We start from the raw sequence: 457645 nt of genomic DNA, 5'->3' as shown, positions 1-457645 counted from the left end.
ACGACCTGGTGCGGCAGGCGCTGCGGTCCTACGCGCGTTACTGGCTGGAGGCGTTCCGGCTGCCCAGCATGGACCACCAGGCCATCCACGCCGCCATCGACGCGACGATGACCGGCAAGGAGTACATCGATGCGGCGCTCGCCGAGGGCAACGGCGTCGTGCTGGCGCTGCCGCACTCGGGCAACTGGGACGCCGCGGGCGTGTGGCTCGTCGGCGAGCACGGCCGGTTCACCACCGTCGCCGAGCGCCTGAAACCCGAGTCGCTCTACGAGCGGTTCGTCGCCTACCGCGAGTCCCTCGGGTTCGAGATCCTGCCCGCCAGCGGCGGCGACCGCCTCCCTGGCGTCGTGCTGGCCGAGCGGCTGCGGGAGAACAAGATCGTGTGCCTGGTCGCCGACCGGGACCTGACCCCGACCGGCACCCCGGTGACGTTCTTCGGCGCGCAGACCAGGATGCCCCCGGGCCCGGCCTACCTGGCCGCGCGCACCGGGGCCGCGCTGCTCCCGGCAGGCCTGTGGTTCACCGACGACGGCTGGGGCCTGCGCATCCACCCGCCGTTGCAGGTCAACGGCATCCGCGGGGTCCCGGCCGCCACCCAGGCGCTGGCCGACACGCTCGCCGCCGACATCGCCGCGCACCCCGCCGACTGGCACATGCTGCAAGACCTGTGGATCTCCGACCTGTCGCCCGCGGGGCAGGAGGCGCTTGCCGCCGGGAAGGTAGCGCGGGAGCGGCGGTGAGGATCGGGGTCGTCTGCCCGTACTCCTTCGAGGTCCCCGGAGGGGTGCAGGTCCACGTCATGGACCTGGCGCGGGCGCTGCGGGCGCTGGGCCACGAGGTCGACGTGCTCGCCCCCGCCGACGAGGACACCCCGCTGCCGGATTTCGTCCGGCCCGCGGGCCGCGCGGTCGGCATCCCGTACAACGGGTCGGTGGCGCGGCTGTCGTTCGGCCCGGTGTCGTTCACCCGGGTGCGCCGCTGGATTCGTGACCACGACTTCGACGTGCTGCATCTGCACGAGCCGACCGCGCCGAGCCTGTCCATGCTCGCGCTGATGCTCGCCGACGGCCCGATCGTGGCCACCTTCCACACCTCGACGCCGCGCTCGCGCACGCTCAGCGCGTTCCAGATGGTGCTGCAGCCGTTCCTGGAGAAGGTCACCGCCCGGATCGCGGTGTCCGCGCTGGCCCGGCGGGTGCAGGTCGAGCACTTGGGCGGCGACGCGGTGGAGATCCCCAACGGCGTCGACGTGGCCTTCTTCCGGGACGCGGGGCCGCTGCCGGGCTATCCGCGCGTGGGCGGCACCGTGGGGTTCGTCGGCCGCTACGACGAGCCGCGCAAGGGCATGTCGATCCTGCTCGCCGCCCTGCGCCTGCTGCTGGACGACCTGCCCGACCTGCGGCTGCTGGTCGTCGGCCGCGGCGACGAGGACGATCTGCGCCGGGCGGCCGGTCCGGCGCTGGCGGCCCGGATCGATCTGCTCGGCCAGGCCGACGACGCCACCAAGGCCCGCGCGCTGAGCAGCGTCGACGTCTACTGCGCGCCGAACACCGGCGGCGAGAGCTTCGGGATCATCCTGACCGAGGCCATGTCCGCGGGCACGGCGGTGGTCGCCAGCGACCTCGACGCGTTCCGCCGCGTCCTCGACGACGGCCGGGCGGGCGTGCTCACCCCGGTCGGCGACGCGCCCGCCCTGGCGGAGGGCCTGCGCGCGGTGCTCACCGACCCGTCGCGGCGGGCGACCCTGGTGGCCGAGGCGGAGCGCCGGGTCGCCGCGTTCGACTGGTCGGTGGTGGCCAACCAGGTGCTGCGCGTCTACGAGCAGGCCATCGCCGCCGACCCGCGCCGCGTGGGCGAGGTGCCGTGACCGGCTGGGAGATCACCACGCTGATCGTGGTGCTGGCGGTCGTGGTCATGATCGGAAGCTGGCTGGTGGGCACCGCCAACCGCCTGGACCGGCTGCACGTGCGCACCGACGCGGCCTGGGCCGCCCTCGACGCCGCGCTGGCCCGCCGAGCGGTCGTCGCCCGCGCGGTGTCCGGCGTGATCGACCCCCATACGGGCGACCGCCTGCGGGTGGTCGCCGACCGCGCCGAACGCGCCCCGCGAGCCGACCGGGAGTCGGCCGAGAACGCCCTGACCCGCGAACTCGCCTCGGTCAACCGCCAGGACCTGCCCCTGTCCCTGGTCGCCGAACTCGCCGACGCCGAACACCGCATGGTCATCGCCCGCCGCGTCCACGGCGACGCGGTGCGCGACACCCTCGTCCAGCGCCGCCGCAGGCCGGTCCGCTGGCTCAAGCTGTCCGGCACCGCCCCCCAGCCCACCTATTTCGAGATCGCCGAACCCGACCTGGCCGAGGACGTGCCCCGCCCCCGCCCCTCGGCCCGCGTGCTCCTACTCGACCCAGACGACCGCGTGCTGCTCTTCCACGGCCACGACCCCGGCCGCCCCCGGGACGCCTTCTGGTTCACCCCCGGCGGCGGCGTCGAACCGGGGGAGGACCTGCGCACCGCCGCCGCCCGCGAACTCCACGAGGAAACCGGCATCGAGGTCTCCGCCGACACCCTCACCGGCCCGGTCTGGCGCCGCCGGGTCGTGTTCAGCTTCGAGGGCCGCACCTACGACGCGGAGGAATGGTTCTTCGTCGCCCACCTCCCCGACGGCTCATCGGTGAACACCTCCGGCTTCACCGAACTGGAGGCGCGCACCATCGCCGACCACCGCTGGTGGAGCCCCACCGACCTGCACGACACCGACGAAACCGTCTACCCGGTTCAACTGGCCGACCTCCTTCCCGACGTGTCCTCGTGGGACGGAACGGTGCGCGTGGTCCGCTGAGCCCGGCCCATGATCGACGGGGGAAATGGCGTCGTGCCCACCTCGACCCTGAGGTCCGAATGTAAGAAGGACACGTCCGCCGCTGCTTCTTCAAGCATGGCCGCTGTTGTCGTCAGCAGGCTTGGCCGTGAATCTGGACGTACTTGGCCAACGGTGCTGAGGAAAGCGATCAGCGATGCCTCCAATGGGCTCAGTGTTTCCCGGTCTGCCTTGGCTGTCTTGCCCTCGGTATCGAGCAGTTGCCAAACACGCTGGTGTGACATCTGAACCACGTCGGCGATCTCGCGGTAGGTCAACCCGGCCGCGCGCAGGCTTTCGACCACGGCTTGGCGAGACAGGTCCCGCTGGTAGGCCGCGCGTTCCGCCAACCGTTCCCACTGCCGAAGGTTCTCGATGACCTGGGTGAGGTCGTGATCCCCCTGCCGGTAGTGCCACTCGATCCAGAAGGCGTCCGTTTCGCTGTCGACCAGAGTCGCGATCAAGTCTCGGACCGCGTCCGGCAAGTCTCGAAAGTGCTCGACCTCGGTCGCGCCGCCGGGGAGCCCTTCCACGACCGCGACCCAGAGGTTGTCCTCGCGGGAGACGACAACGGAATAGACGGGGAGCGCGTCGGTCACTTCTCCTCCATCCAGCGTTCGCCGAACTCCTGCGCGAAGGCGTTCTCGATGCTCCGGAGAACTGTCCAGGACAGTGCACGTGCGTGATCCGGCATTGCGAACCTCCCGATCTCCAGTCCGTCCTGGTCGAGTAGCCGATACAACCTGTGGGATTCCTTGCCTCGTCCGGGCTCCGCCACCACCGTGCGCTGGTTCTGGCGAGCGACCTTTCGCACGAGGGCAAGCAGCGCCTTGGGACGCAGTCGTTTGTTCACCACAAGGCTATGTCTAGCAAGCTAGACGCGCAAGCGTCAAACCGACTAGACAACCCCATCGGGTGACCGCGCCTAGGCGTACTGGGCGGCCAGGGACTCCGGCAGCGGGTCGTAGCGGCAGAACTGGCGGGTGAAGGCGCCCGAGCCCGAGGTCAGCGAGCGCAGGTCGATCGCGTACCGCAGCAGCGCGGCCGAGGGCACCTCCGCGTGCACCACCGAGCGCCCCGAGTCGCCTGCCTCCGTGCCCAGGACCCGGCCGCGGCGGGCGGACAGGTCGCCGAGGATGGTGCCGAGGTGTTCGTCGCGGACGCGGACGTGGACCTCGTCCACGGGCTCCAGCAGGGTGATCCGGCCTTTCTCGGCCGCGTCCTTGAGGGCAAGGGCACCCGCGGTCTGGAAGGCGGTGTCGGAGGAGTCGACGCTGTGGGCCTTGCCGTCTACCAGGGTGACGCGGACGTCGACCACCGGGTGGCCGCCGTGCAGGCCGCGCTGGAGTTGGGCGCGGACGCCCTTCTCGACGCTGCCGATGAACTGGTGGGGGACCGCGCCGCCGACCACGCGGTCGACGAACTCGAAGCCCGCGCCGGTGGGCAGGGGCTCGACCTCGATGTCGCAGACCGCGTACTGCCCGTGGCCGCCGGACTGCTTGACGTGCCTGCCGTGGCCGCGGGCCGGGGCGGCGAACGTCTCGCGCAGGGGCACCTTCACCGGTTCGGTCTCGACCTCGGCCCCGCCCGTGCGCAGGCGGTCGAGGACGACGTCGGCGTGCGCCTCGCCCATGCACCACAGGACCAGTTGGTGGGTCTCGGCGTTGCGGTCCATGCGCAGGGTGGGGTCCCCTGCGACGAGCCGGGACAGGTTGCGGGCCAGGGTGTCCTCGTCGCTGCGGGACTTGGCGGTCACGGCGACCGGCAGCAGCGGCTCCGGCATCGCCCATGGGGCCATCAGCAGCGGGTCATCGGGAGCGGAGACGGTGTCGCCGGTCTCGGCGGACCCGACTTTGGTCAGCGCGCACAGGTCGCCCGCGACGCAGTACGGCACCTCGCGCAGGCTGGCGCCGAGCGGCGAGTAGATGTGCGCGACGCGCTCGTCGGCGTCGTGGTCCTCGTGGCCCCGGTCGGACAGCCCGTGCCCGGACACGTGCACGGGCCGCTCCGGACGCAGGGTGCCGGAGAACACCCGCACGAGGGACACCCGGCCGACGTAGGAGTCGACCGCGGTGCGCACGACCTCGGCGGCGAGCGGGCCGCCCGGGTCGGCGGTGAGCGCGGCGTGCGGCTTGCCGTTCGGGGCGGTGACCTCGGGCAGCGGGTGCTCAAGCGGCGACGGGAACGCCCTGGCCAGCGCCTCGACCAGCTCGGCAAGGCCCAGCCCGGTCTGCGCGCACACGGGGAACACCGGGTGGAACGAGCCCCGCGCGACCGCGGTCTCCAGGTCGGCGACGATCGTGTCGGTGTCGATCGGCTCGCCCGCGAGGTAGCGGTCCATCAGGGTCTCGTCCTCGCTCTCGGCGATGATCCCCTCGATGAGCTGGTCACGGGCGTCCGACACCCGCGCCAGGTCCGCGGCGCCCGGCTCGGTCACCGTCGGCGGGTGGCCCGCGGAGTGGTCGAACAGGCGCTGGGTGATCAGCCCGAGCAGCCCGGTCCCGTCCGTCGTCGGCAGGTAGAGCGGCAGCACGTTCGCCCCGAACGCCTCCTGGCACGCGGCCAGCTCCGCGGCGAAGTCGGCGCGCGCGTGGTCGAGCCGGGCGATGACCAGGGCGCGCGGCATCCCCACCGCGGCGCACTCCGCCCACAGGGTCGTCGTGGTCGCGTCGACCCCCTCGGCGGCGCAGACCACGAACAACGCGGCGTCGGCGGCCCGCAGCCCGGCGCGCAACTCGCCGACGAAATCCGCGTACCCGGGGGTGTCGATCAGATTGATCTTCACGCCGTCGTGCACCAGCGGCGCCACCGACAGCCCGACCGACCGCTGCTGCCGAATGGCGGCCGGGTCGTGGTCGCACACGGTCGTCCCCTCGGTCACCGACCCCGCGCGCCCCAGCACCCCCGTCGCGGCGAGCAGCGCCTCGGCGAGCGTCGTCTTCCCGGACCCGGACGGTCCGACCAGCGCGATGTTGCGGACCTTGGCCGGGTCGTCCGCGGCGACCCCGGACTCGGCATGGCCGTTCTCGGAGCTCTTGGACCCCATGTCGCCCACCTCCCACTCGGTTCGGGGAGCCGCCGGGCCACCCCATCGGCAGTCCTGTGGTCGATCTCACACCGTTCGCGGTCGGTCGACAACCCCAGCGGCCCCATCGGGGCCAAGTGGCCTGGCGAGATCGGCCGTAATTGGCCACTGAGAGCGGGCCACCTGCGCCGTAAGCTGTGGTCAGCGGCTTGCCGCCGCGCAATCCCGACACCCTGGAAAGGTCGCATCGTGTCCGACGCACAGCCCACTGCCCCCACTCCGGAGACCGGCACCACGCGCGTCAAGCGCGGAATGGCCGAGATGCTCAAGGGCGGCGTGATCATGGACGTGGTCGACGCCGAGCAGGCCAAGATCGCCGAGGACGCGGGCGCGGTCGCCGTCATGGCCCTCGAACGCGTCCCGGCCGACATCCGCGCCCAGGGCGGCGTGGCCAGGATGAGCGACCCGGATCTGATCGACGGCATCATCGCGGCGGTGTCGATCCCGGTCATGGCCAAGGCCCGCATCGGCCACTTCGTCGAGGCCCAGGTCCTCCAGTCCCTCGGCGTCGACTACATCGACGAGTCCGAGGTCCTGACCCCCGCCGACTACGCCAACCACATCGACAAGTGGCAGTTCACGGTGCCGTTCGTCTGCGGAGCCACCAACCTCGGCGAGGCCCTGCGCCGCATCACCGAAGGCGCGGCCATGATCCGCTCCAAGGGCGAGGCGGGCACCGGCGACGTGTCGAACGCCACCACCCACATGCGCAAGATCCGCGCCGAGATCCGCAGGCTCACCACCCTCCCCGAAGACGAGCTGTACGTTGCGGCAAAGGAACTCCAGGCTCCCTACGACTTGGTCCGCGAGGTCGCCCGCGCCGGAAAGCTCCCAGTGGTCCTCTTCACCGCGGGCGGCATAGCCACCCCCGCCGACGCCGCCATGATGATGCAGCTGGGCGCGGAAGGCGTCTTCGTGGGCTCCGGAATCTTCAAATCCGGCAACCCCGCCCAACGCGCCGAAGCAATCGTCAAAGCCACCACCTTCCACGACGACCCGGACGTCATCGCGAAGGTCTCCCGAGGCCTGGGAGAAGCAATGGTCGGCATCAACGTGGAAGACGTCCCCGAACCCCACCGCCTTGCAGAACGCGGCTGGTGAACCCACCCACTTGCATACTGGCTAATTGAATCTGAAGGCCACTTCGAGACCCCTCGGGCACCCGAAGTGGCCTTCAGTTCAGGTTGAGTAGCCCCCGCCGACCGCACCCGCCCTTCAGGTGCGAGATGGGTGGAGCGGCGAATCCGCCTTCCTGTCAACGAGCAGACAGCAAGCAACCAGCGGTTACACGTGCTCGGACACCATGCAGGCGTGAGTCCCATCCGCCAACGCCTCGAACACGTGCGGCACATCCCCCGGATAAGCCACATAATCCCCAGGCCCGATCTCCACCGGAGACTCGGTCAGCCCCACCAGCGCCCGCCCCGCGCACAGCACCACATGCTCGACCACCCCCGGCATATGCGGATCAGACTCCCGCCTGCTCCCCGGCTTGGCGCTGATCAAGTAGATGTCCCGCCGAGCGTGCGGCGGACAAGACGCCAGCAGTGTTGCCACATAATCCGCCCGCTCGGAGAAGATCGCGGGCCCCTCTCCGGCTCGGATCACCTGCACCCGGGGCCGGACAGGCTCCACCAACCGGCTGAGCGGCACATCCAGGGCCACGCTCAACGCCCACAGTGTCTCGACGCTCGGGTTCCCGCTGGCCGACTCCAACTGCGACAGCGTCGACTTGGCGATGCCCGCCCGTTTCGCGAGTTCGCTCAGTGACAGCCCCACCTGGTCCCGCTCCCGCCGCAGCGCCCGCGCGATGACGTCGAGGGGCGCTCCCCGATGCTCCATAGCTCTCCGTTCGACAAACAAGGCTGCCCGTTCGTCTTGACGAACAGGGGGCGCTGTTCTACACATGGTGCCATGCGTTCGATATGGCGAACCCTCGATGTCGAACTCTGGCGCGGCGTCCTCGCTATCGCCCTCGCGGCCGCTGTCAACGGCGCCTCTTTCGGCGCTATCGCCGTGGCCGCCGGACTTCCACTCTGGGTGCCGGTGGCGATGTCCGTCCTGATCTTCGCGGGTGGCTCGCAGTACCTCGCCGTAGGAGTCGTCGCCGCGGGTGGCAGTCCGATAGCCGCTGTGGTCGGCGGCTTGGTGCTCAACGCCCGCCACCTCCCTTTCGGCCTGGCGGTAGGCGACGTCGTGGGCCGGAGCTGGCCCGCCCGCCTGCTCGGCAGCCACCTGCTCATCGATGAGTCCGTCGCCTTCGCCATGGCGCAGAAGAGCCCAGAACGCGCGCGAGCCGCCTACTGGGCATGTGGCGCGAGCCTGTTCGTCGCCTGGAACACCGGGGTGTTCGCGGGCGCGCTCGCGGGCCGGTTGGTCGCCGACCCGGACGCCCTCGGGCTTGACGCGGTCTTCCCCGCGGTCATGCTCGCGCTGGTCCTGCCCGTCCTCCGGGAAGCGGACAAGCTCCGCCCGGCCATGCTCGGCGCGGCGATCGCCCTGGCGACGACCCCGTTCCTGCCCCCGGGCGTGCCGGTCCTGCTCGCCCTCGGCGGCCTGCTCACCGTCAAGAACGCCCGAGTCAAGAACGCCCGAGTCAAGAAGAAAGAGGCAATGTGACCATCGTGCCGATCCTGGTGCTCGCCCTGGGCACCTTCGCCTTCCGCTTCGGCGGCACGCTCATGCGCGACCGGGTCACCATGCCCGACCGGGTCAAGGAGTTGCTCTCGACCGGGGCTGTCGTGCTGCTCGTCGCCCTGGTCGCCACCAGCGCGCTCGCCAAGGGACAGGGCTTCGCGGGCTGGGCGCTGCCGGCCGGGGTCGCCGTCGGCGGCGTCCTCGCCTGGCGCAAGGCGCCGTTCGTCGTCGTGGTGGTGGCCGCCGCGGCGACGACGGCGCTGCTGCGGCTCGCCGGGGTGGCCTGATCCGGCCCGCTCCTGGCGCCGACTAGGCTGGCGGACCGGGCTGTGGAGAAAGGACAACCTCAAGGTGTCGGCTGAGCGACCGCTGATCGGGGTGCTGGCGTTGCAGGGCGACGTGCGCGAGCACACCGCCGCCCTGGAAGCGGGCGGCGCCCGGGTGCTGCCGGTGCGCAGGCAGTCGGAGCTGGCCGACGTCGTCGGGCTGGTCATCCCCGGTGGCGAGTCGACCACCATCTCGCGGCTGCTGGAGACCTTCGAGCTGCTGGAGCCGCTGCGTGCCCGGCTGGCGGCCGGGATGCCCGCCTACGGGTCGTGCGCCGGGATGATCCTGCTCGCCGAGAAGGTCCTCGACGGCCGCCCCGACCAGCACCAGCTCGGCGGCCTCGACATGATCGTGCGGCGCAACGCCTTCGGCAGGCAGGTCGACTCGTTCGAGGAGGACCTGGACTTCGCCGACATCGAGGGCGGGCCGGTGCACGCGGTGTTCATCCGCGCGCCGTGGGTCGAGTCCACCTCCCCGACGGTGCGTGTGCTGGCCACGGTGCCGGAGACGCCGACGGCTGGCGCCGCCGCCGGTAGGATCGTCGCCGTTCGGCAGGGGTCCGTGCTGGCCACCGCGTTCCACCCGGAACTGACCGGTGACCTGCGGGTGCACCGCCTGTTCGTGGACATCGTCCGCGGCGCGTGAATCGGATTTGGCAAGGATGACGGAGGAGAGATGAGCGGCCACTCCAAGTGGGCGACAACCAAGCACAAGAAGGCCGCCCTCGACGCCAAGCGTGGCAAGCTCTTCGCGAAGCTGATCAAGAACATCGAGGTCGCCGCCCGCACCGGCGGCGGTGACCCCGAGGGCAACCCCACGCTGTTCGACGCCATCCAGAAGGCGAAGAAGAACTCGGTCCCGCAGGACAACATCGAGCGCGCCCGCAAGCGCGGCGGCGGCGAGGAGGCGGGCGGAGCCGACTGGCAGACGATCATGTACGAGGGCTACGGCCCCAACGGGGTCGCCGTGCTCGTCGAATGCCTCACCGACAACCGCAACCGCGCCGCGGGCGAGGTGCGCACCGCGATGACCCGCAACGGCGGCAACATGGCCGACCCCGGCTCGGTGGCGTACATGTTCAACCGCAAGGGCGTCGTGATCCTGCCCAAGGCGGGCCTGTCCGAGGACGACGTGCTCATGGCCGTGCTCGACGCGGGCGCGGAAGAGGTCAACGACCTCGGCGAGAGCTACGAGATCGTCAGCGAGGCCACCGACCTGGTCGCGGTCCGCACCGCGCTGCAGGAGGCGGGCTACGACTACGAGTCCGCCGACGCGAGCTTCCTGCCCTCGGTGACCGTGCAGCTCGACGCCGACGGCGCTCGCAAGATCTTCAAGCTGATCGACGCGCTGGAGGACTCCGACGACGTGCAGAACGTCTACGCGAACTTCGACGTGTCCGACGATGTGATGGCCGAGGTCGGCTGACCTCGCACCGGGCCCGGGCAGCCGCGCCCGGGCCCGTTCCGGTCCCCACCGACGAGGAGCCCGCCCGTGTCCCTGGACGACATCACCGCCGAGGACGCCCGCTTACGCGAGTGGCTGCTGCGCACGGTCGACGAGGACGGCCACGCCGTCATCGAGGTCCCCGGGGACGAGTTCGGCGCCCCCTACGCCTTCTCCGCGGGCGCGTGGCGCCGCTTCGGGGCGCCGGAGGCGGTCGTCATCGGCCTTCCGGTGGACATGGCCCGCCCGCTGATCGACCTCTACGTCCGCCGCGCCGCGTCCGGCGAGCGGTTCTTCCCCGGGCTGCCCTACCTGGACTTCTTCGAGGGCACCCCGGTGGTGGTGGAACGCGTCCACCGCGACTACTACCCCGAGTTCCTCGGCAGCGCGTTCCTGCTCTACCCGTCCGGGGAGTTTCCCGCGCTCCAGTTGATCGTGGCCACCCCGGAGGGGCGCTTCCCCTGGGGGCCGCACGCCCCGGCGGGATTCGCGGAGTGGCAGCCGGTCCTCACCGGCAGCGGCCTGCCCGAAAGCTGGCGTCCCGGCATCGACGGCCCCTGACTCCCGGCCTCACCATTCCGGGTGACGGCAGCCCGCACAAGGTCCACTTGCGACTTAACATCCCAGGATGGACCTGCCCGCCAGGTATGAACTGCTGAACCAGACCGCGCTGCTGCTCGCAGGCTCGCAGTTCGTGTTATGGGCGGTCATCGGGTTCCTCGCCGGGCGGCTGCGCGCCCAGCCCGCGGCCGCCCGCAGGGGAACCGCCCGCGACCTCTTGGTGCTTCTCGGGTTCGGCGGGCTTGTCCTGCTCGCGCATGTGATCGTGGTGGCGGCGGTGTGGTCGATCGAGTGGGAACTCGCCGGCGACCATGTGCTGGTCGCCCTTCCGCTGCTGCTGGCGCCCATGGTCGGCGTGGCGGTGCTCACCGTCCCGTTGGCCGTCGGTCTCGCGCGGGACCGCGACGTCGGGCCGATCGGGCCGTGGCCCGTGGTCGCCGTCCAGGCCACGGCGGTCGGCGCCATGCTCGGCTGGTACGCCGGGACCCTGGTCCGGCCGATCGCCCCGTACGCCGACGAGTTGGCCCTCTACGGGGCGCTCTTGGCCATCGCGACCGCGGTGCTGTGGCTGCGGCAGCGGGTCCTGCCCGACGGGATGGTCCCCGCGCGGCCGCTGTGGTCGGGCCTGCTGCGTACCGTGGGCGCGCTGGTCGCCGTCGCCCTGCTCGGAGTCGCCCTGCACGCCTACGGCTCGTGGTCGACCCGGCTGCCGGACCGGATCAGCATGAGCGGCCACGACCCGGCCCAGCACGGCGGGCACCGGATCGCCGAGGTCAGCCAGCTCACCGGCGCGGTCGACGGCGTGCCGGACCGTGTGTTCACCCTGACCGCGCAAGACACCAAGATCCGCCTGTCGTCCGGGGCCATCGTGGCGGCCGGGTTGACGTTCAACGGTCAGGCTCCCGGCCCGGAACTGCGGGTCCGGCAGGGCGAACTGGTGCAGGTGACCCTGGTCAACCGGACGACGAAGGACGGCGTCACCCTGCACTGGCACGGCTTGAACGTGCCGAACGCGCAAGACGGAGCCGCCGGGCTCACCCAGGACGCGGTGCCGCCCGGCGGCAGCTACGTCTACCGCTTCCGTCCCGCGCAGATCGGGACGTTCTGGTACCACTCGCATCAGACGAGCGCGCGGGAAGTGACGCTGGGCCTGTTCGGCGCGCTGGTGGTGCTGCCCCCGGACGGCGAGCAGGCCGAGTTCGACCGCGTGGTGCTCAAGCACATCTGGCCCGTCAAGTTCCAGGGGAGATCCGCCCTGGGTGTCGCGGACGGCACTGTCGAGCGCGCGGTCGTGGCTCCGGGCACGCGCGTGCGGCTGCGACTGGTGAACACCAACAGCAACGTCGATCCGACGACCGACGACCGGCCCGCCACCTTCACCGTGAACGGCACGCCGTTTCGGATCGTGGCGATCGACGGTGCCGACCTCGTCGGCCCGACCGACCTCGTCGACGCCCGCCTGGGCATCGCCGCGGGCGGGCGGTACGACATCGAGTTCGCGATGCCGGACCGGCCGGTGCGGCTGACCGAGGAGGCGAACCCCGTCGCGGGCTTCGCCCTGCTGCCCCACCCCGACGCGCCGGTCCCTGGGCCCCGGTTCGACGGGCCCGCGTTCGACCCGCTTTCCTACGGCGTGCCCGCGCCGGTTCCGTTCGACCGGTCCAGCCACTTCGATGTCGACTACAAGATGGTGCTGGACGACCGGTTGGGGTTCTACGACGGCACGCTGCAACTGGTCTCGTTGATCAACGGGCAGAGCTACCCGGACGTGCCGTCGCCGACCGTGCGGCAGGGCGATCTGGTGCGCCTGCGGGTTGTCAACCGCGGCCGAGAGGACCACCCCATCCACCTGCACGGGCACCGCGCCCTGGTGCTGTCCCGCAACGGCCAGCCGAGCCAGGGGTCGCCGTGGTGGACCGACACCATTGAGGTGCGGCCCGGCGAGGCGTTCGACCTCGCTTTCCGCGCCGACAACCCCGGCATCTGGATGGCGCACTGCCACAACCTGGAGCACGCGAAGCTGGGCATGATGGGCCACTTCGTCTACGAGGGCGTGACCTCGCCGCACATCAGCGGCCGGGAAACCGGAAACTACCCGGAGTGAGGAAGGAATTGGCCGAGTCGGGAGCAGTATCGGGTTGAATCAGTATTGCCGCAATTTCAACAACACCCGATCGAGTTGTGGACGATCGTGGTGAGTGCGCTGATAATCAGGAGATGAGGCGTAACCCGAACACGGCCAGGATCGCCGTCGCCCTATCCGCTGTCACCCTGTCGACCGTGGCGCTCACGGTCGCCGCGTTTCCGATTCCGGCGAGCGCGTCGACCACGCTGGTGAATTGCCAGGGAACCGACACGGTCACCTACACCCCCGCGATCACCGACACGCCGCGCAGACTGCGCGTGTCGATGCGGGGGGACTATCGGTGCCAGTCGCGGGCCGGGGACATCACCGGCGTCCGTCTGGCCATCGACGGCGGCGGGGTGTTCGACTGCGACGGCGGCCGTTTCCGCGGCACCATCGTCGCGGACTGGGACAACGGCCAGCAGAGCACGATGTCCGGTGGCAGCGCGGTCAACCTGCGCGGCGACCACGGGACCGTGGTGTCCGGCCAGGGCCGTGTGGACGACGGCCTGTTCGCGGGCAGCCGGATCGAGCGGGTGGTGGTGGTCGGGTACCAGGGCCCGGGATGCGCCAAGGCGGGCGCGTCCACGGCCAGCGCCGTCGCGACCCTGCGCGTCACCAGTGGCTGACCCCCCGGGGAAACAGAACAATCCGGGCATCGGTAAACACCGGAAACGATGACCGGAAACCATGACGAAAAAAAGGTGCTCCAGTGACCACTTCCTGCCCAGTCTGGTTCTATCAGGTCGAGGATCTGCCCGGCCTGGAATTCGACGCGTTCCTGGCCCGGATGCTGCGCGAAGAACCGGTGGCCCGCATCCGAATGCCGCACGGCCAAGGGGAGGCCTGGCTGGTCACCCGCTACGAGGACGTCAAGTTCGTCACCTCCGACCCTCGGTTCAGCCGCGCCGCCCTCCCCGGGCGGCCGATTCCGAAGATGACCGCGCACAACATCCCGCTGGACCGGGCGGTCAGCTTCGCCGACCCGCCGGAGCACGCCCGGGTCCGCACCGTGGTCGCCAGCGCCTTCTCCCAGCCCGCCGTCGACCGCCTGCGCCCGACCGCGGAGCGCGTCGTCGGGGAGCTGGTGGACGCGATGGTCGCCGAGGGATCACCGGGCAGGCTGGTCGAGCAGGTGACCTCGCCGTTCCCGGTGACGATGATCGGCACCATGATGGGCGTCCCCGAGGCGGACTGGCCGCAGATGATCGAGTGGGCGGGCACGCTGCTGTCCGTCGCGCCCGACAAGGCGGCGGCAGAGCGCACCAGCCGCGTCAAAGAAGAGGTGGGGGCGTACTTCCGCGACATGGCCGCGCGGCGGCTCGCCGAGCCGAGGGACGACCTGATGAGCGTGCTCGCCGCCGCCGTCGACGCGGGCAGGCTCAGCGAGGAGGAACTGCTCGCGCTGGCCGTCCTGCTGCAGTTCAACGGCTGGCACGCGGTCCGCAACAACAGCTCCATGATGATGTACACCCTGCTGACCCACCCCCCGCTGTGGGAGCGGCTGGTGGCCGACCCCGACCTGGCGCCCCGCGCGGTCGAGGAACTGCTGCGGTACATCCCGCACAAGAGCGGCCTCGGCCAGCCCCGGATCACCACCGAGGACGTCGAGGTCGGCGGCGTGCTGATCCGCAAGGACGAGGTCGTCTACGTCTCCTACCTCACCGCGAACCGGGACGAGGATGTCTTCGGAGATCCCGATCGGATCGATTTCGACCGCCAGCACATTCCGCACCTGGCCTTCGGCCACGGCCCGCACTACTGCATGGCGCCGATGCTCGCCAAGATGGAGTCCGACGTGCTGCTGCGCACGCTGGCTGAACGACTGCCCCGGCTGCGGCTCGCGGTCCCCTTCGACCAGGTGCCCTGGCCGAAGGGGATGCTCATCCGCGGACCGGTAGAGCTGCCGGTCACCTGGTAGGGGCAGGCGCCCGCAGCGGCGTGAGCTGCTCGATGCCGTACCGGTCGCGCAGCCGCACGATCGCTTCCCGGTCCACGTCGCCCCCCGCGCCGAGGATTTCCAGCAACTCGTCGAAGTAGCGCTCGTGCGCGTCCGGCGGCGACGACTGGAAGAACATGCGGGCAGGCTTGTCGGTCGAGTTGGCGAAGGCGTGCGGGCAGCCGGGCGGCACGAACATCACGCTGCCCGGCCCCGCCCGGACCACCCGCTGCTTCGCCTTGCCGCGCCACTCCCGCCACTCGTCCGAAACGGGCTGCACCGGCTCGAACGCCAACACGTCCAACTCGCCTTCGAGCACATAGAACAATTCTTCCTCTTCGGCGTGGACGTGGGCGCCCACGTCGAATCCCGGCGGCACGACCACCTCGAAACTCGACGCGAACCGAGACTCCGCGCCAGTCACCTTGAACGTCACCTCTTGCGCCCCGGTGACCACCCGTCGCCCCTGGTTCGGGGGCACGATCAACCCATCCGCCACGACCGCTCCTCCTTGCTGTCGACCAACCTCCCGACCACATACCCAAGCCCGTCGAACCGCAACCGGAAGCCCTGTCACCCAACAGGTTGGCTGCGCCGAACGGCACACCGATCCCAGCGGCGGCAGGCGCGCGGCCGGGAGTGGAAACATTCCGCCATTCGCGAGAACGGCGGCGAACCCGTGAGCGCGGTTGGTTACGCTTCTCGCCAGGGGGGATAGATGAGCGACCAAGAAATGCGGCCACATGGCGGGCCCGGTCACGCGCAGAACGCGGCGACGGTTCAGGCGTCGAGCGCCAATGTCGCACTGGCGGGCACGATTGTGGGCGGGGTGCACTATCACTACGCGTCGTCACTCTGGAGCCGACGCGCGATGCGGGCGACGCTGGTCCTCAGCATGGTGGCCGCAGGACTCGTCGGCTTGCCCGCGCCTTCCGGCCCCGCGCCGAAACAACCCGCCGCCAAGGCGGCGGAATCGAGCACCACGTCGACCGCCCCGCCCGCCGCGCCGGAGGCCAGGCAGGCGACCTCCCCGGCCGTCGAGACCACTGTCACCACGATCACGACTACGGTCCCGCCTTCTCGACCCGCTCCCGCGACGACGGCAACCACCACCGCGGCGCCACCCGCGCTCGCCCAACCCGCGACCACCGCCGCCGCCGCGCCCGCGCCGCAGGCGGGCCCGGCTGTCGAGGTGTCGCGCGGTCCTGCCTCGGACAAGTGCGGCGGTGACAATTCGAACTGCTACCAGATACACATCAGAATGTGGGGGTTCGAGCCCGACGCGGAGTTCAAGGTTGTCCCGTACTCGTCAGAGTGGGATGACTTCAATCCCGGCGCCACGCTAACCATCGATGCCAACGGCACCGAGGACTTCAACCGGTTCCACTGCAAACCGGCTGGGCAGGATGTCTGGGTCGTGGTGACGATCGGGGACCAGACCTACACCTCGAACAGGTTCCGTTGGCCGGGCTGAGGCCACGGCCCTTCCTGGCCCGTCGATCTCACTTGCGGCAGAGCCGGGCGAGGTCTGGGTGGTCGCGTAGCAGGGAAGTGTCGGCGAACTCCACGCAAGAGTCCGTGTAAGGCGGCACCACGACGGTGCCCACCAAAGTCCACGACGGCGATTCCGAGGCCTGCCACACCCCGGCGGGCACGACCAGTTGCGGCCGCTGCCCCGCGGCCACGTCCGGGCCCAGCTCGTGGACCGCGAGCCCCGAAGGCCCGAGCAGGCGCACCGTCAGCGGGGCGCCCGCGTGGTAGGCGTACAGCTCCGGGCGGTCCAGCCGGTGCCACGCGGAGAACTCCGGCGCCTTGAGCAGGTAGTAGATCGCCGAGAACGTCGAGTCGCGCCAGGACTGCGACCACAGTCCGCCCTCCACCGGCAGCGGTGCCAGGCCGAGGGCCGCGACGAGAGCATCGGGATCGGTCATGAACCCGATCATGCCCGATCGGCCGCCGTCGGCAGGGGATCATGAAGCTACGATCTTCTCCCCGCCCGGAAGGACGCCCGTGTCCCAGCCCGAAACCGCCCGTCCCCGGCCCACGGCCATGACCGAGGTCGAGTTGGGCTTCGCGCCGCAGCCCGCGGTCCGGTGGCTCGCTCCGAAGGTGTTGGTCAGCACCGGAATCCAGTCGCTGATCGCCGCGATTTTCGGGTCCTACGCGGACAAGCGGGAGTTGCAGGGCGGCCTCGCGGCGGGTGTGCACCGCCACGACGCGACGGACGAGCTGTGGTTCGACTTCGTCGCCGACATCGGTGACGGGTTCGACGCGACCTACTCGATCGCCAGCCTGCTCGCCGCGGAGCGGATCGACGTCGCCGACCACGGGCCGCTGCCGCGCGGACGGCTGCTCGTCATGGGCGGCGATCAGGTCTACCCGTCCGCGTCGACCCGCGCCTACGAGGACCGCACCAAAGGCGTCTACCGCGCCGCGCTCCCGGCGACCGAGGGGCAGCCGCCGACGCTGTTCGCGCTGCCCGGAAACCACGACTGGTACGACGGCCTCACCTCGTTCCTGCGGGTGTTCGCCCAGCGCAGGCCGTTCGGCGGCTGGGCGACCGAGCAGACCCGCTCCTACTTCGCCGTGCGGCTGCCCCAGCGCTGGTGGCTGTTCGCGATCGACACCCAGTTCGACGACTACGTCGATGCCCCGCAGCTGGAGTACTTCCGGCAGGTCTCCGCCGAGCTCGAACCCGGGGACGCGGTGATCCTGTGCACGTCAACGCCCGCGTGGGCGGACGCCGGGGCGGGCGGCCACACCAAGCGCTACGACACGATCGAGTTCTTCGACCGCGAGATCGTGCGCTCGGCCGGGGCGTCCATCCGGGTCATGCTCTCCGGCGACAAGCACCACTACGCCCGCTACGCCGAGCGCGGCGGCACCCGGCAGCGGATCACCTGCGGCCTCGGCGGCGCCTACCTCGCCGCGACCCACGAGCTGCCAGAGGAACTGTGCCTGCCGCCCGTCGAGTCGCGCGTGCGGGCGCGGGCGGAGGCCACTTACTACCAACTGGAAAGCCGCTACCCCGACCGTGCCACCTCGAAGCGGTTCGCCTCCGGGATCATCAGCCTGCCCTGGCGCAACCCCGGGTTCTGGGGCCTGACCGGCGTCTTCCAGACCGTGATGACCCTCGCCGTGCTCTACGGGCTGGTGCAGACCTTCGGCGGGGCCAGCGGGTTCTTCGGGCTGGTCGCGAGCTGGACCCCGGCCGCCGTGGTCGGCATCGTGCTCGTCATCGGGGCCCTCGCGTTCGCCCGGCTGGGCAGTCCGCCCCGGGTCGGGCTGGCCCAGGTCTCGGGCGCGCTGCACGCGGTCGCGCATCTGGGGCTCAGCGTGGCCTGGGCGCTGGTGGTCGTCGCGCTCTACACCGACGTCCTGCCCGACGGGCCGGTCGCGGACTGGGCGACGCTGGTGATCGTCGCCGTGGGCACCCCGCTGGCGATCGGGTTCATCGACGCCGAGATAGTCGCGGTTTACCTGATGCTCGTCAGCCGCTTCGGCATCAACCTCAACGAGGTCATGGCCGGGCAGAGCATCGAGGACCACAAGGGGTTCCTGCGGATGCGCGTGGACGCCAGCGGCGACCTGACCATCTACCCGATCCGCGTCGACAAGGTCTGCCGCGACTGGCGCGCCGACCCCGCCGCCGCTCCGACCGCGCCCTGGCTGCGCCCGGACTGCGACCCGCTCACGCCCGAGCTGATCGAGCCGCCGATCGTCGTCCCCCGCGTGTCCGTCCCCGATCCGGCGGCGGCGACCCCCTAGGCTCTCGAACGAGTGTTCACGAGCGGACAGGGAGCGGTTACCGTGCGCGTGCTGGGCGTCGACCCGGGGCTGACCCGCCTGGGCATCGCGGTGGTCGACGGCGGCGTCGGCCGCGCGGTGCGCGCGGTGGCCGTCGACGTGATCCGCACGCCCGCCGAGGACGACCTGTCGGTGCGGCTGCTCAAGGTCTCCGACGCTGTCGAGGGCTGGTTCGACCAGCACCGGCCCGAGGTCGTGGCCATCGAGCGGGTGTTCAGCCAGCACAACGTGCGCACCGCCATGGGCACCGCGCAGGCAGCGGGCGTGGTCGCGCTCGCCGCCGCCCGCCGCGGCCTGCCGGTCATGTTCCACACCCCCAGCGAGGTCAAGGCCGCGGTCACCGGCTCCGGCCGCGCCGACAAGGCCCAGGTCACCATCATGGTCACCCGCCTGCTCGGGCTCAGCGCCGCGCCGAAGCCTGCCGACGCCGCCGACGCGCTCGCGCTCGCCATCTGCCATCTGTGGCGCGCGCCGATGCGCGACCGGATGGCCGAGGCGGAGGCGAGGGCGGCGGAACTGGCGAAGAAGCACCGTGCGAGGCTGGCCGCCGCGGCGCGGGAGAGCAGGACGGTGATCAAGTGATTTCCTCGGTACGGGGCAACGTGGCGGCGGTCGGGCTGGACCACGCGGTGGTCGAGGTCGGCGGGGTCGGCTTCGCGGTGCAGGCCACCCCGCACACGCTGGCCACGCTGCGCAGGGGCGAAGAGGCAGCGCTCGCCACCGCCCTGGTCGTGCGCGAGGACTCGCTGACCCTGTTCGGCTTCGCCGACACCGAGACCCGCGACCTGTTCTGGCTGCTGTTGACCGTGTCCGGCATCGGCCCCCGGCTCGCCCTGGCGACTCTCGCCGTGCTGGAACCCGCTCAGCTGCGCGCCGCACTCGCCGACGGCAGCGTCAACGTGCTGACCCAGGTCCCCGGCATCGGCCGCAAGGGCGCCGAGCGGCTGATCATCGAACTGCGCGACAAGGTCGGCGCCCTCGCCGCGGGCGCGGAGTCCCCGGTCGCCCCCGCCGCCGGGCAGGTGCGCGGGTCGGTCGTGGAGGCCCTCACCGGGCTCGGCTTCCCGGTCAAGCAGGCCGAGCAGGCCGTCGACGGCGTGCTCGCCGAGAACGGCGCGGCCGACACGCCCGCCGTGCTGCGCAAGGCCCTGGCCACGCTTGGCCGCAAGCGCTAGTGGACGCGGCCATGGAGCCTGACGAGTGGCAGCTTTCCCCAGTGGCCGAGCCGGGGGAGCGCGACGACGAGAGCACCCTGCGCCCGCGGCGGCTGGACGAGTTCGTCGGCCAGGCCCGGGTCCGCGAGCAGCTGCAACTGGTGCTCCAGGGCGCGACGCGGCGCGGGGCGCCGCCGGACCACGTGCTGCTCTCCGGCCCGCCGGGACTCGGCAAGACCAGCCTCGCGATGATCATCGCCGCCGAGCTGGGCAGGCCGATCCGGATCACCTCCGGCCCCGCCCTCGAACGCGCGGGCGACCTGGCCGCGATGCTGTCGAACCTCACCGACGGCGAGGTCATGTTCATCGACGAGATCCACCGCATCGCCCGGCCCGCCGAGGAGATGCTGTACCTGGCCATGGAGGACTTCCGGGTCGACGTCGTGGTCGGCAAGGGCCCGGGGGCCACCAGCATCCCGCTGGAGATCGCCCCGTTCACCCTGGTCGGCGCCACCACCCGGTCCGGCTCCCTCACCGGCCCGCTGCGCGACCGGTTCGGGTTCACCGCGCACATGGAGTTCTACACGCCGGAGGAACTGGAATTGGTGCTGCGCCGCTCCGCGCGCATCCTGGGCATCGACCTGCACGCGGAAGGCGGGGCGGAGATCGCGGGCCGCTCCCGGGGCACCCCGCGCATCGCCAACCGGCTGCTGCGCCGGGTCCGCGACTACGCCGAGGTCCGCGCGGACGGCACGGTCACCCGCGAGATCGCCCGCGCCGCGCTGGCTGTCTACGACGTGGACGAACTCGGCCTCGACCGGCTCGACCGGGCCGTGCTGTCCGCCCTCGTGCGCTCCTTCGGCGGGGGACCGGTCGGCGTCGCGACGCTGGCGGTGGCGGTCGGTGAGGAGCCGACCACCGTCGAAGAGGTGTGCGAGCCGTTCCTCGTCCGGGCCGGAATGCTCGCCAGGACCCCCCGCGGCCGGGTCGCCACCGCGCTCGCCTGGTCCCACCTGGGGCTGACCGCCCCGAACGACGTGCCGGGGTGGGCAGCGCCTACCCTGTTCGATGAGTGACCGCTTGCACACGGCGGCTCGATGGCGGGTCCATCCGGACCGCCGTGAACTGGCAGACTCGGGTGAGGCCACCCGAACAATCGGACTTTTCCCGCATCGGGGAACAGCTCCCGAACGGAGAGAAAATGGAACAGGCTCTGCTCCCCTTGCTTCTCGTCGCCGTGCTGGCGATCCCGCTGATCCTCGGCTCCCGTCGGCAGAAGCGGATGGTGGCGCAGCAGCAGGAGCTTCAGAACTCGCTCACCGTCGGTGACCGGGTGATGACCACCTCCGGGCTCTACGGCACCGTCTCGGACGTCTCCGACGAGGCCACGATCGGCATCGAGATCGCCCCCGGCTACGAGACCACCTGGCTTCGCCAGGCCATCCGCGAGAAGGTCGGCCCGGACGTCGACGACACCGAGGACGACGACGCCGCAGACGAGGCCGCCGACCACGAGTCGATCCCGGCCGAGTCCACCGGCTCCACCGCGAGCAAGGCCGAGGTCGCCTCGCCGCTGGAGCACGGCAAGCAGAACTGACGAACCCGGGCAGATACGCCGCGCTCCGACCAGGGAGCGCGGCGTGACCCGCGCTACGCGGGTCTCACCTGGCTAGAGGTACGCTGCGCCCTCACCCACATCTGGAAGTCGGGTGCGGGCGCGGCGCTTTGACCACACCTTCGCGGCGTGCGCGGCGACCCGGGCACATCCGCTCGAGCCGAGGAGACGGACCGACCGTGGCACCACCGGTTGGGCAGATCCGCCCAGGACGCTATCTGGCGTTCTTCGTAGCAGTCGTCGCTGTCCTGTACGCCTTGGTCTTCGCCACCGGCGACCATCAGGCGAAGCCCAAGCTGGGCATCGACCTACAGGGTGGGACCCGGGTCGCGCTCACCGCGCGCACCGAGAGCGGCGAGCCGCCGTCGAAGGAATCGCTGGAGCTGTCCCGCCAGATCATCGAGACCCGGGTCAACGGCACCGGCGTCTCCGGCGCGGAAGTCGTCCTCGACGGCGACAACATCGTCATCACCGTCCCCGGTGAGAACGGCGAGCGGGCGAAGGACCTCGGCCAGACCGCGCAGTTGCGCTTCCGCCCGGTGATCGGCTCGGTCGGCGCGCAGCTTCAGCCGGAGCAGACCGGCCAGGCCCCGGCGACCACGCCGCCCGCCGCGCCCTCGGCATCGGCCCCCGCGAGCGCGCCGCCGTCGAGCGCCCCGCCGCAGGGCCGCCCCGCCCCCGCCGCCGCGCAGGACCCGACCGCGCCGCCGACGCCACCGGCCCCGCCCGCGGGCGCGGACGAGTGCGCCAAGTACTCGGCGATGCTGGCCGACCCCAAGACCGAGGCCCCCGACCTGATCAGCATGGGCAAGGCGTGCCGCCAGGATGTCCGGCTCGCGCCGAGCAAGGGCCCCGACGGTGCCGAGGTGCCCGCCGACCAGGCGCTGCAGCAGGCCGCCCTGGCGACCCTGAACTGCGCGCCCGGCCAGAAGGACCCGCTGGTCGGCAACGACGACCCGAAGCTGCCGCTCGCCGCGTGCGACCAGGACGGCGTGGAGAAGTTCATCCTCGGCCCGTCGTTCCTTGAGGGCACCGAGATCAGCAACGCCAACGCGATGGCCGACCCGCGGGGCGTCGGCTTCGTGGTCAGCGTGAGCTTCAAGTCCGAGGGCTCGCGGATCTGGGCGGAGTACACCGCCTCGCACGTGCGGGAGCGCGCCGCGTTCGTCCTCGACACCGAGGTGGTCTCCGCGCCGACCATCGAGAGCGCCATCAGCGGCGGCGACACCCAGATCAGCGGCGGCCAGGGCGGCTTCAAGCAGAGCGAGGCGCAGAAGCTCGCGAACGTGCTCAAGTTCGGCTCGCTGCCGCTGTCGTTCGAGCCGTCCGAGGCCGAGACGGTCTCCGCGACGCTCGGCCTCGCCTCCCTGCAGGCAGGCCTCATCGCGGGCGGCATCGGCCTCGCGCTGGTGTTCATCTACTGCCTCATCTACTACCGGCTGCTCGGTGTGCTGACGATCCTGTCGCTGGTGCTCTCCGCCGTCGTCGTCTACGCGGTGCTGGTGCTGCTGGGCAGGTGGATGAACTTCACCCTCGACCTCGCGGGCGTCGCCGGGTTCATCGTGGCGATCGGCATCACAGCGGACTCGTTCGTGATCTTCTTCGAACGGCTCAAGGACGAGATCCGGGAGGGGCGCACGTTCCGCTCCGCGGTCCCGCGCGCCTGGGTCCGGTCGCGCCGCACGATCCTTTCCGCCGACGCGGTGAGCTTCCTTGCCTCCGCGGTGCTCTACGTGCTGGCGGTCGGCCAGGTGCGCGGCTTCGCGTTCACCCTCGGCATGTCGACGGTGCTCGACCTCATCGTGGTGTTCCTGGTGACCCACCCGCTGGTCGCGATCGCCTCGAAGTCGAAGTACCTGTCCAGCAACCCCAAGCTGTCGGGCCTGGGCACCGCGCAGCGGTCCCTGGTCGCCCAGCGCGCCCCGCGGTCCGCCGCGGCCGCCGCCGCGAAGGAAGTGTGACGTGTCCACTAACGAGACTCCGGGTAACGAGGCCAACGAGGCTGTGTCCAACGGGTCTGTGGCCAACGAGGCTGGCTCGACCGGTGACGTGGTCACGGCCAAGAGCCACAAGGCAAGCGTGTTCGACCGGCTCTACACCGGCACGGGCGCGTTCGACATCGTCGGCAAGCGCAAGCGCTGGTACGTGATCTTCGGCGTGCTGATGCTGGTGTGCGTCGCCTCGATGGTCTTCCGCGGGTTCAACCTCGGGATCGACTTCGAGGGCGGCACGAAGATCCAGCTCCCGGCGGCCAGCGCCGCAGGCCCGATCTCCACCGACCAGGTGCAGGAGGTCTTCACCGCGACGCTGAACCGCGAGCCCGCCTCCGTGCAGCAGGTCGGCACCGGGGCCAACGCCACGATCCAGATCAAGTCCGAGACGCTGAGCGTCGCCGACGTCTCGCGGGTGAAGGACGCGCTGTTCGAGGAGCTGCGCCCGCAGCCGCCGGGTGGCGAGCCGTCGGTGGCGCAGATCAGCGACAGCGCCGTGTCGGGCACCTGGGGCGGGCAGATCTCGCAGCAGGCGCTGATCGCGCTGGGCGTGTTCCTGGTGCTGGTGACGATCTTCCTCGCGCTGTACTTCGAGAAGTGGATGGCCGTCGCGGCGCTGGGCGCGCTGATCCACGACGTGGTGGTCACCATGGGCGTGTACTCGCTGGTCGGGTTCGAGGTCACCCCGGCGACGGTGATCGGCCTGCTCACCATTCTCGGATTCTCGCTGTACGACACGGTCGTGGTGTTCGACAAGGTCAAGGAGAACACCCGAGGCCTGCTCGGCCTGACCCGGCGGACCTACGCCGAGGCGGCGAACCTGGCGCTGAACCAGACCCTGATCCGGTCGATCAACACCTCGCTGTTCGCGCTGCTGCCGGTGATCGGCATGTTGATCGTCGGCGTCGGCCTGCTCGGCGTCGGCACCCTGCAGGACCTCGCACTGGTGCAGCTGACCGGAATGCTCGCGGGCGTGCTGTCCTCGATCTTCCTGGCGACGCCGCTGCTGGTCGACCTGAAGATGACCGAGCCGAAGTTCAAGCAGCAGGCCGAGCGCGTCGCGCTGCGCCGGGCCAACGCGGCCCGCAAGGCGCAGGCGGGCGCCGTCGAGCCAGACCTCACCGACGACGAGTCGCTCGACGGCGAGCTTCGCCGCGAGAAGGCGTACGCGAGCGCGGCGAGCGTCCCGGTCCGCAACCCGAAGGCGGGGGACGCGCGGCGCACCGGCAGGCCGTCGGGCAAGAAGCGCCGCTGAGGGTGTCGGAAACCGCTCTGGACAGGGCGCTCGGTCTCGTCCGGGAAGTCCCCGACTTCCCCGAGCCGGGCGTCCTGTTCCGTGATCTGAGCCCGCTGCTGGCCGACCGCGACGGCTTCCGCGCCGTCACCGACGCCCTGGCCGCCACCGTCCCGGCCGGGGTCAGCACCCTGGTCGCGGTCGAGGCCCGCGGCTTCCTCTTCGGCGCGGCCATGGCGGCAGCGCACGGCTACGGCGTCGTCCCGGTCCGCAAGCCCGGCAAGCTGCCCGCGGTCGCCCACCGCGCCACCTACGCCCTGGAATACGGCACCGCCACCCTCGAACTGCCCGCCGACGTTCTCCGGCCGGGCGACCGGGTGGTCGTCGTCGACGACGTCCTGGCCACCGGCGGAACCGTCGAGGCCGCGGCGGGCCTGGTGCGGCGGGCAGGCGCGGAAGTGGCGGGCGTGACGGTCGTGATCGAGATCGCCGCCCTCGGCGGCCGGGCCCGGCTCGCCCCGCACGGAGTCCGGTCCCTGATCACGGCGTGACCGAGAGCGGACAGTGGCGCTCGTCACCAAGATCGCCCGCCCCCGTCGGCCGGGTGGCCGCGGCCGTTCCCGCCTGGTGACCGTCTGACCACTGTCAGGCTGCCGCGACGGGCGGTCGTCCGCGACGCGTCGGGCGTATCGCCGGTGGCGGTTCGTCGTCCGGTGTGGGCTGTTCGTCGCCCCGCCCACCGGTAAGCAGGCCTTTCAGAGTTATTCTCGGTACCCGGGCCACACCCGTGACCCGGAGGGAGTCGTGCGCCGCAGGGCGACCGAGCTTGCCGGGAGCATGGGTGACCCACGACGTGGAGACAGGCGCCGCAGGGGCGACCGGGGCCGAGCCGCTGACGCAGGCGAGCCGGGAGCCCTCGGCCACCCGGCGGGTCCGCGCGCGGCTGGCCCGCCGGATCACCGCGCAGCGGGCCGCCCCCGTCAAACAGGTGCTGGAGCCGCTGGCCGCTGTCCACCGCGAACTGCACCCCAAGGCCGACCTCGCCCTGCTGCAGCACGCCTACGACATCGCCGAGGAGATGCACCGCAGCCAGCGGCGCAAGTCCGGCGACCCGTACATCACCCACCCGCTCGCGGTCGCCACGATCCTGGCCGAGCTGGGCATGGACACCACGACGCTGGTCGCGGCCCTGCTGCACGACACCGTCGAGGACACCGAGTACTCCATCGAGAGCCTGCGCGCCGACTTCGGCGACGAGGTGGCGCACCTGGTCGACGGCGTCACCAAGCTCGACAAGGTGCAGCTGGGCACCGCGGCCGAGGCCGAGACCATCCGCAAGATGGTCATCGCCATGGCCCGCGACCCGCGCGTGCTGGTCATCAAGCTCGCCGACCGGCTGCACAACATGCGCACCATGCGCTTCCTGCCGCCGGAGAAGCAGGCCAAGAAGGCCCGCGAGACGCTGGAGGTGCTCGCCCCGCTGGCCCACCGGCTGGGCATGGCCACCGTCAAGTGGGAGCTGGAGGACCTGGCGTTCGCCATCCTGCAGCCCAAGAAGTACGACGAGATCGTGCGGCTCGTGGCCAACCGGGCGCCCTCGCGCGACACGTACCTGCAAACGGTCGTGACCCAGCTCGGCTCCGACCTGGAGGCCTCGCGGATCACCGCCAAGGTCGAGGGCAGACCGAAGCACTACTACTCGATCCACCAGAAGATGATCGTCCGCGGCCGCGACTTCGACGACATCCACGACCTGGTGGGCGTGCGCATCCTCGTTGACGACGTGCGCGACTGCTACGCGGCCATGGGCGTGGTGCACGCGCTGTGGCAGCCGATGCCCGGCCGGTTCAAGGACTACATCGCCCAGCCCCGCTTCGGGGTCTACCAGTCGCTGCACACCACCGTGATCGGGCCGGACGGCAAGCCGCTGGAAGTGCAGATCCGCACCCACGAGATGCACCGCACCGCCGAGTACGGCATCGCGGCGCACTGGCGGTACAAGGAGACCAAGGGCACCCACAGCGGCGTCGAGGTCGATGAGATGGCCTGGATGCGCCAGCTGCTCGACTGGCAGCGGGAGGCCGCCGACCCGGGCGAGTTCCTGGAGTCGCTGCGCTACGACCTGGCCACCCGCGAGATCTTCGTCTTCACCCCCAAGGGCGACGTGCAGACGCTGCCCGCCGGGTCGACGCCGGTCGACTTCGCCTACGCGGTGCACACCGAGGTCGGGCACCGCTGCATCGGCGCGCGGGTCAACGGCAGGCTGGTCGCGCTGGAACGCAAGCTGGAAAACGGCGAGGTCGTCGAGATCTTCACCTCGAAGGCCGAGGGCGCCGGACCCAGCCGCGACTGGCTGGCGTTCGCCGCGTCGCCGCGGGCCCGGGCCAAGATCAAGCAGTGGTTCGCCAAGGAGCGCAAGGAAGAGGCGATCGAGGCGGGCAAGGACGCGATCACCAAGGAGGTGCGCCGGGTCGGCCTGCCCATGCAGCGCCTGGTGTCCGCGGACTCGATCACCGCGCTCGCCCGCGAACTGCGCTACCCCGAGGTCAGCTCCCTCTACGCGGCGGTGGGGGAGGGCCACACCTCCGCGCGGCACGTCGTGCAGCGGCTCGTGGCGCTGCTCGGCGGCGTCGAGCACGCGGAAGAGGAACTGGCCGAACGCGCCACCCCGTCCACGGTCACCCGCCGCCGCGCCTCGGGCGACGCGGGCGTTGTGGTCAAGGGAGCCAGCGACGTGTGGGTGAAACTGGCCCGCTGCTGCACCCCGGTCCCCGGCGACGAGATCCTGGGGTTCGTGACCCGGGGCGGCGGCGTCAGCGTGCACCGCACCGACTGCACCAACGCGGGTGAACTCCTGGCCTCCCCGGAGCGCCTGCTGGAAGTCGAATGGGCCCCGTCGGACTCGTCGGTGTTCCTGGTCGCCATCCAGGTCGAGGCCCTGGACCGCCACCGGCTGCTCTCGGACGTCACCAAGGTGCTAGCCGACGAGAAGGTGAACATCCTCTCCGCGTCGGTCACCACCTCCCGCGACCGAGTAGCGGTAAGCCGCTTCTCCTTCGAGATGGGCGACCCCAAACACCTGGGCCATGTGCTCAAGGCCGTCCGCAGCGTCGAGGGCGTCTACGACGTCTACCGGGTGACATCCGCGTCCTAAGAGGTCCGATTCGTACAAGACTCGACGGGTAGCCACGCTTACCTTGTCTGTGTGAAGACATTCAGCGGAGAGGCCATGCGCCTCGCGGAGACGTTCATCCTGCGCACAGCCCGCATCCTGGAGCGCAGGCGGTTCGAGTTCCTGTTCGGAACGGGCGCACCGGAACCGGTCCTCACCGCCCTGGCGGCCTACCGAAACCCCGACGGCGGCTACGGAAACGCCCTCGAACCCGACGGCCGAGGCCCCGGCAGCCAGCCCGTGACAGTCCTCTCGGCACTGCACATCCTGCACGAGGCAGGAGCCAAACCCGACGACGCCGTCTGCGACTACCTGGACTCCATCACCGCACCAGACGGCGGTGTCCCCTTCGTCCACCCGAACGCCCTCGACTACCCACGCGCCCCTTGGTGGGCGGTCCCGGAAACCTACGAGGGCTCCCTACTCCCCACAGCCAACCTGGTAGCCACCCTCTGGCGGTCGGGAGTGACTCACCCGTGGGTCGACCGAGCCGCCGCCTTCTGCTGGCCCCGAATCGAATCCCTCACCTCGACCCACCCCTACGAGGCACTGGCCTGCGTCACCTTCCTGGACGCCGCCACCGACCGCCCCCGCGCAGCGGCGGCCGCCACCCACATCGGCGCCTTGGTCCGCGAAAGCGGCCATGTCCGCCTGGGCGCCGAGGGTGAAACCCCACCCGGCTACAACCCGGCAGAACTCCACACCCCCCACGAGTACGCCCCCACCCCCGACAGCCTGGCCCGGCACTGGTTCACCGACGCCGAGATGGAGGCCAGCCTGAACACCCTGATCACCACCCAACACCCCGACGGCGGCTGGCGGGCCCGCTGGGCCATCTGGACCCCGGTAACCGAGTTCGAGTGGGCAGGCGTGTTGACCATCGAGTCCCTCAAGACCCTCCGCGCCTACAACCTCCTACCCTCTTAACCCCACACGGCCCAGTCGCCCTGCCGCCCCAAAACGCCCAAGCGCTTGATGGAGTGCAAGCAGCCCATCAACCGCCACCAGGTTCAGCCCAGCCGCACCTACCCTGCCCACCTCAATGGGGTTGGTTGGTGCACCAAACCCGCCCCCTGCCCGCCGTACCCGCATTCGCCAGGTGAACGGCGCGCCTGCCCGCCTGCCCGGGCACACCGACGCCCGCCAGGTGCCCCACCCCATCGAGCAAAGAGCGCACGGCGAAAAGGCCGGTCGGGAGATATCCCCGACCGGCCATAGTCCTACCGCGACAAGCACGGATGTCAACAGCAGCCTTCGAGGCAACGAAAGGCATCGAAGCCTCGAAGGCCACCGTCAGGACGGGGCGACAGGCGGACTCCGGCTCCCGAGTTCGGTGGGCGGGCCGGAACCACTGTCACACTGTGGAGAATCGGCGTCGACCGGGAAGTCGGCGCTCTCAGGCGGACCTACCATTCGCGATCGCGGCCGCGGTGGTCCGATTGCGGACAAAACGGCACAACAACATGAAACGTACTCATTCGCTAGTCCCCCAAGCGAAAATCGTCTAACAACCTGCGTACACGTGGATCCGTTGGATCCCGGCCTCGCGGCCCCCCTGTCCGTGAGGCGCCTCCCCAGACGCCTCGTGCGGACATACGTTGGCACTGCATCGGCAGTGCGCTGCTCTTACACCTCTATAACGCTCCAGAGTCGGTCGTTGTCCCCTCCTGGAGCAAAAAAGTCAGCAGAAATTTTTCCCGCGGTCCTCGTCGGCTGACGGGGGCCGTGCTGACTCCTTCGTTACAAGGTGGCTTCCAGTGGTGTGACCTCCTTGGGATCGGGTGCGTTCTCCAGATCAGAGTCCGCGGACGGCCGATGGGTTCCCACTACATTGCCTCCGCAAAGCGGGTGGGTCTGCCGGTGTGCGGATGGCTCAGGAGCTCCTGATCACGGCGCGGTCGCGGGACGGCAGTCGGGAAAATCCGTGGACGGCAGAGTCAGTTCCGTCCATAATGGCGAGTGAGTACGCCCTTCTGTCGAGAAAGGCCAGTGGTGCGCGTTTTCCTGGCGACCGATCGGCTGGTGCTGCGTCGATTCACCGAAGCGGACGTGGACAACCTCGTGGTGCTGGACGGCGACCCTGAGGTCATGCGTTTTCTCACTGGCGAACCGACGCCGCGAGCGGAGATCGAGGATGACGTCCTGCCCGGGATTCTGCGCGCCTACGACCGAGGACCGGCTGGTCGTTGGGCGGCCGTCGAACGTTCCACCGGGGAGTTCGTGGGCTGGTTCGCCCTGCAACCGCCCGAGGACGGCAGTGTCGCGGAGGTGGAACTCGGCTACCGCCTCAAGGCGTCGGCCTGGGGCCGGGGTTACGCCACCGAGGGGTCGCGCGCCCTGCTCCGGAAGGCGTTCACCGACCTCGGCGCCCGCCGCGTGTGGGCCCAGACCATGGCGGTCAACACCGCTTCCCGCCGCGTCCTGGCGAAAGCGGGCCTGAAACACGTGCGGACCTTCCACCTCCACTTCGACGATCCACTCCCCGGCACCGAGCACGGGGAAGTCGAGTACGAACTACAACGCACCGACTGGACCGACACCGGGCAACCGGCGCACGCCGACCGCTAGGTCCTGTCTCGGAGTACCGGCACACGCCAGCCGCGTCGGATGCGGCCCCTGGCGGCACGGCCGCGACGCCCAAGTACGACACCGGTACGAGCGGCGCCGCGGCCGCACCGCCAGGAACCACCCCGATCACGGCCTGCACGCACCGGTACTTCGAAGCAGGACCTAGTCGCCCATCAGGCAGCCCCGCGAAACCATCGCCTCACCCTGCGGTGCCGTGGGTATGCCGTGGGTATGCGCTGCCGCGGCCGAAGTCGGTGACACCGCCGCGGTTCTCCGCCTGTTCGCGGACACCAGGAGTTGGCGGCTCACCGCCGATCCAGCTTGAGCACGTCCGGTTCAGCTGCGACGGTGCCGCGGTTCAGTCGCAACGCCGTCGGTGCGGCTCAGTTGGGATGGTCCGGTTGCGCCCTGCTGGTTGGGGCAGTGGTTGTGTCGGGGTGGGGTGGTGGTGTCGCTGGTGCAGCGTCAGCCCAATGCCCCCCGCATGTCCAGGGCTGGCTGTGTTGGGCCATTCGCACCATACCGATCCGGCGACAGCCGCGCCGGTCCAGCTGTGACCTCGGCCGGTCCAGCACTGGTGCGCCAGTCCAGCCGCGACTCACCGCTCCGGTTCCAAGCACGCGAATTCCGGCTGTCCTGGGTTCGCGTGTCCCCGGGCAGGGAACCCTCGGGTGGGAAGGCGTCGAGGCTCGCGAAAGTCGAGCGGGTCGAGTCCCGTGCCGCGCGGCACACGCCTGCTTTCCCGCCCTGGACGTTTGCCTGCTCGATCTGCTTCGTTGCGGATAGCGGGCCCGACAACAGCGGTTTGTCGGATCCGACCTCGGCGCGCTCGGTCCGTTGCTTGCCAAGGCGGAGCGTTCGTTGTCCCGTCGGACAGCGGCTCACCGGAGGGTGACTGGTGGGTCTGCTGCGATCCGGTGGAACCCGCGTTGGTCGGTGGGGAAGCGGCCGTGACGCCCCGTCCGGTCCTCGAAACCACAGCAGGCGTGCCCGTGTTGCCGCACCGTGGTTCCCGGGTGCCGGGCTGCGGGGTGACCGCGTGCGGCATGGGAGCCAGGTGGTGGGAGGCGACCCCGGTATTCAATTTGGTCCTGTGCGACCACCATCCAGTGGTCCATAGAGGACTTAGAGGAGGGTCAGCTGCTCTTGGGACACCTCCACTTCCGGGGCTCCCGCGGGCAGGCTGCCGCCTGGCCACCGGTCGTTCTTCTGGACGTCTCGGGTGGCCTTGGGCGCTAGGCCGTGGCGGCGGAGCAAGGGGGCGACGCGGGTTCCCAAAGCTCGGCGATAGCGGATGTCGGCGTTGGTGCCCTTGCCGTATACCCGTCTGTACAAGGGGACCAGCGTGGGGTGTTCGCGGGCGAGCCAGCTGGCGAACCACTCTCGGGCGCCTGGGCGTAAGTGCAGGGGCAGCACTGTCACGCCGGTGGCGCCCGCGGCGGCGATCTCGGCCAGCAGGGCGTCCAACTGCTCCACCGAGTCGGAGAGGCCGGGGAGGACCGGGGCGACGAACACGCCGCAGGACAGGCCCGCGTCGGTGATTCGGCGCACCAGTTCCAGGCGGGCTTGGGGGCTGGCGGTTCCTGGTTCGAGACTGCTTTGGAGCGTCCTGTCGAGCAGGGCGATGGAGACTCCCAGGCCTACCGGGACCTCTGTGCTGACGGCGGACAGCAGCGGAAGGTCTCGGGACAGGACGGTTCCCTTGGTGAGGATGGAGAAGGGGGTGCCGGAGCCCGCCAGGGCCCGGATGATGCCGGGCATCAGGCGGTAGCGGCCCTCGGCGCGTTGGTACGGGTCGGTGTTGGTGCCCATGGCGACGTGCTCGCGGGTCCAGCGCGGCGCGGCGAGTTGCCGGGCGAGCACTTCGGCGGCGTTGACCTTGACCACGATCTGGGTGTCGAAGTCGTGGCCCGCGTCCAAATCGAGGTAGGTGTGGGATTTTCGGGCGAAGCAGTTGTGGCTCACGACACCGTTGGCGATGAAGTCGCCGGTGCCGGTGGTGATGTCGAACAGCGGCAGGTCCAGGCCCAGCGGCTCGATCGACGCGACGCCGAGGCGGGCGCCGGACTTGATGGCGGCGCCGTCGATGGCGCGCTTGGCGGTGACCGCGGGCGCGACCAGGTGGAACAGCCGCAGGTGCTCGGTGAGGCCGCCGTCGACCCGGACGCAGCGTTTGCCGCCGGGGGCGCGGCGGGACTCGATGGCATGGTGGAAACCGAAGGCGGCCAACGCCTCGACCACCGCGTCGAGGGTGCGGGGGCCCAGGTTCGGCAGGCGCAGGATGCGGTGCGAGAACGTGCCGTCGGTGTCGAAGACGCCCGCCAGCAGGCCCTTGCGCCACTCGTCGGTCGGGGCGGCGGGCCACTCGACGGGGAGGTGCACCGCGAGGTCGCCTTCCAGGTACTCCGCGACCCGGGCGCCCACCTCCGGGGCGGGCGGTGGGCCGCCGTCGCCGCGGGCCACGCCGCACAGGTAGCCCCGGCGGTAGTCGACGGTGTCCTTCGGCGGCGCGGCGAACGGGCCGGTGCCCATCAGCTTGTTGCCCGCGGTGAGGTGCGGGCGGCGGGCGGGGCCCGACATGGCGCCTGCCACGTGCTTCCACCCGCGTTCGGTGAGGAACCGGTGGTCGCCGCTGGCGATGAGCTGTGTGCCGCCCGCCAAGGTGACCCGGTAGGCGGGCTTCACCGTGGACCAGTGGTCGAGCACCTCCGTGGGCACATAGTGCCGGTAGTTCCCCCGGCGCTCGGTGCCGTAGACCCTGTCGCCGACCCGTAGCTCCGCCAACGGTTTCGTGCTGCCGTCGGCCATCAGGATCGGCGTGTCGCCGTGCAGGCAGTAGCTGCACGCGTGCGAACACCCGCGGTACGGGTTCACCGTCCACCCGAAGGGCATCGGCGAACTCCCGGGCACCTTGTTCAGCACCGATTTCGCCAGGACCTCGTGGAAGACGATCCCGGCGAACTCCGGCGTCCGCACGCTGCGCACCAGACCGGGCAAGCCAGGCAGTGCCTGCTCGCCGGTCTCAGCCGCGGGGCGCCTGTCCACCCGCTGTCCATCCCATCGCACACGACCAGTCGAACACATGTTCGACTGGCGTGCAACCGGTTCGGCCACGGCTTGCGACGAACGGCCGAGCGACGAGACGAACGGCGTTTCGTAGGCTCAGGCGACATCGGACGAAGGGCGACACCGTGGCGCTGGATCAGGTTCTCGACCCGCTGCGGGCGACCGCCTTCACCCTGCTCGGGGCGCCGACGTCGCGGATGGAGGTGATCGGGTTCCTCACCGGGGCGCTGTGCGTGTGGCTGGTTGCTCGGCAGAACCCGTGGAACTGGCCGATCGGGATCGTGAACAACGGGGCGTTCTTCGCGCTGTTCATCACCGCGGGCATCTACGCCGACGCATGGCTGCAGACGGTGTACCTCGCGCTCGCCGTGTACGGCTGGTGGGCGTGGCTGCGCGGCGGCGAACGGCGCGGCGGCGAAGGGCACAGCGCTCTCGCGGTCTCGCGAACCACCGCGCGGCAATGGCGGGTGCTGGCCGGGATCGGAATCGCGGGCACCCTCGCGCTCACGTGGCTCCTCGCGGCGGCCACCGACTCCACGGTGCCGTTCCCGGACGCGGTGACCACTGTGTTGTCTCTCTTGGCCACCTGGGGCCAGGCGCGCAAGAAGGTCGAGTGCTGGTGGTTGTGGATCGCCGCCGACCTGATCTATGTGCCGCTCTACGCGTACAAGGACCTGTGGCTTACCGCGATCCTCTATGTCGGCTTCATGGCGCTGTGCGCGCTGGGTCTTCGCGCCTGGTGGGCCGACCTGCGCACCCCGGCCCTGGCCGCGGCGTGAGATTCCGGCACGCCCTCGTGCTGGGCAAGTTCTACCCGCCGCACGCGGGCCACCACCACTTGGTGCGGACGGCCGCCGGGGAGTCCGAGCGGACCACGGTCGCCGTCCTCGGGTCCAGTGTGGAGTCGCTGAGCATCGCCGACCGGGTGCGGTGGCTCAGCGCGGAACACGCCGCAGACGCGGGCGTCGCCGTGCTCGGCGACCTCGACGACCACCCGGTCGACTACCGCGACGACGCGGTGTGGGACCTGCACATGGGCGTGATCCGGTCCGTGCTCGCCCGGCGCGCCATCGCCGAGGGCGACCCGGCGGGCGCCGTGGTCGACGCGGTGTTCACCAGCGAGTCCTACGGGCAGGAGTTAGCGGCACGGCTCGGCGCTAAGCACGTCGCGGTAGACCCTGACCGCGAGCGTTATCCCGTCTCCGGCACTGCGGTGCGCGCCGACCCGTTCGCCCACTGGCACAGGCTGGCCCGGCCGACCCGGCGGGGCCTCGCCGCGCGGGTCGTCGTCATCGGGGCCGAGTCGACCGGCACGACCACGCTGTCACGGGCGCTCGCCGCGCACTACGGGGCGCCCTGGGTGCCCGAGCACGGCAGGCTGCACACCGAGGAGAAGCTGGCCGCCGCGCGAGCCATCGCGCGGGTGGCTGGCTGCCCGCCGCCCGCGCCGGAAGATCTGGTGTGGACGCTCGGTGACTTCGCCGACATTGCGGCCCGCCAGGACGCCGCCGAGGACGCGGCGGCGGGCGAGACGCCGATCTTGGTGTGCGACAACGACTCCTGGGCGGCGACCGTCTGGTGCGAGCGGTACCTCGGCCGCCCGCACGGCGACTTCACCAGCGGTGGAAAGCCCGCGCTGTACCTGCTGACCGATCACGTCGGGGTCCCGTTCCACCAGGACGGCTGGCGCGACGGCGAGCACCTGCGGCCGTGGATGACCGCCCGGTTCGTCCGCGGCCTGCGGGCGCGGGGCGTGCCGTGGACACTGCTTACCGGCTCTCCCGAGCACCGCCTGCGCCGCGCGATCCGGGCGTGTGAGGAAACCTTAAGAGCGCACTTCCGCTACGCCGATCCACTGTGACCGGATCGGCTGACAGGATGGCGTGGTGGATGACTGGGAGACCCGGCCGATCCCCCGGGTGACCGGCGGACGGCACGCCAAGGACGACGCGCTCCCCACCGGGCACGGCCACGGCCACGGCCACCACCACGGCCCGGCGCGACCGGTGTCCCAGCCGGTGCGCAGGCTGCTGGCCCTCCTGCTCGCCCCCTTCGCCCTGGCCGCGGTGGTCGGCGTCGTGCTGCTGTTCCCGACCGGCGACACCACCAGCGCGGCGGCGGGCCAGCAGGCCGTGCTCGGCACGATCACCACCGCGGCGGCGGGCCCGTGCGGCGTGGGTGAGACCGAGGGCGACCAGTGCCTCATCGTGACCGTGGAGATGACCGACGGCGCCGCCGCTGGCAGCGACATCCGCACGACCGTCCCGCTGGAGCCGAGCACGCCGCGCTTCGCCGTGGGCGACGAGGTGGTGCTCGGCTACAGCGGCGGCGACCCGCTCAGCGGCGGCTCGTACCAGATCGTCGACTTCCAGCGGGGGATGCCGCTCGCGGTCCTCGCGGGGCTGTTCGCGGTCGCGGTGCTGGTGCTGGGCCGGTGGCAGGGCCTCAAGGCGCTGGTGGCGCTGGGGCTGAGCTTCGCGGTGCTGCTGCTGTTCGTCCTGCCCGCGATCCTGGGCGGGGAGAACCCGCTGCTGGTGGCGATCGCCGCCGCGGGCGTGATCATGTTCGGGGTGCTCTACCTGACGCACGGTTTCTCCGCCCGCACGTCCACCGCGGTCTTGGGCACGATGGTCAGCCTGGGCCTGATCGGCGTGCTGAGCGCCCTGTTCAGCGCCGCGGCCCGGCTGACCGGCCTGGACGACCAGACCGCGACGCTGGTCGGCTCGCTCGGCCACGGCATCGACACCCGAGGGCTGCTGCTGGCCGGGATCGTGATCGGCGCGCTCGGCGTCCTTGACGACGTCACGGTGACCCAGACGAGCGCGGTGTGGGAACTGCGGGCGGCGAACCCGGCGCTGGGCTGGCGGCGGCTGTACGCGGCCGGGGTGCGGATCGGCCGCGACCACGTGTCCTCGGCGGTGAACACGCTGGTCATGGCCTACGCGGGCGCGGCACTGCCGGTGCTGCTGTACTCGTCGCTGTCCGATGTCGGGTTGGGCACGATCTTGCAGCAGCAGAGCATCGCCCAGGAGATCGTGCGGACCCTGGTGGGCAGCATCGGCCTGGTGGCCGCGGTCCCGGTGACCACGGCCGTGGCCGCGCTCGTGGCCGTGCGCGAGCCGGTGCTCGACGACGCGCTGGAGTGAGCGGTGTCGCTCAGTCCAGCGAGGCCACGAACCGGGTCACCGCGTCGGCTTTGAGTCGCTGCGCGAGCCGCCCGCCCGGCGCGACCGAGGCGAGCCGGAACAGCGGCCGGTCGGGCGCCGCCTCGCCCTTGGCCTCCGCCCGCAGCTGGGCGACCAGCAGCTGGGAGAACACCAGGCCGGAGGTGTTCTCGCTGCTCGCGAGCGTGTCGGCCAGCTTGCGCAGCACCAGGATGCCCAGCTCGCGGCCGCCGGTGCCGGAGTACACCGCGAGCGAGAGGTTGATCGTCGTGCGGCCCCGCGCGACCAGCAGGCCGATCGTCCGGACGCCGCGCACGTCGGTGACCAGCAGTTCGAGGCGGTCCGCGTGGCGCAGGTCCACGGCCTTGCTGCCGATGGTGCGGGCCACCACGCTGCTGCCCTCCAGCCACAGCTTGCGCCTGCCTGAGGCCCAGGCCAGCAGCATCAGCACGCCCGCGACGACCGCGGCGGTGACCACGCCCGGCCACCGGCCCGCGATCAGGCCGACGATGCCGCCGAGGGCGGCGCCGAACACCAGCGCCACGCCCGCGGACACGCAGCCTCGGCGTCGGGTGACCGGCTCGGCCAGGGTCAGCGGTATGCGCTCGGGAAGGGTGTCCTCGGTCATGCTCAGATGCCCCGGCCCCGACCGCGGTGCTCCGCGGCCGGATCGGAGAGGTCGACCAAGCCGGTGAGGAACGGGTTGCTCACCCGTTCCCGGCCGATGGTGGTCGTCGGGCCGTGGCCGGGGAGGACGACCGTCTCGTCGTCGAGTTCGAGCACCTTGCGCAGCGACTCGGTCATCATCGCCATCGAGCCGCCGGGCAGGTCGGTGCGGCCGATCGAGCCCGCGAACAGCGTGTCGCCGGAGAACAGCAGCTGGCCGCCCTCGTCGGTGGCGTGCCGGAAGCTGACCGAGCCCAAAGTGTGGCCGGGCGTGTGGTCGACGGTCATCTTCAACCCGGCGAGATCCAGCTCCGCGCCGTCGGTCATCTCGCGGACCTCCTGGGGCTCGCGCAGCTGCAGACCGCCGAAGAACTGGGCGGACTCGCGGCTCAGGCCGCGCAGCGGGTCGCTGAGCATGTAGCGGTCCTCGGGGTGGATCCACGCGGGCACGTCGTTGCCGTCGCAGACCGGGGTCACGGAATAGATGTGGTCGAGGTGGCCGTGCGTGAGGATCACCGCGACCGGCGACAGCCGGTGTTCGCGCAACGCCTCCGCGATCGGCTCCTCGGCGTCCTGGCCAGGGTCGACGATCACGCATTGCTCCCCGGCGCCTGGGGCGATCAGGAAGCAGTTGGCCTGGAAGGCCCCAGTCGGGAAGCCGACGACAAGCACGGGTGAACCTCCGGTCGGCGGGTTTTCTTTGCCGGTTCTCAGCCTAGTGGCCGGTACCACCACACGGTTCTTACCGGGGTCCCCCATAGACTGCGCGCCAGCCAGCAACAGGTCAGGTCAGGGAGGGTGCCAGGTGCCGAGCAACGAGCAGCGCCGGGAAGCGGCCAAGCGCAAGCTGGAACGCCAGCTCGCGAACAGGGCCGAGCGCGCCCGCAAGCGCCGGATCATCGGCGTGGTGAGCACGGTCGTCGGCGTCGTGGCGGTGGTCGGCCTGGTCTACTGGTTGGCGAACATCGGCGACGACCCGATGGCGAGCCCCGCAGCCCAGACGAGCCAGCCGAACACGTCCCCCGAAACTCCGGCGACCATCCCGACCGATCTCGCCGCAGCCCCAAAACGGCCAACTCCGCTGCCCGCTGAGGTGAACTGCGAGTATCCTGCTGACTCAGGCAAACCAGCCTCGAAGCCCGTGCAGGCCCCGCCCTCGGCGAGCATCTCCGCTGAGGGCACTGTCGACGCAACCATCGCCACCTCGGCAGGTAACGTAAAGGTGACGCTCGACCGCGCACTCGCCCCATGCACGGTCAACAGCTTCCTTAGCCTGGCCAAGCAGGGCTACTTCAACGACACCACCTGCCACCGCATGACCACAACAGAGAGCCTGCAGGTTCTTCAATGCGGCGACCCGACGGCCACCGGCAGCGGCGGCCCGGGTTACACCTTTGATGACGAAGTCTTCCCCGAACTCAAGTACGGGCGCGGCATCCTGGCCATGGCCAACGCGGGCAAGAATCCGGCGACGAACAAGGGCACCAACGGCAGCCAGTTCTTCATCGTCTACGGCAACGCCGAACTGCCGCCTGACTACTCAGCGTTCGGTACGATCTCGGCCGAAGACCTACAGGTCGTCGACTCGATCGCGAAAGCAGGTCATGACGGCTCCATGAATCCCTCTCCCGGAGGAGGCAAGCCGGTGAGGCCAGTAGTGATCACAGATGTCGCTGTGGCCAGCTAGATTCTGTGCCGTTGATTCGCAGTGGGACTCAGCGTGACGTCGAGATGGTGAACAGAAACTTGGCCCGCAATGGAGAACGCTCACCCAACCAAGTTGGCATAACGTGCGGTAAGTCACACGACGTGTGAGTGGTGGTGTAACCACCTGGGAGGGGACGCGCGGAGGTGAACCTTCACTTGCCCGCGCTCGTCTTCACGCATTGCGATCGATCCCACATGTAACGCGCATGACAAACATGCTGTTTCCATGCTATAAAGTATCAGTAGTCCGCGTTTGCAATTGACGTATGGGGGATTATTTATGAAGCCTTTTCATTCGGCTGGCGCTGTAGTTATTCTCACGTCTGCGATACTGGCAACCTCTGGAGCGACTTCAAGTGCACAGAGCATGAGCACAACGACGCATTTCGGAATGACCACCGCGCAGGGGACATTCGTCTGCTCGGCCACGTTGAACAATCCGCACTACTCGCGGGGAGCCGCAAGCGTTATCTTCAAGACCCGTATCGCCTGTGAGGGCGATACCCCACCCATTCAGATGCGGATTTTTGGGCGTCTCGGTTCTGTCTCAGGCGGTAGCCCGGGTAACCCTGCGGCGGGCCCGACGGTTCCCAGGGCATCCTCGGACCAGACCCAAACTATTCCCATGGGCGGGAGTGCTACCTATTACACACCGGTCGTCGGTGGTACGAAGGTTCGTGGATCAGCAACCTACCAGGGTGACATCGACGGTCAGGTCGTTGGTCCTCCCGGTGCGATCGGCAGCGGTCCCAACCCGGTGAGCAGCAACCGGGTGTATGTGGTTGATCCCGGCTAGCCAGTGTGGAGTTGAGATGTTCGACATGACGCATGGCGAAAAGCAGTGGACGCCCGACAGGCAGACAGTCCTGTGGGCGATCAGCGTCATGGACGAGCGCCGAATCAGCGACACAGTGCGAAGTGAGTTCCAGGATCGTCGTGAGGAGCTCGCTGAGAGTTCAGCAGAGTACTGGGAACTGATCACCGGTATTACTGTCGAGCACATCACGTTCGACCTAGTCGAACAAGCGAAAAAGTGGGGAACCGATTTCTCATCGGTCGACTGGGGACCCCCTAACGACCGATGAGTACAACAATCGGAACATGACGTACCACGAGCGACGGCCGTCTGAGCGGTTCCAGACGGCCGTCGCTCGTGGGTTGGTCTGGCAAGATCGACCGTGGACCCCCGCCGACGCCTCTGTGGACGTGATTCGGCCTCGCCTCACTTGGGCGGCGAACCCTGAGCGTCCTGCCGTTCGGAGACTCGACCGACCAAGGCAAGGACGGCCCGGGGTACACGTGCCTACGGTCCCCACACACCACCGCGCCGCGTCTGTGACGATTCAACAAGCCGCTGTCAGCCCTGCCTAGCCGGTTCTTCGGCACAAGTGAGGTATGACCGAAGCCAGGTGTCGGCTGACTTGGGTTCGGCGCTGCCGTGCGAGTTCAAACGGTTGCCTTGTGGCGGCGGCGTTCAGTTTCGTCGCTACTTGGTCGCGGCGCCCGCATCTGGTCGGCGGGGGTGGGTGCGGCTGCGTGCCGGTGTGTTCGGGGAGCTACGCCTGTCTCTTGCGCGGGTCGCGGGTGTGCGCGAGCAAGCGTGCGGTCAAGGGCTACGGCTTGCGGGTGGTAGCTGGTGAGGACGCTGTCGCCTGCCCGGTTGTTCCAGAGTGAATCTGATGCTTGATCTGGTTAGCCCGCTCCCGGTGGAGGTGGCGGGGGTGCGCAAGGAGATCAGCCGGGTCTACACGGCCGTGGACGAACCTGGGCGGGTGATCCGGGCTGGGACACTGGGGGCGTGACTTATCGCGAGCGGCGGGTGCCGGGGGCGGGTCTCGCCTGTGTGTGGTCGCGGGAGTACTCGGGGACTGGTGAGAGCCGGATCGTGCCTGATGCCTGCGTGGATGTCATCTGGCATCGGGAGAGCGGGCGGCTGTGGGTGGCTGGGCCGGACACCGGGCCGCAGGTGCACGTGAGTGAGCCGGGGATGCTGGTGGGGCTGCGCTTTCGGCCTGGGGACACCGCGCTGGGGGTGCCCGCGGACGCTCTGCGGGACGCGCGGGTGGCGTTGGCTGACCTGTGGCCGCGGGCCGCGGAGTTGGGGGAGCGGTTGGCGTCGGCTTCCGATGTGGTGGCGGCGCAGGAAGTTCTGGTGGCTGCTCTGCCTGCCGCTCCTGATCCGGTTGTCGCGGTGATTCGCGGGTTGGCGGCCGAGGGGGGCAGTGTGCGGGGGATCGCCGATGCGTTGGGAATGAGTGAGCGGCAGCTGCGCCGGCGGGCTCGGGCGGCGTTCGGGTATGGGCCGAAGATGCTGCATCGGGTGTTGCGGTTTCAGCGGGCGTTGGGGTTGGCGCGGGCGGGGGTGGCGTTTGGGGATGTCGCTTATGCGGCTGGGTACGCGGATCAGGCGCATCTTGCTCGGGAGGTTCGGGGGCTTGCTGGGGTGCCGTTGGGGGATGTGGTTCGTGGGTGAGTCGGTTGGGTGGGTTGGCTCGATGGGGTGGAGTGGTTTCTTCGGGGCCCCTACGAAGGAAGATCCCGTCGTGGGAAAGACGGGTGGGGAGCCTTCGGCCCCACGACCACGGCAAGTTTAGGGATCTTCCTTCACCCCCAAAGAAACCACTCCACCCCATCGAGCACTGGGCGGGCCTCGGTTCGGCTTTGTGGGGGGCGGGTGCTCCCTCTCGCACCCATCGAGCACTGGGCAGGCGTCGGCTTGCTTTGTAGGGGGCTGATTGCTGCTCTGTCCCGCCGCCAGGAGCCTGGCAGCAGCGGTGTGGCCTGGCAGGAGGGTGGGCTGTCCTCGGGCGCGGCCTGTTAGGGGGCGGTGCCTTCCTCTCCCGCACCCGTTGAGCACTGGGCAGGCGTTGGTGCCGCTGGCAGGGGGCGGGTTTGCTGTCCTGTCCGCTCGCTCCCGACAAGCGCTTGGCAGGGGCGGGCTTGGTTGGCAGGTGGTGGGGGCTGTGCTGGGGAGGTCGAGGCGGGACTTGTCGCAGTGGTAACGCGGGAGTGTGGTTGGCGAGGTGGAGGGCAGCGGGTAGGGCCTTCTAGGTTATGTGAGTTCTCTAGGCATAGCCAAAGCCGCCCTTTGCGAGGGGGTCGCAAAGGGCGGCTTTGGTGGTGACTCAGGGCGTTGTGATTAGCCGCGTTCGGCGGTGTTGTGCCTGCGGTCGCCTTCGCGCCAGCCTCGGGGGGCTGCCGCGGCGCGGCGGGTGGCGCGGTTGCCGGTGTCGCGGGTGTGGTGGGTGTCGCGGCCGCGGGGGGCGCCGTCGCGGGCGGGTTCGCGGTGGGAGTCGCGGCGGTCGTCGCGGGGGTGGGCCTCGCGGGCGGGGCGGCCCTCGGAGCTGTCGCGGCCGGTGCGGCGGCGGAAGTCGCCACCGCCGCGGCGTGGGGTGTGGCCGCCGCGGGGGCCGCCGCGCTGCGGGCGGACCGGGGGAGCCTTCTCGATGACCGGTTCGCCGCTGGGGATGCGGGCGCCGGTGATGCGGATCAGGTCCGCGTCACCCGGGCGCACGCGGGTGTGCTCCGGCTTGACGCCCGCCTTGTCGGTCAGGCGGACGACGCTGCGGCGCTGGTCGTGGGTGACGACCGTGACCACGGTGCCCGCCTCGCCCGCGCGCGCCGTGCGGCCCGCGCGGTGCAGGTAGTCCTTGGAGTCCGCGGGCGGGTCGACGTGCACGACCAGGCTCACGCCGTCGACGTGGATGCCGCGGGCCGCGACGTCGGTGGCCACGAGCACCGGCATGTCGCCGTCGCGGAACTGGCTGAGCACCCGGTTGCGGGCGCCCTGGGTCTTGCCGCCGTGCAGCGCCCCGGCCCGCACGCCCACCGACCGCAGCTTGTCGGTCAGGCGGTCGACGTGGTGCTTGGTGCGCACGAACATGATCGTGCGGCCCTCGCGGGCGGCCATCTCGGTGATGACGTCGGCCTTGTCCTGCTTGGACACCAACAGCAGGTGGTGCTCCATTGTGGACACACTGGCGGTCGCGATGTCCACCGAGTGGGTGACCGGGTTGGTGAGGTAGCGCTTGACGAGCTGGTCGACGTCACCGTCCAGAGTGGCCGAGAACAGCAGCACCTGGCCGGTCGGGTCGGTGAGGTCGAGGATTTCCCGCACCTGCGGCAGGAAGCCCATGTCGGCCATCTGGTCGGCCTCGTCGATCGCGGTGAACCGCACGTCGTGCAGCACGCAGGTGCCCTGGCGGACGTGGTCCGAGAGCCTGCCCGGGGTGGCGATCAGCAGGTCGACGCCGCGCTTGAGGGCCTCGGCCTGACGCGGGAAGGACATGCCGCCGACGGCGGTGCGGCACCACAGGCCCAGCGACTTCGCCAGCGGGGTGAGCGCGTCGCTCACCTGCAGGGCCAGTTCGCGGGTGGGCACCAGGATCAGCCCGCGCGGCCGCAGCGAGCGCGCCTCGCCGCCGTCCAGACGCGACAGCAGCGCCAGTCCGAACGCGAGGGTCTTGCCGGAGCCGGTCTGCGCGCGGCCCAAGACGTCGCGGCCCGCGAGCGCGTCGGGCAGGGTGGCGGCCTGGATCGGGAACGGCGAGTTGATGCCCGCGGCGGCGAGCGCGGTCAGCAGCGGCTTGGGCAGGCCGAGGTCGGCGAAGGTGACGCCGCCGTCGGTGTCCGCGGCGGCCTTGGCGGCCTGGCGGTGCCGGGGCTTGCGCTCAGCGGCGGTGTTCAGCGCGTCGGTGTTCGGCGCGGTGTCGATCGAGATCGTGTCGCTCAAGATCGTGTCGTTCAGGGTGGTGGCGTCGTTCATGGGCAGGGCAGAGTTCTGCACGGGGTCCTCTCCGGACGTGGCACGTCTCGGGAGGCTCCGCCCTCTTCTCAGGAGGCCGGCAGGCATTCACACGGACGAGCCCGGCGCGTTTCGCACGCCGTTTGGTGGGTGTGGCACCGCAGCCATCCGATGTCCTTGGGCGACGCCGGCGGGGAACGGCTCACGCGCCGCTCACGATGCTTCTTAATCGTACCCGACCATGGCCTGGGACCTCGCATCGCGGGACCAGTATCACGTTCTGGCCTGGTGGGGGCGGTCGCGAAACCGCCCCCACCAGCGGTTCAGTCCAATCCGGCTGTGGTCAACAGGTGCGCGGTGAGCGCGCCGGGGTCGGCCACGTCCTCGGGCAGGCCGCGGGCCCGGAACCAGCCCGCGATGTTGGCGACGTCGCGGGCCAGGAACTCGCGCCCGGCCGGATTGGCGATCAGGTCGACCACCTGCGGCAGGTCGATCAGCATCAGGTGGCCGTCGTGGACGAGGGTGTTGTATGCGGACAGGTCGCCGTGGGTCAGGCCCTCGATGGCGAACAGCTCCAGCGCGGCGACCAGCTGCTCCCACAGCTCCCGCAGCTCGTCGGGCTCCGGCCGGACCTGGGCCAGCCGGGGCGCGCCGTGCCGCTCGGCGTCGCAGAGGAACTCCAGCAGCAGCTCCGTGCCGTCGCGCTGGACCGGGTAGGGCACCGGGGCGCCGATCGTCCACAGCCGCGACAGCGCGGCGAACTCCGCGACCGCCCACTGCTCGGCGATCAGGTTGCGGCCGAAGGAACTGCGGTTGGCAATCGCCCGCGTCTCCCGGGACCGGCGCATCCGCCTGCCCTCCAGGTAGCCCGCGTCCCGGTGGAAGAGGCGGTGTTCGCCGCCGCGGTAACGCTTGGCGGCCAGCAGACAGCCCGCGCCGCCGGGCACGGCGCGCTCGATGACGAACACGTCGGCTTCCTTGCCGGTCTTGAGCACGCCCAGCTCGGTGTCGGCCGCGGCCAGGTCGGTGACCAGCCAGGACGGGCGCGGGTGCGGGCCCTGGTCGGCGTCGCCCCAGGTGGACCAGCGGTCGGCGCCGTCGGGCAGTTCCTGGGCCGCGGTGTAGGCGTCGTCGCGGACCCGGGCGAGGCGGACGCGCTCAGCCTCGGTGAGCCGCCCGGACCGCTGCGGCTGCGGGTCGTCGTCGGCCCGGCGGCGGCGCATCCGGCCGCGCGGCAGGTCGTAGTCGTCGGCAGCGGAGTAGTCGGACGAGTCGTCGTCGAAGGTGCTGTCGGAAGTGCTGAGGTCGAACTTGTGCTCGCGCACTGGGTGGGACTCCTTGAAGCGAGAAGGTGGCCCCACCGCGCGAGCTAGCGGAGTGAGGCGGGTGGACGGGTCGGCGCCACGGCCGCAACGACAGTCATCACCACGGGGCACCTCCTCAGGTCCACCGGCATTCCCACCGGCACTCGGGCATCAGCGTGCCCGGCTGCCAAGCCGGGCGCAATCGAATTAATCAGGGCGCCACGACCAGGTCCAGCGCGCGCTTGCCGGTGGGCTCCAGCCGCATCCCGTTGGCCTTGGCGACCGAGATCAGCGTGCGCACCGTCCCCGGCTCGCGCGGGGCGGTCGCCAGGGCGGCGGCGAGCCTGCCCTTGTGCGCCTTGTTGAAGTGGCTGACGGCTTTGCGGCGGCCCCCGGCGTCCTCGGTCACGACCCGGACGGTGACCGCGTGCGGGATCGCGGCGAGGTTGGCGTAGGCGCCCGACCGCAGGTCGACCACCAGGTCGTCCACAGTGGACAGTGTCTTCTCCAGGCCGGTTCGCCACAGGCCGCGCAGGCCGCCGAGTGCGGGCAGCACCGTGCCGCCGGAGAGCCGGTAGGCCGGGATCGGGTCGCCTGCGCGGACCACGCCGAACAGCGCCGAGGCCACCGCCAGCCGCTTGTCCGCGCGCGCCCGCTGCGCCTTGGTGAACCCGGCGACGCCGAGCGCGTCGTAGAGGACCCCGGTGTAGCGCTCGACGGCGGGCCGGGTGGGGGAGCGCCACAGTTCGGCGTTGCGCTCGACCTCGTCGATCTGCCGCTCGGACAGGTCGAGCGCGGCCAGGCTCGCGGACACGTCCGCGGCCAGGTCGACCAGCGCGGCGGCGATCCGCTCGCGCACCGGGGTCAACTCGGGGAACGACAGCGCGGCCAGGTCGAGCGCGGCGCCCGAGCCGCCCTCGCTCTTGGTCTCCGACGGGGGAAGCAGCACGAGCACCCGCCGAGCGTAGAGAAAACCGGTCGAACCGCCCGCGTCGGGTGACTACCGTCGGGTGACGTGGATCTTCTGACTTGGCGCCCGCTGGCGGCGGGTGACGCGACGGCCTGGGTGGCGCTCAAGACGGCGGCCGACGCCGTCGACCGAACCGGCGACCACGCCGACGCCGCCGAGTTCGCCCGGTTCATCGAGAGCCCCGGCTTCGACCCGGCCACCGGCAGCCTGGCCGCGTTCGACGGCGACGAGATGGCTGCTTACGGGCTGTTGTGGATCTGGCCCGGCGCGGTGTCGGTGAACCGGGTGCGCTTCCTCGCAGGCGTGGCGCCCCGGTATCGCGGGCGCGGCCTCGGCCGCGAACTGGTGGCCCGGATGACCGACATCGCCCGTGCCCAGCACACCGCCCGGTACCCGGGCCTTTCCCTCGAATTGCAGTCGGTCGCGTACGAGGGCAACGCGGGCCACGCCGCCCTGTTGGACAAGGCCGGGTTCTCCGCCTCGCGCTGGTTCCACGACATGCGCGTCGACCTCACTGCGGCGCCCAGCCTGCCACCCTTGCCCGACGGCCTGGTCTACGAGCGCTATAGCCCCGAGTTCGACGAGCGGTGGCGGCGGCTGCGCGACCACAGCTTCGCCGACCACTGGGGCTCGGCCGACGTCGACGCGGCGTTCTGGCGGGCGCACTACACCGGGGCCGCCACCTTCAGTTCCGAGCACAGCGCCCACCTCCGCGACCCGGCGACCGGGGAACCGGCCGCGTTCGTCCTCGCCCACCGGTACCCGGCCGACCCCCGCGACCTGTGGATAGGCGACGTCGGCACCCACCGCGACTGGCGCGGCAAGGGCGCGGCGGCCGCCCTCCTGACCAGGGTCCTCCACGACGCCCGCGCGGCGGGCTTCGCCACCTCCGGCCTCGCCGTCGACGCCGACAACCCCACGGGCGCTTACCGGGTCTACGAACGCGTGGGCTACCGGATGGTCAAGAAGTGGACGGCTTACCTGCTTCCGGTCGAGGGAACCGGGTGACACCGGGACGCGCGACGACCAACCGGAACCCGCCAAGCCTGCGAACGGCCACCGGTTCGTGCCGTGCGTGGGGGAGCGGCCGTCCGGATGATCAGGCGGCCGTCCGCTGGCAGGGTGTGCGACACGGCGATCGGGAGTAGGTCAGAGGGCTAAGCCGCTGGCAGTCGGCCCGACGTCGCCCGGTCGGGACAGGGCGGCACCCGAGGCGCGTCCTCGACCGCCGGACAAGCCCCCGCAACCGTGCGGTTTCAGTGAAATTGTGGGTTAGCTGGTGGCTGGCTCCTGGTGGGTGGTTGGCAGGGTGTCAGTAAGTTGCCTGTGAGACAGGACAGGTGGGGGTGGGACCGCCGCGGGCGGCGGCGGTCCCGGGAGCCGCGTCCGGGGAAGCGGGTCGCGGCTCAGCCGTTGGACGAGCCCACGCAGAACTCGTTGCCCTCCGGGTCGGCGAGGACGGTCCAGGTCAGGCCGGGGATCGTCTGCACGTCGAGTTCGGCCGCGCCCAGGGCGACAAGGCGGGCGACCTCGGCGGGGCGGTCCTCGGTGTGGAAGTCCAGGTGGACCCGGTTCTTGCCTAATCGCTTCTCCGGCACGCGTTGCAAGCCCACATACAGGGAATCGCCGAAGGTCATGCCGGGCAGGCCGAGGAACAGGAACTCGCCCTCGTAGTCGGCGACCACCTCGTAGCCGAGCGCCTTGGTCCAGAACTCCGCGAGCGCCCGCGGATTCTCGCAGTCGATGGTCACACCGCCGATGCCGATCGTCATGGCGGCGACGCTAGCCCCGCCCACCGACAGTTTCGGCCAGGATGGGCGGGTGCGCACCATCGACTGGCGGGACGACCACGTCGTCATCATCGACCAGACCCGGCTCCCTGACGTCCTCGTCTCCCTGCACCTGCACACCGTCGACGATCTGGTCGACGCGATCCGGCGGCTGGCCGTGCGGGGCGCGCCAGCGCTCGGTGTGGCCGGGGCGCTGGGGGTCGCGCTGGCCGCGCTGTCCACATCGGACCCGGCCGAGGTCCGGGCGCTCGCCGCCCGGGTCAGGGCGGCGCGGCCGACGGCGGTCAACCTCGCCTGGGGGGTCGACCGGGTGCTGGCACTGCTCGACCACGGGGCCGCGGCCGTCGTCGCGGAGGCGGTGACCGTGCTCGAAGACGACGTCCGGCTCAACCGCGCCCTCGGCCACCGCGGCGCCGACTGGCTGCAGGCTCGCGTGCCCGGCCCGATCAACGCCCACACCCATTGCAACGCGGGGGCGCTCGCCTGCGTCGAGTGGGGGACCGCGCTCGGCGTTCTCCGCGCGCTGCATGAACGCGACGCCCTCGGGCACGTCTACGCCGACGAGACCCGGCCGCTGCTGCAAGGCGCGCGGATCACCGCGTGGGAGCTGGCCCGGCTCGGCGTCGCGCACACCCTGGTCGTGGATTCGGCAGGCCCGTCGGTGATCGCCAACGGGCTGGTGCACGCGGTCGTGGTCGGCGCAGACCGCATCGCGGCCAACGGCGACGTGGTCAACAAGATCGGCACCTATCCGCTGGCGCTGGCCGCGGCGCGCGCGGGCATCCCGTTCGTCGTGGCCGCGCCCGAGTCGACCGTCGACCTGGCCACCCCGTCCGGCGCGGCGATCCCGATCGAGATCCGCGCCGCCGACGAGGTCACCGGGTTCGGCGGCGCCCGCACCGCGCCGGAGGGGACGGGCGCGCTGAACTACGCCTTCGACGTGACCCCGGCCGACCTGGTCACCGCCATCGTCACCGAGGCCCGCGTGGTCGAACCCGCGGCGGGCGGCGCCATCTAACCCGGATGCGCAGGCGCGACGCCGGTCACTACCCTCTACGGGCACGTGGTTCGCAACCACAGACTCTGGTCTAGAACCAGCCATCCGCGAGGAGCTACACCGTGATCACCAGGATGTCGTCGCTGTTCCTGCGCACCCTGCGCGAGGACCCGGCGGACGCCGAGGTGCCCAGCCACAAGCTGCTGGTGCGCGCCGGGTACGTCCGCCGAGTCGCTCCGGGCGGCTACACCTGGCTCCCGCTCGGCCTGCGCGTGCTGCGCAAGATCGAGCAGGTCGTCCGCGAGGAGATGGACGCGATGGGCGGGCAGGAGATCCAGTTCCCCGCCCTGCTGCCCCGCGAGCCCTACGAGGCGACGAACCGGTGGACCGAGTACGGCCCCAACCTGTTCCGCCTCAAGGACCGCAAGGGCGCCGACTACCTGCTCGGCCCCACCCACGAGGAGCTGTTCACCCTGACGGTGAAGGGCGAGTACACCTCGTACAAGGACTACCCGGTCGTGCTCTACCAGGTCCAGACCAAGTACCGCGACGAGGCGCGCCCGCGCGCGGGCATCCTGCGCGGCCGCGAGTTCCTGATGAAGGACTCGTACTCGTTCGACCTCGACGACGAGGGCCTGTCCGAGAGCTACCGCAAGCACCGCGAGACCTACATCCGGATCTTCGACCGGCTCGGCCTCAAGTACGTGATCGTGGCCGCCACCTCGGGCGCGATGGGCGGCTCGGCGTCGGAGGAGTTCCTGGCCGAGGCGGCCACGGGCGAGGACACGTTCGTGCGCAGCACCGGGTCGGACTACGCGGCCAACGTGGAGGCCGTGGTCACCCCCGCGCCGCCCGCGCGGGCACTGGAGGGCCTGCCCGAGGCGCAGGTGCACCACACCCCGGACACGCCCACCATCGCCACCCTGGTCGACTTCCTCAACCGGGCGGGCCTGGGCCGGGAGTTCACCGCGGCCGACACGCTCAAGAACGTGCTGCTCAAGATCCGCCAGCCGGGTGCGACGGAGTGGGAGCTGCTGGCCGTCGGCCTGCCCGGCGACCGCGAGGTCGACATGAAGCGGCTGGAGGCGTCGCTGGAGCCCGCCGAGGTCGCGATCCTGGACGAGGCCGACTTCGCGAAGAACCCGTTCCTGGTCAAGGGGTACATCGGCCCGCGCGCGCTGCTCGACAACGGCGTGCGCTACCTGGTCGACCCGCGGGTGGTCACCGGCACCGCCTGGGTCACCGGGGCGGACAAGGTCGACCACCACGTGGTGGACCTCGTCGCGGGCCGCGACTTCACCCCGGACGGCACGATCGAGGCCGCCGAGGTGCGCGCGGGCGACCCCGCGCCGGACGGCCAGGGCACCCTGGTCGCCGCGCGCGGCATCGAGATCGGGCACATCTTCCAGCTCGGCCGCAAGTACGCCGACGCGTTCGCCCTCGACGCCCTTGGCCCGGACTCGAAGCCGGTCCGGATCACCATGGGCTCCTACGGCATCGGCGTGTCCCGCCTGGCCGCGGTCATCGTGGAGCAGAGCCACGACGAGCTGGGCATCGTCTGGCCGCGCGCGGTCGCGCCCGCCGACATCCACCTGGTCGTGGCGGGCAAGGACGACGCGCTGCGCGCGGGCGGCGAGAAGCTGGCCGCCGAGTTCGACGCTGCTGGCCTGTCGGTGCTGTTGGACGACCGCACTGCGTCCCCCGGCGTGAAGTTCAAGGACGCCGAGCTGATCGGCGTCCCGACCATCGTCGTGGTCGGGCGGGGCTTGGCCAACGGCCTGGTCGAGGTCAAGGACCGCGCGACCGGCGAGCGCGCCGAGATCGCCGTGGACGAGGTCGTGGCGCACGTGGTGGGACTCGTCCGCGGCTGAAGCGGACCGGCGGTGGTCGCGCTCGTGAGCGCGACCACCGCGAGTCGGTCAGTCCTTGTGCGGCCGGATGCTCGACACGACCTGCGCGGCGATGTCGGCGGGCAGCGCGTCCGGCGTGCCCTGGTCCATGTACATCATGAACAGCACCGTGTTCGCGCCGTTCTTGAACGCGACAGTGGTGAACAGGACTGTCGGGGACGAACACTCGCCGGGCTGGTTGACCGTCAGCGTCGCCGTCGCGGACACCGCGTCGATCTTGCCATGGTCGACCTTGGCCGGGACCGGATCGGTGACCGTGACCGGGGCCTTCGAGCCGTCCGCGTTGAGCGCGGCGGCGTCGGCGAACAGCTTCGCGCCGTTGCGCGCGGCCCGTTCCGGCTCCGCGGTGCCCGCGCTGACGAACCCGACGTGGCCGCGGTAGGACCCCTTCACATCGGCGCACGCCTCGGGCTTGTAGGTCGACACGCCGTGCATGACCGCGGTCGGCTTGCCCTCGTTGTCGTCGAACCCGACGATGACGCTCGGCTTCTCGACTTCCCAGTCCTTGGGGACGTCGTAGGCGACGCCTTCCTTAGGGGACAGAACGCCCTGCCAGCCGGAGATCACCGGGTCGACCTTGATTTGGCTGACATCGGTCGGGGTGGTCGACGTCGTGGGCCTCGGGCTGCTCGTGACCGGCTTGCGCGTCGCCGTGGGGCGGTCCGCGGTCGTCTTCTCGGCCGAGCTGGACGGAGCCGCGACCGGCGCGGGGTCGTCGCTGTCGCGGTTCACCAGCAGCAGGGTGGTGACCGCGCCGATCGCCACCACGACGACCACGACCAGCGTGACGATCAGTGGCGTCCGGTTCGGCTTGGGCGGTTCGGGCTGCCGCTGCGGGTACATGCCGAAACCCTGGTAACCGCCGCCCTGGAAGCCGGTCTGCTGCGGCTGTTGGGACACCGGCTGTCCGGTGAGCGGGTCCACTTGGTACTGCGGGTGCTGCTCCTGCCAGTACGGACCACCGGGAGTGCTCATCGGACCACCTCACCAGTTCGGCGACCCAATGATTCGCTCGCAAGCTCGCTCATGCCCCAGACGGTAGTTGGTCCTGTTTGACCTTGTCGCTCGAACCCGCGCAGCCCAGGATCGCGTCGAGCGCCGCGGCGGTGTCGGACAGGTCGGGCAGCACCACCCGGGCGCCGGACGCGGCCAGTTCCGCCATCGAGTGCCTGCCGGTGGCGACGCCGACGCCGACGGCGCCGAGGTGTCGGGCGGCGGCGATGTCGTGCGGGGTGTCGCCGACGACCACGACCGACTCGGGCGGGAACCGGGTTCGGTATTTGCGCTCGGCCGCCTGCGTCGCGGCGGCCACCAGCTCGTGCCGGTCGATGGAGAGCGAGCCGTAGCCGCCGATCTCCAGGTCGAGGTGCCGGTCGAGGCCGAACGGGGCGAGTTTGCAGTCAGCGACCTCCGGCAGGTTGCCGGTGACCAGCGACTGCACCACGGCCGGGCGGGTGGCGACGGCGGCCAGGATCTCCGCCGCGCCGGGCAGCGCGCGGCCGAGGGTGGGCAGGTCCGGTCTGGCCGCGGTGGCGACCGCGACGAGTTCGGCGAAGATCCGCTCGACGTGGTCCTCGGTCCACTCGACCCCGTGCGCCTCCAGCATCTCCACCGCGATCGACCGCTCCGTGCGGCCCGGGAACACCGGCAGGTGGGCCAGTTCGATGCCCAGCACCCGCGACAGCGCCCGGCCGTACCAGGCGCGGCCGGTGCCGCTGTAGTCGACGAGGGTCAGGTCGATGTCCCAGAGCAGGAGGGTGGTCGGAGCCGTGTGGGTCATCCGGCCATGGTGGCACGGGACGCCGACACGCAGGCTCGGCTCTCACCCGGCTGGCCGCCCGCTATCCGGTCGGTCTTAACGGCGCAAACGGACGCTGTCGGTCACCGCGCGCAACTGCTCCACCGCGACGGTCGGGGCGGCGGAGTCCGCGCCCGGCTCGACGTCCGCGCCGAGCACGACGACAGCGGCGCCCGCCTCGGTCGCCAGCGCCACCACGGTGATCTCGCCCTTCGTGCTGGCGCACCGGTCGGCGACGTCGTCGGCGGTCGCCTCGGCCTCGGCGCGCACCAGGGCGCCGCGCGCGCCGTCGCGCACCAGCGGCGTGGCCCGCGACAGGGTGACCCGGGCGGTCTGGCTGCCGTCGCTGTACTGGTCGGCGGCGATGGCAGCGGCGAGTTCGGCGGCGGCCTCGGCCGGGTCGACCGCGCCGGGGACGACGCCGCTGCCGCTGAACGCGCGGCCGTACTCCGCGCCCTGGCACAGGTAGACGCCGAAGTCGGCGAGGTGGCCCAACTCGACGCCGCTGGAGGACTCCAGCGACTCGGTGTCCGGGGCGAGCGACCAGTCGGGCGGCACCTCGTAGCGCAGTCCGGCCGCTGGGTCGTCGATGACCTGCCAGCCCGGGTTGCGCGGCGGCCGCGGGGACGCCGCGCGGGTGCTGGTCGGCGCGACGGCGGTCGCGGTCGCCTCGCCCGACTCGTCGCCGCCGGACCCGAGCAGCAGGAACCCGGCGATCACGGTCGCGGCGAGCACGAGCGCGGCCGCGGTGACGGCAGCCCGCTGGTTTCGCACAGTGAGCACGGTAATGCAGTCGTCGTGACATCCCGGTGACCCTGCGTGGGATCAATTCACCAAGCGTTGACCCGACGGTCGGACCAGCTTACGCTGGCCGACCTAATTCAACACATGATGAACAAGGAGTTCGACATGTCCACGCACAGTCCCGGCCGCCCAGCCGCCCTGGTGGTGGCGTTATCGGTCGCGGGCGCGGTGGTCGCGGCCGTCCTCGGCCTGCTGACCTTCGGCGTCCAGGCCAGCGCCCGCCCCGACGCCGTCCCGCTCGCGGTCTCCGCCCCCGACGCGCTGCGGCCCGCGGCTGAGCGGATCGCGAGGCACGGCGGCGACGCGGTGGCCTGGCGGGTCGAGAGCCCTGACTCGGCGCGGCGGGCGCTGGCCGACAAGGACGTCTACGGAATCCTCGAACTCGCCCCGACGCCGGGCGGGCCGGGCGCGACCGTCGTGCTGTCCGGCGCGGTCAACCCCCAGGGCGCGCAGGTCGCCCAGCCGATCCTGACCGCCGCCGCGCAGGCCGTCGGCGGCGAGGTCCGCACGGTCACGCTGCACCCGGCGAGCCCCGCGGGCCGCGTCGCCCCGCTCGCCGCGACGGTCCTGCTCTGGGTCGGCGGCCTGGTCGCCGGTATAGGCCTGCTGTTGCTCGGCAAGCGGATCGATGGGGCGCCGCGGCCCGCCCACCGAATCGGGCTGGTCGCGGGGGTCAGCGTCGCGGGCGTCGCCGCGGTGGCGGGCCTGCTCGCCCTCTGGGACGCGGACCTGCCGCTGACCGTGCCGGTCCTTGGGTACCTGCTGCTCGTGGCGGTCGCCTTCAGCGCCCTGCAGGGCGCGCTGCTGCGCCTGCTCGGCGTGCGCGCGATGGCGGTCCTCGGGCCGCTCTACCTCATCGCCCCAGCCGTCGCGGGCCAGATCCCGGAGATGCTCGACCCGGCCTACCGGGCGCTGCTCTGGTCGTGGACCCCGTTCCGCTTCGCGACCGAAGGCCTGCGCAGCCTCATCCAAGGCGCCGGTTCCGCCCCGGACGTCGCCCTCGGGCTGGTCGTCCTCGGCGCGCTCGCGGTCGCGGGTCTCGCGGTCCTGCTCGTCCCGCCGCGCCCGGAGACCGCGCGGCCGGTTCGCGAGCCGGAGTCGGCGGTCAGCCGGTGAGGTAGCTCAAGCGGACCTTGCGCACCGGGTTGTCGACGTTCGTGTCGACCAGGCAGATCGACTGCCAGGTGCCCAGGGCCATGCTCCCGCCCAGCACCGGGACGCTCGCGTACGGCGGGACCAGCGCCGGGAGCACGTGGTCGCGGCCGTGCCCGGGAGTCCCGTGCCGGTGCCGCCAGCGGAAGTCGGGCGGGAGCAGGTGCGCCAGGGCGGCCAGCAGGTCGTCGTCGCTGCCCGCGCCGGTCTCGATGATCGCGATGCCCGCCGTCGCGTGCGGCACCCAGAGGTGGAGCAGGCCGTCCACGGCCCCGGCGTCGGACAGGAACCGCTGGCAGCGGTCGGTCAGGTCGTGGACGACCTCGCGGTCGCCGGTGCGGATTTCGATCTCCACGCTGTGCACGGCTCCCACCGTAAGGTCGGGGCGTGCGCACCGCCTTCGGAGAGCAGTTCGACGTGCCGCCCGGCTACCTCAACACCGCGAGCATCGGCATCCCGCCCGCGCGGGTGGCCGACGCCGTCGCCGAGTCCGTCGCCCGGTGGCGCTCCGGCGCGGACAGCGCGCCGGGATTCGACGAGTCCGTCGCGGTGTCCCGGGCGGCGTGGGCGGGTCTGGTCGGCGTCGACCCCGGGCGGGTCGCCATCGGCGCGAGCGTGTCGCAGCAGGTGGGCATGGTCGCGGCGGGCGTGCCGGACGGCACCCGGGTGGTGGTCGCGCGCGGCGAGTTCACCAGCGCCACGTTCCCGTTCGCCGCGCAGGCCGGTCGTGGCGTGACCGTCACCGAGGTCGACCACGCCGACCTGGCTGAGCGCGCCGGGGAGTTCGACTTGGCCGTGGTCAGCATCGTGCAGTCGGCCGGTGGTGCGATCGCCGACCTGGCCGCGCTGCGCGCGTGCGGGGCCCGGGTCCTGCTCGACGCCACCCAGGCCGTCGGCTGGCTGCCGCTGGACCTCGGGTGGGCGGACTGGGTCGTCGGCGCTGGCTACAAGTGGCTGCTGTCCCCGCGCGGCGCGGCCTGGCTCGCGATCCGCCCGGACGCCGCCGAGTGGACCCACCCCGTCGCCGCCAACTGGTACGCGGGCGAAGACCCGTGGGACACCGTCTACGACCTCCCGCTGCGCCTCGCCGCGGACGCGCGCGCCTACGACCTGGCCCCGGTCTGGCTCGCGCACGTGGGCGCGGCGGCCGCCCTGCCCTGGCTGGCGAGCCTCGACCGCGCGGCCGTCCACCGGCACTGCGTCGGCTTGGCCGACGACCTGCTCGCCCGCCTGGACCTGCCGCCGCGAGGGTCGGCCATCGTGTCCCTGGACCTGCCCGGCGCAGCCGACCGCCTCGCGGCCGCGGGCATCCGCTGCGCGGTTCGCGCGGGCCGCGCCCGGCTCGCCTGCCACATCTACAACACCGAGGAAGACGTGGCGGATGCGGTCCGCGCCATCACGAGGGATCGCCGCTGATTCGCGGGGCGGAGTCATCCACCGGCGCGCCGCGTTCTCTTCCCCGCACTGACCTGCGGCGATAGTCTGGTTCAGGGATGGTCCCCCAGGGCGGGTGGGTTTTGTGGTGGGGGCTTTGGGGCGGCGGAGAATGGGCTTTTCGGGGGCGGTCGCGGTTGCTGAGAGGCACCGGCCAAGATCACAGGGCGACGGACCCGAACGGGTGGTCCGGGGTTTATCGTAGCCGGCATGTCGTCCCCACATCATCCAGTGCAGCCGCCGCGACCAGGGCGCGAGAGCGATGCGGATGAAACGACCTGGATTCCGCGGGTCACCGGTGGGCCGCCGAGGCCGGACCCGCTCCCGTTCACCAGCGGCGACGAGCAGCCGACGGCATTGGAACGGCGTCCCGGGCTGGTCTGGGCGCTGCGGATCGCCGGTCTGGTCGCGGTCGGGGTGGTCGCCGGGCTGGTGTGGAACCACATCCAGGACGACGGCGGCGACGTTTCCTCGCCCAGCCAGCCCACGGGCCCGAACACGAGCGCGTCCTCCGGCCGGTACCAGTTCACCCCGCACGAGGGCCTGCCCGGCCCGCGCACGGACACCGACTGCGTCGCGCACTCGTACAACCAGGTGCAGGCGTTCTTCCAGCAGACGCCCTGCGCGTCGCTGACCAGGGGGCTTTACCAGACGACCGTGGAGAACAAAGACATCCTGGTGTCCGTGGCCAGGGTCGAAATGCGCTCCGCGGCGGACGCGCAGGCGCTCCGCGACCTCTCCGAGCGGTCGAACACCGGCAATGTCAACGATGTGGTCCGCGGCAAACTCGTCGCTGTCCCCGGACTGGCTTCGCTGAGTGCCAATGATGGCTATTTCGTGAAAAGTGAGGGAACAGCGGTCGTCATCGTGGAGGGCGATTTCACCACGAACAGCAAGGCGTACAAGGGCGACCCGAACGCGGAAAAGCTGCTGGACGACGTGTGCGCGGACGCCATCAGACTCAGCGACGCCTTCACCCGCTGAGTCAGGCCTGCCCCGGCATCGCCGGTGTCGCCGGATGCACACCAGCCGCTTTCCGCCACCGAGTCGCCCGTACCGCCGACTCGGTAAGCGCGTCCGCCGCGTTCTTGCGGACGTCCGCGTCGTCCGTGCGCTCCAGAACCGCCCGCCAGGCGACCGTGCCGTCCTGCTCCGCGCTCACCAGCAGCGCCAGCGCCGAGGCCTGGTCGGTCACCGGCTGCGGCGGCAGATACGCGGGCTCGGCAGGCTCGGGGATCGCGCCCGCGGCGCCAAGCAGCCGCGCCGTGGCGTCCCGGCGCGCCCGGTGCGCCGTCGCGCCCTCACCGATCGGCTTGTCGAACGACGCGGGCAGGAACGCGCTGACCAGCCCGTAGGCCCACACCGCCGCGTGCTCGGCGCCGAGCGCCTGCTGCACCGCGGCCAAGGTGTCCTGCGGCAGCGGCGGGCGCGAAGCGGCCACGCTGGCTGGCTGCGCCTGCTCGGTCGGCTCCTGGACGTTCACTGGACCACCTCACTCGTTCGGTGGCCCCGCACGCCCGCGCACTGTGCCATTGATTCGCTCGCACGCTCGCTCATGACAGCACCTCCCGCAGGCTCGCGCAGGCCGCGGCTACCGAGCCGACCATGCCTGCCCGGTAGCGGGGCACGGTCGCCACCACGGCCGCGGCCTGCTGCTCCGCTGCCGCCAGGCCCTCGGTCAGCGCCTTCTTCGCCGCGGCGGCGTCCGCGGGCGGGGTGGGCGGCGGGGTCGTCGTCGCGCTGGGCGCCGCGCTGCTCGTGGGCGGACGCTCCCGGTCCACCTCCCGCTGCAGCACCTCGGCGTGCTCGCCGCGCGCCGTGGCGACCTCGGTGGCCTCGGCGGCCAGCGCGGGCGTCGCGGCGGCGACCGCCGTGGCCATCGCCGCGTCGGCGCGGGCGCGGGCGGCCAGTTCGACCAGCGGGTCCGGCTGCGGCGGGCCGTCGGGTCCCGTGGTGCAGGCGACCAGCGGCGCGGCGACCGCGACGGCCGCGGCGGCGCGGAACAGCGCGCGTCGGGTCAGCGGGGGTGTGCTCACGGTGCGTCATCCTGCCAGGCCGCGCGAACGGAGCACGGCAGCCCGCGGATGATCGCCTGCGGCGGCCTGGCGCCGAGCAGCGAGATACGCTAGGTGACCGCGGTCGGCGTGGGTACCGCCGACCGGCAGACAATCGCACCATCGACCAGAACAGGGAGCGGCCAAGGTGGCCAACCAGGGACATCGCGACTCCGCGAGGAATCCAGCGCCCGGCGACCCCGTCGCCGCGGCGCTGGAGCCGATCGTGGCCGGGGCGATCGCGGAGACCGGGTTCGAGCTCGAGCAGCTCGACGTCGCCCAGGCCGGGCGCAGGCGGCTGGTGAAGGTCGTGGTCGACGGCGACGACGGGGTGGGCCTGGACGAGGTCGCTGTGGTCAGCCGGGCGGTGTCCGCGGTGCTCGACGAGCACGACGCCGTCCTCGGCGGGCCCTATACCCTTGAGGTCACCTCCCCGGGCGTGGACCGCCCGCTGACCCGCCCCCGCCACTGGCGGCGCGCGCGGCTGCGGCTGGTCAAAGTTCGCCCGATCGAGGGAACCGAGTTCACCGGGCGCGTCGGCTCGGCCGACGCGGAACCCGAGGGCGAGGTCGAGCTGCTCGTCGACGGCGCGCTGCGCCGGGTGCGCTACGCCGACGTCGCGCGGGCCGTGGTCGAAGTGGAGTTCAAGCAGCCGCCGGCGGCGGACATGGCGATGCTCGAAGGTCGTGCATCCGGTGACGAGGAGGACGCGCGATGAACGTTGACATCGCCGCGCTGCGGGCGATCGAGCGCGACAAGGACATTCCGTTCGAGACGGTCATCGAGGCGATCGAGACCGCTCTCCTGACCGCCTACAAGCACACCGAGGGGCACCAGCCGCACGCGCGCATCGACATCGACCGGCGCACCGGCCTGGTCCGGGTCCTGGCCTTCACCACCGGCCCGGACGGCCAGGTCGAGGACGAGTGGGACGACACCCCAGAGGGCTTCGGCCGGATCGCGGCGACCACCGCGCGCCAGGTCATCCTGCAGCGCCTGCGCGACGCAGAGCACGAGCGCACCTTCGGCGAGTTCTCCGCCAAGGAGGGCGAGATCGTCGCCGGTGTCGTGCAGCGCGACACCCGGGCGAACTCGCGCGGCATGGTCGTGGTGCAGGTCGGCGACACCGAGGGCGTGCTGCCCGCGGTGGAGCAGGTGCCCGGCGAGAGCTACGAGCACGGCACCCGGATCAAGTGCTACGTCGTCGGCGTCGCCCGGGGAACACGTGGGCCCCAGATCACGTTGTCCCGTACGCACCCCAATCTCGTGCGCAGGCTGTTCGCGCTCGAGGTCCCGGAGATCAACGACGGCACCGTCGAGATCCCGGCGGTGGCCCGCGAGGCGGGGCACCGCTCGAAGATCGCGGTCCGCACGACCGTCCCCGGGGTCAACGCCAAGGGCGCCTGCATCGGCCCGATGGGGGCCCGGGTGCGCAACGTGATGAGTGAGCTCGCCGGGGAGAAGATCGACATCATCGACTGGTCCGACGACCCGGCGACGTTCGTCGGCAACGCGCTCTCGCCAGCCAAGGTCGTCTCGGTCACCGTGGTGGACGAGCGCGCCAAGACCGCCCGGGTGGTGGTGCCCGACTTCCAGCTCTCGCTGGCGATCGGCAAGGAGGGGCAGAACGCGCGGCTGGCCGCGCGACTGACCGGTTGGCGCATCGATATCCGCAGCGACGCGGCGGCCGGAGCGCAGGCCGCGCCGGTATCCGGTTCTGTTGACTGAGCCTGACAAGATAGACTTCCGATGGTTCATCGCCAGATCGCGGTTCCCGCTCGCCCTCGTGGCTCCGGCCCCGTGCGGACGTGCGTGGGATGCCGTGCCCGGGCGGCGGACACGGAATTGCTGCGAGTGGTGTTCGCGGACGGGGACGCGGTCCCCGATCCGCGGCGTCGGATGCCGGGCCGGGGCGCGTGGGTGCACCCCGACGCCGGGTGTCTGGCCAAGGCCGAGAAGCGGCGGGCGTTCCCCAGGGCCCTGCGGGTCCAGGGGGCGGTCGGCGTGGAGGGTCTGCGAGCGGAGATCGAACGGCTCGCAGGCAATGTTGGGGCGGGGAAATCCCGCTCCGAGGAAGACACAGGAAGCAGGTCGACCCGTCATGAGTCAGCCGTGAAGCTGAAGACATGAACGCGCGACGATAGGACGAGGTCGACGGGACTGCCGCCGGCCTCATCAGACGAGGAGAGCAGTGGCAGGCAAGGCCCGTGTGCACGAGCTGGCAAAGGAGCTCGGAGTCACTAGCAAGGATGTACTCGCCAAGTTGAAGGACATGGGCGAGTTCGTGAAATCTGCGTCCTCCACCGTGGAGGCGCCGGTAGCCCGCAGGTTGCGGGATGCCTATCCGGGCAAGGGTGAGTCGCGGTCCAACGGCCCGCGGCCAGGCCCGAAGCCCGCTCCGCGCCCGCCGATGCCGCGACCGGAGCAGTCCGCTCCGGCCGCCCCGGCAGGCGGTGGCGCCCCGGCGCCCGCGCCCAGCGCGCCGACGCCGACGCCGACCAGCGTGCCCAAGCCCGGTTTCCTGCCCGGCCCCAAGCCGGGTCCGAAGCCCGCTCCGCGCCCAGAGCCGGTGCGCGAGCAGCCAGCGGCGGCGGCCCCCGCCCCCGCTCCTGCTCCCGCGCCGCGGCAGGAGCAGCCCAAGCCCGCGACCCCGGCGCCGCCCGCGCCGAAGCCCGCGCCCAAGCAGGAACGGCCAGCGGCGGCGCAGCAGGGCGGCTCGGTCGTCCCGCCGAGGACGCAGTCCCCGAAGCCCGGTCCGCGCGCGCCGCGGCCAGGCAACAACCCGTTCGGCGTCGGCGGCGGCGCGCCCGCTCCGCGTCCCGGCGGCGGGCCCCGGCCCGGTGGCCAGGGCGGTCCGGCGGGCGGCGGAGCCCCCGGCGGCGACCGTCCGGCCCGGCCCGGCGAGGGCCGTCCCGCTGGCGCGCCCCGCGGTGACCGCGCTCCCGGCGGGCCGCGTCCCGCCGGCGGCCCGAACCCGGGCAACATGCCGCCTCGGCCCAACCCGGGCATGATGCCGCCCCGTCCGGCCCGTCCGGCCGGTGGCGGTCGCGGTGGCCCCGGTGGCGGCCCCGGCGGTCCGCGTGGCGGCCCCGGCGGCGCGCCGCGCGGTGGTCCCGGCGGCGGCGGTGGCGGCGGCTTCCGTCCCGGCGGCGGTGGCGCTGGTGGTGGCGGCGGCTTCCGCGGCGGCCCCGGCGGTGGCGGCGCGGGCGGTGGCGGTGGCTTCCGTCCCGGTGGCGGCGGTGGCGGTGCTCCGGCAGGCGGCGGCGGTTTCCGTGGCGGCGGTGGCCGTCCCGGTGGCGGCGGCGGCCGCGGTGGCGCCGCGGGCGCGTTCGGCCGTCCCGGCGGCCCGTCCCGGCGTGGCCGCAAGTCGAAGCGGCAGAAGCGCCAGGAGTACATGGACAACATGCAGGCGCCCAGCGTCGGCGGCGTCCGCCTGCCCAAGGGCAACGGCGAGACGATCCGGCTGGCCCGGGGCGCCTCGCTGACCGACTTCGCCGACAAGATCAACGCCAACCCGGCCTCGCTGGTGCAGGTGCTGTTCCACCTCGGCGAGATGGTCACGGCCACCCAGTCGGTCACCGACGAGGTGCTGGAGCTGCTCGGCTCGGAGATGAACTACCAGGTCCAGGTGGTCAGCCCCGAGGAAGAGGACCGCGAGCTGCTGGACTCCTTCAAGATCAGCTACGGCGAGGACGCCGGTGACGAGACCGACCTGCAGGCCCGCCCGCCGGTCGTGACCGTGATGGGTCACGTCGACCACGGTAAGACCCGCCTCCTCGACACCATCCGCAAGACGACGGTGCACGAGGGCGAAGCGGGCGGCATCACCCAGCACATCGGCGCCTACCAGGTGGCCAGTGAGCTGGAGGGTGTCGAGCGCCTGATCACCTTCATCGACACCCCCGGTCACGAGGCGTTCACCGCCATGCGTGCCCGCGGCGCGCAGGCCACCGACATCGCGGTGATCGTGGTCGCCGCCGACGACGGCGTCATGCCGCAGACGGTGGAGGCGATCAACCACGCCCAGGCGGCGAACGTGCCGATCGTGGTCGCGGTCAACAAGATCGACAAGGAAGGCGCCAACCCGCAGAAGATCCGCCAGCAGCTCACCGAGTACGGGCTGGTCGCCGAGGAGTACGGCGGCGACACGATGTTCGTCGACATCTCCGCCAAGCAGGGCGTCAACATCGACGGGCTGCTCGAGGCGATCCTGCTGACCGCGGACGCGGCGCTGGACCTTCGGGCCAACCCGGACATGGAGGCCCAGGGCGTTGCCATCGAGGCGCACCTCGACCGCGGTCGCGGTCCGGTCGCCACGGTGCTGGTGCAGCGCGGCACGCTGCGCGTCGGCGACTCGATCGTCGCTGGCGACGCCTACGGCCGCGTGCGCCGGATGGTGGACGAGTTCAACGAGGACATCACCGAGGCGACCCCGTCGCGGCCGGTGCAGGTCATCGGGTTCACCTCGGTGCCCGGCGCAGGCGACACGTTCCTCGTGGTCGAGGAGGACCGCACCGCCCGGCAGATCGCCGAGCGCCGGTCCGCCAGGACCCGGGCCGCGCAGAACGCGCAGAAGCGCAAGCGCATCAGCCTGGAGGACTTGGACGCGGCGCTCAAGGAGACCAGCCAGCTCAACCTGATCATCAAGGGCGACAACTCCGGTACCGTCGAGGCACTGGAGGACGCGCTCACGAAGATCGACGTCGGCGACGAGGTCGAGCTGCGGGTCATCCACCGCGGCGTCGGCGGCATCACCGAGGGCGACATCAACCTGGCGATCGCGGACAACATCATCGTGATCGGCTTCAACGTCCGCGCGGAGGGCAAGGCCACCGAGCTGGCCAACCGCGAGGGCATCGATGTCCGCTACTACTCGGTGATCTACCAGGCCATCGACGAGATCGAGGCGGCCCTCAAGGGCATGCTCAAGCCGATCTACGAGGAGGTGGAGCTCGGCCGCGCCGAGGTCCGCGAGGTGTTCCGCTCCTCCAAGGTCGGCACGATCGCGGGTTGCATGGTGATGTCCGGGGAGATCCGCCGCAACACCAAGGCCCGACTGATCCGCGACAGCGTCGTGGTCCAGGAGGGTCTGCCGATCAGCTCGCTGCGCCGGTTCAAGGACGACGCCACCGAGGTCCGCGAGGGCTTCGAGTGCGGTCTTACCCTGGGCTCGTACAACGACCTGCGGGTCGGCGACCTGATCGAGACCTACGAGATGCGCGAGAAGCCGCGCGGCTAGTAGCACAGACCCGGGGGCGCGGTGCCGTCCGCGCCGCGCCCCCGGGGCCCTACTCACCCCATTTCGGTGATGCCTGGTGTACGTCGGTGCCCTGGAACTCGACGTCCTGCTCGGGGACGTCCACTCGCTCAAGCAGAAGCGCTCCGCGGTGCGGCCCGTCGTGGCCGAGTTGCGCAGGCGGTTCGAGGTGTCGGTCGCCGAAGCGGGCCACCTCGACCTGCACCGCAGGGCGCTGATCGGCGTGGCCGCGGTCGCAGCCGACGCAGCCCACGTCCGCGACGTGCTCGACGCCTGCGAGCGGCTGGTGGCCGGACGCCCGGAGTTGGAACTGCTGTCGGCCCACCGCAGGCTGCTGGGACCGGACGACGACTGATCGAACGACGGCTGACCCGAACGACCAGAAAGAAGGAGCGTCGTGGCCGACGCACCCCGCGCTCGCAAACTGGCGAAGCGCATTTCCCAGATCGTGGCCTCCGCGCTGGAGCACGAGGTCAAGGACCCGCGGCTGGCGCGGGTGACCATCACCGACGCCAAGGTCACCGCTGACCTGCACGAAGCCACCGTGTACTACACCGTTCTCGGGGACAGCCTGGACGCCGAGCCCGACCACGCGGGCGCGGCGGCGGCCCTCGAACGCGCCACCGGGGTGCTGCGCACCCTGGTCGGGCAGGGGACCGGTGTCCGCTTCACCCCGACCCTGACGTTCGTGGCCGACACGGTGCCCGACGACGCCCGCCGGATCGACGACCTGCTGGCCAGGGCGCGCGCCGCGGACGCGGAGGTGGCCGCCCTGGCTTCCGGAGCCGTCCACGCTGGCGAGCCCGACCCGTATCGCGCCCCCCGCGAGGACGACGACGAAGACTGACCCGGTGACCAGTGGCGGCCTCCTCACCGCGGTGAGGAGGCCGCCACTGTCGTTGTCCGCTCGGGTCGTCGTGCTCAGGCGTTGATCTGGCGCTGCTCGCGGCCGCCCTCGATGGCGATCTTGCGGGGCTTGGCCTGCTCGGCGACCGGGATGCGCAGGGTGAGCACGCCCTGCTCGTAGTTCGCCTTGATGTTCTCGGTGTCCAGGCTCTCGCCCAGGAAGAGTTGGCGGCTGAACACACCCAGCGGGCGCTCCGCGACCTGAAGCTCCACGTTCTCCCCGCGGTCGACCGGGCGCCGTTCCGCCTTGACGGTCAGCACGTTGCGCTCGACGTCGAGGTCGATCGCGTCGGGGTCCACACCGGGCAGGTCGAAGGAGACGACGAACTCGTCGCCCGCGCGGTAGGCGTCCATCGGCATGGCCGACGGGCGTGACCACGTTCCCTGAGTGTGGCCGAACACCTGCTGGGCCAGCCGGTCGAACTCCCGGAACGGATCGGTGCGCATCAACATCGGTTCACCTCCTGTGGTCGACATGTTGTGTCAACGCGCACTTCAGTTCTAGCATGTCGTCCAAACGATGACAAGTGTGAAGTCACCGAAAGGACGACATGGCTGGGAACGAACGGGGAGCCGCGCGGTCCCGCCTCCGCGGCCACGCGCCAGGATCGGCCGAGGACGCCGTCGGCGACCTGGCCCGGGTGCACGCCGTCACCAGCGGCGGCGACACCGACACCGCCGAGGTCCTGGCCGCGCTGAGCCTGCTCCGCCACATCCGCGAGGACCTGGCCGAGTGGGAGCCACGCCTGATCGCCGCCGCCCGCGCCGCGGGCGCCAGTTGGGCGCAACTCGCCCCAGCCCTGGGCGTGGCCAGCCGACAAGCGGCGGAACGCCGCTACCTGCGCCTGCGCCCCGATGGGGACGGCACCACCACCGGCGAACAACGCGTACGGGCGGAGCGTGAACGCCGGGCCGGAGACCGCGCCGTGGTCCGCTGGGCCCGGGACAACTCCCTGCACCTGCGCCAACTCGCCGCCGCCGTCAGCGCCCTCGACGGCCTGGCCGCGGAGGCAGGCGGCCCGGTCCGCCAGGTCGCCCAAGCCCTGGGCCAAGACGACACCGCCGCCCTCCTGGCCCCCCTGGCCGACGCGGGCCCCCACCTGGCAGGCACCCACCCCGACCTGGCAGCCAAGATCACTGCCGTCACCGCCCACACCAACCGTGTCCGCCGCAACCCCCCACCCCGCTGATCCGGGACCTCATCCCCAGTGACCCGGAACTCAGCTCCGCTGTCCTTGTGGCTCCAGCTCTGCCGCCCTCCGCGCCCCCGCCCGGCCACATTGTCCGGTGGCTCACCGGACAACGCCCTGCTGTTGCCGTCCTCGCGCGCGACGACAAACCCCACCCTCTCCGGGGGGCCGCCCCGCTCCAGTCTATCGGCTATTGGCGCTGGTGGCGGGGGCTTGTGAAACCTGTGGATGGATTGGGCGCTTGTGGATGGCCGCCACCGCCTCACGGGCTTTGCCGGGGACAATCTCGTGGGCTTTGCCTGGATAATGGAGTGCCCGCTAATGCAGGGCGCGGCCGGAGTCGAAGCGGGTGTGGTAGCGCTCCAGGGCCTCGGTGACGAGGCCTCGGCCTACCCAGGCCAGGGGTTGCACGTCGACCAGCAGGGGTTCGTTGTCCGGGCCGAAGTCGGCGACGTCGCCGGTGAGGACCCAGGGGCGGGCGCCTTCGTGGACTTCGCGCAGGTACTGGCAGATTCGGCGGGCGAGCCAGTCTTCTTCCGGCAGGGTCCACCAGTGGGGGACGGCCAGGGGGTTGGCGGAGTGGCCGGGCATGGTCAGGCCGCTTTCGTGGTCGACGCTGGGGTGGGCCAGGTCGGCGATGGGGCCGGGGGAGTAGCGCAGGTAGAGCGGGACGGTGAGCCGGGTCAGCTCCATGAGTTCGGCGAGGGTGCCGAGGGTGGGCAGGTCGGCGGGGTCTTTGTCGGGCATCGGTCTCCTTCCCGCTTGGGTTTCCCGCGTACCCCGAGTGGTCGGGTCTTATGCGGACCGGCGATTGGTGGTGCGGCGAGTGGGTAACCGGCCGGGGTGATCACCAAAAGACTGCTGCGCGCCGCCGAGTCCGTCAGCGCTGTCGACGGGCCCGTGGGGAAGGTCGCCGAGACGGTGGGGAAAGCCGTCGCGGGGACGGCGGTCGACCGGGTTCTGCGCGGCTCCTGGCTGGGGCATCCGGTCCACCCGCTGCTCATCACCGCGCCGATCGGGGCGTGGACGTGCGCCGCCGCGGCCGACTTCGTGTTCGACGACCCGGTCACGGCGCGGCGGCTGACCGGGGTGGGGCTGGCCATGGTGCCCGCCGCGGTGGCCACCGGGCTGGTCGAACTGTCCACGCTTACCGAGACCCGGTCACGGCGGGTGGGAGCGCTGCACGCCGCGACTAACGCCGTCTCGTCGGTGTGCTTCCTGGCCTCTTACGCCAAGAGGCGGCGTGGCGCGCACTCCGCGGGTGTGGCTTGGAGTCTGCTCGGCCTGCTTGCCATGAGCGCGGCAGGCGCGTTGGGCGGGCACCTGTCCTACGCGCTGGGCGCGGGTGTGGGTCGGGAGGTCGACTGAAGGATCGACTGGACGCCGCGCCACATCTGGGTGACGCTGGGTCGGTGGGCACCGATCTGGCCGCAGCGGCCGACCTCTTGCGTTCCGCCACCGATGTCACCCTGCTCGCCCACGTGAACCCGGACGCGGACGCGTTGGGCAGCGCCGTGGCCCTCGGGCTCGCCCTGCGTGCCCGGGGGGCGACGGCGCGGGTCTCGTTCGGGTCGCCCGCCGAGGTGCCGAGGCCGTTGCGCGGTCTGGACCCGGCGGGGCTGATCGTGCCCGCCGCCGAGGTGCCCGCCGCGCCGCCGCTGCTCGTCGCGCTGGACTGCGGCGGCCTGAACCGGCTCGGCGCGCTCGCCGACCGGGTGTCAGCCACGATCGCCGCGGGCGGGCGGGTGCTGGTGGTCGACCACCACGTGGGCACCCCCCGGTTCGGCACCCATCACGTGATCGATGAAACGGCGCTCGCCACCGCCGTCCTGGTGCTCGACCTCATCGACGCGCTGCCCGTGCCGCTCGACCCCGCGATCGCCAAGTGCCTCTACGCGGGCCTGGTCACCGACACGGGCTCGTTCCGGCGCGCCACCCCCGAGACACACCGGATCGCGGCGCGGCTGTTGTCCGCGGGTGTCGACCCGACCGCCCTCACCCGCGAGTTGATGGACACCAACCCGTTCGCCTGGCTGCGCATGGTGGCCGCCGCGCTCGCCCGCGCCGAACTGGTGCCCGACGCCGCGGGCGGCCTCGGCCTGGTCCAGACCGTGGTCTACGCCGCCGACCTGGAAGGCCTGAGCCCGCAGGACGCCGACGCCGTGGTCGATCTGCTCCGCACGACCGCGGAGGCCGAGGTCGCCGTGGTCGCCAAGGAGACCGCCCCCGGCCACTGGTCGGTCTCGCTGCGCGCGGTGGGCGCGGTCGACGTCCGCGCCGCCGCGATGCGCCTGGGCGGGGGCGGCCACCGGCTCGCGGCCGGATTCACCGCCGTCGGGTCGGCCGAGGACGTGCTGGTCTCGATCAAGAACGCGCTCCGCTGACCGAGGCGAATACGCGACGCGGATTCGCTTTCGTCCCATCGCGCGTCCAAGCCAGGTGGTATAAACCAATCGTCAGTGGCCCAAGTCGCGTCCTCGGCAACCCGATCAGGTGGTGACCATGCGATCGACCAGGTGTGCAGCCCTCGCGCTGGCGGTGACGTCCGCGCTCGGCCTCGCGGCGTGCGGGAGCGGCAAAGGCGATGGCGGTGGCGAGGCCGCGCTGGCCCTGCCGGGAGTGGCGGAGTACCTGGCCGCGCCCTGTCCCGAGGTGGGCACGAAGCCCGCCACCGACAAGGAGTTCACCTACTGGTCGATGTGGACCGCGGACGAGCCCCAGGGCAAGGTCCTCGCCAAGGCGATCAAGTGCTTCACCGAGAAGACCGGGGTCAAGGTCGACGTGCAGTGGCTCGGCCGCAAGCTGCTCACCCAGAACGTGGCGCCCGCGCTGAACACCGACACCGTGCCCGACCTGTTCGACCAGGACATCAGCCAGGTCAAGGCGGCCGTGGTCGCCCCGGGCGGCACCCAGCCGGTCGAGGACGTGCTCGACTACAAGATCGGCGAGGGCGACAAGCGGGTCCGCGACGTCATCGCGCCGTCGTCCTACGACATCCCGCAGAACAAGGGCGCGGACGGCAAGATCTTCGAGATCCCGTACGAGCTGCTGGGCAACGCCTGGTGGTACAACAAAGACCTGATCAAGGATCTCCAGCCGCCGCGGACGATGGACGACCTGTTCGCCCTGTTCGACAAGGCGAAGGCCGATGGCATGGCCGCGGTGAGCCAGGACGGCGACATCAACTTCTACAACGCCTACTTCTTCACCCAGCTCGCCGCCCGCTACGTCGGCGCGGGCGGGCTGGAGAAAGCCGCGCAGGACAAGACCGGGCAGGCATGGAAGGCCGACCCGGGGCCGCTCAAGGCTGCGGAACTGGTGGAGCGGCTGGCCAAGGGCGGCTACTTCATCGACGGCTGGGACGCGGCCAAGTTCCCGCAGATCCAGCAGCGCTGGGCCGACGGCGACGCCGCGTTCCTGTTCGTCGGGAGCTGGGGCCCCAGCGAGACCCGGGAATACCTGAGCAAGCAGGGCGGGACCAAGGGCGTCGCCTACGGCTCGTTCCAGTTCCCGCAGCCCGAGGGCGCCACTCACCGCGTCGTCGAGCAGCTTCCGATCGGGTTCGCGGTGACCGCGAAGGCCAAGCACCCCGAGGCCGCCAAGGCGTTCATCGCCTACATGCTCAACAAGGACATCCTTTCCGGCATCCCGGCCGTGGCCGACAACCTGACCCCGCGCGCCGACCTCGCGGTGCCCGACTCGCTCAAGGACGTGAAGGCGGCGCTGGAGTCCGACGCCGAGCACGCGATCTTCATGGACGGCCTCGACGCGCTCGCCGCGGGCAAGTGGGTCGACAACGTGTTCTACCCACTGAACAACGACCTGCTCAAGGGCAAGATCACCGCAGGCCAGTTCATCGATGGGTTGGCAGCCAAGCAGGCGGAGTTCTGGAAGACCACGGCCTGATGCCCGGTTCGACCGACGTGGGCGGGCGGGCGTCCGGCGCGCACCTGGTCCGCAAGAAGCGGTTGTTCTTCCCGTTTTTCCTGCCCGCCGTGACGTTGTACGTGGTGTTCCTCGTCGTGCCGACCCTGGCGACCGTGGCGCTGGGGTTCACCTCGTGGGCGGGCGCGGGCGACACCCCGGAGTTCACGGGGTTCGCCAACTACGTCGAACTGCTGTCCTCGGACGCGTTCCGGTACTCGTTCCTCAACACCCTGCTCTACATCGTGGCGGGCGGCGTCGGCACGTTCCTGCTGGCGTTCCTGTTCACCATGGTGCTGCGCGACATGCGCGGCGGGAAGCTCATCCGCGCGATCCTGTTCTTCCCCAACATCGTGGCCCCGGTGGCGCTGGGGATGTTCTTCAGCATCGTGCTGATCTACCGGCCGAACCGGCAGGGCCTGGCCAACCACCTGCTGGAATCGGTCGGCCTCGACGCGGTGAAGTTCCTCCAGGCCGAGAACGTCACCTGGGTCGTCACCGGGTGCCTGATCTGGGCCAGTTCCGGCTTCTACATCACGATCCTGATGGCCGCGGTCGACCGCATCCCGCCGTATCTCTACGAAGACGCCGACATCGCGGGCGCGACGCCGTGGCAGAAGTTCCGGCACGTCACGCTTCCGCTGACCTGGGACGTGATCGGCGTCGCGGGCGTGCTGTGGACGATCGGCGCGGTCAAGATCTTCGAGTTGGTGTTCGTGCTCGCCGGGCCGGGCACCTACTCGCCGCCGATCCGGGCCTGGACGCTGGGTGTCTACGTCTTCGACCGGTCCTTCGGCACCCAGGGGACGCCGGAGTACGGCATGGCCTGCGCGGCGGCGGTTGTGATGATCCTGCTGGTGTCCGTCCTCGTCGTGCTGCTGCGCAGGCTGATGCGCCGCGACACCATCCAGTTCTAGGAGGGACCCGAAATGTCTACTGTGGACTCTCGGGTGTCGGTCGCGCCCCGCAAGCCGCCCCGCAAACCCAAGCCCGCGCCGGGTTCCCGCGGCCTGAGCCCGTTGCGGGTGCTGGGCATGGCGTTCGTCTGGCTGTTCACCGCGGTCAACCTCCTGGTGCTCTACTGGCTGGTGTCGGCGGCGTTCAAGACGCCCATCGAGATCTTCACCAAGCCGTTCGCCCTGCCCGCGCACTGGTTCGAGCGCGGCGACCCGTTCCGCAACTTCGCCTACGCCTGGGACAACGCCGGGTTCGGCCGCGCGTTCCTGGTCACCGTGGTCCTGGTCGCGGTGTCCTCGGTGGTCATCGTGCTGGTGTCCGCGCCTGCCGCGTACGCGCTGACCCGGCTGGGAGCGCGCGGCGCGGACGGCATGACGAACTTCGTCGCGATCGGCATGGGCGTGCCGTTCCAGACGGTCGTGATCCCGCTGTTCATCGGGATGGCCGAGGTGAACCTGACCAACGACCTGTTCGGCATGTTCCTGGTCTACGTGGCACTTTCGCTTCCGTTCACGGTGTTCCTGCTGACCGGCTTCTTCAAGTCGCTGCCCGACGAGTTGGAGGAGGCCGCCGCGCTCGACGGCGCGTCCCCGCTGCGCACCTTCCGCACGATCATGCTGCCGCTCGCCCGCGGCGGACTGGTCACCGCGCTGATCCTCAACGCGATCGGGCTGTGGAACGAGACCCTGCTCGCCATCGTGTTCCTCAACGAGAACGCCAACTTCACCCTCGCCCGCGCGCTGTTCGCCTTCAACAGCGCCGCGAGCTACCAGTCGGAGTACGGCGGGCTGATCGCGGGCGTCGCGATCGTGGTGCTGCCGATGCTCGTGCTCTACCTCCTGCTCGCGCGCCGGATCATCACCGGCCTGACCCTCGGCGCGGGCAAGTGAGCGTCCGGAAGGGATAGTCATGGCAACGGTCACCTTCGACGGCGCCACCCGCTACTACGCGGGAAGCCCGGTCCCTGCGGTGGACGGCCTGGACCTCGCGGTCGCCGACGGCGAGTTCCTGGTCCTGGTCGGGCCGTCCGGCTGCGGCAAGTCCACCACTCTGCGGATGCTCGCGGGCCTGGAGGGCGTGGACGACGGCGCGATCCGCATCGGCGAGCGCGATGTCACCGACCTGCCGCCCAAGGACCGCGACATCGCCATGGTGTTCCAGAACTACGCGCTCTACCCGCACATGACGGTCGCGGACAACATCGGCTTCCACCTCAAGATCGCGAAGATGCCCAAGGCGGAGCGGGCGGCCCGCGTCCGCGAGGCCGCCGCGCTGTTGGACCTGGAGCCCTACCTGGACCGCAAGCCCGCCAAGCTGTCCGGCGGCCAGCGGCAGCGGGTCGCGATGGGCCGGGCGATCGTTCGCCGCCCCCAGGTGTTCTGCATGGACGAGCCACTGTCCAATTTGGACGCGAAGCTGCGCGTCCAGACCCGCGCGCAGATCGCGTCCCTGCAGCGGCGGCTCGGCGTCACCACGATCTACGTGACCCACGACCAGGTCGAGGCGATGACCATGGGCGACCGGGTCGCGGTGCTCAAGGATGGGGTCTTGCAGCAGTGCGACACCCCGATCGGCCTGTTCGGCCGCCCCGCCAACCTGTTCGTCGCGGGCTTCATCGGCTCGCCCGCGATGAACCTGATCCCCACCCGGGCCTCCGGTGAGTCCGCCGACGTCGGCGGCACCCCGATTCCCCTCTCGCCCGCCGCCCGCGCCGCGCTGACCAGCGAGAACATCGTCGTCGGCATCCGCCCCGAAGGCTGGCGCACGCTCCCGGCGGGCGACGGTGTCACCGCGACGATCGAGGCCGTCGAGGAACTGGGCAGCGACCAGTACCTCTACTGCTCCGCCGACACCCCGCACCTCACCCCGGACGGCACGGCGCCGCAGCCCATCGCCGTGCGAGCGCCCGGAATGTCCCCCTGGCGCCGCGGCGACAAACTCGGCCTGGCCCCGCAACCCGGCGCCGTCCACCTCTTCGACGCCGAAACCGGCGCCCGCCTGCCCGACTGAGAGTTCGACTCGGCCTGGCCTAGTGGGTGGTGAATCGCTGAGAGTGGACAGTGCCTAGCTCGACACCGTTCTCATCGGTTGTGACGACCTTGAAGCGATATGTCCCAGCGGAAGGAATCTCACCGCCCGGTCCCTTGAGCCAGTAGGTGTCCTCGTAGTCCCAGCCCGGTTCGGGGTAGAGCATGGTCGACTGGGTGGCGAAGTCCGGCTCGGTCCAGCCCCCGTCGAGAAATTGCTGGATGTGGATGGTGTTCAGAGTGATGACTTCGGTGATGTTCGTTACTCGCAAAACGATCGTGGCTCCGGCGTCGCGCAGCGAAGTCTCGGCGCTGGGCGACATGGCCGCTTCCGCCTGAGCCACCGGCAAAGCCGTTTCGGCGACCCCGAGGCCCGCGATAGCGATCGCGGCGGCCAGCGTCAGCTTGCCCAACGTCTTCATCAGTTATCCCCCATCGTCAAAATCACTTCAGTGTAACCGTCGCGGAAGAGTCAATCCCGGTTTCGGGAGCGGAAAGCGGCCACGTGGACGCGGTTCGCGCAGCGGGGGGAGCAGAAGCGCTTGGCTCGGTTCGTGGAGCTGTCCAGGTAGTAGTTGCCGCAGTCCTCCGCGGCGCACTGGCCCCAGCGGTCCAGGCCGTGCCGGACGACCGCCTGGGCCAGGCCCCACGCCGACGCCGCCGCCACCTCGGTGGCGGGTGGGGCGTCGGCGTCGGCCACGTGGATGTGCCAGGCGCCGCTGTGGCCGGAGAGGCGGGGGCGGGGCGGGTGGGCGGCCAGCAGGGCGTTGACCCCGGCCAGCACCTGGTCGGCGTCGCCGGAGACGGCGGCGTCGAGGACCGCGCGGGCGTCGGACGCGACTGACCGCAGGACGGTGAGGTCTTCCTCGGTCGCCCGGCAGGCCCACCAGGGCTCGTCGTGCAGGGCGGCCTGGAGCGCGGGGACGTCCGGGAGATCCGCGTTCACCAGGCGGAGTGCGACATCCAGGTAATCACCGTTGTCCAAGTCCGGTCCTTACGGCTAGCGTGTCAGGGGCGTAAGCAGTGATAGCACCTTACGGAGAGCACCTTACTGGGAGGGCGGATGGACCGCGTGCCATTGCGGCAGGTGGCGGGGCTGGCCCTGCCCGCGCTGCCGGTTCTCGCGGCCGAGCCGCTGTATCTGCTGGTCGACACCGCCGTCGTCGGGCATCTCGGCGGCACGCAGCTCGGCGCGCTCGGCGTCGGCGCGATCGTGCTCGCCCAGCTCTCCACGCAGCTCACGTTCCTCTCCTACGGGACCACCGCCCGCGCCGCCCGGCTACACGGCGCGGGCCGCCGCGACCAGGCCGTCGCGGAGGGGGTGCAGGCCACCTGGCTCGCGCTCGGCGTCGGGGTCCTGCTCGTCGCCGTCGGCCAGTTGCTGGCCCGCCCGGTCGCCGAGGCGCTGGCCGGGCCGGGCGCGGTGGCCGACGCCGCCGTGGGCTGGCTGCGGATCGCCCTGCTCGGCGTTCCGCTGATCCTGGTGACCCTCGCGGGCAACGGGTGGATGCGCGGCGTCCAGGACACCCGCCGCCCGCTGCGCTATGTCCTCGCGGGCAACGCCGTGTCCGCCGTGCTCTGCCCGCTGCTGGTCGGCGGCTGGGGGTTCGAGGGGTCCGCCGTCGCCAATGTCGCCGGGCAGGTGGTCGCGGGCACGCTCTTCCTGCGGGCCATCGGGTCCGAGCGGGTCCCGCCGCGGCCGCGGGTCGAGGTCATGCGCGCCCAGCTGGTCCTCGGCCGCGACCTGGTGCTGCGCAGCCTCGCTTTCCAGGCGTGCTTCGTCTCCGCGACCGCGGTCGCCGCCCGCACCTCGGTCGGCGCGGTGGGCGCGCACCAGGTCGTGCTGCAGCTGTGGACGTTCCAGGCGCTGGTGCTCGACTCGCTGGCGATCGCCGCCCAGTCGCTGGTCGGGGCGGCGCTGGGGGCGGGGGAGGACCGGCGCGCCACCGGGCTCGCCCGCCAGCTCTCCGGCTACGGCTTCGCGCTGGGCGTCGTCTTCGCCGTCGGGTTCGCCGCCCTCGCCGGTGTCCTGCCGCACGTGTTCACCGACGATCCGGTCGTGCTGGCCGAGATCCCGCACGCCTGGTGGTTCTTCGTCGCGCTCCAGCCGATCGCCGGGATCGTGTTCGCCCTCGACGGGGTGCTGCTCGGCGCGGGGGACGCGAAGTTCCTGCGCACGGCGACGCTGCTGGCCGCCGTCGTCGGGTTCCTCCCGCTGGTGTGGCTGTCGCTGGCGTTCGGCTGGGGGCTGGTCGGCATCTGGCTCGGCCTCGCGCTGTTCATGGTGGCGCGCCTGGGAAGCCTGGTGCTGCGCGCGCGGTCGGGGCGGTGGGCGGTGGTCGGCGCCATCCGGACCTGACTGTCCATATGGGACTGTGATCGATCGCACGCTTAGCAATGCTAACGATCAAGCCTGCCCGCGCGCTGTAATGGACGGGACCCTCACCGAAGACGGGAGAACGTCAGTGCCTGCCGCCAAGCGCCGAGCGCTGGTGATCTGGGCTACCGCCGCCGCTGTCTACCTGATCGCGGTGTTCCACCGCTCGTCCCTCGGCGTGGCCGGTTTGCAGGCCGCGGACCGGTTCCACCTCGACGCCGCCGCGCTCGGCGCCTTCACCGTGCTGCAGATCGGCGTGTACGCGCTCATGCAGATCCCGACCGGCCTGCTCGTCGACCGCTTCGGCCCGCGCCGGATGCTCACCGCCGCGGCCGTCCTGATGGGACTGGGCCAGGTCCTCTTCGCCGTGGCGGCCACTTACCCGCTCGCGCTGGTCGCCCGCGGCGTGCTCGGCCTCGGCGACGCGATGACCTTCGTCAGCGTCCTTCGCCTCATCGCCGCCTACTATCCACCGCGCCGCTACGCCACGTTCGCCGCGATCACCGCCGCCCTCGGCGCCGTGGGCAACCTGGCCGCGACACTGCCGCTCACCCTCCTGCTCGCCGACGCGGGCTGGACGGCCACCTTCGCCGTCGCGGGCGCGGCCACCGCAGGCTACGCGGTCGTCGTCGCGCTGCGCGTGCGCGACACCCCCGAAGGCGAGCAGGCGCACCGCTCCGACGCCGTGGGCGCGCGCGAGGTCGCCGACCAGGTCCGGCAGGCGTGGCGGGTGGCGGGCACCCGGCTCGGCTTCTGGGTGCACTTCTCGACCATGTTCGCCCCGGCCGTGCTCGGCCTGCTCTGGGGCTTCCCGTACCTGGTGCAGGCGCAGGGCATGTCCGCGGCCGCCGCGGGCGCGGTGCTGAGCCTGCTGGTGGTCGTCGGCATGGTCACCGGGCCGTTCATCGGCGAGTTCATGGGCCGCAGGCCGCAGGCGCGCGTCCCGATGGTCGCGGCCTACCTCGGGGTGGCCATGGTCCTGTGGGGGCTGCTGCTCGGCTGGCCGGGCGGGGTCGCGCCAGCGCCGCTGGTCGTGGTCGCCTTCGGCGTGTTCTCCGTCGGCGTCCCGCTGTCCGGCGTCGCGTTCGCGCTGGCCCGCGACTACAACCCGATCCGCCGCGTCGGCACCGCGACCGGCCTGGTCAACGTCGGCGGGTTCACCGCGGTCACCATCACCGCGTTCGGGATCGGCGTGCTGCTCGGCGGCGACGCGGCCGCCGCGGACGCGGGCGCGTTCCGGGTCGCGTTCCTCGCCGTGGCCGCCGTGCTGCTGTTCGGGTCCTGGCGCACCCTGGTGTGGTGGCGGCGGGCGCGGGCAGCGGTGTTCGCCGCCGACGCCCGCGGCGAGGCCGTTCCGGTCCAGATCCGGCGGCGGACCTGGGACATCCCGGCGCGGGCGCGGACCGAAACCGCGTGAGCATAAGATTTCCGCTCGTGTCCCGACCCCAGTCCCGCCCCACCGTCCCCCCCGGCCTCGTCGTCGTCGACAAGGCGCCCGGCATGACCTCGCACGACGTCGTCGCCCGGGTCCGCCGGATCATCGGCACCCGCAAGGTCGGCCACGCGGGCACCCTCGACCCGATGGCCACCGGTGTGCTGGTGCTCGGCGTCGAGCGGGCCACCAAGCTGCTGGGACACCTCGCCCTCGACCGCAAGGTCTACCTCGCCACCATCCGCCTCGGCGCGGCAACCACCACCGACGACGCCGAGGGCGAGTTCCTGGGCGCGCCCGACCCCGCCGCGCTCGCCGCCGTCACCGACGAGGCCATCGCCGCGGGCATCGCGGCGCTGACCGGCCCGATCGAGCAGGTCCCCAGCTCGGTCAGCGCGGTCAAGATCGAGGGCAAGCGGGCCTACGCGCGCGTCCGCGCGGGCGAGGACGTCCAGATCCCCGCCCGCCCGGTCACCGTCCACCGCTTCGACCTGCTCGCGGCCACCCGCGCCGAGACCGCGATCGACCTCGACGTCATGGTCGACTGCTCGTCGGGCACCTACGTCCGCGCGCTCGCCCGCGACCTCGGCGCCGACCTCGGCGTCGGCGGCCACCTCGCCGCCCTGCGCCGCACCACGGTCGGCCCGTTCGACCTGCGCGTCGCGCGGACCCTGGAGCGGCTGGAGTCCGAGCCCGGCCTGTCGCTCGACCTCGACGCCGCCGTGGCCGCCGCGTTCCCGCGCCGCGACCTCGACCGGGTCGAGACGATCGCGCTCGCGCACGGCAAACGGCTGCCCGCCGCGGGCATCGCGGGCACCTACGGCATCTTCGACCCGTCCGGCAAGGCGGTCGCGCTGGGCGTGGACGAGGGCAAGACCGCGCGGGCGCTGGTCGCGCTCAACGTGTCCTGACCCACCCTGTCCCCGCCTCGCCCACCAACTAGGCTGTCCGCCGTGCAGCGTTGGCGCGGTCTCGCGGACCTACCCGGTGGCTGGGGTCGCTGTGTGGCGACCATCGGCGTGTTCGACGGAGTCCACCGCGGACACCAGGAGCTGATCGCCCGCGCGGTGCGGCTCGCGCGGGAGCGGGACGTGCCCAGCGTCGTGCTCACCTTCGACCCGCACCCCGCCGAGGTGGTGCGCCCGGGGAGCCACCCCGCGCAGCTGACCACGTTGCGCCGCAAGGCCGAACTGGTCGAGAGCCTGGGCGTGGACGTGTTCTGCGTGCTGCCGTTCACCCCGGAACTGTCCAAAGTGCCCGCCGACGAGTTCGTGCACGAGGTGCTGGTCGAGCGGCTGCACGTGGCCGCGGTCGTGGTGGGGGAGAACTTCACCTTCGGCAACCGCGCGGTGGGCAACGTCGAACTGCTGACCGCGCTCGGCCACCGGTTCGGCTTCGCCACCGAGGGCGCGAAACTGGTCACCGCCGACTCGCCGGGCGACATCACCTTCTCCTCGACCTACATCCGCGCCTGCATCGACGCGGGCGACGTGCGCGCCGCCGCCGCGGCGCTGGGCCGTCCGCACCGGCTGGAGGGCATCGTCGTGCGCGGCGACGGCCGCGGCCACGAACTCGGCTTCCCGACCGCCAACCTGTCCACCCCGCGCTTCGCCGCCGTCCCCGCGGACGGCGTCTACGCCTGCCGGTTCACCCTGCTGACCGCGCACGGCAGGGAGCCGCTGACCGCCGCCGTCTCGGTGGGCACGAACCCGACGTTCTCCGGCCGGGAGCGCCGCGTGGAGGCGTTCGTCCTCGACGTGGACGAGGACTTCTACGGCCAGCGCGTCGCCCTCGACTTCGTGGAGCGCCTGCGGGCGATGGAGAAGTACCCCTCCAGCGAAGCGCTGGTCGAGCAGATGCACCGCGACGTCGCCCGCACCCGCGAGCTGATCGACGGCCCCGCAGCGTGATCGGTCCGCCTGCCCGCTGTTGATCCACCTTCGCCGTTCGGTCACCCTGGTGGGATGGGGCCGGCAAGATACGGCGGAGGTCACACGGCGTATCAGGGGAGAGGCGAAGGTGGAGGACCACAAGATCGTCCAGCGGAACATCGCGCTGCAACGCGAGTGGTACGGCGAGCCGTTGGGGGACCGGGTCCGCAGGCTGGTCGTCGCCTTCGACGTCTCCCAGGCCAACCTCGCCGACGTGCTGGGCATCAGCGCCCCGATGCTGAGCCAGGTCATGAGCGGCAGACGCGCCAAGATCGGCAACCCGGCGGTGCTGGCCCGCCTGATCATGCTGGAACGCAAGATCCTCACCCCCGAGGTCGCCTCCGGCCGCCGCGAGGCGCTGCAGAACGCCCTCGACGACGTCCGCGCCTCCAAACCCGCCGTGACCAGGGACAACCTGCCGGTCGACGTGGGTCGCAGCGCGATCATGGCGCTGCGCAGGCTGGCCTCGCCGGAAGACCTCACCGAGGCGGCCGGGCTGCTCGACCAGCGCTTCCCCGACCTCGCCGAGCTGCTGCGCCGGGCGGGCAAGCGCCGGTGACCCGGCTGTTCACCGCGCTGCCGCTGCCGGACGCCGCCGCCGACCATCTGGCGGGCCAGTTGGCCGACCGGCTTCCCACCACGCCGAGCGGGCTGCGCCTCATCCCGCGCGAGCAGTGGCACATCACAGTGGGCTTCTACGGCGAGGACGACCCAAACCAACGCGCCGCCCGCCTCCACGAACGGGTGAAAAACCTGCGCGCACCGCGCCTCTCCCTGGCCGGTTCCGGCACCTTCTCCGGCGTCTGCTGGGTGGGCGTGGACACCGGCGGCCCGGCACTGGGCGCGCTCGCCGAGGCCGCCGACGCGGCTGCGGGCGGCCACGCCCGCTACACCCCGCACCTGACCGTCGCCCGGTGCCCCAAAGGCAGTCCCCTCGCCGAGGGAATGGCGCGTGCGCTGGGTGACTACCGGGGACCGGAGTGGACGGCCGGGGAGTTGGTCCTCTTCCGCAGCGAACTCGGCTCGGCTGGTCCGGTGTACACGCCGGTTGACCAGGTCAGGCTGCGCACGACCGGGTGAGACACGCGGACCTGCTAGCCTTGGTGTTTGGGTCCGGCTGCAGTCCGTGGCGGCCGTGACCGACTAACCCGGGCAGGCTTACCCAAGCCGGACATCCCCGGGCCGCACGGGACGCATTCACGAGGAGATGACGAGTGGCGCTGTCCACCGAGCAGAAGAAGTCGATCCTGACCGAGTACGGCGTGCACGACTCGGACACCGGATCCCCCGAGGCCCAGATCGCGCTGCTGACCAAGCGCATCAAGGACCTCACCGAGCACCTCAAGCTGCACAAGCACGACCACCACTCGCGTCGTGGCCTGCTGCTGCTGGTCGGCCGCCGCAGGCGGCTGCTCAACTACCTGACCAAGGTGGACATCGAGCGCTACCGGTCGCTGATCCAGCGACTCGGCCTGCGCCGATAGCGTGACCCTGGGGGGAGTGGCCTCGGCCGCTCCCCCCAGGTCCATAACCGAATAACGCACGAAGACAGCAAAGACGACAGGGCGAGCACGCCGCGCACACGGGACCAGTTCGCCGGTCCTCGGTAGTGGTTCCCGGGCACAGCCGACCGACACACACGGTGTCGAGTGGCCCCGGGGACTTCGATCGAAGACCGGCCTCGTCCGAACCGCGACCCCGTGCCCGGGTTGCGCGCTCGCCCTGAGACGAGGAGTACCGATTACATGACAGACAACACCGTGCACGAGTCGACAGCCGTCATCGACAACGGCAAGTACGGCACGCGCACCATCCGATTCGAGACCGGGCGCCTCGCCCGGCAGGCCGCGGGAAGTGTCGTGGCCTACCTCGACGAGGACACCATGCTTCTCTCGGCGACCACCGCCTCGAAGCAGCCCAAGGAGCACTTCGACTTCTTCCCGCTGACGGTGGACGTCGAAGAGCGCATGTACGCCGTCGGCCGCATCCCCGGCGCGTTCTTCCGCCGCGAGGGCCGACCGTCCACCGACGCGGTCCTGACCTGTCGGCTGATCGACCGCCCGCTGCGCCCGTCCTTCGTGGACGGCCTGCGCAACGAGATCCAGGTCGTCATCACCGTGCAGAGCCTCAACCCGCAGGACCTCTACGACGTGGTGGCCATCAACGCCGCCTCGGCGTCCACCCAGCTCGCCGGGCTGCCCTTCTCGGGTCCCATCGGCGGCGTCCGGGTCGCGCTGATCGAGGGCCAGTGGGTCGCGTTCCCGACCCACGAGCAGCTGGCGAAGGCCGTGTTCGACATGGTCGTCGCGGGCCGTGTTGTCAAGGGAGCCGGGTCGGGCTCTGTTGATGATGTCGCGATCATGATGGTCGAGGCCGAGGCCACCGAGAACGTCATCGACCTCGTCGCCGCGGGCGCCACCGCGCCCACCGAGGAGATCGTCGCCTCCGGCCTGGAGGCCGCGAAGCCGTTCATCAAGGTCCTCTGCGACGCGCAGGCCGAGCTCGCGGGCAACGCGGCCAAGCCGACCCGCGACTACCCGACCTTCCCGGCCTACCAGCCCGACGCCTACACCGCCGTCGAGCAGGCCGTCACCGAGGAGTTGGCGCAGGCGCTGACCATCGGCGACAAGCAGGAGCGCGAGACGCGCCTGGACGAGGTCAAGGCGCTGTGCCTGGAGAAGGTCGGCGCGGTCGTGGGCGGCGCGTTCGACGGCCGCGAGAAGGAGGTCGGCGCGGCGTTCCGCTCGCTGAACAAGAAGCTGGTCCGCCAGCGCATCCTGCGCGACAAGGTCCGCATCGACGGCCGCGGCCTGACCGACATCCGCGGCCTGTCCGCCGAGGTCGCGCTCATCCCGCGCGCGCACGGCTCGGCGCTGTTCGAGCGCGGCGAGACCCAGATCCTGGGTGTCACCACGCTGAACATGCTCCGCCTGGAACAGCAGATCGACTCGCTGTCCCCGGAGACGCACAAGCGCTACATGCACCACTACAACTTCCCGCCGTTCTCCACCGGCGAGACCGGCCGGGTCGGCTCGCCGAAGCGGCGCGAGATCGGCCACGGCGCGCTCGCCGAGCGGGCCCTGGTGCCGGTGCTGCCCAAGCGCGACGAGTTCCCCTATGCGATCCGCCAGGTCTCCGAGGCGCTGAGCTCCAACGGCTCCACCTCGATGGGCTCGGTCTGCGCGTCCACGATGTCGCTGCTCAACGCCGGTGTGCCGCTCAAGGCGCCGGTGTCGGGTATCGCGATGGGCCTGGTGTCGGATGAGGTCGACGGCGAGACGCGCTACGTCGCGCTGACCGACATCCTCGGCGCCGAGGACGCCTTCGGCGACATGGACTTCAAGGTCGCGGGCACCCGGGAGTTCGTCACCGCCCTGCAGTTGGACACCAAGCTCGACGGCATCCCGTCCGACGTGCTGGCCCAGGCGCTCGACCAGGCGCGCGACGCCCGGTACACCATCCTGGAGGTCATGGCCGAGGCCATCGACGGCCCGGACGAGATGAGCCCCTACTCGCCCCGGGTCACCAGCGTGAAGATCCCGGTCGACAAGATCGGCGAGGTCATCGGCCCGAAGGGCAAGATGATCAACTCGATCACCGAGCAGACCGGCGCCGACATCTCCATCGAGGACGACGGCACGATCTACGTCGGCGCGGCGGACGGCCCGTCGGCCGAGGCGGCGATCGACCTGATCAACGCCATCGCCAACCCGCAGCTTCCCAAGGTCGGCGAGCGCTTCCTGGGCACGGTCGTCAAGACCGCCGCATTCGGCGCGTTCGTCTCCCTGCTGCCGGGCAAGGACGGCCTGGTGCACATTTCCAAGCTGGGCAACGGAAAGCGCATCAGCAAGGTCGAGGACGTGGTCAAGGTCGGCGACAAGCTCCGCGTGGAGATCGCCGACATCGACCAGCGCGGCAAGATCAGCCTGGTCCTGGTCGACGAGGAGAGCGCGCCCACCGAGGACGCGCCCGCCGAGGCGGCTCCCGCCCAGTGACACTCAGTTCCACGGTGACGGCCGCGGGCGCCTCGGGCGCTCGCGGCCGTTCCGCGCCCCCCGTGAAAGGCCACCTGCAGAAGCCCGGCAGCACGGTCGTGCTGGAGCGGTCCGGGGAGGCCGAGGTCAAGCGCACGCTGCTGCCCGGCGGCCTGCGCGTGATCACCGAGCATGTTCCCGGCGTGCGGTCCGCCGCCGTCGGGATCTGGGTCGCGGTCGGTTCCCGCGACGAGCCCAACTCCGTCGCGGGCGCCGCGCACTACCTTGAGCACCTGCTGTTCAAGGGGACCGCGAAGCGCTCCGCGGCGCGCATCGCCGAGGAGATCGACGCGGTCGGCGGCGAGCTGAACGCGTTCACCGCCAAAGAGCACACCTGCTACTACGCGCACGTCATCGACGAGGACCTGCCGCTGGCGATGGACCTGGTGTCCGATGTGGTCTTCGACGCGCTGTGCGCGGAGTCCGATGTGGAGACCGAGCGCGGCGTCGTCCTCGAAGAGATCGCCATGCGCGACGACGACCCGGAAGACCTGCTGCACGACGCGTTCTGCAGCGCGCTGCTCGCCGACCACCCGCTCGGCAGGCCGGTGCTGGGGTCCGAGGAGTCGATCACCTCGATGACCCGCACCGCGCTCAACGGCTTCTACCGGCGCCGCTACACCATGCCCAAGATGGTTCTGTCGGTCGCGGGCAACGTCACCCACCGGCAGGTGCTTTCCCTGGTGCGCAAGGCTTTGCGTGACCGCCTCGTCGGCGACCGCGCGCCTGCCGCGCCGCGCGCTGGCCGTGCCAGGATCGGCAACTCGCCCCGGCTGGTGCTGCACAGCGACGACACCGAGCAGGCGCACATGATGCTCGGCGTGCGCGCCCTCGACCGGCACGACGACCGCCGGTTCACCCTGAACGTGCTCAACGCCGCGCTCGGCGGCGGCATGAGCTCCCGGTTGTTCCAGGAGGTCCGCGAGCGCCGGGGCCTGGCGTACCAGGTGTACTCGTCGGTCGCGGCGTACGCCGACACCGGCCACCTGTCCATCTACACCGGCTGCCAGCCCGACCGCCTCGGCGAGGTGGCTGGCGTCGTCCGCGAGGTCCTGCGCGAGGTCGCCCGCGACGGCTTCACCGACGCCGAGGTGGCCCGAGGAAAGGGCCAGCTGCGCGGCGGGCTGGTGCTGGGCTTGGAGGACACCAGCTCCCGCATGTCGCGCATCGGGAAGGGCGAGCTGGCCTACGCCGACTACCTGACCGTCGAGCAGACCCTGGAGCGCATCGAGGCGGTCACCGCGGAGCAGGTGGCCGCCCTCGCCGCCGACCTGCTGACCCGGCCGCTCGCCGCGGCCGTGGTGGGCCCCTACGCTCACACCGACGATGTGCCGGTTCAACTCCACGAGGTGAGCAAGTGACCACCAGGTCGGAACAAAACCCCATCCGCGTCGGCGTCCTCGGCGCCCGCGGCCGGATGGGCGCCGAAGTGTGCCGGGCGGTGGAAGCCGCGGGCGACATGGAGGTAGTCGCCATGGTCGACTCCGGCGACTGGATGTTCGACATAGCCGACGCGGGCGCCGAGGTCGTGGTCGACTTCACCCACCCCGACGTGGTCATGGACAACCTGCGCTTCTGCATCGACCAGGACATCCGCAGCGTCGTCGGCACCAGCGGCTTCGACGAGGCCAAACTGGCCACCGTCGCCCAGTGGCTGGAGCCCAAACCGGAGCTGGGCGTCCTCATCGCCCCCAACTTCGCCCTGGGCGCGGTCCTGTCCATGCGCTTCGCCCAACTGGCCGCGAAGTACTACGACACGGTGGAAATCATCGAACTCCACCACAACCGCAAAGCCGACGCCCCCTCCGGCACCGCCGCCCACACCGCCCGCCTCATCGCCAAGGCCCGCACCGAGGCAAACCTGGGCGAAATCCCCGACGCCACCACCTCCGACCCCACCGGCGCCCGAGGCGGCCAGGTGGACGACATCCGAATCCACTCGGTCCGCCTAGGCGGCCTGGTGGCCCACCAGGAAGTCCTCTTCGGCGGCGAAGGCGAAACCCTCACCATCCGCCACGACTCCCTGGACCGAAAGTCCTTCATGCCCGGCGTCCTCCACGGCGTCCGAGCCATCCTCGACCACCAGGGCTTGGTAGTCGGCCTGGAAAACCTCCTGGACCTGTGACCCCCAGCCCCACCCGCAGATGTCAGATAGAGCGGTGAGGGATAGCACACCCGCACACCACACCTGCCCAGGGCCACACCCCCGGACCTGGGCAGGTGGCAGACGGGCGGAACGGCCCACCCGCCCTCCTGCCAGCCGTACCCGGCCCTGCCAGGTGCTCGATGGGATCGGAGCAGGACACCCGCCCCCCACGAAGCCGCACCCAAAGCTGCCAGGTGCTCGATGGGGTGGAGTGGTTTCTTCGTAGGGGCCCTGAAGAAACCACTCCACCCCATCGAGCCAACCCCGCAACCCAGCCCCCACCGAGCCAGCAGCAAGCCAGCCACCACAGCAGGGATCGCCAGTGTCCGCCCGAACAGTCTCACTGCTCCTGACCGCCGTCCTACTTCTCTACTTCTTCCTCCTAGGCGGCCGAGCAGTAGCCCTCTTCCGCGACGGCTCCCCCACGGCCATCGCCTTCGGCATCGGCATCCTCCTGCTCCCCCTGGTAGGCGCGTGGGTGACCTGGTCCACCCTCCGCTTCGGCATCCGCACCCAAGAGCTAACCCGCCGCCTGGAAGCAGAAGGCGGCCTCCCAGACACCTCAGATCTCCCCCGCACCCCCTCCGGCCGAGTCGACCGCGCCGCCGCCGACGCCTGGTTCGACACTCACCGAGCCGCGGCGGAAGCCGCCCCGGACGACTGGCGCTCCTGGTACCGCCTAGCCGTCGCCTACGACGTGGCAGGCGACCGCACCCGCGCCCGCGAAGCCATGCGCAAGGCCCTCGACCTCGCCGACTAGCGACCGCGAAGTGCATCGCCAAGGAGACAGGCGCCGGGCTCACCGAGCCGGGACAACCGCGCGCTGGTGATCGACCCGGCATCGTCCGGGTGCGACGGATAGTGGCCACTCGCCGCCCTCGCGAAAACCATCGAATCAGTAGATCGTTTGGTTCGCTACTTCGGGTAGCTGTGACCCCGCGAGTAGTGCGATCGCCGTTCGGGTGACCCGCGACTCGAAGTGGGGAACTCTCGGTCGGTTTCTTGCCGCATGGGCGTTTCCTGCCTAGCTTGGGGCTAGGCCAGACCAGTGATGTCCATCTCCTGGAGCAATTCATGACTCAAATCGACGGTCGCCCAAGTGAGCAAACGATCGAGCGGACCAGGGAAGAGCCGGTCATCCCGGCCCAGCAGTCCTGGAGTCCGGCACCACAGCAGCTGAGCCTGACCGACGAAGAATTCGAGCTAGGCCCCAACGGAGTGCCTCCCGACAAGCGGTTCAGGGCGTTGAACAGGTTGGCGGCGTTTCTGGAGGACAAGCGCGACCACATGCTCGGCTATCAGGTCACCGAGGATATGGACGCCTACCAGGAAGACCTGTCCCGCTTCATGAAGATGCACTGCAACAACCTCGGCGATCCATTTCAGGCGGGCGGCTACAAGGTCAACACCAAACCGCTCGAACGGGCCGTGCTGAAATATTTCACCAAACTGTGGCACGGCATCCCGTACAAGGCGGGAAAGAAGGACTCGTGCTGGGGGTACGGCCTGAGCATGGGGGCGACGGAGGGCAACCTCTACGCGATGTGGAACGCCCGGGACTACCTGGAGGGCAAGCGTTTGCTTTCCAGCGGCGACACCCTCAAGATCCAGCCGCTGTCCTACGTCGCCCCGATGGCGGCGGAGGGCAAGGACCACGCCTACGAGCCGGTGATCTTCTACTCCCAGGACACGCACTACTCGTTCGCCAAGGCGATCCGGGTGCTGAAACTGCCGACTTTCGGGCAGATGGGCCGCGACCGGTACCCCAACGACTGTCCCCTCGGCGGGGAGTGGCCGGACGAGGTGCCCTCGGCGCTGCCTCCGAAAACCGGGAAGGACGACCAGTACCCCTCGTTCGGCCCCGGGTCGATCGACGTCGACAAACTCGTGGTGCTGGTCAAGTTCTTCGCGGAAAAGGGCTATCCCATCATCGTCAACCTCAACTACGGCAGCACGTTCAAGTGCGCCTACGACGACGTGCGCGCGGTGAGCGACCGGCTGATCACGGTGTTCGGCGACAATGGCCTGATCTCGCGGGACGTGGAGTACGAGGGCGGCGGCTCCGAGAAGCGCCGCGGCTTCTGGATCCACGTCGACGGCGCCCTTGGCGCCGGGTACATGCCGTTCCTGGATATGGCGGCCAAGGATCCCAAGTACGGCTACGAACCGGAGGTGGACATCCCCGAGTTCGACTTCGGCCTGAAATCCACCTACGACTCCGGCCTCCCGGGCGAGAAGCCGGTCAACGTGGACATGGTCTCGTCCATCGCGCTGAGCGGCCACAAGTGGATGGGCGCCCCGTGGCCGTGCGGAATCCTGGTGACCAAGGTCAAATACCAGATGCAGCCGCCCGGCCAGGCCGAGTACATCGGCTCCCTCGACACCACTTTCGCGGGCTCCCGCAACGGCTTCTCGCCGATCGTCATGTGGGACCACCTCGCCCAGCACCCCGACGACCGCCAGATCTCCAAGGCCGTGCACTCCCAGCGAATGGCCGCCTACCTGGTGGAAAAGCTGAAGATGGTCGAGAAGTACTGGCGGAACAAGAACGAGGACGACACCCTCGACCTGTTCATCGACCGCACCCCGCTGGCCATCACCGTGCGGTTCCGCAGGCCCAACCCGGACATCGTGGCGAAGTACTCCCTGTCCACGGTGACGATGCGGATGATCCCCGACGACGACACCTCGATCCGCCACTTGGCCCACGCGTTCTGCATGTCCTTCACCACGCAGGACCGAATCGACACCTTCGCCCTCGACCTCTGCGGCGACGACGCCTTCGACTTCGACGAGACGACACCCACCCCGCAACCATCGCCACGCTTCGACGCCGGGGTCCCGATGGCCCAGTCCCCGTTCGCCGACCGCGGCTTCGCCTGACCGCGCTGGGAGGAAATCATGTCCACGGCTGAGAAGAAGGACCCGTACAAAAAAGTAGACCTGACTACGCCGTCCGTGAACTGGTCCAGCAAGTACAACCTCGTCAAATATGAAAAATCTACAGCCCAAAATATCCTTAAAAGCACCTTCTATTGTCATATCGGTTTCATCGACCCCAAGTCCAAGCGGGCTGTGGTTCTGCCGAGGCAGTACGGGTTGGCTGGGGACAAGATTTATCTACATGGCCCGGACCTCTATCACTATAAAGATGCGGATCCCGCATTTACCAGTGAGTCTCGTCTGTACAAGCTCGCCAAAGAAGGATTGGAGGTCTGTGTGACGGTCAGTATCGTCGACGGCCTGGGATTTGGGCGCTCGGCGATCCACGCCACCCTTCACTACCGTTCGGTGGTGATCTATGGAACCGCCAGGCAGGTGGTGGACGATAAAGCAAAGGAGAAAGCGCTGGAGGCTTTCGCCGAGCACATCGCTCCGGGCTACTACTCGAAAGAGTCGCGCGCGGCAAGTCCGGAAGAGAGGAAGCAGGTCGGGATTATCGAAATCGAATTCGACCACGTCTCCTCCAAGCAGCGAACGGGCGAGCCGAGGAAGGGGGAGGGTGACCCGGAAGGCAAGTGGGCGGGGAGTGTCTCATTTTATCTTGCCTGTGGGGAGCCAAAAAACGCCAGTTACATCGACAAGGACATGCAGCCTCCCAAATATGTCGACGACCTGTGCAAGAGAAGCACTCCCACCGTCGAAGTCACTCCTGCGCACGGCACAGAAGAAGATTGGGCCGCGGGCGCCCCGCTCTGACGACGGAGGCTGAGGACGCGGTCCCCAAGGACCTGCGCCCGCGCGTGGCGTCAAGCGAACCGCTGTGACGCCACGCGCGGGCCTTCGCGCGCCTGGCTACGCCATAACCGCCCGCGGTAGAGGACACCGCGCGCGTCGGCGTGCACCATAGGGGCATGTGCCGAAGCATCAAGACCCTCAGGCCCCCGTACGTGGAAGAGGCGGGCGACGACGACGTCCGCGCCGCCGCACTGCAGTACGTGCGCAAGATATCCGGTTTCCGGGCCCCGGCCCCGCACAACGCCGAGGCGTTCGAGGCCGCTGTCGACGCGGTCGCGGCGGCCACGGCGGACCTCTTGGACCGCTTGGTCGTCCGCGGCCGCTGACCTTTTAAAGGGTCTTACAGGAACCAGCCGGTGAACAGCGCCGGTGACGCGGCCAGCGCGCTGAACCGCACGAACCGGCCCAGCAGCCCAGCCCCGATGAAGGCGGACAGCCGCATCCGCACCAGCCCGGCCAGCACCACGGTCGCCATGTACGGCGGCACTCCCACCAGGGAGCTGACGCTGTAGGTGCCGAACATCCAGTGCGGGTGCCGCTCGCACTTCTCCCGCAGCGCGTCGACCCAGCCCCGGATCCGCTTCGTCCGCAACTCCCACCGCGCCCGCCGCGGCGTCATCGGCCGCGGCTTGCGGTGCCCGCGGTGCAGGAACGCGGGCAGGTGGATGGACCCGCGGGCGGCGAAGTAGTACACCAGCTTCCCGGCCACCTGGGCGACCGCGATCACCGCGCCCAGCGCCAACCAGGGGACTTGCGGCTCTTGGGCGGCCAGGCCGAGCACGAACAACTCGATGCTGATGAACGGCACCAACGAAGACCCGAACGCCACGCCGAACGCGACGCACAGCCAAGCCAGCACCGCGTGCAACCCCCTCTGTCGGCTCCCCGGCCATAAACGGTACCCGAGACACGTGACCGGCAGGTCAAATCCGGTTCCGCGGTCCCCTAACCCGTGCTTCACCAGCAGGCAGCCAACGGCGGCGACGGCGGGGCGCGGTCCCAGGTGCGCGAACGGCAGGCAGACCAGGCGGGACTAGGTAGTGCGGAGGTCCAGCGAGCCGGTGACCCGGATCTCGCGCAGCGGCCGCCCCCCGGCGTCCAGCGTCCGCACCACGCCGTCGGGAACCCAGCCCGCCCGCCGGAAGAACCCGACCATCGCCTTGTTCTGCTCCGGCACCCAGCAGATCCCGCGCGTCGACCCACCCGCCCGCGCGGCGGCCGTCGCCGCGGTTAGCAGCCGTCCGCCGTGTCCGCGGCGCCCCCAGCGGGGCTCCACCAGGATGGTGCCGATCAGCGCCACCGTCGCCGCGTCCTCCACCGGGGTGTCGTTGGCCGCGGCCGACTCCGACTCCGGCGAGGGCCCCGCCCCGCAGAAGCCGACGACCCAGGCCCCCTCGGTCGCGACGAACACCGTGGCGGGCCCCTGCTCGATCGTCTGCCGCCACTGCTCGGCCGCCGCGGCCACGTCGAACCCGGCCAACACATCCGGCGGCAAGATCCCCGCGAACCCGGTTTGCCAGGTCACCGACTGAATCCGGGCGATCTCGCCCACGTCAGCGGGCAGGGCGGGTCGGACAGCGGCTTCGGCCATGCCGCGCAACCTAGCGGATGGGCGGCGCCGGGAAGCAGCGGTCACTGGTCCGTGAGCCTGATCGTCGCACGTGCCTGTCGGATAACCGGCATACAAATGTCGGTGGTTCGTGACAGGGTGATCCCATGTCTTCTAAAGCCTGGTTCGCCTGGGGTGCGCTCGGGGTCGTCTACGTCGTGTGGGGATCGACCTACCTGGCGATCCGCTTCACCCTGGCATCGATGCCGCCGTTCCTGTCCAGTGGTTTCCGGTTCCTGGTCGCCGGTCTCCTGCTGACCGCCGCGGTGGCCGTGTTCGCCGGGCGCGGGGCGCTGCGGATGACCCGGGGGCAGTTCGGCACCGCCGTGCTGGTCGGCCTGCTGCTTCCGGCGACGGGCAACGGGTTCGTCGTGGTCGCCGAGCAGCACGTCGCCTCGGGGCTCGCGGCGCTGCTGGTGGCCTCCATGCCGATTCACATCGTCGTCCTGCGCCGGTTGCTGGGGGAGCGGCCTGCGAAGGTGACGCTGCTGGGGGTCGCGGTGGGGTTGGCGGGGCTGGCGGTGCTGCTGCTGGGCGGGCCGGTCGCCGGTGCGCACGGGGCGGCGTGGTGGGGCCCGTGGCTGGTGCTGCTCGCGTCGCTCGGGTGGGCGGTGGGCTCGGTGGCGAGCACCCGGCTGCCGACCCCGGCGAACCCGTTCACGCTGTCCGCGGTCGGAATGCTCGCGGGCGGGACGGCGCTCACGGTCGCCGGACTGGGCGTGGGGGAGCGGGTCGACCTCGCCGCCGTCACCACCGGGTCGTGGGTCGCGTGGGGTTACCTGGTCCTCGTGGGGTCGCTGTTCGCGTTCAGCTCTTACGTCTATGTGCTCGGCAAGCTGCCGGTGTCCACCGTCGCCACTTACGCGTACGTCAACCCGGTGATCGCCGTGTTCCTCGGCGTCATGTTCGCCGACGAGCGCTTCGGCCTCGCGCAGATCGCGGGCGGCGCCATCGTCCTGGTCGCCGTGGTGCTGGTGGTGCGGGCCGAGCGCAAGCCCGCGCGGGAATTGTCGGTGCCCCCTGGCACCATTCCGGAACCATGGGAAGCACGCCGGTGATCGAGACCCCGACCGAGCCGATGACCGCCGCCGCGGCGCGGCGGACGGCCCTGGCCGCGCAGGGCTTCGCCGACGCGCGCCCCAGCGGCCCGCCGACCCGCAGGCATTTGCGGCGGGCGCTGTCGCGGGTGCGGCTGCTGCAACTGGACTCGGTCAACGTCGCCGTCCGCGCCCACTACATGCCGCTGTTCGCCCGCCTCGGCGCCTACGACCCGGCCCTGGTCGACGACGCGGCCTGGTCGCACAGCGCGAGCAAGCCGCGCCTGCTGGTCGAGTACTGGGCGCACGCGGCGAGCCTGATCCCGGTGGAGGACTGGCCGCTGTTCCGCTGGCGGATGCGCCACTACGAGACGCACTGGTACGTCCGGGACATCGCCGAGAAGTCCCCGGGCCTGGTGGACGACGTGCTGACCGCCGTCAAGGAACTCGGCCCGGTGAGCGCGGGCGCACTGGAGACCGCCCTCGGCGGCGGCGCCCCGCGCGCCAAGGGCGGCTGGTGGAACCGCTCCGACGTCAAGCATGTCTGCGAGTGGCTCTTCGCGACCGGCGAACTCACCACCGGCACCCGCCGCGGTTTCCAGCGCTTCTACGACCTGCCGGAACGCGTCGTGCCCGCCGACATCCTCAACGCCCCGCCCGTCTCCGACGACGAAGCCGCCCGCCGACTGACGGCAAGCGCCGCCATCGCCCACGGCGTGGCCACCGAGAAAGACCTCCGCGACTACTACCGCCTCACCCCGGCAAGCTCCCGCCAAGCCGTCGCCGAACTGGTCGAGGACGGCCAGTTGCAGCCGGTCGCCGTCGAGGGCTGGCGCGACACCGCCTACCGCCACGCCGAAGCCCGCACCCCACGCAAGATCACCGGCCGCGCCCTGCTGTGCCCGTTCGACCCGCTGGTCTGGGAACGCTCCCGCACCCAGCGCCTGTTCGACTTCCACTACCGCATCGAGATCTACGTCCCCGAACCCAAGCGCGTCTACGGCTACTACGTCTTCCCGTTCCTCCTCGACGGCGACCTCGTGGCCCGAGTAGACCTCAAAGCCGACCGGGCGGCGGGCACTCTCCGCGTCCAAGGCGCCTTTCTGGAACCCGGCCACTCCCCAGCCCCGGTGGCCGCGGAACTCGCCGCCGAACTCCACACCATGGCCGCCTGGCTCAACCTGGACACCGTCACCACAACCACCCGCGGCGACTTGGCCCCCACCTTGGCGGCCGCCCTTTGAGACCGCCAGCCATAGTGATCCGCAGATGGGGGGCCGAATGAGCGCGATGAGCATCTACGGCCACCGGGCGATGGCGCACTGGAAGAGGGCCAGGGCAGCGGAGTCCGCCCTGGTCGAGGACCCGACGGGCTTCGTCACCCGACTCGGGCAGGAGATCGGGGCCGAGGTGGAGCGGCGCCGCCACAACCTGGAGATGGCCACCGGGGCGGGCCAGAGCGAGGGCTTCCTGGTGGACCTGGCGGCCCTGAACTCCAAGCGGGCCCAGGCGCTGCGTACTGAGACCGGCACCGAGCCCGGGGCTGGACGGCGGGATGTCGGAACTGGTTTCGAGAAGTCCGAAGTCCGCGAAGGGAGTCTCGAATGACTTCGATCCGACTTCGTACCGCCACGACACCGCTGCGGACGACGTCGCCCACCCACGACTTCATAGAGTCCGTTGTCAGCCCAGACACCCTGGCCGACAGGGATGATCCTTGCCGCGGTGGGAAAAGCCCGCTTTCCGTGACCGGGCGTCACTCACAAGTGGACTCTTTTCCGTTTCACGCTTGGAAAACGACCGTGGGAGGAATCCGGGCTCGGACTCGTAGTCACAACCCGGAAGGACGCGCCATGTCCGGATCCACACGTCGATTCGCCGCCGCCGCGGCTCTTGCGCTGACCGCCGCTGTCTTCCCGATGGCCGCTCCCGCGCACGCCGCAACCGAGCCGAGTTGCGTCGAAACCCTCGTCGCCAATGGGGTCACCGAGCCCGCGGCGGTGGAGGCCTGCGCCGCGGCCGCGGCAGGCGACCCGCAGAAGTGCCTCGAAGCTATCCTCAAGGCGATCACGGGCGTTTTCCAGGGCCAGCAGCCCGACATGCAGGCGCTCCAGTCCGCCTGCAACCTCGCCGGGTCCGGTGGCGGCGCCAGCTGACACCTCGCGGCTCAGCGGGTCGCGGTGGTGACCAGGGCGTTGCCTGAGCCGGTGCGGCCGCGCACGCGGAGCGGGGGAGCCGTCTGCGGGGGCTGATCCGTCAGCGGCAGGTCGGCGCGGGCCTCGCCCGAGCCGGAGGACACGTCGATCTCGGCGGGCGCGCCGGGGCGGACGGCGACGCGCAGGGCGCCCGAGCCGGTGGTGAGGTCGAGTTGGCCCGCCGCGGCGTCGGCGACGGTGATGTCGCCGGTGCCGGTCCGGACCAGGACGTCGCCGGACACCGCGCCCACCCAGACGTCGCCCGCGCCGGTGACCACGTTCGTGGTCCCGCCCACCGCGGTCAGCTCGACGTCGCCGCCGCCGGTTCGGGCGCGGACGCCCGCGGGAGCCGGGCCGACGCGGACCGTGCCCGTGGCGCTGGTCGCCTGGACCGGGCCGGTGGCCTCGGCGATGTCGACCGCGCCCCCGCCGGTGAACGCCTCGACGCGCCCGGCGACACCGGTGACCGTCACCGCGGCCGGGCCGCCGCGGGCCGACACCGCCGACCCCGTCGGCGCCTGGACGGACACCGCGATCGGGACCGCGCGCAGGTGCGGCTCCTTCGGCGCGCGCACCACGAGCCTGCCTGCGGCGAACTCGACGCGGGTCCGGCGCACCGCCTCCCCGGGCAGGTCCGGTTGGTCGGCCAGTTGCCCGCTGAACCAGGTGACCAGGCTCGCGATGCCCTCGGTCCACGGGTTCGCGCTCTCGGGCGCGTGCCGCACCGTCACCCGCACTCCGGGCTCGTCGGTCAGCCGCACCTCGATGCGGCCGGGCCCGGTGGCCACGGTCACCTCGACCGGCTCGCTGCCGGTGGGGAACTCTTCGACGCGGTTCATCCCTCGTACCACCCGCGCACCCGAGAACCGCCGCTGCCGGAGTCAGAGGACGAAGTCGACGAGGACGACGAGGACGAGGACGCCGAGCCGGTGGCCGCCGACCAGACGCCGCCCCAGCTCTTGCCCTGGCCGCTCAGCGCGCCCTGCACCGCCTGCTGCACGAAGGCGTTCAGCGACACCCCCTGCGCGGCGGCCGCCCGCTCGGCCTTCGCCTTCAGCTCCTCGAACAGGCGCAGGGTCATCCGGCTCATGTCGCCCCCGCCCCCCTCGCCGTTCGGCGGTGGAGGTGGCGGCGGCGCGTGCTCCTCCGTGGGTTCGCGCCTGGTGTCGGTGACCGCGACGCGCACGTCGCGGCCGTCGAGGCGCACCTCGACCACGTGGTCGGGCAGGTGCGCGGTCACCTCGGCGGCGAGGTCGGCGAGCGCGTTCATGATCGCCAGCCGGGCCGACGGCTCGATGGCGGCGGCGAGGACGGCCGCGGCGCGCCGGGTGGTGTCGTCGCCAGCCGATGCGGTGGTGGCCAGGTCGTCGCGGAGAGACGCGATATACGGGCTCAGGTCCATGACACCACCATGACGTCACTTGTGACGTCAGTCAAGGGGGCCCATGCTGTCATCGCCTGGGGCTACGTAGGCTGGCCCGCGTAGTTCGCGGACGAGGAAAAGGACGGGCACGTGACCGAGACGGTGTCGCCGAAGGTGCAGCTCATCGCCAAGACGGAGTTCTTCGCGCCCGCTGATGTGCCCTGGTCGACCGACGCCGACGGCGGCGAGGCGCTCGCCGAGTTCGCGGGCCGCGCGTGCTACCAGTCGTGGAAGAAGCCGAACCCGGCGACGGCGACGAACGCGGGCTACATCCGGCACATCATCGAGGTCGGCCACCTGTCCGTCCTCGAACACGGCAGCGTCACCTTCTACCTCACCGGCATCTCCCGCTCGCTCACCCACGAGCTGATCCGCCACCGCCACTTCTCCTACTCGCAGCTCTCCCAGCGCTACGTCCCGGAGAAGTCGGCCGCCATGGTCGAGCCGGACGTGATCGCAGGAGACCCCGTGCTGCACGCGAAGTTCCTCGCCGCCGCGCAGGCCAGCCAGGACGCCTACAACGAGCTGCTCGCGGGCCTGGAGGAGAAGTTCGCCGACGTCCCCAGCGCGACCCTGCGCAAGAAGCAGGCCCGCCAGGCCGCCCGCGCGGTCCTGCCCAACGCCACCGAGACCCGCATCGTGGTGACCGGCAACTACCGCGCCTGGCGGCACTTCATCGCGATGCGCGCCACCGAGCACGCCGACGTTGAGATCCGCGCCCTCGCCGTGGAGTGCCTGCGCGAGCTGCAGAAGGCCGCGGCCAACGTGTTCGCCGACTTCGTGATCTCGACGCTGTCCGACGGCACCGAGGTCGCCTCCAGCCCGCTCGTCGCCGAGGGCTGAGCCGCGTGAAGCGCCTCGTCATCGACATCACCGCGGAGGACTACACCGTCACCCGGCTCGACCCGGGCACCCCGGTCGCCCCCGAGCTGTTCGCGGTGCCCGGGCTGGTCTCGGTGACCAGCACGCCCACCGAGGTGTCCGTGGTCGCCCCGACCGGGCACGCGCCCAGCGGCGGCCGGAACGAGACCGGCTGGCGGCTGCTGACCGTGCGCGGGCCGCTGGAGTTCACCCTCACCGGCATCATGGCCTCGCTGGCGGGCTCGCTCGCCGCCGCGGGCGTCTCGCTGTTCGCGGTGTCGACCTACGACACCGACCACATCCTCGTCCACGACGCCGACCTCGACCGGGCCGTCGCCGCGCTGGTCGAGGCAGGTCACGAAGTGCACCCGCCCGCCGCCTGACTGGCGGGAACCGCCAACCCGCCATCGCGGACGCTCTAAGATTCCGGCGGCTGAGGAGGTGGCAGGGTGTCGCAGGAGCAGGGTTCCCCGGTGGCGAACGGCCCACGGGTCGTCGCGGGTCGCTATGCGATCCTGCACGAGCTGGGGCGCGGCGGCATGGGCGTGGTGTGGCTCGCCGAGGACCGGATGATCGGGCGGCACGTCGCGATCAAGGAGCTGCACCTGCCCGACGGGGTGCCCGCCAGCGAGCGCGCGGTATTCGAGGAGCGGGTCCTGCGGGAGGCGCGCACGGCGGGGCGGCTCAACGACCCGGCCGTGGTCACCGTGTACGACGTCGTGCAGGAGCCCGGCCCGGCGGGTGGGCCGGTCACCTACATCGTCATGGAGCTGATCCAGGCGCCCACCCTGTCCGACGTGGTGCGCGAGCGCGGCCCGCTGCCCCAGGACCAGGTGGCCAAGCTCGCCGAGCAGCTGCTCTCCGCGCTGGAGGCCGCCCACCAGGCCGGAATCGTGCACCGCGACGTCAAGCCGAGCAACATCATGCTCGCCGCCAACGGCCGCGCGAAGCTCACCGACTTCGGCATCGCCCAGTCCCTCGACGACCCCCGGCTGACCACCAGCGGCATCCTGATCGGCTCGCCGACCTACATGGCGCCCGAGCGCATCCGCGGCGAAGAGGCCAGTGCAGGCTCCGACCTGTGGGCGCTGGGCGCGGTCCTGTTCTTCGCGATCGAGGGCTACTCGCCGTTCGAGCGCACCACGACCGCGGCGACGATGCACGCCATCCTCAACGAGGTGCCGTACCTGACCCGGGCGCAGGGCGCGCTGGCCTCGGCGATCACCGGCCTGATGATCAATTCACCGCAGGCGCGGCTCACCGCGGGGCAGGTCAGGGGCCTGCTCTCGCACGTGCAGGCGGGGCCGCCGACCGGTCCGACCATGCTCAACGGCGGCACGGCCTACTTCCCGCACCAGCACCCCACGCAGGTCGTGCCCCAGCGGCCGCCGGTGCGGAAGGGCGTGAACAAGGCCGTGGCGCTCACCCTCGCCGCCGTGCTCGCCGTCGCCGCGGGCCTCGGCGGGTTCTTCTTGCACAAGGGGATCACCACACCGGCCGCGGGCAGCGAGCCCGTGCCGATCCAGACTTTCACCTATGGCGCGGGCGGCGACCTGCGCGAGTTCGGGATCCCCGACGGCTACTGCGGGCAGGGCAGACTCCAGCGCGACGCCAGCTTCGACTCCTACGCCGACTGCAGGAAGCCCTTCGACTTCCAGGTCTACGGCTACCTGAACCCGATGAACTCCTCGGCCGAGTGGGCATACCTGTCCAAGGAGCTGAAAGCCCTGGGCCAGACTTACTGCTCCTGGCTGTTCTCCACTGACCGGGTAAAGCCAGACGGCAAGGACTCTCTCACCTTCGCGGTAGTCCTACCGGCGAAGGAAACCTGGGAGGCCGACTCGTCCAACGACGGAAAACAGACCGTGGTCTGCGTGCTCATGGCCAAGGACGGCAGCCAGCTCACCGGAGACCAGGTCGAACCAGCCTCGTGAGCGGCCGCAACTGACTCTCGGTAAGGTGGGCGGCATGGGTGTCGCCAGGGACGAACGCGCGCGGTTGAGCGACCTGCTCACCGAAGTCGGCCCGGACGCCCCGACCCTGTGCGACGGCTGGACCACTCGGGACCTCGCCGCGCACCTGGCCGTGCGGGACCGCCGCCCCGACGCCGCCGCGGGCATCCTGGTCAAGCCGCTCGCGGGCTACCTGGACCGGGTGCAGCGCGGCTACGCGGCCAAGCCGTGGGCCGAGCTGGTCGACCTCGTGCGCACCGGCCCGCCGCTGCTGTCGGTCTACCGCCCGCCGGTCGTCGACGAGCTGCTCAACACCGCCGAGTACTTCATCCACCACGAAGACGTCCGCCGCGCCGCCGAGGGCTGGGAGCCGCGCCCGTCGGACGCCGCTCGCGACACCGCCCTGTGGACCGCGGTCGCCCGCACCGCCCGGCTGCACTTCCGCAACAGCCCGGTAGGCGTCGTGCTGCGCACGCCGGAAGGCAAGGCGGTGACGGCCAAACGCGGCCAGAACACCGTCGCCATCGTCGGCGCGCCCGGCGAACTGCTGCTCGACGCGTTCGGCCGAGCCCAGACCCGGGTGGCCTTCGAGGGCGAGCAGTCCTCGATCGGCGTGGTGCGGGGGCTTAGCCGCGGCCTCTGACGGGCACCCGACAAGCACTGGCGGCCGGGCGACCCAGCGGTGGCCCGGCGGTGGACACCGTGACAAACACACCGTGACAAACACACTGCCAACAGGCACGTACATGACCAGGAGGTAGCGTCACCACCATGACCGCATGTCCTACCGCCGCCCCGGGCCGTCCCTTCGGCCGGGTGCTGACCGCCATGGTCACCCCGTTCGACGAGACCGGGGCTGTGGATCTCGACCGCGCCCAGGACCTCGCCCGGCACCTCGTGGAACTCGGCAACGACGGCCTGATCGTCAACGGCACCACCGGCGAGTCGCCCACGACCTCCGACCGGGAGAAAGCCGACCTGGTCCGCGCCGTGGTCGAGGCCGTCGGCGACCGCGCGACCGTGGTCGGCTCTGTCGGCACCTACGACACCGCGCACAGCGTGCACCTGGCCCGCGAGGCCGAGAAGGCGGGCGCGCACGGCCTGCTCGTGGTCACCCCGTACTACTCGCGCCCGCCGCAGGCCGGGCTGCTCGCGCACTTCACCGCCGTCGCCGACGCGACGCCGCTGCCGGTGATGCTCTACGACATCCCGCCGCGCTCGGTCGTGCCCATTGAGGTCGACACCCTGCGCAGGCTCGCCGAGCACCCGCGCATCCAGGCGGTCAAGGACGCCAAGGGCGACCTGCTCGCGGGCAGCCAGGTCATCGCCAGCACCGACCTCGCCTACTACTCCGGCGACGACGCGCTGAACCTGCCGTGGGTGTCCATCGGCGGCGTCGGCTTCGTCAGCGTCGTCGGGCATGTCGTCGCCGGGCGGCTGCGGTCCATGCTGGACAGTCACGAGAAGGGCGAGGTCGTCGCCGCCCGCAACATCCACAACGGCCTGCTGCCCGTGCTGCGCGCGTTCAGCCGGGTCGGCGGCGTGGTGTTCAGCAAGGCGGCGCTGCGGCTGCGCGGCCACGACGTCGGCGACCCGAGACTGCCGCTGGTGCCCGCGACCGCGGAGCAGGTCCGCGCCATCGCGGGCGACCTCGCCGAGGCGGGCGTCCCGCTTGCCTCCGCCCCCGACTCGCACCTCGCGACCGCCCGGGTGGCGCACGCCGACGCGAACGCCGCCTACATCACCACCACCACGCACACCAGCGCCGGGACGGTGCACAAGTGAGCGACGCACCCACGTCGGGCAAGTGGCCCAACAACCCGCCGCGCCCGCTTCCCGAGGGCGGCCTGCGCGTGGTCGCCTTGGGCGGCATCGGCGAGATCGGCCGGAACATGACGGTCTTCGAGTTCGGGGGCCGCCTGCTCATCGTCGACTGCGGCGTGCTGTTCCCCGAGGACCAGCAGCCCGGCGTCGACCTGATCCTGCCGGACTTCCGCACCATCGAGGGCCGCCTGCACGAGATCGACGCCCTGGTGCTCACCCACGGCCACGAGGACCACATCGGCGCGGTGCCGTTCCTCCTGCGGATGCGCCCCGACCTGCCGGTCATCGGATCGCGGTTCACCCTGGCGCTGGTCGCGGCCAAGTGCAAGGAGCACCGACTCTCGCCGAACCTGCGCGAGGTCAAAGAGGGCGACAAGCTCGCCTACGGCGAGTTCGACTGCGAGTTCTTCGCGGTCAACCACTCCATCCCCGACGCGCTGGCCGTGGCGATCCGCACCCCCGCGGGCGTCGTGCTGCACACCGGCGACATCAAGCTCGACCAGCTGCCGCTCGACGGCAGGCTCACCGACCTCGCGGGCTTCTCCCGCCTCGGCGACGAGGGCGTCGACCTGTTCCTGGTCGACTCGACCAACGCCGAGGTGCCCGGGTTCGTGATCTCCGAGCGCGAGATCGGCCCGGTCATCGACGGCGTCATCGCCCGCGCAGGCCAGCGGGTCATCGTGGCCTGCTTCGCCAGCCACGTGCACCGAGTGCAGCAGGTCCTCGACGTCGCCGTCGCGCACGGCCGCCGGGTCGCGCTGGTCGGCCGGTCGATGGTGCGCAACATGGGCATCGCCGCCGACCTCGGCCTGCTCAACGTGCCCGCGGGCCTGCTGGTCAACCTGGACGAGGCCATGGCCATGCCCGAGGACCAGGTCTTGTTCGTCTCCACCGGCTCCCAGGGCGAGCCGCTGTCCGCGCTTTCCCGGATGGCCCGCGGCGAGCACCGGCAGATCTCGATCCGCCCGGGCGACACGGTGATCCTGGCCAGCTCGCTGATCCCCGGCAACGAGAACGCGGTGTTCGGCGTGGTCAACGGCCTGGTCCGGCTCGGCGCGCACGTGGTCCACCAGGGCAACGCCAAGGTGCACGTCTCCGGGCACGCGCCAGCGGGCGAGCTGCTGTTCCTCTACAACGCCGTGCGCCCCAGCAACGTCATGCCCGTGCACGGCGAGTGGCGGCACCTGCGGGCCAACGCGGCGCTGGCCGTGCAGACCGGCGTCCCCGCCGACCACGTGGTCATCGCCGAGGACGGCGTCGTTGTCGACATGATCGACGGGCGCGCGGCCATCTCCGGGCGGGTCGAGGTCGGCCACGTCTACGTGGACGGCCTCTCGGTGGGCGACGTGGGGGAGTCGACCCTGTCGGATCGCCTGGTGCTCGGCGAGGGCGGCTTCATCGCGATCACCGTCGCCGTGGACTCCACCACCGGCCGGGCCGTCTCCCCGCCCACGGTCTCCGGGCGCGGCTTCTCCGACGACCCGAAGGCACTCGACGGCGTGGTGTCCCTGGTCGAGATGGAGCTCTCGCACACCGAGTCCGAGGGCATCACCGACACCCACCGCATCGCCCAGGCGGTGCGCAGGGTGGTGGGCCGCTGGGTCGCCGACACCTACCGCAGGCGCCCGATGATCGTGCCCACCGTCATTCCGGTCTGACCGTCATTCCCCCTCGACCTCCGACGGGGCAGTTCCTCTAGTACAAAGAGGACTGCCCCGTCGCTCGATCGTGGAGGACCAGTGGGACCCGCGCTCAACCGTCGTGCCGTGCTCGGCCTGGCCGCCACCGGCGCCGTCGCCTCGGCCGTTCCACTCGCCACGGCGACCCCGGCCGCCGCCGACGCGCTGGTGCCGAGTCTCCGGATTCGGCAGGCCTACCGGCGGCAGACAGCGCGGGCGGGCGGCGCGTGGCAGGCGATGATCAGCCTTACCGAGCCGGTGGTAGCCGACCACGCGGACGACGTGGTCGAGGCGTACAGCGTGAACAAGGTCGCGGTCGCCGTCGCCGTGCTGGACAAGGTCGACCGCGGCCTGGTCCGCCTCGACCAGCGCCTTGAGGTCACCGCGGACCTCGTGATCCCCACCGGCGACGGCGTCTTCCCACTCGACGGCGCCTACCCCAGTTCGGTCACCGTCGGCCACGCCCTCGCGCTGCTGCTGACGGTCTCCGACGACACCGCGGTCCGCCTGTGCGGGCTGGTGTGCCCGGCGTTGGAACTCAACGAGATCCTGGTGGCCAAGGGCTTCCCGATGACCCAGGTGGTGCCGGTCGCCAACCCCAACCGGTTCTTCCTCGGCAAGACCACGCCCCGCGAGACCCACGACCTGCTGCGGGCGCTCGCCGCGGGAACCCTGCTGTCGCCTGAGTCGACCGCCTACCTGCTCAAGGCCCTGCGCTCGCAGGCCGCCTTCACCGACGGCGTCCGGCGCGAGATGTCCTCCGCCGAGCGGGCCAGGGTCGCCACCAAGGCGGGCTGGTTCGCCGACGGCCGCAACGAGGCAGGCGTCGTCTTCGACGCCGCGGGCGCCCCGCTGCTGACCTACGCGATCTTCGCCCAGGGCCAGGGGGACCCCGAGGACTTCGGCGGCACGCACCCTGCGGTGCGGGCCCGCGCCGCGCTGGGCCGTGTCTTCCTGGACGCGACCGCCCACCTCGGCGGTCCCGCCGCCCGCGCCGCGGACGCCTACCAGCCCGCCAACGGCGGCTGAGCATCCAGCCCGCGCAGCATCTCGCGCAGCCGCGCGGCGCGGCGGTCGCTGAACTCCTCGAAGATGGCCAGCGCCCGCTGCCAGGTGTGGGGCTCGCGCATACCGCGACGTCGGCAACGGCGGACACCACTCTTCCGGACCACCTGCCGCACCGCTTGCCGGACAACGAAAAATCACCGGTGGCCTTGGACGTGGAACGCCCAAGGCCACCGGTGTCACGCGGGATCAGCAGGTGAGCGCCGCGCTCGTTCCCGGCATCGGGCAGAACTGGTCTCCGTCGAGCATCAGGAGGTTGCCAGTCGGGATGTCGAAGAACAGGCCGACGAGGCGCACGCCGCTCTCGGCCACCCCGGGGATCGCCCGGAGCGCCTCAAGCTGCACGGCGACGTTGACCATGGCCAGCTGGTCCACCTCGGACCAGCCCTCGATCGCGGCGCGCTTGCCCAGCGGGTGGCCGGAGCGCCAGGCTTCGAGACTGGGCCTGCCCCAGCGCAGCCACTGCGCGATGGGGTCGTCCCCGTCCGGGCCGTTGAGCAGCGCGGTCATCGCGCCGCACCCGGAGTGCCCGCACACCACCAGGGTCGGCACGCCCAGGTTGTCCAGCGCGTACCGCACGCCAGCGTGGACCGACATGTCGCCGGTCAGGAGCGGGTCGGGCACCAGGTTGCCGACGTTGCGGATCGTGAACAGGTCGCCGGGGCCGGACGCGGTGATCACGTTGGGCACGACCCGGGAGTCCGCGCAGGTCAGGAAGACCGCGTGCGGACTCTGCGCGCCCGCCAGCTTCTTCAGGTGCGGGCGCATCGCCGGGGCGCCGCGGCGGTGGTACTCCCGGGCTCCGGTGACCAGTGGGCGCAGCGCGTTGTCGTGGCGGTCGTCGCCGCGGGTCTGCCGCGGGATCACCACCGGCTCGCTGCCCTGCCAGTGCGACCATGGCGAGAACCAGCGCGGCACCCCGCGCCGGGAATCGGTTCCCGGGCCGCCGATCTCGTCGACGACCACGACGCCGCCGGTGTCCTCGTGCTGGCGCTGCCATGCGGAGAGGTGCTCGTAGGCGGCGTGGTCGAGGTAGTCGACCACCAGTTCCAAGTGAACGGCCGTGCCGTCGGGCACCTGCGCCAGCACCCGGGACAGGCGGGGCACCGACAGGAAGCTCAGCGTGCCCTCGACGATGACCGCGTAGTTCGGGCGGCCCTCATCGTCGCTGTCGCCGTCCTGCTCCACCCGGACCCGCGCCCACACCACCCGGCGCAGCATGCCGAGCATCGCGACGGCGAGTCCGATGAGGACTCCTTCGAGCAGGTTGAGCAGCACGACGCCGGCGATGGTGATCAGGTAGACGTGCAGCTCGCCGTGTTGGCGGGCGGCGCGGATGTCGTTGCCGCGCACCAGTTTCGTGCCGATGACGACCAGCAGCCCGGCCAGCGCCGCCATCGGGATGCGCTCCACCAGGCTGACCAGCAGCACGGTGAACAGCATCACCCAGATTCCGTGCAGCACCGCGGAAGCGCGCGTGCGCGCCCCGGCGGCGACGTTGGTGGAGCTGCGCACGATCACACCGGTGACCGGCAGTCCGCCGAGCATACCGGAGGCGATGTTCGCGCTGCCCTGGCCGATCAGCTCCCGGTTCAGGTCGCTGCGGTGACCCTGCCGCAGCTTGTCCACCGAGACGGCGGAGAGCAGGCTCTCCACGCTGGCGATGATCGTCATCGTCAGCACGCCCACCGCGAAGGCGCCCCACTGGCCCTGCTCGGGCAGCTCGGGGAGCTGGATCGCGGCCAGCGGCGACTCGGGCAGCGACACCCGCGCCGCGTCGAACGGGGCGATCGAGGCGAGCACGGTGGCGAGCACGACCGCCACCAGGGGGCCGGGGGCCACCTGGAACTTCGCGGGAAGCTTCGGCCAGACGACCAGGGTCGCGATCACCAGCAGACCCAGGATCGCCGCGGAGTTGTTGAAGTCTGCGATCTGGCCGGGCAGGTCGCGCACGTTCTCCCAGGCGGAGGTCCCCGGCGCGCCGCCCAGGAGGACGTGCAGCTGGCCGAGGACGATGGTCACGCCGATGCCCGCGAGCATGGCGTGGACGACAGTGGGGGAGACGGCGAGCGCGGCGCGGCCGATCCGACAGGCGCCGAGCAGAAGTTGCAGAGCGCCTGCGAGAACGGTGATCGCGCACGTCGCGGCCCAGCCGAACTGGTTGACCAGCTCGGCGACGACCACGGTGAGACCCGCCGCGGGACCGCTGACCTGCAACGGCGAGCCGCCGAGCGCACCGGCGACGACACCGCCGATGACGGCGGCGATCAGGCCCGCGAGGACGGGCGCGCCGGAGGCGGCGGCGATGCCGAGCGACAGCGGCACCGCGATGAGGAAGACGACGAGCGAGGCGGAGAAGTCATAGCGGGCGTCTTGGCTCAGCCACTGCCGCAATCGGTCGCGCGGCGGGGCGTGGGCGTGGCCGTTGGTGCGTACGGAACCCATCGGGAACCTCCTGGTCCAAGGAAAGGGGAACTCTGTGCGCCGGTGCACGGACGAGCGGCGTAAGCACATGGTGACCGATGGGCCACGGCCTGTCGCGCCCGTCAAGTAAACTTATTTTTACTATGCCAGGTTCCGGTGACGACAGTGTGAGGTTTGCCTTCACTCGACTGGGTGAACTTGACGTGATTAATGCCTCATTCGACGGACGGTTGCGGACTTGGGTGACCGGGGTCTGGCGTTCTCCGCGAACTCGCCAGAAGTTCGCAGAGCGCCGTCTACGTGCGCGGACGCCGGCATTGCCGCGGCGGACGAGGGTCGGCGGATCAGGTTCGCCGCAGCGCGCTTCATCGCCGCCGCGACCACTGGTCGGGCGCGGCGGCGCGGGGCGAAAGTAAAACAACGGTCAATGCGCTCGTGCCGCGCTCCTCGGGGTCTGGGTGAGGCCTCGTGAGTGGTCGAACCGGGCGCCACACCGGGCGGAAGGCCGGTCTGGTTGGCTTCGCCGCTGGTAATCGGCTTGTCGGGGGTGCGGTGGGGGTGGGCGCGGCCGTCCGCTCCCGGTGTCGACGCTGGTCCGGGAGCACAACCTCTTCCGGATAGGGGAGAGGCGGTATCTCGGTCCGCGAGCCCGGGGTCGGCTGAAATGTCGTGTGATTCGGGCAGGGCGAACACGGCGCGACTGGCCGCGCCGGAAGCGATGTGGAGTTCTCATTTCCGGTTTCAACCGTCGTCTCGCATGAGCGGGCTCGGAACAGTCTGACCAGGTGGAACGCTGTCGTTATGCAGCCTGATACCGATTTCGCGCCGCCGTGCTGGGAAATAAGAGCGGACGGTCGCTGCCGCGGATTCGCCTTCGCCGCTCGCGGCGCCCTGAATCGGTCCACCGACGTTTTCGGGATGGAGCGCTGCCGGGTGTCCTGGTCGGAAGCGCGGCGCGGTGCTCACACGACCGGGTGAACATTGCCCGGGACTCGCCGTCGGTCGCCCCGCGGTCGCGGTGGGCGGCGGCCGTGGTCGGGGCCGGTGGGTGCGGTGACAACGTGCTCTGTCCCCCTCGCTCTGCCTGGCAGGTCGACTGACGCGGGACGCGTCCCGGCGCGTCCGTGATCATCCTACCGTTTTGCCGGTGTTGTCCGTTTACTTCTGAGCACTGGCTCGCCTGGGTCGGCCGCGCGGGCCAGCCTGGCGATTGGTGGTAGGACGTTTCCTTCTTAACCTTACCGATTTTCGGGAGAAGTTGGCAGGAGTCGGACAGAGCGGACCCGGGTCCCGGGTGTCGGGCGTATGACGGACCAGGTGCGGTGGTTAACGCGGGTTTCCCGTTGTCGCAAGGGTTTCCGCCCCATTCGGCGGGCAGTCGCCCGGCCGCGCTTCCGGCGTTCCCCCAGGCGGAGTCGGTCGCGGCGGGGCGTCCGCGGTGGGTGAGTTTCCGGTGGTCAGCTGTTTTGTGCGGTTATGCGCACGAGTGAATGCGTAACCCGGCTGGTCATTGCGCAACGGTGTTGTGAAATCACCGTGAACAATGCCGGGCTCGGCGTGGCGGGTTTCCACGACGCGTCCGCGGCGCTGGAAACCGGGATTCGGATCGCCTCGCGCTTGCCAGGACTTGACCCGGGGTCCAGCGGACCAAGCCGGGGCGAGTCCTATTTGGACAGTCCGTTCCGGACTGTGGGTCGAGTGGAGAGGCTCCCGGTGTGGCTTAGCGGGTCACGGCGCGTCGGGCCGCGGGCGCCAGGGGCTCTTGGCGTCGCACGGCCGCGTCGGGTCGTGGAAGCGCGGGGCGTCCGGCTCGTCGGCGCGCAGCGGGATCAGGTCCTCGGTGATCTGCCGCATGATCCGGGTGTGCGCGCGCATCGCGTCGCCGGGCTTGTCCCCGGACAGGCCCGACAGGTCGACCGGCCCGCCGAAGTGCACCCGGAACACCGGCCGGTCGCGCACCGCGCGCAGGAAAGACACGACCAGCGGCACCACGTCCCGCCAGCCGGTCACCGTCTCCGTGCCCCAGTAGACCGCCTCGTGCGCGCCCCACTGGCTGATCGTCACGACCGGCACGTTCCCGTGCAGCGCCATCCGCGCCGCGCCGGTCTTCCCCCGCTCGGGCCACAGCCCCGGTTCCCGGCTGACGCGGCCCTCCGGGTAGAGCAGCAGCGGGACGCGGGCGGTCTTGAGCGCGTCGGTGGCCCGGTCGAACGCCTCGACGATGTTCGACTTGCCCCGGTCGACGCGCAGGTGGCCGCTCTTGCGCAGGAAGTAGCCCAGCACCGGCGCGTCGAGCAGGCCCGCGGTGAGCATGAACCGGGGCAGGAACCCCACCCGGTGGCACGCGGCCATCAGCACGAACGGGTCGAACATGCCGATGTGGTTCGCCGCCACCAGCACGGGCTTGCCGCGCAGGTCCTCGGGAAACGACCCGGTGACCTCGATCCGGCCGACCGAGCGGACCAGCGCCCGATCGATGGCGTTCATCACCCGCCACACCAATGGTGTGTCCGCGACGGGGCCACCACGGCGTGTCGGCTCGTCAGCGTCGCTGCGCAGCGCAACCATGGGCGAGAGCATGACATGCCCCGGGGTGACGCGGCAGGCCAGGTCGCGCGCTCTCTGTGACAGGAGTGACCCCTGGGGCAGGAGGGTGGGGCCGACTACCGTGTGGTCTATGGCGAGCCGGTCGACGACATCCAAGAGCGCGGGCTCCAAGAACTCCAGCGCCAGAAACCCCGGCGCCAAGAGCGTCGGAGCCCGCAGTTCGGGCGCGAAGAGCGCGAACGCCAAGGGCGCGGGAGGCGGCCCGCGCAAGCCCGCGGCTTCCCGGGCCCCGGCGCGGCGCGCGCCCGCGCGCAAGACGCCGCCCCCGCCGAGCAAGGGCGTGCTCGCCTCCGGCTGGGGCCTGCTCGCCAAGGGCGTCGGCTCGATCGCGCGCGCCATCGGCCGCACCAAGGAACTCGACCCGGCGCACCGGCGCGACGGCGCTGGCTTCGCGCTGCTCGCGCTCGGCGTCGTGCTCGGCGCCGCGGTCTGGTGGGGCGCGGCGGGCCAGGTCGGCGGCTGGCTGGAGTACGGGGTGCGCACGGTCGTCGGCGCGCTCACCATGGCGCTGCCGCTGGTGCTGCTGGTCATCGGCGTCGCCATGATGCGGTCGGACCCGCAGCCGGAGAAGCGCCCGCGCCTGGTCGTCGGGTCGCTGCTGATGCTGCTGGCCCTGCTGGGCATCCTGCATGTGTTCACCGGGCTGCCCGCCGACAACGACGGCCGCATGTACGCGGGCGGCGCACTGGGCTACCTCTCCGGCGGCCTGCTCGCCAAGGGGGTCACCGCGTGGGTCGCGATCCCGGTGCTGGTCCTGGTGCTCGGCTTCGGGGTGCTGGTGTTCACCGGCACCCGCATCCGCGACGTCCCGACCCGGCTGCGCGAACTGGGCATGGAGCCCGAGGACGCCGACGACAACACCGACGACGCGGGCGAGACGCCGTTCGAGATCGAGGCCGAGCCGCCGCTCAAGCCGCGCAAGTCGCCCCGCCGCGGGCAGGCGGGCGCCGAGGGCGGCGCGCCGGAGCAGCCGACGCTGCCGCTGGGCGAGCCCGTCAAGCCCGCCCGGCCGCGGGCCCAGGTCAAGGAGATCCCGCCGGTCACCGAGCCCAAGCCGGACCCGGACGCGATCAGCGTCACCCGCGTCGTGGACGGCGACTACCGGCTGCCCGACCCGTCGATCCTGGTCTACGGCGACGCGCCCAAGGCGCGCAGCAAGGCCAACGACACCATGATCGAGGCCATTTCCGGGGTCCTCGACCAGTTCTCCATCGACGCGCAGGTCACCGGGTTCACCCGGGGTCCGACAGTGACCCGCTACGAGGTCGAACTCGGCCCGGGGGTGAAGGTCGAGAAGATCACCGCCCTGACCAAGAACATCGCCTACGCGGTGGCCACGGACAACGTGCGGCTGCTCGCGCCGATCCCGGGCAAGTCCGCGGTGGGCATCGAGGTGCCCAACGCCGACCGCGAGATGGTCCGCCTCGGCGACGTGCTGCGGTCATCGACCGCGCTGGCCGACACCCACCCGATGGTGGTGGGCCTCGGCAAGGACATCGAGGGCCACATGATCACCGCGAACCTGGCGAAGATGCCGCACCTGCTGTGCGCGGGCTCCACCGGGTCGGGCAAGTCCAGCTTCGTCAACTCGATGCTGGTCTCGTTGCTCTCCCGGGCCACCCCGGACGAGGTCCGGATGATCCTCGTCGACCCCAAGATGGTCGAGCTGACCCCGTACGAGGGCATCCCGCACCTGATCACGCCCATCATCACCCAGCCGAAGAAGGCCGCGGCCGCGCTGACCTGGCTGGTCGAGGAGATGGAGCAGCGCTACCAGGACATGCAGGTCAACCGGGTCCGCCACATCGACGACTTCAACAAGAAGGTGAAGTCCGGCGAGATCAGCGCCCCGCCCGGCAGCGAGCGCGAATACCGGCCCTATCCCTACATCCTGGCGATCGTGGACGAGTTGGCCGACCTGATGATGACCGCGCCCCGCGACGTCGAGGACGCGATCGTCCGGATCACCCAGAAGGCCCGCGCCGCGGGCATCCACCTGGTGCTCGCGACGCAGCGGCCCTCGGTCGACGTGGTCACCGGCCTGATCAAGACGAACGTGCCCTCGCGGCTGGCATTCGCCACGTCCTCGCTCACCGACTCGCGGGTCATCCTCGACCAGCCGGGCGCGGAGAAGCTGATCGGCATGGGCGACGGGCTCTACCTGCCGATGGGCGCGTCCAAGCCGGTGCGCGTGCAGGGCGCCTACGTCAGCGACGAGGAGATCGCCGCGGTCGTGGCGTTCACCAAGGAGCAGGCGCAGCCCGACTACACCGACGGTGTGACCGCGGCCAAGCCCGGCGAGAAGAAGGAGATCGACGCCGACATCGGCGACGATCTCGAACTGCTGGTGCAGGCCACCGAGCTGATCGTCACCTCGCAGTTCGGCTCGACGTCGATGCTGCAGCGCAAGCTGCGCGTCGGGTTCGCCAAGGCGGGCCGCCTGATGGACCTGCTGGAGACCCGGGGCGTGGTCGGGCCGTCCGAGGGCTCGAAGGCGCGCGAGGTGCTGATCAAGCCGGACGAGCTGGAGAACGTCCTGTGGACGATCAGGGGCGGCCCTTCGGCGGATCAGGACCCGGACTGAAGACCGGATAGGTCTCGAACCGCTAACGACTCGGCTGAACCGCACCACGGCTGGGCTGGGCCAGGGAAGGTACGCGCGGACAGTCGCGCGCCCTCGTCGTGGCGTGCCCGAGGAAGGACCATCCGGAGTGCAGCAGCCCGACTACTACTACAACCCCCCTTCGTACTCGTCCGGGATCCCGGTCGGCGCAATGGTGGCCATTTCCCTGATCGGTCTGGCGTTCCTGCTGGTGATCATCATCGCCATGTGGAAGATCTTCACCAAGGCCGGAAAGCCGGGCTGGGCGTCAATCGTCCCGTTCTACAACACCTACACCCTGCTCAAGATCGTCGGCAGGCCGGGCTGGTGGCTGTTGCTGCTGCTCATCCCGCTGGTCAACATCGTCATCCTGATCATCATGATGGTCGACTTGGCGAAGGCCTTCGGCAAGAGCGGCGCGTTCGCGCTCGTGCTGATCTTCTTCAGCTTCATCGGGTACTGCATCCTCGGCTTCGGCAAGGCCCGCTACGTCGGGCCGGTCGCGGACCCGCAGTTCGCCGCGCACATGGCCAGTGGCGGCTACCAGCAGCCTGGCTACCCCCAGGGCGGTTACCCCCACCAGGGCGGTTACCCGCAGCAGCCGGGCTACCCGCAGCAGGGCGGCTACCCGGCCCAGGGCGGTTACCCGCAGCAGCCGGGCCACCCCCAGCAGTTCCAGCAGCAGGGATATCCCCAGCAGCAGGGGTACCCGCAGCAGGGCGGTTACCCGCAGCAGCCGGGCCAGCCGCCGTACCAGGGCTGACGCGGTGGAGCGGGGTCGTGGCCGCGCCACGGCCCCGCTTCCGTTCTCAGCTGTTGCCGAACTGGCGCACGGCGGCGTAGTAGACGTCCGCGGTGCGGTTGCAGGCCCAGTTGCCCGCGCAGATCGTGTAGAGGTCGGACTTGAACTTGTTGTCGATCGACAGGCGCGTGGTCTCGGTGAATCTGCCCTGGCGCTTGTAGTTGCGGTAGCCGAAGTCGTGCCGGTGGCAGGCGCGCACGAAGTTGAAGCCGAACGGGTTGTCCGGGGAGCTGGAGCACCCGTCGGAGGACCAGTCGAGCTGGTTGGCGTAGGGGCGGTTCGCCCGGGTGGTCTGGAACTGCGACAGGCTCTGGGTGAACAGGTAGTTGTCGGTGGTGGTCTGAAGCTGGCTCTGGCTCAGGTCGGCTGACGCCGATCCGGCTCCGGCGACCAGGGCGGCGGTGACGGCGATGGACGAGACCGCGCCGCGCGCGACACGACGCAGGGTAGACGTGGGCACGTGTTCAACTCCTCGGGACAGTCCGACTCGCGCGTGGAGTCGGTGAGATCATTACGCCCGGGCCGCGCGTTTTCTGAAACCACCGTTCGGCCTACCGCAGCGGAACGATTCGTGTCCGGCAGCGAAAGACCAAGCGCGCCAACGGTTTCGGCGGTTTCAGGCACCCCTGTCCCTGCGGGCGTCAACCCCAGAAAGCCCCGTCGCGACGGCTTTTCCTCAGCGTGGTCAGAGCTTGAGCAGCATCCGGCTGTTGCCCAGGGTGTTCGGCTTCACGTATTCCAGGTCGAGGAACTCCGCGACGCCCTCGTCCATCGACCGGCGCATCTCCGCGTAGATCTCCGCGCTCACCGGCGTCCCGTCGATCTCGACGAACCCGTGCCGGGCGAAGAACTCCGTCTCGAAGGTCAGCACGAAGATCCGGGCCAGGCCGAGTTCACGGGCCACCGCGATCAGCCGCTCCACGATCGCGTGCCCGACGCCGTGCCCGAGGGCCTTGGGCAGCACGGCGATGGAGCGGATCTCGGCGATGTCCTCCCACAGCACGTGCAGCGCCCCGCAGCCGACGATCTCGCCGTCGAGGTCGGCCACCCAGAACTCCTGGACGTCCTCGTACAGGGTGACCAACGCCTTGGCGAGCAGAACCTTGCCAACGTAGGTGTCGATCACGGTCTTCATCGCCCGGACGTCGGTTGTTCGCGCCCTGCGCACCAGCGGTTTCACAACGGGAGAAAATAGCCCTCTCACTCCCGGCTGTCGCGCCACATCGCCGCGTACCGGGCCGACTCGGCCGCGCCCCGCTCCTGGTTCCGCACGGTCGAGCCGTGCCTGGGCGGGTAGCCGTACTTCGCGAGCCGGGCGTCGCTCGCCTCCGCGGCATAGGACAGCGAGTAGTACGTGCCGACGATCAGGCCCATCGCCATGGCCATGAACACGATCAGCGGCGGCCCGGCGAGCCACAGCCCGAACACCGCGTACAGCGCCGCGAGGAACGGAGCCTGCTGGGTCAGCGACCGCGCGATGTGCCGCAGCAGCCAGGTGCGGCTGGTCACGTCCCGCAGGACCCACTCCCGATGGCGATCGGGCAGCTTCCCGCCGAAGGCGTACCACAGCCACTGGGCCGGATTAGGTCGCTTCATCGCGTTTCCTCTCGCTCACCTGCTCCGGCCCAGTGTCAACCACCAGGCCGTGGCCGGGCGTTCCGGGGGCGGGGCAGAATCGGACCGGAACAACGAACCCGAGCGACGACGTCGGAGGAGCGCCATGCGCGAGGCAGTGATCTGCGAGCCGGTCCGGACCCCGGTCGGGCGGTTCGGTGGCGTGCTCGCCGACGTCGGGGTGTCCACCCTGGCCGCGACGGTGATCAGGGAACTGCTCCGGCGCACCGCCATCGCCCCCGGCGTGATCGAGGACGTGGTGTTCGGCCAGTGCCACCCCAACGCCGAGGCGCCCGCCCTCGGCCGGGTCGCCGCGCTCGACGCGGGCCTGCCGGTGACGGTGCCCGGCGTCCAGGTCGACCGCCGCTGCGGCTCGGGCCTGCAGGCCGTCATCGACGCCGCCATGCGGGTGCAGACCGGCGTCAACGACGTCGTGCTCGCCGGTGGCGCGGAGAACATGAGCCAGGTCGAGTTTTACTCCACGGCCATGCGCTGGGGCGTCAAGGGGACCGGCATCGAGTTGCACGACCGGCTCGCCCGCGCCCGGGTCACCGCGGGCGGGGTGAACTTCCCCGTCCCCGGCGGCATGGTCGAGACAGCGGAGAACCTGCGCCGCGAGTACGGCATCGGCCGTGTCGAGCAGGACGAGCTGTCCGTGCGCTCGCACCAGCGGGCGGTCACCGCCATCGAGACCGGCCTGTTCGCCGACGAGATCGTGCCGGTCACCGTGCCGGGGAAGCGCCGCAAGCCCGACACCGTGGTCGACCGCGACGAGCACCCGCGCGCCGATGCGAGCCTGGAGGCGCTGGCCGGGCTCAATCCGATCATGGGCAGGCAGGACCAGGAGGCCACGGTCACCGCGGGCAACGCCAGCGGCCAGAACGACGGCGCGGCCGCCTGCCTGGTCACCACCCCGGAGAAGGCCGCGGAACTGGGCCTGCGCCCGCTGGCCCGGCTGGTGAGCTGGGCCGCGGCGGGGACGCCGCCCAAGACGATGGGCCTTGGCCCGGTGCCCGCCACCGAGAAGGCGCTGGCCCGCGCAGGCCTCACCCTGGCCGACATGGACCTGATCGAGCTGAACGAGGCGTTCGCCGCGCAGGTGCTCGCCGTCAGCCGGGAGTGGAAGTTCGCCGACGCGGACTGGGACCGCACCAACGTCAACGGCTCGGGCATCTCCCTGGGCCACCCGCTCGGCGCGACCGGCGCCCGGGTCCTGAGCACCCTGCTGCGCGAACTCGACCGCCGCGAGGCCCGCTACGGCCTGGAGACGATGTGCATCGGCGGCGGCCAGGGCCTCGCGGCGGTGTTCGAGCGCGTCTGACCGCTCTCGGTCCACTGGGGACAGTCCGACGGGGACTGTCCCCAGTGGTTCCGAAGAGGACTCACGGCTTCCAGGGAACCCACTTTGTCCAGTCGTAGTAACCGGTTCCCGGGTACGACGGCGGCGCGGGACTGGGCGCTGGCGCTGGCGCGGGGGCTGGGGCAGGTGCCGGAGCAGGCGCTGGCGCCGGAGCGGGCGCTGGGGCGGGAGCGGGCGGCTTGGGCGCGGGTGCCGGGGCTGGCGCTGGCGCTGGCGCCGGAGCTGGTGCTGGGGCCGGAGCCTGCCCGCCGTGGACCGGCGCGGCGGGAGCCTGGACACCGGGGACCGGCGCGGGCGGGTTGACGGCCTGCCGCGCGCCGTCGGCGACCGGCTGCTGCCCGACGCCCCCGGGAACCTCCGGCGCGGGCACCGCGAGAACCTGCTGACCGGGGTCGGCGGGCGGCGGCGCGGACGGCGCGGCGCCAGCGCTGTAGGCGCCCGCCCAGGTCAGCACGGTCCGCACGTAGGCGTCGGAGTGGTTGTAGCGGAAGACCGCGCGCGCCTGGCCCTCGGGAGCCGACAGGTCTTCCCCGCCCGAGCACAGGTACCGGGCCGCGGCCAGCGCGGCGTCGAAGATGTTGTGCGGGCTGGCCACGCCGTCGCCGCTGCCGTCGACGCCGTAAACCTCCCAGGTGCCGGGGATGAACTGCATCGGCCCCACCGCGCGGTCCCACACCCGGTCGCCGTCCCAGACGCCGCCGTCGGTGTCGCGGATCATGGCGTAGCCGTTGCCGTCGAGCACGGGCCCCAGGATCGGCGCTGTCGTCGTGCCGTTGCCGTCGGTGCTGCCGCCCAGGGCGTGGCTGGTCTCCGCCCGCCCGATGCCCGCGAGCAGCCACCACTTCACCCCGCAGCCGGGCTGCGCGATCGCCATCAGCTCCTCGGCGCGGCTGTAGGCGCGCAGCGCGATGTTCGGCACGCCCTGCTCCGGCGTCGCCGACGCCTGCGTGTCCGCGGCGGGCGGGATGGGCTGGTTCGCCGCCAGCGCGGCGGCAAGCTCCGGCGTCAGGCCCTGGTCGGTGGGCAGCGACCCGTCGACGGCGACATCGCCCTCGGGCGCGCGCACCGCCACTGACAGCTCGGGCGGCACCGGGTAGCCCGCGTCGGCCCCCGCCAGCCCCGGGGGAGTGGGCTGGTCGCCGCTGGAGACGACGAACACCACCGCGAACGGCACGACCGCCGCCACCCCCGCCAGATTCCGCCTCTTGCGGTGCTTTCCCCTGGCCATTCGCCTACCAGCCACCCTCGTCGTCCGAATCCTGACCTGATCACTTTGCCTTACCGGGAGACCGCGCTCACGTCACAAATCGGCACAGGGTGAAAAGCTGAGGCCCGGTGACAAGTCCCGCCCTGGGGTTAGTCCGCCGCGCATAGTTCTATCCTGTGGCCGGTAGGGCGTCTCCGCCGAACCTTCCGACCGGCCGTGTTTTCGCCGCCGGTCCGCTCGGGTCAAGCCCGCGGACACCCGGCGGTTACCCTTTGACCGTGTCTTCTCCGTCCACGTCCCGACGTGTCGCCATGCTCACCCTCGGTTGCGCGCGCAACGAGGTCGACTCCGAGGAGCTGGCAGGCCGCCTGTCCGGCGGCGGATGGGAGCTGGTCGACCTCGACGACGCCGACCCCGGCGACGGGGCGCCCGACGTCATCGTCGTCAACACCTGCGGCTTCGTGGAGTCGGCGAAGAAGGACTCGGTCGACACCCTGCTCGCCGCGGCCGACACCGGGGCCAAGGTCGTCGCCGTGGGGTGCATGGCCGAGCGCTACGGCGCCGAACTGGCCGACAGCCTGCCCGAGGCCAGCGCGGTCCTCGGCTTCGACCACTACCCGGACCTCGCCGAGCGCCTCGGCGACATCGTCGCGGGCCACGCGATCCCGTCGCACACCCCGGTCGACCGGCGCACCCTGCTGCCGATCACGCCCGTGCGCCGCCAAGAGGCCGCCGCGGACGTGACCGTCCCCGGCCACGCCTGGGGGCCGACGATCCTGCGCAAGCGGCTCGACGACGCCCCGGTGGCCTCGCTCAAGATCGCCTCCGGCTGCGACCGCCGCTGCTCGTTCTGCGCGATCCCGTCCTTCCGCGGCTCGTTCGTCTCCCGGCTGCCCGACGAGATCGTCGCCGAGGGCGCCTGGCTGGCCGGGCAGGGCGTGCGCGAACTGGTGCTCGTCAGCGAGAACTCGACCTCGTACGGCAAGGACCTCGGCCGTGCGCACGCGGGCCAGGGCGCGCTGGAGGCCGTGCTCACCCGGCTCGCAGGCATCCCCGGCATCGACCGCGTCCGGGTCTCCTACCTGCAACCCGCGGAGACCCGCCCGAACCTGGTCCGCGCGATCGCCACCACCCCGAACGTCGCCGACTACTTCGACATGTCCTTCCAGCACTCCAGCGAGCGCGTGCTGCGCCGGATGCGCCGCTTCGGCGACACCGAGTCCTTCCTGGCCCTGGTGCGCCAGATCCGCGACCTCGCCCCGGCCGCGGGCATTCGCAGCAACGTCATCGTCGGCTTCCCCGGCGAGACCGAGGCCGACGTGGACGAGCTTGCCCGCTTCCTCACCGAGGCCAGGCTCGACGCGGTCGGCGTGTTCGGCTACTCCGACGAGGACGGCACCGAGGCCGAGAAGCTCGACGGCAAGCTCGACGCCGACACCATCGACGCCCGCGTCGCCCGGATCTCCGCACTGGTCGAGGAACTGACCGCGCAACGCGCGGAAGACCGGATCGGCTCGGAGGTGGTCGTGCTCATCGAGCGCCCGGAGTCCGACGACGAGGACTGCGCGGGCCGCGCGGCCCACCAGGCGCCCGAGGTCGACGGCGAGTGCGTCGTCCTCGACAGCGACGAGTTCGACGTGGCGAAGTTCGAGGTCGGCGACCTGGTGCGGTGCCGGGTGGTCGACAGCGCGGGCGTCGACCTGATCGTCGAGCCGATCGAGATCGTGCCGCGCGCGGCGGTGGAGTCGCCGTGAGCTCGGCGGCGACCGGCGGGCCGGGCGAGACCGTCGGCGACGAGGGGTGCACCGAGGCCCCCGCTGCCGAGCGGGCCGAACCCACCCCACCGGTGACCGCCGCCGCGCCCGCCGCGCCCGCCGCGCTGCCGGAGCCGACCCAGGTGCCGCTGCTCAACGTGGCGAACCTGCTCACGATGTCCCGCCTGGCCCTGGTGCCGGTGTTCCTCTACGCCCTGTTCGCCGACGGCGGCCACGACACCTTCTGGCGGCTTGTCGCGGCATCGGTGTTCGGCGTCGCCTCCATCACCGACCACGTCGACGGCAGGCTCGCCCGCAAGCACGGCCTGATCACCGACTTCGGCAAGATCGCCGACCCGATCGCGGACAAGGCGCTCACCGGCGCCGCGCTGGTCGGCCTCAGCCTGCTCGGCGAGCTGCCCTGGTGGGTGACGCTGGTGATCGCCGTGCGCGAGATCGGGGTGACCCTGCTGCGGTTCTGGGTGATCCGCCACGGCGTCATCCCGGCGAGCCGCGGCGGCAAGGCCAAAACCCTCGCCCAGGTGCTGGCGATCGCGCTGTTCCTGATCCCCCTGCCCGACTGGCTTACGCCGCTGTCGTGGGCGGTGATGGGCCTCGCGGTCGCGCTGACCGTGGTCACGGGAATCGATTATGTGATTCGCGCCATTCGACTGCGCGCCCGCGGCCTGCGCGCGCTCGCCCCGTGACCGCGCTCGCGCTGGTCCCCGGACTGCCAGCGGCGCCGGTCGCCGCGCTGGTCGAGGCCCTGCGGACGCGCGGCGAGACGGTCGCGACCGCCGAGTCCCTCACCGCGGGCCTGCTGACCGCCGTGCTGACCAGCGTCCCCGGCTCCAGCGCGGTCGTGCGGGGCGGGCTCGTGGTCTACGCGACCGACCTGAAGACGACCTTGGCCGGGGTTCCCGCAGCGCTGCTCGCCGAGCGCGGCGCTGTCGACCCGGAAGTGGCCGTCCACCTGGCGCACGGCGCCCGGGACCGGTGCGGCGCGAGCATCGGCGTCGGGCTCACCGGCGTCGCCGGGCCCGACCCGCAGGGCGGCGTGGCCGCGGGCACCGCGCACGTCGCGCTGGCCGGTCGCGCCGGTGTGCGGACCAGGGTGGTCGCCGAGCCCGGCGGCCGCGCGGCCGTTCGGGCGGCGGCCGTTCGGGCGGCGCTTGAGCTGATCGCCGGGGAACTAGGTACGCTTTTCGAGTGAGGTTACGATCACGGTCGGTGTCCGACGGGACGCGCTCCGCGGCGCCCTCGCCCGGGTCCAACTGGGAACATTCCAGCCGGTCCGCTCGTTCGCTCTTGGCGGACTACCCGGGAAGTCGCTGCGCGGTGTCAGTTCCTCTCGGTAACGTTGTCAGTGTGACGGCCACGCGCAGTCCCCGCTCCGGCAGCGACCCAGGGCGGGATCGGTGCTCGGCCAGGGTCCGCCGAGGAAGGGAGGTGCGCGATGACCGTGCTCTTGCGCGAGGCGATCGGTGATCGGCTCCGACACGCCCGCACCAACCAGCAGCGCACGCTGCGGGAAGTCTCCCGCTCCGCGCGGGTCAGTCTGGGCTACCTCTCCGAGGTCGAACGCGGCCGCAAGGAGGCGTCCAGCGAGCTGCTGGCGGCCATCTGCGACGCCCTTGAGCTGCCGCTGTCGGAGTTGCTGCACCACGTGGCGACCGACATCGGCGCCCTGACCTCGGTGGAGCACGGCGTGCCCGAGGGCGTCCCCGACCAGGTCGACGCGCTCGAAGGGCCCCGCGAGTCGACTCCGCGCGCCGCCGTCGAAGGCGGGCGCCTGGTGCCCGCCGTGGTCGGCGAGAACCTGGCGGACCTGCGCATCCAGCCCGCGCTCACGCACCGCATCGACACGTCCCTGGGCAACGCCCACGCCGGGGCGGTCTTCGCGGCCTGACGCGCCAGCCATCGGCCGAGGCCGCCGTCCGCGCCGGACGGCGGCCTTTGTCGTGCCGGCCGCGCCGACGGCTCAGCCGCGGTCGCGCCGTCCATGCCGCCCGACACGCTCCCGACAACCGTCCTGACAACCCTCTCGGCAACCCCTGACAACCCTCTCGGCAACCCTGCTGACGACGCGGCAGGCGCTACCGCTGACGAGCTTGTCGACCAGCGCCAGGTCCGGGTATCGCCCCACCGCCGGTCCGGGGCCTCGGGGCCGATCTCCGAGTGATCCCTGATTTCTCCCGGGTGCGGTGGAAGCGGCTGGGCGCACCTGACACGATGGAACCCACAACGGTGCCGGGGCGTTGCCGTTTCGTCGGTGCGTGGCAGCGGGGTCCAGTGGTCCGGCGGCAGTAGGAAAGAAGGCAGGCGGAGGAGATGGCCAACCCGTTCGTGAAGTTCTGGAAGTACCTGATGGCGTCGTTCTCGTCGAAGATCGACGAGCACGCCGACCCGAAGGTGCAGATCCAGCAGGCCATCGAGGAGGCGCAGCGCCAGCACCAGGCCCTCTCCCAGCAGGCCGCAGCGGTCATCGGCAACCAGCGCCAGCTGGAGATGAAGCTGAACCGCCAGCTCGGCGACGTGGAGAAGCTGCAGGCCTCCGCGCGGCAGGCGCTGGTCCTCGCCGACGAGGCGCGCTCGAAGGGCGACGAGCAGAAGGCCGTCCAGTTCGAGAACGCGGCGCAGTCCTTCGCCACCCAGCTCGTCACCGCTGAGCAGGGCATCGAGGACCTCAAGACGCTGCACGACCAGGCGCTGCAGGCGGCCACCCAGGCCAAGCAGGCCGTCGAGCGCAACGCGATGGTCCTGCAGAACAAGCTCGCCGAGCGCACCAAGCTGCTCAGCCAGCTCGAGCAGGCCAAGATGCAGGAGCAGGTCTCCCGCTCGCTGAACCAGATGAGCGAGCTCGCCGCGCCGGGCAATACCCCGTCGCTGGAGGAGGTCCGCGACAAGATCGAGAAGCGGTACACCACCGCGCTGGGGTCCGCCGAGCTGGCGCAGAACTCGGTGCAGGGCCGGATGATGGAGGTCCAGGCCTCCACCACCGAGATGGCGGGCCAGTCGCGCCTCGAGCAGATCCGCGCGTCGATGGCGGGCGGCCCTGTCGCGGGCCAGGTCACCGGCGCGACGACCCCGGCGGCCACCCCGAACAACATCCAGGCGGAAATCCAGCAGCGGGTGGCCCAGGAGCAGAAGGCCAACCCGCAAGCCGGTTCCTGACGGCGGCCCGGCCATGGGGTCGCGGAGGAACGAGCTGATCAAGATCGGTGGCGAGTTGCTCGCCCAGCAGCTCCGCGGCCCCTACGCCGACCAGCTTCGCGGCAAGCTCACGGGCTGGCGCGACCCCCGCGCCAAAGCCCTGCGCCGTCGGCGCAGAGCGGCGCGCGCGACGAAGATGTGGACCGGGGCCGGTGTCACCACCGGCGCAGGCGCCGTCGTGCTGGAGACCGCGGCGGCCACTCCCGGCGCGGGCGTGCCGGTGCTGATCGGCGCGGCGATCATCTCGGGCGTCGCGGCGGTCTCCTCCGGTTTCCGGACTTGGCGGCTGCACAAGGAGCCGCTTCCCGAGGCCCCACCCGCCCCGGTCGCGCTCCCCCCGCGCAACTCCCAGGCACGCGACCCGATGCGCAGGCTCGCCGAAGCGGAAGACACCCTTCGCGAACTGCTGACGCAGCTTTCCCGGGCCGCGCTCGTGCCGCCCGACTCGGTCGCCGAGGCCCGCGACACCGGCGCGGAGGCCGCCGCCGCCCTGCGGGCCGTCGCGGCGCGGCTGCAGGCCGTGGAGCGCGCCCGCGAGCACGCCCCGTCCGCCGACCGCGGCCACCTCTCCGGCAGCGTCCGGCGGCTGCGCGCCCAACTGGACGAGGGACTCGACGGCTACGGCGCCCTCGTCGCCGCGGCGGCGCACGCCGTCGCCGCGAGTTCGGCCACCACCCCGCGCCGCGACCTGACCGACGCGACGGACCGCCTCGCCGCCCTGGCCTCCGCGCTGCGCGACCTCTCGGGCGACCACTCCTGAGCACTTACTTTTTCGTAAGCGGCTGAGCGTGTTCCGCACCGGGCTCGTCGGATCGACCGACATTCCGTTGTGGACATTGCGGGCCGTCCAGTCCCCGGCTGAGGATGGGCGGTGCACGGTCGCGTCCGCACCGAGATTTCCGCGGGCGCGCCGTCATGCCTTGGGTGCCGACGCGTCTCACCGGTGCCAGACACGAGGGGGGAAGCGCCCGATGAACGTCATGATCCAGGATTCGCGCCTGCGGCGGACCGTGGCCGCGCGAGTCGCCGAGATGCCCGCGTACGAGGAGCGGTTCTGGGCCATCGTCGACAGCGCGGGCGTCGACCGCGGGGAGGCGGACCGCCTGCTCGACGTCGCGGTCGAGTGGATCGGGGCAGGCCGCGCGACGCTGTGCGACCCGTACGCGCTGGTCCTCTCTTGGATGCCTCGGTAGGCGTTTGGCCTAACCGGTTGCATCACTTCGGGTAGCCGCGCCCGGCTCGCAACCGGTTTTACACACTGGGTATTAGGTCATCAGTGTGAACATCACGGTGTCGTATCGACTGATCGACTACGTGCTGTGGCACCATGCTCGGCAACAAGCCGGGGGAGCGGGAGGGCGACGTTGACTTTGTGGTCCGTGCACGGAGACGGTCGCCGTGTGCGGGACGGCGAGGTCGTCGCCCCGAACGAGCGCCTGAGCTGGCCGTTGACCATCGGGCTCGGCGTGCAGCACGTCGCGGCGATGTTCGGCGCCACTGTCCTGGTGCCCACGATCACCGGGTTCCCGGTGACGACCACCCTGCTGTTCTCCGGGGTGGGCACACTGCTCTTCCTGGTGATCACCCGCAACCGGGTCCCCGCCTACCTCGGCTCGTCCTTCGCCTTCATCGCCCCGCTGGAGGCCGCCAGAGGCGAGGGCATCGCGGCGCAACTCGGCGGGGTGCTGGTCGCGGGCCTGCTGCTCATCGGCGTCGGCGTCGCGGTCAAGGCGCTGGGGGTGCGGCTGCTCGAATCGGTCATGCCACCGGTCGTGACCGGCGCGGTGGTCGTGCTGATCGGGCTCAACCTCGCGCCGGAGGCCACCAAGTCCTTCGGGAGCCAACCGCTGATCGGCGCGATCACGCTGGCGGTCATCCTGCTGTGCGGGCTCGTCTCGCGCGGCCTGCTCTCCCGCGTCTCGATCCTGGTCGGGGTCGTCACCGGCTGGGTCGTGGCGGCCATGACCGGCGGCCTCGACGACAACAGGCTCGACGCGCTCGCCGCCGCGGCGTGGTTCGGACTGCCCGAGTTCCACGCGCCGCAACTGCGGCCGTCGGTGATCCTGCTGGTCATCCCGGTCGTCATCGTGCTGGTCGCGGAGAACGTCGGCCACGTGAAGGCCGTCGCAGCGGTCACCGGACGCAACCTCGACGGCAACGTGGGCGACTCGCTCATCGCCGACGGTGTGGCCACCGCCCTCGCGGGCTCCTCGGGCGGGTCGGGCACCACGACGTACGCGGAGAACATCGGCGTCATGGCCGCGACCAGGGTGTACTCCACCGCGGCCTACGCCGTCGCCGGGCTCACCGCGGTCCTGCTGTCGCTGTGCCCGAAGTTCGGCGCGCTGGTCAACACCATCCCCGACGGCGTGCTCGGCGGAGCCACGATCCTGCTCTACGGCATGATCGGCCTGGTCGGGGTGCGCATCTGGATGGCGAACCGGGTCGACTTCGCCGACCCGGTGAACCTGCTCGTGGTCTCGGCGGCGATCGTCGCGGGCATCGGGGACCTGGAGATCACCCTGGGCGGCATGACCGTCAGCGGCATCGCCTGGGGCTCGATGTTCGTGGTCACCGCCTACCCGCTGCTGCGCTGGCTGCGCCACCGCGGCGACGGCCGCGAGGTCACCGGGCGGCGACCGCGCGGTTGATCCGCCGCACCAGCGGCGGGCCCTCGTAGATGAACCCGGTGTAGACCTGCACGAGGCTCGCGCCCGCGTCCAGCATCCGCAGCGCGTCGTCCGCGGTGAAGATCCCGCCGACGCCGATGACCGGCAGCGTTCCACCGGTCTGCTTGGACACGAACCCGACCACCTCACGGGCGCGCTCGGCCAGCGGCCGACCGCTGAGCCCGCCCGCCTGCGCCCCCGCGCCCGCGTCCCCGGGCGCCAGGCCCGCGCGGCTCAGCGTCGTGTTCGTGGCGATCAGGCCCGCGACCTGGTGGTCGGCGCACACCTGCAGCACCTCGGCGATGGCGTCCTCGGTCAGGTCCGGCGCGATCTTGACCAGCAGCGGCCGGGGCGCGCCGCCGTCGGCCAGCGCGATCGACTCCCGGCGCAGTTCCCCGACCAGCGCGTCGAGCGCCACCCGGTCCTGCAGCCCGCGCAGGCCCGGGGTGTTGGGCGAGCTGACGTTGATCGCGAAGTAGTCGCCGAAGGGGTGCAGCGCGCGAAGGGAGTGCCGGTAGTCCTCCACGGCATCCTCCACGGGGGTGATCTTGGACTTGCCGATGCTGATGCCCAGCGGCACCCCGATCGGCCCGAGCGCCCGCAGCCGGTCGGCGAGCGCGTCGGCGCCCGCGTTGTTGAAGCCCATCCGGTTGACGATCGCCTCGCTCTCCGGCAGCCGGAACAGCCGGGGCCGCGGGTTGCCCGGCTGCGGGTGCCGGGTGACCGTGCCCACCTCGACGAACCCGAAACCCAGCGCCTGCCACGCGCGCAGCGCCCGGCCGTCCTTGTCCATGCCAGCGGCGAGCCCCACCGGGCCGGGGAAGCGGACGCCGAAGACGGTCCGCTCGACCGTCGACCCGAACACCTTGCGCAGCGCCGACACCGCGGGCCGGACGCGGGCCAGGCGCGTCAGGGCGGCCATCGTGCGCTCGTGGGCGATCTCGGGGTCGCCGTCGCCGAGGGAGAACAGGGTGCGCCGGACGAGTTGCTTGTAGACCACGCGCACATCGTGTCATCCGCCGAGGTGGACCATGATGGACGGTGTGACGAGTCCCGACGAGCTGTACGCCCTGCCCAGGGAGGAGTTCATCCCCGCCCGCCGCGAACTCGCGCGCAAGACGCGCGCCGCGGGCGACAAGGCGGCGGCCGCGGCGATCGAGAAGCTGCCCAAGCCCACCACCGCGGCCTGGCTGGTGAACCGACTCGTCCGCGCCCACCCGGACGCGGTGACCGAACTGCTCGCTCTCGGCGCCGACCTCCGCGCGGCGCACAGCCGCGCGGCCGGGGACGAACTGCGGGAACTGACCCGGCGCCGCCCCGAGCTGATCCGCCGCCTGGTCGCGCTGTCGGGCGACTCCCTGAGCGAGTCGGTGACCCGGGAGTTGGCGGACATGTTCACCGCGGCCATCGCCGACGAGGCAGCGGGGGAGACCCTGCGGGCGGGCCGGGTGGCCTCGGCGAAGGACCTCCAGGTCGAGCAGGCCTGGCCGGGCTTGGCCCTGGCGCCGTCCCCGCCGACCGAACCTGCGGCCAAACCGGCGAGCAGGCAACGCGCGACTGACACCCGGCGGCGCAGGGCCCTGGCGGAAGCCAAGGCGGCGGTCAAGGAGGCCGAGGCCGACCGGGCCGAAGCCGACCGGGCCGTCCGGGACGCCGAGGCCGGGGTGGCGGCGGCGGAAAAACGCGTCCGTGACCTCACCGCCGAACTGGACGCGGCCGAACACGCCGAACTGGAGGCTCGCAGGCTCCTGCAGACCACCCGCCGCGAGGCCAAGGCCGCAGAGCGGGCCGCCAGCCAGGCCTGGCGCAAGCTCCAGCAGGTCGAGGGCTGAGCCATCGGCGACGCGGGGACAAGGTGTGGACAACCGTCCCCGGACAAGGCACAGCCCCCGGGCTGGCTCCCCTCCGACAAGGCGGCGGAAGGGCCCGGGTCGGACTGGGTCCCGGGAGCCCGAGGGCTGGGTGACTGCCTGGTATTCGCCGACCACACGCCCGCGCCTACGGCACCGGAGATCCGGTGTCAGCCGTGTGCGCCAGGCCGGCAACCATCGTTCTCGGATGGGTGGTCCTAGCGGACAGCCACCTCACGAGTCCTCAACGAAATCACCGTCGGACCACCTCCTCTCTCGTGTACCGACGAACATAGGCGGTCCGCCGCCACTCGACAACGGGTTTTTAATGTCACCCGTTAGGGTGGTGCTAGGGTGAATGACCTAATACGCAGCGTGTGAATATCGCTCACCTGTGAGAGCCGAGCCGTAACCGGGGCGAGGGGGACTGGCGGTGCGGGAACTGCTGGCCCGACCAGGGCGAGTGGCATTAGGGGCCGTCGTCGGCGCGGCCACAGCAGCCCTGTTCTACGAAGGCATACGAGCCGATCCCGACGTCCCCGCCGTGCCCGCGGCCCGCCCGGCCGCGGAGGCCGCGTTGGAACCCAGCCCCACCCCGACGTCCGACCCCTCGCTCACGGCCACAGTGACCACGACAGTGTCATCGTCGGTCACCAGCAGTAGCACAACAACCACCACCTCCTCGTCGACCACCACAACCACGTCGACAACCACCCAGCCCCCCGCCGCGCCCCCACCCACCACCACCCCCAAACCACGCCCGACCACCACCGTGGCGCCCCCGCCCACCACCGCTCCCCCTCCTCAGCCGACCACAACCACCACCACCCGCAAACCCTGCGGCCTGCTCTTCTGCTAGCCCCGCTCACTTGTGGGCTCGGTTCGAGAGTCCGCCAGCCCTGGGGGGACGGTCGCCGGCTCGCCCCGCGTCGCCAGACTCGCGCACGTGCCGGACCGCACCGAGACTTGCCAGGTGCCGGACGGTGTAGAGCAATGAGGCGCACTCCTTCCCATCGAGCCAACCAACACAGCCACGCCCCCACAGAAGCCCCATCGAGCAGGCCCACGAGAGCAGGCCCCCCGGTCAGACCGCAGGCTTCACCCCCGGCTGGCAGACCGGACAAAAGTAAGCCACCCGCTCCCGCGAATCCGCCCCCTGCGCCCCCGCGACCACCCGCCCCCCGCAACGCAAACAAGGCGTCCGCCGCCCATAAACCCACAACCGCCGATCGCGCCGCATATCCCCCGTGGTGACCCTGTCCACTCGCATCTTGTTGTCTTCCAACAATTCCCGGCTCAGCGACACCGCCCGCTCAGCGTCCACATCAGACACCGGCGTCCACGGTGAAACGCCAAGCAAAAAGCAGATTTCGGCCTTGAACACATTCCCCACCCCGGCCATCACCCGCTGGTCCAGCAGCGCCAACCCGATTTCCCGATCAGGCTGCGCCGTCAACCGCGCGACGGCGTCCCGAAAGTGCCCAGGCCCCCAGTCGGCGGCAAGCAGATCAGGGCCGAGATGGCCGACCAGCCGGTCTTCCTCATCAGTCGCGACCAGCGCCATCTCATGCAGGGAAAACCCCACAGCCTGACGCGAGTCGGTCGCCAACAGTGCCCGGACCTGAAAAGCGGGCCGCCGCCACCGTCCACCTTGGACATATACCTGCCAGGAGCCGTCCATTCCGAGATGGCTGCGCAGGCTCAAGTTCCGGTCGAACCGCACAAAAAGATGCTTGCCGACACTGCGCACGCCCGTCACGACCCGCCCCCGAAGGTCCACAGTCGACAATCGAGGGTGTCGAAGCTCGCCCACCACAAGGGTTTCACCGGCCAGCGCCTCGGTCAGTTTGACCGCGGTCCGGTAAACGGTGTCACCCTCAGGCATGTGTCACTCGCCCACGGCGTCGCCTGCCTCGTCGGTGTCCGGCCACGCGATGGCCTGGTGCCGTCCGCGTCCGCCGGTGCGCAGGACCCGGGCCAGCAGCAGGTTGAACGCCAGGGAGATCTCCCTGGCTCCGGGGGTCTGCCACTGGTGGATCGGCATACACGCGCCCTGCGCCTGCTGCACGGCCAACCGGTCCGGCAGCGCCACCGGCATCACCAGCGACCCGAAGCTCTCCCGCAGTTCCGCGATGCGGAACTGGTGCTCGTAGGAGTGGGTGCGGACCTTGTTGACCACTACGCCCAGGGGGACCAGGTTGGGGTTGTGCTCGCGTCGGGTGTCTTCGACCGCCTCGAAGGCCCGTTGTGCTCCGGATACCGCGTACAGCGTCGGCTCGGTCACCAATAAGGCGCCTTGGGCGGCGACTAACGCCGAGCGGGTCAGCCTGCCCAGTGACGGCGGGCAGTCCATGAGCACGAGTTGGTAGGGCAGTTCGCCGTCGGCCAGCAGGGAGCTGAGGGTGGCCAGGGCCCGGCCCAGCTTCTCCAGCCGCCGCAGGCCGGGGTCCGGGTCGTTGAGCGCCTCGAGTTCCTCCGAGCCGACCATCACGTCCACCTCGTCGCTCCACGCGCTGGGGGCGATCGCCGCGCGCAGCACCGACGGGCGCGGCGTCTCCAGGACGTCGGCCAGTGTGGCCTCGGTCTCGTCCGGGTCGAGCGTGGCCGTCGCGTTGCACTGCGGGTCGAGGTCGACCACCAGGGTGCGCGCGCCGCGACGCAGGGCCGCCGACGCGAGACCGAGCACGACCGTGGTCTTCCCGACGCCACCCTTGAGGCTGAGCACTGCCACCGTTTGCACGTCCTAGACCTTAGAGTCTCTACAGTTCGTGTCCATGCGACCGGATGCTGTTCGCCGAGTGCTCGACGCCGAGCTGATCGCCGCGCGCGAGCGCCGCGGCGGGGAAGCCCCGCGTGTTCTCGACGTCGGAGGCGGCAGCGGCGTGCTGGCCGTTCCGCTGGCCGTCGAGGGCTGCGCGGTCACCGTGGTGGAGCCGAGCCCCAACGCCCTGGCCACCCTGCACCGCCGCGCCCAAGAGGCGGGCGTCGCCGACCGGATCACCGCCGTCCAGGGCGACAGCGACGCCCTCGACCAGCTGGTCGCGCCCGCCGCGGCCGACCTCGTGCTGGCGCACGGGCTGCTGGAGGTCGTCGACGACCCGAAGGCGACCGTGGCCGCGCTGGTGGGCGTGGTGGCCCCGGGCGGGGCGCTCTCGGTGCTGGTGGCGAACCGGTTCGCGGCCGTGCTGCACCGGGCGATCTCCGGCCGCCTGGTGGACGCCCGCAAGCTGCTGGACGACCCGGCGGGCGTCCTGGGCGGGGCGGGGGAGGCGCTGCTGCGTCGCTTCGACACCGAGAGCCTGCGCGCGCTGCTGGCCGACACCGATCTCGCCGTCGAGCTGATCCAGGGGCAGGGCGTGGTGTCCGACCTGGTCACCGGCTCGGTGCTGGAGGTCAGCGCGGGCGCGCCGGACGCGCTCGCCGAGCTGGAGCTGGCTGCGGCGGTCACTCCCGCGCTGCGCGACATCGCCACCCGGCTGCACGCGATCGCCCGGCGCTGAACCGGGGCGGGTCCGGGACTGGTCGGGCGCTGTCGGTGGCCTGTGGTTTGCTCACCGCATGGGGCGCAGCGGTGACCTGCCGAGGGGCCTGGTCGAGCGGTACCGGGCGGGTGCGGACGGGTGGCCGGACGATTCCGGCTGCCCGATGCTGCACGTCGACATGGACGCGTTCTACGCCTCCGTCGAGATCCGGGAGCGGCCGGAGCTGGTCGACCGCTCGGTCGTCGTCGGCGGCGTCGGGCCGCGCGGGGTGGTGTCGTCGGCGAACTACCTGGCCCGCACCTACGGCGTCCGCTCGGCCATGCCGACCAGCCACGCGCGCAGGCTCTGCCCGCACGCGGTCTTCCTGCCGCCGACGTTCGCGCTGTACCAGGAGGTCTCCGCCGGGGTCCTGGCGATCTTCCGGGACATCACCCCGCTGGTCGAGCCGCTGAGCCTGGACGAGGCGTTCCTCGACGTCTCCGGGGCGCTGCGCAGGCTGCGCGCCACGCCCGCCGCCATCGGGGCCGAGATCCGCCGCCGGGTCCGCGCCGAGCACGGGATCGTCTGCTCGGTCGGCGTCGGCCCGACGAAGTTCGTCGCGAAACTGGCTTCCGGCCTGGCCAAGCCAGACGGGATGCTGGTGGTCCCGCGCGGCGAGATCACCGAGTTCCTGCACCCGCTGCCGGTGTCCGCGCTGTGGGGTGTGGGCAAGCGCACGGCAGAGCGCCTTGTCGACAGCGGCTTGGAGCGGGTGGCCGACGTGGCCGCCGCGCCGCTGCCCCGGCTCAGACGCCTGCTCGGCGTGGCCATGGCCGAGCACCTGCACGCCCTGGCACTGGGCCACGACGACCGCGCGGTGGTGCCGTCGAGCACGGAGAAGTCCGTGGGCGCCGAGGAGACCTTCGATGTCGACCACTTCGACCGGGACCTGCTCAAGCGCGAGCTGCTGCGGCTCTCCGAGCGCACCGCGGCCACCCTGCGGTCGCGGGGACTGCGCGGGCGCACGGTCTCGATCAAGGTCCGCTTCGCCGACTTCACCACGATCAGCCGCGCGAAGACGCTGCCCGTGGCCACGGACGTCACCCAGGAGATCTACCGCACCGCCACCCAGTTGCTCGACGAGCAGACCCCGCCCGGCGCGGTCCGCCTCATCGGCGTGCGGGTGGAGCAGCTGGGCGCGAACGGCGCGGAGCAACTGGCCCTCGACGCCCCCGAGCAGGGCTGGCGGGAAGCGGACCAGGCCGCTGACCGCGCCCGCTCCAAGTTCGGCGCCGCGGCCATCCGGCCAGCCGCACTCCTGGGCAACCGCCCGGAACGGGCCGGGGTCACCGAGCCCAAGCCGGAGCGCCCGCGTTGACCGCGCGCCGGGAGCGGACCCGCTCTACCCTGGGAGCTGGCCGAGTTCCCGCTGGCCAACGTGCTCGCTTACCTGGCGCTGGTGGTGTCACCGTCGCTGGTGGCGCGGGTAGCGCCGCGGGCGTCGCGGGGGCTCCGGCGGACGCGCCGCACCGCGCCTGCCCCGGCCGGACCCGCCGTCGAGCGGATCGCACCCGAGTTCCGCGGGGTCGGCAGCCTGCTGTGCGCTCCGGGGCCGCACATCCCGGCGGCGCGCAAGCAGGCGACGCGTATGGCCTGCGACGAGCTTCTGGTCCAGGCGTGCGCCGCCGTCGGCCTCCCGCACGAGCTTGACGGGCTCGTCCGGGAGGCCGACGGTGGCGCGTCGAGGAGGAACTGCTGCGGGCGGGCCTGCTTATTCGGTGAGCCAGGGCAGCACGCCCAAGCGGTCATGAACACGCGGGTGGGTTGTCAACACCACCCCCCGATGGCACGGGCGGATCGACGGGTGGCCCACCGCCGAGCAGCGGACGGGAGCACATCGGCGGCGACCTCTTCGAGAACGGTCTCGCGGCCCGCGTCGAGGTGCGGCCAGTGGGTGATCGCGTCGGTGAACTCGGCGTCGCGGGCACGGCCCACGCGCTCCCGGACCGTGCCGACACACTCCAGGGAGTACAACGGGGAGGCGTCCGCGTCGGCGCTGACCAGGTCGCCCAAGCCGAGGCGGTCTACCGCCCGGTCTGCTGAAGCGCCCGCAAGCGGCGACATCCCACGCCACGGTGCCTCCCGTGGCGGGACTCCACGCGGCGGCGCTCGTATGGCAGCGCCTCAAGCAGCCCGACCTCAAGCAGTCAGATCTCGGGTGGCCGCGGCTCGTGTGGCGTCGTCCTCGTGCTGCGGGACCTCGTGGCGACGCGCCTTGCGTGGGGGTGTTCCTCGTGCTGCGCGGTTTCAGTGGCGGTGCCGCTGAAGCAAGTTGACCACCACCTGGTTCACGCGGTCCAAGACCCTGTCGTGATCACCAGCGGCCGGGAGGCTGGCCATGTGTTCGGTAGCCGTCCGTTCACTGCCCAGCCCTCGACAAGGGCCTGGCCAGGAACCGCGCTCGCCAAGCAGGCTCACGGGCGTGCCGACGCCCGCCCGAAGGTGACCTCGCTGTGCCGCACGACGTGGGCCCCGGCGCTGGCTAACTCGCGCTCGACCTCCCGGGAGATCGCCGCCGCCGTGGTCGCGCCGTCGTAGGTGGCGTGGGCGCCCGCCGCCAACGTCACCGAGTAGCCGCGCCCTAACGCCCCCAAGGTCGTCGCCCGGACGCAGTGCTCGCTCTGCATCCCCGCCACCGCGATCGCCGCGCCTTCGGCCACCAGGTCGGCCAGGGACGTGCCGAGGAACGCGTCGGTCTCGAACTTGTCGACCACGTGCTCGCCCGCGAGGACGTCGTGGACGAGCGCCCACCCCGGCGTGCCGGTCTCGTCCGGCTCGCCGACGCCGCCGTTGTTGCGCACGTGCACCACCGGGACGCCTGCCGTGCGGGCGCGGGCGAGCAACCCGGTGACGGCAGCGCCGACGGAGTCCGCGTCCGGCACCGGCTCTGGCGGCAGCAGCATGTTCCGTTGCACGTCCACCAGCAGCAACACCTCGGCCATGCGTCCAATTTAGCACACATGTTCGATTGACGGGGGTGGACGATCTTCCCGTTGTCCGCCTGGTTCGGGTGCGGGTAACCGCGCGGACGCGCGCACCGCGACTACGACGCCGACTACCTGTCGAACGTCGCGGACGGCCTCTGGGCGCGCCGTCACAACGACGGCGAGGACATCCCGCGCGGATGCTCGCCACCGACCCCGCGTACCTGGTCGGGCAGTACTTCGCGGGCGAGGGGACCTTCAGCCTCGCGTGCCTCGGAAATTCTTTTCGGTGATCATGGTTTGAACGTGATCGAGAGCGGGTATGCGTAGGAGGGTCCTGCCCCGCGAGCTTGCCGCTGTGGGGCGGGGTGGTGAGGGTGCCGCAAGGCGCGAATCCCACCCCGCTCCACATTTTTCGGTCTCGCGGTACGGTCCTCGCCAGTATCGGGACGGCAGGAGGAAAGCGTGTCTGAGGTCGAAACCAGCCCGGTCGCGCGCGCCCACGGGGTGCGTGCCGTGGAGGTCCGAGTGTCGGCGGACGCCGAACAGGTGCCTCTGCTGCGATCGTTCGCGGCGGACATCGCGATGCGGATGGACTTCGACCTCGACGCCATCGAGGACCTGCGCATGGCCGTGGACGAGGCGTGCTCGCTGCTGGTGCGCTCCGCGCTGCCCGACACCTCGCTGCACTGCCGGTTCGAGCCGGAGGACCACGCGATCCGGGTGAACGTCGTGGTCGACGCGGACCGCCCCGCCGCCCCGTCGTCCGACCCGATGGGCTGGCAGATCCTCACCGCGCTGGCCGAGTCGGTCACCGAGTCGGTCGAGGCCGTCGACGGCGGGCACCGCATTCGCGTCGAACTCCGCGCCGTGCCAGGGGAAACGGATCGGCGGTGAACGCCCCAGCCGACCGCGGCGACCGGGACGTCGACCGGTTCCGCGCCCTGGCAGAACTCGACGGCGACGACCCGCGCCGGGCGGTGCTGCGCGGCGACCTCGTCGCCGACCACATGGACCTCGCCCGCAACCTGGCGCGCAAGTTCGACCGGCGCGGCGACCAGCTCGAAGACCTCATCCAGGTGGCGACCATCGGCCTGATCAAGGCGGTCGACCGGTTCGAGGCCGACCGGGGGAACTTCTACGCCTTCGCCATTCCCACCATCATGGGGGAGCTGCGCAGGCACTTCCGGGACACCGGCTGGGCGGTGCGCGTCCCGCGCCAGCTCAAGGAGCTGCATGTCACCATCGCGGCGGGCCGCAACGAGCTGAGCCAGAAACTGGGCCGCGCGCCCAAGCCGAGCGAGCTCGCCGAGCACCTCGGCCTGCCCAGGGAACAGGTGTACGAGGCGCTGGTGGCCAGCGCGGCGAAGCAGGGGACCTCGCTGGACGCCCGGCTCGCCGAGCCGTCCGGAGACCGGTTCGGCTACGAGGACGAGCGCCTGGCCGAAGTGGACAACAGACGAGCGCTGGGGCCGCTGCTGGCGGAACTGCCCGAGCGCGAGCGGAAGATCATCGTGCTGCGGTTCTTCCGCGGACTGTCCCAGGCCGACATCGCCCGCAGGGTGGGCGTGTCGCAGATGCAGGTGTCCCGCCTGCTGGCCAAGACGCTCGAGCGGCTGCGCGCCGCTCTGGGCGAGGACACCTTGGCGGGCTGAATGCGCGCCCTACGAGACCCGCAGCGCGCGCCTGCGCTGGGCGATCAGCGTCCGCCGCTCGCCCTCGCCCATCGCGCCCCAGATGCCGTACGGCTCCTGGACGGCGAGCGCGTGCTCGCGGCACTGCTCCAGCACCGGGCAGGCCCGGCAGACGGCCTTCGCGCGCTCCTCGCGCGCGTGCCGGGCGGGCCCGCGCTCCGCGTCGGGGTGGAAGAACATCATGCTGTCGGCCCCGCGGCACGACCCGTTGAGCTGCCAGGCCCACTCGTCGGAGACGGGCTTGGGCAGTCGGGTGATCTCGGCCATGCTGGTTCCCTCCTCGTGGTCCCGCTCCGCACCGCGGGTTCGACCGGGAACTACCCCGGCCGCCGAGGGCCGAAACGAGGTTCGTGCGGCCGTTCGGACGACTGTCGGGGTGACCGGCGCCGCACGGCGTCGGCGTTCGGCGGCAATTACTGTGACCCCGGCGTGGACGGGCCGTGCGCGCGTCCGGCGCGGAACCCTGTGAGGAAGGACCGATAGTGGAGATCACCAGCGTGGGCGTCGACCCGGTCGTCGTCTCTGTGACCGGCGAGGTCGACCTGGCTACCGCCCCGGATCTGGAGCGGGCGCTCGAGACCGCCTTGTCCCAGCCGGAGGCCACCGGAGTGCGCGTCGACCTGTCCGGGGTCGAGTTCATGGACTCGGCGGGGCTGCGGGTGCTCGTCGCCGCGCGGCGCAACGCCGAGACCGCGGGCCAGAGCCTGGTGCTGCACGCCCCGCACGACCGGGTCCGGCGGATCATCGAGATCACCGGCCTCGCCGAGGTGTTCGGGCTCGCCGACTCGGCGAGCACGGAGTCGGGGTGAGACGGTCTTGATTCAGTCCCGGGTCTCCGGGGTATCTCACCCCCCGTGTAACCAGCGTTTCCCGTCACCGGCGAGCCAAGTGGGCACGGACGGGCGGGACGGTGTGCGTCAAGGCGCGCGATCCCGCGCGTGAGGGGTGGTGGCGTCAGACGTGAGCGAGGACATGCGGGCGGCGGCCGATGTCGGGCGGGTGCGTGAGCTCTCCACCCGCCTGCCGCGGTCGACGCGGGCGGCGGGGCAGGCCCGGGAGTTCGCGGGCTCGGCCCTGCGGTCGTGGGGCGTGCCGGAAGACCTGGTCTGCGACGTCGTGCTGGCGACGTCCGAGTTGGTGACCAACGCGGTCGAGCACGGCGCGGGGCGGATCACGGTAGCGCTGTCGGTGTCGGCGGACCGGGTCTTGCTGCGCGTGCGCGACGAGACGAGCGACGCGCCGGTGCGCAGGCCGTCGCACCTGCTTTCCGAGCGCAGCCGGGGGCTGACCATCGTGGCCGCCCTCAGCCGCGCCTGGGGGCACCAGCCTGACCCCGAGGGCAAGTGGGTGTGGGCCGAGTTCGCCTTGGCCCCTTCCGCCGACGCCGACGAGACGCGCCCGTCGGCCGCGACCAGGGGCGAGTTCGACCTCGCGAACTAGGTCCTGTCTCGAAGTGCCTGCGCGGCAGGCGCGTGCCGGTGCTTCGGGACCGCGACCGGGTCCTCAGCGGGCGGGCCCGTGCCAGTCGAGGCAGACGACCACGGCGTCGTCGTCGAGGTCGCGGTGATCGCGGAAGACGGCCAGATCCGAGAGCACCGCGCGGACGACCTGCGCGGGCGGCAGCGCGCGGGTGGTGCGGATGGTCCTGGGAAGAGCGACGTCGGAGTACGCTCGGTCGCCGTTCTCGGAGGCGTAGACCCCGTCGCTGACGATCAGCAGCCGGTCGCCGGGGCGCAGGCTGTCGTGCTGGACGCGGTACTGGGTCTCCTCCAGCGCGCCCAGCGGCACCTGCACCTCCAACCCGATCTGCTCGGCGGTGTCGCCGCGCACCCGCCAGAGCTGCGGCGACCCGGCGTCGACAATCTGGACGGCGCCGTTGGCCAAATCGAGCGAGAGCAGCAGCGCCGCGACAGACTGCTCGCCGCCGTACTGTCCCCACACCACCTGGTCCGCCAGGACCGCCGCCTCGGCCAGACCGTGCCCGGAGCGGCGCGCGTTGCGGATCGCGGTGATCGCGATCGAGGTGAGCAGGGCGGCGTTGAGGCCCTCACCCATCCCGTTGGTCACGCCCAGGGTGAGCCTGCCCGGGTCGAGGCTCCAGTCGAAATTGTCGCCGCGCACCGCGTAGGCAGGCTCCAGTTGGCCTGCCAGGGTCAGCTCCGGGCAGGCCAGGCCGCGGCCGGGCAGCAGCTCCCACTGCATTTCCGCGGCCACGGTCATCCGCCGGTCGCGCCGGGCCCGCGCGAGCTGGTCGGTGCCGGTGTCGGCCACCTGCAACGCGTCCGCGAGCGCGCAAGCGACCTCCCCGAGCGCGCCCAGCCGCGCCCGGTCGGGGTCGCCCTCGACCCGGCCGGTGAGCACGCCGTGGCAGTTTCCACGGCTGAGCAGCGGCAGATGCACCGTGCCGTCGGTCTCCACCACCGCCTGCTGCTCCCGGTAGGCCGCGCCCGGCAGTGTGCCGGTGATCGCCACCATGTCGCCGCCGTCGATGTCGACCAGGTTGGCCGCCGGGTAGTCCACCAGCCGCACTCGGGCCTCGGCCAGCCGCGCGCACTCGTCGAGAAGCGCGGGCAGCCGCTCGACGAAGGAGTGCAGCGGCAGCGATCGCAGCGCCGACTCCAGCGCGCGGAGTCTTTCCGAAGTGGTCACCGGGGCCTCCGCCGGGGGAACCGGCCGAATCGGCCGTCAGTGTGCGACAGTTGCAGTATGGCTGCTGCCGCGCTGCGGGGGCCCGGAGCGCCGGGGCCGGACGAGGCGCTGGAGACCGAGATAGCCGCCGAGGCGCTCGGGCTCGTGCTGACCCGCGCCAACACCGCGGTCTATCCCAAGGTCCCGGCCATGCAGCTGCGCGCGCTGCACTACATCGACCGGCACGAGCCGATCAATCTGACCCGGCTGACCGAAGAGCTGGGCACGATCCCGTCGTCGGCGAGCAGGCTGTGCGACCGGCTCCAGGCCGCGGGGCTGCTGGACCGGCGGGCCGCCACCACCGACCGCAGGGAAGTGGAGCTTGTCCTCACCGGCGACGGCCGCAGGCTGCTCGACCGCCTCCGCGCCGCCCGCCGCGCCGACCTGGCCGAGGTGCTGGCGGGCATGACCCCGCAGGGCCGCGCGGCCCTGCTGCACGGCCTCCGCGAGTTCAGCGCCGTCGCCAACCGCGAGCCCGTCGGCGCGGAACGCCAGGACGAGACCGCGTAACCGAACTCACCCGCGCGCGGCGATCCCGGCCAGCAGCCCGTCCGCGGTGCGGGTGTTGATGATCCGGTCCGGGCCGATCCCGCACGTTTCGGCCCGCTCGCAGCCGTAGGGCTGCCAGTCGAGCTGGCCGGGCGCGTGGGCGTCGCTGTCGATGGCGAACTCGCAGCCCAGCTCGGCGGCGAGCCGCAGCAGCCGCAGCGGCGGGTCGCGGCGCTCCGGCCGGGAGTTGATCTCCACCGCGACCCCGTACTCGGCGCAGGCCGCGAAAACCGCGTCGGCGTCGAAGGCCGACTCCGGCCTGCCCCGGCCGGTGACCAGCCTGCCGGTGCAGTGCCCGAGCACGTCCACGTGCGGGTTCGCCACCGCCGTGAGCAGCCGCTCGGTCATCTCGGCCTCGGGCATCCGCAACTGGGAGTGCACGCTGGCCACCACGACGTCCACCCGGGAAAGCAGCTCCTCGGTCTGGTCCAGCGAGCCGTCGAGCAGGATGTCGACCTCGATCCCGGTGAGGATCAGGAACGGCGCCAGCTCCACGTTCAGGTCGGCCACCATCTCCAGCTGCCTGCGCAGCCGGTCGGCGCTGAGCCCGTTGGCCACCCGCAGCCGCGGCGAGTGGTCGGTCAACGCCATCCACTCGTGCCCCAGCGCGATCGCGGCCTCGGCCATCTCCCGGATGGGACTGCCGCCGTCCGACCAGTCCGAGTGGGTGTGGCAGTCGCCGCGCAGCGCCGCCCGTAGCGCGTCGCCGCCCGCCACCGGTAAGGCCGCGCCCTCGGTCAGCCGCGTGAGGTACCCGGGCTCGCCGCCCGCGACCGCCTCGGCGATGGCCGTCGCGGTCGCCTTGCCGATCCCGGGCAGCCCGGTCAGCGTGCCCGCCTCGACCCGCTTGGCCAACTCGCCCGGCGGCAGGTCGGTGATCACCGCCGCCGCCCGCCGGAACGCCCGCACCTTGTGCGTGGGCTCCCCGGCGCGCTCCAGGAACAGCGCGATCTGCTTGAGCGCCGCCACCGCGTCCATGCGCCAAGAAAACCGCAAACCACCCCGGTTCGCATAGCGGGCGGGCGCGCGCGACAGGGCCTAGCGTCGTGATCAAGGAGGACGCCATGGACATTCCGACCACCCCGCCGGTCCCGGCCGCGACGCTGACCGGCCTGCTCGACGGCCGATGGGCCCACGTTCGGCGGGACGCGCGAACGCGGATGGCCGCCGCGCCGTCGCCCCGGACCTACGACCTGAGCACCGAGCAGCACCGTGCGCAGGTCCTCGCCGAGCTGCGGGCGTTGGCCGCGTCCGGTTATCCGCGGACCGGCTTCGCCAAGCGGCACGGCGGTGGCGGCGACCCCGGCGGCTTCCTCACCGCGTTCGAGATGCTCGGCTTCGGCGACCTGTCCGTCATGGTCAAGGCAGGCGTGCAGTGGGGCCTGTTCGGCGGCGCGGTCGAGGCCCTCGGCACCGAGCGCCACCACGAGCGGCACCTGCGGGCGATCATGTCCGGCGACCTGCTCGGCTGCTTCGCGATGACCGAGGCCGGCCACGGTTCCGACGTCCAGCACCTGCGGACCACCGCGACCTACGACCCGGCGACAGCGGAGTTCGTGGTGCACACCCCGCACGAGGCCGCGCGCAAGGAGTACATCGGCAACGCGGCCCGCGACGGGCGGCTGGCGGTCGTGTTCGCCCAGCTGGTCACCGGCGGCGAGAGCCACGGCGTGCACGCGCTGCTCGTGCCGATCCGCGACGAGCACGGCGGCCCGGCCCCCGGCGTGCGGATCGAGGACTGCGGCCGCAAGGCCGGGCTCAACGGCGTCGACAACGGGCGGCTCTGGTTCGACCAGGTCCGCGTTCCGCGCGAGGCCCTGCTCGACCGCTACGGCGCCGTGGCGGTGGACGGGACGTACCGCAGCCCGATCGAGGGCGACTCGCGGCGGTTCTTCACCATGCTCGGCACCCTTATCCGCGGCCGGATCAGCGTGGCGGGCGCGGCGGGCAGCGCCACCAAGAGCGCACTGACCATCGCCATCAGGTACGGCTTGGCCCGCCGCCAGTTCGAGCGGCCCGGCTCATCGGACGAGGTCGTCATCCTCGATTACCTCGCCCACCAGCGCAAACTCCTGCCCGCCCTGGCGAGCGCGTATGCGCTGCATTTCGCCCAAGATGAGCTGGTCGCCACCCTGCACGAGCTGTCCGACCCCGCACACGCCGACAGCGGAGACGACGACCCGCGCGACCGCCGCGGGCGCGAGCTTGAGTCCCGGGCCGCGGGCCTCAAGGCGGTGGCGACCTGGCACGCCACCCGCACCATCCAGGCCTGCCGCGAGGCCTGCGGCGGCGCGGGCTACCTCGCGGAGAACCGGCTGCCCCAGCTCAAGGCCGACACCGACGTGTTCACCACCTTCGAGGGCGACAACACGGTCCTGCTCCAACTCGTGGCCAAGGGCCTGCTCACCGGCTACCAGCAGCACCTCCACGAGCTGGGCAGCGTCGGCATGGCCCGGTTCATCGCCGAGAAGTTCGTCGGCGTCGTCATCGAGCGCACCGCCGCCCGGTCGCTCATCGACCGCCTCGTCACCGCGGTCACCCCGCAGGACGAGGAGACCGACCTGCTCGACCGGGGCTGGCACCTCAAGCTGTTCGAGGACCGCGAGGAACACGTCCTCGACACCCTCGCCCGCCGCCTGCGCCGGGCGGGCGACGCGGACGCCGACCCGTTCGAGGTCTTCAACGACGCCCAGGACCACGTGCTGCGGGCGGCCCGCGCGCACATCGACCGGATCGTGCTGGAGGCGTTCGTCGCCGCCATTGACCGCTGCCCCGACCAAGACGCCGCGGCGCTGCTTGACCGGGTCTGCGACCTGCACGTGCTGAGCACCGTCGAAGCCGACCTGGACTGGTTCCTGGGGCACGGCAGGCTGACCGCGGCACGGGCCAAGGCGGTCACCGGCGCGGTGAACGCGCTGTGCAAGGCGCTGCGCGGGCACGCCGAGGTCCTGGTCGACGCGTTCGCGATCCCGGACGCCCTCATCGACGCGCCGATAGCATTGGGTGCGGAAAGTGATCGCCAACGAGCACAAAGTAGTCGCCACGGCGTGGCGCTACCCCGTACGGAGGACTCCGGCAAAGCTGCGGCACCGTGATCGAGGATCGGGTAGTCGCCAAGGGGAACGCCCCGTATCCTGGAGTCCGACACCCCCCTTGCGGGGTGCCCGCCGGGTCCGGCGGCAACCGTGATCGCCCGGCGCCCGCGACCGCTGTGCCGGAGGAGGAACGTATGCCACTCTCCGAGCACGAGCAGCGACTGCTCGACCAGATCGAGCGCGCGCTCTACGCCGAGGATCCCAAGTTCGCCTCCACCGTCCGAGGTGCCCGTCTCCGCAAGCCGTCCCGACGGCGCAGGCTGCAGGGCGTGGCCCTGTTCGTCCTGGGGGTGGCGCTCCTCGTGATCGGTGTGATGCTGCCGTTCAAACCGGCTGGTATCCCCGTGGTGAGCCTGCTCGGCTTCCTGGTGATGTTCGTCGGCGCTCTGCTGACGCTGACAGCGCTTCGCCAGGGCGGCTCCGACCAGGAGCCAGGTGAGGAGTCCCCGGGTGGTGGTGGCGGCGCGGCCGCCCACCACCGCCGAAGCTCGTTCTCACAACGCATGGAGGAGCGCTTCCGTAAGCGCTTCGACGAAGAGCGTTAACCACATCGATCAGCAGCTCCGGTTGAGCGCCGAATCCAGGATGTGGATTCGGCGCACAGCCGTGTCTTCCTCGCCCAGCCGGTCGCCCGGTGCGGCCGGTCGGCGGGGTTCAGCTCGGCCGGGTTAGCTAAGTCGGCCTGCTCACCTCAGTCGCCCAGGTCTGCGGAGCGCTTCTTGCGCGGCCGCATGACCGAGCGGGGCAGCAGCCTGGACTTCCAGTCCAACGGCGAGTTTCGGCGCATCCCCTGCACTACCTGGTCGAAGGCCAAGGCCAGTTCAGGCTCGTGGGTGGTCCGGCCGCCGTACCAGGACCGCTCCACCGAGCCCACCACCGTGCGCAGGGCCTGCTTGCTGTGCTCGTCGAGGCTGTGCTCCTTCGCCAGCCTGCGGGCGGCGGTGCGCACGGTGTCCGACTCGGGCGTGTCGGCGCCGCGGTCCCACGACTCGGCCATCAGCTCCGCCCACGCCGCCGTGGGAGCGGCGGCGGACTGGGCGAGGATCGCGTCCCTGCGCTCGGTGCGCAGCCAACCGCGCACCCCGGCGGGGATGGCGGCCGCCGCCACGACCAGCAGGAGCACGCTCAACCACCAGGAAACGATCGACAGCAGGAAGAACAGCGCGAGCACGCCCACCGCGGCCGCCCCGACCACGCCGACCCGGACGCGGGCGGACCGCGCCAGAGCGGCGCCCAAGACGGCGAGCAGCGCCAGTCCCAGCGCCGTCCACGCCTGCCACGGCCAGGAACCGTCCCCCTCGGTCGGGGCGGGGGCGTTCGCGGCGGGGTCGGCGGGGTCGGGCAGGTTGTCGCGCGGGGCGGCCGTGCTGCTGCCGGCCCCGGTGGGGACCTCATCCTCGGAGGCGCCCGTCGAGGGGTCCGTGCTGAGGTCGGTGCTCACGTAGGGCGGCTCGTAGGCGCGGCCGTCCGACAGCGGCGTCGGGTCGAAGGTGACCCATCCCTGGTCGGGGAAGAACACCTCGACCCACGCGTGCGCGTCCTGGGTGGTGATGGAGCGGTAGTCGCCGGACTGGAAGCCAGCGGTGTACCCGATGGCGACTCGCGCCGGGATGCCCGCCGCGCGGGCCAGGATCGCCATCGCCGAGGCGTACTGCTCGCAGTAGCCGACCTTGGCGCCGAAGAGGAACTCCTTGAGCGCGTCCTCGTCGCTGGCCGCGCCGGTCTGGGTCTGGTAGCGGAAGCCGTTGGCGAGGGAGAAGTACTCCTGCAACGCCAGCGTCTTGTCGAACATCGTCGGCTGGTCCCGGGTCAGCTCGTCGGCGAGCCGCACGACCTGGGTGTCGATGCCGTCGGCGGCCAGGTAGACCGGGTCGATCTCGCCGAAGTCGGCGCCGCTGGCCCGCAGGTCGTTCGCGGTGGGCTGGCTCAGGTCGGCGTCCTCGACGTACTTGGGCAGCTTCCGGGAATTGCGGGAGTAGACCATCCCGCCGCTGCGGTCGTAGAACAGCCCGTCGGGCACGTCGCTCAGCCTGCGCGGGATGCCGTAGACGGGCGCCCACAGGTCCTGCGAGTTGATCGGCTCGATCTCGACGCGGGTGATCGTCCCGGCCCCGTCGTCGCCCGGGGCGGGCGGGAGGTCGCCGTTCGCGGAGATGTCGTCGGCCAGGGCGTCCGCGGCGATCCAGCCGCCGTTGCGGTCGTAGCGGGGCAGCGTCATCGCCCGCAGGTAGCGGCTCTCGTTGCCCAGCCCGCGAACCCGGAACAACTCCACGTTGCTGCCCTGGTCGAGCATCCCGCGCAGGGCGGTGAACGGCTTGAGGGCCAGCCCACCGTCCCGGCCACCGCCGCCGGACCCGCCGGGCAGGCTCCCGACCGTGCCGATCCCGGTGACCAGCCCACCGGCGAGCAGCCCCAGCACCAGCGCCGACGACACCATCGCCACCGGCGACCCGAAGCCGGTGCCGGTGCTGGGCAGCTGCGGCCGGTTGCGCCACAGCTGGTGGCGGTGCGTGCCGTCGACGGCCAGCAGCGCGGCGAACGAACTCGCCCCCAGCACGAACGACCACCAGGGCAGCAGGTCGTCGGCCAGCGACGCGGGCACCGCGTAGACGCACAGCAGCACCAGCCCGCACGCGGCAGGCGTCCCCGCCGCCACCGCGAGCGTGTCGACCAGCACGGCCACCAGCCCGATCGCGATCACGACCAGGCACAGCACCGGCGCGGACGGCGGCACCGGCGGCACACCCACGCGCACCGCTTCGACGGAGCTGCGCAAGACGTCGCCGAGCTCGGCGACCGCCGCCGGGCCGGGAAGCAGCCCGAGGACGCCGCTGTTGGTGAACAGGGCCACCAGCAGGCACAACAGCGCCACCATCTGCGACAACCCGACGACCAGCGTCGGCGTCCGCATCGCCCGCAGGCCGAGACCGACCGCGGCCACCACGATCACCGCGATGCCCGCGTACCCGAGCCACCGCATCCCGTCGATCACACCCGCCAGCGCGGTCGCCGCGCAGAGGGTGGTCGCGGCGGCGACGACCGGGGTGACGGTGGTCGACCACTGCGCCTGCGGGGTCGCTGTCTGCTCGCTCACGCCGCCGCCCCTGAGGTCACGGCCCCTGAGGCCACAGCCCATGAGGTCACAGCCCATGAGGTCATCGCGCGCTGCCCGCGGTCGTCGCTGATCGTGCTTGTTCTTCCGAGTGAGGCGCGCACCGGCGACGGGGAGCGGAGCGCCGCCACCCGCACACCCGTGACCCGGTCCCCTTGGTCGCCGCGGCTCGGGCATGTCCGCGCTCGCGGTCGACCGCTCTGGCCGGGGCGCGGCCAGAGCGGCTGGAGTCCGCGCAGTCGCCTGGTCATGACCCGGACCCCGCGACCATCGCGTCGCCCCGGGTGAACCCCGTGCGGCACACGCTGCCCCAGACCCGGGTCATCGGGACGTCCGGGCGCGCGACCGTGACGCCCCAGCCCGCGCCGCTGAGCAGGGCGGCCGCGGCCCTCGGGTCGACGTCGGGGCCGTCGCCCTGGCCCCAGGCCGGGGTGTCGAGCAGGACGGCCAGGCTGCGCGCTCCCCGGGTGCGGTAGCGGATGAGCTGGCTGAGCGACTCCGGGGTCGCCGCGCCGAGGATGGCGATCAGCTCCTGGCCGTGGCCGGGGTCGGCGGGACAGGAGATGTCGCGCTGGTGCACCGGCTGCAGGGCGGCGAGCGCGTCGAGCATCGCGTTGTCGCTGTGGCCCGCGTCGCCGGAGTCGTTGACCAGGACGCTGCCGGTCTCGGTGACCAGCCGGATCGGGTGGCCGTGGCGGTGCAGCTGCACGCACACACTCGCGGCGAAGGAGATCGCCCACTCCAGGCTGGAGTTCGCCCCCGAGCCTCGGTGCCCGTAGACGCGCCGGTCGAGCAGGACGGTGGTGCCGCCGCGCCAGGGGCTTTCCTCGACCCGCACCATCATCTCGTCGCGCTTGGCCGTGGACCGCCAGTGCACCTTGCGCAGGTCGTCGCCCTGCCGGTACGGCCGGACCACGGCGTCGTCGTCGCCCTGGCCCGCGTTGAGCCGGACCGAGCCGTCGTCGCCGGACCCCAGGCCCGACCCGCCCGGGACCCCCGACAACGCGACCACTCGGGGGACCACGACGAGGCGGGACGTGTGCGCGAGCTCCCGCTCGAACTCGGCCAGGCCGAACGGGTCGGTCACGGTGGCCTTGAGCGGGCCGATCTGCTGGATGCCGCGCAGCATCGGCTGCACGGCGTAGCGCAGCTGAGTGCCGCCGTGTCGGGGGAGGTGATCGATCAGGAACCGCGGCTTACCGCCGAGCGCATAGGGGACGCCGTCGGAGACGAGCAGCCCGACCGTGGGCAGCCTGCCGGTGCTGCGGACCGACAGCACCACCTCGGCGCGCCCGCCGACAGGCACCCGCCAGGGCGAGATGTGCCGCTGGGCGTGCAGGCCGACGCGGGTCATCGCGGTGAGGAAGCAGACCAGCAGCGGCAATGCCACCACGAACACGGACACGCGCAGCAGGTCGCGCTCGTTGAGCACGATCGAGCACAGCGCGGCGGCCAACCCGGCCGCCAACAGGCACCGCCCCCGAGTGGTCAGGCCCGACAGTGCTCCCCGCATCGCGTCTCCATCCCCCTCTCGCCGCTAACGCCCGCGCGCGCCGGTCCACTGCGCGCCCAGGTCGGGCGCCGCCTGCGGCACCGGCACCCGCTGGATGAGGCCGCGGATCAGCTCGGCGGGGGAGCGGCGCGCGGCCTGCGCCTCCGGGGTGAGCACGAGCCGGTGGGCCAGCACCGGGACCGCCACCACGTGCAGGTCGTCGGGCACCACGTAGTCGCGCCCGGACAGGGCAGCCTGCGCCCGGGCCGCGCGCACCAGATGCAGCGTCGAGCGCGGCGAGGCCCCTATCCGAATCTCGGAAAGCCGCCGGGTGGCCGAGACGACCTCGACCGCGTAGCGGCGCACCTCTTGCGCGATCTGCACAGACCGCACTGTTTCTATAAGGCCGCGCACCTGGTCCGCGTCCGACACCGGCCGCAGCGTCTTGAACACGTCGTGGCCCGCGTGCTCGTCGACCATGGCCAACTCGGCCTGCGGGTCCGGGTAGCCGATCGACACGCGCGCGGTGAACCGGTCGCGCTGCGCCTCGGGCAGGGCGTAGGTGCCCTCCATCTCGATCGGGTTCTGCGTGGCGATCACCATGAACGGCGACTGCAGCTCATAGGTGTTCGAGTCGACCGTGACCTGGTGCTCCTCCATGCACTCCAGCAGCGCGGACTGCGTCTTGGGGGAGGCGCGGTTGATCTCGTCGCCGACGACGATGTTCGCGAACACCGGGCCGGGCCGGAACTCGAACTCGTTGGTCTGCCGGTTGAAGATCGACACCCCGGTGACGTCGCTGGGCAGCAGGTCAGGAGTGAACTGGATGCGGCTCACCGAGCAGTCGATCGACCGGGCGAGCGCCTTGGCCAGGGAGGTCTTCCCGACGCCCGGCACGTCCTCGACCAGCAGGTGGCCCTCGGCCAGCAGGGTGACCAGCGCGATGCGCACCACCTCGGGCTTGCCGACCAGCACCCGCTCCACGTTCGCCGCGATCCGCTGCGCGATGGCGTGCAACTCGTCGAGCTTGCCCGTTCCCGTTCCCGGCCACTGCGGTTGCGGCTGTTGCTGCTGCGGGGAGTGCGGCGGCTGGGCCTGCTGGGGCCTGCCGTCGCCGGTGGGGAAAGGACCGGTGGAGGTGTGGCCGGTGTACGGCTCGCCGCCTGGTGCTCCGTAGGGGTTGCCCGGCAGAGCGGTTGGCGGGGTACTCGACGTCACGCGACCTCCTGGTGAGTCTCGGCGGCTGTCCAGGCCTGTCGGCACCCGGTCGGGGTGCGGCCAGGATCGGCGCGTTCGACGTCGCCGGCCACGTCCCGTAACCGAGACAGCCTGCCATGAAGTGTGTCAAACCAGGGCGAAGTACCCAATGTTCCAGCCCAACCCCGGCGGTCGCCGATCCTCGCTACCGATCTTGCCAGGATAGGCCGGGGTGACCGAGGGCGGTGCGAGTTGTCCACAGGCCGCCGCGCCGCCGCGCGTCGTGGTCCGTTCGCCGGTCCCGGCCGGTTCGGTCGGGGGCAGGGGCTCGGCTGAATCCTCCGGCGGGCTCCGCCGGACGGCCGCATCGAGAGAGTCGCAAAGTCACTCTGTGTGTCCGGGTGACACCGGACGAGGGCATCCCGTTCGGGTGCGGGGCTGGTTGTCCCCACTCCGCCCCACGGCGCGGTCCCCCGATGCCCCACTCGTCCCCACCATCGGCCGTGACGTGCGGTTCAACGCCCCTCACGAGGGTGATTCCGGACGTTTTCGCCCCTTCTCGCCAGGCTGGCGGCAGCCCGGCCGCGGTTACGCCCCCACCTCCCCCCACCCAGATGAATGGCCATCTAGCTGGGAAAACGTCCCACCTTCGAGTCTGAGACGTGCTCGTTTCGCGTTGACTGTGGTGAAAAGTGGGGTACTGTGGCGCCAAGTGGGGCAGCAGGGGGCCTCACGGCCGATCCGACCGGTTCGGTGGGGAGGTGGGTGTCCGATGTTTCTCGGCACGCACACCCCCAAGCTCGATGACAAAGGGCGGCTGACGCTGCCTGCCAAGTTTCGGGAAGCGCTCGCGGGTGGACTGATGGTCACGAAGGGTCAGGATCACTGTCTCTACGTGTTCCCGCGCGCGGAGTTCGAGGAGATGGCGCGCAAGGTCGCCGCGGCACCTCTCACGAACGAAGCGGTTCGCGCCTACCAGCGGTACCTGTTCGCCGGAACCGACGAGCAGCGACCAGACGGGCAGGGGCGCATCGCGGTCGCGCCGGAGCTTCGCAAGTACGCGGGGCTGACCAAGGAGTGCGTGGTCATCGGCGCGATCACCAGGCTGGAGATCTGGGACGCGCAGGCGTGGCAGGCCTACCTGGACGAGCACGAGGACAGCTATTCCCAGGCTCGGGAGGAGGTCCTGCCCGGCGTGTTCTGAGTGTGGGAACAGGAGGGACACGGGTGCCGCGAGGCCTCGGTCCGCTCGCTTTCGGCCCTGGCGCACCTTCCCCGGTGCCAGGTTCGACGAGCGGGCGGGGACCTGGCGGCATCCGGCCATCCGGCCGGACTTGTTCGAGAGGGGTGGGCGGGTGATGACGGAGCAGCCACGGCACGAGCCGGTTCTGGTGGACCGCATCCTGGAGCTGTTCGAGCCCGCCCTGGCAGGCCACCCCGCTGTCCTGGTCGACGCCACCCTCGGCCTCGGCGGCCACGCCGACGCCCTGTTGTCCGCGCACCCCCAGCTCACCCTGGTCGGCCTCGACCGCGACCCGAACGCGCTCGCCCGCTCCGGCGAACGCCTCGCCCGCCACGGCGACCGCGTCCACCTCGTGCACACCGTCTACGACGGACTCCCCGACGCCCTGTCCGACCTGGGACTGTCGCGTGTGGACGGGGTGCTGTTCGACCTGGGCGTGTCCTCGATGCAGCTCGACGTGCCGGAGCGCGGTTTCGCCTATTCGCGGGACTCCCCATTGGACATGCGGATGGACCCCACCGCGGGCCTGACCGCCGCCGACGTCCTCAACACGTACTCGGCAGCCGAGCTGACCCGCGTCCTGCGCGACTACGGCGAGGAGCGGTTCGCGTCCCGGATCGCCAAGGCGGTGGTCGCCGCCCGCGACAAGGAGCCGTTCACCACCAGCGCCCGCCTTGTGGAGTTGTTGTACGACGCCGTCCCCGCCGCGAGCAGGCGCACCGGCGGTCACCCCGCGAAGCGCACCTTCCAGGCCCTGCGCATCGAGGTGAACGCCGAACTCGACGTCCTGCGCCGCGCCATCCCAGCCGCCCTCGACGCCCTGCGTGTCGGCGGCCGCATCGTCGTCGAGGCCTACCAGTCGCTGGAAGACCGCATCGTCAAGCGCGCGTTCGCCGACCTCGCCAAGTCCACGACGCCGCCGGGCCTGCCGGTGGAGCTCCCCGGCCACGGCCCGCACGTGCGTCTGCTCACCCGAGGCGCCGAACTCGCCGAAGAGCAGGAGATCGCCCACAACCCCCGCGCCCAGTCGGTCCGACTGCGCGCCGCCGAACGCATCCGGGAGGCAACATGACCGCGCCGACGCGCAGCACGCGAGGCAGCCGCCGCGCTCCGGAGCGCACCCCGGATCCGACCCGCCGGACGCGCACCGCCGACACCGACACGGTCGCCGCCCCGACCAAGCCCACCCGGGCCGACCGCACCTCGGCCCGCCCCCGCACGCCCGCGGCCGAGCGCGCCTACGCCCGCCGCGCCCAGCGCGAGGGCCGCGGCGGCACCCGCTCCCACACGGCCCCCGCGGTCAAGGCCGACGAGGCCACCTCCGGCCGCGCCTCGTTCGTGGTCCTGATCATCGCCCTCCTGGTCGTGGGGGTCGTGGCCACGCTGTGGCTGACCACGCAGGCCATCGCCGACTCCTACCGACTCGAAGCGGCCAAGCAGGAGGCCACCCGCCTGTCCGAACAAGCCGCCCAACTCCAGCGCGAGGTGACCAAGCAGGAGTCCCCCTCAGCGCTGGCCGATCGCGCCCGCGCCCTGGGCATGGTCCCCGCGGGCGACCCCTCGTGGCTCGTGGTGAACCCCGACGGCAGTGTGACGGTGGTCGGCGACGCCAAACCGGTGACCACCCCACCCTCGCCGAACGCCGCCGCCCAACCGTCCGGCGCCCAGCCCCCGGCAGGCCAGTCGCAGTCCCCGGACCAAGGTTCGGCCCAGAACGTGGACGCGGGCACGCAACCGCCCGCCGGACAGGCGGCGCCGGAGGCGGGTGCGCAGACGCCCCCTGGAGGAGGCGGCTGATGCCAGGCAGTTCGTTCGGGGGGCCGACGCGGGGCATGGCTTCGTGTCGGCCCCGCTTGGCACTTGGGCGGGGAAGCGGACGGCGGTTGGCGCTGGAGTGCCACCGGTTCGACGGCCTAGGGCAACAGGTGCTGGCAGCCGGGCACTCCGGTCGTGAACCCGGCTCCGAGCCTGCCCGGTTGGCCGCACCTTCCCAGCGTTGGAGGGGTGGCGGCCCGGCCGGGGACGCGTGCGCTGGGCACTGGGCACGGGGTGGTCGCTCGGCCCCTGGTCGGGCGGTCGGGCCGCGGGAAAGCGCCGGCTTGGCGAGTGGTTCTCGGGCGGATGCGGCGGTGGAGAGCACGGCCAGGGTGGCGGGTGCTGGGTCACACAGGGCGAGTGTTGGTCTGTACGCGCCATTGGCGAGTCCGGCTTTGGTCGACAGCGCTGGGAGTGACGCGTCTGGGTGCGCGGCTTTGGTGAGTGGCGCGACTGGCGTGCCGGGCGCGTTCGAGAGGTGGGTTGTTTTCGCTGCTTGTGGGCGTCGGCTTCCGGCAGGAGGTGGCTGATGCCCGGGGACTACCGGGACCAGCAGGGCAGGCAGCAGGGCGAACCGGACGATTGCCGGGACAGTTGGGACAGTCCAGACCACTGGCGGGCCAGTGCGGCTGTCGGACATCGCGCGCTGGGGAGTGCGGGCGGCGAGGGGCATGTCGTGCCAGGGCTCGGTGGGAATGGGCGGCAGGGGAGAGACAGCGCGGACGCGCGAGGTGCTCCGCCGCACGAGGGTGACGGGGACGCCGAGCGCGGTGGAGGCCGAGCGCAGAGCAGCGGCCAGACCGGATACGGGCGCGATACCGGCGGTGCGGACCGAGGCGGCCTTGTGCGCGCGGCTGAGGGGCGTGGCGTAGCCGGGGGCAGCCGTGGCCACCAAGGTCGTGAGTCTGGGGCCGATGGCCTTGGCGGGGCTCACGAGGGGCGTGGGCTTGAGGGCCAGGGACGCGGTGCGGCCCAAGGGGAGGGCGCACACGGGGGTGAGGAGCTTGGTGTGACCGGGCGAGGCGCGCCTGAGCACGGTGGGCAAGTGCGCGGGGCCGGGCAACGTGGCGGTGGGCAAAGACCGGGCGGGCAAGGGCGTGAGCAGGGGGCCGCTGGTGGGCAACACGACGGTGGGCAGGGACGTGGTGTGCACGGGCCAGGCGGGCAAGTGCACGAGACTGGTCAGCTCAGTGGTGGGCGGGGACGCGGTGTGCGGGGGCATAGGCCAGGCGGGCAGGCGCACGAGGTTGGTCAGTTCAGTGGCGGGCAAAGACCGCTCGGGCCTGGTGGGCGGGCGTATGAGGTTGGTCGGCTCGGTGGTGGGCGGGGATGTGGCGTGCTCGGGCTTGGTGGGCAGGCGCACGAGGTTGGTCAGTTCAGTGGCGGGCAAAGACCGCTCGGGCCTGGTGGGCGGGTGCATGAGGTTGGTCGGCTCGGTGGTGGGCAGGGACTTGGCGGGCATAGGCCTGGCGGGCGAAGACCTGGTGGGCATGGGCGTGGCGGGCAGGTGCTTGGCGGGGCTGGGCTGCGAAGTGCTGGGCAAGGACGTGTCGGGCAGGGGTCCGGCGGTGGGCAAGGGCGTGGCAGGGACGTGGGCGGGGCTGGTCAACCCAGTGGTGGGCGAAGACCTGGTGGGCGCGGGCCTGGTGGGCAGGTGCGTGGCGGGGCTGGGCAGCGAAGTGGCGGGCAAGGACTTGGTGGGCACGGACCCGGTGAGTAGGGGTCCGGCCATGGGCAGGGGCGTGGTGGACAAGTGCGTGGGACTGGGCAAGGCAGCGGTGGGCATGGACGTGCGGTTCAGGGGAGTGCTGGCACCCCCGGGCGTGGGGCGGTGCGGGCTGGTGCGGCAGGACGTGGGGGAAACCCACGTGGGGGTGGCGGCCAGCGAGGGTCCGTGGGACAGCGTGGCGGTCCCGGCGGGGGCGGGAAAGCCGGTGGCGGTGGGAGAGGGGGCGCCGGTGGCGGTGGAGGGCAGCGGCGGTCGCCCGCGCCTGGGCGGATGCGTCGGGTGACCAAGCGGGCCGCTGGGACTGATCACCGGGTGCGGGTTGTGGTGGTGCGGTTTCTGTTGATCGCGTCGCTGGTGGCCGCTGGGTTGAAGTTGGTGCAGGTTCAGGGATTCGAGGCGGAGGCGCTTGCGTCGCGGGCCGAGCGGCAGCGGGTGCAGAAGATTCCGATTCCGGCGACGCGAGGATCGATCCTGGACCGCAACGGGGTGGAGTTGGCGTTCAGCGTCGAGGCGCGGGCACTGGCTTTTCAGCCCAACCTCCAGCGTAAGCAGATTGCCGAGTTCAACCGGAAGCATCCGGACAAGCAGGTGTCGTTCGACGAGGAGACCGCTGCCATCGCCCGGCGGATGCGGGAGCTGCTCGGGCCGCAGTTGTCCGAAGAGGACCTGCTGGCGAAGCTGCGGTCGGACGACGCGTTCGTCTATCTGACCACAACCGCCGAGCCCGCCGCCGCGCGGCGGCTCAAGGAAGAGTTCCCGCAGTTGAACGTGGAGTACCGCGCCGTGCGCGAGTATCCCGGCGGGACTTTGGCTGCCAACGTGGTCGGGTTTGCCAACTGGCGCATGGAGGACAAAGACCATCAGAAGCACAACCTGCACGGCCTCGTCGGGCTGGAGATGCTGCGCGACAACGATCTGTCCGGCACGCCGGGCAGTCAGATGGTGGAGACCGAGGAGGGCGCGGACGTCATCATCCCGGGCACCGAGCGCGACCTGCAGCCCGCGGTCGACGGCAAGGACATCGAGTTGACCATCGACGCGGACCTGCAGTTCTTCGTGCAGCAGAAGGCGGCCGAGTACGCGCAGCGCAGTGGTGCCAAGAGCGCCAGCGTGGTCGTGATGGACGCCAAGACCGGCGAGGTCTACGCGCTGGCGAACGACAAGACGTTCGACCCGTCGACGCGAGGTGGCCGTGATCCGAACCTGATGTCGGACCCCGCGGTCACCACGCCGTTCGAGCCGGGGTCGGTGAACAAGGTCGTGACCGCCATGGCCGCCCTGGAGTACGGGGTGACCACGCCGGACGCGGTCCACGCCGTGCCCGGCTCGATCAAGGTCGCCGACCGGGTGGTCGGCGACGCCTGGGACCACGGGACGCTGAACATGACCACCACCGGCGTGTTCGCCAAGTCGTCCAACGTCGGCACGCTGATGATCGCCAACCAGGTGCGGCCCGAGCGGTTCGCCGACATGCTGGGGAAGCTGGGCATCGGCAAGCGCACCGGGATCGGCCTGCCTGGCGAGAGCCCGGGCAAGGTGCTGCCGCAGAGCCAGTGGTCGGGCAGCACCTACGGCAACCTGCCCATCGGCCAAGGGCTGTCCATGACGGTGCTGCAGATGGCGGGCATGTACCAGACGCTCGCGAACGACGGGGTCCGCGTGCCGCCACGCATCGTCAAGGCCAAGATCGCGCCGGACGGGACCCGCCTGGACGAGCCGCGGCCGGAGCCTGTGCGCGTCGTCAGCCCGGAGACCGCCCGCAAGACCCGCGACATGCTCCGGGCGGTGACCCAGAAGGCGCCGAACCAGAACTCGGGCACCGCGCCCGCCGCGGCCCTGACCGGCTACCAGATCTCGGGCAAGACCGGCACCGCGCAGCAGTTCGACCAGGCCGCGGGCCGCTACAGCAACTCGAAGTACTGGATCACCTTCGCGGGCATCCTGCCCGCGGACAACCCGCGCTTCGTGATCGGCATGGTCTACGACACTCCGGCCTATTCCACTCCGGACGGTCACTCCGCCGCGCCGTTCTTCCACGACGTGGCCTCCTTCATCGCGCAGCGCTACAACCTGCCGCTGTCGAAGGAGCCCACGCCGGTCGTCCCGCTGGTCGTGCCCTGATCGTCCGATCAGGACAGTGGGCGGATCCGAACGGGGCTCGTGTCCGCGACTTCGGCGTCGCGTGCGGGGAAGGCGGGAGCCGAGGTGCTGGGCCGGGGTGTCGAATGAGGTGAACATATGTTCGACAATACCGGCCTGGCGGGCGTTGTGAAGTGCGAAAACGGGAACAACCCGAAAGTGTCGCCGGGTGCCGCGACCGGAGGCCTTTTTGTCACTCTCGGCACACTTACCTCATTCGGGTGCGCTGGCGTGATCGAGGGGCTCGATAGTCGCCCTCCGTGCGCAGGTAGCCTTCCGCGTCGTGCCCGCCAAGCTCGAAGGCAAGGCTGTCACAGCGCCGCCTCGCCCCTCCCGGACCAAGCCCGTTCCGCTCGCCACACTCGTCGCGCGCGCGGACGCGCGGTCGATCGCGGCCGGGGGCGGTGACGTCCCGCGCGACGCCTCGGTGTCCGATGTGGCCGTCACAGGTGTGACGCTGCGCGCGCAGCATGTCCTCCCAGGAGACCTTTTCGCCGCGCTCCCCGGCGCCCGCGCGCACGGGGCCGATTTCGCGCGCCAGGCCGTGGCCGCGGGCGCCGCCGCCGTCCTCACCGACGAGGCGGGCGCCGCGCGCCCGGCGGTCCGCGACGCGGGCCTGCCGGTGCTCGTGCACCCGGACCCGCGCGCCGTGCTCGGCTCGGTCGCCGCGTGGATCTACGGGGAGCCGTCGCTGACCCTGTCCGTCCTCGGGGTGACCGGCACGTCCGGCAAGACCACGACCAGTTACATGGTCGAGGCGGGGTTGGCCGCCGCGGGCCGCACGACCGGGCTGGTCGGCACGGTCGAGACGCGGATCGCGGGCCAGCGGCTCGCCAGCGCCCTGACCACTCCGGAGGCGCCCGACCTGCAGGCGCTGTTCGCGGTGATGGTGGAGCGCGGCGTCACGCACGTGCCGATGGAGGTCTCCAGCCACGCGCTGAGCCTGGGTCGGGTCGCCGGGACCCGGTTCGCTGTCGGGGCGTTCACCAACCTGTCCCAGGACCACCTCGACTTCCACCGGGACATGGAGGACTACTTCCAGGCGAAGGCGCTGCTGTTCGACGGCCGCTCCACCACCGAGATCGTCTGCGTCGACGGCGAGTGGGGCCGCAGGCTGGTCACACCGCAGACCATCACCGTGTCCACGACCGGGGACGCGGACTGGACCGCGGAAGACCTGCGCGTCTCGCTCACGGGCGAGCAGTCGTTCGTCATGCGCACGCCCGAGGGCAAGAGCCTGCCGGTGACGCTGCCGATGCCGGGAACGTTCAACGTCGCCAACGCGCTGGTGGCCGCCGCGATCCTGACCGCCGCCCAGGTGCCCGACGAGGCCATCGCCAGCGGCTTGGCGAGCGTGCAGGTGCCTGGCCGGATGGAGCGGGTCGCCCTGGGCCAGGACTTCACCGCCGTCGTCGACTACTCGCACAAGCCCGAGGCCGTCACGGTCGCGCTGGACGCCATGCGCGCGCGCACCGACGGCAAGCTCATCGTCGTGCTCGGCTGCGGCGGCGACCGCGACGTGGCGAAACGCCCTCTGATGGGCGCGGCGGCGGCGCGGCGCAGCGATCTGCTGGTCGTCACCGACGACAATCCCCGCAGTGAGGATCCGGCCCGGATCCGGGCCGCGGTGCTTGCCGGGGCGCGGGAGGTCCCGCCCGCCGAGCGAGGCGAGGTGGTCGACATCGGTGACCGCAGGCAGGCCATCGCCACGGCGGTGGCGCGCGCGACGACGGGCGATGTCGTCGTCGTCGCGGGCAAGGGACACGAGACCGGGCAGGAGATCGCCGGTGTCGTGCACCCGTTCTCCGACCGCGACGAACTGGAGGCCGCGATCCGCGAGCGACTGGGCACGGTGACCGAATGATCCCGCTGACTTTGCAGGAGGTCGCCGACGCCGTCGGCGGCAGGCTCCACCGGGCCGACCCGGCCGCGGTGGTGACCGGTGGCGTGGAGTTCGACTCGCGCCGGGTCGGCCCGGGCGGGCTGTTCGTGGCGATGCCCGGCGAGAAGGTCGACGGGCACGACTTCGCGGGTCGGGCCGTCGAGGCGGGCGCGGTGGCGGTGCTGGCCGCCCGCGAGGTCGACGCGCCCGCCGTGATCGTCCCGCCCGTGTCTCCGGCGCACAGCCGGGCTTACGCTCTTAGCGCCGACAGGGACGGCTCGGGCGCCGCCGTCTTGGCGGGTTTGGCAGCGCTTGCCCGCGCGGTGGTAGACCGGCTTACCGAGAGCGGTCTTACCGTCGTCGGGATCACTGGTTCTTCCGGTAAGACCTCCACCAAAGACCTCATCGCGCAACTGCTGACCCCGATGGGCCCGACCGTCGCCCCGCCCGGGTCGTTCAACAACGAGCTTGGCCACCCCTGGACCGCCCTGCGCGCCGACGCCGACACCAGCCACTTGGTGCTGGAGCTGTCCGCGCGCGGGCCCGGCCACATCGCCGCGCTGTGCGAGACCGCGCCGCCGCGGATCGGCGCCGTTCTCAACGTGGGCAGCGCCCACCTCGGCGAGTTCGGCTCCCGCGCGGACATCGCGCGGACCAAGGGCGAGCTGGTCGAGAAGCTGCCCGCCGACGGCGTGGCCATCCTCAACGCCGACGATCCGCTGGTCGCGGCCATGGCAGAGCGCACGCGGGCCAGGGTCGTGCTGGTCGGGGAGGCCGAGGCCGCGCACGTCCGGGCGACCGGCATCACCCTCGACGAGCAGGCCCGCGCGAGCTTCCGGCTCGTCACCGACCAGGGGCAGGCCAAGGTGAGCCTTGCCCTGCACGGCGCGCACCACGTGGGCAACGCGCTGACCGCGGCCGCGGTGGCCCTGGAGCTGGGCGCGACCCCGCAAGAGGTCGCCGACCGGCTTTCCGGCGCGCAGCGCGTCTCCGCGCGCCGCATGGAGGTGATCACCAGGCCGGACGGCGTCACGGTGGTCAACGACTCCTACAACGCCAACCCCGAATCGGTCCGCGCCGCGCTCAAGACTTTGGCGACGATGGCGCGCACAGGCAACCGGCGCAGGTCCTGGGCCGTCCTCGGGGTAATGGGCGAGTTGGGCGACTCGGCGGTGCAGGCGCACGACGAGATCGGCAGGCTCGCGGTTCGACTGGACATCAACCGCTTGGTGGTGGTGGGCGAACAGGCCCGGGCCATGCACCAGGGGGCGAGCCTGGAGGGCTCGTGGGGAGAGGAGTCGGTGCTGGTGCCGGACGTCGATGCCGCGGTCGCGCTGTTGCGCGCCGAACTGGCGCCGGGTGACGTCGTGCTCGTGAAGGCGTCGAAGGCGGCCGCCCTGTGGCGGGTCGCCGAGGCGCTGCTCGCGGAGGACGCCCGGTGAAGAGCATCCTGATCGCCGCGGCGGTCGCCATGGTCGTGTCCATCCTGCTGACCCCGTACCTGATCCGGGTGTTCTCCCGGCAGGGCTTCGGGCAGGAGATCCGCGAAGAGGGCCCCGAGGGCCACAAGAGCAAGCGCGGCACCCCGACGATGGGTGGCGTGGCGATCATCGTCGCGATGTGGGCGGGCTACGGCACATCGCACATCGTCAACGCCATGTCCACACCGGCCGGGGAGGCGCCGACGGCGTCGGGCCTGCTGGTGCTGATGCTGGCCACCGGCCTGGGCCTGGTCGGCTTCCTCGACGACTTCATCAAGATCCGCAAGCAGCGCAACCTGGGCCTGAACAAGACCGCGAAGATGGTCGGTCAGCTTGTCGTCGCGATCGCCTTCGCGATCCTGGCTCTCCGCTTTCCCGATGAGCGGCTGCTGACCCCGGCGTCGGACCACCTGTCCTTCGTGCGCGACATCGCCATCGTCTCCTTCGGCGGCATCGGCTTCATCGTCTTCTGCTACCTCGCGGTGTCGGCGTGGTCCAACGCGGTGAACTTCACCGACGGCCTCGACGGCCTCGCGGGCGGCTCGTCCGCGATGGTCCTGGGCACCTATGTGGTGATCGCGTTCTGGCAGTTCAGCCACGACTGCTCGCGGGTGACCGAGGCCGCGTGCTTCGACGTGCGCGACCCGCTGGACCTCGCGGTCGTCGCGGCCGCGTCGATGGGAGCGTGCATCGGCTTCCTGTGGTGGAACGCCGCGCCCGCGAAGATCTTCATGGGCGACACCGGCTCGCTCGCGCTCGGCGGCCTGGTCGCGGGCCTGTCGATGACCACCCGCACCGAACTGCTGATGATCGTGATCAGCGGTCTGTTCGTGGTCGAGATGGTGTCGGTGGTGCTGCAGATCGCGGTCTTCCGCACGACCCGGCGGCGGCTGTTCCGGATGGCGCCGTTCCACCACCACTTCGAGCTCGCCGGGTGGGCGGAAACCACGGTGATCATCCGGTTCTGGCTGCTCGCGGGCGTGTGCGCGATGTTCGGTCTCGGCCTGTTCTACACCGACTGGCTGGCGGGAGGCGGCGGCGTGTGACCGAGGTGTTCCAGGGGCTGGTCACCGGGCGGTCCGTGCTGGTCGCGGGCGCTGGGGTTACCGGTCGTTCGGTAGCTGCGGCTCTGGTCGCTATGGGCGCGTCGGTAACCGTGACGGACGCCGACGCTGACCGGCTTGCCGAGCTGGCGGATACCGGCGCTTACCTGACGCCCGGTCTGACCGAGCCGCCGCCCGGCACGGACCTGGTGGTCACCAGTCCGGGATGGCGGCCGAGCAGTCCCCTGCTCGTGGCCGCCGCCGCGGCGGGCGTGCCGGTGATCGGCGAGGTCGAGCTGGCCTGGCGGATGTCCGAGCGGCTGCCCGCGCCGCCCGCCTGGCTGGTCGTCACCGGCACCAACGGCAAGACGACGACCGTCGGGATGCTGGCGGCGATGCTCACCGCGCACGGGGCGCGGACGGTGGCCTGCGGCAACGTGGGCCTCCCGGTGGTCGACGCGCTCATGACCAACCCCGAGGTGCTCGCCGTCGAGCTGTCCAGCTTCCAGCTCCACTGGCAGTCCTCGCTGCGCGCGCACTCGGCGGTCGTGCTCAACGTCGCGGAAGACCACCTGGACTGGCACGGCTCGCTCGCCGAGTACGCGCGGGTCAAGGGCACCGCGTACACGGGCGCGAAGGTCGTGGTCAGCAACGTCGCCGACACGTGGTCCAGCCGCCTTGCGGGGGAGCACGACGGCACCCGCGTCGGATTCCGGCTCGACACCCCGCGGCCAGGCGAGCTGGGCGTCGTGGAAGACCTGCTGGTCGATCGCGCCTTCGTGGACGACCCGGCCACCACGGCCGTGGAACTGGCCACGCTCGCCGACGTCCGCCCAGCGGGCCCGCACAACGTGGCCAACGCGCTTGCCGCCGCCGCTCTAGCGCGCTCTTACGGCGTCTCTCCGGAGGCGGTCAGGGCGGGCCTGCTCGCCTTCGAGCCGGGCGCGCACCGCGCCGTCCCGGTCGGCGAGGTCGACGGCGTGCGCTACGTCGACGACTCCAAGGCGACCAACCCGCACGCGGCGGCTGGCTCGCTGCGCGCGTTCGAGTCGGTGGTCTGGATCGCGGGCGGGCAGCTCAAGGGCGCCACGGTGGACGACCTGGTCGCCGAGGTGGCCGGGCGGCTGCGCGGGGTGGTGGTGCTGGGCGCCGACGCCGAGGTGATCCGGGCGTCGCTGGCGCGACACGCCCCGGATGTCCCCGTCGAGCGGGTGGCCCCGGGAGACGATGAGCCCATGATCGCAGCGGTTCGCGCGGCAGGCGCCCTGGCACGGCCCGGTGACGTCGTGCTGCTCGCGCCCGCCGCGGCTTCCTTGGACATGTACCGCAGCTACGCCCACCGCGGCGAGGCCTTCACCGCCGCCGTCCACCGGCGCGCCCAGCAGGACGACGGCGACGCCGGGGCGCGGTGATGGCCGCGCCCGAGCCTGCCACCCGGCCCGCCCAGGAGCGCCCGCGCCGCGTCGTGCGGGTGGCGGGCAGGCTTGTCGCGTTCCGGGTCGCGCTTACCGCGTGGCTGGGTAGGCCTCTGGCGTCGTTCCACCTCGTGCTGGCCGTGTTCAGCTTGCTCACGGTGCTCGGTCTGGTCATGGTGCTTTCCGCGTCCTCGGTGGTCTCGTTCAACACCCCGGGCTCGGGCCTCTACACCGTGTTCAAGAAGCAACTTTTGTACGTGTTGGTCGGCGCTGTCTTGTTCTGGTTAGCGCTAAGGATGCCGTTGGCGCGCATCCGCGCCTTCAGCCCGGCCGCGCTCGTCATCAGCGTGGTCATGCTGGCCATGGTGCTCACCCCGTTGGGCGCGGAGCTCAACGGCACCCAGAGCTGGTTCAAGTTCGGGCCCATCTCCTTCCAGCCGGTCGAGGTCTGCAAGCTCGCGCTGGCGCTGTGGGGCGCGCACGTGCTGGTGGTCAAGCGCGCCGTGCTGCACCGGTACCGGCACCTGCTGGTCCCGGTCGTGCCCGCCGCCCTGGTGATGTTCGCGCTGGTGATGCTCCAGCCCGACCTCGGCGGCACGATCACCCTCGGCGTGGTCCTGATCGCGCTGCTGTGGTTCGCGGGCGCCCCGATGCGGCTGTTCGGCGCGCTCGCCCTCGGCGGTCTCGCGGGCGTCGCCCTGCTCGCGGTCGGCACGCAGTACCGGCTCGACCGGGTGCTGAGCTTCCTCAACCCGGAAGACGACCTGAGCGGAAAGAGCTACCAGGCGCTGCAAGCGCAACTCGCGCTCGCCGACGGCGGGCTCTTCGGCCGCGGCCTCGGGCAGGGGCCGTCCAAGTGGAACTTCCTGCCCAACGTGCACAACGACTTCATCTTCGCCCTCATCGGCGACGAACTCGGCTTCCTCGGCTGCGGGCTGGTGCTGGGGCTGTTCGCGATGCTCGCGGTGGTCGGGATGCGGATCGCGACCCGCAACATCGACCCGTGGATCCGGATGGTGGCCGCGACGCTTACCGTCTGGCTGGTAGCCCAGGCGGCCATCAATATCGGCTACGTCGTCGGGTTGCTGCCCGTCACCGGCATCACGCTGCCGCTCATCTCATCCGGCGGAACCTCGGTCGTGGTGACCATGCTCGTCTTCGGCATCCTCGCCAACTGCGCGCGGCATGAGCCCGAAGCGGTGTCGGCACTACGCTCACAGGGGCCGGGTCGGTTCGGCAGGCTCATGCGCCTGCCCGCCCCCGACCCGTACAAGCCGCCGAAGAAGCGCAAGCCCGCCCGTCCGACCGCCCCGCCCAGGGGCGCCGACCGGCCGACCGGGCTCTCGCAGCGGCGGGGCGTGCAGCAGGCGGAGCATCGCAGGCGCGCGCCGGAGCGAAACGGATACGGACGGGCAGGTGGTGGTGCGCCCCTGGCCCGACAGAAGGCAAGCCGCGGGAATCCGCGGTCCGCTAAAGGAGGACGTCGTTGACCGTTGGTCCCACCGGTCGGAGTGAGGCGACCCGCCAGGGTCCGTGCGTGGTCATCGCGGGGGGTGGCACGGCGGGGCACATCGAGCCCGCCCTCGCGCTCGCCGACGCGGTCATGCGCCTGCGCCCGGACGCCCGCGTGGTCGCGCTCGGGACGGAGCGCGGCCTGGAGAAGACCATCGTCCCAGCCCGCGGCTATCCGCTGGAGATGATCCCGCCGGTCCCCATGCCGCGTAAGCCGAACGTCGACCTGCTCAAGCTCCCGCTCAAGGTCCGCGCGGCGGTGAAGACCACCCGCGACGTGCTCGACCGGGTCGGCGCGGACGTCGTGGTCGGCTTCGGCGGCTACGTCGCCCTCCCCGCCTACCTCGCCGCGCGCGGCAGGCTGCCGATCGTGGTGCACGACTCGAACGCGAAGGTCGGCCTGGCCAACAAGGTGGGCGCCCGCTTCGCGACCAGGGTCGCGGTCGCCACCCCCGACTCCGGCCTGCCCAACGCCGAGGTCGTCGGCATCCCGCTGCGCGAGTCGATCATCAACCTGAACCGGGCCGCGCTGCGCGCGCAGGCGCGGGAGTACTTCGGCCTCGCCCCCGACGCCCCGACCCTGCTGGTCTTCGGCGGCTCCCAGGGGGCGCGGACGATCAACACCGCGGTCTCCGGCGCGGCGCGGGCGCTGGCCGACGCGGGCATCGGCGTGCTGCACGCGCACGGGCCCAAGAACACCCTCGCCGTGCAACAGGTCCCGGGCGCGCCCGCTTACGTGGCGGTGCCCTACCTGGAGCGGATGGACCTCGCGTACGCCGCCGCGGACGCCGCGCTGTGCCGCTGCGGGGCGATGACCGTCGCGGAGGTGTCCGCCGTCGGCCTGCCCGCGGTGTACGTGCCGCTGCCGATCGGCAACGGCGAGCAGGCCCTCAACGCGCAGCCGGTCGTGGCCGCGGGCGGCGCGCTGCTGGTGCCCGACGACGAGCTGACCCCGCAGAAGGTCGCCGAGCTGGTGATCCCGATGCTCACCGACCCTGCCCGGCTGGCTGGCATGAGCGCCACCGCGCAGGGCACCGGCCACCGGGAGGCCGCCGACGTGCTCGCCCGCATGGTCCTCGACGCCATCGACAAGGGCCTGTCGTGACCGGCCTGCTCGACCGCGCGCACCTGATCGGCATCGGCGGCGCGGGCATGAGCGGCATCGCCCGCATCCTGCTCGCGCGCGGCAAGGCCGTCTCGGGATCGGACGCGAAGGAGGCCCGTGCGTTCCTGACGCTGCGGGCCCAAGGCGCGAAGGTCGTGGTCGGGCAGGCCCCGGCGAACCTCGACCTGCTGCCCGACGGGCCGACAGCGGTCGTGGTGTCTACCGCGATCAAGGAAAGCAACCCCGAGTTGGCGGAGGCGAAGCGGCGCGGCCTGCCGGTGCTGCACCGCTCGCAGGCGCTTGCCGAGCTGATGGAAGGCCAGCGGGTCGCCTGCATCGCGGGCACCCACGGCAAGACGTCGACCACGTCCATGCTGACCGTGGCGCTCCAGCGGTGCAGGCTCGACCCGTCGTTCGCCATCGGCGGCGACCTCAACGACTCCGGTGCCAACGCCCACCACGGCAGCGGCGGCATCTTCGTCGCCGAGGCGGACGAGAGCGACGGGTCGTTCCTGGTGTTCTGCCCGTCGGTCGCGGTGGTGACCAACGTCGAGGCCGACCACCTCGACCACCACGGCACGGTCGAGGCGTACGTGTCGGTGTTCGACGCGTTCCTCGACCGCGTCGAGCCCGACGGGGTGCTCATCGCCTGTGCCGACGACCCGGGGGCGGCCGCGCTCGCCGAGCGGGCCGAGGCCAAGGGCATCCGCGTCCGCCGCTACGGCCGGGCCGCGACGGCGGAGTCCGACGCGACCCTCTTGGACTACCGGCCCGCGGACGGCGGCGGGCTGGCCCGGGTGTCGCTGTCCGGCCAGGAGATCGAACTCGGTGTCGCGGTTCCCGGCGAGCACATGGCGGGCAACGCGCTCGCCGCCCTGCTCGCGGGCCTTGAGCTGGGCGCGCCGCTGGCCGAGCTGGGCGCGGGCATCGCCGCGTTCGGCGGGGTCCGCAGGCGCTTCGAGTTCAAGGGCAACGCCGCTGGCGTGCGGCTCTACGACGACTACGCCCACCACCCGACCGAGGTGGCCGCGCAACTGCGCGCGGTGCGCCCAGCGGCGGCTGGCGGCCGGATCGTGGTGATCTTCCAGCCGCACATGTACTCGCGCACCGAGACGTTCGCCGCGGAGTTCGGCGCGGCCCTCGGCCTTGCCGACGAGGTCGTGGTGCTCGACGTGTTCGGCGCCCGCGAGGAACCGCGGCCCGGGGTCAGCGGCGCGCTCGTCGCCGACACCGTGCCGCTGCCCGGGGACCGCGTGCACTACGAGCCCTCGTTCGACAAGGTCCCCGCGCTCGTGGCCGACCTGATCGCCGAGGGCGACCTGGTGCTGACCATGGGCGCGGGCGACGTGACCATGCTCGGCCCCGAGGTGCTCGCCGAACTGGAACGGCGGGCAGGCCAGGAATGACCAGCACGGTCCCCGGTCGGACGGGGGAACGGCCAAGACGCAGGCCACCGCGATCGTCCGCGCGGCGCAAGCCACCCCTGCGGCGCCGCTACCTCGTCCGCCGGTGGACCGTGCTCGGCTCACTGCTGTCCGTGCTCACCGTGCTCTACATCGTGTTCTTCACCTCGGCCTTCGGCGCCCGTTCGGTAGACGTGATCGGCGCGAAGGACCTGACCCCCGACGAGGTCCGCGCGGCGGCGGCCATCGAACCCGGCAGCCCACTGCTGGTGCTGGACACCGAGGAAATCGCCGACCGCGTCCGACAACTGCCCCGGGTGGGCTCGGTCGAGGTGCGCAGGTCGTTCCCGGCCACAATCGAGATCGAGGTGACCGAGCGAACCCCGGTCGCGGTCGTCATCGGCCCCGACGGCGCCCACCTGCTCGACGGCGGCGGCACGGACTACAGCGTCCACAAAGCCGCCCCACCCGGCCTGCCGATCCTGGAGGCGGCGAACGAGCAGTCGGCCAGGGCCGCCACCACCGTCCTCGCGGCGCTCCCATCACCGCTGTCCGGGCAGATCGCGGCGGTCTCCGCGCAGAGCCCCGGCAACATCCGCCTCACCCTGACCGACGGCAGGCTGATCAAGTGGGGCAACCCGGAACACTCCCAGCGCAAAGCCGCCGTCCTGGGCCCACTGCTCACCCGCCCCGGCAAGACCTACGACGTCACCGCCCCGGACTTCCCGGCTGTCTCTTAGCACCAGCGCTGGGCCACTGCCCGCGAAGGTGAGCTCGCCTCGCCCGGGACTTTGCGGCCGTGATCGCGAGTTATCCACAGGCGTCGCTGCTCCTCTTTCGCGCGCTGACCTGCGGCGATAGGATGGATCAGGGACGGTCCCCCAGGGCGGGCGGGCTTTGTCGTGGGGGCGGCGGGGAGCCGGAGTCGTCCACCCGAGCACCTGCCAGGTCGCGCCCGAGGCTCGCCAGATGCTCGGCGGGAGCGGAGCAGGACACTCGCCTTCTGCCCAGGCCGCACCTACGCTCGCCAGGTGCTCGATGGGGTGGAGTGGTTTCTTCGGGGGTGAAGGAAGATCCCTGAACTCGCCGTGGTCGTGGGGCCGAAGGCACCCCACCCGTCTTTCCCGCGACGGGATCTTCCTTCGTAGGGGCCCCGGAGAAACCACTCCACCCCATCGAGCCAACCCCCGAGAGCCAGCCCCCGCAGAGCCGATCTTCACCCCCGGTGGACAGCACGGTGACGAACAATGGAGCCCGCTTACGGCGTGGCGGCTGGATCGTGGCTCTCCGTATGCCTACCTTCCTTGCAGGTCCGGGGTTGACATAACTCTCACTCTCTGGTTGAGGTCGAGGGTCCAGGGCCAGAGCACACCGCAGGACCACGAAAAGGAAGGCGGCTTCGATGACGCCCCCGCACAACTACCTCGCCGTGATAAAGGTCGTCGGCATCGGTGGCGGCGGCGTGAACGCCGTCAACCGCATGATCGAGGTCGGCCTCAAGGGCGTCGAGTTCATCGCGGTGAACACTGACGCGCAGGCGCTGCTGATGTCCGACGCGGACGTCAAGCTCGACATCGGCCGGGAGTTGACCCGTGGTCTTGGCGCGGGCGCCAACCCCGAGGTCGGCCACCGGGCCGCCGAGGATCACCGGGAGGAGATCGAGGAGGTCCTCAAGGGGGCCGACATGGTCTTCGTGACCGCGGGCGAGGGCGGTGGCACCGGCACCGGCGGCGCGCCCGTGGTGGCCTCGATCGCCCGCAAGCTCGGCGCGCTCACCATCGGTGTGGTCACCCGGCCCTTCTCCTTCGAGGGGAAGCGGCGCGCCAAGCAGGCCGAGGACGGCATCACCGAGCTGCGCAACGAGTGCGACACGCTCATCGTGATCCCCAACGACCGGCTGCTGCAGCTCGGCGACGTCGGTGTGAGCCTGATGGACGCGTTCCGCTCGGCGGACGAGGTGCTGCTCTCCGGTGTCCAGGGCATCACCGACCTGATCACCACCCCCGGTCTGATCAACCTGGACTTCGCCGACGTCAAGAGCGTCATGTCGGGCGCGGGTAGCGCGCTCATGGGCATCGGCTCGGCGCGGGGTGAGGGCCGCGCGGTGCAGGCGGCGGAGAAGGCGATCAACTCCCCGCTGCTGGAAGCGTCCATGGACGGCGCGCACGGCGTGCTGCTGGCGATCGCCGGTGGGTCCGACCTCGGCCTGTTCGAGATCAACGAGTCCGCGTCGCTGGTGCAGGAGTCCGCGCACCCGGAGGCGAACATCATCTTCGGCACCGTCATCGACGACTCGCTCGGCGACGAGGTCAGAGTCACCGTCATCGCGGCGGGATTCGACAGCGGCGGCCCGACCCACAAGAAGCTCGACCCGACCGGGTTCGGCTCCCGCAACACCACGGTGTCCGCGCAGGCGGGCCAGGTGGGCGGTTCGACAACCCAGGCGCAGCCCGAGCAGCCACAGCGGCAGGCGCCGCCGCCGCCGGTCGAGCGTCCGGCGCCGCCCGCGCAGCCGCAGCCCACGTACCAGCAGCCGCCCGCCTACCAGCAGCAGCCCGCGCAGCAGGAAGCCCAGCCGCAGAGCGACGGCTACCAGCACGCGCGGCCGTCGAGCGGGTACCAGCCGACGTCCTCGGCTCCGCCGTCGAGTGCGGGGCAGTCGCTGCCGAGCGTGCGGGGCAACCTGCCGCACCGCGCCGTGCCGGTGACCGAGGACCCGGACGACGAGGTGGACGTGCCCCCGTTCATGCGCCGGTAGCGATATCCCGGCCTTGCGACCACCGCGAACCCCGGCGCTCCCCGCCGGGGTTCGCGGTCGTCTATAGGCACTAAGTTGGAGCCGGACAGGCTCCCGAAGCTCGTTGAGGAGTGCAGGTTGCGGATTCGCCGGGTGATCACCACACGCGACGGCGGGGTTTCCTCGGCCCCCTATGAGTCGTTCAACCTCGGCGATCACGTGGGGGACGACCCCGCGGCCGTCGCGGCCAACCGTGCGCGCCTCGCCGAGGAACTCGGTCTCGACCATGACCGGCTGGTGTGGATGGAGCAGGTCCACGGCCGCACCGCCGCGGTGGTCGACGGGCCGAGGGAGGCTCCGCTGGAGGCCACCGACGCGGTCGTGACCGCCGTGCCAGGACTCGCTCTGGTCGTCTTGGTCGCCGACTGTGTCCCGGTCCTGCTCGCCGACCCCGAGGCAGGTGTCGTCGGTGCCGTCCACGCGGGCCGCGTCGGCGCTCGGGTCGGGGTGGTGCCCGCTGCGCTCGCCGCGATGAAGGAGGCGGGCGCGGACGTCGCCCGCGTCGAGGTGTTGCTCGGCCCCTCGGTGTGCGGCGAGTGCTACGAGGTGCCGCAGGCCATGCAGACCGATGTGGAGCGACACCTGCCCGGCAGCGCTTGCCGAACCCGGAAGGGCACCCCGGGCATCGATCTGCGCGCCGGTCTGTGGCGCCAACTCGCCGACGCTGGGGTCTCCCGGATCGGGATCGACCCGCGGTGCACGAACGAGGAACGGTCGCTGTTCAGTCACCGCAGGGAAGGGACCACTGGGCGATTGGCCGCGATCACCTGGGTTGATCAGGGCGAGAACCGGTGAGCGAACCGGTGACCCCTCCCGCCGATCGGGCCGCGGAGATCGCGGCCAACCTCGCCGAGGTTCGCGCCCGGATCGCCGCCGCCTGCGCCCGCGCGGACCGCGACCCGGCCGAGGTCAGGCTGCTCGCGGTCACCAAGACTTTTCCGGCGGAGGACGCCGCCGTGCTCGCCGACCTCGGCGTGCTGGACCTGGCCGAGAACCGGGAGCAAGAGGCGGGTCCGAAGGCGGCGGCGGTGGCCGGGCTGCGGCCGGAGTCCGCTGTCCGCTGGCACATGGTCGGCCGGTTGCAGCGGAACAAGGCCCGCTCGGTGATCCGCTGGGCCGCCGAGGTCCAGTCGGTCGACTCCACCCGCCTCGCCGAAGCGCTCGCGCGCGCGGTGTCCTCGGCCAGGGAGTCCGGCGAGCGGACCGGGCCGCTCGACGTCCTTCTGCAGGCCAGCGTCGACGGCGACCCCGCGCGCGGCGGCTGCCCGCTGGACGATCTTGGCGGACTTGCCGATGTGGTCATTCGATCGAGTGATCTTCGACTCCGGGGGATCATGGCTGTCGCCCCCCTCGGGATGGAACCTTCCGCTGCCTTCGCACGTCTAGCAAGTGCCGCTCAACGGCTTCGGGAGCACTATCCCGCTGCTCGGGAACTGTCGTGCGGCATGAGTAACGATCTCGAGATAGCGATCGACTATGGGTCGACATGCGTGCGTGTCGGAACCGCTCTGCTCGGGGGGCGCGGGCTAGCCTCCCCCTAGCAAGGTTCCGGGAGGCAAGATCCCCGGAGCGACGGTTGAGACGTGCGGGGATGTGGTAGTCGACGCACGTGGGACCACGCTTGGGGAGTCGCGGAGGAACGCCATGAGTACGCTGCAGAAGCTGAAGGCCTACTTCGGAATGGTCCCGGCAGAGGAACTCGACGACTACGACGCCGACGAGTACGACCGACGTGGCTATCGCCACCGCCCGGAGTACTTGCCCGACGACGAGTTCGACGACTATGGCAGCGGCAGGCGCCGCTGGTTCGGTAGCCAGCGTGCGGGCTACCGGGACGAGATCGACGACTACGAGCCCGCCGAGCGCGGCCGCGCGAGGCCCACCACCTGGGCCCCGCCCGCGGACGCCCCTACCCATGGAGCCCTTGCGATGGACGCACGCCGTGACCCGGCGTCTCGGCTTCGGCAGGCGGAGCAGCCGACCCCGGCGAGCTACCCGCTCGGCCGGGTCGTGACCCTGCACCCGAGCAGCTATGTCGAGGCCAGGACGATCGGCGAGCACTATCGCGACGGTCGTCCGGTGATCATGAACCTGACCGAGATGGACGACGCGGACGCCCGGCGTCTGGTCGACTTCGCGGCCGGGCTAGCGTTCGCGCTGCGTGGTTCTATGGACAAGGTCACCAACAAGGTGTTCTTGATCTCACCGCCCAATGTCGACCCGACCGCGGAGGACAAGCGGCGGTTGGCGGAGGGCGGGTTCGCCACCCGAAGCTGAGTGATGGCAGAGTTGAGCTGTGCAACCAGTGCTACTTGCCGTCTATTGGGTGTTGTTCGCCTTCTGGCTGTTGCTCACCGCGCGTGTCGTGGTGGAGCTCGTCCGCACGTTCGCCCGAGAATGGCGGCCCGCGGGTGGGGTTGCGGTAACGCTGGAGACCATCTACACAGTGACCGATCCTCCGGTACGTCTGGTCCGTCGGCTCATCCCGACGATCCGGATCGGAGGCGTGGGCCTGGACCTATCGATTATGGTGCTGCTGTTGGTCGTATTCATTCTGATGCGGCTGGCCTATCCCGGGTAGTCGGGAACCTGGGTACCTGCAGCCCTGGAGTGCGTGAGGTGATCAGATGTCGTTGACCCCCGCTGACGTGCACAACGTCGCGTTCAGCAAGCCTCCCATTGGCAAGCGGGGCTACAACGAGGACGAGGTGGACGCGTTCCTCGACTTGGTCGAGGTGGAGTTGTCCCGCCTGATCGAGGAGAACAACGACCTGCGTGCGCAGGTCGAGCAGCTCGACTCGCAGCTTGAGTCGGCGCGCGCTGACCTCGACGACGCCCGGTCCGGCGGCGGCCCCTCGGTCGCTCCTGCCCGGCAGGTGGAGGAGCCGCGCCGCTTGACGCCCGTCCCGCCGCCCAGCTCGTTGGAGCAGACCAGCCCGGGTAGCAGCGGCGATCACCATGTGCAGGCCGCCAAGGTGTTGGGGCTCGCACAGGAGATGGCCGACCGGCTCACCGGCGAGGCGAAGGCCGAGGCCGACGGGATGCTGGCGGAGGCCCGGACCAAGTCCGAGCAGCTGCTCTCCGAGGCGCGGTCGAAGTCCGACACCATGGTCAACGAGGCGCGCACGCGGGCCGAGACCATGCTGAACGACGCGCGCACCCGGGCGGAGACCCTGGAGCGGCAGGCCAGGGAGAAGGCCACCACCCTCGAGCGCGACGCCCAGCGGCAGCACACCGAGATCATCGGCGCGGTGCAGCAAGAGCGCACCACGCTGGAGAAGAAGATCGACGAGTTGCGCACGTTCGAGCGGGAGTACCGGACCCGGCTCAAGACCTTCCTGGAGTCCAGCCTGCGCGAACTCGGCGACCGGGGTTCGGCCGCGCCGAGCACCGAGGGCGGTCGTGGGGCAGGCCAGCAGAGCGGCTACTCGTTCGGCCCGCGGGCCGAAGCGGGCTGACCGGTAGCCGGGCGGGTCGTCGTCGCGCGGACGAGTGTGTCCGCGGGGACGCTGAGGCGGCTCGCCCAGGCAGACGGGGCACATGGTGCTGCTAATCGTCTTGTTGCTGGTGCTCGCGGCCTTCGGGCTGCTGATCGCCGCTCTCACCACGGCCAACACGCTGTGGGCGTGGGTCTCGGTCGTCATCTCGCTGGTGGCCGCCGCGATCCTGCTTCTCGACTGGTTGGGCAATCGCCGTCGTGCGGCGGCGGCCGAGGCGGCGAAACCGGACGAGCCGGAGCCGCCGACCGCGGTCGAACCGCCCGCTCCCACTCCGGTGGCGCCCGAGGAGCCCGTGTCCGCTGATCCGGCAGACGAGCCTGCCGAAGAGGCGACCGACGCCGCCGACTTGCTGGTGATCTCGGAACTCACCGCGGATGTCCGTGTTCTCGATGAGCGCCCGAGGTATCACCTCACCGGGTGTAATTGGCTGGCAGGTCGCCAGTCGCTGATCCTGCCGGTGTCCGAGGCCAGGCAGCTTGGCTTCACTCCCTGCGGACTGTGCACACCGGACGCCGTGCTCGCCGCCAAGCACCGGGAAAGTCGGGCGGCAAAGCAGCCTCGGCCGGGCGCGAGCTGATCGACAGGCCGGTATCGGCAAGGTCACAGGCCGCAGGTCGGTGACAAGTGTCACCGGGTGCGGGTCGCCCTGCGTTCATCCTGGACGGCCAGGGTGGCGGATATGCCGGTCGACGCGTATTGCGAGCGCACCGGGCCGGACTTCTGGTCCGAGCCGGTCAACGCCCTGACGAACGTGGCGTTCCTCGTGGCCGCCGTCGTCGCCTACCGCCAGGTGGCCCGGCGGGGTGCGCCCGCGAGCGTGGTGGCGCTCGTCGTCCTGCTGATCGCGATCGGGGTGGGCAGCTTCACCTTCCACACCGTCGCCACGACGTGGGCCGCCGCGTTGGACGTCGGGCCGATCTTGCTGTTCATGCTGACCTACGTGGTGGTGTTCCCGCGCTGGTTCCTGGGGCTGCCCTGGCGGCTGGCGTGGCTGGGCGCGCCCGCGTTCGTGGCGTTCGCGGCGCTGGTGAACCTTGTCTTCGGCGGCGGCACTTACCTGCCCGCTCTTGTGGGAATGGTCGTGTTCGCGGTCTTGCTTTACCTGCGGGGTCTTCGCGCGCACGCGACCAGGTTCGGGGTAGTGGCCGCGCTGTTCGCGGTCTCGTTGACCTTGCGGACCATCGACGGGCCGGTGTGCGGCGGATTCCCGGTGGGCACGCACTTCGCCTGGCACGTCTGCAACGCCGCGGTGCTGTACCTGTTGATCCGCGCCGCGGCCGAGCGGTGCTGGGAGGTCACCTCCGGCATATCGGTTGCGGGGACGCGTTACCCTTGAGGGCACAGGCGTCGATCCGGCCATCACCGGGGAGCCTCCGGAAGAACGGGCGCGAGCCCCAGTAGAACCGGACGGGACCGGCCCGTGACAGCCGGCCGAGAGAGGTCACCGGCACGCCGGTGGCAAGCGGGGTGGTACCGCGGCACGCGAGGGCACGGAATGCCCGCGCGAGTCGTCCCCGTGTGGGTCCGACCGATCCGTACGAGGAGCACCACCCATGGGTTACCCCAGGGCACATGTCGGCACCGGTGACGCGCAGACCGTGCCTGCCCAGCCGTCCTTCCCCGCGCTCGAAGCCGCCGTGCTGGACTACTGGGCGGCCGACCGCACTTTCCAAGCCACTGTGGACGCGCGCCCGGCGGGCGACAACGGCGACAACGAGTTCGTCTTCTACGACGGGCCGCCGTTCGCCAACGGCTTGCCGCACTACGGCCATCTGCTCACCGGCTACGTCAAGGACGTCGTTCCGCGCTATCAGACCATGCGCGGCCGCCACGTCGAGCGCCGGTTCGGGTGGGACACCCACGGCCTGCCCGCCGAGGTGGAGGCCGAGAAGCAGCTTGGGTTCTCCTCGAAGAGCGAGATCGAGGCGTTCGGCATCGAGAAGTTCAACGAGGCGTGCCGCACCTCGGTCTTGCGCTACACCGACCAGTGGCGCGACTACGTGACCCGCCAGGCGCGCTGGGTCGACTTCGACAACGACTACAAGACCCTCGACCTGGACTACATGGAGTCCGTCATGTGGGCCTTCAAGTCGTTGCACGACAAGGGCTTGGTCTACGAGGGCTTCCGGGTCCTGTGGTACTGCTGGCGCTGCGAGACGCCGCTGTCGAACACCGAGACCAAAATGGACGACACCTACCGCGACCGGCAGGACCCCGCGGTCACGGTGGGCCTGCGGCTGGTGGCGCCGGGAACCGACCTCGACGGCGTGCACGCCCTGGTCTGGACCACGACCCCGTGGACGCTGCCGTCGAACCTCGCCGCCGCGGTGCACCCCGAGGTCGACTACGTCGTGGTGGAGTCCGGCGATCGGCGCTACCTGCTGGCCGAGGCCCGGGTCGGCGCGTACGCCCGCGAACTCGGGGAGGACGCGCCGGTCGTGGGCCGCTACAAGGGCGCCGACCTGCTCGGGACCCGGTACCTGCCGCCGTTCGACTTCTTCGTCGGCCGCGAGAACGCCCACCAGATCCTGCCCGCCGACTACGTCACCACCGAGGACGGCACGGGCGTCGTGCACATCGCCCCCGCCTTCGGTGAGGACGACAAGGCCGTCACCGACGCGGCGGGCATCGAGGTCGTGGTGCCGGTCGACGCGCACGGCCGCTTCACCGGCGAAGTGCCGCCGTATGCGGGCACGCAGGTGTTCGAGGCGAACAAGCCGATCATCCGCGACCTCAAGGAACTCGGGCTGCTGCTGCGGCACGAGACCTACGACCACCCGTACCCGCACTGCTGGCGCTGCGACAACGCGCTCATCCAGCGGGCGGTGTCGTCGTGGTTCGTGGCGGTGAGCCGGTTCAAGGACCGGATGGTCGAGCTGAACCAGCAGATCAACTGGGTGCCCGGCCACATCAGGGACGGCCAGTTCGGCAAGTGGCTGGAGAACGCGCGGGACTGGAACATCTCCCGCAACCGGTTCTGGGGCTCGCCGATCCCGGTGTGGGTGTCGGACAACCCGGAGTACCCGCGGGTGGACGTCTACGGCTCGCTCGACGAGCTTGAGCGCGACTTCGGCGTGCGGCCGACCGATCTGCACCGGCCCACCATCGATGAGCTGACCCGGCCCAACCCGGACGACCCGACCGGCGCGTCCACGATGCGCCGGGTGCCGGAGGTGCTCGACTGCTGGTTCGAGTCGGGGTCGATGTCCTTCGCCCAGGTTCACTACCCGTTCGAGAACCGCGAGTGGTTCGAGGACCACTACCCGGGCGACTTCATCGTGGAGTACAACGGCCAGACGCGCGGCTGGTTCTACACGATGCACGTGCTGGCGACGGCCCTGTTCGACCGGCCCGCGTTCGTCAACTGCGTGGCGCACGGCATCGTCCTGGGCGACGACGGGCAGAAGATGTCCAAGTCGCGCAAGAACTACCCGGACGTCAACGAGGTGTTCGACCGGGACGGCTCCGACGCCATGCGCTGGTTCCTCATGGCCAGCCCGATCCTGCGCGGCGGCGACCTCGTGGTCACCGAGCGCGGAATCCGCGACGCCGTGCGGCAGGCGGTGCTGCCGCTGTGGAACTCGTGGTACTTCCTCGCCCTCTACGCGAACGCCGAAGGCAAGGACGGTGTCTGGCGGACGGACTCGCCGCACGTGCTCGACCGGTACGCGCTCGCCAAGACGCGGCAGCTGGTCGAGTCGGTCACCGCGGCGCTGGACGCCTACGACATCTCCGGCGCGTGCCAGTCGGTGCGCGAGTACCTGGAGGTGCTGACCAACTGGTATGTCCGCCGGTCGCGCGACCGGTTCTGGTCCGGTGACACCGACGCGATCGACACTCTGCACACCGTGCTGGAGATCGTGTCCCGGCTGACCGCGCCGTTGTTGCCGCTTACCGCCGAGTCGGTCTGGCGGGGTCTTACCGGCGGACGGTCAGTGCACCTGGCCGACTGGCCCGAGGCGGACGCGCTGCCCGCAGACGACGAACTCGTCGCGGGGATGGACCGGGTCCGGCAGGTGTGCTCGGCGGCGCTGGCGCTGCGCAAGGCGAACCGGCTGCGGGTGCGCCTGCCGCTGGCGAGCCTGCTGGTCGCCGCGGCCGACTCGGCCGTGCTCGCGCCGTTCATTGACCTGATCCGCGACGAGGTCAACGTCAAGGCGGTGGAACTGACCACCGACGTGGCCGCGCACGGGCGCTTCGAGCTGGTGGTCAACGCCCGCGCCTGCGGGCCGCGCCTGGGCCGGGACGTGCAGAAGGTGATCAAGGCCGTCAAGGCGGGGGAGTGGTCGACCACCGTCGAGGGCGCGGTCGTGGCGGCGGGCGTCGAACTGCTCGACGGCGAGTACGAGCGGCGGCTCGTGGCCACCGACGCGGGCGCGACCGGTGAGCTGCCGGGCAGCTCCGGGCTGGTCGTGCTCGACACCAGGGTCACCGCGGAACTCGCCGCCGAGGGGGTCGCCCGCGACCTGGTCCGGGTCGTGCAGCAGGCCCGGCGGGACGCCGGGCTGGACGTGTCCGACCGGATCGCGGTCACCGTGGAAGCGCCCGATGACGTGGTCGCCGCCGCCGAGGCCCACCGGGACTTCCTGATGGGCGAGACGCTGGCCGACGCGGTCGAGTACGGCACGGCGGAAGGCTTCGCGGGCTCGGTGGGCGAAGGCGTCGACGTGCGGGTGGTTGTGCGCAAAGTGTGACGGTATGGGAGCGGCTTTCGCGGATCTCTGGTCGCGGAAGCCGCTCCCCTGGCATCGTGGGGACAAGCGCGATCGTCGCGCGTCGGGGGTGCTGGGGTAGTTCTGGGGGCTGGCGTGTCCACCACGCGCAAACGCTGGATCTTGTCTGTTGGCGGTCTGGCGGTAGTCGCCATTGTCTTGTTGTCGGTGTTCGTCTTGGTACCGCGGGATGCGGCGTCAACGTCGTCGGCGTCGGCGGCGGGGAAGACACCGCAGCAGACCGAGGCGCCGTTAGGCGCCACTGAGGTGGCCGAGAGGTTCCTCGCCGCGCTGTCCGCGCAGCGATTCCAGGCGGCGGCCGACCTGACCGACGCCCCTCCCGCCGCGGTGGCGCTGCTGACCAAGGTCGGCTCGGCGCTGCGCCCGCAGTCGGTGCAGGCCACCGCGAGCGCGCTCACCGCGCCCGCCGCCGGGTCGACCGAGGTGAGCGAGACGTTCACCTTGTCCTGGAAGTTCGCCTCCAGCCAGGTGTGGGCGTACTCGAACACGCTGTCGGTGGTCACGGTCGACGGGCGGTGGCGGGTGAAGTGGTCGCCCGCGGTGATCCACCCGAAGCTGACCGAAGGCACCCAGCTGGCCGTGCTGGTCAGCGCGACCGAGCCCAACGCCGTGGTCGACCGGGACGGCAAGCCGCTGCTGACCTGGCAGGGCGCCACCGCCCGACCGGTGGACCCCGCGGTGGCTCCGCTTCTCGCGGGCGCGTTGCAGCGGACCGTCACGCCGCAGGCCGACAGCGGCGGCACCCGGATCGCGCTGGTCGACGCGGCGGGCAAGGAGGTCGAGAGCCTCTTCGGCACCCCGTCCGCGCCCGTGGAGCCGATGAAGTCGACCCTGAGCCTGCGGACCCAGGCGGCGGCGCAGGCGGCGGTGGACAGCGCGGCCGGTCCGGCGTACCTGGTGGCCATCCAGCCCTCGACCGGCGGCATCCTCGCGGTGGCGCAGAACTCGGCGGCGGGGGACCGGCCGGACGCCCTCAACGGCCTCTACCCGCCGGGCTCGACGTTCAAGGTCGTCACCGCGGCGGCCGTGCTGGACGCGGGCCAGGCGACCGTCGACACCGTCCTGCCCTGCCCGGGAACCCAGACGATCGGCACCCGCTCGATCAAGAACGCCGACTTCGAGCTGGGCCCGGTGCCGCTGCGCACCGCGTTCGCCGAGTCATGCAACACCACGTTCGCCGCGTTGGCGGCAGAGCTGCCGCCGGACTCGCTGTCCCGCGCCGCCGCCCAGTTCGGGCTGGCCGCCGACTTCGAGATCCCGGGCCTGACCACGCAGACCGGCCGGGTGCGGCCCGCGACCGGGACCCCGCAGCAGGTGGAGAACAGCATCGGGCAGGGCACCGTGCAGGTCAGCCCGTTCGGCCTGGCGCTGATGACCGCGACCGTCGCGAAGGGCTCCGCGGTGACGCCGAAGCTGTTCACCGGGGTGGAGACGGTGGTCAAGACCGGCTACCGGGGGCCGTCCAGCGCGACCGTGACGGCGCTGCGCGCGATGATGCGCGAGGTGGTCAGGTCGGGCCGGGGTGACGCGCTGCGCGGGCACGGCGCGGTCGCGGGCAAGACCGGAACCGCCCAGTTCGGCGACGGGACCCAGGCGCACGGCTGGTTCGCCGGATACCGGGGCGATCTCGCGTTCGCGGTGCTCGTCGCCGACGCGGGAGCCGCGGCGCCCGCCGTCACAGTGACCGGGAAGTTCTTGGCCGCTGTGAAGTGAGCGGTCATCCGGTCGGGAATCCGACCGGGTGCAGGATCGCCTGTCCCGGTTGGTCGAGCGGGCCGATCACCGGATCGTCGGCGATGATGACCGTCTCCGACTGGTTGGCGGGAACGGACAGCACCGGACGGCCGCAGGGCAGGACGGCCAGAGTGGACAGCACGCCGGGGTCTATCCGGTGGGACGGCAGGCGGTGCGACGTCGGCGGGGCCGGGGGCTCCGGGGCGGCGGTCAGGAGCGGGACGTCCTGGGCGTCCGGGGGCCGCAGGACCTCCACGAGGTCGGGGCCCGAGCCGAAGACGGCGATGGTCTCGGCGTGCTCGGCCGCCTCGGCCAGTGGGGTCAGGTAGGGCAGTGCGGTGCGCAGCGTCGGGGTGACCAGCAGCCAGGACCGCGTCGCGCAGGTCCGCGTGCAGGTGTCCGGGAGGAGCACCACCTGGGGCAGCCGCCCGCCGCGCACCAGTTCGGCCCAGGTGGCGGAGTCGGTGACGACCGGGGTCGTCGGCAGGTTCTCGCTGAGCCACCTCGTCGCCGCGGCCGCGACGACCGGGTCGGTGTGGCTGTCGACGGCGGCGCGCAGGCCGCTCACCCAGGCGGGCACGGCGAACGCGAGGGCGGTCAGCGCCACCGCGGCGGTCGGCGCCAGCAGCGGCCGGGTCCTGGTGTGCTTGCCCGCCCGGCCGCCGTGCGTGAGGCCGCGTTCGACGACGGCGGCCACCAGCAGCGCGGCGGGCGCCACCACGACCGCCAGGGCTCCGGTGTCGGGTCCGCCGGGCAGGACCGAGAGCACGACGAGTGTGAGCACGCCGAGGGCGAGCGGCCGCAGCCGATAGGAGAGCAGGGCGCCGAGCGCGGCGGCCGCGGCGGCGGCGCCGAGCAGCGGGTCCAGCCGCAGCCACTCGCCGGGGCCGGGGCCGTAGGACGCGACCCGGAAGGCGGTCACGGCCGCCCCGGCGCCCAGTCCGATTCCGGTGCCGAGGCTGAACAGCGCGGCGAGCATGAGCGAGAGCCGCCTGCGCCCCCGCCGCCACACCAGCAGGGCGGCCGTGCCGACCAGGGCGAGGGTGACCGGCGCGGTGAGCACGGCGACGACCAGGAACACCGTCGCCCACAGGTCGGGGGTGATTCTGCGGTGCCGGTGCGGGGTCCACAGCAGCGCCAGCGCCGCCAGCGCCCACGGCACGGCCACGTTCTCCGGCCGCACGGCGAGTTGCAGGTTCAGCGCCAGCGGCGACAGCGCGGTGATCGCGACCGCCGCGGCGGCGGTCCAGCGGGCCAGGCCCATCCGGCGGGCGAGCAGCCACAGCAGCGCGCCGGTGGTGGCGGCGGCGATCACCATCGGCTCGCGGACCGCGCTGAGCGCGGTGGCGTGCCGGATGAACGCGTCGGTCGCGGTGGTGTAGGCGGCGATCTGGAGCCAGGCCAGGGACGAGACGAACGGGTCGAGCATGCGGTCGAGGGCGTCCACCGCGAAGACCTGGGCGAGATGCCTGCCTTCGCCTACCTGGGTGGGCGTGTCGCCCGCGGCCAGGCGGAGCAGCGCGGTGACGGCGGCCAGGGCGGCGGCGGGCAGCGCCCGCGCCCCGGCCTCGGCGGCATGCCAGACGCGCGGCGCGGGGAAATCCGCGCTCACATGGTGTGCGGACATGGGGGATGCCTGCTCTGCGGTCCCGGGGATCGGGAGCGAGCCGGTACCTCCTTCGATGGGTGATTCGGAAGGCGATTCGGGGATGGTGGGGGCCGACCGCCGCGCGCTGCGGTCGACTCATGCTAAACCCGTGATCGGTCGTGTGCGTACTGTGACTTTGCGTGTCCTGAAGGCTCAGTCTTACGAGTGGTGTCGAAGGGACGATTACCCCAAACAGGGGCCTGTCGGGACGCTGACCTGTGGGTCTTTTACGCCGTCGCCTTGGTGCGGGCGTTGGCGATCCGGTACAGGACCCGCACCCAGGGGGACCACCGGGCGGGCCGGGTGGGCGGGTGGCCGACCTCGGTGGCCGCGCGGTCGAGCAGGTCTTCGAGCAGCGCGTCGTGCAGCCACCGGATGGCCACGGGCCAGCCGGCGCGGCCCGCGCCGTGCGGTTCGGCGCGCAGGACATGGCGCAGGACGCACGAGTCGGGCGAGTGGCCATCGAGGACGAGCAGGGTGTGCGTCCCGCGCAGGCCGATGCCCGGGGTGAAGGTGAACTCGGCCATCCTGCCCGGCTCGTAGGCGGTGCAGGTGTAGCCGACCGGGCCGTGCCCGCCGGTCGCGCCCGCCCCGAGCGGGGCGTCGAGCAGCATCGGCGGCCAGTGGTCGACCGGCCACAGCGGGCTGTCCGCGCCCACGATCCGGTCCAGCAGCGGTCCGACGCGCGCGGGAGCCACGGGCAGGGCGCGCTCATGCTGATTGTCGATCATCAGGTCAGGTCACCTTCCGTACGGAACCGTATGGTTCGCGCCGTACGCTAGCGTACGGATTCGTGGCAGCACAGCGTCGAACCCGAGAGGACTGGACCGAGATCGCGCTTGCCGCGCTCGCGGAAGGCGGACTTGCCGCGGTAGCGGTAGAACCGCTCGCGGCGCGGGTCGGCGCGACGAAAGGCAGCGTCTACTGGCATTTCGCCACCCGCGACGCGCTGGTGCAGGCCACCCTCGAACGGTGGGAGCGCGAGCACACCGAGGCGGTCATCGACCTCGCCGAAGCGGGTGAGACACCTGCCGACCGACTGCGCATCCTCTTCGGCGCCGTGCTCCACCCCGAACAGGGGGTGGAGGTGGAACTCGCGCTCCTGGCCTCGCTGAACGACCCACTCGTCGCGGCGGCCGTCGCGCGGGCAGGCGAGCGGCGGGTGGACTACCTCGCGACCCAGTTCGCCCAATACGGGTTCGGCCGCGCCCAGGCCAGGCGGCGCGCGGTGATCGCGTACTCCGTCTACCTCGGACAGGCGCAGCTGACCCGGGGCGCGCCGGAAACCCTGCCGCGGTCACCCGCGGCGCGCCGCGCGCACGTGGCCGAAGTCCTGCGCCTGCTGCTGACCGAATCGGCGGATTCCTGATGGCGTTCCGGTTCGGGATTCGGGTGAAACCGGGCGCGCGCCGTGCCGCCGTCGGCGGTCGGTGGCCCGGCGACGGCGACACGCTCGTGGTGGCGGTCGCCGCGCCCGCGGTGGAGGGCAAGGCGAACGAGGCGGTCCGCCGCGCGCTCGCCGACGCGTTCGGCGCGCGGCGCCAAGACGTGCGCGTCGTGGCCGGGGAACGGGGCAGGGACAAGGTGGTCGAACTGGACCCGGTGCCGCCGAATGCCGCGCGCACGCTGGCCCGATTGCTCGGCGACCAGCCGTGACTATTGCCTCACCCTGCGCGTGACCAGTTTGTCGAGTGCGCCGCGACCCGGTCGTAAGGGGACAATGCGCTCACAACACCAGGCGCTTGCACATGCGGGCCGCCGCGCTGCCGGGAGGTGGGATGGACGACCTGACCCTGGCGCTCGGCATCGGCGCGGCCGTTCTCCTGCTGGCCGTTCTCGCGGTGCGGGTGTCCGTCCGGCTTGGACTGCCCTCGCTGCTGCTCTACCTCGGGATCGGCGTCCTGGTCGGCGAAGCGGGCCTGGGCATCGAATTCGAGAACGCCGAGCTGACGCAGGCGCTCGGCTTGGCCGCCCTGGTCATGATTCTCACCGAGGGTGGTCTCACCACTCGCTGGGGTGAGGTGAAACCCGCGCTGTGGCCGGGAATCGCACTGTCCACAGTGGCGGTCGTGATCAGCGTCGGGCTGACCGCGGCCGGGCTGCACTGGATTCTCGGCTTCGACTGGCGGCTCGCGCTGCTGTGGGGCGCGGTGCTCGCCTCCACCGACGCGGCCGCGGTGTTCAGCGTGCTGCGCAGGCTCTCGGTCACCCGTCGGCTCGTCGGCTCGCTGGAACTGGAAAGCGGCATGAACGACGCGCCGAGCTACATCGCCGTCGTGCTGCTGGCCTCGACCGACCCGATCGGCTGGGGCCTGTCGCTGACCATGCTCTACCAACTCGGCGCGGGCGCGCTGATCGGCCTGGGGCTCGGCTGGCTGGGCACGCACGCGCTGCGCCGGGCCGCGCTCCCGGCGACCGGCCTCTACCCGCTGGCCACGGTCGCGGTGTGCGTGCTCGCCTTCGCGGGCGGGCAGGTCGCGCACGCCTCCGGGCTGCTCGCCACCTACATCGCCGGGTTGGTGCTGGGGAACTCGCGGCTGCCGCACCGGTCGGACACCGTGTCCTTCGCCGAGGGGATGGGCTGGCTGGCGCAGATCGGCCTGTTCGTCCTCTTGGGACTGTTCGCGTCGCCGTCGCGGCTGCTCGACGCGCTGGTGCCCGGACTGGTGGCCGGGGCGGTGATCACGCTGGTCGCCCGGCCGCTGTCGGTGCTGCTGTCCGTCACGCCGTTCCGCGTCCCCTGGCGAGAACAGGTGTTCCTGTCCTGGGCCGGGTTGCGCGGCGCGGTGCCCATCGTGCTGGCCATGATCCCGCTGTCGCAGGGCGTGCCCGGCGCGCAGCAGCTTGTCGACGCCGTGTTCGTCCTGGTGATCGTGCTGACCCTGGTGCAGGGCAGCACCCTTGGCCTGCTGGCCAAGGCGCTCGGGCTGGACGCCGGGGCCCGCGCCAAGGAGGTCGAGGTCGACGCGGCGACCCTCGACGAGCTCAACGCCGAATTGCTGCAGGTGACGATCCCGCAGGGCTCGAAGCTGCACGGCGTCTACCTGTCCGAGCTGCGCCTGCCCGTTGGCGCGACGGTGAGCCTGGTCGCGCGGGCCACCGGCGCGTTCACCCCGGGGCCCAACACCCGCCTGCAGGTGGGCGACCAGGTCCTGGTCGTCACCACCCAGGACGCCCGCGAGGCCACCGAGAACCGCATCCGCGCGGTCGACCGGGCAGGCCGCTACGCCCGCTGGAAAGGCGAGACCGGCGACGAGTGAGCCCGCTCTCACCTGGTGGCCGCCGCTCGATCCTGAGCAGCGCGTCGGCTATGTTCTTCGGCAAGGTCACGAGTGCCAGCGTCAAACCCCGGTTTGCTGGCCGGCAACCCTCCTTCCGCGGTGGGGTGCCCCGGGTGAGGACCTGGTCCTCCCGCGTGGTGCGGGACGGGCAAGCGCGGACCCCTCGCGGGTCCCTCGGACCTGGAGGTCAGCCCCCATGACGCTCGCTGTTCCCGTCACCCGCACGCCCGAGACCGCCCTGGCCGCGGCCGCTGTCGCCGTGCCGCCGGTGGTCGGCGCGCGGCTCGCCGTCCCGCTGGTCGACGGCCGCCGCGTCGGCTACGCCAACCTCGACCACGCCGCCAGCGCGCCGTGTCTTGAGGCCGTGCGCGACGCGGTGGACGAGCTGCTGCCCTGGTACGCCAGCGTCCACCGCGGCGCGGGCTTCGCCTCGCAGGTCAGCACCAAGGTCTACGAGCAGGCCCGCGCGGTGCTGCGCCACTTCGTCGGCGCCCGCCAGAGCGACGCGGTGGTGTTCACCCGCAACACCACCGACAGCCTCAACCTGCTGGCCAAGGCGCTGCCCAAGAACACCTCGGTAGTGCTGTTCGACACCGAGCACCACGCCGCGCTGCTGCCCTGGCGCGGCCCCCGCGTCCACCGGATCGAGACCCCGGCCAGCCCCGGCGACGCGGTGCTCGCCCTCGACACCGCGCTTTCCGGCTGCGCGGTCGGGCCGCGCCTGGTCGTGCTCACCGCGGCGTCCAACGTCACCGGCGAGATCTGGCCGGTCGCCGCGCTGGCCGAGGTCGCGCGCAGGCACGGCGCCCGCGTCGTGCTCGACGCCGCCCAGCTTGCCCCGCACCGGCCGATCGACATCCGCGCGCTCGACGTCGACTACGTGGCGCTCTCCGGGCACAAGCTCTACGCCCCGTTCGGCGCGGGCGCGCTGATCGGCCGCGCGGACTGGCTCAACGCGGCCGACCCCTACCTGGTCGGTGGCGGCGCGACCGCCCAGGTCGTCGACTGGGGCGACCGGCTCGGCGTGGCCTGGTCGAAGGTGCCCGAGCGGCACGAGGCGGGCTCGCCCAACGTCGTCGGCGCGCACGCGCTCGCCGTGGCCTGCGAGACGCTCACCCGGCACGGCTGGGACGCGATCGGCGAGCACGAGCGCGCGCTGCTGCGCAGGCTGCGCTCGGGCCTGGCGACGGTGCCCGGCCTGCGCGGGCTGAGCCTGTTCGGACCCGAGCACGACCGGGTCGGCGTCGTCAGCTTCACCATCGACGGCGTCGAGGCAGGCCTGGCCGCCGCTGTCTTGTCGGCCGAGCACGGCATCGGCGTCCGCGACGGCGCGTTCTGCGCCCACATCGCCACCCGCAGGCTCCTGGGCCGCGTGGGCGCGCGGGAGCAGCGGGCCCTGCGGGTCAGCATCGGCCTCGGCACCACCGCCGAGCACGTCGACCGGCTCGTGGCCGCGCTGCGGTCGCTGGTGGCCGACGGCCCCGCCGCCGACTACGTCCTGGTGGACGGCCGGTGGACGCCCGCGAACGACCCGCGCCCCCTGCCGCCGTTCCTGCGCGAGGTCTCCTGACCGACCGCGCGCGGCCACCATGGACAATGGCCCGGTGAGCACAGAACGTGGCGACGACCGCGGCACCGAGATCGAGCACGCGGCGACCGAGCAGGCGGCGGCGGCCGAGCCGCCACCCCGGCGGGGCGTGCTGCTGCTGTCCACGGCCATGGCGGTGTTCGCGCTGGACCTGATCACCAAGATCATCGCCACCGCCACGCTGGAGGGCGAGCCGCCGGTCCGGATCCTCGGCGGCGCGGTCTACCTGCAACTGGTCCGCAACGCGGGCGCCGCGTTCTCCATGGCGACCGGCATGACCTGGCTGTTCACCCTGGTCGCCGCCGGTGTCGTCGTCGCCATCGTGTGGATCATGCCCAAGCTGCGCTCGACCGGCTGGGCGCTGGGCCTCGGCCTGGTGCTCGCGGGCGCGCTGGGCAACCTGACCGACCGGATCTTCCGCGCGCCCGCGGTGTTCCAGGGACACGTGGTCGACTTCATCTCCGTCTTCGCGCCCAACGGCGACTTCTTCCCGGTCTTCAACGTCGCCGACTCGGGCATCTCCGTCGGCGGGGCCCTGATCGTGCTGATGGCGATCCTGGGCCGCGACTACGACGGCAGCACCACCAGCAAGAAGGCCGGAGACGACGCATGAGCGAGCTTTCGAGCGAATCGTTGACACAGTGTGCCCGCGAGCGGGGCCACCGATCTTGTGAGGTGGCCGCATGAGTGAGTCGCGCACCCTTCCCGTTCCCGACGGTCTCGACGGTATGCGCGTCGACGCCGGGCTGTCCAAGCTGCTGGGCCTGTCCCGCACGATCGTCGCGGCGCTCGCCGAGTCCGGCGACGTCCTGGTCGACGGCAGGCCCGCGGGCAAATCCGACCGGCTGCTCGCCGGGACCTGGCTGGAGGTCACCCTCCCCGAGCCCGACCGCCCGGTCGAGGTCCGCGCCATCGCCGTCGAGGGCATGGAGGTCATCCACCAGGACGACGACGTGGTCGTGGTGGACAAGCCGGTGGGTGTCGCCGCCCACCCCAGCCCGGGGTGGACCGGGCCGACGGTCATCGGCGGCCTGGCCGCGGCGGGCATCCGGATCTCCACCTCCGGAGCCGCCGAGCGCCAAGGCGTGGTCCACCGCCTCGACGTCGGCACCACCGGGGTCATGGTCGTGGCCAAGAGCGAGTACGCGTACACCGTGCTCAAGCGCGCCTTCAAAGAGCGCACGGTCGAGAAGCGCTACCACGCGCTCGTCCAAGGCCACCCGGACCCGAGCGTCGGCACCATCGACGCGCCCATCGACCGGCACCCCCGCCACGACTACCGGTGGGCGGTCGTCGCGGGCGGCAAACCCAGCGTCACCCACTACGAGACGATCGAGGCGTTCCGGGCCGCGTCGCTGCTGGACGTCAAGCTGGAGACCGGGCGGACGCACCAGATCCGGGTCCACTTCTCCGCCCTGCGCCACCCGTGCGTCGGTGACTTGACCTATGGCGCGGACCCGACCCTGGCCAAGCGCCTCGGCTTGGCCCGGCAGTGGCTGCACGCGCGCACGCTGGGATTTCACCATCCTGACGATGGCCGGTGGGTGGAGTTCACCAGCCAGTACCCGGCTGATCTCGCAGGCGCTCTGGACACGCTCGCCGCTGATTACTGAGTCCGTGGGGGAATCCTCGGCTAAGTTGGATTTGACGTGGCGACGGCTAGAGGCGGTGCGGATGAACGGCACGGATAGACCGGACGAGGACGCAGGCGGGTTCCTGGTGGATGGGGTCGCGCCTCAGGTCATCGGGGGCGGTCCGGCTGAGGACGAGAGCGTGAGCGGCGATCTGGGTGAGGTCGCCTACGACCGCGAACCACCGACCAGTCCTATCCAGGCCCAGACTCCGCCGCCGAAGAAGGGCTGGCTGGGCAAGCTGTTCGGCCGGGGATAGTTCGCCCTGCATGGGGTGCCGGTTGGCAGGTAGGCCCGTGTCCTGTCCCGCTCCTGCCTGGCACTGGCAGGAGCGGTGTGGTCGGCGGGTTCGCCGCTTCCTTCCCCTTCAAGCACCTGGCTAGTGGGTGGGCGTGTGTCTCTCCGTGGCTCTGGCTGGCCTGGTCAGTTCTCTACGGTCCAGGTGAGGGTCAGGGATTCCTCGTCCGGGCGGGGGCTCCAGCGGACCGAGGTGACCTCGATGTCTTCCGGGACCACGTAGACCGTGTGTCCGCCCGCGGTTTCGCCGGGGGCCACGCCTATTCGGTGTGGGGGGCGCGAGGACAGGGACACTGGGGCCTTGGAGATCGTTTCGCCGTCTGGGGTGACCAGGACCAGGTACAGGTCGGGCAGGGTGCCGAAGGGGACTGAGCCGCGGTTGGTCAGTTCTGTGTGCACCACTATTGACCGCTCGCCCGGTTGGAGGCGGTAGCCCGCGGCGGTGAAGAGGTAGTCGGCGGGGTCTACTACCTCGACCAGTTGGACGGACAGGCGTTCGCCTTCCAGGCCCGAGGTTTCCAGGGCGGTGCCGACCTTGCCCTGGCGGGTGGGGGTGTTCATGCGCGTCGTCGGCTGGGTGCGGTCGACGGCGAGGGCCGGTGGTTGGTCGCCGCGCGCCCAAGACGCGCTGCCGGGTGGGCCCCAGGTGCTGATCGGCTCGTTCGCGGGGGGAGCGGGCTGGTTCTGGGGGGACGGCGTGGGAATGGGTTGGCTGTGTGGGCCCGCTGGGGTGGGGAATGGCTGGCTGGGTGGGCCGGTGCGCACCTGGTACGGGCCGCTCGGGGGGTGTGCGAAGTTCTGCTGCTGTTGCTGCGGCTGGTACGGCGCCTGTTGGGGCTGGTAGCCGCCGCTCTGGGGTCCGGGGGGCGGCGGATAGACGCCCGAGGGGGTGCCCTGCACGCCGTAGTTGGGGGGAGCGGGCATCCGGGACAGCGCTGCGCGGACGCCGTTGGGGTCGCATTCCACGCCGACGAGGAGGGGAAGGCCCGCTCCGGACAGCGCGACCAGCCGCGAGGCCACTTCCCGTGGGTCCATGCCCAGCCTCGCGGCCACCTCGTGCACCGCTGCCCTGCCCATTTCGGCGACCACACCGAGTAGGCGGGCATCAACCGGATCCGTCACGACCACGGCCCGCACGCTACCCGGTCCGCAGGCCGCTCGCGGCGGAAGCCGGGACTCGACACGGGCAAGATCGGTTTCGGTGATCGAATCCGCACGGAGCGCGACCTCACACCGGGGCGTCGTCCAGCAACGCGAGGTGGCGGGGATCGTCGGCGCGCACGCCCGCGTCGGCGGTGTGCAGGGGACGGACCTCGGCGTCGTAGCGGGCGAACGCGGGCAGTGCCCAGTGCTCGCCGCCGGGCAGCCGCCGGGCCAGCGCGGGCGCGGACAGCCACAGGTGCACCGACAACTCGTGCGGCAGACCGCGCCCGAGCAGCAACTCGCCGTCGAGCAGGAGGACACCGCCGTCGCCGAGGACGGCGTAATCCGCCCGGGTGGCGCGGTCGGTCGCCGCGTTCCACAGCGCGGGCAGCACCCGGCCCGACCCGCCGGGCCCGAGCGGGCCGAGCACCTCGCGGCGCAGCGCGCCCTCGTCCAGCCAGGTCTCGTAGCGGGCGTCGGCGTCGTGCCTGCCGCGCTCGAAGCGCAGCGACGCGGGCCGCAGGAAGTCCGCCGCCGAGACCCTCAGCACCGGCCGCCCGAGCACCCGCAACCGCTCCCCGAGCGCGTCGGCGAGCACCCCTGGCTCGGTCGGCGGGGCGCCGTCGATGATCACCCGCGTCCACCCCGCGCGCTCCCGCGCGTCGATCCGCGCGGTCAGCTCACCGGCGAGCACGTCAGGCGAAACAGGACGGAAACGCATGCCCTGATTCTGCCGCAGACACCGAGGGCTGCGGCGAAACAGGGCCGCGACTGTGATTCGGAGAGTTTGCGCCCGTTACAGGGTGATGCCGTGTCTCGCCGCGTATCCCATGACGAACACGCGCATTTCGTCACCGGTGAACCGAAGCTCGCCTGCGTGCGGATTCTTGCTGTCGCGAATCACTATGGCATGAGCGTGATCCGGAATCTCGGCGTACTCGACGCACGCCTCGGTGTTCTCGTCTTCGCCGTTGCCGCCACCGCACATCTTGGCCCAATTCGTGGTGTTCAGTCGGTTGTCGTACAAGTCCATTCGCTTGCCTTCCGCTGGTACCGTCTGTCGGGATGTCATAGACCTTGGTGGGGCGTTCGGCGATTCGGCAGTGCGTCGATGCGCACCGATGTGGTGTCGATGTCGCACGTATGTGGCACCTGTGGCGCTGTTGTCGGGTCGCTGGGGCCGGACGAAGGAGGGGGCGATGGAGGCTGGGACGAAGCGTGTGAAGCTCATACAGCTTCGCAAAGCGAGTGGGTTCACCCAGGAAGGGCTTGCGGAAGCGCTGCACTTGGACCGCACCACTATTCACCGTTGGGAGTCGGGAAGAGGTCTTCCGCTGCCGTATCTCTGGCCCAAGCTCGCGAAGTTGCTCGGCCTGACCAGGGAGGACCTGCTCCGGGTGTTCGGCGCCGACGGAGTGGCCACGGTGGCGTCCTCGCTGGGTGGCGCGACGCCGACGGCGGTTCGGGTTGTCCCGGATGCCGCGCACGTGCTCCCTGAGGACGTTCGGGCCAGTCAGGACGAGTGGCTTCGGATTCGACAGGCGCGCGGACGCAAGATCTCCGTCCGGGCAGCGGATCTGTATCCGTCCTCGTGGCGGGCGGACCGTGGGCCGGTGCTGGCTGGCCCGGGTTGGCTGCTGGGCAAGCCGATCGCGCTGGACAAGGTGCGCTTGGCGCGCTCGTTCGACGTCGGCGCGACGCCGTCGCTGGCGGGCGCACATGATCATGTGCTGCCCCTCAATGGCGGTGGCGGAAGATACGCCGGTTACAGCCGGGCCGTTCGTGATCTTGTGCGGCCGCGTCTGTTCGAGAACCGGTTGTCCTATCGTTTGCTGGACGTCAACACGAAAAACGGACTGACTCTTACCTTTGGGACAACTACCTTCTTTGAGGTGTTCGACGTCAAGGAGGCTCTGGCCCATGAGTTCAGGCGGGCCTGGCTGGCCGCGGGCGGCTGTCTCCCCGATTGGGAAGAGTTGCCGTTGCGGAGGTCGATCGCCGATCCGTTCGATCCACGTGGATTGCCAATGTCGCCTGGAATCAGCACCCTCACCATTCGCCGTGACCGGTGGGGAGAGCATCGGTTCCTCGTGCATCGGCGGGACGGAAACGCGGTCGCGGACGGCGGGAAACTTTGCAGTCTCGTGCCCTCCGGAGAGTTTCAGCCGTCCTCGGTCGCGGAAGCCGACGTGGGCAACGATTTCTCCCTCTGGCGCAACATCATGCGCGAGTTCTCCGAGGAACTTCTCGGGAATCCCGAACATGACGGTGGTGGCGTCCGGTCCATCGACTACGCGGCCGACGAGCCGTTCCGTTCCTTCGAGAAGGCGCGCGGGGAGGGCCGGTTCCGCCTCTGGCACTACGGTCTGGTGATGGACCCGTTGACGCTCGGTGTCAGCCAGCGCACGGTCGCCGTGGTGGACGACGAGGTGTTCGACACCTTGTTCGCGGGATTGGTCCCGACCAACGACGAGGGCGAACTCGTCACCGTGGGCGGTGGCGTCGGCGTGCCGTTCACGGGACGGGCCATCGAACGTCTCGGCTCACGGTTGTCGCCGACTTCGCTGGTGCTGCTTCGGATGGCCTGGCGGGACCGCGACCTGCTGTTGGATGACTGAGTCACGACCGAGTCGCCGAGTCCTCTTCGGCTCGCGCTCGGAGCCGAGCGCGCCCCGGCACGTCCTCCACAGATCGCGGCGGGCACCATGAGAGGATCGCGCGGTGGCTGCCGAATCCTTCGCTCACCTGCACGTGCACACCGAGTACTCGATGCTCGACGGAGCGGCCAAGCTCAAGGACATGTTCACCGAGTGCGAGCGGTTGGGGATGACCTCGGTCGCGATCACCGACCACGGTCACACCAACGGCATCTACGACTTCTTCAAGCAGGCCAAGAACGCGGGCATCAAGCCGATCCTGGGGATCGAGGCCTACGTCGCGCCCGCGTCCCGGTTCACCAAAGAGCGCATCCGCTGGGGCGACCCCGCCCAGAAGTCCGACGATGTGAGCGGTAGCGGATCGTTCACCCACCAGACGATCTGGGCGCGCGACGCGGTCGGACTGCGCAACCTGATGAAGCTGTCCAGCCTGGCCTCGATGGAGGGCCAGCTGGGCAAGTGGCCGCGCATGGACCGGGAGCTGATCGCGGAGAACTCGGCAGGCCTGATGGCGACCACGGGGTGCCCGTCCGGGGATGTGCAGACCCGGCTGCGGCTCGGTCATGAGAAGGAAGCGCTGGAAGCCGCCGCCGCCTGGCGCGACATCTACGGCGCGGACAACTTCTTCGTGGAGCTGATGGACCACGGGCTGGACATCGAGCGCCGGGTTCGTGACGGGCTGGTGGATGTCGCCCGCAAGCTGAACATCCCGTTCGTGGTAACCAATGACTCGCACTACACGTACAAGAGCGACAGCACCGCCCATGACGCGTTGCTGTGCGTGCAGACCGCCAGCACGCTGCAGGACCCGACCCGGTTCCGGTTCGACGGCGACGGCTACTACCTGAAGTCGCCGGACGAGATGCGGGCGATCGACTCGTCCGACCCGTGGCAGGAGGGGTGCCGCAACACCCTGCTGGTGGCCGAGAAGGTCGACATCAGCGGGATGTTCGAGTTCCGCAACCTGATGCCGAAGTTCCCGATCCCCGAGGGCAAGACCGAGGACGAGTTCTTCCGCGAGCAGGTGTGGGCGGGGATGCACCGCCGGTTCCCAGAAGGCGTCGACGAAGAGCACCGCAGGCAGGTCGAGTTCGAGATCGGCGTCATCCTGCAGATGGGCTTCCCGGCCTACTTCCTGGTCGTGGCCGACCTGATCCAGTGGGCGAAGAACAACGGCATCCGGGTCGGCCCCGGCCGCGGGTCGGCCGCGGGCGCGCTGATCGCGTACGCGATGGGCATCACCGACCTCGACCCGCTGGCGCACGGCCTGATCTTCGAGCGGTTCCTCAACCCCGACCGCGTCAGCCCGCCCGACATCGACATCGACTTCGACGAGCGCAGGCGCGGCGACGTCATCCGCTACACCACCGAGAAGTGGGGCGCGGACAAGGTCGCGCAGGTGATCACCTTCGGCACGATCAAGGCCAAGGCCGCGATCAAGGACTCCGCCCGGGTGCTCTACGGGCAGCCCGGCTACGCCATCGCCGACAAGATCTCCAAGGCCTACCCGCCCGCGGTGATGGCCAAGGACATCCCGCTCAACGGCCTGTTCGACCCGAGCCACAAGCGCTACAACGAGGCCACCGAGATCCGCGAGCTCTACAACAACGACCCGCAGGTCAAGGAGATCATCGACACCGGGCGGGGCCTGGAGGGCCTGATCCGCAACGCGGGCGTGCACGCCTGCGCGGTCATCCTCTCCGCCGAGCCGCTGATGGAGACGATTCCGCTGTGGAAGCGCCCGCAGGACGGCTCGATCATCACCCAGTTCGACTACCCGACCTGCGAGTCGCTGGGCCTGCTGAAGATGGACTTCCTGGGCCTGCGCAACCTCACCGTCATCGATGACGCGCTGCGCAACATCGAGCGCAACGGCAAGCCGGTGCCCGACCTGGAGACCCTGGGCCTGGACGACAAGGCGACCTACGAGCTGCTCTCGCGCGGCGACACGCTCGGGGTGTTCCAGCTCGACGGCGGGCCCATGCGCGACCTGCTGCGCCTCATGCGCCCCGACAACTTCGAGGACATCTCGGCGGTCGGCGCGCTCTACCGGCCCGGCCCGATGGGCGCGAAGTCGCACACCAACTACGCGCTGCGCAAGAACGGGCAGCAGGAAATCACCCCGATCCACCCGGCGCTCGCCGACGCGCTCGAAGACATCCTCGGCACGACCTACGGCCTGATCGTCTACCAGGAGCAGGTCATGGCGATCGCGCAGAAGCTGGCGGGCTACACGCTCGGCCAAGCGGACCTGCTGCGCCGCGCCATGGGCAAGAAGAAGAAGGAAGTCCTGGACGCGGAGTTCGTCAACTTCTCCGGCGGCATGGAGAAGAACGGCTACCCCAAGGACGCCATCAAGACCCTGTGGGACATCCTCGTCCCGTTCGCCGACTACGCGTTCAACAAGGCGCACTCCGCCGCGTACGGGCTGGTCTCCTACTGGACGGCTTACCTCAAGGCCAACTATCCGGCCGAGTACATGGCCGCCCTGCTCACCAGCGTCCGCGACGACAAGGACAAGGCCGCGGTCTACCTGGCCGAGTGCCGCAAGATGGGCATCACCGTCCTGCCGCCCGACGTCAACGAGTCGGAAAAGGAGTTCGCCCCCGTCGGAAGCGACATCCGCTTCGGCCTCGGCGCGATCCGCAACGTCGGCGCCAACGTGGTCGACGCGATCATCAAGGCGCGGGTCGAGAAGGGCGAGTTCGCCGACTTCTCCGACTACCTGCGCAAGGTAGACGCGTCGGGGTGCAACAAGAAGGTCGTGGAATCGCTGATCAAGGCGGGCGCGTTCGACTCGCTCAAGCATCCGCGCAAGGGCCTGTTCCTCATCCACACCGACGCCATCGACGCGATCATGGAGACGAAGAAGGCCGAGGCGGTCGGCCAGTTCGACCTGTTCGGCGCGGGCAGCGACGACACGGAGGGCGCGGACGACAGCATCCGCAGTGTTTTTGATGTCCGGGTGCCCGACGACGTCTGGGAGACCAAGCACCAGCTCGCGCTGGAACGGGAGATGCTGGGCCTCTACGTCTCCGGCCACCCGCTCAACGGCGTCGAGCACATCCTGGCCGCGCAGTCGGACACCGCGATCACCACGATCCTCGACGGCGGCGTCGGCGACGGCGCGCAGGTCGTGATCGGCGGCATCCTCGCCTCGGTCAACCGGCGGGTGAACCGCAACGGCGAGCCGTGGGCGTCCGCGCAGCTCGAAGACCTCGCCGGTGGCATCGAGGTGCTGTTCTTCCCCAAGACCTACGCCGTCGTCGGCATGGGGGTGCTGGAGGACGCGATCGTCCTGGTCAAGGCCCGGGTGGCCAAGCGCGACGACCGCACCTCGCTGATCGCCAACGACCTCGCCGTGCCCGACCTGTCCAACGCCGACGGCGCCCCGTTCCGGCTGAGCATGGCGGCGACCAAGTGCACCCCGCCGCTGGTCGCGCAGCTCAAGGAGGTCCTCGGCGCCTACCCGGGCACCACCGAGGTCCACCTCAAGCTGATCAACGGCCCCCGGCAGACCCTGCTCAAGCTCGACGACGCCCTGCGGGTCAGCCCGTCGCCGTCCCTGATGGGCGACCTCAAGGCGCTGCTGGGGCCGAACTGCCTGTCCTGAGTTCACCCGTTCGGCGCAATCTTCTCCTTCCTCGGGTGATCCTCGGTACCGTGGTGGTTAACGGGGTTCACTGAGGTCTAGGGGGATGATGTTCAGTGCTGGACAACGACGTCACGGCCATCGAGGACGTCCCGCCCATCAAGCTTGACGAGAGCTTCTTCCAGGACCCGTTCGCCCTCTACGCCGAGCTCCGCGGAACCGGCCCGGCTCGCCCGGTCGTGCTCCCGCAGGGACTGCGGGTGTGGATCATCACCGACTACGCCGAGGCGCGGGCCGCGCTCGCCGATCCCCGGCTGAGCAAGGATTTCGCGGGCGCCATGCCGCTGATGGAGCGGCACAACGAGTCGGAGCGGCCCGGTCGGGAGGGGTTCGCCACCGACCTGGCAGCGCACATGCTCAACTCCGACCCGCCGGATCACACCCGGCTGCGCAAGCTGGTGAACAAGGCGTTCACCGCGCGCGGAGTCGAGCACCTGCGGCCGAGGGTCGCGGAGATCACCGCCGACCTGCTCGCGGACATGGCGGGCCACGACGAGGTCGACCTGCTCGACGCGTTCGCGTTCCCGCTGCCGATGACGGTGATCTGCGAACTGCTCGGCGTGCCGGACGGCGACCGCGAGTCGTTCCGGCAGTGGAGCGGCACGCTGCTCTCGGCCGCGCCGTTCGACGAGGTGCGGGCCGCGGCCGTGGCCATGCAGGCGTACCTGGTCCAGCTGATCGCGGCCAAGCGCGCCGCCCCCGGGCCCGACCTGCTGACCGCCCTGATCGAGGCGGTCGAGGACGGCGACCGGCTCAGCGAGCACGAACTGGTCTCGATGACGTTCCTGCTGCTGCTGGCCGGGCACGAGACCACGGTCAACCTGATCGCCAACGCCACGCTCGCGCTGTTGCGCGCACCCGACCAGCTCGCCGCGCTGCGCGCCGACCCGACGCTGGTGCCCGGCGCGGTCGAGGAGTTCCTGCGCTTCGACGGCCCGGTCAACCTCGCCACGATGCGCTACACGGTCGAGCCCGTCACCTACGGCGGCGTCACGATCCCCGAGGGCGAGTTCATCGCGGTCGCCATCGGCGCGGCCAACCGCGACCCACAGCGATTCCCCGACGGCGACCTGCTCGACGTGACCCGGCCGCCGTCCGCGCACCTGGCCTTCGGCCACGGCATCCACTACTGCGTCGGCGCGCCGCTGGCCAGGATGGAAGCCGAGATCGCGATCGGCGCGCTCCTGGCCCGCTTCCCGAACCTGGCGCTCGCGGCCGACCCGGGCGACCTCGCCTGGCGCAACAGCACCATCGTGCGCGCCCTGAGCACCCTCCCGGTGCGGCTGTCATGAGCACGACGACGACCACCCTCGACGAGGGCTTCATCCAGAACCCCTACCCGCTGTACGCGGAACTCCGCGAGACCGGCCCGGTCCGCCGGATTCTGACCGCGGGCGGGGTGCACGCGTGGCTGGTCACCCGCTACGCCGACGCCCGCGCGGCGCTGGCGGACCCGTGCGTGCGCAAGGACATCGCCGTGATGCGGGAGCTGATCACCCGCCACCGCACCTCGGACAGCCCGCTCGTCCAGTTCCTGAGCGTCCTCTCCGAACACATGCTCAACACCGACCCGCCCGACCACACCCGGCTGCGCAAGCTGGTGACCAAGGCCTTCACCTCCCGACGGGTCGAGCGCCTGCGGCCCCGGATCGAAGAGATCACCACCGACCTCCTGGACGACCTGGCCGCCCACGACGAGGCCGACCTGCTGGACGTCTTCGCGTTCCCGCTGCCGATGACCGTGATCTGCGAACTCCTCGGCGTCCCCGACACCGACCGGGACTCCTTCCGCCACTGGACCTCCCGCCTGGTGGCCACCCCCATGACCGAAGACTCCGGCGCAGCGGCCGCCGCGATGACCGACTACCTGACCGGCCTCATCGCCACCAAACGCGCCGCCCCAGCCGACGACCTGGTCACCGACCTCATCCACGCCGTCGAGGACGGCGACCGCCTCACCGAGCAAGAACTGGTCGCGATGGTCTTCGTGCTCCTGGTGGCAGGCCACGACACCACCGTCAACCTGATCGGCAACGCCGTGCTCTCCCTGCTCGAATCCCCCAACCAACTCACGGCGCTGCGCGCGGACCCCACCCTGCTCCCCAGCGCGATCGAGGAGTTCCTGCGCTTCGAGGGCCCGGTCAACCTCGCCACCCTGCGCTACACCGCAGAAGCGGTCACCTACTCCGGCGTGGAAATCCCGGCGGGGGAACTGGTCCTGGTCTCCTTGAGCTCAGCCAACCGCGACCCCAACCGCTTCCCCAACCCGGACCAGTTGGACGTCACCAGGGCGCCCTCGGCCCACCTGGCCTTCGGCCACGGCATCCACTACTGCGTAGGCGCACCACTGGCCAGACTGGAAGCCGAGATCGCCCTAGGCGCCCTCCTGACCAGATTCCCCAACCTCGCCAAAGGCGGTGAGCCCGCCACCACCCTGAAATGGCGAGACAGCACTTTGATGCGCGGCCTACGCGCCCTGCCAGTGCGCCCCCACGGCTGACCCCGCCTACCACCAGCCCCCTTGCCCTGTCGCCCCACCCCGAAGCCCAACCCGGACGAGACCGCGAAGGCGAGTCTGCCCACCCCCCGAATGCGCCCCATGATCGCAAGTTATCCACAGGCGCGACCCATTCCCTTCCCCGCGCTGACCTGCGGCGATAGACTGGAGCGGGGTCAGCCCCCAGGGTGGGTGGGGTTTTGTTGTGGGGCTGTGGGGCGGCAAACAAGGAGTTTCACGGAGTTGGCTTGGGCGGTTGAGTGGGCCTTTATGCAGGCCTACTTGCCAGGCCAGTCAGCCTGCCTGCCAACCAAGCCCCGCCCGTGTCAGGTGCTCAATGGGGGACAAGGAGCACACCCGAGCACCTGTCAGGCTGAACCGAGGCTCGCCGGGTGCTCGGCGGGAGCGGAGCAGGACATCCGCCTTCTGCCCAGGCCGCACCTACGCTCGCCCGGTGCTCGATGGGGTGGAGTGGTTTCTTCGGGGGTGAAGGAAGATCCCTGAACTCGCCGTGGTCGTGGGGCCGAAGGCTCCCCACCTGTCTTTCCCCGCGACGGGATCTTCCTTCGTAGGGGCCCCGAAGAAACCACTCCACCCCATCGAGCAACCCAACACACCCAGCCCCCGCAGAAGCCACCCCAAGTGGAACGCGCGGTGTGGCGAAGCCTCGAATGCCGGGTTTCCCCGGCTCCGTTAGGTAGCGTTGCGGCCGTGCGCGGGCGAGATGATCAGGAGCCGGTCGGGACCGTTGGCGCGCGCCTGCGTCGGGTGCGGCCGCACCTCACCCTGGTGATCGCCGCGGGCCCGGTCGCGGGTGTTGTCGCAACCGCTGTGTCCGATGGCTGGTCACCTAGCCTGGCGGCGCCTCTCCTCCTGCTGGCAGCGGGAATCGCCTACTTCCGAACCCGCCGGTTCCGTCCCCGCCGATGGCCAGTCGCCTCAGCCGTCCTGGGCGCCGCGGGCGGAGCCTGCGTGGGACTCGCCTCGGCGTGGTTCATCGGGGTCGCCGCCGCGGCGGCGCTGGGAGCGGGCGGATGGTTCGTGGGGGAGCACGCCCGCCGCCGGGTGCTTGAGCCCTACACCCCGGAGTTGGCGGATTCGCCGGTCGAGGTGCCCTGGCAGGCGCGGGGCGCACGCGGCCTGGAACTGCTCGTCGCCCACGACCGGATCACGCTTTCCGGCGGCCGGGGGCCATTCCGCCTTGTCCGACCGATGGTGGCGCTCAGCGGCGTCGGCGCCGTCGAGCAGGTGATGGTCGCCCGGCGCACCACCCTGCCCGTTCCGGGAGTCGGCGAGCTTCGCGTCACGGTGACCCCAGGTCCCGCTGTCCGCATCACCGTGCCGCCGGGGGAGTGGATCGTCCCGACCGACCATGGCCGGGAGATCGCCCGGCTTGTGGCCCGTCGCAAGGAACTCGCAGGCGTCGACTAGCGGTCGGTTAGCCTGCCCCGGTGACTCCTGACGAGGTGATCGCGCTCGACCGCGCGCACGTGTGGCACCCGTACGGGCCCATGCCCGGCACCCAGGACCCACTCGTGGTCGCCGCCGCCGAGGGGGTGCGGCTGCGGCTGGCCGACGGGCGGGAGCTGGTCGACGGCATGGCCTCGTGGTGGGCGGCGATCCACGGCTACCGCAACCCGGTGCTCGACGCCGCTCTCGCCGACCAGGCGGGGCGGATGAGCCACGTCATGTTCGGTGGCCTCACCCACGAGCCCGCTGTCCGGTTGGCCACCACCCTGGTGGAGATCACCCCAGAGCCGTTGCGGCACGTCTTCCTCTGCGACTCGGGGTCGGTCGGCATCGAGGTGGGCGTGAAGATGTGCCTGCAGTACTGGCGTTCGCTCGGGAAACCAGGCAAGCGCAAGCTGCTGACCTGGCGCGGCGGCTACCACGGCGACACGTTCACCCCGATGAGCGTCTGCGACCCCGAGGGCGGGATGCACAGCCTCTGGCGGGGCGTGCTGCCGGACCAGGTGTTCGCGCAGGCGCCGCCGAGCGACTTCGAGCACGACTACGTCGCCCACCTGGCCGAGATGATCGAGACCCACGCCGACGACCTGGCCGCGGTCATCGTCGAGCCGGTCGTGCAGGGCGCGGGCGGGATGCGCTTCCACGACCCCCGCTACCTGCACGTGCTGCGCGAGCTCACGCTGGCCAACGACGTGCTGCTGATCTTCGACGAGATCGCCACCGGGTTCGGCCGCACCGGCGAGCTGTTCGCCGCCGACCACGCCGGGATCAGCCCGGACGTGCTGTGCGTCGGCAAGGCCATGACCGGCGGCTACCTGTCCATGGCCGCGACCCTGTGCACATCCCGGGTCGCCGAGGGCATCTCCCGGGGCGAGGTCCCGGTGCTGGCGCACGGCCCGACGTTCATGGGCAACCCGCTGGCGTCCGCGGTCGCCTCGGCGTCGATCGGCCTGCTGCTGGCGGGCGACTGGCGGGGCACGGTCAAGCGGATCGAGGCCGAGCTGACCCACGGCCTGGCGGCAGCGGCGGACGTGCCGGGGGTGCGAGACGTGCGGGTCCTCGGCGGCATCGGCGTGGTGCAACTCGACCACCAGGTGGACATAGCCGCCGCCACGCGGGCCGCCGTCGACGCCGGGGTGTGGCTGCGGCCGTTCCGCGACCTGATCTACACCATGCCGCCGTACGTGAGCACCTCCGACGATGTCGCCGCGATCACCGCGGGCGTGGTGGCAGCGGCAGCGGCAGGGTAGGCGGCGGCCCGCCGCCGTCCCCGGTTTCGGTGGTGGTGTCCCAGCCGGACTATGTCCGCGCGGTTAACAGGGCTAACCTTGCTGCCCGTGAGTGTCCTCGTGATCACCGGGACCGGCACGGACGTCGGCAAGACCGTCGTCACCGCCGGGATCGCCGCGCTCGCCCGCGCCGCCCGGCGGCGCGTCGCGGTGCTCAAGCCTGCCCAGACCGGTGTCGCCCCTGGCGCGCCCGGCGACCTGGCCGACGTCCAGCGGCTCGCGGGCGAGGTGACGACGATGGAGTTGCGGCGCTTCCCCGACCCGCTCGCCCCCGACACCGCCGCCCGCCGCGTCGGGATGCCGCCGGTGCGGCCGTCGGAGGTCGCCGCCGCCGCGACCGACCTGGCCCGCACACACGACCTGGTCTTGGTCGAGGGCGCGGGCGGGCTGCTCGTCCGGTTCGACCCCGACGGCGGCACGCTCGCCGACGTGGCCTGGGCGCTGGGCGCGCCCGTGCTGGTGGTCGCGCACGCCGGGCTCGGCACGCTCAACACCGCGGCGCTGACCGCGGAGGCGCTGCGCCGCCGCGGGATCGCCTGCGACGGTGTGATCGTCGGCGCGTGGCCGAGCGCCCCGGACCTCGCCGCGCGCTGCAACCTGGACGACCTGCCGGTCGTCACGCAGGCGCCGCTGCTCGGCGTCTTCCCCGACGGTGTGGGCGGGTTGTCCGCCGAGGAGTTCGCGCCGGTCGCGCGCCGGTCGCTCGCGCCGTCGCTGGGCGGGGAGTTCGACGTCAAGGAGTTCACGGGCGCGTTTCCCGGGTGAGAGATTAGTCGCTCATGTGTGTCAGTCCCATGAGGCAGACTGACCCCCGACGCACAATGCCCGGACCACATGCCCGAATACCAAGCCCCGGCGCCGCACCCGGCCCGGACGCACCGGCTCTAGGAGGAACCACCGTGACGGCAGCCGCCGAGCGCACCCATGACAGCGCGACCAACGACGACGTGCTCGCCGTCGCCCGCGAACAGGTGCTCGACCGCGGTGTCGGCCTGTCCGAGGAGCAGGTGCTGCGGGTTCTGCGGCTCGGCGACGACCGCTTGGAGGACCTGCTCGCCCTGGCCCACGAGGTCCGGATGAAGTGGTGCGGCCCCGAGGTCGAGGTCGAGGGCATCGTCAGCCTCAAGACCGGCGGCTGCCCGGAGGACTGCCACTTCTGCTCGCAGTCCGGCCGCTTCCCGACCCCGGTCCGCTCCGCCTGGCTGGACATCCCGGGCCTGGTCGAGGCCGCCCGCCAGACCGCGGCCACCGGGGCCACCGAGTTCTGCATCGTCGCGGCCGTGCGCGGCCCCGACGCCCGCCTGCTCTCCCAGGTGCGCGACGGCATCAAGGCGATCCGCGAATCCGGCAACGACATCCAGATCGCCTGCTCGCTGGGCATGCTCACCCAGGAGCAGGTCGACGAGCTCGTCGCGATGGGCGTGCACCGCTACAACCACAACCTGGAGACCGCGCGCTCGCACTTCCCGAAGGTGGTGACCACGCACTCCTGGGAGGAGCGCTGGGACACCCTGCGGATGGTGCGCGAGGCGGGCATGGAGGTCTGCTCCGGCGGCATCATCGGCATGGGCGAGACCGACGAGCAACGCGCCGAGTTCGCCGTGCAGCTTGCCGAACTGGACCCGCACGAGGTCCCGATGAACTTCCTCATCCCGCAGCCGGGCACCCCGTACGAGCAGTACGAGCCGATCGAGGGCCGCGACGCGCTGCGCGTGGTCGCCGCGTTCCGCCTCGCCCTGCCGCGCACGATGCTGCGCTTCGCGGGCGGCCGCGAGCTGACCCTGGGCGACCTCGGCGCCGAGAAGGGCATGTTGGGCGGGGTCAACGCGATCATCGTCGGCAACTACCTGACCAACCTCGGCAGGCCCGCCCAGCGGGACCTGGACATGCTGTCCGACCTCAAGATGCCGATCAAGGCGCTCAGCGACTCGCTGTAGGAGTTCTGTCGTGTTCTGTGTGCACTGCGGCCAGCCCGCCGCGGCGGGAGACCACCTCTCCTGCCGCGGCGGTCGCGCCGCCCTGGAACCACCCCGCTTCTGCGCCGAGTGCGCACGCCGGATGGTCGTGCAGGTGACCCCGGTCGGCTGGTCCGCGCGGTGCAGCAGGCACGGCGAGTCGACCAGCGCGGGCGTCCCCGTGCTGACGGACTAGTCTCGCGCATGGGCTGACCCATTCGGCCCATGAGTTCTCGCGAGCGGAGGTCAGGCGTGACGGCGCCCCCCGATTACCTGCCGTGGTCGCACAAGCCCGCCCCGGTGGTGGTCAAGCGCGACCTGCTGCCTGCGGTCAGCGTGCTGTCGACCATCTCGTTGTTCGGCTTCGCGGTGGGGTGGCTGTGGTCCCGGCTGGCTCCTGGGCAGCTTGTCCAGGTCGTCGAGGACGGCGGGCTGGCGCCGTTGCGGACGGAAAGCTACCACCGCTTCGACGACCTGGTGCTGTTCCTGTTGCTGGGGTTGGCGGCGGGGGTGGTGACCGGGGTCGCGGTGTGGCTGCTGCGGGAGCGCCGTGGACCGGTGATGATGGTGGCCGCTGTGCTCGGGTCCGGGTTGGCGGCGTGGTTGGCGGCGCAGACCGGAGTGTCCTGGGCGGAAGCGCGGTTCGTTGTCGTGGGGGCGCCCGCGCTGGGGGATGTGGTGACTTTGGCTCCCCGGTTGGAATCCGGGTGGGGAATCGTGGCGTGGCCGTTGGGGACGGCGTTCGCTTACGGGGTAGCCGCGGCGTGGAACGGGCGGGATGATTTGGGGCGCAGGCTCGGGTAGCCCTGTGCTGGGCTGGCTGGTTTTGGCTGGCTGCTCGTGGGGGCCTGCTCGATGGTGTTCCGTGGTTCGGGGCTTGGGTGGGGTTGCTCGATGGGCGGGTGGGAAGCCTTCGCCCTCACACGTGCGAAGCCAACTTGGCGATCTTCCTTCTCCCCCGAAGAAACCACTCCACCCCATCGAGCACCTGGCAGCTTTACGTGCGGCTTGGCGAGCGCCGGGCTGGCTCCGCGCGCCGAAAAGCCAAGCGGCAGCGCCTAATTCACAGCCATTAAGTGCTTATTCCGCCGCCCCGAACCCCACACAACAAACCCACCCGCCCTGGGGGCCCGGCCCTGTTCCATTCTATCGGTGCAAGTCACGGTGGGGAATGGGGTGCGGGTTGCCTGTGGATAACTCGCCGTGGTTGTTGTGCGACACGCCGGGTGTGTGGGGAAACGGCTTTTGCGGCTTGGCTGTGTGGATCGCCTAGTTGAGGCTGATGGGGGTGCCGAACTCGGTGGGTGGGGCGGGGACCGCGCGGAGGGCGGAGAGGATGCCTGCTTCGCGGTTCAGGAGTTGGCCGACCATGCGCAAGCGGTGGAGGGGGCGGGTTTCCTCCAGGAGCCGTTGGCGGTCGTCCAGGCTGAGGAGGCAGTCCGCGGCTAGGGCGTGGGCCAGTTCGCAGGCGTCTATGTCTTCGTCTGGTTCGTTCCAGTCTTCTCGTTGCCAGGCCGCGGTGCAGTAGCGGCGGTGGGCGGAGCGGGCGGCTTTCGCCAGCATTGACACGGCGTCGGCGGCTGTCATGGGCTGGTCGGCGTCGGGGACCCATTCCACGGTGCCCATCAGGTAGGGGGCGGATGTGGTGTCCAGGTCGAGCAGGCGGAAGCGGCGGTCGCCGGTGGTCACGATGTCGAAGCGGCCGTCGGGGAGGCGTTTGGCTTCGCGGAGGGCCGCCGAGCAGCCGATGGCGCGGAGTTGGCCGAGGTCGGTGACCTCGTTGTCCATGGACGGGCGCAGCGCGACCACGCCGAAGCGGCGGTCGGGGAGGGTGCCGGTCACCAGGTCGAGGGTGAGCTGGCGGTAGCGGGGTTCGAAGATGTGCAGGGGCAGGTTCGCACCGGGGAGCAGCACCGCCTGCAGCGGGAACAGCGGAAGCGAATCGGCCACGCGCCCACGCTACGACGTGGCGACCACGCTCGCTGTGCGATTGCCCACGCCGCCTTTGTCTTATTTCTGCTTCACCGTCGCTCGCCGGGGGGCCTGAGCACCGCGAACGGGTCGGTGACGGCCATGCTGGTGTCCGCGAAACGAAACTGGGCCGCGGGCCTGCCACCGGCCCGGCCGGGGCGGGAGGTCTCGCCGGTGGGGGCCAGCAGCCCGCGGCGGGCCAGGACGCGTTGCAGGTTGGTCGCCGAGACGCGGTAGCCCAGGGCGGCCGAGTACAGCTCGCGCAGCGCCGAGATGGTGAACGCCGGGGGCGCCAGGGCGAACCCGATGTTGGTGTACGACAGCTTCGCCCGCAGCCGGTTGCGGGCGCGCAGGACGATCGCGCCGTGGTCGAACGCGGTGTGCGGCAGCGACTCCACCGGGTGCCACGCGGTGTCGTCCGGCAGTTCGGGGTCCATGTGCGATGGGACCAGGCACAGGAACGCGGTGGCGATCACCCTCGGCCCGGGGACGCGGTCGGGGGCGCTGAACACGGCGAGCTGTTCGACATGTGAGACCTGCCGCACATCGACCTTCTCGGCCAGTTGGCGGCGGATTGACGACTCCACGTCCTCATCCGCGCGCAACCGGCCGCCAGGCAGTGACCATCGGTGCGCGTGTGGCTCCATTCCGCGCTCCCACAACAGGACTTGCAGTGATTCCTGCCTCACCTGGAGCACCGCGGCCAGGACTTCGTGCGCGAGCGGAAGTGACGCGGTGGTAGCATTCAGCATGTTTTCGATCCTAAGGCGAAAACCTCGGGATCGGAAATCGGACAACTGAGGAGGGACCCGATGACCGCGGAACTGATCGACCTGACCCCCTATGGCGGGGTGGAGGCGGACGCCGCGTGGCGGGACGAGGTGCGGGCGCTGGCCCGCGAGCGCGACGCGGTGCTGCTGGCGCACAACTACCAGCTGCCGGAGATCCAGGACATCGCCGACTTCACCGGCGACTCGCTCGCGCTGAGCCGGATCGCCGCGCAGAGCGACGCGTCCACGATCGTCTTCTGCGGCGTGCACTTCATGGCCGAGACCGCGAAGATCCTCAGCCCGGAGAAGACCGTGCTGATCCCGGACGAGCGGGCGGGCTGCTCGCTGGCCGACTCGATCACCGGCGCGCAGCTGCGCGAGTGGAAGGCCGAGCACCCGGGCGCGGTGGTGGTGTCGTATGTGAACACCACGGCCGAGGTGAAGGCCGAGACCGACATCTGCTGCACCTCCTCCAACGCCGTCGACGTCGTGCGGTCGATCCCCGCCGACCGCGAGGTCCTGTTCCTGCCGGACCAGTTCCTCGGCGCGCACGTCAAGCGCGAGACCGGCCGGGAGAACCTGCACATCTGGGCGGGGGAATGCCACGTCCACGCGGGCATCAACGGCCCGGAGCTGGCCGAGCGGGCGGCGGCGGACCCCGACGCCGACCTGTTCATCCACCCGGAGTGCGGCTGCGCGACCTCGGCGCTCTACCTCGCGGGCGAGGGCATCGTGCCCAGCGCGCAGGTCAAGATCCTCTCCACCGGAGACATGGTCACCCAGGCGAAGGCCACCAACGCGAAGTCGGTGCTGGTCGCCACCGAGATCGGGATGCTGCACCAGTTGCGCAAGGCCGCGCCGGGCATCGAGTTCCGCGCCGTCAACGACCGGGCCTCGTGCCGCTACATGAAGATGATCACCCCGGCCGCGCTGCTGCGGGCGCTGCGCGAGGGCCGCGACGAGGTGCACGTCGACCTCGACACCGCGGCACGGGCGCGCGGCGCGGTGCAGCGGATGATCGAGATCGGGCAGCCCGGCGGTGGCGAGTGAGCGGCCCACGCTGGGAGGCCAGAGCCGACCTCGTCGTCGTCGGGACCGGGGTCGCCGGGCTGACCGCCGCGCTGCGGGCGCACTCGCTCGGCCTGCGCGTCCTGGTTCTCACCAAGGCCGCGGCCGAGGACGGCAACACCCGCTGGGCCCAGGGCGGCGTCGCCGTCGTCCTGCCCGGTGAGCACGATCCGGGCGACTCGGTCGACAAGCACGTCGCGGACACGCTGGTGGCCGGGGCGGGCCTGTGCGACGAGGACGCCGTGCGCGCGATCATCGCCGACGGCCCCGCCGCGGTGACCAGGCTGCGCGAACTGGGCGCGGTGTTCGACCCCGCGCCCGGCGGGCGGCTGGCCCGCACCCGTGAGGGCGGGCACAGCGCGTTCCGCGTGGTGCACGCGGGCGGCGACGCGACCGGGGCGGAGGTCGAGCGGGCCCTGCTCGCGGCGACCCGCGACGGGCGGGTGCCGGTGCTGGAGAACCACGTCGCCGTGCAGGCCGTCCGCACGGCAGGGGGCGCGGTCGCCGGGCTGCTGGTGCTTGACTCGGCGGGGGTGCCCGGCGTGCTCACCGCGCCCGCCGTGCTGCTCGCCACCGGCGGGCTCGGGCAGCTTTACCAGGCCACCTCCAACCCAGAAGTGGCCACAGGGGACGGTTTGGCGCTGGCGCTGCGCGCGGGCGCCCCGGTCGCCGACGTCGAGTTCGTCCAGTTCCATCCGACCGTGCTGTACACCGGGCAGGGCGCGCGGGGGCGTTGTCCGCTGGTGACCGAGGCGGTGCGCGGCGAGGGCGCGGTGCTGGTCGACGCGACCGGGGCGCGGGTCATGACCGGCGTGCACCCGCTCGCCGATCTGGCTCCGCGCGATGTGGTGGCCGCGGCGATCACTCGGCACATGGCGTTCGAGCGGGGCGGGATCGACGATCACGTGTTCCTCGACGCCACTCACCTTGACGGCGCGACTTTCCGCACTCGGTTCCCGACTGTTCACGCCGCCTGCCTCGCGGCTGGTGTCGATCCGGTGACCGAGCCGATTCCGGTCGCGCCCGCGGCGCACTTCGCCTGCGGCGGGCTCGTGTCCGATGTGGACGGTCGGACCGCGGTCGACGGGCTGTACGCGGCGGGTGAGGTCGCCAGCACGGGGCTGCATGGGGCGAATCGGCTCGCGTCCAACAGTCTGCTTGAGGGTTTGGTTGTCGGCACGCGGGCGGCTGAGGCGGTCGCGGCGGATCTTGCGTGCGGGAAGCTTGCCGATACCCGGCTTGCCGTTGTCGCCGACCTGCCGGTGGCTCCGGTCGCCGAGCGGGACTCCTTGCAGCGGGTCATGAGTCGGTATGCCGCGATCGGGCGGGAGGCTGAGGGGCTGGCTGTGGTGGGGTCGGTGCTGGATGTGTCCGCTGTAGACCGTCCTCTTGAGACCCGGGAGCTGGTCGAGGACGCGGCGCTGACGCTGGTTGGGCGCGCGCTTATCGCGGCTGCCGCTGCCCGCACGGAGAGCCGTGGATGCCATGTACGCACTGATTTCCCGGTTCGGGACGACGCTGTGTGGCGGCGTGGGTTGATTGTTCGGCTCAACCCGTCCGGTCAGCCGGTGCTGGCTCGGCCGACTGCTCTGCGAGGCGCGGCGTGACCATCGACCGGGAGGATATGGATCGGGCGATCGCTCTGGCGCTGTCGGAGGACCTGCGGTACGGGCCCGATGTGACCACTGAGGCGACTGTGGCGGCGGACGTGATCGCGGTGGCGGAGTTGACGCCGCGTCAGGCGGGGGTGCTGGCCGGGATTCCGGTGGCGTTGGCGGTGTTCGAGGCTGTGGTGCCGGATCTGGTTGTGGTGTCCTCTGTGGAGGATGGCTCCGCCGCTGTGCCCGGGGCGCCCGCCTTGGTGGTGCGCGGGAACACTCGGGCGCTGCTGACCGCTGAGCGCACGGCGCTGAACTTTCTGTGCCATTTGTCTGGGATCGCCAGTGCCACCGCGGCGTGGGTCGCGGCGATTGACGGGACCGGGGCAGCGGTGCGGGACTCGCGGAAGACGTTGCCGGGGCTGCGGTCCTTGCAGAAGTACGCGGTTCGGTGTGGGGGTGGGGTGAACCACCGGATGGGGTTGGGGGACGCGATCCTCATCAAGGACAACCATGTGCTGGCGGCGGGGTCGGTGGCGAAAGCCCTTGCGGCGGCGCGGGCTTATGCGCCGGATCTGGTGTGTGAGGTCGAGGTCGACAGTCTTGATCAGCTGGACGAGGCGTTGGCTGAGCGGGCGGAGTTGGTGCTGTTGGACAACTTCAGTGCTGGTGAGTGTGCTGAAGCTGTTCGGCGTGCGAGTGGGACGGGGACTCGGTTGGAAGCCTCTGGTGGGCTGACGCTGGGGGTGGCTCGTTCTTACGCGGAGACTGGTGTGGACTATTTGGCGGTTGGTGGGTTGACGCACTCGTCGCCTGTGCTTGATCTCGGGATGGATCTGCGGGGCTGATCTGGTGGTTGGGGTGGGGTTGCCCGAGGGGGTGGGCCGGTTTCGCCGGGGGGCGGCTTTGGGTGGGGTCTGCTCGATGGGGTGGAGTGGTTTGTTCGGGGCCCCTAAGAAGGAAGATCCCGTCGCGGGAAAGACGGGTGGGGAGCCTTCGGCCCCACGACCACGGCGAGTTCAGGGATCTTCCTTCACCCCCGAAGAAACCACTCCACCCCATCGAGCACTGGGCGAGCGCGGGTTCGGCCTGGCAGGGGCGGGCGTGCTCCTGCGTCCCATCGAGCGCCTTGCAGGGCAGGTGGGCATGGCCGGTGTTCGGGGTGCTCTTTGGCTCCGTTGAGCGCCTGGCGGGGTTGGGTTTGGTAGATGGGAGTGCGGGGTTAGAGGCGGCGGTTGGCTAGGACGGGGATGGCTTTGCGGGCCTTGTCCACTGTTGTTGTGTCTACGTCGACCAGTAGTAGGCCGGGGGTGGGGCCTAGTTGGGCTACTACGTCGCCGAAGGGGGTTGCCGCCAGGCTGTGGCCGATGCCTAGGGGGGCTGGGCCGGTTACTGGGCCGGGGTCTGCTTGGCCGCAGGCTAGGACCCAGCATGTTGAGTCCAGGGCCCTTGCGCGCACCAATAGTTCCCACTGTTCTCGTTTGCCTGGGCCCGCGCCCCAGGACGCGCCCATGAGGATCGCGGTGGCGCCTTGGTCTGCCAGGGCTCGGAACAACTCTGGGAAGCGGACGTCGTAGCAGGTGGCTATGCCTAGGACGGTGTCTTCCACCGTGACCGTCACCAGGGTGTTGCCGGGGGCCACGGTGCGGGATTCGGTGAAGCCGAAGGCGTCGAAGAGGTGGATTTTGTCGTAGCCCAGGTGGTTGCCCTGGCCGGTGATCAGCATTGTGTTGGTCACTCGGCCGTCGGGGGAGGGGGTGAACATGCCCGCGACCACCACTATGGCGTGTTCATCGGCTATTTCTTGGACCTTCGTTGCCCAGGGTCCGGTCAAGGGTTCGGCCAGGGGGGCAAGGGGGACGGCGAAGCAGGCCATGGTGGCTTCGGGGAAGAGGGCTACCGCCGCGCCTTGGGCCGCTGCCTCTTGGACGGCGGTTCTGACCAGGGCCAGGTTGGCCGTCGGGTCCGGTGTCGATGTGATCTGGCACAGCGCCACGCGCATGGTCGTTCCCCTCGAAGTCGGTCCGACTAGTGTCGGGCCTCGTGCCGATTCTGCCCCGCCTTGTCGCGGTCTTCGCCGCTGTTCTGCTGGTTGCGGCCTGTACCGGTGAACCTACGCCGCCCGCGTCCGGGGACCCGGAAGGCACGTCGCTGGTGATCGGGGTCGCGGATGAGCCTGAGTCGCTGGACCCGCTGCGGGGGTACGCGCCGTTGGGGGCCGCCAAGGTGTTCGACGGGCTGGTCGAGCATGACCCGGTGCGGGCCCTGCGGCCGGTGTTGGCGGCCGAGTTGCCGGGGCCGTCGTCGGATGGGCGGTCGTGGACGGTTCGGCTGCGGGATGATGTGTCGTTCAGCGACGGCAGCGCGTTCGACTCCGCTGATGTGGTGGCCACCTACCGGGCGCTGCTGGTGGACAGCGCGCCGCTGCGGTCGCGGTTCTGGATGCTCGCCGGGGTGGAGGCGATCGACAAGACCACGGTCCGGTTCGATCTGACCCGGCCGTATGCCGCGTTCGCCGACCTGCTGGTGCTGGGGGTGCGGTCGGAGTCCGACATCCGCGCCGACCCGGCTGAACCGCCGGTGGGGACGGGGCCGTACCAGGTTGCCGAGTGGGTGAAGGGGGAGCGCCTGGTGCTCGCCGCCAACCAGGCGTATTTCGCTGGGGCGCCCGCGATTACCAAGGTCACCGTCGAGTTCGTGCCCGATGACGAGGTGCGCGCCCAGCGGATGCGCGAGGGCAAGCTGGACGGGACCGAGTTGCCCGCCCGGCTGGCGACGGGGTTCGCGGGTGTCAACGGGCTTGCCGTGGTCGAGCACAGCAGCGCGGGGCTGCTCGCGGTGAGCCTGCCTGACGGGCCGGTGACCGGTGACCCGGCTGTCCGGCTCGCGTTGAACCTCGCCGTCGACCGGGAGGCGCTGGTGGAGCGGGCGCTGGGCGGCCGGGGCGCGCCGACGTCGCTGCCGGTGCCCTCGGCGCTGGCCGAGTTCGTGGAGCCGGGGGCGGCGATCAAGCCGGACCTGGCCCGCGCCCGCGAGGTGCTGGACGCGGCGGGGTGGGCGGCCGGTGGGGACGGAGTGCGGAGCAAAGGTGACACGCTCGCGGCGTTCGAGATCGGCTACCCCGTCGCCGATGTGACCGCGCGTGACCTGGTGGCGGCGTTCGCGCAGGCCGCCAGGGAGATCGGGGTGACGATCACGGCCGCGCCGACGCCGCGCGGGTCGGCCGCGCAGGGGCCCCGGCTCGTGGCGTTCGGCGACCCGGTCGACCCAGACCTGTCACTGTATCCGCTGCTGCACCCAGCGGGCGGTGACCTGGCTGCCGCGCTCGACGCGGCTCGGGCCACCACCGACCCGGCCCAGCGCGCCGCCGCGTTCCGGGCGTTGCAGCGGGCGTACGCCAGCGCGCCGACCATGGTGGTGCTGGCCGCGCCGACGCACAGCTATGTCATGCGCGAGAACTGGACCGGATACGAGCCCGTGGTGGACGCCACGGGCGCCGACCACACGTGGGGAGCATGGTGGAACCTGCAGCGCTGGGCGCCCCGGTGAGCGAGCCTGCGAGCGAACGCTCAACACACGTCCGAGGCTCCCGATCTGGTGAGGTGGTTCAGTGAGCGCCATCGATCTCGCCGCCGTGCGCGCGGACACACCCGCGTGCCGTGACCGGGTCTTCCTCGACAGCGCGGGCTCGTCGCTGCCGCCGAGGCAGGTGGTGGACGAGGTCGTCGGCCATCTGCGCCGCGAGGCCGAGGTGGGCGGCTACCGCGCCGCCGCCGAGCGGCAGGACGACCTCGACCAGGGGTACGCCCACGTCGCCGACCTGCTGGGCTGCCTGCCGGACGAGGTGGCGTTCACCGACAGCGCCAGCCGCTCCTGGCTCGCCGCGCTCGACGCGATCCCGCTCGGCCCGGGAGACCGGGTGCTGACCACCGAGGCCGAGTACGGCGGCAACGCCATTCCGCTGCTGACCCTGGCCCGCCGGGTCGGCGCGACCGTCGAGGCGGTGCCGTCCGACGCCGACGGCGCCCTCGACGTCGACGCGCTGCGCGGGATGCTTGACGAGCGGGTGAAGCTGCTGTCGCTGGTGCACGTGCCCACCAACGGCGGACTGGTCAACCCGGTCACCGAGGCCGCGGCCGCCGTGCACGAGGCAGGCGCGCTGGTCCTGCTCGACGCGTGCCAGTCGCTGGGGCAGCTGCCCATTCCGGCGGGCGCGGACATCGTCACCGGCACCGGCCGCAAGTGGCTGCGCGGCCCGCGCGGCACCGGGGTCCTGGCCGTGCGCCGGGCCGCCCTCGACCGGCTGCGGCCCCGACTGGTCGACCTGCGCGGCGGGTTCTGGGAGAGCCTGGACGAGGTCCGGCTGCACGACGACGCGCGCGTGTTCGAGCTGTGGGAGTTCGGCGTGGCCGAGCGGCTGGGGCTCATCGCCGCCGTCCGGTACGCGCTGGACCTGGGTCTCGACCGGATCGCGGCGGCGGTCGGGGAGCGTGCCGACCGGCTGCGCGCCGGGCTGGCCGCGATTTCCGGCGTCGAGGTCCGCGACCTGGGCAGCCGCCGCTGCGGACTGGTCAGCTTCACCGTCGAGGGAACGGCCGCGGAGCGGGTCCGCGACGCGCTGCTCGCCAGGGACATCACGGTGACCGTCAGCAGGGTGAGTTCGACCCGCTACGACATGACCCGCCGGGGGCTGGCCCAGGTGGTGCGCGCCTCGCCGCACTACTTCGTCTCGCCGGAGCAGATCGACCAGGCAGTCGCCGCCGTCGCGGCCCTGGAACGCGACCGCCGACCCGACCCGCTGTGACCTCGGGCAGACCTCGGGTACCGCCCCGATCGGGTGCGTATACGCAGCGCATATTCTGGGGAGGTCCCCTCGTCCTGGAAGGACCTCATGCTGACGCGTACCGATCTGCGTTCCGCCCTCCCGTCGCCCGCCGAGCTGCGCACCACGCTGCCGCGGGCCGAGGTCGACGTGGACGCGGTGCTGCATCAGGTCCGCCCGATCGTCGACGACGTGCGCGCGCGGGGTGTCGAGGCCGCCCTGGAGTACACCGAGAAGTTCGACCAGGTCCGGCCGGACTCGGTCCGGGTGCCGGTGGCCCACCTCGAACGCGCCCTCGCCGAACTGGCCGAGCCGGTCCGCGCGGCGCTGGGGGAGGCCATCGCCCGCGCCCGGGTCGTGCACAACGAGCAGCGCCGGGTCGAGACCACCACGCGGGTCGCGGCAGGCGGCACGGTCACCGAGCGCTGGGCCCCGGTCCAGCGGGTCGGGCTCTACGCCCCCGGCGGGCTCGCGGTGTACCCGTCGACCGTGGTGATGAACGTGGTGCCCGCCCAGGCCGCCGGGGTCGAGTCGCTGGTCGTGTGCTCGCCGCCGCAGGCCGAGTTCGGCGGCCTGCCGCACCCGGGCATCCTGGCCACCGCCGCGCTGCTCGGCGTAGACGAGGTGTGGGCGGTCGGCGGCGCGCAGGCGGTCGCGCTGCTGACCTACGGCGGCGTCGACACCGACGGCGCCGAGCTTGCCCCGGTCGACATGGTCACCGGGCCCGGCAACATCTACCTGACCGCGGCCAAGCGGCTCGTGCGCGGGCTGGTCGGCATCGACGCCGAGGCCGGGCCGACCGAGATCGCCATCCTCGCCGACGCCGGAGCCGACCCGGCGCACGTCGCCGCCGACCTGATCAGCCAGGCCGAGCACGACCCGCTGGCGGCCAGCGTCCTGGTCACCGACTCGGTCGAGCTCGCCGACGCGGTGGACGCCGAGCTGGCCCGCCGGGTGCCGCTGACCAAGCACAGCGAGCGCGTCGGGACCGCGTTGCGCGGCAAGCAGTCCGGCACGATCCTGGTGTCCTCTGTGGACGACGGCATCCGGGTGGTGGACGCCTACGCCGCCGAGCACCTGGAAATCCAGACCGCCGACGCGCGCGCGGTGGCCGACCGGGTGCGCAGCGCGGGCGCGATCTTCGTCGGCCCGTACGCCCCGGTGTCCCTCGGCGACTACTGCGCGGGCTCCAACCACGTGCTGCCCACCGGCGGCTGCGCGCGGCACTCGTCCGGCCTGTCGGTGCAGACGTTCCTGCGCCACATCCACGTGGTCGACTACAGCGAGGCCGCGCTGCGCGAGGTCGCCGGGCACGTCGTCGCCCTCGCCACGGCCGAGGGCCTGCCCGCGCACGCCGAGGCCGTCACCGCCCGGTTCCCGGAGGGATTGTGAGCACACCGGGAGAGCGGGCGGCGCTGTCGGACCTGCCGCTGCGCGACGACCTGCGCGGGCGCTCGCCGTACGGGGCGCCGCAACTGGACGTGCCGTACCAGTTGAACACCAACGAGAACCCGTACCCGCCGCCGCCCGCGCTCGTCGCGGACATCACCGCAGCGGTCGGGGAGATCGCGGCCACCCTGCACCGCTACCCCGACCGGGACGCGACCGGGCTGCGCACGGACCTCGCGAGCTACCTGACCGCGGCCACGGGTGTCGGGCTGAGCACGGCGAACCTGTGGGCGGCCAACGGGTCCAACGAGGTGCTGCAACAGATCCTGCAGGCCTTCGGCGGCCCGGGGCGCACCGCGCTCGGCTTCGAGCCGTCGTACTCGATGCACCCGATCATCGCCGCGGGCACCCGCACCGAGTGGGCGCCGACCCCGCGCCGGGCGGACTTCTCCCTCGACGTGGCCGCCGCGGTGGCCGTGCTCGCCGAGCGCGCGCCGGACATCGTGTTCGTGACCAGCCCCAACAACCCGACCGGGCAGTCGATCCCGCTCGCCGACCTGCGCGCGCTGATCGCCGCCGCGCCCGCGATCGTGGTCGTGGACGAGGCCTACGCGGAGTTCTCGCCGCAGGAGAGCGCGGTCGCGCTCATCGACGAGTTCCCCACGAAGGTGATCGTCAGCCGCACCATGAGCAAGGCGTTCGCCTTCGCGGGCGGGCGGCTCGGCTACCTCGCCGCCGCGCCCGCCATGGTCGACGCGCTTCTGTTGGTGCGCCTGCCTTATCACCTGTCGTCGCTGACCCAGGCCGCCGCCCGCGCCGCCCTGCGGCACGCCGACGAGACGCTGGCCTCGGTGCACGCCCTGGCCGCCGAACGCGACCGGGTGGCGCTGGCGCTGGCCGGGCTCGGCGCCGCGGTCGTGCCAAGCGACGCCAACTTCATCCTGTTCGGACACTTCGCCGACCCGCACGCCACCTGGCAGTCCTATTTGGACCGGGGCGTGCTCATCCGGGACGTCGGCATCCCCGGGCACCTGCGGGTCACCGTGGGCACCCCGGCGGAGAACGACGCGTTCCTGGCCGCCAGTAAGGAGATCGTGCAGTGAGCACCACCAACCGCGTCGGCCGGGTCGAGCGGGCCACCAAGGAATCCTCGGTCCTGGTCGAGATCGACCTCGACGGCTCGGGCAAGGTCGAGGTCTCGACCGGTGTCCCGTTCTACGACCACATGCTCACCGCGTTCGGCGCGCACGGCTCGTTCGACCTGACCGTCCGGGCCACCGGGGACATCGAGATCGACGCCCACCACACCGTGGAGGACGTCGCCATCGTCCTCGGTCAGGCGCTGCGCGCCGCGCTCGGCGACAAGGCGGGCATCCGCCGCTTCGGCGACGCCTGGATCCCGATGGACGAGACCCTGGCGCACGCCGCGGTCGACGTCTCCGGCAGGCCGTACTGCGTGCACACCGGCGAGCCCGAGGTCATGGTCGGCTTCACCGTGGGCGGCAACTACCCGACCGTGCTCAACCGGCACGTGTTCGAGTCGATCGCCTTCCACGCCCAGATCGCCCTGCACCTGCGGGTCATCCACGGCCGCGACCCGCACCACATCACCGAAGCCGAGTACAAGGCGTTCGCCAGGGCGCTGCGCGCGGCGTCCGAACCGGACCCCAGGGTCGGCGGCATCCCCTCGACCAAGGGCGTGCTCTAGAGTTCGCGAGTCCGCCCGGCAACGGAAGGTGCGCAGGTGCCCAAGGAAGTCGTCGTCATCGGCTTGATCGCCCTCGCGGGCATCCTCGTCGGCGGGGTCTACACGACGTGGAAGTCGGCCAAGGTGATGGCGGTGATCCTGCTGCTGCTGGCGCTGATCGCCGCGGGCGGCGCGGTCGCCTGGTACGTGTCCTCGTCCTGACCGGGCTGTCTTGACCCACCCGTCCTGACCCAGCCGTCCTGACCGGCTGCCCAGCCTCAGCTGATGCCGCCTTCGCTGCCCGCCTTGAGTCGGGGCGCGCCCGGCCCGAAGGCGGCCAACTGGTCGTCGCCGTTGACCAGCAGGCAGGACTTGAGGGACAGGCAGCCGCAGCCGATGCAGGACGTGAGGTTGTCGCGCAGCCGCTGCAGGGCGTCGATGCGGGCGTCGATCTCACCGCGCCAGGTCTTCGACAGCTTGGTCCAGTCGACTTTGGTCGGGGTGCGCCGGTCCGGCAGGGTCTCCAGCGCGTCGCGGATCTCCTCCAGGCTCAGGCCGACGCGCTGGGCGGTGCGGATGAACGCGAGCCGCCGCAGGACCGCGCGCGGGTAGCGGCGCTGGTTGCCCGCGGTGCGCTCGGAGTGGATCAGGCCGCGTTCCTCGTAGAAGCGCAACGCGGTGTGCGGGACTCCGCTGCGGTCGGCGACCTCGCCGATGGTCAGCATCTCGGGCAGCTTGGACACCCCACCGAGCCTACCGTGGCCGCCTCAGCGTGACCTCAAGGTAGGTCTAAGTACTGGACGGGCACGCGCGCGACCAGCCAGACGCCGTTCGCGCTGAGGTAAAACACATGGCCGTCGGCGGCCATCGCGGCGGCGGCGACGGTCAGGACGACCGGCTTGCCGCGCCGCGCGCCGACCCGGACCGCGGTGTCCCGGGTGGCGGACAGGTGCACGTCGTGGCGGCTCATCGGGCGCAGTCCCTGCGCCCGGATCGCGGGCAGGGCGGCGGCCACGGTGCCGTGGTAGAGCGTCTCGGGCGGCTCGGCGGGCGACAGTCCCAGGTCGACGGGCACGCTGTGCCCCTGGCTGGCCCGGATGCGCGTGCCGGTCTCGTCAAAGGCGAACCGCGACTTGTCGTTCTCCGCGACGACGCGCTCCAGCAGGTCCCGGCTCATCCGGGCGCCGTGCCGCGCGAGGGCGGCGAGCAGGTCGTCAACCGGCACCCAGCCCGCCCGGTCCAGGGTGATGCCCACGCTCTCAGGCGCGTGCCGCAACACGAGCGAGAGCCGCTTCGAGAGGCGAATGATGTTCTTGTCTTCCATTTCGGAAGGCATTGGACCACAGTCGGGCGGAACGGCGTAGCCGGTTTCTGACGGCGAGCAGCGCAGCCGGTAAGTCCATAGTGGACACGAGATCGCCGCGCCGAGCGCGTCAGGCGGGGGCGGGGTGGGTCCGCTGCTCGGCGGGAGCGGGGATCTCCAGTTCCTCGAGGGTCAGCGGGTCATCCGTTCGGGGGGCGAGCAGCGCCGCGGCGATGCCGATCCACAACAGGGCCAGCGGTGCGGGCCAGATCACGCCCTCCGCGAAGGCGATGTAGGTGTTCACCAAGGCCGCGATCACCAGGATCGAGGCCAGCAGCCAGCGGACCGGCCGTCTGTCCAGCGTCCGAGCCGTCACTGTGAGTCCTCCACGTTCGGTACCCCGACCTAGTATTCGCTGGGTGGAGTACCCGTTCGAGTGGTGGATCTATCCGATCTTTTATTACGGTTCGGTCACGGCCGGTGGGCGGCTACGCTGAGCGGGTGGCACGAGTCGTCGTACTGGACTACGGATCCGGCAACCTTCGGTCGGCTGAGCGCGCGTTGCGGCGCGTCGGCGCGGACGTCGAGGTGACCGGGGACTTTCACGCCGCCCTGGAGTGCGACGCCCTCGTCGTGCCCGGGGTCGGCGCCTACGCGGCCTGCATGGCGGGCCTGCTCGCGGTGCGCGGCGACCGGATCATCGGCCGCAGGCTCGCGGGCGGGCGGCCGGTGCTGGGCATCTGCGTCGGTATGCAGATCCTCTTCGACCGGGGCATCGAGCACGGCGTCGAGACCGACGGCTGCGGACAGTGGCCCGGCGTCGTGGACCGACTGGACGCCGACGTGGTGCCGCACATGGGGTGGAACACCGTCCGGGCGCCGGAGAAGTCCGTGCTGTTCAACGGGCTCGGCCCGGACACGCGGTTCTACTTCGTGCACTCCTACGCCGCCCGCTCCTGGAATCTGCACCCCGAGCCGCCGATGATCGAGCCGCTGGTGACCTGGGCCACGCACGGCGACGATTTCGTGGCCGCCGCCGAGAACGGCCCGCTCTCGGCCACCCAGTTCCACCCGGAGAAGTCCGGTGACGCTGGCGCGCAGCTGCTGGAGAACTGGCTCGCCGACACCACCGGGTGAGCACGCCGACCGGCAGGCCACCTGTCATGCCGCCGGACAGCACCGCTTAGGCTCACCGGGTGAGCTTCTACCTGCTGCCCGCCGTCGATGTCGCCGATGGCCAAGCCGTCCGTCTCACCCAGGGTGAGGCGGGCACCGAGACCCACTACGGCTCCCCGCTTGAGGCCGCCCTGGCCTGGCAGGCCGATGGGGCCGAGTGGATCCACCTAGTCGACCTCGACGCCGCGTTCGGCCGGGGGAGCAACCGCGAGCTGCTCGCCGAGGTCGTGGGCAGGCTCGATGTCAAGGTGGAGCTGTCCGGCGGCATCCGCGACGACGAGTCGCTGGCGGCGGCGCTGTCCACCGGCTGCACCAGGGTGAACCTGGGCACGGCCGCGCTGGAGAACCCCGAGTGGTGCGCCAAGGCGATCGCCGCGCACGGCGAGCAGGTGGCGGTGGGCCTCGATGTCCGCATCACCGATGGCGTCCACCGGGTCGCCGCGCGCGGGTGGACCACCGACGGCGGCGACCTCTGGGAGGTCCTGGACCGCCTCGACCGCGACGGCTGCTCCCGGTACGTGGTGACCGACGTGAGCAAGGACGGCACTTTGCAGGGCCCGAACCTGGACCTGCTGCGCGCGGTCTGCGCCAAGACCGACGCGCCGGTGATCGCCTCCGGTGGTGTGTCCACTGTGGACGATGTGCGTGCGCTGGCCACCCTGGCCGACCTCGGCGTGGAGGGCGCGATCGTCGGCAAGGCGCTTTACACGGGCAACTTCACCCTCCCGCAGGCCCTCGCCGCGATCGGCTGAGCCGCGGCCGGCCGCGGCGTCCGGTTTGATCGTCGCGTGGTCGAGGGATGCGGCCGGTGGGCCGGTCAGGTGTCGGTGGGCAAGCAGGCCGTAGGCGAACACGTCGACCGCCGTGCTGAGCGCGCTCGGCAGGATCGCGGTGTCGCCGCGGCCACTCCGGACGCCGAACGCCGGATCGCCGCCGCTGGCCTCGCGCGCGGGCGGTGAGCCGGTCAGGTAGGCGTGGTCGAAGCCGACCAGTCGGGGAACGCGCCGGTCGCCGCGCTCGGACTGGTGCGGCAGCACGTTTCGCGGTGGCAGGTCGCCGTGCGCGATCCCGCGCCGGTGCGGCAGTCCCATGCCGTCGGCGATGGCGCCGAGCAGCGCGGTGAGGCGCGGTCCCGGTCATCTCGTGCGGGACTACGCCATCGGCCACATGCACCCACTGGGGCGGCGCGCGGAACTTTCTGAAGACGTATGCCTGGCCTTCCCTCTCGGCGGCCACGCCGAGCGGGTCGTCCGGATTGTTCGCTCAGCGCCGCCGCGAGCGCGGCACCCGCTCGATGTCCTCGCCGCCGCGGTCGACGATGTCGAGCAAGATTCGACCAAAATCGTAGAGGAACTGCGGAAGATGGTTCCTGAACTTCAGGGTAGTGGGGGGTACCGGTCTGCTGGGCCTGTTCACGTCGGTTCGATCGAGGTTCGGTAGCCGGTAAAGCGCGTGATGGTCGCTATGCCGCCCGTCGCCAGGGCGGTCGCGGTCCGTGCGCTTGTCGGTGCTGATCTCGGCCTTTGGTAGGCAGGAGGCAGGCGGTTTCGGTCGGGATCAGTCGAGGGTGATCGCGACGCCGATGGTGCCGTTGGGGCCTCGGCGGAGTCGGCTGCCGAGCATGGTGATGCGGCCGACGATGCCGTACTTGCGTTGGATCAGCCTGCGGGTGTGCTCGGAGCCGTCCGCGTCCAGCAGGCGGGCGGTGCCGGGGGTCGTGGGGCCGGACTTGGCGCCGCGGAAGTCGCACTCGGCCACCTCGACTCGGCCGTTGTTGCGGATCCGCTTGACCTTGCCGGAATTGGCGACCGTCCAGAACAGCAGTTCCGTGCCGTCGCGGACCACCCAGACCGGGGTCGGCACCGCGGTGCCGTCCCGCTTGAAGGTTGTGACGAGCAGGTACTTGCCGTCGCCGAGGCGGACTGTATCCGAATCCATGGCCGAACCCTACCCCCGCCGGGTGTGCCGCACCGACCGTCCACTGAGGACTTGACGGCCCCGGCCGCAGGCGGGGGCGTCGCGGGCGTGTGGGGCCACCTCGCCAGTTCGGTGGCCCCACACGCCCGCGCGCTGGCGGACTCGCTCAGAGCGTGGGGAGCAGTTCGGTCAGCCGCTCCATGGAGTCGTTGACCCCGTGCTCCATGCCCGCCTCGATGTGCGCGTCGCGGGCCTCGACGCTCTGGTGCACCGAGTGCATCCGCAGCAGGGTGCGCCCGTCGCGCTCTTCGAACGTGACGCGCTCCAGGGTGACGTGGCCGGGGGCGCCCTCGAACTCGAAGGTCTGGGTGATGCCCGCGACCGACGGCTCGCCGTGGAAGACGCCGTGGAAGCCGTACTCGGAGCCGTCCTCGTCGGTGTGCACGTAGCGCCACGCGCCGCCGTGGTGGAACTCGTGCTGGTTGACCTTCATCGACAGCCTGCGCGGGCCGAGCCACTGCACGAGCAGTTCCGGTTCGGAGTAGGCGCGGAAGAGCAGTTCGGCAGGCGCGTCGAACTCGCGGGTCACCTCGATGAACGGCGTGCCGGGGGGTGCGGTGATGGTGGTCTCGCTCATGACTGGGATTCCTTTCGGGACTGGGGTTCAGTGGCATTGGTTTCGGCGGCCGGCTCTCGCAAGCGGGCGAGCAGTTCGTCGAGCCGGTCGTGGCTCTCCTGCCAGTACTCGCGATAGCCGACCAGCCATTGGGTCGCCGTGCGCAAGGGCTCCGCCTCCAGGTGGCTGAGGCGGGCGGTCGCCCGGCGGCTGCGGGTGATCAGCCCGGCCTGCTCCAGCACCTTGAGGTGCCGGGAGATGGCCGGTTGCGAGACGTCGAACGGGGCGGCCAACTCCGCGACGTTCGCGTCTCCTTCCCGCAGCCGTTGGAGGATCGCCCGCCGAGTGGGATCGGCCAGCGCCCCGAACACGGCGCTGAGCTGGTCCGACGTCGACGCTGTCATCCTCGGCTCTGTCATTCATAACCATTTCGTTCTAGAAGAGATGGGTTAAGGATGCACCCGGGCGGCCGGTTCGTCAACCCCCTCCGTCCTCTTTGGAGTGGTGTTCGCCGCGACGCCCGACACGGGTCGCGCGCGCCTCATTACGTTCGGTGGTGCCTTGATCCCAAGGCGCAGACCGATACCGGAGGTGCTTATGCGACGTCTGATCCGCAGGCTCGGGGTGCTCGCCCTGCTCGTGCCGCTGGCTCTGTCCGCCGCTCCACCCGTCCACGCCCAGCCAGGCGGCGGCGCAGGCGCGCGGGACGTGGCCGAGGTGGCCTACTTCGAGTTCACCGACGTCACTCGGGAGAGGTTCGTCTTCGCCCTCGCCGACTCCGACAAGATCGAGCACGCGCGCAGGATTCTGGACGGGGAGGAGACCGAGCGAGTCCACGTCGTCGGCCGGATCTTGAAGCGACAGGCCCCTTACAACCCCCGGTGGAGTTACCACCTCAACCCGGAGACCATCGACTTCTTCGAGTACGCCATCGAGGTCTGCGACGCGACGATCCCCTTTGTCGAGGACCATCTCGACGAGGCGGGCGGCGCGTTCCTGCCCGGCCTGGTCTGGTGCCCCTGGACCTCCCAGTTGACTCGCGAGCTGCCCAACCCGTAGCGGCGGCTTCGGAGGAAGTTCATCCGCAAGTAGGGTGTGACAGATGTCCCGCTCGTGTATCACTGGCGGGTGTGAGCCCTTCCTCCGCGTTCGACCGCCGCGCTTTCCTCAAGACCTCCGCCGTCGCGGGCGGCGTCCTGCTCGTCCCGGCCGCTGTGGCCGGGCGGGCGGGAGCCGCGGCCGAACCGCGGTTCGCGCACGGCGTCGCCTCCGGCGACCCGCTGCCGGACGGGGTCCTGCTCTGGACCCGGGTCACGCCGACACCGGACGCGACTCCCGGCTCGGGCGTCGGGCCCGCGGTGGAGGTCAGGTGGGAGGTGGCCGCCGACGCGGACTTCGCCACCGTGGTCCGGTCCGGCGCCGTCTCGACCGGGCCGGACCGCGACCACACCGTCAAGGTCGCCGTCGACGGGCTGGCCCCGGCGACCGCCTACCACTACCGGTTCCTCATCGACGGCGTGCCGTCGCCGACCGGACGAACCCGGACCGCCCCGGCCGTCGACGCCGACGTGCGCGGGCTGCGGCTCGGACTGGTCTCCTGCTCCAACTGGCAGGCGGGCTACTTCTCCGCCTACCGCCACCTCGCCGCCCGCGGCGACCTCGACGGCGTGCTGCACGTCGCCGACTACCTCTACGAGTACCAGGCGGGCGGCTACGGGGCCCGCGGCGTGACCGTCCGGCCGCACGAGCCCGCAGGCGAGATGATCACCCTCGCCGACTACCGCCGCCGCCACGCCCAGTACAAGACCGACCCCGACTTGCAGGCCCTGCACGCCGCGCGGCCCTGGTTCATCACCTGGGACGACCATGAATACGCCAACGACGCCTGGTCCGGCGGCGCGCAGAACCACCAGCCCGCCGAGGGCGACTGGGCCGCCCGCAAGGCCGCCGCCCGCCAGGCGTACTTCGAGTGGATGCCCGTCCGCCAAGGGCCGGGCGGGGAGATCCACCGCCGGTTCCGCTGGGGCCGCCTCGCCGAGCTGTCCCTGCTCGACCTGCGCAGCTACCGCTCTCTCCAGACCACCCCGTCCTCAGGCGACCCCGCCGACCCGGCCCGCACCATCACCGGCGACCCGCAGATGGCCTGGCTCAAGTCCGGCCTCGCGGGCACGGACGCGACCTGGAAGCTCGTCGGCAACTCCGTGATGATCACCCCGATCTCGGTCGGCAACCTGGAGGCCCGCTTCGCCGAAGCCCTCGGCGGCCTGATCGGCCTGCCGGTCGGCGGCGTCGCGGCCAACTCCGACGCGTGGGACGGATACACCGCCGACCGGCAGGAGCTGCTGGGCCACCTCAAGGACAACCGGGTCAAGAACACGGTGTTCCTGACCGGCGACATCCACTCATCCTGGGCAGCGGACGTCCCACTGGACCGGTCGAGCTACTGGTGGAACGGCAACAGCGCCGCCACCGAGTTCGTCACCACCTCGGTCACCAGCGACAACATCGACGACATCCTCAAGGCCGAGCCCCGCACCCTGTCCGTGCTGGTGGAAGCGGCCTTGCGGACCGGCAACCCGCACCTCAAGCTCACCGAACTCGACTCGCACGGCTACTCGGTGGTCGACGTCACCCCCGACCGCCTCCAGACCGACTGGTACTACCTCGCCGACCGCACCAGCCCCACCTCCGCCGTCCGCTACGGGAAGTCCCTCGCCACCAAGGCGGGCACCCAGAAGGTCACCTCGGCGAGCGGCCCGGTGGGCTGAGCCGCCGCCCTTGTGGTCGTGACCGGGTCCGCGCCCGCGCCCCGTAGGCTCGTCGGCATGTCAGTAGCGGTGCGCGTGATCCCCTGCCTGGACGTCGACGCCGGGCGGGTCGTCAAAGGCGTCAACTTCACCGACCTCGTCGACGCGGGCGACCCGGTGGCGCTGGCCGCCGCCTACGACGCCGAGGGCGCGGACGAGCTCACTTTCCTGGACGTGACCGCGTCCTCTTCGGACCGGGAAACCACCTTCGACGTCGTGCGCCGCACCGCCGAGCAGGTGTTCATCCCGCTCACCGTCGGCGGCGGCGTCCGGACCGTCGAGGACGTGGACAAGCTGCTGCGCGCCGGGGCGGACAAGGTGGGCGTCAACACCGCCGCCATCGCCCGCCCGGAGTTCCTGCGCGAGGCCTCGCACCGTTACGGCGCCCAGTGCATCGTGCTCTCCGTCGACGCCCGCCGGGTGCCGGAGGGTTCGGCCCCCACCCCGTCCGGCTTCGAGGTCACCACCCACGGCGGCAGGCGCGGCACCGGCCTCGACGCGGTGGAGTGGGCCGCCCGCGGACAGGAGCTCGGCGTGGGGGAGATCCTGCTCAACTCGATGGACGCCGACGGCACCAAGGCCGGATTCGACCTGGAGCTGATCAGCATGGTCCGCGCCAGGGTCGACGTGCCGCTGATCGCCAGCGGCGGCGCGGGCGCCCTGGAGCACTTCCCGCCCGCGGTCGAACGCGGGGCGGACGCGGTCCTCGCGGCCAGCGTGTTCCACTTCGGACAGCTGCGCATCGGCGAGGTGAAGGACACCCTGCGCGCCGCGGGCGTCGAGGTCCGGTGAGCGGTCGTCCGCTGGAAGTCCGCGTCGCCGCGGTTCTCCTGGCGGGCGCGGCGGTGGCGTTCGCCGGACTCGGTGTCGCGCGGTCCTTTTCGGACAGTGGGGCGCTGCGGTTTCCGCTTGGCCTAGGGGTGTTGGGGCTGCTCGCGGCGGTGGTGGTCGTGCTCGGCCGGGCATCCGCTGCGGCGCTGGTCTTCGCGGCGGTCGCGGCGGTGGCCCACGTGCTGATCGCGCTTGGGGGCCTGTCCGCGTGGCTGCGGGCCGCGTCGGGCGTGTTGGCCGCCGTGCACGGCTATGTGGTTGTCCTGTTGCTGACCCGCCCGGCGCGGGAGTACTTCGGAGGTGCCCAGTGAGCGAACTCGATCCCAAGATCGCTGACCTGCTCAAGCGCAACGCTGACGGACTGGTGTGCGCGGTGGCGCAGCAGCGGGGGACCAATGAGGTGCTGATGGTCGCCTGGATGAACGACGAGGCGCTGCACCGGACTCTGACCACGCGGCGGGCTACTTACTTTTCCCGGAGCAGGCAGCGGTTGTGGGTGAAGGGCGAGACTTCCGGCCACACCCAAGAGGTGCACGACGTCCGCCTCGACTGTGATGGGGACACTGTCCTGGTGGTGGTCGATCAGGTGGACGGAGCCTGCCACACCGGTGACCGCACCTGCTTCGACGCTCGGCCGCTGTTGTAGGTGCTGCGGGGCTGGCTTGGGTGGGTTGCTCGATGGGGTGGAGTGGTTTCTTCGGGGCCCCTACGAAGGAAGATCCCGTCGTGGGAAAGACGGGTGGGGTGCCTTCGGCCCCACGACCACGGCGAGTTTAGGGATCTTCCTTCACCCCCGAAGAAACCACTCCACCCCATCGAGCACCTGGCAGGGTTGGTGCTGCCTGGCAGGTGGGCGGGTTTGGCCTGGAGGCGGCCTGGGGGAGTGGGTCAGAGGGTGGGGTTGGTCAGTCGATGGGGCCGTTGAGGTAGCGCTGAAGGGTGGGGCCGATTGCCTTGACCAAGGTGTCGATGTCCGTCCTCGCCAGTGGCTCGAATTCCGCGACGTAGCGGACCATTCCCAGTCCGATCATCTGCGACGCCACCAGGTTCGCTCGTAGTTCGGCTCTTCCGTCCACCGAGACGACGCTGGCCAGTTGGCTGAAGACGTTCTTGATGAAGAAGTCCCGCAAGGCGTTCGCCACTTGGTCATGTGATGCCACGCTGCGGATCAGGGCGGCGAAGACGCCGCCGTCCTGGGCGTCCCAGGTTGTCAGGAAGGTGCGGACGATTCGTTCGCCGACGCTGTCCGGGTCGCCTTCGAGGAGGTTGGCGATCAGTTCCTGGGGGTTGAACGGCAGTTGCAGCACCGCCTGGGCGAACAGGGCCTCCTTGCCGCCGAACCAGTGGTTGACCATGGCCGCGTCGACACCCGCGCGGCGGGCTATCGCGCGGACGGTCGCGCCGTCGTATCCCTGTTCGATGAACACCTCACGGGCCGCTGCGAGCAGGGCCGCCTTGGTGTCGGTTCCGCCGGGCCTGCGTCCGCGTCGTCGTTCGCCGTCTTGTCGCGTGGTCACGGGACCATCATGGACTATGGCCCCAAGTCATTCAACGTATGTTGAATTAGCTGGGCCGCAGGCCACCGAAAGCTTTTGGTGGCACGGCGGGCAGAATGACGTCATGGTCAGCGCGATCGGCATCTCATCCCGCCCCCCGGCGATCACCGGCATGGGTGAGGTGAGCCCCACCCGTGAGGAGTTCCACGCCCTCGCCGCGAGCCGCCGGGTGATCCCGGTGGTGCGCCGGGTGCTGGCCGACGCCGAGACGCCGGTGGGGGTCTACCGCAAGCTCGCGGGGGACCGGCCGGGCACCTTCCTGTTCGAGTCCGCCGAGAACGGGCGCTCGTGGTCGCGCTGGTCGTTCGTCGGGGTGCGCAGCCCGGCCGCGCTCACCGCAACCGGGGGCGAGGCGCACTGGACCGGCACGCCGCCGGTCGGACTGCCGGTGGGGGGCGACCCGCTCGACGCGCTCCGCGAGACCGTGCGGGTGCTGCACACCGACCCGCTGCCCGGCCTGCCCCCGCTCACCGGCGGCATGGTCGGCTACATCGGCTACGACGTCGTGCGCAGGCTCGAACGCCTCCCCGAACTGGCCGAGGACGACCTCGAACTGCCCGAACTCGTCATGCTCCTGGCCACCGACCTGGCCGCCCTCGACCACCACGAGGGCACCATCACCCTCATCGCCAACGCGGTGAACTGGGACGACTCGGCCGAGCGGGTGGACGCCGCCTACGACGACGCCGTCGCCCGGCTCGACGCGATGACGGTGGGCCTGCAGACGCCCGCGCCGCCGACGGCGGCCGTGTTCGACCGGCCCAAGCCCGACTACACGCGCAGGCGCGAGCCGGGCGAGTACCAGGACGCGGTCCGCGCGGCCAAGGAGGCCATCCAGGCGGGCGAGGCGTTCCAGGTCGTGGTCTCGCAGCGCTTCGAGATGCGCACCGAGGCCGACCCGCTCGACGTGTACCGGATTCTGCGCACCACCAACCCGAGCCCGTACATGTACCTGCTGCGGCTCGACGGGTTCAGCATCGTCGGCTCCAGCCCGGAAGCCCTGGTCACCGTGCGCGACGGGCGGGCCACCACACATCCCATCGCGGGCACCCGGTGGCGCGGCGTCGACCCGGAGGAAGACCAGATCCTGGAGAAGGACCTGCTCGCCGACGAGAAAGAGCGCGCCGAGCACGTCATGCTCGTCGACCTCGGCCGCAACGACCTGGGCCGGGTCTGCAAGCCGGGCACGGTCTCGGTGGTCGACTTCTTCCGAGTCGAGCGCTACAGCCACGTCATGCACATCGTCTCGACCGTGACCGGCGAGTTGGCCGAGGGCAAGACCGCTTTCGACGCGGTGGCGGCCTGCTTCCCGGCGGGCACGCTCTCCGGCGCCCCGAAACCGCGCGCCATGGAGCTGATCGAGGAACTGGAGCCCACCCGGCGCGGCCTCTACGGCGGCGTCGTCGGCTATCTCGACTTCGCGGGTGACGGCGACACCGCCATCGCCATCCGCACCGCGCTCATTCGCGACGGCGTGGCGTATGTGCAGGCGGGCGCCGGGATCGTCGCCGACTCCGACCCCGCGGCAGAGGACACCGAGTGCGTCAACAAGGCGGGCGCGGTGCTCGCCGCCGTCGCGATGGCGGCCACCATGGCCCCGGCGACCGGCGCCGATGGCTGAGCGCGACCCGTGGCGTCCACTGTGGATAGTGGTGGCGCTGCTGCCCGCCGCGGCCGCCGCGCTGTGGGGCGCGTCCCGGCTCGCCTGGGGCTCGGCCGTTCGGAGCAGGCCGGGCACCGACGCGACGGTGACCGTCGACGTGCCCGGCGCGGAGTTGGCCCCCGCCCTGGTGCCGTTGGCGCTGGTGGCGCTCGCCGCGGTGGCGGGCGTGCTGGCGCTGGGCGGCCTGCCCAGGCGGGTGCTCGGTGCGGTCGTCGCCCTCACGGGGATGGCGCCGATCTGGACTGGACTGTTCACCCACAGCGACACGGCCGCGTTCGGCGGGCGGGCGCTGGCGCTGGCGGGCGGCGCGCTCATGGTGGCCGCCGGGATTCTCCTGCTGCTGCGCGGCCATCGGATGCCGAGGCTGGGCGGGAAGTACAAGAGTCCCGGCGCGGCCAAGGAGTCCGCGCGGACCGAACAGGACCTGTGGCAGGCGCTGTCCGAGGGGGAGGACCCCACCGCGCCGGACCGGTGAACGCGGGACCCGGTGCCCAATGCCGGGATAGGCCGGAGTTAGCATCAATTCGGCGGGAAGGGGCAGAGCTTGTGAGCGACTACACGAGCGAGACATCGATCGAGGGTGGCCAGTGAGCATCCTGGACTCGATCATCGACGGTGTCCGGGAAGACCTCGCCGTTCGCGAAGCGGCCGTGTCCTTCGACACCATCAAGGAACTGGCCGCGAAGGCGCCGCCGCCCAGGGACGCGATCAGCGCACTGCGCGGCTCGGACGTGGGGGTCATCGCCGAGGTCAAGCGGCGCAGCCCGTCCAAGGGCGACCTGGCGCCCATCGCGGACCCGGCGTCACTGGCCAAGGACTACGAGGCCGCTGGCGCGCGCGTGATCAGCGTGCTCACCGAGCAGCGCCGCTTCGGCGGGTCGCTGGCCGACTTCGACGCGGTGCGCGCGCAGGTCGACATCCCGTTGCTGCGCAAGGACTTCATCGTCAGCCCCTATCAGGTGCACGAGGCTCGCGCGCACGGCGCGGACCTGGTGCTGCTGATCGTGGCCGCGCTGGAGCAGAACGCCCTGACCTCGCTGTTGGACCGGGTGGAGTCGCTCGGCATGACCGCGCTCGTCGAGGTGCACACCGCCGAGGAGGCGGACCGCGCGCTGGAGGCCGGGGCGCGGGTCATCGGGGTCAACGCCCGCAACCTGCACACCCTGGAGGTCGACCGGGACGTCTTCGGGCGGCTGGCCCCCGGGCTGCCGTTCGAGACGATCAAGATCGCCGAGTCCGGCGTGCGCGGCCCCAGCGACCTGATGACCTACGCGGGCGCTGGCGCGGACGCGGTGCTGGTCGGCGAGGGGCTGGTGGCCAGCGACGACCCGAAGGCCGCGCTGGTGCAGCTGGTCACGGCGGGGTCGCACCCGGCGTGCCCGAGGCCCAGCCGATGACCGGGCCCGCGGACAACGGCTCCGCCGCCAAGGGTTCCGCTGACCAGGGTTCTGCTGACAAGGATGGACAGGTGCCCGAGCACGACCCGCACGCCCCCGGACCGCACGACCCGGACGGGCGCGGCCACTTCGGCCCCTACGGCGGCCGGTTCATGCCCGAGGCGCTGATCGGGGCGCTGGACGAGCTGTCGGCCGAGTACGACAAGGCCCGGCTCGACCCGGAGTTCACCGACGAGTTCGCCCGGCTCCTGCGTGACTACGCTGGCAGGCCGTCGCTGCTCACCGAGGCGCCGAGGTTCGCCGAGCACGCGGGCGGAGCGCGGGTGTTCCTCAAGCGCGAGGACCTCAACCACACCGGCTCCCACAAGATCAACAACGTGCTGGGCCAGGCGCTGCTCACCAAGCGGATGGGCAAGAAGCGGGTCATCGCCGAGACCGGCGCAGGCCAGCACGGCGTGGCGACCGCCACCGCGTGCGCGCTGATGGGCCTGGACTGCGTCGTCTACATGGGCGAGGTCGACACCCAGCGCCAGGCGCTCAACGTCGCCAGGATGAAGCTGCTCGGCGCCGAGGTCATCCCGGTCACCTCCGGCTCGCGCACCCTCAAGGACGCCATCAACGAGGCGCTGCGCGACTGGGTGACCAACGTCGACACCACGCACTACCTGCTGGGCACCGCCGCTGGCGGCCACCCGTTCCCGGTGATGGTGCGCAACTTCCACAAGGTGATCGGCATCGAGGCCCGCGCGCAGTTCCTCGCGCAGACCGGGCGGCTGCCCGACGTGGTCACCGCCTGCGTCGGCGGCGGCTCCAACGCCATCGGCATCTTCCACGGGTTCATCGACGACCCCGACGTGCGCCTGGTCGGCATCGAGCCGGGCGGCAAGGGCATCGAGACCGGCGAGCACGGCGCCACCCTCAGCGAGGGCTCGCCCGGGATGCTCCACGGCGCGCTGTCCTACCTGCTGCAAGACGAGGACGGCCAGACCATCGAGGCGTACTCGATCTCGGCGGGCCTGGACTACCCGGGCGTCGGCCCCGAGCACTCCTGGCTCAAGGACACCGCCCGCGCCGAGTACCGCTCGGTCACCGACGCCGAGGCGATGCACGCGTTCCAGCTGCTCTCGCGCACCGAGGGCGTCATCCCGGCCATCGAGTCATCGCACGCCCTCGCCGGGGCGCTCAAGCTCGGCCAGGAGCTGGGGCCGGACGCGTTCATCCTGGTGAACCTGTCCGGTCGCGGCGATAAGGACATGGACACGGCCGCGAAGTACTTCGGCTTCTACGAGGAGTCCTAGATGGGCAGGCTCGACCCGCTGTTCGCGCAGACCAAGGCCGAGGGGCGCGCGGCGCTCATCGGCTACCTGCCCGCCGGTTTCCCCACGGTCGACGACTCGGTGGAGCTGCTGCGCGCCATGGTCGACTCCGGCTGCGACCTGGTGGAGGTCGGCCTGCCCTACTCCGACCCGGTCATGGACGGCCCGACCATCCAGGCGGCCGCCGAGACGGCCCTGCGCTCCGGCTTCCGCCTGCGCGACCTGTTCCGCGTCGTGGAGGCCGTCTCGTCGGCGGGCGGCCGCGCGGTCGTCATGACCTACTGGAACCCGGTCCACCGCTACGGCGTCGACGCCTTCGCCCGCGACCTCGCCGCGGCGGGCGGCCTGGGCATGATCACCCCCGACCTGATCCCCGACGAGGCGGGCGACTGGATCGCGGCCTCCCAGGCGCACGACCTGGACCGGATCTTCCTGGTCGCGCCGTCGTCGTCGGAGGAGCGCATCGCCCTGACCACCGCGGCCTCTTCCGGCTTCGTCTACGCCACCGCCGTCATGGGCGTCACCGGCGCCCGCGACGCCGTCGGCTCGGCGGCCGAGGGCCTGGTCGCCCGCACCCGCGCCCACACGACCCTGCCCATCGGCGTCGGCCTGGGCGTGCGCTCGGGCGCGCAGGCGGCGCAGGTCGCGGGCTTCGCGGACGCGGTCATCGTCGGCTCCGCCCTGGTCACCAGCGCCTCGTCAGGCGTCGGCGCGGTCCGGGAACTCGCCACCGACCTGGCTGAGGGCGTCCGCAAGACCCCCACCACGATCGGGTGAGCTTCGGGCCGCACGGCCGCTGAGGGCCGATTTCTGTCGGTGCCCGCTGGAACGCTCGATGTCGTGATAGCGATGCCGAAACACCCGCTCCCCTGGACCCTCCAGGAGGTTCTGGGCCTGCCTGAAGACGAGGGACAGCGAGTCGAGTTGATCGACGGCGCGCTGGTGCTGAGTCCGACTCCCGACGCCGGCACCAGCGGTCGGCGCTCCGGGTCGGTGTCTCGCTTACCGCGGGCTTGAGTAATGGGCTTGAAGTCCTTCCCGCCGTGAACGTCGTCTTGGACGACCGGCGGATGGTGATCCCCGACTTGGTGGTCACCACCCGCGCTGAGAAGGACTGGCACCACCTTGACGCGACCGATCTGCTCATGGTCGTGGAGGTGGTCTCGCGGTGGTCGCGGACTTATGACACGACGCAGAAGCGGATGCTGTACGCCGAGGCGCGAGTTCCCTATTTTCTCTTAGTCGACTCGACCGTGCGGCCGGTGGCGGCCACTCAGTTCCGGCTCAGCGGGGAGGAATACTCGCCGGTCGGGGCGTGTGCGGGTGGGGGGCTGTGGCTGGCTGAGCCCTTTCCCGTGGCGGTGGAACTGGGCTGACGGGACCTCTTCACCGGCGCGACACGCGGTCCCGTTACGGTTGGCCCCGTGACGAGCGCCTCCAACCTGATCCTGGCGAGCATCCCGAGCCCCGACCGTGGTGTGTGGGAGCTGGACCTGGGGTTCATCACCCTCCCGCTGCGGGCGTACGCGCTGTGCATCATCGCGGGGATCGTCGTGGCCATCTGGTGGGGCGAGCGGCGGCTCGTCGCGCGGGGTGGCGCGGCGGGGACCGTCATCGACGTGGCTGTCTACGCGGTGCCGTTCGGGCTGGTCGGCGGCAGGCTCTACCACGTCGCCACGGACTACTACCGGTACTTCGGTGAGGGCAAGGACCCGCTCAACGCCCTGCGCATCTGGGACGGCGGGCTCGGCATCTGGGGCGCGATCGCCCTGGGCGCGGTGGGCGCGTGGATCGGGTGCAGGCGCAAGGGGGTGCCGCTGCCGGTGTTCGCCGACGCGGTCGCGCCGGGCATCGTCGTCGCGCAGGCCATCGGGCGGGTCGGGAACTACTTCAACCAGGAGCTGTACGGCGGCCCGACCGACCTGCCGTGGGGTCTGGAGATCTACCGGCGGATCAACGAGACCACCGGCTTGGACGACCCGCTCAACGGTGTCGCGATCGACCACACGCTGATCGACAACAGCCCGGTCCACCCGACGTTCCTGTACGAGCTGGTCTGGAACCTCGTCGTCGCCGCGCTCATCGTCCTCGCCGACCGGAAGCTCCGGTTGGGCCACGGGCGGGTGTTCGCCCTCTACGTCGCCGGCTACACCCTGGGCCGCGGCGTGATCGAGATGATGCGCACCGACCCGGCCACCATGGTCCTGGGCCTGCGCATCAACGTGTGGACCTCGATCGCGCTGTTCCTCGGCGCCATCGCCTACTACGTCCTGGCCGCCAAGCGCGGTGGGCGCGAAGACCTCTCGGCGCCCGCCGTCGCCCCGGCAGGCCCGATCGATCAGGACCCCGGCGACGAATCCGCGGACTCCGCCAAGGGCACCGACTCCGGCGCGGACACGGACGAGCCGGGGGCAGGCGATGCGGCTGAGAGCACTGCCGCAGGGGACCCGGAGCAGGCCGAGGGCTCGGCCAAGGAGAGCAAGGCCGAGGTGGCCGGGTCGGCCCCGGCTGGCACGGCCGCGTCGGCCGACGCGGACCAGACCGAGGACTCTGCCCAGGTGACCGGGTCCGCCGAGCCGGCTTCGGCAGGCGCGTCCGGCGCGGATCAGACTGCGGGCTCGGCTGGCGGCACCGCGGCCGCAGGCTCGGATCAGGCCGCGGGGTCGGCCAAGGGCGCCGCACCCGCCAAGCCGAATCAGTCTGGGGACTCGGCCGCCAAGGCTTCCGACCCGAACCAAGCCCCGGTCTCCGGACAGCCCGCCGAGTCCGTGGCGTCGGGGAACAAGGACGCGGACTGAACGGGTAGCCCGCTGCCGTGACCGCTCGCATCCTCGACCCCGCCGCCCTCGCCGAGGCGTTCCGCGCCGAGATCCGCGCCGACGTCGCCCAGATCCCCGAGCCCCTCACCCTGGCCGGGTTCCTGGTCGACGACCACGGCCCCTCCAAGACCTACGCCGACTACACCCGCCGCGGCTGCGAGTCGGTCGGCATCGCCTTCGACCTGCGGGTCCTGGCCCCGGCCGACGTGGAACGCGCCGTCCGCGACGCGGGCAACGACGACCGGGTGCACGGCCTGTTCGTCTACTACCCGGTCAACGGACCCGAGCGGGACCGCTGGCTGCGCGAACTGGTCGACCCGCGCAAGGACGTCGAGGGCCTGCACTCGTTCTGGAGCCGCTGCCTCTACGAGAACCGCCGCTTCATCGACGCCGAGCGCACCAAGCGGGCACTGCTGCCGTGCACCCCGCTGGCGATCCTGAAGCTGGTCGAGGACAGCGGGATCACCGCGCCGAACGCAGCCGCCCCGCTGTCCGGCCTGCGCGCGTGCGTGTTCAACCGCAGCGAGATCGTGGGCAAACCGCTGGCCGCCATGATGGCCAACGACGGCGCCACCGTCACCTCGTTCGACGCCGACGGCCCCCAGCTTTTCCTCCCCGACTCGCGCGACGTCCACGATGTCGACGTCGACCGCGCCACCGCCCTCGCCGAAGCCGACATAGTCGTCACCGGCGTCCCGTCCCGCGACTTCCCGCTCGTGCGTCCCGACGAGATCAAGCCGGGCGCGATCTGCGTCAACTTCTCCACCTTGCGCAACTTCGCCGAGAACATCACCGACACCGCGGGCGCCTTCGCCCCACGGGTCGGCCCGATGACGGTCACCATGGCCTTGCGCAACCTCGTCCGCCTCTACCGCAACACCCGCGCCTGACCCGGGCGCGCGTCAGGAAGCGGGGCGAGTGGGGACGACCACCCGGTGGCCCCGGGCGGTCGTCAGGACTTCCACCTCGGCGGCGTAGTGCCTGGCCACGATCTCCTGCCGCAGCACCTGTTCTGGGGTGCCGACCGCGACTGGTGCGCCGTTGTCGAGCAGGAGGAGGCGGTCGGCGTACTGGGCGGCCAGGGTCAGGTCGTGCAGGGTGGTGACGACGGTCGCGCCGTCCTCGGCGCGGAGGCGGTCGACCAGTTCCAGCAGTGCCTGGGCGTGGCCGATGTCCAGGCCGGTGGTGGGCTCGTCCAGGAGCAGCAATCCCGCCTGTTGGGCCAGCACCCTGGCCAGCACCGCCCGCTGGCGTTCGCCGCCGGACAGGGTGCGCAGGGCGCGGCCCGCCAGCGCGTCGAGGTCGAGGCGGGCCAGGACCTGCGCCACGATGGCCAGGTCGCGTGCGCCCTCGCGGGCCAGGGCGCCCAGGTGCGGGGTGCGGCCGAGCAGGACGTAGTCGGTGACGGTCAGGCCGTCCGGGATCAGCGGGGTCTGCGGGGCGTATCCGATGGCGCGGGCGCGGGCCCGCGCGGGCAGCGCCGCGGTGGCCACCCCGTCCAACCGGATCTCGCCGGTGCTGGGGACCAGGCCCGCGATGGCCTTGAGCAGCGTCGACTTGCCCGCCCCGTTGGGGCCGATGACCGCGAGCCAACTGCCCGCGGGCATATCGAACGACACCGACGACACCGCGGTCCGTCCGCTGTACCCAGCGGCGACCGCGCGCAGGACCAGGCCGCTCACCAGACCACCTCACCCGTTCGGTGGCCGTGCGGGCCTGTGCACTGGGAATCGCTGGCGGGCCCGTTCATCGGACCCGGTCCCGGTTGGTGCGCAGGACCAGCACGAAGAACGGCGCCCCGGTGAACGCGGTGATCACGCCGATGGGTAGTTCGGCTGGTGCGACCACGGTGCGGGCGAGTTGGTCGGCCACGATCAGGAACACCGCCCCGCCCAGCAGGGACAGCGGCACCACCACCCGGTAGCTGGCCCCGGCGAGCAGCCGCACGACGTGCGGGACCACGATCCCGACGAACCCGATCAGCCCGCTCACCGCTACCGCCGCCGCGGTGGCCAGGGACGCGGCCAGCAGCACGTAAAGCCGCACCCGCCCAGGCCGCACGCCCAGCGACGCCGCCTCGTCGTCGCCGACGGCGAGGACGTCGAGCAGGCGCGCGGACAGGCACAGCACGACCGCGGCCACCGCGATGTAGGGCAGGGTCAGCAGCACCTCGTGCCAGCCGCTGGTGTTCAGCCCGCCCAGCATCCAGGTGTAGACCTGTTTGATCGTGTCGGTGTTGAGTTGCTGCGCGAAGGTCTGGATCGCGGTGAGGAACGCCGCGACCGCGACCCCCGACAGCAGCAGCACCGCCGTCCCGCCGCCCGCCGAGCGGCCCAGCAGCCAGGTCAGCCCCACCCCGCCGAGCGCGCCAGCGAACGCAGCCAGCGGCAGCGGCCCGATCACCCAGTCCGCCGCCGCGGGCGCGGCGACCACCACGATGGTGGCCGCCATGCCCGCGCCCGCCGCGGCGCCGAGCAGGTACGGGTCGGCGAGCGGGTTGCGGAACACGCCCTGGAACGCCGCGCCGGACACCGCGAGCGCCGCGCCGACCAGCCCGGCCAGCAGCACCCGGGGCAGGCGAACCTGCCAGACGATCGCGGCCTCCCGCTCGCTCAGCGGCGACACCCCACCGGTGACCTGAGCGACGATCTCCCGCGCGACCCGCGTCCAGCCCAGCTCGGCCGCGCCCAGCAGGGTCGACACCGTGACCGCCGCCAGCAGGGCCAGCACTCCGGCCGCCAGCACTAGCGGGGTCAGCCGGGTTCGTCGGGTGTCCACCGCGGTTTAGCCTTTCCTCATGTGGGCAGGCACCGTGACTGCCAAGCAGGGCCAGCACTCCCCGCCGCCGGCACGAGCCGGGTCCGCCGCGTGTCCACCGCGGCTCAGCCTGCCTTCGTGACCGCGTCGGCGACCGCGCGGACCAGGTCGACCACCCGTGGGCCCCAGCGGGAGGCGATGTCGTCGTCCAGGACGACCACGTTGCCGCGGCGCACCGCGTCGACGGTGTCCCACCCTGGCCGCGCGGCCACGGTCTGCGGGGTCTGCGCGCAGCACTTGGTGTCGGCGAGGAACACCAGCGCGGGGTTCGCCTTGATCACGTACTCGGTGGACAGCTTCGGGTAGCCGCCCGCGTCGACGTCGGCCGCGTCGGCCACATTGGTCAGTCCGAACAGGCCGTACACACTGCCGATGAAGGTCTTCGACGTCACCGAGTACAGCTCGGTGTCCAGTTCGTGGTAGTACGACAGCGGTTTCTTGGGCGTGTCCCGGACGATCTTGTCGATGTCCGCGCGCATCCGCGTCACCAGGTCGGCGGCCTCGGCCGGGTGGCCGGTCGCCTTGCCGAGCAGGTCCAGCTGACCGTAGACGTCGTCGAGCGACCGGGCCGATGGCAGGATCAGCACCGGGACGGACAGCCTGCCCAGGCCTGCCACCAGGTCGCCCGCGTCGCCCGCGGCGACGACCAGGTCGGGGGAGTGGGCGCCCAGGGCCTCGACGTTCACGGTTAGTCCCGACAACGCGGTGCGGGGGGCCTCGGCGGGAAAGGTCGACTGGTCGTCCACCGCGACCACCTGCTTGCCCGCGCCGACCGCGAAAAGCCCCTCGGTGGCGCTGGAGGACAGTGAGACGATCTTCTCGGGCCGCTTGGCCAGGGTCACCTTGGCCCCGCCGGGCGCGGTGAGCGTGACCGGGAAGCTCGCGCTCGCCGGTGGTGGCGCGGTCTCGGCGGGTTGTTCGCGGGTGGCGCACCCGGTGAGCGCGCCAATCAGCAGTGTCGCGGCGACCAAGCGTCGGACGGCCGACTGTGTCATCGTGGACCTCGGGTCGTGGCTCGCGCGCGGCGGCGGGCCCGGTTCGCCCGGGACGCGCCGCCCCTGCGCCGGGGGCGGATGGCGTCGACACCGGCGGCAGGCGACCTGGCTCGGGTCCCGCGCGGGACCACCACAGTTGCGGGACAGCGCCGGGTTCGCACCGGACTTCGCTGCCGTCGTGTGTCGCCGGGGCGGGCCCGGCGCAGTGACGCTAGCACCGCCGCCGCGCGCTTACCTGTGGGTAGGTAGATATTTCCGATATGCTGAGGAGCCAGGAATGATCTCCAAGGCGCGTCTTCGGGCGTGTCACGCCGCGCTACCTCAGTCCCCCCAGCGGCAAGCCCGCAGGTGTACCCCCGGGCCGACAACGGTGTCTTGCTCGTTTCAGGACTGTTAAGCTCGGAACATCCGCGGGCCGCTGCCGTCCCGCGCTTAGCAGCCGGTTTGCCCACCAGCAACGACCGACCTGAGCGCGAGATCGCAGACAGGAGGCCCCCGCTCATGATCTTTTCCGCCCTGCCACGCCCCCAGGGGCTCTACGACCCGGCCGCGGAGCGCGACGCGTGCGGGGTCGCCATGGTCGCCGACATCCGGGGCCGCCGCTCGCACGCGATCGTCACCGACGCGCTCACCGCGCTGGCCAACCTGGAGCACCGGGGCGCAGCGGGGGCCGAGCCGACCAGCGGCGACGGCGCGGGCATCCTCGTGCAGCTGCCCGACGCGCTGCTGCGCGACGAGGTCGATTTCCCGCTGCCTGAACCGGATTCCGAGGGCGCGCACGCCTACGCGACCGGACTGGCGTTCCTGCCCGCCCACCCGGCCGACCGGGAGAAGGCCGTCAACCTCGTCGAGCGGATCGCCGAGGAGGAGGGCCTGCGGGTGCTGGGCTGGCGCGAGGTGCCGGTCGATGTGGACGGTGCCGACATCGGCCCCACCGCGCGCTCGGTCATGCCGCACTTCGCCATGCCGTTCGTCGCGGCCGAGCCGGACGCGCACGGCGGGCGGCCCACCGGGATCGCGCTCGACCGGCTCGCGTTCTGCCTGCGCAAACGGGTCGAGCGCGACAGCGCCGTCGCCGACTGCGGCACCTACTTCCCGTCGCTGTCCTCCCGGACGATGGTCTACAAGGGAATGCTGACCACCGCTCAGGTTCCGGCGTTCTTCCCGGACCTGCGCGACCCTCGGCTGGTGAGCGCCATCGCGCTGGTGCACTCGCGGTTCTCCACGAACACGTTCCCGTCCTGGCCGCTGGCCCACCCGTTCCGCTACGTCGCGCACAACGGCGAGATCAACACCGTGCGCGGCAACCGCAACCGGATGCGCGCCCGTGAGGCGCTGCTGGAGTCCGCGCTGCTGCCCGGCGACCTGGCCAGGCTGTTCCCGATCGTGGACCCGGAGGGCTCGGACTCCGCGTCCTTCGACGAGGTGCTGGAGCTGCTGCACCTCGGTGGCCGGTCGCTGCCGCACGCGGTGCTGATGATGATCCCGGAGGCGTGGGAGAACACTCCCGTCGGTGACGACAGCCAGACCACGGTCACCATGGACCGCGGACTGCGCGCGTTCTACCAGTTCCACGCGAGCCTGATGGAGCCATGGGACGGCCCGGCGTGCGTGAGTTTCACCGACGGTTCCCTGGTCGGCGCGGTGCTCGACCGCAACGGCCTGCGCCCGGCCCGCTGGTGGCGGCTGGCCGACGACCGGGTGGTGCTGGCCAGCGAGACCGGCGTGCTGGACGTGCCGCCGGACCAGGTCGTGGCCAAGGGCCGGTTGCAGCCGGGCCGGATGTTCCTTGTGGACACCGCGGCAGGCCGGATCGTGGACGACCGCGAGGTCAAGGCCGCCCTCGCCGCGGCGCTGCCGTATGAGGAGTGGCTGCACGCCGGGCTGCTCAAGATCGCCGACCTGCCCGACCGCGAGCACGTGGTGCAGACCCACGAGTCGGTGCTGCGCCGCCAACTCACCTTCGGCTACACCGAGGAGGAGCTCAAGGTCCTGCTCACCCCGATGGCCGTCTCCGGGGCCGAGCCGATCGGGTCGATGGGCACCGACACCCCGCCCGCGGCGCTCTCGCAGCGCTCGCGGCTGCTCTACGACTACTTCAAGCAGAACTTCGCCCAGGTCACGAACCCGCCGCTGGACGCGATCCGCGAGGAGATCGTCACCTCGGTGCAGCGGATCATGGGCCCGGAGCAGAACCTGCTCGAGCCGGGACCGGCGTCCTGTCGGCACATCCAGCTGCCGTACCCGGTGATCGACAACGACGAGCTCGCCAAGCTCATCCACGTCAACGACGACGGGGACCTGCCCGGCTTCGCCTGCACTGTCCTTTCCGGACTGTACGAAGCGGACGGCGGCGGCGCGGCGCTCGCCGCCGCGGTGGAGCGGGTGCGCCGGGAGGCGTCCGAGGCGATCGCCGCCGGGGCGCGCACGCTGGTGCTGTCCGACCGCGATTCGGACCACCGGATGGCGCCGATCCCGTCGCTGCTGCTGGTCTCGGCCGTGCACCACCACCTGGTGCGCACCAAGGAGCGGCTGCGGGTCGCGCTGGTCGTGGAGAGCGGCGACGCCCGCGAGGTGCACCACGTGGCGCTGCTGCTGGGCTACGGCGCGGCGGCGGTGAACCCGTACCTGGCGTTCGAGACCATCGAGGACATGATCGCCAGCGGCGCGATCACCGGCGTCGAGCCGCGCGCCGCGGTGCGCAACTACGTGCGCGCGCTGGTCAAGGGCGTGCTCAAGATCATGTCCAAGATGGGCATCTCGACCGTCGGCGCCTACACCGCCGCGCAGGTCTTCGAGTCCTTCGGCCTGGCGAACGACCTGCTGGACGAGTACTTCACCGGCACGACGTCCAAGCTCGGCGGCGTCGGCATCGACGTGCTCGCCGCGGAGGCGGCCGCCCGGCACCGCCGCGCGCATCCGGACAACCCGACCGACCGCGTCCACCGCGGCCTCGACGTCGGCGGCGAGTACGCTTACCGGCGCGAGGGCGAACTGCACCTGTTCAGCCCGGAGACCGTGTTCCTGCTCCAGCACGCCACCCGCACCGGCCGCGAGGCGGTGTACCGGGAGTACACCGCCGAGGTGGAGCGGCTCAACCGGGCGGGCGGCGCGCTGCGCGGCCTGTTCGCGTTCAAGACCGCGGGCAGGCCGCCGGTCCCGATCGACGAGGTCGAGCCGGTCGAGGCGATCCTGACCCGGTTCAACACCGGCGCCATGTCCTACGGCTCGATCTCGGCCGAGGCGCACGAGACGCTGGCGATCGCGATGAACATGATCGGCGGCCGGTCCAACACCGGCGAGGGCGGCGAGGACCCGGGGCGCCTCTACGACGCCCGGCGGCGGTCGGCGATCAAGCAGGTCGCGAGTGGACGGTTCGGGGTCACCAGCGAGTACCTGGTGAACGCCGACGACATCCAGATCAAGATGGCGCAGGGCGCGAAACCCGGCGAGGGCGGGCAGTTGCCGCCGAACAAGGTCTACCCGTGGATCGCCCGCACCCGGCACTCCACCGCGGGCGTCGGGCTGATCTCACCGCCGCCGCACCACGACATCTACTCGATCGAAGACCTCGCCCAGCTCATCCACGATCTCAAGAACGCCAACGAGAACGCCCGCGTCCACGTGAAGCTGGTCAGCGAGACGGGCGTGGGCACGGTCGCGGCGGGCGTGTCCAAGGCGCACGCGGACGTCGTGCTGATCTCCGGGCACGACGGCGGCACCGGCGCGTCGCCGCTGAACTCGCTCAAGCACGCGGGCACGCCGTGGGAGATCGGCCTCGCCGAGACCCAGCAGACCTTGCTGCTCAACGGTTTGCGCGACCGCATCACGGTGCAGGTCGACGGCGGGCTCAAGACCGGGCGGGACGTGATCGTCGCGGCGCTGCTCGGCGCTGAGGAGTACGGCTTCGCGACCGCGCCGCTGATCGTCGCGGGCTGCGTGATGATGCGCGTGTGCCACCTGGACACCTGCCCGGTGGGCGTCGCGACGCAGAATCCGCTGCTGCGCAAGCGATACACCGGCCAAGCCGAGCACATCGTCAACTACTTCCGGTTCGTGGCGCAGGAAGTGCGCGAACACCTTGCCGCACTGGGATTCCGCACCCTGGACGACGCGATCGGGCACGCCGAGCTGCTCGACGTCGACCGCGCCGTCGAGCACTGGAAGGCCCAGGGGCTCGACCTCACCCCGGTGTTCGCCGTCCCGGAGACCCGCTACGGCACCGCCCGCCGCCGGGTCCGCGCGCAGGACCACGGCCTCGCGCACGCGCTGGACCGCACTCTCGTGCAGCTTGCCGAGGCGGCGCTGGAGGACGCGCACCCGGTGCGGATGGAACTGCCGGTGCGCAACGTCAACCGGACCGTCGGCACCCTGCTCGGCTCCGAGGTCACCCGCCGCTTCGGCGGCGACGGGCTGCCCGAGGACACCATCCAGATCCGGCTCACCGGCTCGGCGGGCCAGTCGCTGGGCGCGTTCCTGCCGCGCGGCGTCACCCTGGACCTGGTGGGCGACGCCAACGACTACGTCGGCAAGGGCCTGTCCGGCGGCCGGATCGTGGTCCGCCCGCACCCGGACGCGGTCTTCGCCGCGGAGCGGCAGGTGATCGCGGGCAACGTCATCGCCTACGGCGCGACCGCGGGCGAGGTCTTCCTGCGCGGCCGTGTGGGGGAGCGGTTCGGGGTGCGCAACTCCGGCGCGGTCATCGTCGCCGAGGGCGTGGGCGACCACGCGTTCGAGTACATGACCGGCGGGCGCGCGATCGTCCTCGGCGCGACCGGCCGCAACCTGGCCGCGGGCATGTCCGGCGGCATCGCCTACGTGCTCGACCTCGATCCGCGGCGGGTCAACACCGAGATGGTCGAGTTGCAGCCCCCGGGGCACGACGACCTGCGCTGGCTGCGGGAAACCGTGCGCAGGCACCACGACCTCACCGGCTCGGCGGTGGCCGCGTCGCTGCTGGGCGACTGGCCCCGCCGCTCGGCGGCGTTCACCAAGGTCATGCCGCGCGACTACCAGCGGGTGCTGGCGGCGATGCGGCTCGCCCGGGCCGAAGGCCGCGACGTGGACGAGGCGATCATGGAGGCGTCCCGTGGCTGACCGCTGTGCGACTGCTCCCGCCCCCCACCCCCTTGTCCCCACCCGGCGCCGTCCCCGACCTGTCGGGAAGGCCGCCGGTTCGGAGGTGTCCCGTGGCTGACCCGAATGGCTTCCTCAAGGTCCAGCGCGCCGACGCGCCCAAGCGCCCGGTCGACGACCGGCTCGGCGACTGGCGCGAGGTCTACGCGGACCTCACGCCCGACCAGCGCGAGTCGCAGGTGCGCGAGCAGGCCACCCGCTGCATGGACTGCGGCATCCCGTTCTGCCACTCCGGCTCGGCGGGCTGCCCGCTGGGCAACCTCATCCCGGAGTGGAACGACCTGGTCCGCCGCGGCGACTGGGCGGCGGCCAGCGACCGGCTGCACGCGACGAACAACTTCCCCGAGTTCACCGGCAGGCTGTGCCCGGCCCCGTGCGAGGCGGCCTGCGTGCTGGCGATCGCGCCGGAGTCCGGCGGCGCGGTCGCGATCAAGCGGGTGGAGAACACCATCGCCGACGTGTCCTGGGAGCGCGGGCACGTCGGGCCGGTGCCGTCCGCGGTGTCCACCGGGCGCAAGGTGGCCGTCGTCGGCTCCGGCCCGGCCGGGCTGGCCGCGGCCCAGCAGCTCACCCGCGCGGGCCACGAGGTCACCGTCTACGAGCGTGACGACCGGCTCGGCGGCCTGCTGCGCTACGGCATCCCCGAGTTCAAGATGGAGAAGAAGGTCCTCGACCGGCGGCTGGCCCAGTTGCGCGCCGAGGGAACCAGGTTCGTCACCGGCTGCGAGGTCGGCGGCAGCGCCCCTGGTTCCCTGTCGGTGGCGGCGCTGCGCGCGGAGTACGACGCGGTGGTCCTTGCCGTCGGCGCGCTGCGCGGCCGGGACGCCCCGGACGTCCCCGGGCGCGGCCTGCGGGGGGTCCACCTCGCCATGGAGCACCTGGTCCCGGCCAACCGGGAGTGCGAGGGCGACGGCCCGGCGCAGCTCAGCGCGGCGGGCAAGCACGTGGTCGTCATCGGCGGCGGCGACACCGGCGCGGACTGCTACGGCACGGCCACCCGCCAGGGCGCGGCCAGCGTCACCCAGCTCGACCAGTACCCCCGCCCGCCCGAGACCCGCGACGACGACCGGTCCCCGTGGCCGGTCTGGCCGTGGATCCTGCGCACCTACCCGGCGCACGAAGAGGGCGGTGAGCGCAAGTTCGCGGTGGCCGTGGAGCGCTTCGTCGGCGACGAGGACGGGAACGTGACCTCGGTGCAGGTGCGGGAGGTCAAGGTCCGCAAGGACCCGGCGACCGGCATCCGCGAGGTCGTCCCGGTCGGCGACGAGGTCCAGGTGCTGCCAGCGGACCTGGTCCTGCTGGCCATCGGCTTCGAGGGCGTCGAGCACATGCCCCTGCTCGACTGCCTCGGGCTGACCCTGACCAGGCGCGGCACCCTCTCCTGCGGCCAGGACTGGCAGACCACCGCCCCCGGCGTCTTCGTCTGCGGCGACGCCCACCGCGGCGCCTCCCTGGTCGTCTGGGCCGTCGCCGAGGGCCGCTCGGTCGCCAACGCCGTCGACGCCTACCTCACCGGCGCGTCCGACCTGCCCGCCCCGGTCCACCCGACCGCGCTTCCCTTGGCGGTGCGCTGACCCGCGCCGCTCCCGACCCGACGCCGGTGTTCGCGAAGACGATTCCGCTGCTGTCGTCGGGATTCGCTGACCAGGTCAGGATGAACCCGGCTGTCCTACGCTTTCGCGGGTGGTCACTGAGATCGCGCCTACTCGTCTTTCGCTGCCGCGGTGCTCATTCGACCTGGGCAAGTTCACCCGTACGTCGGACGCTTCCCGCCGAAAAGTGAGCAAATATCAACTCCATCTCCCCGCACGACATCCTCGGAGGTGGAGTCCATGTCCCCGCACCGTGCCGCCCTGATCACCCTCGTCGCGGCGTTATCCGTCCTTGGCCTCACCGTGCCCGCGCACGCCGTCGGCGGTTCGGCCGAGGCGGTTTCCGCCGCCGCGTACTGGACCCCCGAGCGGATGCGCGCGGCCGTCCCGCTCGACCGGATCGCCGTGTCCGCCAAGAAAGTCAGGACTGTCCAGTCATCGGCAGCCACGGCCGCGCCAGTGGTGATCGCCCCGGCCGCCTATCCCAGCGGCGGGGCGGCGTGGACCGGGGGCGGCGCGGTGGTCAAGACCGCGGGCCGGGTCTTCTTCACCTACCAGGGGCGCGACGCCTCCTGCAGCGGCGACGCGGTGACCAGCGCCAACAAGAGCACGGTGCTCACCGCCGGGCACTGCGTGAAGCTCGACGGCGCCTACCACGCCAACTGGGTCTTCGTCCCCGCCTACGACAACGGCGCCGCCCCCCACGGGAAGTGGGCGGCGCGGGCGACGTTCGCCACGCCGCAGTGGGATGCGGGCGAGGACATCGACTACGACATCGGGGCCGCGGTGGTCGGCCCGCTCAACGGGGCGCTGCTCACCGATGTGGTCGGCGGGCAGGGGGTGGCCTTCAACCAGCCGAAGGCGCAGAACATGTACGCCTTCGGCTATCCCGCCGCCGCGCCGTACGACGGCACGAAGCTCATCTACTGCAGCGGCCGCACGTTCAGCGCGTTCCTCAGCAGCGGCGTCGGCATGACCTGCGACATGACCGGCGGGTCCAGCGGCGGCCCGTGGTTCCAGTCGTTCGACGAGGCGACCGGGCTCGGCGTGCAGAACTCGGTCAACAGCTACAAGATCAGCATCCTGCCGTTCTGGATGTTCGGGCCGTACTTCGGCGCCGACGCCCAGAACCTCTACAACACCGCCGCGGCGGCATGAGGGTCCGCCGACGCCGCGTGCCTGCGGGCCGCGGCGTCGGCGGACCATGCGAGACTGCCGCCGATGAGCACGCAGAATGATCTCCAGCCGAACCACCCTCGGCCCGCCCTGGTGAGCTACGGGCACTTCACCGCGCTGCGGGTGGAAGACGGCCGGGCGCGCGGCCTGGCCCGGCACCTCGAACGGCTCGACCGGGACTCGCGGATCGTCTTCGGCCGCGGGATCGATGAGGGCCAGGTGCGCGCGGCGATCCGCGCGGCGGTCGCGGGCGTGGCCGGGCCCGCCGTGGTCAAGGTGACAGTCCATGCGCCCGCCTTCGACCGACGGCGGCCCGAGGCGGACTTGGACACCGAGATCATGGTGACCGCCGAGCCGATGCCGGGGGAGGTCCCGCCGCCGCTGCGCGTGCGCACCGCCGGGTACCAGCGCGACCTGCCGCAGGTGAAGCACGTCGGCACGTTCGGCCTGCTCTACCAGCGCAGACTCGCCCGCCAGGCAGGCTACGACGACGTGCTGTTCGTCGCCCCCGACGGCCAGGTCTCCGAGGGCTGCACCTGGAACGTGTGCTTCCTCGACGGCGACAAGGTCGTCTGGCCGAACTCTCCCGCGCTGCCCGGGGTCGGCATGGCCCTGATCCAGAGCGGCCTGAACCGCGGCGGCATGGCGCACGAGACGCGCCCGGTGCTCGCCGCCGACCTCGCGGGCTTCCGCGCCGCGTTCGCCACCAACGCGCTGACCCCGGTGCGGCCCATCACCCAGATCGACGACGTGAAGTACGAGATCGATGCGGACGCCGCCGCCCGGCTGCTGCGCTGCCACGACCTCACCGCGGGGGAGCGGGTGTGACCGGTTTCCAGGGGTTCGGCGAGTACGCGATCGACTTCTATGACGGCTTGGTCGCGGACAACTCCAAGGCGTACTGGGACGCGAACAAGGCGACCTACGAGACCGACGTCCGCGCCCCCATGCAGGCGCTGTTGGGCGAGCTGGAGAAGGAGTTCGGGGCCGAGTTCGGCCGGGCGAAGGTGTTCCGCCCGTTCCGCGACGTGCGGTTCGCCAAGGACAAGACCCCGTACAAGACGCACTGCGGCGGCGTGATCGAGGCGGGCCGGGGCGGCGGCGCGTACTACGTCGAGGTCGGCCCCGCTGGCCTGCGCGTCGGCGGCGGCTGCTTCCACCTGGCCGCCGACCAGCTCGCCCGGTTCCGGGCCGCGGTCGCCGAGGAGATCCACGGCGATGCGCTGCGCGCGATCCTGGCCAAGCTGGAGCGCTCCGGCTGGGAGATCCTGGGCGACCGGCTGCGCACGGCCCCGCGCGGCTACCCCAAGGACCACCCGCGCATCGATTTGCTCCAGTACCGCTCGGTCTACGCCGTGCGCGTCTGGGAACCGGACGACACCCTGCACGAGCGCGGCTGCCTCACCCGGGTCCGCACCGCGTGGCGGCAGCTTCGGGTGTTCAACGAGTGGAGCCGCGACCACGTTGGTGTGAGCGAGGTCGCGCGGTAGCGGGCAGATTGCCGCTGGCAGAACAATCTGAATCGAATCGGAACTTTCTCGCCGGATGTTCGGGATCGGTACAGCACCCGGGCTATGCTGTTGTCCTGTGAGCCGACGAGCGAAGATCGTTTGCACGATGGGCCCCGCCACCGCCACCCCCGAGCGGGTGCGCGAGCTGGTGGCGGCGGGCATGGACGTGGCGAGGATGAACTTCAGCCACGGCAGTCACGGCGACCACAAGCAGGTCTACGACCTGGTGCGTGCCGCGGGCGATGACGCGGGCCGCGCGGTGGGCATCCTCGCCGACCTGCAGGGCCCGAAGATCCGGCTCGGCACGTTCGCGGGCGGCCCGGTCGAGTGGCGCACCGGCGACGTCGTGCGCATCACCGTCGAGGACGTCGCGGGCACCCACGACCGCGTCTCCACCACCTACAAGGGCCTCGCCGACGACGCCAAGGTGGGCGACCGGCTGCTCGTGGACGACGGCAAGGTCGGCCTCACGGTCGTGGCCGTCGAGGGCCAGGACGTCGTCTGCGAGGTCACCGAGGGCGGCCCGGTCAGCAACAACAAGGGGCTCTCGCTGCCCGGCATGGACGTGTCGGTGCCCGCGCTGTCGGACAAGGACATCGAGGACCTGGAGTTCGCGCTGCACCTGGGCGTGGACTTCATCGCGCTCTCGTTCGTCCGCTCGCCCGCCGACATCGACCTGGTGCACCAGGTGATGGACCGGGTCGGCCGGGGCCGCCTGCCGGTGATCGCCAAGCTGGAGAAGCCCGAGGCGGTCGACAACCTCGAAGCCATCGTGCTGGCCTTCGACGGGGTCATGGTCGCCCGCGGCGACCTGGGCGTCGAGCTTCCGCTTGAGCAGGTCCCGCTGGTGCAGAAGCGCGCGATCCAGATCGCCCGGGAGAACGCCAAGCCGGTCATCGTGGCCACCCAGATGCTCGACTCGATGATCAACAACTCCCGTCCGACCCGCGCGGAGGCCTCCGACGTGGCCAACGCGGTCCTCGACGGCGCGGACGCGCTGATGCTCTCCGGTGAGACGAGCGTCGGCCGCTACGCCATCGAGACCGTGCAGACCATGAGCCGGATCATCGAGGCCGTGGAGAGTGAGACGCCCACCGTGCCGCCGCTGACCCACGTCCCGCGCACCAAGCGCGGCGTGCTGTCGTATGCGGCCCGCGACATCGGCGAGCGGCTCAACGCCAAGGCCCTGGTCGCCTTCACCCAGTCCGGCGACACCGTCAAGCGCCTCGCCCGCCTGCACACCCGGCTGCCGCTGCTGGCGTTCACCCCAGAGCAGGAGGTCCGCAGCCAGCTCGCGCTGACCTGGGGCACCGAGACCTTCCTCGTCCCGGAGGTCGACTCGACCGACGCCATGGTCCGCCAGGTCGACATCTCCATGCTGTCGATCGGCCGCTACCAGCCCGGCGATCTCGTGGTCATCGTCGCGGGCTCTCCGCCGGGGACGGTGGGCTCGACTAACCTCATCCGCGTTCACCGGTTGGGCGAGGAGGACCACGCCTAGGGTCACTCGCGCCGGTGTCGGCGAAAGGACCCCGTGATGACAGAAGCCGCCCGGCTCGCCGCCGAGTCCGGCGTGCCCAGTGACGCCCCCAGGACCGCCGACGGCGTCCCGCACGGGCAGCGGGTCCTGGACCGCCTGGTGGCGCTGCTCGACCTGGAGAAGGTCGAGGAGGACATCTACCGCGGGGTGAGCCCCCGGCACTCGCCGGTGCGGGTGTTCGGCGGCCAGGTGGCCGGTCAGGCCCTGGTCGCCGCGGGGCGCACGGTGCCAGCCGACCGCGGAGTGCACTCGCTGCACGCGTACTTCATCCGCCCCGGCGACCCGAGCGTGCCGATCGTCTACCAGGTCGACCGCATCCGCGACGGCCGCTCGTTCACGACCCGGCGGGTGGTCGCGATCCAGCACGGCAAGGCGATCTTCGCGCTGTCGGCGTCGTTCCAGCTCGCCGAAGAGGGCATCGAGCACGCGGAGGAGATGCCCGACGTCCCCGCCCCGGAGACGCTGCCCACCAACGGTGAGCTGCTGACGCCGGAGCTTCGGGAGAAGTTCGGGCACATCATCGACCGCCCCCGCCCCATCGACATCCGGTACGTGTCGGAGCCGCCGTGGCTGTCGCGGGAGACCGGGCCGAGGGACGCCCGCAACCAGGTCTGGATGCGGGCGGACGGCGTCCTGGCCGACGACCCCCTGCTGCATGTGTGCGTGCTCGCGTACGCCTCCGACATGACCCTGCTCGACGCCGTCCTGGCCCGTCACGGCGTCTACTGGGGCACCGACAAGGTGATGGGCGCGAGCCTGGACCACGCGATGTGGTTCCACCGCCCGTTCCGGGCCGACGAGTGGGTGCTCTACGACTGCGCGTCGCCGAGCGCGTCGGGCGGGCGGGGGCTGGCGACCGGCCGGTTCTTCAGCCAGGACGGGAAACTGGTCGCCACCGTCGTCCAGGAGGGCTTGCTGCGCCTGCACGAGTGAGCGGCGGGGGAGAGACCGGGACCGGCAGGACCGAAACCGTCGGGGGAGGTTCCGGTCCTGCCGGGGGTTCGGGGCGCGCGGGAGGGGTGGTGTCGACGAGCGCCCCGAAGTGTCAGCCGGGCAGATGCTCCCGGTACGCGGTGTCCTGGGTGGTCAGCAGGCACAGGTGGGCGGTCAGGTAGGCCCGGCAGGGCGCGGGGGCGCGGGTGAACAGCCGGGTGCGGCATGAGGGGCACCGGCCGCTCTCGTCCGGGTGGTGTTCGTCGAGCAGCGCCTGCAGGGCGGCCACGACGCGGGGCAGTTCGCGGCGGGCGACGCGGGCGTTGTCGTGGTCGTCCTGGGCCCGGTTGCTGATGTCGGCCAGGTAGCCCTGCAACGAGGCCTCCATGTGTCCGAAGATCGACCCGCTCACCCGAAGGCCTCCTGCGCTTGGTGTGGCTGTGAATGACTCAAGTGGACTGACGAATCGGCCGATGTTCCTTGGTGTGACGGCTTGTTCGCTTGGCTGGGCCGCGCTGCCCTCCCCGTCCGATTCGCCGATCTGGCACCCTGCTGATCTGCACACTGCATCCTGCGAACCGCTATCTGCAAGTTGCACCACCCGTTCGTGTGACAAAGATGCTCCAACTGGTTAACCGGTTAACGACAGGGGCCAGAACGAGTCCAAAGCTCCCTTGTGCTCGGGAAGATCAGCATCGACACTTGCCAGCGGCGCGGACTCGCGCCGACCCCGGTGGTCGGACGACGCACCGATTCGACCAGCGGGAATCGGCCAGCAGGAACGAGGTGACAGACGTGGCGCGGGGACCCAGCCCCACGGTACGCAGGCGCAGGCTCGCTAGCGAGTTGAGGCGATTCCGGGAGGCCGCGGACCTGACGATCGATGAGGTCGGCGAGAAACTCGAGTGCTCGGCATCGAAGATCAGCCGGATCGAGACCGGGCACGTCGGGGTCACCCCGCGCGACGTCCGCGACATGCTGGAGTTGTACGGCATCGAGGAGGACAAGCGCGAGGCGCTGGTGCAACTCGCGCGCGAGGCACGCCAGAAAGGGTGGTGGCACGCCTACAACGAGGTCTTCACCGGGTCTTTCGTCGGCCTGGAGGCGGACGCCTCGTCGCTGCACACCCATCAGGCGTTGTTGGTCCCCGGGCTCTTGCAGACCGAGGACTACACCCGAGCGGTCATCCGGGCCATCAGGCCAGATGCCGAAGAGGCCGAGATCGATAAGCGGGTCAAGGGCAGGCTGGCACGCCAGCGTTTACTCACCGACCCCAACCCGCCCGAGTACTGGGCGGTGCTCGACGAGGCCGTGTTGCACCGCGTCACCGGCGGACCCGAGGTCATGCACGCGCAACTGACCCGGCTCGTCGAGGCGGCGGCCATGCCCAACGTGATTCTCCAAGTGGTCCCGTTCGGGGCCGGAGCGCACGCGGGCATGGAGGCTCCGTTCCTGATCCTGGGATTCCCGGAACAGGCGGATCCAGATGTCGTCTATGTCGAGAACACCACATCGGGCGTATATCTGGAGCAGCCGTCCGATGTCCGTCGGTATACGTTGATGTTCGACCATTTGCGTGCGGCGGCGTTGAAACCCGATGACACCGTCGACATGGTCCGGCGGGCGGCAGATCGGCTGGCCCGCCATTCCGGTGAAAATACGAGAGGAGTCGGGCGTGACCGTTTCTGACCTGGCAGGCGCTGAATGGCGCAAGAGCAGCCGCAGCGGTGCAGGTAATGACTGTGTGGAGCTCGTGGTCGGCAGAAGCGGCGCAGCGGTGCGGGACTCCAAGAACGCGGAGTTCGGGCACCTGGCGTTCGCGGACATCGAATGGGACGCCTTTGTCGGCGCCGTGAAGGGCGACCTGCTCAGCGCCAACTGAGGTAACCGGGCGGGCGCGCCCCGGCCGCGGTGGTCGACACCGCGGCCGGAGAGCCTGATTCGATGGCGGGGCCACGGCCGGCCGTGGCCCCGTACCCTGCCTTAGCCGGTCACCGGGGAAGGCGCTTGAGTGCTTTCAGCCCGATCGTGAGGCCTGCCGCCCATGCTTTCGTGGGAATGGGCTTGGCCGGGCGTAGCGGAATCACCCGCTGGGCGGCGATGGTCTGCGCCTCGGTGTACTTGAGCAACCCTTCCGCGCCATTGCGGCGGCCCACTCCGGATTCGCCCATTCCGCCCATCTGGGCGTCCAGGCTGCCGAACGCGGCGCCGTAGCCGTCGTTGACGTTCACCGTTCCGGCGTGAATCCGGGCGGCCACCCGCTCACCCGTCTTGCGGTTGCGGGTCCAGACGCTGGCGTTGAGCCCGTAGCGGGTGTCGTTGGCCCGCGCGATGGCCTCGTCCTCGTCGGTGTAGCCGTAGACGGACACGACCGGGCCGAAGGTCTCCTCGGCGAACAGGATCATGCCCTCGCGCACGTCGGTCAGGATGGTCGGCTCGAAGAACAGCGGGCCGAGATCCGGCCGTGCCTTGCCGCCCGCGAGCAGCGTCGCGCCCTTGGCGGTGGCGTCCACGACGTGCCGGGAGATCGTCTCCAACTGGTCGGTCGAGGTCAGCGACCCCATCTCGACGTTGTAGTCCAGGCCCGCGCCCAGCTTGAGGGCCTTGGTGCGGGCCACGAACGCCCGGGTGAACGCCGTCCGGATGCTCTCGTGGACGTAGATCCGCTCCACGGACACGCACAGTTGGCCCGCGGACGAGAAGCACGCGGTGACCGCGCCCGCCGCGGCCTTGTCGATGTCGGCGTCCGGCAGGACGATCATCGGGTTCTTGCCGCCAAGCTCCATCGAGTAGCTGGTCAGCAGCGCCGCGGCGCGGGCGGCGAGGCCCTTGCCGGTCTCGGTGGACCCGGTGAAGCCGAGGTAGTCGGCCTCCTCGATCAGCGCGGTGCCGATCTTGGAGCCGCGGCCGAGCACGATCTGCCACACATCGGAGGGCAGCCCGGCCTCCTCGGCGAGCTCGTTGATCCACAGCGCGCTGAGCGCGGTCTGGTTGTCCGGCTTCTGCACGAGCGCGTTGCCCGCGATCAGCGCCGGGATGGCGTCCATGCCGGTCAGCGCCAGCGGGTAGTTCCACGGCGAGATCATCGAGACCACGCCCTTGGGGTGGCGCACCTCGGTGGTCCGGGTGAACACCGGGAACGCGCCTGCCCGGCGCTTGGGCGCGAGCAGCCGGGCGGCCTTGCGGCCGTAGTAGGCGGCGGTGATCGCGGTGACGGCGATCTCGTCGTAGGCGTCGAGGCGGGACTTGCCGGTCTCGACCTGCATGATGTCGAGCGCTTCCGCCTGCCGCTCCAGGATCAGGTCGTGCAGCCGCAGGAACACCTGGGCCCGCTCGGCCACCGGGAGCGCGGCCCACGCAGCCTGGGCCGTGCGCGCCCTGGCGAAGGCCCGCCGGACGTCGGCGTCGCCGATCTGCGGCAGCGTGGTGATCGGCTTCCCGGTGAACGGCGCGTTCATCTGCACCGTGGTCGGGGACTCGCCCTCTGCGGCGCGGGAGACCAGCTGGGCTGCCCGCGCCGCGGTCGGCGCGCCGGAGACCGCGCCGATCGTGGCGCTGGGTGTGGCGGGGCTGGCCGTCGTGGTCGCTGTCGCGGCGGTGGTCATGGGCGCGCTCCTTCGCTCGGCACTGAGCACCCATGTTACTTCTCAGTAGATAGCCGCGTGCCAGTGGCCGCCGTCACGTGCCGCTGGCTTGGCCCTGACGCGGGGGTCAGGAGGCGGAAACCGGGGCAGCCGCCTGCTGCCGCGCGCCCACGGTGAGCGCGACCCGCAGCATGTTGTCCTCGCGGCGCACCGCGACCGGCAGGCCGGAGGACGTGGCCGCCCGCTCGAAGCCGACCTCCGAGGGCAGGCACCAGGCGATCATCCGCTGGTGCCCGGCCCCGCGGGCGATGGCGCCCAGCCGGGAGATCATGGCCTGGCCGACGCCCCGGCGCTGCCAGGAGTCCTCGACCAGCACCGAGATCTCCGCCTCGGCCGGGTCGTTGGTGCGGATGAGCTGCGCCATGCCGATCACTTCGGTTCCGCACAGCGCGAGCAGCGTGGTCCCGCGCGGCGGCTGCAGCAACCGGTGCAGCCAGCGCCGGGGCAGCGTGCGCAGCCCGGCGTGGTAGCGGGCGAACAGCGTCTGGGCCGAGCAGCGGGCGTGCAGGTCGGCCACCGCGTCCGCGTCGGCGGGCGTGCCGCCGCGCAACACGATGCCCGCGCCGTCGCCGGTGATGACCGCGGATGGGGTGGCCGCCGCGACCTCGCCCGCCGTCAGCACCTCGCCGAACGCGGCGACCCGGGCAAGTTCCACCTCGGTGAACGGCGCCCAGCCCCGGCGCGCCACGAGCGCGGTCCCGTCGCCCAGCGTCAGCACCGCGCGGTGCCCGCCCTCGTCCGGCGCCGACCCGGCACCCGGGTCGGCCACGGTCACCGAGTCCGCGCCGAGCAGCGACCGCACGGACTCCGCGGTGGCCGACGGGTCGCGCAGGGCCGCTCCGGCCGCGCGCAGCGCCGCGGTCGTGCGGTCCACCAGGTGCCGCAGGTCCGCGCGGGTGATCCCGACGCAGCGGCCGCCCTCGGCGCGGATCTCGTCGATCAGCTGGGCGGGCTGCACCCCCGGCGGGGTGTGCACCACGATCTCGTCCACGACGCCGCCGGGCACCGGCAGCACCGACAGGCTCAAGACGTTGCAGTCCCGGGCGGCGAGACGGGTGGTGACCCTGGCCAGCGCTCCCGGGCGGTCGTCGAGTCGCACCCGAAGCCGCCAGGTGGTGGGCGTGCCGGGGGTGGTCGCGGTCGTGTCCATGCCCCCAGGTTCCCCGCGCACTGTTGCCTGTTGGGGGCCCACGTGTTTCCACTGTGTGAGCAGTGGATGTTGCCCGGGAACCCCGCCGCCCGACCCAGGGGCGGGGCGTCGCCGCGGCACCGGCTGACCGACGCGCCGGTGGCGGCCGCCCCGGCCGGCTCTCTCGGTGTCCCCGGTGTCTCCGGTGTTCTTGACGCCCCCGCCGACTCCGACAACGTTCCGGTTCCAGTCTCCGCGCTCAGGCAGCACGGGCCCACGTTACCGCCTGGCGATCACCGCCCGGTCGGCGATCAGCGCCGGGTCATCAGGGTCGCCGGGTCATCAGGGTCAGGGTGAATCCGGGGACGCGGCTCACCTCGGCGGTCTCGAAATCGCCGGTCACCGCAGCCACTTTCGCGGGGCTGGGTGGGGGAGCGAACAGGCGTGGATTCGCGGCGAACCAGTCTCGCCGCTCCCCGAGACCGACCACCCAGACGCGGTTCGTTCCCCGCAGCCGGTCCGCGTAGTCGGTGGTGTCGCTGGCGAACAGGCTGGCGTTGTCGACCGCGGACTTCGCCAGGAAGACGTCCCGGGGCGCGGGTTCGCCACGCAGGTAGTAGGCGATCGCGGTGTCGGTGAACCAGAAGTTCGGCCGGTCGGGGTAGACGATCGCGTCCCCTGGGCGGAACCCGGTCCGGATGCGCTCCGCCAACTGGGTGTAGGCCGCGTGCTGGCCGGGATACTCGGAGAACATGTTCGGGTAGGGGTAGAACGCGTGGTCGTGGGAGTCGGGCGAGCGCGCGGCGGCCTGGTCGGCGAAACCGGCCGCGGCGACGGCGGCCAGCGCCGTGGCCCACACCGCGGGCCTGCGGGCCGCGGCGAGGGTGATGCCCGCCGCGACCGCCGCCACCGGCAGCAGAAACACGAAGTAGCGGGGGAAATAGAAGGACTTGCCCGCCTGCGACGCGACCCAGAGGACGACCAGCGGCAGGACGAACATGCCGAGCGCGAGCGCCGCCTCCTGCCGCCGCTTGGCCACCACAACCGCCAGCACCGCCAGACCCAGCACGATCCACGCGACCCAGGCGGACCGGAACGTCTGCGGCCACACCGCGCTGTCCGGCGGGAACGGGTACGTGAAGCCGAGCAGCGTCGCCAGGTCGGGGCGGGGTAGCAAATCGGTCACCACCTGCGGCTGGCCGAGGCTGGTCACGGCCAGGGGAGCCAGCGGAACCAGCGCGGCGGCGAACGCGACCGCGAAGCGCAAGACCCGGTTGTCCCGGTGCCGCCGCCACCGGACGAACACCAGTGCCGCGTGCCCGGCCACGAGCGTCAGCGCGGTCACCTGGCTCGCGCCGAGCGCGGTCATGCCTGCGCCGTAGCCCGCCCAGCGGCCCCAGGCCGGGTCGTCCACGGCGCGCAGCAGCAGCCACGTCGACAGCGCGACGAACAGCATGGCGAACGCGTACGGCCGCGCTTCCTGCGCCATCCGCGAGACCATCGGGATCAGCGCGAAGACGGTGCCCGCGCAGAACCCGGCCGGTCGGCCGAACCACCGCGACCCGATCAGGGCCACTAGGGCGGTCGCGCCCGCCGCTGCCAGGACGGACGGCGCCCGCAGGGCCGCCGCGGAGTCGCCGAAGATCCCGATCCAGAAGTGCGTGAACAGGTAGTACGGGAAGTAGAAGGCGTCGATGTTGCCCGCCATCGCGAACAGGTCGGCCACCGGTCTGGTCGCGGCGTTCCAGGTCGCGAGTTCGTCGCGCCACAGTTCGACCCGGACCAGGCCGACGCAGCCGAGCGCGAGCGTCACGGCGGCGGGGACGAGCACGGCGCCGAGCCGGAGCCAGGTCGGCGTGCTGTCCGCCGGTTCAGCCTCGACCGGCAGCGGTGAATCGGCAGAAATCGGGCACCCCCAGGTGTCGGCGACTCGCTTCGGATCGGCGAGCCGGTCCGCTCCCGAATGTACCCGCGCGCCCTCTGCCGGGGGCTGATTGTGTCCTTAGTGGACCATTCGATCGTCAGGTGGGTAGGCGGCGCTGACGGTGACCACGAACGCGGCCCGCGCGGGCATTCCCAGGTTGCTCCACAGGTCGCCGGGATCGTGGTCGGACACCGAGAGGAACACCGGCTCCCCGGTCTCGGCGAGCGAGCCCGCCAAACAGTCCGCGGGCAGTGTGGTGGCGAAGATCACCGTGCGCAGCGCCCGGTCGAGCAGCAGGTGCTCATCGACCACCTTGCCCGCGTGTGCTGTGACCAAATAGGACAGACGGCAGCGGTGTGCGGCCGGGCGTTTTTCCGGCCCGGAGCCGCGGAGTCCGAACAGGAACAGGTCGATGACGTTCGATGGCCGCTCGGTTTGCCAGGTCGGCTTCGGTGGGTCCAGCCGCACGGCGGTTCCCTCGGGCAGGGAGCGGCCCAGCAGCAGGCGCAGCGCGTCATCCACTTCGGTGATCATCGGAACAGTGTCGAGTGGCGCCGACGGGGGCGCACCGGTCCGCCGCCCGTTCTATCGGCGCGCAGGCGTCGCCCGAAGGGGCAGCGATATAGTCAAGCTGCTTGACCATCTCGCGTGGTGTCGCTACCTTGGGGGCACACTGACCACGGGGGAGAGATGCCATGACATTCGCGGGCCACACCATCGAAACCGCGCCAGAGCAAGCGAAACCGCTCATCGCGGGCGTGCGGCGCAAGCTCGGCTTCGTCCCGGAGCCGGTGGCCAGGATGGCCGAGTCGCCTGAGTTGCTGGGCGCCTTTCTCGACAACGCCGCCGTTTTCGACCGGACCACGCTGAGCCCGGTGGAGCGCGAGGTCGTCATCATGACGCTGGCCACCCGCGTGCGCTGCCACTACTGCGTGGCGATGCACTCGTCCATTTTGGACAAGCGGTCCGCGTCCGCCGATCTGATCGACGGTCTGCGCGAGGGGAGGCCGCTGGCCGACGTCCGCCTCGAAGCCTTGCGCCGCTTCACGAAGGCGGTCATCGAGACCGGCGGCGACACGGACACCGCGGCGTTCCTCGCCGCGGGCTTCACCAGGCGCAACGCGCTGGAGGTCGTCCTGGGCATCGGCGCCTACACGATGTCGACATTCGCGAACCGCCTCACCGGCGCGCCGCTCGACGCCCAGTTCGAGGAACACCGGTGGGACGGCTACCAGACCGGGCGCAGCGCGACCGGCTGACCGCCCGCGCCGTCGGCGATCAGGCGCGCCAGGTCGTCGCGGAGCAGGTCGAGCCGGTCGGCGCCGATCAGGTCGGCCCACCGGCTCTCCATGGCCGCCCACAGCTCCACCACCCGCTGGACGCAGGCCCACCCGCGCGGCGTCAGCGCGATCACCCGGCTGCGCCGGTCGGTCGGGTGTGGCCCGCGCTCGACGTAGCCGCGCCGCTGGAGCTCGTCCACCAACTGTACCGCTGCCTGTTTGGTCACCCCGAGGTGCTGCCCCAGGTCCACCGCGGTGGCCGCCGGGTGCAGCGAGAGGTACTGGAACGCGAACCCGTGCGCGGGCCGCACGTCGGCGAATCCCTGCGCCGCCAGGGATTCGTGCACCTGGTCCATGATCACCCGAAAGGCCATGGCCAGGAGCGCGGGCGTGTCCGCCACGGTTCCCCCTCGGTTCTGCGGTCAAGTCCCTTTACCTTATTTCGCGCGCCGATCCCGGCGCCACCGGGCCATACTGGCCGCATGGGCAAGACCTACGAACGCCTCGACGGCAGGCTCCGCGGGTTCATCGAGCGGCAGCCGCTGTTCTTCGTGGCCACCGCCCCGCTCGCCGGGGACGGCACGGTCAACCTCTCGCCGAAGGGGCGGGCCGGGTCGCTGGCCGTCCTCGACGAGCGGACCGTCGCCTATCTCGACTTCGGCGGCAGCGGCGCGGAAACCGTGGCGCACCTGCGGGAGAACGGCCGCATCACGCTCATGTGGTGCGCCTTCGACGGCCCGCCCGCCATCGTCCGCGTGCACGGCCGAGGCGAGCCGGTCTTCCGCGATGACCCGCGCTGGCCCGAGCTGATCCCGCGCTTCGCCGACGGCCAGGCCCCGGCGATCCGCGCCGTCATCGTGGTCACCGTCGAGCGGATCAGCGACACCTGCGGCTTCGCCGTCCCGCTCCTGGCCTACCAGGGCGAGCGCACCCTGCACGCCGACTACTTCGGCCGCAAGACCGACGAGGAGTTCGCCGCGTACTGCGCGGCCAAGCCGCACGTCGGCGCCAGCCTCGACGGCCTGCCCGCCCTCCCGCTTCCACTGCCCCCGCGCAGCGCTTAGCCCGCCCTACCGGGTGTCCTATTGGGACATCGGTCAGATCAGCCCTTCCCGCAAGGCGTAAGCCACCGCGTGCGAGCGGTTGCGGAGCTGGAACCGGTTGGTCACGTCGTGCAGGATGCTCTTGACGGTCCGCTGGGAGTAGCAGAGCTGGTCGGCTATCTCCTTTGTGGACAGACCGGACGCGACCAGCCGCAGCACCTCGGTCTCCCGGTTCGTGATGCCCGCCAGGTGCAGGCCGCGCGGCTCCAACACGTGCCGCTGCAACCGCGACACCCGGTTGAGCAGCCGCCCGAGCAGGTCCGGGGGCAGCGCGCCCTCCCCGGCGGACGCCGCCTTGACCAACCGCACCAGCACGTCCGGCGTCGTCTCCGACCGGCGCGCCACCGCGCACACGCCGCCCTCCACCGCGGTCATGATCTCGGTGTCCTCCAACTCGCCCGCCACCAGCACCACCCGGGCGAACCCGCGGCACTGCACCGCCTTGAGCAGCTGCCCGGCCCGCTCGTCGAACCGGTCGGCCACCACCAGCGCGACCGCGTCCGGCGTGGCGTCCTCATTCTCGATCAGCCACACCTCCGGCCGGGTGCGCAGCGCCATGTGCACCCCGTTCCGCAAAATCGGGTCCGTCGCCCGCACGATCACCGGTGTCCGACTCTGTTGTGCCATCGCTGTTTTCCTCTCGCCCCTGCACTGGTCCCCGGCCTGGTGCCACGGTGCCCGAAAGCGCGTCCCGAGCGCATGGGACCGGTGTCCCGTCATTGCCCGAGAGGGCGGCCATCGCCGCCCCTAGGCGCTAGCCCGCGTCGCCGAGCCCCGCCCGGCGCGCCCGGACGATCGCCTGGGCGCGGTCGGCCACGTGCAGCTTGGTGAAGATGCTCGACACGTGGTTGCGCACGGTCTTGGGACTCAGCGAGAGCCGGTTCGCGATCATCGGGTTGCTCACCCCGTCGGCGATCAGCGCCAGCACCTCCCGCTCGCGCGTGGTGAGTTCCGGGAACACCGGCGCGACCTCCCGCGGCCGCGGGGCGGTGAAGAACCCCAGCACCCGGGTGGCGATGTCCGGGCCGAAAATCGCCTCCCCGCGCCCGACCGCGTGCACCGCGCGCACGATCTCGTCCTGCCCCGACCCCTTCAGCAGGTATCCGCGCGCGCCGACGCGCATCGCCGCGAACACCGACTCGCTGTCGTTGAACATGGTCAGCACCAGCACCCCGGTCTGGGTCCGCTCGCCCACGATCGCGCGCGCCGCGTCGATCCCGGTCATGTCCGGCAGGTGCACGTCCATCACCACGACGTCGGGGGCCAGCGCCCGCGCCGCCGCGATCGCCTCCCGCCCGGTGGCCGCCTCGCCGACGAGTTCCACCGTCGGCTCCCCAGCCAGGACCGTGCACAGCCCGAACCGGAACAGCGGATGGTCGTCCACGACCAGCACTCTCGGGTGGTCGTGGCTCATCCGGCCACCGCACGCGGTCGGTGGCTCCACCGGGGAAGGCACTGTCTCCATGATCTGCTCCCACACTCACTCGTTCCGCGGCCCCGCGTGCGCTCTGCGTCGATGATTCGGTTGTCCCTCATAGGCACTCCTTCGGCAGCGGCAGGGTCGCCGACACCCGGGTCCCACCGTCGGCCTCGGCCTCGACGAGGCAGTCCCCGCCCAACTCGGCGGCCCGCTCGCGCATGGACGCCAGGCCCACCCCGCCGACCGTCCGGCGCGGCAGCCCCACCCCGTCGTCGACGACCTCGATGTGCAGGTCGTCGTCCACCCACAACCGGACCGCGCACGCGGTTGCCCGCGCGTGCCTGGTGACGTTGGTCAACGCCTCGCAGACAATCCGGTAGGCCGCGACATCGATTGACGCTGGAAGCCTCGGCAGAACCGTCGGCACTTCGAGCATGAACGTGACACCCTCGTCCGTCCCGTCCGGCCGCGCGGTGCGGCTGGCGAGCGCGCCCGCGTACTCCCGGATGGCCGGGACGAGCCCGATCTGGTCGAGCACCGGGGGCCGCAGACCGTGCGCGAGCCGCCGGATCTCGGTGATCGCGGTCTGCAACTCGTCGCGCAGCCGGGCCAGCAGCAACCCGGTCGCGCTGCCCGCGTCGACACCGCGCCTGCTCGCGTCCAAGCCGAGCGCGATCGCGGCCAGCGTCGGCCCGACGCCGTCGTGCAACTCGTGCAAAATGCGCCTGCGCTCCTCTTCCCTGGCCCGGACCAGCCGGTCGCGGCTGCGCCGCAGCTCCCGGGTGAGCCGCACGGTGTGCACCGCGGTGCCCGCGTGCCGCGCGACCTCGGCCAGCGCGGCCCGGTCGCGGCGGCGCAGCACCGCGCGCCCGCCGATGACCAGGGTGCCGACCCGCTCACCCTGGAACGTCAGCGGGAGGCGGTGGGTGTCCGCGGACGGCGTCCCCGTGCTCGCCGCGATCTCGCCGTGCCCCTTCACCTGGATCTCGATCGCCACGTACGGCAGCCGCAGCGCCGCGGCCACCGTCTCCACGATTCCCGGCAGCATCGCCTCCGGCGCGTGCGTGTTCTCCAGCCGCGAGGCCAGCGCGGACACCACCCGGTACGGGTCGTCGGCGTCCCCGAAGAAGCGCTTGTTCACCAGCTCCTGCAGCCGGTCCCGCAGCGGCTGCGCCAACGCCGCCACCCCGGCGGCGGCCACCGCCTGCTGCCACAGCGGATCGATCGGCGGGAACAGCAGCGACAGCCCGGCCACCGCCGCGACATAGGTCGCGACCACGCCGGCGCTCAGCGCGCCGTAGATCAGCGATCGGCTGATCACCACCTCGATGTCGAGCGCCCGGTGCCGCAGGATCGCCGCGGCCACCGCCACCGGCACCGGCAGGAACGCCAGCGCGTGGTAGCTCTCGGGCAGCAGGGGAGCCCCGGTCAGCCTGGTCGGCAGCGCCCAGACCGCCAGGTACACCGTGGCCCCCACGCCCAGCGCCGCCGCCAGCCACCGCAGCCGCCGCCGGGCCGTCGGATCGGCCGAGCGCCGGTACTTGCCGATCAGCACCGCGAGGATCACCAGCGGGTAGACGAACAGCGCGGGCACGGCGGGGGAGCCCAGCACCGCCAGCCTCTCCACCGGGTCGTTCAGCCACACCGCCCGCAGGCACCACAGCCCGTACAGCAGCGGCGCGCCGAGGTAGGCCAGCGCCACCCACCGCCGGTGCCCGCGCGCGTCGGACACCGCGGGAAAGGCCAGCGCGAAGTGCAGCATCGCCGACCACAGCAGCGCGAACGCGGCCTCACCCGCGAACCACCGCCAGAACTGGCCGCCCGCGACCAGGTCCAGCGCCTCCAGCGGGAAGAACGTCGCCCCGGTCGTCGTGACGGCGGTGATCCCGGCCGACAGCAGCGCCGCCCGCGCGGCGGGCTCGGTGGGGCGGAACCAGAAGATCACTATCGAAGTGCCGGTGAGCAGCCCGATCACCAGCAGCGTCGGCCAGCCCTGCGCGAGCTTTCCGAACAGCGGGTAAGCCCGTGCGGTCACGGTCACCTCGACGACCTCGCCGCCGCGCAGCACCCGGTAGACGAGGTCGTCGCCCACTTCGACCCGTTCGGTGCCGTTGATGGCGAGGACTTCGTCGCCGGTTCGCAGCGGACTGCCCGGCTCATGCGCGATCACGATCACCGCGGCCGGAGAGACGGCGCTGTCGCCGACGTTGACGGTCGTGCCGTCGCTCGGCGCCAGCGCCCGCGACAACAGACACCACCCGGCTACCCCGAGAAGTGCGAGCGTGAGCAGCAGGTACGCCGCGGACAGGCGCCGCGCGTCCGCCGAGGCACCGGACACCACCGGATCATCCCTCAGCGCGGGGGGCAAACCCAGGGGTATCGCCTGGTCGCCGACGCTGCGGACCCTCTAATGGGCTAGTGCTGTCTCACTGCGGGAAGTGGCCGCGGGCTGGGTTCGCTGACACGGAGTAGCAAGGGTGCTCTTGTGGCTGATTCGTGGGGACTGCTCGATGGGGTGGAGTGGTGGGTGCTGGTATGGATGTCTTCGGGCCGGGAGTGTCAGGACTTCGGGACCAGTTGGGTGCGGTCGGGGTCGCCATCGGTCGTGGTGGCGGGCTCTTCAGCGGCGGGGCTCTCCAACCGTCGGCTGACCTCGGTGACCTCAGGGACCTCGCCGGACTCGCCGGACTCCCCGGACTGCTTGCCGTTCGCCGGTTCTTCCTTGGTCGCTGTGCTGGTTGTGCTTGAAGATTCTTGGGCGTCGGTGTTCTCGGGCTTGCCGCTCGCGTCGGTGTTGGGTGTTGCCGTGCTGCTCACAGCGGACGATCCATTTCCGACTCCGGCCGCGACCACCGGTGGTGGGTTGTTCGGCGCGGGGGTGGCTGTCGGGAGTGGCCATGCGGTGTTCGCGGGGTAAGCGGTCGGATGGAAAGTGGGGGCCATGGGGGCGCGGAAGCCCATCGGCGGGGTGGCGGGTTCCACGCGGCGGTGCCTGCGCCAGATCCAGGTCGCCGCTGTGGCCGCGAAGGCGAGGACGGCGGCGATGATCACCAGGGTCAGGCCTGTCTCCGTGCGCACCGTCGTGCTGGTGCCCTCGAATGCCGGGCCGTGCAGGACCAGGTCGATGAAGCCGATCAGGTTGATTCCCAGTGCCGCGACGCTGCCCGCGAGCACCCCCGCGCCCAAGCCGCCGACTACCCGGATCACCGTCACCAGGCGGGGGTGAGCGCGCAGGGTCGCGACCAGCGCGAGCAGGCCCGCGACCGCGAGCAGGCCCGCGCCCACCGCCACCGGGATGCCGCTGTAGTCCGACAGCGGCCGCAGGAACGCGCCGAGATCCGCCGGGTCGGTGGTGGTGGTCGTCCACAGTGTCTGGTCGATCTCGAGTGGTTCGCCACCCTCCGGCGCGGGCATCGTCAGGTGGAAGGCCGGGCCGAACGATCCGGCCATGGCGAGCGCCGCCGCGCCCAGAAGGCCGACCGCTCCGGCCAAGCCGGACCACCACACCGGGGGTCGCGGGGGAGCCGGGTATCCGGCGGGAACAGGCGCGAAGGGGGGAGTCACGCGGTGCATCTTGGCAGTTCGCCGGGCATCGCCCCACTCGGCAGGAAAGTTAGCGAACGCGAACGTCACGTTCGGGTTCCGACGCCCTCATCTATGGGTGTGGCGGCCGACCCGAGCGAGGGCCGGGTCGGCTGTCGCCGAGCCGGGCACGCGCTTTCCGGTCCTGCGGCCTGGCGCGGGCCCGCAGGAGCGAAGGCCGCCTCCGCGACTGTCGCGGAGGCGGCCTTCGTGGACGGTCACCGGTTCGGCATGTACCGCTGCAGAATCGTGGCCTTCCACTCGTCCAGCAGGCGCCCGCGGCGCTCGGCGCCGCCGCCGATCATCGCGTCCAGCGCCAGACCGCGCACCAGGTTCACGCTCAGCAGGAGCATGGTCTCGATCTCGGTCTCCGACAGGTCCACCCCCGCCGACTCCCGGTAGAGCTCCAGGGTCGCGTGTCCCAGCGCCCGGTCCACCGGTTGCAGCGTCTCCCGCAACTCCGGGTCGGTCCGCGCGGCCACCCACAGCTCTACCGCCGCGGTGGACAGCGTCCCCGAGTACGCCTCCCACAACAGGTCGATGCCCTTGGTCACCCGTTCGCGGCCGGGCGGCAGCGCCGCCGAGGCCGAGGTGACCTCTCCGATCAGCCGGGCGAACAGGTGCTCCAGGGCCGCGGTCATCAGTTCGGCCTTGGTGGTGAAGTGGTGCTGCTGCGCGCCCCGGGAGACGCCCGCCCGCGCGCAGATCTCCTGCACGGTGGTCCGCCCGTAGCCCAGTTCGACCAGGCAGTCGATGGTGGCGTCGAGCAGCGCTTCGCGAGTCTGCTCGCTGCGCTCCTGCTGTGTGCGATGCCTGCGCACCGTCGGCGACACCACGATGACCTCCCCGGGGACCGAGTCTGCTGGCACTTTACGGACAGTCTGGCGGGCATGTACCTTCCTAGTTGAACTTACATTCCGTCTCGATTGTTTCCCAGTCATAGGAGGTCGGGGTCGTGACCCTCACCCAGCGTTCACCCTGGATGGACGAAGACCTGGACGCGTTCCGCGACCTCGCGCGCACCTTCTGCGAGAAGGAACTGTCCCCGCACACCGAGCGCTGGATCGAGAACAAGCAGGTCGACCGCGAGCTGTGGCACAAGGCGGGCGAGGTCGGGCTGCTGTGCCTGTCGATCCCCGAGGAGTACGGCGGCGGCGGTGGCACCTTCGCCCACGAGACCGTCCTCATCGAGGAGCAGGCCCGCGCGGGCGACGGCGGCTGGGGCGTCGCCCTGCACAACGGGATCGTCGCGCACTACGTCCTCGCCTACGGCACCGAGGAGCAGAAGCACGCCTGGCTGCCCAAGCTCGCCTCCGGCGAGTGGGTCGGCGCGATCGCGATGACCGAGCCCGGCACCGGCTCGGACCTGCAGAACATCAAGACCCGGGCGATCCGCGACGGCGACGAGTACGTGGTCAACGGCTCGAAGACCTTCATCACCAACGGCGGCCAGTGCGACTTCGTGATCGTCGTGGCCAAGACCGACCCGACCAAGGGCGCCGAGGGCACCTCGCTGATCATCGTGGAGTCCGAGCGGGCGGGCTTCCGGCGCGGCCGCGTCCTGGACAAGATCGGCCTCAAGGCCCAGGACACCGCCGAGCTGTTCTTCGACGACGTCCGCGTTCCCGCAGCCAACCTGCTCGGCTCGGCCGAGGGCCAGGGCTTCGTCCAGCTCATGCAGCAGCTTCCGCAGGAGCGCCTGATCATCGGCGTCACCTCGGTGATCGCGATGGAGCTCGCCCTGCGCGAGACGCTGCGCTACACCAAGGAGCGCGAGGCGTTCGGCCGCCCGGTGTTCTCCTTCCAGAACACCAAGTTCACCCTCGCCGAGGTCGCCACCGAGGCCAGGGTCGCCCGGGTGTTCCTGGACGACTGCATCGCCAAGCACCTGCGCGGCGAACTCGACATCCCCACCGTCGCGATGCTCAAGTGGTGGACCAGCGACCGCGCCATGAAGGCCATCGACGAGTGCCTGCAGCTGTTCGGCGGCTACGGCTACATGAGCGAGTACCCGATCGCCCGCATGTTCACCGACCAGCGGGTTCAGCGGATCTACGGCGGGACCAACGAGATCATGAAGGAAATCATCTCCCGCACGCTCTGAACAGCCTGCTCAACCCGAGAGGAACACCTATGGGCACCGGACCGCTCGCTGGTCTGAAGGTCGTGGAGCTCGCCGGGCTCGCCCCGGCCCCGTTCGCCTGCACCGTGCTGGCCGACCTCGGCGCCGACGTGGTCCGGGTCGACCGCGCCCGGCCCGGCTTCGACGTGCTGACCTTCCCGAACGACCCGCTGACCAGGGGGCGGCGCTGGATCGGCGTCGACGTCAAGTCCCCAGCAGGGCTCGACCTGGTGCTGCGGCTGGCCGACACAGCCGACGTCCTGGTCGAGGGCTTCCGGCCGGGCGTCGCCGAGCGCATGGGCCTGGGCCCGGACGCCCTGCTGGCCCGCAACCCCCGCCTGGTCTACGGCCGCATCACCGGCTGGGGGCAGGACGGCCCGCTCGCCCCGGCCGCGGGCCACGACATCAACTACATCGCCATCGCGGGCGCGCTCGACCCCATCGGGCAGGCGGGCCACAAGCCGACCGTGCCGCTCAACCTGCTCGGCGACTTCGGCGGCGGCGGGCTCATGCTGGCCATGGGGGTGCTGGCCGCGGTGATCGAGCGGCAGTCCTCCGGCAAGGGCCAGGTGGTCGACGCGTCGATGGTCGAGGGCGCCGCGCTGCTGACCACGAGCCTGCACGGGCTCAAGAACCTCGGCCTGTGGAACAACCCGCGCGGGGAGAACCTGCTCGACGGCGGCGCGCCGTTCTACGACACCTACGAGACCGCTGACGGCAAGCACGTGGCCGTCGGCGCGATCGAGGCCCGCTTCTTCGGCGAACTGGTCAAGGTCCTCGGGCTGGACCCGGCCGAGGTGCCCGACCACATGAACCCGGAGAACTGGCCCGCCCTGCGCGACCTGCTGACCAGGACGATCAAGACCCGGACCCGGGACGAGTGGGCGAAACTGGCCGAGGGCACCGACTCGTGCCTGTCCCCGGTCCTCACCCCGGACGAGGCGACGGCGCACCCGCACAACGTGGCCCGGGGCACGTTCGTGGAGATCGGCGGGGAGCGGCAGCCCGCGCCCGCCCCGAAGTTCAGCCGAACCGCCCCCGGCGTCCCGACCGCGCCGAGCGCGGCCAGGGCGGACACCACCGAGGTCCTGGCCGAGTTGGGGCTCAGCGCCGCCGAGATCGACCGCCTGCGCGCCGACGCCGTCATCGCCTGACCCTGCTGCCGCTGACCCTGCTGCCGCTGGTCTGGCTGTCGCTGGTCTGGTCTGGCTGTTGCTGGCCTGGCTGTCGATGGTCTGGCTGTTATTTGGCCCGGCGAGGCTGATTCGGCCGTCGGCGACTTCGCTTGCCCCCGAGACAGGCTATGGGGGCGCTTGTGGCATCCCCATAGCCTTGTCAGCTCGCGTCGCGGCCATCAGGCGCGCGGCGTGCCGCGGCGGGCCTGCCTGCTGGGCAGGCGCGCCTGCCCCCGAGGGCGTCGCGCCGTGGGAGATCCCTCCACCGGTGCCGTGGTCAGTTGTATAACGCCAACGGGTCCAGGGGTGTCCATCCTGGGCCGGCTGCTCAAAGGTGACACGTTTTTTGGGACGGCCGGGTCGCTCCGCGGGCAGGTGAACGCCCTCACCCGTCCGCGACGGGGGCGAGCGTGTGTCCCCTACGTGATCGATTGGGTAGACCCGTAGAGTGATCCACAACGCCATTGGGGTCGCCACGGGGAACATTTTCACTCTCGGTGCGTCCTAGTGCGTGAAAGAGACGCCTCCCCTGGTCGAGATGGGGGATCATGGCGCGTGATGGGGCCCGCGGAGCAGCGGCGGCGCGGGCGGAGTGGACGGAGCGGGCTGATGAACGCGAAGAAGGTCGCGATCCTCGTGGCGGTCGCCTTGGTGCTGTTCTATGTGATCACTCAGCCGACCCAGGCCGCGGAGGCCGTGCAGGGTCTGCTCGGCGCGCTGCGGGACGGTGCTGAGGCCATCATCACTTTCCTCAAGAACCTCTTCGCGTAGGCCGATACCTCTACTGACGGGTAAGTGCCAGTGCGGTGGCGGAGCTCTGCCACGCGGGCGATCACACTCGGTGATGATCTTGTGTTTGGGGAAGATCCAAATTGGACCGTCCGGGTGGATCTCGCGTTCTGGAGGCCCGTTCGGCGAACTGATCCGTTTTGGGTCTGGCGATCTGTCGGTCCCTGCCCCTACGGTTTCAGCCATCGAGTGATCATGAGACCTCCAGGAGGCAGAATGCTCGACGACCCCGGGGTCGACGCCCTGGTCCGCCAGTGGACCGCTGAGCGCTCGCAGGACGCCGACGCTGATGAGGCGGCGCGGATCGCGTCGGAATGGCTTGCCGACGCCCCTGTCGTCGCGTCGCCGGGCATTCCCGGCCAACGCGCACGCGCAGGTTCGTCCCGCTGGGCGACGGTCGAGGCCGCCGACCCGCGCTACATCTCGGCGATGCGCAAGCGGTTGCCCGAGGTGCCCCACGAGCTTCTCGCCGCAGCGGCGGGCTGGTGGCAGATGGTCGGCGGCGTGGCCGAGGCCGAGGAGTGGTGGGACGCGGGCATGAGCCCGCTGGACCAGCGCGCCCTCGACTACCGCGCGGCCGGTCTCGCGCCGTCGGACCTCGCGCGCAGGCTCGGTCCCCTCACCGTGCTCGAACACCTGCGCCGCGGCAGCGCGCCCGCCTGGTGCGTGGCCCGGTTGCAGCGCCAGCGCCGCGACGGGGCGGCCTGATCGTCTCGCCCGAGGTGGCGTTCGCCACCTCGCGTTACGCCGCTGTGCTCTTGTCGTTGATGCTGTCGTCGACCGGTGCGTGCTCGCGCCCCGGTGGCGACTGAGGACTGGAGCGCGGTGGCGGACACGAACTCCCCGGCGGTCCGGCGCGGGGGCGTCCTGATCAGGCTGTCGATCGTGGCCGTGACCCTGGTCGTCGCCGCCGTCGCGGTGTGGCTGGTCCAGGTGGCGGTCGCGCCTCGGCCGAGTCCGGCGAGCGCGGAGATCCCTTCGCTGGAGATCCCGGCCGCGCTCGTCGAGCCGAACTCGGTGGCGCCCGTCCAGGTGGGGCCGGGGCCCGCCGCACCCGAACCGCAGGCCGGGCAGAACGGCACGGACCCGCTGCGCGCGTGGGCGGAACGGCTGGCCGGTCCCACCCAGATCCCGGTGCGGGCGCTCATGGCGTACGGCAACGCGGAACTGGCGGTCCGGGCGATGTCACCAGGGTGCAGGCTGTCGTGGGCGACGCTCGCGGGAATCGGCCGCATCGAGTCCGACCACGGCCGCTACGGCGGCGCCACCCTCGGCGCGGACGGCCGTCCGTCCACGCCGATCATCGGCGTCCCGCTCGACGGGTCCGCTGGCGTGAAGGCGATCTCCGACACCGACGGCGGCCAGTTCGACGGCGACGCCGCGGTGGACCGCGCGGTCGGCCCGATGCAGTTCATCCCGTCGACCTGGAAGCGCTGGGGCGCGGACGCGAACCTCGACGGCAGAGGCGATCCGCAGCAGATCGACGACGCCGCGCTGGCCGCGGGCCGCTACCTGTGCGCCAACGGCCGCGACCTGGGCACCCCGACCGGCTGGTGGCAGGGTGTCTTCTCATACAACAACTCCGTGCCCTACGGCCAGAAGGTCTTCGGCCTGGCCGACGGCTACGCCCGCACCTCAGCGGCGGCCCGTTAGACCACATCGGACCTACGCCTAATTGCCTACGCCACTTCGCCGTACGGCCATTGCCGTGCACATGGCGGGCCACCACGGTGAAGCGGGACGATAGCCAGGCGAGGTCCAAGTACTCAGCCTGCCTGCGAATGCAGGCGGTACTGACGTTCTCGGCAGGGCGCGCGGCCAAGCCCGGATAGGCAGCAAGCGCGGTACGGATGGCCTGGACTTCGCTGGCATCGACGCACTGTTCGGCGCGCTCGGCCTGAGCAGCGTCGGTCAGCACAGCCGGGTCGACTGTCGTTAGCTCCTGGCAGCCCGGTTGCGCGCGTCTCGTGTGGTCTTCACCGCGATGGCCACGGAAACGACCGCGAGTGCCAAGAGAGCGAAGACGATCGGATTAACGTAGGGGGGAACCAGATCGTATTCCGCGTTGCACTTCCGGCTGATCGGAACGAACGTCAGCCCGCCGTGCTGTTCGTCGTAGTCACGCTCGCGGACGATCGTGCAGTGCTCCTCCACGTCGAGGGCGAAGGTGTGCCACAGCCCCCACGCGTACATCACCGCGGCTCCGCCCACCGACCACATCGCGCGTGGCACCCACCGTGCCGCTGCCGCGGGGACTCTGCCGCCGATGATCATCCACAGGAGAAACCCCATCGCGATCAGCATCAGAGGCGACAGGACGAACAGCACTACGACCACAGAGCTCATCGCCCTTTCGCGTTCAGCGCCCCGCAGCGCGGCGCGTGTTCTCCTGACCTGGCAGGTCCAGTAAGAGGTCCGCGTACCCCTGCGGGAACGGGTCCAGCTTCTCGGCAGGCAGCGACCCCGGTGGGAACGAGTCCCCGAGAACTGCCAGGCGCAGGGTGTTCAGGACCGGGTCCAGTTCGGGGCCGCCGCTGACCAGCATGGTCTTGGCCGTCGCGACGGCGTCGGCCGCCCTGCCGTTGTGCCGGACGGTGAAGAAATCGCCGAACCTGCGCAGGTGTCGGGTGCCGCCGATATGATCGCGGATCGCCTGGTTGATCTGGACGCCGCCGCGCACCTGCCTGCCGATCAGGAGGGTGTCGACGTCCTCGATGAAGTCCGACAGCGAGAACGACGAGGTGACGTTGATCTTCGCCAGGCGCTCACGGCAGAACACCAGACCGGAGGCGAACTCGTCTCCGTTGTCGGGCCACTCGGCGTAGAACGAGCACCAGTCGCCGCCCCGTCCGCCGAAGTCGCCGCGGTTGACCGAGGTGCCCACCCCGTGGTTCTTGACGAACATGGCGTGGGCGCTGGTGCCGAAGTGGTCGACGTTGATTCGCACACCCCACGACGGGTCGATGTAGGAGCGCACTCTGCTGTTCCGGTGACGGGCCTCGGCGTAGTTGATCCAGTCCGTGGAGACGTTGCCGAGCAGCTGGTCCCAGCCCGATCCGGTGCCGTTGTACCTCGGGTGGCGCAGGTACTGCATGACCAGGTCGTTCGGATTCCCGTTGTTGTAGGCCACCGCGGTGGAGTAGAGCGCGTCGATGTAGTCCAGGTATGCGTCTACCGGGGACGCGGTGCCGCCGACTCCGTCCTTGCCCACGCCGGGTTCGAGGTCGGATCGGTGAACGACCCGATCGAGGTCGAACGAGTCCGAGCCGGAGGTGAACCGGAACTCCTTGATCTGGGTGTACACCCAGTTCGCAGGCATGGCGAAGCCGTCATCGGGATGCTGGCCGCGTTGTGGGCGGTGCTCGGACAGAGGCGGAAGGCCGCGTGGATCGTTCCGCAGCGTTCGCTCACCACCGAGCTTGTCAGGTCCTTGACGAAGTGGAAATCGTTGGGGTTGCGGATCGAGGTGCTCTCCGGGGAGCCCGCGGTCGACGAGAACAAGGCGCGGCTCGCCGATGTCTGGGTGGCGACCACCGAGAAGTTCGAGGCCATATCGTGCGCCACGTCGCTGCGCTCGGCGCTCGACCGGGTCGGTGTCCTTGTGGTGGATGAGATTCATCTGCTCGGGGACACCAACCGCGGTGCCACGCTGGAGGCGTTGCTGACCCGAGTGCGTGGGCCGGAGTCCCCGGTTCGCGTCGTGGGATTGTCGGCGACCGCGGCCAACGCGGACGAGGTGGCGCACTGGCTTGGCGCGAAGCACGTGCGCACCGTGTGGCGGCCGACCCGTTTGACCTGGCAGTTGCCCGCTGTGGTCGCCTCCGGGAACGATTGGCGCACCAAGGAGACCGTCCGGTCCCGGTTGGCCGCTCGCATCACCAAGACCGTCGTCGACGACGGTGGCGCGGTCCTGGTCTTCTGCGGCAGCAAACGCTGGGCCGATCGGGTGAACGGCCATTGGTTCAGGCGACAAGGTATGAAGGCTGCTGAAGATTGTTCGGCAGCGTGGGACAGTGGTTGTCCGGTTTCGGAGAGGGTGAGTCTGTGGATGGTCGTCGGTGGGGGTTCGAGGAGGCCGACGAGGCCGATGTCGAGGATCTTGCGCGAGCGGCGGCGGAGCCCGTGGAAGACGCTGAGACGGTCGCGGGTCGTGATCCCGAAGAGTGCGTGACTGTTGTTGTGGATTTGGAAGGGGCAGTTCGTGCGGTCTCGCTTGCTGTGGACTGGCGCAGGAAAATTGATCCTCGCCGTTTGCACGTCAACGTCCAGACGGCAGTGAACGCCGCCGCGGTCCAGGCCATGTCTCGGAAAATGGATGATGGCGTTCTGCAAGGGGTGGCGCAACGGTCAACTGGCGGTACGAGCGGTTCATTGGACGAGACACCGATCTCGGTCGGTGATGCGCAGCGACTGTTGGACGCCGCGTTCGCCGACCTCGAACAGTTCTCCCGGAGGCTGGAGGCGGTCGCGGGCCATACCGTTTCGCTTGACAGCGCGGGTGGTCATGTGTCTGGTGCCGCGCGTCGTGGGCAGGTCGTGCAGTTGAGCATCGACACGAACTGGGCTACGGCGGCCCGTGACTCAGAGATCGAGAGCGAGTTGCTTGAGGTTCTTCGTCGGCTTCAAGACGACAGTTCGGCAAGCGAGTTCTCGAGCGGGCCGAGCAGTTCGGCCATTGACGAGGTGAACGCGTTGTTGGGTGATCCGCAGCGGCTGTTGCGCAGGCTCGGCCTGTGATTTCGACTGGAGAGAGACATGACTGGTACTGATGTCGGCCTCGAAGCGTTGCGGAGCGACGCGAACAAATGGGCCACGGCGGGCAACACAACGTCGGCCCCTGCGGGTGTGATAGCCGAACTGGCACTCGGTGGCGCGGACATGTCGATGTGGGCGGTGGATTGCGGGCTCGACCGGACGTATGACGAGTTGCGCACGACCCTGCAGACGCAATTGAGTCGAGCGGCGGAGAATTTCCACGCGATAGCCGCGACCTTGCGGCAGACCGCGGAGACCTACGAGCGCGAAGAGCAAGCGAACGCCCAGAATCTCAAGCAGACCTACTGATCGGAGGCGGTGACCAAGTGAACGCGATCGTTCAGGAGACCTCCGACAAGGCAAGGGAAATCGAGCTCAAGTCCAACGAATTTTGGGATGCGGTCAACGATGTGTTGAGCTGGGTGCCGGAACCGCTCAGGTGGATCATCGAGCCCATTCGAGTGGGGATGGCCGAACTCGGGCAGAAGATGCGGGAGTTCTGGGACAGGGTCAAGCAACTGTTCGAGCAACCGGGGAACGCCGACCGCCTCAAGCAGGTCGGTGAGCAGTGGACCACCCTGGTCGGCGACATCTGCAAGGACATCGCCGAGACCATCAGCCTCGACAAGATGCGTACCAACATCGAGTGGCAGGGGCCCGCTGCGGAGTCCTACAAGGCGCAAGTTCCGCCGCAAAGCGAGGGACTCACCACCATCAAGGACATTGCGGGTCAAGTCCGGACATCGCTCGACAATCTGGCCAACTCCATTGACAGCTTCTGGCTCGCCATCAAGTTCGCCTTCGCGGGCTTCGCTATCGCCATCATCGCCGCGATCGCCGCGGCGTGCACCGTTGTCGGAATTCCTGCCGCCATCGGCATCATCATCGCGGCTGTGGCTGCCGCGCTCGGACTCGTCACCGCTGCGGTGATGGCGCTCGAATCGCATGTCAACACGATCGAGAACGAACAGACTGCGATTCGGCAGCGGGTGACCGATCTAGCCGACGGGTGGACCATGACCGACACCGCCGCCTTGTCGGACGCGTCAGCGAAGGACGGCGATCCATCGGATTGGCGGTCCAACCGGTGACGTTTGTCCCCATCCCGGTCAGCCCCGAACCCACCCCCCTGTATGTTCGGATCACAGCCCAGCACGAACGCAGCCTTCGTAGAAGATCGACGTGGGCAGGGATATCGCAGATCGTCGTGTGCCTGGGTGTGGGTGTTGCGTTGGTCCTGATTAAGCCCAACGGGTTCAGCGCCGTAACAGGTGGCCTCGTGGTGTTCTCCGGGCTGCTGAGCGGGATCGCGACGTGCGGAGCTCGCACCTACCTCGCGGGCACGTTGCTCAACGCCACGGGCGCGGCGGTCCTCAGGCGGCTGATGATCGCACTGTGCTCATGTACCAGCGTACTTGCCGCTTTCACCGCAGTTCCCGTTGTCGCAGGCGTGGACCATCGAGCAACTGGAGTAGTCGCCGTTGTCTCGGTTGCCCTCGCCTGTCTTGCGGTTTCCGGCATGGTTCTCGTCGCGCCGCTACTCAAACCTGGAGGCCGTTGATTCATCGGCTAACTCAGCATCCGCTCCTCCACAAGTCCGCTGTTGCCGGGTTCGAGTCGAATCGTGGCTGTGCGAGGCTGACTAGGGGTTGCCTAGATCGACCAGTGTCAGCGTGACCCAGCCTGGCCAAGGTCGGTCCGGACTGACTCATGCCGTTGTCGCCATATTCGGCATCGCTCGACGTAGGAGTCAAGTTCGTGTTCGGCGAAGTGCTTCGCGTCCCAGTCCTGAGGCAGCACGCCGACAAAGCTGTGGCACACATATGCCCAACCGCTGCGATTGTTATCGAGAGACAAGCAGTGAAGCTGGTATATTTCGTTCTCAAAAGCGTCCAACACATGCCACTCTTGGGTAGTCAGTCCCAGGAGCAGGATGCCGTTGGCCGTTCCCGGGGCGGGCACGAGTGCCGGGTAGACGTAATCGGCCAGCGCCGCCACCCGCCACCCTTGGGCCTGGGCGGGTGCGTTGGCCGGGACACGGTCGAGCAATGCCAGAAGAACCTCAGGGAAGCGTAGGCTCCCGTAGACGAACAGTGGTTCCTGGTCCTCCGATAGTTGGCCCAGTCGGCCACTTGGCTTCGAGGTCGGCCGGGCTAAGCGGGTCGCGGTATGCGTCATGAAGAACCTCCTGTGCCACAGTACCCGGCACCTCAGCCAAGGCGACAAACCAGTCCAGACCTGCCGGGTACGCCCACAGGTAAGAACGCAGGAGGGAGTCAGCGCCGCAATCCGCGAGGTGGTCGGCGATTTCCTGCTCGGTCCAGAATGGCACTCTTTCTTTCGCGTGGGCCGCACATTCTGCCGCGCTTGTTCCATTGTTGATGGCCAGATGTAGTTCGGCTCGCACGAGTTGAAGATAGTGGTCGAGCCGCACGCGAGTGGCCAGTGCCAGGTCGTCCGCGTTGACAAACAACGGCAGAGCCTGGGCAAGTCCTTCCAAGAGAACTTGGTGCGGTGCGAATACCGACAGCAGTCGAACCCAGGGCACGCTTTCGTGGGCGCACCGCGCCGCCAAATTGGCGTATTGCAATCCGTGGCCGAGTATCTCGTGTAGCGCGAATTGGCGGGCGCGCACCCGGGTGAATCGTGCCCGGCGTAGGTTGATTCTCAAGCGTATGTCCTGTCCAGCGCCGTCCAGCCAGTACGCCCAGTAAGCGTCGACTGCGACCGTCTCAACGCGCAGCCTGAAGTCGGCAGTCGCTCCAGTGGCCTGTCGCACCAACGGCTCCAGTTCGTCGGCGGCCTGCCGGATCGCCTGCGGCGCCTCTTCCGCTTCTAGCGGGCCTTCCATGGCTTCGAGTTCTTTGTTGGTGTCACGGTGCCAGCCGATACCCAGTTCGGCGATGTGTGTGCGCGCTTGTTCGCCGCGAGTTTCGACGTGGTTCGCAGGCCACCCGGAAAATCCGCACCCCTGCGTTGCCCTGAGCTAGTTGCCCAGCGGCCACCGCTCTCCCAGAAGGGCGCGGAGATAAGCCAGATCGGCGCCGAGACGTTGACCAAGCCATGAGTCAGGCGAAGTCTCGTGCTGTAGGTCTACAAGTTGGCTGTGTACCCAGAGACGGTCACGAGCCGCCGGAACCTCATGTTCGACGGGATGGCAGTCGAAGTCGATTATGGCAGGATTGCCGCAGCTCAGTTCGTATGCGTTCCAGGAACGGAGTACCTGTTCGATCTGGTCACGCAGAACCACGGTCAACCTCCCAGCGGAGTGTGATCACCTGATTCGGGTGCAGCAGTTCTCGACGTAGAGTGAGCGTCACGTCACCTTCGGAATCTTCCCAGTCCAGCGCTTCCGTTGCCGAGTTCTGTGAGCCGTCCGGGTGTTCTTCCAGCGTGACACAGCTCACGAGTTGCCGGGCGCCGCGATGCCGGAGTCTGATGGAGAACTGTCGTGTGTATCGCATAGCAGTCTGCTGCCAGTGGTGATCGCTGATGAACCGACCGCCTTCGCATGTGTACCCGACAACAGCCGATTCGCCTGGTTGTATGGCAGGTGAGGGCGAGCAGGCGAACTTGGCCAGGTTGTTGGTGTCGTGTACCCGGGCTATGGCGACTCGACGTTTCCCTTCTTGCAGTGGGCGAATACGCAATATTCCTTCGGTATGCTCGAACCACAACTCGCGGCTAAGTCGGGAGACTGGGCGGGGGTCGTGGTTGAACAATTCGTGCCGCCCGGTTAAGGTCGCATTGCCCGCCTCGTCGATATCGACGAGAAGCTGCACGGTCAGTTCGATCACGGCATTTGTCTGTTTGGCGAGATGCTCCCATCTCTGTTCTATTTCTGTTATTGGGGGCCGTGCTTTCGGGAAAAGCGTAGGATGCGCTGGAAGTGTTGGTGGTGGATCTGTTTGCAAGTGAGTTCTCAAGTTCGTCTGGTGACAAGCGGAGAAGTTTGGCCAACTTGGGCCGCAAGTAGGGCAAGGGTTCGTTGCGGCCTTGCTCCCACCGGAAGATGGTGCCACGGTCCACACGCATCGCCTCGGCCAACGTCTCTTGGGTGTAGCCCGCCGCCTTGCGCGCGCGAGCCAGGCGGGTCCGCTTCTGCACCGTGTTCTTCCCTCCATCGGGTGACAGTCTGCATCAGGCGCGTTACTGCTGGTCAAGGCTAGCAGTGCCTATCTTCGCCGCCAACAGACCAGATTCCGTGCTCTGTGTCCGCTCGCGGGCACGGACCACGCTCACGAGAGACACCCAGCGCTGGAGCAGCCAGCGTCCGGTCTCTGCCCCAGGTATGTGGCGTAATGGCCCGTTCGGGCGCTGGGTGTCGTCTTCCCGTTGCCGTGTTTGGGAGTTGACCGATGGCTTATGTCCTGATCACCGAAGCCAGTGCCGTGTCTCGGTTTCCGGAGTTGCGTGACCTGTTGGCGGCGGGGGAGGGCAGATGGAGGTTTCACCTGCTCAGTGAGAACGACGACTCGTTTGGTGTGGCGGCCAGTCGCCGTCACACGACGCACACCGATGGGGTCTTCGTCCTCGGCCGAGGTCAGGTGCTCGGAATGCGGGTCGTGCTTGATGCGGGAGGCGGCATCGGGTGGATGAAGCATGGTGCCGACATCGTTGGCATTGCTCGGGAGTTGGTGAAGCTGTCCGCGCCAGGTGAGCCGTGGGCGCCAGATGTGTTGCTTCCGGTGGACGCGTTGCTGACTGACCCGAGTGGCAACCGCATTCGCCCGGTGGGGCCTGTGCTGGGAGGTGCGGTGTGAGTGATGTCGGTTCGGTCGCTGATCGGGGCGGGATGGTGGTTCCGTATGTCACCACGTGGAGTGGGGAGGACTGGGTGAGGTTTCCCCGTGTCGTGGAGCGGCGCGGTGGAATGGGGATCGGCTATGCCGATGAGATCCTGGCTGATCGGGACAGCAAGGGCGTTCTCTGGGATCGGGTGACGGGCAAGCGCGGGCAGGGCAGGCCGGAGTTCGCGAAGGTGCATCCGTTGCGGCAGCGGCGTGGCGATGCGCAGGCTGCTGTGTCAGGTGTGCGGGGCAGCGGCTGATCACACTGGCGACGGTGTGCTGTGGCTGCTGCGGGACAAGGGCGAACGATGGCCGGAGGACATGCTGGTCAGCGAGCCGCCGATCTGCCTGCCGTGTGTGCACCTGGCTGTGCGGGCCTGCCCCGCGTTGCGGAAGGGACACATCCTTCTGCGGGCGAAGTCGTTCGAGCTCTACGGGGTCGACGGACTTCGCTATCGAGCGGCGAACCCGTATCCGGTGCCCATTGACCACCACATCGTGGCCTTTACCGACCCCGTTATCCGCTGGACCCTCGCGTCCAAACTGGTTCGTGAAGTGGCTGACTTCTCGGTTCTCAGCCTGTGACAGTCGATGCGACGCCAATCGGGCCGGTCAGGGGCCGACGATTACCGCGCGGTCGCGGATGCGGTCCCAGGTGTGGACTGGGAGGTCGGTCAGGACCAGTAGTTCATCGATGTTGGTGAAGGTTCCTCGGGCGGCGGCGATGCGGTCGGATTCCTCCGCCGTGAGGCCGCAGACTTCGGCGATGACGGGGGCAGGTGCGGTGGCCAGGTCCACTAGGCCGCCGTCGTCGTAGGTGGTGTCGAGGTCCGGGCGGCCGATGTGGAGTTCTCGGGCCATCAGGGGGTCGGTCTCGACGAGGTGCCTGGCCTGGGCGCGGCGGGTGCGGGCGGCCAGGACCTGCGCGATGGCCGGGTCGACGGGGGCAGGCGGCGGGATGGTCGGGTAGTTGGCCCTGGACAGGCCGTAAGCCTCGCGGCGCAGGGAACCGAGTTGGGCGCACGCGGCGACCAGCATCGACAGCAGGGTCAGGATCACCGCCGCGTCCAGCGGGGTCGTGGGGGCGTCCGGTTTCGAACCCTGCACCATGGCGTAACCGAAGACCAGCGCGTCGAGCACCCCGTACACCGCGGCCAGCGCCCAGACCGACCGGCGTCGCAGCCGCACCGCGGCGTGGACGAACGGCACAGCGGCGAGTATCCCCAGGGAGGCGATGACCACCGCGAAGTACCACAGCGAACCGAGTCTGCGGATGACGGGCACGGTCACAGCGGATCTCCTTGGCGGTGGTCGGACGTCACCGGCGACATCGGCCACGGCTCACGCACGTTACGGGACCGTCGCGCTCAGCCGTCGCGGTGGGAACCCCGGTCACGGCGACTCCGCAGGGTGACGGGGGTCTCTCAGGGGTGCGGGGCTAGCATCGGGGCGTGGCCGATTTGTCTCGTGCTGGGCGCAAGGTGCTCGTCATCGCGGTGTGTGCGGTGTCGTTGGCCGTGTGCTGCGGGCTGGCCTGGTGGCAGTGGCAGCGGTTCGAGTCGGCCAATGGGACGTTTCAGAACCTTGGCTATGTTCTGCAGTGGCCGTTGTTCGGGGTGGCGCCTGCCTACATGTTCTGGCGGATGCGCAGGCTGCGGGACCGTGAGGCCGCCAAGCCGCCGCAACCCTCCGGGGCCGCGGGCGAGTCCGAGCCCGACGACGAGTTGGCCGCCTACAACCGCTACCTTGCCCGCCTTGACGCTGACCAGGAGACCCGATGAGCAGGCCTGCGAGCGGATCATTGACACAGCGCGCCCGCGAGTGGGCCGCCGAGCGTGTGAGGTAGACCGATGAGCATGACCGACGAGGAGAACCCGGCCCAGGCGGTCGCCGCCAAGGGGGTTCGCGGTGCGCTCGCCCGGTTTCGGGTGCTCGCCTACATCGTGGGTGTGGGGCTGCTCGCCCTGGTGGTGGCGATGGTCGTCAAGTACGGCTTCGACAACGCGACCCCGGTGGCGATCGTGGGACCGGCGCACGGCTTCCTCTATGCCGTCTACCTGCTGGTCGCGTTCGACTTGGCGCTCAAGGCGCGGTGGTCGGTGAAGGGGACGCTGCTGGTGCTGGTGGCGGGCATGATCCCGTTCGTGTCGTTCGTGGTGGAGCGGAAGGTCACGCACAAGGTTCGGGCGGGCGAGAAGCTCTGACGGCCTCGGCCATCTCGGTCTGACCGTCGGCGGTCAAGCCTGCTACCACGCCAAGAGCGTCCGCGGCAGAGCGGTTCTGGCCGGCCTTGGCCTCGATCCGGCTGATGACCAGTGCGACGCCGCCGATGGCGCGCGGCTGCCCCCGGGCGAACCGCTCGGGCGCGTCGTCCACCGACCACGGGGCCTGCCTGCCCGCCTCGTGCTTCTCGGTCAGCTTGCGGACCAGCGCGGCCAGCCAGTCCACGACCCGGCCGTGCTCGGCCTTGGCCGCGTGCCAGGACGGGGAGGCGCCACTGGTCGTTGGCGCGCGCGACGTGCCCGAGCGGCGAGCCGCCGTCGTGGACGAACGGCAGCGGGGTCGCGGCAGACCTGACGACGTCGCCGTCACCAGGTCTGCCGCGCCGTGATTGGCCAGCAGGCCGCTGACCAGGGAGTCGTCCGCGGCGAAGTGCGCGGGCGGGTGCGTCAGAGCGACCGGCGCACCGTGTACGGCGGGACCGTGCAGCCGCGCAGCGCGTCCGCGTCGATCGTCGACGGCCGGTACGGCAGGGTCTCCAGCCGCGCGATCATCCGCTCCAGAGGGTCCGGAACAGACTCCGCGAGACCGAACAGGAACGCCCACTCGTGCTCGTCGGAGCCGTAGTACACCGTCGTGCCGAACACCTCGTGGAACCGCCGCCACGACCGCAGCAGCGTCTCGTTGCGCCACATCGTCTGGCAGCCCGCCTGGCACACCACGACCCCGCCGTCGGCGAGGACCGACTCGCAGCGGGTGAGGAACTCCTCCTCGTAGAGCCGGTTGTGCTGGGCGAACTCGGGCCGCTCGTCGGGCAGGTCGACCAGGACGATGTCGTAGGTGTCGGTCGTCTCGGCCAGGAACCGCCACCCGTCCGCGTAGTGCACCCGCACCGGGCCGTCACCGGCGACGGCCGCGGAAAGCTCCTCGGGCGTGTACCCGTAGGGCAGGTGCTCGGCGCACAGCTCGACGGCCCGCTGGTCGATGTCCACGTGGTCGACCACCGACGCGCCCGCCGCGACGGCGATCTGGGACACCACGCCCTCGCTGGAGCCGACCACCAGCACGCGCTCCACCTTGCCCGCGAGCAGCAGCGCGGGCACCAGCAGCGCCTCGTGGTAGGTGAGCTGGCTGAACTCGGTGCTCTGCCGGTCGTCGTCGCAGAACAGGCTGACGCCCTGCGCGGTCTTGCCGATCACCAGGTGCTGGAACTCGGTGCGGGTGTCCACCAGCACCTCGGGCATCTCCCACACCCGCGTCATGCCCGCGCCAAGGGGCTCCACGATCGTGGTCATCGGGCGGGCTCCGAAGGCACCGGGTATCCCCTGTGGACGGTGGTGATCCGGGCGTCGAGCGCGCCCAGGTTGTCGCGCAGCAGGGCCACCGCGAGTTCGGGGTCCGCTGTCTCGCCGCAGGTGAACACGTCCACGAACAGAGACCCGATTTCGGGGTACGTGTGGATGGACGCGTGCGACTCCGACAGCAGCGCCAGCACGGTCACCCCCTGCGGTTCGAACCGCTTCGACACCACGTCGCAGACGGTGGCTCCCGCGCTGCGCAGCGACTGCTCGAGGGTGTCGCGGAGGAAGGTCAGATCGTCGAGCAGCAACGGATCGACCCCGTCGAACTCGGCGAGCACGTGTCGGCCTGCGAAGTAGCCGACACCCTGTTCGGGCGCACGGTCGTACGACATCTGTCTTACCTCCTGCGAGGGGGATCAGCCGACGAAAAGCGTCGGAAGGGGCGGAAAGCCGTTGAAGGACACCGAGGAATAACTTGCCGTGTAGGCGCCCGCGTCGAGGATGTCGACGTGGTCGCCTGCCCGTAACGCCGTCGGCAGACGGTACGGGGTGTGTTGGTAGAGCACGTCATCGCCGTCGCAGGTCGGCCCGGCGATGATCACCGGGCCGTCCGGGGACTCCACCGGGTGCGCGGTGCGCAACCGGTAGGCGATGTACTCGTTCTCGGTTTCCGCCAGTCCGGAATAGCGGCCGATGTCGAGATAGACCCAGCGGTGCTCGTCGGTGTCGGACTTGCGTGACACCAGCACCACTTCCGAGCGGATCAGGCCCGCTGTCGCCACCACCGCGCGCCCGGGCTCGATGAGCAGCTCGGGTGCGGTGTCGAAATGCTCGGCGACCGCGGCGCGGATCGCCGCGGCGTGCGCGGCCAGCGGGGGAGCGGGGGTGCGGTAGGCGGTGGGGAAGCCGCCGCCGAGGTTGAGCGAGCGGGTCGGCACGCCGCACTCGGCCAGCCCGCGGGCGATCCAGGCGGCCTGGGCGATGCCCGCGGTCCACGCCGCCGGGTCGGTGTGCTGCGACCCGACGTGGAAGCACGCGCCGTCGACGTCGAGGCCGAGGTCGGCGGCCCTGGCCAGCAGCCGCAGCGCCATCTGCGGGGCGCAGCCGAACTTGCGGCCGAACGGCGTGCCCGACGCGGGCGCGTCGACCAGGAACCGGCACGACACCCGCGACCCCGGCGCGTGCTCGGCCAGGTTCGCCAGGTCGCCGTCGGAGTCGAACGTGAATCGCCGCACACCGCGGGCGAAGGCGTGCGCGATGTCGGCCGGTTTCTTGATCGGGTTGCCGTAGGACAGCGACTCCGGCGCGGCGCCCTGGGCCAGGCACAGGTCGATCTCTCCGGTGCTCGCCACGTCGAACGCGGACCCCTCGGCGACCAGCGCGGCCACGACCTCCGGGGCCGGATTCGCCTTGACCGCGTAGAAAACCGCCGCCTCGGGCAGCGCTGCCCGCAGGGCGCGGTAGTTGGCCCGCACCACGTCGAGGTCCATCACCAGGCATGGCGTCGCGGGCGCGCGGTCATCGAGGAACGCGCGCAGCCGGGTGGACACGTCCGGCGACGACAGAGAGTCGAGCACGGCGTGCACTGTAATACCGAGACGGGTGACCACGGATGGTGTGGCCATCGCCGACTGAATCACATCGGCCCGTACCATCCGCCCGCAATGGCCACTTTCGGGTCATCTGTTTGTCGCGCAGATCACGTATGTTCCGAGTTTTCCCACCCCTTCGACTGCCCACATAGGCTTCGCGGCGCAGGTCCGCCAGCCACCGCGGCCACAGCGGCACCCGCTCGGGCCGGTTGGCCATCGGGTCGAAGTCGACCCGCTCGCCGGTCGCCTCCGCCAGCAGCGTCAGATGGCCGATGGGGCGCTCGTCGGCCAGGGTGAGGGTGAACCGCAGGGGCACCGCGTGCGGCAGGTCGGCGAGGGTGTCGGGCAGGTCCGCCGAGGGGAGCGCGAGCAGGACCGCGCGCTCCCGCTCGGCGCCCAGCGCCATGATCGTGCTGAACCGGGCCCGGCCCCAGCCCGCGGCGGGCAGCGGCAGCACCCGCAGCGGCCCCTGCCCGCTGCTCGCCAGCAGGATGTCCCACGGCCCGCCCGACCCGCCGTCCGGGATGCGGATCGCCAAGCCGAGGACGTCGGGCAGGGGCTCGGGCAGGCCGGCGCCGCGGGAGAGCCGGACGACGACCGTGGTCGCCCGGTGCGGCAGCGGCAGCCAGTCCGGGCACGACGGCGACGCGGCCAGCGTGGCGTAGAAGCACCGGCCGCGCGAGTGCACGGGCCGGCCGCCGCGCAGCCGCGCGAGGTTCGCGAAGGCGCGGGCGACCAGTGCGTTGCCTGCGGTCGCGAGCTGTGCGGGCATGTCGGTCTCCTCCATTGGGCGTGTCGGCCCGGGTACCCGGATGCGCGGCGGGCCATGCGGCCTGGCGGTCAGCGGCCGATGCCGGTGAGCGAGCGCACCGCCATCTCCTTCGCCTTGTCGACGTCGGCGCGCTCCCGGCTCAGCACCGTGCCCAGGTACCCGCAGACGAACGACACCGGGATGGACACGATGCCCGGGTTCGCCAGCGGGAAGAGCTGGAAGTCCACAGTGGACACAATCGAGGTCGGGGCGCCCGACACCACCGGGGAGAAGAACACCAGCAGCAGGCACGAGCCCAGCCCGCCGTACATGCCCCACAGGGTGCCGGTGGTGTTGAACCGCTTCCAGAACAGCGAGTACAGCAGCGTGGACAGGTTCGCCGACGCCGCGAACGCGAACGCCAGCGCCACCAGGAACGCGACGTTCTGCCCGTTGGCCAGGATGCCGCCGATGATGGCGAACACCCCGATCACCACGGCCGTCAGCCGGGCCACCCGCACCTCGGACGCGGCGTCGGCTTTGCCCTTGCGGACGATGTTGGCGTACACGTCGTGCGCGAACGACGCCGACGCGGTGATCGTCAGCCCCGCCACCACGGCGAGGATCGTCGCGAACGCCACCGCGGCCACGATGCCCAGCAGGACCGTGCCGCCGATCTCGAAGGCCAGCAGCGGCGCGGCCGAGTTCTCCCGGCCGGTGGACTGCAGGATGCGCTCCGAGCCGACCAGCGCGGACGCGCCGTAGCCGATGACCAGGGTCGCGCCGTAGAACACGCTCATCGTGCCCACCGCCCACACCACCGACCGGCGGGCCTCGGTCGCGTTCGGGACGGTGTAGAAGCGCATCAGCACGTGCGGCAGGCCCGCCGCGCCCAGGATCAGCGCCAGCGACAGGGAGACGAAGTCCAGCGTCGTCGTCGGCGTCTTGCCGTACTGCCCGCCGGGTTCGAGGACCTTCTCGCCCTTGGTGTTGTTGGCCGCGGCCTGCTCCAGCAGCGCGCTCAGGCTGAACCCGAACTTGCCGAGCAGGAACACCGTCATCAGCACCACGCACAGGATGAGGATGGAGGCCTTGATGATCTGCACCCAGGTGGTGCCCTTCATCCCGCCGACCAGCACGTAGAAGATCATGATCGCGCCGACGACGGTGATGACCAGCGCCTGCCCGGCCTTGCCCTGCACGTTGAGCAGCAGCGCGACGACCGCGCCAGCGCCTGCCATCTGCGCGAGCATGTAGAAGAACGAGATCACCAGCGTCGAGGTGGCCGCCGCGGCGCGCACCGGCCGCTGGCGCATCCGGAACGCGAGCACGTCGCCCATGGTGAAGCGGCCGGTGTTGCGGACCAGTTCGGCGATGAGCAGCAGGTTCACCAGCCAGGCGACCAGGAAGCCGATGGAGTACAGGAAGCCGTCGTAGCCGTTGATCGCGATGGCGCCCGCGATGCCGAGGAACGACGCGGCCGAGAGGAAGTCGCCGGACAGGGCGATCCCGTTCTGCATCCCGGTGAACCGGCCGCCCGCGGCGTAGTAGTCGGCGGTGGTGCTGTTGCGGGAGCTGACCCGGTACACCACGTACAGCGTGATCACCACGAAGGCGGCGAACACCGCGGTGTTGAGGACCGGGTCGCCGATCTCGCCAGCGGCGAGGACTGGGCCGCTCACTGGGCCACCTCACCAGTTCGGTGGCCCCGCGTGCCTACGCACTGTGTCAATGGTTCGCTCGCAAGCTCGCTCACTGGGCCACCTCACAAGTTCGGTGGCTCCGCGCGCCTACGCACTGTGTCAATGGTTCGCTCGCAAGCTTGCTCACTGGGCCACCTCACAAGTTCGGTGGCCTCGCGCGCCTACGCACTGTGTCAATGGTTCGCTCGCAAGCTCGCTCACCGGGCATCGACTCCCGCCGCCGCGCGGATCTCGGCGATCCTCGGGTCGATCTGCCTGCGCGCCCACCGCACGTACAGCGCGGTGATCGCGATGGTGGAGGCGAACTGGAGCATCCCGAAGACCAGTCCGACGGTGACCAGGCCGACCACCCGGGTGCTCATGAAGTCCTTGGCATAGGCCGCGAGCAGGACGTAGGTCAGGTACCAGACCAGGAACAGCGCGCTCATCGGGAAGACGAACCCGCGGAACCGGGAGCGCAGCGCGGCGAACTCCGCGCTGTCGTGGATGGCGGCGAAGTCGGGCCCCTGCGGCGCCTGCGCGCCCGGCCCGGACCCGATGCCGCCGAACGTGGCCGCGCGCGGCACAGCCGCGCGCGCGCCCGCCGGGGATTGGACGACCTCGGTCATGCGTTCCTCCACATTAAGGTGCGGTCGGGGAAATCGCGGCGGCCCGCGGCGCGGGCGCTCGTGGGGAATTGCGCCGAATGGGCCGCGGCGCCGGGCGCGGCAATGCGGGCGCCTTCGCGGGCGTCATAGTAACCACGGCCCCGGTGAACTCCTAATGTGCCCGCGCTCCCGCGGCGGCTCGCGCGCAATTCCCGGCGCTGATCACCGAACGGTACCGGTTCAGTGACGGCTGGGCACTACTCCCGTGCTCACACTTAACGGTGAACTACTTTGTCGGCAGGTGTCCACGCAGCCGCGACGGTGGGTGCGCGGTTAATCATTGACAGGTGAATCACCGGTCGGGCGGGTCTCGCTGACCATCATCTGCGCAGGTAGGCGGCGTGACTGGCAGTCCAACGCCGCTCGACCGGACGTGTTAATCGATTAACTACCCAATCGTGGTATTAAGTCGATCAATGCCAAACAAAGCGTGACGAAATGACGATCATGTTCGTCAGCGCTCCGCGCGCACACCGCTCCGCGCCGTTATCCGAGGGCGTCTGCGCTGGTCAGAACGGTGTTCTCCGAAATCCGGCCGCGTCCCCGTAATGATGTACGCTCTGGCCTCAAGTTCTCGCCGAAGTCGCCGATGTCCGGGAAGGGCCCGCCCGGCGTCAGGAATCGGCAACCGTGGTTCCGCGGGCAGCGCTCGTAGCGCCTGTTCTGTTGTGCTCTGGGCAGTCCAGGATTTGTCGTGGAAGGAGAGCGGCGCGGTGAGGCAGTTATTCCGTCAGCGACCCGAGTCCCGCCTGGAGGATCGCGCGTGAGGGAAACCGTGACCCAAGCCGAGAGCGGTGCGGCCACGCACCGCGCCGCCGCCGGTGGGGAAGCCGGCGGCGGGTTGAGATGGGCCACCGTCACCCGCTGGCGCGACTGGAACATCCCGGTCAAGCTCGCCGCGGTCATCCTGGTCCCGGTGATCTTCGCGATCGTCCTGGGCGCGCTGCAGATCAGCGGCCAGGTCGCCCGCGCGGAGTCCTACCGCCGGGTCGACCAGCTCGTTGCGGTCAACGACAACCTGCGCAAGGTGCTGACCTGGCTGCAGCGGGAGCGCACCAAGGCCGCCGTGCTGCTCACCACCGGCTCCCGCGACGTCGCGGCCGAGATCGGCGGCGAGCGCCAGAGCGTCGACTACGCCCGCGAGGAACTGCTGCGCGCGGTCGGCAAGGCCACCTTCGACACCGAGGTCACCCGCGCCCGCTACCGCGACGTGGTCTCCGCGTTCGACTCCCTCACCGCGCTGCGCAGGCCGGTCGGCATGGGCTCGGTCGACAGCGGCACCGCGTTCGCGGGCTACACCTCGATCATCCACGTCCTGCTCGACTTCGACCGGGCCGCCGCCGAGGAAGTGGTCGACCAGCGGCTCGCGGGCACCGCGGCCGCCCTGCACGACCTGGAGGCGGCCAAGGAAGAGGTGTACTACCAGCAGGGCCTGGTCGCGATCGGCATCGCCCGCGGCGGCATCAACGCCGCCGACCTCGGCGCGCTGCGCGCGTCGCAGTCCCGCCTGGACGAGCGCACCGCCGACTTCCGCGCCATCGCCACCGCCGCGCAGCAGGCCGAGTACGACCGCCTGATGGCCGCCCCCGGCGTCCGCGCCCGGCTCACCCTGCTGCGCCTGGCCATCGGCGCGGACGGCGCGGCCGCGGCCAACGTGCCGCTGCCGTTCACCTCGGTCGACTGGAACGCCGCTTCCGAGCGCACTTCCGGGCGGATCAGCAACGTCAGCTCCCGCCTGGGCACCGAGGTCAAGGCCGCGTCGGCCGCGCTGCAGGACGACGCCAGCGACGCGGCAGGCGTGGCCTCGGTGATCCTCATCCTGGCCCTGGTCACCGCCGCCGCGATCATGATCGTGATCGGCAGGCAGCTGCTGCGCTCGCTCAGCGTGCTGCGCAGAAGCGCGCTCGACGTCGCCCGCAACCGGCTGCCCGCGGCGGTCGCGCGCATCCGCGACGGCAAGGACGTCGTCGCGCCGGTGGTCGAGCCGGTCGCGGTGCTCGCCGACGACGAGGTCGGCCAGGTGGCCCGCGCGTTCGACGCGGTGCACGAGCAGGCCCTGCGCCTGGCCACCGAGCAGGCGGGCCTGCGGGCCAACTACAGCAACGTCTTCGTCAACCTGTCCCGCCGCAGCCAGGGCCTGGTGCAGCGCCAGCTCCAGCTGCTGGAGCGGCTCGAGCGCGACGAGGAGGACGCCGACCAGCTCGCCACACTGTTCCAGCTCGACCACCTCGCCACCCGGATGCGCCGCAACAACGAGAACCTGATGGTGCTCTCCGGCAGCGACCTCGCCCGCCGCGCCCAGGCCCCCGCCGCCCTCGGCGACCTGCTGCGCGCGGCGGTCTCCGAGATCGAGCAGTACCAGCGGGTCGTCATCGCGCCGCCGCCGTCGGTGCTCGTGGTCGGCTACGCCGTCGGCGACCTGGTCCGGCTGACCGCGGAGCTGCTCGACAACGCCGCGGCGTTCTCCGCGCCCGCCACCCACGTCACCGTCGCCAGCCAGCACACCGAGTCCGGCGCGGTGCGGATCGAGGTGATCGACCGGGGCATCGGCATGACTGAGCAGGAACTCGCCGACGCCAACGCCCGCCTCGCCGACACCCGCGCCGTCGACGCGTCCACCGCGCGCCGGATGGGCCTGTTCGTGGTCGGCAGGCTCGCCTCCCGGCACGGCGTGCAGGTGCGGCTGCGCGCGGGCGGCCAGTCCGGAGTGCGCGCCACCATCACCGTGCCCGCCGAACTGGTGGCCACCGCGGGCGAGCCGTCCCCGGCTCCGGCGGCCCGGCTGGACGCCTCGTCGGTCCACGTCAACGGGCACGCGAGCACGCAGGGGGGCGGTCACACGAACGGGCACACGAACGGCCACGTCCCCCGCCACACCAACGGCCACTCGAACGGCCACTCGAACGGCCACTCGAACGGCAAGGCCACCAACGGGTCGGCCGGTTCCGCCAACGGCCACCACACGGGCAACGGCCTGCCCAGGCGCGGCGCGGTCAACGGCTCGCCCACGCCGGACCCCACCTGGATGGCAGGCGGCGACGGCGCGGAGATGCCCGAGACCATGCCGCGCCCCCGCGATCCGGCACAGGCCGCCCCGGTCGCGGACGACCTGCCGCTGCCCCGACGCGAGCCCAAGCCGATCAGCGCCGAGCCAGCCGACTCGTTCTGGCCGACGCACCAGGTGCCCGGCGCGCCAGAGGAGCACTCTCCCGCGGACACGCTGTTCGCCCCGGCCGTGCCCAGCGCCCCCGACGAGGCCGATGACAGCGGCTGGTGGGACACGACCCTCGTGCACGAGCGGCCCCAACCGGCCGAGGCCGCCGCGGCGCTGCACGAGACGACGCCGATCTTCGACGAGATGGTCTCGGCGTGGTTCCGCGCGGTCACCGACGACCCGAACTCCACCGCCGAGGACGCCCGCCAGACCCCCACTGCCTGGGACTTCGCCGCGGACCAGGGTTTCCACGCCGCGCAGGCGGTGTCGGCTGCGGAGCCGGAGGACTACACCAACTCCGGCCTGCCCCGCCGCACCCCCCGGCAGAACCTGCTGCCCGGCAGCGCGGAGCCCAGCGCCCCGCGCTACGGCGTGTCCGCTCCCGGCCGCGACCCGGACGACCTGCGCACCCGCCTGTCCAGCTTCCAGCGCGGCATCAGCCGCGCCCGCGGCTCGCACCACGCCGGACCGGCCCACAGCAAACCGGAAAACCCGGCCCTGGACCTGCGCGGAGCGCGCTGGCGCTTCGCCGCGGACGCCGGGTGGCAGGCGGCCGAGGCGGTCAGCCAGTCCACTCGCGACGACCAGCCCGCGGGCGGCCTGCCCCGCCGCACCCCCCGCGAACGGCTGCTGCCCGGCAGCGTCGACGCCTCGGCCCCGACCGAGCCGGTGCACGTCGAACGCGACGCCGAGGCGCTGCGCTCGCGGCTGGGCAGCTTCCAGCGCGGGATCGGCCGCGGCCGCAGCAGCCTCGCCCAACGGTCCCCAGACCACGCAGACCAGGAGTCAGCCGATGACGATGTCTGAGCCCAGTGCCGTAACCGGCCACAGCACTGGCTTCGTGAACGGTCTCATGAGGAATGGAGCACGATGACGTCCACGCAGTCCAAGCCAAGCCAATTCGGATGGTTGGTCAACGACTTCGCGGAGCGGGTCACCGGAGTGGCGCACGCCGTGGTGGTTTCGGCCGACGGGTTGCTGCTCACCTCATCCGCGCGGCTTCCGGTGGACCGCGCCGACCAGCTGGCCGCCGTGGCGTCCGGACTGGTGAGCCTCACCCAGGGCGCTGCCCGCTGCTTCGAGGCGGGCGCGGTCAAGGAGACGGTGGTCGAGATGGAGCGCGGCATCATGCTGCTGATGGCCATCAGCGACGGGTCGTGCTTAGCGATTCTGGCGGCCCCGACCTGCGACATCGGCCAGGTGGCCTACGAGATGACCCTGCTGGTCGACAGAGTCGGCCAGATACTCACGCCGGAATTGCGCGCGGCCCTGCAAGGGTCGGCTGGAAGGATGGTGGGGCAGCCCGCATGAGGCACGCATGAGCAGCGACTGGGCCGCTGAGCCCGAGCAGACGATTGCCGACGTGATGAACGGTCTCACGCTCGGCGGGGGCCGCAAACGCAAGTTCAGTCGGTCCGAAGTGGACACGCCGAGGTCGCCGGTCCAGGTGGTCGAGGCGCCCCTGGTCGAGGTCGCCCCGGCCCAGGCCGGTTCGGTCGAGCCGGACTGGCCCGACCGGGAGGACTCCGCCCCGCTGCCGGTCGTGGTGCTGCCCGATCCGGTCGAGCAGCCTGCGGACGCGGCCATCGTGCGCCCGTACGCGTGGACGCGCGGCCGGACCAGGTCCAACTTCGAGTTGCGCCTGGAGACCATGGTCTCCACCAGCGACCGGGCCGCCGACTTGACCGCGTTCGCCGAGTCCGAGCACCGGGTCATCGGCGCGCTGTGCCGGGACCCGCGCTCGGTCGCCGAGGTGGCGACCCTGCTCGGCGCGCCGCTGGGCGTCGCCAAGGTCCTGCTGGGCGACATGGCCCAGTTGGGGCTGGTCACCGTGCACAAGACCGCAACCGGCGGCGCCAACCGGGCGCACCTGGTGCTGATGGAAAGGGTACTGAGTGGACTCCGTCGGCTATGACGACTCGGCCCCCACGCTCACCTCGGTCAAAATCGTGGTGGCTGGCGGCTTCGGCGCGGGCAAGACCACCTTCGTCGGGTCGGTCTCGGAGATCGTGCCCCTGACCACCGAGGCGGTGATGACCAGCGCCAGCGCCGGGATCGATGACACCGCCGCCACCCCGAACAAGCGGACCACCACGGTCGCGATGGACTTCGGCCGGGTCTCGCTGGACTCGGATCTGATCCTGTACCTGTTCGGGACACCGGGCCAGCAGCGGTTCTGGTTCATGTGGGACGACCTGGTGCGCGGCGCGATCGGGGCGGTCGTCCTCGCCGACACCCGCAGGCTCGCCGACTCGTTCTCGCCGATCGACTTCTTCGAGGAACGCAATCTCCCTTATGTGATCGGCCTGAACTGCTTCGACGGCCTGCTGAACCACGATATCGAGGAGGTCCGCGACGCCCTCGCCATCGCCCGCGACGTCCCGATCGTCCCCTGCGACGCCCGGGACCGGCACTCGGTCAAGAACACCTTGATCACGATGGTCGAGTACTCCATGCGCCGGTGGGTCGCGCTGCACGGCGCGGGCGTCGGCTGACCCCCGCACTGTCCACTGTGGTCGGGTTCTAGACGAGGCCCAGGTTCGCCAAGTCCTTGGCGTACTTGCCGATCAGCGCCGCGGACAGGTGCGGGATGTCCTTGTCGGGTCCGATCTTCGCCGCGCGCACGGCGGCGCGGAACGCGGTGGCGGGAATGCCGGAGCCGCGCACGGCTTCACCGGGGCGGGTGAACGCGTGCAGCAGGGGCAGCAGCGAGTGCTGCTTCTGCCGGTCCGGCAGGGCGCGCAGGGCGGTGGTGAAGCGGTCCAGCCAGTCGCCGTAGTCGTCGATCCGCTCGATGGGGTGGCCCGCGTCGGCCAGCCAGTCCACGAAGACGTCCAGTGAGATGCCGTCGTCGTGCGGGTTGAGGACGTTGAAGGTCTGGTATCCGGGCTGGTTTCCGTCAGCGGCCCGCTCGCCCAGGGTGGTGATGGCCTCGGCAGTGAAGTCGGCCGGGAGCCCGTCGTAGTGCGCGGGCAGGCGGGTGCCCTCGGCGTCGGTCTCGTAGAACGACCGCGGCGCGATGCCAGTGGCGAGCAGGCTGAGCAGCAGCCGGGTGAACATGTCGGACACGTTGAGCTGTCCGGAGAACCGGCTGTGGGCCAGGATCATGTCGGACCGGAAGGTCGCGACGGGCAGGCCGCACCGGTCGTGCGCTTCCCGCAGCAGGACCTCGCCCGCCCATTTGCTTGTCGCGTAACCGTTCGCGTAGCTCTGGTCGAGCGCGCGGACCGGGCTGGTGACGCGGATGTCGGATTCCTCGTCGGCGCTCGCTGCCTGCGAGGCGATCACGGCTACGGTCGAGAGGTAGGTGAACGGCTTGAGCCGCTTGGTGATCGCCATTCGGATCAGCTCGGCGGTGCCGACGACGTTGGGGCCGAACAACTGGTCGTACGGCAGCACGTGGTTGACCAGGGCGGCCGGGTGGACGATCAGGTCGACCGTGTCGGCCAGCCGCTGCCAGGTCGGCTCGTCCAGGCCCAGGTTCGGCTCCCCGATATCGCCCGCGAAGACTTCCAGGTGTTCGGCCGCCAGGTCGTGGAAGCGCCGCACCAGGTCGGCGTCGCCGCTGTCGAAGGCGGCGTCGAGCCGTTCGCGCGCGGCGGCGGCCGTGCTGCCCCGGACGACGCAGACCAGCCTGCCGCCCGTGCCGGACAGCCGTTCCAGCCATTCCAGGCACAGGAACCGGCCCAGGTAACCGTTCGCGCCCGTCAACAGGACCGTGCGCGCGGGACCACTCGGCCGCGGCAGCGTCGTGGCCGCGGCGAGGGTTTCGGCGTCGATGAACTTCTCCAGCGTCAGGTCGTCCGCGCGGACCCGGGTGCTGCCCGCGCCGTGCACGGTCGCGAACGTGGGACGTTTCGACCCGGACCGCTGCGCCGTCTCGATGCGCTCCGCCAGCCGCCGCAGGTCGTTCGCGGGGCTGACGAGGTCGCCCACCGGGATCTCGACGCAGAAGATTTCCTTGAGCAGGGTGGAGAACGACAGCGCGGACAGGGAATCGCCGCCCAGGTCCATGAAGCGCGCGTCGGCGCGCAGCGCGGCGGGGTCGCAGCCCAGCAGCGCCTGGACGGCCCGCAGGACGGTGTCGAGCACGGGCTGCTCCCGGCCAGCGTGCCGCAGCGCGCGCAACTCGTTCGCCTCCCGCTCGGCGAGTTCGGCGTAGAGCCGTTCCAACTGCTCGCCGTACTGGTCCTTGAGCTTGGGGCGCAACAGTTTGCGGATATCGGACAGGAGTCCGTTCGCGGTGCTGAACGGCTCGGTCTCGATCAGGAAGGCGCGGGGCAGCTCATAGGAGTTCAGGCCCGTGTCCTTCGCGATCCGTTGCAGCGACTCGGTCAGCAGCGGCCGGAGGTCTTCGACGTCGTCCACCCGGTTGATCGCGTCCTCGGTGGGCACGATCACCGCGAGCAGGTAAGCGCGTTTACTACTGCCGTACACGTAAATCTGCCGCACCAGGGGACTGGTGGCGAAGGCGGCCTCCAACCGGGACACCGCGACGAACTCGCCTTGCGACAGCTTCAGCACATTCTTGCGACGGTCCACATAGACCAGTTCGTCCGGGCCGATCTCGGCCATGACGTCGCCGGTCCGGTAATAGCCGTCCTCATCGAAGACCTCGGCGGTGACGTCGGGGCGCTTGTGGTACCCGGGGATGATCGTCTCGGACTTGATCAGCAACTCGCCCCGCGGATGCGGCGAGTCGGTGCGGAAGTAGCCCAACTCGGGGACGTCGACAAGCTTGTAGTCGAGAACAGGGGGTCGGTTCACCTTGTGGTCGAGCAGGATCGCGCCCGCCTCGGTCGAGCCGAACCCGTCGTGCAGCGGGAGATCCACGCACGACTCGACAAACGCTTGCATCTCAGCCGAAAGCGGCGCCGCCCCGCTGCCGACCCACCCGAGGCGACCGCCGAGGAACCGCTCGCGCAACTCCGTCCGCACAGCGGCCTCGACCGCGGCCCGGTCGCCCGGGTCGGCGGCCCTGCGGTCCAGTTCGCTTTGGTACCGCTGGAAAAGCATGTCGCAGATCCGGGGCACCAGGAACAGTTCGGTGGGGCGGACCAGCGCTATGTCCTCGAACAGCGTCGACAGGTCGCTTGCCGCGGTGAAGTAGGCGGTGCCGCCGTTGGCGAGAGTGGACATCAGGGTCACCCGACCCGCGATGTGGCTCATCGGCATGAAGTTGAGGCCGATGAGAGGCAGGTCGTCCGCACGCGGCCAGAACCCCCGCCACAGCGCGCCGACCAGCCGGTCGGTGTACATCGCGCCCTTGGGCGTCCCGGTGCTTCCGGAGGTGTAGATGAGCATCGCCAGCCGGTCGGCGTCCAGGTCGGCGGCGGGTTCCGGCGCGGGCGGCAGGTGGCCGCCGCGCTCGATCACCTCGGCCAGCGAGTCGAGCACGATCGGGCTGCCCGCCGCCGCGAGCCGTTCGCGGGCCGCGTCGACCCGCTCCCGCTCGTCGTCCACCTCCGGGTGGAAGTCGAAGACGATCAGACGGCGCGGCGACGCGCTGCCCAGCGCGATCTCGACGGCGGTGTCCAGCAGTTCGGCGCTCGCGGCGAGAATCCGCGGCTGGGTCTCGGCGATGATCGGCTTGAGGGCGCTGGCGGACGCGCTCGACTGCAGTGGCACGCAGACGCCGCCGAGTCGCGCGCAGGCCAGGTCGAGGGTGGTGTAGTCGGTGCTGGTGAAACCGAGGACGCCGACGAACTCGCCCGCGGCCAGCGGATGCCGGGGACCGTGGCGCCACTCGGCCGCGACGGCGTTGACCCGGGTCCACAGGTCCCGGTAGGTGACCGTGTCGAAGCTCGGCAGCAGCCGCAGCGTCGTGCGGCCCGTGGCGGGATCGGTGACCGGTTCCCGCGTGCGCTCGCCCAGCGCGGGCCGGTCGGCGTAACCGGTCATGATCGTGGCCGTGATCGCGGCGGGGGACAGCCCGGGTCGTCGGATCGCGGCGGTGACGGCCGCCAGCGGGATGGCTTCGCGGAACTGCTGGTCGGTGGCCCGCAGATCGGCGGTGCGGCGTTCCCGTCGAGCGTCGGCATCCTGGATTTCAGACTGCGCACTGGTCGACATGATCAGCCTTCCCTGAGTCGCGACTACGCACGCCAGGAGGTCCCAGACCTCATTTTGGATGCGTTCTGCAACTAACTATATGCTTCGAGATGCCGCCATTCGCAGTAGCGCGACTGTGACTTGGCTCTCGCGAGCGTCACGTGGGAGCCGCGGTCAGGTCATCCGCGCGTGGAGCGCCGTGAGGCCGTGCACGAACGCGTCGAGGGCGAGTTCAAAGCTGTCCGCGTCGATCTCGTCGGCGTGCTCGCGCAGCCGGTGGGCCTGTCCGAGGTGCGGGTAGCGGTCCACGTACACCTGCACGTCGTCCTCGAAGCCGCGGGAGAACGAGCTTATTGCCGCGCCGAGCACGAGGTACTTGGTCGACGCGCCGATCATCGTCGCGTACCGCGGCGGCCACCCGGCTCCGACGAGGCCGCCGTGCACCGCGTCCGCGCGTTCCAGCGACCGCTCCCGCCGCGCCGGTCCGGTGGCCAGCAGCGGCACCATGTTCGGGTGCGCGGCCAGCGCGGCCCGGTACGACCGCGCCCAGGTGCGCAGGCCGCTCGCCCAGTCGCGGGCGAAGTCGCTGACGTCGACCGCGGCCATGATGTCGTCGGCGATGTCTTGCAGCAGTTCGTCCTTCGTGCCGTAGTGGGTGTAGAGCGAGGGCGCCTGCACGCCCAGCGTGGTCGCCAGCTTGCGCATCGACAGCCCGGCCAGCCCCTCGCGGTCGATCATGTCCAGCGCGGCGGCCCGGATGCGGGGGCGGCTCAGGATGGGGGTGCTCGGCCGTGGCACGTGTGTCTCCCAGGTCACTGCGGCGGTGGTTGCCGTCGATGGTCGGCGGCTCCTATCCTGACTAAACCTAACACCGTATGGTTTGTGGACGGGAGACCCGCGATGGATCTGGCCCTCACTGGCGAGCAGCAGGCGCTGTGGGACCTCGCCAGGGACTTCATCGACCGCGAGGTCGTGCCGAACGCCGCCGAGTGGGACCGGCGCGAGCAGGTCGACCGCGCGATCGTCGGCAAGCTCGGCGAAGTCGGCTTCCTCGGCATGACGCTGCCCGAGGAGTACGGCGGCTCCGGCGGCGACAACCTGAGCTACTGCCTGGTGATGGAAGAGCTCGGGCGCGGCGACTCGGCCATCCGCGGCATCGTCTCGGTCTCCCTCGGCCTGGTCGGCAAGTCGATCGCCGGGTACGGCACCGAGGAGCAGAAGCGGCACTGGCTGCCCCGGATCAGCTCCGGGGAGTCGTTGGCCTGCTTCGGTTTGACCGAGCCCGACACCGGCTCCGACGCGGCGAGCCTGTCGACCCGCGCGGCGCGCGACGGCGGCGACTACGTCCTCACCGGCTCGAAGATGTTCATCACCAACGGAACCTGGGCCGACGTCGCGCTGGTCTTCGCCCGCACCGGCGGCCCCGGCCCCAAGGGGATCAGCGCTTTCCTTGTGCCGACGGACTCTCCTGGCTTCGAGCACCGCGAGATCAAGGGCAAGCTCGGCCTGCGCGGCCAGTCGACCGGCGAGCTGATCCTCGACGGCGTCCGCGTGCCCGAGAGCGCCCGCCTTGGCGATGAGGGCGTCGGTTTCAAGATCGCGATGTCCGCGCTGGACAAGGGCCGGATGTCGGTCGCGGCGGGCTGCGTGGGATTGGCGCGCGGCGCGCTGGAGGCGAGCGTCAAATACGCGGGCGAGCGCATCCAGTTCGGCAAGCCGATCGCCGGTTACCAACTCGTGCAAGAGATGCTGGCTGACATGGCCGTCAACACCGAGGCCGCACGGCTGCTGGTGTGGCGGGTGGCTGACCTGATCGAGCGCGGCCAGCCGTTCGGCACGGCGGCGTCCATGGCCAAGCTCTACGCGAGCGAGAACGCCGTCAGCGCGGCGAATCTCGCCATCCAGGTCTTCGGCGGCTACGGGTATCTCGACGAGTACCCGGTCGCGAAGTTCCTGCGCGACGCCCGCGTGATGACCCTCTACGAGGGCACCAGCCAGATCCAGAAGCTCCTGATCGGCCGCGCGCTGACCGGCGTCAACGCATTCGTCTGAGGTGACCGCATGGATTTCTCACTGAGTTCCGAAGAACGCGAGGTGCGCGACTGGGTGCGCACGTTCGTGCGCAAGGAGATCCAGCCGCTGGAGCAGGAGGTGCTGCGCCGCGAGCGCGCCGGACAGCGCGGCCTGCCCGCGGACGAGCTGCGGGCATTGCAGCTCAAGGCCAAGGAATCCGGCTTCTGGGGCGTGCAGACCCCCGAGGAATACGGCGGCATGGGACTGGGCGCGGTCATGACCGCGCTGCTGGAAGCCGAGCTTGGCCGCTCGTTCGTGCCGTTCCGCTTCGGCGGCGCGGCGGACAACATCTTGTTCTACGCCAACGAAGAGCAGAAGCAGCGCTACCTGCTGCCGACCATCGCCGGTGAGCGCAAGTCCTGCTTCGCCATCACCGAGCCCGGCGCGGGCTCGGACGCCAAGGCGATCCGCACCTCCGCCCGCCGCGACGGCGACGACTGGATCGTCAACGGCGAGAAGACCTTCATCACCGGCGGCAACGAGGCCGACTTCACCATGGTCTTCGCCGTCACAGACGCCGACAAGCACCGCGAAGGACGCGTGGGCGAGTCGGTCACCTGCTTCCTGGTCGACCGCGACCAAGGCTGGCGCTCCGAGCACATCGACACGATGGGGGAGTGGGGCCCGGCCGCGCTGGTGTTCGAGGACGTGCGCGTCCCCCAGGAGAACGTGCTCGGCGAGGTCGGGCGCGGGTTCGAGTTGGCGATGAAGTGGATCGGCCGCGGCCGGTACATGCTGCCCGCGCGGGCGCTCGGCGCGTGCGAGCGGCTGGTGGAGATGGCGATCGAGCAGGCCAACACGCGGGTCACCTTCGGCGAGCCTATCGCCAACCGGCAGGCGATCCAGTGGATGCTCGCCGACTCCGCTGTCGAGATCGAGGCGCTGCGCTGGCTGGTGCTGCACGCGGCCTGGGTGGTCGACCAGGGCGCCGACTCCCGGCACTGGCAGTCCATCGCGAAGCTCTACGGCGGCGTGAAGGCCAACGAGATCGTCGACCGCGTGCTGCAGATCCACGGCGGCATGGGCTACACCCGCGAACTGCCGGTGGAACGGTGGTACCGCGAACTGCGGCTGCTGCGGATCTACGAGGGCACCGACGAGATCCAGCGCAGGACGATCGCCCGCAACCTGCTCAAGGGACACGCGAGCGTGTCGGGGACACTCGGCTGAAACGCTTTCTGAGAACTCTTTCGACAACGCGGGACGAGGAGCGACATGGTCAGGGCGGCAGTGCTGTCGGCGCAGGGAAAGCCGTTGGAGATCACCGAGGTCGTGCTGCCGGAGCCAGGACCGGGCCAGGTCCGCGTCCGCGTCGCCGCCGCTGGGGTGTGCCACTCGGACCTCTCCCTCGCCAACGGCACGCTGCGCCAGCCGGTGCCCGCGGTGCTCGGGCACGAGGGCGCGGGCGTCGTGGTGTCGGTCGGGACCGGGGTCACCCGGGTCGAGCCGGGCGACCACGTGCTGCTGAACTGGGCGCCGCCGTGCCGCGAGTGCTGGTTCTGCGAGGCGGGCGAGCCCTACCTGTGCGCCCACGCCTCCGACGCCGCGGAAGTGCCCTACGGCACGCTGTCCGACGGCACACCGCTCTACCCGGGGTTGGGAACGGGCGCGTTCGCCGAGGAGACGATCGTGCCCGAGCGCGGCGCGGTGAAGATCCCCGTGGACGTGCCGCTGGAGCAGGCGGCCGTGCTCGGCTGCGCCGTGCTCACCGGCGCGGGCGCGGTGTTCAACACCGCCCAGGTGAGCACGGGCCAGGCGGTCGTGGTGGTCGGCGTCGGCGGCATCGGCCTGTCGGTGCTGCAAGCGGCCCGGATCGCGGGCGCGTCCCCGATCATCGCCGTCGACGTGCACGAGTCGAAGTCCGACCTGGCCCTGTCCCAGGGGGCGACGCACTTCCTGGTCTCCGGCGACAAGACAGCCAAGGCCGTCCGCTCGCTCACCGATGGCCGCGGCGCCGACGTCGCCTTCGAGTGCGTCGGTATGCCCGCGACGATCCGTACGGCGTGGTCGTCAAGCAGGCGCGGCGGCAAGGTCGTGGTGGTCGGCGTCGGCTCGGCCAAGGCGATGGTCGAGTTCAGCGCGCTTGAGCTGTACTGGATGGGCCGGACGCTCACCGGCTGCCTGTTCGGCTCGACCGACCCCGACACCGACGTGCCCCGGCTACTCGGCCTGGTCGGCTCGGGCCAGCTTGACGTCGCGGGCCTGGTCACCACCGTCACCGACCTCGACGGCATCGAGGGCGCCTTCGAGGACATGCGCCAGGGCCGGGGCGGCCGGACGCTCGTGCGCTTCTGACGCCGCCGTTTCGCGAAGCAACCCCGTCCGAGCGTCACTCTCGGGCGGGGTTGCGCGCACTGGCCTCAGCGAGTGCTGTCAGTGTTTGACCGGTGTCCGAGCATCGGATTCCCGGCTCTGGGATGGCACCTGCGCGTTCATCTTCAGCGTGATCTGGGCGTTTTCGGAATCAAGCACGCTGTCCGCGTTGAACCAGATGTGCTGGTTGCCGTCACCAGGGATGTAGAACGTCTTTTCCGAATCGGTCACTGGTTTGGTCGTCACCATTTTCGGGGTGACAGATTGGGTTAGTAGTTTGATGTTGTTGTCGACGTCCGCGATCTTGTTGAGCAGGTAGACGGTTGCCGTCTGGTCTTCGATTTGTGTGACCGCGAACTGGGCTTTGCCGCTGCTGAGCGTCAGCGCGTGCTCCGTTTCGGCCAGGGTCGCGTAGAATCGGCTGAATTGCTTGAAGTCGTATGTGGTACCGGCCTGGACATCCAAATTTTGGTTCACTGTCAGGCAACTGGTGTCCACCGGCATGGACGCGCTGCCGATGTAGCTGGTGATCTGCGCGTTCTCCTGGTCCTTCGGGATGGAGGCCGTGACCTTTCCCGAGGTGTCTCCACCCCAGACGAACACGACTATCGCCAGTCCCATGTTGTTCGTCGCACCCGGGACCTTGACATCATCGGATTTGTCGTTGGCCCATGAGATGTGCACTGTCGCGGGATTGTCGTTGCGGTTCGAGTTGTAGAAGAAGAAGGCGTAAAGCTCGCTTTTATTGAGATTGTGGATCGTTGCGGAGTCGTTCGCCTTGAGGGTGACGCATCCGCCCTGGTCCCAGTTGTAATCCATGTCGTTCGAGCCTTTCTGAGGGTGCTGGCGATTGAGTGTGTGACGACGTGGCCAGATACGGCTTCTTATCCGTCGTCAGGTGATTTCTCTGCTTCCAGTGTGTCCCAATCGGGTTCACCCTGCGACCCGCTGCGGGGTTGTCATGCGGACGTGCGGCAGGCTTACACCTGTGGGTTAGAGAGCGACCACGCGCGGGGTGATGGCGCGGGGACGGCGACCTGCCGCCACTCGGACTAGCGAGCCTCACCGGCCTGAGCGTCACTCGCAGGGCTTAGGCAGTTGCCACTGTGTGGCGGTAAGGTTTACCGGACAACCAAGTCCGAGCGTGCCGCTAGGAGGGCCATGACCACCCCGGTCGCCATGCACATGAGCGATGGCCTCGTGAACTCCCCGACGGCGCTGCTGTTCATCGGGATCGCCGCGGTCGGGGTCGCGGTCGCCGCGGCCAAGGCACGCGCGGACCTCGACGACCGGACCGCGCCGATGGCGGGGCTGGTCGCCGCGTTCGTGTTCGCCACGCAGATGATCAACTTTCCGGTGCTGCCCGGGGTGAGCGGGCACCTGCTGGGCGGGGCGCTGGCCGCGATCCTCGTCGGGCCGTGGGTCGGGGCGCTGTGCGTGTCGATCGTCCTGGTCGTGCAGGCGCTGGTGTTCGCCGACGGCGGGCTGACCGCGCTGGGCGCCAACGTCACCAACATGGCGCTCATCGGCACCGTGGCGGGCTTCCTCGTGGCCGTCGCGCTCCGGCGGTTCGCGGCCAGGGGCAAGAGCGCGCTGGTGGCCGTCGCCTTCATCGCGGCCCTGGTGAACACGGTCGCCGCGGCACTCGGGTTCGTGCTGGAGTTCGCCATCGGCGGCGACGCCGCCTTCAGCCTCGGCGGGGTCGCGGCCACGGTGGTCGGCGTCCACGTCCTGATCGGCGTCGGCGAGGGGATCATCACCGCGCTCACCGTCGCCGCCGTCGCCGCCGTGCGGCCCGACCTCGTCTACCTCCTGCGCGGCACGCAGCGGCCGTTGGAGCTGCGCGAAAGGAGCGCCGCGTGACCAAGGCCAACAAGCGGAACCTCGGCTTCCTGCTCGGATTCCTCGCCGTGGCGCTCGTCGTGGCGGGAGCGCTTTCCTACTTCGCCGACTCCGACCCCGACGGCCTCGACCACGCCACCCTCTCCGGCTGCCAGGTAGTCGAGACCGACCAGGGCGAGCGGCTTGACGGCTCCTGCATAGCCCAGAACGCCCAAGAGCACCGCCTGGGAACCGGACCACTTGCCGACTACGCGGTAAACGGCGGCGAAGGAACTACCGGTCTCGCGGGAGTGATCGGCGTCGTGGTCACCGTCATCCTGGCGGGCGGCCTGTTCTGGCTCCTGCGCAGGCGCCCGGCGAAGGAGTAGGCCGGTGCCGCTGCTGCACCGGCCGGACGACACCCCGGCGCACCGGCTGCCACCCCAGGTCAAGATCGTCGCCGCCCTCGCCGCGGTGCTCTGCGTCGTGTCAACACCGAGAGAGCGGTTCTGGGCGTTCGGTCTCTACCTGGCGCTCTTGTCCGCGGTCTGGGTGATCGCCCGCATCCCGCCCCGCTGGATCGCGACCCGCGCGCTCATCGAGGTCCCGTTCGTCGTCCTCGCCTTGGCCCTCCCGTTCGTGGCGGGCGGGCCGAGAGTGGAGGTGCTGGGCGTGGCGGTGTCCGAACCGGGCGCGCTCGCGGGCTGGAACATCCTGGCCAAGGGCACCCTCGGCGTCCTGGTGTCGCTGACCCTGGCCGCCACGACCTCCCCCCGCGACCTGATCGTCGGCCTCCACCGGCTGCGGGTGCCCACCATGGTGATCACCATCGCCACCCTGATGCTGCGCTACCTCGAGGTCATCGCCGACGAGGCCAAACGGATGCGCACCGCCCGGATCTGCCGCGGCCACGACCCCCGGTTCCTCTGGCAGGTCGGCGCCACCGCCCGAGGCATCGGCACGCTGTTCGTCCGCAGCTACGAGCGGGGCGAACGCGTGCACCTGGCCATGGTCTCCCGCGGCTGGACGGGCGCCATGCCCGACAGCGGACGAACCCCGACGAGCCGGACAACCTGGGCGGCCGGACTCGCGCCCGCCGCCTTGGCCGCTGTCGTGCTGGGGGCCGCCCTATGGCCGTGACCCGGATTCCGGCGGCCGCGGACGGCAGTGCTGTCCTGCCGTGTCGCTGGCTTGCTGTCTTGGCCACGTGCTGTCATTCGCCGCTGTCGCAGTGGTGATCTCGTGGCGCTGACTCGCTGGGCGTCGGTATCGGGCGGCGTTGGTATCAGGCGGCGGTGTTGTCGTGCCGGTGTCGCTGTTGGGCTCCGCTGGTGTGGTGGGGGTGGTTTCGTGGCGTTGAGTCGGGAGGTCTCGGTGGTACTGGACAGCGGTGCGGCCGAGCCCGCGTTGCCTGCCTGCCGGGTCGCTGCCGTGGGGGTGGTCTCGTGGCGCTGACTCAGGAGGTCCCTGCGGAACCGGGTGGCGGCACGGCTCCGCCCGCGCTGCTGGTCGACCGGCTCGCCTACGCCTACCCCGACGGCCACCAGGCCCTGTTCGGCATCGACCTGCGAGTCGAGCCGGGGGAGCGGGTCGCGGTGCTCGGTCCCAACGGGGCGGGCAAGACCACCTTGGTCCTGCACCTCAACGGTGTGCTGAGCGGCGGCCAAGGCCGCGTCGAGGTCGCCGGGCTCCCGCTGACCAAGCGCACCCTGCGCGAGATCCGCAGGCGCGTCGGCATCGTCTTCCAGGACCCCGACGACCAGCTGTTCATGCCCACCGTCCGTGACGACGTCGCCTTCGGCCCAGCCAACTTCGGCCTGCGCGGCCCCGACCTGGACGCCCGCGTCACCCAGGCGCTCGACGCCGTCGGCATGACCGCCCACGCCGACCGCTCCCCCCTGCACCTCTCCGGCGGCCAACGCCGCCGCGTCGCCCTGGCCACCGTCCTCGCCTGCGACCCGGAGATCCTCGTCCTCGACGAGCCATCGGCCAACCTGGAACCAGTCGCCCGCCGCGAACTGGCCGAAGTCCTCCTCGCCCTGAACCGCACCATGCTCATGGTCACCCACGACCTGCCCTACGCCCTGCAACTGTGCCCCCGCAGCGTCCTCATAGACGACGGCGTGATCGTCGCCGACGCCCCAACCCGCGACCTCCTGTCCGACCCCGCCCTACTCGCCGCCCACCGGCTCGAACTTCCGTTCGGCTTCCGCCTGGACTAGTCTCGCCCCACAACCGAACATCGGGCCGTCACGAGCCGGAACGGGAGAGCCCCCGCCCACCGAGGCAGGGCACCGAAGGAGCAAACTCCCCGGAATCTCTCAGGTAAAGCGACCGTTCCAGGCCAGGCCACTCTGAAAAGCAGGCGCCCTTCGGCGCCTCACCCACGGTGCAAGCCGCTATCGGCGGCGAAGCTCTCAGGTCCCATGACAGAGGGGGAGTTCCACCACAGGACAGAGACATGTCCTGTCGTACCCAAGGAGCTCCCGGTGCCCGCCGTTCCCCCAGCACCCCCACGTCCCAAGACCACCTCCGGGACTTCCCAACCAGCCTGGCCGCCACCGCCACACCCACTCGCCCACCACCGGGCCGCACCAGCGCCCGCCCAGTGCTCGATGGGGTGGAGTGGTTTCTTCGGGGGTGAAGGAAGATCCCTGAACTCGCCGTGGTCGTGGGGCCGAAGGCACCCCACCCGTCTTTCCCACGACGGGATCTTCCTTCGCAGGGGCTCCGAAGAAACCACTCCACCCCATCGAGCCAACCCACGAGAGTCCGCTTATCAGACAACGCGAAAACGCGCAAGCGAGCTATCCACACAGCCCCGATTCATCCACAGCCCGCCAGACCGAGCGGCATTCGCCCGCCCCGCATGTCACGCTGCGAAAAAGACAGATTCCCGGCGCGCCGAAGGAGACCGAACTTCCATGAGCACACTCTCCCCGCTGCACGCGGTGCACGAGGCATTGGGCGCCTCGTTCACCGACTTCGCAGGCTGGGCGATGCCCCTGCGGTACGGCAGCGAGCTTGCCGAGCACAAGGCAGTGCGCACCGCCGCGGGCATCTTCGACCTCAGCCACATGGGCGAGATCGAGCTCACCGGCCCGGAAGCGGCCCAGGCGCTCGACTACGCGCTCGTCGGCAATCTGTCGGCCGTCAAACCGGGCCGCGCCCGGTACACGATGATCTGCGACGAAGACGGCGGCGTGCTCGACGACCTGGTCGTCTACCGGCTCGCCGACGACCGGTTCATGGTGGTGGCGAACGCCTCGAACGCCGCGACGGTCGCCACCGCGCTGCGGGAGCGGGCCGCCGGGTTCTCCGTCGAGGTGGACGACCAGTCGGCGAGTGTGGCGTTGATCGCTGTGCAGGGGCCCGCCTCGCCCGCCATCGTCGGCCCGGTCACCGGGGCCGACCTGGTGTCGCTGGCCTACTACGCCGCCGTCCCGGCGCGTGTCGCCGGGCACGAGGTGCTGCTCGCCCGCACCGGCTACACCGGCGAGGACGGGTTCGAGCTGTACGTCGAGGGCGCGAACGCGGCCGAGGTCTGGCAGGCGCTGGCCGACGCGGGCGCGGAGCACGGCCTGGTCCCGGCCGGTCTGGCCTGCCGCGACACCCTGCGGCTGGAGGCGGGGATGCCGCTCTATGGCAATGAACTCGGCGTCGAACTGACCCCGTTCGACGCGGGTCTGGGCCGGGTCGTGAAGTTCGACAAGCCCGGTGATTTCGTCGGCCGCGCCGCCCTGGAGCGCCGCCGGGACGCCGATGTGGACAGTCGGGTGCTGGTCGGCCTGGTCGGCAGCGGCAGGCGTGCTCCCCGCCACGGTTACGCGGTTGCCGACAGCGACGGCAACCGGGTCGGTACGGTCACCAGCGGCGCTCTCTCGCCGACGCTCGGCCACCCCATCGCGATGGCGTACGTGCCGGTCTCGGTCAGCGAGCCGGGCACCGCGCTGACGGTCGACATCCGCGGCACGGTCGCCCCGGTCGAGGTCGTCAAGCTGCCCTTCTACAAGCGTCCCGCCTGATCAGGAGAATCACGACAGCATGAGCATTCCGGAGAACCTCGGCTATACCGAGGAGCACGAGTGGGTCGACCTCGCCGACTCGGGCGTGGCCACCGTCGGCATCACCGAGTTCGCGGCCAAGAACCTCGGCGACGTGGTCTTCGTGCAGCTTCCCGAGGTCGGCGCGAAGATCACCCGGGGCGAGCCGTGCGGCGAGGTCGAGTCCGTCAAGGCGGTCTCCGAGCTGTACTCGCCGGTCGACGGCGAGGTCGTGGAGATCAACGAGGCCGTGATCGACAGCCCCGAGCTGGTCAACACCGACCCCTACGGCGACGGCTGGATGTTCCGCGCCCGGGTGGCCGAGGAACCCGACCTGCTCGACGCCGCCGCGTACGACGCGCTGACCAAGGAAAGCTGAGGAACAACCGGATGAGCACCTTCGGACAGCCCCTGGCCGAGGTAGACCCCGAGGTCGCCGCGGCGGTCGACGCCGAACTGCGCCGCCAGCAGTCCACCCTGGAGATGATCGCCTCGGAGAACTTCGCCCCGGTGGGCGTGCTCGAGGCGCAGGGCTCGGTCCTGACCAACAAGTACGCCGAGGGCTACCCCGGCCGCCGCTACTACGGCGGCTGCGAGCACGTCGACGTCATCGAGCAACTCGCGATCGACCGGGTCAAGGCCCTCTTCGGCGCCGAGCACGCCAACGTGCAGCCGCACTCCGGCGCGCAGGCCAACGCCGCCGCCATGGTGTCGGTCCTGAACCCGGGCGACACGATCCTCGGCCTCGACCTCGCCCACGGCGGGCACCTGACGCACGGCATGCGGATCAACTTCTCCGGCAAGCTCTACAACGTCGTCGCCTACCACGTCGACAAGGACAGCGGCCGGGTCGACATGGCCGAGGTCGAGCGGCTGGCGCGGGAGAGCAAGCCGAAGCTGATCATCGCGGGCTGGTCGGCCTACCCCCGCCAGCTCGACTTCGCCGAGTTCCGCCGGATCGCGGACTCGGTCGGCGCGCTGCTCATGGTCGACATGGCGCACTTCGCCGGGCTCGTCGCCGCCGGGCTGCACCCCAACCCGGTGCCGCACGCGCACCTGGTCACCACGACCACCCACAAGACGCTCGGCGGCCCGCGCGGCGGTGTCGTGCTGTCCACCCAGGAGCTCGCCAAGAAGGTCAACTCAGCGGTGTTCCCCGGGCAGCAGGGCGGGCCGCTTGAGCACGTGATCGCCGCGAAGGCGGTCGCCTTCAAGATCGCCGCGACCGAGGAGTTCGCCGAACGCCAGCGCCGCGTGCTCGACGGCGCCCGCATCCTGGCCGAACGCCTGTCCGCCCCGGACTGCGCTGCGGCGGGCGTCAAGGTGCTGACCGGCGGCACCGACGTCCACCTGGTCCTGGTCGACCTGGTCGACTCCCAGCTGGACGGGCAGCAGGCCGAGGACCGCCTGCACTCGGTGGGCATCACGGTCAACCGCAACGCGGTCCCGTTCGACCCCCGGCCGCCGATGATCACCTCGGGGCTGCGCATCGGCACCCCGGCGCTGGCCACGCGCGGTTTCGACGCCGACGACTTCACCGAGGTCGCCGACATCATCGCCACCGCGCTGCGCCCGGACTTCGACGATGACTCCAGCAGGCAGTTGCGCGACCGGGTGGACCTGCTGGTCAAGCGGCGGCCTCTCTATCCGGAGACTGCCTGATCTATCCGCGTTGGGCACCGCGCCTCACTCCTGGCGCGGGTCCCGGCGCGGGGCTGGCCCGGGGCTGGGTTGGGTTGGGTTGGGTGGGTTGGCTCGATGGGGGTGGAGTGGTTTCTTCGGGGCCCCTACGAAGGAAGATCCGTCGTGGGGAAAGACGGGTGGGGTGCCTTCGGCCCCACGACCACGGCGAGTTCAGGCATCTTCCTTCACCCCCGAAGAAACCACTCCACCCCATCGAGCACCTGGCAGGGCTGGTGCTGCCTGGCAGCGGGCGAGTTCGCTCATCCACCCCATTGAGCACTTGCGAGCCTCGGTCTGGCTGACGGGTGGGGCAGTGGCAGGTGGGCCGGTTGCTGGGTGCGCGGTGGTGGTGACTGTGGTGTCGGTGTGCGGGCACCGTGCCGGAACCGGTCGGTGAAGGTGCACAGTGGAGATATCTAGATGCCCGCCCCACCCGGAGGCGGGTGGATTGACGGTCTTGGAGGCGTGTGCCGCGATCCGGTGCGTGTTTCTCTGCCGTTCTGTGATGGAGGTGTGTCGTGGCGGTCAGCGTCTTCGACCTGTTCAGTATCGGGATCGGACCATCCAGTTCGCACACGGTGGGGCCGATGCGGGCGGCGCTGACCTTCGCTGAGGGGTTGCGTGGCGATGGCTTGCTCGACTCGGTGGCGCGGGTGCGGGTGGAGCTGTTCGGGTCGCTTGGGGCGACGGGGCATGGGCACGGCAGTGACAAGGCGGTGTTGCTGGGGTTGGAAGGCGAGCGGCCGGAGGATGTCGACACCGACAGCGTCGCGCGGCGGGTCGCGGGGATTCGGGAGTCGGGGACGCTCACGGTGCTGGGGGTTCGTCCGGTCGCGTTCGCCGAGGATCGGGGCGGCGGTGATGGCGACCTGGTCATGCACCGCCGTCGGGCGCTTCCCCTGCACCCCAACGGCATGGTCTTCCGCGCCTGGGACCCGGCGGGGGTGGAACTGGCGGAGCGCACGTACTACTCGGTCGGTGGCGGGTTCGTCCTGACCGAGGACTCGGCAGGTGGGCCGGTCATCTCCGCCGACACCACCCCGGTCCCGTTTCCGTTCCGCACGGCCGCCGAGCTGTTGGCCCACTGCGAACGCCACGACCTCACCATCGCCCAGGTCATGCTGCGCAACGAGATGGTGTGGCGCACCGAGGCCGAGGTCCGCGCGGGCCTGCTGCGGATCTGGCAGGTCATGCGGGACAGCGTCGCCCGGGGCTGCGCGCGCGACGGCGTGCTGCCCGGCGGCCTCAAGGTCCCCCGCCGCGCGAAGTCGTTGCACGCCAAGCTGGTGGCCGAAGACGGCGTGGGCGACCCGCTCTATGTGATGGACTGGGTGAGCCTGTTCGCGCTGGCCGTCAACGAGGAGAACGCGTCCGGCGGCCGGATCGTCACCGCCCCCACCAACGGCGCGGCGGGCATCATCCCCGCCGTCCTGCACTACTACACGCGCTTCCTGCCCGACCCGACCGACGACGGCGTGCTGGAGTTCCTGCTGACCGCGGCCGCGATCGGCGTGGTGCTCAAGGAGACCGGCTCGATCTCCGGCGCCGAGGTCGGCTGCCAGGGCGAAGTCGGCTCGGCGTGCGCGATGGCCGCTGCGGGCCTCACCGCGGTCCTCGGCGGCTCGGTCGCCCAGGTGGAGAACGCCGCCGAGATCGGCCTCGAACACCACCTCGGCCTGACCTGCGACCCGGTCGGCGGCTTGGTCCAGATCCCCTGTATCGAACGCAACGCGGTCGGCTCCACCAAGGCCATCAACGCCTCCCGCATGGCCCTGCGCGGCGACGGCACCCACGTCGTCCACCTGGACAAGGTCATCAAGACCATGCGCGAAACCGGCGCCGACATGCACACCAAGTACAAGGAGACCGCCCGCGGCGGCCTGGCCCTCAACGTCATCGAATGCTGAAACGCTGTCTCAGTCGGCCGATCTCGCGCTCGGCGAGCTGAGCGGGGTCAGGCGGCGGTCGAGACTGAGGACGATGACGGCTCGTCGATCTCGGTGGCGTCGAGCACCAGGGTGTGCCGGGCAACGTCCAGGTCCTGGCAGTCGGGGTCGGTGCAGTCGAGGGTGAGGATGTCGACTATCAGGGTGCCGTGGCAGTGGCTGACCCCTTGCTCGCAGGAGACGCACGTCGGCGTCACGAGGCCCTCCTCGGTTGGGAGCCCGCGCCCCCGGCCGTTTTCACCGCCTTTTCCAGTTCGGCGCGGCTCATCTTGGAGCGACCCTTGATGTCCAGGTCCCGGGCTCGCTTGTCCAGCTCTGACTTGCTCAGGCTAGACAAGTCTTCCGCCTTCTCCGCGGAACCGCCCCGGCGTTTCGTCCGGCTTTCCACACTCTTGCTCAACGCCTCGAACAGGTCCACGACCTTGGTCGGGGTGCTGGGGGCGGCCTCGCTGACGATCTCGCGGCCTTCCTTCTTGTCCTCGATCAGCTGCTCGACCCGCTGGGTGAACGTGTCGTGGTAGTTCTCCGGCTCCCATTCCTCGGTCATGGAATCGATCAGGCTGATCGCCATGTCCAGTTCCTTGCCGCGCGCCGGAATGATCTCCGGCAGCGACTTGAGTTCCTTCGCCGGGTCGCGGATGTCCTCCGCGAACAGCATAGTCGTCAGGATCAGCAGGTCGTCGCCCGCGCGGATGGCGGTCAGGTACTCCTTGCCGCGCATCACGAAGGTGGCGATGCCCGCCCGGTTGGTCTTGCGCATGGCCTGGAGCAGGAGGCTGTACGCCTTGCCGTACTCCTCTTTCGCCGGGGCCAGCCAGTAGGTCTTCTGGAAGTGGATCGGGTCGATCTCGTCCAGGTCGACAAAGGCGGAGATATCGATCGTCCGGGAGCGGCCGGGGGCGATCTGGTCGAGTTCGTCCGGCTCGATGATGACGTAGTCGCCGCCGCCGATCTCCGCGCCCTTGACGATGTCGGGGAAGGCGACCTCCTTGCCGGTGCGCTCGTTGATGCGCTTGTAACGAATGCGGTCGGAGGTGCCGCGCTCGAACTGCCGGAAGCTGATCGTGTGGTCCTCGGTCGCCCCGTACAACTCCACCGGGACCGTCACGAGCCCGAAGTTGATCGCTCCGTTCCAAATCGGCCGCGCCACCGTGCCTCCCCGGCTCCGTCGTCTGCTCCAGTGTGGACCACGAACACCCGGAAAGTCCTGTTCAAACCGCTGCTACGCACGTATCGGCGGCCGTTCGGCGCGATCGAGCGCGGCAGTGGGCGGCGCGCCGGTCAGCGGTCGGGCTCGGCGACGAGTCCTTCCCGCAGGGTCTCCAGGGTGCGGCTCAGCAGGCGGGAGACGTGCATCTGCGACACCCCGATCTTCTCGGCGATCTGGGTCTGCGTCATGTTCTTGAAGAACCGCAGCATCAGGATCCGGCGCTCGCGTTCGGGCAGCCGCTCGATCAGCGGGCGCAGCGACTCGTGGTCCTCGATGCCGCTGAGCGCGGCGTCGTCCTCGCCGAGGGTGTCGGCCAGCGGGTCGGAGTCCGGGTCGCCGGAGGACAGCGCCTCGTCCAGCGAGACCGACTGGTAGACCTGCCCGGCTTCCAGGCCCTCGTAGACCTCTTCGCGGGTCATCCCGAGGTGCTGGGCGATCTCGCTGGGCGTCGGCGCGCGCCCCAGCCGCTGGGAAAGCTCGTTGCCCGCCGCGCTGATCGTCAGGTGCAGTTCCTTGAGCCTGCGCGGCACCCGCACCGACCAGGCCGTGTCCCGGAAGTAGCGCCGGACCTCGCCCATGATGGTGGGCACCGCATACGACAGGAAGTCGATCCCACGCCCCGGGTCGAACCGGTCGACGGCGTGGATCAGGCCGACCGTGGCCACCTGGGTGAGGTCTTCCCGGGCGACGCCGCGATGGGCGAACCGCATGGCGATGTGCTCGGCCAGCGGGAGGTGCCCGGTGACCAGTTTGTCGCGCACGGTCTCGCGGCGCGGGTCTTGCGGGCAGAGTTCAGCCAATTCGGTGAACAGGGGGGCCAAGTGCGTGTACTCGTGCCCGGCGCTGGTGTGCGATGCTGTGCTCACCCCACGCCCGCCGTTCGCTCACGGCGGACCGAGATCCCCACCACCGGCGACCCGTCTTCGCCGCGCCGCGACCAGCAGGCGGCCCGGTCGGTCAGGGTGGCCAGCACCCGCCAGGCGAACGAGCCGGTGTCGGGCAGGTCGCCGCCCTTGGCCGCGGTGTGCGCCTCGAAGCACAGGGAGCCGCCCTCCCGGGCGAACACACAGGCGAGGGTCGCCTTGGGCGCGGCAAGGCCGATCAGCGTGGAGCACACCTCGTTCACCGCGAGGGTGAGGTCGGAGATGGCGTCGAGGTCGTGGTCGAGCATGGCCGCCACGTTCGCGGCGACCGACCGCACGATCGGCAGGCTGTCCAGCTCGGCGCTGAGCCGAAGCTCCACGCGTTCGCTCACCGGCAGCTCCGCCCTGGGCACCGGCACGTTCAGCACACCGCCGGACCGGGGCATCCGGCCCGCGACGCCATGTCCCGCCGTATGTCCCGCCGTGCGCTTCCCGGTGGTGAAGTCCCCGCTGGGCCCGGTCATCGAGTCATCCCCGTCATGTGCGATGGGTACCCGCCTACCGCCCCGGAGACACCTTCGCGTCCGCGTGGCTCTCATCTCAGCCTCCTCGTCGACCGGCTCCCGTTCGGCTAGGAGCGGGCGCCGGAGCCGTCCGCTATCGGCCCCAAGATGTCGTAGGGCGGCACCCAGCCCTGCTCGACCAGCACCCGGTACAGGTCGTGCATGGCCCGCTCCAGTTCGTCTGGCTCTCCTCCCGCGGCCACGAGCGCCCGCGCGGCGTCGAGCAGCGCCTCGTCCAGGCGCAGCGGCTCCGCGCCGGGGTCGTCTGGCTCATCGGCCCCGGTGTTGCGCCGCAGGTACGCGTCCAGCGGCTCGATCGCGGGCTCGGCGAACATCCCCACCACCAAGTGCGCCACCCGGTGCAGCTTGGTGTTGTACTGCTGGGACAGTCGCACGAGCGCGTCGAATGCCTCCTTCGGCGAGCACCTGCGCAGCACCACGAGCACGCCCATGGCCTGCTCGATCGTCGCACGGGTGCGCAAAGCGCGCCGCAGACCGTCCAACTCGGACTGCAACTGGGCGACCCGCGTGGTGGGGTCCAGGCTCACCGGCGCCCTCCGGCCTGCACTGGCGGTGTCCGCAGCGCGCTGCCCATGAAGCTTCCTCCCGGTCGCCGTCGAGTTCACGAGTCCACGCGAGCGAGAGGGGGACGCGTCGAGAGCGACCGACGCCGAGAACCGGCGGGTCTGACAACACGCAGCCACTCGCTTCACGCGAGCGCCGGGCGGCGACAGTCGGCGTCGGCCCGGCGCGCTGCGGCTGCTTGCTCAACCGCTACCGGAGCACTCTAAAGATCACGCCGAACGGGGCACAAGGCAGGGTCCGCGCTCCACCCGGCGAGCCGCTCCCGGTCCCTCTACGGTGGGTCGGGCAAGCCGCACGAGAAGGTGACACGGAAAGGAGCCAGACATGCTGGCGGTGACAGAAGCGGCAGCCGACGCGATCAGCGCGTTGACGGCGCAGGACGGGTTGGCCGGTCAGGGTGGGCTGCGGTTCACCCTGGTCACACCCGAGGTGGACGGCGCCCCGATAGCGGTGGCGCTGGCCCAGGAGCCGGTGGCGGGCGACCAGGTGGTTCGCGCGACCGCGGGCGCGCAGGTCTTCCTCGAGCCGGGAGCCGCGGAACTGCTCTCGGACAAGGTCCTCGATGTGCAGCAGGACGCCGAGGGGCAACTCAACTTCGCGGTGCTCGAACAGCGGGACACACCGCCCGCGATGTGATGTGCACTATCAGGTGATTGAAACCACCTGACCCGGGTAATCCCACAGTGGGGTGACGAGTCTCGGGAGGCGGATGTGGTTCAGGTCAGCCAGGTCAGGACGAGGTCTTTCGCGCCGCTGTGGCGGGGGCTGGATTTCGGTCCCGCCGTCGTCGTGCTGGCGCCCGGATCGCGGCAGCCCGCCGAGCTGCCCGCGGCGTGGCGACCGCTGGAAGAGCGGTTCCAGATCGCCTGGTGCGCCGTGCCCGAAGACGTGGAGTCCGTCGACCGGGTGGAGGACGTGCTGGAAACCCTGGCCGACCGCAACATCCGCACCCACGTGGTCGCCCACACCGCGCTCACCGACGTCGCGACGAGGCTGGTCGGCGAGTTCTCCCACATCGTCCGCGGTCTGGTCCTGGTCGGCGCCTCCCGAACACCCCAGCCGACCGGGGTCAGGACGCGGGTCGTCGCCCCCGGCGCCGACCCCGACCTGACCCGCCCGGACGTCGTGCGCGACGTGCTCGCGGCGGTGGACGCGGGCGAGGCCGCCAATGTGCGCTTGGACCTGCCCAATTACAACCGGATGACCCTGGGCAGGCTCCGCGTCGAGGTCGGCAGGCCCTGACCGGAGCGTGACCTGCCCCGTCCCGTCACCGCTCACCCGGGCCGGGGCAATATCGTGGGGGCATGAGCGAGCTGGCGAGCGAATCATCAACACAGCGCGTGGACGCACGGGGCTGCCGAACCGGTGAGGTGGCCGCATGAGCACCCACTTCGACGTCGTGGTCCTCGGTGCGGGACCGGGCGGTTACGTCGCGGCGATCCGGGCCACCCAGCTCGGGCTGAAGACGGCGATCATCGAGGAGCGCTACTGGGGCGGCGTCTGCCTCAACGTCGGCTGCATCCCGTCCAAGGCCCTGCTGCGCAACGCGGAGCTGGCCCACTTGGTGCAGCACGAGGCCGAGACCTTCGGCATCCAGGTGGACGGCCAGGTCAGCTTCGACTACGGCGCCGCCTACCAGCGCAGCCGCTCGGTGGCCGACGGCCGCGTCAAGGGCGTGCACTACCTGATGAAGAAGAACGGCGTCACCCAGTTCCACGGCCGAGGCAGCTTCACCGACCCCAACACCATCGAGGTCGCCCTCAACGACGGCGGCACCGAGACCGTGACGTTCGCCAACGCGATCATCGCGGCGGGCGCCACCACCCGCCTGCTCCCCGGCACCGCACTCTCCGACCGCGTGGTCACCTACGAGGAGCAGATCCTCACCGACCAACTCCCGGAAAGCATCGTCATCGCGGGCGCGGGAGCCATTGGCGTCGAGTTCGCCTACGTCCTGCACAACTACGGCGTCAAGGTCACCATTGTGGAGTTCCTGGACCGCGTGGTCCCCCTGGAGGACGAAGAGGTCTCCAAGGAACTCGCCCGTCGCTACAAGCGCCTGGGCATCGACATCCTCACCGGCACCCGCGTGGAGTCGATCGACGACAACGGCGCCAAAGTCAAGGTGACCGTCTCCAAGGCTGGCCAACAGCAGGTCATCGAAACCGACAAGGTCCTCCAGGCCATTGGTTTCCAGCCCCGCGTAGAGGGCTACGGCCTGGACAAAACCGGCGTGAAGCTGACGGAACGCGGCGCGATCGAAATCGACGCCCGCTGCCGAACCTCGGTAGACCACATCTACGCCATCGGCGACGTCACCGCCAAACTCATGCTAGCCCACGCGGCAGAGTCAATGGGAATCGTCGCGGCGGAAACCATCGCGAACGCCGAAACCATGGAACTCGACTACGTGATGATCCCCCGCGCCACCTACTGCCAACCCCAAATAGCCAGCTTCGGCTACACAGAAGCCCAAGCAAGGGAAAAGGGCTACGACGTCCAGGTAGCCAAGTTCCCCTTCACCGCCAACGGCAAATCCCACGGCCTAGGCGACCCGGTAGGCTTCGTGAAACTCATCAGCGACAAGCGCCACGGCGAACTCCTGGGCGGCCACCTCATCGGCCCCGAGGTAACGGAACTTTTGCCAGAACTATCCCTGGCCCAACAGTGGGACCTCACCGTCCACGAGGTAGCCCGCAACGTCCACGCCCACCCCACCCTCGGCGAAGCGGTCAAGGAAGCCATCCACGGCCTGGCAGGCCACATGATCAACTTCTAGCCAGTCCCTCGCCTCACCTCGCCTAGGAGGAGCAGGACAGCGAACCCGCTCTCCTGCCAGGCAGCACCGGCCCTGCCAGGTGCTCGATGGGCTGGAGTGGTTTCTTTGGGGGTGAAGGAAGATCCCTGGACTCGCCGTGGTCGTGGGGCCGAAGGCTCCCCACCCGTCTTTCCCCACGACGGGATCTTCCTTCGTAGGGGCCCCGAAGAAACCACTCCACCCCATCGAGCAAACCCCAGAACCAGCCACCCACTCAAGCAGGAAAGAACACCGCAGACCCAACGACGGAAACACACACAGAATCCCCAGAACCCCACGCAGAACCACCCGACACCCGAGCGGTCATCCGCGCCCCAGCGGCAACAAGACTCACAACCGAGTCATGCCCATGAAAGCTAACCCCTAAAACCTCCCCAGCCACCCCGGCGGCACCCAAAGCGATCTGCTCCGGCCGCAGCAACAAAACCCCATCCCCCTGATGCGACCCGACAAGCGGGACACGCCCAAGAGGCGACGAAGCCGACCCGCCAGAAGCCGTAGCAGGAAGCAACACCGCCTCACCCACAAAGGCAGCCACCCCAACATCCACCGGCCGCCGATAAACCTCCCCCGGCGAAGCGGCCTGCACCACCGCCCCATCCCGCATCACGGCCACGACATCCGCCATGGACAAGGCCTCGTCCTGGTCGTGCGTCACCAGCAGGGCCGTAGTCCCAGCCGCCCGCAACACCCGCCGCACATCAGCACGCAGATCCGCGCGCAGCCCAGCGTCCAACGCCGAGAACGGCTCGTCCAACAGCACCAGATCCGGCTGAGGTGCCAACGCCCGTGCCAGCGCGACCCGCTGCTGCTGCCCACCGGACAGCTCAGCGGGCTTGCGCCGCTCATACCCGCCAAGCCCCACCAGCTCCAGCATCTCCGCGACCCGCTCAGCACGCCGAGCGCGGCCCAGGCCGAAGCCCACGTTCCCCGCCACCGTCAGATGCGGGAACAGCGCTCCCTCCTGCGGCACGACCGCCGCCCGCCGCCGCTCCGGCAGCACAAACGACGACCCTGACACCACCCGCCCACCGAGCCGGATCTCCCCACCCGAAGGCCGCAGGAACCCGGCCACGGCCCGCAACAGCGTCGTCTTGCCGCACCCGGACGGCCCCAGCACCGCCGCGAGCGCCCCGGACGGCACAGCCAGGTCCACCCCGCGCAGCACGCGAGTGCCCCCGTATCCGGCGCTCAGCCCGGTGACAACCAGTTCGGTCACGTCTGCGCTCCTCGCGTCGCCGACTCCAGCACAGCGGCCTTCCCGGACCGGAAGACCGACATCTCCAGCAACACGGCGGGCACGGCGGAGACGACCACCAGCAGCGCCGCGTACGGCGCCGCCTCGGCGAACGCCGACACCCCTGTCTTCGTCCACAGCGCGGTCGCCAGGGTGTCCGCGCCGGTCGGGCGCAGCAGCAGGGTCGCGGGGAGTTCCTTCGCGCAGGTCAGGAACACCAGTGCCGCACCGGCGGCGATCCCGGGCGCGGCCAGCGGCAGGGTGACCGTGCCGAACACCCGCGCCCGCCCTCGGCCCAGTGACCGGGCGACGTCCTCGACGGCGGGCGGGGCGGCGGCGACGGCGGTGCGGACCGCGCTGATCGCGATCGGCAGGAACAGCGCGGCGTAGCCCAGCACGAGCAGCGGGGTCCGCTGGTACCACGGCTGCGCGAACCGCACGCCGAAGAACACCAGGGCCAGGGCCACGGTGATGCCCGGCAGCGCGTGTCCGGCGTAGGCGGCCAACTCCACCGCGCGCACCGGCCGCGACGAGTGCCGGGCGGCGAGGAAGCCCACCGGGACGGCCAGCGCCACGGTCGCCAGCGCGCCCAGCGCGGCGAACTGCACGGTCGTCGCCGTGGTGGACACCAGGGCCGCCGGGTCCAGCTCCGCCCGGCCGATGCCCAGCCAGCGGGTCAGCGCTCCCAGCGGCACCCCCAGCGACACGACCACGATCCCGGCCAAGCCCAGCAGCACGGGCCAGCGCGCGGCCCGCAGCCGCACCGGCTCGGCCTGCCGGGCGACCCCGGGACCGAGGCGTGCCGTGGACGTGCCGCGCATCCTGGCCTCGGCGAGGGCGAGCAGGACCGCGAGCACGACGAGCACGACGCCGATCACCGCGGCGGGGGTGCGGTCGAAGCTGCCCGAGTACGAGGTCTGGATGCCGAGGGTGAAGGTCTCGTAGCGCAGCAGCGACACCGCGCCGAAGTCGTGCAGGACGTAGAGGGCCACCAGCAGCCCGCCCGCCAGCGCGGCGGGCCACACCCGGGGCAGCGTCACCCGGCGGAAGGTCTCCCACGGCCCGTGGCCCAGCGACCGCGACAGCTCTTCCAGCGCCGGGTCGGCCGAGCGCAGCGCGGCGGCGACCGGCAGCAGCACCAGCGGCATGTTGGTGGTGGTCAGCGCCAGCCACGCGCCCGCGAACCCGACGACGTCCATCGACAGCCAGGCGAACCCGGACACGTACGACGGCACGGCCAGCGGCATCACCAGCAGGACCGTCCACACCCGCCGCAGCGGCAGCGCCGTGCGGGTGACCGCCCACGCCGCCGCAGTGCCCAGCGCCAGCGCGCTCGCCGCGACGGCCACGAGCAGGGTCAGCGTGTTCGCCGTCAGCTCGGCGGTGCGCGAGCGGACGGCGATCGCGAAGAACACGTCCCAGCCCTGGTCTGTCGCGCGCAGGAAGAGATAGACCAGCGGCAGGACAGCGACGACCACGGCGGGGAGCGCCGCGAGCAGCCACCCGGTCGCCCGCCGCGCTCCCCGGCCCCGGCGCGCGGTCACCTACAGCAGCCCGACCTGACGGAGCAGGTCGGCGGTCTTGGGCAGGGATTGCAGGTCGGCGAGCCTGAGGTTCGGCGGTCGCAGGTCGGCCAGCGGGGGCAGCTTGTGCTTGGCCGACGTCACGCCCGCGCGCACCGGGTACTCGGCTGTGGCGTCGGCGAAGTACTGCTGAGCCTCGGGGGAGAGCAGGAATTCGGCGAATTTGTTCGCGAGGTCCTTGTTCTTGCTGGAAGCCAGCACGCCGACGCCCGCCGCGTTGACCAGGGCGCCGGGGTCGTTGCCCTTGATGTAGTGCAGCTTGGCGTTCATCTTGTCCACACCGACCTGGTGGGCCTTCTCGAACCAGTAGTAGTGGTTCGACAGGCCGAGCGGCAGCTTGCCCTCGTCCACCGCGTCCCGGATCTTGATGTTGTTGTCGTACTTCTGCGGCTCGTTCGCCTTGAACTTCTCCAGCCACTGCCGCGCGCCGTCCTCGCCGCGCAGCACGCGCACGGCGGTGACGAACGCCTGCCAGGACGCGTTGGACGGGGCGAATCCGATTTTGCCCTTCCACTTCGGGTCGACCAGGTCGTCGATGCCCTGGGGCAGGTCGGCATCGGCGACCTGCCGGGGGTCGTAGACGACGACGCGGGAGCGCAGCGAGGTCGACACCCAGGCGCCGTCGGCGGCCCGCCACTGCTCGGGGCTGGCGTCGAGGACGGTCTGGGGGAGCGGCGCGAGGCGGCCCGCGGAGGCCAGCGCGCCGAGCGCCCCGGCGTCCTGGGAGAAGAACACGTCGGCGGGGCTGCGCTCGCCCTCTTCCGCGAGCTGACCGGCCAGCGCGGCGGTGTCGCCGTAGCGGACCTCCAGCTTGACGTCGGCCCCGAGCGCCGCGGCCGCCTTGTCGAGCAGCGGCTTGACCAGGTTCTCGTTGCGGCCCGAGTAGACCGTCAGCACGGGCCCGTCATGGGCGGGCTCGGTGCTTCCGCACCCCGCCAGCGTGGCGCCGAGCGCGGTGGCCAGGACCGCCACCGCCAGCCGGATCGACCGGTGTCTCATCGCTGCTCCCTGCTGCCGTCGACAGTGTGAGGGGAGGCTAACCTTCCAGGTTCGCTTTCACCCAATCGTGGGACATTCGGCGGGTCGCGGTTCCATCGTTCGTCGGCAGTGTGGGAACGCCTGCCGGGACTGGGCCGTTGTCCTGCCCGCAACATTTCCGACGGGGGGAAGACTCCGGCGGAGGCGGACTCGCGCACCGGGACGATGAGTAGGGCGAAGATCATTGCCGCGCGGGTTGCCCGGTAAATAGGCTGAACCGACGGAAAGCGGGGCCACCGCTTTCCGGAATCTGCCTGGGGGCAGGCCGATGAAAGCCCGAGAATCCGGGAGTGCCTGATGCGTGTCAAAGTCCTGTTCGCCGTTCTGCTGGCCGGGGTCGCCGTCGTCGCGACCGGCCCGAGCGCCGGAGCCGCCACCGCGGCCCCGCGAGCGTTGCCGGTGCCGCCGGAGGCGCAGTCGGCCAGGATCACCGACCTCAACCGACACGGCACGGTGGTCGGCAGCCTGATCGAGAAGACCTTCCCGCTGTCCAGAGCGACCGCCTGGGTCGACGGCGAGCTTCGGCCGCTGGAATGCCCGCACCCGCTGAGCCAGGCCACCCACGTCAACGACCGCGACCAGGTCGCGGGCTGGTGCTACGGGACGGACAACCAGGTCAAGGCGACCGTGTGGCAGGACGGCAAGGCGACGGTCGTCGCCCCGGCCGACGCCGAGTACAGCGAGGCGGTCGACATCAACAACCGGGGCGAGGTGCTGGTCTGGTCGCTCATCCGCGACCCCGGCGCTCCGGTCTACCTCGCCCGCTACAGCGTGTGGCGCGACGGCGCGCACAGCACCGCGTTCGAGGGCCCGCAGGGTCGGCTGTCGGACTTCGCCGTGCTGGGCGAGGGCGGCCACGTCGTCACCGAACTCGACGGCAAGATCCTGCGGTGGCGTGCAGGCCGGACGACCGAGCTGGCCCGCCCCGCGAACGCCGAGTCCGTCTACCCGGTCGACGTCAACGTGCACGGCGCCGTGGTAGGTGAGGCGCGCGACGCCGCGTTCGCCTACCGGGTGGTCGTGTGGCAGCGCACCCAGCCGGTGGACATCGGCACCCTCGGCGGGGCGGGCACCAAGATCGGCCAGACCAACCTGAGCGTCGGGCCGTGGATCAACTCGGCTGGCGAGGTCGCCGCGGAGTCGCGGACCGCAGACGGCCGCTGGCATGTGGTCCGCTGGCGCGACGGCGTGCTCACCGACCTCACCCCGGACGCGGCCGACGCGCGCGCGGCGGGCGTCAACGAGGCGGGCATCGTCGCGGGCACCCTGACCTCCACCGCGAACGGACCCACCACGGCGTTCGTCTGGCGGCACCGGCACCTGACCGAGCTGCCCGCCCTGAACCCGGGCGAGTCCTCGTCGGCGAGCGCGCTGCACCCGCACCGCGCGCAGGTCGCGGGCACCAGCGGGGACGTCCCCGTCGTCTGGGGATGATCCCGGCCGGGGAATGAGCCAGGCCGGAGTCAGCCCTCGGCGCGCTCCTTGGCGTCGTACGCCAGGTCGGCGTAGTCGGGGGCGGCTTCGGTCTCGCGCAGCGGGACCAGGTCGTCGGGCAGCACCCGCTGCGGCAGCTCCCCGAACCGGGCGTACCGCAGGAACGCGAACTCGTCGTCGGTGAAGTTTTCCGCCATGCCGTCGATTCTGCTCACTTTTGCGTGGCGGGGGCAACGATTCAGACCCGGTGAGACCTGTCCGCGACCTGCGCGCGGGCGTAGGTTCGCCGATATGCGAATCGTGAGCAGGTTCTCGCTGGTGGTCAGCCTCGCCTTGCTCGTGATGGTCTTGCCGACCCCCTGGTAAAAGGAACGGCTCGCAGGCGTCGTTGCCTGCGAGCCGTTGACTAGGGCGAGCCTTTAGACCAGCGGGCGGTCCGTCGGCTCGATCGGGCGCGGCAGCACCGCGCGTTCGGTCAGGTAGGCGTCCACGCCCGCGGCGGCGGAGCGGCCCTCGGCGATGGCCCACACGATCAGCGACTGGCCGCGGCCCATGTCGCCCGCGGTGAACACGCCGTCGACCGAGGTCTGGAAGTCCCGGCCGCGGGCGACGTTGCCGCGCTCGTCGAGGTCGACGCCGAGGTCGGTCAGCAGCGCGCCCTTCTCCGGGCCGACGAAGCCCATCGCCAGGGTGACCAGGTCCGCCGGGATGTCCCTGGCGGAGCCCTCGACGGGTGCGAACCGGCCGTTCTCCATGACGACCTCGGTCAGCCGCAGCGCGCGGACGTTGCCGTCGTCGTCGCCGAGGAACTCGGTGGTGGAGACCGAGTAGACCCGCTCGCCGCCTTCCTCGTGCGCGGAGGACACCCGGTAGAGCATCGGGTATGTCGGCCACGGGTTGGCCGTGGAGCGGGTCTCCGGCGGCCGGGGCATGATCTCCAGCTGGGTCACCGACGCCGCGCCCTGCCGGTGGGCGGTGCCCACGCAGTCGGCCCCGGTGTCGCCGCCGCCGATCACCACGACGTGCTTGCCCTCGGCGTGGATGGGGGAGCGGTCCAGCTCGCCCGCGGCCACCTTGTTCGCCAGCGGCAGGTACTCCATGGCCTGGTAGACGCCGCGCAGCTCCCGGCCGGGGATCGGCAGGTCGCGCCACGCGGTGGCGCCGCCCGCGAGCACGACCGCGTCGTACTCCGCGCGCAGCTGCTCGGCGGTGACGTCCACGCCGACGTTCACGTTGACCCGGAACTCGGTGCCCTCGGCCCGCATCTGCTCCAGCCGCCGGTCCAGGCGCGACTTCTCCATCTTGAACTCGGGGATGCCGTAGCGCAGCAGCCCGCCGATGGCGTCGGCCCGCTCCAGCACCACCACGTCGTGGCCCGCGCGGGTCAGCTGCTGCGCCGCGGCCAGCCCAGCGGGGCCCGACCCGACGACGGCGACCTTCTTGCCGGTGCGCGTCGTCGGCGGCTGCGGGGTCACCCAGCCCTCGGCGAAGGCCCGGTCGATGATCGAGATCTCGACCCGCTTGATGGTCACCGGGTCGTCGTTGATGCCCAGCACGCACGCGGCCTCGCACGGGGCGGGGCACAGCGTCCCGGTGAACTCCGGGAAGTTGTTGGTCGCGTGCAGCCGCTCGCTCGCCCGCTGCCAGTCGTCCCGCCAGACCAGGGTGTTCCACTCCGGGATCAGGTTGCCCAGCGGGCAGCCCTGGTGGCAGAACGGGATGCCGCAGTCCATGCAGCGCCCGGCCTGGGAGCTGCCCTTGCCCGAGGTGAACTCGGCGGTGCTGTTCTCCTCGTAGACCTCGCGCCAGTCCTTGAGCCGCAGGAAGACCGGGCGCGTCTTCGGGGTCTCGCGCGGGGTGGTCAGAAAGCCCTTGGGGTCAGCCATGTGCGGCCTCCATGATCGCCTGGTCGATGTCGCGGCCGTCGCGCTCGGCCGCGGCCCGCGCGGCCAGCACCCGCTTGTAGTCCTTGGGCATGACCTTGGTGAACCGGCTGACCTGGTTGTCCCAGTCGGCCAGCAGCGACCGCGCCACCATGGAGTCGGTCTCCGCGGCGTGCTTGGCCACGGTCTCCCGCAGGAAATCGGCGTCGTCGGCTGTGGTGTCACTGTCGAGCGGGTCGAGGTCGACCATCTCGGGGTTCACCCTGGCCTGCGCCAGGTCGAGCACGTAGGCCACGCCGCCGGACATGCCCGCGGCGAAGTTGCGCCCGGTCGGGCCGAGCACGACCACCCGGCCGCCGGTCATGTACTCGCAGCCGTGGTCGCCCACGCCCTCGACGACGGCCAGCGCGCCGGAGTTGCGCACGCAGAACCGCTCGCCGACCTTGCCGCGCAGGAACACCTCGCCGCTGGTCGCGCCGTAGGCGATGACGTTGCCCGCGATCACGTGCTGCTCGGCGGCGAACTGCGCCCCCGCGTGCGGCCGCACGACGATCCGCCCGCCGGACAGGCCCTTGCCGACGTAGTCGTTGCCGTCACCGACCAGCCGCAGTGTGATGCCGCGCGGCAGGAACGCCCCGAACGACTGGCCCGCCGTGCCGGTGAAGGTCACGTCGATCGTGTCGTCCGGCAGGCCCTCGCCGCCCCAGCGCTTGGTCAGCTCCGAGCCGAGCATGGTGCCCACGGTCCGGTTGACGTTGCGCACCGGCAGTTCCAGGCGCACCTTGTCGCCGGAGTTCAGCGCGCCCTCCGCGAGCTGGATCAGCGTGTTGTCCAGCGCCTTCTCCAGCCCGTGGTCCTGGGCCACGCTGTGGTGCCGCGTCGCGCGCGGCCCGAGCGCGGGCACGTGGAAGATCGGCGAGAGGTTCAGCCCGGACGCCTTCCAGTGGTCGACCGCGGCGCGGGTGTCGAGCAGCTCGGCGTGGCCGACGGCCTCCTCGATCGAGCGGAAGCCCAGCGCGGCCAGGTACTCCCGCACCTCCTGGGCGATGAACTCGAAGAAGTTGACGACGTACTCGGCCTTGCCGCTGAACTTCGCCCGCAGCACCGGGTTCTGCGTCGCCACGCCCACCGGGCAGGTGTCCAGGTGGCACACGCGCATCATCACGCAGCCGGACACCACCAGCGGCGCGGTGGCGAAGCCGAACTCCTCCGCGCCGAGCAGCGCGGCCACGACGACGTCCCGGCCGGTCTTGAGCTGGCCGTCGGTCTGCACCACGATCCGGTCGCGCAGCCGGTTGGCCAGCAGCGTCTGCTGCGTCTCGGCCAGCCCCAGCTCCCACGGCCCGCCCGCGTGCTTGATCGACGACAGCGGGGAGGCCCCGGTGCCGCCGTCGTGCCCGGAGATCAGCACCACGTCGGCGTGCGCCTTGGACACCCCGGCCGCGACCGTGCCGACACCGACCTCGGAGACCAGCTTCACGTGGATGCGGGCCGCCGGGTTGGCGTTCTTGAGGTCGTGGATGAGCTGCGCCAGGTCCTCGATCGAGTAGATGTCGTGGTGCGGCGGCGGCGAGATCAGGCCGACACCCGGCGTCGAGTGCCGGGTCTTGGCGATCCACGGGTACACCTTCGTGCCCGGCAGCTGACCGCCCTCGCCGGGCTTGGCGCCCTGGGCCATCTTGATCTGGATGTCGTCGGCGTTGACCAGGTACTCGCTCGTCACGCCGAACCGTCCACTCGCGACCTGCTTGATCGCCGAGCGGCGCGCCGGGTCGTAGAGCCGGTCCGGGTCCTCGCCGCCCTCGCCGGTGTTGGACTTCGCGCCCAGCCGGTTCATCGCGATCGCCAGGGTCTCGTGCATCTCCTGGGAGATCGAGCCGTAGGAGATCGCGCCGGTGCCGAACCGCTTGACGATCTCGGAAACCGGCTCCACCTCGTCGATCGGGACCGGCGGGCGCACGCCCTCCTTGAAGGCGAACAGGCCGCGCAGCGTCTTCAGCGACGCCGACTGGTCGTCGACCGCGCGGGTGTACTCCTTGAAGATCTCGTACTTCCCCGACCGGGTGGAGTGCTGGAGCTTGAACACGGTCTGCGGGTTGAACAGGTGCGGCTCGCCCTCGCGGCGCCACTGGTAGTCGCCGCCGACGCCGAGTTCGCGGTGGTTCGCGCGGACCCCGTCCGGCGGGAACGCCGTGCTGTGCCGCTGGCGCACTTCCTCGGCCAGCACGTCGAAACCGACGCCGCCCAGCCGCGAAGTGGTGCCGGTGAAGCACGCGTCGATGACCTCGGGGCCGAGGCCGAGCGCCTCGAAGATCTGCGCGCCGTGGTAGGAGGCCACTGTGGACACGCCCATCTTGGACATGGTCTTGCGCACGCCCTTGCCCAGCGCCTTGATCAGGTTGCGGGTCGCGGTGTGCGCGTCCGCGCCCTTGATCAGGCCGCGCTCGGCCATGTCCTCGACCGTGGCCATCGCCAGGTACGGGTTCACCGCGGACGCGCCGTAGCCGATCAGCAGCGCCACGTGGTGGACCTCGCGGGCGTCGCCGGACTCGGCGATCAGGCTGACCTGGCTGCGGGTCTTCTCCCGGACCAGGTGCTGGTGCACCGCGCCGACGAGCAGCAGCGACGGGATGGGCGCCTGGTTCTCGCTCACGCCGCGGTCGGACAGCACGACCACCCGGGCGCCGTGCTTGATCGCCCAGGACACCTCGGCGCGGATCTCGTCGAGCTGCTCGCGCAGCGCGTCGCCGCCGCCGCGCACGTCGTAGAGGCCGTGGATCGTGACCGACTGGAACTCGGGCAGGTCGCCGTCGTCGTTGGCGTGCACGATCTTGGCGAGCTCGTCGTTGTCGAGCACCGGGAACTGCAGGGCGATCCGGCGACAGGACTCCGCGCTCGGGGCGAGCAGGTTCGGCGCCGCGCCGAGGTAGGTGCCCAGCGAGGTCACCAGCTCCTCGCGGATCGCGTCCAGCGGCGGGTTGGTCACCTGGGCGAAGAGCTGGCTGAAGTAGTCGAACACCGGCCGCTGGCGGGTCGACAGCGGCGCGAGCGGGGCGTCGTTGCCCATCGAGCCGATCGGCTCGGCCCCGGTGCGGGCCATCGGTTCCAACAGGACCGACAGCTCTTCCTCGGTGTAGCCGAAAGCCTGCTGCCGGTGCACCAGCGAGGCGTGCGTCGGCACCTCGCGCTCCCGCTCGGGCAGGGTCTCCAGCGGCACCAAGCCCCCGGCGACCCACTCGGCGTACGGGTGCTCGGCCGCCAGCGCGCCCTTGATCTCCTCGTCGTCGATGATCCGCCCCTCGGCGGTGTCGACCAAGAACATCTTGCCCGGCTCCAACCGTCCCTTCCGGACGATCGTGGTCGGGTCGATGTCGAGCACGCCGACCTCGCTGGCGAGCACGACCAGGCCGTCCTCGGTCACCCAGTAACGGGCCGGGCGCAGACCGTTGCGGTCGAGCACGGCGCCGATCTGCGTGCCGTCGGTGAACGAGACCAGCGCGGGCCCGTCCCACGGCTCCATCAGCGTCGAGTGGAACTCGTAGAACGCGCGGCGCGCGGGGTCCATCTCGGCGTGGTTCTCCCACGCCTCCGGGATCATCATCAGGATCGCGTGCGGCAGGCTGCGCCCGGACAGGTGCAGCAGTTCCAGCACCTCGTCGAAGGACGCCGAGTCGCTCGCGCCCCGGGTGACGACCGGGAAGACCCGCTTGAGGTCGCCGGGAATCAGGTCGCTGGCGAGGGCGGCCTCCCGCGCGTCCATCCAGTTCCGGTTGCCACGCAGGGTGTTGATCTCGCCATTGTGCGCGACATAGCGGTACGGGTGCGCCAGCGGCCACGCCGGGAACGTGTTGGTGGAGAACCGGGAGTGCACCAGGCCGATCGAGCTGGTGACCCGCTCGTCGGACAGGTCGGGGAAGAACGCCTCGACCTGGGGCTCGGTGAGCATTCCCTTGTAGACGATCGTGCGCGAAGAGAGACTGGCGAAGTACAGTCCGTGCTCGACCGCGTCGTGCTCGGCGCGCTTGCGGACGCAGAACGCCAGGCGCTCCAACGCCAAACCGGACACGCCGTCCGCCGCCGCCAGGAACAGCTGGGCGAAATGCGGCATGACCGAGGCGGCCGTCGCGCCAGCGTGCTCGCGGTTCACCGGAAGCTCGCGCCAGCCAAGGACGACCGCGCCTTCCTCGGCGGCCACCCGCTCGGTGACCGCGATCGCCTCGGCGCGCGCGGCATCGTCGACCGGCAGGAACGCCGTGCCGACCGCGTACGCGCCCGCCGCGGGCAGGTCGAACTCGACCACCTCGCGGTAGAAGGCGTCCGGAACCTGGATCAGGATGCCCGCGCCGTCGCCGGTGTCCGGCTCGGCTCCTCTGGCGCCCCGATGCTCCAGATTGCGCAGGGCGACGAGAGCTTTGGCGACGATGCCATGGTCTCTGCGACCGGCGAGGTCGGCGACAAAGGCCACCCCGCAGGCGTCGTGCTCGTAGTTCTCGTCGTAAAGACCACCCTGGAGGTGGTCTTGGCGGGTCGTCACAGCTAGCGGCCCTCCCATGATCTGGAGCGCACACGGGCGCGTGGTCAAAGCAGGCGGGGAAAGGCCGCAGGGGGCACCTTCACCGTCCACTCGGCCCGGTGTCGCGTCATACGTGCGGCGACAAGTTCGCCCGGGCTCGGGCGGTGGAGCGCACCTCATCGTGCGGAGTGGCGGCACACACACTGGCGGATGTGCAGCCGATCGCGGCGATCGAGTGGGTCTCCGGTGTGGAGCAGCGATCACCGCGCGTGGGTAATCCCCGGGGTCATCCGGGGGGTTCTCATGACAATAGTGTGAAATCGACGTATCCGGGATACGCCAAGCGAGGCCCGTGGTGAAGGCCACGTGGTCTTGACGGCGTCGCTATCCAGCTGATTATACCCCTGACCTGGGGGAACAGGGCTTCGGGATCGTTTCCGCGGGTTCGTTCGTTGAACCCGGTGCCATCGAATCACATCCCGCGAGGAGCGCCCGCCGTGCCCGTCCTGCTGATCCTGCTGCTGGCGATGGTCGCCGAGATCACCGTGCTGGTGACGGTCGGCGACCTCATCGGAGTCCTCCCCACCATCGCTCTGCTCGTCGCGGCCACCCTGTTGGGCACGGCCCTGCTGCGCCGCGAGGGCGCCAGGACGCTCGCCGCCCTGCAACAGTCTCTCTTCGCCCGCCGCGCCCCGCAGCGCGAGCTGGTCGACGGGATGCTCATCGCCGCGGCGGGCGTGCTGGTCGTCGTCCCCGGCTTCATCAGCGACGCGCTGGCCCTGCTGCTGCTCCTGCCGCCGACCAGGGCGCTGGTCCGCCGATGGGTGGTCCGCCGGGCCGAGCGCGCGGTGGCAGACGGCAGGCGGGAGACGATCATTGTCGACTCGGTGGTGGTGGACCCTTCCGCGGTGGACCACGAGCCGCGGCGCGAGCGCCCGATCATCGTGATCCCGGAGAGCCGCCACACCGAATGACGGTTCTTCTCCCGTTAATCTTTGTCACCCCATGATGTGATTTCAGGTGGGCGGTGACCGCGGGCTTGGCAGGCAGTGCCAGGATCGGTGTATGCGATCACTGCTGACGGCGGCCGCGGCGCTGTGCCTGCTGGCCGCTTCCACCACGCCCGCCTCGGCGTCGGGGTCGGGCGCGTTCGAGCTTTACCGGGCGGGCGCCGACGCGGTCACCTACGACCCGAACATGGTTCCGGTCGGCTCGCGCGCCGCCGTGATCCCGTTCACCACCGGCAAGACGACTGTCGTGCTGCTGATCGTGCACGGCCTGCTGCCCAACCGGCACTACGGCGCGCACGTCCACACCAAACCCTGCGGCCCGGACCCGGCCGACGCGGGCCCGCACTTCCAGAACAAGCCCGACCCGGTCACGCCGTCGGTGGACCCCGCGTACGCCAACCCGGAGAACGAGGTCTGGCTCGACTTCGTCACCGGCCCGCACGGCCAGGCGGTCGCCACGGCGAAGGTGCGGTGGCGCTTCGGCGACCGCCCGGCGGGCTCGCTGGTCATCCACCGTGACCACACCCACACCGAGCCCGGCCAGGCAGGCGTCGCCGGTCCCCGCCTGGCCTGCGTCAACGCGGACTTCTGACCCGGCGGCCGCGTCCCGTCACGCGGCTATCGGACACCAGTCCGCCATCTCCGGGTCGCTCGGTGTCCGTCTTCTTCACGCGGGCGACGCGGTCGCGGAGACGAGCCAGCAGGCGGCGGTGAAGCGGACCTCGGTCCCGTGCGCGAACGGCGCGAACGCGGCGCGGGCCGTGTCGATCACCAGGGCGCGGGTGCGCTCGTCGGCGTCGTGGAGCGCGCGCCCGACCGGGCCGAGCAGGGTCAGGTAGCGGACCAGGTCCGGCTCGGGCAGCGCGCAGACCACGTCGAGCGGCGCGATGTCGATGTCGGCCCAGTCGCTCTCGGCGAGCACGCCGCGCACCCGGTCGGCGTCGGCGAAGGCGAACTGGCCCGGCGCGTCCGGGTTCCGGGCGGGCAGGTTCGGCAGCAGCGGCGCGGCGGCGCGCTCCGCGGTCGTCATGAACGGGTTCTCCCCGGCGCCGCGCCAGGCGATGAACCGGAGTCCGGCGCCGTCCGCAGCGGCCCGGCGCAGGTTCGCGAACGCCTCGACCGGATCATCGAAGAACATCACGCCGAACCGGGAAATGATCATTTCGGCGTCCCCGGGCGGGAAGGCGTGGGTTTGCGCGTCGGCTCGGACGAAGGCGGCCCGCGTGTTCTCCCGGTCCGCCCGCGCCCGCGCCGCGCCGATCATCGGCTCGGAGATGTCCACGCCGACGCAGCGGCTCCGGGCGCCCAGCGCCCGCGCGACCGCGGTGGTCAGCCCGCCGGTGCCGCAGCCGATGTCCAAGACGGCGGTGGGCGACTGAGCGAGCACGGCGTCGACCAGCAGGTTCTCGAACGGGGTGAACATCTGGTCGAGCAGGTCCTGGGCCTGGACCCAGGCCTGCCCGGCGACGCCGTTCCAGAGCGCGGTCTGGTCGGCGGGCTCGCTCCCCACGGTCGTGCGTGCGGTGTCCACGGTGGTCTCCCTCGTGCGGTTCGGATGTGGCAACCGCACTGTTCCAGTTCAAGTCGACTTGAAGTCAAGGCCGCGGCCTTGGCGGAGACCTCAGGTGGCGGGCCTGCACAGCACCGGGTTCTGCAACTCGTCGCAGGGGCGGTTGCCGTGTGAGCGGATGATGTCCTTGCCCACCTGGTTGGTCAGGTACCGCAGGAAGCTCGCGGTCAGGGAGTTCGCGGGGGGCTCGCCGTAGGTGTAGGCGTATTCGGTCTCCCAGAACGGGTACGCGCCGTGGACGGCCGCGTTCAGGGCGGCCTCCTGGCCCGCCATCCGGACCGCCGTCACGTCTTTCGCCCGGCCGGACGCCGCGCCGAACTCGGCGTAGCCGATGGCGCCGGGGACCTCGGCCACGATGTCGAGTAAATCCTCCGTGCGGTCCTGCTCGCAGCGGGTGACACCGGGCTCGCCGCCGCTGTCCTGGGTGCGGCAGTTGTCGGAATTGGTCGCCGGTTCCCGCTTGCCGTCGAGCACTTGGCGCTGGAAAGTGCCGCGCGTGCCGGACCCTGGTTTGCGGCTGACCAGGACGACCGGCACGTCCCGGCCGCCGATCTCCTTCCAGTTCGAGATCTGTCCCGCGTAAAGCCGCCGGACCTGGTCGAGGGTGAGGTCCGCGACCCCGGCCTCTTTGTTGGCGACCATCGTGAACAGTAGGAAGGCGACCGGCCGGGGCAGCAGCATCGGCTGCGTGTCGTCCTTGGCCCCATCGGTGAAAGACACCATTTCCGGGGTTTTCTCGCTGTTTTCCCCGGCCTCGGCCAGCTTTTGCAGACCGGCGGTGCTGCCGTGGAAATCGAAGTCGAACTCGGCGCTCCCGCAGGTGTCCGCATAGGACTTCGCGGCTTCCCGCATGACCTGTTCGAACGCGGTCGACCCGACGAGCCGCAGCTTCCCGGTCGCGCAGTCCAGCGGCGTTCCGGGACTGAACCAGATGACGCCGCCGAGCGCCAGGATGATCACAGCCATGAACACCATCAGCAGCGATGCCCGGCGGGGCGTCCCGGTGCGCGATTCGGTCTCCTTCGCGACCCCGCCCTTGATGCCCACCTCGACCCGGGGCTCCCCGGGTTTCCCCACCCGCTCCAGAATGGCCAGGACCTTGTAGTGGTCGCCGGGATTCAGCGGCACCTTGGGCAGGTCGATGATGCCGGTCGTCCCGTCCGCGTCGCTGGTCTCCTGGCCGGTGTCCAGCCCGGATTCCTTGCCGAAGTTGTTGCCCAGCTTGCGGTCGCTGAGTTCGGTGACGACCATCCCGGCGACTTTCCGGCCGGGAAACCTGATGCGCACGCCCGCCTTGACATCCGCGAGGACCTGGTAGTCGCTTTCATCGATGGCGGTCACGCCGTCGTTCTCGATGCGCACCAGGACGAAGGACGGGTCGGTCAGCGGCTTGCCGTCTTTCTGGGTCATCGCCGCCAGGATTCCGGCGTGCCCGGTGCCGATCTCGTCCAGCGCCGAGGTGTCCATCTGCATTCGGTATCCGAGCCGCTTGCGGCGGACGAGGACGAACTCCCAGAAAAAGGCGAAAATCGGTATCGCGACACCGATCAGGGCCAGAATGAACGCGAACAGGTCCAGATCCACCAGTGTCTCCCATACCGCACGAGCCTCGATTGCCCGAGTATCGCGGGAAATCGCCTTCGCCCCGCCGGTGTCGGCGACGCGCCGACCAGAGTTCACTGTCCCGTCGCCCGCGGTTTCCACCCGGTGGGCCGATCGGCCCACCCGTTGAGGCGATCGCCTCAACCGGGCGGAGATCCCTATCCTCGATCAAAGCCGACTCGAAGGAGCGACATGGCGAACTTCGCACGGCACCGGCACCGGTGGCTCCGCCTCGGCGCTGCGGCCCTGGTCGCCTCGGCGCTCGTGCGGGCCCCGGTCGCGGCGGCGGCCGGACCGATCACCGAGTACGGCCCGGTTCCCTCGGCCATCCCGATCGGCGGCGTGTGCGAGGTCGAGTTCGACCACCGCGGCGCGCTGTGGGTCGAGCAGTACCTGAGCAGCCAGGTCGCCCGGTTCGACCCGGCCACCGGGCGGTTCGACAACTTCACCACGCCGATGCCGCTGTCGGTGCCCGGCGGCATGGACCTCGACCGCGACGGCAACCTGTGGCTGCCCCAGGTGACCGGCAACAGCCTGCTCCGCGTCGACACCCGCGACGGCGGCATGACCGAGTTGCCGCTGCCGTGGGCCAACGCCTTCACCGCCACGCCGCTGGGCATCCCGCTGCACACCGGTCTCGGCCTGGCCAACGACCTCGCGCTGGGACCGGACGGCGCCCTGTGGTTCACCCTCGGCGGCCTGGACTCGATCGGCCGGTACGACCCGGTGACCGGGGCGTGGAGCAAGCACCGGGTGCCGGGGGAGATCCTCGGCCAGGTCGGCGCGCTGTTCGGGATCATCAAGCCGGGGCCCGGGCGCACGGTGGTGTTCGACCTGCCGCAGATGAACAAGGTCGCCACTCTCGACGTCGACACCCACCGGTTCACCCAGTACACGATGCCGACCCCGGCGTCGTTCCCGGTGGGCGTCCGCACCGCGCGGGACGGGTCGATCTGGGTCGCGGAGGCGCTCGGCATGAAGATCGCCCGCATCGAGCCGGGCGGGCGGATCACCGAGTACCCGCTGCTGGGGGTCGGCGGTCTGCTGAGCAGCGTTCTGGACGGCCTGCTGGTCGGCGGCATCGGCAATCCGCTGCCGATGCCGGGACCTATCGCTGAGGCGGGCGACGGGAAAATCTACTTCGCGGTGAGCTTTCCCGCCCTGTTCGGGCTCGGCAACCAGATCGCCCGGTTCGATCCGGTCACCCGGGAGGTGCGGATGTGGAGCACGCCGTCGTCGGCGTCGTATCCGTGCGACATCAACGTGCACCAGCCGGACGCGGTGTGGTTCGGCCTCTTGACCTCCAACCGGATCGGCAAGCTGGATATCGGCCGCTGATCACGTGAGCTGGGCCAGCAGCCAGCCGGGGCCGGCGACCTCCGCGCCCACCTCGACGCACCGCTCGCGGAGTTCACGGTCGGCGGTGACCACGAGGCGCGGCTCGGTCCGGTGGGCGGCGGCGGTTTCCACGATGGTGTCGTCGCCGTCGCGCGGGGCGTCGACGATCTCGACGTGCTCGGTCGGGGCGATGCCGCGGGCCTGGCCTTCGACCACCAGGATCATCCGGGGGTAGGCGAGGTCGAATGGGGCGAGAGCGGTCAGACCGGTGGTGGCGAGCGCGGTGAGGTTGTCGCGCAGGCGGGCCGCGGCGCCGTTGCGGTCCCGCCACCAGCCGTCCGGGCGGGAGCCCATGACGTTGGCGCAGTCGATGATCAGGAGCGGGCGGCGCAGGCATTCGCGCAGCCGGGGCCAGGACGCGGCGAACGGCGCGAACAGGGTCCAGTCCGTCACCTGGTCTATGGGAACCCAGGCGGCGGCGCGGGTCTCGGACGATGCCGCGTGGACTTCCGGGCGGGCGTCGATGGTTCCGATCACGGTGTCGTACGCCCAGCGGCCGTGGTCTTCCCGCAGGACGCCGTGGGGGCGCACGAGAGTGGGGTCGAGGGTGCTTTCCTCCGCGGTCTCGCGGAGGGCGGCGGTGATGGCGTCCTCGTGGCTGTCCCGCGCGCCGCCGAACAGGCCCCAGGTGTTGCCGCCGGGGGTCCACCAGGCGCGTTGCTGCAACAGGACGTGCCCGTCGTGGACCGGCAGCAGGCCTGCCGCCCCGTAGCGCCCCCAGTGGACGTGGCCTAGTGCGCATCGCACGATTCGGTCGCCGTCGCCGCGGGACATGCTGGGTCCTTTGCTCTTGGTTGTTCGCTCGATGGGGTGGGGTGGCTCCCGGGGTGGGTCGTGGGGGGTTGCTCGATGGGGTGGAGTGGTTTCTTCGGGGCCCCTACGAAGGAAGATCGCCGTGTGAAGAACGGGTGGGAAGCCTTCGGCATCACACGCGCGGAGCCAGCTTAGCGATCTTCCATCTCCCCCGAAGAAACCACTCCACCCCATCGAGCGCCTGGCAGCGTTGGGCTTCGTTGGCAGGATGGCGGGCTGCTGCTCCTATTCCTATTCCACTTTTTCCTATTCCGCTTTGTCGAGTGCCTGGTGGTTCTTGTGCTCATAGTTCGCCCACTTCGGTGATGTGGAGGACTGCTGTGCCTGCTTCGTCGGAGGCTGCCAGGTCGACCTCGGCGGTGAAGCCCCAGTCGTGGTCGCCTGCCGGGTCGTCGAATATCTGGCGGACCAGCCAGCGTTCCGGCTCTGCCTCGATGATCAGCAGCGCCGGGCCGCGGGCGTCCGGGCCGGTGCCGATCTGGCTGTGCGCCTCGAAATACGGTTCCAGGGCGTCCGCCCATGCCTCGGCGTCCCAGCCGGAGTCGGCGTCGAGGTCGCCGAGTTCGCGGTAGGCGCGGCGGGCGGCCAGCTGGACCCGGTGGAACAGCGCGTTGCGGACCAGGACGCGGAACGCGCGCGGGTTTTTGGTCACCCCAGGCGGGGTTTCGTCGAGTGGGGAGGTCAGTTCTCCGGTGTCCGGGTTGGTGAGTTTCGCCCACTCGTCCAGGAGGCTGGAGTCGACCTGGCGGACCAATTCGCCCAGCCATTCGATGAGGTCGCCGAGTTCTTCGGTTTTCGCTTCATCCGGCACTGTTTGCCGCACCGCGCGGTAGGCGTCGGCGAGGTAGCGCAGGACCAGGCCTTCCGAGCGGGCCAGTTGGTAGAACGAGATGTACTCGGTGAAGGTCATCGCGCGTTCGTACATGTCGCGCACCACCGACTTGGGGGAGAGTTGGTGGTCGCCGACCCAGGGGTGGCCGCGGCGGTAGGTCTCGAATGTCGCGCCCAGCAATTCCGCCAGCGGTTTGGGGTGGGTGACGTTTTCCAGTAGTTCCATCCGCTGGTCGTATTCGATGCCCTCGGCCTTCATCGCGGCCACGGCCTCGCCCCTGGCCTTGTGCTGCTGGGCGCTGAGGACCTGGCGCGGGTCGTCCAAAGTGGACTCCACGATCGAGAGGACGTCCAGGGGGTAGCTGGGGGACTCGCGGTCGAGCAGGTCGAGCGCGGCCAGCGCGAACGGGGACAGCGGCTGGTTGAGGGCGAAGTCGAACTGCAGGTCGACGGTCAGGCGCACGGTCCGGCCATGCTCGTCGGGCTCGTCCAGTTTCTCCACCACGCCCGCCGCCAGCAGGCCGCGGTAGATCGCGATGGCGCGCAGGATGTGCTTGCGCTGCGCGGGGCGGTCCTCATGGTTGTCGGTGAGCAGGTGGCGCATCGCGGCGAACGCGTCGCCCGGGCGGCCGATCACGTTCAGCAGCATCGAGTGGCTGACCTGGAAGCTCGACGTCAGCGGCTCCGGCTCGGCGGCGACCAGGCGCTCGAAGGTCGGCTGGCCCCAGGAGACCATGCCCTCCGGGGGCTTCTTGCGCACGATCTTGCGCCGCTTCTTCGGGTCGTCGCCGACCTTGGCCAGGGTCCGCTCGTTGTCGATGACGTGCTCGGGGGCCTGGACCAGGACCGTGCCGAGGGTGTCGAAGCCCGCCCGGCCCGCGCGCCCGGCGATCTGGTGGAACTCGCGGGCCTTGAGCAGGCGGGTCTTCACGCCGTCGTACTTCGACAGGGAGGTGAACACGACCGTGCGGATGGGCACGTTGATGCCGACGCCGAGGGTGTCGGTGCCGCAGACGATCTTCATCAGGCCTGCCTGCGCCAGCCGCTCCACCAGCCGCCGGTACTTGGGGAGCATCCCGGCGTGGTGCACCCCGATGCCGTGCCGCACCAGCCGCGACAGGGTCTTGCCGAAACCGGAGGAGAACCGGAAGTCGCCGATCAGCGCCGCGATCCGCTCCTTCTCCGCGCGGGTGCACACGTTGATGCTCATCAGCGCCTGCGCCCGCTCCAGCGCCGCGGCCTGGGTGAAGTGCACGACGTAGATGGGGGACTGGTTGGTGCTGAGCAGTTCGTCCAGCGCCTCGGTCAGCGGCGTCAGCCCGAAGGAGTAGAACAGCGGCACCGGCCGCTCCGCCGAGGTGACCACCGCCGTCGGCCTGCCGGTGCGCCGGGTCAGGTCGGTCTCGAACCGGCTGACGTCCCCCAGCGTCGCCGACATCAGAATGAACTGGGCCCTGGGCAGCTCGATGATCGGGATCTGCCACGCCCACCCGCGGTCTGGCTCGGCGTAGAAGTGGAACTCGTCCATGACGACCTGGCCGACGTCGGCGTCCGCGCCGTCGCGCAGGGCGATGTTGGCCAGGATCTCCGCGGTGCAGCAGATGATCGGGGCGGTCCCGTTGACGCTGGAGTCGCCGGTCATCATGCCGACGTTCTCCGCGCCGAAGGTCTCGATGAGCGCGAAGAACTTCTCCGAGACCAGCGCCTTGATGGGCGCGGTGTAGAAGGTTCGCTTGCCGTGCGCCAGCGCGGTGAAGTGCGCCCCGACCGCGACCATGCTCTTGCCGGAGCCGGTCGGGGTGCTGAGGATGACGTTCGACCCCGAGACGATCTCCATCAGGGCCTCCTCCTGGGCGGGGTACAGGGCCAGGCCCTGATCGCCCGCCCAGGTGGCGAAGGCGTCGAACAGGTCGTCGGGTTCGGGGGTGGCGGGCAGCCGTGCGGTGAGCGTCATGGTGGGTCGATCGTGCCAGTTCCCGGCCCACGACGGCGCGACCGGGTTGAGTGCCGCCGCGTCGGTGATCGAAAGTGGCTAAGATCACTTGTTATGTCATGGGAAGCGCTGATCATGGTCGCGACTCTCCTGGTCAGTGTCCCGCAGGGAATCGTGGCGGTCAGGCAACTCACCTCGCGGAACTCGGCCGACGCGGGTGGCAAGCCTCGTCGCGGCGTGCGCTGGGCGGTCTCCGCGGTGGTGTTCTTCGTGGTGGGCATAGCCGCGTTCGCGGCGATGAGCGCCGATTCGAATCCCCCCGCCGCCGAGTCGGGCAAGGACAAGGCGCAGCCGACCGGATCGGCCGCGCCGCCGTCGGTGTCGTCGCCGCCGAGCGCGGGCGAGTCGGCGACGACCACCCTGGACTCGCCCCGTCCGGTCGAGCCCGCGCCGGTCAAGGACGAGATAACCGTGCCGCCACCGGGCTGCGGAGCGTCGGCGGGAGTCGACGTGCACCTCGACGATCCGATTCAGGTGACCCCGGGCGAGAAGGAGAGCGCTCAGGCCGACCTCGAGTACGACGACTGCGACGGCAACATCTATCCGGGTTCGCAGGGGGCGGTCGGGTTGTTCACCGAGGGGCCGACCCCGACCCGCGACCAGTGTGAGGCCGCCGCCCGGCGCGATCCGATCGGCGACTACCGCTCGATCCACACCATGCGCACCGGCCAGGTGCTCTGTGTCATCACCGACGAGAACACCGTGGTGGCCGCGGAGATCAGGAAGCTCGGACCGCCGTTCGGGCAGGTGAGCGACAGCAAACCGCAGCCGACGATCACCCTGGCCCTCACCCGCTGGCCGAGCCAGTGACGCCGGAGCCGCCACCTGGGCGGGGTGCGGGGGCCGCACCCCGCCCAGTGGCGAAGGCGCCGAAGATGGTCGGGCTCGGGCGGTCTCCCGTCATGCCGTGGTGCGGCCGCCGTCCGCGGTCAGGATGGACCCGGTCATGAAGCTCGACCGGGGCGAGGCCAGGAACAGCACGGTCTCGGCGATCTCCGCCGTCGTCCCCGCCCGGCCCAGCGGGGTGTTCCGGCTGAGCTCGTCGAACTGCTCGCCGACCGAGGCCACCGCCTGCTCGGTGCGGATCAAACCGGGGGCCACGGAGTTGACCCGGATGCCGCTCGCGCCGAACTCCACAGCCCACGCCCTGGTGAACGCGTCGAGCGCGGCCTTGGCTGCCCTCCATCTTAGGCTGTTTGTATGCGGGAGGATCTGCTAGAGAAGCTGCGAAAGCGGTGGCCGAACTTCAGTGGCGAGGTCATCGGGATCAAGTATCTGCGGGCGTCGCAGGATGCGTTGGGGCGTGCGATCTCGGTCAGGTCGCAGGAGGACGAGGGCGACGAGTTCTTCGATGAGCACGGCATCGTCAATGGTGGAACGTTCTACGACAACAATCTTTCGGCGTCGTTGTATGCGACTCAGACCCGTCAGAACTACGAGCGGGCGCTGGAGGAGTTGAAGTCGGGTCGGGTCCATCTGTTGTGGACGTTCGACTCGTCGCGTGCTCAGCGTGATCTTGAGGTGTATGTGAAGCTGCGGCGGATCTGCATCGAGACTGGGGCTTTGTGGGCCTATGGTGGCCGGATCTACGATATGAGCGATCCGGCCGATCGGAAGGCGACGGCGCGAGACGCGGTGGAAGCCGAGGGCGCGTCGGACACGTCCTCGACGCACGTGCGTCGAGGTGTGCGGAAGCGGGCGCGGTCGGGCAAGCACGCTGGTCCCACCCCTTACGGCTACCGCCGCCAGTTCGACCCGGACACGGGGGAATCGCTGGGTCTCGTGATCGACCCGGACCATGCGAAGGTCATGCGTGAGATGGTCGATCGGGTGATGGCGTCCGAGCCGTTGACCACGATCGCCAAGGATCTGAACCGGCGAGGCGTGCCGAGTCCTCGCGGCCACTTGTGGAACGCGGATCGCGTCAACAAGATCGTCACCGAGTACGCGGTGCCGCACGAGTGGATGCGTTTTCTGGCCCGGCTCGATCCTGAGTCTGCGGAGTTGGCGGAACGCATAGCGATTCGGGTGGAGCAGGGCGAGTCGCCGACGGAGATCGGGCGCGAACTCAACCGCGAGGGAGTTCCCTGGATTCTGCCCGCGCCATGGTCCGGGTCACAGGTGCGGATGATGGTGCTGTCCGATATCGCCGCAGGTATCCGTATGCATCAGGGCAAGCCGATGATGGTCAAGGTTCCCGACGGGCAGGGCGGTTTCACGATGAAGTTGGTGGACCCGCAATGGGAACCGATCATCACGATGGACGAGCACACCGTGCTCAAGGCGCGGCTCGGCGACCCGAGCCGAAAACCCGTCCGAGACGGAAGCCGAGTCCGGCACCTGTGGGTGGGCATCGCCCGGTGCGGCATCTGTCAAAACCGGATGATCGCAGAGCGCGTCGACACCAAGGGAGCGGCAATGCGGTGCGCCACCGGGCACGTGAGGCGACCGAAGGACAAGTTGGAAGCATGGCTGACCGAGCAGGCCATGCAGCTTCTGGAACGTAAGGACGCCACCCGTATCTTCAAGATCAAGGACAGTGTGGTCCGGTCGCAGGCCGCCCAGGATGACGCCAAGGTTCTGCGCGCGGAGTTGGAGGGATGGCGTCAGGACGCTATTGCGGGAAAGGTGACTCGTGAGTCGTTCGCGACGATCGAGGCCGGTCTGATCGAGCGGATCAAGACCGCCGAAGGCAAAGCGGAGCGGGCGGCTCTACCGCCCGTGTTGGTGGACGTCGTCGGCCCCCAAGCGCGCGAGGCGTTCGCTGCACTGAGTCTGCCCCAGCAGCGGGAGGTCCTGCGAGCGATCATGAGGCCCCGTGTGTATCACCAGAAGGAAAGGGGGCGGACCGACCTGGAAACCGAGACCATCGACCCTGGCTTCCTTCATGTCCCGGCGACCGCTGGGCGGTCGGGTGAGGGCACCTCAGAGTGAGTGGAGCGGCGGACATGCTGCCCCCGGAGACATGGCCTACGGCCTGTTTCCGGGGGCAGAGGGGTGCCGGCTAGGGGCTTGGCAGGGAGCTGGTGGTCATCCTGCGGACCACGGGGGCGAAGATATCGCCGATCCGATCGAGCTGTGCGGCGGACAGCGGCGGGGTCGCCGAAACGTTGGCCGTGGCTGCGGCCAGCTCTGCCGAGGTCAGCACCGTCCGGGGATCAACGAAGCCGGTATCGGGCATCGGGTGGGGCACGTGCGGTCTCCTGAGTACGGCACTGAGGGAGCCCGCCCCCGCACCGGGGATCGGGCTCCCTCAGTGCGGTGTGCGGTAAGTGGGTCAGTCGACGTCGAAGACGGGCAGGTCGGTCGAGGCGGTGTCGCTCGCGCCGGGCGCGGCCGGGATCAAGGGGCGGCCGTGGTGGTCGCGGGGGTCTGCGGTGGGGGTGATCCTGGGTTCGGTGGTGATGACCAGGCCGAAGGTGGCGAGCAGGGTGATGACTGCGGCGATGAGTCCGGTGGTGGCGTTGCCTTGGTCGGGGGTGAACAGGCCCGCGCCGACGAGGCCCTGGGCGAGGGCGGTGAGGCCGCCGACGATGGAGGCGGTGACGCGGAGGGGATGACGGGTCACGTGGAAGATCCTTTCGGGTGGGTGGGGTGGGAGGTGGTCGAGTCGGTCGTAGAGGCGCACGAACGCGACGGCGGTTTTGATCAGGAGCCAGCCGCAGATGGTGAGCAGCAGCACCCAGGACCCGGTGGGGTCGGGTGCGGGGTCGGGTGTCATGGCAGGGTCAGCCAGTTTCCGGCGTAGATCCGGTTTGGGTCGCTGATTCCGTTGAGGCGGGCGAGGGCGGCCACGGTGGTGCCGTGTCGGGCGGCGATGCCGGAGAGGGTGTCACCGGGGCGGATCTGGTAGCGGCGGGTCTGTGGTGGCGCGGTGGGTCCGGGTAGGCGCAGGGTGGCCCCGGCGAGGATGCGGTTGGGGTCGGGGATGTGGTTGAGCGCGGCCAGGGCGGTCACGCTGGTGCCGAATTTCTGGGCGATGCCGGTGAGGGTGTCGCCGGGTTGGATGGTGTAGGTGCCGCCGGGTCCGGGCGGCGGGGCGGGGACCGGCGCGGACGGCTGCGGCCCGGGTGCCGGGGTGGTGCCGTCGAGGGTGAGCGCGGCCAACGACCAGCCGGTCATGGTGGCGTTGCGGTCGACCTTGCCGGGGATGCCGGGCATGGTGCCGGTGCTGGTGTGTTGGTGCAGGGCGAGGCGGGGGTGGGTCCAGCCGGGGTTGCCGGGGTCGCCGTTGTAGCGGGCGATCCAGAGCATCACGTCCTCATCGGCCCACTGGCCGGGGCGCAGGACGTGGGTGAACCAGTCGAGGTTGGCGTAGACCAAGACGCGGCCGATGCCGGTCGCGGCCCGCAGTCGGTCGATGAACTCCGCGGTGAAGCTGTTGGCCTGGCCGCGTAGCTCGGGGGCTTCCATGTCCAGCATCGGCGCGAGCGCCCCGGGGGTGCTCAGGAGTCGGTGGCGTTCCAGGTGGGCGGCGAAGTGCCCGACTTGGGCGGGGATGTTGCCGGGGCGAGCGAAGTGGTAACCGCCGGGGACGATCCCGGCCGAGCGTGCCCCGGCGATGTGGCCTGCCGCGTCGGGGTCCACAAAGTCGGTGTTCTCGGTGAGTTTGATGCTGGCGTAGGTGATGTTGTTGCCGCGCACGGCGTGCCAGTCGGTGACGGTGTTCCAGTGGGACAGGTCGATGCCGTAGTCGGTCACGTGGGCTCTTTCGGGATGTCCGGCGTGGCCGGGGTGGGTGGGGGTTGTGTGTGGGGTGCGAAGTGCGCGCGGAGTCCGGCGAGTTCGCGTAGGACGGTGAGGTGTTCGGCGCGTAGGGCGGAGAGTTCGGCTTTGACGGCGGCGAGTTCGGCGAGGACGTCGCGGGTGTAGGTGGCGCGTTCGGCCAGCAGTGCCTGGTATCCGGCGTGCAGGGCGGACAGGGATTGCTGGTCGGCGGCGGTGCGGGCGGCGCGCACGCCGCGTCGGGCGGTCCACGCACCGGTCACTGCCCCGGTGAGGGGGCCGAGCAGCGCGGCGGTCGCGGTGAGCCAGGAGGGGTCCACAGTGGAGTTACCCCCGGTGGTGTGGTCAGGTGGGTAGGACGCGCAGGGTCAGCGAGTCGGTCAGGCCGTCGGTGATGCTGTGGGTGCGGCGGGTGCCGATGACGGCGGCGGTGATCGGCCCGCCCAGCCCGTCCGGGTCGGCGACGGTGACGACGTCGCCGAGTTGCACGCGGGGGTCGCCGAGGACGGGGATCTCGGCGAGGACGGCGACCGGGTCGGCCAGGTCGGCCAGGAGGGAGGCGGCGACTGTGGTGGTGGGGTCGGGGTGCTGGTGGAACGGGGTGGCGGGCAGTTCCAGGGCGCGGCGGCCGTAGCGGGCCGCGGATGCCTGGTCGCGGGTGATGGTGGTGTGGGTGGGGTCGTCGGTGACCGGGTTCCCGGCGATGCGGAAGGCGGGTTGGTCGTCGGTGGCGAAGCGGACGGTGAACTGGTTCGGGTTGGACACCACCAACCGCGCGGTGGCCTGGTCGTCGTTCGCGGTCAGGGTGACGGTCACGTTGCCGACCTCTGCCCCGGTGGCCGGGTTGACGCAGACGTAGCCGCCGAGAACGTCGCCGTCCCATGTGCTGCGGCTGTGCCGCAGCACGGTGGTGTTGATGCGGCAGCGGTGGTCGAGCACGAGGGTGCGGGTGGTGGTGCCGAACGGGGTGTCGAGTTCGTCCGGGGTCCTGGCTGTGTAGACGGTCGCGGTGTCGCGTTCCAGGCGGAGGGCGCAGGCGTGGGTGATCTCGTTGCGCACCGAGTCCAGCGCGATCGACGGCGTCAGGTCACCGAGGTCGACGGCGGCGGTGATGGACTTGACCGGCGCGGGCCTGGGCCGGGTACGGGTGCGGAAGGTGAACCGGCCGTGCTCGTCGAACGCGGCGAGCCCGTATTCGGCGGCGACGGTCTGCTTGATCAGCGACCACGAGTCGCCGCCGACGATCTCGGGGAGCCCGGTGACCCAGTTCAGCCCGACGTCCAGGTCTGCCTGCGGGACGTGCGGTGCGCCCCAACCCGCAGGGATGGTGGTGGTTTCGGCGAGTTGGAGGCATTGCACCGGCAGCGGCGTGCGGAACTGCACGTTCCCACGTGCGGCGGTGACCTGGTGGAGCAGCTCCAACGCCAGCGTCACCGGGCCGGTCTGGGTGCCGTCGAGGTGCCAGCGGGTGGTGACGGTCCGGGTGGCGTGGTCATAAGAGATCCAGAGCCCGACCGAGTGCCACGCGGCCTGCCCGGTGATCCTTGGGCCGGTGATGGTGGCGCGCAGGACGGGGGTGGTGGTCGGGTTGTCCCAGATCCGCGCCTGAAGCTGCCCGTCGCTGGTGATGGCGGCGTCGATGGTGGTGCCGTCGAGTTTGACCAGGCTGGTGGACACTGACAGCACCGTGCCGTCCGCGTTCGGGTGGAGGGTGTTGGCGGCCCCGGCGTGAATGTGGAACTCGATCAGGTGCGCCCGCCCACTGCCAAGCGCGAACGGTTTCCCCATAGTGCGTCCGCTGCCCCAGGCGAAGCAGTCCTGCCCGCCGTTGGCGGCCAATCCGTATGCGCCGGGGACGAACTCGGGCACCGACGCACTGGTCTTGCGGCCGATGATCAGGGAGGCGTCGAACCCGATGTCGGGGGCCAGGCCGCCGTGGCAGGTCATCGCCCACAACACCCCCGGCCGGGGTGGTGGGGACAGGTGAATCCCGTTGCGCCGCAATACATGGTCGATGATCCATTGGGTGTTGGTGCGGTCGCGGTAGGGCCAGATCGCCGGGTTGCGGTAGGTGCGCTCGGACGCGGCCCACACCGGCAGGGTGACCGCGGCCCGCAGGCGTTCGGCCGGGTCGAGGGCGTCGATGGTGACCGTGCGGTCGGCGGCCGAGGGGTGCAGGGCGCGGGTGGTGCCGGTGAACTGCCGTACCAGCCGCCGCCCGGCCGTGGTCACCAACCCCAACTCCAGATACAGCGGAACGTCGACAACGGACACGCCGCGCAGTGGGCTGTCCGGGCGGTAGGGGGACAGCATCCGGGCCATGTCGAGGGGGTCGTCGGGGCGTGCTCCGGCGAGGGTGGCGGTCAGGGTGGCGGCGGTGTGGCCCTCGATCAGCGTGCACTCGGCGGGGAGGTCCCCGGTGATCGACCGTTCCACGGTCACCGCCTCCAGCACCGACGAGAGGTCTGACAGCGGGTGCGAGTACTGGCCGTCACGCGCCCAGTCGGCCGCAAGTCGCGCCACGGGGGTGCGGTCGGGGAAGGTGACCGCGGCTGCCAGGGCGCGGTCGTCGGCGTACTGCATGTCAGACCTCCAGAAGAGTGAGAGTGGTCGCCCGCGCACCGGGCACCGGATACGCGGCGGACAGGGCGTCGGGAACCACGTGGGCCGCGCCGCCACCCGGCGCCCACCCGCCCGGGGTGAGGCCGGGTTCGAGTTGCCACCCGGTGGTGGCCACCCGCCCGCCGCTGGTGGACGAGTCGGCGGTCAGGGCCAGGCGGGCGAGGGCTGCCGGGGCGGTGGGGGTGTGGGTCAGCCACAGCCGCGCCCCGGTCTCCGGGGTGGTAGCTGGAGAAGGGGAGGTGGCGAACGAGACGAACGCCCCGGCGGCGTCGTACAGGGCCACGAGCAGCCCCACCGGCAGGACGGTCGAGGTCACCCACACGGACATGCACACCGGTTCACCCGGGAGCACTGGACACGGGTCGGCGATGAGCTGGCCGCCCCCAGCCGGGACCGACCAGTCCAACCCGCCCGCCAACGGCACATCCGGCACCGGAACCTCGGTGGTCCAGGCGAGGGTGCCCGCGCTCGGGAAGAACCCGGTGGTGGTGTGCTGGAACGACCCACTTGCGGCGATGTGCGGGGGCAGGCGGTTGCGGCGCTCGGGATCGACCAGCCACAACGGACCCGCCACCAACCCGTGGTGCAGCGCGTCCAGGTAGGCGTGGGTGTCGGGGTCGAGGTAGGGCCAGGTCAGCGACCAGGTGCGCTTGACCGCGACCCTGTCCACGGTGACCCGCCCGTCGAGTGAGCGGTGGATCGCGCCGTGGCGGGTCGCGGTCGCGTCCGGGCCGCTGCCGAGCGAGGGGGACGGCAGCGGACGCAGCGCCCCGACCGGCCCCAGGTGGAACTGATGCACGCTGCATCACCCCGGGGGCGGGTCAGCGTCGGGCGTTGGCCGCGTTGGTGGAGTTGACCAGCCGCGCGACCCCGGCACCGTCCACACGCAGGCGCGCGCCGTCGAGCGCGGCCAGGACCCCGGCGGTCACGGCGGCCGAGACTTCCCACGCCCCCAACCCGCCGACACCCGACGTGGCGGGGGCGGTGGGGCCGAGTGCGGGCACCCGCCGGACACCCACACCGACCGTGCCGGTGGTGGTGTCGAGGTCCAGGGGCAGGGTGTCGGTCAGGTCGGAGAGGTAGTCCCGCACGTCCGGGGTGCCGTCCTCCAGGCCGCGCAGGAACCCGCCCATGATCATGCGCCCCGTGGGGGCGAGCAGGACCCGGTCACGGGCGGGCGGCCCCTTCCAGTCGGGCAGTAGATCGGTCAGCGACTTGAGCTTGTCCTTGATCCACTGCCAGGCCGCGTCGATGCCCCGGATCAGGCCGCGGATGATGTTCTTCCCGGCCTCGACCAGCAGTTCGCCCAGGTTGCCGAGTGCCCCGAGGATGCGGCTCGGGAGGTCCACGAACAGCCGCAGCAGCAGGTTGAGGCCGCCGGAGACCGCGCCGCGGATCATGTCCCAGATCCCGCCGAGCATGTTCCGCAACCCCGACCAGGCCCGGTCCCAGTTCCCGGTGATCAACCCCATGGCCAGGTCGATGACGCCGCCGATGTAGCGCATGGCCCCGGCGATGATCGACCCGATCGTGGTGAACACCCGCTCGACCACGCCCAACAACGCCTGGATGATCGGCATGAGGACCCGGGCAAGGACCTCGATCAGCGGGGCGATGGCGGAGACGACGGTGGCGAAGGTCCGGGCGACCTGCACCAGGACCGGCACCAACGCCACCACCAGCGCGGTCAGCGGCGGCAGCAACTCCCCGACGAGGGAGAGCAGCGGCGGCACGATCGGCAGCAGCGCGGTGACCACGGTGAAGAACGCCTCCGCCAACGGCGGCAGGATCGGCGCGAGCGCTGTCACCGCCATCACGAGGACTTCGCCGAGCAACTGTCCTATCTGGACCAAAGTCGGTGTCGCCGTGGCCAGGGCATTGGAGAAGACTCCGGCCAGTTGCTCGATGAGTGCCACGATCACCGGCAGCACCGGCTGCACCGCGCGCAGCGCGACCAGCAGCACTTGGGCGAACACCCCGGCCAACTGCCCCAGCACCGGCAACACCGCGCCCAGGGCCTGGAGGAACGCCCCGCCGAACGCCGCGATGATCGGGGTCAGTTCCACCAGGAACCGCGCGAGCATCGGCGCGGTCTCGGCGAGCGCGCCCGCGAGCAGCGTCCCGAGTGCCACCACCAGCGGCGCGAGCGCTTGGGCCAGGCCGAGCACGGCCGGGGCCAGGGCGGTGATCGCCTGCCCGACCGCCCCACCCAACAGCCCGGCCACCACGGCCAGGGCCGGGGCCAGCGCCGCGACGATCGGGGCGAGGGCTTGGGCGGCGGGGACGAGCATCTGCGCGAACGCCAACGCCACGATCCCCGCCAGCGGCGCCAACGCCCCCAGCACTTGTGCCAGGGGGCCGATCGCCGGGGCGAGCGCGGCCAGCGCGGTGCCGAGTTGCGGGCCGAGGACCGCCACGGCCGGGGCCAACGAGGTGACCACGGCTTGGCCGAGGGCGGTCAGGACCGGGGCGAGCCCGGCGGCGATCGCGGCGATACCGCCGAAAATCTGCGCCAGCGCGGTCTGGCCCTCCGCTGAGCGCAGGAACCCCAGAACGGCCGCGGTGACCGCGTTCAGCGTCGCCAGCAGCGACGCACCGGAGGTGTTCGCCGCGCGACCGACCGCGCCGACGATCCCGACCAGATTCCCCAGCAACGTGGCCAGCTCGCCCAGGGTGGACAACCCGGCGCTGAGCCACTGCTGAAGCTGCCCGGTCTGCCGCGCTTGGGCGATGAACGCCGAGAACTGCCGGGTGCTGTCGGCGAACGCTTCGGCGAACCCCGGCAGGAAATCCGAGCCGACCACCGCGACGTCCCGCAGCACCCGCAACAGCGGCTGCACCGCGTTCGACAACTCACCAGCGGCAACCGCGGAGTTGTCGAAGATCGTGGCGACGTCGCGGGCGGTGCGGGCCTCCCGCAGAAACAACCCGACCCCGCGCGCGCTCGCGTTGAGCGAGTCCGCGATCTCCGTGGTCCCGGTCCGCAGGACCGGCATGTACCGGGCACCCAGCGCGGTGACCTCGCGCCCCAGGTTGGCGAACAGCCGCTCCTGGACGTCGAGCTGGAGCGCGGTGAACTCCGGGCGCAACGCCCGCACCGCCTCCGCCGTCCCCCGCATCGCCGGGGCGAACTTGCCCACCGCCTCGGCGAACTTCGCCGGGTCCGTCTCCGTCAGGGCGTCGGTGAAACCCTCCGTGCCCAGCTTCAGGGTCTGCAACACCGCGACCGCCGCGAGCCCGGCCGCCGGAATCAGCAGCAGCGACCCCGACGCAGTCGCCGCCGCACCACCCAACCCACCGAGCACGCCCACGGCGTTGCCCACGGCGGCGGTGAGCGCGGCGTACCGCAGGACGGCCGCCCCGGTGACCGCCGTCGCCCGCACCGTCGAAGCGGTGACCTGATCCAGCCCCCGCGACAACGACACAGTGCCGCGCACCGCCGCACCCAGGGTGCGGTCCACCGCCACCCGGACAGTGACCTGCTCACCCGAAAGCCGCCGAACCAGCGCCTGAAAACTGGTTTCGGCCTGCGCGGCGTCCAGCTCAGCGAGCAGTCGGACAGCGGTCTGGTCACCTTCACGGGCAGCGACGCGAAGCTGCTCGCGCAGCAGGGCGGTCTGCACCTGCGCGGTGAGACTGATCGCCGGAGCACCCGACTCCGCAGTGCGGATCTGATCCCGCACATGACGACCCAAACCCTGCAACGAGGGAATGATCGTGAGATACGCATGACCGACCGTCGCCACGAGGCACCACGCCCCTGGCCTCGATCACGCAGCGGTCAGCCCAGAGAGTCTAGTAAAAATTACGGAGAAGGTACGCAGAAGTACGCGCCGATCTCTTCGATTCGGAGCGGAATCAGGGCTTCAACGCCGGATTCCGGGGGTAGCCACGCTAGTCTTGACCAACCTGATCACCCGAGAACCGGAGGGAGGTGGAAAAGGTGAAAGGCGGACACGGATGCTGCCCTGAGTGCCACCGCACGATCCGCAGGATCAGCGTGGGGCTCACCGTCGCCCTCGGCGCTGCCCTCGCGCACTGGGGCACGCTGCTGGGCCAGGTAATCAACGTCTAACCCAGCAGCGTGCTGTACCAACTCGACGGCCGGACTTGGAGCGTTGCCGCGCTCCGGTCCGGCCGTCGTTGCTGACACGACGGATACTCAAACCGTGTAGCTACACAACAGCCTACCAAGGTTGACTAGGTGCAGGGTTGACCGCAGTCGCCCTATGCTGATGCCCGACATGGGCATTTGGAATAGTTGACGCGGTGCGGTCAACCATTACGCATCATGAGAGCGATCTCCCGCAATGACTGAATCTCGGTTTCCACCTCCCTGTCATCGGTGGTCCCGAGATCCAACGGCCCGGCCAAGTGCTCGTCGGCGATTTGCTGGCCGAGGGCGGCGGCGACGGTGGCCCACAGGATCGTGATCCGGCGTTCGAGTGCGGCCAGGAGGATTTCGACGCGGGTGTGTCCGCCGTCGGGGTGGTGTGCGCGCCAGACGGCGGCGTCGGCGGGTAGGTGGGTGACGAGTGCGCAGAGTCGTCGGTAGGTGAGGTGTCCGCGGTAGAGGTCGAGCAGGTCGACGCCTCTGGCGAGTAGGTCGGTTTCGAGGGCGTCGGCGGTGGTGGTGTCGCCCAGGAGTTGGGCGACGGTCAGCGGTTTCCCCGCCCCAGCTCCTTCATGACCTTGGTGGAGAAGTCCTCTGCGTCGGCTGCGGTGGTGGCCAGTGAGCGCCAGGTGCTGTACTGGGTGTCGCCGAGGATGATGCGCAGGGCGGTGAGGTGTTTGCCGTCCTCTTCGGCTTCGAGGGCTTCCAGCGGGAACTCTTCGGCGCGCGGGAGCGTGAATCGCTTGCCGCGCCACATCACGGCGAGATCGGAACTCTTGGTGTCGGGTTTGCCGGTGGCTTCGGCGCGTTGGCGACTGCTCATGCGGATGCTCCTGTCCTGCTGGTGTTCCCGGACGCAGCCGGGGCGGGGGTGGTGGTTGTGGTGTCGATGACGGCGGGGTCGTCGGTGAGCCAGGCCGCGAGGACGGTGGACCCGCCCACGGGGGCGAGGGCGACGAAGGTCATGCCCCAGCGGGCTTCCTGCTGGCCGGACCATTGGGCATCGTCGGTTTCGGAGACGTCGGCGCGGGGGATGAACAGTCGGTGGTGGTAGATCTCGGTGGCGCTGATCCGGTCGATCCAGTCCACGCACAGCGCCCGCACGTCGTCCTTGGGGATGCTGGAGATCTCGGCGCGGTACTTCTTGGACCCGGCGGCGGTCTCGGTGAAGGTGAGCCCGCCGAAGTACGCGTCCAGGACGGCGGCTTTGGTCTCCTGGAACGCCGATTTCACTGTCAGCTCTTGGGATTTGTATATGAAGCGGGCGGGGGTGATCTGCTGCCAGTGCTCGGTGCCTTCCTTCTCCACCTTCCGCGCCAAAGTCACCCCATCCCGTGTGGACAGTCCAAGTCCCCTCCACGCGGCGGACAGTGGTGTGGCGGCGTCCGGTGGTTCGGGGGTGCCGGGTGGGGCGAGGGAGATTTCCCCGGTGCCGGGGACGCGCACCAGCGCCGAGTTCAGTGCCATGAAAGGTGACCTCCGGATCAGGATCAGGTGGTGGGGGTGCGCGCGTGGACGGCGATGGCAGCGGTGGCCAGCGGCGCGCGGGTGTAGGGGTCGTCCCCGGTCAGTGGGGCGGAGACGGGTTCGGTGTGCAGCAGCGGGGCCGGGGCGGGACGGGCGCACAGCAGGCCCATCACGTGGTTGAGGGTGGCTTTGGCGGCGTGGTCGGTGCGGTGCCAGCAGGTCAACCGGACCACGCTGCGCTGTAGGGCGGGCCAGGCCCAGGTGTGGGTGTCCTCGGTGATGAGCAGCCACGGCAGCGACGGCGGCCCACCATCGTGGCCCCGGCCGGTCTCGGTCGAGACCTTGATCGTCACCGTGTCGGGGTGCTCGGCCAGCAGGCGGCGCAGGACCCGCACCACCAGTTCGACCACGTCCACCGGCACCGGAACAGGGCCGGTCACTCGCGTAGGCCCTCCACGTCTAGGCCGACCGTTCCGGCGGCGCGTCGCAGGACGCCGTGGTGGGCTTCCATGCCGACCCCGGCCGGGTGGCGCACCGCGACCGTGGTTCCGGCGCGGTCCTGGCGGGGGTCGTCGAACACCTCGATCGGTAGCGGTTCGCCGCTGGTGACTGTGTGGCCTTGGGCGCGGGCGGCGGCGCCCACCTGCTCGCCGAGCGCGCGCACGGCGGCGGCCAACTCCGGAGAGCGCAGGATCTCGGCGACCCCGGCCCGGTCGATCTCGAACCCCTCCACAGCAGCCATCAGCCCTCCACGTGTCGCAGAGTCAGTTCGTGGTGGGCGCGGCCGAACCGCGGTGCCCACACATCCGGTTCGCCGTCGACCTCGAACACCCGGCCCCGCCACTGCACCCGCTCCCGCGCGCCGATCGGGTCGAAGGTGAACACCCGCCACCGAGTGACCACCGGAGTGCGGGCGGGCGCGGCGGGCTCGCTGGACCCGACCGGTTGGACGTTGGCCCACACCACACGGCGAGGCGCGGTCGGGCCGTAGTCCAGCCGGGGTGTCGGGTTGCCGTAGTCGTCGGGAACCTCGACCGGGGTGATCACGGTCAATTCGTGCGGGAACTGCATCGCGCACCCCCTCTACGCGGTCCAGATGGAGAACGCCCCGACCCCGCCCGGTGCGGCCGGGCGGAGCAGGTCCAGTTCGTCATCGGTCAGGTAGAGCCCGCCGCCCTCGTGCGCGGCCACGCGGGTGTGCCCGCCGACGGTCTCGGACTTGTTCCCGTCCGGCGGCGCGGCCAACGCCCGGATCACCGCCGTGCAGATCACCCCGACCGCGGTCTCCGGCGGCGGGTCCGGAAACGGGACCACCCGGGCGCGGGCCAGGGCGGAGGCGTCGGCGATGAGCACGGCGGCGCGGGCTTGCTGCGCCTGGGTCAGTTCCACGTCGGTGCGGGATTGGACGTCGACGACGGTGGCCAGTGGTGGGAGAGGGACGGTCACGGGCCGCCCCTCTCCCACGAGTCGGCCGGGGTGACGCTGGGTCGGTCAGGTGGTGGTGGGGTCTTTGGGTGGGCGGCCTCCGCTGGCGCGGACACCGAGGGATGGGGGCAGGGCGCGCAGGGCTTCGATGGCGGCCTTGTCGGTGACTTCGGCCTCGCCGTGGTGGAAGACGACACCGAGGTCGTGGACGACGAGTTCGGGGTGGACGGTGCTGGTGAACTTCACGGTCGCGGGTCTCCTTACTCGGCGGCCGTGGTGAGGCCGGTGATCTTGCCGTGGGCGATCTCCGGGCCGTACTCCAGGCCGATCTCGCCGTAGATCTGGGCGCGGTCGATCGCGCCGGTCTTGGCCAGTGGTTCGGAGAACAGGAATCCCTTGCCGGGGGTCTCCAGGAGCACGGGGGCGCACTGGTCGAGGCTCACGACCTGGACGGTGTCGGCGGGCATGAATCGGCTGGGCATCACGTTCAGGGAGCCGAAATCGGTCTCGATCGTGGAGACCGCGACGCCGCCGACGTTGCGGGACTGCTCCTGGTAGTTCTTCTTGGTCACGAACTCGGTGGTGAGCATCCGCTTCTGCCATGCCCCGCACATCAACGTGGCGGTCTCCGAGATCTGGATGCCGCCGTTCTCCCACACTTTCTGGAGCAGGTCGAGGACCACCTTCTCCGTGAGCGGCGCGGGTGTGGCGTTGGTGATCACGTTGGTGGTCGTCGCGGCGAGGATGCCCCGGGTCTTGCGTGCGGTGCTGTTGGTGGAGGGTTCCTGGAAGGTTCCGGTGAGGAACGAGATCTCCACGTCGCGGCTGATCTGGATCAGCGCTTGGCGGGTCTGCCAGTCCATCTCGTTGTCCACGGCGTTCGCGCCGCCGATCGCGGCGGCGTTCGGATTCGCCGATCCGGTGCCCGCGAACATGGTCTGCGCGGCTTGGCGGGAGTAGGTGACGCCCACGGTTTCCTGGTGGATCTCCAGTACGTTGCGCTCCTGTCCGCGCACTCGGGTTTCGGCGGCGGGGGCGTCGGCCCCTTCGACTCGCTGCCGGTTCGGGTCGGGGGCGCGCAGGTCGTAGACCGACCAGGTGTGCACCACCCCGTTGGCGCGTTTGCCGCCGGTCAAGCCGCCGATGGCGGACAGGAACGGGGTGTCGGGTCGGGTGAGGGCGAACAGTTCCCCGACGAAGTTCGGGGCGTTGTAGGTGTTGGCGATAGCGGCCACACCAGGCATAAGGGGTTTCTCCTTTCAGTGCAAGGGGGTTCCGGCGTGGCCGCCGGTGCTAGTTCGCCTTTGGCATCTGCGCGAGGCGCTGGTTCTTCAAGGCGATGGCCGCAGCCCAGTCGCCCGCCTTCTCGGCTGCGGTGATCTGTGCGTCGAGCCCGGCCGGGCCGTTCTGCCGCGCCCCCTGCGAGGGGTCGGGCGCGGGGCGGCGTGCGCCGTCCTGACGGGCAAGATGCGGACGGCGGGCCAACTCCGCCGCGAGGTCGGCGGCGATGGCGGCGGTGTCGATCTCCCCGGACTCGCTGACGTAGCGGTCGCGGTCGTCCAGGTACCGGGGGGCGTCGGTGGGGTCGGCCCACCCGGTCGCGGCGGCGCGGATCTCCGCGTCCACGGCGCGGCGCCGCAACGCGGCCACCTGGTTCTCGGCCGCGCTCGCCCGCGCGGCGGCCTTCTCCGCTTCGGACTGCTGCGCGGCCTCGATCTCATCGAGGCGCTTGGCCTTCGCCCTGGCCTCGCGGGCGGCCTTCTCAGCGGTGGTGATCTTGTTTCGGGCGGCCTCGTAGAGCGCCTTGTAGTCCGGCTCGCTGCCCGCGCCCGCAGGCGCGGGCAGCGGGGCGGTGCCGCCCTCGGGCGAAGCGGGCTCGACAGGCGCGGCAGAAGTGGGGTCGGGTGGAGTATCGGACACGATCGGGTGGTCTCCTTTCCGGAGTGTCGGAATGGGCGGCACGCGGCCATGTGATTTGGCCGAAGGGCCGGCACAATGGTCGGCATGATTCGCCCCCGCCGCGCGCACGCGGTAGCCGTGCTGCTCGCGCTGACAGGCGGGGCGCAGGTGCTAGCCGGAATCGACTGGCCGCCGACTCCATGGCAAATCACCTGGTTGACCTGCACGGCACTGGCCGCAGGTGCGGCCGGGTGGCCAGTCGATCCTTCCCCGGCGAACAAAAAAAACGGTCGTTCTGATACGTATCTCCGTAGATACGTATGTACGTACCAACCGTCGGCGCGGCATCTTTCGCGCTTTCAAAAAAAGCCTTTTTCCGCGTAACGTTACGAAGTAAGCGTTACTGCGGGCCGCATTAGTGATCAGCCGGTGAGGTAGCCGTAGCGGCGAAGCTGGGCGACCAGCTCGGTCCGATCGTCGGCGCTGTTGACAATCTGGGCGGCGGTGGGGCGCGCGGTGCCGCTGGCCCGGTAGCGGCGGCCCTGCTGCTTGGCAACGTCGCCGAGTTCGCGGCCGACGCCGCGCAGGGTGGTGGCTTCCCGGGTGAGTTCGCGTCCTCCGGCGACGTAGACGGCCCCGGCGCGGCGGGCGTTGACCACGCGGGCCATGTCGGCTCCGGCGCGGATGGCTGCGGCGTCGCCTGTGCCGAATGCTTTGTCTTGTTGTGCGGTGCTCATGCGGGCGAACAGGGCGTCGGGGTGGTTGTGGGGGTTCTCGGTCTCCCACTGCTCGTGGGTGACCGGGCGCATTCCGCAGTCGCAGCGGGGGTGTCGGAGGAATCCTTCGCTGTAGCGGTAGAGGCGTCCGGCGAGGATCACGCAGCGCCCGCAGGCCGGGAGTCGGACGATGCGTTCGTATCCGGCCACCTGCGGTTCGGCGATCATCGCTGTCTGCACCGCGATCCGCCCCGCGTCACCGACCTCGGTGGACACGTAGGTCAACAGCCGCGCCAAGCCCAGGGCGCGGGCCTCGCTCGGGGCCATGCCCAACCCGAGTGCCCGGTGCAGGTAGGCAAGCACGTAGTCCAGCAGGGCGCGCAGGGGCAGGCCGTTGGAGGCGAACCCCGCGAACGCCCCGGCCACCACCCGCCCGAGCGGGGCGGAGACCGCCCCGGCCGCGAGCAGCGCGGCGGCGACGTAGGGCGCCGCGGACGCGGCGGCGGTGATCTGGGCTTCCTCGGCTGCGATCACCGCCCTGGGGCGGACCTCGGTCTCCCACGACCCGACCAGATCCCTCGGGTTCAGGTGGGACCAGGCGTCTTGTGCTCCCTGGACGGCGTGGCGCACCGCGTACTGCTGGGACGAGTAGACCTCGGCTTCATGGGCGGCGGTCGGGGCGGTCACCGCGCACCCCCGGCCGCGAGGAACACCGGGGCCTGCGGGCGGCCCGGAGCGGGAACCCGGGCCGCGGGCTCGTCCGCCTGCGACTGCGCCTGCGCCTGGTCCTCGTCCGACTCGGGTTGTGGGTCGGGTTTGGGGCCGTACTCGGCGGCCTGGTCGCCGCCGACGACGCGGGCGTAAGCCTGCTGGTCCTCGGCCTCCATGTCCCGAATCTGCGCGTCGGAGTAGCCCAGTGCCCGCCGCGATGCCCGACGTGGCAGTAGTTTGTCGGCGGCGTAGAGCTTGGTGACGGCGTCGGCTTGGGCGGCGAATGTCGGGGTGGCGGCGTCGATCCACTGGCATTCCATGCGCAGCGCCTCCGGGGGGATACGGCCGTCGCGCACGAGCAGGACCAGGCGCATGACCTGTTCCCACCCGTCCCCGAAGGAGCGTTGGCGGCGTTCGGCGCGTTTGATGTGGCGGCCCTCCGATGAGCGGATGCCGTCTGCCGACGCCGGGTTTTCCGTGCTGTAGCCGAGGAAGTGCGGCGGCAGCCCGGACAGCGACGAGGTCAGCCGGGCCAGCGCGTTGAGCGTGTTGTGGAAGTTGCTCAGGTCGGCTTCGGGGAACTGCCCGACCGCGACACCGTCGTCCTTGGGGCTCTTGGGACTGGCCCAGAGGACCCCGGCCACCGCCTGCCACGGGGTGAGCGGCTTGCCTTGCGCGTCCACGAAATCGGACTGCTCGAACCCGAGGGCGTAGCGGCGGGGCATCGCGTGGAACTCCGCGGACACCATCATGTCTGTCGCGATCTTGCACGCCGCGTCCGACAGCGGAATCACCGACGCCAGCTCCGAGCGCCCGAGTGTGGCGGGTTTGGTGCGGCGGCGGCGTGTGCGGGGGCGGTTGATCAGCGGCACCACCGGGACCTCGCCCATGCCGTGGGCGTCGCGCCGATCCTCGACCCAGGCGGCCCCGCCGTCCTGCGAGGTGTACCAAATCGTCTCGTTGGGCAGGTACAGGGTGGCGTGGGTGGCGACCTGGCTGGAGGTGCCCGGGGCGGCCTCGTCGTCGTACCAGCGTTTGAGCGCGGCCCTCACCTTGCGGGTGCGCGGGTCGATCTCGGCGTGGACTTCCAGCGGCGATTCCACGGTGACCAGCGGGGTGGACCCGTCGGCCTCGTTGGTGCCGACGATCGCGAACGCCCGCCCCATCACCAGCGCGTCGATGTGCGCCTGCTGCGATGCCAGGTCCAGGCGGTTGGCCTTCCAGATCCGCCACAGGTCGCGGTCGGCGGCGTCCCGGCCGCCGAGGCGGAACCCGGTGACGTCCAGGCGCTCGTCCAGGCTGTCGGCGATGAGTTCGGGCCAGTTCACCACGACCTGGCGGACGCGGCCGTCGAGGCGGCGCAGCAGCTCGGGGTGCATGTAGGACAGGGGTTGCTCGCCCTCGTAGTAGGCGTCGAGCAACTCCAGCTCGGGAATCTGCGCGTCGTGTTGGGACGACAGCCGTTGCAACCAGGTGGTCTCGGGCAGGGTGAGAGCGGGCAGCGCCATGGCGGCCCCCTGGTCGACGTCGGTCCGGCCCGGGTCACCACAGGGGCCGGGCCGGTTCGGGTGTCGTGGTGTCGGTGGCCGTGGCCGTGGCCGTGGCCGTGGCCGTGGCGAGGATGCGGCGGATCATGTCCACCCCGGACGGGCGCACGCGCATGGTGTAGGACATGCGGTCGCCGTAAGCGTGTGGGCGGGTGTGCCCGATGACCCGGAAGTGGTGGGCGTGGCGCTGGTAGGGGCGGTTGTCCTGGCGTTGCAGAATCCCGGCCTGTCGCAGCCGGGCGAACAGGGTCGTGCGGCCGACGCCGAGCATGTTCGCCACCGCGCCCATCGCCACCGTCCCGTGGGCGTCGAGGTAGGCGTCGAACGCCTCGACTTTGGGTTCGGCCTCGGCCAACTGCGAGCGGGCGGCGTCGAGCTGGCGGGCTTGCGCGGCTGCCAGCTCCAGCGCTTCGGGCAGTGTGGTGGGCACGGCCAGGCCGTAGCCGCCGGTGCGGCGGATCTCGGGCAGCACCTCGGCGGTGACCCACCGCTTGAACGCCCGCGCCTCCGGGCGGCTGCTGCGCAGGATCAACGAGTACAGCCCGGACTCGTTGACCAAGGCCAAGGTGGTGCGCAGGTTGCCCACGCCCGAGAGCTGCAAAAGCGAGTACTCGGGCTGACCTGGGGAAACAGTGTCGCTGGAGAGGATGAGGTAGTCCTCGGGGTCCACGTGGCGCATCGCGTTCGAGGTCCGGGTGTAGCCCAGCACCTCAGCCACGTCGGCGGCGACGAACCACGGGTCTCCGTCACGGACGACCGCGCGCACCGGCCGTTCGCCGAAGGTGAAGGTGCGCTCGGGCAGGACGATCGTGGACGTGCTCATACCTTGTGTTCTCCTGGTTCTCACGTGATCCCGGGAGCGGCATGACCGCGTCCCTGGGGTCGACCTGCGGAAACGATCAGTTCAGCCCGTGACGACCATGCGCCCGGACTTGCGCGGCTTCTGCCCGCGCAGCCGCCACCCGCCGACCGCCATCGCGGCCGTGGGCACCGCATCGATCCTTTTGCCGGTCTTGCCGCGCTCCGGCTTGTCCGGGCGGATCAGGTCCGGCTCGCCCGGTGGGTGGCGGACCTCCACGGAGTCGAAGCAGTATTCGGCGACGGGGTTGCCGTGGTGTGACCAACCGCGTGATTTGGTCAGCGCCATCAACTCGGTCATGCCGTGGGTCATGCCCTTGTAGGTCTGCGCCACCGGGAACAGCGGCGCCCCGGTCCGGCGTTCGAGCCGCTGGCGAACAGGCTCGCCCGACCACTCGTCATAGGAGATGTCGGCGACCCGCAACAGACCGGTGTCGGCGGTGATCTCGTTCTCGATGACGTCGTAGTCGATGACCTCGCCCTCGGTGGCGGTGATCCAGCCCTGCTCGGCCCAACGGGACGCGCGGCCGTCCAGGTGCTGGTCCAGGAACTCGATACCGGTTTCCGGGAGCCAGAACCGCCAGAGCGCGGAGGGGTGGCCGTCGATGCCGTCCGGGACGATCAGGCACCACGCGGTCAGGTCCAGCTTGGACGCCAGGTCCAGCCCGCCCCACGCCGGACGGCCTGCGTGTTGTTCGCGGAGCTGGGCGGGGTGGTCGGTGGGGGTGCCGGTGCAGACGAGGTAGAGGTGCATCGGCATCCACCGGGTGGACTGCGCCACCCATTGGTTGAGCCGGAACTGGCGGAAGCTGTTTTCCTTGGCCGGGTCGTTGCGGGCTTCCAGGGCTTCTTCGCGCAGTGCGGCGAGGGAGAGGAAGTCGCCGAGGGCGGGGTTGGCGTAGTGCCAGTTGGTCTCGTCCCAGGGGTCGGCGTCTTCGGGGAGGTTGCGCAGGTAGACGAACCGGTGCGGCGCCCTGTCTGGATTGTCGGCGATCCGGGCGCATTCGTCGTGTTCGGCTTTGGCGAAGGACGTGGGGTCGTTGCCCGCGGTGGTGGCGGCGATGAGCAGGGGTTGCAGGCGGGTGCCCATGCCGGTGCGCATGGCGGTCCAGAAGTCGCCGTTGGGTTGGGTCAGGACCTCGTCGAAGATGACGCAGGAGGGGTTGGAGCCGAGGTTGCCCAGGGCGTCTGCGGGGACGACGGTGTAGACGGAGTTGGTTTTCTCGTCCACGATCCGCGCCGAGTGCTCGATGACCCGCAGCCGACGCCGCAGCACCGGGGACAAGCGGACCATGCGGGCGGCGACGTTGAACACGAGCTTGGCTTGGTCGGTGTCGCGGGCGCAGCCGTAGATCTCGGCGGATTCCACCCCGTCCCCGCAGAGCATGTAGAGGGCGACGAACGCCAAGAGTTCGGATTTGCCGTTCTTGCGGGCGATCTCGATCCACGCGATCCGGAACCGGCGCACATAGCAGTGGGCTTCGTCGTCCCAGCGGACCTCGCCGAACAGCGGGCGGACGATGTCCTCGCGTTGCCAGGGGGCGAGGATGAACGGCAGCCGCGCCCACCGGTCCTTGGTGTGGACACAGACTTCCTCGGCGAACGCCTGCGCATGATCCGCGCGAGGCGCGCAGAAGTGTTCACCGCGTTTGCGGCAGGTGCGGTTGTCGAAGACCCGGCCGCACACCGGCAGCCGCGCCCCGTGCTTGTCCTTGGTGGTTGTGCGGGGCGTCGCGGTGCGGGTGCGCGGCCGGGCCGTCGCGGTGGTGCGGGCGCCGCTCACGCGGCGGCGGTTGTTAGCTGAGGAGTCGGTTTGCGCGGTCGTGGTCGCCATCGGCCACCTCGACCTTGATCGCCTGCCGATCGCTCGGGGTCAGGCCGAAGCGGGCGGCGAAGGTCAGGAACGTGCGCTCGGCGTCGGCTTGGACCTGCAACGCGGGGTTCTTCATCAGTCCGGACCCGCCTTGGACCAGCAGTGCGGAGCCGTTGACGAGCTGGGTCGCGGCCCGGTAGCGGGCCAACGCCTCACACAGCACGAGGAAGGCGTCGGTGTCCCATGGGGTGAGCACGCGGCGTTCGATCAGGCCGGGGGCCAGCCGTGCCCAGATGGCGCGGGCGGCGTCGCTTGCCCAGTCGGGGCAGGTGATGTCCTGCATGGGTGGGGCGGGCTCGTGGGTGTTGATCCGGTCGGGCCGGTCACCGTGCAGGACGCGCAGAGCGGTCGGCTTGGCGGCCGGGCCTCGCTTGCCCATCGTCGCCTCCTTCCTGGTGCCCGGTGACCGGCGTCGAGTGGTTGCCCGGGGTTAGCGCTGTTGGGGGCTGCCACCGCTGTTGCCGCCCCGGAAGCTGGCGGCGCGGCGGGACAGGGCGCGGCGCACGCCCGCTGCGGCGGCGGCGAGTCTGGCACGCATGGGTCACTCCTTTCCGTCGTCGTCCTTGGTGGGCATGGGGATGTCGAGGGTGTGGGCGACGGCGTAGCCGTCGAGGTATTTGTCGCCGAGGGCGAACAGGCGGGCCGCGCGGAGGAAGGCTTCCTTGTCCTCACGGGATTTGAAGCACACGGCGAACCAGTATTCGGAGTCGGTGGCCAGCCGGAACCGGTCGTCCTCGCGTTTGGTGCGTTCCCGGAAGCCCTTGGCGAGGGCGTCCAGTTCGGCGGTGGAGTCGGTCTCCAGGTCTCCGGTGTACTCGACGTCGGCCAACGGGTCGGGCTCGGGCTCGGCGTTGAGTTGGGCGAGCAGGTCGTCTTGGGAGGTCGGTCCGGTGAGCGCCGCGCTGGCTTGCAGTTGGGACAGCAGGTCGCTGTTCGGGTCGCTGCCTGCGGGGTCAGGGGGTGAGGTCACGGCGGAACATCTCCAGGTCGGCGAGCGGGAACCACTCCAGCAGCCGCGCGTAGTCGTCGGGGGCGTGGTCCATCAACGGTTTGATGAACCGGTAGTCGAGGCCGTCGAAGCTGCGGCCGAACCACTGGTAGTCCGGAGGCAGCGGGCAGCGGTGCCGCGCGAGGGCGGCGCGGACGTCGGCGATGCGCCAGTCCCACACGATCGAGACCCGCCGCAGGTGCTCGCGCGACGGGCCGTGGGTGACCATCGCCATCCGCCGATGCGGGGAGTCCGCCGCGCGCACCCCGTCGGCGTTCCACGCCTGCGGCAGGTCGAAGTCCTCGCGGACGAGTTGGGCCATGTCCTCGTAGTTGGGAACCGGGAGCTGCGCGGCCTCGATGATCGCGCACCTGTGCGGGGGCTGGAAGACGAAGTTGTTCAGCCACCGATACAGCGTCGGATGCGGAAGGTTCACGATCCGGGTGTCGAAGAAGTCCTCGTAGAACTTCAGGCCCTCGTCGACGAACCGCATACCCGGCACCAGGTACAGGTGATACGGCACCACCGTGATCCCGGCCTCGCGCATCGCCAGCCACGCCGCCAGGCTGTCCTTGCCCCGGGAGAACCCGAGCAGAACCGGTTTCCCCTCCGCCGCGAGCTGTTCCCGGATCTGCTGTGACGGGGTGATCCCGTCAATGGTGATCGGCACGGGCACCTCCCTTCGTGGTGGTGACCGGGTTACCGGCTGGGAACGTAGTTACCATCGGGTGGTGACCGATCCGATCGCCGCGCGTGACGCGGAGCTGGCCGGGGTGTTCGAGCGCTTGGAGCAGGCCGCCGAGCAGGAGGCCGCGTGGCGGGACGAGAAGGAATCCCTTGTCCGGCAGGCGAAAGCTCTCGGTGCCTCGCATCGGGCCATCGGCGGGCGGATCGAGATGAGCCACACCGGGGTGGGCAAGCTGATCACCAGGACCACCCCGGCCGCCGATGGTTCGGGTGACGTGGGTTGAGCCGTCCCGGAAACCTGACCAGGCGGAAACAAGCCTCAGTGGCTTGTGCCCTGCGGGCGGGTGCGGGGGTGTCCCCCCTGGGGGCGGCTGTGCGGGTGCCTGCGGCCGGACCGGTCCGGCCGGGGTGATCCGGTGGCCTGCCGGTGGGAGGGGCGGCAGGCGGTCAACGGGGGCGGTCATGGTGTGTTCCACCCCCCGGTTGTGCGGTGGTCGGTGGCGGTGGCACGGGCATGGCAGCGGGCACACAGCCCCCGCCCCCGCACCGGGTCGTCGGGGTCCAGCCCTGCGGCCACAAGCTGTCTGCGGGTGAGCGGCCAGTGATCGGCCACGGTGGACAGACGGCCACAAGGGCGGCCCGGGTGGTGTGCACAGTCGGGCAGGTCGCAGCGACAGCACGGGTCCCGGGTGAGCACGGCGGGGCGGAAGCGGGAGCGGTGCGCGGCGCTGTAGCCGCGCTCGGCCGAGGTTCCCCCGGCGCGGCGCGCGCGGGTGCGGCACCCGGGGCAGCGTCCCCGGGTGCCGGTGAGGTTCGGGCAGCCCGGACGAGAACACGGGCGCAGGGCGCGGGCAGGCACGCGGGTCACCAGCCTCTGTGTGGGCTTGCGGGGGAACAGGCCTCAGCCCCCACCCGGGCGGGTGGGGGCTGAGGGGGCGGTGCTCACTACTCGGTGGTCCAGTCCCGGGGGAGGTGGTTGCACTGGCAGTTGATCCAGTAGTCCAGCCCTGCCAGCAGGGCCAACACCCGGCCGGTTTCCTGTGGCTGCCCATGCCGGACATGTTCCCGGATCACGGTCAAAGTCCGGTCCGGGTCGGTCACCGGGACCATCAGCCACTCTTCCCAGTGCGGTTCCGGGAAATCAAACCCGGGGGCGGTCCACTGGGACGGCAGGTGGTCTCCACGGGTCAGCCCCTCATCCAGCCCGGTGACCAACTCTGCCAACCGGTCAAAGTCTCTCAGGCTTCCGTTCCCGGTATACCAGCTTTCCACCATGCCCCTGATCAGTGCCCATGTGGTTGTCGGGTCCATGTCAGGCCACCTGCAAGAGCTTGAAAGCCTTCTGCTTCCGCTCGGGGGCATCCTTGCCCAGCAATGCCCTTTCAGCCCGGATGCGGGCGGAGTCCTCACCCCCGCCGATGATCGCGGCGTGGTGGTCGATGTACTCCACAATGGTCTGGTACCCGGCCCAGTGGGTTCCGGTCTTGCCCTTGATGATGTTCGCGTTCGTGTCCCCTCGGAACAGCTTCTTGAGGGTGCCCATGAGCGCGTCGTCGCGCTCTTTCACGACCGGTGGGGCTTCCCCGGCGGGCTGGGGCCAGATTTCCCGGCAGACCTTCTCGAACTCCCGGATGGTCAACTGCTCTTTGAGCATCTTCTCCGCCTCGTCGGCGAAGGCATCCCGGTAGTCGAAGCTGAGTTTCAGCGCCTCGCGGGCCTCCAAGATCCGGGCCGGGGCATTCGGGGAGTGCCGGACGGCCCAGCGGCTTTTGTGGTTGCCCAGGGCGGCGGCTTGGGTGTTGGCACACACCACCCGGACCGGGGTGATCAGGAACTCGGAGGACTTCCCGGGCTGGAAGTAGTTGAATCCGGCCAGGTGCAGTTCCACCGCGTCCACCCCGCCCACGAGGATTCCTTCGGGCATCCGGGCGGTGACAAAGGTGTCCAGCCCATCACGGAGTGACCCGGCAGTGTCCACAATGGCCCCGGACTCATCCAGGATCGCCTGGAGTGTTTCGGCCATGGTCTCGTTCTGGATCGGGGTGTACTCCAGACCACCCACGGACAGGGTTTCCCGCTTGCCGGTGAACGGGTTTGTCCTCACCACGGCCCGGTGATGAGGGACCATCACGGGGTTCACACAGTCGTCCTTGGTGACGGTGCGGGTGTCGTCCAGGCCCTCGTGGTCGCCCACCGAGCACATGTCGTCGTGCTGGCTGTCCAGCACGGCGGAGCACTCCACACAGATGGTCCCGGTGGGCAGGGCCATGAGCGGTTCCATGGACACATTCCAGTTGTCCAGGCGGGCCAGCTTCAGAGCTTCGGTGGTGGTCATCGGGCCGGGGGCCACGGTCCCCAACCGGTGCCATGCCGGAGTGTTGGCGGACACAAAAGCGGCAGTGCCATCCTGCCCAATCTCAATCAAATGAGCCATTACAGAGCCTTTCAGGGGGGTTTCTGCCCCTACCCGGATCGGGCGGGGCGGTTCTCTTGGCACCCCCAACATTACCGGGTCGGCGGCCCTTGTCCAGCACTTTCGGGCATCTCCGGAATGGGATCACACGAATAGAGTATCGACCCATGGCGCGCATTCTCGCGTATTCGCGAGCAATTCTTTGACCTGCGGAAATGGGAAGTCGTGGGAATGGGTGAGGGCTCGGCGGTGCACCGCCGAGCCCTCACGTGCCTTATGGCTCAATTTGCCAAGAGAACCTGAAAGGCGTGGTCCATCCTGCCGGACAGGCCGGGATCTTGTCGAGCGGACCTCATCCGTCCCAGCCCTGGTGATCGCTGATCTCCAACAGAGTCGCCATGGCGTCGGGGTCGGCGATCAGGTCGGCCGGGGGCATCGCGGCCAGGCGGAGCATGTCCGCTTCGAGGCGTTCGCGCACCTGGTCGGTGCCGGGCTCGCGGTAGCGGGGCGGGTCTGCGAAGCCGAACAGCCGCCGGTACAGCTCGACCCGCGCGGCCTCGACCGCGGCTTCGTCGCTGGCGCCGGGGTCCTGCTCCGGACGTGGCATCACGGCCTGCCCGTCTGCCCGGTCAGGGCGCGGTGGCGGTCGGAGTCGACCGGCACCAGCTCGGGGCCGGAGACCGCCTCGCCCTTGTGCGGGTGGCACCAGGGCTCGGCGTGCTCGGTGTCGAGGATGACGCCCAGGCTGCCGCAGGCGGGGTCGGTGCAGGTGGCGCACCCGGGGCACAGCCGCGCGCCGAGCTGGTCACTGGCGTGGACCGCGACCACGGCCGCCGGGGTGTCGGGGTGGTTGACGCACATGGTCGCGGTCATCGTGGTCCTCGGGGGTAGTGGGGAAGCGGGTAGCGCGCGGCTTGCTCGGTGGCGGCGGTGAGGACGTAGGCGGGCAGGTCGGTGAGCCCTTCCGACAGCGCCCGGTACACCCGGTGCCACCCGTCGATGAGCACGTGCACGCTTCCCTGACCGATTGGGAGGGGAGCGATCAGCAGCGGAAGGGACAGGTCTCGGGTCATCGCGTGGTCGGGGTCGATCCGCACCAGACCGCCGAGGAACACCCCGAGGTCGCCGATCCCGACGTGTGGGTGCGGTTCGGCGGCGGTGGGGTCGGCTGCGATCAGCTCCTGGGCGAGGGTGACGCACCAGCGATCCGTTCCGAAGGTGAACACATGGCACCCGATGTGCGTGGCCGGGTGCGGTGTGGATGGCCCGGTCATGGTTGCTCTCCGATCGGGCGTATGGGGCCGGTGATGTTGGCGCGCAGGCGGCGGTAGAGCCGCCCCAGGTGTGTCCTGGTGGCCTCGTTGATCTCGGTGCCGTGGCGGCGGTGGTGGGTCGCGGCGGCGCGGTTGATCAGGTTCGTCCACCGGTTGGCCCCGATCAGCAGCGCGCACGCCGAGCAGGCGGCCCAATTGCCCAGGCTCATGTAACGATCGAGGCCGGGAACCGTGAAGTCCCGGGCGGGCACGACGAACTCGGCGGTGTCGAGGCAGAAGTCGCACTTGCCGCGCCAGTCGGGTGGGGCCTGCACCGGCACCGGGTCGTGGTCGACCGGGCCTGCGGCCAGGGTGTGTTGGTAGGACGCCCCCTGGTCGTCGGTGTGGCGGTCCAGGGCGGTGTCGCAGGTCCGGCAGATGATCACGGGTGGTGTGGTCACCGGTCCTCCACGGTCTCGATGCTGTACACCCCGGGCGGGAAACCCGTGGTGTCGCGGGTGTGGGCGTCGGTCTCGAACCAGACCTCGACCGGGAACACCGGCCGGTCGTCGTGGCGGGGCAGGACGGCGGTGACGGCGTGCTCGATCACCCGCCACAGGGCCAGGGCCGCCCGGGTCAGCCGGTGCGCCGGGAACGGCGGCGGCCCCTCGGGAACCGGGGCGGCGGGGCCGAACAGGAACTCGTCGCCGAGCGCGGCCACCGCGACCGCGAGCTGGGTGCCGTCGATGGCGAGGACCTTGATCTGGGCGTGGGCGGGGATCGAGCCGAAGGACTGCTCCAGGGCCAGCAGCGCGTAGACCTGGTGGGCGGCCTGGATCAGGGGTGGGGGCTGCCCGTCCCCGCCGAAGGCCGTGGTCGGGGGCGTCATGACAGGTACCCCCCGTCGGGGTGGATGCCCTCGTCCGGGTGGGTGCGCAGGGCGTGTTCGGCCTGGGCCTCGGTGAGCAACTGGACCTCGAACTGAAAGGCCAGTTCGCCCTTGTCGTCGCCGGGGATATGGAAGGCGACGTTGTCGCAGATTTCGTTCCAGTACCAGCGTGCCGCCGGGGAGAGGTCGGAGAGCCCCACGGGCTCGTCCAGGGCGAACTCCGGGGTGGCAGGTCCCCGTAGCAGCGCGGCGTCGGCCAGACCGGCGACGGTGACGATGAACGCCACGTCGTCTTTCGGGGGCTGCACGAGGTGCACGCGGAAGGTCATTTCCGGCGGGAAATCGCCCATCGAGCGCAGGGCGACCAGGTTGGCGAACGCCCACTGCGCGCAGTCGAGGACCACCGGGTCCCCGGCGGTGTCATGGGTGTGGGTCACAGCAGGCTCCCGGCGAGCCAGGAGCGCAGCCGGGCCAGGCGGCGCTGGATCGGGTGGCGCAGGTGGTAGCGGCGGACGCTGACCCGCCCCGGTCGGGGGCTGTGGCGCTCGAACTGCCGTAGCAGGACCACGTTGGGACCTGCGAAGCGCGGCACGCCGTCGCGCTGCTCGTTGTAGGCGTCGATCCAGCTCACGATCCGGTCGACCATCCGGTCCGCCCCGGTCGGGGTGTCGTCGAGGTCGCCCTCGGGCAGGCCGTGGGCTTGGACGTCGATGATCCAGGGGGCGTCGATCCGGTAGCGGTAGACCGTGGCGGAGACCACCAGCCCGAACTGCTCGTGCAGCTCGGTCACCAGGTGCCGGGCGAGTTCCGGCACACTCCAGTGCTCGGTCTCACCGGCCCGGGACCCGACACGGTCGCCGACCCCGGGGCCATCGGTGCGGCGGACTTGAGGCGGAATGCCTCTGTGCCTGCCCAATATCCTTGACATGAGGAAACACCCTCCACAGATGATGCGGAATCCCCCACGGCCCACACGGGCCTGTTTTTCGGGGGCTTGCCCATTCATCATCCGGCGGCATTTCCGGATAAAGCAATCATTATTAAAGCAACAAAGGTCACCGGCGCTATTCGAGCAATTCGCATCATTTTCACAACCGGCAATACGGTGAATTGGAGGGAATCGGCGGAATTGTTTCGGGTCGAGGACAGGGGGCGTGTGCGGGCGGCGGCGGGGCGGGATCGCTCGCGGCCGTCATCGGTGGGCACGGCGGGACCGGGCGTCCGGTCGCGTCCGCCGCCGCCCGCACACAAGGGGGCGGCCCGCCGCGCAAGGGGGAGTGCGCAGGCGGGCCGCCGTGAGGGTGGGCCTTGGGGTTTCTCGGCTGGCGTTTGGGTACAGCTCCGCCGAGCCGCCCCAGTATGGCAGGGACGGTGTGGCTGGTCAACCGATGATCGGGTGTTTATTCGCAGTCGAGGTGCAGCGTCTCCTGGTGTTGGGTGTGGAGGATGCGGCCGAGCTGCGCCCAGACATCGAGGCCCCAGGTGGTGGCGCAGGCTCCGCAGACGGCTTCGACGCGGTCGGTGTCGATGGACAGGGCGGGTTGGCGGACCCAGTCGGACTCCACATCGGACCAGACGTGGACGGTGGTCTCGGCGCAGACGGGGCAGGCGTGTCCGCGCAGCCGGTAGCGGGGTTCGGGTTCGATGACGGCGCGGGCCGCGGTGACCCACCGCTGGGTCTCGGTGGCGGCGTGGTGGAGGTAGTCGGGGTCGTGGTGCTGCCAGTGCTCTGCGTGCGAGGCCCAGAGTCGGACCTGTGTGGACAGTGCCGTTTTGGGGGCGGGTCCGAACAGGTCGTGGCCCAGGGCGGCCAGGGCGTGGCGCATGGTGGTGCCGATCTCGGCGACGACGGCCAGCGCGTTCATCGACGCGGGCGGGCGGGAACCGGACGCGGTGCCGCCCGTTCGTTCGCTGCCGGGTCGGGTGGCAGCGGCGAGTTGGTCGAGCAGGCATGGCACGAGGCCGCGTTCGCCTGTGCCGTCGTCGCGGGTGATGGTCTGGACTCCGGGGGCGGTGAGCTGGTCGACGGCGGCGTCGAACATCAGCCGCGCCGCCACCGGGTCCACCACGGGCCGGTCGTCGCCGCCGTAGTCCTGGTCGCCGTGGTCGAGGTGGTGGTCGTGGTTGCGGAGGGTGCGGGTCATCGGGTCGTCTCCACGGTTGGCGCTGCTGCGGGACGGGTGGGTGGGGCGGCGGCCAGCCGCGAGGGGTGCATCCGGGTCGCCCGGTCGCGGTGCTCGCGCCGTCCGGCCCGGTCCCGGGTCAGCGGCGAGCACACCTCGCCGGGTCGGGCCTTGCAGAACGGGCACGGCACACGACGGGCGGCGGCATGGTCGGGGTTGCGTTGCCAGCCCATGGCCGCGTAGACGGCGGCGATGCCCCGGGCACCAGCGGCCATCGCGGCGGCCCGCTCCCGGCGGTCCCGGCGGCGGATCGGCACGACCGGGGCCAAGCTGCCGGTTGCGGCCGGGGCGGCGCGGGCGGCGGCGATGCGCCGGACGACGTCGTCGGGGGTGATGCGGCCGTGGTGGTGGGCTTGGAGCGCGGTCAGCGCGGCGTGGCATTCCCCGGCGCTGTGCCCGGCCAGTTCCCGCAACCAGGTGCTTACCTGGGCGTCGGTCGGTGGAGTGAGTCCGGTGACCCGGTAGTGGGCCAGCAGCGCCCGCACCTCGGTGCGGGTCAGCGGTGGCAGAGGCTCGCGGCTCATGCCCGAGCCCGCGCCAACTCGCCCCGGCCGTCGAACGCCATGGTCGCGGCCAGGGCGTGGGCCAGGACCGCGTCGAGGGTGTCGGGGTCGGCATGGGCGGGCAGCTCGCGCACAGCCAGCCCGACCGGGGAACGGTCGTCCTCGGCGATCGCGTCGGCCCGTATCCGCTCGATGCCCTCGGCCGCCGCGACGGCTCGCGCCCGCTGCTCGGGTGCGGCGCCCACGACCGCGGCCCGCTGGTGTTCGGCCACCAGCTCGGGCAGCCACGACACCGGAAGCCGCTTGCAGGACCAGGCGCGCAGTCCGGCGGCGATGACCGCGGGCTCGACGCCCTCGGCGAGCAGGCCGATCACCTCGCCGCGCAGCCGGTCCCGCACGCGGCGAGGCTGGGCCGGGGTGTGGACGGTGACCAGCCGCTCGGCCTCGACCCGGCGACTCTGCCGCGCCGAGACGGGCTCGGCGTCGGCCTGGCGCTCATCGGGCACCGGGGCCGCCTCGCGCGAGTGCGCGCTCACGCGGGTGCGCGCGGGGACACCCCCTTGATCTTCCAACGTAAGACGGGGTTCTCCAGTCTCCCGCTCCCTACTCCCTTCTCCCAGGTCCATCGCCGAAGGGTTCGGCGAAGGGTTCCCGGAAGGGGTCGGCGAAGGGGTGCGAGCAGGCTCGATTGCCCGCGGAACCTCGGGAATCTCGGCGGGGGCGTCGGGCGTGGTGGTGGTCGGTGGGCAGGTGCGGCGGGGGCGGGTGTCGAACGCGGCCTTGACGCCGGCGGGCAGCGTCGCGGCAGTGGTTCCGAGTTCGCGGGCGGCCACGGCCGGGGCGGGTCCGGTGATCTCGGCCGGGAGGCGCAGCAGTTCGGCCGCCAGCGCCGCGCGCAGGATCGGGGACTCGATCTCGAAGGCCACTCGCAGGGCGGCGCGCAGCATGTTGGGTTGCCGCCACAGCTCGTCGCGGCGGATGAACGAGCGGACCAGGAGTTCTTCGGTGTCGTGGTCGATGACGACGAACCGGGCGGCGTCCAGCTCGCCCAGGGCGGCGCGGACGCCTTCCACGCCGAGGTCGGGGTGTGCTCTGGCCCAGCGTTTCGGGGTGAGGCTGTGCACCCCGGCGTAGGAGAGCTTGTCTTGGGAGCACAGGTGCAGGTAGAGCAGCTTCGCCGGGGTGGACAGGACACGGAAGTCCTCGTCGGTCCAGATGCTCAGGTACAGGCGGGCGTGATCACGCGCCACGGGAGAACCCCCATTCATATGGTGTGCGGGCGACAAGGCCCGAGAAAGTCGTTGGTGTGCGGGCGATGCGCGCCCGGAAAGAGGCCGCCCGCGTGCGCGGGCGGCCACGTGCAGCACAGTGGGTCAGATGGGGTCGGGGATGGCGACGGTGCCGCTGCGGCTGATGGAGAGCAGCTTGTGGACCGTGGTCCCTTGCCGCCAGTGGTTCCAGGCGCGGATCACCAGGGAGAGCTGTTCCTCCACGCTGATCCGCCGCGCCGCCCCGTAGTGGCCCGAGAGGCGTCGGTGCAGGGTCAGGATCGGGTTTCCCTCGGTGAGGCCGACCAACTGCCCCAGGGAGGTGAAGAACTCATAGGCCGCGTCCGGGTCGAGCCGGGAGAACAGCCAGAAGCAGTAGTCGCCCACCCTGGGGGTCAACCGGAGGCCGCGGACGGTGGAGCCCATCAGCTCGACCGCTTCGGCGAGGTCGGGGTTGTCCCGGACGAACTGCTGGACCTCGGCGTTGGTGTACCCGCCGCCGCCCAGGGGGTGGTTGTCGCGGCGGGACAGCGCCAACCGGGCTGCGGCGGCGACCCGACCGACGTTGCGCATTCCGGACAACTGCAAGGCGTCCCCGGCGCTGCGTTTGCGCCCGGAGTCCATGACGTCCTGGGCGTCGCGGCGCAGGCCGAACACCACGAACGTGGACACCGTGACCCCGGCGCGGACGATCGCGGCCAACCGGTGCTGCCCGTCGAGCAGCGTCCCATCGGCGGCGAACTTGATCGCCTCGCCGCTGGTGCGCCACCGACCGGCGCCCATGTCCCGGGCATAGGCCGCGACCGCGGAGTGGCGCAGCGACCGGTTGTGGGTGTTGGTCTCGGCCAACCACGCCTTCGCCATCTCCGGAGTGACCGCCATCAACTCGGCCTTCGGCCTGCTCGCGCGGGCGGGAGTGCTCATGGTCTTGTTCCTGTTCGTGGTCATGGTGTCCGGTTCTCCTTGATCGCGGTCAGCACATCGGCGGCGCGGTTGAGCGCCCACCCGCAGGTCTCGGTCACCCGAACCCGGTTGTCCGCCCACCGGTCATCACCCACCAGCCGCTCCCACCGCCGGATCGCCGCGTCCAACGCCTGCGCCGCCTTCACCGCGTCCTCGGTCAACGGCCGCCGACGCCCCTGCGCACGGGGGGCAGTGGGTTCTGCTGTGGGTGACGCCCGATGTGGGATCTGGTCATCGCGGACGGGCGGGCGTGGACTTGCCTTGGCCTCGTTGGCCGCCGCGACGAACGCGTCCTGCTCGGTCGGGGGCAACTCGGCCGCGACCCGGGCGGCCGTGGTCACCGGCACCGTGCCCGACTCCACTGCGGCCTGGAGGGATTCGGTGCCGTGCTTGACGACCTGGCGTGCGCGTGAGACCTGCCGCAGCGACACGTTGAGCAGGTCCGCGGCTTCTTCCCGACTCGGCGGGCGGTCAAAAGATGTGCCATCGGGCACATCTTTTGGATCGCGAGCAGGTCCCCGCTCGCCTCTGGCCCGCTCGGCGATCTTGGCGGCGATGACGGCCCGCTGGTTGTCGGTGAGGTGGCGGCGGTGCAGGTTGGTGGAGACCACGTAGCGCCACGGTTCCCCGGTGAACACCACGTAGTCGGGTTGCACACCGGCTTCGGCGCAGGCCCGATACCGGTTGCGCCCGTCCACGATCCGGCCGTCCGCATCGCGCACGATCGGCTCGGTCAACCCGTGCTCGGCGATATCGCGGACCAGCTCGGCGAATGCGGCGCCCGCCATCAACGGAAACAGCTCCGCCGCAGGATGAACCGGAACCTCGGCAGGCCACACCGGCAGCGTCGCCATCGGCGCGCTCATCGACACCCCACAAGCCGCCGCCCGGGCCGGTGGTGATCAGGGGTTCTTCTCATGAATGGCGTCCTCCTGTGTGGACGGAAGCGGAAACGGTCGCCGCGTCCGGGTGGCGTGCCCGCAGGCGCAGCCGCTCCCGGATGCGGGCGGTGGTGTAGGTCGACAGCCGCAACACGGCGGCGATCTCGGCATCGGTGCGGCGCTGGGAATACAAGGCAGCCACGGCCAGCTCACGCGCGGCCGTGGACAGTTCCTCCCCGAGGACTTCGCCCCGCACCGCCCGCCACGCCGCACGCGCGTCGGCCTGGGTGTATCCGGTCACGGCGCGGGAACCTCCACATCGGACCGGATACGCGGCGGTTCGCGTAGCGGGGTGAGGTTGAGCGCGTAAACCGGTTGCAGCTTGTTCTGGTTGCGCCCGTGGGCATCGGTGCTGCGCACGTACCGGCCGGTGGCGACCAGCACCCCGGCCGCGAGCAGACGACGCACCGTCGCCCCGATCACCGCAGGCCGCACCCACGGCGGCAACAACGGCCGCCACCGGTTCGCGGTGGTCTCCCGGAACGGGTCGGTCATCGCGTCGCCCACGATCGCGGTCACCACCGTGCGCACGTGCTCGGCGTTGCGCGGGTCCCCCGCGATCAACGCGGCGACGTTCGCCACCGCGTCCGGGTACTCCAATGGCAGCGGCACCAACCGCTGGGCCACCCCGACCGCCGCCTCCACCATCCCGGCAGCAACAGCCGGGACCACCCGGGCGACGGCCCGCCCGGTGGGTGAGGTGCGCGCGGCCATCAGTCCAGCAACCGCAGCGTGCGGACCTCGGTGACGTCCTCGCACTCTTTGACCACGTCCGGGAACCGGGCCACCAACAGCTTGTGCGAGACGCCAACCCGCGCGGTCTTCTTGTAGGTCAGAACCGGTTTCCCGTCGATGACGCCGATCTCGGCGTCACCGAGCGCGGCCTTCACGACCGTCTCGAACGTCCTACGCAACTCGGCGAGCTGCCGCTGCTTCACGACGGTCTCGCGCAGGCACGCGAGCACCGGGGCCAGATGATCCAACGCGGCGGACGCGGCGCCGCCCTCGTCAGCGGGGACAGGGGCACTGCAAGCACAAGGGGACATGGGAACGCCGCCTCCCAGCGGCACATGACAACCAACAGGTAATCGAAGAACTCGTCAGAAATCCGGCCGGGAGGCGCACTCGCAACACCCGGCCCCCCGGATAACAGCGTCAGCCACACCGACAGCAGCGCGGCCCGCTCACCCACCAGGCGACCACGCGGTAATCGCCACCCCATGCGCACGCGTCCTCCCTTCGCGCGGAGGAACCAGCCCTCCCCGGGCCGTCCCTACCGCCACCACAACAAACCAAGGCAAACCGTTGTCCGGCCGCCAAGCCAACGTAGAACTTTGGCTTGACTTGGCACACTGTGAGGTCCGTCACCGCAGGTGGTGTTGATGGGCGGGGGTTTCCCCCATGGGTGGGTTGCGTTGCTTGGTGTGGTTTGGCCAAACTCGATCTATGAGGCACACCGAGGAAGCTCGGCCGGACTGGCCTGTCGGCCCGTACCTGCGCGCCGCCAGGCTCGCGGCAGGCTTGGATTTCGAGAAAGCGGGAGAGGCCGCCGACGTCAGCCACACCACCATTCGGCAGGTCGAGCGCGGCTGGGTCATACGCAAGGGCGTCAAGGTCCCGATCGCCACCACGAAATCCACCGTCGAGGCGATCGCCAAAGCTGTCGGTGCCGACCAAGCCGAAGCGGTGCGCCTGCTGGGCCTCACCGACGCCCGCGCCGCGCGCCCCCGCCGCCGAGGGTCCGCGGTCCCCCCGGACGTGCTCGCCGAGATACCCGACCACGTCCTCATCGCCGAGTTGGCGCGCAGGCTGGACACCCGCCGCGCCACCGACCAATCATGATCGTCGCAGGTCATGACGCATACGACATGGCCCGCTACGCCAAACGGGTGCTATACACAGGGGGTCATGGGACGAGCACATGAGTTGGAGAGACTGTGACGAAGTACGACCCGGCAGAGCGCGACTTCACCGGCGCGGACTGCCTGCTCTGCACCTCCGCCGACGGTGAGCCACTACACCTGTGGTTCCGCGTCGAGAACCACGGCGGCGTGCGGACCTGGCTCGAAGAAAGCGCACTCGCCCCGGTGATCTTCACCCCCGCCGAGGCCAGACAAATCCTGACCGGCTGGAAGACCATCCAACGCCACATCCGCCGAGGCACCCACACCGACCAGGAAATCTGCGTCACCCCCCTGGACGAGGACACCGGCGAGGAAACCGCGGTCGTCTTCGGAGTCCAAGACGGCCACATGACCTACTGGCGAACCGGCGAACCACCAGAACGCATCATGCTCGGCCCCACCGTCGTCACCCAACTCATCACCGCATGGGAAAAAGTCTGCGACAAAGCCGAACGAACCGCCGCCCACCCAGACGACGACCCGCCACAAGCATCCCCCCACCCAGCTAGTTGATCTTCTGTCGGCAAGTCACGTCGGTGTCGTGAGCAGAGTGCTCAACCCCATCCGCAGGAGCGGCGCCGGTCTGCCAGTCTTGAGTACAGGACAGGGGCCGTACTGATGATGGAGCAGGTGCCGTCGTGGAGCATGAAGACTCGACCGGCCGCCGTATCCGGGAGATCCGGTTGTGGCGTGGTCTCGCTTTGCGCACTGTTGCTGAACTTGCCGGGATCTCATTCAGCAATCTCGGAAAGATCGAGCGTGGCGAGCGCCCAGTGAACAACCGGCTCGTACTCGAAGCTCTGGCCACGGCTCTGCGCGTGACCCCTTCGGAGTTGACTGGGCGCCCCTGGACGTTGGCCTCGGCGGCCCAAAATCAGCCGCAAGCTGCTCTTGTCGAGGTAGAGGCCGCTCTCACCGAGTGGTGGCCTGGAGAAGCACCCGACGGCGCTGCGGCACGCGCTTGGCCAGAAGTGCTCGCGGACCTACGGTTGCTCATCGGCAAGCTGCGCCCGTCGTCCGACTACGCAGGCCAAGGTGAGCTTCTACCTCGTTTGCTGCGCGATCTGTTGATCTACGCCGCCAGTGACCAGCACCGGACCGTTGCCCTTCGAGGACTGATGGGGGCTTACCACGCGGCAGCCAACGTGGCCGCACGGCTCGGTGTTCAACAGCTTGCCTATATCGGCGCGGAGCGCGTCTCCCAGGTCGCACAACTCCTGGACGAACCCGAATGGCTGGGTGTTGCCGCATGGACTCGCGCGCATTTCATCTCTTCGATCTCCCGCGACCGGCAGTACAGGTTGGCTGTCGCCGCAGCGGAGTTGCCCGATGCGCGTCTGGAGAGCCGGGGTATGAGCCACCTGACCGCCGCGCTTGCCGCTGCTGCACGGGGTGACACCTCGACCGCACACACGCACCTGGACGAAGCTGCGCGCATGGCCGAGTTGCTCGATCTCGATAACTCGTCGTGGGGCGACGGCACTATGAACTTCGGTCGGGCCAACGTTGGAATCTGGCGTGTGGCGATCGGCGTCGAGGCTGGCGACGGGGCCAAGGTCGCCGAGGACGCGGACAAGGTGCCCTGGCAGGCAATCACCATATCGCGCCAAGGCGCGTATTGGATGGAACTCGGTCGTGCCCTGCTTGGCGAACGCAAGACCAGGGACAGAGGCTTGGCCGCGTTGCTGAAAGCCGAGGAACTGACTCCCCAGCAAGTGCAGAACAACCTCTTCGTTCGTGAGTCAATCGCAAGCCTGCTGAGGCAGGCCCGGCGAGACGCAGGTGGCCAAGAGCTGCGTCGCCTCGCCTGGCGAATGGGTGTTGCCCCAAACGGGTGATCTGGCGTCGCTGTGTCCTCCAGGACACAAACCGCAGGAAGTCGCCCGTAACGTCGTACTCCTACAAGAGAGGGAGACGGGGTGCATCAAAGGTGCGCATTCGACGTGTCAACGGGGCCGACTTTGGTCAGCCCGATTGTCAGAAGTGGCATTTTAGGTACTTCGGTACGACCGGGTTCATGAAATGACCCCCGGAATAACCGTATGTTCTTCGATCGCGGAAGCATCCCTTTCTTGTTGAGCGGCCCGGTGGTCGGGAAATCTCTACGTGGTCCTGACCATCGGGTATCCAACCCAGCCGCCGACCAGATGACCCCCTGGCGCGGAGGCCGGGCGCGGACACGTCACCCACGTGTCCGCGTAGCCGGGTCCGACTCGTGCGCGACGATGGTCCCCCCCACCTGTCGAACGGGTCGGACCCGGTGTCAATAACAGGATGCAATGCCGGTTTGAGTCACAGACACGTGCGGAAGGCGCAAGATGACGCAGATTTCAGAACAGGTAAAGCGTCTGCGTGAGATCGGATTCCGTGCACTTCCGATCCCGAGTCCGGTTTGTCAAATCAGCGGCATCCATCTTCACCGATTCACAAGCGATAGCCGACACATCGACGTCGTGTTAATTCTTACTGACGCCTATACCGTTGCGGCAAGGTTGCCGAACGACTTCGACCCTACCGTCTCCGTTGCTGGCGCGGGAGCGATTTGGACGCAGCACGGTAACCTGACTGATGTTGTGGACGAGTTGCTACAGCGATACTACGTCGACGACCTAGCATCGACGCAGTCTAGTTCCGCACGCTTATCATCATTGCGGAGCGATGCCTCTCGGCACCGTTGCAGCCTGAACACTGCACCGATCGTGCGCGCCGGTCCACCCATACGGCCGTAGCACGCGCCTGCGCGGCGCGCTTGGCTGGTCAAGGAGGTTCGACGGAGACGAACCGACGTGGCAAGCAATGAGGTGTACTGGAACGTTGTTAAGCCGTCTGTGCGGATCGACTCCGCTTGCGTCGCGAAGTCTGTTCGGCCGCCAAGTGTCGCGGTTTGCCGACTTCGCAAACAGAGCTTGTCGGCAGAGGTGGATCGCTTTTGATTCAGCCGACAGGAAAAGTAGTCCCATATATGAAAGGAAGAAAATGAATCAGGAAAGCGGTCTCGTGATCGGCGTCGAGAACCTTTCGGCGATTCGCGCCCGGATCGACGCTGTTCCGGGCGACGGTTCGACCGACGCCGGTGGCGATGGTGCGGGCAGCCACGGTGGGAGCGGTGACGGGAACTTCCGCCGCTAATCCCTGACCTGCTCTATCGAACCTAAGCGGCAGACCGGCCCAGCGACGCGCCGGTCTGCCGCTCCCCGTATCTTTCCTAGGGAGGCGGAGTATCGCATGAAGCACCTCGCAGTTGAGTTGTTCCAAATTGCATTGGGTTGGGATGGTCCGCAGAAATTGGGGCGCGAATTCGCGCTAGGTCATCTTGGTGATACTGGGTTGTGTTCTCGATTGCTTACGCCGAGCAAGCTGCTCGACGTGGTCATGCGAAGGTCTCTTGCTGCGCCGCAGATTCGCTGCCTCCAAAATGGAACGGATCTGTCACCAGATTCGTACATGGGAAGTCAAATAAACGGTATGCCGATGGTGGATATGCAAGCCGTGGGCCGTTTGCTGCGCTCCGGGTGCACGATCGTGTTGGACGCCGTGGATCTCTTCGACCCTACAATGGAGGTGGCGTGCCGGGCGTTGCAATGGTGGTCACACGAGCTGGTTCAAGTCAACTGCTATCTCACAACGGGCAGCGCGCCAGGATTTCCCTTGCATTGGGACGACCATGATGTGCTGATTGTGCAGCTTAGTGGAGAGAAAACCTGGGAGGTTCGCGGCCCGTCCCGCGTAGCGCCCCTCTATCGAGACGCCGAACCCAACACCGCGCCTAGTGCGAACGTGATTTGGTCAGGTTCAATGCTGCCAGGCGACGTGATGCACATTCCCCGCGGTCACTGGCACCAGGCCACCCGCACAGACCGAGCGGACGGACACAGCCTCCATGCCACCTTCGGCATCACAAAACGCACCGGTGTCGACTGGCTCCTCTGGCTGGCCGATCATTCCAGAGAGCACGAACTGTTCCGCCACGACCTTGACCGATGGGACACCAAGCTAGAGGGGCAACCCAATGCGGCTCAACTCGAAGACGAGTTCGAGGCGCTCCGTAAACGTTTCACCCCCGATACCTATCTCTCATCCCGTGAACACCAACAGCGCCCATCTCGCCATGTTGCCACCCACAACGTGTTCGGACCACCGACCTCTGTTGTGTGCGTGACCGACTTCCCACCAGATATCAAGCCCTGCGGTGACACCATCGAAGTGCTGGCGGTCGGCAAGCGGCTGACCTTTGCGGCCCGCGCTGAACCCGCGCTACGACGGCTGCTCTCAGGTCACCCGGAGACCATCGAGCAGGTCGGCAACGACACTGGTCTCGACGCTACGATCCTGGCCGAGACTCTCGTTGAAGAGGGACTCTGCGCCGAACTGACCGACGAACTTGCCGCCGGATATCAGGGACTTGTCACCGGTCTTGACCGCCCGACCACACGATAACCACCCTCAGTTCGACTACTACTCATCTACCCAGTCATGAAAGGCATCCACAAGTGTCCATGATTCCACCGAGTAGCAACGTGGTGTCGCCCTTCGACATCCGCCAGGACCAGCACGACGACGTGCTCGAACGGGTCGAGGTGGCGCTGGGCGTGCGACTTGACCGTGGGTCCGTCGTGTATGGGATCTACGGGGTGACCGAGGGCTTCCGATCGGATCGGGAAACCTGGGTGCGCGTGGAGTGCCGTTCGCGATGGCGCGGCCCTGGCGCGGCATGGATCGGGTTGGAGGCCGCGTCCGCGATCCCGGGTGTGCCCAAGCCCGACTGGTACCAGAGCACGACATGGGTCGACCCGGGACGTGAGTTGGTGTGGCGGGCGGACGAGGTGGAACTGATCACTTCGCCTTCGGTCAGCGCGGCGGGCGGGCTCGCGGTCGCAGCGGGCTTGCCGGACTTCTGGTGGCAACAGATGCGGGACTCCCTGGCCGAGTTGGGCGCGTATGAGACTAAGCGGGTCGGAATGGCCCAAGCGCACCTGAGCAAACGAATCAACCAGGTCTTCGACGGTCTGGACACCACGGTCGAGGAGTGGGCGACCGCTCACGCCGACCTGCACTGGAGCAATGTCACGACGGACGGCCGCCTGCTCGACTGGGGGGACTGGGGCGCCGCTCCACGCGGCTACGACGCCGCCACCCTTTGGCAGGCGTCGCTGCCTAACCCCGCACTGGCCGAGCGAGTACAACGCGAGTTCGCTGCGGACCTGGGAAGCCGATCCGGGTTGCTGTCTCAACTGCTCAAATGCGCCAACGCGATCAGGATCGCCCGAAATCGCGGCACAGCCACCCCGCTGCTGGAACCCGCAAAGGCCGCAGTCCCAGCGCTTCTGGAGGCACTACGAACATGAGGTTCACAGTCTAGCTGTGTCCTGCATTGCAGGGGCCAGAGTGGCGGTGGAGCACTCAGCGAATACGCCGGTCCGCGACGTCCGCCACCGTCACTCCGTCTACCTGCGGAAATACTCCAAGTAAGCTTTCCTCAGGCTCCAGTTCGCCACTGGGCACGCTTGGTGGCTCACAGCCTCAACTTCGGGGCTCTAGTTAGAGCTTGACCTTCGTCGCGCTGTAGACCGAGGAGTCGGGCACGGCGATCGACGCGGCGATGCTGGAGACGTTGACGATGACGCCCTCGCCCTTCGCCGCCATCTTCGGGACCAGCGCGGCGGTGAGGAAGAACGGCGCCCGCACGTTGACGGCGAACAGCTGCTCGTAGGTGGCCACGTCCTGCTCGATGGCCGGGGCGAACGGGAAGATCCCGGCGTTGTTGACCAGGATGTCGACCTCGCCCACCTCGTCGGCGAGCGCCCGGAGCGAGTCCAGGTCGCCGAGGTCGGCCACGACGAAACCGGCCGTCCCACCCTCGGCCTCGATGGCGGCCGCGGTCTCCGCGCCGCGCTCGGGGTCGCGCCCGGTGACCACGACCCGTGCGCCCGCGCCAGCCAGCGTCCGCGCGATGTCGCGGCCGATGCCCGCGGTGGCGCCGGTGACGAGCGCGGTCTTGCCCTGGAGTTCCATGCCTGCCCCTTGGTTCGTTGTTCGGTGAACTACGAACCAGATATAGCACGGCTAATTCGATGTTCGTCGAACATCGAAGGGCGTCTCGGAGAGTGGGATCGGCGGCGTGGTCGGGCGAGTGCTCCGGCGAGTCAGCGGCGGTGGCCGTAGAGGACGGCGCGGACCGCGCCGACCACCGAGGCGAACTGCGGGAGGCTCGGCTGGGCCGGGTCGGGCGGGGTGGCCCAGAAGACCGTCGACCGGGGTGTGCGGCCGGTGGGCAGCAGGACCCTGGCGCGCACCGGCTCGATCCCCGGCGGCAGGGGCTTGCGGTGGCCCTCCGGCGCGGGCTGGGTGAGGAAAGTCCACTCGCTGTGCTCGCCGGGGACGGCGAGGACCGGGCCGGACAGCATCCGCGGCCGCAGCCACCACTGGACCTCAGCGCCGAGGCCGGAGCGCATCCGCAGGCCGCGGATCTCGCCGCCGAGGTCGAGGTACGCGCCGAAGGCGTCGCCGTCCACCGGCCAGCCGAAAGTGGTCCGGTAGTCGGGCACCTCGAAAACGGGCGATGCCACGCCGCCGCCGGTCACCGCGTGGAGGTGGTTCGCCGCTGCCGGTGCGGTCTTGGCTGACCTGGTCCGGCCCGGTGCCGCTGCGCCCGCTCCGCTCGCCGCCGACCTGGCCTGGGCTGCCCCGGTCGGCGTCGCCTCGGCTTGTGCTGTCTTGGTCTGTGCTGTCTTGGTCTGCGCTGGGTTGGCCTGTGCTGGGCTGGTCGGCACGGTGCGGTCCGGTGTCGGCGAGTCCGGTGTCGGTCTGTCTGCCGCTGTCATGGCGAGCCCCTTTTCGCCGCTGGCGACCGTTCGGCCCGGTGGCCTCGGTCACTGGCCGTGCACTGTTGGGCACCACTATGCGGGCGGGACCGGCGGACTGGCCCATCCCACTGCGGCATAACCCGGGGGCGATGTCGGCCAGTCGGCCGACGCCTCAGGCGCGGACGGGCGCGGGGAGGATCTGGCGCAGGATGCCGTGCGGGTTGCCGTGGCGGCGCCACTCGCGCGGGTAGCCCAGCGACACCTCCTGGAACTTCACCCCGTCGTGGTGGGTGATCCGGGGGATGTGCAGGTGGCCGTAGATCATCGCGGCGGTGCGGAAGCGGCGGTGCCAGTCCGCGGTCAGCTCCGTGCCGCACCACTGGGCGAACTCCGGGTAGTGCAGCACCCGGGTCGGCTCCCGCACCAGCGGGTAGTGGTTGACCAGCACGAACGGGGTCGACGGTGCGCAGGCGGCCAGGCGCGCCTCGGTCTCGGCGACCCGGGCGCGGCACCAGTCGTCGCGGGAGGGGTACGGGTCCGGGTGCAGGTAGTACTCGTCGGTGCAGACGACGCCGCTGGCGTGCGCGATCTCCAGCGCCTGCTCCTTGGTGTCCGCGCCGTCGGGGCGGAAGGTGTAGTCGTAGCCCAGGAACAGCGGCGCGATCCGCACCGGGCCGCCCTCGCCGGTCCACACCGGGTACTCGTCCTCCGGGGTCAGCACGCCCAGTTCCCGGCACATCCGCACCAGGATCTCGTACCGCTCGACGCCGCGCGCCTGCACCGGGTCGGCGGGCATCGTCCACAGCTCGTGGTTGCCCGGGGTCCACACGACCTTGGCGAACCGCCCGGCGAGCAGCTCCAGCGCCCACTTGACGTCGCCGACCTGCTCGGCCACGTCCCCGGCGACGATGAGCCAGTCGTCGGGCGAGTTCGGCCGCAGGTCGCGCACGATCTCGCGGTTGTCCTCGTACGAGATGTGCAGGTCGCTGATCGCCAGAAGGGTGCCCACGCTCCGATCTTCGCATCCCGCCCGCGCGGATGGGGCGAGACGGCCATCTCAAGCCCGCCCGGATGGGGGCGCGGTCAGCCCTGAACTCGGACTCCGGCCTCGGCTCGGCGGGGCCGACCACCAGGTCCGGCCGCGCCGCGCTCGCGGCAGGCTCGCGCGTCTCCTTGAACGGCGCCGGAGGCGACTCCAGGGAGAGACCCGGCAGCGATCAACGGTGCGTGCAGTTCAGCCTGATCCGGTGACGGAGCGCTGGGCTCAGTGGCCGCGGACCTTGCGGATCACGATGTGCACCGGTGGCCGCACGCCCTCGCCGACCCCCGCGTCGACCTCGTCGGCCAGAGTGCGCAGCACATGCCACCCGAATGAGTCCGTCGCGGGCGGGCGGCCGTCCCGGGAGCGGGTGCTCGCCCGGAACCGGATGCCATCCGCGTCGAGGTGGAAGCGGCAGTCGAGCAGGGCGCCCGGGGCGGCCAGGGTGATCAGCTGGGAGCACACCTCGTCCACGGCCAGGCGCAGGTCGTCGATCTCGTCCACGGTGAAGTCCGCGCCCATCGCGACCGTCGCCGACACGCCCCGCACGACCGGCAGATTGGCCAGGTCCGCGCGCAGCCGCAGCTCCACGTCCGCTTGCGCGGTGTCGGGCACGCTCATGTTCCCTCGATCCTCGCTCGGTGACGCGAGTCGCCCGTCCGGTGGAAATATCGTGCCGTGTGACTACCCCGCGCACTGTTGGTCGACACGCTAGCGGCGCGCGACGCCTCGATCGACCCGGATGGGCACACTAGGGTGGACGCGAGGGGTGAACCGGCGGCCCGCCGCCGGTCCGGACCACTGGCGAGGTGCTGCCATGAGTGAGCTCGCGAGCGAATCAGTGGCGCGGTGCGCTGGTCCGCACGGGGATTGGCAGGCGCGGTGCGCAGGTGGGCGGGCCACCGACTGGGTGAGGTGGTTCTGTGAGTGAGCTGTTGGCACGTCGCGTAGGTGCGCGGGGCCACCGGAGGGGTGAGGTGGCCCGATGAGCACTTCCGATCCACTGACCGTCGAGTCCAGTGTGCACGGGAACGCCGTGGTGCTCAGCGCGCGCGGCGAGATCGACATGGGCACCGCGCCGATCCTGCGCCACCAGTTGGAGGACGCGCTGGTCGGCGCGGGCAAGGCCGCCGTGCTCGTGGACCTCACCGAGGTCGACTTCCTGGCCTCCGCGGGCTTGGCGCTGCTGGCCGAGTATCACACGCGCTGCCGCGAGCAGGGCCGTGCGCTGCGCGTGCTGACCGACGGCGGGCCCGTGCTGCGGGCCATCCGGATCAGCGCGCTCGACCAGGTGCTCGACCTGCACCCGTCGCTGGCCGCCGCCCTCGCCGCAGGCTGAGCGGGCGTCCGGCCGGGTCGGGTCGTCGCGCGTACATTAAGGCCACCGCACAGGGGAGCAGGCCAGGGAAGGGGCCCTCGACGGTGATCGACGTGACGGGCCCGGGTCGGCCGATGACCGCCGGGCACACCGCGCTGCTCTACCGGGGCGCCGACGACTACCTCGCCGCCGTCCTGCCTTTCGTCGAGGACGGCGTGCGCGCGGGCGAGGCCGTCACGGTCGTCGCCCCGCGCGGCAACCTGGACCTGATTCGGGACGGGTGCGCGCCGGGCGTCGCCGGCGAGGTGCGCTGGCTGGACATGGCCGATGTGGGGCGCAATCCGGGCAGGCTCGCCCCCGCCGTGCTGCACCCGGTCCTCGACCGCGACGCGCGGGTGGTCAGCGAGGTCGTCTGGCCGGGCCGGTCCCCGGCCGAGTACCCGTCCTGCGTGCGGCACGAGGCGCTGGCCAACCACCTGCTGCGCGGCAAGTCGCTGAACCTGCTCTGCCCGTACGACGCGCTGCGGCTGCGGCCGGTCGAACTGGCCGACGCGCTGGTCACCCACCCGGGGGTCCTGGAACACGGCGACCACCGGCGCAGCCCCGGCTTCGCGCCGCAGGACGCGCTGGCCGCGTACAACCGCCAGGCCATGCCCGAGCCCGTGAACGCGCGCACGCTGCCGGTGGGCGTCGGCGAACTCGGCCTGGCCCGCAAACTGGTCTCCTCGGCCGCGGCGGCGTTCGGCCTCGCCGAGCCGAGGGCCGCGGACGCGGCGCTGGTCGTCACCGAGTTGATCACCAACAGCGTCGAGCACGGCGGCGGGCGGGCGACGCTCGCGGTGTGGACCACCGACACCGACCTGATCTGCGAAATCCGCGACGAGGGCACCCTGGACGACCCGCTCGCGGGCCTGCGGCCCGCGCCGGTGAGCCAGCCGCACGGCAGGGGCCTGCTGGTCGTGCACTCCCTGGCCGACCTGGTGACCATCCACACCGACGACCACTGCACCGTCGTGCGCGCGCATTTCACTCGGGGCGGGGGCGCTTGACCGCACCGCGGACCGGGTAATTCCTCGGCAAGGGATAGAACGACCTGGAGGTCCGAGGAGAATGACTGAGCACCCCCGTGGCGTCGCCCGCAGGCTCGTCGAGGTCACGCGAGGCGGCGACGTCGACCCCCGCGGCGAGTCCGGCGCGCTGGACGTGCTGATCGGCCCGGAGCACCGCGACCGCCTCGCCGCCGTGCTGCGCGAACTGGTCGTGGCCACCGCGGACATGATGCTCTGCCGCGCCGACGCCCCCGGCCCGGACCACGCCTTCGTCCTGGACCTGCGCGACGACGAGGGCGCGCCGGTCGAGGTCGACCAGTTGGACCCGCCCGTGCGCGCCTTGGTCCGCGCGCTGCTCGCCGAACTCAACGGCAGGCCAGAGGACATCGACTACCAACTCGACCTCGCGCTGCGTGATGACCCGCGCTTCGACCCGGTGGACGTGCTGGTCCTGGCGCTGCTGTGGACCGTCGGCTCGATCGAGTGGTGCGAACAGCACGACGCCCCCACCCCCGGCTGGCTCGGCTAGCGGCTTCCCGGTTGCCCCTTTTCCGCGTTGCCCGCTTTCGCCGCGGATCAGCCACATTGCGACATGGTCACGCTACGGTGTGACACACGCCACCCCGGGTACTCGGGCGGCATGGCACAATACCGACACTCCGTGATCGCGACCCAGACGGCGGACCACGTCTTCAGCTACCTGGCCGACACGCGCAACCTGCCGGACTACTTCCCCCGGATGACCAACGCGGAACCCTTGGGGGACAACGAACCCGGCGACACGGACACGCTGAACACCGCGGTCGCGGCAAGAGCGTGGCTCCTGGTCGACCCCGACACCCGCAGCCTCCGCTGGGGTTCGGACGGCCCGGAGGCCTACCACGGCGTCCTCCACGTCCACGACACCGGCGACGAGCAGTGCGAGATCGACGTCGAGCTGGTCACAGCCGAAGACGAGCGGGAGGACGTCCAGCAGGGCCTGGAGCACGTCCTCACCACCCTGGCGGAATCGGCGGCCCAACCACCTCCACCCGCCCCACCCCTGCTGACCCAACCGCCCCCGATACCCCCCGAAAATTCCGCCCTGCCAACCAGTACCGGCCCGGACACCGCGGAGATCCAGGTGGCCGCCTGCCCGTGGGAGACGACCGCGGCCCACCCCACGCCGCCCCCGCTGCCCAGCGACCCGAGCGAGATCGCGTCGCGGGCGGGCTCACCGGAGGTGGTGTCACAGGGCGGTCCGCCGGAAATCGAGTCAGCGGGAACCCCATCGGGCGCTGTGTGGGAGGCGGGGTCGTCGGAGGCCGCGTCTGCGGGCGGCCCCCGTGCGGGCGCGTCGTCGGCGGGGACCGTGGTGTCGGGAGAGGCGGCGGAAACCGTGTCCCCGAGCGGCGGCCGAAAGAAGACTTCTTCCACCAGCCCTCCTCCGGCGGGCCCGTCCGAAGCCGCCGCCCCGGCCTGACTTCGCCTGCCAGGCGAGCCAGGCATCCCGGTCAATCCAGCGAATCGCAGCACATTCCAGCCGATCCGATCGCGCCATATCCCTCGGACCGCGCCGCGTCAGTCCCCTCCAGTGCCCTTTCAAGGCCACTGTTGAGAAGTCGAGCGCTCCGAATCCCCGTTCAGCCCAAGAGAACAACACCGCCAGGCGATTCCGGCCGGGTGCGCCCACGCGTCCTGGGGCGGTCTTATGGCGTCGCCTCGGCCAGAGTGTCGAGGATCTGTTGGCCGTATTTGACCAGTTTGTTCTCGCCGACGCCGCTGATGGTGCCCAGGTCGGCCAGGGTGGTGGGGACTTCGGTGGCGATCTGGCGCAGCGTGGCGTCGTGGAAGATCACGTAGGCGGGGACGCCCTGCTCCTTGGCGGTGGCGCCGCGCCAGGCGCGCAGGGCCTCGAAGACCGGGGTGGCGTGGGCGGGCATGTCCACGGCCGCCTTGCGGGCCTTGGGGGTGGACGCAGCGCGGGCTGGGCGTTCCGGCTCGCGGCGGAGCATGACCTCGCGCCTGCGGGCCAGCACGTCGGCGCTGGCGTCGGTGAGGACGAGGGTGCCGTAGTCGCCCTCGACGGCGAGCAGGCCCTGGGCGAGCAGCTGGCGGACGACGCCGCGCCAGGCCTGGTCGGTCAGCTCGGTGCCGATGCCGAAGACGGTGAGCTGGTCGTGGCGGTGCTGGGCGATTTTGTCGGTGCGCTTGCCGAGCAGGATGTCGATCACCTGGCCCGCGCCGAACTTCTGGCCGCGCTCGCGGTCGAGCCGGAACACCGTCGACAGCAGCTTCTGCGCGGGGACCGTGCCGTCCCAGGACTCCGGCGGGGTGATGCAGGTGTCGCAGTTGCCGCACGGCTCGCCGCGCTGGCCGAAGTAGTTGAGCAGCTGCACGCGGCGGCATTCGACCGTCTCGCACAGCGCGAGCATCGCGTTGAGGTGGATGGCGAGCCTGCGCCGGTGCGCGTCGTCGCCATCGGAGGTGTCGATCATCTTGCGCTGCTGCACGACATCCTGCAGCCCGTAGGCCAGCCACGCGGTGGACGGCAGCCCGTCGCGGCCCGCGCGGCCGGTCTCCTGGTAGTAGCCCTCGACGGACTTCGGCAGGTCGAGGTGCGCGACGAACCGCACGTCCGGCTTGTCGATGCCCATGCCGAAGGCGATGGTGGCGACCACGACCAAACCGTCCTCGCGCAGGAACCGGGACTGGTTCTTCGCGCGGGTCCGCGCGTCGAGCCCGGCGTGGTACGGCACGGCCGGAATCCCGTTCTCGGTAAGGAAATCCGCGGTCTTCTCCACCGACGCCCGCGACAGGCAGTAGACGATGCCCGCGTCGCCGGGGTGCTCGGTGCGCAGCAGGTCGAGCAGCTGCTTCTGCGGGCTGGCCTTGGGCACGATCCGGTACTGGATATTGGGCCGGTCGAAGCTGGCCACGAAGTGCCGCGCGTCGCCGAGGTTGAGCCGCTGGGCGATCTCGGCGTGCGTGGCCTTCGTCGCGGTCGCGGTGAGCGCGATGCGCGGCACGTCCGGCCACCGCTCGTGCAGTTCGGAGAGCATCAGGTAGTCGGGCCGGAAGTCGTGGCCCCACTGCGACACGCAGTGCGCCTCGTCGATGGCGAACAGCGCGATCTTGCCGCGCTCCAGCAGCCGCGTCGTCGCGTCCACCCGCAGCCGCTCCGGCGCGAGGTAGAGCAGATCCAGCTCGCCGTCGAGGAAGGCCGTCTCGACCTCGCGCCGTTCCTCGAATCCCTGCGTCGAGTTGAGGAACCCGGCCCGCACGCCTGCGTTGCGCAGCGCGTCGACCTGGTCCTGCATCAGCGCGATCAGCGGTGAGATCACCACGCCGACGCCGTCGCGGACCAGTGCCGGAATCTGGTAGCACAGCGACTTGCCGCCACCGGTCGGCATGAGCACGAGCGCGTCGCCGCCGCCGATCACGTGGTCGATGATCTCGGCTTGGTCGCCGCGGAAGGAGTCGTAGCCGAACACCCGCCGCAGGACGTCCACGGCGGGTGCGATCTCGGTGCTGGTCTCGGCGGAAGGCACGCCGCCGATCCTACGGCGACCCGCCACACCACCGCCGCGAGGCGGCGGGGGCCTGTGGACAACTCGGCCCCGCCAACCCCGCTCCAGTCCATCGGGGTGGGCCGAGGACCAAGACGGGAACGATCTTGCCTGTGGACGGCTCCGGCGGGTCCCCGCCCGTCCGGGGACAGGGCGGACGGGCGGGGACCCGCTATCCACAGTGGACGGTCAGGGGCGGGTGGCGGTGGTGCGGGTGAGGGTCTGCTCGCCGGTCACGTATTCGCTGTAGACGCCGAAGTCCAACGGCTTTCCGGGGCGCTCGGTGGTCCGCACGAAGCTTTTCCCATCGCGGACGGCGCCGAAGGTGACCGTGAACCGACTGGTCGACGGACGCTCCTGCGGCGGTGTCGCGTTCGGGTACATGATCTCGTCGGAGGCGATCGCGTAGTCGTCGCGGTAGGGCCGCGACACTCGCTCGAAGGTGTTCTCGAAGATCCCGCCGGTGGCCGGGATCGTGATGAGCATTCCGCGTGTCCCGTTGTCGTAGCGGGTGTTGAACACCACGACGTCGGCGACGCCGCTCGGGTAGAACTCGGCCCGGCCGGAGCCGACCCGCGACTCGGCCGGGCAGGCGTCGAAGCCGTGCCGCTCGATGACCGACCGGGCGCAGGTGGGGAACGCGTCGGTGGCGAACCGCACGGAGTCGTCGAACAGGAAGACGAATCGCCGGGCCGCGGCCGGTTTCTCGCCGGATTCGGTCCAGCGCCGCCCGTCGAAGGTGACCTCGACGCCGTGTCGGGTGCCGTCGGAGGCGACGTGGACCTCGCCCGACTCGATGTTGGCCGGACCGGCGACGTCCGGCTCGAACGGCCGCTGCGGGCCCAGTGGGGCGGGGTCGGGGAAACCCGCGACGACGGTCGCGGCTAGGGCGGTGGCCAACAGGAATCCCATGGGGCGCCTCCTCGGCAGGTGTTTACGAGACATATCGAATAGACCGGACGCGGGGTAGAGTCTTCGTGAAGTGTCGAAGAGAGCTGAGAGGTCCGTCAGGAATGGTCTTGGGCAGATGGGCCCCGCTGTCGCACCCCCGGATCGAGGACGTCGCCCTGGACGACCTGCTGCGCGCGCTGGCCGACCCGACCCGCCGGGCCATCGTCCGGCTCCTGATCGCCGAGGGCGACCGCCCGTGCGGCACGTTCGGGCTTCCGGTCGCCGCGTCCACGCTGAGCCACCACTTCCGCGCGCTGCGCGAGGCGGGCCTGATCCGGCAGTGGGACGAGGGCCGCCAGCGCATGAACACGCTGCGCCTGGACGAGTTGGCGACGAGGTTCCCCGGCCTGGTGGAGAACGTCCTCGACGCGCCCGACTGACCGCGACCGTCCTTTGTGGTCTTTCCTGGTCGCGGGGCCGGCGGGGTCGAGCGCCGACCGGCATCCTGGCGGGGACGTCTCTCGCCGAAAGGAGCGGTGATGGCAGCCTCGGTGCCCCTGGTCGACCTCGCCCCCTGGTTCGACGGGTCGGGCCGGGCCGCCGTGGCGGCCGAGGTCGACGCCGCGCTGCGGAAGTCGGGGTTCCTCCTGGTGACCGGGCACGGCGTGCCGTCGACCGCCGCGGCCGAGGTGCGGCGCGCGGCCCGGGAGTTCTTCGCCCTGCCCGAGCGGGAGAAGGCCCAGTACGCGGTCTCCGTCGGCGGGCGCGGGTGGCTGCCGCCGGGCGCGGAGACCAACGCGTACGCCGAGGGCACGGTGACCCCGCCGGACCTCAAGGAGACCTTCGCCGCGGGCGCGGACCGCCCAGTGGGCGACCCGGACGTGGACGCGGTCTGGTTCCCGCCGAACGCCTGGCCCGCGCGGGTTCCCGCCCTGGAGCGGGCCGTGGTGGACTACATGGCCAGGATGAAGCGGCTGGCCGACGACCTGCTGACCGTCTGCGCGGTCGCGCTCGGGCTCCCGCCGGAGCACTTCACCGCGCACACCGCGAACTCCACGTTCACCTTCAACGTCAACCGGTATCCGCCGCTGACCGTCGTCGGGGAGCCCGCGCCCGACCAGTACCGCATCGGCCCGCACACCGACTTCGGCACGGTCACCATCCTCGACCGCGAGCCGGGCGCGGGCGGTCTGCAGGTGCACACCGCCGAGGACGGCTGGGTGGACGCGCCGTACGACCCGGCGGCGCTCACGGTCAACATCGGCGACCTGATGGCCCGCTGGACCGGCGACCGCTGGAAGTCCAACCGCCACCGCGTTCTGCCGCCGCAGCCGGAGGCCCCGGACGAGGACCTGGTCTCGCTCGTCTTCTTCTACGAATGCGACCACGACACCACGGTCGCGTCGCTGCCCCCGCCGATCGGCGAGGTCTCTTATCCGCCAGTCACGGCATCTGCTTACCTGAGCGAAAAACTCGCCGCCATCAGCACGGGCTGACCACCTGCCGCACTGTCGATTGTGGACGGACGCCGGTTTCCTGGGATGGGCGTGACAGTCCGGCGCGGGATGACATTGACGCGCGTGCGCGTTTTCGGTTTCGCCGTTCTCAGCCGGTGGTGGATCGGTTAGCGCCGGGGACTCTCGAATCCTTCCGGCGTTGGGGGAGTTGCTTGCCGTGGTGGTGTGGGACGGCCCGCTCGACCCGGGCTCTCTGGTCGGCGACCGACTGCTCGCCGACCGGCGCGAGCCGCCCTGCCTGTTCGCCCCGGAGGACAGCCCGCTGCCCGCCGTCCTGTCGCGCCCCGCGCCGGATGCCCGGGTCGTCGTCGGCCTGCCCCGGCCCCTCGCCGACGCGGGCCGCTCCGCCGCTCACGCCCGCACCGCCCTCGACCTCGTCCGCGCGGGCACGCTGCCCGACGCGCCGGTGACCTGGTGCGCCCACCACCTGACCGCCCTGCTGCACGCCGAGGCCGACGACCTCACCGCGGTCATCCGCGCCGACGCGCTCGCCGCCCTCGCCGGGCTCCCGGCGCGCAGACGCGAGCGGCTGACCGCCACCCTGCGGGCCTGGGTGCGCCTGCACGGCCGCATCGAGGACGTCGCGGAGTCGCTGCGGGTTCACCCGCAGACCGTGCGCTACCGGATGAACGAGATCCAGGACCTCTTCGCGGGCGACCCCACCAGCGGTGACCGCCGCCTGCGACTGCTGATCGCCCTCCGCGCCCCGGACCCGGGCTGAGCGGGCGCGGGTGGTGGTGCTCGGCCGCTCAAAATCGTTCTCGCTGGTGAGTGGCCGGGCGGGGTCGCCCGCACCGGCTTGTGATCGAATCGGGGTGAGCACCGGCAGCCGAGTCGGCCCGGCGTCGGGCGTCCCCAGGAGGCAACGGAAGTGCGGAACCCACTGCTGACCATCGCCGTCGACCGGTCGGGTGACCACCTGGTCGTCCGGGCCGCCGGTGAGATCGACATGGGCACGGCCCCCGACCTGGCCGCCGCGCTTTCCGACGCCGTCACCGCGGCGCCCGCCCCCGCCACGATCGTCGCCGACTTCACCGCGGTCGGCTTCCTCGGGTCGGCTGGGCTGTCCGTGCTCGTCACCGCGCACCACCGCGGCCAGCGGGCAGGTGTGCGCCTGGCCGTGGTGTGCCCGCGCGACGGCCTGGCCCGCCGGGCCTTCGAGATCAGCGGCTTGGACCACCTGCTGACCGTCGCGGACACCCTCGACCAGGCACTGCAGCCCCAGGACACGCCCTAGACAGGGCCTATCGCCAGGCGGGGCCGCGCGCGCAGCAGGCGGTGAACGTCGTCCGGCCCACTTCCGAGACCAACTCGACCCGGTCGGCCAGCGCGCGGATCATCCGCAGCGCGAGCCCGAGGCCGGGGCGCCAGCGGGTGGGCGCCGCCGTGTCGCCCTGGTCCTGCACGGTGAGGACGACGGTCTCGGTGTCCAGCAGCAGGCTCAGCGTCACCTCGCCGGGCTCCCCGCCGCCACCGCTGTGCGCGACGGCGTTGCCCAGCGCCTCGTCGGCGATCCACACGATGCTCTCGCGCTGGCCGCGGGGCACCTGGTGGTCACGAAGCCAGCGCCCGACCCGTCTGCGCAGCGCCGGAAGCTGGTCCGCCCGCGCGGGCGCGGTCACTGTCCAGACATCCAACTCGGTCATGTCCACCATGACCGGAGAGTGCCCGCCCGTTCGGGGGGCACACCTGCTCACTGTCAGTAGACGCGTCTGCGGGGCGCGCGCCTTCTGGCGTGGACTGTGCCAGGTGGACGGCCACGCTGGCCGCCGCCGTCGCCACCGCGACCGGTAGTGTCGCGATCACCAGCGGCGACATCGCGGGGAATGGCCCGCGGGGGTGGACACGGTGCGCCGGATGTCCCACCCTGGGGGCTGGCCGCTGGGGCCGCCGAGAGGAGCCTGTATGTCGGGGGCCACGCCGTCCACACCGGACGAGGTGGCGGCGGGTGGCGAGCAGGTCGGCGGCGCGGGGGAGCCGACGGGGCCGCCCGGGCCGGGCACGCTCGCGGTGACCGTGCCCGCGCGGCCGGAGCACCTGGCCGGGCTGCGCCGCACGCTCGGCGGCTGGCTGGCCGGGCGGGGTGTGCCCGCGCCCTTGCTCGCCGACATCGTGCTGGCCGCGGACGAGGCGCTGGCCAACGCCATCGAGCACGGCTACCGGTTCGCCGACGGCCTGGTCGCGCTGTCCGGGCACGTCGAGGACGGCCACGTCGTCGTGGCCGTGGTGGACCACGGCGTGTGGAAGACCCCGGACATGCCGCCGAGCCCCTACCGCGGCCGGGGCATGAGCCTCATCCGGGCGCTGGCCGACCGGGTCGAGCTGGTCAGCACCGGCGGCCGCACGAGCCTCATCGCCCGCTTCCGGCTGCCCTCGGCCTCGGATTGACGGGACCGACCGGACCGACCGGATCGGCCCCGACTGGCCGGGCTGCCCGGCCCCGGCTCCGCGAATCCCGGGTCAGGGCTGGTGGGCCAGCGCCTGCTCGACGGTGTCCGTGACCGTCAGCACGGTGAGCAGGCCGGTGATCTCCAACGCGCGCCGCGCCGGGCCGTCCGGGGCGAGGACCACCACGAACGAGATCCCGCGGGCGCGGCACTGGTCGTCGCTCTCCACGAGCGCGGCCAAGCCCGCTGAGGCGAGGAACGTGACGCTGGTCAGATCGGCGACGATGGCCTTCGGAACCGCCGTCGCCGCGGCCGCCGCGGCTATCGCCGAGTCGAGGGCGGCGGTCAGTCGCGGCGCGCTGCCGAGATCGACTTCCCCGTCGACGTGGACGATCAGCCGGTCGTCCCGCTGGTGGGTGGTCGTGGTCAACAGCGTTCCGGTCATGGTCGTGTGCCTCCAACGGCGCGCGGGAATGTCCTGCCGGGCTGGCTGCTCAACCTCGTACCAGGTTGTCCGGAGAGTACCGCTGCTGACAACCGGATGCGGAGGGCAGGCGGGTTCGCGGCGTCCGCTGTTGGGCCGCGCGTCTCGGGGGAGATCGGAAGCCGCACGGGTGACGCGGGCTCGATCGGTGGTTATCCGGCGTTCCGGCGAGCACAATGCAGCGTGCGTCTACCGTGGCGGCCGCCTGCTCGGGAGACAGGTCGGCGGCGCATGGCGGTCCGTGGCGGCCGGTGAGGGGAACGAGGTTGGACATGGGTGACACGACCGTCGAGCCCGCCCGGGCGGCAGGCCGCTCCGGCGGGGTCGGCGAGCCGGAGCTGCGGCAGCTGCTGGCGGGCCTGACCGCGGTCCGCGACGGCGACTTCGGCACCCGCCTGCCCGACGACGCCGACGGCCTGCTCGGCGAGATCGCCACCGTCTTCAACGGCATGGTCGACCAGCTCTCGCTGTTCACCTCCGAGGTCACCCGGGTCGCCCGGGAGGTCGGCAGCGAGGGCCGCCTCGGCGGGCAGGCCGAGGTGCCCGCGGTGTCGGGCACCTGGAAGGACCTGACCGACTCGGTGAACGCGATGGCGGGCAACCTGACCCGCCAGGTCCGCGACATCGCGCAGGTGGCGACCGCGGTGGCCCGCGGCGACCTGTCGCAGAAGATCGACGTCGACGCGCGCGGGGAGATCCTGGAGCTCAAGGAGACCGTCAACACGATGGTCGACCAGCTCTCCTCCTTCGCCGACGAGGTCACCCGCGTCGCGCGGGAGGTCGGCAGCGAGGGCCGCCTCGGCGGGCAGGCCCAGGTCCCCGGCGTCGGCGGCGTGTGGCGCGACCTGACCGACTCGGTGAACTTCATGGCGGGCAACCTCACCGACCAGGTCCGCAACATCGCCCAGGTCACCACGGCCGTGGCCAAGGGCGACCTGTCGCAGAAGATCGACGTCGACGCCCGCGGCGAGATCCTGGAGCTCAAGAACACGATCAACACGATGGTCGACCAGCTCTCGTCGTTCGGCGACGAGGTGACCCGGATGGCGCGCGAGGTCGGCACCGAGGGCCTGCTCGGCGGGCAGGCCGACGTCAAGGGCGTCTCGGGCACCTGGCGCGACCTGACCGACTCGGTGAACTCCATGGCGGGCAACCTGACCGCGCAGGTCCGCTCCATCGCCCAGGTGGCGACCGCGGTGGCCAAGGGCGACCTGTCGCAGAAGATCAACGTGACCGCGCGCGGCGAGGTCTTGGAGCTCAAGAACACCATCAACACGATGGTCGACCAGCTTTCCGCGTTCGCCGACGAGGTGACCCGGGTGGCCCGCGAGGTGGGCACCGAGGGGCGCCTGGGCGGTCAGGCCGACGTCAAGGGCGTGTCCGGCACCTGGAAGGACCTCACCGAGTCGGTCAACGTCATGGGCGACAACCTGACCGCCCAGGTGCGCTCGATCGCCCAGGTCACCACCGCGGTCGCCCGCGGCGACCTGTCGCAGAAGATCCGGGTCGACGCGCGCGGGGAGATCCTGGAGCTCAAGGAGACCATCAACACGATGGTCGACCAGCTCTCGGCGTTCGCCGACGAGGTCACCCGCGTCGCGCGCGAGGTCGGCACCGAGGGCAACCTCGGCGGCCAGGCCACGGTGCGCGGCGTGTCGGGCACCTGGAAGGACCTGACCGACAACGTCAACGTGATGGCGTCGAACCTGACCGGCCAGGTGCGCTCGATCGCCCAGGTCGCCACCGCGGTCGCCCGCGGCGACCTGTCGCAGAAGATCACCGTCGAGGCCAAGGGCGAGGTCGCCGCGCTGGCCGGGGTGATCAACACGATGGTCGACACGCTCTCGGCGTTCGCCGACGAGGTGACCAGAGTCGCCCGCGAGGTCGGCACCGAGGGCATCCTCGGCGGCCAGGCCCGGGTGCCCAACGTCGCGGGCACCTGGAAGGACCTGACCGACAACGTCAACTTCATGGCGAACAACCTGACCAGCCAGGTCCGCAACATCGCCCAGGTCACCACCGCCGTCGCCCAGGGCGACCTGACCCGCAAGATCGACGTCACCGCCCGCGGGGAGATCCTGGAACTGAAGACGACCATCAACACCATGGTCGACCAGCTCTCCTCGTTCGCCGCCGAGGTCACCCGGGTCGCCCGGGAGGTCGGCAGCGAGGGCCGCCTCGGCGGCCAGGCCGAGGTCGAGGGCGTGTCGGGCACCTGGAAGCGGCTCACCGAGAACGTCAACGAGCTCGCGGGCAACCTGACCCGGCAGGTCCGCGCGATCGCCGAGGTGACCAGCGCGGTCGCCGAGGGCGACCTGACCCGGTCGATCACCGTGGAGGCCTCCGGCGAGGTCGCCGAGCTCAAGGACAACATCAACTCCATGGTGGGGTCGCTGCGCGAGACCACCCGGGCCAACCAGGACCAGGACTGGCTCAAGTCGAACCTGGCCAGGATGTCCAGCCTCATGCAGGGCCGCCGCGACCTCGGCGTGGTCGCCGAGCTGATCGTGGACGAGCTCGCTCCGCTGGTCTCCGCCCAGTACGGCGCGTTCTACCTCGCGGAAGACGGCGCAGACGGCACCGTCCTGCGGCTGCTCGGCTCCTATGGGCACCCGGGTAACCCGGCCGAGGACGACCGGCCCCGCGAGTTCGCGCTGGGCCAGTCCCTGGTCGGGCAGGCCGCCCGCAGCCGCCGCACGATCGAGGTGGACGAGGTGCCGCCCGGCTACGTCACGATCTCCTCCGGGCTGGGCAGCGCCCCGCCGTCGAGCCTGATCGTGCTGCCGATCGTGGTCGAGGACCTGGTGCTCGGCGTGATCGAGCTGGCCTCGGTGCACCGGTTCACCCAGATCCAGCGCGACTTCCTCGAACAGCTCATGGAGACCGTCGGGGTCAACGTCAACACCATCGTGGCCAACGCCCGCACCGACGAGTTGCTGGGGGAGTCCCAGCGGCTGGCGGCCGAGCTGCAGGCCCGCTCCGGCGAGCTGCAGACCCGCCAGGAGCAGCTGCAGCGCTCCAACGCCGAGCTCGAGGAGAAAGCGGCGCTGCTGGCCAGCCAGAACCGCGACATCGAGACCAAGAACATGGAGATCGAGCAGGCCCGCCAGGAGCTCGAGACCCGCGCGCAGGAGCTGTCGCTGGCCTCGAAGTACAAGTCGGAGTTCCTGGCCAACATGAGCCACGAGCTGCGCACCCCGCTCAACAGCCTGCTCATCCTGGCCCAGCTGCTGGCCCAGAACCCCTCGCGCAACCTCACCCCCAAGCAGGTCGAGTACGCGGGCATCATCCACTCCGCGGGCTCGGACCTGTTGCAGCTGATCAACGACATCCTCGACCTGTCCAAGGTCGAGGCGGGCAAGATGGACGTCACCCCCGAGCGAATCCCGCTGCGCCAGCTGCTGGACTACGTCGAGGCCACGTTCCGGCCGCTGACCACCCAGCAGGGCCTGGAGTTCCGCATCACCACCAGCCCCGGCGTCCCGGCCGAGCTGGTCACCGACGACGCCCGGCTGCGCCAGGTGCTGCGCAACCTGCTGTCCAACGCGGTGAAGTTCACCGAGTCCGGCGGCGTCGAGCTGCGCATCGAGCCCGCCGGGCCCGCCGAGCTGCCCCGCTCGGTCACCCGGCACGGCCCGGCGGTCGCGTTCCGGGTGATCGACACCGGCATCGGGATCGCCAAGCAGCAGCTCGAATCGATCTTCGGCGCGTTCCAGCAGGCGGACGGGACGACCAGCCGCCGCTACGGCGGCACCGGACTGGGCCTGTCCATCAGCCGCGAGATCGCCTACCTGCTCGGCGGCGCCATCACCGCGGAGAGCGCCCCGGGGCAGGGCAGCACCTTCACCTTCTACCTGCCGGTCGCCCGACGGGTCTTCGTCCAGCCGGACGAGGCGGCCGACGCGCGGTCGTCCGAGTCCACCGATCGGCGCGCGGTGACCGAGGAAGCCCCGTCCCGGCGAAGACTTCTGGTGATCGAGGAGCACTCGCGCGGCCTGCTGTCCCTGGTCGCCGAGAGCGCCCTGGTCGACCTCGCGGGCAACCGCGACCGCACCGACCCGCGCGGCCCCGTCGAGGTGGTCACCGCCGCCGGGGTGGACGAGGCCGCCGCCGCGCTGGCCGAGTCGCCCTGCCAGTGCGTCGTGCTCGGCCTCGACCTGCCCGGCGAGGCCGTCCACCGGTTCCTGGAAAACCTCGACCGGGACGCCGCCCTGCGCGCCGTCCCGGTCCTGGCGCACAACGGCAGACGGCTCGACCCCGACCAGGAACGCGCCCTGCAGGCGCGGGCGGGCAGCCGGCCGCTTGAGCTGATCTCCAGCCTGGACGAGCTGCGCGAGCGGATCGCGCTGCACTTGTCGGCCGAGCAGCCTGGCGACGTGCTGCCGCTGGTGCGGCCGGACACGCTCGGGGTCTCCCTGCCGCCGGGCGTGGACGAGCGGCTGGCGGGCCGGACGGTGCTGGTGGTGGACGACGACGCGCGCAACGTCTACGCCCTGACCGGTATCCTGGAGCTGTACGGGATGCGCGTGCTGCACGCGGAGAACGGCCGCAAGGGCGTCGAGGCACTGGCCGCGCACCCCGATATCGACCTGATCCTGATGGACGTCATGATGCCCGAGATGGACGGGTACGCCGCCACCGCGGCGATCCGCGCCAACCCCGAGCACGCGGAACTGCCGATCATCGCCGTCACCGCCAAGGCGATGCCCGGCGACCGCGAGAAGAGCCTGGCCTCCGGGGCCAGCGACTACGTCACCAAGCCGGTGGACGCGCGCGACCTCATCGATCGCATTCACCGCAGGCTGCCTGCCTGAGCGCGCTCGCCTGAGCGCACCCGGGTGAGGCCGCCAAAGCACGCCGAGGAGCACCGTGGACAGTCCCGCCACCGCGGAGAGGGCCGAGCAGTCCTCGGCCGATCCCGCACGGCTGGCCGCCACGGTCGACCGGCTGCGCGCGCAGGTGCACCAGGTGCGCGCGGCCGCCGCGGAGCGGGCGGTGGTCGACCTCGCCAAGGGCGTGCTGGTCGAGCGCCTGGGCATCAGTCCCGCGCAGGCCGCGCGCCAGCTCGCCCGGCTCGCCGAGCAGGCAGGGCTGTCGCGCGTGGAGCTGGCAGCCGACATCCTCGACCAGGCCGACACCGTTGAGCAGATTGCCCGCCAGACCGTCGACCAGAGCCCGCCAGGTGCGGTGGCCGTCGCCGCGCGCAACGGCCACGCTTCGGTGAGTCGTTCGGTCGCCGGCTGGCTGCGCGCCGCGGAGAGCGTCGCTGCCGACGCCGCGGACACCCAGGCGGTCGCGGAGTCGCTGCTGGAGCACGCCCTCGCCCCGCTCGGCGCGTGCGCGGCGGCGGTGTGGGCGGCCGGGGCGGACGGGTCGCTGCGGCTGGCCGGGAGCGCCGGGTTCACCGACGAGGACGCCCGCCGCTGGCACTACGTGCCGCCCGATGTGCCCACCGCGGCCCGCCGGGCGCTGGTCGAGCGCGGCCCGGTGTGGACCGAGGGCGGCTCGACCGCGCCGACCATCGGCTGCCACCAGCGCCCCGAGGGGGCGCGCGTCGTGCTGCCCGCCGCCGCGGGTGGGCGGGTGCTGGGCGTGCTGGAGGTCTGCTGGCCCGGCCCGGTGCCCGCGCTGCCTGCCGCGGGCGGCAAACAGCTTGGCGCGCTGGCCGAGCTGTGCGCGCACACCCTCGACGCCGACCGCGGCCCGGCCGCGCCCGCCTCAGCCGAGGCGGTGTCCGAGCTGGCAGGCCTCGCCGACGGGCTGCTCGACCCGACCCTGGTCCTGGTCCCGCTGCTCGACGCGGACGGCTGGCTCGCCGACTTCCGCGTCGAGCACGTCAACCCGCGCTTCCGCGACCCGGCGGGCAGGCCGCCCGAGCGGATCGTCGGCGCGCCGCTGCTGGAGGCCTACCCGCTGGCCGCGCAGGCGGGCGGGCTCTTCGACAAGATCCAACGCGTGCACGCCACCGGCGAGCCCTTCCACACCGAGCGGATGCCGGTGGCCACCCTGGTCGACAACGCCGTGCACACCGTCGAGGCCGCGGTCGGGATCAGCAGGCTGTCCGGGGGCGTCCTGCTGACCTGCCGGGTCCTGGACGACACCACCCGGCTGGCCGCGCTGCTGCAGCACACCCAGCGGCTCGGCGGCATCGGCGGGTTCGAGGAGAACCTGGTCTCCGGCGAGATCACCTGGAGCGGCCAGCTCTTCGAGCTGCACGGGCTGCCGCCCACCGCGCCGCCGATCCCGCTGCGGCAGCTCGCCGCGCGGGCCCACCCCGACGACGCGACCGCGATCGGCCGGTTCCTGCGCACCCTGCTCTACCACCGCAGGCCCGCGTCCACCGCGATCCGCCTGCGCGCGGCCGAGGGGGCGACCCGCCACAGCCGCGTCATCGCCGAGCCGGTCCTGGACGACGTCGGAAACCTCGTCGCCGTGCTCGGGGCGTACCAGGACGTCTCCGCGCAGCACTGGACCGAGGTGGCGCTGGCCGCGACCCGCGACCAGCTCGCGCACACCGAGCAGGAGTCCGCCGAGCGCAACCGGCTGGCCCTGCAGCTGCAGCGGGCCATCATGCCCTCCGCGCAGGACCCGATCGACGTGCCCGGCCTGCGGGTCGCCGCCCGCTACCGCCCGGCCGAGAAGGGCCACCTCGTCGGCGGCGACTGGTACGACTCGGTCGTCCTGCCGGGCGGGGGCATCCTGCTCTCGGTCGGCGACATCGCGGGCCACGGCATCGACGCGGCGACGGGCATGGTGCTGCTGCGCAACGCCCTGCGCGGCCTCGCCGCCACCGGAGCCGCCCCCGACCAGCTGCTGGCCTGGCTCAACGTCGTCGCGCACAACCTGACCGAACGCGTCCTGGCGACCGCGCTGTGCGGGGTGTACGACCCGGACACCCGGGTGCTGACCTGGGCGCGGGCAGGCCACCTGCCCCCGGTCCTGCTGCGCGACGGGCGGGCCACGTCGCTGTCGTTCCTCAGCGGGATGCTGCTGGGCGCCCGCGCGGACGCCCGCTACGAACAGGGCCAGGTCGAACTCCGCCCCGGCGACACCCTGCTGATGTACACCGACGGCCTGATCGAACGCCGCGACTGCGCCGTCGACGACTCCCTCGCGCGGCTGCTGCGCACCGCCGAGGGGCAGGCGAGCGACGTGGACGACCTGCTGGACCGGCTGCTCACCCACAGCAACGCCGACACCGACGACGACACCTGTATCGTCGGGATCCGGTTGCTGGAGCGTCCTGGGTCGGCACTGGCCGCCGACCGGGATGGGGAGGGCTCGCGACCGTGACGATCTCGACTGACGACGAGCCACAGGGCGCCACACCGGCGCGGGTCGACACCGCCGTCGACCAGTTCATCCACCCCGCCCTGTTCTACGCGGGCGCACAGGACTACCTGGCGGGCACTGTCCCCTTCATCCGCGAGGGCCTGGCCAACGGGCACCCGGTCGCGGTCGCCGTCCCCGGCCCCAACCTGGCCCTCCTGCGCGACGAACTGGGCCGCGACGGCGACGCCGTGCAGTGGCTGGACATGACCGAGGCAGGCCGAAACCCCGGCCGCATCATCCCCGGCGTCCTGCGCGCCTTCGCCGACGCCCGCCTCGACGGCCGCGTCCGCATCATCGGCGAGCCCATCTGGGCAGGCCGCACATCCGTGGAGTACCCGGCCTGCGTGCAGCACGAGGCGCTGATCAACCTGGCCTTCACCGGCCGCGAGGTCACCATCCTGTGCCCCTACGACCTGGACCACCTGGACCCCACCGTCCTAGCCGACGCCGAGGCCACCCACCCCACCCTCATAGACCGCGACGGCGACCGAGAAAGCCCCGGCTACGCCCCCGGGCGAATCCTGTCGACCTACAACCTCCCCCTACCCCCCGCCCCCACCGCCGCCGCCACCCTGCCCTTCGACCGCTCCCTACTGGTTACCTGCAGACGCTTCGCCGTCGACCACGCCCAACGCGCCGGAATCCCCACCCCCCGCCTGGGCGACCTGGAACTCGCGGTAGCCGAACTAGTGGCCAACTCCATCATGCACGGCGGCGGCCAAGGCACCCTGACCCTCTGGGTCGAGGCAGACACCCTGGTATTCCAGGTACACGACTCAGGCAGACTCACCAACCCCCTCGCAGGCCGAATCCCCGCCCCCGCCACCCAACCCGGCGGCCGAGGCCTACTCCTGGTCAACTACCTGGTCGACCTGGTCCGCCAACACACGGACGCGACGGGCACCACCATCCGTGGCCACCTGAACATTCCCCGCTGACTCGTGTGGGGTTGGTTGGTGGGGTGTGGTTGGTGGGGCTGGATCGGGGGCGTGGGGCGCGAGGGCGGTTCCTCGGTTTGCCAGCCAGACCCGCGAACCTGTCCTCCTGCCAACAGCACCTGCCCCATCGAGCAGACCCCACAGCCACGCCCCACAGAAGCCGCGTGGCGACCTGTTCCCGAGAGTCAGGAGACAGTGACGGTCAGCTCGGCCAGCAGGGTGCGCACGCGGGCGTCGATGTCATCGCGGATCGCGCGGACGGCGTCCACGCCCTTGCCCGCCGGGTCGGTGAGCTGCCAGTCGAGGTAGCGCTTGCCAGGGAAGATCGGGCACGCGTCGCCGCAGCCCATGGTGATGACCACGTCGGCGGCTTCTACCGCCTCGGTGGTGAGTGGCTTCGGGAACTCCTTGCTCAGGTCGAGGCCGAGTTCGGCCATCGCCTCGACGACGGCCGGGTTGATGCTGTCGGCGGGCGCCGACCCGGCCGAGCGGACGGTGACCCGGCCCGCGGCGTGGTGGTCGAGCAGCGCGGCGGCCATTTGGGAGCGGCCCGCGTTGTGGACGCAGACGAACAGGACCTCGGGAATGGTGTTCACGGTGTCTCCGGAGGGGTGAAGTGGCGGCGGGCCCAGAGGGCGGCGTAGACGAGGGCGACGAGGACGGGGACCTCGATGAGGGGGCCGACGACGCCCGCGAGGGCCTGGCCGGATGTGACGCCGAAGGTGGCGATGGCCACGGCGATGGCGAGTTCGAAGTTGTTGCCCGCGGCGGTGAACGCGAGGGTGGTGGTGCGCTCGTAGGTCATGCCGGTGGCGCGGCCGATGGCGAAGGACCCGGCCCACATGACGGCGAAGTAGGCCAGCAGCGGCAGGGCGATGCGGGCGACGTCGAGGGGGCGGCTGGTGATCTGCCTGCCCTGGAGGGCGAAGAGGATCACGATGGTGAACAGCAGCCCGTAGAGGGCGGCAGGGCCGATCCGGGGCAGGAACCGGGTCTCGTACCAGTCGCGGCCCTTGGCGCGTTCGCCGATGCGCCGGGTCAGGTATCCGCTGACCAGGGGGATGCCGAGGAAGATCAGCACCGATTTGGTGATGGCCCAGGCGGAGATGTCCAGGTTGGTCTCGGGCAGGCCGAGCCAGCCGGGCAGGACCGAGAGGTAGAACCAGCCCAGCACGCCGAACATGACGATCTGGAACACCGAGTTCAGCGCGACCAGCACCGCTGCGGCCTCGCGGTCGCCGCAGGCCAGGTCGTTCCAGATGATGACCATCGCGATGCACCGGGCCAGGCCGACGATGATCAGGCCGGTGCGGTACTCGGGCAGGTCCGGCAGCAGCGCCCAGGCCAGCGCGAACATCAGCGCGGGACCGAGGACCCAGTTGAGCAGCAACGAGAGCAGCATCAGCCTGCGGTCCCCGGTGACCGTGTCCAGCCGGTCGTAGCGGACCTTGGCCAGCACCGGGTACATCATCACCAGCAGGCCCATCGCGATCGGCAGCGAGATCCCGTCGATCTGGACCGCGTCGAGCCGGTCGCCCAGCCCGGGGATCAGCCTGCCCGCGCCCAAGCCCAGCGCCATCGCGGCCAGGATCCACACCGGCAGGAACCGGTCCAACCGCGACAGTCGGGCCACGACCGGGGCGGTGTCGACGGCGGTCACGCGAGCACCGTCCCGGCCTGGTCGGCGGGGCGCAGCGACTCTGACAGGTCCCGCAGCGCCTCCGGCCGGACCCGGTAGTAGATCCACGTGCCGCGCCGGTCGCCGTCGATCATTCCCGCTTCCCGCAACACCTTCAGGTGATGCGAGATCGTCGGCCCGGTCAGGTCGAAGGCGTCCGTCAGATCGCACACGCACGCCTCGCCGCCCTCGTGCGAGGCGATCAGCGACAGCAGCCGCACTCGCACCGGGTCGCCCAGCGCCTTGAACGCGCGCGCCAGTTCGTCGGCCCGCTCCGGGGTGAGCGGGTCCCGGGTCAGCGGCGGGCCGCACGGCGCGAGCGGCAGCTCCTGTTTAGACATGTCTCTATCTTGATGTCCATCGAGGCAGAGCGCAAGCCCGGGCTCAGTGGTGGTACGCGTGCACCACGGCGTGGCCGAGGCCGCGGCCGATCATCCACCGGTTGACCGGCCAGGTGACGACGAACGCGACGCCGAGGGCGAAGGCCAGCGCTGCCCAGAACACCCAGTTGGCCACGCCCGCGTTCATCGCCCCGGGAACGCCGACCATGACGAGGTTGTCGACCAGTTCCATGACGGCGATCGAGACCGTGTCCGCGGCCAGCGCCACCTTCACCGCCTGTCGGAAGTCGACTCCGGCGCGCAGGACCCCGCGCATCGTCAGCGCGTAGCCGAAGAAGAAGGCCAGGACCACGGCCAGGGCGATCGTCGCGAGGCTGCCCCAGCCCAGGGCGGTGCCGATGACCATGCCCAGCACCTCGCCGATCGCGCAGCCGGTGAGGCAGTGCAGGGTGGCCGACGCGGCCATGCCCCAGGAGACGGGGCCGGCCTGGTGGTGGTGCTCGTGCTCTGTCGACATGGTGTTCCTCCTGGTAGTGGCTCTTGCCTGACTGTATACCCTATACCCCTGTGGGGTACCAGTAGGGCGAAAAAAAGTCGGCCCCGCCTCGTGGTGGCGGGGCCGAACGGATGTGACGCGCGGCGGGGGAGTCAGGCCCGGTAGGCGACCCACATGTCGCTCATCCGCCTGCTCTGGCCATCGGTGAACTGGTTGTAGCAAGAGTCGAACGAGTAGTCCATGTAGTTGTGGATCGGGTCGATGCCGGGCAGCGTGCAGGAGTCGCGGCCTTCCGGGCAGCCGTTGGTCGGCGAGGACTGCGCCGGGGTGTCGGCCACCTGGTCGTTCTTGGTCGTGCAGCCGCCCTGGAAGGTGTGGTAGAGCCCGAGCCAGTGGCCCACCTCGTGGGTCGCGGTCTCACCGAGGTTGTAGTTGGCGATGCCGCCGCCGGGCAGGGAGTTCCAGTGCACGCGGACCCCGTCGATGAAGGGGTTGCCGCTCCATGGGAACGTGGCGATGCCGAGGTAGTCGAAGTCGACCAGCCAGATGTTGAGCGCGTTCATGCCGCCCTTGCGGGTCAGCGCCCGGTAGGAGGTGCTGTGCCTGTCTTTGTGCCACTCGTCGTTGCGGAACCGGTCGATGCCCGCTAAACGGAAGGTGAAGCCGGTGTCGGCGGCGTGCGGGGACTCCTTGCCGTCGAAGTTCTTGTTCAGCACCGAGATCTGCTCGGCGATCTGCGCGTTCGACACGTCGCCCGCGCCGCTCGCGCTCATCATCACGTGCACGTAGACCGGGATGGTTGCCGAGGCCAACGCGCCCTGCGGCACGAAGTAGCCCTGGGTCCGCTTCTGCGCCAACAGTTTCCCGGTCCGCGCCTCGACCCGGTCGACGTCCTCGGCCGACATGGGCTCGTGGTCGGGAGCCCGGGTGCCCTTGGCCGCCGCGTTCTGGTTCCCCGGCGGGGTCAGGCACTCCGCGGCCGCGGTGGCGTTCGCCGAGTCGGGGGAAGGGGACGCGGCCGTGCTCGTCGCGAGCGGGGCCAGCGCGAGCGCGGCGGCGGCCAGCGTGGTGGCGCCTGCCGTTCGCAGAGTGCTGGGAGTTCGACCCATTGCCTTCTCCTTGGCGCAGAGGGGACGTGCGGCGACGCACCGTATGCGCCCGGTTAAATCTTTGGGAAGACATCAGGGGTAGGAAAATTTCCGATTAAGGTGCCTTTGCGCCGGATGCGTATTTTGGTTGATCCGTCCGCAGGGGGCCGATCGTCGGGGGTCGGTCGGACGGGGAAACCGGCGGCGTCAGCCGCGCGCGGCGCACGAGGGCTTGCCGGGGCAGCTGCGCAGGATCTCGACCACGGGGGGCCGCAGGATCTCCCCGCCCGGCCCCCGGGCGCCCCGCGGCCACCGGATGTCGACGGCCAGCGACGAGGTGTTGTTGTCGTAGGACTTCTCCAGCAGCGTCCGGTCCGGGTTCACGGTGCTGACCACGTCGTAGACGCCCGAGGGCACCTCGGTGACGTCGAGCCACTGGAAGTCGACGGTGTGGCGGTAGTCGTCGCCGTAGCCGACCGAGATCCCCAGTGTCACGTCCAGCGCGGCCGGTTGGTGGTGGGCGCAGGTGTTGCCGCGCAGGGCCTGGGCGAGCACGGCGGCCGGGCTCGTCTCGCCGCGCGGCTTGCCGGGCAGCCACCGCGCGTCGGCGACCGGGTAGCGGTCGCCGAGGCAGAACCCGTTCTTGCGGTCGGTCACCAGGGTCGTGCCGTCGGTGGAGCGCAGCCGGAAGTGGGTGAAGTCGGTCAGGTGCCAGTGCTCGTGGGTCGCGGCGGGCTCGTAGTAGGCGGTGGTGGGGATGGGCCGCTGGGCCTGGGCGTGGCCCGGTGGAATGGAACCGTCCACACCGGACTGGAAGGCCTGGCGCACGGTCATGGTCGGCCGGGCGGTGCTGTCGCGGTGCGCGTAGAGCAGCAGCGGTCCGTCGCCGACGTTGTCCTCGGCGGTGGTGAACCGCAGCCGGACCGCCCTGGCCGGGCCGGTGGCCACGCAGGCGCCGTTCGCCGCCGACGCGTCCGCGACCAGGCACACGTCCCAGTCGGCGCACGCCGCGGGCCGACCGGTGTGGCCGCCTGCGCAGCCCACCGGGGCTTGCCGCAGATCGGGAAGGAGGAACGACGCCTCGGCGTCCGCGTGCGGCACCACCGCCAGGGCGGTCGCGGCGACGACGGCCGCGACGCTTCCTGACTTCCGCATCATCTCCGGCGCTCGTTTCCGTTCGGCTCGACTTCAGCGCACCCTAATCACGACCGCCGGGCATTCCCGCAGCGAGAACGAGGGGTTCACTCGATGGGCTGACGTTCGGCGGCTTCGCAGGTCAGCGCGGCCCCGGCGTGGTCCCCCTGGGGGTAATTCGGATGAGTGGACCCCGCATCCGCGCTAACCTGGCGAACGTGATGCAGCAACTGCTGTTCCTGTAAGAGGACGACGCCTCCTCCGGCGCCGCGGGCCGCGGCGCCGGTCTTCGTCCTTTTCGCGCATCACTTTCTCCATGGAGGCAGTTCCCTCATGTCGTCATCTCTTTCACTGGTTCCCGCGCGCGCCGCGCACGTCCGGATGTCCGGTGTCCACCTCTCCTTCGGCGGGCGGCCAGTGCTCGCCGGGGTCGACCTCGCCGCCGCCGCGGGCGACCGGGTCGCCGTCGTCGGCGAGAACGGCCGAGGCAAGACCACCCTGCTCCGGGTGCTCTCCGGTGACCTGCCCGTCGACCGGGGCGAAGTGCGCCACGCGGGGTCGGTCGGGGTCGCCGACCAGCAGATCCCGCTGGGCCCCACGGACACCGTCGGCGACCTGATCGATCTCGAACTGGCCGACGCGCGCCGGGCGGTGGCCCGGCTGGACCGCGCCACCGCCGCGCTCGCCGAGGGCCGTCCCGACGCGGACGACGACTACGCCGCCGCGCTCGCCGAGGCCGAGGCGCGCGACGCGTGGGACGCCGACCGGCGGGTCGAGGTCTCACTGGCCGCGCTGAACGCCGTGGCCGACCGCGCCCGCCCGCTCGGCGCGCTCTCGGTCGGGCAGCGCCACCGGGTGCGGCTGGCCTGCCTGCTCGGCGCGGGCCACTCCGTGCTGCTGCTCGACGAGCCGACCAACCACCTGGACGCGAGCGGGCTCGACCACCTCACCGAGCGGTTGCGCGCCCACCCGGGCGTGGTCGTGCTGGTCAGCCACGACCGGGCGCTGCTGGCCGACGTGGCGACCACGGTGGTCGACCTCGACCCGTCCAGCGACGGCAGGCCCCGGGTCTACGGCGGCGGCTATCCGGCCTATGTGGAGGGTCGCCGCGCCGAGTGGGCCCGCTGGGCGGCGCTGCACGCCGAGCAGGTCGCCGAACGCGCGCGGCTCGCCGACGACCTGTCCGCCGCGCAGAACCGGCTGCGCGACAACTGGCGGCCTGCCAAGGGGCACGGCAAGCACTCCCGCGCCACCCGCGCGCCCGGCCTGGTCCGGGCCGTGCGGCGGCGGCAGGAGGACCTGGCCACGCACGTGGTGGCGGTCCCGCCGCCACCGACCCGGTTCGCGTTGCCCGACCTGCCCGAGCACCGCGGCGCGACCCTGCTGCGCGCCGACGGCGTGACCGTCGCCGCCCGGCTCCAGCGTCCGGTCGACCTGGCGCTGGACTCCGGCGACCGGCTGCTGGTCACCGGGCCCAACGGCGCGGGCAAGTCGACCCTGCTCGGTGTGCTCGCGGGCGATCTGACACCGAGCACCGGCACGGTCACCCGCGCCCGTCCCGCGCGGATCGGACGGCTGGGGCAGGAGTCCGCCCTGCCGCTCTCACGCACGGCGGCGGATCTCTACGACGAACGCCTCGCGCGCTCCGGGGTGCCCGGCCCCGGACTCGGCGAGTTGGGCCTGCTGGACGGGCACGACCGGCGCAGGCCCGTCGCCGAGTTGTCCGTCGGCGCCCGCAGGCGGCTCGACCTGGCCCTGGTCCTGCTCGCCCGCCCGCACGTCGTGCTGCTGGACGAGCCGACCAACCACCTCTCGGCCGCGCTGGTCGACGAGCTGACCGCCGCGCTCGGGTCGACCCCGGCCGCGGTCGTCATCGCCACCCACGACCGGCAACTGCTGCGGGACACGCGATCCTGGCCGCGGCTCGCCTTGTGAGCCCCCGCTCGGACGCCGCATGACCGCAGGGGATCAGGCGGCGTCCGAGCGGGCTTCGTCGTCGGTCGCGATGGCGAGCAGGGGAGCCGCGACCGGCAGGTCGCGAGCCCGCGCCAGCTGGGTCACGCCGTATGCGGCGATGACGGCGCAGCCGACCGCGAGGGCGATCTCCAGGCCGGTGGTGGCGAGTTCCTCGCCGAGGAAGACGATGCCGATGGCGGTGGCGCTGGTCGGGTTGACCAGGTTGGTGACCGCCAGCGGGGCGCCGAGGCCGTCGCGGTAGGAGCGCTGCGTGGTCACGGTGGCCGCGATCGCCAGCACGGCGACGGAGATGATCGCGACGATGGTCGCGGGCTGGGCGAGGGCGGTCGCTCCGCTCGCCTGCACGCGCAGGACCACGGTCTGGCACAGGGCCGAGCAGACGGCGAACGCCAAGCCGCCCGCGACGGCCTCCCACAGCGGGGACGCCCCCGCCCGCTGTCCCTGGGCGGTGAGCAGGCCGACGATGGCAGCCGTGGCCAGGAGCAGACCGGTGAGCTCGTGGTCGGCGAGGGTGTCGCCGTCGCCGCCGGTGGTGACGAGCAGGGTCAGGCCCACGAGGCCGATCACCGTGCACACCATGCCGACCGTCTCGGTCCTGGTCACCCCGCGCCGCGCCGTGGCAGCGGTCAACGGCACCGCGATGACCAGCGTCAGCACGCCGAGCGGCTGGATCAGCGACAGCGGCCCGAATCCCAGCGACAGCACGTGCAGGGCCGCGCCGAGGGCGTTGAGGCCGAAGGCCGCCCACCACACCGGGAGCCGAATCAGCGCCCACATGCTCAGGTGCGCGTGCCTGGCCTGGATGAGCGCGGCCGTGGCATAGGCGACGGCGACGGCGACGCAGAGCGCGACCGCGATGATCAGATCGGTCATGCCAGCGTCTCACCAGTCTCTCTCGGTCGGGCCGGGGAGCTGTGCTGGACACAGCGCTCGGACGTTGCCGAGGAACCAAGGCTGCGCGCCCACGGCGGCCGAACGATAACCAGACAACCACCGTGACAAGTGCGTTTCACAGAATTCGGTCACGTGCCAGGGCTCACACCACCCCTGCCGCACCAGCGCGGCCACGGCCGTGACCGGCGGGAACGCCAGTCGGCGCAGTGCCGTCGCCTACCCTCGGCGGCATGGAGTTGCGTCAGTTGGAGTACTTCGTCGCAGTGGCCGATGAGGCGAGTTTCACCAAGGCGGCGGCGAAGCTCTTCGTGGCGCAGCCCGGGGTCAGCGCGCAGGTGCGGCGGTTGGAGCGGGAGCTTGGGCAGCCGCTGTTCGACCGGTCCGGTCCGACGGTCCGGCTCACCGACGTCGGCGAGGCCGTGCTGGGCTACGCGCGCGCCGTGCTGGACGGCGCCGCCATGGTGCGGCTCGCGGTGGACGAGTTCGCCGGGCTGGTGCGCGGGCGGGTGGCCGTCGGGATGGTGCGGGCGTGCTCGTCGGTCGAGTTGCCGCCGGTGCTGGCCGACTTCCACCAGGACTACCCCGGGGTGGAGATCACCCTGTCCGAGGACGACTCCGACCGGCTGCTGGGCGCGGTCATCAGCGGGCGGCTGGACGTGGCCGTCGTCGCCTTGACCGAGGAGGAGCCGGACGGCGTCGCGCTCGACGTCATCGTCGACGAGGAACTGGTGATCGCGGTCAGCTCCGGCGACCGGCTGGCGGGCGCGGGCGCGGTCGGCATCGAGGCGCTGCGCGGGCGGGGGCTGGTCAGCCTTCCCAAGGGCACCGGGATGCGCGCTTGCCTGGAGCGGGCCTGCGCCGCGGCGGGATTCGAGCCGAGGGTCGCGCTGGAGGTCAGCAACCCGGCCATGCTGGCCGACCTCGCGGCCCGCGGGCTCGGGCCCGCGATCCTCCCGGCGTCGCTGGCCGCCGAGCGGGCGGAGAACCTGACGGCGGTGCGGGTCTCCGGGCCAGGGCTGCGCGGGCGCATGGCGTTGGCCTGGCGGGCGGGCGGGCCGAGCAGCCCGGCCGCGCGCCGGTTCCTCGACTACGCGCGAGCGGCGTTCGCTGCCGTTGAGCAGCGGGTATAAGCGGAGCTTCTGGTCGTCAGACTCAGCCGCTCTTGGACTTCTGATCACGCCGACCGCACGATGAGTCATGACGCCCGGTGAACGGACCGGGCACGATGGCAGGAGTGCGGATTTGCGGCACATGGCTTCCCCGACCCGCGATGAGCTGGCCTTTCTCGCGGACCAAGTGCGCGGCCCGGTATTCGGGCGGGGACAGGACGGCTACGCGGCGGAGTTGGCGGGCTTCCAGACCGGCTTCCACCCCCGGCCCGCGGTGGTCGTCGGGGCCGCCGATGCCGAGGACGTGCGCGCGGCGGTCCGGTTCGCCGCCGAGCGCGGGCTCGCCGTCGCCGTGCGGTCGACCGGGCACGGCGTGACCGTTCCCGTCGACGGCGGCGTGCTGATCAGCACCAAGCGACTGGCCGAGGTCACCGTGCACCCAGAGGGGCGTTATGCCCGGATCGGCGCGGGCGCGCGCTGGTCGGCGGTAGTGGCGCTGGCCGAGCCGCACGGGCTGGTCCCGCCCAGCGGGTCGGCCGGGCACGTGGGCGTCGTGGGCTACACCCTCGCGGGCGGCATGGGCCTGCTGGCCCGTGAGGTCGGCTACGCCGCCGACCACGTGCGGGCTGTCGACGTCGTCACCGCCGACGGCGACCTACGGCACGTGACCGCCGCGACCGACCCTGACCTGTTCTGGGCGCTGCGCGGCGGGCGGGACAACTTCGGCGTCGTCACCAGCCTGGAGATCGGCCTGCGGCCGGTCGAGCGGATCTACGGCGGCGGGATCTACTTCGGCTCAGAGCACGCCGAGGCGGTCCTGGCCTTCTTCCGGGACTGGACCGCCCGGGCGCCGGAGACGATCACCGCGTCCGTGGGCATGATCGGCTACCCGCCGCTGCCCGTGTTCCCGGAGCCGCTACGGGGCAGGCATGTGCTGCACGTCCGGTTCGCCACCACCGACATCGCCGAGGGTCCGGGCCTGATCCAGCCGTGGCGCGCGGTCGCCCCGACCCTGATCGACGCGGTGGGCGAACTGGCTTACCGCGACGCGGGCTCCATTTACCGCGAGCCGGACTTCGCCCACGCCTACGACGGCAACAGCGCGCTGCTGAGCGACCTGCCGCCCGAGGTCCTCGACGCGATCATCGGGCTGGCGGGCGCGGACGCGGCGGTGGGGTGCGTCGTCGACCTGCGGCACCTCGGCGGCGCGCTCGCTCGGGAGCCCGCGGCGCCGAGCGCGGTGTCCTTCCGGGCGGCGAACTACATCCTGCGGGTGCTGTCGTCGCCCGAAGGCGTCGGCCTGGCCGAAGTGCGCGCCACCCACCAGCGGCTCTTCGACGCCGTTCGGCCGTGGACCCTGGGCCGGTCGCTGAACTTCGTCTACGGCGAGCGGGCCGCCGCCGACTTCCGGTCCGAACTGTACGAGAAGCCGACGCTGGATCGGCTGAGCGCGCTGAAGGCGGTCCACGACCCGGGCAACGTCTTCCGCGCCAACCACAACATCGAACCCGCTCGCCGCCGGTAGCAGGCCACAGGTCGGCCAGTCGTGGTCGGCGCCCTCGCTAAGGTCACCCTCATCAAGGTGGCCCGGCGGCGAGAGGCAGGACGTGACCAGCCAGTTCGGCGCGATGGTGCGCGGTCTGCGGCTGCGGGCCGGGCTGACCCAGGAGGACCTGGCCGACCGGTCCGGTCTCGGGGTGCGCACCGTCCGGGGCCTGGAGACCGGCGAGCGGGCCGACCCGAGGGTGGCCACGGTGCGGCGGCTCGCCGACGCGCTGGGGCTTGCGGGGGACGAGCGGGTGGCGCTGTTCGCCACCGCGGGCTTCGGCAAGCCTTCCGGCCCGGTGAAAGCGGCGGTGGCACAAGACCCGCTTCTGGCCGAGGTGCCAGGACAGGACGCGCCGACCGAGGAATCGGGGCACGGTGGGGAATCTGGGACGTCGAGGCGAGACAGGCACGGTGCGTGGGTCGAGGCGTCGGGGCGCGGGCTGGGCGATGGTGCCGAGAAGACCGACGCCGAGGCGCGGCCGGGCGGGTCGGCGGTCGAGCGCAGGTTGGCCGACGCGGCGGACGAACTGGCGCACGCGGTCCGCGTCCGCTGGCAGCGGGAGGAGGAGCAGCGGCAGATCCACGATCCGTTCCCGCTGCCCGTCCGGTGGCGGCCGGTGGCCGCCGCGCTGACCGACTCCTGGGCCAACGTCCGCCGCGCCCGCGACGGCGCCGCCGAGCCGCTGGACCTGACTGGCTGCCTGGACCAGATCGTGGAGGTCTACCGGCGGATTCCGTCCGGGCGGCTGGTGGTGCTCGGCCAGGCCGGGTCCGGGAAGACGATTCTGACCCTGCGGTTCGTCCTGGACCTGCTGCGGACCCGCGCCCCCGGAGCCGCCGTGCCGGTCGTGGTCGGGCTTGGCTCCTGGAATCCGACCACGACGTCGTTGCGGGACTGGCTGATCGCGCGGCTGCGGCAGGACCACCCCGACCTGGACGCGCCCGGTCCCGGCGGGTCCACACTGGCCGCGGCGCTGGTGGAGACCGACCGGGTGCTGCCCGTCCTGGACGGGTTCGACGAGATCGCCGACGGGCTGCACCGCGCCGCGCTGGAGGCGCTCAACGCCACCCGGCTGCCGCTGCTGCTGACCAGCCGTCCTGACGAGTACGCCGCCGCCGTGGCCGGGACCGACGTGCTGACCGCGGCCTGCGGGGTCGAGCTGGTCGACCTGACCCCCGCCGACCTGGCCGACTACCTGCCGCGCACCACACGCGCGGGCGATGGCGGCGGCACCGCGTGGGAACCGGTCCTGACCGAGCTTCGCGACCGCCCGGACCGGCGGGCGAGCGCCAACCTCGCCGCGGCGCTGACCACGCCGCTGATGGTCGGGCTCGCCCGCGCCGTCTACAGCGACACCCCCGACCACGACCCGGCCACGCTGCTGGACACCGACCGGTTCCCCACCCGGGAGGCCCTGGAGGAGCACCTGCTCGGCAACTTCGTCGCCACGGTCTACCGGCACCAGCCGGAGAACGCGCGCTTCGACCCCGACCGCGTGCAGCGCTGGCTGGGCCACCTCGCCCGGCACCTGCGCGGGCTGGGCACCTACGACCTGGCCTGGTGGCAGCTTGGCGCCTCGCTGCGGCTGCCGGTCCGGATGCTCGTCGTCGCGCTCACCGCCGGGCTGATCCTCGGGCTGGTGGACTTGGCAGTGGAAGGGCTGCTCGTGCCCGCGGCCGGGATGTACCCGCTGCTGTTCGGCGCCCTCTTCGGCGCTGTGGTCGGGTCGGCGTTCGGGGTCGCCTACGGGCTGGCGAACCGGTCCGGGCGGCCGGAGCCGTCGCGGGTGCGCCTGCGGGTCCGCGCCGGGCCCGCGCGGACCGGCCGGGTCGGCTCCCGGTTCCGGATCGGGTTCGTCGTCGGCGGCCTGCTCGGCTTTGGCTACGGGCTGGCGCGCGAGGCCGCGCACCAGCTCTCGTTCGGCTACGGCAAGGGCCTGCTGAGCGCGACCGTGGACGGGGTGGTGTTCGGGCTCGTGTTCGGCGTCGCGGCTGGCGCGGTGGCCGCGGTCATCGCCCGCTGCGAGGCGCCGCTGGATGTCAAGTCCGCCGGTGGCCCGACCGAGCTGCTGCGCGCGAACCGCACGACGGTGCTGATCCAGCTCGCCGTCGCCGGGCCCGCGTTCGCGCTCGCCGTGCCGTTGGTGACCTGGCTGGTGGTGCTGCTGCTGCGGTGGCTGTTCCCGGGCGGGATGCTGGCCGGGCTGGAGTTCTCCTGGTCGCCGGTGTTCGGAGTGGTGCTCGGGCTGGTCGGCGGGCTTGTCGCCGGGCTCGGGTACCTGCTCAGCATGACCGCGTGGGGGCAGTGGCTGGTCTTCGCGCGCCTGTGCCTGCCGCTGGCAGGCCGCCTTCCGTGGGCGGTGAGCGCCTTCCTCGACGACGCCTACCGCCGCGGCGTGCTGCGCAGGGCGGGCGCGGTCTACCAGTTCCGGCACGCGCGGCTGCAAGACCACCTGGCCTGCCGGTGACTTGTCGTCAGCCTTGACGGTGTCGGCAGGCCGAGGCCGTATTCTCGGCGGAGATGATCGAGAACCAGTTCCGCACCGACGACGTGCCCGCGGCCGAGCGGTTTGAGTACTGGCGCGCCCACGCGGCCCGCACCATCATGCTCGCCGAGGTGAGCAGCGACCACGCCGACGACTTCCTCGCGGTGGAGCGGGATCTGCGGCTCGGGTCGCTGGTGGTGTTCGGCAAGGAGCACCAGCCGATGACCGCGCGCAGGACGGCGGCGCTGATCAGGCGGGCCGACCCGGAGGTGTACCAGCTCTCGCTTCCGCTGAGCGGGCGGGCGGACATCTCCTGGACCAGCCGGGAGGCCAGCCTCGGCCCGGGGGAGTTCCACGTCAGCGACTCGTCGCAGCCCCATGTGGTGCGGCTGCGCACCGGGGGAAAGCCGTTCGCCGCGGTCGGGGTGCGGGTGCCCAAGTCGCTGGTGGCGGTGCCCCAGGCGCAGGTCGAGCGGGTGATCGGCAGGCCGATGCCTGCGAGCGCGGGGATCGGTGCGCTGCTGGCCGGGTTCCTCACCGACCTCGACGCGCAGCGCGCCGCCTGCCATGCGGGCGACGGGCCCCGGCTGGGCACGGTGGTGGCCGACCTCGTCTCAGCGCTGTTCGCCGAGGCCCTCGATCTCGGCGTCGCGCCGCAGGCGCACGGGCACGCCCTGGTCCCGCGCGTCGAGGCGTTCATCCGGGAGCACCTGGCCGACCCCGGCCTGACCCCGGGCGCGATCGCCGCCGCGCACCACATCTCGGTCAGCTACCTGCACCGGCTGTTCCAGGCGGACGGCCGCACGGTCGGCGGCTGGATTCGCCGGGAGCGCCTGGAGAACGCCCGCCGCGACCTGGCCGACCCGGTGCTGGCCGCGGTCGCGGTCCAGGACATCGCGGCCCGCTGGGGTTTCACCCGCCACAGCGTCTTCACCCGCGCTTTCCGCGCCGCGTATGGCACTTCGCCCACGGACTACCGGAACCAGTCGCAACCACCTAGGCGAGTCGTTGCTTGGCCCGGTCGTAGGTGAGTTGCAGCGTGTCGGAGGCCGCCACCGCGGTCAGCACGGTGGTCACCAGGCGGGTCGCCCTGGGCGCGAAGACCAGGCCCGCGGTCAGCCCGGTCGCCACCCAGACGCCGAGGCAGAACGGGCAGGTGAGCAGTTCGCCGACCGCGTGCTGGGCGCCGTTGCCCCGGGCGGCCTCGTTGATCTCGGCCTCGCCGGTGGCCTTCTCGTAGCGGGTGAACGGGGCCCGCAGCGGGCTGGTCACCGCCTCCTTCGACAGCAGCCTGCTGGCCTTGTGCGTCGCCGCGCACAGCAGGATCGTGTCCTGCGCGCTGAACCTCTCCGGCAGCCGGGCGCCGCGTGCCCGGCCGATCACGGCGGCCAGGCCGACCAGGCCGGTGTAGGCGGCGAGCACCGCGGAGTATCCGAGCAGCGGTCGGTCGTGCCCGTCCGAGTACGCCCGCTTCACGTGTCGGGCGAAGCGGCGCAGCGGGGCGGCGGTGTCGGTCGTCGTCACGGCTGCGGGCTACCCAGTCCGGCCGGGACTATGCCAGGCGCCCGAATGGTCCACAGTGGACTCTGCGGTTCGCCGGAGCCGTCGGTTTCCCGATCTGTCAACCGCGCGCTCTCGTCCGGTGGCGCTCACCGGGGCAGACATCGCGTGAACAGTTCGTGTGGGGTCTGGATCACCTAGTGGGCGGGTCGTAAGAACGGTCGCATGACCCGACTGCAACGACGGACGTTCCTGATCGGTGGGCTCGCCGGAGCGGGCGCCACCCTGCTCAGCTCAGGCACGGCCCACGCCATCGCCTACCCGTTCACGCTGGGGGTCGCGTCCGGCGAGCCCGCCGCGGACGGCTTCGTGATCTGGACCCGGCTGGCGCCGAGCCCGCTCAACGCCGACGGGCTCGGCGGCATGTCCAGCGCCTCGGTCACCGTGGAATGGCAGGTGGCCGACGACCAGAACTTCACCCAGTTGGCGCGCACCGGCTCGGTGACCGCGGAACAGGGCTCGGCGCACAGCGTGCACGTCGAGGTGACCGGGCTCCAAGCCGGGCGCGAGTACTGGTACCGGTTCCGCGCCGCGGGCCACATCTCGCAGGTGGGCCGGGCGCTGACCGCGCCCGCCACCGGGACGAGCCCGGCGCTGACCATGCTGTTCGCGTCCTGCTCGCACTACGAGGCCGGGTACTTCACCGCGTACCGGCGGATGGCCGAGGAGCGCCCCGACCTGATCCTGCACCTCGGCGACTACATCTACGAAGGCGGCGCAGGCTCGTCCGGGGTGCGCTCGCACGTGCCGTCCACGGAGATCAGCACGCTGGCGAACTACCGCGTGCGGCACGCGCTGTACAAGCGCGACGTCGACCTGCAGGCCGCGCACGCCATCGCGCCATGGGCGGTTGTCTGGGACGACCACGAGGTCGAGAACAACTACGCCAACCTGGTCCGCAACGACACCTCGCCCGCCGGTGACTTCCGGGCCCGCCGCGCCGCCGCGTACAAGGCCTACTACGAGCACATGCCGCTGCGGGCCGCGCAGGCCCCGGTCAACGAGAACATGCAGCTCTACCGCAGGCTCCGGTGGGGGAGCCTGGCCACGCTGCACATGCTCGACACCCGCCAGTACCGCGACGACCAGGCCTGCGGCGACGGCACGAAGGTCTGCGCCGCCGCGGACGACCCGGCCCGCACGCTGACCGGGGCAGCGCAGGAGTCCTGGCTGCTCAACGGCATGGGCCGGCACCTGGGCACCTGGGACCTGATCGGGCAGCAGGTGTTCTTCGCGCAGAAGCTCGCCAGCGCCGACGGGGCCAAGAGCATGGACTCCTGGGACGGCTACACCGCGAACCGGCGTCGGCTCCAGCAGGGCTGGGAGGCGCAGGGCAACACCAGCACCGTCGTGCTCACCGGCGACGTGCACCGCTCCTGGGCGAGCAACCTCATGGCCGACTACACCACCCAGAACCGGGTCATCGGCACCGAGCTGGTCACCACGTCGATCACCTCCGGCGGCGACGGAAACGCGGCCGAGACCGGCCTGTCGAGCCTGAACCCGCACGTCAAGTTCTACAAGAACCAGCGCGGCTACGTCCGCACGGTCACCACGCCGACCCAGATGACCGTGGACTTCCGCGCCCTCGACCGGGTGACCGTGCGGGACTACCCGATCAAGACCGTGCGGAGCTACGTGATCCAGGCGGGCAGCCCCGGCCTGCAGGCGCCGTGAGGGAAGAGACGACATGCGCAGCTATCTGATCATCACCGCCCTGACGCTCACCGGAGCCGTCGCGTTCGCGGGCACCGCCCACGCGGGCGGGACCACGCCCGCGGACATCACCTGGACCACGGCGAACAGCGTCGCCACCGGGGACCAGGACAACGCCGCGACCGCCGCCGTCCGCACCGGCTACACCGCCGTGGTCTGGGAGGACGACCGGGACGCCACGACCCCCACCGACCCGGTGCACAGTGAGGTCTTCCTGCGCTTATACCGGAACGGCACGTCGCTGTTCGAGACGAAGCTGTCGGCCGCTGGCACCGGGAACTGGCGCCACGTCCAGCCCGACGTGGCGCTGCGCGAGGACGGCAGCGCGATCGTGGTCTGGTCGGAGGACCCGGACGGCAACGGCTTCTACAACATCGCCGTCCGCGCGGTGAACGCCGCGGGCACTGTCACCGGGTCGGCCGCCGCGAACGCCGACTCGGCCGGGCAGCAGCTCAACCCGGCCGTGGCCGCCGACCCGGAGGGCCCCGGGTTCGCCGTGGCGTTCGAGGACCAGCAGGGCGCCGCGGCGCCGACCGTGCGGGTGTCCGGGTTCGCCTCGATCACCAGCAAGACCTACGAGGCGCAGGTGAACGCCACCGGCGGCACGCACCGGACCCCGGACGTGGCGATGGGCGCGGCGGGCAACGCGATCGTGGTCTGGGACGAGGACGGCGACGCCAACGGCGTGTCGAACGTGGCCCGCAAGATCCTCACCCCGACCGGCGGCGTCAAGCTCGCCCAGGGCGTCGCCAACGTGACCGCCGCGGGCCAGCAGCGGCTGCCGTCGGTCGCCGCGAACGCCAACGGCGACTTCGTCGTGGGCTGGGAGACCGACCACACCGGCGTGCCGCAGATCGGCGTCCGCTCGTTCACCGCGACCGGCGTCGGCGCGGCCGAGACGGTCGTGCCCGGTTCCGTGCCCCAGGTCGGCATCGACGACCAGCGCTTCGCCGTCGTCAACTGGACGGAGGCGGCCGACGTCCACGCCCAGGGCCTCAACCCGGACGGCTCGGTCACCGGCAGGCTGCCGCGGCTGCGGGTGCACACGACCACCGCCGGGCGGCAGGACGAGCCCGCGGTGGCGGTGGACCCGTGGGGCCAGATCACCCTGGCCTACACCGACGACAACGACGGCAACGGCTTCGACCAGGTCTACCTCGGCACCGGTCTGGTCAACAGCACCTGGTGACAGTGGGCCGGTTACCCGAACGGGTGGCCGTGGGCGTGCCCGTGGTTTGCCGGGGTACTTGCTGGTCAGGGTGTGGAAAACACCCCCGCAGTGCTACCACCGGCAACGACACCCGCAGCGATGACGGAAAGGTGTTGTGCGCGATGAACCACGGGACCCGAAAACATGTGGCCGCGATCGTCACGGCCGTCTTCTTGCCACTGGCCGTCGCGTCAACGGCAGAAGCCGTGCCGCCCGGGGAATCCTCAACCGTCCAGGCGGCCCAGGAACAGGACTCGCAGGACCGCGACTCCGACACCAGTTGGGGCTGGCTCGGCCTCTTCGGGCTGCTGGGCCTGTTCGGGCTGATGCCCACCCGGAAGCGGGTCGTGGAAAACCCCTACCACAGAGAACCGACACGCTGACACGACCAGAACGCGGCACAACGGTCGGAAAGAACAACGGTCGGAAAGAACAACGGTCGGAAAAAACAACGGGCAGAACGGGACAACGGTCCGAACAGCCCGCGAGTCCTTGTGGCGGCGGCGAACCGCCGCCACAAGGACTCGCGAGGCCCCGGCGACCGCGCCGCGCTAGGAGTTGACCTCCAGCGCGACGCGTACCGCGGATTCGAGCGACCCCTCGATCCAGGCGTGTTTCAAGGAGGTGTGCTCGCCCGCGAAATGCACCGGTCCTTCAGGGGTGCCGATGTCGAGATGCAGTTCGGTGAGTTGCCGGGGGGTGAACACGGCGGCCTCACCGAAGGCGTACCGGTTGCGCAGCCAGCTCTGCGTCTGGCCTTTCTGGGTGTAGAACGCTTCGATGCGCTTGCCGAACACCGACTGCATTCCGCGCAGGGCGTAGGCGTAGCGCTCGTCGTCGTGCATGGCGTCCCATTTGGACGCGTCGTCGGCCCAGCTGTAGCTGGCCAGCACCACCCCGCCGGGGCTTCCCGGCACCGGGTGCGAGGGGAAGTAGGTGAACCGGTTGGGGTTGTCGGTCACCGAGCCGCCGCCGACCACGGTGGTCGCCTCGGTCTTGTCCAGCTTCCGGTAGTGGTCGTAGAGGCCGGGCTTGATCGCGTTCAGCTCCTCGCGCCACTGGTCCTCGGTGAACTCCCACCACCGCCGGTTGAACTCCAGCAGCACCTTCGTGGCCGAGTCGTAGTGCAACTCGATGATCGCGCGCCGCTTGACGTAGGACATCAGCGGCGAGATCTGCACGTGCCGCAGCGCGGAGAACGGGATGGTCACGATCGCGGTGTCGGCGGTGAACGAGCGGGTCTTCTGGACCGTCTCGCCCGCGCAGAGCTCGTCGGTGCCGTTCTCGGTCGTGGTCTCGACCCAGACCTTGTCGCCGTTGGCGCTCACGTGCTCCAGAGCCGAGGTGTCCCGCTCCTGGTCCCAGTACTCCATCCGGATCATCCGCTCGTTCATCCGGATGTCGCGCTCCATCTCCGGCAGCATCGCGTACGGCAGCATCGCGGTGCCGCCCTCGATCTCCCAGTACCGGGCGCGCGCGTCGACCAGGCTGCGGGTCAGGAAGCTGTGCATGAACGCCAGCGGCATCCGGGAGGTGAGGTTCTCCAGGGTGCCGATCAGGTCGACCGCGCGCTCGCCGAGACCGGCGTACTCGCTGAGGTAGCCCGACATCGAGTAGCCGTCGAGGTCGTAGATGACCTGCGCCCAGCCCTCGATCCACTCGCCGACCGGCTTGTTGACGCGCTGCCCGTCCGCGCCGACGTAGGAGTAGTAGTCGCGGACCGGGTCGAGCACCTTGTCCAGCAGCGCGCCCGCGGTGGTCTTCAACTCCTCGTCGGACACCCCGAAGCCCGCGTTGATGTCCTGCGGCGCGACGGAGTAGTCCGCCCGGCGCGTCCGCTCGCCGTTGGTGTTGATCCAGGTCCGGTTGGCGACCTCGGGGGCCACGAAGCCCTCGCCGGAGCCGCCGCGCTTCCACACGGTCCCGGTGAACGAGCGGTACTCCACCGGCGGCAGGCTCTTGCCGGGGGAACCGGTGCCCGGCTTGATGTCGACGTTGTAGAACAGCCGCCGCTTCAGGCCCAGCTTGTCGATCAGCGCCATCGTCAGCGGGTGGAAGTCGGGGATGCGCATCGCGCCCGCCTCGGCGAACTGGGCCGGGTCGGTGAACGGGTCGGGCTTGCCCGCCCACTCCGGGCCGCGCCGGAAGGTCTTGATCCGCCCGCCGATGCGGCTGGCGTTGGCCTCCAGGATCGTCACGTCGTGGCCCGCGCGCTTGAGCAGCATTCCCGAGACCAGGCCGGTGATGCCCGCGCCGACGACCAGGACCCGCTTCGGGTGCGTGGTCTTGGGCAGCCCCTCATCGATCAGGACGCGCAGGTACTCCAGCTTGAGGTCCTCGTTGCCAGGACCGATCAGCAGCAGGTCGCGGGCCAGCGCGACGCACCGCTGCCACCGGTCCTCGTCGGACCTCGGCTTGACCGGCGCCATGGCGGACGCGGTCGTGGGCAGGGCGAGCTGGGTCACCACGGGCGTCGCGGCGACGAGTCCGGCGGCGGCGAAGAGGGAACGGCGCTTCATGGTGCCGCCGGTGGCTTGGTGGTCGATCTGGTCCATGCCCCTCATCGAATTGGCTCACCGCCGACGAGGGAAGAACGCCGGGCCGGATCCACCCGGCCGGGTGCGTGTTTCATGCGAATGCTCCGGCGCGGCGAGCGCGGAGATCGGCGGGCGGACCGGACTTCTCCTTGTGCCGCAACGGGTTTCGCGTCGGCAGGCGTCTTCGCTACTTCCTGGGCGACGCACGGACCGCTGACCGTCGGGGGAGGGTGTCTCGGTGATATCACCCCTCCGGGGAAGATGATCACTCGAATTGATCAACACCTCCGGTCCGCGCTGTCCGTTCCGTCACGACGGGGCGGGTTCGCGGCCGTTGCGGTCCACATGGGACAGGGCAACCTTTCGCCACCGACCGGGATCGGGGCGGCCGCGGCGCGGTGACCAGACGCGGCGGCCGCCACCTCGTCGACCGGAGGTGGCGGCCGCCGGGGATCAGCGGTCGGAATCGCCGACCGCGGCGCGGACGGCGTCCTTGACGCGGTCGAACACCGCCAGGGCCGGGCCCGCGGCGAGATTCGCGGTGGCGGACTCGGCGCCCGGGTGCGGGTGCGTCGGGGCGAACTTCTCGGCGGCGCGGACGGCTCCCGCGAGGGCGGCCAGCCGGTCCGGGGACAGATTGCGCCGCAGGTACCGGAACTCGTGCTGCTCCTCGTGGCTGGCGTGGTCGAGGACGGCGACCCGCAGCAGTTCCAGCAGGTCGGGGAACTCCGGCGCGTCGGGGCCCGCGTCATCGAGGCGCTTGAGCAGGTGCTTGGCGTGGTTTTCCTCGGCCAGCCGGTCGTCCACCACGTCGTCGCCGCCCTCGATGGCGGCGCGCGCCGCGGGGTGCACGACGAGTTCCTCGGCCGTCTCGTGCACGGCGAGCATCCGCACGAGGTCGGCGAAGGCCTCCCGCCGTCGCGCGCCCTCGCTCTCCTCGACGCGGGCGAACAGGTCGCGGATGCGCATGTGCTGGCCGATCAGCAGTTCGACCACGTCCGGCCCGGTCGTCGTCTCGGTCGTCGTCTCGATCATCGCTGGCCGCCGGTGGTCCCGGTGGGCTGGGGCGCCCGCAGTTCCTCGACGGGGTGCTCGCCCTCGGTCGAGAGCCGGTAATCCTGGCCGAACCGCTCCCGGTGCTCATCGATCACCGTCTCGCTCGGCGGGGGCCCGTCGCCGTTGAGGGCTTCCTGCATCCGCTCGAACCGCTCGTGGGCGTCGCGGACGTAGCCCTCGCCGAGGGTGGTCAGGTCGATCTGGGTGTCGAGCAGTTCGCGCAGGTAGGCCTTGTTGGGCTCGAAGGTCACCGGCTCCGGGAGCGCGGGCCCGGTGACCTCCTCCGGTTCCCGCCCGTCGTGGGTCCGCAGCAGGTCGCAGGCGACCCGCAGGTGCTCAAGCTCCATGTTCAGGTGCAGCTCCCAGATGGCCTTGATCCGCCGGTCGGACTCGGTCTGCATGAAGGAGTGGTAGAGGTAGCACTCGTTGTACTCGTGCAGCACCAGCCGCTCCCACCAGGTCTCGCCGGGGTCGACCAGCGACTCGTAGTGGGTGACGTGCTCCTCCTCGATGAGCCCGATCTCCTGGTAGAGCTGCCGGGCGATCGGTTCCATGTACTGCGGGCCGACGTTCATGTAGAAGTTCATCGTCTGCTGCTCGGCCGACATGATCGTCAGCGCGTGCAGCTTCGAGATCGGCGCGGTGGTCGTGCGGTCGTACGGCGCGCGCACGTTGTCGGCCGGGTGGCGGTGGTGGTACTTGGTCGGCCTGCCGGGGATCACCTCGGTGAGGCCGTTGACGATCTTCTCGGCCTTGCGGTGCTGGATCATCTCGTAGAGGTTCGCGTACCGGTAGAGGTGGTCGAAGTCCTCGAGCACGCCGAACTGGTAAGCCTGGGTCAGGTAGGGGTCCGGCTCCATCCGCGCGACCCACGCGGTCAGGTCGACCGCGACCTGCTCGTAGGCGATGGTGGTCTCCAGCGCCGACACGGTGCCGGGCAGCAGCCAGTTGACGACCTTCTGCTGCTGCTGTTCGAGATAGCGGACCTCGGCGAGCTGCCGCTTGACGTCCATGTCCGCGCAGTTGCGCGCGAACTGGTGGCTGAACATCAGCGCCTCCACCTCGATGCCGTTCATGGTGATGATCCGGCAGCGGGTGTAGGGGTCGGCGTGGTCGGGGTCGATCGGGTCGACGTTCAGCTCACGCCAGTTGCGGAGCTGGCGGTCCAGAGGGATTCCTCGGTGTTCCAGCGGATTGAACGACATGGGTGCCTCTCCGGGTGGACTCGGGGTGCGGACCCCGAGTCCCCGGACGCGAGAGTTCCAAACTGCCGCTTTCCATAGATGACTCGAACGGACGCCCCCGCCCCGGCCGTGACGGCGCGGGGCGGGGGCGGGGTTCACGCGTCTTCACGATCCGGGTTCTCCAGCCGGAAGAAGTTGCTCTGCGAGCCGTCCGAGCGCTCTTCCTGGTAGATGAAGTTCAGGCCGCGCTCGTCGAAGGTGGCGAACCACTCGTCCCAGCTCACCCGGCGCAGCGTCTGGCCGCCGTAGCCGGGGAAGTCGAAGCGCAGGACGCCGAGGTGGTCGCCGTGCTCGGTGCCCTCGACGGTGGCCGGTTCGGCGTCGCGCTCGCGCGCCCACCGCTGGATCACCTCGTGGCTGGTGGTCACCAGGCTGCGGCCGGGCCGCTCCGGCTCGTCGTCGGTCGAGGTGACCTCCTGGGAGTAGCGCAGGCTGTCCGAGGAGTCCTTCCCGGTGCGGACGCCACCACCGCCGCCCTCGTCCTCCCGACGCGGCCGCGGCGCGCGTTGCCCGCCGCCCATGGCTTCGGTGACGGCCTTGACCAGCTCGTCCTTGCGCATGTCGTGGACGCCGCTGATGTGCAGGTCGTGGGCCTTGTCCCGCAGCTGCGCGACCGTCATCTCGGCCAGGTCGCTCTGGCTCTTGTCCGGCGCCTTGGCGCCCTTGTCCTGGGTCCGCTGCTTGGTCATGTCGTCCTCCTTTCCGGGTGGGGCTACCCGCCACCCGGCTGGCCCATGCCCGCGCTCACCCGGCGAGCGGGCCGGGACGAAGGGGCCCGGGCTCAGCCGGTGGTGTGGCGCCTGTGACGGCGGAGAAGCAAGGCGCCGCCCACGAGCACGAGCGCGAGCACCGCGCCCGCACCGCCGACGAGCAACGGCGCCGGGTACCACGCGCCCCCGGTCTCATCGCCCGGGGTTCCGTAGCCGCTGGAGAAGCCGTTCAGTCCTTCCTGTGCCTGCTCGTTGAGTGGCGGCACCGTGACCAGCTTCAGCTGGTACCAGGCGTGGATCTGCGGCTCGGCGAACACCAGACTGCCCGGGTCGGCCTTGCCCGCGTAGGTGGCGTCGCTGTCGCCCTCGCGCACCGCGGCCAGGTGCCAGCCGCCGCCCTGGGCGGGGGCGAGTATGACGGTGGCCTGGCGGTTGTCGACGGTGACGCTCAACATGAAAACCTTCGAGCGCGCTGAGCGCGACCGCGGGGGCGCTCGCTCGCGCAGGCGCTCGTCCTGTCCGAGAGCCGATCTGGAACGCCTTGTGTGCGGGGGCGACCCCGAGTGGGCTCCGCGGCGGGCCAGGACCTAGGCGTATTCGTAGGCCGACAGCGGAAATCGGCCTGCCTCGCGGCGCGTGTCCACAGTGGAGGTCGGCCGGAGCAGGGCCGCCTCGCCGTGCTGGTTGAAGTAGTAGCTGCGCGAACTGGCGCAGTCACCGAGGTAGAACACCGAGTCGCCGAGTTTGGTGGTCATCCGGTCGAGGAAGGCGTCATTGGCCGCTTCGGTGACCTCGAATGTGGTGGCCCCGCGTCGCTTCATCTCGCCGAACAGGCGGGCCATGTGGGCCATCTGCGCTTCGATGGTGGTGAAGTAGGACAGGCCGCTGTAGGAGTACGGGCTGTTGAGGCTGACCAGATTGGGGAAACGCGGCATGGACACGCCCGCGTAGGCCTGGAACCGGGTCTCGCGCCACCACGCGCCGAGGTCGCGGCCCGTGCGGCCGATGATCTCGAAGGCCGGGAAGTTCGCGTCCCACAGGTTGAAGCCGGTGGCCAGCAGCAGGGTGTCGATCTCGGTCACCCGCCCGTCGGCTGTGACGATCGCGTCCGGCTCGACGCGGGCGATCGGGGCGGTCTCCAGGTGGACGTTCGGCCGGTTGAAGGTGGGGAAGTAGTTGTTGGAGAAGGTGGGCCGCTTGCAGCCGAAGGAGTAGTCCGGGGTCAGCTTGCGGCGCACCTCGGGGTCGCGCACCTGGCGGCGCAGGTGCGCCCGGGCCATCCGCTCCGCGCCGCGGTTGGTGATGCGGGCCTGCCGGTAGCGCAGCACGCCGACGACCATGATCAGTTCCAGCAGCGCGGTGTTGGCCAGCCGGGCCAGCCGCTGGGTGAGCGGGACGCGGGCGAACAGCCGCTGCACGGACGGCGGGATGCGCCGGTCGATCTTCGGCGTCACCCAGATCGGCGTGCGCTGGTAGACGGTGAGCTCGGCGACCTTCTTCGCGACCTGCGGGATGAGCTGCACCGCGGTCGCCCCGGTGCCGATGACCGCGGCCCGCTTGCCGGTCAGGTCGTAGTCGTCGTCCCACGCGGCGCTGTGGATCACCTTGCCCGCGAACGTGTCGATGCCCGGGATGTCGGGCATCTTGGGCTGCGAGAGGAACCCGGTGGCCGTGATCAGGTACCGCGCGGTCAGCGGCTCGCCGCCGCGCACGCGCACAATCCACAGGTGGGCGTCCTCGTCCCACCGCGCGCCCTCGACCACGGTGTCGAACCGCATCCGGGCGCGCAGGCCGTAGGAGTCGGCGACGTGTTCGGCGTAGCGCTTGAGCTCCGCGCCCGGCGCGAAGACCCGTGACCAGTACGGGTTCGGCTCGAACGAGTACGAGTAGGTGACCGAGGCGATGTCGACGGCCAGCCCGGGGTAGCGGTTGACGTGCCAGGTGCCGCCCAGGTCGTCCTCCCGCTCCAGGATGACGTAGTTCCCGATGCCCATCCGGTCGAGCTGGATCGCCGCGCCCATGCCGCCGAAACCCGCCCCGACGATGACGGCGTCGTAGCGCGGTGTCACCGGTGTCATCGCGTTGGCCTCCCTCGGTTTGCCCTTGTCCCGCACCATATCCGAACATTCCTCAACCACGCGGGGTGGCGCGGTTTCGGTGCGCCAACTGAGCATTCCGGACAGATTTTCTAGCAGCGGCCGAGCGAATTCGCCGGTGCGCTCACCGGGCCGCCGAGGAACAACCGCAGGTCCGCGAGCAGGGTGAACACGCTCTGTGTTCGGCCCAGTACGGGATGTCCACGGCAGGCGGCGGCGCGCGGCGGCGACCGTTCGCTGATTCAGGTGAGCCGCAGGCTGGTTCGGGCTGCACATCTAGTCAAAACAGGTGAGGCGCGCAGGCGGCGCGCGGTAGTTTGCATGGAGTGCCGCGCTGTCACGCGGTTTGTTTTTCAGCTAGGGGGAGCTTTCACAATGGTCTTGAAACATCAGAGTCCGATCAATGTCACACTAGGGTCGATCAGGGTGGACCCGGCCCTGCCGCCCCTGCGCGTCCATTACGGGCGCGCTGATCTGGAGTTGACTTACCGGCGCAGGGACGCGGACAAATCGAACGGGTGCGCCACCCGCCATCCCGAGGAGACCGAGGAAGCGGAGGTGCCGCTGGGGGCGGCGCACGTCACCCTCGGCGGAGTCCGGTACGACCTGCGGCAGTTCCACTTCCACACACCCGCCGAGCACCGCTTCCTCGGCCGCGTGGACCCGATGGAGATGCACCTGGTGCACGAGAACGCGGTGGGGGAAAGGCTGGCGATCGGCGTGCCGCTCCGCGTGGGCCAGCGCTCCACTGTGGACGATGTGCTGGCCAGGCTCGCGCCGGAGTGCGGCCCCGCGGTCACGGTGCCCGACGTCGATCTGGCCACACTGCTTCCGGTGCGGCACACCACGTTGCGGTACCAGGGCTCGCTCACCACCGACCCCTACACCGAAGGCGTGCGGTGGTTCCTGATGGCCGGGAAAACCGTGACCGCGGCGACGGTCGCCCGGTTCCGGTGCCTGTTCGCCAGTGGCAATTCCCGCCCGGTCCAGCCGCTCGACGGCAGGACGGTCGTGGAGGTGCCCCAGGTCTGACCGGCGCGCGATGTCTGCCCGCCCCCGTGCCCCGGGGGCGGGTGGACCCGTCCTGGGCTCGGCGCCACCCCGGAAATGGGATGCTCTCGTCTTCTCCGCGGTCCTGACTTCGGGTGGTCAGGTTGTCTCCTTCGCGTGGTGGAGAGAGACATGGATATCCGAAAGATTGTGGCGGTAAAGCGGATCACCGATTCCCCCGCGGCGGACAAAATCCGCCGCACGGCCTCGGCTGCTCCGCTCACCCGTCGAGTGTCACTTGAGCGGGGTTGCCGACACGGCCGTTCTCACCCATCCGAGAGGGAAGGTCAGGCCGCGCCCGTCTGGCCGCCGGACACCGCCTTGCCCAGTTGCGTGCGCAGAGTGTCGATCACGAGCTTGGGGTTCTCCAACATGGGGACGTGGCCGATTCCGGGGAAGTCGATCCGGTCGGCGCTCTCGGGAAGCTGGTCGAGGAACAGCTTGCCGAACCGGCGCGCGCCGAGCACCCGGTCCTTCTCACACAGGATGAGGGTGGTCGGCAGGGTGAGCTCCGCGAGCCAGGTGACGCCGCCGAGCCACAGCGCCGACCAGATGAACCCGAGGAAACCGGTGTTGTGCGTGGCCGCGCGGATGAAGTTGACCGCGTCGGCGGGGGAGACCGCCCGGGTGTCGGCGGACACGATCCGCAGGAAGAGCCGGTAGAGCGGCGGCATCTTGCACACCAGGCTGCCGAGGAAGAACCCGCCGACCAGGAACGGGTAGAGCAGCATGAACTTGGTGCCCACGAAGAACATGTTGAACGAGAACCGGGTCCACCCGCCGCCGGGCGCGATGACGTGCAGGCTGCGGGCACGCCCGCGCCTGGCCAGCTCCAGCGCGACCCAGCCGCCAAGCGAGTTCCCGACGATGTGGCAGGTGTCCCAGCCGATCTCGTCGAGCTGGGCCTCGATGTCGTCGGCCAGCCCGCCGATGCCGACCTGGCTGGGCCGGAAGCTCCGCCTGCCCCAGTGCCCCCGCATCGTCGGCGCGTACACGTCGTAGGAGTCCGACAGTCCTTCCGCGACCTGCCCCCACACGTGGTGGGACAACACGAAGGGGTGCAACAGCAGCAGCGGTTCACCCGCACCCGTTCGCAGGAACGTCGTCGGAGGAGTCGCCATAGACCAACCCATCGTTGAGGAAACCGGTGAGCCGCGAACACAGCCCACCCTCTTGTTACTGGTCAGTAGGTAGCTGTGTCCATGATCCACGGCTGAATGTGACCGGGCACACGGCGTCTGGGGCCTGCTACTTCGCAGGCTTGCCGAACAGGGCCAGCGCCGTCTCGGTGAAGAGGTCTTCGAGCGCGGGGAGGGCCTTCGCGCCCTCGGTGCGCAGGCAGTGGCGGATGCGCTCCGCGGTGCCGCCGATGTAGAGGTCGAAGATCTCCGGGGTCAGCTCCGGGATCGTCGGGTCCTGCTTGCGGGCCCGGCGGTGCAGTTCGCGGAACATGGCGGCGAAGCCCGCGTTGATGGCCGAGGTGCGCTCGATCAGGGCCGGTCCGGCGGAGAACGTCTCGATGTAGAGGGACCAGGTGATGTTCGGGCTGGTGGTGAGGGCGGTGAGGAACGCGCGCCACGACTGGCGGACGCGTTCGCGCCAGTCGTCTTTGGGCAGGGTGTCGAGCACCGCCTTCAGTTGCGTGCCGACGTGCGCGATCGACCCGTCGAACGCTTCCAGGAAACACGCTTCCTTGCTGGTGAAGTGCTCGTAGAAGGTGCGGCGGGAGACCTCGGCCCGGTCCACCACGTCGCCGATCGTGGTCGCCGGGTACCCCTTCTCGGCCACGGCGTCGAACAGCGCCATGATGATCCGCTCGCGCTGCGAGGACTCCACATCCGCCCGGCTCAAGCCATGCCTGCCGCTGGGCAGGCGCTTGTCGGCGCGGTGCCGGGTGGTGTCGCCGGTCGTCGCCAAGGGCCTGGAACTCATTGCCACAGGATACTCATCCGTCCCAACAAGGTCACCGGACAACACGAGCAGGTTCTGACAAAGTTCGCCTCCCGCTGATTCCGGGCTTGCCTGAGCTTATCTGGAAACTGTACGGTACCTCAGGTACCAGGCAGTTTCTGGAACTTGCCCGAGCAACGATTGGACTCGTGTCATGCCCAGCAAAAAGGTCACCACAGTGGGTGCGGCGATAGGCGTTCTCGCCATTGGCGCCACGCTCGCGCTCACCGCGCCGCCCAGTCACGCCGCGACGACGCGGATTCCCTACACCACCGCGGGCGAGACGGCGATCACCGGCCTCGGCGCGAGCCTGCCGCTGGGGCCAGGTCAGACCGAAGTGGACATCGACCTGCAATCCGGCCAGTTCACCGGCAAGATCGACTTGCCGGAGACGAGGACGGACTTCACGATGTTCGGCTTCCTGCCCACCCACGCCAAGGTCAAGATCACCCAGGCGGGCGCCCTCAAGGGCACTTTCCAGGGTGACGCGGTGACCGCGGCCGGGGACTTCGGCGTCGCTATCACCGAGGTCGGGCACTTCGACGTGGGAATGCCGCTGCCGAACTGCAAGACGACCGCCCCGGTCCAGATCAAGCTCAAGTCCGCTGGCGCGTTCAACCCCAGCAATGGCGGAAAGCTGACCGGAACCTATCAGCTCCCGAAATTCGCCGACTGCGGATTCGACACCGAAATCATCAACATGCTCGTGGGCGGCAAGGAGAACACCATCACCATCGCGCTCACGGCGAAGAAGTAGCCGAACGCCCGCCCGGGAGCCCCACCCCCGCTCCCGGGCGGGCGCGTCCTCAGCCGGGCAGCGCCTGCGCGAGGTCGGCCCAGAGGTCGTCGGGGTCCTCCACGCCGACCGACAGGCGGATCGTGCCCTCGCCGATCCCCGCCGCGGCCAGCGCTTCCGCGTCGAGTTGGCGGTGCGATGTGCTCGCCGGGTGCACCAGCGTGGTCTCCACACCGCCGAGGGAGGCGGCCAGTCGCGCGACCCGCACGCCCTTGCCCAGGTTCTGCCCGGTCTCCCGGCCGCCCACCAGGTCGAAGGCCACGATGGCGCCGAAGTCGGCGAGGTGGCCGCGGGCGACCGCGTGGTCGGGGTGGTCGGCCCGGCCCGGCCAGCGGACCGAGGCGACCGCGGGGTGCTCGGCCAGGCGGTCGGCGAGGACGGCCGCGTTCGCGCACTGCCGCCTGATCCGCAGCGGCAGCGTCTTGATCCCCCGGATCGTCAGCCAGGCGGCGAACGGGTCGGCGCAGGCGCCCAGTTCGATGGCGTGCCGCCACACCTCGCGGCGGCGGCGCTCGTCGGCGAAGACCGTGACGCCGCTGATGACGTCGGAGTGGCCGCCCAGGTACTTGGTGGCCGAGTGCACCACGATGTCGGCGCCCCACTCGATCGGCCTGCACAGCAGGGGAGTGGCGAACGTGTTGTCCACGACGGTCGTCAGCCCGGCCGCGTTGCCCGCGGCGAGGAACGCGGGCAGGTCGATCACCCTGGTCATCGGGTTCGCGATGGTCTCCAGGTACAGCATCCTGGTGTTCGGCCGCAGGGCCGCGGCCACCTCGGCCGGGTCGTCGCCGTCGATGAAGCCCACCTCGATGCCGAGTCGGTCGGCGAAGGCGGTCAGCAGCGCGAACGTGCCGCCGTACACCTGCCGCTGGGCGAGCACATGGTCGCCGGAGCGCAGCGTCGCCAGCAGCACCGTGCTGATCGCGCCCGTGCCCGAGGCCGACGCCACGGCGCCCGCGCCGCCTTCCAGTCCGGCGACCGCGGTCTCCAGCGCATGGGTCGTCGGGTTGCCGTAGCGGGTGTAGACGAAGTCGCCGTCGGGGTGGGCCATCGCCTCGACCAGCGCGTCCGGGTCGTCGAAGGCGAAGTTCGATGTCTGGTAGATCGGCACGCTCATCGGCCGGGCGTCCGACAGCGACGGCGTCTCGACGTGCACGGCCCTGGTCTCGGGCCGCAGGGAAGCGGAGGTCAGCGGAGTCATGCCATGAGGCTGGCCCAGGCTGGGGGCGCCGGACAGAGCCAATCGCGAGTAGATTGGTTTGACGATGGAGCCAATACCCTGGCCGGTGGACCGCCTGGTCGCGCAACTCGGGCGCTGGTCGTCCAGCCGCGGCCCGCTCTATCTGCTGCTCGCCGAGCGGATACGCCAGCTCATCGACACCGGACAGCTGCCGCCGCGCGCCACGCTGCCGCCGGACCGCGTGCTCGCCGACCGGCTCGCGGTCGGCCGCAGCACCGTCGTGGCCGCCTACGACCGGCTGCGCCAGGAGCACAAGCTCGAACGCCACCAGGGCCGCGGCACCTGGGTCGCGCCCGCCGCGCTGCCCACCGGCAGGCCGGGCACGGCCAACCCGCTGTTCCTCAACTTCCTCGAACCCGTCGACGGCGTCCTGTCGCTGGCCTGCGCCGCGCCCTACGGCGCGCCCCCGGAACTGGCCGCCGCTTACCGGCGCGCGCTCGACCGCCTCCCGGCCCTGGGCAGCGACGACATCGGCTACTACCCGCTGGGACACACCGCGCTGCGGGTCGCGCTCGCCGAGCGCCACACCGAGCGGGGCGTGCCGACCACGCCCGAGCAGATCCTGGTCACCACCGGCGGCCAGCAGGCGCTCGCGCTCATCACCCGCCTGCTGCTCACCCCGGGCGACACCGTCCTGGTCCAAGCCCCCACCTATCCCGGCGCCCTGGAGCTGTTCCGCGACGCCGCCGCCATCATCACCACCGTCCGCACCACCGCCGACGACCCGCCGCTGGACCAGTGGGCCGAAGCGCTGGCGGCCCGGCCGCGGCTGGCGTACCTGAACCCGACCAACCACAACCCCACCGGCACCACGATGCCCGCCCTCGCCCGGCGCGCGCTGGTGGAACTGGCGGCCCGGCACGGCGTTCCACTGATCGACGACACCGTGCTCGCGGGCCTGTCGTTCGGGCGCCCGCCACCGCCCGACCTCGCGGCGTTCGCCGCGCCGGGTCAGGTGCTCACCGTCGGCTCGCTCTCCAAGTCGGTCTGGGGCGGGCTGCGCACCGGCTGGATCAGAGCGGAAGCGGGCGAGATCGCGCAGCTGGCCCGGATCAAGGCCATCCACGACCTCGGCAGCGCCGCCCTGGAGCAGTACGCCGCGGTCGAACTGCTTCCGTCGCTCGACATGGTGAGCGGGCGACGGGGCGCTGAGCTGGTGCGGCGGCACGATCATCTGTGCGCTTCGCTGGGCGCCGAGCTGCCGGAGTGGCGGTTTCAGCGGGCGGGTGGCGGGCAGTGCTTGTGGGTGAGGCTGCCTGGCGCGGACGCGGGGGCGTTCGCTCAGGTGGCTCTTCGCCATGGGGTGGCGGTTCTGCCTGGGGCGGCGCTGGAGGCTGCAGGCGGCAGCGCTGATCGCCTTCGGATTCCGTTCACCGCTTCAGCGGACGACATTTCTGAGGGGGTTCGGCGGCTTGCCGCTGCCTGGTGCGCGTATCAGCGCATGGGGGCGGCGGCTCCGACCGCTGTTCATGCTCTCGTGGTTTGAGGGGTCTTGGTGGTGCCTGCTCGATGGCGGCCTGCTTCGGGAGGGAACCGCCTACAGCGACGACAACCCTTACCCCGGCGGGCGAAACCCCGCCTCTTCCTCGGCTTCGCCTCCGGCGAGGCGGGCGACCGCCGCGGCAACCTCTTCCACAAGAACGTCCTCGTCTGACCGGAGTCGCCCGCCCGGTTCCTATCAGCAGGATGTCGAGCACGGAGTCCTCCTTTCGGCTTTACTCGCGATCAACCCGCCGAGTGACCCGGTCGCAGACCTCGGATCGTTACGGTCGCGGGGCCGCGAAGGTCGCGGCACGTGGTTGAGGGGGAGTGTGGCTTGATGGGGGACACGTCTGGTTTTTCGCGGCGGCGGCTGCTGGCCGGGACCGCGGCGGCGGGTGGGCTCGCCGTGCTGGCGCCGGGGGCGGCGGGGGCGCACGCGGTGGGCGGCAAGGGATGGCCGTCGGTGGGGTCGGTGGTGATCGGGCCCGGTGACCCGAGGTACGCCGACCTCGCGCGGCGGGGCGTCAACCACCGGTTCGCGGCGCGGCCGGAGTACTTCCAGGTGGTCGGGTCCACCGAGCAGGTCGTGCGCGCGGTGGGCGACGCCGTGCGGGCGGGGAAGCGGATCACGGTCCGCAGCGGCGGGCACTGCCAGGAGAACTTCGTCGGCGACCCGGCCGTGGACGTGGTGCTCGACCTGGGCGAACTGCGCGCGGTCTACTACGACCCGAGCCGCCGCGCCTTCGTCATCGAGCCGGGCGCGACCCTGCAGGAGGTCTATCGGCGGCTCTACTTCGGTTGGGACGTCACGCTTCCCGGCGGCGAATGCGGCACGGTCGGGGCGGGCGGCCACATCCAGGGCGGCGGCTACGGCCCGATGTCGCGGATGTTCGGGTCCACCGTGGACCACCTGTACGCGGTGGAGGTCGTCGTGGTCGGCCGCGACGGCCGCGCCCGCGCGGTGGTCGCCACCCGCGAGCCGGACGACCCGCACCGGGACCTGTGGTGGGCGCACACCGGCGGCGGGGGCGGCAACTTCGGCGTCGTCACCAAGTACTGGATGCGCTCCCCGGACGCCACCGGCGACGACCCGGGCGGGCTGCTGCCCAAGCCGCCCGCGACGCTGACCACCGGCTCCCGCACCTGGGCGTGGTCCGACCTCACCGCGGCGTCGTTCCGGCGGATCGTGCGCAACCACGGCGAGTGGCATGAGCGCAACAGCGCGCCGGACTCGGTGTACGCCGGCCTGTTCAGCGCGCTGTTCCTCCCGCCCAAGAGCCTCGGCGGCATCACCGTCTCGGCCCGCGTGGCGGGCGGCGAGCGGCTGCTGCGCGACTACTTCGACGCGCTCGCCGAGGGGGTGCCCGCGCCCGCGACGCCGGGACCGGTGACGACCATGCCGTGGTTCGCCGCGACGAACCAGAGCATCCAGGCGCAGGTCTCCGACGACAGCCGGTACAAGCAGAAGGCCGCCTACCTGCGCCGCTGCTTCACCGATCGGCAGATCGACGCCATCCACCACCACCTGACCAGCTACGACCAGAACGTGTTCGGCGCGGTGGAGTTGCTTTCCTATGGCGGCAAGGTGAACACGGTCGCGCCGGACGCCACCGCGCTGCCCCAGCGCGACTCCATCCTCAAGGTGCTCTACCTCGGCTTCTCGACCGAGCCCGCCCAGGACCCGGCCGCCGTCGGGTGGGCCCGCGAGATCTACCGGTCCGTCTACGCCGAGACCGGCGGAATGCCCGTGCCCAACCAGGTAGACGACGGCTGCTACATCAACTACCCCGACATCGACGCGCTCGACCCGGAGTGGAACCGCTCCGGCGTCCCCTGGCACACCCTGTACTACAAGGAAAACTATCCGCGGCTACAGCGGGTCAAGGCCGCCTATGACCCGCGCGACGTCTTCCACCACCCCTTGTCGGTCAAAAGGCGGTGACCTGCCGTCCCAGTGACCGCAAACACTGCCTACAAAGGCAACAACAATCGCCGACAATTCGGTTGTGGTGGTGTTGTGCTCCGATTTCCGGGCGGGTGGTGAATCATCTGGGCATGACCGGCAAACGACCGCCGCTCCCGGACGAAGAATGGCCGCTTCGGGCCCTGCTGACGGCTGCTCGCGACCGTATGGACCTCAGCATCAACCAGGCGGCCGACTTGGCGGGAGTCTCGGCCACCGCGTGGCAGTACCTCGAACGGGGCGCCCGCTGGGATGAGAACGATCTCAAGCCCAAGCCCGAAACCCTCACCAAGGTCGCGCTGGCGGTCGGCCTCGACCCCCGGGAGGTCATGGAACTGGCCGGTGTCGATCCGGACGACCCGGACAACTACAACCCTTCCCGCGCGGGCAGGCCGACCGTGTCGGCCGCCGAGTTCGGGAATCTCTACCACATGATGGACGAGCGCCAACGCAGCCTCATCGTCGCCCTTGTGCACAGCTTCCGCGAACGGCCGCCCGGCTCGTCGCCCACCACCGCGGAGTCCTACCGCGACGCCACTGTCGTCAGCAAACCGGAACGGGCGACGAAGCGCCGCGCCAAGCGGCCCTGACCTACTTAGGTGCCACCTTGGCACCTAAGTGGCTTGTGACGGTGCCAAGTGTGTGCCATTGTGGTGCCATGGATTTGACGCCGTATGTTGACCGGCTCGGCCGCGAGCTCATGACGCTGGTCGAGACCGGCGGTGACGACCCGCGGGTGCTGACCGAGCGGCTGGGCGCGTCGCTGGACTCGGCGATCCGGCTCGCGCTGCTGGACGCGCTGTCCGCGGCCGCGGACGAGATCACCCGCGACCTGGTGCCTGGCTCCGTCGAGGTCCGGTTGCGCGGGCGGGACCCGAACTTCGCCGTGACACCCCCGCCCGCCGACCAGCCGGTCGCGGACCCGGTCGAGCCCGCCGCCGCGCCGGAAATCGGTGGCACCGAGGAAGGCGCCACCGCCCGCATCAACCTGCGCCTGCCCGAACAGCTCAAGGCCGCGATCGAAGAGGCCGCGGGCCGGGAGGGCCGCTCGGCCAATGCCTGGCTGGTCCGGGTCGCCTCGGCCGCGCTGCGGCGGCCCACCGGCGACCAAACCCCCGAGCGGCCCGGCAAACGGGGCCCGCAGCGCTTTACCGGCTGGGCGCGCTAACCGTTTCACCACACGTCCCCACCAGCGGGGATGCCTTTCCGATTCACTTTTCAGAATTAACCTGAGGGGACAGCCATGCCTATTTTCGACACCCCGGACCCTATTTCCGTCACACTCGAACTCGGCGTCGGCGACGTGCGGATCACCGCGACCGACCGGACCGACACCGTTGTCGAGGTGCGCCCGAGCGACGACTCGGACGACTCCGACGTGCAGGCGGCCCGGCGGACCACCGTCGAGTTCGCCAACGGCACGCTGCTGGTGCGGACACCGAAGGCGCGGGCGCTCGACTTCTCCCGCAAGAGCAGGTCGGTGGCGGTGGCCATCGAACTGCCCACCGGCTCACGGGTGCACGGCGACGCCGTGATGGCGGACTTCCACTGCGTCGGCGCGCTGGGGGAGTGCGGGCTCAAGACCTCCGCCGGGCACATCCGCCTCGACCGGACCCGCTCCGCGCACGTGACCACCGGGGCGGGCAACCTCACCGTCGACCAAGCAGAGGGCGAGGTCGAGGCCACCACCGGCACCGGCCGCATTCGCCTCGGCGCCGTCGACGGCCCGGTGGTGGCCAAGAACTCCAACGGCCACACCGAGATCGGCACGGCCACCGGCGAGGTGCGGGTGCGCTCGGCCAACGGCGACATCTCCGTCGACCGCGCCATCGTGGGCGCCGACCTCAAGACCTCCAACGGCGGCATCCGGGTGGGCGAGGTGGTCTGCGGCGCGGTCGTGCTCAAGACCGGCACGGGCGACCTCGACGTCGGCGTCGCCGAGGGCACCGCGGCCTGGCTCGACCTGGACACCGGGCACGGGCGGGTGCGCAACTCGCTGGACGACACCGCCGCCGGTCCCGATGGGGCGGACGAGACCGTCGAAGTGCGCGCGCACACCTCGTTCGGCGACATCACGATCCGCCGTTCCTGACCGACTTCCCTGGGGTGACCATGTGGCAGAGCTTCCCATCGAGCCGACCCGGACATCACCGACCAGGCGGTGGAGGAACCGCTGCGGTACCTGAGCATCGCCCACACCGGCGTGCGGGCCGCGCTCGAAGACGTCGAACTGGGCGGGTGCCTGATCAAGGCGGGGGAGACAGTCACCGTCGCCATCCAGGCCGCCAACCGGGACCCGGAGAAGTTCCCCGACCCCGACACGCTCGACCTGCGCAGGCAGGCGGGCGGGCACCTCGCCTTCGGCCACGGCATCCACCAGTGCCTCGGCAGGCAACTGGCCCGCGTCGAGATGCGGATCGCGTTCCCGGCGCTGTTCACCCGGTTCCCGACGCTGCGCCTGGCCGTGCCACCGGAGGAGATCCCGGCGCGCGGTCCGCACTCGACCGTCCACGGCGTGGACCGGCTCCCGGTCACCTGGGACCGGGGGCAGTCCGACGCGGCTGAGCGTGGACCGCGAATACTGTGTCGGCGCGGGCATGTGCGCGCTGACCGCCCCGGACATATTCGACCAAGACCCCGACGACGGCCGGGTCCTGCTGCTCGACGCCCGCCCGTCCGCCCACCGCCACGCGGCCGCCCGGCAGGCCGCCCAGCTGTGCCCGGCGGAGGCGATCGCCGTTCCGTGAGCCTGCTCAGACCGCGGGACCGGGAAGCGCGTGGCTCGCGTCCACGACGGAGTCGCGCTGCTCATCGCCCAGCAGGCAACGCGGAACCGATCGTTCCCTTACCGTCGCACCGGTTCGCTTATGCTCCCGCCGTCCCTCTTGATGCGGGTCGTGTCGTGGCCGGGGGCCTGTCTCACAGTTTGCCCGCGCGGAACTGGTCCAGGACTCGGCGTTCGCGCTTGGTGGGCCTGCCCGCGCCTCGGTCGCGGCGGGCGACGGGGGCGGCGGCCTCCGGGGGCGGGGCGGGGGTGCGGTCGATGAAGCACGCCGTGGCGTCGGCAGCGCCGACCCGCTTCTGGATCACCCGCACCACCTCGACCACCCGGGTCGTGTCGCCGACCCGGGCCCGCACCTCGTCGCCGGGGGAGACCGTCGTCGCGGGCTTGGCCGGGCGGTCGTTGACGCGCACGTGCCCGCCCCGGCAGGCCGCGGCCGCGTCCGGTCGGGTCTTGGTCAGCCGGACCGCCCACAGCCAGCGGTCCACACGGGTGGACTCCACAGCGCTCCATCATGGCCCGTCCCCGGCCGCCGCGCCTACCGGTTTGGCCGCGAACACCCACCGGTTGCTCGCCAGCGCGTCGCCGCGTTCCGGGCGTGGTCCTCGGCCGTGCAGGCGGGTGAAGTCGAACGGCGGGTGGCTCGCGGTGGACCAGCCGCGGGCGGCCAGGTCGCCGATGGAGTCGGGGCGCGGCTCCCCGTCGAACAACGCCAGCAGGTCGACGCCGATCTGCTCCTTGGCGCAGGTGTAGACCGGGTTGCCGCGGACTTCCGGCGATTCCCGCCAGAGTTTGACCTCGAACGCCAGCGTGCTCCCGCCCGCCGCCAGCCGGTCGACGGTGTCGACGAGCCGCCGCTCGGCGGCGCTGGGCAGGTAGAGCAGCAGGCCCTCGGCGAGCCAGACGCTCGGCGCGGTCGGGTCGAAACCGGCTTCGGTCAGCGCGTCCGCCCAGTCTTCGCGCAGGTCTGCCGCGATCGAGCGGCACGGAACAGCGGACAAGGCGCCCTGGGCGGCGAGCACCTTGTGCTTGAACGCCAGGACGTCCTCTTGGTCGATCTCGTAGACGACGCAACCCGGGGGCCAGTCCAGCCGGAACGCCCGCGCGTCGAGTCCGGCGCCGAGCAGGACGACCTGCTGGGCGCCCGCGCGGGCGGACCGGAGCAGGAAGTCGTCGAAAACCCGGGTGCGCAGCCCGAAGTAGCGGCCCAGCCGCCCCCACAGCGGGTTGGCGTCGCCGCCCGGGACGTCCGCCTGCCGCACCGGCCAGTCCGCACTGGCCCGCGCGGCGCGGACGAAATGCTCCGCGTATCCGTCGCACGCCAAGGCGTCGGGGCGGTGGGTCTCGATGGCCCGCGCCGCGGCGACCATGAGTGCGGTCAGGCCGACGCCCCCATCGACTCCGCCCCCGTCGACTCCGCCCCCGTCGGTGCCACCCACCCGTCCTCCCGTCCCGCGCGCAGGCCCGACCACGGGTCCGGGTGGTCGAGCGTGGTGATCCGTGCCCCGTACAGCACCGCCATGAACCGCAGGATCTCCGCGTCCGGCAGGTGCAGGCTGGCGGTGCAGTCGGCCAGCACGGTCACGTGATAGCCCTTCTGGAACGCCGTGCGCGCGGTGGAGTCGACGCAGACATCGGTGTAGAGGCCCGCGAAGACCAGTCGCGTGACGCCGCGTCGGCTCAGGTGCTGCTCGAATCCGGCGCTGAGGAAGGCGTCGAAGCACGCGAGTTTGGTGAAGACGTGCTCGCCCGGCGCCGGGGACACCCGGTGGAACCGCGCGCCCCACGAGCCCGCAAGGCATTTCGGCCGCTTGCCCAGCGCGCGGTTTCGGTCGCGCCAACTCGGTCCCTGGTGTTCGAGGTCGCCGATGAACCGGACGAACACGACCTCCGTGCCGTCGGCGCGCGCCAAGTCCACGGCGCGGGCGGCGTTGGCGGTCACGGTGTCCAGTGCCGCGTTCGCGCAGAAGTCGTTCTGCAGGTCGATGACCACCAGCGCGGCCCGCTCGGGCACTAGTCCGCCACCAGCGTGGGCGCGGCCTGGTCACTCGCGTGGCCCGTGGTTTCCCGGTCGAGCGCGGTTTCCCGGTCGAGCGCGTCGAGGAGCGCGCCCACCACCTCGGTCGTGCTGTGGCGCCCGCCCAAGTCCCGGGTGTGCACGCCCTGGGCCTTGAGGGCGTCGAGGGCGCGTTCCATCGCCTGCTCCGCGCCCGCGCAGCCCGCGTGCCGCTCCGCGATGGCCGCCGCGGCCCGCACGGTCGCGACCGGGTTGACGAGGTCCTTGCCCGCCAGGTCGTCGGCGGACCCGTGCACGGTCTGGTACTCGGTCAGCCGGTCGACGTCCGGGTGCAGGTGGACGTTCTCCGTGAAGCGGTTCTCCTGCCGGTCGGAGGCGAACCGGTCGAGCAGGACCGGGTGCATGACGTCGGCCCACTCGTTGCCGCCGATGATCACCGTGCGGGGTGCGAGGCCGTGCTCGATCAGGTTGCGGTTCACCGTGTCCGGCTGGAACAGCCCGATGTCGACCCCGTGGCGCGCGGCGATGTCCCGGACCCAGTCGCCGAGGGCGCCGTCGAGCAGGTGGAACTTGTAGGCCATGAGGATCTGGTCGGCGCCGCCGTCCGGCCACTGCCGCCGCGCCCGGCGCAGGGCGAACGCGATGACCTTCTCGGTGATCTCCTTGCTGAACGTCATCGTTCGGGTCACCGCATCGGGTGAGTGGGTGTTCTCGCCCGTGTAGAAGCCCTGTGCCTCGTCGCGGATCAGCAATAGCGTTCCGGTCCGGGACCGCACGAGGTCGACTTTCACCGCCTGCATCCGCTGCCGAACCAGGTACAGCGACTGCGCGTTCATCGCCGTGCGGAAGATCGCCGGAACGCCGAGCGCGGCCTGCGCCCGGCAGAACCGCTCGTAGTGTTCGGCGTCCTGCTGTGTGCGCTGCCGAATCCGCTCTGCCCCGCGTTCGGCCAAGAGGGAGAAATAGGAGTGATAAACCCGCGGTGAACGCGTGATGGTGAACCTGGTCGAATACAGGTGGCCGAGCCTGGTGAGCGTCCTCTCGAATACCGCGGCGAGTTCCGCTCCCGTTCCCCGGCCGACGGCAAGCCCGATGTCCATCGTGCTCCTTTCGGCGATTCCGGTCAGGCTGGCTGCTTTCCGACCAGGAGGTCGCCCGGGATGTCCGCCCCGTCGGGGCTGTAGTAGTCTTTGATGCCGGAAACCCAGGTCGCGACCGTGATCCGATCCGCGTCGTCGGGACCGAAGGCGTCGAAGAGCGTGTTGATGTTGTCGGTTTCGAATCCGATGGCCGTCATGAGCGCGGTGAAGACAGGCCGCTCGATCAGCCCGTCGCCATCCGGGTCGCCCAGTGCGGCGAGCGCGTCGGCGAACTCGCCGACGGTCTCGCCGAACCGCTCCGGCGACAAGACGCACGCGATGAACTCGTCGTAGTCGATCTCCTCGTCCTGGTTCGAGTCCAGTTCGGCGGCCAATGTCGCCCAGTACTTTCGGAAAGCGGCGATCATCGCGCTCTTCGCCGCGGCGTCGGAATCGGCCGCGGCGTCGATGACCCGCTCGGCCATGAGCTCGAAATCGCCTGCCGTCAACCGGCCGGAGCCGTCGGCGTCGAATAGGGAGAAGATGAGGGTGGCTCGATCGAATGCTTCGTTCCGCATGGGGGTCACCTTTCGCCGAGTTGAAACTCGCGACTGAGGTGACTATGCCAGAAAAGAGTGACTTCGTGCCCTAATGGATCAATGGTCACCGGAAAGGGTGAACCTCCGGGGGCGCGGGCAAGGCCTGCGGCGCGACGGCGGCGGTGTGGTCAGGCGAGGGGCCGCCTGGCCACACCGCCGCGGGAGCGGTCAACAGCCGCAGCCACAACCGCCCGCGCAGGAGGAGCCACAGCTGCATCCACCGTATCCGTTCATGGCGAATCCTTTCGTTGGCGCTTTTGCTCAACTTTTAGCAGGTTCGCCGCCGTTCGGGGTACCGCCACCTGGTCGAGTGGCGGCAGGCGTGGCCGTTTTTTGTGATGCGCGTAAGCATTCGCCCCGGGGCGGCGCGATGCGCGTCAGCCCAGCGGCACCGGCGGCCCGGCCCAGGCGCGTGCCTCCGCGTTGGGCACGACGCGACCGGGGCGGGCGGGCTCGGCCGGTCAGGAGAACCGGGCGACGAAACGCTTCTGCCACGGCGTTTCGCAGGCGCGCTGGGAGTAGTTCGCGCGCACGTAGCCGACCGCGTCGTCGTTGGGCACGCCGTCGAGCACCGCGAGGCAGGCCAGCGCGGTGCCGGTGCGGCCGAATCCGCCGCCGCAGGCGATTTCCACGCGCTCGGTTTCGGCGCGCCGCCGCAATTCGCGCAGCGCGGCGGCGAAAGCCGGGCGGTCGCTCGGCAGCCAGAAGTCGGGCCAGCGCACCCAGCGGCTCTCCCAGTCCACCTGCGGCGGCTGCTTGCCCCGCAGGTAGAGCGCGAACTCGGGCTTCGGGCCCTCCGGAAGCGGATTCCGCAAGCCGCGCCCGCGGACGAGCCGCCCGGACGGCAGGCGCAAGACCCCCGCCGCGGCGGGCTCCCAGGTGGTGTTCATCGGTTGAAGCTATCCTTTTGGCTCTTCTGGCCCCGGCAAAGCATCCGGGTGATGATCAGGGGAAGTGATTGCGGCCGCGGACCATGCGCTCCTAGGTTCTAGCCGGGCCGGCCGTTGACGCGAATATCTTTCGCGCAATGGGCGTCGGCCGCGGGGCGGGGGCCCGAGCGGCCGTGATGAGAGGGGGAACCAGCCATGAGCGAGCGTGCGCGGGAATCGCAGGCGCGGTGCGTGGGGGCGCGGGGGCGCCGACCGGATGAGGTGATCCGGTGAGCACCGCGGACTGGCCGAGGCAGGCGAGCGGGAGTGAGACCACCCGGCTGCTGTGCGGGGCAGCCTACCTCGACGAGGACTTCGCCGAGACGGTGGTGTTCCAACTGCTTGGCCGCCAGCTCGCGGCGGTGGCGACCTCGCCAGGGGTCGATGTGGGGCTCGTGCTCCGGCACAGCCTCACCGCGCTGCGCCTGCGCCGCAGGCAGCGGGCCGACCTGACGATCACGCTGGTCGCGTCGGCGCTGCTCGTGATCGGCAGTGTCTGGTTCGTCGCGCTCGGCCTGCTGGTCGCGGGCGTGCTGGTGTTCGTGCACCGCCGGTCCACCCGCAAACACGTCTTCGAGCGCTTCGCTCGGGCGCGTTTCGCCGTGGACCACGGCAAGCCCGACGACGCGGAGGACTGGACAGAAGACCGCCTCGCGGTGATCGAGGAGGCGCAGGCGGGCAATGTGACCGTGTTCAGCGGTTTCCGGCCGTTCGTGGGTTTCGGCGCTGCGCTGCGCGGCTGGTCGTTCGCCCTGCCCGTGCTGCCCGCGGAAGACCCGCTCGCCGGGAAGCCCCGGGGCGAGGTGCGGCCGTTCACCGCGGCTGAGCTGACCGGGCACGTGCGGGCCCGGCTCGCCGAAGCCGCTGCGCGCTCCGTGGACGCCGCCGTCCTCCCCAACAGCGCCGTCCTCCCCAACAGCGCCGTCCTCCCCAACAGCGCCGTCCTCCCCGACAACGTCCCGCTCACCGGGCTTCACCTGCAGGAGCGGGTGTTCGCCGACGGCGCCTCGCTCGGGGGGACCCCGCTGCTGCCGAGCCGGGACTACGTGCCCAGGCAGCACCTGGACGCGGAAGAGGTCGCCGCGCTCGCGGGCGAGCCGGACGGTGTGGCACGCCCTTGCCTGGCCGCGCATGTGCCGTGCTGGGGCGGGCTCGTCGTTGCCAGCACGTTCCTGCGGTTCTCCGCGCGGGGCGGCATGGTCTACGCCGAGTGCGACCGGGCGGTGCTCACCCCGCCGCGGCAGGCCCTGCTGATCGAGGACCGCGCGACCCTGGCGGGCGAGCCCGCCGATGTGCTCGCCGAGGTGCTGTCCGCGGTCGTCGCGGCGCCTGCCGCCCTGTTCACCGCGCCGTCCACCCTGGTCCGGTCGATGCGGCTGCGCGCCCGCTGCGCGGCCGCCCTGTTCCAGGAGGAACGGTCCGCCGCGGAGAACATGCGGCACGACTTCGGCGCGGCCTTCTCGGTGAGCGAGCACGCCGCGTCGGGGGAGTACGCCAACCAGTTCCAGCGTGACGACGTGGAGCGGTCGGTGAAGCTGGTGGAGCGCGTCACGCTGGAGGCGATGATCGAGTTCCTGGCCGAGCGCGGGGTGGACGTCACCGATCTGCGCAACCGCCAGACGACCATCCTCAACGAGGGCGTGATCCAGACCGGCGGCACCAGCACCGTCGGCGCGCTCGCGGTCGGCGCGCAGGCCACCGCCACCAGCGGACCGCAGGGCGGGTGATTCCACACAGGTTGGATGGCTGCGGCGTCGGAAGATCCTGTGGGGGCTGACAGTGGTCGCGCTGTCGGTGTCCAGCACCAACACCGAGGACCGGGCGGACGTCCAGGACTTGGCGGGCGGCATCTTCGACGGGTTCTTCTGGGAAGGCCGGAGATGACTGTGGTCGCGGATCAGGACTGCTCCCGAGAAGCACGCTTTTCTCCGGCGGCACATCGCGGAGACCTGGCGGGACGGTCCGGCGCCGTCGATCGAGATCGAGGAGTTCCGGCCCGCCTACGCCGTGGAGGGCTGCCGCCGCGACGGTTCGGTGTCGGGCGAGCACTCGATCCGCTGGTTCTTCGGCCGGATTCTGCTGCCGCTGCGCGACATCCTGCTGGACCACGCGCCCACTTCGGGTCTGCGCAAGAGCACAGTGGCCGGACCTGCCGACGGCGTGGCCGTCGGTTTCGCCGACGCCACCAAGGCCGAGCACCAGCGGTACCAGGTGGACCCGTGCTGGTTCGTGGGCGCGACGGCTCCACCGTGGTCCTGCACCTGCGCGCCTGGGAAGCCGAGCAGGCCGCCCGACTGCCGCCTGGCTGAGCCATCGGCGGCAGCCGGGCGGATGCCCTACACCCGTTGCGCCGGAAGGGGGTCCGGCGACGGCTGGTCCGGGGTCAGCCTGCCGGACCGGGCCAGCGCCCGGACCGAGGCGGCGCACAGCAGCCCGAGGCAGGCCAGGGCGACCCACGGCAGCCACGGCAGGCCCGCGGCGCGCGCCAGGTCGAGTGCCGTGCCGGTGAGCAGGTTCCCCAGCAGGATGCCGACGCCGACGATCGTGTTGTAGAGGCCGTAGTGCGTCGCGACGAGCCGGTCGCGGGCCAACGTGACGATCATGTCCAGCTCGAACGGGAACACCACGATCGTGCCCAGCGCCAGCAGCGCCGCGCTCAGGAGCAGCGCGGCCGCGGGCAGCACCGGCGAGTTCGGCGTGCTCGCGGCGGTGAGGGCGGGCGGTAAGAACGCCGCGCCCATCAGCGCCAAACCGGTGATCAGGCTCCGGGTCGGGCCGAGTCTGCAGGTGAACCAGGCGGTCACCTTCAGCTGCCCCGCGATCGCGAGCCCGCCGGACACGACGAACACCGCGGCGACCAGCACCGTCCCCGCGGTTTCCGCCCCGGCTATCCGGCGGGCTTCCAGCGGAAGCGCCAGATACACCTGGAACGACAGCACCGACGACCCGATCATCGCGGCCGCGAACAGCAGGAACGGGCGGTTGGCGAGCACGGACCGCCAGACCGCGGTCACCGGCTCCCGGTCCTCGGCCCGCCCGGCCTGCGCGCCGGGAAGCGCCCGGATCTGCAGCCCGGTCAGCACCGCGAACACCGCCGCCGCGACCAGGCACGTGAGCCGGAAGTCCACCGCGGTCAGCGCCAGCCCGACCACCGGCCCGAGCAGGACCCCGGCCTGGTAGAAGACGTTGAACAGGGCGAACGCCTCGACCCGCCGGGAGCCCGAATCATGCGCGAGGTAGGCCCGCACAGCCGGGTTGAACAGGGCCCCGGCGAACCCGGTCGCCGCCGAGGCGACCAGCAGCGCGGGCACCGCGTCGGCGACCCCGAGCAGCGCGAAACCCGCCGTGCGCAGCGCGCAGCCCGCCACGATGAGCGGCTTGTAGCCGATGCGGTCGGCGAGCGTGCCGCCGATGAGGAACATGCCCTGCTGCGAGAAGTTGCGGACGCCGAGGATCAGCCCGACCGTCCACCCCGCCAGCGCCAGGTCGCCGGACAGGTGCACGGCCAGGTACGGCATGAGCATGTAGAAGCCGAGATTGATGGTGAGCTGGTTGAGCAGCAGCAGCCGCGTCGGAGCGCCGAAAGACCGGTAGCCGGAGAGAATTCCGCTCATGCTCCAGCCCTCCCGGCCGGAGGGACGACGGCGGCGCACCGGGTCCAGCGGGTGACCACGCGGTCCCCGGGCCGGTCCAGGTGGTCCGGCTCGCTGGGCGGCGGTCCGTCGAGCAGGCCGTGCGCGACGCAGAACTCGTCGTTGTAGACCGTGTCGAAGTACCGGTGCGGGCCGTCGGGGAACACCGCGGCGATCCGGGTGTGCGGGTCCGCGGTCCTGGCCACCCACCCGGCGACCAGGGCCACCGCCCCGACACTCCACCCTCCGCTGGCGTGGTGGGACGCAGCCAGCGTCCGGCACGCCCACACGGCCTCGGCCGGGGCGACCCAGTGCACCTCGTCGAAGGCGGCGTGGTCGACGTTGCGCGGGTGGATGCTCGACCCGAGCCCGCGCATGAGCCGCGCGCCCGCGGGCTGCCCGAAGATGGTCGAGCCGATCGTGTCCACGCCGACGAGCCGCAGATCCGGGAAGTACTCCCGCAGCGCCCGCGCGATCCCCGCGGAGTGCCCGCCGGTGCCCACCGAGCACACGAGCACGTCGATCCGCCCAAGCTGCGACACCAGCTCCGCGGCCAACGGCGCGTACGCCGCCACGTTGTCCGGGTTGTGGTACTGGTCGGGGCAGTACGCGCCGGGGTTCGCGGCCATGATCGACCGCACCCGCGCGCGCCGGGCCTCCTGCCAGCCGCCCACCGCGTGCGGCTCGGTCACCACCTCGACCTTCGCGCCGTACGCGCGCAGCATCCGGTGCAGGATCGGCTCCAGGCCCGGGTCGGTCACCAGGGTGACCGGGTGGCCGTGGACGATGCCCGCCAGGGCCAGACCGAGGCCAAGCGTGCCGCTGGTCGACTCCACGACCATCGCACCCGGCCGCAGCTCCCCCCGGGCGCGCGCCTGGGCGACCATGTGCAGGGCAGGCCGGTCTTTCATCCCGCCGCCCGGATTGAACGCCTCAAGCTTGGCCCAGAATCCCCGTCCGGGCGGGGACAGCGGCCGGTCCACCCAGAGCACCGGGGTGTTGCCCACGGCGTTCGCCGGGGTTCGGCAGGTCGCGGCGGCGGGGAGCACCGGCACGGGCCCGCCCAGGAATGGGGGAACGATTGTGGTCATCGATATCTCGATTCCGAGGTTCTCCGCCCGGACGCTCGGGCGGATGCGGACGTGACAGGCCGCTCGGCATCGTCCGGGACGCGGGTCGCGCGCCGGTCGAATGCCGTGGCTCTGTCAGCTCCGCGCTATTGAGATCTCGATCAGTAAGTCACGCCCCGAGACGACCGTCGCGGGGCCGACGCGCGCGGACGGCTTTGGCCGGGCCACCGGGTGGCTCGCGGTGGCGGGCAGGGCAGCCGCGGGGAGGTCCGCGCCCGGATCACTGGTCTGCGGACCGCGGGGAGCGGCGCGCACGGAGTCGGCCGCCGGGTGGTGCTCGTCGTGCCCGGAGGCCCCGCAGTCGTGGTGCTGGCCCACCTGGGCCGCGGCGGGATGCGCGCCGGGGACGCCGTCTCCGATCGGGCAGCAGGCCATCAGCAGGGCGATCGCCACCGCGACGAAGACACGGGTGAGCGCCATCCGCCGCCGGTGCCCGCTAGCCGCTGATGCCCCCACTCGGCCAAACGTACCAGTGGACGATCGGCATCGGGTCCGACGTGTCGCGCGCCTCAGTGGACACGGCGAAGGCGCCGGGGAACAGGCCAAGCGGTCTGTTCCCCGGCGCCCGCATTCGGTGGAATCAGCAGACCACGGTTCGGTCGTAGCGGCCGCCGTTGGTCTGGAACAGCCAGCCGGTGCCGTGGCCCATGGTCTTGCACCCGCTGTCGGACCAGTACTTCACGATCACCTTGACCCGCATGGTCTTGCCGCAGAAGTTGCGGAGGTGGACCCGGACCCCGCCCTCGGGCTTGTTGGTCACGCTGGTGCGCTCGACGCACGCGGGCGCCGTGCCGCCCGCCGCCGCGACGACCGACTCCGCCGCCGTGGCCGACGCGGTCCCGCCCCCGAACAGCAGCCCCCCGGTCACCGCGATCGCGGACAGTGCGACAGCGGCGTGCCGCTTCATGAACTCCATCGAATCTCCCCTTGTTTTCCCGAACTCCCGGGCCTTTCCGCCCGAGGGCAACGGTAGGGACCCGGCGTGATCCCGGTGACGGTCGTTCGACCCACATTTCCCCGTTCCCCGTTTGTGGGTCGAACGACCGTCACGGCGCGTCGCGCGGTCGCCTTACCGTTTCCGGTGCCGGTCCCGGCTGGGGGATATCCGCCGCGGACACGGAACCGTTCTGTCCACAGGGGAATCTGGAGTGCGCATGAACCGACTGACCGGCGGGCTCACGCTCGCCTTCCTGACCGCCATCACCATCGGAGCCGCCCCCGCCGCGGCCCAGCCCGCCGCTGCCGACGGCGATCTCGGCGCCGCCGCGACGCCGACGTGCACGGTGAAGTGGGACTACCAGCCCGCGCTCGCCAACCGGTCCAAGAACTGCGTTCTGGGCGTGGGGAACTACGGGCCCGCCGTCCGGGCGCTGCAAGAGTCGCTGCGGTACTGCTATGGCCAGAAGATCGCCATCGACGGCGACTTCGGCCGTGGGACGAGGTCCGCGCTGATCACGGTGCAGCGCCGGGTCAAGGTCACCGCGGACGGGGTCTACGGGCCGAACACCAACAAGAAGATGAAGTGGTACACCGTCACCGGCTGCCGCTACAACCCTTCTGGCGACTGAGCCACAGCCGCGCAGCACGAGAAGGCCGGCCCCGGTTCGTCACTGGACCGGGGCCTCGCTGCCGCCACTCGGCTGCACCACCGGGTGCGGCGCGCGGCCGCGGTGGATGGCGGTGACGATGTCGAACGCCCAGTCGGCGGGGCGCTGGTCGTCCAGGAGGGCGCGGAGACCGTCGGCGTGGGCGCGCCGTTGGTGCGGGGTGAGGCTCAGGGCTTGGTGCAGGACGTCGACGAGGTCGGTGGGGGAGTGGGGATCGGTCAGCAGGGCGGCTGGGCCGAGCTGGGTGGCCGCGCCGGTGTGCCGGGACAGGATCAGGACGCCGGGTGAGTCCACGGCGGCCTGCGCGGCGATGAACTCCTTGGCCGTCAGGTTCATCCCGTCTTGCAGGGAGGTCACCCAGAAGACGTCGGCGGCGAGGTAGTGGTCGACCACCTCGGCGAAGGGCAGGCTGTGCGGCAGGTATTCGACGGGGTGCCAGTCGGCGGTGCGCCAGGCGTCGTTGACCTCGGTGACGCGGCGTTCCAGGGTTCGCCGGGTCGTGTCGTGGGCGGTGATTCCTGGCTCCGGCGGCGGGCACACCAGGCGGAACCGCAACCGTCCGCGTAGGCGGGGGCATCGGGTGAGCAGGGCGTCCACGGCGTCGACCTTCCGCACCGGGGCTTTGACGTAGTCCAGGCGCTCGACGGCGAGCATCAGCGGTGAATCCGGCGGCCGGACGGGCGGTTTCCCGGCGCGGGCCAGGGTTTCGACGGCCGTGCGGTCCACCCCCAGCGGGTGGACGCCGACGCGCGGCTGCCGGGCGGCGCCGGAGAGCGTCCGGCGGAAGTGCTCGGCGAAGGCCGGGGCGTGGAATCCCGCCCAGTCAAGGCATTCCAGGGATGCGCGGATCTCGGCGGCGACGGGCAGCGCGGCGAAGACTTCCGGCGGCGGGAAAGGGGTGTGGTGGAACAGGCCGATCCGCAGGCCGATCCGAGCCTGGCGCAGCAGGCCCGGGGTGAGCCAGAGGTTGTAGTCGTGCAGCCAGACGGTCGCCTCCGGCGCGGCCAGGGCGTTGATGTGGTCGGCGAACCGGGCGTTCGTCCTGCGGTAGTGCGCCCATGCCGCCGGGTCGAACCGCAGTCGCCGAGGCTGGGACATCAGCACCGGCCACAGGATCTCCTTGCAGGCCCGGTGGAAGTACCCGGCCCACTCGGCGCGGCTCATCGGCAGGAACGACAGCGGCATCCCGGTGTCGTGTTCGTCCAGGCGGGCGGTCGACGCCGCGGACCCGAGGACCGCGGCGGCGGCCCAGACGGCTTTCGGGTTCTCGGTGAACACCGCGCGCAGGGTCGGCAAGATCCATTGGGGCTTGCGGGGGGCTGCCATCCGTCCGGGGTCCAGTCCACCGGCGGGCGGTGGTACCCGATCACAAGCGGGTGGTCGGCGGCCACCCAGCCCAACTCCCGCAGGGTGCGGAGAATGCCCGCCGCGCCGGGCTCGGCGGGCCGGTGGACCGCCGCGTCCTCGGGCGCCGCGGCGAGCAGGGCGGGCTCGGCGTGGTTCCATGCGCCCCCTCCCGGTAAAAGATCTTCGGAGCCTAATGCTTCCCGCTGCCCGCGACCAGGTGTCCCTCGTCGGTGCTCCGGAAAGCCCCGACCGGGGTATTGACCGTGCTCAGTTGGTGAACTACGCAGGATTTGCAGGGATATGTTCGCGATGACAGAGGTGAGTTTATGACCAGCACGAGTGCGGTCGAGACGTCGGCGGGAACCGATACCTCCACTGTGACGATCCAGAACAATCTCGCCGAAGATCTGCAACTCCGGCCTTACGGAAGCCCGTACTTCGCGGGCACGGAGGGGACGGCTTACAAGATCTTGGAGAAGGAGTCGCCCGGGTTCGACCGGAAGAAGGGTGCGCTGCTGGCGAACAAAAGCATGAAGATCGAGGTGTATGTCAAGTCGCTCAGCTACCTGCTGGTCGACTTCCGGCCCTTCTCCGCGGGAAGTGACTGGCGCGAGAACCAAGCCGCCCATATGCACTTCGACTATTCCGGCGGAAAGGGTGTTCTCTACGACTTCACCTACCAGTACCAGTCGCCGATCGCGTCGAAGCTGATGGTGGGCGGCAAGGAGATCCCGTCCGGCTCCCGGCACACCCTCGACCTCACCAAGCCCCAGACGGTGTCGTACACGATCGGCAAGCGCGAAGACAAGCCGAAGCCGGACAAAAAGATCATAGCCGTGTCCTACGGCCACGTCAGCACGTGGCAAAGCTCGTGGTCGAACAAGAAGGGCAAGGAGGTTCAGGGGAAAATCACGACCTGGCGGTTCACCCTCCAGCCGGAGGAGTTCGACATCAAGAACTGGCAACTCGACTTCGACATTCCCAAGGGCGCGTTCATCGAGCAGTCCCCGGCCGAGGAAACCGAGAAGGAGATCGATAAAGGCGTGCATGTCACGCTCAAGAGCAAGGTCGGCGAAATCCTGCTCAAGGGCAAGACCCGGGACATCGACGTTCAGGTCTACTACACCCAGGACCTGGGGAACGCGAACGACCCCGCGACCATCAAGAACCTGATCGGCCTGGGCTGGATGTAGCCCTCGCGTCGAGTGGCCCGCGTTCGAGCAGGCCGCTGACCGCCTTGTAATGCCGCGCCACCCCGAATCGACATGGTTGCTGACCAAGTGATCGGACTGGGGGACGCATGAAGTGGCGGATCGCGCTGGCCGGGGGCCTGTTGGCGCTCGGCGGCTGCACGGCGGCGGTGTCGGGCTCCGCCGTGCCGGACGAGGCGGCGAGCGCTGTGGCGCGGCGGGTGAGCGGGCCGGACGGCGGGCTGGGCGATCTGCGCTCGGTCGACCTGTGCAGCCTGATCGACGGGGCGGCGCTGCGCGAGCATGTCCGCCACAGCAGCGTGAAATCCGCGTCGATGGACTTCTGCGTGCTGTTCGCCCGGGTGGCGGGGACCGAGGTGCGGGTGGTGGCGGCGCTGGAGGGGCCGGAGCCGGACATCATCAGCCGCGACCTGACGCGCCGGGACTGGCTGCCCGGCGCGCTGCGGGTGCGCGAGCCGCACGACGACATCTGGGGCGGGTGCGAGACGGCGATGGTGTTCGCCGACCACGCCGGGGTGCTGACGTTCGGGGCGCAGACCGAGCCGGACGAGGCAGGCGAGCCCCTCGGTCGACCAGGACACGCTCTGCGACCTCGCCGACGCGGCGCTCAAGGCCGCCGCCGGGATCATTGTCGCGGACAAGGTCAAGCGCGTCGACTACGCCGACAACTCGCTCGCGCACATCGACCCGTGCCAAGTGATGACCGACCAGCAGGCGAGGGAAGCGACGCCTGCCGCGTACGGGACGTATCGGGGCCAACCGGCCAAGCACCGCTGCGCCTGGGGTGACATCGAGGTCGCCATGGAAATCAGCGACTGGCCGCTGCCCGAGGACTACACCCCGGAGACCATCGCGGGCCGAGAGGCGTTCGTGTCCGGCTGGCACGACGAGGTGTCCGACCACTGCGAGGTCGTCACCGCGCATGTCGAGAAGCAGCCAGGCACCCGGGAGACCGCGTCGGTCTACGTGATCGCCGACCTCGACGACGCCGACCCGTGCGAGTCGGCCAAGGCGATCGCCGCGATCGTGTTCCCGCAGCTGCCCAAGGCTCCGTGACGGCTCCCGTTCGGCCGACTGCTTAGCCCTCGGGCACATCGGCGCTTAAGGCCGCTGTGGCTCCATCAGGGCGCCGCATCGCCCGAGCGAGGAGCCGACCGTGGTCACGACCGAAGCCAGGACCAGCCGCTGGGTCGTGCTGGTCCTGATGGGCCTCGCGCTGTGCGTGGTCGTTCTGAACAACTCCGCCCTCAACGTGGCCATTCCCGCGATGATGCGCGGCCTCGGCGCCGACCTGGCCGAGGTGCAGTGGATCGTCGACAGCTACTCCGTCGCGTTCGCCGGGCTGCTGATCGTGGCCGGTGTCTGGTCCGACCGGTGGGGCCGCAAGCGGCTGACGCTGGGCGGGCTGGTGGCGTTCGCGGTGGCGTCGCTGGTCGCGGCGATGGCGACGCAGGCCTGGCAGCTGATCGCGGTGCGCGCGGCGCTCGGCGTCGCAGCGGCGTTCGTGATGCCCGGGACGCTGTCGATCCTGCTGCACGCCTTCGACCGGAGCGAGCGCGCCACGGCGATCGCGGTGTGGAGCGCGATCGCCGCGCTGGGCGTCGCGATCGGGCCGGTCCTCGGCGGTCTCGTCGTGGACGACATCGGGTGGGCCGCGGTGTTCCTGCTGAACGTGCCGCTGGTGGCCGCGGTCGTGGTCGCCAGCGTGTTCTTCGTGCGGGAGTCCGCGGACCCGGCGGCGCGGCCGACCGACCCGGTGGGGGCGGTGCTGTCGGTGCTGGCCATCGGCGGCCTCGTCTACACGGTGATCGAGTTCGGCGCGGACGGCCGGGTCAGCTTCCCGGTCGCGATCGGCGCGGTGGTGACCGCGGCCGCCTGCGTCGCGTTCACCCGGCGGCTGCGCACCGCGCCCTACCCGCTCATCGAGCTGTCCCTGCTCGGCGACCGGCGGTTCGCCGGGTCCGCGCTGGGGAACATGCTGATGTTCTTCGGGCTCGCGGGCTCGCTGTTCGTCCTCACCCAGCGGCTGCAGGTCCAGTTGGCGATGAGCCCGTTCCAGGCGGGCCTGGCGATCGGGCCGGTCGCGCTGACGGTGCTGGTCGGCACGGCGCTCTCGCCGCGGCTGCGCGGGCTGCTCGGGGTCGCGGCCACGGTCGCCGCGGGCATGGCGCTGTCGGCCACCGGCATCGCCGTGCTCGGCTTCTTCGGCCACGACTACCCGACGATCGTGGTGGGGCTCACCGCGGTCGGCATCGGCTTCGGGGTGGCCAGCCCGGTCGCCACCGACGTGCTGGTGTCGAGCCTGTCCGACGACCGGGCCTGCTCCGGCTCCGCGGTCAACGACACCATGCAGGAACTGGGCTGGGCGCTCGGCGTCGCCGTGGTGGGCGCGATGCTCAACCGGCTCGTCACCGACCTCGGCGACCGCGCGGCCTTCGACCACGCCGCCGCGGTCTCGCTCGGGGTGGCCGCGACGGTGACCCTCGTCGGTGCCGCGTTGGCCGCCCGCCTGCTCCCGCGACGGCTGGAAAGCGCGCCCTAAGCCGCGCATCAGCCGTTCGGACGACGCTGAAGCGCGCCAGCCGGGGACACAAAGGAGCGGGACATGCAGTGGGACGACATCTACGTCGCGGGACTCGGCGTGTATCTGCCGCCACCCGCCACCGCGGCGGACGCCGTCGCCGCCGGTGCGTATGACGCCGAGGAGCTGGCGGCCAACGGCATCACGTCCGTGCTGGTCGAGCCGGAGCTGTCCGGGCCGGAGATGGCGGTGCTGGCCGCCCGCGACGCGATCACCCACTCCGCGGTGAACGCCGCCGACATCCGCCTGGTCTTCCACTCCAGCCTCTGGTACCAGGGCGTCGACATGTGGCCCGCCGCGTCCTACGTCGCCCGCCACGCCGTCGGCGACCGGGTGGTCGCCTTCGACCTGCAACAGCAGTGCAACGCCGCGGTCAGCGGCATGGACCTGGCCGCGTCCCGGCTGGTCTTCGAGCGGGGCGGCGCGGCGCTGCTGACCACCGGCGACCGGTTCTGCCTGCCCGGGGTGGACCGCTGGCGCACCGAGCGCGGCCTGCCCTACGGCGACGGCGGCACCGCGATGCTGCTGTCCACCGACGGCGGCTTCGCCAAGCTGCTGTCGACATCGACGGTGGCAGACAACGGACTGGAGCAGGTGCTGCGCGGCGAGCGGTTCCACGACGCCCCGCGGCCCGGCCCGCTCGACCTCACCAGCCGGATCAGCCATCACTTCGCCAACCACGGGGGGATGCGCGCGGCCACGACCCGCTTGGCCGAGGCGGTGAAGGGCGCCATCGCGGGCGCCCTGGCCGAGGCGAAGACCGACTTCGCCGACCTCGCCGCCGCCGTCATCCCGGCCGCGGGCCGCGCCAAGCTCGACTGGCAGCTCAGCCAGCTTGTCGGCCTGCGCGAGGACCAGACCACCTGGTCGTTCGCCCGCACTCACGGACACCTCGGCGCGGGCGACCAGTTCGCCGGACTGCGGCACCTGATCGCCGCGGGCGTGGTCACGCCGGGCGACCGGGTCCTGATGGTCGGCAGCGGTGCGGGCCTGACCGCGACCAGCGCCGTGTTCGAGATCCTCGACGGCCTGCCGGAGCCGACCGAGCGGACGTGGCCGCAATGAGGACGGCCACGGGAACGATGACCGCCGGAAAGCCGCTCGCCGAGCCGACGACGACGGTCGCGAAGGCGACGGCCGCCGAGACGGTCGCGGTGGAGACGACGGGCGCGCGGACTGTGGGCGCCGCGACGGCAGGTGCGGAAGCGTCGGGCGCGGCGACGGCGGCGCTGCCGCGGACCGCGGGCGGGGTCGCCGGGATTCTGGACTACGCTGCGCGGCGCGCCCCGGACGCCTCCGCGGTCCGCGACGCGACTGGGGCGTGGACCTACGCCGACCTGCGCAGCGCGGCCCGGGCCGTGGCGCGCTCGCTGGCAGCGGCCGGGGTGCGGCCCGGCGACCGGGTGGCGCTGTGCTCGCGGAACCGGCGCGAGCTTGCCGCGGTGGTGTTCGGCGTGCTGCGCGCGGGCGCGGTGCTGGTGCCGCTGAGCCCGCACCTGCCGCCCGCCGCGCTGGCCGCCGTGGTCGCCGACGCCGAGCCCGCCGCGCTGGTCGCGCCCGCCGCCGCGCGGCCGGACGTGCTGTGCCCGGTGCTGTCGCTGGAAGAAGCGGTCGCGGGCGACGGGCCGGACGCGCCTGCCGAGATCGCGGGCGCGGACACCGCCATGCTGATCTACACCTCGGGCAGCACCGCGGCGCCCAAGGGCGTGGTGTGCCCGCACTCGGCGGTGGAGTTCGCCGCGGCCGCCATTGCCGCTCGACTGTCCTATCGGGACACAGATGTGGTGCTGGTCGGCTCGCCGATGTCCTTCGACTACGGCCTCTACCAGGTGTTGCTGGCCGCGCTGGCGGGCGCGGAACTCGTGCTCGCCGACGCCGACGACCCCATCGGGATGCTCAAGACACTGCGCGAGACGCGGGCCACCGTCCTGCCGACCGTCCCGTCGACCGCGCGGATGCTGGCGAAGCTGGCCCGCCGCGGCGCGGTTCCCCACCACGTGCGGATGTTCACCAACACCGGGGCAGCGCTGACCGCGGCCGACATCGCCGAGTTGCGCGCGGTGTTTCCCCACGCGGCGATCGTGGCCATGTACGGGATCACCGAGTGCAAGCGGGTCACCATCGCCGAGCCGGACATCGACCGGCGCAAGCCCGGCTCGGTCGGCACCGCGCTGCCCGGCACCGAGATCCGCGTCCTCGGCGACGACGGCGAACCCGTTGCGGCGGGCGAGGTCGGCGAGATCACCGTGCTCGGCCCGCACGTGATGGCGGGCTACCGGGGCGCGCCCGAGCTCACCGCGCAGCGCTACGACACCGACCCCGCCACCGGCGCGCGCAGGCTGCGGACCGGCGACTACGGCCACCTCGACGCCGACGGCCACCTCTACTTCCACGGCCGCCGCGACGACCAGTTCAAGCGCCGCGGCGTGCGGGCCAGCCTGGTCGAGGTCGAGGCGGCCGCCGCGCGGGTCGATGGCGTCACCGCCGCGGCCGCGCTGCCCCCGGAGGGGGAGTGGGACCTGGACCTGGTCGTGGTGTCCGACCGCGACGGCGACGCCGTCCTGGCCGACCTGGCGGCCCTGCTGGAACCGGCGAAGGTGCCTGCGCGGTGCCACCGGATCGACGAGTTTCCCTTGACGGCCAATGGAAAAACCGACAAGAAGCGGCTGCGCGCGCTGCTGCGGACGGGGAGCCCCCAGTGATCGACGCCGAGCGGGCGGCCGCGCTCATCGCGGACTACGGAAGCCCGATGTACGTCTACGACCTCGACCGGGTGCGGCGGGCGCTGTCCGACCTGCGCGACACGGTGCCCGCGGGCGCGACGGTGCTGTACTCGCTGAAGGCGAACCCGCACATCGACCTGGTCCGGACGCTGCTGGCGGGCGGGTGCCAGGCGGAGGTGTCCTCGTCCGGCGAACTCGCGACCGCGCTGGCCGCTGGCGCCGACCCGGCGGAGATGTTCTACACCGGGCCGGGAAAGACCGCGGTCGAGGTGCGGACGGCGATCGCCGCGGGCGTCGGGACGTTCAGCGTCGAGTCGCTGGTCGACCTGGAGCGGGTCGCCGAGGCGGCCCGGTCGCTGGGGCGGGTGGTCGACTGCGCGCTGCGGGTCAACGGGGCCGACGCGCCCGGCGGCGCCGGGATGCGGATGACCGGCGAGGCCTCGCAGTTCGGCGCCGACGTCGAGGTGCTGCTGTCGCTGCGGGACGCGCTGCGCGCGGTTTCCGGGGTGCGGCTGGCCGGATTCCACTTCTTCCCGCTGACCAACGCCTACGACGAGCACAGCCTCGTCGCCGAGATGCGCGGGTCGATCGCCACGGCGGCGACGCTGGCCGAGGCGCTGGGCATCGAGGTGCGCGTGCTCGACCTGGGCGGCGGTTTCGGCTGCCCGTTCGCCAAGGAGGGCGAGCGGCCCCGGTATCCGGGGCTGCGGGAGCCGGTGACGGCGGCGCTGGACGAGCGCTTCCCCGCGTGGCGCTCCGGCGGGACCCGGGTGTTCTTCGAGAGCGGGCGGCACCTGGTGGGCGACAGCGGGACTCTGCTGTGCACGGTCAGCGACGTCAAGGACAGCCGGGGGAGCCGGTTCGCCGTCCTGGACACCGGGATCAACCACCTCGGCGGGCTGTCCGGCATCGGGCGGCTGCTGCCGCTTTCCGCGACCGCCCTGCCGTTCCCCGCCGGTGGCGGCGATGACTCGCCCGCGGTGAAGACCCGGCTGGTGGGGCCGCTGTGCACACCCGCGGACACGCTCGGGCGGGGCGCCGCCGACGTGCCGCCGGTCCGGGTGGGACAGACGCTGGCGATCCCCAACGTGGGCGCCTATGGGGCCACCGCCAGCCTGATCGGGTTCCTCAGCAGGCCGGGGGCGGCCGAGGTCGTCGTCAGCGGCGGGTCGGTCGTGTCCGCCTCTCGGCTGTGTCTGGTTCGGGAACCGATCGCGAAGCCTGTGAAGTCTGTGGAGCCTGGGAAGTCAGTGGAAGCTGTGGAGTCTGTGGAGGCTGCGATGGAGACCGCTGTGTGGGATGAACGGTTCGCGGCTGTGCTGACCGAGGCGCTGCCGCGGCTGTCGCCGGTGCGCGCCGACGCCAGCCTGCGCGCGGCCGGGCTGGACTCGCTGGCCCTGGTGGACCTGTTGGTGCGCCTGGAAGAGGCCTACGACGTGACGATCTCCGACGACGACCTGAGCCAGGAGGCGTTCGCCACCCCCGCGTCCCTGTGGGGCGTCGTGTCGGCCGCCCTCGCCCGCTGAGCCGCCGAGCCGGGTTGGCCGCACGGCGCTGTGCGGCCGGTCCGGCCCGCGTCCCTAGGACACCGCCACGTCGGCCATGGGCCGGTCCAGGGCCGGGTCGGCGGACAGGACCGCCTGGTGGAGTTGCTGGATCGGCCTGCACGGCTCGACCCCCAGCTCGTCGCGCAGCCGCCGCCGCAGCCTGCGGAAGCAGTTGAGCGCGTCGGCCTGGCGTTCCGACCGGTAGAAGGCCAGCATGAGCTGCCGGTAGAACGTCTCCCGCAGCGGGTAGTCGTGGACGAGGCGGATCAGCTCGGCGATGACGGCCCGGTGCCTGCCCAGCAGCAGATCGATCTCCAGCCGCAGTTCCAGCGCCGCCACGTACTCCTCGTCCAGGCAGGTGGCGTACACGCCGAGCATCGGGCCCTCGGTGAGACCAGCGATCGCCGGGCCGCGCCAGAGCCCGAGAGCCTGGCGGACGGCGTGGTCCGCGGTGCGCAGGTCGCCGCTGTCCAGCAGCGTCCGCGCCTGGGTGAGCAGGGCGTCGAACTCGTGCTGGTCGAGTTCGGCCCCGCCGAGCCGCAGCAGATAGCCCGGACCCTCGGTCACGATCGTGGCCTGGCGGTCCGGGGCGGTGCTCTCGGACAGGCGGTGGCGCAGCTGCGCCATGTAGACGTGCAGCGCGCCGCGGACCTTGGCAGGCGGCTGGTCGCCCCAGATCTCGGTGATCAGACTCTGGGTGGACACCACCTCGTCCACCCGCGACAGCAGCGCGGCGAGCAAGATTCGCTTCTTGCTCGCACTGGGTAAGAGAGAACTTCTCGTTCCGTTCACGCAGACGTCCACCACCGAAAGTGGACCCAGAACCTCGAACCGCACGCATACCCCCTGTGTGGCGTCCTGTGGTTGTTGTCGGCTATTTATCCTTACACGACTCGGCCGGTCGGCGAATGGTCGTCCCAGATTTCCGCTTACCGTTACCTCCTTGTTCCGCGAATGGTCCCCTGGTTGGTCTGAATGGGCGAAAGGGTAGTGGATGCAACCCCTATCACCCCTGTTCACCAGGGGCTTCAGGCGTGGTTAAGCGGGGCTTTGGTCCCAGTGTCAGCGCTGCCTTGGCCGCCCTGCCTAGTATGGGCGGCGACCGCGAGGTGGTGCGTAAAAATATCGAATATATCGCTCGGCTTTCCGATCATGCGGCCACTTGGGCGCCCGCTTCGCGATTGCGCTTTCCCGGAATTCCTCCGCGCGGGTGACCGCGCGGGCGTTATGCCGCCGTCCGCTGATGGTGCTCCGGCTCTCGGTGCTCTACCGTGTCCCGCGCGGCGCGGAAACCGAACCCGCGCGGCATCTCCCTGTCTCCCTTTTCCGACTACCGCCGGAGTGCATCCGTGACCGATCTCGCGCACCGCCGCCGCCACCCGGGCTGGCTGGCCCTGGCCGGGTTCTGCGTCGTCTTCGCCGCGTTCGAGGCCGTCAAGCACCGCGGCTGGGTCATCCCCGCCGCCGCGGTCGGCGCCGCCCTGCCGTTCGTGCCGGTCACGGTGCTGCGGCACTGGGCGCCGCCCACCGCGGTGCTGGTCGCGTTCACCGTCCTGCCGGAGACCAACACCCAGGCCGCGCCCGGCTTCACCCTCGGCCTGGCCTGGCTGGCGCACGTCGCGATCCAGCGCGGCACGCGGTCGCGCGCCACCGCCGCACAGCGGTGACCAGCAACGAAAAACAGGGGCATAGCGGCACATAAGCCACGGCTCAGCCTGCCCGGGAACGATGGAGCGGCCAGACTCCGCGCGAGCCCAGGAGAGCTGAAACATGGACGCCGAGACCGCCGTCGACACCCCCACGACCGGCTGCCCGAGGCACTACCCGTTCCACCGCCCCTCGGCGACGGAGCTGCCGCCGGTCTACGCCGAGTTGCGCGAGCAGGACCCGGTCGCCCAAGTCGTGCTGCCCAGCGGCGACCTCGGCTACATCGTCAGCCGCTACGACGACGCCAAGCTCGTGCTCGCCGACCCGAGGTTCAGCCGGGCCGCCATGGTCGCCGAGGGCGCGCCCAAGCTCACCGCGGCCCCGATGCCGCCGAACAGCCTGTTCTCCACCGACCCGCCCGAGCACAGCAGGCTGCGCAAGCTCGTCATGGGCGAGTTCACCGCCCGCCGGGTCCGCGACCTCGAACCGCGCATCCAGGAGCTCACCGACGCGCTGCTCGACGAGATGGCCAAGGCGGACGACCAGCGGACCGACCTCAACGCGGCGCTGGCGTTCCCGCTGCCCGTCCAGGTGATCTGCGAGCTGCTCGGCGTGCCGTTCGCGGACCGGGAGAAGTTCCGCCAGTGGTCCAACGCGATCGTCGCGCTCACCACCCTCACCGCCGAGGAGATGGTGCGACAGCGCATGGAGATGGCTGGCTACATCCACGAGCTGATCACCCGCCGCCGCGAGGAGCCGGGCGACGACCTGCTCAGCGCGCTCATCAGCGCCCACGACGAGCGCGACGCCCTCGACCACGCCGAGCTGATCGTGATGGCCATGACCATCCTGGTGGCCGGTCACGAGACGACGGTCAGCATGATCGGCGCCTGCGTGCTGACCCTGCTGCGCAGCCCGGAGCACCTGGCCCGGGTCCTGGAGAACCCCGACGCCGTCGGGGACTTCGTCCCGGAACTGCTGCGGGTCAACCCGATCGGCGACGGCGGCCCGATGCGGATCACCCTGACCGACGTGGAGATCGCGGGCACGGTGATCCCCAAGGGCAGTGCCGTGCTGGCCGCGGTCTGCTCGGCCAACCGCGACCCCGAGGTGTTCGAGCGGGGCGAGGAGTTCTACCCCGACCGGGCGCAGAACCCGCACCTGGCGTTCGGTTTCGGCATCCACCACTGCCTCGGCGCGGCGCTGGCGATCGCGGAGCTGCGGATCACGATCAGCAGCCTGTTCCGCCGGTTCCCGACGCTGCGGCTGGACACCGACGTGGCGAACCTGCGGATGAAGCAGGGAATGCTGGTGCACGGCCTGGAATCCCTGCCTGTCGCCTGGTGAGCGCGACGACAGCGGCCCCGGACCACGCGTCCGGGGCCGCCGTCGTGGTAGGGAAAACTAGGCCACGGAACGGATCCGCAGCACCAGCGCGCCGCCCGCGATGGCGACCAGGCCCGTCACCACATACAGGCCCGGGTAGCCCGCCACCGCGAGCACCGGCACGGCCAGGGCGGGCGCGAGGATCTGCGGGGCCGCCGCGGCGATGGCGAACACGCCCAGGTCCCGGCCCGTGTCCTCGGCCGACGGGAGCACCGAGGCGATCACCGCCAAGTCGACCGCGAGGAACGCGCCGAAGCCGACGCCGACCACCGCCGCCGCGCCGATCGCGACCGGCCACAGTGGAGCGACGGCCATCGCCAGGGCGCCGATCCCCATGAACAGCCCACCCGCGGCGACGAACGCGCGGCGGCGGCCCGCCCGGTCGGACCAGCGGCCCGCCGCCAGCGCGGAAGCCATGGCGCACAAGACCGTCACCGCGGTGATCACCAGAGCCGCCCGCCGCGGGTCGGCGACGCGCATCTCGTCGCCCAGGTAATACAAGAGGTACTGGGTGATCAGGGCGAAGCCGAGCATCACCAGGAACCGGCTCGCCCAGGCGAACCCCAGATCCGCGGTCCAGCGCGCCCGCGCCCGCGTCGCCCGAGGGGGAGCCTCATCGGTGGCCTCGTGCCGCCCGCCGAGGAACGGCAGCACCGACACCGCCGCGACGACCGCGCAGGCCACATAGCCCGCGGCGAGGCCGACCACCAACCGGTTCACCAGCACGGTGCCCAGCAGCGCCCCGAGCATCTGCGTCATCCCGGCCCACCCGGCGACCATCCCCAACTGCGGCCGCGGTACCCGGTCCGGGATCGTCGCGACCAACCCGGCCTGCACCGCAGCCAACCCAAGCTGCGTGACGACCCAGCCCGCCAGCATCGACGCGGCGCCGTCCGCGCCCGCCAACCCCAGCAGGCCCGCCGCCGCGACCAGCGTCCCGCCCGCCACCCACGGCCTGCGCCTGCCGAAGCGGGACCGGGTCCGGTCGCTCACCGCGCCCAGCAGCGGAACCGCCACCGCGGTCACCGCCGCGCCGACGCCGAGCGCCAAGCCGAGCAGCGCCTCCTTCTCGGCGGGGGCGAACACCTCCGCCTGCCGGGCAAGCTGCACCTGCGCGGGAGTCAGGAACGCCAGCCACATTCCAGTGCTGGCCACGACGTAACGCGCGGTCCAGCCGCGCCCCACGGGCGGGCGGACATCGGGGGCCTGCGCCGCTGTCACGGTGTGGGTCATGGGGCCACGATCGGGTAACGCGCCTAAGTTCCGCTGAAGCACCGACGCTGGGATGGCCGTCCGGTGAACGTCCCCGCGCGCACCCCACGGCCCGCGCCGGAGCCGACATCATGAAGGCGACTAGACCGACCAGAGAGGACGTCGTGGTCCACAGCGCGCAGAACACAGACAGAAGACAGAACACTGATGGCAAACAGAACCCCGCTGCCCGCGTCGCCCCGGTGCTGCTCGCCGTCGCCGGGCTGCTGTTCGCCGCCTACCCGGCGACCCGCCCCTACCGCGACGAGACGACACTGGACGGCGCGGCCGCCATGTCGTCGACGGCGTGGACGCTCGCGCACACCGCCGCGATGATCGGCTTCATCCTGCTTCCGTTGGCGCTGCTGGGTTTACGCGCCGCGGTAGGCGGCACCCGAGGCGAGGGCCCCGCGGCCGCGGCCTTCGTCACCGCCCTGCTCGGCGCCGGGCTGACCCTGCCCTACTACGGCGGCGAGACCTTCGGCATCAAGGCGGTCAGCGACCTGGCCACCCAGCACGCCGATCCGACCATGCTCACCCAGACCGAGACGGTCCGCCTGGACCCGGCCCCCGCGGCGTTCTTCCTCGGCGGGATGCTCCTGCTCGCCGCGGCCGGGGTGCTGACCGCGCTGGCGCTGAACCGGTCGGGCCGCTTCCCGGCCTGGGCGGCGCTTCCGTTCGCGGCCGGGCTGGTCCTGTTCATCCCGCAGTTCTTCGGCCCGGCCGCCGCCCGCGTCGGCCACGGCCTCCTGCTCGCCGTGGGCTGCTGGGTCCTGGCGTGGGCGCTGTCGCGGGTCAAGGCAGCGCCCCGCGCCATCCAGCACAGAGAGTGACCCCGACCACGGCAGGCGCCCCTTAGCCCAACCGCTGTCCACCTGCTTGCGCCATTCGCCTCCGACGGCCGTGGTCGATATGACACCCTGTCCCAGACCGTGGTGGTTGGACAGCGGAGGATCAGTGAGAACGCCCGAAGAGCGGACGCGCGAGGCCGCGGTGACACCCGCGAACCCCGAGCCCCCCACGCTCACGGGCGGTGACGAGGCCCCGGCCGCCCGGCCGGTGGCCAAGATCGGCTCAGCGATGAGCGCGATTGTCCCGACAACGACCACTACCGCCGTGGAATCGGGTCCGCGGACCCGATTCCCCAAGACCGCCGTCGTCCGCGGTTCGCGCACCCGTGTCCCCAAGCCCGTCGAGGCTTCGTCGCCTGCGAAGGCGTGATGGTCAAGCACAAGGATCGCGGCGGTTCCCCGTCCTCGCACAGCGGTGGCGACCAGTCCCCGAGCAGTGGCCGCACCCCGTCCACCACCGGCGGCGCGGGCCCTGGCGGCGGTGGCGTCGGAATGCACGCCGACGCCGTCGAGTCCCTGGGCGGCCGGATCGCCCAGCGCGGCGACCAGCTCCGGTCCGGGGTGCTGGCCAAGCTGAACATCAACGCCAGCGCCGACAGCGCGGGCGTCTTCGGCCAAGTCGCCATGCGCCAAGCCGACAGCGCCATCGCCACCGCCCGCACCGGAGCCGACAAGGCAGCCACCGCCGCCGACGACGCGGGCGCCAAAACCAAGGCAACCGCCCAGGCCACCCGAGGCACCGACGACTCAGCGGCGTCCCGCATGAAAGGCGTGGAAAGCCAGACCGGCAAGAGCACCCCCACCGTCACCGGCGGCGGTGCGACCACGGGAGCAGGCGGCCAGTCCGCCACCGCCAACCGCCCCAGCCCCACCCCGACGGTCCAGAACACCCCCAACACGCCAACCGCCGCGGGCCAGGCCAGCCCAGCCCCAGGAAAGATCGCCACCTCCAGCACTCCCACCGGCAACGGCTCCGGACCGTCCTCCCGCCCAAGCACCCCACAGACCGGCGGCCCCACCCCAACCCAGCCCAGCCAGGCCACCCCCCACCAGCCCCGCCCCACCACCCCCAGCGGCCAGCCCGCCGCCACCCAACAGCCCCACCCGTCTCAGCCCCCCACCGCGGGCCAGTCCCGCTCCCCAGCCGGAGGGCAGCAAGCAGCCACCTCCCCCACGCGCGGCGGCACGTCCTCCACCGGCGGCCAACCCCGACAGGGCAACACACCCCCCACCACGGCAGGCGGCCAACCCGCGCGCGGAACATCCTCCGCAGGCGGCGTTCCCCCCACCACGGGTGGCCAGCAGGGCCGAAGCGCATCGGCCGCTGGTGCGCCGCTTGCCGGCGGTGGGCAGCAGGGCCGAAGTGCGTCTGCGGGTGGCGCGCCGCTGGCTTCGGGTGGTGGGCAGCAGGGTCGGGACGGAGCGTCTGCGGGTGGTGCGCCGCCTGCTTCGGGTGGGCAGCAGGGGCGAAGCGCGTCGACCGGTGGTGGACCGCTCGCCCCGGGTGGTGGGCAGCAAGGTCGGGACCAGTCGGCCGCGGGTGGTGTCGCACCCAATGCCAGTGGCGGTCAGCAGGGGACGCGTGCACCGTCGGCGGGTGGCGCGCCGCTCGCCACGGGCGGTGGGCGACCTGATCGGGACGGTTCACCCGCAGGGGCTGTGCCACCCCCTTCGGCAGGCCGGGAGGGGCCGCCACTGGGTGGTGCGCAGGCCGCCGGAAATGGGCAACACAGCCGAGGTGTGCCGTCTGTGGGCGGTGGAGTGCCCCCCACGCAGGGTGGGGGAACACCGTCGGCGGGTGGCGCGCCGCTCGCCGCGACCGGGGGCCAACCCGGCCGGGGCACGTCGTCCGCGGCAGGTATGCCGCCGGTCGCAGGCGGTGCTCAGCAGGGCCGAGGCGTCCCACAGCCACCCGCGTACCTCCCGCCGCCTGCCGCCAGCCAACGGTCCGGCATCGACCAGAGCAGGCAGACGGGCTACGGCCACCAGCCCGGACAGGGGGCGCCACACCGCACCCAGCCCTACGGCGCCCACCCGCCCGCCGCGAGCCCGGCCGGTCAGCCTGGTTTCGCCGGTCACCCGCCAGTCCAGCCACCGCCGTTCGCCGGACACCAGCAGCCCGCTGGTTATCCGCTGAATCCGGGTAACCACCCCCAGTCGGCGCCCCCACCGCACCCCGGCCGACCCCAGCAGCACCCGCCCCTGCCCGATCGCGCAGTGGCGCCGCCGCCCCAGAGTGGAACGCCGTACGCCGGGAACCAGCCCGGCCACAGCCGAACCACGGCGCAGGCCCCCGCCGGTTTCCACCAAGGTCAGCCCCCACCCCAGCAGGGTGTCCCGCCGCAACCCGTCGGCCTGCCACACCACCCCGACCCGCGGGCAGGCGGCTTCCCCCCGAACGGCCAACCAGACCACCGCGGCCACACGCCCCAGCAGCAGTACCGGAACCAGCAGCAGCCTGGTGGGCAATACCCCAGTCAGCCGAACCAGCAGTCCCCCACCGGGCAGCAGGCAGGCCAGCACTGGAGCCAGCCGCAGGGGAATCGGCACCAGCAGACCCCCACCGGTCAGCAGCGAGGTCCGCAGCCGCCCACTGGGCAGCACACCGGTCAGCGACAGCCAAGCCAGCAGCCACCGGCGGGTCAGTATCGGAACCAGCAACCGCCTGCCGGTCCGCAGGGGAATCAGCGGTATCAGGGCCAGCAGCCGCCCACTGGGCCGTACGGGAACCACAGCCAGCAACCGCCCACCAGGCAGCAGGCGGGCCAACACCAGCCCAACGGGCAGCGCCCGAGCAGGCACGACACCGGCCAACCGCGCCCCCAGCAGCCAGGCCACCCGCCGCACGGCCAGGTCCCCGCTCCCGGAGCACCGCGACGAGACATTCCCGGCCAGCGCGCACCCTTTGGCCTGCCTGGCCACGGCACCCGCCCCGGCGCCGGCTTCCGCCCGGACAACACGCGGCCGCCGCGTCAACCGGGAACGCCCGGCACCCATCCCGACCGAACCGGCCAGGGTCGCGACGCGCGGGCCGCCAAGGACACCTTGCCCCCGGTGGCCTTGGAACGGGCCGATTTGAGCCCGGCCGCCACCGGCGTGAAAAAGCTCTACTACCGGGATGTCGTGGCGTGGATGCGCGCCAACAATATTCTCTGGCGGGGCGACAGCCGTTCACCGGAGGAGATCAGCGAAGCCCAGGGATTCAGGCCGCACAACGTCAACGACATGAATATTCCTAACCATGTCGGTGACACACACAAAGAACGCGGCCCCACGGGCTACGGTTATGTCAGCACCTCAACCGAGCAAAAGGTTGGTGTTGATCGCAGCCTCGGTGGCGGATTCCTTTACAGGGTCAGGGCTCCCGGTGGAATCCTCACTGATCCGACCATGGCGGCAGCGGGCGGTCAAGGCCGAGGAGAAAATGAGGTCCTGTTCCCAGGAGGGATCGACTGGAAATATGTCGAGGGCTGGCACAAGGTCACCTATGAATCGCCGGACGGATTCGTCGTCGGCGAGTTCGTGCCCAATCCCGACTTTATCGGCCACAAACTGCCCCGGGACTTCTTCAACGAGCCAGCGCCGGAGCACATCGGCCCGGACGGTGCTCCGGTCGACCGCGCGACCCTACCGCT

The 457645-nt window shown here is 70.9% G+C and carries 447 protein-coding genes, 3 pseudogenes and 2 riboswitches (2 of these 452 only partly in view); of the genes and pseudogenes, 262 read left to right on the top strand and 188 right to left on the bottom strand.

The features are described from left to right. The 3 genes in view from BLS56_RS05050 to BLS56_RS05040 are tightly spaced (each overlapping or abutting the next) and all read left to right on the top strand, a layout consistent with a single transcriptional unit that may run on beyond the window. On the top strand, nucleotides 1-740 hold the 3' portion of the coding sequence (locus BLS56_RS05050; RefSeq protein ID WP_228771357.1) for a phosphatidylinositol mannoside acyltransferase. 211 nt of this gene lie to the left of the window's left edge; 740 of the gene's 951 nt are visible here — the last part of the coding sequence; the start codon falls outside the window, past its left edge; it ends in the stop codon at nucleotides 738-740. After that, entirely contained in the window at nucleotides 737-1867 is a 1131-nt protein-coding gene (locus tag BLS56_RS05045; RefSeq protein ID WP_091448531.1) for a glycosyltransferase family 4 protein, read from the top strand. Before BLS56_RS05050 ends, BLS56_RS05045 begins: the two co-directional genes overlap by 4 nt. Continuing rightward, complete coding sequence (locus BLS56_RS05040) at nucleotides 1864-2841, top strand: NUDIX hydrolase (protein ID WP_228771356.1); 978 nt, start codon at nucleotides 1864-1866, stop codon at nucleotides 2839-2841. The genes BLS56_RS05045 and BLS56_RS05040 overlap by 4 nt, the downstream gene beginning before the upstream one ends. On the opposite strand, the gene BLS56_RS31270 is transcribed toward BLS56_RS05040, so the two are convergent. The 3 genes from BLS56_RS31270 to BLS56_RS05025 form a co-directional block, all read right to left on the bottom strand. Continuing rightward, nucleotides 2778-3458, bottom strand: a complete 681-nt coding sequence (locus tag BLS56_RS31270; protein WP_175482661.1) for a hypothetical protein — start codon at nucleotides 3456-3458, stop codon at nucleotides 2778-2780. The genes BLS56_RS05040 and BLS56_RS31270 overlap by 64 nt on opposite strands. Beyond that, entirely contained in the window at nucleotides 3455-3712 is a 258-nt protein-coding gene (locus BLS56_RS05030) for a hypothetical protein (protein WP_228771355.1), read from the bottom strand. Before BLS56_RS05030 ends, BLS56_RS31270 begins: the two co-directional genes overlap by 4 nt. 72 nt (nucleotides 3713-3784) lie before the next feature. Beyond that, nucleotides 3785-5905 carry an elongation factor G-like protein EF-G2 gene (locus tag BLS56_RS05025; protein WP_091448527.1) on the bottom strand — a complete coding sequence of 707 codons (2121 nt, stop codon included), beginning with the start codon at nucleotides 5903-5905 and terminating at the stop codon, nucleotides 3785-3787. Between the two features lie 228 nt (nucleotides 5906-6133). Here BLS56_RS05025 and pdxS point away from each other — a divergent pair, with 228 nt between their 5' ends. Further along, nucleotides 6134-7045, top strand: a complete 912-nt coding sequence (gene pdxS, locus BLS56_RS05020) for a pyridoxal 5'-phosphate synthase lyase subunit PdxS (protein ID WP_175482660.1) — start codon at nucleotides 6134-6136, stop codon at nucleotides 7043-7045. A 183-nt stretch (nucleotides 7046-7228) separates the two neighbouring features. Here pdxS and BLS56_RS05015 read toward each other — a convergent pair whose 3' ends face one another. Further along, nucleotides 7229-7786, bottom strand: coding sequence for a helix-turn-helix domain-containing protein (locus BLS56_RS05015; RefSeq protein ID WP_091448525.1), 558 nt, complete (start codon nucleotides 7784-7786; stop codon nucleotides 7229-7231). A 72-nt stretch (nucleotides 7787-7858) separates the two neighbouring features. Here BLS56_RS05015 and BLS56_RS05010 point away from each other — a divergent pair, with 72 nt between their 5' ends. The 8 genes from BLS56_RS05010 (at nucleotide 7859) to BLS56_RS04975 (ending at nucleotide 14958) form a co-directional block, all read left to right on the top strand. Then, nucleotides 7859-8563, top strand: a complete 705-nt coding sequence (locus tag BLS56_RS05010) for an AzlC family ABC transporter permease (protein ID WP_091448524.1) — start codon at nucleotides 7859-7861, stop codon at nucleotides 8561-8563. Next, a complete protein-coding gene (locus BLS56_RS05005) occupies nucleotides 8560-8868 on the top strand; it encodes an AzlD domain-containing protein (RefSeq protein WP_091448522.1) in 309 nt (102 codons plus the stop codon). Before BLS56_RS05010 ends, BLS56_RS05005 begins: the two co-directional genes overlap by 4 nt. A gap of 64 nt (nucleotides 8869-8932) precedes the next feature. Continuing rightward, nucleotides 8933-9553: a pyridoxal 5'-phosphate synthase glutaminase subunit PdxT gene (pdxT, locus tag BLS56_RS05000; protein ID WP_091448520.1), complete on the top strand. Its 621-nt coding sequence runs from the start codon at nucleotides 8933-8935 to the stop codon at nucleotides 9551-9553. A 30-nt stretch (nucleotides 9554-9583) separates the two neighbouring features. Then, the gene (locus tag BLS56_RS04995) at nucleotides 9584-10333 is read left to right on the top strand and encodes a YebC/PmpR family DNA-binding transcriptional regulator (protein WP_091448518.1); all 750 of its coding nucleotides are present in this window, start codon (nucleotides 9584-9586) and stop codon (nucleotides 10331-10333) included. Nucleotides 10334-10399: 66 nt separating this feature from the next. Next, nucleotides 10400-10912: a DUF4262 domain-containing protein gene (locus BLS56_RS04990; protein ID WP_091448517.1), complete on the top strand. Its 513-nt coding sequence runs from the start codon at nucleotides 10400-10402 to the stop codon at nucleotides 10910-10912. A gap of 67 nt (nucleotides 10913-10979) precedes the next feature. Next, nucleotides 10980-13016, top strand: coding sequence for a multicopper oxidase family protein (locus BLS56_RS04985; RefSeq protein WP_091448515.1), 2037 nt, complete (start codon nucleotides 10980-10982; stop codon nucleotides 13014-13016). Between the two features lie 113 nt (nucleotides 13017-13129). Next, on the top strand, nucleotides 13130-13666 hold the full coding sequence (locus BLS56_RS04980) for a hypothetical protein (protein WP_091448514.1): 537 nt from the start codon (nucleotides 13130-13132) through the stop codon (nucleotides 13664-13666). Between the two features lie 83 nt (nucleotides 13667-13749). Next, on the top strand, nucleotides 13750-14958 hold the full coding sequence (locus BLS56_RS04975; protein ID WP_228771354.1) for a cytochrome P450: 1209 nt from the start codon (nucleotides 13750-13752) through the stop codon (nucleotides 14956-14958). On the opposite strand, the gene BLS56_RS04970 is transcribed toward BLS56_RS04975, so the two are convergent. Both BLS56_RS04970 and BLS56_RS31265 read right to left on the bottom strand, forming a co-directional pair. Then, entirely contained in the window at nucleotides 14948-15475 is a 528-nt protein-coding gene (locus BLS56_RS04970; RefSeq protein ID WP_228771353.1) for a cupin domain-containing protein, read from the bottom strand. The two genes, BLS56_RS04975 and BLS56_RS04970, sit on opposite strands and share 11 nt — an antisense overlap. Before the next feature lie 341 nt (nucleotides 15476-15816). Further along, the gene (locus tag BLS56_RS31265; RefSeq protein ID WP_175482659.1) at nucleotides 15817-16194 is read right to left on the bottom strand and encodes a hypothetical protein; all 378 of its coding nucleotides are present in this window, start codon (nucleotides 16192-16194) and stop codon (nucleotides 15817-15819) included. Nucleotides 16195-16237: 43 nt separating this feature from the next. On the opposite strand from BLS56_RS31265, the gene BLS56_RS04960 reads away from it, so the two are divergent. After that, entirely contained in the window at nucleotides 16238-16450 is a 213-nt protein-coding gene (locus BLS56_RS04960) for a hypothetical protein (protein WP_091448508.1), read from the top strand. Between the two features lie 28 nt (nucleotides 16451-16478). Here BLS56_RS04960 and BLS56_RS04955 read toward each other — a convergent pair whose 3' ends face one another. Beyond that, nucleotides 16479-16907, bottom strand: a complete 429-nt coding sequence (locus BLS56_RS04955; protein WP_091448814.1) for a cupin domain-containing protein — start codon at nucleotides 16905-16907, stop codon at nucleotides 16479-16481. Nucleotides 16908-16986: 79 nt separating this feature from the next. On the opposite strand from BLS56_RS04955, the gene BLS56_RS04950 reads away from it, so the two are divergent. From BLS56_RS04950 to BLS56_RS04900, 11 genes are all read left to right on the top strand, one after another. Next, entirely contained in the window at nucleotides 16987-18744 is a 1758-nt protein-coding gene (locus BLS56_RS04950) for a metallophosphoesterase family protein (protein ID WP_228771352.1), read from the top strand. 42 nt (nucleotides 18745-18786) lie between these two features. Beyond that, entirely contained in the window at nucleotides 18787-19365 is a 579-nt protein-coding gene (gene ruvC / locus BLS56_RS04945; protein WP_091448506.1) for a crossover junction endodeoxyribonuclease RuvC, read from the top strand. Continuing rightward, a complete protein-coding gene (ruvA, locus tag BLS56_RS04940) occupies nucleotides 19362-19958 on the top strand; it encodes a Holliday junction branch migration protein RuvA (RefSeq protein ID WP_091448504.1) in 597 nt (198 codons plus the stop codon). The genes ruvC and ruvA overlap by 4 nt, the downstream gene beginning before the upstream one ends. An 11-nt stretch (nucleotides 19959-19969) precedes the next feature. Beyond that, nucleotides 19970-21013 carry a Holliday junction branch migration DNA helicase RuvB gene (gene ruvB / locus BLS56_RS04935; RefSeq protein ID WP_091448501.1) on the top strand — a complete coding sequence of 348 codons (1044 nt, stop codon included), beginning with the start codon at nucleotides 19970-19972 and terminating at the stop codon, nucleotides 21011-21013. Nucleotides 21014-21138: 125 nt separating this feature from the next. Beyond that, nucleotides 21139-21534 carry a preprotein translocase subunit YajC gene (gene yajC, locus BLS56_RS04930; RefSeq protein WP_091448499.1) on the top strand — a complete coding sequence of 132 codons (396 nt, stop codon included), beginning with the start codon at nucleotides 21139-21141 and terminating at the stop codon, nucleotides 21532-21534. A gap of 197 nt (nucleotides 21535-21731) precedes the next feature. Continuing rightward, nucleotides 21732-23513: a protein translocase subunit SecD gene (secD, locus tag BLS56_RS04925; RefSeq protein WP_091448497.1), complete on the top strand. Its 1782-nt coding sequence runs from the start codon at nucleotides 21732-21734 to the stop codon at nucleotides 23511-23513. Between the two features lie 58 nt (nucleotides 23514-23571). After that, nucleotides 23572-24798, top strand: coding sequence for a protein translocase subunit SecF (gene secF, locus BLS56_RS04920; RefSeq protein ID WP_407640485.1), 1227 nt, complete (start codon nucleotides 23572-23574; stop codon nucleotides 24796-24798). 2 nt (nucleotides 24799-24800) lie between these two features. Further along, complete coding sequence (locus BLS56_RS04915; protein WP_091448492.1) at nucleotides 24801-25328, top strand: adenine phosphoribosyltransferase; 528 nt, start codon at nucleotides 24801-24803, stop codon at nucleotides 25326-25328. Nucleotides 25329-25630: 302 nt separating this feature from the next. After that, the gene (locus BLS56_RS04910) at nucleotides 25631-27931 is read left to right on the top strand and encodes a RelA/SpoT family protein (protein ID WP_175482684.1); all 2301 of its coding nucleotides are present in this window, start codon (nucleotides 25631-25633) and stop codon (nucleotides 27929-27931) included. Between the two features lie 51 nt (nucleotides 27932-27982). Further along, complete coding sequence (locus BLS56_RS04905) at nucleotides 27983-28876, top strand: hypothetical protein (protein WP_228771351.1); 894 nt, start codon at nucleotides 27983-27985, stop codon at nucleotides 28874-28876. Nucleotides 28877-29941: 1065 nt separating this feature from the next. Next, nucleotides 29942-30517, top strand: coding sequence for a GNAT family N-acetyltransferase (locus BLS56_RS04900; RefSeq protein ID WP_091448811.1), 576 nt, complete (start codon nucleotides 29942-29944; stop codon nucleotides 30515-30517). A gap of 1125 nt (nucleotides 30518-31642) precedes the next feature. Here BLS56_RS04900 and BLS56_RS04895 read toward each other — a convergent pair. Next, nucleotides 31643-33601 (bottom strand): intein-containing Rv2578c family radical SAM protein, encoded by a 1959-nt coding sequence (locus tag BLS56_RS04895; protein ID WP_091448488.1) that lies wholly within the window; start codon nucleotides 33599-33601, stop codon nucleotides 31643-31645. 107 nt (nucleotides 33602-33708) lie between these two features. Here BLS56_RS04895 and pnuC point away from each other — a divergent pair, with 107 nt between their 5' ends. The 3 genes from pnuC to BLS56_RS04880 are packed head-to-tail and all read left to right on the top strand — an operon-like array spanning nucleotide 33709 to nucleotide 36729. Then, complete coding sequence (gene pnuC, locus BLS56_RS04890; RefSeq protein WP_091448486.1) at nucleotides 33709-34362, top strand: nicotinamide riboside transporter PnuC; 654 nt, start codon at nucleotides 33709-33711, stop codon at nucleotides 34360-34362. Further along, nucleotides 34359-35444: an AAA family ATPase gene (locus tag BLS56_RS04885; RefSeq protein WP_091448484.1), complete on the top strand. Its 1086-nt coding sequence runs from the start codon at nucleotides 34359-34361 to the stop codon at nucleotides 35442-35444. Before pnuC ends, BLS56_RS04885 begins: the two co-directional genes overlap by 4 nt. A 25-nt stretch (nucleotides 35445-35469) precedes the next feature. After that, nucleotides 35470-36729: a YibE/F family protein gene (locus tag BLS56_RS04880; protein WP_407640474.1), complete on the top strand. Its 1260-nt coding sequence runs from the start codon at nucleotides 35470-35472 to the stop codon at nucleotides 36727-36729. A 10-nt stretch (nucleotides 36730-36739) separates the two neighbouring features. On the opposite strand, the gene BLS56_RS04875 is transcribed toward BLS56_RS04880, so the two are convergent. Both BLS56_RS04875 and BLS56_RS04870 read right to left on the bottom strand, forming a co-directional pair. Next, nucleotides 36740-37375 carry a hypothetical protein gene (locus BLS56_RS04875; protein ID WP_091448483.1) on the bottom strand — a complete coding sequence of 212 codons (636 nt, stop codon included), beginning with the start codon at nucleotides 37373-37375 and terminating at the stop codon, nucleotides 36740-36742. A gap of 2 nt (nucleotides 37376-37377) precedes the next feature. Beyond that, a complete protein-coding gene (locus tag BLS56_RS04870) occupies nucleotides 37378-38085 on the bottom strand; it encodes an MBL fold metallo-hydrolase (RefSeq protein ID WP_091448481.1) in 708 nt (235 codons plus the stop codon). A gap of 133 nt (nucleotides 38086-38218) precedes the next feature. Between BLS56_RS04870 and BLS56_RS04865 the strand changes: the two genes are divergently transcribed. The 4 genes from BLS56_RS04865 (at nucleotide 38219) to BLS56_RS04855 (ending at nucleotide 41593) form a co-directional block, all read left to right on the top strand. Then, nucleotides 38219-39100 (top strand): peptidylprolyl isomerase, encoded by an 882-nt coding sequence (locus BLS56_RS04865; protein WP_091448479.1) that lies wholly within the window; start codon nucleotides 38219-38221, stop codon nucleotides 39098-39100. A gap of 832 nt (nucleotides 39101-39932) precedes the next feature. After that, nucleotides 39933-40205 (top strand): hypothetical protein, encoded by a 273-nt coding sequence (locus BLS56_RS04860; RefSeq protein WP_091448476.1) that lies wholly within the window; start codon nucleotides 39933-39935, stop codon nucleotides 40203-40205. 594 nt (nucleotides 40206-40799) lie between these two features. Continuing rightward, the gene (locus BLS56_RS32705) at nucleotides 40800-40922 is read left to right on the top strand and encodes a hypothetical protein (protein ID WP_267463890.1); all 123 of its coding nucleotides are present in this window, start codon (nucleotides 40800-40802) and stop codon (nucleotides 40920-40922) included. Next, nucleotides 40919-41593, top strand: a complete 675-nt coding sequence (locus BLS56_RS04855; RefSeq protein WP_091448473.1) for a helix-turn-helix domain-containing protein — start codon at nucleotides 40919-40921, stop codon at nucleotides 41591-41593. The genes BLS56_RS32705 and BLS56_RS04855 overlap by 4 nt, the downstream gene beginning before the upstream one ends. Nucleotides 41594-42259: 666 nt before the next feature. On the opposite strand, the gene BLS56_RS04850 is transcribed toward BLS56_RS04855, so the two are convergent. The 3 genes from BLS56_RS04850 to yaaA form a co-directional block, all read right to left on the bottom strand. Next, nucleotides 42260-43885, bottom strand: a complete 1626-nt coding sequence (locus BLS56_RS04850; protein ID WP_091448471.1) for a DEAD/DEAH box helicase — start codon at nucleotides 43883-43885, stop codon at nucleotides 42260-42262. Nucleotides 43886-44187: 302 nt separating this feature from the next. Beyond that, a complete protein-coding gene (locus BLS56_RS04845; protein ID WP_091448809.1) occupies nucleotides 44188-45087 on the bottom strand; it encodes a serine protein kinase RIO in 900 nt (299 codons plus the stop codon). Between the two features lie 292 nt (nucleotides 45088-45379). Beyond that, a complete protein-coding gene (gene yaaA, locus BLS56_RS04840) occupies nucleotides 45380-46123 on the bottom strand; it encodes a peroxide stress protein YaaA (RefSeq protein WP_091448470.1) in 744 nt (247 codons plus the stop codon). Between the two features lie 60 nt (nucleotides 46124-46183). Here yaaA and BLS56_RS04835 point away from each other — a divergent pair, with 60 nt between their 5' ends. Then, a complete protein-coding gene (locus tag BLS56_RS04835) occupies nucleotides 46184-47146 on the top strand; it encodes a GNAT family N-acetyltransferase (RefSeq protein ID WP_091448468.1) in 963 nt (320 codons plus the stop codon). Between the two features lie 398 nt (nucleotides 47147-47544). Here the strand turns inward: BLS56_RS04835 and BLS56_RS04830 are convergent, their stop codons facing one another. Next, the gene (locus BLS56_RS04830) at nucleotides 47545-47910 is read right to left on the bottom strand and encodes a VOC family protein (protein ID WP_091448466.1); all 366 of its coding nucleotides are present in this window, start codon (nucleotides 47908-47910) and stop codon (nucleotides 47545-47547) included. On the opposite strand from BLS56_RS04830, the gene mtnA reads away from it, so the two are divergent. Both mtnA and BLS56_RS04820 read left to right on the top strand, forming a co-directional pair. After that, entirely contained in the window at nucleotides 47909-48946 is a 1038-nt protein-coding gene (gene mtnA / locus BLS56_RS04825) for an S-methyl-5-thioribose-1-phosphate isomerase (RefSeq protein ID WP_091448808.1), read from the top strand. The genes BLS56_RS04830 and mtnA overlap by 2 nt on opposite strands. A gap of 101 nt (nucleotides 48947-49047) precedes the next feature. Beyond that, on the top strand, nucleotides 49048-50796 hold the full coding sequence (locus BLS56_RS04820) for a proline--tRNA ligase (protein WP_091448464.1): 1749 nt from the start codon (nucleotides 49048-49050) through the stop codon (nucleotides 50794-50796). A gap of 48 nt (nucleotides 50797-50844) precedes the next feature. On the opposite strand, the gene BLS56_RS04815 is transcribed toward BLS56_RS04820, so the two are convergent. The 3 genes from BLS56_RS04815 to BLS56_RS04805 form a co-directional block, all read right to left on the bottom strand. Beyond that, nucleotides 50845-51810, bottom strand: coding sequence for a hypothetical protein (locus BLS56_RS04815; protein WP_139190515.1), 966 nt, complete (start codon nucleotides 51808-51810; stop codon nucleotides 50845-50847). 49 nt (nucleotides 51811-51859) lie between these two features. Continuing rightward, on the bottom strand, nucleotides 51860-52615 hold the full coding sequence (locus BLS56_RS04810; RefSeq protein WP_091448460.1) for an HAD family hydrolase: 756 nt from the start codon (nucleotides 52613-52615) through the stop codon (nucleotides 51860-51862). A gap of 75 nt (nucleotides 52616-52690) precedes the next feature. Further along, nucleotides 52691-53407, bottom strand: coding sequence for a hypothetical protein (locus BLS56_RS04805; protein ID WP_139190514.1), 717 nt, complete (start codon nucleotides 53405-53407; stop codon nucleotides 52691-52693). Nucleotides 53408-53542: 135 nt separating this feature from the next. Between BLS56_RS04805 and BLS56_RS04800 the strand changes: the two genes are divergently transcribed. Next, nucleotides 53543-54553, top strand: coding sequence for a YhgE/Pip domain-containing protein (locus BLS56_RS04800; RefSeq protein ID WP_091448807.1), 1011 nt, complete (start codon nucleotides 53543-53545; stop codon nucleotides 54551-54553). Here the strand turns inward: BLS56_RS04800 and BLS56_RS04795 are convergent. Beyond that, nucleotides 54543-54953: a secondary thiamine-phosphate synthase enzyme YjbQ gene (locus BLS56_RS04795; protein ID WP_091448457.1), complete on the bottom strand. Its 411-nt coding sequence runs from the start codon at nucleotides 54951-54953 to the stop codon at nucleotides 54543-54545. The genes BLS56_RS04800 and BLS56_RS04795 overlap by 11 nt on opposite strands. 23 nt (nucleotides 54954-54976) lie before the next feature. Here BLS56_RS04795 and BLS56_RS04790 point away from each other — a divergent pair, with 23 nt between their 5' ends. Further along, complete coding sequence (locus tag BLS56_RS04790; RefSeq protein ID WP_091448455.1) at nucleotides 54977-56005, top strand: aminotransferase class V-fold PLP-dependent enzyme; 1029 nt, start codon at nucleotides 54977-54979, stop codon at nucleotides 56003-56005. Between the two features lie 228 nt (nucleotides 56006-56233). Then, nucleotides 56234-57007: a hypothetical protein gene (locus BLS56_RS04785; protein ID WP_139190513.1), complete on the top strand. Its 774-nt coding sequence runs from the start codon at nucleotides 56234-56236 to the stop codon at nucleotides 57005-57007. A 1-nt stretch (nucleotide 57008) separates the two neighbouring features. Here BLS56_RS04785 and BLS56_RS04780 read toward each other — a convergent pair whose 3' ends face one another. Beyond that, nucleotides 57009-57506, bottom strand: coding sequence for a ferritin-like domain-containing protein (locus BLS56_RS04780; protein WP_228771349.1), 498 nt, complete (start codon nucleotides 57504-57506; stop codon nucleotides 57009-57011). Nucleotides 57507-57576: 70 nt separating this feature from the next. Beyond that, entirely contained in the window at nucleotides 57577-58059 is a 483-nt protein-coding gene (locus BLS56_RS04775) for a hypothetical protein (RefSeq protein WP_228771348.1), read from the bottom strand. Between the two features lie 166 nt (nucleotides 58060-58225). On the opposite strand from BLS56_RS04775, the gene rimP reads away from it, so the two are divergent. The 6 genes from rimP (at nucleotide 58226) to rbfA (ending at nucleotide 64181) form a co-directional block, all read left to right on the top strand. After that, a complete protein-coding gene (gene rimP / locus BLS56_RS04770; RefSeq protein WP_091448451.1) occupies nucleotides 58226-58795 on the top strand; it encodes a ribosome maturation factor RimP in 570 nt (189 codons plus the stop codon). Next, nucleotides 58792-59805, top strand: coding sequence for a transcription termination factor NusA (nusA, locus tag BLS56_RS04765; protein WP_091448450.1), 1014 nt, complete (start codon nucleotides 58792-58794; stop codon nucleotides 59803-59805). The genes rimP and nusA overlap by 4 nt, the downstream gene beginning before the upstream one ends. A 21-nt stretch (nucleotides 59806-59826) precedes the next feature. After that, a complete protein-coding gene (locus BLS56_RS04760) occupies nucleotides 59827-60207 on the top strand; it encodes a YlxR family protein (RefSeq protein ID WP_139190512.1) in 381 nt (126 codons plus the stop codon). Between the two features lie 61 nt (nucleotides 60208-60268). After that, nucleotides 60269-63316, top strand: a complete 3048-nt coding sequence (gene infB / locus BLS56_RS04755; protein ID WP_091448448.1) for a translation initiation factor IF-2 — start codon at nucleotides 60269-60271, stop codon at nucleotides 63314-63316. Nucleotides 63317-63392: 76 nt separating this feature from the next. Then, entirely contained in the window at nucleotides 63393-63689 is a 297-nt protein-coding gene (locus BLS56_RS04750) for a DUF503 domain-containing protein (protein ID WP_091448446.1), read from the top strand. A gap of 42 nt (nucleotides 63690-63731) precedes the next feature. Beyond that, nucleotides 63732-64181 carry a 30S ribosome-binding factor RbfA gene (rbfA, locus tag BLS56_RS04745; protein ID WP_091448445.1) on the top strand — a complete coding sequence of 150 codons (450 nt, stop codon included), beginning with the start codon at nucleotides 63732-63734 and terminating at the stop codon, nucleotides 64179-64181. Nucleotides 64182-64255: 74 nt separating this feature from the next. On the opposite strand, the gene BLS56_RS04740 is transcribed toward rbfA, so the two are convergent. Then, complete coding sequence (locus BLS56_RS04740; protein ID WP_091448443.1) at nucleotides 64256-64693, bottom strand: Hsp20/alpha crystallin family protein; 438 nt, start codon at nucleotides 64691-64693, stop codon at nucleotides 64256-64258. A 98-nt stretch (nucleotides 64694-64791) separates the two neighbouring features. Between BLS56_RS04740 and BLS56_RS31260 the strand changes: the two genes are divergently transcribed. Beyond that, nucleotides 64792-65430, top strand: coding sequence for a hypothetical protein (locus BLS56_RS31260; RefSeq protein WP_091448441.1), 639 nt, complete (start codon nucleotides 64792-64794; stop codon nucleotides 65428-65430). Nucleotides 65431-65748: 318 nt separating this feature from the next. Here BLS56_RS31260 and BLS56_RS04730 read toward each other — a convergent pair whose 3' ends face one another. After that, complete coding sequence (locus BLS56_RS04730; RefSeq protein WP_091448439.1) at nucleotides 65749-66177, bottom strand: DUF6098 family protein; 429 nt, start codon at nucleotides 66175-66177, stop codon at nucleotides 65749-65751. A 96-nt stretch (nucleotides 66178-66273) separates the two neighbouring features. Here BLS56_RS04730 and BLS56_RS04725 point away from each other — a divergent pair, with 96 nt between their 5' ends. From BLS56_RS04725 to BLS56_RS04700, 6 genes are all read left to right on the top strand, one after another. Next, on the top strand, nucleotides 66274-66798 hold the full coding sequence (locus BLS56_RS04725) for a DUF2231 domain-containing protein (RefSeq protein WP_091448438.1): 525 nt from the start codon (nucleotides 66274-66276) through the stop codon (nucleotides 66796-66798). Nucleotides 66799-66842: 44 nt separating this feature from the next. Then, entirely contained in the window at nucleotides 66843-67814 is a 972-nt protein-coding gene (locus BLS56_RS04720; RefSeq protein WP_091448436.1) for a DHH family phosphoesterase, read from the top strand. 118 nt (nucleotides 67815-67932) lie between these two features. Continuing rightward, a complete protein-coding gene (locus tag BLS56_RS04715) occupies nucleotides 67933-69336 on the top strand; it encodes an ABC transporter substrate-binding protein (RefSeq protein WP_091448434.1) in 1404 nt (467 codons plus the stop codon). Next, nucleotides 69336-70271 carry a carbohydrate ABC transporter permease gene (locus BLS56_RS04710; RefSeq protein ID WP_091448431.1) on the top strand — a complete coding sequence of 312 codons (936 nt, stop codon included), beginning with the start codon at nucleotides 69336-69338 and terminating at the stop codon, nucleotides 70269-70271. Before BLS56_RS04715 ends, BLS56_RS04710 begins: the two co-directional genes overlap by 1 nt. A gap of 12 nt (nucleotides 70272-70283) precedes the next feature. Next, entirely contained in the window at nucleotides 70284-71201 is a 918-nt protein-coding gene (locus tag BLS56_RS04705) for a carbohydrate ABC transporter permease (protein WP_091448429.1), read from the top strand. 19 nt (nucleotides 71202-71220) lie between these two features. Further along, on the top strand, nucleotides 71221-72321 hold the full coding sequence (locus tag BLS56_RS04700) for an ABC transporter ATP-binding protein (RefSeq protein ID WP_091448427.1): 1101 nt from the start codon (nucleotides 71221-71223) through the stop codon (nucleotides 72319-72321). Between the two features lie 19 nt (nucleotides 72322-72340). Here the strand turns inward: BLS56_RS04700 and BLS56_RS04695 are convergent, their stop codons facing one another. Then, a complete protein-coding gene (locus BLS56_RS04695) occupies nucleotides 72341-72760 on the bottom strand; it encodes a hypothetical protein (protein WP_091448424.1) in 420 nt (139 codons plus the stop codon). 50 nt (nucleotides 72761-72810) lie between these two features. Next, nucleotides 72811-73323: a CGNR zinc finger domain-containing protein gene (locus BLS56_RS04690; protein WP_091448421.1), complete on the bottom strand. Its 513-nt coding sequence runs from the start codon at nucleotides 73321-73323 to the stop codon at nucleotides 72811-72813. Between the two features lie 78 nt (nucleotides 73324-73401). Here BLS56_RS04690 and BLS56_RS04685 point away from each other — a divergent pair, with 78 nt between their 5' ends. The 14 genes from BLS56_RS04685 to BLS56_RS04620 all read left to right on the top strand — a co-directional run bounded on the left by BLS56_RS04685 (nucleotide 73402) and on the right by BLS56_RS04620 (nucleotide 88322). Then, a complete protein-coding gene (locus BLS56_RS04685; RefSeq protein ID WP_091448418.1) occupies nucleotides 73402-74697 on the top strand; it encodes an MATE family efflux transporter in 1296 nt (431 codons plus the stop codon). A gap of 106 nt (nucleotides 74698-74803) precedes the next feature. Continuing rightward, nucleotides 74804-76132, top strand: a complete 1329-nt coding sequence (locus tag BLS56_RS04680) for an MFS transporter (RefSeq protein WP_228771347.1) — start codon at nucleotides 74804-74806, stop codon at nucleotides 76130-76132. 17 nt (nucleotides 76133-76149) lie between these two features. Beyond that, on the top strand, nucleotides 76150-77058 hold the full coding sequence (truB, locus tag BLS56_RS04675) for a tRNA pseudouridine(55) synthase TruB (RefSeq protein ID WP_175482657.1): 909 nt from the start codon (nucleotides 76150-76152) through the stop codon (nucleotides 77056-77058). Between the two features lie 42 nt (nucleotides 77059-77100). Then, nucleotides 77101-78057 (top strand): bifunctional riboflavin kinase/FAD synthetase, encoded by a 957-nt coding sequence (locus tag BLS56_RS04670; protein WP_091448415.1) that lies wholly within the window; start codon nucleotides 77101-77103, stop codon nucleotides 78055-78057. Nucleotides 78058-78166: 109 nt separating this feature from the next. Then, nucleotides 78167-78637 carry a transcriptional regulator gene (locus BLS56_RS31255; protein ID WP_091448413.1) on the top strand — a complete coding sequence of 157 codons (471 nt, stop codon included), beginning with the start codon at nucleotides 78167-78169 and terminating at the stop codon, nucleotides 78635-78637. Then, nucleotides 78634-79158, top strand: a complete 525-nt coding sequence (gene thpR, locus BLS56_RS31250) for an RNA 2',3'-cyclic phosphodiesterase (protein ID WP_091448411.1) — start codon at nucleotides 78634-78636, stop codon at nucleotides 79156-79158. The genes BLS56_RS31255 and thpR overlap by 4 nt, the downstream gene beginning before the upstream one ends. Before the next feature lie 134 nt (nucleotides 79159-79292). Beyond that, a complete protein-coding gene (gene rpsO / locus BLS56_RS04655) occupies nucleotides 79293-79562 on the top strand; it encodes a 30S ribosomal protein S15 (protein ID WP_091448409.1) in 270 nt (89 codons plus the stop codon). Between the two features lie 261 nt (nucleotides 79563-79823). Beyond that, nucleotides 79824-82073, top strand: a complete 2250-nt coding sequence (locus BLS56_RS04650) for a polyribonucleotide nucleotidyltransferase (RefSeq protein ID WP_091448408.1) — start codon at nucleotides 79824-79826, stop codon at nucleotides 82071-82073. A 14-nt stretch (nucleotides 82074-82087) separates the two neighbouring features. Beyond that, on the top strand, nucleotides 82088-83473 hold the full coding sequence (locus tag BLS56_RS04645) for a M16 family metallopeptidase (protein WP_407640484.1): 1386 nt from the start codon (nucleotides 82088-82090) through the stop codon (nucleotides 83471-83473). Further along, nucleotides 83470-84237, top strand: a complete 768-nt coding sequence (dapB, locus tag BLS56_RS04640; protein ID WP_091448404.1) for a 4-hydroxy-tetrahydrodipicolinate reductase — start codon at nucleotides 83470-83472, stop codon at nucleotides 84235-84237. Before BLS56_RS04645 ends, dapB begins: the two co-directional genes overlap by 4 nt. 343 nt (nucleotides 84238-84580) lie before the next feature. Further along, a complete protein-coding gene (locus BLS56_RS04635) occupies nucleotides 84581-85018 on the top strand; it encodes a hypothetical protein (RefSeq protein ID WP_091448402.1) in 438 nt (145 codons plus the stop codon). A gap of 314 nt (nucleotides 85019-85332) precedes the next feature. Beyond that, the gene (locus BLS56_RS04630; RefSeq protein WP_139190511.1) at nucleotides 85333-87141 is read left to right on the top strand and encodes a PLP-dependent aminotransferase family protein; all 1809 of its coding nucleotides are present in this window, start codon (nucleotides 85333-85335) and stop codon (nucleotides 87139-87141) included. Nucleotides 87142-87159: 18 nt separating this feature from the next. Continuing rightward, nucleotides 87160-87957, top strand: coding sequence for a pyridoxamine 5'-phosphate oxidase family protein (locus BLS56_RS04625; protein WP_091448399.1), 798 nt, complete (start codon nucleotides 87160-87162; stop codon nucleotides 87955-87957). 155 nt (nucleotides 87958-88112) lie between these two features. Further along, complete coding sequence (locus tag BLS56_RS04620; protein ID WP_091448397.1) at nucleotides 88113-88322, top strand: DUF2277 domain-containing protein; 210 nt, start codon at nucleotides 88113-88115, stop codon at nucleotides 88320-88322. Nucleotides 88323-88336: 14 nt separating this feature from the next. Here BLS56_RS04620 and BLS56_RS04615 read toward each other — a convergent pair whose 3' ends face one another. Next, nucleotides 88337-88855, bottom strand: a complete 519-nt coding sequence (locus tag BLS56_RS04615; RefSeq protein ID WP_091448803.1) for a YqaA family protein — start codon at nucleotides 88853-88855, stop codon at nucleotides 88337-88339. 174 nt (nucleotides 88856-89029) lie between these two features. Next, on the bottom strand, nucleotides 89030-89587 hold the full coding sequence (locus BLS56_RS04610; protein WP_091448395.1) for a GNAT family N-acetyltransferase: 558 nt from the start codon (nucleotides 89585-89587) through the stop codon (nucleotides 89030-89032). 125 nt (nucleotides 89588-89712) lie between these two features. Between BLS56_RS04610 and BLS56_RS04605 the strand changes: the two genes are divergently transcribed. The 4 genes from BLS56_RS04605 (at nucleotide 89713) to BLS56_RS04590 (ending at nucleotide 92798) form a co-directional block, all read left to right on the top strand. After that, the gene (locus BLS56_RS04605; protein WP_091448393.1) at nucleotides 89713-90663 is read left to right on the top strand and encodes an EamA family transporter; all 951 of its coding nucleotides are present in this window, start codon (nucleotides 89713-89715) and stop codon (nucleotides 90661-90663) included. Then, a complete protein-coding gene (locus BLS56_RS04600) occupies nucleotides 90645-91886 on the top strand; it encodes a winged helix-turn-helix domain-containing protein (RefSeq protein ID WP_228771345.1) in 1242 nt (413 codons plus the stop codon). Before BLS56_RS04605 ends, BLS56_RS04600 begins: the two co-directional genes overlap by 19 nt. Nucleotides 91887-91932: 46 nt before the next feature. Further along, on the top strand, nucleotides 91933-92250 hold the full coding sequence (locus tag BLS56_RS04595) for a hypothetical protein (RefSeq protein ID WP_139190510.1): 318 nt from the start codon (nucleotides 91933-91935) through the stop codon (nucleotides 92248-92250). 245 nt (nucleotides 92251-92495) lie between these two features. After that, on the top strand, nucleotides 92496-92798 hold the full coding sequence (locus BLS56_RS04590; protein WP_091448389.1) for a hypothetical protein: 303 nt from the start codon (nucleotides 92496-92498) through the stop codon (nucleotides 92796-92798). 11 nt (nucleotides 92799-92809) lie between these two features. Here the strand turns inward: BLS56_RS04590 and BLS56_RS04585 are convergent, their stop codons facing one another. Together BLS56_RS04585 and BLS56_RS04580 are read right to left on the bottom strand one after the other, a co-directional pair. Continuing rightward, the gene (locus BLS56_RS04585) at nucleotides 92810-93676 is read right to left on the bottom strand and encodes a DUF4097 family beta strand repeat-containing protein (RefSeq protein WP_091448387.1); all 867 of its coding nucleotides are present in this window, start codon (nucleotides 93674-93676) and stop codon (nucleotides 92810-92812) included. After that, on the bottom strand, nucleotides 93673-94239 hold the full coding sequence (locus BLS56_RS04580) for a toxin-antitoxin system HicB family antitoxin (protein WP_091448385.1): 567 nt from the start codon (nucleotides 94237-94239) through the stop codon (nucleotides 93673-93675). Before BLS56_RS04580 ends, BLS56_RS04585 begins: the two co-directional genes overlap by 4 nt. 111 nt (nucleotides 94240-94350) lie before the next feature. Here BLS56_RS04580 and thyX point away from each other — a divergent pair, with 111 nt between their 5' ends. The 7 genes from thyX to BLS56_RS04545 all read left to right on the top strand — a co-directional run bounded on the left by thyX (nucleotide 94351) and on the right by BLS56_RS04545 (nucleotide 101605). After that, nucleotides 94351-95103 (top strand): FAD-dependent thymidylate synthase, encoded by a 753-nt coding sequence (thyX, locus tag BLS56_RS04575; protein WP_091448383.1) that lies wholly within the window; start codon nucleotides 94351-94353, stop codon nucleotides 95101-95103. Between the two features lie 5 nt (nucleotides 95104-95108). Further along, nucleotides 95109-95504, top strand: coding sequence for an ACT domain-containing protein (locus BLS56_RS04570; RefSeq protein WP_091448381.1), 396 nt, complete (start codon nucleotides 95109-95111; stop codon nucleotides 95502-95504). Nucleotides 95505-95570: 66 nt separating this feature from the next. Next, nucleotides 95571-97055 (top strand): serine/threonine-protein kinase, encoded by a 1485-nt coding sequence (locus tag BLS56_RS04565; RefSeq protein WP_091448379.1) that lies wholly within the window; start codon nucleotides 95571-95573, stop codon nucleotides 97053-97055. A 34-nt stretch (nucleotides 97056-97089) separates the two neighbouring features. Continuing rightward, nucleotides 97090-97716 carry a TIGR03085 family metal-binding protein gene (locus BLS56_RS04560; RefSeq protein WP_091448377.1) on the top strand — a complete coding sequence of 209 codons (627 nt, stop codon included), beginning with the start codon at nucleotides 97090-97092 and terminating at the stop codon, nucleotides 97714-97716. Between the two features lie 128 nt (nucleotides 97717-97844). Then, nucleotides 97845-98858, top strand: coding sequence for a 4-hydroxy-tetrahydrodipicolinate synthase (gene dapA, locus BLS56_RS04555; protein ID WP_091448375.1), 1014 nt, complete (start codon nucleotides 97845-97847; stop codon nucleotides 98856-98858). After that, the gene (locus BLS56_RS04550; protein ID WP_091448373.1) at nucleotides 98855-100555 is read left to right on the top strand and encodes a ribonuclease J; all 1701 of its coding nucleotides are present in this window, start codon (nucleotides 98855-98857) and stop codon (nucleotides 100553-100555) included. Before dapA ends, BLS56_RS04550 begins: the two co-directional genes overlap by 4 nt. Nucleotides 100556-100636: 81 nt before the next feature. Next, nucleotides 100637-101605 (top strand): serine hydrolase, encoded by a 969-nt coding sequence (locus BLS56_RS04545; protein WP_091448372.1) that lies wholly within the window; start codon nucleotides 100637-100639, stop codon nucleotides 101603-101605. Here BLS56_RS04545 and BLS56_RS32700 read toward each other — a convergent pair. The 3 genes from BLS56_RS32700 to BLS56_RS04535 all read right to left on the bottom strand — a co-directional run bounded on the left by BLS56_RS32700 (nucleotide 101581) and on the right by BLS56_RS04535 (nucleotide 106645). After that, the gene (locus BLS56_RS32700) at nucleotides 101581-101706 is read right to left on the bottom strand and encodes a hypothetical protein (protein WP_267463889.1); all 126 of its coding nucleotides are present in this window, start codon (nucleotides 101704-101706) and stop codon (nucleotides 101581-101583) included. The genes BLS56_RS04545 and BLS56_RS32700 overlap by 25 nt on opposite strands. Before the next feature lie 124 nt (nucleotides 101707-101830). Beyond that, complete coding sequence (locus BLS56_RS04540) at nucleotides 101831-104086, bottom strand: SulP family inorganic anion transporter (RefSeq protein WP_091448370.1); 2256 nt, start codon at nucleotides 104084-104086, stop codon at nucleotides 101831-101833. 1707 nt (nucleotides 104087-105793) lie between these two features. Further along, nucleotides 105794-106645: a lysophospholipid acyltransferase family protein gene (locus BLS56_RS04535; protein ID WP_091448369.1), complete on the bottom strand. Its 852-nt coding sequence runs from the start codon at nucleotides 106643-106645 to the stop codon at nucleotides 105794-105796. Nucleotides 106646-106742: 97 nt separating this feature from the next. Here BLS56_RS04535 and BLS56_RS04530 point away from each other — a divergent pair, with 97 nt between their 5' ends. Both BLS56_RS04530 and BLS56_RS32065 read left to right on the top strand, forming a co-directional pair. Then, nucleotides 106743-109256: an FtsK/SpoIIIE family DNA translocase gene (locus BLS56_RS04530; RefSeq protein ID WP_091448367.1), complete on the top strand. Its 2514-nt coding sequence runs from the start codon at nucleotides 106743-106745 to the stop codon at nucleotides 109254-109256. Between the two features lie 127 nt (nucleotides 109257-109383). Then, complete coding sequence (locus BLS56_RS32065) at nucleotides 109384-110037, top strand: DUF5684 domain-containing protein (RefSeq protein ID WP_228771344.1); 654 nt, start codon at nucleotides 109384-109386, stop codon at nucleotides 110035-110037. A 46-nt stretch (nucleotides 110038-110083) separates the two neighbouring features. Here BLS56_RS32065 and BLS56_RS04515 read toward each other — a convergent pair whose 3' ends face one another. The 3 genes from BLS56_RS04515 to BLS56_RS04505 all read right to left on the bottom strand — a co-directional run bounded on the left by BLS56_RS04515 (nucleotide 110084) and on the right by BLS56_RS04505 (nucleotide 111672). After that, on the bottom strand, nucleotides 110084-110536 hold the full coding sequence (locus tag BLS56_RS04515; RefSeq protein WP_228771343.1) for a phospholipase: 453 nt from the start codon (nucleotides 110534-110536) through the stop codon (nucleotides 110084-110086). Between the two features lie 225 nt (nucleotides 110537-110761). Next, nucleotides 110762-111256 carry an amino-acid N-acetyltransferase gene (locus tag BLS56_RS04510; protein WP_091448365.1) on the bottom strand — a complete coding sequence of 165 codons (495 nt, stop codon included), beginning with the start codon at nucleotides 111254-111256 and terminating at the stop codon, nucleotides 110762-110764. Nucleotides 111257-111276: 20 nt separating this feature from the next. Next, on the bottom strand, nucleotides 111277-111672 hold the full coding sequence (locus BLS56_RS04505) for a DUF5313 family protein (RefSeq protein ID WP_091448363.1): 396 nt from the start codon (nucleotides 111670-111672) through the stop codon (nucleotides 111277-111279). Between the two features lie 124 nt (nucleotides 111673-111796). Here BLS56_RS04505 and BLS56_RS04500 point away from each other — a divergent pair, with 124 nt between their 5' ends. After that, entirely contained in the window at nucleotides 111797-113011 is a 1215-nt protein-coding gene (locus BLS56_RS04500) for an acetyl-CoA C-acetyltransferase (protein WP_091448361.1), read from the top strand. 61 nt (nucleotides 113012-113072) lie between these two features. Here the strand turns inward: BLS56_RS04500 and BLS56_RS31245 are convergent, their stop codons facing one another. Continuing rightward, nucleotides 113073-114278: a lytic transglycosylase domain-containing protein gene (locus BLS56_RS31245; protein WP_228771341.1), complete on the bottom strand. Its 1206-nt coding sequence runs from the start codon at nucleotides 114276-114278 to the stop codon at nucleotides 113073-113075. A 290-nt stretch (nucleotides 114279-114568) separates the two neighbouring features. Between BLS56_RS31245 and rimO the strand changes: the two genes are divergently transcribed. From rimO to BLS56_RS04450, 8 genes are all read left to right on the top strand, one after another. Next, nucleotides 114569-116011, top strand: coding sequence for a 30S ribosomal protein S12 methylthiotransferase RimO (rimO, locus tag BLS56_RS04485; protein ID WP_091448355.1), 1443 nt, complete (start codon nucleotides 114569-114571; stop codon nucleotides 116009-116011). Nucleotides 116012-116103: 92 nt separating this feature from the next. Further along, nucleotides 116104-116718 carry a CDP-diacylglycerol--glycerol-3-phosphate 3-phosphatidyltransferase gene (pgsA, locus tag BLS56_RS04480; protein WP_228771389.1) on the top strand — a complete coding sequence of 205 codons (615 nt, stop codon included), beginning with the start codon at nucleotides 116104-116106 and terminating at the stop codon, nucleotides 116716-116718. Continuing rightward, nucleotides 116715-117224, top strand: coding sequence for a CinA family protein (locus tag BLS56_RS04475; RefSeq protein ID WP_091448353.1), 510 nt, complete (start codon nucleotides 116715-116717; stop codon nucleotides 117222-117224). Before pgsA ends, BLS56_RS04475 begins: the two co-directional genes overlap by 4 nt. Before the next feature lie 243 nt (nucleotides 117225-117467). Beyond that, nucleotides 117468-117920, top strand: coding sequence for a helix-turn-helix domain-containing protein (locus BLS56_RS04470; RefSeq protein ID WP_091448351.1), 453 nt, complete (start codon nucleotides 117468-117470; stop codon nucleotides 117918-117920). 422 nt (nucleotides 117921-118342) lie between these two features. Next, nucleotides 118343-119185 (top strand): PspA/IM30 family protein, encoded by an 843-nt coding sequence (locus BLS56_RS04465; RefSeq protein WP_091448349.1) that lies wholly within the window; start codon nucleotides 118343-118345, stop codon nucleotides 119183-119185. 13 nt (nucleotides 119186-119198) lie between these two features. After that, on the top strand, nucleotides 119199-119984 hold the full coding sequence (gene pspM, locus BLS56_RS04460; protein WP_091448348.1) for a phage shock envelope stress response protein PspM: 786 nt from the start codon (nucleotides 119199-119201) through the stop codon (nucleotides 119982-119984). A 211-nt stretch (nucleotides 119985-120195) separates the two neighbouring features. Further along, nucleotides 120196-120417, top strand: coding sequence for a hypothetical protein (locus tag BLS56_RS04455; protein ID WP_091448346.1), 222 nt, complete (start codon nucleotides 120196-120198; stop codon nucleotides 120415-120417). Nucleotides 120418-120624: 207 nt separating this feature from the next. Next, entirely contained in the window at nucleotides 120625-121875 is a 1251-nt protein-coding gene (locus tag BLS56_RS04450; protein WP_324187494.1) for a uracil-xanthine permease family protein, read from the top strand. On the opposite strand, the gene BLS56_RS04445 is transcribed toward BLS56_RS04450, so the two are convergent. Next, the gene (locus BLS56_RS04445; protein WP_091448799.1) at nucleotides 121850-122893 is read right to left on the bottom strand and encodes a quinone-dependent dihydroorotate dehydrogenase; all 1044 of its coding nucleotides are present in this window, start codon (nucleotides 122891-122893) and stop codon (nucleotides 121850-121852) included. The genes BLS56_RS04450 and BLS56_RS04445 overlap by 26 nt on opposite strands. 43 nt (nucleotides 122894-122936) lie before the next feature. Between BLS56_RS04445 and BLS56_RS31240 the strand changes: the two genes are divergently transcribed. Next, on the top strand, nucleotides 122937-123725 hold the full coding sequence (locus tag BLS56_RS31240; protein ID WP_175482656.1) for a hypothetical protein: 789 nt from the start codon (nucleotides 122937-122939) through the stop codon (nucleotides 123723-123725). A gap of 525 nt (nucleotides 123726-124250) precedes the next feature. On the opposite strand, the gene BLS56_RS04435 is transcribed toward BLS56_RS31240, so the two are convergent. The 3 genes from BLS56_RS04435 to BLS56_RS04425 form a co-directional block, all read right to left on the bottom strand. Further along, entirely contained in the window at nucleotides 124251-124532 is a 282-nt protein-coding gene (locus BLS56_RS04435; protein WP_139190509.1) for a hypothetical protein, read from the bottom strand. 295 nt (nucleotides 124533-124827) lie between these two features. Further along, nucleotides 124828-125628 carry a DNA-formamidopyrimidine glycosylase family protein gene (locus BLS56_RS04430; protein WP_091448339.1) on the bottom strand — a complete coding sequence of 267 codons (801 nt, stop codon included), beginning with the start codon at nucleotides 125626-125628 and terminating at the stop codon, nucleotides 124828-124830. Nucleotides 125629-125631: 3 nt separating this feature from the next. Continuing rightward, complete coding sequence (locus tag BLS56_RS04425; protein ID WP_091448337.1) at nucleotides 125632-126483, bottom strand: ParA family protein; 852 nt, start codon at nucleotides 126481-126483, stop codon at nucleotides 125632-125634. Nucleotides 126484-126517: 34 nt separating this feature from the next. Here BLS56_RS04425 and BLS56_RS04420 point away from each other — a divergent pair, with 34 nt between their 5' ends. Together BLS56_RS04420 and BLS56_RS04415 are read left to right on the top strand one after the other, a co-directional pair. Continuing rightward, nucleotides 126518-127243 carry a class I SAM-dependent methyltransferase gene (locus BLS56_RS04420; protein ID WP_091448336.1) on the top strand — a complete coding sequence of 242 codons (726 nt, stop codon included), beginning with the start codon at nucleotides 126518-126520 and terminating at the stop codon, nucleotides 127241-127243. 58 nt (nucleotides 127244-127301) lie between these two features. Continuing rightward, nucleotides 127302-128582 (top strand): DNA polymerase IV, encoded by a 1281-nt coding sequence (locus BLS56_RS04415; RefSeq protein ID WP_091448334.1) that lies wholly within the window; start codon nucleotides 127302-127304, stop codon nucleotides 128580-128582. A gap of 449 nt (nucleotides 128583-129031) precedes the next feature. On the opposite strand, the gene BLS56_RS04410 is transcribed toward BLS56_RS04415, so the two are convergent. Then, nucleotides 129032-129328: a hypothetical protein gene (locus BLS56_RS04410; protein ID WP_175482655.1), complete on the bottom strand. Its 297-nt coding sequence runs from the start codon at nucleotides 129326-129328 to the stop codon at nucleotides 129032-129034. A gap of 350 nt (nucleotides 129329-129678) precedes the next feature. After that, nucleotides 129679-130206, bottom strand: a complete 528-nt coding sequence (locus BLS56_RS04405; protein ID WP_091448333.1) for an isochorismatase family protein — start codon at nucleotides 130204-130206, stop codon at nucleotides 129679-129681. Between the two features lie 447 nt (nucleotides 130207-130653). Between BLS56_RS04405 and BLS56_RS04400 the strand changes: the two genes are divergently transcribed. Beyond that, the gene (locus tag BLS56_RS04400; protein WP_091448331.1) at nucleotides 130654-131085 is read left to right on the top strand and encodes an ATP-binding protein; all 432 of its coding nucleotides are present in this window, start codon (nucleotides 130654-130656) and stop codon (nucleotides 131083-131085) included. Further along, nucleotides 131082-131843, top strand: coding sequence for a SigB/SigF/SigG family RNA polymerase sigma factor (locus BLS56_RS04395; protein ID WP_228771340.1), 762 nt, complete (start codon nucleotides 131082-131084; stop codon nucleotides 131841-131843). Before BLS56_RS04400 ends, BLS56_RS04395 begins: the two co-directional genes overlap by 4 nt. Before the next feature lie 9 nt (nucleotides 131844-131852). On the opposite strand, the gene BLS56_RS04390 is transcribed toward BLS56_RS04395, so the two are convergent. Continuing rightward, nucleotides 131853-132149 carry a WhiB family transcriptional regulator gene (locus BLS56_RS04390; protein WP_091448329.1) on the bottom strand — a complete coding sequence of 99 codons (297 nt, stop codon included), beginning with the start codon at nucleotides 132147-132149 and terminating at the stop codon, nucleotides 131853-131855. 215 nt (nucleotides 132150-132364) lie between these two features. Between BLS56_RS04390 and BLS56_RS04385 the strand changes: the two genes are divergently transcribed. Together BLS56_RS04385 and BLS56_RS04380 are read left to right on the top strand one after the other, a co-directional pair. Further along, nucleotides 132365-132691, top strand: coding sequence for an STAS domain-containing protein (locus tag BLS56_RS04385; protein ID WP_175482654.1), 327 nt, complete (start codon nucleotides 132365-132367; stop codon nucleotides 132689-132691). Between the two features lie 151 nt (nucleotides 132692-132842). Beyond that, nucleotides 132843-133322 carry an ATP-binding protein gene (locus tag BLS56_RS04380; RefSeq protein ID WP_139190508.1) on the top strand — a complete coding sequence of 160 codons (480 nt, stop codon included), beginning with the start codon at nucleotides 132843-132845 and terminating at the stop codon, nucleotides 133320-133322. Nucleotides 133323-133385: 63 nt separating this feature from the next. Here the strand turns inward: BLS56_RS04380 and BLS56_RS04375 are convergent, their stop codons facing one another. Then, on the bottom strand, nucleotides 133386-134531 hold the full coding sequence (locus BLS56_RS04375) for a PP2C family protein-serine/threonine phosphatase (RefSeq protein WP_091448324.1): 1146 nt from the start codon (nucleotides 134529-134531) through the stop codon (nucleotides 133386-133388). A gap of 57 nt (nucleotides 134532-134588) precedes the next feature. Here BLS56_RS04375 and BLS56_RS04370 point away from each other — a divergent pair, with 57 nt between their 5' ends. Beyond that, nucleotides 134589-135080 (top strand): MarR family transcriptional regulator, encoded by a 492-nt coding sequence (locus BLS56_RS04370; RefSeq protein WP_091448319.1) that lies wholly within the window; start codon nucleotides 134589-134591, stop codon nucleotides 135078-135080. Nucleotides 135081-135086: 6 nt separating this feature from the next. On the opposite strand, the gene BLS56_RS04365 is transcribed toward BLS56_RS04370, so the two are convergent. Beyond that, the gene (locus tag BLS56_RS04365) at nucleotides 135087-136097 is read right to left on the bottom strand and encodes a PHP domain-containing protein (protein ID WP_091448317.1); all 1011 of its coding nucleotides are present in this window, start codon (nucleotides 136095-136097) and stop codon (nucleotides 135087-135089) included. Between the two features lie 86 nt (nucleotides 136098-136183). On the opposite strand from BLS56_RS04365, the gene BLS56_RS04360 reads away from it, so the two are divergent. After that, nucleotides 136184-138214 carry an acyl-CoA dehydrogenase family protein gene (locus tag BLS56_RS04360; protein ID WP_091448315.1) on the top strand — a complete coding sequence of 677 codons (2031 nt, stop codon included), beginning with the start codon at nucleotides 136184-136186 and terminating at the stop codon, nucleotides 138212-138214. 134 nt (nucleotides 138215-138348) lie between these two features. Continuing rightward, on the top strand, nucleotides 138349-138759 hold the full coding sequence (locus BLS56_RS04355; RefSeq protein ID WP_091448314.1) for a DUF3040 domain-containing protein: 411 nt from the start codon (nucleotides 138349-138351) through the stop codon (nucleotides 138757-138759). Nucleotides 138760-138905: 146 nt separating this feature from the next. Here BLS56_RS04355 and BLS56_RS04350 read toward each other — a convergent pair whose 3' ends face one another. The 3 genes from BLS56_RS04350 to BLS56_RS04340 all read right to left on the bottom strand — a co-directional run bounded on the left by BLS56_RS04350 (nucleotide 138906) and on the right by BLS56_RS04340 (nucleotide 144036). Continuing rightward, nucleotides 138906-141308, bottom strand: a complete 2403-nt coding sequence (locus BLS56_RS04350; protein ID WP_091448312.1) for a transglutaminase family protein — start codon at nucleotides 141306-141308, stop codon at nucleotides 138906-138908. Between the two features lie 265 nt (nucleotides 141309-141573). Further along, nucleotides 141574-142839, bottom strand: a complete 1266-nt coding sequence (locus BLS56_RS04345) for a DUF58 domain-containing protein (RefSeq protein WP_091448310.1) — start codon at nucleotides 142837-142839, stop codon at nucleotides 141574-141576. 24 nt (nucleotides 142840-142863) lie between these two features. Continuing rightward, nucleotides 142864-144036, bottom strand: a complete 1173-nt coding sequence (locus BLS56_RS04340; protein WP_407640473.1) for an AAA family ATPase — start codon at nucleotides 144034-144036, stop codon at nucleotides 142864-142866. A 751-nt stretch (nucleotides 144037-144787) separates the two neighbouring features. Between BLS56_RS04340 and mraZ the strand changes: the two genes are divergently transcribed. The 23 genes from mraZ to BLS56_RS04220 all read left to right on the top strand — a co-directional run bounded on the left by mraZ (nucleotide 144788) and on the right by BLS56_RS04220 (nucleotide 173525). Continuing rightward, a complete protein-coding gene (mraZ, locus tag BLS56_RS04335; protein WP_091448309.1) occupies nucleotides 144788-145219 on the top strand; it encodes a division/cell wall cluster transcriptional repressor MraZ in 432 nt (143 codons plus the stop codon). A 154-nt stretch (nucleotides 145220-145373) separates the two neighbouring features. Then, a complete protein-coding gene (gene rsmH, locus BLS56_RS04330; RefSeq protein WP_091448307.1) occupies nucleotides 145374-146330 on the top strand; it encodes a 16S rRNA (cytosine(1402)-N(4))-methyltransferase RsmH in 957 nt (318 codons plus the stop codon). After that, nucleotides 146327-147055 (top strand): hypothetical protein, encoded by a 729-nt coding sequence (locus tag BLS56_RS04325; protein WP_091448305.1) that lies wholly within the window; start codon nucleotides 146327-146329, stop codon nucleotides 147053-147055. Before rsmH ends, BLS56_RS04325 begins: the two co-directional genes overlap by 4 nt. A gap of 1055 nt (nucleotides 147056-148110) precedes the next feature. Further along, nucleotides 148111-149085: a hypothetical protein gene (locus BLS56_RS31235; RefSeq protein WP_175482653.1), complete on the top strand. Its 975-nt coding sequence runs from the start codon at nucleotides 148111-148113 to the stop codon at nucleotides 149083-149085. Then, nucleotides 149073-150923, top strand: coding sequence for a peptidoglycan D,D-transpeptidase FtsI family protein (locus BLS56_RS04310; RefSeq protein ID WP_091448299.1), 1851 nt, complete (start codon nucleotides 149073-149075; stop codon nucleotides 150921-150923). The genes BLS56_RS31235 and BLS56_RS04310 overlap by 13 nt, the downstream gene beginning before the upstream one ends. A 301-nt stretch (nucleotides 150924-151224) precedes the next feature. Beyond that, nucleotides 151225-152805, top strand: a complete 1581-nt coding sequence (locus BLS56_RS04305; protein ID WP_091448298.1) for a UDP-N-acetylmuramoyl-L-alanyl-D-glutamate--2,6-diaminopimelate ligase — start codon at nucleotides 151225-151227, stop codon at nucleotides 152803-152805. Next, on the top strand, nucleotides 152802-154265 hold the full coding sequence (locus BLS56_RS04300) for a UDP-N-acetylmuramoyl-tripeptide--D-alanyl-D-alanine ligase (protein WP_091448296.1): 1464 nt from the start codon (nucleotides 152802-152804) through the stop codon (nucleotides 154263-154265). The genes BLS56_RS04305 and BLS56_RS04300 overlap by 4 nt, the downstream gene beginning before the upstream one ends. Next, nucleotides 154262-155350, top strand: a complete 1089-nt coding sequence (gene mraY, locus BLS56_RS04295) for a phospho-N-acetylmuramoyl-pentapeptide-transferase (protein ID WP_091448294.1) — start codon at nucleotides 154262-154264, stop codon at nucleotides 155348-155350. Before BLS56_RS04300 ends, mraY begins: the two co-directional genes overlap by 4 nt. 17 nt (nucleotides 155351-155367) lie before the next feature. Further along, nucleotides 155368-156759, top strand: a complete 1392-nt coding sequence (murD, locus tag BLS56_RS04290) for a UDP-N-acetylmuramoyl-L-alanine--D-glutamate ligase (RefSeq protein ID WP_091448797.1) — start codon at nucleotides 155368-155370, stop codon at nucleotides 156757-156759. Next, nucleotides 156759-158252 carry a putative lipid II flippase FtsW gene (gene ftsW / locus BLS56_RS04285; protein WP_091448292.1) on the top strand — a complete coding sequence of 498 codons (1494 nt, stop codon included), beginning with the start codon at nucleotides 156759-156761 and terminating at the stop codon, nucleotides 158250-158252. The genes murD and ftsW overlap by 1 nt, the downstream gene beginning before the upstream one ends. Nucleotides 158253-158299: 47 nt before the next feature. Then, nucleotides 158300-159379: an undecaprenyldiphospho-muramoylpentapeptide beta-N-acetylglucosaminyltransferase gene (gene murG / locus BLS56_RS04280; RefSeq protein WP_175482652.1), complete on the top strand. Its 1080-nt coding sequence runs from the start codon at nucleotides 158300-158302 to the stop codon at nucleotides 159377-159379. A gap of 47 nt (nucleotides 159380-159426) precedes the next feature. Further along, a complete protein-coding gene (gene murC / locus BLS56_RS04275) occupies nucleotides 159427-160785 on the top strand; it encodes a UDP-N-acetylmuramate--L-alanine ligase (RefSeq protein ID WP_228771388.1) in 1359 nt (452 codons plus the stop codon). Continuing rightward, nucleotides 160782-161522 (top strand): cell division protein FtsQ/DivIB, encoded by a 741-nt coding sequence (locus tag BLS56_RS04270; protein ID WP_091448288.1) that lies wholly within the window; start codon nucleotides 160782-160784, stop codon nucleotides 161520-161522. The genes murC and BLS56_RS04270 overlap by 4 nt, the downstream gene beginning before the upstream one ends. A 662-nt stretch (nucleotides 161523-162184) precedes the next feature. Then, nucleotides 162185-163540: a cell division protein FtsZ gene (gene ftsZ / locus BLS56_RS04265; protein WP_091448286.1), complete on the top strand. Its 1356-nt coding sequence runs from the start codon at nucleotides 162185-162187 to the stop codon at nucleotides 163538-163540. A 117-nt stretch (nucleotides 163541-163657) separates the two neighbouring features. Next, the gene (gene pgeF / locus BLS56_RS04260) at nucleotides 163658-164374 is read left to right on the top strand and encodes a peptidoglycan editing factor PgeF (RefSeq protein WP_091448284.1); all 717 of its coding nucleotides are present in this window, start codon (nucleotides 163658-163660) and stop codon (nucleotides 164372-164374) included. Beyond that, on the top strand, nucleotides 164371-165120 hold the full coding sequence (locus BLS56_RS04255; RefSeq protein WP_228771339.1) for a YggS family pyridoxal phosphate-dependent enzyme: 750 nt from the start codon (nucleotides 164371-164373) through the stop codon (nucleotides 165118-165120). Before pgeF ends, BLS56_RS04255 begins: the two co-directional genes overlap by 4 nt. A gap of 103 nt (nucleotides 165121-165223) precedes the next feature. After that, the gene (locus BLS56_RS04250; RefSeq protein ID WP_091448283.1) at nucleotides 165224-165856 is read left to right on the top strand and encodes a cell division protein SepF; all 633 of its coding nucleotides are present in this window, start codon (nucleotides 165224-165226) and stop codon (nucleotides 165854-165856) included. Between the two features lie 28 nt (nucleotides 165857-165884). After that, nucleotides 165885-166160 carry a YggT family protein gene (locus BLS56_RS04245; protein WP_091448281.1) on the top strand — a complete coding sequence of 92 codons (276 nt, stop codon included), beginning with the start codon at nucleotides 165885-165887 and terminating at the stop codon, nucleotides 166158-166160. Between the two features lie 46 nt (nucleotides 166161-166206). Next, complete coding sequence (wag31, locus tag BLS56_RS04240) at nucleotides 166207-167037, top strand: DivIVA-like cell division protein Wag31 (protein WP_091448279.1); 831 nt, start codon at nucleotides 166207-166209, stop codon at nucleotides 167035-167037. 82 nt (nucleotides 167038-167119) lie between these two features. Then, on the top strand, nucleotides 167120-167656 hold the full coding sequence (locus BLS56_RS04235; RefSeq protein WP_324187492.1) for a hypothetical protein: 537 nt from the start codon (nucleotides 167120-167122) through the stop codon (nucleotides 167654-167656). Between the two features lie 102 nt (nucleotides 167657-167758). Continuing rightward, nucleotides 167759-168415 carry a ceramidase domain-containing protein gene (locus BLS56_RS04230; RefSeq protein ID WP_091448277.1) on the top strand — a complete coding sequence of 219 codons (657 nt, stop codon included), beginning with the start codon at nucleotides 167759-167761 and terminating at the stop codon, nucleotides 168413-168415. 217 nt (nucleotides 168416-168632) lie between these two features. Beyond that, complete coding sequence (ileS, locus tag BLS56_RS04225) at nucleotides 168633-171773, top strand: isoleucine--tRNA ligase (protein ID WP_091448276.1); 3141 nt, start codon at nucleotides 168633-168635, stop codon at nucleotides 171771-171773. A 285-nt stretch (nucleotides 171774-172058) separates the two neighbouring features. Next, nucleotides 172059-173525 (top strand): penicillin-binding transpeptidase domain-containing protein, encoded by a 1467-nt coding sequence (locus tag BLS56_RS04220; protein ID WP_228771338.1) that lies wholly within the window; start codon nucleotides 172059-172061, stop codon nucleotides 173523-173525. Nucleotides 173526-173529: 4 nt separating this feature from the next. Here BLS56_RS04220 and BLS56_RS04215 read toward each other — a convergent pair whose 3' ends face one another. Together BLS56_RS04215 and BLS56_RS04210 are read right to left on the bottom strand one after the other, a co-directional pair. Continuing rightward, complete coding sequence (locus BLS56_RS04215) at nucleotides 173530-175173, bottom strand: glycosyltransferase family 39 protein (RefSeq protein WP_139190507.1); 1644 nt, start codon at nucleotides 175171-175173, stop codon at nucleotides 173530-173532. Nucleotides 175174-175421: 248 nt separating this feature from the next. Next, nucleotides 175422-175925, bottom strand: a complete 504-nt coding sequence (locus BLS56_RS04210) for a hypothetical protein (RefSeq protein WP_091448272.1) — start codon at nucleotides 175923-175925, stop codon at nucleotides 175422-175424. A 62-nt stretch (nucleotides 175926-175987) separates the two neighbouring features. On the opposite strand from BLS56_RS04210, the gene BLS56_RS04205 reads away from it, so the two are divergent. From BLS56_RS04205 to BLS56_RS04175, 7 genes are all read left to right on the top strand, one after another. Further along, nucleotides 175988-176563: a TetR/AcrR family transcriptional regulator gene (locus BLS56_RS04205; protein ID WP_091448271.1), complete on the top strand. Its 576-nt coding sequence runs from the start codon at nucleotides 175988-175990 to the stop codon at nucleotides 176561-176563. Continuing rightward, nucleotides 176563-176850 (top strand): DUF167 domain-containing protein, encoded by a 288-nt coding sequence (locus tag BLS56_RS04200; protein WP_091448269.1) that lies wholly within the window; start codon nucleotides 176563-176565, stop codon nucleotides 176848-176850. Before BLS56_RS04205 ends, BLS56_RS04200 begins: the two co-directional genes overlap by 1 nt. A gap of 122 nt (nucleotides 176851-176972) precedes the next feature. After that, nucleotides 176973-178454 carry a potassium/proton antiporter gene (locus tag BLS56_RS04195; protein WP_091448268.1) on the top strand — a complete coding sequence of 494 codons (1482 nt, stop codon included), beginning with the start codon at nucleotides 176973-176975 and terminating at the stop codon, nucleotides 178452-178454. A 64-nt stretch (nucleotides 178455-178518) separates the two neighbouring features. After that, a riboswitch (SAM riboswitch) is annotated at nucleotides 178519-178636 on the top strand. 35 nt (nucleotides 178637-178671) lie between these two features. After that, nucleotides 178672-180045, top strand: coding sequence for an aminotransferase class V-fold PLP-dependent enzyme (locus BLS56_RS04190; RefSeq protein ID WP_091448266.1), 1374 nt, complete (start codon nucleotides 178672-178674; stop codon nucleotides 180043-180045). Between the two features lie 19 nt (nucleotides 180046-180064). Further along, entirely contained in the window at nucleotides 180065-180676 is a 612-nt protein-coding gene (gene lspA, locus BLS56_RS04185) for a signal peptidase II (protein WP_091448264.1), read from the top strand. 70 nt (nucleotides 180677-180746) lie between these two features. After that, a complete protein-coding gene (locus BLS56_RS04180) occupies nucleotides 180747-181676 on the top strand; it encodes an RluA family pseudouridine synthase (protein ID WP_091448262.1) in 930 nt (309 codons plus the stop codon). A gap of 61 nt (nucleotides 181677-181737) precedes the next feature. After that, nucleotides 181738-181953, top strand: coding sequence for a hypothetical protein (locus BLS56_RS04175; protein ID WP_091448260.1), 216 nt, complete (start codon nucleotides 181738-181740; stop codon nucleotides 181951-181953). A 164-nt stretch (nucleotides 181954-182117) separates the two neighbouring features. Here BLS56_RS04175 and BLS56_RS04170 read toward each other — a convergent pair whose 3' ends face one another. From BLS56_RS04170 to BLS56_RS30395, 3 genes are all read right to left on the bottom strand, one after another. Continuing rightward, nucleotides 182118-183119 carry an AsnC family protein gene (locus BLS56_RS04170; protein ID WP_091448793.1) on the bottom strand — a complete coding sequence of 334 codons (1002 nt, stop codon included), beginning with the start codon at nucleotides 183117-183119 and terminating at the stop codon, nucleotides 182118-182120. Between the two features lie 100 nt (nucleotides 183120-183219). Further along, nucleotides 183220-183855 (bottom strand): nucleoside/nucleotide kinase family protein, encoded by a 636-nt coding sequence (locus BLS56_RS04165; protein WP_091448258.1) that lies wholly within the window; start codon nucleotides 183853-183855, stop codon nucleotides 183220-183222. Between the two features lie 75 nt (nucleotides 183856-183930). Continuing rightward, nucleotides 183931-184167, bottom strand: coding sequence for a DUF397 domain-containing protein (locus BLS56_RS30395; RefSeq protein ID WP_228771336.1), 237 nt, complete (start codon nucleotides 184165-184167; stop codon nucleotides 183931-183933). 166 nt (nucleotides 184168-184333) lie between these two features. Between BLS56_RS30395 and BLS56_RS04155 the strand changes: the two genes are divergently transcribed. The 10 genes from BLS56_RS04155 (at nucleotide 184334) to BLS56_RS04110 (ending at nucleotide 197458) form a co-directional block, all read left to right on the top strand. After that, nucleotides 184334-185752 carry a helix-turn-helix domain-containing protein gene (locus BLS56_RS04155; RefSeq protein WP_091448254.1) on the top strand — a complete coding sequence of 473 codons (1419 nt, stop codon included), beginning with the start codon at nucleotides 184334-184336 and terminating at the stop codon, nucleotides 185750-185752. A gap of 103 nt (nucleotides 185753-185855) precedes the next feature. Further along, a complete protein-coding gene (gene dnaE / locus BLS56_RS04150; protein ID WP_091448252.1) occupies nucleotides 185856-189404 on the top strand; it encodes a DNA polymerase III subunit alpha in 3549 nt (1182 codons plus the stop codon). Nucleotides 189405-189499: 95 nt separating this feature from the next. After that, nucleotides 189500-190735, top strand: a complete 1236-nt coding sequence (locus BLS56_RS04145; RefSeq protein ID WP_228771335.1) for a cytochrome P450 family protein — start codon at nucleotides 189500-189502, stop codon at nucleotides 190733-190735. Then, the gene (locus BLS56_RS04140; protein ID WP_091448250.1) at nucleotides 190732-191943 is read left to right on the top strand and encodes a cytochrome P450 family protein; all 1212 of its coding nucleotides are present in this window, start codon (nucleotides 190732-190734) and stop codon (nucleotides 191941-191943) included. The genes BLS56_RS04145 and BLS56_RS04140 overlap by 4 nt, the downstream gene beginning before the upstream one ends. Before the next feature lie 708 nt (nucleotides 191944-192651). Next, entirely contained in the window at nucleotides 192652-193371 is a 720-nt protein-coding gene (locus BLS56_RS04135) for a hypothetical protein (protein ID WP_139190506.1), read from the top strand. Nucleotides 193372-193391: 20 nt separating this feature from the next. Continuing rightward, on the top strand, nucleotides 193392-194660 hold the full coding sequence (locus tag BLS56_RS04130) for an adenosylmethionine--8-amino-7-oxononanoate transaminase (protein WP_091448246.1): 1269 nt from the start codon (nucleotides 193392-193394) through the stop codon (nucleotides 194658-194660). Between the two features lie 87 nt (nucleotides 194661-194747). After that, entirely contained in the window at nucleotides 194748-195464 is a 717-nt protein-coding gene (bioD, locus tag BLS56_RS04125; protein WP_228771334.1) for a dethiobiotin synthase, read from the top strand. A gap of 134 nt (nucleotides 195465-195598) precedes the next feature. After that, nucleotides 195599-196636 (top strand): biotin synthase BioB, encoded by a 1038-nt coding sequence (gene bioB, locus BLS56_RS04120; protein ID WP_091448243.1) that lies wholly within the window; start codon nucleotides 195599-195601, stop codon nucleotides 196634-196636. Nucleotides 196637-196646: 10 nt separating this feature from the next. Beyond that, nucleotides 196647-196850 carry a biotin synthase auxiliary protein BsaP gene (gene bsaP / locus BLS56_RS04115; protein WP_091448242.1) on the top strand — a complete coding sequence of 68 codons (204 nt, stop codon included), beginning with the start codon at nucleotides 196647-196649 and terminating at the stop codon, nucleotides 196848-196850. Nucleotides 196851-196879: 29 nt separating this feature from the next. Beyond that, complete coding sequence (locus BLS56_RS04110; protein WP_091448240.1) at nucleotides 196880-197458, top strand: DUF2567 domain-containing protein; 579 nt, start codon at nucleotides 196880-196882, stop codon at nucleotides 197456-197458. A 465-nt stretch (nucleotides 197459-197923) separates the two neighbouring features. Here BLS56_RS04110 and BLS56_RS04105 read toward each other — a convergent pair whose 3' ends face one another. Together BLS56_RS04105 and BLS56_RS04100 are read right to left on the bottom strand one after the other, a co-directional pair. Continuing rightward, nucleotides 197924-198604 (bottom strand): LON peptidase substrate-binding domain-containing protein, encoded by a 681-nt coding sequence (locus BLS56_RS04105; protein WP_091448239.1) that lies wholly within the window; start codon nucleotides 198602-198604, stop codon nucleotides 197924-197926. A 71-nt stretch (nucleotides 198605-198675) separates the two neighbouring features. Further along, nucleotides 198676-199377: an NUDIX hydrolase gene (locus tag BLS56_RS04100; protein ID WP_091448238.1), complete on the bottom strand. Its 702-nt coding sequence runs from the start codon at nucleotides 199375-199377 to the stop codon at nucleotides 198676-198678. A gap of 60 nt (nucleotides 199378-199437) precedes the next feature. Here BLS56_RS04100 and nadA point away from each other — a divergent pair, with 60 nt between their 5' ends. The 3 genes from nadA to nadC are packed head-to-tail and all read left to right on the top strand — an operon-like array spanning nucleotide 199438 to nucleotide 202909. Next, a complete protein-coding gene (gene nadA, locus BLS56_RS04095) occupies nucleotides 199438-200445 on the top strand; it encodes a quinolinate synthase NadA (RefSeq protein ID WP_091448236.1) in 1008 nt (335 codons plus the stop codon). Beyond that, nucleotides 200442-202070 (top strand): L-aspartate oxidase, encoded by a 1629-nt coding sequence (locus BLS56_RS04090; RefSeq protein WP_091448235.1) that lies wholly within the window; start codon nucleotides 200442-200444, stop codon nucleotides 202068-202070. Before nadA ends, BLS56_RS04090 begins: the two co-directional genes overlap by 4 nt. A 17-nt stretch (nucleotides 202071-202087) precedes the next feature. After that, the gene (gene nadC, locus BLS56_RS04085) at nucleotides 202088-202909 is read left to right on the top strand and encodes a carboxylating nicotinate-nucleotide diphosphorylase (RefSeq protein WP_228771386.1); all 822 of its coding nucleotides are present in this window, start codon (nucleotides 202088-202090) and stop codon (nucleotides 202907-202909) included. A 374-nt stretch (nucleotides 202910-203283) separates the two neighbouring features. Here the strand turns inward: nadC and BLS56_RS04080 are convergent, their stop codons facing one another. Next, the gene (locus BLS56_RS04080; protein WP_091448232.1) at nucleotides 203284-204063 is read right to left on the bottom strand and encodes a carbon-nitrogen hydrolase family protein; all 780 of its coding nucleotides are present in this window, start codon (nucleotides 204061-204063) and stop codon (nucleotides 203284-203286) included. A 41-nt stretch (nucleotides 204064-204104) separates the two neighbouring features. On the opposite strand from BLS56_RS04080, the gene BLS56_RS04075 reads away from it, so the two are divergent. The 6 genes from BLS56_RS04075 (at nucleotide 204105) to BLS56_RS31230 (ending at nucleotide 210181) form a co-directional block, all read left to right on the top strand. Further along, on the top strand, nucleotides 204105-205610 hold the full coding sequence (locus tag BLS56_RS04075; RefSeq protein WP_228771332.1) for an ABC transporter substrate-binding protein: 1506 nt from the start codon (nucleotides 204105-204107) through the stop codon (nucleotides 205608-205610). 61 nt (nucleotides 205611-205671) lie between these two features. Beyond that, entirely contained in the window at nucleotides 205672-206865 is a 1194-nt protein-coding gene (locus BLS56_RS04070) for an aminotransferase class V-fold PLP-dependent enzyme (protein WP_407640472.1), read from the top strand. A gap of 87 nt (nucleotides 206866-206952) precedes the next feature. After that, on the top strand, nucleotides 206953-208275 hold the full coding sequence (gene hisD / locus BLS56_RS04065; protein ID WP_091448228.1) for a histidinol dehydrogenase: 1323 nt from the start codon (nucleotides 206953-206955) through the stop codon (nucleotides 208273-208275). Next, complete coding sequence (locus BLS56_RS04060) at nucleotides 208272-209375, top strand: histidinol-phosphate transaminase (RefSeq protein WP_091448227.1); 1104 nt, start codon at nucleotides 208272-208274, stop codon at nucleotides 209373-209375. Before hisD ends, BLS56_RS04060 begins: the two co-directional genes overlap by 4 nt. Further along, a complete protein-coding gene (gene hisB / locus BLS56_RS04055) occupies nucleotides 209372-209980 on the top strand; it encodes an imidazoleglycerol-phosphate dehydratase HisB (RefSeq protein WP_091448225.1) in 609 nt (202 codons plus the stop codon). The genes BLS56_RS04060 and hisB overlap by 4 nt, the downstream gene beginning before the upstream one ends. A 36-nt stretch (nucleotides 209981-210016) precedes the next feature. Then, nucleotides 210017-210181, top strand: a complete 165-nt coding sequence (locus tag BLS56_RS31230) for a hypothetical protein (RefSeq protein WP_175482651.1) — start codon at nucleotides 210017-210019, stop codon at nucleotides 210179-210181. Between the two features lie 56 nt (nucleotides 210182-210237). Here BLS56_RS31230 and soxR read toward each other — a convergent pair whose 3' ends face one another. The 3 genes from soxR to BLS56_RS04040 form a co-directional block, all read right to left on the bottom strand. Next, entirely contained in the window at nucleotides 210238-210684 is a 447-nt protein-coding gene (gene soxR, locus BLS56_RS04050; protein WP_407640483.1) for a redox-sensitive transcriptional activator SoxR, read from the bottom strand. A 53-nt stretch (nucleotides 210685-210737) separates the two neighbouring features. Beyond that, entirely contained in the window at nucleotides 210738-211283 is a 546-nt protein-coding gene (locus tag BLS56_RS04045) for an RNA 2'-phosphotransferase (RefSeq protein ID WP_091448222.1), read from the bottom strand. A gap of 109 nt (nucleotides 211284-211392) precedes the next feature. After that, nucleotides 211393-211638 (bottom strand): hypothetical protein, encoded by a 246-nt coding sequence (locus BLS56_RS04040; protein WP_091448220.1) that lies wholly within the window; start codon nucleotides 211636-211638, stop codon nucleotides 211393-211395. A 125-nt stretch (nucleotides 211639-211763) separates the two neighbouring features. Here BLS56_RS04040 and hisH point away from each other — a divergent pair, with 125 nt between their 5' ends. From hisH to BLS56_RS31225, 3 genes are read left to right on the top strand one after another with little or no spacing between them, the layout of a single operon-like run. Further along, nucleotides 211764-212399, top strand: a complete 636-nt coding sequence (hisH, locus tag BLS56_RS04035) for an imidazole glycerol phosphate synthase subunit HisH (RefSeq protein ID WP_091448790.1) — start codon at nucleotides 211764-211766, stop codon at nucleotides 212397-212399. 59 nt (nucleotides 212400-212458) lie between these two features. Continuing rightward, entirely contained in the window at nucleotides 212459-213190 is a 732-nt protein-coding gene (gene priA / locus BLS56_RS04030) for a bifunctional 1-(5-phosphoribosyl)-5-((5-phosphoribosylamino)methylideneamino)imidazole-4-carboxamide isomerase/phosphoribosylanthranilate isomerase PriA (protein WP_091448218.1), read from the top strand. Nucleotides 213191-213226: 36 nt separating this feature from the next. After that, entirely contained in the window at nucleotides 213227-213397 is a 171-nt protein-coding gene (locus BLS56_RS31225) for a hypothetical protein (protein WP_175482650.1), read from the top strand. A gap of 598 nt (nucleotides 213398-213995) precedes the next feature. Here the strand turns inward: BLS56_RS31225 and BLS56_RS04025 are convergent. The 3 genes from BLS56_RS04025 to BLS56_RS04015 form a co-directional block, all read right to left on the bottom strand. Next, complete coding sequence (locus BLS56_RS04025; protein ID WP_091448216.1) at nucleotides 213996-214376, bottom strand: PPOX class F420-dependent oxidoreductase; 381 nt, start codon at nucleotides 214374-214376, stop codon at nucleotides 213996-213998. Between the two features lie 145 nt (nucleotides 214377-214521). Further along, nucleotides 214522-214992 carry an SRPBCC family protein gene (locus BLS56_RS04020; protein WP_091448215.1) on the bottom strand — a complete coding sequence of 157 codons (471 nt, stop codon included), beginning with the start codon at nucleotides 214990-214992 and terminating at the stop codon, nucleotides 214522-214524. Then, nucleotides 214989-215375 (bottom strand): ArsR/SmtB family transcription factor, encoded by a 387-nt coding sequence (locus BLS56_RS04015; RefSeq protein ID WP_091448213.1) that lies wholly within the window; start codon nucleotides 215373-215375, stop codon nucleotides 214989-214991. Before BLS56_RS04015 ends, BLS56_RS04020 begins: the two co-directional genes overlap by 4 nt. Nucleotides 215376-215568: 193 nt before the next feature. Here BLS56_RS04015 and BLS56_RS04010 point away from each other — a divergent pair, with 193 nt between their 5' ends. From BLS56_RS04010 to hisI, 5 genes are all read left to right on the top strand, one after another. Then, nucleotides 215569-216030, top strand: a complete 462-nt coding sequence (locus BLS56_RS04010) for a BP74-related protein (protein WP_091448212.1) — start codon at nucleotides 215569-215571, stop codon at nucleotides 216028-216030. A gap of 71 nt (nucleotides 216031-216101) precedes the next feature. Continuing rightward, the gene (locus BLS56_RS04005; RefSeq protein ID WP_091448211.1) at nucleotides 216102-217739 is read left to right on the top strand and encodes an alkaline phosphatase D family protein; all 1638 of its coding nucleotides are present in this window, start codon (nucleotides 216102-216104) and stop codon (nucleotides 217737-217739) included. A gap of 57 nt (nucleotides 217740-217796) precedes the next feature. Further along, nucleotides 217797-218570 carry an imidazole glycerol phosphate synthase subunit HisF gene (hisF, locus tag BLS56_RS04000; protein WP_091448789.1) on the top strand — a complete coding sequence of 258 codons (774 nt, stop codon included), beginning with the start codon at nucleotides 217797-217799 and terminating at the stop codon, nucleotides 218568-218570. Further along, nucleotides 218567-218920 (top strand): hypothetical protein, encoded by a 354-nt coding sequence (locus BLS56_RS03995; protein ID WP_091448209.1) that lies wholly within the window; start codon nucleotides 218567-218569, stop codon nucleotides 218918-218920. Before hisF ends, BLS56_RS03995 begins: the two co-directional genes overlap by 4 nt. Beyond that, entirely contained in the window at nucleotides 218917-219255 is a 339-nt protein-coding gene (gene hisI, locus BLS56_RS03990) for a phosphoribosyl-AMP cyclohydrolase (protein WP_091448208.1), read from the top strand. The genes BLS56_RS03995 and hisI overlap by 4 nt, the downstream gene beginning before the upstream one ends. Nucleotides 219256-219514: 259 nt before the next feature. Here the strand turns inward: hisI and BLS56_RS03985 are convergent, their stop codons facing one another. Next, nucleotides 219515-220126, bottom strand: a complete 612-nt coding sequence (locus BLS56_RS03985; RefSeq protein ID WP_091448206.1) for a TetR/AcrR family transcriptional regulator — start codon at nucleotides 220124-220126, stop codon at nucleotides 219515-219517. A gap of 103 nt (nucleotides 220127-220229) precedes the next feature. Here BLS56_RS03985 and BLS56_RS03980 point away from each other — a divergent pair, with 103 nt between their 5' ends. From BLS56_RS03980 to BLS56_RS03945, 8 genes and pseudogenes are all read left to right on the top strand, one after another. Continuing rightward, nucleotides 220230-221786, top strand: a complete 1557-nt coding sequence (locus BLS56_RS03980) for an anthranilate synthase component I (protein WP_091448204.1) — start codon at nucleotides 220230-220232, stop codon at nucleotides 221784-221786. Then, nucleotides 221779-222303 carry a Trp biosynthesis-associated membrane protein gene (locus BLS56_RS03975; RefSeq protein ID WP_091448203.1) on the top strand — a complete coding sequence of 175 codons (525 nt, stop codon included), beginning with the start codon at nucleotides 221779-221781 and terminating at the stop codon, nucleotides 222301-222303. Before BLS56_RS03980 ends, BLS56_RS03975 begins: the two co-directional genes overlap by 8 nt. 112 nt (nucleotides 222304-222415) lie before the next feature. Beyond that, entirely contained in the window at nucleotides 222416-223225 is an 810-nt protein-coding gene (gene trpC, locus BLS56_RS03970) for an indole-3-glycerol phosphate synthase TrpC (RefSeq protein ID WP_091448201.1), read from the top strand. Continuing rightward, a complete protein-coding gene (trpB, locus tag BLS56_RS03965; RefSeq protein ID WP_407640471.1) occupies nucleotides 223204-224523 on the top strand; it encodes a tryptophan synthase subunit beta in 1320 nt (439 codons plus the stop codon). Before trpC ends, trpB begins: the two co-directional genes overlap by 22 nt. Next, nucleotides 224524-225318, top strand: a complete 795-nt coding sequence (gene trpA / locus BLS56_RS03960; protein WP_091448199.1) for a tryptophan synthase subunit alpha — start codon at nucleotides 224524-224526, stop codon at nucleotides 225316-225318. 197 nt (nucleotides 225319-225515) lie between these two features. Further along, nucleotides 225516-225917: pseudogene (locus tag BLS56_RS03955) on the top strand (Uma2 family endonuclease); the annotation flags it as partial. A 48-nt stretch (nucleotides 225918-225965) separates the two neighbouring features. Next, a pseudogene (lgt, locus tag BLS56_RS32060) lies at nucleotides 225966-226838 on the top strand (prolipoprotein diacylglyceryl transferase); the annotation flags it as partial. Nucleotides 226839-227356: 518 nt separating this feature from the next. Next, complete coding sequence (locus BLS56_RS03945) at nucleotides 227357-228250, top strand: bifunctional methylenetetrahydrofolate dehydrogenase/methenyltetrahydrofolate cyclohydrolase (protein ID WP_091448196.1); 894 nt, start codon at nucleotides 227357-227359, stop codon at nucleotides 228248-228250. A gap of 12 nt (nucleotides 228251-228262) precedes the next feature. Here BLS56_RS03945 and BLS56_RS03940 read toward each other — a convergent pair whose 3' ends face one another. The 3 genes from BLS56_RS03940 to BLS56_RS03930 all read right to left on the bottom strand — a co-directional run bounded on the left by BLS56_RS03940 (nucleotide 228263) and on the right by BLS56_RS03930 (nucleotide 231172). Further along, nucleotides 228263-229042: an ABC transporter ATP-binding protein gene (locus BLS56_RS03940; protein ID WP_091448194.1), complete on the bottom strand. Its 780-nt coding sequence runs from the start codon at nucleotides 229040-229042 to the stop codon at nucleotides 228263-228265. A 64-nt stretch (nucleotides 229043-229106) separates the two neighbouring features. Beyond that, nucleotides 229107-230138 (bottom strand): FecCD family ABC transporter permease, encoded by a 1032-nt coding sequence (locus BLS56_RS03935; protein WP_091448192.1) that lies wholly within the window; start codon nucleotides 230136-230138, stop codon nucleotides 229107-229109. A gap of 104 nt (nucleotides 230139-230242) precedes the next feature. Next, nucleotides 230243-231172: an ABC transporter substrate-binding protein gene (locus BLS56_RS03930; protein WP_091448191.1), complete on the bottom strand. Its 930-nt coding sequence runs from the start codon at nucleotides 231170-231172 to the stop codon at nucleotides 230243-230245. A gap of 501 nt (nucleotides 231173-231673) precedes the next feature. On the opposite strand from BLS56_RS03930, the gene gltB (BLS56_RS03925) reads away from it, so the two are divergent. The 7 genes from gltB (BLS56_RS03925) to tesB all read left to right on the top strand — a co-directional run bounded on the left by gltB (BLS56_RS03925) (nucleotide 231674) and on the right by tesB (nucleotide 243060). Beyond that, entirely contained in the window at nucleotides 231674-236269 is a 4596-nt protein-coding gene (gltB, locus tag BLS56_RS03925; RefSeq protein WP_091448189.1) for a glutamate synthase large subunit, read from the top strand. Nucleotides 236270-236361: 92 nt separating this feature from the next. Continuing rightward, nucleotides 236362-237882, top strand: a complete 1521-nt coding sequence (locus tag BLS56_RS03920) for a glutamate synthase subunit beta (RefSeq protein ID WP_091448188.1) — start codon at nucleotides 236362-236364, stop codon at nucleotides 237880-237882. A gap of 258 nt (nucleotides 237883-238140) precedes the next feature. Continuing rightward, entirely contained in the window at nucleotides 238141-239058 is a 918-nt protein-coding gene (locus BLS56_RS03915; protein ID WP_175482648.1) for a trypsin-like serine peptidase, read from the top strand. 63 nt (nucleotides 239059-239121) lie between these two features. After that, the gene (locus tag BLS56_RS03910) at nucleotides 239122-239904 is read left to right on the top strand and encodes an aminotransferase class IV (RefSeq protein WP_091448187.1); all 783 of its coding nucleotides are present in this window, start codon (nucleotides 239122-239124) and stop codon (nucleotides 239902-239904) included. Continuing rightward, a complete protein-coding gene (locus tag BLS56_RS03905; protein WP_091448185.1) occupies nucleotides 239901-240566 on the top strand; it encodes a DUF2461 domain-containing protein in 666 nt (221 codons plus the stop codon). The genes BLS56_RS03910 and BLS56_RS03905 overlap by 4 nt, the downstream gene beginning before the upstream one ends. Before the next feature lie 97 nt (nucleotides 240567-240663). Further along, nucleotides 240664-242088: a pyruvate kinase gene (gene pyk, locus BLS56_RS03900; RefSeq protein WP_091448184.1), complete on the top strand. Its 1425-nt coding sequence runs from the start codon at nucleotides 240664-240666 to the stop codon at nucleotides 242086-242088. A 36-nt stretch (nucleotides 242089-242124) separates the two neighbouring features. Then, entirely contained in the window at nucleotides 242125-243060 is a 936-nt protein-coding gene (gene tesB / locus BLS56_RS03895; protein WP_091448182.1) for an acyl-CoA thioesterase II, read from the top strand. Between the two features lie 112 nt (nucleotides 243061-243172). Here tesB and BLS56_RS03890 read toward each other — a convergent pair whose 3' ends face one another. After that, on the bottom strand, nucleotides 243173-243472 hold the full coding sequence (locus BLS56_RS03890) for a hypothetical protein (RefSeq protein ID WP_091448180.1): 300 nt from the start codon (nucleotides 243470-243472) through the stop codon (nucleotides 243173-243175). Between the two features lie 383 nt (nucleotides 243473-243855). On the opposite strand from BLS56_RS03890, the gene BLS56_RS03885 reads away from it, so the two are divergent. Both BLS56_RS03885 and BLS56_RS03880 read left to right on the top strand, forming a co-directional pair. Then, complete coding sequence (locus BLS56_RS03885) at nucleotides 243856-244749, top strand: helix-turn-helix domain-containing protein (RefSeq protein ID WP_091448785.1); 894 nt, start codon at nucleotides 243856-243858, stop codon at nucleotides 244747-244749. After that, nucleotides 244736-244942, top strand: coding sequence for a DUF397 domain-containing protein (locus BLS56_RS03880; protein WP_228771329.1), 207 nt, complete (start codon nucleotides 244736-244738; stop codon nucleotides 244940-244942). The genes BLS56_RS03885 and BLS56_RS03880 overlap by 14 nt, the downstream gene beginning before the upstream one ends. Before the next feature lie 109 nt (nucleotides 244943-245051). Here the strand turns inward: BLS56_RS03880 and BLS56_RS03875 are convergent, their stop codons facing one another. The 4 genes from BLS56_RS03875 to BLS56_RS03860 form a co-directional block, all read right to left on the bottom strand. After that, nucleotides 245052-246665 (bottom strand): succinic semialdehyde dehydrogenase, encoded by a 1614-nt coding sequence (locus BLS56_RS03875; RefSeq protein ID WP_091448177.1) that lies wholly within the window; start codon nucleotides 246663-246665, stop codon nucleotides 245052-245054. Nucleotides 246666-246771: 106 nt separating this feature from the next. Next, nucleotides 246772-247854, bottom strand: coding sequence for a GNAT family N-acetyltransferase (locus BLS56_RS03870; protein WP_091448174.1), 1083 nt, complete (start codon nucleotides 247852-247854; stop codon nucleotides 246772-246774). 304 nt (nucleotides 247855-248158) lie between these two features. Further along, complete coding sequence (locus BLS56_RS03865) at nucleotides 248159-249664, bottom strand: glycosyltransferase family 39 protein (protein ID WP_091448173.1); 1506 nt, start codon at nucleotides 249662-249664, stop codon at nucleotides 248159-248161. A gap of 171 nt (nucleotides 249665-249835) precedes the next feature. Beyond that, nucleotides 249836-250291, bottom strand: a complete 456-nt coding sequence (locus BLS56_RS03860; protein ID WP_091448171.1) for a Pvc16 family protein — start codon at nucleotides 250289-250291, stop codon at nucleotides 249836-249838. Nucleotides 250292-250452: 161 nt separating this feature from the next. Here BLS56_RS03860 and BLS56_RS03855 point away from each other — a divergent pair, with 161 nt between their 5' ends. Then, the gene (locus BLS56_RS03855) at nucleotides 250453-251016 is read left to right on the top strand and encodes a carboxymuconolactone decarboxylase family protein (protein WP_091448169.1); all 564 of its coding nucleotides are present in this window, start codon (nucleotides 250453-250455) and stop codon (nucleotides 251014-251016) included. Here BLS56_RS03855 and BLS56_RS03850 read toward each other — a convergent pair. Next, nucleotides 250986-251438: a MarR family winged helix-turn-helix transcriptional regulator gene (locus BLS56_RS03850; protein WP_228771328.1), complete on the bottom strand. Its 453-nt coding sequence runs from the start codon at nucleotides 251436-251438 to the stop codon at nucleotides 250986-250988. The genes BLS56_RS03855 and BLS56_RS03850 overlap by 31 nt on opposite strands. Nucleotides 251439-251519: 81 nt before the next feature. Between BLS56_RS03850 and BLS56_RS03845 the strand changes: the two genes are divergently transcribed. Beyond that, nucleotides 251520-252101: a pyridoxamine 5'-phosphate oxidase family protein gene (locus tag BLS56_RS03845; protein ID WP_091448167.1), complete on the top strand. Its 582-nt coding sequence runs from the start codon at nucleotides 251520-251522 to the stop codon at nucleotides 252099-252101. A 33-nt stretch (nucleotides 252102-252134) separates the two neighbouring features. On the opposite strand, the gene BLS56_RS03840 is transcribed toward BLS56_RS03845, so the two are convergent. From BLS56_RS03840 to BLS56_RS03820, 5 genes are all read right to left on the bottom strand, one after another. After that, a complete protein-coding gene (locus tag BLS56_RS03840) occupies nucleotides 252135-252767 on the bottom strand; it encodes a helix-turn-helix transcriptional regulator (protein ID WP_091448166.1) in 633 nt (210 codons plus the stop codon). Nucleotides 252768-252894: 127 nt separating this feature from the next. Continuing rightward, nucleotides 252895-253554, bottom strand: a complete 660-nt coding sequence (locus BLS56_RS03835) for a response regulator (RefSeq protein ID WP_091448164.1) — start codon at nucleotides 253552-253554, stop codon at nucleotides 252895-252897. Nucleotides 253555-253672: 118 nt separating this feature from the next. Continuing rightward, on the bottom strand, nucleotides 253673-255898 hold the full coding sequence (locus tag BLS56_RS03830) for an ATP-binding protein (protein WP_139190505.1): 2226 nt from the start codon (nucleotides 255896-255898) through the stop codon (nucleotides 253673-253675). A 221-nt stretch (nucleotides 255899-256119) separates the two neighbouring features. Next, entirely contained in the window at nucleotides 256120-257124 is a 1005-nt protein-coding gene (locus tag BLS56_RS03825; RefSeq protein ID WP_139190504.1) for a hypothetical protein, read from the bottom strand. A 236-nt stretch (nucleotides 257125-257360) separates the two neighbouring features. Next, complete coding sequence (locus BLS56_RS03820) at nucleotides 257361-257975, bottom strand: TetR/AcrR family transcriptional regulator (protein WP_407640482.1); 615 nt, start codon at nucleotides 257973-257975, stop codon at nucleotides 257361-257363. Between the two features lie 149 nt (nucleotides 257976-258124). On the opposite strand from BLS56_RS03820, the gene BLS56_RS03815 reads away from it, so the two are divergent. The 5 genes from BLS56_RS03815 to BLS56_RS03800 all read left to right on the top strand — a co-directional run bounded on the left by BLS56_RS03815 (nucleotide 258125) and on the right by BLS56_RS03800 (nucleotide 262881). Further along, nucleotides 258125-259246, top strand: a complete 1122-nt coding sequence (locus tag BLS56_RS03815) for an acyl-CoA dehydrogenase family protein (protein ID WP_091448158.1) — start codon at nucleotides 258125-258127, stop codon at nucleotides 259244-259246. Between the two features lie 29 nt (nucleotides 259247-259275). Next, nucleotides 259276-260418 (top strand): CaiB/BaiF CoA transferase family protein, encoded by a 1143-nt coding sequence (locus tag BLS56_RS03810; RefSeq protein WP_091448156.1) that lies wholly within the window; start codon nucleotides 259276-259278, stop codon nucleotides 260416-260418. 630 nt (nucleotides 260419-261048) lie between these two features. Then, nucleotides 261049-261210 (top strand): hypothetical protein, encoded by a 162-nt coding sequence (locus BLS56_RS31220; RefSeq protein WP_175482647.1) that lies wholly within the window; start codon nucleotides 261049-261051, stop codon nucleotides 261208-261210. A gap of 234 nt (nucleotides 261211-261444) precedes the next feature. Then, nucleotides 261445-261936, top strand: a complete 492-nt coding sequence (locus BLS56_RS03805) for a transcriptional regulator (protein ID WP_091448155.1) — start codon at nucleotides 261445-261447, stop codon at nucleotides 261934-261936. A 75-nt stretch (nucleotides 261937-262011) separates the two neighbouring features. Further along, on the top strand, nucleotides 262012-262881 hold the full coding sequence (locus BLS56_RS03800) for a lytic transglycosylase domain-containing protein (RefSeq protein WP_139190503.1): 870 nt from the start codon (nucleotides 262012-262014) through the stop codon (nucleotides 262879-262881). A 282-nt stretch (nucleotides 262882-263163) separates the two neighbouring features. Here BLS56_RS03800 and BLS56_RS03790 read toward each other — a convergent pair whose 3' ends face one another. Both BLS56_RS03790 and BLS56_RS32055 read right to left on the bottom strand, forming a co-directional pair. Next, on the bottom strand, nucleotides 263164-263565 hold the full coding sequence (locus BLS56_RS03790; RefSeq protein ID WP_139190502.1) for a hypothetical protein: 402 nt from the start codon (nucleotides 263563-263565) through the stop codon (nucleotides 263164-263166). A gap of 22 nt (nucleotides 263566-263587) precedes the next feature. Beyond that, entirely contained in the window at nucleotides 263588-264547 is a 960-nt protein-coding gene (locus BLS56_RS32055; RefSeq protein WP_228771326.1) for a hypothetical protein, read from the bottom strand. A gap of 18 nt (nucleotides 264548-264565) precedes the next feature. On the opposite strand from BLS56_RS32055, the gene BLS56_RS32050 reads away from it, so the two are divergent. The 4 genes from BLS56_RS32050 to BLS56_RS03775 are packed head-to-tail and all read left to right on the top strand — an operon-like array spanning nucleotide 264566 to nucleotide 267074. After that, on the top strand, nucleotides 264566-265399 hold the full coding sequence (locus BLS56_RS32050) for a DEAD/DEAH box helicase (protein ID WP_228771325.1): 834 nt from the start codon (nucleotides 264566-264568) through the stop codon (nucleotides 265397-265399). Continuing rightward, entirely contained in the window at nucleotides 265351-265965 is a 615-nt protein-coding gene (locus tag BLS56_RS30385) for a hypothetical protein (RefSeq protein ID WP_139190500.1), read from the top strand. Before BLS56_RS32050 ends, BLS56_RS30385 begins: the two co-directional genes overlap by 49 nt. An 18-nt stretch (nucleotides 265966-265983) precedes the next feature. Then, nucleotides 265984-266292, top strand: coding sequence for a hypothetical protein (locus BLS56_RS03780; RefSeq protein ID WP_091448150.1), 309 nt, complete (start codon nucleotides 265984-265986; stop codon nucleotides 266290-266292). 17 nt (nucleotides 266293-266309) lie between these two features. Continuing rightward, a complete protein-coding gene (locus tag BLS56_RS03775) occupies nucleotides 266310-267074 on the top strand; it encodes a hypothetical protein (RefSeq protein ID WP_091448148.1) in 765 nt (254 codons plus the stop codon). A 577-nt stretch (nucleotides 267075-267651) separates the two neighbouring features. On the opposite strand, the gene BLS56_RS32970 is transcribed toward BLS56_RS03775, so the two are convergent. From BLS56_RS32970 to BLS56_RS32965, 4 genes are all read right to left on the bottom strand, one after another. Beyond that, nucleotides 267652-268161 (bottom strand): gamma-glutamylcyclotransferase family protein, encoded by a 510-nt coding sequence (locus BLS56_RS32970; protein ID WP_407640470.1) that lies wholly within the window; start codon nucleotides 268159-268161, stop codon nucleotides 267652-267654. After that, on the bottom strand, nucleotides 268046-268834 hold the full coding sequence (locus BLS56_RS03765) for a hypothetical protein (protein ID WP_228771324.1): 789 nt from the start codon (nucleotides 268832-268834) through the stop codon (nucleotides 268046-268048). The genes BLS56_RS32970 and BLS56_RS03765 overlap by 116 nt, the downstream gene beginning before the upstream one ends. Before the next feature lie 385 nt (nucleotides 268835-269219). Further along, nucleotides 269220-269780 (bottom strand): hypothetical protein, encoded by a 561-nt coding sequence (locus BLS56_RS30380; protein WP_139190499.1) that lies wholly within the window; start codon nucleotides 269778-269780, stop codon nucleotides 269220-269222. Beyond that, nucleotides 269668-270090 carry a helix-turn-helix transcriptional regulator gene (locus tag BLS56_RS32965; RefSeq protein ID WP_175482646.1) on the bottom strand — a complete coding sequence of 141 codons (423 nt, stop codon included), beginning with the start codon at nucleotides 270088-270090 and terminating at the stop codon, nucleotides 269668-269670. Before BLS56_RS32965 ends, BLS56_RS30380 begins: the two co-directional genes overlap by 113 nt. A gap of 251 nt (nucleotides 270091-270341) precedes the next feature. Here BLS56_RS32965 and BLS56_RS03755 point away from each other — a divergent pair, with 251 nt between their 5' ends. The 3 genes from BLS56_RS03755 to BLS56_RS32040 are packed head-to-tail and all read left to right on the top strand — an operon-like array spanning nucleotide 270342 to nucleotide 271358. Then, nucleotides 270342-270746 carry a hypothetical protein gene (locus BLS56_RS03755; RefSeq protein ID WP_091448144.1) on the top strand — a complete coding sequence of 135 codons (405 nt, stop codon included), beginning with the start codon at nucleotides 270342-270344 and terminating at the stop codon, nucleotides 270744-270746. After that, nucleotides 270743-271033 carry a hypothetical protein gene (locus BLS56_RS32045; RefSeq protein WP_228771323.1) on the top strand — a complete coding sequence of 97 codons (291 nt, stop codon included), beginning with the start codon at nucleotides 270743-270745 and terminating at the stop codon, nucleotides 271031-271033. Before BLS56_RS03755 ends, BLS56_RS32045 begins: the two co-directional genes overlap by 4 nt. Nucleotides 271034-271049: 16 nt before the next feature. Next, complete coding sequence (locus BLS56_RS32040; RefSeq protein WP_228771322.1) at nucleotides 271050-271358, top strand: hypothetical protein; 309 nt, start codon at nucleotides 271050-271052, stop codon at nucleotides 271356-271358. A 27-nt stretch (nucleotides 271359-271385) separates the two neighbouring features. Here the strand turns inward: BLS56_RS32040 and BLS56_RS03745 are convergent, their stop codons facing one another. After that, complete coding sequence (locus tag BLS56_RS03745) at nucleotides 271386-272063, bottom strand: hypothetical protein (RefSeq protein ID WP_228771321.1); 678 nt, start codon at nucleotides 272061-272063, stop codon at nucleotides 271386-271388. A 170-nt stretch (nucleotides 272064-272233) separates the two neighbouring features. Here BLS56_RS03745 and BLS56_RS03740 point away from each other — a divergent pair, with 170 nt between their 5' ends. Both BLS56_RS03740 and BLS56_RS03735 read left to right on the top strand, forming a co-directional pair. Beyond that, a complete protein-coding gene (locus tag BLS56_RS03740) occupies nucleotides 272234-272554 on the top strand; it encodes a hypothetical protein (protein ID WP_175482680.1) in 321 nt (106 codons plus the stop codon). A 69-nt stretch (nucleotides 272555-272623) separates the two neighbouring features. After that, on the top strand, nucleotides 272624-272977 hold the full coding sequence (locus BLS56_RS03735) for a DUF3817 domain-containing protein (protein ID WP_091448141.1): 354 nt from the start codon (nucleotides 272624-272626) through the stop codon (nucleotides 272975-272977). On the opposite strand, the gene BLS56_RS03730 is transcribed toward BLS56_RS03735, so the two are convergent. The 7 genes from BLS56_RS03730 to BLS56_RS03700 all read right to left on the bottom strand — a co-directional run bounded on the left by BLS56_RS03730 (nucleotide 272943) and on the right by BLS56_RS03700 (nucleotide 278948). Continuing rightward, nucleotides 272943-273365 carry an FMN-binding negative transcriptional regulator gene (locus tag BLS56_RS03730; protein ID WP_228771320.1) on the bottom strand — a complete coding sequence of 141 codons (423 nt, stop codon included), beginning with the start codon at nucleotides 273363-273365 and terminating at the stop codon, nucleotides 272943-272945. The two genes, BLS56_RS03735 and BLS56_RS03730, sit on opposite strands and share 35 nt — an antisense overlap. Nucleotides 273366-273442: 77 nt before the next feature. After that, entirely contained in the window at nucleotides 273443-274288 is an 846-nt protein-coding gene (locus tag BLS56_RS03725) for a spermidine synthase (protein ID WP_091448139.1), read from the bottom strand. After that, nucleotides 274285-274686 (bottom strand): adenosylmethionine decarboxylase, encoded by a 402-nt coding sequence (gene speD / locus BLS56_RS03720; protein WP_091448138.1) that lies wholly within the window; start codon nucleotides 274684-274686, stop codon nucleotides 274285-274287. Before speD ends, BLS56_RS03725 begins: the two co-directional genes overlap by 4 nt. Nucleotides 274687-274710: 24 nt before the next feature. Beyond that, on the bottom strand, nucleotides 274711-275880 hold the full coding sequence (locus BLS56_RS03715) for a type III PLP-dependent enzyme (protein WP_324187491.1): 1170 nt from the start codon (nucleotides 275878-275880) through the stop codon (nucleotides 274711-274713). Continuing rightward, nucleotides 275813-276658, bottom strand: coding sequence for a hypothetical protein (locus BLS56_RS03710; protein ID WP_139190498.1), 846 nt, complete (start codon nucleotides 276656-276658; stop codon nucleotides 275813-275815). Before BLS56_RS03710 ends, BLS56_RS03715 begins: the two co-directional genes overlap by 68 nt. Nucleotides 276659-276726: 68 nt before the next feature. Then, on the bottom strand, nucleotides 276727-278319 hold the full coding sequence (locus BLS56_RS03705) for a solute symporter family protein (RefSeq protein ID WP_091448132.1): 1593 nt from the start codon (nucleotides 278317-278319) through the stop codon (nucleotides 276727-276729). 218 nt (nucleotides 278320-278537) lie between these two features. Then, nucleotides 278538-278948 carry a DUF485 domain-containing protein gene (locus tag BLS56_RS03700; RefSeq protein WP_091448130.1) on the bottom strand — a complete coding sequence of 137 codons (411 nt, stop codon included), beginning with the start codon at nucleotides 278946-278948 and terminating at the stop codon, nucleotides 278538-278540. A gap of 802 nt (nucleotides 278949-279750) precedes the next feature. Here BLS56_RS03700 and BLS56_RS03695 point away from each other — a divergent pair. The 4 genes from BLS56_RS03695 to BLS56_RS03680 all read left to right on the top strand — a co-directional run bounded on the left by BLS56_RS03695 (nucleotide 279751) and on the right by BLS56_RS03680 (nucleotide 284696). Further along, complete coding sequence (locus tag BLS56_RS03695; protein WP_139190497.1) at nucleotides 279751-283008, top strand: sensor histidine kinase; 3258 nt, start codon at nucleotides 279751-279753, stop codon at nucleotides 283006-283008. 63 nt (nucleotides 283009-283071) lie between these two features. After that, nucleotides 283072-283512, top strand: coding sequence for a roadblock/LC7 domain-containing protein (locus BLS56_RS03690; protein WP_091448126.1), 441 nt, complete (start codon nucleotides 283072-283074; stop codon nucleotides 283510-283512). A 7-nt stretch (nucleotides 283513-283519) separates the two neighbouring features. Beyond that, a complete protein-coding gene (locus BLS56_RS03685) occupies nucleotides 283520-284116 on the top strand; it encodes a DUF742 domain-containing protein (protein ID WP_228771319.1) in 597 nt (198 codons plus the stop codon). Next, nucleotides 284097-284696, top strand: a complete 600-nt coding sequence (locus tag BLS56_RS03680; RefSeq protein ID WP_091448125.1) for a GTP-binding protein — start codon at nucleotides 284097-284099, stop codon at nucleotides 284694-284696. The genes BLS56_RS03685 and BLS56_RS03680 overlap by 20 nt, the downstream gene beginning before the upstream one ends. Before the next feature lie 28 nt (nucleotides 284697-284724). Here the strand turns inward: BLS56_RS03680 and car are convergent, their stop codons facing one another. Both car and BLS56_RS03670 read right to left on the bottom strand, forming a co-directional pair. Continuing rightward, nucleotides 284725-288273, bottom strand: coding sequence for a carboxylic acid reductase (gene car / locus BLS56_RS32880; RefSeq protein ID WP_091448123.1), 3549 nt, complete (start codon nucleotides 288271-288273; stop codon nucleotides 284725-284727). Between the two features lie 153 nt (nucleotides 288274-288426). Continuing rightward, nucleotides 288427-289050 carry a TetR/AcrR family transcriptional regulator gene (locus BLS56_RS03670; protein WP_091448778.1) on the bottom strand — a complete coding sequence of 208 codons (624 nt, stop codon included), beginning with the start codon at nucleotides 289048-289050 and terminating at the stop codon, nucleotides 288427-288429. A 102-nt stretch (nucleotides 289051-289152) separates the two neighbouring features. Here BLS56_RS03670 and BLS56_RS03665 point away from each other — a divergent pair, with 102 nt between their 5' ends. The 3 genes from BLS56_RS03665 to BLS56_RS03655 are packed head-to-tail and all read left to right on the top strand — an operon-like array spanning nucleotide 289153 to nucleotide 292620. Continuing rightward, nucleotides 289153-290304 (top strand): acyl-CoA dehydrogenase family protein, encoded by a 1152-nt coding sequence (locus tag BLS56_RS03665; protein WP_091448121.1) that lies wholly within the window; start codon nucleotides 289153-289155, stop codon nucleotides 290302-290304. 9 nt (nucleotides 290305-290313) lie between these two features. Beyond that, nucleotides 290314-291495, top strand: a complete 1182-nt coding sequence (locus BLS56_RS03660; RefSeq protein ID WP_091448119.1) for an acyl-CoA dehydrogenase family protein — start codon at nucleotides 290314-290316, stop codon at nucleotides 291493-291495. A 45-nt stretch (nucleotides 291496-291540) separates the two neighbouring features. Further along, entirely contained in the window at nucleotides 291541-292620 is a 1080-nt protein-coding gene (locus BLS56_RS03655) for an alcohol dehydrogenase catalytic domain-containing protein (protein WP_091448117.1), read from the top strand. Nucleotides 292621-292698: 78 nt separating this feature from the next. Here the strand turns inward: BLS56_RS03655 and BLS56_RS03650 are convergent, their stop codons facing one another. Beyond that, complete coding sequence (locus tag BLS56_RS03650) at nucleotides 292699-293457, bottom strand: hypothetical protein (RefSeq protein WP_091448115.1); 759 nt, start codon at nucleotides 293455-293457, stop codon at nucleotides 292699-292701. 342 nt (nucleotides 293458-293799) lie between these two features. Here BLS56_RS03650 and BLS56_RS03645 point away from each other — a divergent pair, with 342 nt between their 5' ends. From BLS56_RS03645 to BLS56_RS03610, 8 genes are all read left to right on the top strand, one after another. Then, nucleotides 293800-294501 carry an energy-coupling factor ABC transporter permease gene (locus BLS56_RS03645; protein WP_091448113.1) on the top strand — a complete coding sequence of 234 codons (702 nt, stop codon included), beginning with the start codon at nucleotides 293800-293802 and terminating at the stop codon, nucleotides 294499-294501. After that, complete coding sequence (locus tag BLS56_RS03640; RefSeq protein WP_091448111.1) at nucleotides 294498-294848, top strand: PDGLE domain-containing protein; 351 nt, start codon at nucleotides 294498-294500, stop codon at nucleotides 294846-294848. Before BLS56_RS03645 ends, BLS56_RS03640 begins: the two co-directional genes overlap by 4 nt. Nucleotides 294849-294852: 4 nt before the next feature. Continuing rightward, nucleotides 294853-295599 (top strand): cobalt ECF transporter T component CbiQ, encoded by a 747-nt coding sequence (gene cbiQ, locus BLS56_RS03635; protein WP_091448109.1) that lies wholly within the window; start codon nucleotides 294853-294855, stop codon nucleotides 295597-295599. A 311-nt stretch (nucleotides 295600-295910) separates the two neighbouring features. Beyond that, nucleotides 295911-296681, top strand: a complete 771-nt coding sequence (locus BLS56_RS03630; protein ID WP_091448777.1) for an energy-coupling factor ABC transporter ATP-binding protein — start codon at nucleotides 295911-295913, stop codon at nucleotides 296679-296681. Nucleotides 296682-296712: 31 nt separating this feature from the next. After that, nucleotides 296713-296806: riboswitch (glycine riboswitch) on the top strand. Nucleotides 296807-297383: 577 nt separating this feature from the next. Next, a complete protein-coding gene (gene gcvT, locus BLS56_RS03625) occupies nucleotides 297384-298484 on the top strand; it encodes a glycine cleavage system aminomethyltransferase GcvT (protein WP_091448108.1) in 1101 nt (366 codons plus the stop codon). Between the two features lie 19 nt (nucleotides 298485-298503). Then, nucleotides 298504-298881, top strand: coding sequence for a glycine cleavage system protein GcvH (gcvH, locus tag BLS56_RS03620; RefSeq protein ID WP_091448106.1), 378 nt, complete (start codon nucleotides 298504-298506; stop codon nucleotides 298879-298881). An 11-nt stretch (nucleotides 298882-298892) separates the two neighbouring features. Further along, nucleotides 298893-300164, top strand: a complete 1272-nt coding sequence (locus tag BLS56_RS03615; protein ID WP_091448104.1) for a serine hydroxymethyltransferase — start codon at nucleotides 298893-298895, stop codon at nucleotides 300162-300164. A gap of 539 nt (nucleotides 300165-300703) precedes the next feature. Beyond that, on the top strand, nucleotides 300704-302092 hold the full coding sequence (locus BLS56_RS03610; protein WP_091448103.1) for an L-serine ammonia-lyase: 1389 nt from the start codon (nucleotides 300704-300706) through the stop codon (nucleotides 302090-302092). 47 nt (nucleotides 302093-302139) lie between these two features. Here BLS56_RS03610 and BLS56_RS03605 read toward each other — a convergent pair whose 3' ends face one another. From BLS56_RS03605 to BLS56_RS03585, 5 genes are all read right to left on the bottom strand, one after another. Beyond that, nucleotides 302140-302328 (bottom strand): hypothetical protein, encoded by a 189-nt coding sequence (locus BLS56_RS03605; protein ID WP_091448102.1) that lies wholly within the window; start codon nucleotides 302326-302328, stop codon nucleotides 302140-302142. Continuing rightward, nucleotides 302325-303281 (bottom strand): non-homologous end joining protein Ku, encoded by a 957-nt coding sequence (ku, locus tag BLS56_RS03600; protein WP_091448100.1) that lies wholly within the window; start codon nucleotides 303279-303281, stop codon nucleotides 302325-302327. The genes BLS56_RS03605 and ku overlap by 4 nt, the downstream gene beginning before the upstream one ends. 131 nt (nucleotides 303282-303412) lie before the next feature. Further along, nucleotides 303413-304207, bottom strand: coding sequence for a SigB/SigF/SigG family RNA polymerase sigma factor (locus BLS56_RS03595; protein ID WP_091448098.1), 795 nt, complete (start codon nucleotides 304205-304207; stop codon nucleotides 303413-303415). Continuing rightward, entirely contained in the window at nucleotides 304204-304728 is a 525-nt protein-coding gene (locus tag BLS56_RS03590) for an ATP-binding protein (protein ID WP_139190496.1), read from the bottom strand. Before BLS56_RS03590 ends, BLS56_RS03595 begins: the two co-directional genes overlap by 4 nt. Nucleotides 304729-304835: 107 nt before the next feature. Next, nucleotides 304836-305315, bottom strand: a complete 480-nt coding sequence (locus tag BLS56_RS03585) for an ANTAR domain-containing protein (RefSeq protein ID WP_091448094.1) — start codon at nucleotides 305313-305315, stop codon at nucleotides 304836-304838. 361 nt (nucleotides 305316-305676) lie between these two features. Here BLS56_RS03585 and BLS56_RS03580 point away from each other — a divergent pair, with 361 nt between their 5' ends. From BLS56_RS03580 to lpdA, 3 genes are all read left to right on the top strand, one after another. Continuing rightward, a complete protein-coding gene (locus BLS56_RS03580) occupies nucleotides 305677-305988 on the top strand; it encodes an iron-sulfur cluster biosynthesis protein (RefSeq protein ID WP_091448092.1) in 312 nt (103 codons plus the stop codon). Nucleotides 305989-306063: 75 nt separating this feature from the next. Continuing rightward, a complete protein-coding gene (locus BLS56_RS03575; RefSeq protein WP_091448091.1) occupies nucleotides 306064-306594 on the top strand; it encodes a hypothetical protein in 531 nt (176 codons plus the stop codon). A gap of 136 nt (nucleotides 306595-306730) precedes the next feature. Next, nucleotides 306731-308131, top strand: a complete 1401-nt coding sequence (gene lpdA, locus BLS56_RS03570; protein ID WP_091448089.1) for a dihydrolipoyl dehydrogenase — start codon at nucleotides 306731-306733, stop codon at nucleotides 308129-308131. A 253-nt stretch (nucleotides 308132-308384) separates the two neighbouring features. Here the strand turns inward: lpdA and BLS56_RS03565 are convergent, their stop codons facing one another. From BLS56_RS03565 to BLS56_RS03555, 3 genes are read right to left on the bottom strand one after another with little or no spacing between them, the layout of a single operon-like run. Next, nucleotides 308385-309389, bottom strand: a complete 1005-nt coding sequence (locus BLS56_RS03565) for an ABC transporter ATP-binding protein (RefSeq protein ID WP_091448087.1) — start codon at nucleotides 309387-309389, stop codon at nucleotides 308385-308387. Beyond that, complete coding sequence (locus tag BLS56_RS03560) at nucleotides 309386-310951, bottom strand: ABC transporter permease (RefSeq protein WP_228771317.1); 1566 nt, start codon at nucleotides 310949-310951, stop codon at nucleotides 309386-309388. Before BLS56_RS03560 ends, BLS56_RS03565 begins: the two co-directional genes overlap by 4 nt. Beyond that, on the bottom strand, nucleotides 310952-311989 hold the full coding sequence (locus tag BLS56_RS03555) for an extracellular solute-binding protein (protein WP_091448085.1): 1038 nt from the start codon (nucleotides 311987-311989) through the stop codon (nucleotides 310952-310954). It abuts the gene before it with no gap. A 336-nt stretch (nucleotides 311990-312325) separates the two neighbouring features. On the opposite strand from BLS56_RS03555, the gene BLS56_RS03550 reads away from it, so the two are divergent. Next, a complete protein-coding gene (locus BLS56_RS03550; protein WP_091448083.1) occupies nucleotides 312326-313462 on the top strand; it encodes a hypothetical protein in 1137 nt (378 codons plus the stop codon). Between the two features lie 29 nt (nucleotides 313463-313491). Here BLS56_RS03550 and BLS56_RS31215 read toward each other — a convergent pair whose 3' ends face one another. The 3 genes from BLS56_RS31215 to gltB (BLS56_RS03540) all read right to left on the bottom strand — a co-directional run bounded on the left by BLS56_RS31215 (nucleotide 313492) and on the right by gltB (BLS56_RS03540) (nucleotide 319897). Continuing rightward, nucleotides 313492-313659, bottom strand: coding sequence for a hypothetical protein (locus BLS56_RS31215; protein ID WP_175482645.1), 168 nt, complete (start codon nucleotides 313657-313659; stop codon nucleotides 313492-313494). A gap of 222 nt (nucleotides 313660-313881) precedes the next feature. Further along, a complete protein-coding gene (locus BLS56_RS03545; protein WP_091448081.1) occupies nucleotides 313882-315348 on the bottom strand; it encodes a glutamate synthase subunit beta in 1467 nt (488 codons plus the stop codon). Further along, the gene (gene gltB / locus BLS56_RS03540) at nucleotides 315341-319897 is read right to left on the bottom strand and encodes a glutamate synthase large subunit (protein ID WP_091448775.1); all 4557 of its coding nucleotides are present in this window, start codon (nucleotides 319895-319897) and stop codon (nucleotides 315341-315343) included. The genes BLS56_RS03545 and gltB (BLS56_RS03540) overlap by 8 nt, the downstream gene beginning before the upstream one ends. A 458-nt stretch (nucleotides 319898-320355) precedes the next feature. Here gltB (BLS56_RS03540) and BLS56_RS03535 point away from each other — a divergent pair, with 458 nt between their 5' ends. Beyond that, the gene (locus BLS56_RS03535) at nucleotides 320356-320832 is read left to right on the top strand and encodes an FxsA family protein (RefSeq protein ID WP_091448079.1); all 477 of its coding nucleotides are present in this window, start codon (nucleotides 320356-320358) and stop codon (nucleotides 320830-320832) included. 91 nt (nucleotides 320833-320923) lie between these two features. Next, complete coding sequence (locus BLS56_RS03530; RefSeq protein ID WP_091448077.1) at nucleotides 320924-321460, top strand: superoxide dismutase family protein; 537 nt, start codon at nucleotides 320924-320926, stop codon at nucleotides 321458-321460. A 75-nt stretch (nucleotides 321461-321535) separates the two neighbouring features. Here BLS56_RS03530 and BLS56_RS03525 read toward each other — a convergent pair whose 3' ends face one another. Together BLS56_RS03525 and BLS56_RS03520 are read right to left on the bottom strand one after the other, a co-directional pair. Further along, on the bottom strand, nucleotides 321536-322399 hold the full coding sequence (locus BLS56_RS03525; protein WP_228771316.1) for a class I SAM-dependent methyltransferase: 864 nt from the start codon (nucleotides 322397-322399) through the stop codon (nucleotides 321536-321538). A gap of 90 nt (nucleotides 322400-322489) precedes the next feature. Continuing rightward, on the bottom strand, nucleotides 322490-324022 hold the full coding sequence (locus BLS56_RS03520) for a substrate-binding domain-containing protein (RefSeq protein ID WP_228771315.1): 1533 nt from the start codon (nucleotides 324020-324022) through the stop codon (nucleotides 322490-322492). Between the two features lie 210 nt (nucleotides 324023-324232). Here BLS56_RS03520 and BLS56_RS03515 point away from each other — a divergent pair, with 210 nt between their 5' ends. Further along, on the top strand, nucleotides 324233-325378 hold the full coding sequence (locus tag BLS56_RS03515; RefSeq protein WP_228771314.1) for a Vgb family protein: 1146 nt from the start codon (nucleotides 324233-324235) through the stop codon (nucleotides 325376-325378). Here the strand turns inward: BLS56_RS03515 and BLS56_RS03510 are convergent, their stop codons facing one another. Both BLS56_RS03510 and BLS56_RS03505 read right to left on the bottom strand, forming a co-directional pair. Next, nucleotides 325379-326212 carry an NUDIX domain-containing protein gene (locus tag BLS56_RS03510; protein WP_091448075.1) on the bottom strand — a complete coding sequence of 278 codons (834 nt, stop codon included), beginning with the start codon at nucleotides 326210-326212 and terminating at the stop codon, nucleotides 325379-325381. It lies immediately after the preceding gene. Between the two features lie 322 nt (nucleotides 326213-326534). Next, the gene (locus BLS56_RS03505; RefSeq protein ID WP_091448073.1) at nucleotides 326535-329036 is read right to left on the bottom strand and encodes a DEAD/DEAH box helicase; all 2502 of its coding nucleotides are present in this window, start codon (nucleotides 329034-329036) and stop codon (nucleotides 326535-326537) included. 93 nt (nucleotides 329037-329129) lie between these two features. On the opposite strand from BLS56_RS03505, the gene BLS56_RS03500 reads away from it, so the two are divergent. After that, entirely contained in the window at nucleotides 329130-329885 is a 756-nt protein-coding gene (locus tag BLS56_RS03500; RefSeq protein ID WP_091448071.1) for a hypothetical protein, read from the top strand. 90 nt (nucleotides 329886-329975) lie between these two features. Here BLS56_RS03500 and BLS56_RS03495 read toward each other — a convergent pair whose 3' ends face one another. Continuing rightward, nucleotides 329976-330287, bottom strand: a complete 312-nt coding sequence (locus BLS56_RS03495) for an SDR family oxidoreductase (RefSeq protein WP_091448069.1) — start codon at nucleotides 330285-330287, stop codon at nucleotides 329976-329978. Between BLS56_RS03495 and BLS56_RS03490 the strand changes: the two genes are divergently transcribed. Continuing rightward, nucleotides 330276-332009 (top strand): recombinase family protein, encoded by a 1734-nt coding sequence (locus BLS56_RS03490; protein ID WP_091448067.1) that lies wholly within the window; start codon nucleotides 330276-330278, stop codon nucleotides 332007-332009. The two genes, BLS56_RS03495 and BLS56_RS03490, sit on opposite strands and share 12 nt — an antisense overlap. Before the next feature lie 70 nt (nucleotides 332010-332079). Here BLS56_RS03490 and BLS56_RS03485 read toward each other — a convergent pair whose 3' ends face one another. From BLS56_RS03485 to BLS56_RS03460, 7 genes are all read right to left on the bottom strand, one after another. Continuing rightward, nucleotides 332080-332268, bottom strand: a complete 189-nt coding sequence (locus BLS56_RS03485; protein WP_091448065.1) for a hypothetical protein — start codon at nucleotides 332266-332268, stop codon at nucleotides 332080-332082. Between the two features lie 84 nt (nucleotides 332269-332352). Continuing rightward, a complete protein-coding gene (locus BLS56_RS03480) occupies nucleotides 332353-332796 on the bottom strand; it encodes a hypothetical protein (RefSeq protein ID WP_228771312.1) in 444 nt (147 codons plus the stop codon). Then, entirely contained in the window at nucleotides 332793-333776 is a 984-nt protein-coding gene (locus BLS56_RS03475) for a LysM peptidoglycan-binding domain-containing protein (RefSeq protein WP_139190495.1), read from the bottom strand. Before BLS56_RS03475 ends, BLS56_RS03480 begins: the two co-directional genes overlap by 4 nt. Next, nucleotides 333773-334120 carry a hypothetical protein gene (locus BLS56_RS30375; protein WP_139190494.1) on the bottom strand — a complete coding sequence of 116 codons (348 nt, stop codon included), beginning with the start codon at nucleotides 334118-334120 and terminating at the stop codon, nucleotides 333773-333775. The genes BLS56_RS03475 and BLS56_RS30375 overlap by 4 nt, the downstream gene beginning before the upstream one ends. A gap of 25 nt (nucleotides 334121-334145) precedes the next feature. After that, nucleotides 334146-336383 (bottom strand): hypothetical protein, encoded by a 2238-nt coding sequence (locus tag BLS56_RS03470; protein ID WP_091448061.1) that lies wholly within the window; start codon nucleotides 336381-336383, stop codon nucleotides 334146-334148. 1 nt (nucleotide 336384) lies between these two features. Then, on the bottom strand, nucleotides 336385-337221 hold the full coding sequence (locus BLS56_RS03465; RefSeq protein WP_091448059.1) for a hypothetical protein: 837 nt from the start codon (nucleotides 337219-337221) through the stop codon (nucleotides 336385-336387). A 22-nt stretch (nucleotides 337222-337243) separates the two neighbouring features. Next, on the bottom strand, nucleotides 337244-340105 hold the full coding sequence (locus tag BLS56_RS03460) for a phage tail protein (protein WP_091448058.1): 2862 nt from the start codon (nucleotides 340103-340105) through the stop codon (nucleotides 337244-337246). A gap of 260 nt (nucleotides 340106-340365) precedes the next feature. Here BLS56_RS03460 and BLS56_RS32695 point away from each other — a divergent pair, with 260 nt between their 5' ends. Both BLS56_RS32695 and BLS56_RS31210 read left to right on the top strand, forming a co-directional pair. Beyond that, entirely contained in the window at nucleotides 340366-340497 is a 132-nt protein-coding gene (locus BLS56_RS32695) for a hypothetical protein (RefSeq protein ID WP_267463888.1), read from the top strand. A 299-nt stretch (nucleotides 340498-340796) separates the two neighbouring features. Continuing rightward, complete coding sequence (locus BLS56_RS31210; RefSeq protein WP_175482644.1) at nucleotides 340797-340946, top strand: hypothetical protein; 150 nt, start codon at nucleotides 340797-340799, stop codon at nucleotides 340944-340946. A gap of 134 nt (nucleotides 340947-341080) precedes the next feature. On the opposite strand, the gene BLS56_RS03450 is transcribed toward BLS56_RS31210, so the two are convergent. From BLS56_RS03450 to BLS56_RS03375, 16 genes are all read right to left on the bottom strand, one after another. Next, on the bottom strand, nucleotides 341081-341359 hold the full coding sequence (locus BLS56_RS03450; protein WP_091448056.1) for a hypothetical protein: 279 nt from the start codon (nucleotides 341357-341359) through the stop codon (nucleotides 341081-341083). Next, the gene (locus BLS56_RS03445) at nucleotides 341356-342003 is read right to left on the bottom strand and encodes a phage tail tube protein (protein ID WP_139190493.1); all 648 of its coding nucleotides are present in this window, start codon (nucleotides 342001-342003) and stop codon (nucleotides 341356-341358) included. Before BLS56_RS03445 ends, BLS56_RS03450 begins: the two co-directional genes overlap by 4 nt. Nucleotides 342004-342026: 23 nt before the next feature. Next, on the bottom strand, nucleotides 342027-342443 hold the full coding sequence (locus BLS56_RS03440; protein ID WP_091448053.1) for a hypothetical protein: 417 nt from the start codon (nucleotides 342441-342443) through the stop codon (nucleotides 342027-342029). After that, nucleotides 342440-342745, bottom strand: coding sequence for a hypothetical protein (locus BLS56_RS03435; protein ID WP_139190492.1), 306 nt, complete (start codon nucleotides 342743-342745; stop codon nucleotides 342440-342442). The genes BLS56_RS03440 and BLS56_RS03435 overlap by 4 nt, the downstream gene beginning before the upstream one ends. Continuing rightward, the gene (locus BLS56_RS03430; RefSeq protein WP_091448050.1) at nucleotides 342745-343074 is read right to left on the bottom strand and encodes a phage head completion protein; all 330 of its coding nucleotides are present in this window, start codon (nucleotides 343072-343074) and stop codon (nucleotides 342745-342747) included. Before BLS56_RS03430 ends, BLS56_RS03435 begins: the two co-directional genes overlap by 1 nt. 12 nt (nucleotides 343075-343086) lie before the next feature. Next, nucleotides 343087-343449 carry a hypothetical protein gene (locus tag BLS56_RS03425; protein WP_091448048.1) on the bottom strand — a complete coding sequence of 121 codons (363 nt, stop codon included), beginning with the start codon at nucleotides 343447-343449 and terminating at the stop codon, nucleotides 343087-343089. Between the two features lie 45 nt (nucleotides 343450-343494). Continuing rightward, nucleotides 343495-343674, bottom strand: coding sequence for a hypothetical protein (locus BLS56_RS03420; RefSeq protein WP_091448047.1), 180 nt, complete (start codon nucleotides 343672-343674; stop codon nucleotides 343495-343497). 14 nt (nucleotides 343675-343688) lie between these two features. Further along, nucleotides 343689-344672, bottom strand: coding sequence for an SU10 major capsid protein (locus tag BLS56_RS03415; protein WP_091448045.1), 984 nt, complete (start codon nucleotides 344670-344672; stop codon nucleotides 343689-343691). Nucleotides 344673-344721: 49 nt separating this feature from the next. Next, on the bottom strand, nucleotides 344722-345348 hold the full coding sequence (locus BLS56_RS03410; RefSeq protein WP_091448044.1) for a hypothetical protein: 627 nt from the start codon (nucleotides 345346-345348) through the stop codon (nucleotides 344722-344724). A 401-nt stretch (nucleotides 345349-345749) separates the two neighbouring features. Beyond that, nucleotides 345750-346730: a VG15 protein gene (locus tag BLS56_RS03405; protein ID WP_091448042.1), complete on the bottom strand. Its 981-nt coding sequence runs from the start codon at nucleotides 346728-346730 to the stop codon at nucleotides 345750-345752. Next, nucleotides 346727-348262: a phage portal protein gene (locus tag BLS56_RS03400; RefSeq protein WP_175482643.1), complete on the bottom strand. Its 1536-nt coding sequence runs from the start codon at nucleotides 348260-348262 to the stop codon at nucleotides 346727-346729. Before BLS56_RS03400 ends, BLS56_RS03405 begins: the two co-directional genes overlap by 4 nt. A 34-nt stretch (nucleotides 348263-348296) precedes the next feature. Beyond that, nucleotides 348297-349124 (bottom strand): BRO family protein, encoded by an 828-nt coding sequence (locus BLS56_RS03395; RefSeq protein WP_091448040.1) that lies wholly within the window; start codon nucleotides 349122-349124, stop codon nucleotides 348297-348299. Between the two features lie 81 nt (nucleotides 349125-349205). Then, entirely contained in the window at nucleotides 349206-350993 is a 1788-nt protein-coding gene (locus BLS56_RS03390) for a terminase large subunit (protein ID WP_228771311.1), read from the bottom strand. Further along, on the bottom strand, nucleotides 350956-351411 hold the full coding sequence (locus tag BLS56_RS03385) for a phage terminase small subunit P27 family (protein ID WP_091448038.1): 456 nt from the start codon (nucleotides 351409-351411) through the stop codon (nucleotides 350956-350958). Before BLS56_RS03385 ends, BLS56_RS03390 begins: the two co-directional genes overlap by 38 nt. Nucleotides 351412-351573: 162 nt before the next feature. Next, nucleotides 351574-352002, bottom strand: a complete 429-nt coding sequence (locus tag BLS56_RS03380; RefSeq protein WP_091448037.1) for a hypothetical protein — start codon at nucleotides 352000-352002, stop codon at nucleotides 351574-351576. After that, a complete protein-coding gene (locus tag BLS56_RS03375) occupies nucleotides 351986-352690 on the bottom strand; it encodes an adenine nucleotide alpha hydrolase family protein (protein WP_228771310.1) in 705 nt (234 codons plus the stop codon). Before BLS56_RS03375 ends, BLS56_RS03380 begins: the two co-directional genes overlap by 17 nt. A 61-nt stretch (nucleotides 352691-352751) precedes the next feature. Here BLS56_RS03375 and BLS56_RS03370 point away from each other — a divergent pair, with 61 nt between their 5' ends. Beyond that, nucleotides 352752-352991: a hypothetical protein gene (locus BLS56_RS03370; RefSeq protein ID WP_139190491.1), complete on the top strand. Its 240-nt coding sequence runs from the start codon at nucleotides 352752-352754 to the stop codon at nucleotides 352989-352991. 661 nt (nucleotides 352992-353652) lie between these two features. Here BLS56_RS03370 and BLS56_RS03360 read toward each other — a convergent pair. The 17 genes from BLS56_RS03360 to BLS56_RS03280 all read right to left on the bottom strand — a co-directional run bounded on the left by BLS56_RS03360 (nucleotide 353653) and on the right by BLS56_RS03280 (nucleotide 364166). Continuing rightward, a complete protein-coding gene (locus tag BLS56_RS03360) occupies nucleotides 353653-353931 on the bottom strand; it encodes a hypothetical protein (protein ID WP_139190489.1) in 279 nt (92 codons plus the stop codon). A gap of 88 nt (nucleotides 353932-354019) precedes the next feature. Next, nucleotides 354020-355141, bottom strand: coding sequence for a DUF932 domain-containing protein (locus BLS56_RS03355; RefSeq protein WP_139190488.1), 1122 nt, complete (start codon nucleotides 355139-355141; stop codon nucleotides 354020-354022). A 331-nt stretch (nucleotides 355142-355472) separates the two neighbouring features. Then, nucleotides 355473-355727 carry a hypothetical protein gene (locus tag BLS56_RS03350; RefSeq protein ID WP_091448027.1) on the bottom strand — a complete coding sequence of 85 codons (255 nt, stop codon included), beginning with the start codon at nucleotides 355725-355727 and terminating at the stop codon, nucleotides 355473-355475. After that, nucleotides 355727-355993 carry a hypothetical protein gene (locus tag BLS56_RS03345; RefSeq protein ID WP_091448026.1) on the bottom strand — a complete coding sequence of 89 codons (267 nt, stop codon included), beginning with the start codon at nucleotides 355991-355993 and terminating at the stop codon, nucleotides 355727-355729. Before BLS56_RS03345 ends, BLS56_RS03350 begins: the two co-directional genes overlap by 1 nt. Further along, complete coding sequence (locus BLS56_RS03340) at nucleotides 355990-356394, bottom strand: hypothetical protein (protein WP_139190487.1); 405 nt, start codon at nucleotides 356392-356394, stop codon at nucleotides 355990-355992. The genes BLS56_RS03345 and BLS56_RS03340 overlap by 4 nt, the downstream gene beginning before the upstream one ends. After that, nucleotides 356391-356834, bottom strand: a complete 444-nt coding sequence (locus BLS56_RS03335) for a hypothetical protein (protein ID WP_139190486.1) — start codon at nucleotides 356832-356834, stop codon at nucleotides 356391-356393. The genes BLS56_RS03340 and BLS56_RS03335 overlap by 4 nt, the downstream gene beginning before the upstream one ends. Next, complete coding sequence (locus BLS56_RS03330) at nucleotides 356831-357262, bottom strand: hypothetical protein (RefSeq protein ID WP_091448021.1); 432 nt, start codon at nucleotides 357260-357262, stop codon at nucleotides 356831-356833. Before BLS56_RS03330 ends, BLS56_RS03335 begins: the two co-directional genes overlap by 4 nt. Then, a complete protein-coding gene (locus BLS56_RS03325) occupies nucleotides 357259-357699 on the bottom strand; it encodes a hypothetical protein (protein ID WP_091448020.1) in 441 nt (146 codons plus the stop codon). Before BLS56_RS03325 ends, BLS56_RS03330 begins: the two co-directional genes overlap by 4 nt. Beyond that, nucleotides 357696-358190: a hypothetical protein gene (locus tag BLS56_RS03320; RefSeq protein WP_139190485.1), complete on the bottom strand. Its 495-nt coding sequence runs from the start codon at nucleotides 358188-358190 to the stop codon at nucleotides 357696-357698. The genes BLS56_RS03325 and BLS56_RS03320 overlap by 4 nt, the downstream gene beginning before the upstream one ends. 472 nt (nucleotides 358191-358662) lie before the next feature. Further along, entirely contained in the window at nucleotides 358663-359406 is a 744-nt protein-coding gene (locus BLS56_RS03315; RefSeq protein ID WP_091448017.1) for a DUF7341 domain-containing protein, read from the bottom strand. Continuing rightward, nucleotides 359403-359969, bottom strand: a complete 567-nt coding sequence (locus BLS56_RS03310) for a zinc finger domain-containing protein (RefSeq protein WP_091448015.1) — start codon at nucleotides 359967-359969, stop codon at nucleotides 359403-359405. The genes BLS56_RS03315 and BLS56_RS03310 overlap by 4 nt, the downstream gene beginning before the upstream one ends. Then, a complete protein-coding gene (locus BLS56_RS03305; protein ID WP_091448014.1) occupies nucleotides 359966-361198 on the bottom strand; it encodes a hypothetical protein in 1233 nt (410 codons plus the stop codon). The genes BLS56_RS03310 and BLS56_RS03305 overlap by 4 nt, the downstream gene beginning before the upstream one ends. 123 nt (nucleotides 361199-361321) lie before the next feature. Continuing rightward, nucleotides 361322-362164, bottom strand: a complete 843-nt coding sequence (locus BLS56_RS03300) for a hypothetical protein (RefSeq protein WP_091448012.1) — start codon at nucleotides 362162-362164, stop codon at nucleotides 361322-361324. Then, entirely contained in the window at nucleotides 362161-363045 is an 885-nt protein-coding gene (locus tag BLS56_RS03295; protein ID WP_139190484.1) for a ParB/RepB/Spo0J family partition protein, read from the bottom strand. The genes BLS56_RS03300 and BLS56_RS03295 overlap by 4 nt, the downstream gene beginning before the upstream one ends. 49 nt (nucleotides 363046-363094) lie before the next feature. Further along, nucleotides 363095-363361 (bottom strand): hypothetical protein, encoded by a 267-nt coding sequence (locus tag BLS56_RS03290; protein WP_091448009.1) that lies wholly within the window; start codon nucleotides 363359-363361, stop codon nucleotides 363095-363097. Next, nucleotides 363358-363834 (bottom strand): hypothetical protein, encoded by a 477-nt coding sequence (locus BLS56_RS03285; protein ID WP_091448008.1) that lies wholly within the window; start codon nucleotides 363832-363834, stop codon nucleotides 363358-363360. Before BLS56_RS03285 ends, BLS56_RS03290 begins: the two co-directional genes overlap by 4 nt. After that, on the bottom strand, nucleotides 363834-364166 hold the full coding sequence (locus tag BLS56_RS03280) for a hypothetical protein (protein WP_139190483.1): 333 nt from the start codon (nucleotides 364164-364166) through the stop codon (nucleotides 363834-363836). Before BLS56_RS03280 ends, BLS56_RS03285 begins: the two co-directional genes overlap by 1 nt. Before the next feature lie 400 nt (nucleotides 364167-364566). On the opposite strand from BLS56_RS03280, the gene BLS56_RS03275 reads away from it, so the two are divergent. From BLS56_RS03275 to BLS56_RS03255, 6 genes are all read left to right on the top strand, one after another. Beyond that, nucleotides 364567-364962, top strand: a complete 396-nt coding sequence (locus tag BLS56_RS03275) for a helix-turn-helix domain-containing protein (RefSeq protein WP_175482642.1) — start codon at nucleotides 364567-364569, stop codon at nucleotides 364960-364962. Between the two features lie 95 nt (nucleotides 364963-365057). After that, nucleotides 365058-365537, top strand: coding sequence for a hypothetical protein (locus BLS56_RS03270; RefSeq protein ID WP_091448004.1), 480 nt, complete (start codon nucleotides 365058-365060; stop codon nucleotides 365535-365537). Between the two features lie 125 nt (nucleotides 365538-365662). Then, the gene (locus BLS56_RS03265; protein ID WP_091448002.1) at nucleotides 365663-366862 is read left to right on the top strand and encodes a helix-turn-helix domain-containing protein; all 1200 of its coding nucleotides are present in this window, start codon (nucleotides 365663-365665) and stop codon (nucleotides 366860-366862) included. Between the two features lie 1138 nt (nucleotides 366863-368000). Next, entirely contained in the window at nucleotides 368001-368153 is a 153-nt protein-coding gene (locus tag BLS56_RS31205; RefSeq protein WP_175482641.1) for a hypothetical protein, read from the top strand. A 96-nt stretch (nucleotides 368154-368249) separates the two neighbouring features. Beyond that, nucleotides 368250-369461, top strand: a complete 1212-nt coding sequence (locus tag BLS56_RS03260; protein ID WP_091448000.1) for a JmjC domain-containing protein — start codon at nucleotides 368250-368252, stop codon at nucleotides 369459-369461. Nucleotides 369462-369544: 83 nt separating this feature from the next. After that, nucleotides 369545-370369 carry a phosphotransferase gene (locus BLS56_RS03255; protein WP_228771309.1) on the top strand — a complete coding sequence of 275 codons (825 nt, stop codon included), beginning with the start codon at nucleotides 369545-369547 and terminating at the stop codon, nucleotides 370367-370369. Nucleotides 370370-370562: 193 nt separating this feature from the next. On the opposite strand, the gene BLS56_RS03250 is transcribed toward BLS56_RS03255, so the two are convergent. From BLS56_RS03250 to BLS56_RS03235, 4 genes are all read right to left on the bottom strand, one after another. After that, entirely contained in the window at nucleotides 370563-371036 is a 474-nt protein-coding gene (locus BLS56_RS03250) for an SDR family NAD(P)-dependent oxidoreductase (protein WP_091447999.1), read from the bottom strand. A gap of 131 nt (nucleotides 371037-371167) precedes the next feature. After that, entirely contained in the window at nucleotides 371168-371845 is a 678-nt protein-coding gene (locus BLS56_RS30365) for a hypothetical protein (RefSeq protein ID WP_139190482.1), read from the bottom strand. A gap of 154 nt (nucleotides 371846-371999) precedes the next feature. Continuing rightward, nucleotides 372000-372836, bottom strand: coding sequence for a metallophosphoesterase family protein (locus tag BLS56_RS03240; RefSeq protein ID WP_091447996.1), 837 nt, complete (start codon nucleotides 372834-372836; stop codon nucleotides 372000-372002). Nucleotides 372837-373091: 255 nt separating this feature from the next. Beyond that, nucleotides 373092-373487: an ATP-binding protein gene (locus BLS56_RS03235; RefSeq protein WP_091447994.1), complete on the bottom strand. Its 396-nt coding sequence runs from the start codon at nucleotides 373485-373487 to the stop codon at nucleotides 373092-373094. 364 nt (nucleotides 373488-373851) lie between these two features. On the opposite strand from BLS56_RS03235, the gene BLS56_RS03230 reads away from it, so the two are divergent. The 4 genes from BLS56_RS03230 to BLS56_RS03215 all read left to right on the top strand — a co-directional run bounded on the left by BLS56_RS03230 (nucleotide 373852) and on the right by BLS56_RS03215 (nucleotide 376695). Then, the gene (locus tag BLS56_RS03230; protein ID WP_091447992.1) at nucleotides 373852-374205 is read left to right on the top strand and encodes an STAS domain-containing protein; all 354 of its coding nucleotides are present in this window, start codon (nucleotides 373852-373854) and stop codon (nucleotides 374203-374205) included. An 83-nt stretch (nucleotides 374206-374288) separates the two neighbouring features. Beyond that, nucleotides 374289-375233: a sensor histidine kinase gene (locus tag BLS56_RS03225; protein WP_228771308.1), complete on the top strand. Its 945-nt coding sequence runs from the start codon at nucleotides 374289-374291 to the stop codon at nucleotides 375231-375233. Nucleotides 375234-375294: 61 nt separating this feature from the next. Beyond that, nucleotides 375295-375762, top strand: coding sequence for a hypothetical protein (locus tag BLS56_RS03220; RefSeq protein WP_091447990.1), 468 nt, complete (start codon nucleotides 375295-375297; stop codon nucleotides 375760-375762). Nucleotides 375763-375894: 132 nt separating this feature from the next. Further along, complete coding sequence (locus BLS56_RS03215) at nucleotides 375895-376695, top strand: SRPBCC family protein (protein WP_091447988.1); 801 nt, start codon at nucleotides 375895-375897, stop codon at nucleotides 376693-376695. A 226-nt stretch (nucleotides 376696-376921) separates the two neighbouring features. On the opposite strand, the gene recQ is transcribed toward BLS56_RS03215, so the two are convergent. Beyond that, entirely contained in the window at nucleotides 376922-378763 is a 1842-nt protein-coding gene (recQ, locus tag BLS56_RS03210; RefSeq protein ID WP_091447987.1) for a DNA helicase RecQ, read from the bottom strand. Between the two features lie 207 nt (nucleotides 378764-378970). Beyond that, entirely contained in the window at nucleotides 378971-379693 is a 723-nt protein-coding gene (locus tag BLS56_RS03205; RefSeq protein ID WP_228771307.1) for a hypothetical protein, read from the bottom strand. A 101-nt stretch (nucleotides 379694-379794) separates the two neighbouring features. Here BLS56_RS03205 and BLS56_RS03200 point away from each other — a divergent pair, with 101 nt between their 5' ends. From BLS56_RS03200 to BLS56_RS03185, 4 genes are all read left to right on the top strand, one after another. Further along, nucleotides 379795-380112, top strand: a complete 318-nt coding sequence (locus BLS56_RS03200) for an ArsR/SmtB family transcription factor (RefSeq protein ID WP_091447985.1) — start codon at nucleotides 379795-379797, stop codon at nucleotides 380110-380112. A 99-nt stretch (nucleotides 380113-380211) separates the two neighbouring features. Beyond that, entirely contained in the window at nucleotides 380212-381168 is a 957-nt protein-coding gene (locus BLS56_RS03195; protein WP_091447984.1) for an isopenicillin N synthase family dioxygenase, read from the top strand. A 160-nt stretch (nucleotides 381169-381328) separates the two neighbouring features. Next, nucleotides 381329-381910: a helix-turn-helix domain-containing protein gene (locus BLS56_RS03190; RefSeq protein ID WP_175482639.1), complete on the top strand. Its 582-nt coding sequence runs from the start codon at nucleotides 381329-381331 to the stop codon at nucleotides 381908-381910. Between the two features lie 150 nt (nucleotides 381911-382060). After that, entirely contained in the window at nucleotides 382061-382426 is a 366-nt protein-coding gene (locus BLS56_RS03185; protein WP_228771306.1) for an STAS domain-containing protein, read from the top strand. A gap of 7 nt (nucleotides 382427-382433) precedes the next feature. On the opposite strand, the gene BLS56_RS03180 is transcribed toward BLS56_RS03185, so the two are convergent. Next, the gene (locus BLS56_RS03180) at nucleotides 382434-382844 is read right to left on the bottom strand and encodes an ATP-binding protein (RefSeq protein ID WP_091447981.1); all 411 of its coding nucleotides are present in this window, start codon (nucleotides 382842-382844) and stop codon (nucleotides 382434-382436) included. Between the two features lie 250 nt (nucleotides 382845-383094). Here BLS56_RS03180 and BLS56_RS03175 point away from each other — a divergent pair, with 250 nt between their 5' ends. Next, the gene (locus BLS56_RS03175) at nucleotides 383095-383577 is read left to right on the top strand and encodes an ATP-binding protein (RefSeq protein WP_175482638.1); all 483 of its coding nucleotides are present in this window, start codon (nucleotides 383095-383097) and stop codon (nucleotides 383575-383577) included. A 72-nt stretch (nucleotides 383578-383649) separates the two neighbouring features. On the opposite strand, the gene BLS56_RS03170 is transcribed toward BLS56_RS03175, so the two are convergent. After that, entirely contained in the window at nucleotides 383650-384021 is a 372-nt protein-coding gene (locus BLS56_RS03170) for an STAS domain-containing protein (RefSeq protein WP_091447978.1), read from the bottom strand. 311 nt (nucleotides 384022-384332) lie between these two features. On the opposite strand from BLS56_RS03170, the gene BLS56_RS03165 reads away from it, so the two are divergent. Genes BLS56_RS03165 through BLS56_RS03155 form a run of 3 tightly spaced genes read left to right on the top strand, consistent with a single transcriptional unit; the run spans nucleotide 384333 to nucleotide 392330 of the window. Beyond that, nucleotides 384333-388874 carry a HAMP domain-containing protein gene (locus tag BLS56_RS03165; RefSeq protein ID WP_091447976.1) on the top strand — a complete coding sequence of 1514 codons (4542 nt, stop codon included), beginning with the start codon at nucleotides 384333-384335 and terminating at the stop codon, nucleotides 388872-388874. A 55-nt stretch (nucleotides 388875-388929) separates the two neighbouring features. Further along, a complete protein-coding gene (locus tag BLS56_RS03160; RefSeq protein WP_091447974.1) occupies nucleotides 388930-391353 on the top strand; it encodes a SpoIIE family protein phosphatase in 2424 nt (807 codons plus the stop codon). Nucleotides 391354-391355: 2 nt separating this feature from the next. Beyond that, on the top strand, nucleotides 391356-392330 hold the full coding sequence (locus BLS56_RS03155; protein ID WP_091448764.1) for an anti-sigma factor RsbA family regulatory protein: 975 nt from the start codon (nucleotides 391356-391358) through the stop codon (nucleotides 392328-392330). Nucleotides 392331-392515: 185 nt separating this feature from the next. Here BLS56_RS03155 and BLS56_RS03150 read toward each other — a convergent pair whose 3' ends face one another. From BLS56_RS03150 to BLS56_RS03125, 6 genes are all read right to left on the bottom strand, one after another. Then, nucleotides 392516-392926 (bottom strand): arsenate reductase ArsC, encoded by a 411-nt coding sequence (locus BLS56_RS03150; RefSeq protein ID WP_091447973.1) that lies wholly within the window; start codon nucleotides 392924-392926, stop codon nucleotides 392516-392518. After that, entirely contained in the window at nucleotides 392923-393990 is a 1068-nt protein-coding gene (gene arsB / locus BLS56_RS03145) for an ACR3 family arsenite efflux transporter (RefSeq protein ID WP_091447972.1), read from the bottom strand. The genes BLS56_RS03150 and arsB overlap by 4 nt, the downstream gene beginning before the upstream one ends. Beyond that, nucleotides 393987-394349: an ArsR/SmtB family transcription factor gene (locus tag BLS56_RS03140; RefSeq protein ID WP_091447970.1), complete on the bottom strand. Its 363-nt coding sequence runs from the start codon at nucleotides 394347-394349 to the stop codon at nucleotides 393987-393989. The genes arsB and BLS56_RS03140 overlap by 4 nt, the downstream gene beginning before the upstream one ends. A gap of 43 nt (nucleotides 394350-394392) precedes the next feature. Next, a complete protein-coding gene (locus tag BLS56_RS03135) occupies nucleotides 394393-394866 on the bottom strand; it encodes a DUF4396 domain-containing protein (protein ID WP_091447968.1) in 474 nt (157 codons plus the stop codon). A gap of 131 nt (nucleotides 394867-394997) precedes the next feature. Next, nucleotides 394998-395954: a zinc metalloprotease gene (locus BLS56_RS03130; RefSeq protein ID WP_091447966.1), complete on the bottom strand. Its 957-nt coding sequence runs from the start codon at nucleotides 395952-395954 to the stop codon at nucleotides 394998-395000. Nucleotides 395955-396140: 186 nt separating this feature from the next. Continuing rightward, on the bottom strand, nucleotides 396141-397088 hold the full coding sequence (locus BLS56_RS03125) for a lysyl oxidase family protein (protein WP_091448763.1): 948 nt from the start codon (nucleotides 397086-397088) through the stop codon (nucleotides 396141-396143). Between the two features lie 312 nt (nucleotides 397089-397400). On the opposite strand from BLS56_RS03125, the gene BLS56_RS03120 reads away from it, so the two are divergent. Further along, a complete protein-coding gene (locus tag BLS56_RS03120; RefSeq protein ID WP_091447965.1) occupies nucleotides 397401-399002 on the top strand; it encodes an ABC-F family ATP-binding cassette domain-containing protein in 1602 nt (533 codons plus the stop codon). 33 nt (nucleotides 399003-399035) lie between these two features. Here the strand turns inward: BLS56_RS03120 and BLS56_RS03115 are convergent, their stop codons facing one another. Beyond that, nucleotides 399036-399917, bottom strand: a complete 882-nt coding sequence (locus BLS56_RS03115; protein ID WP_091447963.1) for a DMT family protein — start codon at nucleotides 399915-399917, stop codon at nucleotides 399036-399038. Nucleotides 399918-400168: 251 nt separating this feature from the next. On the opposite strand from BLS56_RS03115, the gene BLS56_RS03110 reads away from it, so the two are divergent. From BLS56_RS03110 to BLS56_RS03095, 4 genes are all read left to right on the top strand, one after another. Next, nucleotides 400169-401068 carry a LysR family transcriptional regulator gene (locus tag BLS56_RS03110; RefSeq protein ID WP_091447962.1) on the top strand — a complete coding sequence of 300 codons (900 nt, stop codon included), beginning with the start codon at nucleotides 400169-400171 and terminating at the stop codon, nucleotides 401066-401068. Nucleotides 401069-401189: 121 nt separating this feature from the next. Then, nucleotides 401190-402572, top strand: a complete 1383-nt coding sequence (locus BLS56_RS03105) for an FAD-binding oxidoreductase (protein ID WP_091447960.1) — start codon at nucleotides 401190-401192, stop codon at nucleotides 402570-402572. A gap of 82 nt (nucleotides 402573-402654) precedes the next feature. Beyond that, entirely contained in the window at nucleotides 402655-405063 is a 2409-nt protein-coding gene (locus BLS56_RS03100) for a helix-turn-helix domain-containing protein (protein ID WP_091447958.1), read from the top strand. A 53-nt stretch (nucleotides 405064-405116) separates the two neighbouring features. Continuing rightward, nucleotides 405117-406112 carry a helix-turn-helix domain-containing protein gene (locus tag BLS56_RS03095; protein WP_091447956.1) on the top strand — a complete coding sequence of 332 codons (996 nt, stop codon included), beginning with the start codon at nucleotides 405117-405119 and terminating at the stop codon, nucleotides 406110-406112. On the opposite strand, the gene BLS56_RS03090 is transcribed toward BLS56_RS03095, so the two are convergent. Beyond that, complete coding sequence (locus BLS56_RS03090) at nucleotides 406078-406605, bottom strand: DUF1360 domain-containing protein (RefSeq protein ID WP_228771305.1); 528 nt, start codon at nucleotides 406603-406605, stop codon at nucleotides 406078-406080. The two genes, BLS56_RS03095 and BLS56_RS03090, sit on opposite strands and share 35 nt — an antisense overlap. A gap of 201 nt (nucleotides 406606-406806) precedes the next feature. Here BLS56_RS03090 and BLS56_RS03085 point away from each other — a divergent pair, with 201 nt between their 5' ends. The 3 genes from BLS56_RS03085 to BLS56_RS03075 all read left to right on the top strand — a co-directional run bounded on the left by BLS56_RS03085 (nucleotide 406807) and on the right by BLS56_RS03075 (nucleotide 409950). Then, nucleotides 406807-408318, top strand: coding sequence for an alkaline phosphatase D family protein (locus BLS56_RS03085; RefSeq protein ID WP_091447954.1), 1512 nt, complete (start codon nucleotides 406807-406809; stop codon nucleotides 408316-408318). 13 nt (nucleotides 408319-408331) lie between these two features. Further along, nucleotides 408332-409546, top strand: coding sequence for a hypothetical protein (locus BLS56_RS03080; protein ID WP_091447953.1), 1215 nt, complete (start codon nucleotides 408332-408334; stop codon nucleotides 409544-409546). A gap of 143 nt (nucleotides 409547-409689) precedes the next feature. Then, on the top strand, nucleotides 409690-409950 hold the full coding sequence (locus BLS56_RS03075) for a WGxxGxxG family protein (protein WP_139190480.1): 261 nt from the start codon (nucleotides 409690-409692) through the stop codon (nucleotides 409948-409950). A gap of 168 nt (nucleotides 409951-410118) precedes the next feature. Here BLS56_RS03075 and BLS56_RS03070 read toward each other — a convergent pair whose 3' ends face one another. The 6 genes from BLS56_RS03070 to BLS56_RS03045 form a co-directional block, all read right to left on the bottom strand. After that, on the bottom strand, nucleotides 410119-412122 hold the full coding sequence (locus BLS56_RS03070; protein WP_228771304.1) for an FAD-dependent oxidoreductase: 2004 nt from the start codon (nucleotides 412120-412122) through the stop codon (nucleotides 410119-410121). A 435-nt stretch (nucleotides 412123-412557) separates the two neighbouring features. Continuing rightward, nucleotides 412558-413139 carry a hemerythrin domain-containing protein gene (locus tag BLS56_RS03065; RefSeq protein WP_091447949.1) on the bottom strand — a complete coding sequence of 194 codons (582 nt, stop codon included), beginning with the start codon at nucleotides 413137-413139 and terminating at the stop codon, nucleotides 412558-412560. Continuing rightward, nucleotides 413136-414365, bottom strand: coding sequence for a hypothetical protein (locus tag BLS56_RS03060; protein WP_091447947.1), 1230 nt, complete (start codon nucleotides 414363-414365; stop codon nucleotides 413136-413138). The genes BLS56_RS03065 and BLS56_RS03060 overlap by 4 nt, the downstream gene beginning before the upstream one ends. Nucleotides 414366-414499: 134 nt before the next feature. Beyond that, nucleotides 414500-415093: a Rho termination factor N-terminal domain-containing protein gene (locus tag BLS56_RS03055; protein WP_228771303.1), complete on the bottom strand. Its 594-nt coding sequence runs from the start codon at nucleotides 415091-415093 to the stop codon at nucleotides 414500-414502. Between the two features lie 92 nt (nucleotides 415094-415185). Then, nucleotides 415186-415566: a hypothetical protein gene (locus BLS56_RS03050; protein ID WP_175482637.1), complete on the bottom strand. Its 381-nt coding sequence runs from the start codon at nucleotides 415564-415566 to the stop codon at nucleotides 415186-415188. A gap of 135 nt (nucleotides 415567-415701) precedes the next feature. Then, entirely contained in the window at nucleotides 415702-417192 is a 1491-nt protein-coding gene (locus BLS56_RS03045; protein ID WP_228771302.1) for a flavin-containing monooxygenase, read from the bottom strand. Between the two features lie 339 nt (nucleotides 417193-417531). Here BLS56_RS03045 and BLS56_RS03040 point away from each other — a divergent pair, with 339 nt between their 5' ends. Beyond that, the gene (locus BLS56_RS03040) at nucleotides 417532-418242 is read left to right on the top strand and encodes a carbonic anhydrase family protein (RefSeq protein ID WP_091447946.1); all 711 of its coding nucleotides are present in this window, start codon (nucleotides 417532-417534) and stop codon (nucleotides 418240-418242) included. A gap of 305 nt (nucleotides 418243-418547) precedes the next feature. Here the strand turns inward: BLS56_RS03040 and BLS56_RS03035 are convergent, their stop codons facing one another. Next, nucleotides 418548-419381 carry an alpha/beta fold hydrolase gene (locus BLS56_RS03035; protein WP_175482635.1) on the bottom strand — a complete coding sequence of 278 codons (834 nt, stop codon included), beginning with the start codon at nucleotides 419379-419381 and terminating at the stop codon, nucleotides 418548-418550. A 127-nt stretch (nucleotides 419382-419508) separates the two neighbouring features. Continuing rightward, on the bottom strand, nucleotides 419509-420192 hold the full coding sequence (locus tag BLS56_RS03030; protein WP_091447943.1) for a TetR/AcrR family transcriptional regulator: 684 nt from the start codon (nucleotides 420190-420192) through the stop codon (nucleotides 419509-419511). A 172-nt stretch (nucleotides 420193-420364) separates the two neighbouring features. Between BLS56_RS03030 and BLS56_RS03025 the strand changes: the two genes are divergently transcribed. Next, nucleotides 420365-420967 carry a hypothetical protein gene (locus BLS56_RS03025; protein ID WP_091447941.1) on the top strand — a complete coding sequence of 201 codons (603 nt, stop codon included), beginning with the start codon at nucleotides 420365-420367 and terminating at the stop codon, nucleotides 420965-420967. Nucleotides 420968-421016: 49 nt separating this feature from the next. Here the strand turns inward: BLS56_RS03025 and BLS56_RS03020 are convergent, their stop codons facing one another. Further along, nucleotides 421017-422207 (bottom strand): trans-sulfuration enzyme family protein, encoded by a 1191-nt coding sequence (locus BLS56_RS03020; protein WP_091447940.1) that lies wholly within the window; start codon nucleotides 422205-422207, stop codon nucleotides 421017-421019. Nucleotides 422208-422271: 64 nt separating this feature from the next. On the opposite strand from BLS56_RS03020, the gene BLS56_RS03015 reads away from it, so the two are divergent. The 7 genes and pseudogenes from BLS56_RS03015 to BLS56_RS02985 all read left to right on the top strand — a co-directional run bounded on the left by BLS56_RS03015 (nucleotide 422272) and on the right by BLS56_RS02985 (nucleotide 428438). Further along, on the top strand, nucleotides 422272-423732 hold the full coding sequence (locus BLS56_RS03015) for an aminotransferase-like domain-containing protein (RefSeq protein WP_091447938.1): 1461 nt from the start codon (nucleotides 422272-422274) through the stop codon (nucleotides 423730-423732). A gap of 333 nt (nucleotides 423733-424065) precedes the next feature. Beyond that, the gene (locus BLS56_RS03010; protein ID WP_091447937.1) at nucleotides 424066-425670 is read left to right on the top strand and encodes an FAD-binding oxidoreductase; all 1605 of its coding nucleotides are present in this window, start codon (nucleotides 424066-424068) and stop codon (nucleotides 425668-425670) included. Between the two features lie 113 nt (nucleotides 425671-425783). Further along, nucleotides 425784-426281, top strand: coding sequence for a helix-turn-helix domain-containing protein (locus BLS56_RS03005; RefSeq protein ID WP_091447935.1), 498 nt, complete (start codon nucleotides 425784-425786; stop codon nucleotides 426279-426281). A gap of 68 nt (nucleotides 426282-426349) precedes the next feature. Next, nucleotides 426350-426859: a hypothetical protein gene (locus tag BLS56_RS03000; RefSeq protein ID WP_091447933.1), complete on the top strand. Its 510-nt coding sequence runs from the start codon at nucleotides 426350-426352 to the stop codon at nucleotides 426857-426859. A 75-nt stretch (nucleotides 426860-426934) separates the two neighbouring features. Next, entirely contained in the window at nucleotides 426935-427783 is an 849-nt protein-coding gene (locus BLS56_RS02995) for a DUF4097 family beta strand repeat-containing protein (RefSeq protein ID WP_091447931.1), read from the top strand. Nucleotides 427784-427822: 39 nt separating this feature from the next. Further along, nucleotides 427823-428233: pseudogene (locus BLS56_RS02990) on the top strand (cytochrome P450); the annotation flags it as partial. A gap of 25 nt (nucleotides 428234-428258) precedes the next feature. Then, a complete protein-coding gene (locus tag BLS56_RS02985; protein ID WP_267463886.1) occupies nucleotides 428259-428438 on the top strand; it encodes a ferredoxin in 180 nt (59 codons plus the stop codon). 172 nt (nucleotides 428439-428610) lie between these two features. Here BLS56_RS02985 and BLS56_RS02980 read toward each other — a convergent pair whose 3' ends face one another. From BLS56_RS02980 to BLS56_RS02955, 6 genes are all read right to left on the bottom strand, one after another. Further along, nucleotides 428611-428976: an RNA-binding S4 domain-containing protein gene (locus tag BLS56_RS02980; protein ID WP_091447928.1), complete on the bottom strand. Its 366-nt coding sequence runs from the start codon at nucleotides 428974-428976 to the stop codon at nucleotides 428611-428613. A 9-nt stretch (nucleotides 428977-428985) separates the two neighbouring features. Beyond that, nucleotides 428986-429912: a class I SAM-dependent methyltransferase gene (locus BLS56_RS02975; RefSeq protein ID WP_228771300.1), complete on the bottom strand. Its 927-nt coding sequence runs from the start codon at nucleotides 429910-429912 to the stop codon at nucleotides 428986-428988. After that, a complete protein-coding gene (locus tag BLS56_RS02970; RefSeq protein ID WP_091447926.1) occupies nucleotides 429852-430487 on the bottom strand; it encodes a cysteine hydrolase family protein in 636 nt (211 codons plus the stop codon). Before BLS56_RS02970 ends, BLS56_RS02975 begins: the two co-directional genes overlap by 61 nt. Beyond that, on the bottom strand, nucleotides 430487-431590 hold the full coding sequence (locus tag BLS56_RS02965) for an isocitrate/isopropylmalate family dehydrogenase (protein ID WP_091447924.1): 1104 nt from the start codon (nucleotides 431588-431590) through the stop codon (nucleotides 430487-430489). Before BLS56_RS02965 ends, BLS56_RS02970 begins: the two co-directional genes overlap by 1 nt. Nucleotides 431591-431613: 23 nt before the next feature. Next, nucleotides 431614-432147 (bottom strand): EF-hand domain-containing protein, encoded by a 534-nt coding sequence (locus BLS56_RS02960; RefSeq protein ID WP_091447923.1) that lies wholly within the window; start codon nucleotides 432145-432147, stop codon nucleotides 431614-431616. Between the two features lie 482 nt (nucleotides 432148-432629). Then, nucleotides 432630-433058, bottom strand: a complete 429-nt coding sequence (locus BLS56_RS02955; RefSeq protein WP_091447920.1) for a protein-tyrosine phosphatase family protein — start codon at nucleotides 433056-433058, stop codon at nucleotides 432630-432632. 269 nt (nucleotides 433059-433327) lie between these two features. Between BLS56_RS02955 and BLS56_RS31200 the strand changes: the two genes are divergently transcribed. Further along, entirely contained in the window at nucleotides 433328-434824 is a 1497-nt protein-coding gene (locus BLS56_RS31200; protein WP_091447918.1) for a hypothetical protein, read from the top strand. Nucleotides 434825-435433: 609 nt separating this feature from the next. Here BLS56_RS31200 and BLS56_RS02945 read toward each other — a convergent pair. From BLS56_RS02945 to BLS56_RS02930, 4 genes are all read right to left on the bottom strand, one after another. Next, a complete protein-coding gene (locus BLS56_RS02945; protein ID WP_091447916.1) occupies nucleotides 435434-436711 on the bottom strand; it encodes an MDR family MFS transporter in 1278 nt (425 codons plus the stop codon). Further along, a complete protein-coding gene (locus BLS56_RS02940; RefSeq protein ID WP_091447915.1) occupies nucleotides 436708-437820 on the bottom strand; it encodes a PLP-dependent cysteine synthase family protein in 1113 nt (370 codons plus the stop codon). The genes BLS56_RS02945 and BLS56_RS02940 overlap by 4 nt, the downstream gene beginning before the upstream one ends. 114 nt (nucleotides 437821-437934) lie before the next feature. Next, nucleotides 437935-438279: a hypothetical protein gene (locus BLS56_RS02935; protein ID WP_091447914.1), complete on the bottom strand. Its 345-nt coding sequence runs from the start codon at nucleotides 438277-438279 to the stop codon at nucleotides 437935-437937. Nucleotides 438280-438439: 160 nt separating this feature from the next. Beyond that, complete coding sequence (locus BLS56_RS02930) at nucleotides 438440-438775, bottom strand: hypothetical protein (protein ID WP_091447912.1); 336 nt, start codon at nucleotides 438773-438775, stop codon at nucleotides 438440-438442. 238 nt (nucleotides 438776-439013) lie between these two features. Here BLS56_RS02930 and BLS56_RS02925 point away from each other — a divergent pair, with 238 nt between their 5' ends. Continuing rightward, the gene (locus BLS56_RS02925) at nucleotides 439014-439427 is read left to right on the top strand and encodes a peptidoglycan-binding domain-containing protein (protein ID WP_091447911.1); all 414 of its coding nucleotides are present in this window, start codon (nucleotides 439014-439016) and stop codon (nucleotides 439425-439427) included. 39 nt (nucleotides 439428-439466) lie between these two features. Here BLS56_RS02925 and BLS56_RS02920 read toward each other — a convergent pair whose 3' ends face one another. Beyond that, nucleotides 439467-440792 carry an alpha,alpha-trehalose-phosphate synthase (UDP-forming) gene (locus BLS56_RS02920; RefSeq protein WP_175482634.1) on the bottom strand — a complete coding sequence of 442 codons (1326 nt, stop codon included), beginning with the start codon at nucleotides 440790-440792 and terminating at the stop codon, nucleotides 439467-439469. A gap of 347 nt (nucleotides 440793-441139) precedes the next feature. On the opposite strand from BLS56_RS02920, the gene BLS56_RS02915 reads away from it, so the two are divergent. From BLS56_RS02915 to BLS56_RS02885, 7 genes are all read left to right on the top strand, one after another. Further along, nucleotides 441140-442006, top strand: a complete 867-nt coding sequence (locus BLS56_RS02915; RefSeq protein ID WP_091447908.1) for a hypothetical protein — start codon at nucleotides 441140-441142, stop codon at nucleotides 442004-442006. Nucleotides 442007-442113: 107 nt separating this feature from the next. Beyond that, complete coding sequence (locus BLS56_RS02910; RefSeq protein WP_091447906.1) at nucleotides 442114-442812, top strand: hypothetical protein; 699 nt, start codon at nucleotides 442114-442116, stop codon at nucleotides 442810-442812. A gap of 13 nt (nucleotides 442813-442825) precedes the next feature. Continuing rightward, nucleotides 442826-443080: a hypothetical protein gene (locus tag BLS56_RS02905; RefSeq protein WP_091447904.1), complete on the top strand. Its 255-nt coding sequence runs from the start codon at nucleotides 442826-442828 to the stop codon at nucleotides 443078-443080. Between the two features lie 100 nt (nucleotides 443081-443180). Further along, a complete protein-coding gene (locus BLS56_RS02900) occupies nucleotides 443181-444566 on the top strand; it encodes an MFS transporter (RefSeq protein WP_091447902.1) in 1386 nt (461 codons plus the stop codon). A gap of 63 nt (nucleotides 444567-444629) precedes the next feature. Continuing rightward, nucleotides 444630-445670: a ketoacyl-ACP synthase III family protein gene (locus BLS56_RS02895; protein WP_091447901.1), complete on the top strand. Its 1041-nt coding sequence runs from the start codon at nucleotides 444630-444632 to the stop codon at nucleotides 445668-445670. A 17-nt stretch (nucleotides 445671-445687) separates the two neighbouring features. Beyond that, nucleotides 445688-447307 carry a class I adenylate-forming enzyme family protein gene (locus BLS56_RS02890; protein WP_091447899.1) on the top strand — a complete coding sequence of 540 codons (1620 nt, stop codon included), beginning with the start codon at nucleotides 445688-445690 and terminating at the stop codon, nucleotides 447305-447307. Beyond that, nucleotides 447304-448854, top strand: coding sequence for a phosphopantetheine-binding protein (locus BLS56_RS02885; protein ID WP_228771299.1), 1551 nt, complete (start codon nucleotides 447304-447306; stop codon nucleotides 448852-448854). The genes BLS56_RS02890 and BLS56_RS02885 overlap by 4 nt, the downstream gene beginning before the upstream one ends. Before the next feature lie 54 nt (nucleotides 448855-448908). On the opposite strand, the gene BLS56_RS02880 is transcribed toward BLS56_RS02885, so the two are convergent. After that, nucleotides 448909-449667, bottom strand: a complete 759-nt coding sequence (locus tag BLS56_RS02880) for an AfsR/SARP family transcriptional regulator (protein ID WP_139190479.1) — start codon at nucleotides 449665-449667, stop codon at nucleotides 448909-448911. Nucleotides 449668-450224: 557 nt separating this feature from the next. Here BLS56_RS02880 and BLS56_RS02875 point away from each other — a divergent pair. After that, the gene (locus BLS56_RS02875; RefSeq protein WP_228771298.1) at nucleotides 450225-450542 is read left to right on the top strand and encodes a hypothetical protein; all 318 of its coding nucleotides are present in this window, start codon (nucleotides 450225-450227) and stop codon (nucleotides 450540-450542) included. Between the two features lie 103 nt (nucleotides 450543-450645). Beyond that, nucleotides 450646-451869 (top strand): cytochrome P450, encoded by a 1224-nt coding sequence (locus BLS56_RS02870; protein ID WP_091447896.1) that lies wholly within the window; start codon nucleotides 450646-450648, stop codon nucleotides 451867-451869. A gap of 57 nt (nucleotides 451870-451926) precedes the next feature. Here BLS56_RS02870 and BLS56_RS02865 read toward each other — a convergent pair whose 3' ends face one another. Next, nucleotides 451927-453141 carry an MFS transporter gene (locus BLS56_RS02865; protein WP_091447895.1) on the bottom strand — a complete coding sequence of 405 codons (1215 nt, stop codon included), beginning with the start codon at nucleotides 453139-453141 and terminating at the stop codon, nucleotides 451927-451929. Between the two features lie 110 nt (nucleotides 453142-453251). Between BLS56_RS02865 and BLS56_RS02860 the strand changes: the two genes are divergently transcribed. Next, a complete protein-coding gene (locus tag BLS56_RS02860) occupies nucleotides 453252-453992 on the top strand; it encodes a hypothetical protein (protein ID WP_139190478.1) in 741 nt (246 codons plus the stop codon). A gap of 124 nt (nucleotides 453993-454116) precedes the next feature. After that, nucleotides 454117-454380, top strand: coding sequence for a hypothetical protein (locus BLS56_RS30350; protein ID WP_139190477.1), 264 nt, complete (start codon nucleotides 454117-454119; stop codon nucleotides 454378-454380). A 1274-nt stretch (nucleotides 454381-455654) separates the two neighbouring features. On the opposite strand, the gene BLS56_RS31195 is transcribed toward BLS56_RS30350, so the two are convergent. After that, a complete protein-coding gene (locus BLS56_RS31195) occupies nucleotides 455655-456932 on the bottom strand; it encodes a hypothetical protein (RefSeq protein WP_091447889.1) in 1278 nt (425 codons plus the stop codon). A gap of 132 nt (nucleotides 456933-457064) precedes the next feature. On the opposite strand from BLS56_RS31195, the gene BLS56_RS30345 reads away from it, so the two are divergent. Then, nucleotides 457065-457645, top strand: partial view of a CdiA C-terminal domain-containing protein gene (locus BLS56_RS30345; protein WP_175482632.1) — the beginning only. 3031 nt of this gene lie beyond the right edge of the window; only the first 581 of its 3612 coding nucleotides appear in the window; its start codon is at nucleotides 457065-457067; its stop codon lies beyond the right edge, outside the window.

Origin of the sequence: Actinokineospora iranica (assembly GCF_900101685.1) — a bacterium.
GTDB lineage: Bacteria > Actinomycetota > Actinomycetes > Mycobacteriales > Pseudonocardiaceae > Actinokineospora > Actinokineospora iranica.
Note: the sequence above shows the minus strand (reverse complement) of the source record. Positions and strands in the feature narration are given on the sequence as shown.

Coding starts and splice junctions, on each gene's coding strand:
- BLS56_RS05025 (WP_091448527.1), bottom strand. CDS start 5,905: ATGGGGTCCAAGAGCTCCGAGAACGGCCATGCCGAGTCCGGGGTCGCC.
- BLS56_RS05015 (WP_091448525.1), bottom strand. CDS start 7,786: ATGGAGCATCGGGGAGCGCCCCTCGACGTCATCGCGCGGGCGCTGCGG.
- BLS56_RS05010 (WP_091448524.1), top strand. CDS start 7,859: ATGCGTTCGATATGGCGAACCCTCGATGTCGAACTCTGGCGCGGCGTC.
- BLS56_RS04995 (WP_091448518.1), top strand. CDS start 9,584: ATGAGCGGCCACTCCAAGTGGGCGACAACCAAGCACAAGAAGGCCGCC.
- BLS56_RS04985 (WP_091448515.1), top strand. CDS start 10,980: ATGGACCTGCCCGCCAGGTATGAACTGCTGAACCAGACCGCGCTGCTG.
- BLS56_RS04980 (WP_091448514.1), top strand. CDS start 13,130: ATGAGGCGTAACCCGAACACGGCCAGGATCGCCGTCGCCCTATCCGCT.
- BLS56_RS04960 (WP_091448508.1), top strand. CDS start 16,238: ATGTGGGGGTTCGAGCCCGACGCGGAGTTCAAGGTTGTCCCGTACTCG.
- BLS56_RS04955 (WP_091448814.1), bottom strand. CDS start 16,907: ATGACCGATCCCGATGCTCTCGTCGCGGCCCTCGGCCTGGCACCGCTG.
- ruvB (WP_091448501.1), top strand. CDS start 19,970: ATGGAGCCTGACGAGTGGCAGCTTTCCCCAGTGGCCGAGCCGGGGGAG.
- yajC (WP_091448499.1), top strand. CDS start 21,139: ATGGAACAGGCTCTGCTCCCCTTGCTTCTCGTCGCCGTGCTGGCGATC.
- BLS56_RS04895 (WP_091448488.1), bottom strand. CDS start 33,601: ATGTGTTCGACTGGTCGTGTGCGATGGGATGGACAGCGGGTGGACAGG.
- BLS56_RS04875 (WP_091448483.1), bottom strand. CDS start 37,375: ATGACCGAGGACACCCTTCCCGAGCGCATACCGCTGACCCTGGCCGAG.
- BLS56_RS04860 (WP_091448476.1), top strand. CDS start 39,933: ATGTTCGACATGACGCATGGCGAAAAGCAGTGGACGCCCGACAGGCAG.
- BLS56_RS32705 (WP_267463890.1), top strand. CDS start 40,800: ATGCTTGATCTGGTTAGCCCGCTCCCGGTGGAGGTGGCGGGGGTGCGC.
- BLS56_RS04850 (WP_091448471.1), bottom strand. CDS start 43,885: ATGAACGACGCCACCACCCTGAACGACACGATCTTGAGCGACACGATC.
- BLS56_RS04845 (WP_091448809.1), bottom strand. CDS start 45,087: ATGCGCCGCCGCCGGGCCGACGACGACCCGCAGCCGCAGCGGTCCGGG.
- mtnA (WP_091448808.1), top strand. CDS start 47,909: ATGGCGGCGACGCTAGCCCCGCCCACCGACAGTTTCGGCCAGGATGGG.
- BLS56_RS04830 (WP_091448466.1), bottom strand. CDS start 47,910: ATGACGATCGGCATCGGCGGTGTGACCATCGACTGCGAGAATCCGCGG.
- BLS56_RS04815 (WP_139190515.1), bottom strand. CDS start 51,810: ATGAGCACTCCCGGTGGTCCGTACTGGCAGGAGCAGCACCCGCAGTAC.
- BLS56_RS04810 (WP_091448460.1), bottom strand. CDS start 52,615: ATGACCCACACGGCTCCGACCACCCTCCTGCTCTGGGACATCGACCTG.
- BLS56_RS04800 (WP_091448807.1), top strand. CDS start 53,543: ATGTCCACGCACAGTCCCGGCCGCCCAGCCGCCCTGGTGGTGGCGTTA.
- BLS56_RS04785 (WP_139190513.1), top strand. CDS start 56,234: ATGTCGTCCCCACATCATCCAGTGCAGCCGCCGCGACCAGGGCGCGAG.
- nusA (WP_091448450.1), top strand. CDS start 58,792: ATGAACGTTGACATCGCCGCGCTGCGGGCGATCGAGCGCGACAAGGAC.
- BLS56_RS04760 (WP_139190512.1), top strand. CDS start 59,827: ATGGTTCATCGCCAGATCGCGGTTCCCGCTCGCCCTCGTGGCTCCGGC.
- BLS56_RS04740 (WP_091448443.1), bottom strand. CDS start 64,693: ATGTTGATGCGCACCGATCCGTTCCGGGAGTTCGACCGGCTGGCCCAG.
- BLS56_RS31260 (WP_091448441.1), top strand. CDS start 64,792: ATGGCTGGGAACGAACGGGGAGCCGCGCGGTCCCGCCTCCGCGGCCAC.
- BLS56_RS04730 (WP_091448439.1), bottom strand. CDS start 66,177: ATGCCCGACAAAGACCCCGCCGACCTGCCCACCCTCGGCACCCTCGCC.
- BLS56_RS04715 (WP_091448434.1), top strand. CDS start 67,933: ATGCGATCGACCAGGTGTGCAGCCCTCGCGCTGGCGGTGACGTCCGCG.
- BLS56_RS04710 (WP_091448431.1), top strand. CDS start 69,336: ATGCCCGGTTCGACCGACGTGGGCGGGCGGGCGTCCGGCGCGCACCTG.
- BLS56_RS04705 (WP_091448429.1), top strand. CDS start 70,284: ATGTCTACTGTGGACTCTCGGGTGTCGGTCGCGCCCCGCAAGCCGCCC.
- BLS56_RS04700 (WP_091448427.1), top strand. CDS start 71,221: ATGGCAACGGTCACCTTCGACGGCGCCACCCGCTACTACGCGGGAAGC.
- BLS56_RS04695 (WP_091448424.1), bottom strand. CDS start 72,760: ATGAAGACGTTGGGCAAGCTGACGCTGGCCGCCGCGATCGCTATCGCG.
- BLS56_RS04685 (WP_091448418.1), top strand. CDS start 73,402: ATGGACCGCGTGCCATTGCGGCAGGTGGCGGGGCTGGCCCTGCCCGCG.
- BLS56_RS04650 (WP_091448408.1), top strand. CDS start 79,824: ATGACAGACAACACCGTGCACGAGTCGACAGCCGTCATCGACAACGGC.
- BLS56_RS04630 (WP_139190511.1), top strand. CDS start 85,333: ATGACTCAAATCGACGGTCGCCCAAGTGAGCAAACGATCGAGCGGACC.
- BLS56_RS04625 (WP_091448399.1), top strand. CDS start 87,160: ATGTCCACGGCTGAGAAGAAGGACCCGTACAAAAAAGTAGACCTGACT.
- BLS56_RS04620 (WP_091448397.1), top strand. CDS start 88,113: ATGTGCCGAAGCATCAAGACCCTCAGGCCCCCGTACGTGGAAGAGGCG.
- BLS56_RS04610 (WP_091448395.1), bottom strand. CDS start 89,587: ATGGCCGAAGCCGCTGTCCGACCCGCCCTGCCCGCTGACGTGGGCGAG.
- BLS56_RS04605 (WP_091448393.1), top strand. CDS start 89,713: ATGTCTTCTAAAGCCTGGTTCGCCTGGGGTGCGCTCGGGGTCGTCTAC.
- BLS56_RS04600 (WP_228771345.1), top strand. CDS start 90,645: ATGGGAAGCACGCCGGTGATCGAGACCCCGACCGAGCCGATGACCGCC.
- BLS56_RS04595 (WP_139190510.1), top strand. CDS start 91,933: ATGAGCATCTACGGCCACCGGGCGATGGCGCACTGGAAGAGGGCCAGG.
- BLS56_RS04590 (WP_091448389.1), top strand. CDS start 92,496: ATGTCCGGATCCACACGTCGATTCGCCGCCGCCGCGGCTCTTGCGCTG.
- BLS56_RS04585 (WP_091448387.1), bottom strand. CDS start 93,676: ATGAACCGCGTCGAAGAGTTCCCCACCGGCAGCGAGCCGGTCGAGGTG.
- BLS56_RS04580 (WP_091448385.1), bottom strand. CDS start 94,239: ATGGACCTGAGCCCGTATATCGCGTCTCTCCGCGACGACCTGGCCACC.
- BLS56_RS04560 (WP_091448377.1), top strand. CDS start 97,090: ATGGGTGTCGCCAGGGACGAACGCGCGCGGTTGAGCGACCTGCTCACC.
- dapA (WP_091448375.1), top strand. CDS start 97,845: ATGACCGCATGTCCTACCGCCGCCCCGGGCCGTCCCTTCGGCCGGGTG.
- BLS56_RS32700 (WP_267463889.1), bottom strand. CDS start 101,706: ATGCGCGAGCCCCACACCTGGCAGCGGGCGCTGGCCATCTTCGAGGAG.
- BLS56_RS04540 (WP_091448370.1), bottom strand. CDS start 104,086: ATGGGTTCCGTACGCACCAACGGCCACGCCCACGCCCCGCCGCGCGAC.
- BLS56_RS04535 (WP_091448369.1), bottom strand. CDS start 106,645: ATGCTCTCGCCCATGGTTGCGCTGCGCAGCGACGCTGACGAGCCGACA.
- BLS56_RS04530 (WP_091448367.1), top strand. CDS start 106,743: ATGGCGAGCCGGTCGACGACATCCAAGAGCGCGGGCTCCAAGAACTCC.
- BLS56_RS04505 (WP_091448363.1), bottom strand. CDS start 111,672: ATGAAGCGACCTAATCCGGCCCAGTGGCTGTGGTACGCCTTCGGCGGG.
- BLS56_RS04500 (WP_091448361.1), top strand. CDS start 111,797: ATGCGCGAGGCAGTGATCTGCGAGCCGGTCCGGACCCCGGTCGGGCGG.
- BLS56_RS31245 (WP_228771341.1), bottom strand. CDS start 114,278: ATGGCCAGGGGAAAGCACCGCAAGAGGCGGAATCTGGCGGGGGTGGCG.
- rimO (WP_091448355.1), top strand. CDS start 114,569: ATGCTCACCCTCGGTTGCGCGCGCAACGAGGTCGACTCCGAGGAGCTG.
- BLS56_RS04470 (WP_091448351.1), top strand. CDS start 117,468: ATGACCGTGCTCTTGCGCGAGGCGATCGGTGATCGGCTCCGACACGCC.
- BLS56_RS04465 (WP_091448349.1), top strand. CDS start 118,343: ATGGCCAACCCGTTCGTGAAGTTCTGGAAGTACCTGATGGCGTCGTTC.
- pspM (WP_091448348.1), top strand. CDS start 119,199: ATGGGGTCGCGGAGGAACGAGCTGATCAAGATCGGTGGCGAGTTGCTC.
- BLS56_RS04455 (WP_091448346.1), top strand. CDS start 120,196: ATGAACGTCATGATCCAGGATTCGCGCCTGCGGCGGACCGTGGCCGCG.
- BLS56_RS04430 (WP_091448339.1), bottom strand. CDS start 125,628: ATGCCTGAGGGTGACACCGTTTACCGGACCGCGGTCAAACTGACCGAG.
- BLS56_RS04420 (WP_091448336.1), top strand. CDS start 126,518: ATGCGACCGGATGCTGTTCGCCGAGTGCTCGACGCCGAGCTGATCGCC.
- BLS56_RS04415 (WP_091448334.1), top strand. CDS start 127,302: ATGGGGCGCAGCGGTGACCTGCCGAGGGGCCTGGTCGAGCGGTACCGG.
- BLS56_RS04410 (WP_175482655.1), bottom strand. CDS start 129,328: ATGTCGCCGCTTGCGGGCGCTTCAGCAGACCGGGCGGTAGACCGCCTC.
- BLS56_RS04405 (WP_091448333.1), bottom strand. CDS start 130,206: ATGGCCGAGGTGTTGCTGCTGGTGGACGTGCAACGGAACATGCTGCTG.
- BLS56_RS04390 (WP_091448329.1), bottom strand. CDS start 132,149: ATGGCCGAGATCACCCGACTGCCCAAGCCCGTCTCCGACGAGTGGGCC.
- BLS56_RS04370 (WP_091448319.1), top strand. CDS start 134,589: ATGGCTGCTGCCGCGCTGCGGGGGCCCGGAGCGCCGGGGCCGGACGAG.
- BLS56_RS04365 (WP_091448317.1), bottom strand. CDS start 136,097: ATGGACGCGGTGGCGGCGCTCAAGCAGATCGCGCTGTTCCTGGAGCGC.
- BLS56_RS04360 (WP_091448315.1), top strand. CDS start 136,184: ATGGACATTCCGACCACCCCGCCGGTCCCGGCCGCGACGCTGACCGGC.
- BLS56_RS04355 (WP_091448314.1), top strand. CDS start 138,349: ATGCCACTCTCCGAGCACGAGCAGCGACTGCTCGACCAGATCGAGCGC.
- BLS56_RS04345 (WP_091448310.1), bottom strand. CDS start 142,839: ATGCGGGGAGCACTGTCGGGCCTGACCACTCGGGGGCGGTGCCTGTTG.
- mraZ (WP_091448309.1), top strand. CDS start 144,788: ATGTTTCTCGGCACGCACACCCCCAAGCTCGATGACAAAGGGCGGCTG.
- rsmH (WP_091448307.1), top strand. CDS start 145,374: ATGACGGAGCAGCCACGGCACGAGCCGGTTCTGGTGGACCGCATCCTG.
- BLS56_RS04325 (WP_091448305.1), top strand. CDS start 146,327: ATGACCGCGCCGACGCGCAGCACGCGAGGCAGCCGCCGCGCTCCGGAG.
- BLS56_RS04310 (WP_091448299.1), top strand. CDS start 149,073: ATGCGTCGGGTGACCAAGCGGGCCGCTGGGACTGATCACCGGGTGCGG.
- BLS56_RS04300 (WP_091448296.1), top strand. CDS start 152,802: ATGATCCCGCTGACTTTGCAGGAGGTCGCCGACGCCGTCGGCGGCAGG.
- ftsW (WP_091448292.1), top strand. CDS start 156,759: ATGGCCGCGCCCGAGCCTGCCACCCGGCCCGCCCAGGAGCGCCCGCGC.
- murC (WP_228771388.1), top strand. CDS start 159,427: ATGAGCGGCATCGCCCGCATCCTGCTCGCGCGCGGCAAGGCCGTCTCG.
- BLS56_RS04270 (WP_091448288.1), top strand. CDS start 160,782: ATGACCAGCACGGTCCCCGGTCGGACGGGGGAACGGCCAAGACGCAGG.
- ftsZ (WP_091448286.1), top strand. CDS start 162,185: ATGACGCCCCCGCACAACTACCTCGCCGTGATAAAGGTCGTCGGCATC.
- BLS56_RS04250 (WP_091448283.1), top strand. CDS start 165,224: ATGAGTACGCTGCAGAAGCTGAAGGCCTACTTCGGAATGGTCCCGGCA.
- wag31 (WP_091448279.1), top strand. CDS start 166,207: ATGTCGTTGACCCCCGCTGACGTGCACAACGTCGCGTTCAGCAAGCCT.
- BLS56_RS04235 (WP_324187492.1), top strand. CDS start 167,120: ATGGTGCTGCTAATCGTCTTGTTGCTGGTGCTCGCGGCCTTCGGGCTG.
- BLS56_RS04230 (WP_091448277.1), top strand. CDS start 167,759: ATGCCGGTCGACGCGTATTGCGAGCGCACCGGGCCGGACTTCTGGTCC.
- ileS (WP_091448276.1), top strand. CDS start 168,633: ATGGGTTACCCCAGGGCACATGTCGGCACCGGTGACGCGCAGACCGTG.
- BLS56_RS04215 (WP_139190507.1), bottom strand. CDS start 175,173: ATGTCCGCACACCATGTGAGCGCGGATTTCCCCGCGCCGCGCGTCTGG.
- BLS56_RS04210 (WP_091448272.1), bottom strand. CDS start 175,925: ATGATCGACAATCAGCATGAGCGCGCCCTGCCCGTGGCTCCCGCGCGC.
- BLS56_RS04200 (WP_091448269.1), top strand. CDS start 176,563: ATGGCGTTCCGGTTCGGGATTCGGGTGAAACCGGGCGCGCGCCGTGCC.
- BLS56_RS04195 (WP_091448268.1), top strand. CDS start 176,973: ATGGACGACCTGACCCTGGCGCTCGGCATCGGCGCGGCCGTTCTCCTG.
- BLS56_RS04190 (WP_091448266.1), top strand. CDS start 178,672: ATGACGCTCGCTGTTCCCGTCACCCGCACGCCCGAGACCGCCCTGGCC.
- lspA (WP_091448264.1), top strand. CDS start 180,065: ATGGACAATGGCCCGGTGAGCACAGAACGTGGCGACGACCGCGGCACC.
- BLS56_RS04180 (WP_091448262.1), top strand. CDS start 180,747: ATGAGTGAGTCGCGCACCCTTCCCGTTCCCGACGGTCTCGACGGTATG.
- BLS56_RS04175 (WP_091448260.1), top strand. CDS start 181,738: ATGAACGGCACGGATAGACCGGACGAGGACGCAGGCGGGTTCCTGGTG.
- BLS56_RS04165 (WP_091448258.1), bottom strand. CDS start 183,855: ATGCGTTTCCGTCCTGTTTCGCCTGACGTGCTCGCCGGTGAGCTGACC.
- BLS56_RS30395 (WP_228771336.1), bottom strand. CDS start 184,167: ATGGACTTGTACGACAACCGACTGAACACCACGAATTGGGCCAAGATG.
- BLS56_RS04155 (WP_091448254.1), top strand. CDS start 184,334: ATGGAGGCTGGGACGAAGCGTGTGAAGCTCATACAGCTTCGCAAAGCG.
- BLS56_RS04140 (WP_091448250.1), top strand. CDS start 190,732: ATGAGCACGACGACGACCACCCTCGACGAGGGCTTCATCCAGAACCCC.
- BLS56_RS04110 (WP_091448240.1), top strand. CDS start 196,880: ATGAGTTCTCGCGAGCGGAGGTCAGGCGTGACGGCGCCCCCCGATTAC.
- BLS56_RS04100 (WP_091448238.1), bottom strand. CDS start 199,377: ATGCTGAATGCTACCACCGCGTCACTTCCGCTCGCGCACGAAGTCCTG.
- nadA (WP_091448236.1), top strand. CDS start 199,438: ATGACCGCGGAACTGATCGACCTGACCCCCTATGGCGGGGTGGAGGCG.
- nadC (WP_228771386.1), top strand. CDS start 202,088: ATGGATCGGGCGATCGCTCTGGCGCTGTCGGAGGACCTGCGGTACGGG.
- BLS56_RS04080 (WP_091448232.1), bottom strand. CDS start 204,063: ATGCGCGTGGCGCTGTGCCAGATCACATCGACACCGGACCCGACGGCC.
- hisD (WP_091448228.1), top strand. CDS start 206,953: ATGCTGACGCGTACCGATCTGCGTTCCGCCCTCCCGTCGCCCGCCGAG.
- soxR (WP_407640483.1), bottom strand. CDS start 210,684: ATGCTGACCATCGGCGAGGTCGCCGACCGCAGCGGAGTCCCGCACACC.
- BLS56_RS04045 (WP_091448222.1), bottom strand. CDS start 211,283: ATGGAAGACAAGAACATCATTCGCCTCTCGAAGCGGCTCTCGCTCGTG.
- BLS56_RS04025 (WP_091448216.1), bottom strand. CDS start 214,376: ATGGATTCGGATACAGTCCGCCTCGGCGACGGCAAGTACCTGCTCGTC.
- BLS56_RS04020 (WP_091448215.1), bottom strand. CDS start 214,992: ATGAGCGAGACCACCATCACCGCACCCCCCGGCACGCCGTTCATCGAG.
- BLS56_RS04015 (WP_091448213.1), bottom strand. CDS start 215,375: ATGACAGCGTCGACGTCGGACCAGCTCAGCGCCGTGTTCGGGGCGCTG.
- BLS56_RS04010 (WP_091448212.1), top strand. CDS start 215,569: ATGCGACGTCTGATCCGCAGGCTCGGGGTGCTCGCCCTGCTCGTGCCG.
- hisF (WP_091448789.1), top strand. CDS start 217,797: ATGTCAGTAGCGGTGCGCGTGATCCCCTGCCTGGACGTCGACGCCGGG.
- BLS56_RS03980 (WP_091448204.1), top strand. CDS start 220,230: ATGGTCAGCGCGATCGGCATCTCATCCCGCCCCCCGGCGATCACCGGC.
- BLS56_RS03975 (WP_091448203.1), top strand. CDS start 221,779: ATGGCTGAGCGCGACCCGTGGCGTCCACTGTGGATAGTGGTGGCGCTG.
- trpA (WP_091448199.1), top strand. CDS start 224,524: ATGGGCAGGCTCGACCCGCTGTTCGCGCAGACCAAGGCCGAGGGGCGC.
- BLS56_RS03930 (WP_091448191.1), bottom strand. CDS start 231,172: ATGACACAGTCGGCCGTCCGACGCTTGGTCGCCGCGACACTGCTGATT.
- gltB (WP_091448189.1), top strand. CDS start 231,674: ATGATCTTTTCCGCCCTGCCACGCCCCCAGGGGCTCTACGACCCGGCC.
- BLS56_RS03915 (WP_175482648.1), top strand. CDS start 238,141: ATGTCCCCGCACCGTGCCGCCCTGATCACCCTCGTCGCGGCGTTATCC.
- BLS56_RS03910 (WP_091448187.1), top strand. CDS start 239,122: ATGAGCACGCAGAATGATCTCCAGCCGAACCACCCTCGGCCCGCCCTG.
- tesB (WP_091448182.1), top strand. CDS start 242,125: ATGACAGAAGCCGCCCGGCTCGCCGCCGAGTCCGGCGTGCCCAGTGAC.
- BLS56_RS03875 (WP_091448177.1), bottom strand. CDS start 246,665: ATGACCACCGCCGCGACAGCGACCACGACGGCCAGCCCCGCCACACCC.
- BLS56_RS03870 (WP_091448174.1), bottom strand. CDS start 247,854: ATGGACACGACCGCGACCACCCCCGGCACGCCCACCACCTGGCGGCTT.
- BLS56_RS03860 (WP_091448171.1), bottom strand. CDS start 250,291: ATGATCACCGAAGTGGATGACGCGCTGCGCCTGCTGCTGGGCCGCTCC.
- BLS56_RS03855 (WP_091448169.1), top strand. CDS start 250,453: ATGACATTCGCGGGCCACACCATCGAAACCGCGCCAGAGCAAGCGAAA.
- BLS56_RS03845 (WP_091448167.1), top strand. CDS start 251,520: ATGGGCAAGACCTACGAACGCCTCGACGGCAGGCTCCGCGGGTTCATC.
- BLS56_RS03840 (WP_091448166.1), bottom strand. CDS start 252,767: ATGGCACAACAGAGTCGGACACCGGTGATCGTGCGGGCGACGGACCCG.
- BLS56_RS03835 (WP_091448164.1), bottom strand. CDS start 253,554: ATGAGCCACGACCACCCGAGAGTGCTGGTCGTGGACGACCATCCGCTG.
- BLS56_RS03815 (WP_091448158.1), top strand. CDS start 258,125: ATGGACGAAGACCTGGACGCGTTCCGCGACCTCGCGCGCACCTTCTGC.
- BLS56_RS03810 (WP_091448156.1), top strand. CDS start 259,276: ATGGGCACCGGACCGCTCGCTGGTCTGAAGGTCGTGGAGCTCGCCGGG.
- BLS56_RS31220 (WP_175482647.1), top strand. CDS start 261,049: ATGAACGCGAAGAAGGTCGCGATCCTCGTGGCGGTCGCCTTGGTGCTG.
- BLS56_RS03805 (WP_091448155.1), top strand. CDS start 261,445: ATGCTCGACGACCCCGGGGTCGACGCCCTGGTCCGCCAGTGGACCGCT.
- BLS56_RS32055 (WP_228771326.1), bottom strand. CDS start 264,547: ATGCCTGCGAACTGGGTGTACACCCAGATCAAGGAGTTCCGGTTCACC.
- BLS56_RS32050 (WP_228771325.1), top strand. CDS start 264,566: ATGCTGGCCGCGTTGTGGGCGGTGCTCGGACAGAGGCGGAAGGCCGCG.
- BLS56_RS03780 (WP_091448150.1), top strand. CDS start 265,984: ATGACTGGTACTGATGTCGGCCTCGAAGCGTTGCGGAGCGACGCGAAC.
- BLS56_RS32970 (WP_407640470.1), bottom strand. CDS start 268,161: ATGACGCATACCGCGACCCGCTTAGCCCGGCCGACCTCGAAGCCAAGT.
- BLS56_RS03765 (WP_228771324.1), bottom strand. CDS start 268,834: ATGGAAGGCCCGCTAGAAGCGGAAGAGGCGCCGCAGGCGATCCGGCAG.
- BLS56_RS03755 (WP_091448144.1), top strand. CDS start 270,342: ATGGCTTATGTCCTGATCACCGAAGCCAGTGCCGTGTCTCGGTTTCCG.
- BLS56_RS03735 (WP_091448141.1), top strand. CDS start 272,624: ATGAGCATGACCGACGAGGAGAACCCGGCCCAGGCGGTCGCCGCCAAG.
- BLS56_RS03725 (WP_091448139.1), bottom strand. CDS start 274,288: ATGACCACGATCGTGGAGCCCCTTGGCGCGGGCATGACGCGGGTGTGG.
- speD (WP_091448138.1), bottom strand. CDS start 274,686: ATGTCGTACGACCGTGCGCCCGAACAGGGTGTCGGCTACTTCGCAGGC.
- BLS56_RS03710 (WP_139190498.1), bottom strand. CDS start 276,658: ATGCCCGCACAGCTCGCGACCGCAGGCAACGCACTGGTCGCCCGCGCC.
- BLS56_RS03700 (WP_091448130.1), bottom strand. CDS start 278,948: ATGACCGAGGTCGTCCAATCCCCGGCGGGCGCGCGCGCGGCTGTGCCG.
- BLS56_RS03690 (WP_091448126.1), top strand. CDS start 283,072: ATGACGTCCACGCAGTCCAAGCCAAGCCAATTCGGATGGTTGGTCAAC.
- BLS56_RS03685 (WP_228771319.1), top strand. CDS start 283,520: ATGAGCAGCGACTGGGCCGCTGAGCCCGAGCAGACGATTGCCGACGTG.
- car (WP_091448123.1), bottom strand. CDS start 288,273: ATGTCGACCAGTGCGCAGTCTGAAATCCAGGATGCCGACGCTCGACGG.
- BLS56_RS03665 (WP_091448121.1), top strand. CDS start 289,153: ATGGATCTGGCCCTCACTGGCGAGCAGCAGGCGCTGTGGGACCTCGCC.
- BLS56_RS03660 (WP_091448119.1), top strand. CDS start 290,314: ATGGATTTCTCACTGAGTTCCGAAGAACGCGAGGTGCGCGACTGGGTG.
- BLS56_RS03655 (WP_091448117.1), top strand. CDS start 291,541: ATGGTCAGGGCGGCAGTGCTGTCGGCGCAGGGAAAGCCGTTGGAGATC.
- BLS56_RS03650 (WP_091448115.1), bottom strand. CDS start 293,457: ATGGATTACAACTGGGACCAGGGCGGATGCGTCACCCTCAAGGCGAAC.
- BLS56_RS03645 (WP_091448113.1), top strand. CDS start 293,800: ATGACCACCCCGGTCGCCATGCACATGAGCGATGGCCTCGTGAACTCC.
- gcvT (WP_091448108.1), top strand. CDS start 297,384: ATGAGCACACTCTCCCCGCTGCACGCGGTGCACGAGGCATTGGGCGCC.
- gcvH (WP_091448106.1), top strand. CDS start 298,504: ATGAGCATTCCGGAGAACCTCGGCTATACCGAGGAGCACGAGTGGGTC.
- BLS56_RS03615 (WP_091448104.1), top strand. CDS start 298,893: ATGAGCACCTTCGGACAGCCCCTGGCCGAGGTAGACCCCGAGGTCGCC.
- BLS56_RS03590 (WP_139190496.1), bottom strand. CDS start 304,728: ATGACCGGGCCCAGCGGGGACTTCACCACCGGGAAGCGCACGGCGGGA.
- BLS56_RS03580 (WP_091448092.1), top strand. CDS start 305,677: ATGCTGGCGGTGACAGAAGCGGCAGCCGACGCGATCAGCGCGTTGACG.
- lpdA (WP_091448089.1), top strand. CDS start 306,731: ATGAGCACCCACTTCGACGTCGTGGTCCTCGGTGCGGGACCGGGCGGT.
- BLS56_RS03555 (WP_091448085.1), bottom strand. CDS start 311,989: ATGAGACACCGGTCGATCCGGCTGGCGGTGGCGGTCCTGGCCACCGCG.
- BLS56_RS03550 (WP_091448083.1), top strand. CDS start 312,326: ATGCGTGTCAAAGTCCTGTTCGCCGTTCTGCTGGCCGGGGTCGCCGTC.
- BLS56_RS31215 (WP_175482645.1), bottom strand. CDS start 313,659: ATGGCGGAAAACTTCACCGACGACGAGTTCGCGTTCCTGCGGTACGCC.
- BLS56_RS03545 (WP_091448081.1), bottom strand. CDS start 315,348: ATGGCTGACCCCAAGGGCTTTCTGACCACCCCGCGCGAGACCCCGAAG.
- gltB (WP_091448775.1), bottom strand. CDS start 319,897: ATGGGAGGGCCGCTAGCTGTGACGACCCGCCAAGACCACCTCCAGGGT.
- BLS56_RS03530 (WP_091448077.1), top strand. CDS start 320,924: ATGCGATCACTGCTGACGGCGGCCGCGGCGCTGTGCCTGCTGGCCGCT.
- BLS56_RS03515 (WP_228771314.1), top strand. CDS start 324,233: ATGGCGAACTTCGCACGGCACCGGCACCGGTGGCTCCGCCTCGGCGCT.
- BLS56_RS03510 (WP_091448075.1), bottom strand. CDS start 326,212: ATGTCCCGCGGCGACGGCGACCGAATCGTGCGATGCGCACTAGGCCAC.
- BLS56_RS03505 (WP_091448073.1), bottom strand. CDS start 329,036: ATGACGCTCACCGCACGGCTGCCCGCCACCCCCGAACCCGACGACCTG.
- BLS56_RS03500 (WP_091448071.1), top strand. CDS start 329,130: ATGTCATGGGAAGCGCTGATCATGGTCGCGACTCTCCTGGTCAGTGTC.
- BLS56_RS03490 (WP_091448067.1), top strand. CDS start 330,276: ATGCGGGAGGATCTGCTAGAGAAGCTGCGAAAGCGGTGGCCGAACTTC.
- BLS56_RS03480 (WP_228771312.1), bottom strand. CDS start 332,796: ATGACACCCGACCCCGCACCCGACCCCACCGGGTCCTGGGTGCTGCTG.
- BLS56_RS03470 (WP_091448061.1), bottom strand. CDS start 336,383: ATGCAGTACGCCGACGACCGCGCCCTGGCAGCCGCGGTCACCTTCCCC.
- BLS56_RS03450 (WP_091448056.1), bottom strand. CDS start 341,359: ATGAGCAGTCGCCAACGCGCCGAAGCCACCGGCAAACCCGACACCAAG.
- BLS56_RS03445 (WP_139190493.1), bottom strand. CDS start 342,003: ATGGCACTGAACTCGGCGCTGGTGCGCGTCCCCGGCACCGGGGAAATC.
- BLS56_RS03435 (WP_139190492.1), bottom strand. CDS start 342,745: ATGGCTGCTGTGGAGGGGTTCGAGATCGACCGGGCCGGGGTCGCCGAG.
- BLS56_RS03430 (WP_091448050.1), bottom strand. CDS start 343,074: ATGCAGTTCCCGCACGAATTGACCGTGATCACCCCGGTCGAGGTTCCC.
- BLS56_RS03415 (WP_091448045.1), bottom strand. CDS start 344,672: ATGCCTGGTGTGGCCGCTATCGCCAACACCTACAACGCCCCGAACTTC.
- BLS56_RS03400 (WP_175482643.1), bottom strand. CDS start 348,262: ATGGCGCTGCCCGCTCTCACCCTGCCCGAGACCACCTGGTTGCAACGG.
- BLS56_RS03395 (WP_091448040.1), bottom strand. CDS start 349,124: ATGAGCACGTCCACGATCGTCCTGCCCGAGCGCACCTTCACCTTCGGC.
- BLS56_RS03390 (WP_228771311.1), bottom strand. CDS start 350,993: ATGGCGACCACGACCGCGCAAACCGACTCCTCAGCTAACAACCGCCGC.
- BLS56_RS03385 (WP_091448038.1), bottom strand. CDS start 351,411: ATGGGCAAGCGAGGCCCGGCCGCCAAGCCGACCGCTCTGCGCGTCCTG.
- BLS56_RS03355 (WP_139190488.1), bottom strand. CDS start 355,141: ATGGCTCATTTGATTGAGATTGGGCAGGATGGCACTGCCGCTTTTGTG.
- BLS56_RS03350 (WP_091448027.1), bottom strand. CDS start 355,727: ATGCCACGTCCGGAGCAGGACCCCGGCGCCAGCGACGAAGCCGCGGTC.
- BLS56_RS03345 (WP_091448026.1), bottom strand. CDS start 355,993: ATGACCGCGACCATGTGCGTCAACCACCCCGACACCCCGGCGGCCGTG.
- BLS56_RS03340 (WP_139190487.1), bottom strand. CDS start 356,394: ATGACCGGGCCATCCACACCGCACCCGGCCACGCACATCGGGTGCCAT.
- BLS56_RS03330 (WP_091448021.1), bottom strand. CDS start 357,262: ATGACGCCCCCGACCACGGCCTTCGGCGGGGACGGGCAGCCCCCACCC.
- BLS56_RS03320 (WP_139190485.1), bottom strand. CDS start 358,190: ATGTCAAGGATATTGGGCAGGCACAGAGGCATTCCGCCTCAAGTCCGC.
- BLS56_RS03315 (WP_091448017.1), bottom strand. CDS start 359,406: ATGACCCGCACCCTCCGCAACCACGACCACCACCTCGACCACGGCGAC.
- BLS56_RS03310 (WP_091448015.1), bottom strand. CDS start 359,969: ATGAGCCGCGAGCCTCTGCCACCGCTGACCCGCACCGAGGTGCGGGCG.
- BLS56_RS03300 (WP_091448012.1), bottom strand. CDS start 362,164: ATGACCACGAACAGGAACAAGACCATGAGCACTCCCGCCCGCGCGAGC.
- BLS56_RS03295 (WP_139190484.1), bottom strand. CDS start 363,045: ATGAGCGCGCCGATGGCGACGCTGCCGGTGTGGCCTGCCGAGGTTCCG.
- BLS56_RS03285 (WP_091448008.1), bottom strand. CDS start 363,834: ATGGCCGCGCGCACCTCACCCACCGGGCGGGCCGTCGCCCGGGTGGTC.
- BLS56_RS03280 (WP_139190483.1), bottom strand. CDS start 364,166: ATGTCCCCTTGTGCTTGCAGTGCCCCTGTCCCCGCTGACGAGGGCGGC.
- BLS56_RS03275 (WP_175482642.1), top strand. CDS start 364,567: ATGAGGCACACCGAGGAAGCTCGGCCGGACTGGCCTGTCGGCCCGTAC.
- BLS56_RS31205 (WP_175482641.1), top strand. CDS start 368,001: ATGAATCAGGAAAGCGGTCTCGTGATCGGCGTCGAGAACCTTTCGGCG.
- BLS56_RS03260 (WP_091448000.1), top strand. CDS start 368,250: ATGAAGCACCTCGCAGTTGAGTTGTTCCAAATTGCATTGGGTTGGGAT.
- BLS56_RS03250 (WP_091447999.1), bottom strand. CDS start 371,036: ATGGAACTCCAGGGCAAGACCGCGCTCGTCACCGGCGCCACCGCGGGC.
- BLS56_RS30365 (WP_139190482.1), bottom strand. CDS start 371,845: ATGACAGCGGCAGACAGACCGACACCGGACTCGCCGACACCGGACCGC.
- BLS56_RS03235 (WP_091447994.1), bottom strand. CDS start 373,487: ATGAGCGTGCCCGACACCGCGCAAGCGGACGTGGAGCTGCGGCTGCGC.
- BLS56_RS03230 (WP_091447992.1), top strand. CDS start 373,852: ATGAGCACTTCCGATCCACTGACCGTCGAGTCCAGTGTGCACGGGAAC.
- BLS56_RS03220 (WP_091447990.1), top strand. CDS start 375,295: ATGACTGAGCACCCCCGTGGCGTCGCCCGCAGGCTCGTCGAGGTCACG.
- BLS56_RS03205 (WP_228771307.1), bottom strand. CDS start 379,693: ATGGGATTCCTGTTGGCCACCGCCCTAGCCGCGACCGTCGTCGCGGGT.
- BLS56_RS03200 (WP_091447985.1), top strand. CDS start 379,795: ATGGTCTTGGGCAGATGGGCCCCGCTGTCGCACCCCCGGATCGAGGAC.
- BLS56_RS03195 (WP_091447984.1), top strand. CDS start 380,212: ATGGCAGCCTCGGTGCCCCTGGTCGACCTCGCCCCCTGGTTCGACGGG.
- BLS56_RS03180 (WP_091447981.1), bottom strand. CDS start 382,844: ATGGTGGACATGACCGAGTTGGATGTCTGGACAGTGACCGCGCCCGCG.
- BLS56_RS03175 (WP_175482638.1), top strand. CDS start 383,095: ATGTCGGGGGCCACGCCGTCCACACCGGACGAGGTGGCGGCGGGTGGC.
- BLS56_RS03170 (WP_091447978.1), bottom strand. CDS start 384,021: ATGACCGGAACGCTGTTGACCACGACCACCCACCAGCGGGACGACCGG.
- BLS56_RS03165 (WP_091447976.1), top strand. CDS start 384,333: ATGGGTGACACGACCGTCGAGCCCGCCCGGGCGGCAGGCCGCTCCGGC.
- BLS56_RS03140 (WP_091447970.1), bottom strand. CDS start 394,349: ATGTCTAAACAGGAGCTGCCGCTCGCGCCGTGCGGCCCGCCGCTGACC.
- BLS56_RS03135 (WP_091447968.1), bottom strand. CDS start 394,866: ATGTCGACAGAGCACGAGCACCACCACCAGGCCGGCCCCGTCTCCTGG.
- BLS56_RS03130 (WP_091447966.1), bottom strand. CDS start 395,954: ATGGGTCGAACTCCCAGCACTCTGCGAACGGCAGGCGCCACCACGCTG.
- BLS56_RS03125 (WP_091448763.1), bottom strand. CDS start 397,088: ATGCGGAAGTCAGGAAGCGTCGCGGCCGTCGTCGCCGCGACCGCCCTG.
- BLS56_RS03120 (WP_091447965.1), top strand. CDS start 397,401: ATGTCGTCATCTCTTTCACTGGTTCCCGCGCGCGCCGCGCACGTCCGG.
- BLS56_RS03115 (WP_091447963.1), bottom strand. CDS start 399,917: ATGACCGATCTGATCATCGCGGTCGCGCTCTGCGTCGCCGTCGCCGTC.
- BLS56_RS03110 (WP_091447962.1), top strand. CDS start 400,169: ATGGAGTTGCGTCAGTTGGAGTACTTCGTCGCAGTGGCCGATGAGGCG.
- BLS56_RS03105 (WP_091447960.1), top strand. CDS start 401,190: ATGGCTTCCCCGACCCGCGATGAGCTGGCCTTTCTCGCGGACCAAGTG.
- BLS56_RS03095 (WP_091447956.1), top strand. CDS start 405,117: ATGATCGAGAACCAGTTCCGCACCGACGACGTGCCCGCGGCCGAGCGG.
- BLS56_RS03085 (WP_091447954.1), top strand. CDS start 406,807: ATGACCCGACTGCAACGACGGACGTTCCTGATCGGTGGGCTCGCCGGA.
- BLS56_RS03080 (WP_091447953.1), top strand. CDS start 408,332: ATGCGCAGCTATCTGATCATCACCGCCCTGACGCTCACCGGAGCCGTC.
- BLS56_RS03075 (WP_139190480.1), top strand. CDS start 409,690: ATGAACCACGGGACCCGAAAACATGTGGCCGCGATCGTCACGGCCGTC.
- BLS56_RS03070 (WP_228771304.1), bottom strand. CDS start 412,122: ATGGACCAGATCGACCACCAAGCCACCGGCGGCACCATGAAGCGCCGT.
- BLS56_RS03065 (WP_091447949.1), bottom strand. CDS start 413,139: ATGATCGAGACGACGACCGAGACGACGACCGGGCCGGACGTGGTCGAA.
- BLS56_RS03060 (WP_091447947.1), bottom strand. CDS start 414,365: ATGTCGTTCAATCCGCTGGAACACCGAGGAATCCCTCTGGACCGCCAG.
- BLS56_RS03055 (WP_228771303.1), bottom strand. CDS start 415,093: ATGACCAAGCAGCGGACCCAGGACAAGGGCGCCAAGGCGCCGGACAAG.
- BLS56_RS03045 (WP_228771302.1), bottom strand. CDS start 417,192: ATGACACCGGTGACACCGCGCTACGACGCCGTCATCGTCGGGGCGGGT.
- BLS56_RS03040 (WP_091447946.1), top strand. CDS start 417,532: ATGGAGTGCCGCGCTGTCACGCGGTTTGTTTTTCAGCTAGGGGGAGCT.
- BLS56_RS03035 (WP_175482635.1), bottom strand. CDS start 419,381: ATGGCGACTCCTCCGACGACGTTCCTGCGAACGGGTGCGGGTGAACCG.
- BLS56_RS03030 (WP_091447943.1), bottom strand. CDS start 420,192: ATGAGTTCCAGGCCCTTGGCGACGACCGGCGACACCACCCGGCACCGC.
- BLS56_RS03025 (WP_091447941.1), top strand. CDS start 420,365: ATGCCCAGCAAAAAGGTCACCACAGTGGGTGCGGCGATAGGCGTTCTC.
- BLS56_RS03020 (WP_091447940.1), bottom strand. CDS start 422,207: ATGACTCCGCTGACCTCCGCTTCCCTGCGGCCCGAGACCAGGGCCGTG.
- BLS56_RS03015 (WP_091447938.1), top strand. CDS start 422,272: ATGGAGCCAATACCCTGGCCGGTGGACCGCCTGGTCGCGCAACTCGGG.
- BLS56_RS03010 (WP_091447937.1), top strand. CDS start 424,066: ATGGGGGACACGTCTGGTTTTTCGCGGCGGCGGCTGCTGGCCGGGACC.
- BLS56_RS03005 (WP_091447935.1), top strand. CDS start 425,784: ATGACCGGCAAACGACCGCCGCTCCCGGACGAAGAATGGCCGCTTCGG.
- BLS56_RS03000 (WP_091447933.1), top strand. CDS start 426,350: ATGGATTTGACGCCGTATGTTGACCGGCTCGGCCGCGAGCTCATGACG.
- BLS56_RS02995 (WP_091447931.1), top strand. CDS start 426,935: ATGCCTATTTTCGACACCCCGGACCCTATTTCCGTCACACTCGAACTC.
- BLS56_RS02965 (WP_091447924.1), bottom strand. CDS start 431,590: ATGGACATCGGGCTTGCCGTCGGCCGGGGAACGGGAGCGGAACTCGCC.
- BLS56_RS02960 (WP_091447923.1), bottom strand. CDS start 432,147: ATGCGGAACGAAGCATTCGATCGAGCCACCCTCATCTTCTCCCTATTC.
- BLS56_RS02955 (WP_091447920.1), bottom strand. CDS start 433,058: ATGAACACCACCTGGGAGCCCGCCGCGGCGGGGGTCTTGCGCCTGCCG.
- BLS56_RS02945 (WP_091447916.1), bottom strand. CDS start 436,711: ATGAGCGGAATTCTCTCCGGCTACCGGTCTTTCGGCGCTCCGACGCGG.
- BLS56_RS02940 (WP_091447915.1), bottom strand. CDS start 437,820: ATGACCACAATCGTTCCCCCATTCCTGGGCGGGCCCGTGCCGGTGCTC.
- BLS56_RS02935 (WP_091447914.1), bottom strand. CDS start 438,279: ATGGCGCTCACCCGTGTCTTCGTCGCGGTGGCGATCGCCCTGCTGATG.
- BLS56_RS02930 (WP_091447912.1), bottom strand. CDS start 438,775: ATGGAGTTCATGAAGCGGCACGCCGCTGTCGCACTGTCCGCGATCGCG.
- BLS56_RS02925 (WP_091447911.1), top strand. CDS start 439,014: ATGAACCGACTGACCGGCGGGCTCACGCTCGCCTTCCTGACCGCCATC.
- BLS56_RS02920 (WP_175482634.1), bottom strand. CDS start 440,792: ATGGCAGCCCCCCGCAAGCCCCAATGGATCTTGCCGACCCTGCGCGCG.
- BLS56_RS02915 (WP_091447908.1), top strand. CDS start 441,140: ATGACCAGCACGAGTGCGGTCGAGACGTCGGCGGGAACCGATACCTCC.
- BLS56_RS02910 (WP_091447906.1), top strand. CDS start 442,114: ATGAAGTGGCGGATCGCGCTGGCCGGGGGCCTGTTGGCGCTCGGCGGC.
- BLS56_RS02905 (WP_091447904.1), top strand. CDS start 442,826: ATGGAAATCAGCGACTGGCCGCTGCCCGAGGACTACACCCCGGAGACC.
- BLS56_RS02895 (WP_091447901.1), top strand. CDS start 444,630: ATGCAGTGGGACGACATCTACGTCGCGGGACTCGGCGTGTATCTGCCG.
- BLS56_RS02890 (WP_091447899.1), top strand. CDS start 445,688: ATGACCGCCGGAAAGCCGCTCGCCGAGCCGACGACGACGGTCGCGAAG.
- BLS56_RS02870 (WP_091447896.1), top strand. CDS start 450,646: ATGGACGCCGAGACCGCCGTCGACACCCCCACGACCGGCTGCCCGAGG.
- BLS56_RS02865 (WP_091447895.1), bottom strand. CDS start 453,141: ATGACCCACACCGTGACAGCGGCGCAGGCCCCCGATGTCCGCCCGCCC.
- BLS56_RS02860 (WP_139190478.1), top strand. CDS start 453,252: ATGAAGGCGACTAGACCGACCAGAGAGGACGTCGTGGTCCACAGCGCG.